The organism is Kitasatospora purpeofusca, from assembly GCF_042691725.1.
GTDB classification, from domain to species: Bacteria; Actinomycetota; Actinomycetes; order Streptomycetales; family Streptomycetaceae; genus Kitasatospora; species Kitasatospora purpeofusca_B.
Genome location: NZ_CP170483.1, coordinates 909928 through 1371300 on the forward strand (window position 1 = coordinate 909928; position 461373 = coordinate 1371300).

Annotated in this window: 264 protein-coding genes and 7 pseudogenes (2 of these 271 cut by a window edge); 110 read left to right on the forward strand and 161 right to left on the reverse strand. The window is 75.0% G+C overall.

The genetic code is table 11. The features are described 5' to 3' along the window. Both ACFCLZ_RS03980 and ACFCLZ_RS03985 read left to right on the forward strand, forming a co-directional pair. Nucleotides 1–49, forward strand: the end of a protein-coding gene (locus tag ACFCLZ_RS03980; RefSeq protein WP_380283237.1) for a hypothetical protein. The gene continues 296 nt to the left of window position 1, outside the view; 49 of the gene's 345 nt are visible here — the last part of the coding sequence; its start codon lies off the left edge, out of view; the stop codon is at nt 47–49. Nucleotides 50–158: 109 nt separating this feature from the next. Next, nucleotides 159–290: a hypothetical protein gene (locus ACFCLZ_RS03985; RefSeq protein WP_380283238.1), complete on the forward strand. Its 132-nt coding sequence runs from the start codon at nt 159–161 to the stop codon at nt 288–290. A gap of 204 nt (nt 291–494) precedes the next feature. Here the strand turns inward: ACFCLZ_RS03985 and ACFCLZ_RS03990 are convergent, their stop codons facing one another. After that, a complete protein-coding gene (locus tag ACFCLZ_RS03990; RefSeq protein WP_380283240.1) occupies nt 495–1010 on the reverse strand; it encodes a cupin domain-containing protein in 516 nt (171 codons plus the stop codon). A 217-nt stretch (nt 1011–1227) separates the two neighbouring features. Here ACFCLZ_RS03990 and ACFCLZ_RS03995 point away from each other — a divergent pair, with 217 nt between their 5' ends. Then, entirely contained in the window at nt 1228–1770 is a 543-nt protein-coding gene (locus ACFCLZ_RS03995; protein WP_380283242.1) for a TetR/AcrR family transcriptional regulator, read from the forward strand. A gap of 394 nt (nt 1771–2164) precedes the next feature. Here the strand turns inward: ACFCLZ_RS03995 and ACFCLZ_RS04000 are convergent, their stop codons facing one another. Then, the gene (locus tag ACFCLZ_RS04000; RefSeq protein WP_380283243.1) at nt 2165–2851 is read right to left on the reverse strand and encodes an alpha/beta fold hydrolase; all 687 of its coding nucleotides are present in this window, start codon (nt 2849–2851) and stop codon (nt 2165–2167) included. Nucleotides 2852–3259: 408 nt separating this feature from the next. Beyond that, nucleotides 3260–3811 (reverse strand): alpha/beta fold hydrolase, encoded by a 552-nt coding sequence (locus tag ACFCLZ_RS04005; RefSeq protein ID WP_380283244.1) that lies wholly within the window; start codon nt 3809–3811, stop codon nt 3260–3262. Between ACFCLZ_RS04005 and ACFCLZ_RS04010 the strand changes: the two genes are divergently transcribed. After that, nucleotides 3752–4051, forward strand: coding sequence for a helix-turn-helix transcriptional regulator (locus tag ACFCLZ_RS04010; RefSeq protein WP_380286065.1), 300 nt, complete (start codon nt 3752–3754; stop codon nt 4049–4051). The two genes, ACFCLZ_RS04005 and ACFCLZ_RS04010, sit on opposite strands and share 60 nt — an antisense overlap. 26 nt (nt 4052–4077) lie before the next feature. Here ACFCLZ_RS04010 and ACFCLZ_RS04015 read toward each other — a convergent pair. From ACFCLZ_RS04015 to ACFCLZ_RS04025, 3 genes and pseudogenes are all read right to left on the reverse strand, one after another. Next, nucleotides 4078–4332 (reverse strand): annotated as a pseudogene (locus tag ACFCLZ_RS04015) (hypothetical protein); the annotation flags it as partial. Between the two features lie 111 nt (nt 4333–4443). Further along, nucleotides 4444–5280: a class I SAM-dependent methyltransferase gene (locus ACFCLZ_RS04020; RefSeq protein ID WP_380283245.1), complete on the reverse strand. Its 837-nt coding sequence runs from the start codon at nt 5278–5280 to the stop codon at nt 4444–4446. 122 nt (nt 5281–5402) lie between these two features. After that, nucleotides 5403–6314 (reverse strand): spermidine synthase, encoded by a 912-nt coding sequence (locus tag ACFCLZ_RS04025; protein WP_380286066.1) that lies wholly within the window; start codon nt 6312–6314, stop codon nt 5403–5405. Nucleotides 6315–6504: 190 nt separating this feature from the next. Here ACFCLZ_RS04025 and ACFCLZ_RS04030 point away from each other — a divergent pair, with 190 nt between their 5' ends. Together ACFCLZ_RS04030 and ACFCLZ_RS04035 are read left to right on the forward strand one after the other, a co-directional pair. Beyond that, entirely contained in the window at nt 6505–7464 is a 960-nt protein-coding gene (locus ACFCLZ_RS04030; RefSeq protein WP_380283246.1) for an alpha/beta hydrolase, read from the forward strand. Nucleotides 7465–7682: 218 nt separating this feature from the next. Further along, nucleotides 7683–9116, forward strand: coding sequence for a selenium-binding protein SBP56-related protein (locus tag ACFCLZ_RS04035; protein ID WP_380283247.1), 1434 nt, complete (start codon nt 7683–7685; stop codon nt 9114–9116). A 127-nt stretch (nt 9117–9243) separates the two neighbouring features. Here ACFCLZ_RS04035 and ACFCLZ_RS04040 read toward each other — a convergent pair whose 3' ends face one another. After that, on the reverse strand, nt 9244–10581 hold the full coding sequence (locus ACFCLZ_RS04040) for a globin domain-containing protein (RefSeq protein WP_380283248.1): 1338 nt from the start codon (nt 10579–10581) through the stop codon (nt 9244–9246). Nucleotides 10582–10780: 199 nt separating this feature from the next. Beyond that, nucleotides 10781–11737, reverse strand: coding sequence for a helix-turn-helix domain-containing protein (locus tag ACFCLZ_RS04045; protein WP_380283249.1), 957 nt, complete (start codon nt 11735–11737; stop codon nt 10781–10783). Nucleotides 11738–11865: 128 nt separating this feature from the next. Here ACFCLZ_RS04045 and ACFCLZ_RS04050 point away from each other — a divergent pair, with 128 nt between their 5' ends. Then, nucleotides 11866–13002, forward strand: a complete 1137-nt coding sequence (locus tag ACFCLZ_RS04050; RefSeq protein ID WP_380283250.1) for an NAD(P)-dependent alcohol dehydrogenase — start codon at nt 11866–11868, stop codon at nt 13000–13002. Between the two features lie 258 nt (nt 13003–13260). On the opposite strand, the gene ACFCLZ_RS04055 is transcribed toward ACFCLZ_RS04050, so the two are convergent. From ACFCLZ_RS04055 to ACFCLZ_RS04065, 3 genes are all read right to left on the reverse strand, one after another. Next, complete coding sequence (locus tag ACFCLZ_RS04055) at nt 13261–13662, reverse strand: DUF6114 domain-containing protein (RefSeq protein WP_380286067.1); 402 nt, start codon at nt 13660–13662, stop codon at nt 13261–13263. Nucleotides 13663–13766: 104 nt separating this feature from the next. Continuing rightward, entirely contained in the window at nt 13767–14423 is a 657-nt protein-coding gene (locus ACFCLZ_RS04060) for a DUF6230 family protein (RefSeq protein ID WP_380283251.1), read from the reverse strand. 277 nt (nt 14424–14700) lie between these two features. Next, nucleotides 14701–15411, reverse strand: coding sequence for a TetR/AcrR family transcriptional regulator (locus tag ACFCLZ_RS04065; RefSeq protein WP_380283252.1), 711 nt, complete (start codon nt 15409–15411; stop codon nt 14701–14703). Nucleotides 15412–15919: 508 nt separating this feature from the next. Here ACFCLZ_RS04065 and ACFCLZ_RS04070 point away from each other — a divergent pair. The 4 genes from ACFCLZ_RS04070 (at nt 15920) to ACFCLZ_RS04085 (ending at nt 19674) form a co-directional block, all read left to right on the forward strand. Then, nucleotides 15920–16618 carry a Tat pathway signal sequence domain protein gene (locus tag ACFCLZ_RS04070; protein WP_380283253.1) on the forward strand — a complete coding sequence of 233 codons (699 nt, stop codon included), beginning with the start codon at nt 15920–15922 and terminating at the stop codon, nt 16616–16618. A 157-nt stretch (nt 16619–16775) separates the two neighbouring features. Beyond that, a complete protein-coding gene (locus ACFCLZ_RS04075) occupies nt 16776–17648 on the forward strand; it encodes an AAA family ATPase (RefSeq protein ID WP_380283254.1) in 873 nt (290 codons plus the stop codon). Next, the gene (locus ACFCLZ_RS04080; protein ID WP_380283255.1) at nt 17645–19171 is read left to right on the forward strand and encodes a VWA domain-containing protein; all 1527 of its coding nucleotides are present in this window, start codon (nt 17645–17647) and stop codon (nt 19169–19171) included. Before ACFCLZ_RS04075 ends, ACFCLZ_RS04080 begins: the two co-directional genes overlap by 4 nt. Nucleotides 19172–19212: 41 nt before the next feature. Beyond that, complete coding sequence (locus tag ACFCLZ_RS04085; RefSeq protein WP_380283256.1) at nt 19213–19674, forward strand: hypothetical protein; 462 nt, start codon at nt 19213–19215, stop codon at nt 19672–19674. Nucleotides 19675–19754: 80 nt separating this feature from the next. On the opposite strand, the gene ACFCLZ_RS04090 is transcribed toward ACFCLZ_RS04085, so the two are convergent. Together ACFCLZ_RS04090 and ACFCLZ_RS04095 are read right to left on the reverse strand one after the other, a co-directional pair. Next, nucleotides 19755–20750: an alpha/beta fold hydrolase gene (locus tag ACFCLZ_RS04090; RefSeq protein WP_380283257.1), complete on the reverse strand. Its 996-nt coding sequence runs from the start codon at nt 20748–20750 to the stop codon at nt 19755–19757. A gap of 153 nt (nt 20751–20903) precedes the next feature. Continuing rightward, complete coding sequence (locus tag ACFCLZ_RS04095; protein ID WP_380283258.1) at nt 20904–24380, reverse strand: S8 family serine peptidase; 3477 nt, start codon at nt 24378–24380, stop codon at nt 20904–20906. A 200-nt stretch (nt 24381–24580) separates the two neighbouring features. Between ACFCLZ_RS04095 and ACFCLZ_RS04100 the strand changes: the two genes are divergently transcribed. Together ACFCLZ_RS04100 and ACFCLZ_RS04105 are read left to right on the forward strand one after the other, a co-directional pair. Next, entirely contained in the window at nt 24581–25114 is a 534-nt protein-coding gene (locus ACFCLZ_RS04100; protein ID WP_380283259.1) for a SigE family RNA polymerase sigma factor, read from the forward strand. Between the two features lie 43 nt (nt 25115–25157). Continuing rightward, a complete protein-coding gene (locus ACFCLZ_RS04105) occupies nt 25158–25979 on the forward strand; it encodes a hypothetical protein (RefSeq protein WP_380283261.1) in 822 nt (273 codons plus the stop codon). 141 nt (nt 25980–26120) lie between these two features. On the opposite strand, the gene ACFCLZ_RS04110 is transcribed toward ACFCLZ_RS04105, so the two are convergent. Further along, nucleotides 26121–26993, reverse strand: coding sequence for a siderophore-interacting protein (locus ACFCLZ_RS04110; protein WP_380283263.1), 873 nt, complete (start codon nt 26991–26993; stop codon nt 26121–26123). A 92-nt stretch (nt 26994–27085) separates the two neighbouring features. Here ACFCLZ_RS04110 and ACFCLZ_RS04115 point away from each other — a divergent pair, with 92 nt between their 5' ends. Beyond that, nucleotides 27086–27910, forward strand: a complete 825-nt coding sequence (locus ACFCLZ_RS04115) for a TetR/AcrR family transcriptional regulator C-terminal domain-containing protein (protein ID WP_380283264.1) — start codon at nt 27086–27088, stop codon at nt 27908–27910. 11 nt (nt 27911–27921) lie between these two features. On the opposite strand, the gene ACFCLZ_RS04120 is transcribed toward ACFCLZ_RS04115, so the two are convergent. Together ACFCLZ_RS04120 and ACFCLZ_RS04125 are read right to left on the reverse strand one after the other, a co-directional pair. Continuing rightward, the gene (locus ACFCLZ_RS04120) at nt 27922–28137 is read right to left on the reverse strand and encodes a hypothetical protein (RefSeq protein WP_380283266.1); all 216 of its coding nucleotides are present in this window, start codon (nt 28135–28137) and stop codon (nt 27922–27924) included. A gap of 10 nt (nt 28138–28147) precedes the next feature. Then, nucleotides 28148–29506, reverse strand: a complete 1359-nt coding sequence (locus ACFCLZ_RS04125) for an MFS transporter (protein ID WP_380283268.1) — start codon at nt 29504–29506, stop codon at nt 28148–28150. A 236-nt stretch (nt 29507–29742) separates the two neighbouring features. Between ACFCLZ_RS04125 and ACFCLZ_RS04130 the strand changes: the two genes are divergently transcribed. From ACFCLZ_RS04130 to ACFCLZ_RS04165, 8 genes are all read left to right on the forward strand, one after another. After that, the gene (locus ACFCLZ_RS04130; RefSeq protein WP_380283269.1) at nt 29743–31365 is read left to right on the forward strand and encodes a D-alanyl-D-alanine carboxypeptidase family protein; all 1623 of its coding nucleotides are present in this window, start codon (nt 29743–29745) and stop codon (nt 31363–31365) included. A 31-nt stretch (nt 31366–31396) separates the two neighbouring features. Next, the gene (locus ACFCLZ_RS04135) at nt 31397–31825 is read left to right on the forward strand and encodes a PPOX class F420-dependent oxidoreductase (protein WP_380283271.1); all 429 of its coding nucleotides are present in this window, start codon (nt 31397–31399) and stop codon (nt 31823–31825) included. Nucleotides 31826–32025: 200 nt separating this feature from the next. Beyond that, the gene (locus ACFCLZ_RS04140; RefSeq protein ID WP_380283272.1) at nt 32026–34392 is read left to right on the forward strand and encodes a lamin tail domain-containing protein; all 2367 of its coding nucleotides are present in this window, start codon (nt 32026–32028) and stop codon (nt 34390–34392) included. Nucleotides 34393–34592: 200 nt separating this feature from the next. After that, nucleotides 34593–36680: a TerD family protein gene (locus tag ACFCLZ_RS04145; RefSeq protein WP_380286068.1), complete on the forward strand. Its 2088-nt coding sequence runs from the start codon at nt 34593–34595 to the stop codon at nt 36678–36680. Nucleotides 36681–36888: 208 nt separating this feature from the next. Beyond that, nucleotides 36889–37044 (forward strand): hypothetical protein, encoded by a 156-nt coding sequence (locus tag ACFCLZ_RS04150; RefSeq protein WP_380283273.1) that lies wholly within the window; start codon nt 36889–36891, stop codon nt 37042–37044. Nucleotides 37045–37124: 80 nt separating this feature from the next. After that, the gene (locus ACFCLZ_RS04155) at nt 37125–39443 is read left to right on the forward strand and encodes a heavy metal translocating P-type ATPase (RefSeq protein ID WP_380286069.1); all 2319 of its coding nucleotides are present in this window, start codon (nt 37125–37127) and stop codon (nt 39441–39443) included. Continuing rightward, nucleotides 39440–39955, forward strand: a complete 516-nt coding sequence (locus ACFCLZ_RS04160; RefSeq protein ID WP_380283274.1) for a copper chaperone PCu(A)C — start codon at nt 39440–39442, stop codon at nt 39953–39955. The genes ACFCLZ_RS04155 and ACFCLZ_RS04160 overlap by 4 nt, the downstream gene beginning before the upstream one ends. Before the next feature lie 203 nt (nt 39956–40158). After that, a complete protein-coding gene (locus ACFCLZ_RS04165; protein WP_380283275.1) occupies nt 40159–41427 on the forward strand; it encodes a hypothetical protein in 1269 nt (422 codons plus the stop codon). A 110-nt stretch (nt 41428–41537) separates the two neighbouring features. On the opposite strand, the gene ACFCLZ_RS04170 is transcribed toward ACFCLZ_RS04165, so the two are convergent. After that, nucleotides 41538–42572 (reverse strand): Acg family FMN-binding oxidoreductase, encoded by a 1035-nt coding sequence (locus ACFCLZ_RS04170; RefSeq protein ID WP_380283276.1) that lies wholly within the window; start codon nt 42570–42572, stop codon nt 41538–41540. A 188-nt stretch (nt 42573–42760) separates the two neighbouring features. Beyond that, entirely contained in the window at nt 42761–43645 is an 885-nt protein-coding gene (locus ACFCLZ_RS04175; RefSeq protein WP_380283277.1) for a universal stress protein, read from the reverse strand. A gap of 579 nt (nt 43646–44224) precedes the next feature. On the opposite strand from ACFCLZ_RS04175, the gene ACFCLZ_RS04180 reads away from it, so the two are divergent. Continuing rightward, on the forward strand, nt 44225–45922 hold the full coding sequence (locus ACFCLZ_RS04180; RefSeq protein WP_380286070.1) for a GAF domain-containing protein: 1698 nt from the start codon (nt 44225–44227) through the stop codon (nt 45920–45922). 139 nt (nt 45923–46061) lie between these two features. Here the strand turns inward: ACFCLZ_RS04180 and ACFCLZ_RS04185 are convergent, their stop codons facing one another. The 7 genes from ACFCLZ_RS04185 to ACFCLZ_RS04215 form a co-directional block, all read right to left on the reverse strand. Then, on the reverse strand, nt 46062–46490 hold the full coding sequence (locus ACFCLZ_RS04185) for a pyridoxamine 5'-phosphate oxidase family protein (protein WP_380283278.1): 429 nt from the start codon (nt 46488–46490) through the stop codon (nt 46062–46064). A gap of 227 nt (nt 46491–46717) precedes the next feature. Continuing rightward, nucleotides 46718–47452, reverse strand: coding sequence for a response regulator (locus ACFCLZ_RS04190; protein WP_380283279.1), 735 nt, complete (start codon nt 47450–47452; stop codon nt 46718–46720). A gap of 114 nt (nt 47453–47566) precedes the next feature. Beyond that, complete coding sequence (locus ACFCLZ_RS04195; RefSeq protein ID WP_380283280.1) at nt 47567–48019, reverse strand: nuclear transport factor 2 family protein; 453 nt, start codon at nt 48017–48019, stop codon at nt 47567–47569. Nucleotides 48020–48156: 137 nt separating this feature from the next. Then, nucleotides 48157–48690 (reverse strand): hypothetical protein, encoded by a 534-nt coding sequence (locus ACFCLZ_RS04200; protein ID WP_380283281.1) that lies wholly within the window; start codon nt 48688–48690, stop codon nt 48157–48159. A 193-nt stretch (nt 48691–48883) separates the two neighbouring features. Continuing rightward, nucleotides 48884–50554, reverse strand: a complete 1671-nt coding sequence (gene ctaD, locus ACFCLZ_RS04205) for a cytochrome c oxidase subunit I (RefSeq protein ID WP_380286071.1) — start codon at nt 50552–50554, stop codon at nt 48884–48886. 549 nt (nt 50555–51103) lie between these two features. Beyond that, nucleotides 51104–51559 (reverse strand): pyridoxamine 5'-phosphate oxidase family protein, encoded by a 456-nt coding sequence (locus ACFCLZ_RS04210; protein ID WP_380286072.1) that lies wholly within the window; start codon nt 51557–51559, stop codon nt 51104–51106. Nucleotides 51560–51642: 83 nt separating this feature from the next. Then, nucleotides 51643–52455 (reverse strand): sigma 54 modulation/S30EA ribosomal C-terminal domain-containing protein, encoded by an 813-nt coding sequence (locus tag ACFCLZ_RS04215; RefSeq protein ID WP_380283282.1) that lies wholly within the window; start codon nt 52453–52455, stop codon nt 51643–51645. Between the two features lie 198 nt (nt 52456–52653). Between ACFCLZ_RS04215 and ACFCLZ_RS04220 the strand changes: the two genes are divergently transcribed. The 4 genes from ACFCLZ_RS04220 to ACFCLZ_RS04235 all read left to right on the forward strand — a co-directional run bounded on the left by ACFCLZ_RS04220 (nt 52654) and on the right by ACFCLZ_RS04235 (nt 60393). After that, nucleotides 52654–53298: a class I SAM-dependent methyltransferase gene (locus tag ACFCLZ_RS04220; protein ID WP_380283283.1), complete on the forward strand. Its 645-nt coding sequence runs from the start codon at nt 52654–52656 to the stop codon at nt 53296–53298. 467 nt (nt 53299–53765) lie between these two features. Continuing rightward, the gene (locus ACFCLZ_RS04225; protein WP_380283284.1) at nt 53766–56756 is read left to right on the forward strand and encodes a type 2 lanthipeptide synthetase LanM family protein; all 2991 of its coding nucleotides are present in this window, start codon (nt 53766–53768) and stop codon (nt 56754–56756) included. Nucleotides 56757–56973: 217 nt separating this feature from the next. Continuing rightward, nucleotides 56974–57165 carry a hypothetical protein gene (locus ACFCLZ_RS04230; RefSeq protein ID WP_380283285.1) on the forward strand — a complete coding sequence of 64 codons (192 nt, stop codon included), beginning with the start codon at nt 56974–56976 and terminating at the stop codon, nt 57163–57165. Between the two features lie 228 nt (nt 57166–57393). Beyond that, nucleotides 57394–60393, forward strand: coding sequence for an AAA family ATPase (locus tag ACFCLZ_RS04235; protein ID WP_380283286.1), 3000 nt, complete (start codon nt 57394–57396; stop codon nt 60391–60393). An 11-nt stretch (nt 60394–60404) separates the two neighbouring features. Here ACFCLZ_RS04235 and ACFCLZ_RS04240 read toward each other — a convergent pair whose 3' ends face one another. Then, nucleotides 60405–61652: an MFS transporter gene (locus ACFCLZ_RS04240; protein ID WP_380283287.1), complete on the reverse strand. Its 1248-nt coding sequence runs from the start codon at nt 61650–61652 to the stop codon at nt 60405–60407. Between the two features lie 54 nt (nt 61653–61706). Between ACFCLZ_RS04240 and ACFCLZ_RS04245 the strand changes: the two genes are divergently transcribed. Further along, the gene (locus tag ACFCLZ_RS04245; RefSeq protein WP_380283288.1) at nt 61707–62456 is read left to right on the forward strand and encodes an AraC family transcriptional regulator; all 750 of its coding nucleotides are present in this window, start codon (nt 61707–61709) and stop codon (nt 62454–62456) included. Nucleotides 62457–62462: 6 nt separating this feature from the next. Here ACFCLZ_RS04245 and ACFCLZ_RS04250 read toward each other — a convergent pair whose 3' ends face one another. Continuing rightward, nucleotides 62463–63335, reverse strand: a complete 873-nt coding sequence (locus ACFCLZ_RS04250) for a virginiamycin B lyase (protein WP_380286073.1) — start codon at nt 63333–63335, stop codon at nt 62463–62465. A 147-nt stretch (nt 63336–63482) separates the two neighbouring features. Here ACFCLZ_RS04250 and ACFCLZ_RS04255 point away from each other — a divergent pair, with 147 nt between their 5' ends. Further along, nucleotides 63483–64055, forward strand: coding sequence for a hypothetical protein (locus tag ACFCLZ_RS04255; RefSeq protein ID WP_380286434.1), 573 nt, complete (start codon nt 63483–63485; stop codon nt 64053–64055). Here ACFCLZ_RS04255 and ACFCLZ_RS04260 read toward each other — a convergent pair. From ACFCLZ_RS04260 to ACFCLZ_RS04290, 7 genes are all read right to left on the reverse strand, one after another. Continuing rightward, the gene (locus ACFCLZ_RS04260; protein WP_380283289.1) at nt 64046–65179 is read right to left on the reverse strand and encodes an AI-2E family transporter; all 1134 of its coding nucleotides are present in this window, start codon (nt 65177–65179) and stop codon (nt 64046–64048) included. The two genes, ACFCLZ_RS04255 and ACFCLZ_RS04260, sit on opposite strands and share 10 nt — an antisense overlap. A 135-nt stretch (nt 65180–65314) precedes the next feature. Beyond that, nucleotides 65315–65746 carry a hypothetical protein gene (locus ACFCLZ_RS04265; protein WP_380283290.1) on the reverse strand — a complete coding sequence of 144 codons (432 nt, stop codon included), beginning with the start codon at nt 65744–65746 and terminating at the stop codon, nt 65315–65317. A gap of 177 nt (nt 65747–65923) precedes the next feature. Then, entirely contained in the window at nt 65924–67048 is a 1125-nt protein-coding gene (locus ACFCLZ_RS04270; RefSeq protein WP_380283291.1) for a winged helix DNA-binding domain-containing protein, read from the reverse strand. Continuing rightward, nucleotides 67045–67773 (reverse strand): glycerophosphodiester phosphodiesterase, encoded by a 729-nt coding sequence (locus ACFCLZ_RS04275; RefSeq protein WP_380283292.1) that lies wholly within the window; start codon nt 67771–67773, stop codon nt 67045–67047. Before ACFCLZ_RS04275 ends, ACFCLZ_RS04270 begins: the two co-directional genes overlap by 4 nt. A gap of 60 nt (nt 67774–67833) precedes the next feature. Further along, a complete protein-coding gene (locus tag ACFCLZ_RS04280; protein ID WP_380283293.1) occupies nt 67834–68289 on the reverse strand; it encodes a hypothetical protein in 456 nt (151 codons plus the stop codon). A 50-nt stretch (nt 68290–68339) separates the two neighbouring features. Continuing rightward, nucleotides 68340–68756, reverse strand: a complete 417-nt coding sequence (locus tag ACFCLZ_RS04285) for a molybdopterin-binding protein (protein WP_380283294.1) — start codon at nt 68754–68756, stop codon at nt 68340–68342. A gap of 124 nt (nt 68757–68880) precedes the next feature. Beyond that, nucleotides 68881–70089 carry an ROK family transcriptional regulator gene (locus ACFCLZ_RS04290; RefSeq protein ID WP_380283295.1) on the reverse strand — a complete coding sequence of 403 codons (1209 nt, stop codon included), beginning with the start codon at nt 70087–70089 and terminating at the stop codon, nt 68881–68883. A gap of 150 nt (nt 70090–70239) precedes the next feature. On the opposite strand from ACFCLZ_RS04290, the gene ACFCLZ_RS04295 reads away from it, so the two are divergent. The 9 genes from ACFCLZ_RS04295 (at nt 70240) to ACFCLZ_RS04335 (ending at nt 78109) form a co-directional block, all read left to right on the forward strand. Further along, the gene (locus ACFCLZ_RS04295; RefSeq protein WP_380283297.1) at nt 70240–71487 is read left to right on the forward strand and encodes an MFS transporter; all 1248 of its coding nucleotides are present in this window, start codon (nt 70240–70242) and stop codon (nt 71485–71487) included. Nucleotides 71488–71580: 93 nt separating this feature from the next. Next, complete coding sequence (locus ACFCLZ_RS04300; protein ID WP_380283298.1) at nt 71581–72378, forward strand: dienelactone hydrolase family protein; 798 nt, start codon at nt 71581–71583, stop codon at nt 72376–72378. Beyond that, entirely contained in the window at nt 72375–72917 is a 543-nt protein-coding gene (locus tag ACFCLZ_RS04305; protein ID WP_380283299.1) for an RICIN domain-containing protein, read from the forward strand. Before ACFCLZ_RS04300 ends, ACFCLZ_RS04305 begins: the two co-directional genes overlap by 4 nt. Nucleotides 72918–72954: 37 nt before the next feature. After that, nucleotides 72955–73479: an RICIN domain-containing protein gene (locus ACFCLZ_RS04310; RefSeq protein WP_380283300.1), complete on the forward strand. Its 525-nt coding sequence runs from the start codon at nt 72955–72957 to the stop codon at nt 73477–73479. Nucleotides 73480–73545: 66 nt separating this feature from the next. Further along, the gene (locus ACFCLZ_RS04315) at nt 73546–74073 is read left to right on the forward strand and encodes an RICIN domain-containing protein (RefSeq protein ID WP_380283301.1); all 528 of its coding nucleotides are present in this window, start codon (nt 73546–73548) and stop codon (nt 74071–74073) included. A gap of 188 nt (nt 74074–74261) precedes the next feature. Then, nucleotides 74262–75029, forward strand: a complete 768-nt coding sequence (locus ACFCLZ_RS04320; RefSeq protein ID WP_380283302.1) for a TVP38/TMEM64 family protein — start codon at nt 74262–74264, stop codon at nt 75027–75029. A gap of 353 nt (nt 75030–75382) precedes the next feature. After that, nucleotides 75383–75775, forward strand: a complete 393-nt coding sequence (locus ACFCLZ_RS04325; RefSeq protein WP_380283303.1) for a cell division protein SepF — start codon at nt 75383–75385, stop codon at nt 75773–75775. A 143-nt stretch (nt 75776–75918) separates the two neighbouring features. After that, nucleotides 75919–76473 (forward strand): TetR/AcrR family transcriptional regulator, encoded by a 555-nt coding sequence (locus tag ACFCLZ_RS04330; RefSeq protein WP_380283304.1) that lies wholly within the window; start codon nt 75919–75921, stop codon nt 76471–76473. A gap of 52 nt (nt 76474–76525) precedes the next feature. Further along, nucleotides 76526–78109, forward strand: coding sequence for an MFS transporter (locus ACFCLZ_RS04335; protein ID WP_380283306.1), 1584 nt, complete (start codon nt 76526–76528; stop codon nt 78107–78109). A gap of 68 nt (nt 78110–78177) precedes the next feature. On the opposite strand, the gene ACFCLZ_RS04340 is transcribed toward ACFCLZ_RS04335, so the two are convergent. The 9 genes from ACFCLZ_RS04340 to ACFCLZ_RS04380 form a co-directional block, all read right to left on the reverse strand. Next, entirely contained in the window at nt 78178–80643 is a 2466-nt protein-coding gene (locus ACFCLZ_RS04340) for a SpoIIE family protein phosphatase (RefSeq protein WP_380283307.1), read from the reverse strand. A gap of 145 nt (nt 80644–80788) precedes the next feature. Further along, nucleotides 80789–81409, reverse strand: a complete 621-nt coding sequence (locus ACFCLZ_RS04345; protein ID WP_380283308.1) for a TetR/AcrR family transcriptional regulator — start codon at nt 81407–81409, stop codon at nt 80789–80791. Nucleotides 81410–81521: 112 nt separating this feature from the next. Further along, the gene (locus ACFCLZ_RS04350) at nt 81522–83114 is read right to left on the reverse strand and encodes an AMP-binding protein (protein WP_380283309.1); all 1593 of its coding nucleotides are present in this window, start codon (nt 83112–83114) and stop codon (nt 81522–81524) included. A gap of 277 nt (nt 83115–83391) precedes the next feature. Continuing rightward, a complete protein-coding gene (locus ACFCLZ_RS04355; protein WP_380283310.1) occupies nt 83392–84564 on the reverse strand; it encodes an acyl-CoA dehydrogenase family protein in 1173 nt (390 codons plus the stop codon). Nucleotides 84565–84577: 13 nt separating this feature from the next. Next, nucleotides 84578–86581: a biotin carboxylase N-terminal domain-containing protein gene (locus ACFCLZ_RS04360; protein ID WP_380283311.1), complete on the reverse strand. Its 2004-nt coding sequence runs from the start codon at nt 86579–86581 to the stop codon at nt 84578–84580. A gap of 10 nt (nt 86582–86591) precedes the next feature. Next, nucleotides 86592–88190 carry an acyl-CoA carboxylase subunit beta gene (locus ACFCLZ_RS04365; protein WP_380283312.1) on the reverse strand — a complete coding sequence of 533 codons (1599 nt, stop codon included), beginning with the start codon at nt 88188–88190 and terminating at the stop codon, nt 86592–86594. After that, a complete protein-coding gene (locus ACFCLZ_RS04370; RefSeq protein WP_380286074.1) occupies nt 88187–89851 on the reverse strand; it encodes an acyclic terpene utilization AtuA family protein in 1665 nt (554 codons plus the stop codon). Before ACFCLZ_RS04370 ends, ACFCLZ_RS04365 begins: the two co-directional genes overlap by 4 nt. A 531-nt stretch (nt 89852–90382) precedes the next feature. Beyond that, complete coding sequence (locus ACFCLZ_RS04375; RefSeq protein ID WP_380283313.1) at nt 90383–92158, reverse strand: ABC transporter ATP-binding protein; 1776 nt, start codon at nt 92156–92158, stop codon at nt 90383–90385. After that, complete coding sequence (locus ACFCLZ_RS04380) at nt 92155–93909, reverse strand: ABC transporter ATP-binding protein (protein WP_380283314.1); 1755 nt, start codon at nt 93907–93909, stop codon at nt 92155–92157. The genes ACFCLZ_RS04375 and ACFCLZ_RS04380 overlap by 4 nt, the downstream gene beginning before the upstream one ends. Nucleotides 93910–94141: 232 nt before the next feature. Between ACFCLZ_RS04380 and ACFCLZ_RS04385 the strand changes: the two genes are divergently transcribed. The 3 genes from ACFCLZ_RS04385 to ACFCLZ_RS04395 all read left to right on the forward strand — a co-directional run bounded on the left by ACFCLZ_RS04385 (nt 94142) and on the right by ACFCLZ_RS04395 (nt 97499). Beyond that, nucleotides 94142–95461 carry an NAD(P)/FAD-dependent oxidoreductase gene (locus ACFCLZ_RS04385; protein ID WP_380283315.1) on the forward strand — a complete coding sequence of 440 codons (1320 nt, stop codon included), beginning with the start codon at nt 94142–94144 and terminating at the stop codon, nt 95459–95461. Between the two features lie 152 nt (nt 95462–95613). Next, the gene (locus tag ACFCLZ_RS04390; RefSeq protein ID WP_380283316.1) at nt 95614–96378 is read left to right on the forward strand and encodes an SOS response-associated peptidase; all 765 of its coding nucleotides are present in this window, start codon (nt 95614–95616) and stop codon (nt 96376–96378) included. A gap of 41 nt (nt 96379–96419) precedes the next feature. Then, nucleotides 96420–97499, forward strand: a complete 1080-nt coding sequence (locus ACFCLZ_RS04395) for a hypothetical protein (RefSeq protein WP_380283317.1) — start codon at nt 96420–96422, stop codon at nt 97497–97499. A 5-nt stretch (nt 97500–97504) separates the two neighbouring features. On the opposite strand, the gene ACFCLZ_RS04400 is transcribed toward ACFCLZ_RS04395, so the two are convergent. Further along, on the reverse strand, nt 97505–98023 hold the full coding sequence (locus ACFCLZ_RS04400) for a GNAT family N-acetyltransferase (RefSeq protein WP_380283318.1): 519 nt from the start codon (nt 98021–98023) through the stop codon (nt 97505–97507). Between the two features lie 199 nt (nt 98024–98222). Here ACFCLZ_RS04400 and ACFCLZ_RS04405 point away from each other — a divergent pair, with 199 nt between their 5' ends. Then, nucleotides 98223–99224: an aldo/keto reductase gene (locus tag ACFCLZ_RS04405; RefSeq protein ID WP_380283320.1), complete on the forward strand. Its 1002-nt coding sequence runs from the start codon at nt 98223–98225 to the stop codon at nt 99222–99224. A gap of 50 nt (nt 99225–99274) precedes the next feature. On the opposite strand, the gene ACFCLZ_RS04410 is transcribed toward ACFCLZ_RS04405, so the two are convergent. Then, nucleotides 99275–100078, reverse strand: coding sequence for a class I SAM-dependent methyltransferase (locus tag ACFCLZ_RS04410; protein ID WP_380283321.1), 804 nt, complete (start codon nt 100076–100078; stop codon nt 99275–99277). 265 nt (nt 100079–100343) lie between these two features. Here ACFCLZ_RS04410 and ddaH point away from each other — a divergent pair, with 265 nt between their 5' ends. From ddaH to ACFCLZ_RS04430, 4 genes are all read left to right on the forward strand, one after another. Beyond that, nucleotides 100344–101162: a dimethylargininase gene (gene ddaH, locus ACFCLZ_RS04415; RefSeq protein WP_380283323.1), complete on the forward strand. Its 819-nt coding sequence runs from the start codon at nt 100344–100346 to the stop codon at nt 101160–101162. A 207-nt stretch (nt 101163–101369) separates the two neighbouring features. Beyond that, a complete protein-coding gene (locus tag ACFCLZ_RS04420) occupies nt 101370–102818 on the forward strand; it encodes a hypothetical protein (RefSeq protein WP_380283324.1) in 1449 nt (482 codons plus the stop codon). After that, on the forward strand, nt 102815–104002 hold the full coding sequence (locus ACFCLZ_RS04425) for a hypothetical protein (RefSeq protein WP_380283326.1): 1188 nt from the start codon (nt 102815–102817) through the stop codon (nt 104000–104002). Before ACFCLZ_RS04420 ends, ACFCLZ_RS04425 begins: the two co-directional genes overlap by 4 nt. Nucleotides 104003–104243: 241 nt before the next feature. Next, complete coding sequence (locus ACFCLZ_RS04430) at nt 104244–104930, forward strand: Tat pathway signal sequence domain protein (RefSeq protein ID WP_380283327.1); 687 nt, start codon at nt 104244–104246, stop codon at nt 104928–104930. A 322-nt stretch (nt 104931–105252) separates the two neighbouring features. Here the strand turns inward: ACFCLZ_RS04430 and ACFCLZ_RS04435 are convergent, their stop codons facing one another. Beyond that, nucleotides 105253–105780: a hypothetical protein gene (locus ACFCLZ_RS04435; RefSeq protein ID WP_380283328.1), complete on the reverse strand. Its 528-nt coding sequence runs from the start codon at nt 105778–105780 to the stop codon at nt 105253–105255. Nucleotides 105781–105993: 213 nt separating this feature from the next. Between ACFCLZ_RS04435 and ACFCLZ_RS04440 the strand changes: the two genes are divergently transcribed. The 7 genes from ACFCLZ_RS04440 to ACFCLZ_RS04470 all read left to right on the forward strand — a co-directional run bounded on the left by ACFCLZ_RS04440 (nt 105994) and on the right by ACFCLZ_RS04470 (nt 113696). Continuing rightward, on the forward strand, nt 105994–107355 hold the full coding sequence (locus ACFCLZ_RS04440) for a BTAD domain-containing putative transcriptional regulator (RefSeq protein WP_380283330.1): 1362 nt from the start codon (nt 105994–105996) through the stop codon (nt 107353–107355). Between the two features lie 143 nt (nt 107356–107498). Beyond that, nucleotides 107499–108845: a M14 family metallopeptidase gene (locus ACFCLZ_RS04445; protein WP_380283331.1), complete on the forward strand. Its 1347-nt coding sequence runs from the start codon at nt 107499–107501 to the stop codon at nt 108843–108845. A 253-nt stretch (nt 108846–109098) separates the two neighbouring features. Continuing rightward, on the forward strand, nt 109099–109554 hold the full coding sequence (locus tag ACFCLZ_RS04450; protein WP_380283333.1) for a hypothetical protein: 456 nt from the start codon (nt 109099–109101) through the stop codon (nt 109552–109554). Nucleotides 109555–110036: 482 nt separating this feature from the next. Beyond that, nucleotides 110037–110462 (forward strand): hypothetical protein, encoded by a 426-nt coding sequence (locus tag ACFCLZ_RS04455; protein ID WP_380283334.1) that lies wholly within the window; start codon nt 110037–110039, stop codon nt 110460–110462. Further along, complete coding sequence (locus ACFCLZ_RS04460) at nt 110443–110997, forward strand: hypothetical protein (RefSeq protein ID WP_380283335.1); 555 nt, start codon at nt 110443–110445, stop codon at nt 110995–110997. The genes ACFCLZ_RS04455 and ACFCLZ_RS04460 overlap by 20 nt, the downstream gene beginning before the upstream one ends. Beyond that, complete coding sequence (locus tag ACFCLZ_RS04465) at nt 110997–113240, forward strand: putative T7SS-secreted protein (protein ID WP_380283336.1); 2244 nt, start codon at nt 110997–110999, stop codon at nt 113238–113240. Before ACFCLZ_RS04460 ends, ACFCLZ_RS04465 begins: the two co-directional genes overlap by 1 nt. Next, nucleotides 113241–113696 (forward strand): hypothetical protein, encoded by a 456-nt coding sequence (locus tag ACFCLZ_RS04470; RefSeq protein WP_380283337.1) that lies wholly within the window; start codon nt 113241–113243, stop codon nt 113694–113696. 55 nt (nt 113697–113751) lie between these two features. Here ACFCLZ_RS04470 and ACFCLZ_RS04475 read toward each other — a convergent pair whose 3' ends face one another. From ACFCLZ_RS04475 to ACFCLZ_RS04490, 4 genes are all read right to left on the reverse strand, one after another. Next, entirely contained in the window at nt 113752–115338 is a 1587-nt protein-coding gene (locus tag ACFCLZ_RS04475) for a hypothetical protein (protein WP_380283338.1), read from the reverse strand. 32 nt (nt 115339–115370) lie between these two features. Then, a complete protein-coding gene (locus ACFCLZ_RS04480) occupies nt 115371–116300 on the reverse strand; it encodes a Gfo/Idh/MocA family protein (RefSeq protein WP_380283340.1) in 930 nt (309 codons plus the stop codon). Between the two features lie 66 nt (nt 116301–116366). Next, on the reverse strand, nt 116367–116924 hold the full coding sequence (locus ACFCLZ_RS04485) for a hypothetical protein (protein WP_380283341.1): 558 nt from the start codon (nt 116922–116924) through the stop codon (nt 116367–116369). A 144-nt stretch (nt 116925–117068) separates the two neighbouring features. Then, on the reverse strand, nt 117069–118289 hold the full coding sequence (locus ACFCLZ_RS04490) for an MFS transporter (RefSeq protein WP_380283342.1): 1221 nt from the start codon (nt 118287–118289) through the stop codon (nt 117069–117071). 156 nt (nt 118290–118445) lie between these two features. Between ACFCLZ_RS04490 and ACFCLZ_RS04495 the strand changes: the two genes are divergently transcribed. The 3 genes from ACFCLZ_RS04495 to ACFCLZ_RS04505 all read left to right on the forward strand — a co-directional run bounded on the left by ACFCLZ_RS04495 (nt 118446) and on the right by ACFCLZ_RS04505 (nt 121037). Continuing rightward, entirely contained in the window at nt 118446–119099 is a 654-nt protein-coding gene (locus tag ACFCLZ_RS04495) for a TetR family transcriptional regulator (RefSeq protein ID WP_380283343.1), read from the forward strand. Nucleotides 119100–119130: 31 nt separating this feature from the next. Then, nucleotides 119131–119919: an SDR family NAD(P)-dependent oxidoreductase gene (locus ACFCLZ_RS04500; RefSeq protein ID WP_380283344.1), complete on the forward strand. Its 789-nt coding sequence runs from the start codon at nt 119131–119133 to the stop codon at nt 119917–119919. A gap of 77 nt (nt 119920–119996) precedes the next feature. Then, the gene (locus tag ACFCLZ_RS04505) at nt 119997–121037 is read left to right on the forward strand and encodes an NAD(P)-dependent alcohol dehydrogenase (protein ID WP_380283345.1); all 1041 of its coding nucleotides are present in this window, start codon (nt 119997–119999) and stop codon (nt 121035–121037) included. A gap of 96 nt (nt 121038–121133) precedes the next feature. Here ACFCLZ_RS04505 and ACFCLZ_RS04510 read toward each other — a convergent pair whose 3' ends face one another. The 12 genes from ACFCLZ_RS04510 to ACFCLZ_RS04565 form a co-directional block, all read right to left on the reverse strand. After that, the gene (locus ACFCLZ_RS04510) at nt 121134–122150 is read right to left on the reverse strand and encodes a hypothetical protein (RefSeq protein ID WP_380283346.1); all 1017 of its coding nucleotides are present in this window, start codon (nt 122148–122150) and stop codon (nt 121134–121136) included. After that, the gene (locus tag ACFCLZ_RS04515) at nt 122143–122811 is read right to left on the reverse strand and encodes a GAF domain-containing protein (RefSeq protein ID WP_380283347.1); all 669 of its coding nucleotides are present in this window, start codon (nt 122809–122811) and stop codon (nt 122143–122145) included. The genes ACFCLZ_RS04510 and ACFCLZ_RS04515 overlap by 8 nt, the downstream gene beginning before the upstream one ends. After that, nucleotides 122801–123685 carry a S8 family serine peptidase gene (locus tag ACFCLZ_RS04520; protein ID WP_380283348.1) on the reverse strand — a complete coding sequence of 295 codons (885 nt, stop codon included), beginning with the start codon at nt 123683–123685 and terminating at the stop codon, nt 122801–122803. The genes ACFCLZ_RS04515 and ACFCLZ_RS04520 overlap by 11 nt, the downstream gene beginning before the upstream one ends. After that, on the reverse strand, nt 123682–126927 hold the full coding sequence (locus ACFCLZ_RS04525; protein WP_380283349.1) for an AAA family ATPase: 3246 nt from the start codon (nt 126925–126927) through the stop codon (nt 123682–123684). The genes ACFCLZ_RS04520 and ACFCLZ_RS04525 overlap by 4 nt, the downstream gene beginning before the upstream one ends. Then, on the reverse strand, nt 126924–128351 hold the full coding sequence (locus ACFCLZ_RS04530) for an MFS transporter (RefSeq protein ID WP_380283350.1): 1428 nt from the start codon (nt 128349–128351) through the stop codon (nt 126924–126926). The genes ACFCLZ_RS04525 and ACFCLZ_RS04530 overlap by 4 nt, the downstream gene beginning before the upstream one ends. Then, nucleotides 128348–129403 carry a DUF6895 family protein gene (locus tag ACFCLZ_RS04535; RefSeq protein WP_380283352.1) on the reverse strand — a complete coding sequence of 352 codons (1056 nt, stop codon included), beginning with the start codon at nt 129401–129403 and terminating at the stop codon, nt 128348–128350. Before ACFCLZ_RS04535 ends, ACFCLZ_RS04530 begins: the two co-directional genes overlap by 4 nt. Then, complete coding sequence (locus ACFCLZ_RS04540) at nt 129400–130593, reverse strand: radical SAM protein (protein WP_380283353.1); 1194 nt, start codon at nt 130591–130593, stop codon at nt 129400–129402. The genes ACFCLZ_RS04535 and ACFCLZ_RS04540 overlap by 4 nt, the downstream gene beginning before the upstream one ends. Then, the gene (locus ACFCLZ_RS04545; protein WP_380283354.1) at nt 130590–131543 is read right to left on the reverse strand and encodes a DUF6895 family protein; all 954 of its coding nucleotides are present in this window, start codon (nt 131541–131543) and stop codon (nt 130590–130592) included. The genes ACFCLZ_RS04540 and ACFCLZ_RS04545 overlap by 4 nt, the downstream gene beginning before the upstream one ends. Beyond that, nucleotides 131449–132750, reverse strand: a complete 1302-nt coding sequence (locus ACFCLZ_RS04550; RefSeq protein WP_380283355.1) for a glycosyltransferase — start codon at nt 132748–132750, stop codon at nt 131449–131451. Before ACFCLZ_RS04550 ends, ACFCLZ_RS04545 begins: the two co-directional genes overlap by 95 nt. 171 nt (nt 132751–132921) lie before the next feature. After that, on the reverse strand, nt 132922–133050 hold the full coding sequence (locus ACFCLZ_RS04555) for a hypothetical protein (protein WP_380283356.1): 129 nt from the start codon (nt 133048–133050) through the stop codon (nt 132922–132924). A 121-nt stretch (nt 133051–133171) separates the two neighbouring features. Further along, nucleotides 133172–135001 carry a BTAD domain-containing putative transcriptional regulator gene (locus tag ACFCLZ_RS04560; RefSeq protein WP_380283357.1) on the reverse strand — a complete coding sequence of 610 codons (1830 nt, stop codon included), beginning with the start codon at nt 134999–135001 and terminating at the stop codon, nt 133172–133174. 1 nt (nt 135002) lies between these two features. Continuing rightward, nucleotides 135003–135533: a helix-turn-helix transcriptional regulator gene (locus ACFCLZ_RS04565; RefSeq protein ID WP_380283358.1), complete on the reverse strand. Its 531-nt coding sequence runs from the start codon at nt 135531–135533 to the stop codon at nt 135003–135005. Between the two features lie 192 nt (nt 135534–135725). On the opposite strand from ACFCLZ_RS04565, the gene ACFCLZ_RS04570 reads away from it, so the two are divergent. After that, complete coding sequence (locus ACFCLZ_RS04570) at nt 135726–136253, forward strand: hypothetical protein (RefSeq protein WP_380283359.1); 528 nt, start codon at nt 135726–135728, stop codon at nt 136251–136253. 30 nt (nt 136254–136283) lie between these two features. Here the strand turns inward: ACFCLZ_RS04570 and ACFCLZ_RS04575 are convergent, their stop codons facing one another. The 5 genes from ACFCLZ_RS04575 to ACFCLZ_RS04595 form a co-directional block, all read right to left on the reverse strand. After that, on the reverse strand, nt 136284–137201 hold the full coding sequence (locus tag ACFCLZ_RS04575; RefSeq protein ID WP_380283360.1) for a LysR family transcriptional regulator: 918 nt from the start codon (nt 137199–137201) through the stop codon (nt 136284–136286). Nucleotides 137202–137770: 569 nt separating this feature from the next. After that, a complete protein-coding gene (locus ACFCLZ_RS04580) occupies nt 137771–138964 on the reverse strand; it encodes a glycine C-acetyltransferase (RefSeq protein WP_380283361.1) in 1194 nt (397 codons plus the stop codon). A 55-nt stretch (nt 138965–139019) separates the two neighbouring features. Beyond that, nucleotides 139020–140048 (reverse strand): L-threonine 3-dehydrogenase, encoded by a 1029-nt coding sequence (gene tdh / locus ACFCLZ_RS04585; protein WP_380283362.1) that lies wholly within the window; start codon nt 140046–140048, stop codon nt 139020–139022. 298 nt (nt 140049–140346) lie between these two features. Beyond that, a complete protein-coding gene (locus ACFCLZ_RS04590; protein WP_380283363.1) occupies nt 140347–141003 on the reverse strand; it encodes a hypothetical protein in 657 nt (218 codons plus the stop codon). After that, nucleotides 141000–141902, reverse strand: a complete 903-nt coding sequence (locus tag ACFCLZ_RS04595) for an ATP-binding cassette domain-containing protein (protein WP_380286075.1) — start codon at nt 141900–141902, stop codon at nt 141000–141002. Before ACFCLZ_RS04595 ends, ACFCLZ_RS04590 begins: the two co-directional genes overlap by 4 nt. Nucleotides 141903–142166: 264 nt before the next feature. Here ACFCLZ_RS04595 and ACFCLZ_RS04600 point away from each other — a divergent pair, with 264 nt between their 5' ends. After that, the gene (locus ACFCLZ_RS04600) at nt 142167–143627 is read left to right on the forward strand and encodes a serine hydrolase domain-containing protein (protein ID WP_380283364.1); all 1461 of its coding nucleotides are present in this window, start codon (nt 142167–142169) and stop codon (nt 143625–143627) included. 6 nt (nt 143628–143633) lie between these two features. Here ACFCLZ_RS04600 and ACFCLZ_RS04605 read toward each other — a convergent pair whose 3' ends face one another. Next, nucleotides 143634–144695, reverse strand: a complete 1062-nt coding sequence (locus ACFCLZ_RS04605) for an ATP-dependent DNA ligase (protein ID WP_380283365.1) — start codon at nt 144693–144695, stop codon at nt 143634–143636. Between the two features lie 125 nt (nt 144696–144820). Here ACFCLZ_RS04605 and ligD point away from each other — a divergent pair, with 125 nt between their 5' ends. The 3 genes from ligD (at nt 144821) to ACFCLZ_RS04620 (ending at nt 147407) form a co-directional block, all read left to right on the forward strand. Continuing rightward, on the forward strand, nt 144821–145819 hold the full coding sequence (gene ligD, locus ACFCLZ_RS04610) for a non-homologous end-joining DNA ligase (protein WP_380286076.1): 999 nt from the start codon (nt 144821–144823) through the stop codon (nt 145817–145819). A gap of 89 nt (nt 145820–145908) precedes the next feature. Beyond that, entirely contained in the window at nt 145909–146544 is a 636-nt protein-coding gene (locus ACFCLZ_RS04615) for a GNAT family N-acetyltransferase (protein ID WP_380283366.1), read from the forward strand. Continuing rightward, the gene (locus ACFCLZ_RS04620) at nt 146541–147407 is read left to right on the forward strand and encodes an aminoglycoside phosphotransferase family protein (RefSeq protein WP_380283367.1); all 867 of its coding nucleotides are present in this window, start codon (nt 146541–146543) and stop codon (nt 147405–147407) included. The genes ACFCLZ_RS04615 and ACFCLZ_RS04620 overlap by 4 nt, the downstream gene beginning before the upstream one ends. Nucleotides 147408–147425: 18 nt before the next feature. On the opposite strand, the gene ACFCLZ_RS04625 is transcribed toward ACFCLZ_RS04620, so the two are convergent. Both ACFCLZ_RS04625 and ACFCLZ_RS04630 read right to left on the reverse strand, forming a co-directional pair. After that, complete coding sequence (locus tag ACFCLZ_RS04625; RefSeq protein WP_380283368.1) at nt 147426–147965, reverse strand: hypothetical protein; 540 nt, start codon at nt 147963–147965, stop codon at nt 147426–147428. Further along, nucleotides 147962–149176, reverse strand: coding sequence for an 8-amino-7-oxononanoate synthase (locus tag ACFCLZ_RS04630; RefSeq protein WP_380283369.1), 1215 nt, complete (start codon nt 149174–149176; stop codon nt 147962–147964). Before ACFCLZ_RS04630 ends, ACFCLZ_RS04625 begins: the two co-directional genes overlap by 4 nt. A gap of 61 nt (nt 149177–149237) precedes the next feature. Between ACFCLZ_RS04630 and ACFCLZ_RS04635 the strand changes: the two genes are divergently transcribed. Both ACFCLZ_RS04635 and ACFCLZ_RS04640 read left to right on the forward strand, forming a co-directional pair. Then, on the forward strand, nt 149238–149381 hold the full coding sequence (locus ACFCLZ_RS04635; RefSeq protein ID WP_380283370.1) for a hypothetical protein: 144 nt from the start codon (nt 149238–149240) through the stop codon (nt 149379–149381). Between the two features lie 66 nt (nt 149382–149447). Next, nucleotides 149448–151940 (forward strand): DEAD/DEAH box helicase, encoded by a 2493-nt coding sequence (locus ACFCLZ_RS04640; RefSeq protein ID WP_380286077.1) that lies wholly within the window; start codon nt 149448–149450, stop codon nt 151938–151940. An 82-nt stretch (nt 151941–152022) separates the two neighbouring features. On the opposite strand, the gene ACFCLZ_RS04645 is transcribed toward ACFCLZ_RS04640, so the two are convergent. Next, nucleotides 152023–152877 (reverse strand): hypothetical protein, encoded by an 855-nt coding sequence (locus tag ACFCLZ_RS04645; RefSeq protein ID WP_380283371.1) that lies wholly within the window; start codon nt 152875–152877, stop codon nt 152023–152025. Nucleotides 152878–153079: 202 nt separating this feature from the next. On the opposite strand from ACFCLZ_RS04645, the gene bioB reads away from it, so the two are divergent. From bioB to ACFCLZ_RS04670, 5 genes are all read left to right on the forward strand, one after another. Next, nucleotides 153080–154312: a biotin synthase BioB gene (gene bioB / locus ACFCLZ_RS04650; RefSeq protein WP_380283372.1), complete on the forward strand. Its 1233-nt coding sequence runs from the start codon at nt 153080–153082 to the stop codon at nt 154310–154312. 64 nt (nt 154313–154376) lie between these two features. Further along, complete coding sequence (locus tag ACFCLZ_RS04655) at nt 154377–155681, forward strand: adenosylmethionine--8-amino-7-oxononanoate transaminase (RefSeq protein WP_380283373.1); 1305 nt, start codon at nt 154377–154379, stop codon at nt 155679–155681. Next, nucleotides 155678–156481, forward strand: a complete 804-nt coding sequence (gene bioD, locus ACFCLZ_RS04660; RefSeq protein ID WP_380283374.1) for a dethiobiotin synthase — start codon at nt 155678–155680, stop codon at nt 156479–156481. The genes ACFCLZ_RS04655 and bioD overlap by 4 nt, the downstream gene beginning before the upstream one ends. A gap of 176 nt (nt 156482–156657) precedes the next feature. After that, nucleotides 156658–157104, forward strand: coding sequence for a hypothetical protein (locus ACFCLZ_RS04665; protein WP_380283375.1), 447 nt, complete (start codon nt 156658–156660; stop codon nt 157102–157104). Nucleotides 157105–157359: 255 nt separating this feature from the next. Further along, the gene (locus tag ACFCLZ_RS04670; RefSeq protein ID WP_380283376.1) at nt 157360–158058 is read left to right on the forward strand and encodes a BTAD domain-containing putative transcriptional regulator; all 699 of its coding nucleotides are present in this window, start codon (nt 157360–157362) and stop codon (nt 158056–158058) included. Between the two features lie 33 nt (nt 158059–158091). On the opposite strand, the gene ACFCLZ_RS04675 is transcribed toward ACFCLZ_RS04670, so the two are convergent. Genes ACFCLZ_RS04675 through ACFCLZ_RS04705 form a run of 7 tightly spaced genes read right to left on the reverse strand, consistent with a single transcriptional unit; the run spans nt 158092 to nt 166722 of the window. Then, nucleotides 158092–159027 (reverse strand): class I SAM-dependent methyltransferase, encoded by a 936-nt coding sequence (locus ACFCLZ_RS04675; protein WP_380283377.1) that lies wholly within the window; start codon nt 159025–159027, stop codon nt 158092–158094. 22 nt (nt 159028–159049) lie between these two features. After that, nucleotides 159050–161266, reverse strand: coding sequence for a glycosyltransferase (locus tag ACFCLZ_RS04680; RefSeq protein WP_380283378.1), 2217 nt, complete (start codon nt 161264–161266; stop codon nt 159050–159052). 41 nt (nt 161267–161307) lie between these two features. Further along, on the reverse strand, nt 161308–162246 hold the full coding sequence (locus ACFCLZ_RS04685; RefSeq protein ID WP_380283379.1) for a UbiA prenyltransferase family protein: 939 nt from the start codon (nt 162244–162246) through the stop codon (nt 161308–161310). A 13-nt stretch (nt 162247–162259) separates the two neighbouring features. Further along, a complete protein-coding gene (locus ACFCLZ_RS04690) occupies nt 162260–163306 on the reverse strand; it encodes an NAD-dependent epimerase/dehydratase family protein (RefSeq protein WP_380283380.1) in 1047 nt (348 codons plus the stop codon). Continuing rightward, on the reverse strand, nt 163303–164703 hold the full coding sequence (locus ACFCLZ_RS04695) for an aspartate aminotransferase family protein (RefSeq protein WP_380283381.1): 1401 nt from the start codon (nt 164701–164703) through the stop codon (nt 163303–163305). Before ACFCLZ_RS04695 ends, ACFCLZ_RS04690 begins: the two co-directional genes overlap by 4 nt. Next, nucleotides 164690–165706, reverse strand: coding sequence for a lysylphosphatidylglycerol synthase domain-containing protein (locus tag ACFCLZ_RS04700; protein WP_380283382.1), 1017 nt, complete (start codon nt 165704–165706; stop codon nt 164690–164692). The genes ACFCLZ_RS04695 and ACFCLZ_RS04700 overlap by 14 nt, the downstream gene beginning before the upstream one ends. Then, nucleotides 165706–166722 carry a glycosyltransferase family 2 protein gene (locus ACFCLZ_RS04705; RefSeq protein WP_380283383.1) on the reverse strand — a complete coding sequence of 339 codons (1017 nt, stop codon included), beginning with the start codon at nt 166720–166722 and terminating at the stop codon, nt 165706–165708. The genes ACFCLZ_RS04700 and ACFCLZ_RS04705 overlap by 1 nt, the downstream gene beginning before the upstream one ends. A 112-nt stretch (nt 166723–166834) precedes the next feature. On the opposite strand from ACFCLZ_RS04705, the gene ACFCLZ_RS04710 reads away from it, so the two are divergent. Further along, nucleotides 166835–167923: an endonuclease/exonuclease/phosphatase family protein gene (locus ACFCLZ_RS04710; RefSeq protein WP_380283384.1), complete on the forward strand. Its 1089-nt coding sequence runs from the start codon at nt 166835–166837 to the stop codon at nt 167921–167923. A gap of 33 nt (nt 167924–167956) precedes the next feature. Further along, a complete protein-coding gene (locus ACFCLZ_RS04715) occupies nt 167957–168607 on the forward strand; it encodes a hypothetical protein (protein ID WP_380283385.1) in 651 nt (216 codons plus the stop codon). 35 nt (nt 168608–168642) lie between these two features. Here the strand turns inward: ACFCLZ_RS04715 and ACFCLZ_RS04720 are convergent, their stop codons facing one another. The 4 genes from ACFCLZ_RS04720 to ACFCLZ_RS04735 all read right to left on the reverse strand — a co-directional run bounded on the left by ACFCLZ_RS04720 (nt 168643) and on the right by ACFCLZ_RS04735 (nt 171694). Beyond that, nucleotides 168643–169581 (reverse strand): aldo/keto reductase, encoded by a 939-nt coding sequence (locus ACFCLZ_RS04720; RefSeq protein ID WP_380283386.1) that lies wholly within the window; start codon nt 169579–169581, stop codon nt 168643–168645. 73 nt (nt 169582–169654) lie between these two features. Beyond that, nucleotides 169655–169852 (reverse strand): hypothetical protein, encoded by a 198-nt coding sequence (locus tag ACFCLZ_RS04725; RefSeq protein WP_380283387.1) that lies wholly within the window; start codon nt 169850–169852, stop codon nt 169655–169657. After that, nucleotides 169849–170832, reverse strand: coding sequence for a hypothetical protein (locus ACFCLZ_RS04730; protein ID WP_380283388.1), 984 nt, complete (start codon nt 170830–170832; stop codon nt 169849–169851). Before ACFCLZ_RS04730 ends, ACFCLZ_RS04725 begins: the two co-directional genes overlap by 4 nt. A gap of 157 nt (nt 170833–170989) precedes the next feature. Continuing rightward, on the reverse strand, nt 170990–171694 hold the full coding sequence (locus ACFCLZ_RS04735) for a TetR/AcrR family transcriptional regulator (protein WP_380283389.1): 705 nt from the start codon (nt 171692–171694) through the stop codon (nt 170990–170992). 118 nt (nt 171695–171812) lie between these two features. Between ACFCLZ_RS04735 and ACFCLZ_RS04740 the strand changes: the two genes are divergently transcribed. Beyond that, on the forward strand, nt 171813–172481 hold the full coding sequence (locus ACFCLZ_RS04740) for a DUF4386 domain-containing protein (protein ID WP_380283391.1): 669 nt from the start codon (nt 171813–171815) through the stop codon (nt 172479–172481). Nucleotides 172482–172531: 50 nt separating this feature from the next. Here the strand turns inward: ACFCLZ_RS04740 and ACFCLZ_RS04745 are convergent, their stop codons facing one another. Then, nucleotides 172532–173437, reverse strand: a complete 906-nt coding sequence (locus ACFCLZ_RS04745) for a helix-turn-helix domain-containing protein (protein ID WP_380283392.1) — start codon at nt 173435–173437, stop codon at nt 172532–172534. A 184-nt stretch (nt 173438–173621) separates the two neighbouring features. Continuing rightward, nucleotides 173622–173972 (reverse strand): deoxyxylulose-5-phosphate synthase, encoded by a 351-nt coding sequence (locus ACFCLZ_RS04750; protein WP_380283393.1) that lies wholly within the window; start codon nt 173970–173972, stop codon nt 173622–173624. A 109-nt stretch (nt 173973–174081) separates the two neighbouring features. On the opposite strand from ACFCLZ_RS04750, the gene ACFCLZ_RS04755 reads away from it, so the two are divergent. After that, complete coding sequence (locus ACFCLZ_RS04755; protein ID WP_380283395.1) at nt 174082–174882, forward strand: thioesterase family protein; 801 nt, start codon at nt 174082–174084, stop codon at nt 174880–174882. On the opposite strand, the gene ACFCLZ_RS04760 is transcribed toward ACFCLZ_RS04755, so the two are convergent. Beyond that, nucleotides 174857–175537: an NADPH-dependent F420 reductase gene (locus ACFCLZ_RS04760; RefSeq protein ID WP_380283396.1), complete on the reverse strand. Its 681-nt coding sequence runs from the start codon at nt 175535–175537 to the stop codon at nt 174857–174859. The two genes, ACFCLZ_RS04755 and ACFCLZ_RS04760, sit on opposite strands and share 26 nt — an antisense overlap. Nucleotides 175538–175622: 85 nt before the next feature. Here ACFCLZ_RS04760 and ACFCLZ_RS04765 point away from each other — a divergent pair, with 85 nt between their 5' ends. Both ACFCLZ_RS04765 and ACFCLZ_RS04770 read left to right on the forward strand, forming a co-directional pair. Next, nucleotides 175623–176015: a winged helix-turn-helix transcriptional regulator gene (locus ACFCLZ_RS04765; protein ID WP_380283397.1), complete on the forward strand. Its 393-nt coding sequence runs from the start codon at nt 175623–175625 to the stop codon at nt 176013–176015. Next, nucleotides 176012–177301 carry a hypothetical protein gene (locus ACFCLZ_RS04770; RefSeq protein ID WP_380283398.1) on the forward strand — a complete coding sequence of 430 codons (1290 nt, stop codon included), beginning with the start codon at nt 176012–176014 and terminating at the stop codon, nt 177299–177301. The genes ACFCLZ_RS04765 and ACFCLZ_RS04770 overlap by 4 nt, the downstream gene beginning before the upstream one ends. A 13-nt stretch (nt 177302–177314) precedes the next feature. On the opposite strand, the gene ACFCLZ_RS04775 is transcribed toward ACFCLZ_RS04770, so the two are convergent. The 5 genes from ACFCLZ_RS04775 to ACFCLZ_RS04795 form a co-directional block, all read right to left on the reverse strand. After that, a complete protein-coding gene (locus ACFCLZ_RS04775; protein ID WP_380283399.1) occupies nt 177315–177527 on the reverse strand; it encodes a hypothetical protein in 213 nt (70 codons plus the stop codon). Nucleotides 177528–177914: 387 nt separating this feature from the next. Next, nucleotides 177915–179246: a class I SAM-dependent methyltransferase gene (locus ACFCLZ_RS04780; protein ID WP_380283400.1), complete on the reverse strand. Its 1332-nt coding sequence runs from the start codon at nt 179244–179246 to the stop codon at nt 177915–177917. A gap of 81 nt (nt 179247–179327) precedes the next feature. Then, entirely contained in the window at nt 179328–179534 is a 207-nt protein-coding gene (locus ACFCLZ_RS04785; protein ID WP_380283401.1) for a hypothetical protein, read from the reverse strand. Then, complete coding sequence (locus tag ACFCLZ_RS04790) at nt 179531–179755, reverse strand: hypothetical protein (RefSeq protein ID WP_380283402.1); 225 nt, start codon at nt 179753–179755, stop codon at nt 179531–179533. The genes ACFCLZ_RS04785 and ACFCLZ_RS04790 overlap by 4 nt, the downstream gene beginning before the upstream one ends. A gap of 5 nt (nt 179756–179760) precedes the next feature. Beyond that, nucleotides 179761–180156, reverse strand: a complete 396-nt coding sequence (locus tag ACFCLZ_RS04795; protein WP_380283403.1) for a hypothetical protein — start codon at nt 180154–180156, stop codon at nt 179761–179763. A gap of 67 nt (nt 180157–180223) precedes the next feature. Here ACFCLZ_RS04795 and ACFCLZ_RS04800 point away from each other — a divergent pair, with 67 nt between their 5' ends. Both ACFCLZ_RS04800 and ACFCLZ_RS04805 read left to right on the forward strand, forming a co-directional pair. After that, a complete protein-coding gene (locus ACFCLZ_RS04800) occupies nt 180224–181054 on the forward strand; it encodes a helix-turn-helix domain-containing protein (RefSeq protein ID WP_380283404.1) in 831 nt (276 codons plus the stop codon). Continuing rightward, nucleotides 181051–181284 carry a DUF397 domain-containing protein gene (locus ACFCLZ_RS04805; protein WP_380283405.1) on the forward strand — a complete coding sequence of 78 codons (234 nt, stop codon included), beginning with the start codon at nt 181051–181053 and terminating at the stop codon, nt 181282–181284. The genes ACFCLZ_RS04800 and ACFCLZ_RS04805 overlap by 4 nt, the downstream gene beginning before the upstream one ends. 58 nt (nt 181285–181342) lie before the next feature. Here ACFCLZ_RS04805 and ACFCLZ_RS04810 read toward each other — a convergent pair whose 3' ends face one another. Then, on the reverse strand, nt 181343–182767 hold the full coding sequence (locus tag ACFCLZ_RS04810; protein WP_380283406.1) for a pyridoxal phosphate-dependent aminotransferase: 1425 nt from the start codon (nt 182765–182767) through the stop codon (nt 181343–181345). 112 nt (nt 182768–182879) lie between these two features. Next, complete coding sequence (locus tag ACFCLZ_RS04815) at nt 182880–183413, reverse strand: hypothetical protein (protein ID WP_380283407.1); 534 nt, start codon at nt 183411–183413, stop codon at nt 182880–182882. A gap of 224 nt (nt 183414–183637) precedes the next feature. Between ACFCLZ_RS04815 and ACFCLZ_RS04820 the strand changes: the two genes are divergently transcribed. Next, nucleotides 183638–185266: a hypothetical protein gene (locus ACFCLZ_RS04820; RefSeq protein ID WP_380283408.1), complete on the forward strand. Its 1629-nt coding sequence runs from the start codon at nt 183638–183640 to the stop codon at nt 185264–185266. A gap of 32 nt (nt 185267–185298) precedes the next feature. On the opposite strand, the pseudogene ACFCLZ_RS04825 reads toward ACFCLZ_RS04820, so the two are convergent. From ACFCLZ_RS04825 to ACFCLZ_RS04840, 4 genes and pseudogenes are all read right to left on the reverse strand, one after another. Continuing rightward, nucleotides 185299–185619, reverse strand: a pseudogene (locus ACFCLZ_RS04825) (SDR family NAD(P)-dependent oxidoreductase); the annotation flags it as partial. A 49-nt stretch (nt 185620–185668) separates the two neighbouring features. After that, complete coding sequence (locus ACFCLZ_RS04830; protein ID WP_380283409.1) at nt 185669–186253, reverse strand: class I SAM-dependent methyltransferase; 585 nt, start codon at nt 186251–186253, stop codon at nt 185669–185671. Nucleotides 186254–186536: 283 nt separating this feature from the next. Beyond that, nucleotides 186537–187889, reverse strand: a complete 1353-nt coding sequence (ccrA, locus tag ACFCLZ_RS04835; RefSeq protein ID WP_380283410.1) for a crotonyl-CoA carboxylase/reductase — start codon at nt 187887–187889, stop codon at nt 186537–186539. A gap of 268 nt (nt 187890–188157) precedes the next feature. After that, the gene (locus ACFCLZ_RS04840) at nt 188158–189051 is read right to left on the reverse strand and encodes a metallophosphoesterase family protein (RefSeq protein WP_380283412.1); all 894 of its coding nucleotides are present in this window, start codon (nt 189049–189051) and stop codon (nt 188158–188160) included. Between the two features lie 340 nt (nt 189052–189391). Here ACFCLZ_RS04840 and ACFCLZ_RS04845 point away from each other — a divergent pair, with 340 nt between their 5' ends. The 14 genes from ACFCLZ_RS04845 (at nt 189392) to ACFCLZ_RS04910 (ending at nt 246312) form a co-directional block, all read left to right on the forward strand. Continuing rightward, on the forward strand, nt 189392–192148 hold the full coding sequence (locus ACFCLZ_RS04845; RefSeq protein ID WP_380283413.1) for an AAA family ATPase: 2757 nt from the start codon (nt 189392–189394) through the stop codon (nt 192146–192148). 356 nt (nt 192149–192504) lie between these two features. After that, entirely contained in the window at nt 192505–205524 is a 13020-nt protein-coding gene (locus ACFCLZ_RS04850) for a type I polyketide synthase (protein ID WP_380283414.1), read from the forward strand. Further along, complete coding sequence (locus tag ACFCLZ_RS04855) at nt 205521–210524, forward strand: type I polyketide synthase (protein ID WP_380286078.1); 5004 nt, start codon at nt 205521–205523, stop codon at nt 210522–210524. The genes ACFCLZ_RS04850 and ACFCLZ_RS04855 overlap by 4 nt, the downstream gene beginning before the upstream one ends. A 56-nt stretch (nt 210525–210580) precedes the next feature. Next, nucleotides 210581–215530: a type I polyketide synthase gene (locus ACFCLZ_RS04860; protein WP_380283415.1), complete on the forward strand. Its 4950-nt coding sequence runs from the start codon at nt 210581–210583 to the stop codon at nt 215528–215530. Next, nucleotides 215527–225729, forward strand: a complete 10203-nt coding sequence (locus tag ACFCLZ_RS04865) for a type I polyketide synthase (protein WP_380283416.1) — start codon at nt 215527–215529, stop codon at nt 225727–225729. Before ACFCLZ_RS04860 ends, ACFCLZ_RS04865 begins: the two co-directional genes overlap by 4 nt. Nucleotides 225730–225757: 28 nt before the next feature. Then, on the forward strand, nt 225758–237307 hold the full coding sequence (locus ACFCLZ_RS04870; protein WP_380283417.1) for a type I polyketide synthase: 11550 nt from the start codon (nt 225758–225760) through the stop codon (nt 237305–237307). A 112-nt stretch (nt 237308–237419) separates the two neighbouring features. Then, the gene (locus ACFCLZ_RS04875; RefSeq protein ID WP_380283418.1) at nt 237420–238220 is read left to right on the forward strand and encodes a thioesterase II family protein; all 801 of its coding nucleotides are present in this window, start codon (nt 237420–237422) and stop codon (nt 238218–238220) included. 153 nt (nt 238221–238373) lie between these two features. Then, nucleotides 238374–239621, forward strand: a complete 1248-nt coding sequence (locus ACFCLZ_RS04880; RefSeq protein ID WP_380283419.1) for an activator-dependent family glycosyltransferase — start codon at nt 238374–238376, stop codon at nt 239619–239621. After that, nucleotides 239621–240223 carry a dTDP-4-dehydrorhamnose 3,5-epimerase family protein gene (locus ACFCLZ_RS04885; protein ID WP_380283420.1) on the forward strand — a complete coding sequence of 201 codons (603 nt, stop codon included), beginning with the start codon at nt 239621–239623 and terminating at the stop codon, nt 240221–240223. The genes ACFCLZ_RS04880 and ACFCLZ_RS04885 overlap by 1 nt, the downstream gene beginning before the upstream one ends. Nucleotides 240224–240433: 210 nt before the next feature. Next, nucleotides 240434–241345, forward strand: a complete 912-nt coding sequence (locus tag ACFCLZ_RS04890) for an ABC transporter ATP-binding protein (protein WP_380283421.1) — start codon at nt 240434–240436, stop codon at nt 241343–241345. A gap of 113 nt (nt 241346–241458) precedes the next feature. Further along, the gene (locus ACFCLZ_RS04895; protein ID WP_380283422.1) at nt 241459–242196 is read left to right on the forward strand and encodes an ABC transporter permease; all 738 of its coding nucleotides are present in this window, start codon (nt 241459–241461) and stop codon (nt 242194–242196) included. A 127-nt stretch (nt 242197–242323) separates the two neighbouring features. Beyond that, nucleotides 242324–243310, forward strand: coding sequence for an aldo/keto reductase (locus ACFCLZ_RS04900; RefSeq protein ID WP_380283423.1), 987 nt, complete (start codon nt 242324–242326; stop codon nt 243308–243310). Further along, complete coding sequence (locus ACFCLZ_RS04905; RefSeq protein WP_380286079.1) at nt 243304–244686, forward strand: NDP-hexose 2,3-dehydratase family protein; 1383 nt, start codon at nt 243304–243306, stop codon at nt 244684–244686. The genes ACFCLZ_RS04900 and ACFCLZ_RS04905 overlap by 7 nt, the downstream gene beginning before the upstream one ends. 441 nt (nt 244687–245127) lie before the next feature. Beyond that, nucleotides 245128–246312: an ROK family protein gene (locus ACFCLZ_RS04910; RefSeq protein ID WP_380283424.1), complete on the forward strand. Its 1185-nt coding sequence runs from the start codon at nt 245128–245130 to the stop codon at nt 246310–246312. Between the two features lie 60 nt (nt 246313–246372). On the opposite strand, the gene ACFCLZ_RS04915 is transcribed toward ACFCLZ_RS04910, so the two are convergent. The 4 genes from ACFCLZ_RS04915 to ACFCLZ_RS04930 form a co-directional block, all read right to left on the reverse strand. Continuing rightward, a complete protein-coding gene (locus ACFCLZ_RS04915; RefSeq protein WP_380283425.1) occupies nt 246373–246495 on the reverse strand; it encodes a hypothetical protein in 123 nt (40 codons plus the stop codon). Continuing rightward, nucleotides 246492–247067 (reverse strand): hypothetical protein, encoded by a 576-nt coding sequence (locus ACFCLZ_RS04920; RefSeq protein WP_380283426.1) that lies wholly within the window; start codon nt 247065–247067, stop codon nt 246492–246494. The genes ACFCLZ_RS04915 and ACFCLZ_RS04920 overlap by 4 nt, the downstream gene beginning before the upstream one ends. Beyond that, nucleotides 247057–254745: an RHS repeat-associated core domain-containing protein gene (locus ACFCLZ_RS04925; RefSeq protein WP_380283427.1), complete on the reverse strand. Its 7689-nt coding sequence runs from the start codon at nt 254743–254745 to the stop codon at nt 247057–247059. Before ACFCLZ_RS04925 ends, ACFCLZ_RS04920 begins: the two co-directional genes overlap by 11 nt. 306 nt (nt 254746–255051) lie before the next feature. Further along, on the reverse strand, nt 255052–255825 hold the full coding sequence (locus tag ACFCLZ_RS04930) for a GntR family transcriptional regulator (protein WP_380283428.1): 774 nt from the start codon (nt 255823–255825) through the stop codon (nt 255052–255054). 275 nt (nt 255826–256100) lie between these two features. Between ACFCLZ_RS04930 and ACFCLZ_RS04935 the strand changes: the two genes are divergently transcribed. Next, complete coding sequence (locus ACFCLZ_RS04935) at nt 256101–256907, forward strand: exodeoxyribonuclease III (protein WP_380283429.1); 807 nt, start codon at nt 256101–256103, stop codon at nt 256905–256907. Nucleotides 256908–257188: 281 nt separating this feature from the next. On the opposite strand, the gene ACFCLZ_RS04940 is transcribed toward ACFCLZ_RS04935, so the two are convergent. The 26 genes from ACFCLZ_RS04940 to ACFCLZ_RS05065 all read right to left on the reverse strand — a co-directional run bounded on the left by ACFCLZ_RS04940 (nt 257189) and on the right by ACFCLZ_RS05065 (nt 288421). After that, complete coding sequence (locus ACFCLZ_RS04940) at nt 257189–258772, reverse strand: beta-N-acetylhexosaminidase (RefSeq protein ID WP_380283430.1); 1584 nt, start codon at nt 258770–258772, stop codon at nt 257189–257191. Nucleotides 258773–258791: 19 nt separating this feature from the next. Continuing rightward, complete coding sequence (locus ACFCLZ_RS04945; protein WP_380283431.1) at nt 258792–260435, reverse strand: DUF4127 family protein; 1644 nt, start codon at nt 260433–260435, stop codon at nt 258792–258794. Further along, nucleotides 260435–261133 carry an N-acetylmannosamine-6-phosphate 2-epimerase gene (locus tag ACFCLZ_RS04950; protein ID WP_380283432.1) on the reverse strand — a complete coding sequence of 233 codons (699 nt, stop codon included), beginning with the start codon at nt 261131–261133 and terminating at the stop codon, nt 260435–260437. Before ACFCLZ_RS04950 ends, ACFCLZ_RS04945 begins: the two co-directional genes overlap by 1 nt. Continuing rightward, a complete protein-coding gene (locus tag ACFCLZ_RS04955) occupies nt 261130–262167 on the reverse strand; it encodes an ROK family protein (protein WP_380283433.1) in 1038 nt (345 codons plus the stop codon). Before ACFCLZ_RS04955 ends, ACFCLZ_RS04950 begins: the two co-directional genes overlap by 4 nt. Beyond that, nucleotides 262164–263003, reverse strand: coding sequence for a carbohydrate ABC transporter permease (locus ACFCLZ_RS04960; protein WP_380283434.1), 840 nt, complete (start codon nt 263001–263003; stop codon nt 262164–262166). Before ACFCLZ_RS04960 ends, ACFCLZ_RS04955 begins: the two co-directional genes overlap by 4 nt. Next, entirely contained in the window at nt 262993–263955 is a 963-nt protein-coding gene (locus tag ACFCLZ_RS04965; RefSeq protein WP_380283436.1) for a carbohydrate ABC transporter permease, read from the reverse strand. Before ACFCLZ_RS04965 ends, ACFCLZ_RS04960 begins: the two co-directional genes overlap by 11 nt. Before the next feature lie 2 nt (nt 263956–263957). After that, the gene (locus tag ACFCLZ_RS04970; protein WP_380283437.1) at nt 263958–265241 is read right to left on the reverse strand and encodes an ABC transporter substrate-binding protein; all 1284 of its coding nucleotides are present in this window, start codon (nt 265239–265241) and stop codon (nt 263958–263960) included. A gap of 27 nt (nt 265242–265268) precedes the next feature. Then, nucleotides 265269–266864 carry an FAD-dependent oxidoreductase gene (locus ACFCLZ_RS04975; protein ID WP_380286081.1) on the reverse strand — a complete coding sequence of 532 codons (1596 nt, stop codon included), beginning with the start codon at nt 266862–266864 and terminating at the stop codon, nt 265269–265271. A 5-nt stretch (nt 266865–266869) separates the two neighbouring features. Beyond that, nucleotides 266870–267892: a LacI family DNA-binding transcriptional regulator gene (locus tag ACFCLZ_RS04980; protein WP_380283438.1), complete on the reverse strand. Its 1023-nt coding sequence runs from the start codon at nt 267890–267892 to the stop codon at nt 266870–266872. 962 nt (nt 267893–268854) lie between these two features. Further along, a complete protein-coding gene (locus ACFCLZ_RS04985) occupies nt 268855–269334 on the reverse strand; it encodes a hypothetical protein (RefSeq protein ID WP_380283439.1) in 480 nt (159 codons plus the stop codon). A gap of 347 nt (nt 269335–269681) precedes the next feature. Beyond that, nucleotides 269682–270959 (reverse strand): MFS transporter, encoded by a 1278-nt coding sequence (locus ACFCLZ_RS04990; RefSeq protein ID WP_380283440.1) that lies wholly within the window; start codon nt 270957–270959, stop codon nt 269682–269684. A gap of 99 nt (nt 270960–271058) precedes the next feature. Beyond that, nucleotides 271059–272480 (reverse strand): polysaccharide deacetylase family protein, encoded by a 1422-nt coding sequence (locus ACFCLZ_RS04995; RefSeq protein WP_380283441.1) that lies wholly within the window; start codon nt 272478–272480, stop codon nt 271059–271061. Further along, nucleotides 272470–273246 (reverse strand): sugar phosphate isomerase/epimerase family protein, encoded by a 777-nt coding sequence (locus ACFCLZ_RS05000; RefSeq protein WP_380283442.1) that lies wholly within the window; start codon nt 273244–273246, stop codon nt 272470–272472. The genes ACFCLZ_RS04995 and ACFCLZ_RS05000 overlap by 11 nt, the downstream gene beginning before the upstream one ends. A 198-nt stretch (nt 273247–273444) precedes the next feature. Continuing rightward, a complete protein-coding gene (locus ACFCLZ_RS05005) occupies nt 273445–274515 on the reverse strand; it encodes a Gfo/Idh/MocA family protein (protein ID WP_380283444.1) in 1071 nt (356 codons plus the stop codon). Nucleotides 274516–274646: 131 nt separating this feature from the next. Next, nucleotides 274647–275666, reverse strand: coding sequence for a zinc-binding dehydrogenase (locus ACFCLZ_RS05010; RefSeq protein WP_380283446.1), 1020 nt, complete (start codon nt 275664–275666; stop codon nt 274647–274649). Nucleotides 275667–275673: 7 nt separating this feature from the next. After that, complete coding sequence (locus ACFCLZ_RS05015) at nt 275674–276792, reverse strand: zinc-binding dehydrogenase (RefSeq protein ID WP_380283448.1); 1119 nt, start codon at nt 276790–276792, stop codon at nt 275674–275676. Further along, nucleotides 276789–277628, reverse strand: coding sequence for a 5-deoxy-glucuronate isomerase (locus tag ACFCLZ_RS05020; protein ID WP_380283449.1), 840 nt, complete (start codon nt 277626–277628; stop codon nt 276789–276791). Before ACFCLZ_RS05020 ends, ACFCLZ_RS05015 begins: the two co-directional genes overlap by 4 nt. After that, nucleotides 277629–278831, reverse strand: coding sequence for a Gfo/Idh/MocA family protein (locus ACFCLZ_RS05025; protein WP_380283451.1), 1203 nt, complete (start codon nt 278829–278831; stop codon nt 277629–277631). It lies immediately after the preceding gene. Continuing rightward, a complete protein-coding gene (locus ACFCLZ_RS05030) occupies nt 278824–280035 on the reverse strand; it encodes an N-acetylglucosamine-6-phosphate deacetylase (RefSeq protein ID WP_380283452.1) in 1212 nt (403 codons plus the stop codon). The genes ACFCLZ_RS05025 and ACFCLZ_RS05030 overlap by 8 nt, the downstream gene beginning before the upstream one ends. Beyond that, the gene (locus tag ACFCLZ_RS05035; protein WP_380283453.1) at nt 280032–281177 is read right to left on the reverse strand and encodes a glycosyltransferase family 4 protein; all 1146 of its coding nucleotides are present in this window, start codon (nt 281175–281177) and stop codon (nt 280032–280034) included. The genes ACFCLZ_RS05030 and ACFCLZ_RS05035 overlap by 4 nt, the downstream gene beginning before the upstream one ends. Further along, a complete protein-coding gene (locus tag ACFCLZ_RS05040; protein WP_380283454.1) occupies nt 281174–282334 on the reverse strand; it encodes a glycosyltransferase family protein in 1161 nt (386 codons plus the stop codon). The genes ACFCLZ_RS05035 and ACFCLZ_RS05040 overlap by 4 nt, the downstream gene beginning before the upstream one ends. A gap of 205 nt (nt 282335–282539) precedes the next feature. Beyond that, nucleotides 282540–283802: a nucleotide sugar dehydrogenase gene (locus tag ACFCLZ_RS05045; protein ID WP_380283455.1), complete on the reverse strand. Its 1263-nt coding sequence runs from the start codon at nt 283800–283802 to the stop codon at nt 282540–282542. Continuing rightward, on the reverse strand, nt 283795–284589 hold the full coding sequence (locus tag ACFCLZ_RS05050) for a class I fructose-bisphosphate aldolase (RefSeq protein ID WP_380283456.1): 795 nt from the start codon (nt 284587–284589) through the stop codon (nt 283795–283797). Before ACFCLZ_RS05050 ends, ACFCLZ_RS05045 begins: the two co-directional genes overlap by 8 nt. Before the next feature lie 37 nt (nt 284590–284626). Next, nucleotides 284627–285679: a phosphotransferase enzyme family protein gene (locus tag ACFCLZ_RS05055; protein ID WP_380283457.1), complete on the reverse strand. Its 1053-nt coding sequence runs from the start codon at nt 285677–285679 to the stop codon at nt 284627–284629. A gap of 916 nt (nt 285680–286595) precedes the next feature. Continuing rightward, the gene (locus tag ACFCLZ_RS05060; RefSeq protein ID WP_380283458.1) at nt 286596–287285 is read right to left on the reverse strand and encodes a response regulator; all 690 of its coding nucleotides are present in this window, start codon (nt 287283–287285) and stop codon (nt 286596–286598) included. Next, nucleotides 287282–288421 (reverse strand): sensor histidine kinase, encoded by a 1140-nt coding sequence (locus tag ACFCLZ_RS05065; protein WP_380283459.1) that lies wholly within the window; start codon nt 288419–288421, stop codon nt 287282–287284. Before ACFCLZ_RS05065 ends, ACFCLZ_RS05060 begins: the two co-directional genes overlap by 4 nt. Before the next feature lie 167 nt (nt 288422–288588). On the opposite strand from ACFCLZ_RS05065, the gene ACFCLZ_RS05070 reads away from it, so the two are divergent. Continuing rightward, nucleotides 288589–289779 carry an alpha/beta hydrolase family protein gene (locus ACFCLZ_RS05070; RefSeq protein ID WP_380283460.1) on the forward strand — a complete coding sequence of 397 codons (1191 nt, stop codon included), beginning with the start codon at nt 288589–288591 and terminating at the stop codon, nt 289777–289779. 165 nt (nt 289780–289944) lie between these two features. On the opposite strand, the gene ACFCLZ_RS05075 is transcribed toward ACFCLZ_RS05070, so the two are convergent. Beyond that, entirely contained in the window at nt 289945–291240 is a 1296-nt protein-coding gene (locus tag ACFCLZ_RS05075) for a cytochrome P450 (protein ID WP_380283461.1), read from the reverse strand. Between the two features lie 133 nt (nt 291241–291373). Beyond that, the gene (locus ACFCLZ_RS05080) at nt 291374–292291 is read right to left on the reverse strand and encodes an MBL fold metallo-hydrolase (RefSeq protein ID WP_380283462.1); all 918 of its coding nucleotides are present in this window, start codon (nt 292289–292291) and stop codon (nt 291374–291376) included. A 261-nt stretch (nt 292292–292552) separates the two neighbouring features. Here ACFCLZ_RS05080 and ACFCLZ_RS05085 point away from each other — a divergent pair, with 261 nt between their 5' ends. Continuing rightward, on the forward strand, nt 292553–296347 hold the full coding sequence (locus ACFCLZ_RS05085; protein WP_380283463.1) for an endonuclease/exonuclease/phosphatase family protein: 3795 nt from the start codon (nt 292553–292555) through the stop codon (nt 296345–296347). A gap of 253 nt (nt 296348–296600) precedes the next feature. Further along, nucleotides 296601–297476, forward strand: coding sequence for a ribosome-inactivating family protein (locus ACFCLZ_RS05090; protein WP_380283464.1), 876 nt, complete (start codon nt 296601–296603; stop codon nt 297474–297476). A gap of 171 nt (nt 297477–297647) precedes the next feature. Here the strand turns inward: ACFCLZ_RS05090 and ACFCLZ_RS05095 are convergent. From ACFCLZ_RS05095 to ACFCLZ_RS05105, 3 genes and pseudogenes are all read right to left on the reverse strand, one after another. Continuing rightward, nucleotides 297648–298313 (reverse strand): annotated as a pseudogene (locus tag ACFCLZ_RS05095) (sigma-70 family RNA polymerase sigma factor); the annotation flags it as partial. Between the two features lie 208 nt (nt 298314–298521). Beyond that, nucleotides 298522–301293, reverse strand: a complete 2772-nt coding sequence (locus tag ACFCLZ_RS05100) for an AAA family ATPase (protein ID WP_380283465.1) — start codon at nt 301291–301293, stop codon at nt 298522–298524. Between the two features lie 231 nt (nt 301294–301524). Then, nucleotides 301525–304299, reverse strand: a complete 2775-nt coding sequence (locus tag ACFCLZ_RS05105; protein ID WP_380283466.1) for a LuxR C-terminal-related transcriptional regulator — start codon at nt 304297–304299, stop codon at nt 301525–301527. Nucleotides 304300–304549: 250 nt separating this feature from the next. Here ACFCLZ_RS05105 and ACFCLZ_RS05110 point away from each other — a divergent pair. Further along, nucleotides 304550–304915 (forward strand): annotated as a pseudogene (locus ACFCLZ_RS05110) (ABC transporter substrate-binding protein); the annotation flags it as partial. 591 nt (nt 304916–305506) lie between these two features. Here ACFCLZ_RS05110 and ACFCLZ_RS05115 read toward each other — a convergent pair. The 3 genes from ACFCLZ_RS05115 to ACFCLZ_RS05125 form a co-directional block, all read right to left on the reverse strand. After that, nucleotides 305507–306199, reverse strand: coding sequence for a hypothetical protein (locus ACFCLZ_RS05115; RefSeq protein WP_380283467.1), 693 nt, complete (start codon nt 306197–306199; stop codon nt 305507–305509). A 93-nt stretch (nt 306200–306292) separates the two neighbouring features. Further along, a complete protein-coding gene (locus ACFCLZ_RS05120; protein ID WP_380283468.1) occupies nt 306293–307804 on the reverse strand; it encodes a M1 family metallopeptidase in 1512 nt (503 codons plus the stop codon). A gap of 233 nt (nt 307805–308037) precedes the next feature. Continuing rightward, nucleotides 308038–308634: a GNAT family N-acetyltransferase gene (locus ACFCLZ_RS05125; RefSeq protein WP_380283469.1), complete on the reverse strand. Its 597-nt coding sequence runs from the start codon at nt 308632–308634 to the stop codon at nt 308038–308040. A 142-nt stretch (nt 308635–308776) separates the two neighbouring features. Between ACFCLZ_RS05125 and ACFCLZ_RS05130 the strand changes: the two genes are divergently transcribed. After that, nucleotides 308777–309256, forward strand: a complete 480-nt coding sequence (locus ACFCLZ_RS05130; RefSeq protein WP_380283470.1) for a DUF5682 family protein — start codon at nt 308777–308779, stop codon at nt 309254–309256. A gap of 96 nt (nt 309257–309352) precedes the next feature. Here the strand turns inward: ACFCLZ_RS05130 and ACFCLZ_RS05135 are convergent, their stop codons facing one another. Next, nucleotides 309353–309805, reverse strand: coding sequence for a hypothetical protein (locus ACFCLZ_RS05135; RefSeq protein ID WP_380283472.1), 453 nt, complete (start codon nt 309803–309805; stop codon nt 309353–309355). Between the two features lie 21 nt (nt 309806–309826). Here ACFCLZ_RS05135 and ACFCLZ_RS05140 point away from each other — a divergent pair, with 21 nt between their 5' ends. Together ACFCLZ_RS05140 and ACFCLZ_RS05145 are read left to right on the forward strand one after the other, a co-directional pair. Beyond that, nucleotides 309827–314962: a hypothetical protein gene (locus ACFCLZ_RS05140; protein WP_380283473.1), complete on the forward strand. Its 5136-nt coding sequence runs from the start codon at nt 309827–309829 to the stop codon at nt 314960–314962. After that, nucleotides 314959–316413 (forward strand): hypothetical protein, encoded by a 1455-nt coding sequence (locus tag ACFCLZ_RS05145; RefSeq protein WP_380283474.1) that lies wholly within the window; start codon nt 314959–314961, stop codon nt 316411–316413. The genes ACFCLZ_RS05140 and ACFCLZ_RS05145 overlap by 4 nt, the downstream gene beginning before the upstream one ends. A 169-nt stretch (nt 316414–316582) precedes the next feature. On the opposite strand, the gene ACFCLZ_RS05150 is transcribed toward ACFCLZ_RS05145, so the two are convergent. Further along, on the reverse strand, nt 316583–317512 hold the full coding sequence (locus tag ACFCLZ_RS05150) for a helix-turn-helix domain-containing protein (protein WP_380283475.1): 930 nt from the start codon (nt 317510–317512) through the stop codon (nt 316583–316585). A gap of 118 nt (nt 317513–317630) precedes the next feature. Here ACFCLZ_RS05150 and ACFCLZ_RS05155 point away from each other — a divergent pair, with 118 nt between their 5' ends. Next, nucleotides 317631–320063 carry an ATP-binding protein gene (locus tag ACFCLZ_RS05155; RefSeq protein ID WP_380283476.1) on the forward strand — a complete coding sequence of 811 codons (2433 nt, stop codon included), beginning with the start codon at nt 317631–317633 and terminating at the stop codon, nt 320061–320063. A gap of 52 nt (nt 320064–320115) precedes the next feature. On the opposite strand, the gene ACFCLZ_RS05160 is transcribed toward ACFCLZ_RS05155, so the two are convergent. The 7 genes and pseudogenes from ACFCLZ_RS05160 to ACFCLZ_RS05190 all read right to left on the reverse strand — a co-directional run bounded on the left by ACFCLZ_RS05160 (nt 320116) and on the right by ACFCLZ_RS05190 (nt 386628). Further along, nucleotides 320116–320904, reverse strand: a complete 789-nt coding sequence (locus ACFCLZ_RS05160; protein WP_380283477.1) for a thioesterase II family protein — start codon at nt 320902–320904, stop codon at nt 320116–320118. Between the two features lie 40 nt (nt 320905–320944). After that, complete coding sequence (locus ACFCLZ_RS05165; protein ID WP_380283478.1) at nt 320945–322120, reverse strand: cytochrome P450; 1176 nt, start codon at nt 322118–322120, stop codon at nt 320945–320947. Further along, nucleotides 322117–322662 (reverse strand): nuclear transport factor 2 family protein, encoded by a 546-nt coding sequence (locus tag ACFCLZ_RS05170; RefSeq protein ID WP_380283480.1) that lies wholly within the window; start codon nt 322660–322662, stop codon nt 322117–322119. Before ACFCLZ_RS05170 ends, ACFCLZ_RS05165 begins: the two co-directional genes overlap by 4 nt. An 80-nt stretch (nt 322663–322742) precedes the next feature. After that, nucleotides 322743–328193: pseudogene (locus tag ACFCLZ_RS05175) on the reverse strand (type I polyketide synthase); the annotation flags it as partial. Between the two features lie 206 nt (nt 328194–328399). Continuing rightward, a complete protein-coding gene (locus tag ACFCLZ_RS05180; protein WP_380283481.1) occupies nt 328400–338623 on the reverse strand; it encodes a type I polyketide synthase in 10224 nt (3407 codons plus the stop codon). Between the two features lie 61 nt (nt 338624–338684). Continuing rightward, entirely contained in the window at nt 338685–361022 is a 22338-nt protein-coding gene (locus ACFCLZ_RS05185) for an SDR family NAD(P)-dependent oxidoreductase (protein ID WP_380283483.1), read from the reverse strand. 91 nt (nt 361023–361113) lie between these two features. Next, on the reverse strand, nt 361114–386628 hold the full coding sequence (locus ACFCLZ_RS05190) for an SDR family NAD(P)-dependent oxidoreductase (protein WP_380283484.1): 25515 nt from the start codon (nt 386626–386628) through the stop codon (nt 361114–361116). A 681-nt stretch (nt 386629–387309) separates the two neighbouring features. On the opposite strand from ACFCLZ_RS05190, the gene ACFCLZ_RS05195 reads away from it, so the two are divergent. Then, complete coding sequence (locus tag ACFCLZ_RS05195; protein WP_380283485.1) at nt 387310–388170, forward strand: NAD(+)/NADH kinase; 861 nt, start codon at nt 387310–387312, stop codon at nt 388168–388170. A 63-nt stretch (nt 388171–388233) separates the two neighbouring features. Here the strand turns inward: ACFCLZ_RS05195 and ACFCLZ_RS05200 are convergent, their stop codons facing one another. Continuing rightward, nucleotides 388234–390543, reverse strand: coding sequence for a heavy metal translocating P-type ATPase (locus ACFCLZ_RS05200; protein WP_380283486.1), 2310 nt, complete (start codon nt 390541–390543; stop codon nt 388234–388236). 361 nt (nt 390544–390904) lie between these two features. Here ACFCLZ_RS05200 and gndA point away from each other — a divergent pair, with 361 nt between their 5' ends. After that, nucleotides 390905–392350, forward strand: a complete 1446-nt coding sequence (gene gndA, locus ACFCLZ_RS05205; protein WP_380283488.1) for an NADP-dependent phosphogluconate dehydrogenase — start codon at nt 390905–390907, stop codon at nt 392348–392350. A 55-nt stretch (nt 392351–392405) separates the two neighbouring features. On the opposite strand, the gene ACFCLZ_RS05210 is transcribed toward gndA, so the two are convergent. Then, nucleotides 392406–392618: a hypothetical protein gene (locus tag ACFCLZ_RS05210; RefSeq protein WP_380283489.1), complete on the reverse strand. Its 213-nt coding sequence runs from the start codon at nt 392616–392618 to the stop codon at nt 392406–392408. Between the two features lie 322 nt (nt 392619–392940). Here ACFCLZ_RS05210 and ACFCLZ_RS05215 point away from each other — a divergent pair, with 322 nt between their 5' ends. Further along, nucleotides 392941–393093, forward strand: a complete 153-nt coding sequence (locus ACFCLZ_RS05215) for a hypothetical protein (protein ID WP_380283490.1) — start codon at nt 392941–392943, stop codon at nt 393091–393093. Between the two features lie 118 nt (nt 393094–393211). Here ACFCLZ_RS05215 and ACFCLZ_RS05220 read toward each other — a convergent pair whose 3' ends face one another. After that, the gene (locus tag ACFCLZ_RS05220) at nt 393212–394909 is read right to left on the reverse strand and encodes a serine/threonine-protein kinase (RefSeq protein WP_380283491.1); all 1698 of its coding nucleotides are present in this window, start codon (nt 394907–394909) and stop codon (nt 393212–393214) included. Between the two features lie 1550 nt (nt 394910–396459). Here ACFCLZ_RS05220 and ACFCLZ_RS05225 point away from each other — a divergent pair. After that, nucleotides 396460–399447 (forward strand): AAA family ATPase, encoded by a 2988-nt coding sequence (locus tag ACFCLZ_RS05225; protein ID WP_380283492.1) that lies wholly within the window; start codon nt 396460–396462, stop codon nt 399445–399447. A 242-nt stretch (nt 399448–399689) separates the two neighbouring features. On the opposite strand, the gene ACFCLZ_RS05230 is transcribed toward ACFCLZ_RS05225, so the two are convergent. From ACFCLZ_RS05230 to ACFCLZ_RS05290, 13 genes are all read right to left on the reverse strand, one after another. Beyond that, a complete protein-coding gene (locus ACFCLZ_RS05230) occupies nt 399690–405347 on the reverse strand; it encodes an SDR family NAD(P)-dependent oxidoreductase (protein WP_380283493.1) in 5658 nt (1885 codons plus the stop codon). Nucleotides 405348–405381: 34 nt separating this feature from the next. Beyond that, nucleotides 405382–410994 (reverse strand): type I polyketide synthase, encoded by a 5613-nt coding sequence (locus ACFCLZ_RS05235; RefSeq protein ID WP_380283494.1) that lies wholly within the window; start codon nt 410992–410994, stop codon nt 405382–405384. Then, entirely contained in the window at nt 410991–427250 is a 16260-nt protein-coding gene (locus ACFCLZ_RS05240) for an SDR family NAD(P)-dependent oxidoreductase (protein WP_380283495.1), read from the reverse strand. The genes ACFCLZ_RS05235 and ACFCLZ_RS05240 overlap by 4 nt, the downstream gene beginning before the upstream one ends. A gap of 33 nt (nt 427251–427283) precedes the next feature. After that, nucleotides 427284–428483 carry a cytochrome P450 gene (locus tag ACFCLZ_RS05245; protein ID WP_380283496.1) on the reverse strand — a complete coding sequence of 400 codons (1200 nt, stop codon included), beginning with the start codon at nt 428481–428483 and terminating at the stop codon, nt 427284–427286. Further along, on the reverse strand, nt 428480–429811 hold the full coding sequence (locus ACFCLZ_RS05250) for a methylaspartate mutase (protein ID WP_380283497.1): 1332 nt from the start codon (nt 429809–429811) through the stop codon (nt 428480–428482). The genes ACFCLZ_RS05245 and ACFCLZ_RS05250 overlap by 4 nt, the downstream gene beginning before the upstream one ends. Then, nucleotides 429798–430202 (reverse strand): cobalamin B12-binding domain-containing protein, encoded by a 405-nt coding sequence (locus ACFCLZ_RS05255; protein ID WP_380286082.1) that lies wholly within the window; start codon nt 430200–430202, stop codon nt 429798–429800. Before ACFCLZ_RS05255 ends, ACFCLZ_RS05250 begins: the two co-directional genes overlap by 14 nt. A gap of 119 nt (nt 430203–430321) precedes the next feature. Then, on the reverse strand, nt 430322–431590 hold the full coding sequence (locus ACFCLZ_RS05260; RefSeq protein ID WP_380283498.1) for a type III PLP-dependent enzyme: 1269 nt from the start codon (nt 431588–431590) through the stop codon (nt 430322–430324). Beyond that, on the reverse strand, nt 431587–433062 hold the full coding sequence (locus tag ACFCLZ_RS05265) for an AMP-binding protein (protein WP_380283499.1): 1476 nt from the start codon (nt 433060–433062) through the stop codon (nt 431587–431589). The genes ACFCLZ_RS05260 and ACFCLZ_RS05265 overlap by 4 nt, the downstream gene beginning before the upstream one ends. Nucleotides 433063–433299: 237 nt before the next feature. Further along, nucleotides 433300–434262 (reverse strand): ACP S-malonyltransferase, encoded by a 963-nt coding sequence (locus ACFCLZ_RS05270; protein WP_380283500.1) that lies wholly within the window; start codon nt 434260–434262, stop codon nt 433300–433302. Between the two features lie 67 nt (nt 434263–434329). Beyond that, the gene (locus ACFCLZ_RS05275; RefSeq protein WP_380283501.1) at nt 434330–435220 is read right to left on the reverse strand and encodes a proline iminopeptidase-family hydrolase; all 891 of its coding nucleotides are present in this window, start codon (nt 435218–435220) and stop codon (nt 434330–434332) included. 208 nt (nt 435221–435428) lie between these two features. Further along, nucleotides 435429–436085: a response regulator gene (locus ACFCLZ_RS05280; protein WP_380283502.1), complete on the reverse strand. Its 657-nt coding sequence runs from the start codon at nt 436083–436085 to the stop codon at nt 435429–435431. Continuing rightward, the gene (locus tag ACFCLZ_RS05285) at nt 436058–437308 is read right to left on the reverse strand and encodes a sensor histidine kinase (protein ID WP_380283503.1); all 1251 of its coding nucleotides are present in this window, start codon (nt 437306–437308) and stop codon (nt 436058–436060) included. The genes ACFCLZ_RS05280 and ACFCLZ_RS05285 overlap by 28 nt, the downstream gene beginning before the upstream one ends. Before the next feature lie 407 nt (nt 437309–437715). Further along, complete coding sequence (locus ACFCLZ_RS05290) at nt 437716–437961, reverse strand: phosphopantetheine-binding protein (RefSeq protein ID WP_380283504.1); 246 nt, start codon at nt 437959–437961, stop codon at nt 437716–437718. Nucleotides 437962–438040: 79 nt separating this feature from the next. Here ACFCLZ_RS05290 and ACFCLZ_RS05295 point away from each other — a divergent pair, with 79 nt between their 5' ends. Beyond that, entirely contained in the window at nt 438041–439588 is a 1548-nt protein-coding gene (locus tag ACFCLZ_RS05295; protein ID WP_380283505.1) for an AMP-binding protein, read from the forward strand. An 85-nt stretch (nt 439589–439673) separates the two neighbouring features. Here ACFCLZ_RS05295 and ACFCLZ_RS05300 read toward each other — a convergent pair whose 3' ends face one another. Next, entirely contained in the window at nt 439674–441038 is a 1365-nt protein-coding gene (locus ACFCLZ_RS05300; protein ID WP_380283506.1) for an FtsX-like permease family protein, read from the reverse strand. 3 nt (nt 441039–441041) lie between these two features. Next, nucleotides 441042–441833, reverse strand: coding sequence for an ABC transporter ATP-binding protein (locus tag ACFCLZ_RS05305; RefSeq protein WP_380286083.1), 792 nt, complete (start codon nt 441831–441833; stop codon nt 441042–441044). A gap of 228 nt (nt 441834–442061) precedes the next feature. Between ACFCLZ_RS05305 and ACFCLZ_RS05310 the strand changes: the two genes are divergently transcribed. The 5 genes and pseudogenes from ACFCLZ_RS05310 to ACFCLZ_RS05330 all read left to right on the forward strand — a co-directional run. Next, the gene (locus tag ACFCLZ_RS05310) at nt 442062–442853 is read left to right on the forward strand and encodes a thioesterase II family protein (protein ID WP_380283507.1); all 792 of its coding nucleotides are present in this window, start codon (nt 442062–442064) and stop codon (nt 442851–442853) included. A 213-nt stretch (nt 442854–443066) separates the two neighbouring features. Continuing rightward, nucleotides 443067–451784 (forward strand): annotated as a pseudogene (locus ACFCLZ_RS05315) (SDR family NAD(P)-dependent oxidoreductase); the annotation flags it as partial. Nucleotides 451785–452003: 219 nt separating this feature from the next. Further along, nucleotides 452004–454367, forward strand: a pseudogene (locus tag ACFCLZ_RS05320) (type I polyketide synthase); the annotation flags it as partial. A gap of 52 nt (nt 454368–454419) precedes the next feature. Next, nucleotides 454420–459843: an SDR family NAD(P)-dependent oxidoreductase gene (locus ACFCLZ_RS05325; RefSeq protein ID WP_380283509.1), complete on the forward strand. Its 5424-nt coding sequence runs from the start codon at nt 454420–454422 to the stop codon at nt 459841–459843. 26 nt (nt 459844–459869) lie between these two features. Beyond that, nucleotides 459870–461373, forward strand: partial view of an SDR family NAD(P)-dependent oxidoreductase gene (locus ACFCLZ_RS05330; protein WP_380283510.1) — the 5' end (the start) only. It continues 3053 nt past the right edge of the window; only the first 1504 of its 4557 coding nucleotides appear in the window; it begins with the start codon at nt 459870–459872; its stop codon lies beyond the right edge, outside the window.

Sequence of the window (461373 nt, forward strand, 5' to 3'; positions counted from 1 at the left end):
CAGGGGCTTGCTTGCGATGGCCGAACTGATCCTCGCCGACGGGGCGTAAGCCGGTCGCCGTCCGGATCCTCACTCATCAGGTCAGAGTCGAAGAAGTTCCCGACGTCGTCCCACGGCAGATCCGGCAGGCCCGGCGGACCAGGGGGTTGCGGCGGATCGTGGCGCGCCATCAGGCAGAGCTGTTCTTCCCGCTGCTGTCCCCGCAGGCGCTCGGCCTGCTGGTCGCCACCGGACCACCGGACAGCGCCCGGCGAACGACCTCGCCTGCGGGGCCGGGCCGACCCAAGTAGTGGGAACCCAGTCATCACCAGTGGGAGTGCGGCACGATCGTCGAGACCTCCCTGGTGTTCCAGACCTCGCTGCGCCTCGACCCACCTGCCGGACCGGGGCCGGGGCGTCCCCGACCACTACGCCGTCGCCGCCCACGCCGTCGACGAACGGCTACGAGAGGCTACGAGAGGCCGCCACCAGGGCGAACCTTGCCTGATGCGGCCCTAGCTGGGGTCGGGGAGGATCTCCGTGGCGTAGCGCTCCATCAGCTCCGTGGGGGGCTCCCCGATGCTGAGCTCGCGGATGGGTGGCGCCACTCCCGGCTTGGCCGGCGTGGCGCCGGCGAGGAGCAGTTCCTCCATGCCGCCCGGGGTGAAGAAGAAGATCATCTTGGCCGCGTGGTAGCCGCGGTTGCGGAAGCGGTGGCGGGTGCCGCGCGGGACGAAGAAGAAGCCGCCGGCTTCGGCGGTCACGGTTTCATCGCCGTTGAGGAACTCCAGCTTCCCGGAGATCACGTAGAACGCCTCGTCGTGATCGTTGTGGACATGCGGCGCGGGTCCGCCTTCGGGCGGCACCGTCGCCTCCAGGAAGGTCAGCGCCCCGTTGGTCTCCCGACCGCCGACCTTGAGGGTGTAGGTGTCGGCGAACACCCAGGCGGTCTCCCCCTCCCCGGAGGGCACGTAGATCGCACCCCTCTTCGTGTACCGGGGGTCCGTCACATGGGGATCGATCAGGCTCATGGCCTCTCCTTCGCTGCCGACGGAGTATATTAACGATCGTTATTAAACTATTCCGCGCCCGCGGGGACGTGTCAACAGCGCCGCCGATAGGCTGAGCGAAGGCCCCGCTCTCCGCCGGGGCCGCCGGGACGCCGTTGGGCGGGAGAAGGGACAGGGACGGGTCATGCCGGGCGGTCGACCTCGCAGCTACGACCCCGATCGGGCACTGGAGGCGGCCATGCTGACCTTCTGGACCCAGGGCTACGAGGGTGCCGCCATGTCCCACCTCACGGCGGCCATGGAGATGAGCGCCCCCAGCATCTACACGGCGTTCGGGGACAAGGAGGCCCTCTTCCGCAAGGCCGTCGAGCGCTACATGGCCGGCCCCGGGGCCTACCTCCAGGCCGCCCTCGACCAGCCGACGGCCGAGGCCCTGGCACGAACCCTCCTGCACTCCGCGGTGGAGGCGGTCGCCGGTGACCGCACCCCGCACGGTTGCCTGGTCGTGCAGGGCGCCCTCGCCGTGAGCCCTCGTTCCGCCTCTGTGCGGGAATACCTGACCCAGCTCCGGGAGGACGGCGTGACGAGCCTGGCCGACCGGCTGAGGTCCTACTCCGGCGCCGACGGCCTGCCTCCCGGCTCCGACCCCTCGGCCCTCGCACGGCTCCTGGTCACGCTCGTCCAAGGACTCGCCGTCCAGGCCGCCTCGGGCGTGCCGCGCGAAGCGCTCCACACCGTCGCCGACCAGATGATCACGTGCTGGCCGCGCAGGGCGGATTGACCCGGGCCAGGACGTCCAAGGCCCCGCTCGCGGGCGCGTCGGCCGAAGGACTCATCAGCAGCTGCCCTTCCCCGGTCCTTCGTCACTCGCGTGCTCCGCGCTCCTGGAAATCTCAGCGGCGTGCCGCGCGGTGGCAGGAGAGCCGGGTGTCGGTGAGCCTACGGACGGCGTAGCCACCGCATTTGCTGCACCAGTGGTCGTCGAGGTCGTCTCGGCCGAGGAAGTCTGCGGGGGCAGGAAGTCGTCGTCGTCCGCGAGGCCGCGCTCGTCGGAGTGACGGCACAGGGGCGAGTGGCCCTTGTCCTGGATCCGCGGGTTGGCGTTCGTGGTGCAGATCTGGACGTCCGTGAGGATGCCGAGCGGGATGCCGCTTCACACCGCTTCGGCGAGGGCTCTACGCCTCGAGGGTCTTCGCGGCGTCGCGGATGACGTCGAGAACGAGGTCGGGGTGCGAGAGCATCGGCACGTGGCTGCTGTCGACGGCGTAGGTCTTGGCGCCCATGCGCTCGGCGGCGGCCCGCTCCAGGTCCGGGTTCACGGTGCGGTCGTTGTTCGCGACGATGTACCAACTCGGCTTCGTGCGCCAAGCGGTGCCGGGAACCTGCTGGTCGAACAGGTCGGGGACCGGCACGGCACCCGTCGCGAGGACGAGCTTCTGCTCGGCTTCCGGCAGATCGCCGCAGAAGTCGCCGACACCCGACTCGAGGAGCCAGATACGGCCGTCGGCGACGTCGATGTGCTCGAAGACGGGTGTGCGGGCGTACTTGTCCTGCTGGTCCTGCGAGGTCTCCTCCTCGCTGGGGGCGAGCGCGGCGATGTAGACCAGGGCGCCTACGCGGTCGTGGGTGCCGGCCTTGGTGATCAGGGTGCCGCCGTAGGAGTGGCCGACGAGCACGACCGGGCCGGGGACGTGATCGATGGAGCGGGTCACGCATGCGACGTCGCCCTCGAGGGAGTCGAGGCCGTGCTGCGAAGCGGAGACCTGGTGGCCCTCTGCCTGGAGCGCGGGGATGAGCTTGTTGAAGCACGACCCGTCGGCCCAGAGTCCGTGGGCGAAAACGATGCTGGCCCTGCTGGCCATGATCTTCCTCTTTCGTGGGCATCAAGCCATGACGGCGAGAACTTCACTGAGTACCGACCCTATTACTCTTCGCAGCGAGCCGCGACTGCCGACTCGGCGGTCCTGGGGGCGAGCGCGCTGTTCCCCGCCGCGGCCCGGGTGCGGGCATAGGGACTGCTCGACCTCGTCCACCTGGCGGAGCGGCTCTCGCGAACGCCCCCGGACGGCGGCGCCGATCGCAGCAGGTGACAAACGGCCTCGACCGCAGGCCGCCGGTGGCATCGCTCTCGGCAGGCCGAGGTCGGCCGGGGCCGGTGTCCGAGATCGGCCGACGCGCCGGCCCGTCACCTCGGGAGCGTGGCGGTGGCCGAACGGGACGCCGAAGGCCCGGGGCCGCCGATGAGCGAACGGCCCCGGCCCGCGGCCGTGTCAGCCGACCGCCCGGGCGGCGTCGTGTATCAGGTCGGCAACAACGCCGGGGTGGCTGAGCATCACGACGTGCGAGGAGGTCGGCACTTCGACGACCTCTCGGGCGTTGGGGCGGGCGTACATCCAGCGCTCACACGCGGGCGGGATCGCCTTGTCCCGGCCGGCGACCAGGCCCCAGACCGGGATCGTCCGCCAAGCCGCGGCCGTCGTAGGGTAGGTGAACGAGTCGGCGTCGAACGGCCGTTGCGTGGCCTGGAGGATCCGGAAGTCGGCCTTGGAGAGGTCCGCGGCAAAGGCTGCCTGGCCGTCCTTGCCCAGGTGGAACTCGGTCCCGGTCGTGCCGTCGGCCTTGGTGTACGGCACCGGTACGCTCACCGGGAGGACCTCGCTCCCGGGGAACTGCGCGCCTGCGGCGCCCCGGTACCCGGCGTCGGCGACCGCGGGCCGCTGACGCCGCAGCAGTGGGAGATCGCCAGCCTCGCCGCCCTGGGACTGTCCAACAAGCAGATCGGCGCCAAGCTCTACCTCTCCCCCCGCACCGTTTCCACCCACCTCTACCAGGTCTTTCCCAAACTCGGCATCACCAGCCGGGCTCCCTGCGCGACGCGCTGGAGGGAGTGGAACGTCCGCTGCGCTGACCGCCAACGGACGGATGCGCCCGATCAACCGCTCTTCGACGCAGGAGCGCCGGCACAGGCCGGGATGCTCGGCCGCCGTCGGTGCCGCTCCGCACCTTCAGCAGCCCCTCCGCCGCCGCGATCTCCTCCACGGCGGAGCCGACCTGGCTGGTGACACCGGTAGGCGTACCGGGAGATCTGGTCCCAGGCGTTCTCCGGGTACTGCTGCCGCTCGGGGAGCCCCTGGTACACCGGCCGGTTGCCACCCTGGATGTCCCGGGTGACGCCGTAGACGTCCCAGAGGCGCGCGGCCCCCGAGGTGAACTGGATCATGAACATCAGCGAGCTGGCGACGTTCTGCTGGGCGGCGCCGTACGGGTAGCCCGTGCTCGCGAGGTTGTCGATCGAGGCCGTGAGGTCGTTCCACCCGATCAGCGGCGGCGTTCGCAAGTGCATCCGGCCCAGGGCAGTGGCTGGGTGGACGTCAAAGTACAGGGCAGGGTGCCTCTCTCCTGCGCGAGGTGGCGAGAGGCCGCGACACTCCACCAGGTGGGCGCATCCGCTCGTCTATGCCGGTTCGGGGCCTTCGGCGAAGTTCAGGACCGTGACCGAAGGACGGTGGGCGGCCAGCCACGGGGCGGTCAGGGCCAGGGGCAGGAGGGCGCCGAGGAGACCGCGTCCGTCCGTCGGGCGGACGTCGCGGACGGCCGTCACCGCCGGGCTCGCGGTGCGGAGCTTGTCGCGCTCGCCGGCGTCCATCGCCCACCGCATGGCGGGCACCTGGTAGGCGGCGGTGCGCATCTTCCCGCTCGCGGTGAACCGTGCGAACCAGCGCGGTACGGCGTCCACGACCATGGAGCCGCCGGGGAACCGGTCCGCACAGCCTGCGATCAGGGCTTTCACCCGGGCCGGGGGGAGGTACATGCACAGGCCCTGCGCAGTGACCAGGACCGCACGGTCGCGGTCGACCTCGTCGGCCCACACCAGGTCGGTGGCGTCGGCGGCCAGATAGCGCTGGCGCGGGCCGGGCGGGAGGAGGCGCTCGCGTAGGGCGATCATTTCGGGGAGGTCCACGGTGAGCCAGCGGGCGCGACCGTTGTCGACGCGCCAGTACTGCGTCTCCAGGCCCTCCCCCAGACAGACCACCGTGCCGCGCGGCTCCCGGGCCAGGAAGTCCGCCACCTCGCGGTCGAAGCAGGCCACCCGCAGCGCCTGAAGCTGGGACTGGAAGCCGCTCGTGCCGAACCGCTCGGCGAACGGGTAGTCGATCCGCTCGACCAGATCCACCGCCTTCGGGTCGTGGAGCACGGCATCCGGCCGGCGGGCCTCGACGGCCCGCTGCCAGAGCGTCCACAGCGCCGTCTCGGGCACCGCCGCCAGCTCCGGCCGCTCCACGCTGCTCATCTCTCGCTCGCTTCCTCGGAGGTGGCGGGCGTGCCCGCGCGGACCCGCCGATTCTGACACCGGGGAGCGCGCGGACGGCGGTGCGCGCGGTGTCGGCGCGCCGACACGCTGGGCCGGTCCGCTCAGCCGACGCTGAACGCGCCCTCCGGGGGCGGCGGGGAGTCGGTGGCGGTGGCGTCGGTGACCGGCGCCGTGCGGGCGGTGAAACCGGCGAGGTCGGCGCCCTCGGTGAGCCGGGCCGGGAAGATGTCCCCGGCCAGCCGGCGGGCGAGGTCCGCGACCGGCAGCGGCCCGGCCGAGCCGACCAGCAGGACGTTGCCGTACCGCCGCCCGCGCAGCACGGGCGGCTCGGCGATCAGGCAGGCCTGCGGGAAGACGGCGCGCAGCGTCGCCGCCTGGGCGCGGGCGAAGGCGAGCGGCGGGCCGTCGGCGAGGTTCGCCGCGTAGCAGCCGCCGGGGCGCAGCGCGGCCGCCGCCAGCCGCAGGAACTCCACCGAGGTGAGGTGCCCGGGGGTGCGCGAGCCGTGGAAGACGTCCGCGACGATCAGGTCCAGCGAGCCGGGCGCGGCCTGCGCGGTCGCCGCGAGGGCGGCGCGGGCGTCCCCCACCTCGGCGGTGATGTCGACGCCGGGTCCGCGCCACGGGAGGTGCCGCTCGACCAGGGCGAGCAGCGGGCCGTCCACCTCCACCACGCGCTGGCGCGAGCCGGGCCGGGTGGCGGCCAGGTAGCGGGGCAGGGTCAGCGCGCCGCCGCCCAGGTGGAGGGCGTCCAGCGGGCGGCCGGGCTCGGCGAGCGCGTCGACGAGGTGGCCGAGGCGCTGGGTGTACTCGAACTCCAGATGGGTCGGGTCGCCGAGGTCGACGTAGGACTGCGGGGTGTCGTCGAGGGTCAGCAGCCAGCCGCCGTCGTGGTCGATGTCGGGGAGCAGCTTCGCCTGCCCGAGGTCGGTGCGCCGCGCCACCGGCACGGGTTCGTCGGCCGGGGCCCCCGACGCGGCGGGCGGATCCGGGGGCGAGGTGGGCGGGTCGGGCATCTCGGGCATGTCCGCAGCATAGGCGCCCGGCCCGAGTCGCCGTCACGCCCGAGGCTACCGGCCGGTATCGTCGGGGTTCCCGGACGTTCCGGGATTCCGGGACCCGGGATTCCCGAGACCCGGGGTTCCGGAGATCCCGGAGATCCCGACGCTTCCGAAGATTCCGAGCAGAGAGTGGGTGCCCGTGGCCATGGAGTTCCGCGAAGACATCCTCGGTGCCCCCTACGAGGCCGCCGAGCTACCGCTGCGGCCGGACGAGGAGGGCGAGGTCTCGGCGACCCTGGTCCGCCGGCTGGTCCCCGGCTCGGATCGGGCCGTCCTGTACATCCACGGCTACAACGACTACTGGTTCCAGACCCACCTCGCCGACCACTACGTCGCCGCCGGCTTCTCCTTCTACGCGCTCGACCTGCGCAAGTACGGCCGCTCGCTGCGCCCGCACCACTCGCCGAACTTCGTGCGCGACCTCGCGACGTACGACGAGGAGCTGGACGAGGCGGTGCGGATCATCCGGCGGCAGGACGGCCACGCCCACCTGCTGGTCAACGGCCACTCCACCGGCGGGCTGATCGCCGCCCTGTGGGCCGGGCGGCGCGCCGGACGGGGCCTGGTCGACGGCCTGTTCCTCAACAGCCCGTTCCTCTCCATGCCGGCCGCCCCGGCCGTACGCACCCTCGGCGCCCCGGCGCTGGACGCGATCGGCCGCTTCTCGCCCACCCGGGTGCTGCCCTCCGCGCTCAACCCGCACTACGTGCACAGCCTGCACCGCGACTTCCGCGGCGAGTGGGACTTCGACCTGACGCTCAAGCCGGCCGAGGGCGTGCCGCTGTTCGCCGGCTGGCTGGCCGCCGTCCAGCGCGGCCACCGGGAGCTGCGGCGCGGGCTCGGGATCGACGTGCCGGTGCTGCTGATGGCCTCCACCGCCTCCATCTCCACCACCCGCTGGCACGCCGCCCTGCACCACGCGGACGCCGTCCTGCGCGCCGACGACATCGCGGCCGCCGGCCCCCACCTGGGCCGTCAGGTGACGATCGTCCGGATCAAGGGCGGCATGCACGACCTCGTGCTGTCCGGCGAGACCGCCCGCACCCAGGTGTTCGCCGAGCTCGACCGCTGGCTCGGCGCGTACTTCCCGCTCGCCGTGCACTGAGCCGTGCACTGAGCCGTGCGCCGATCCTCGCACTGAGCCGTGCGCCGAGCCCTCCACTGGGCCGTGCACGGAGCTGTCCGCGCTCCCTCGGGGGCCGGGGCGCGCCGCCCCCGGCCCCCGCCCGCTCCCCGTGCGCCTGCTGTGCGCCCGCGAGTCTGTGGAAGGCTACCCGGGCCCCTGTCACTTCCCTTGCCGATCAGGCGAGTTGAGGAGCCAGCATGCCGCATGAACACGGCCCGCACGACGACCGGCACCCCGGCCACAGCGATCCCTCCCTCTACCGCACGCCCGCCGAGGCGATCGCCGCTCCGCCGGAGAAGCTCGCCTACGTGGCGGGTTTCGACCGGTCGGCGCAGCGGCCGGACGCGCTGATCACCGTCGACACCGACCCGGCGTCGGCGAGCTACGGGCGCGTGCTCAACCTCACCGACATGCCCGGGGTGGGCGACGAGCTGCACCACTTCGGCTGGAACGCGTGCTCCAGCGCGCTCGCGCACGCCGGCCACCACGGCGCCGAGCGGCGCTATCTGCTGCTGCCCGGCCTGCGCTCCTCACAGCTGCACGTCCTGGACACCCGGCCGGACCCGGTCCGCCCGAAACTGGTGAAGACGGTGACGGCGGAGGAACTGGCGGCGAGAGCCGGGTACTCGCGCCCGCACACCCTGCACTGCGGGCCGGACGGCGTCTTCCTGTCCTGCCTCGGTGCGGCCGCCGGCGGGGACGGCCCCGGCGGGGTCGCCCTGCTCGACCACACCACCTTCGACGTGCTGCGCCCCTGGGAGACCGAGCGCGGCCCGCAGAACTTCTCCTACGACGTGTGGTGGCACCTGGGCACCAACGTGGGCGTCACCAGCGAGTGGGGCACGCCGTGGATGGTCGAGGACGGCGTGGTGCCGGAGCTGCTGCTCGGCCGCAAGTACGGGCACGCCCTGCACTTCTGGGAGCTGGACTCGGGGCGGCACCTGCAGCGGATCGACCTGGGCGACCAGTACCAGATGGTGCTGGAGCTGCGCCCGGCCCACGACCCGCAGGCCGAGTGGGGGTTCGCCGGGGTGGTCACCAACGTGGAGGACCTCTCGGCCTCGGTCTGGCTCTGGTACCGCGACGGTGAGGCGTTCACCGCGCGCAAGGTGATCGAGATCCCCGCCGAGCCCGCGAAGGCCGAGGACCTGCCGCCCGTCCTCCAACCGTTCGGCGCCGTGCCGCCGCTGGTCACCGACATCAACCTGTCGGTCGACGACCGCTGGCTGTACGTCTCCGCCTGGGGCACCGGCGAGCTGCTGCAGTACGACGTGGCGGACCCGTTCCAGCCCCGCCTCACCGCCTCCGTGCGGCTCGGCGGGGTGACGGCCCGCACGCCCCACCCGGCCGAGCCGGAGCGCCCGCTGAGCGGTGCGCCGCAGATGGTCGAGATCAGCCGGGACGGGCGGCGGCTCTACCTCACCAACTCGCTGTACGGGTCGTGGGACGACCAGTTCTACCCGGACGGCATCGAGCCGTGGATCGTGAAGCTGGACGCCGACCCGGAGCGGGGCGGGCTCAGCGTGGACCCCCGGTTCTTCCCGCACGGCGAGGAGTTCCGCGGGCTGCGGGTGCACCAGACGCACCTGGCGGGCGGGGACGCCTCCTCGGACTCCTACTGCTACCGCTAGCGGACCGGTGCCGCCGGCGGTACCGGTGCGTCCGCGGTACCGGTGCGTCGGCGGTACCGGTGCGTCGGCGGAACGGGCGGGCCGGGCGGGCAGGCAGGCAGGCGACCCGGGCCGGGCGGGCCGGGCTTCAGAGGCGGGCGAGCACCGGGTCGTGGTGGATCCGGGTGGACGGCAGGCCGGAGGCGACCAACCGGGTGCGGACCTCGTCGACCAGGCCCGCCGGGCCGCTGACGCAGGCCAGGTGCTGGGACCAGTCGCCGGCCCGGCTGACCGCCTCGGCCAGCCGGCCGCCCGGGCCCGCGGGGCCGTCGGCGGCGTCGTCCGCGACCGGGATCAGCTCCAACCAGGGCTTGCGGCCGCCGAGTTCGGTGAGGGCCTGCCAGTCGTAGAGGTCGGCCCGGGCCCGCGCCCCGACGAACAGGTGGACCCGGCGCCCGCGCGGACGGTGCTCCACCAGCTCCTCGACGATCGCCTTCATCGGGGCGAGCCCGGTGCCTCCGGCCACCAGCAGGAGGTCCCGGGTGTCGTCCTCCGGCATCAGCGTGCCGCGCGGCGGGCCGAGCCGCAGCCGGTCGCCGACGGCGGTGTGCTCGACCAGCGCCTCGCTCACCCCGCCCGGCCCGGTGCGGCGGACGTGGAACTCCAGCTCGTTGTCGGAGCGCGGCGCGCAGCCCATCGAGTACTGCCGCCAGGTGTGCGGCAGCAGCGGGTGCTCGACGGTCCCGTACTGCCCGGCCCGGTACGGGTACGGCTCGCCGGTGCGCACCCGGACCACGGCGAGGTCGGCCCGGCGGCGCTCGTGGCCGACGACCGTGGCGTGCCAGTACGGGGGTTCGGTGAGCGCCGACTCCGCGCCCGCCACCATCGACCGGACGGCGAAGCGCAGCATCCGCACCCAGGCCGCCTCCAGCTCCGCGGTCCACTGCGCGCCCGACCGGTGCCGGATCGCCTCGCAGAGCGCCTCTTCGAAGGCCTCGTAGTGGACCGGGCGGACGCCCAGCTTGCGGTGGTCGCGGCCGAGCTGGGCGAGCGTGGAGGAGAGCCGGTCCGGCTGGTGCAGGTGCTCGATCAGGTACTCGAACATCCGCTCCAGGTGGACCTGCTGGAACTCCATGGACTCCGGGAACAGCGCACGCAGGAAGGGGCGGCGGCGGAACATGAACGTGTAGAGGTGGTCGATGAGGTCCGCGAACGGGGTGACCAGGCCGAGGCCTCCGAGGATCACCCGCTGGTCGGCCGCGCCGTCGTGGTCCCGGTCGTACGCGCCGTACGCCTCGTGCGCACCGTACCCGCCGGCCGCCGGGCGGGCGTCGGGACGGTCGCCGCCGGGCGCGCCGCCCGGACCGGCGGGCGCTGCGGCGAAGGACGGCGCCGGCGCCAGGATCTGCCGGCGCAGGCGCATGGCGTGGTGGCGCGCGATCAACCGGTCGTACTCGGCGGTGCTGCTGGTGGTGTCCAGGTCCATGAACCGCAGCCTAATCACCTGTCAGACACCGTTCCGACCTCGGATGTTCACCGTTCGGACGGCTTCCGGCCCGATTTCGGGCAGGGGGCGGCCCAACCGGGGCCAGGCCCAGTAAACGGCCACGCGCGGGGGTCCGGACAGGGCCGGTGGTCCCTGCTGCACCGGGACCACCGGACCGGGTCGCGTCCCGGGAAGAGGACTACCGACCTGTCGACGAACCGGGTCCGGATTCCGTCGCGGCTGCCGGATCCGGGGTCAGGGGCGGGGTCTGGGACGGGGTCAGGGTCTGGGGCAGGGTCCGGGGTGCCGCCGGATCCGCCGCCGTCCAGCTGGCCAGCAGGCGCAGCGACTCGGCCGAGGGGGAGCCCGGATCGGCGTGGTAGGCGACCAGCACCTGGTCCGCGTCGCCGGCCGGGCGGAACGTCTCGTAGCGGAGGGTCAGCCGACCGACCACCGGATGGTGCAGCTCCTTGACCCCGTGGCCCTTGTCCCGGACGTCGTGCGCGGCCCACAGCCGCCGGAAGTCCTCGCTCTTGACGCACAGCTCGCCGATCAGCGAGGCGAGCCGGGGATCGTCCGGGTCACGGCCGGCTTCGAGCCGGAGCATCCCCACCAGGTCGGTCGCCTTGGCCTCCCAGTCGAGGTAGAGCTCGCGGGCGGACCGGTCGAGGAAGACCAGCCAGGCCAGGTTCCGCTGCTCCGGCGGCAGCGTGGCGACATCGCCGATCAGGGCGTTGCCGAGGCGGTTCCAGGCGATCACGTCGAGCCGCCGCCCGAGGACGTACGCCGGGACGCCGTCCATCGCGTCCAGCAGCTGCTGCAGTTCGGGCCGCACCCGCTGCGGACGCGCCGCGCGGGCCCGCCCCGCGCCGCGGCGGGCCGGCTGGGTGATCCGCCGCAGGTGGTCGTGCTCGGCGGGGTCCAGGCGCAGGGCGCGGGCGATCGCGTCCAGGACGGCCGCCGAGACGTTCGCGCCGTGGCCCTGCTCCAGCCGCACGTAGTACGCCGTGCTCACGCCGGCCAGTTGGGCCAGCTCCTCGCGGCGCAGCCCGGGGACGCGCCGCCGGCCCCCGTAGTCGGGCAGTCCGACGTCGGCGGGCCGCAGCCGGGCCCGGCGGGACCGCAGGAAGTCGCTGAGCTCGGTGCGCGGGTCCATGCACAGCAGTATGGGCCCGGACCCGGGGACGCGGGGGCGCGCAGGGTGATACTGCCCGTGGTAGGAACGGGGAACGTACGACGGCCACGGGCCTGGCTGGACCTGCGCGGCGCGCCGAGCCTTGAGGCATGACGAACACGACGATCGCAACGAGCGCGACGGGCACCGACGCCCGCACCACGACTCCCCCGGCGGACGCCCCGCTGCCCGACACCGGGGCCGGCCGGACCGCGGTCTACGCCGCCCCGGCTCCCAGGACGCCGCTGGAGCGGAGCACCGTGCCGCGCCGGGCGCTCGGCGCCCACGACATCCTCATCGACATCCGCTACGCGGGCATCTGCCACTCGGACATCCACCAGGTCGACGAGGACTGGGGGCCGGGCATCTTCCCGATGGTCCCCGGCCACGAGATCGCCGGGGTGGTCGCGGCGGTCGGCGCCGGGGTCTCCCGCTGGTCGGTCGGCGACCGGGTCGGCGTCGGCTGCCTCGTCGACTCCTGCCGGGAGTGCGACAACTGCCGCGCCGGGCTGCAGCAGTACTGCACGGGCGAGGGCGGCGCCGTCCTGACGTACAACGCCCGCGGGCGCGACGGCGCGCCGACCTACGGCGGGTACGCCCGGCAGCTGGTGGTCGACGAGCAGTACGCGCTGCGCATCCCCGACGCGCTGGCGCTGGACGTCGCCGCGCCGCTGCTCTGCGCGGGCATCACCCTGTACTCCCCGCTCGCCCACTGGGGCGCCGGGCCGGGCCGGAAGGTCGCGGTGGTCGGCCTCGGCGGGCTGGGCCACCTCGGGGTGAAGATGGCCCGGGCCAAGGGGGCCGAGGTCACCGTGCTCAGCCAGTCGCTGCGCAAGCGCGAGGACGGGCTCCGGCTCGGCGCCCACGACTACCGGGCCACCTCCGACCCGGCGACGTTCACGGAGCTGGCGGGCCGCTTCGACCTCATCGTCAACACGGTCTCGGCCGACCTGGACCTGAGCGCCTACCTCGGACTGCTGCGGACCGACGGCACGCTGGTCCAGGTCGGCGCGCCGGAGAAGCCGGTCGCCGTCGGCGCGCACGCACTGCTCACCGGGCGCCGGTCGATCGCCGGATCGATGATCGGCGGACTGCCGGAGACCCAGGAGATGCTGGACTTCTGCGCCGAGCACGGGATCGGCGCGGAGATCGAGCTGATCCGGGCCGACCAGATCAACGAGGCGTACGAGCGCGTGCTGCGGAGCGAGGTGCGCTACCGGTTCGTCATCGACGCGGCGACCATCTGACGCGCCCGTCCGGCCGAGGAAACCGTCCGGCTGAGGCGGCGGCCGTCCCGCGCGGCGTGCAGCCGACGCGGCGCCGGCCCCGGGCGGTACGCGTGCGACGCCCCGTCCCCGGTGCTCTCCCATCGCCGGGGGCGGGGCGCCGGTCGCGGGCCCGCCGTCACCGGGGCCGCGGCGGCGGTGCCGGGCGGCGGACCGGTGGTCGGCCGGCCGCGGCCACGCCGGACGCGGGGTCTGCGTCGGGCGCCGGCCGCGACCGCCTCAGACGCCGGCCGGGCCGGCGGCCTTCCGGCGGCCCTGGCCCCGGCGCAGCAGGCGGCGGCGCGGGGGCTGGTCGGGCATCCAGCCGAAGGTGAGGCAGCTGCCGACCAGGCCGAACAGCATGCCGATCAGGAAGCCGCCCAGGTTCGAGGTGAGCCAACTGGCCAGCGACGCCAGCACGGCGATGATCGAATAGAACAGGCGCTGGGCCGGGTTGAACAGGACCAGCAGGCCGCAGACCACCATCACGACCGGGACGAGGTAGCCGGACAGCCCCTGGAGCCCGATGTGCAGGACGACCGGCAGCGGGGCGCGCAGGGTGAAGAGGATCTCCGCGCCGCCGAACAGGACCAGGGCGCCGCCCCAGAACGGCCGGCGACCGCGCCAGCCTCGCCAGGACAGGCGGGTCCGGGCCGCGGCTGTGGCCGTGGCTGTCGCTGTGGCGGCCTCGGGTGCGGCGTCGGCGGTCGGCTCGGGCACGGGCGCCGGGTCTTGCTCGGCCACTGTCAGCAGCCCTCGGTGCTGAAGCTCAGGTGCAGGTTGGGCAGTTTGAAGGCGGCGGCGGTGCTGGCGTAGTTGTGCTGCCGCAGGTTGCGGATCGTGACGGTGTCGGCCTGCTGGCCGAAGACACCGGGCAGGCCCTTGACGCCGGCCTTGGTGTAGGTGCTCGCGTCGCCGCCGATCTCGATGTTCGTGAACTCGGCGTCGCCGGTGAGCACGTCGGAGTCGGTGGTGAGGTTGGTGGCGGTCACCGGTGTCCCGGCGTCACCGGCCTTGATCAGCAGGTTGATGCCGCCGAGTTCGACGCTCTGGCAGAGCTTGGTGAGCGAGGCCTCCTTGATCGCGGAGACCGCGACCAGCACCTGTCCGCCGGTGTCCCCTGCGTTGGGGCTGTCGTCGATCATGTGGTCCAGACTGCCGAACTGCTCGAAGCCGACGCCGTCCAGGCTGTCCGCGGTGACGGTGAACGGCATCCCGGAGATCGAGAACTGCGCCGCGAGCACGCCCTGCGCGGTCAGCGTCATCAGCACGGCGCCGGCGGCGACGGCGGGCACGGCCATCAGCGCGGTGCGCTTCAGCCGGACCCGGCCCTTGCGCTGCGCGGGCGTCTCCGTACCGGCGGTGCTCTCGGTGGTGTGGGCGGCGTCCTCGGACGTGGCCATGTGTGCTCCCTCGGGTGGTGGGGACGGGCAGTCACTGGCACGTTGTCCTGGCGCGGACAGCGTTCTGCGGCACGGCCGGGAGGGACCGCCCCTCGGCAGCGGGGCGGGCCGGTCGGGCCGCAGTGGGTAACTGGGAAGCTACTGCCCGGTATTGAGCGGGTCAATACGGGTGCACGAAGGATCATCGTCCGCTTCTCGCGGCCGGTGGTCGGCGCGGCGCCCGATCCCGACAGCCGGTCCCGACGGCTGGTCCCGACGGCCGGCGTGACGCCCGGCCCTACGGCATCGGGTCCAGTTCCAGGCGGCGCGCAGCCTCGGCCGGGCCGAGGAAGGGCGCCAGGCAGAAGAGGCTCAAGGTCGGGAGAAGATCGGGGAGTTCGGCGGTGCGGTCGGCTCCGATACAGCGCTGCAGGGTGCAGTAGACGCCGCCGACCACGGCGTCGACCATCGCCTGTGCCGTGACCCCGGCCGGGAGTTCGGGCACCTCGGCGAAGAAGGCGCGGAACCTGGTCAGGAGGTGGTCGCGCTCGCGGCGCCCGGCCGGACCGACCGCGTCCAGCTCGATGACCGCCATGGTCGCGAAGGCCGGCACTCCGGCCAGCAGTCCGAGCATCGCCCGCAGCGACTCGCGGATCCCGGCGCACCAGTCCGGTGCCGCCGCGAACGCCGCCGCCATCCGCCGGATCACCACGCCGGTGCCGTACCGGTGGGCGGCCAGGAAGGCGTCCTCCTTGCCGGTGAACAGCTCGTAGAACACCGGCCTGGTCACCCCGGCGGCGCGGCAGATGTCGCTGACCGTGGCGCGCTGGTAGCCGTGCTGGGCCACGGTGAGCACCAGCCCGTCGAGCAGGCGCTCGCGCTGGGTCGCGGCCACCACCCCCGGCGGCAGCCGGCTCGGGCCGCGCTTGATCGACCGGGCGGGGTCGCGACCGGTGCGCGCACCGGGCAGCAGGGCGGTTTCGGCGCTTCGGCGGGTTTCCGGTTTCATCGCCAACTCCTGTGCTTCTTCTTGACATTGACGCGACGTCCGGTTTACAACACTGGCGGGTTTCCAATTCGCGGCGGACGCCGCCGGAAGCCCGCACGCGTTCCGACTGCTCAGTATGGCGAACGCATGCCCGGCGGTGGCAGCCGCCGACGTGCACCCTGCACCGCACGTACCCTCACGCCCCACCTTTGCCCCACCTTTGCTCCATCTGGTTTGCCGCACCACCGTTCCACCCCGCCGTACTCAGCCGTACTCGACCGCGGCCGGCCCCGTGTGGCCGTGAGCGGTCGATCCGGGCCGCGCCGTACCCGCCGCACAGCGTCGTGCCGCCGGTACCGCCGCCCGTACGGGCGGGCCCGTGGCGCCGGGCCCGCCGAGTCGCCGTCCGCGGCGCCCCACCCCGCACCACCCCCGTCGCGGTCACACCGCGGCCGACGCCGCCGCGCGCACCCACGCACCCGGCCGCACGGGGCTCCCCCACCCGAATCGCCCGGAGAGGCACACCCTCATGCGCATCCGCCGTACCCTCGCAACCGCGGCCCTCGCCGCCGCCGCGATGCTGGCCGCCGGCACCGTCGCCCCCGCCCAGGCCGCCGACGCCACCGCCCCGGCCGCCGCCCCCGTCGCCGTCCTCACCCACACCTCGCTCGCCGGCCCGAACGTCTCGGTCGGCGACGTGCTCACGGCCGACCTGGTGGGCGGCACCACCGCCAACTTCTCCTCCAGCGCCACCGGAACGACCGGCATCAAGTGCGCCACCTCCGCGTTCTCCGCGACCGTCATCACCAACCCGGCCGCCTCCGGGACCGCCACCGAGTCGCTCAACACCCAGACCTTCGGCTCCTGCACGGCGAACGTGATCGGCGTGACCGGCGTGCAGAGCATCACCGTCAACAACCTCGCCTACATCAACTCGGTCAGCGACGCCGCGGGCTTCCCGGTCTCGCTCGACCCGGGCACGGCCGGCCCGGTGCAGACCACCGTGGTGCTGAAGACCATCCTGGGCACCATCACCTGTGTCTACCGGGCCCCCGGCGGCCTCGCCGGCACGACCAACAACATCGGCCAGACCATCGGCTTCAGCGCCCAGGCGCTGCCGAAGTTCTCCGGCCCGAGCACCTGCTTCCCGGTCGGCTACTTCACCGCCACCTACGGCCCGGTCCGGGACATCTCGGTGACCGGGAACCCGGTCGTCTTCGTCAACTGACGCCCCCGCGGCGCCGGTGACACGCCCGGTCGGCGGCCCTCGGGCGCCGACCGGGCTCCCTCCGTGCCCGGCCGTCACCGCACGGGCCGGGACAGCGAAGTGACCCACCGGTAGGGTGCTGCCCACAGGCACCGGACGACGGGGATGTGGGGCACGCATGGGCGGCGAGGGCACGCAGTTCTTCGAGTCGGTGGCCGACACGGCCGCCCGGCTGGCCGAGGCGGGCTACCTCGCCTCCACCGAGGTGGCCACCGCCGTCTTCCTCGCCGACCGGCTCGGAAAACCGCTGCTCGTCGAGGGACCGGCCGGCGTCGGCAAGACCGAACTGGCCAAGGCCGTCGCCGCGATCGGCCGCGCCCGGCTGGTCCGGCTCCAGTGCTACGAGGGCATCGACGAGGCCCGCGCGCTCTACGAGTGGAACCACGCCAAGCAGCTGCTGCGGATCACCGCCGGGCGCGACGAGGGGTGGGACGAGGCCCGCTCCGACATCTTCGGCGAGGAGTTCCTGCTCACCAGGCCGCTGCTGACCGCCATCCGCGGCGACGAACCGACCGTGCTGCTCATCGACGAGATGGACAAGGCCGACGTCGAGGTCGAGGCGCTGCTGCTCGAAGTGCTCAGCGACTTCCAGGTCACCGTGCCCGAGTTGGGCACCATCACGGCGAGCCGCCGCCCGTTCGTCCTGCTCACCTCCAACGCCACCCGGGAGCTCTCCGAGGCGCTGCGCCGGCGCTGCCTCTTCCTCCACCTCGACTACCCGGAGGCCGAACTGGAGCGCCGGATCGTCCGGCTGCGCGTCCCCGGCCTGGACGCGGCGCTGGCCGAGTCGCTGGTCCGGGTGGTCGGCGCGCTGCGGGCGATGGAGCTGCGCAAGGCCCCCTCGGTGGCCGAGACCGTCGACTGGGCCCGCACCCTGCTCGCCCTCGGCGCCGACACCCTCGACGAGCCCGTGGTGCGCGCCACCCTCGGGGTGATCCTCAAGCACCAGGACGACGTGCTGAAGGCCGCGCAGAAGCTCACCCTCGCATGACCGTCCCGCCCCGGCCCGGGGACCGGCCCGGGGACGGCACCGCGACCGCCACCGGCGGCCCGCCCGCCGACCTCGCCGCCCGGCTGACCGGCTTCGTGCGCGCGCTGCGCACCCACGGCCTGCGGATCGGGCCCGCCGAGACGGTCGACGCCGCCGCCGTCCTGGAGGTGCTCGGCCTCGCCGACCGCGCACAGGTCAGGGCCGGGCTCGCCGCCGCCCTGCTGCGCTCCGACGGGCAGCGCGGGGTCTTCGACGCCGCCTTCGACCTGTTCTTCCCGCTCGGCGTCGGCGATCCGGAGGCCGTGCGCCGGGCCGCCGACCCGGCCGCATCGGACCCGGCCGCCCTCGACCCGGCCGCGCTGGACCAGACCGCACTGCGCGAGGACCTCCGGGCGCGGCTGGCGGCCGCGCTCGCAGCCGACGACCGGGCCGCACAGGTCGGACTCGCGGGCGAGGCGGTGGCCGCGTTCGGCCGGTACGGCACCGCCGGCGGCTCCGGCCGGCCCGGCGGCGACGGCTGGTCGGCCTACCAGACCCTCGGCCGACTCGCCCCGGAGACCCTGCTGGCCCGGGTGCTGGCGGCGCTGCGCGCGGGCGCCGACGGCCGGGGCGGCCCCGGTTCCGGCCCTGACCTCGGCCCCGACCTGGCCGACCACCTCCTTCCCGACGAGATCCGCCGCCGCATCCAGGGCTTCCGCGCCATGGTCGCCACCGAGGCCCGTCGGCGGGCGGCCGAGCTGCGCGGCACCGAGCACATCGCCGAACGGGCCGTGGCACCCGGCATCGACCGGATCGACTTCCTCACGGCCGGCCCCGACCAGCTCGCCGAACTCCGGCGCACCGTGCACCCGTTGGCCCGGAAGCTGGCCACCCGGCTGACCGCCCGCCGACGCCGGGCGGCGCGCGGGCACATCGACCTGCGCCGCACCCTGCGCCGCTCGCTGTCCACCGGCGGCGTCCCGCTGCGTCCGGCCCACCGACTGCGCCGCCCGGCCCGGCCGGAGCTGGTCCTGCTCTGCGACGTGTCCGGCTCGGTGGCCGGTTTCTCCGACTTCACCCTGCTGCTGGTCCAGGCGATGCGCGACCAGTTCAGCAAGATCCGGGTGTTCGCCTTCGTCAACCGCACCGCCGAGGTGACCGACCTGCTCACCCGCGGCGGAGGCGACCCGGCCGCCCTGGCCCGGCGGATCCTCACCGAGGCCAAGGTGACGGGCTACCACGGCAACAGCGACTACGGCTCGGCGCTCGGCGAGTTCGCCGATCGCCACCTGGACGCCGTGGGCCCGCGGACCAGTGTGCTGATCCTCGGCGACGCCCGGAACAACTACCGGGATCCCAACCTGCCCGCCCTCCAGCGCATCACCGCCCGCGCCCGCCGGGTCCACTGGCTCAACCCGGAACAGCCCGCCCTCTGGGGCACCGGCGACTCGGCCGCCCCCGCCTACGCCCAGGTGGTCGAGATGCACTGCTGCCGCAATGCCCGCCGGCTGGGCGAGTTCATCGCCCGGCTCCTCCCGGTCTGATTGCCTGCCTGCCAACCGAAGCCGTCGACACGGGAGCCGCCATGGCGCCGGAAGATGTTCCTGACTGGTTCTGGGACGTCCTGGAAGCGACACGACCACGTCTGTCCACTCTTGAGTTGTGGTTGGAGTCCCAGCCCCGGGAGGTCCTTGAAGCCTTCGCGCTCGCGTACGAGGCCGCAGCGGACGCGCTGGCCGACTTCTCGGAAGGCGTGCGCGTGGACGGGGAATTCTGGTCCGAGGACGACACCGAGGATCTGTGCGGATGGGTGGTCGGGCAGGGCCGCGGGCTCTGGGGCTCGGTGATCGCGGGGGAACGGTCGCTGGAGGAGGCCGCGCAGATGTATCTGGACCGCGCGGCGCTGCCCGCGGACCACGTCGTGCCGTGGGACGAGGAGGTCGCGAACCCGGAGCACCGGGGCTACCAGTCCCCCGCAAGCATCGCCCACGGGGTCTACCGCACGCGTTTCGCCGAAGACCTCCATGAACGGCTCGAAGGTGGGTGAGGAGGCTGCCCGGTCCGGGCGGGCGGATCGGGCAGGGGCCGGAAGAACCGACCCCGCCCGCCCCGCCCGCCCGGTGGGTCTCAGCCGTCCAGGTGCCGGAGGAAGTCCAACAGGGCGTCGGTGACCTCGGCCGGGCTCTCCTGCTGCGTCCAGTGCCCGATGCCCGGCAGGGTGACCCGCCGGTACAGCTCGGGCGCCAGGTGATCCAGCAGCAGCCGCATCGCGTCCTCCGGGATCACGGCCGTGGCCATGTCCTGGTCGCCGGCCACATAGAGGGCGGGGACCTCCACGGGCCGGCCGACGAGCCCGGCGAGCAGCTCGTTGTTCCGGTCGATGTTGCGGTACCAGTTGAGGCCACCGGTGAACGCCCGCTCGCCGTGCTCGGCGTAGTCGGCGACGAAGGCCTCGATGTCCGCCTCCGACAGCCAGTCGGGCAGCTTCTCCGGCTCGACGACGCCGTCCAGCAGGCTCTGGCCCTCGCCGATCACCCAGGCCTGCGGCCCCGCCCCGCGCGGACGGTCACCGGAGCCGCTGTAGAACATCCGGCGGAACGTCGCGTGCGGGTCCCGGGCGAGTTCGGCGTCGGCGACCCCGGGACGCTGGAAGTAGATCTGGTAGAAGCCGTCACCGAACCGCTCCCTGGCCTGCGCCAGCGGCGGCAGGCCGAGGGTCGGCAGCGGCGGGACGCTGAGCCCGGCCACCCCGCGCACCAGGTCGGGGCGCAGGGTCGCGGTGGTCCAGGCGACCGGGGCGCCCCAGTCGTGGCCGACCAGCACCGCGCGCTCCTCGCCGAGCGCCCGGATCAGGCCGGTGACGTCGCCGACCAGGTGGAGCAGGGTGTAGGCGTCGACCGACTCGGGCTGCTCGCTGCGGGCGTAGCCGCGCTGGTCGACGGCGACCACCCGGTAGCCGGCCTCGGCGAGCGGGGCGAACTGGTGCCGCCAGGAGTACCAGCTCTCCGGGAAGCCGTGCAGCAGCAGGACCAGCGGCCCCTCCCCCTGCTCGGCGACGTGCAGCCGAACCCCGTTCACCTCGACGTGGCGGTGCGCGATCTGTCCGTACGCCTGCTTGGTCATGCGGCCCTCCTCATCGACGACTCGTCAACCGGTCCAACGGATAGCGTCCGACCGTTCGCTCCTTCCCCTGCCCACCGGCGGGCCCGGGGAACCACCGCTACCGCCCCGCCACTTCGCTCCCCTCCCTCCGCACCGGTGCCGTCCTCTCGCCCGTCAGGGCTTCAGCCGGTAGGCGTGCAGGATCGTCTGCTCGACCGTCGACCCGTCCGCGTCCTGGGCGGTGACCCGCAGCGAGACGTCCGCGTCCCCCTGCACGGGCGGGTCGACGGTGATCCGCCGGGTGCCGTGACCGGCTCCGTCCACGGAGGCGTTCTGCCAGTTCGCACCGCCGTCGAAGGAGACCTCGGCGGTGAGCCGCGTGGTGACGGGCGCGGGAGCGCCGCTCTGGCGCTCGACCTTGGCGGTGACCGTGTGCCGGTCGCGCGCTGCCCGGCTCTCGGCGTCCACCGGGGCGCTCAGCCGGACGACACCGACCGGCAGGGGCTCGGCGCGCACCGAGCCACCGGGCCCTGCCGCGACGGGGCCCGAGCGGAAGGTCCACGCGGCCTCGACGGTGCTGGAGAGCGCCCACGGTTCGGCGCGGGTCGCCTTGGCCGTCAGGCGGTAGGAGCCCTCGGCCGGCGGGACGGCGAAGGTCGCCGCCGGGGCGTCGGCGGCACCGATCCGCCGACCGTCGCGGGCCAGTTCGAGCTGGACGGTGTCGTCCATGCGCAGCGGGAGCGGGGAGCCGTAGTGCCCGGGGGCGGAGTCCGAGAACAGCTGCGGGAAGACCGTCAGGAAGTGGTCGCCGGTGCGGACCATCGTGGCGGCGCCGTCCTTGCCGCCGGCGAGGCCGGGACCGGTGACCGCGCCGTTCCACCGCTCGACGCAGGACGTTCCGGCGGCGCAGGGCACCACCCCGCTCTGGGTGACGGCCGGCGGGAAGAGCTCTCCGCCGGGGCCGCTCTCCTGGCCGAAGTACGTCTCGCGCTGCTGGCCCCGGGTGGTGAAGTACTCGGTGCGGGCGGCGGGCAGCGGAAAGGTCGGCTCGCCGTAGGTCAGCCCGCCGATGCCGTCGGCCTCGGCGTAGCTGCTCATCACACCGCTGGTGCCGGCGGACTGGGCGGCGTAGAGGGTGGAGACGGTGGCGAGCTCGTCCCTGGCGACCCGGAACGCCGGGTCGGGCAGGGCGCCGGTGGTGTGCAGGAACAGGTCGTAGCGGTCGGGCAGGCGGCCGTCCTTGCGATCCGGTCCGCGCTGGAGGCTCTGCACGGCGAAGTCCAGCGTGCCGGCGGCCGGCCGGCCGCCCGGGATCACATAGAGGTTGCCGGGCATGCCGAGGGCGAGCGCCTCGCCGGCGCACGGGGCGCCCTGCGCGCTGCGGTAGCAGAAGCCGGCCGACAGCGAGAACGGCACGACGTCCCGGTCGGGCACGGCGACAGTGATCTGTCGGCCCTGACGGCCGTCGACGGAGAGCCGGCTGTCGCCGCGCAGGTCCAGTTCCGGCTGGAGCAGCAGGGTGGCGCTGGGACGGCCGCCGTTCCTGCCGGGGGTGACGAGCTTGCCGGCGAGGTTGTAACGGCCCTCCGGGACGCGGACGGTGGCGGTGCCGTCGGTGAACCGCAACGCGTACGCCGCGCGGGTGTCGAGGTCGACGAGGTGGAGCTGGGAGAAGCCGGTCTGCCAGTCGCCCGGGCCGAGCGGCGCCCCCTCCCGGTCCACTGCCTGCACGGTGATCTCGTGGTGCACGGCCTCCCGGCTCAGGGCGAAGGCCGTGGTGACGGACGGGACCGTCACGCCGCCGGCACCGCCTTCGCTCGCGGTGACCCGGCCGCTGAGGGTGGCGCCGGCGGCGACCGCGGCCGGGTCGGCGGTGACCGTGGCCCGGCCGCTGCTGCCGGCGGGCAGCGTCAGTCGGGTGGGGGCCACGGTGAGCGCGCCGGCTGGCCTTGAGGCGCCGTCGGCGGCGGTGACCGAGGTGGCCAGGTCGAGGGTGACCGGCTCCCGGCCGGTGTTCCGGTAGGTGACGGTGCGGGTCACCGCGGGGCCGGTCTGCTGGTCGGTGAAGCGGATCCCGGTGGACTCGGCGGTGGCGAGCACGGTCTGCGCGGTGGCGCGGGCGGCGTCCAGCCGGCCGGCCCCCTGCTGGTAGCTGCTCTGGTCGGCGGCGGGCCGGGCGGAGGAGGTGAGGGCCGCCTTGAGCTGCGGTCCCTTCCAGTCCGGGTGCTGCTGAAGCAGCAGGGCGGCGGCGCCGGCGACGTGCGGGGCGGCCATCGAGGTGCCGGAGATGGCGGTGTAGTGGTCGCCGACCGGGCTCTGGCCGGTGGTGCCGGCGGCCCGGGCGGCGACGATGTCGCTGCCCGGCGCGGTGAGGTCCGGCTTGACGGCGTGGTCGCCGGCGCGCGGTCCCTGGCTGGAGAGCCGGGAGAGCCGGTCGTCCCGGTCGACCGAGCCGACGGTGAGCGCGGCATCGGCCGAGCCCGGGGTGCCGACCGTCCCGGCCCGGCCGCTGTTGCCCGCGGCGGCGACGAACAGCGTGCCGTACCGGTCGGAGAGCGCGTTGACGGCCTGGGCCATCGGGTCGGTGCCGTCGGTGGGCGGGCCGGTGAGGCTGACGTTCACGATCGGCGCCCGGGCCGCGGCCCACTCCATGCCCTGGAGGACCCATGACTCCTGGCCGCTGCCCTGGTCGTCGAGGACCTTGCCGACCAGCAGCTCGGCGTCGGGGGCGACGCCCTTGAAGCGGCCCTCGGAGGCGGCGCCGTCCCCGCCGACGATCGAGGCGACGTGGGTGCCGTGCCCGTCGGCGTCCTTCACCCCGGCGGCAGCGCCGGTGAAGTCGGAGCTCTCGCCGATCGAGCCGGCCAGGTCGGGGTGACCGCCGTCGATCCCGGTGTCCAGCACCGCGACCTTGACCCCCCGGCCGGTGAGGCCCGAGCGCCAGGCCTCGGGCGCGCCGATCTGCGCGGTGGAGCGGTCCAGGGCGGCGCCGACCTTGCCGTCCAGCCAGATCTTCGCGACGCCCGGGGCCAGCCCGGCCGCTCCCTCGGCGAGGCCCGCGGTGGTAGTGGCGGCGGCCGGGCCGAGCCGCTGCCAGAGCTCCCCGGTGCGGCGCTTGTCGGCGCGCAGCGCCGCCCCGTGCACGCTCTCCAGCTCGCGGACGGCGGTGACGCCCGGCGGCGGCGCGGTGGCGGCCAGGCCGACGGCCGGGCCGGCCCCCGGCTCGCGGCCGACGATCAACGGCAGCTCCCGGCTGCCGCCGTCGTCGTAGCCCTGGGCGATCAGCCCGGCGACGTCGAAGAGCCGCGGGTCGAGCCGCCCCGCGCGCAGCGGCTGCTCGGCGTCCTGCGGAACCAGGTTGACGCTGCCGGGGGCGCCCGGCGCCCGGCTGAAGGTCAACTCGGCGCGTCCGGGGCCGGGCTGGACGCCGGTCACCGCGACCGTGCCGTCGGCTGCGACCCGGGCGGTGACCCGGTCGCCGGTGATCAGGGTGACCTGGACCGGCCTCCCCGCTCCGGCCGCCGCGCCCGGTCCGCCGGCGGCGGGCGACGTGGCCGGTCGCGCCCAGGCGGCCGGTGCGGCCACCGTTCCCACGAGTACCGCTCCCAGCAGAGCGGCCGTCAGCCGCCCCGTCCTCGATGTCCTGCGCATGCGCATCCGTCCCCTCCGGCGGGACCCGGTCCGGGCCCGGTCCCCGCGTGTTCGGTCTGTCGTGGGGATCGACGGAACGGAGCCCGGCGCAGGATGTCATGAGTCGTCAGGAAAAATCCCTCGGAAAAAATCGGCGAACCGTGACATCTCCGGGGCCTGCCCGTTCCGTCGATGTGTACAGAAACGAACGGAGGCCTCCCATGCGCACCTCTGACCTGGACGAGTTCCGCACCTTCGCCGAGGAGCGGCTGGAGGACATGCGGCGTACCGCCTACTGGATCTGCGGCGACTGGCACCACGCCGAGGACATCACCCAGATCGCGCTGACCAAGCTCTACGCGAACTGGGACCGCCGACACCGGATCGACAACCTGGAGGCGTACGCCCAGACCGTGGTGACCCGCGCCAGCATCGACCACTGCAGACGACGGTGGCGCAGAGAGCGGCCGACGGAGACGCTGCCCGACTCCGCCGGACCGGCGACGGACCCGTCGCTCAGCCTGCAGGTCAGGACGGCGCTCAGCGCCCTGCCGACGCGTCAGCGCGCGGTCGTCGTCCTGAGGTTCTGGGTCGACATGGACATCCCGACGACGGCGCGGGCGCTCAACTGCAGCGTCGGCACCGTCAAGAGCCACACCGCCAGGGCGCTCGCCAAGCTGCGCGAGCTGCTGGGCGAGACCGATCCGTTCGAGCAGCTCACCACCGCGCCCGCTCCCGCGACGCGCACCCGGTGAGCGCCCCCGTCAAGGAAATCCGAAACCCCGTGAAGGACGCCCCGTGAGAAACAACGACACTCCTGACGACCAGGACGACATCCGCCTCCTCCTCGCGGCCGGGCTCGGCGCCGAACCGCCGCTGCGGGCCGGGACGGTCGAGGCGGCGATGGCCGCCGGCCGCCGCCGCAGCGGGGTGCGGCGGCTGGCCCGGACCGGGGCCGGCGCGGGCGTCACCGCCGCCCTCGCCACCGTGGTGGTGTGCCTCGCCTCGGCGGCTCCCGCCTCCGGCCCCGTCGCCGCGCCGACGGCCGCCGTCGCCGATCCGCTGACCGGCCCGGTCGCCCTGGTCGGCGAGGTCGGCGAGGCCCCGCAGGCGCTGCGTCCCGATTCCTTCGGGCCCGGCACCGACCGGCCGACCGGCTGGACCAGCGAGCGGCTCGGGGCGACGCTCGCCGGACTGCTGCCGCCCGGTGCCTCCGACGTCCGGGCCGGGGACATCGCCGGACGCACCTTCCGGGTCGTCTGGCGCGGCGCGGGCGGCCCGGTGGAGTTCATCGGCGGCGGCGAGCGGACGGCGGACGCCCCGAAGGTCCCGCTGTGCGCCACGGTGGCCCTTCCGAAGATCACCCCGCTTCCCGGCCACCCCGCACCCGAGGAGGTGGCGCCGACCAGCCGGTGCGAGCTGGTCGACCTGCCCGACGGCGGCCGGGCCGAGGCGGTGACGCTCACCTTCCCGCAGGGCGGGCGCACCTCGCAGTACGTCCGCGTGCTGCGGGCCGACGGCCGGACGGTCACCCTCCAGCAGTTCCCGGAACGGCCGGAGGGCTCGTTGGACACGACCGCGCTGCTGGCGATCGCCAACGATCCCGCCTGGCGGTTCTGAACGCGGGTCGTCTCCCGCCGGTCGGCAGCCGTCCGACCGGCGGGGGACGGCGAGGACCGAAGGAGGCCGGTCGGGGGACGGGGCGTGGGCCCGCGTCCGGTCCCCCGATCCGGGGCTGCGGCCCGGCGTGCGGGGCCGGGGTCAGCGGGCCCCGGTCCGGGCCTGCGCCCGGGCCAGCATCTCCCGGGCGTCCGCCAGGTCCTCCGCCGTGGGCGCGTCGTCCTGGGTGAAGCTGCGCCGCCAGTAGCCGCTGAACTCGACCGACGCCTTCGGCACGCCGCGTTCCTCGACCAGGTGGCGGCGCAGCGTGCGCACCGCGGACGCCTCGCCGGCCAGCCAGGCGAACGGCGTGCCGGTCGGCAGCTCGGCGGCGGCGACGGCCTCGGCCAGCCGCCGGCCGGGCACGGCACCGTCACGGTGCAGCCACCGCACGGCCGTTCCGGCCGGGCCGGGCAGGGGCTGCTCCTCGGCGCGGTCCGCGACCTCGGCGAACACCAGCGTCCGGGTGCCCTCGGGCAGCGCCGCCAGCAGGGTGGCGATCGCGGGCAGCGCCGACTCGTCGCCCGCCATCAGGACCCAGTCCGCCGCCGCGGCAGCGGACGTGATCGAGAGAGGGGAGGCGTACAGCGCGGAGGGTCCGACCATGCCCAGGCGGTCCCCGGGCCGGGCCCGTTCGGCCCAGGCGCTCGCCGGGCCGGTGTCACCGTGCAGCACGAAATCGATCTCCAGCTGCCTGGTCCCGGTCCGGCGCCGGCGGACGGTGAAGCTGCGCATCCACGGACGCTCGGCCTCCGGGACGGCCAGGTACGCCTGGTACCAGCCCATGGCGTCCTCGCTCGGCCCGGGAAGGACGGGGGCGTCCTGGCCGGGGCGGGGGAAGCAGAGTTTGACCTGTTGGTCCGGCGAGGTGCCGACGCTCGCGTCGAGCTCCTCGGCCCGGAAGGTGATCCGGGCCGTCCGAGGCGTGATCCGCGTGACCTCGACGACCTGGACGTAGGTGACGGGAAGGCTCATGGCTCAACCTCCGGTTTCGATCCCCCGTTGATACCTTATGCCGTAAAGAGTTCCTCGGACCGAGGTTACCTTATGCGATAAGGAGTTCTGTCGTGACCGTCTTCGCCGGGCAGGGCGACGCCCGCCGCTCCATGGCGCTGCTCTGGCGCACCCCCGAGGCCCCGTCTCCCGGGCGCAGCGGGCCCAAGCCCGCGCTGAGCGTGGACGCGATCGTCCTCGCCGGAATCGCCGTCGCCGACGCCGACGGGATGGCCGCGCTCTCCATGCGCGCGGTCGGCGAGCGCCTCGGCCGCACCGCCATGGCCCTCTACACCTACGTCCCCGGCAAGGCCGAACTGCTCGACCTGATGCACGACCGGGTGCTCGCCGAGCTGCCCGCCTCCCTCGACCCGGCCCGGGACTGGCGGCCGGCCGTCACCGCCTGGGCCGAGGACGCCCTGTCCTGCTACCTCCGCCACCCCTGGGTCCTGCAGATCTCCCAGGCCCGCCCGGTCCTCGGACCCGCCGAGCTGGGCGCGATGGAGACCCTGCTCCGGATCCTCCAGGGGGCCCGTCTCGACCCCCGGCAGCTGCGGGGCACGGTCGCCGCGCTGTGGCAGTTCGTGCGGGGGTCCGCGCAGACCGCGGCGGAGGCCCGGGCCGCCGCGGCCGCCACCGGTGTGCCGGACGAGGAGTGGTGGCACGCCCGGGCCGGGCAGCTCGCCGACCTCGCCCCCGACTTCGCCGAACGCTTCCCCCTGCTCACCGCCCTCGAACAGTCCGGCGCCGCCGAGGCGGGCGCCGGGAACCCCGCTCCCGACCGCACCCGGGAGGCCTTCCGCACCGGGCTGGCCGTCCTGCTGGACGGCATCGCCGCGGCGGCCGCCCGACGCGACCCGGCCGCCACTCCTGGCGGCGGCCCCGGGGGTGGCGGCTGACGGACCGGAACTCAGTTCCCGTCGCCCAGGCGGTCCAGCAGGGCCGAGCCGAGCGCGAGCAGAACGCCCAGTCCGATCATCGCGAAGTAACCCGCCGTCTGGTGGTCGGCGGGAACGAGGTAGCGGACGAAGCCGAAGACGTGCAGGCCCCAGAGGTGGTCGGCGAGCAGGCCGCTGATCCCACCGATGATCAGGACGAAGCTCACAAAGCCGAGGAGGTTCTTCATGGCGACGACGTTAGGCAACCCGGTCCGGGGCGGGATCCGACTTTCGGCGCGACCGGGCGCCACCAAAGTCGCGCGTGCGGAGCACGGGCACGGCGGCGAGGGCCGGGGCGGCGGCCAGGGCGAAGCAGAGCGGCAGCGGCAGGTGGCCGACCAGCAGGCCCACGGTCGCGCCGCCCGCCGCCGACCCGGCGTTGCAGGCGGTGTTCACCCAGGCACCGGCGCGCGTGCGGGCGTCGGCGGCGACCGCCTCGTCCGCCACCAGGTAGGCGGTGGTGAGGGCGGGTGAGACGAAGAGGCCGGCGAGCGCGACGGCCGCGCCGAGCAGGAGGAGGTTCGGCGCGAATCCGGCGGCGGTCAGCGCCAGGCCGAGGCCGGCCGTGAACAGCGGCAGCCGGACGGCGTTGGGCAGCGGACGGTCCAGCGCGCCGAGGCCGAGGCCGCCGACCGCGCTGCCGACCGAGAGCGCGGCCAGGACCCAGCCGACCGCCTCCGGCCGGCCCTGCCGCTCGGCGAAGGCGACCACCATGAGGTCGAGCGCACCCAGCGCCAGCCCGGTCACGGCAGCCGCGAGCACGGCACTCCGCAGCGCCCGCCCACCGCCGAGCCGCCCGGCGCGCCGCCCTCGCCGGCCACCGGTCGCACTCCCGGCCGCGCCGACCGCCCGCTCGCCGCGGTCGTCCTCCCGCCCGGCGTCCCGGGCGTCGTCCCGGGCCTCGTCCTCGGCGTCGCGCCCGGCGTCCGCTGCCGCGAGCGGCGAGGCGACCAGCAGCAGGGCGCCGGTGAGCAGCAGGGCCGCGCCCGCGACGACGGCACCGGCCGGGCCGATGAGCGGCAGCAGCACACCGACCAGCAGCGGCCCGCTGACGAAGAGCAGTTCCTCGGCGACACCGTCGAGGCTGTAGGCGCGGCGGAGCAGGTCCGGGTCGGGGAGGAGCCGGCGCCAGAGCATCCGCATCACCGGGCCGAGCGGCGGTGTGCAGGCACCCGCCGCGACGACCAGCGCCGCGAGGGCCGCCGATGGCATGCCGGGCCGCGCGGTGGCGGCGGCCACGGCGAGCAGCAGCGCGGTGTACAGCGCGGCCATCGGCGGCAGCGCCCGCCGGGGGCCGTGCCGGTCGACCAGTGCGGCCCGGACCGGGGAGAGGAGGACGCTGGCGAGACCGAACAGGGCCATCGCCGCGCCCGCGGCGGAGTAGGAGCCGGTGGAGTCGCGGACGGCGAGCAGCAGCGCGAGCGGGACCACGCCGTAGGACAGGCGGCCGAGCAGGGCCGCGGCGAAGGTGCGGCCGGCGTGCGGGGCGCCGAGCACGGCGCGGTAGCCGGGGCGCCCGGCAGCGGCGTGCGGAGGCACGGAAGCGGAGGAGGGCATGGGAACGTTCCTCGGTGAGGACCGGGCGGCGGGCGGGCAACGCCCAGCGGCGCCGGAAGTGTGCGGGGACACCGGAGGACCGCGCCGACGACAGTGGTCGGGGCGGTCGCGACGGGGCCGGCTACACACAGGGAACGAACATGGTCCGAACCGTACCAGCCCGGCACGGGGCGGGGCGGGGCCCGGACGGAGCAGCGGGCCGGGCGGGGCGGCGGACGCCCGGGTACGTTCGCCGTGTGCAGCAGAGGTCACCCCACGTCAGCAGGCGCTCCCGGGCCGGACGACCGGCGGCGGCCGGCGCCGTCGCCGCGCTGGTCCTCGCGGCCGGTTCGCCCGCCGCGACGGCGAGCCCGCTGCCGGGCACCGTCACGGCGGCCTCCCCTGCCGCCCCGATCGCCCCGACTTCCCCCGCCGCCCCCACTGCCCCGGCCGCCACCGCCGCCCCGATCGCGCCGCCGGTCGCCCCAGGCACGGCGCAGGACGCGGCCACCTCGATCGGCGGCGAGCGGCTGGGCCGGCCGGCCGTCCAGGTGGCGCCCCGCGCGGGAGCACCGGAGCTGCCCGCCGTACTGACCGGTCGCTCCTGGCTGGTCGCCGACGCCGCGACCGGCGCGGTGCTGGCGGCCCGCGACGCGCACCTCCCGCTGCCGCCCGCCAGCACGCTCAAGATGCTGTTCGCGGACACCGTGATGCCCAAGTTCGACCGCTCCCTGGAGCACCGGGTGACCCTGGCCGAGCTGGCCGGGGTGGGTGCGGGCAGCAGCCTGGTCGGGATCAAGGAGAACCTGTCCTACCGGGTCGAGGACCTCTGGCGCGGGGTCTTCCTCGCCTCCGGAAACGACGCCGTGCACGTCCTGTCCCATATGAACGGCGGGCTGGCCCGTACGGTCGCGCAGATGCAGGAGCGGGCGCGCGCCCTCCAGGCCCGGGACACCCGGGTGGTCTCCCCGGACGGCTACGACCAGGACGGCCAGGTCTCCTCGGCATACGACCTCACCCTGTTCGCCCGGGCCGGGCTGCGCAACGCGGACTTCCGCAGCTACTGCGCGACCCGCACCGCGCGCTTCCCCGGCGGGCTCGACCTGACCACCGGGCAGCGGACCGCCTTCGACATCGCCAACACCGACCGCCTGCTGGGCAAGTACCCCGGTCTGATCGGGGTGAAGAACGGTTACACCACCAACGCGGGTGCCACCTTCACCGGCGCGGCCGAGCGCGGCGGCCGGACGCTGCTGGTGACGGTGATGCACCCGGAGCAGCAGTCCAAGGTGTACGACGAGGCGGCGGCGCTGCTGGACTGGGGCTTCGCGGCGGCCGACAAGGTGGAACCGGTCGGCACCCTGGTGGAGGAGGAGCAGGCGGCCGGCCCGTCCGACCCGTCGGCCCCGGCCGCCACCGCGACCGGGGACCCGGCCACCGGGGTGCTGCCGCAGGGCGCCCGGCAGGCCGACCACGCGCTGGGCCCGGCCGGGTGGACGGCGGCCGCCCTGTGCGCGGCGCTCGCGCTCTGGGCGGCGGCCCGGATCCGGGTCCGCCGCCGCCTGCACACGCGCACCGCCGCGGCCGCCGCGCCGCCGGTGCCGCTCAGCGCCCCCGCCGTCCCCCCGCGCCCGGACTACGCCCCGTACGTCGCCGCCGCTGCGCACGCCTCTGCCCCGGACGTCACCGCCGGCCCGCGCACCCCCGCCCCGTACGGCGCCCCGACCCTGTACGGCGCCCCCGTCCCGTACAGCACCCCCGCCCCGCGCGGTGCCACCGCGGTCGGCGGGTCCACCGCCGTGGGCGGTGCCGGCCGGCGCCGGCTCGCCCGCCGGGCCCGTGGCCTGGCCCGCTCCGTCCGCGTCCGACGGCCGTCATAGCGGTCCCGGCCGGCGCCCTAGAATGCCCGGCATGAGCGCCGCCACTCCCCACCCCGACCCGCACCGGCCGAAGCGGCTCGAACGCCTCGTCAGCCTCTCCTCCGGGAGCTACCTGCTGGTCACCACCTTCAAGAAGGACGGCACCGCCGTGCCGACCCCGGTGTGGGTGGTGCGCGACGGCGAGGCGCTCGGCATCTGGACCGTCGCGGACTCCTGGAAGGTCAAGCGGATCCGCAACCGCCCGGACGTCCTGGTCGGCCCCTGCGACGTGCGCGGCAATCCGACCGGCGAGTCCTTCCCGGCCACCGCCGAGATCCTCGGCCCCGAGCGCACGGCCGCCTACCGGACGCTGCTGCGGCAGAAGTACGGCCTGGTCGGCGTCGTCACGGTGCTCGGCAGCCGGCTGCGGCGCGGCGAACGCGGCACCGTCGGCATCCGGCTCACCCTCACCGAGGACTGACGGACCCCGCGCCGTCCGGCGCCGCCCCACCGGTCACCTCCGCCCCCTCAGCCACGGGCGACTCTTCCGGTACATGTCAGCCGAAACGTTCTTCCGTTGTACGCCTGGCCGTCCGCCAGAGCGCGCGGTATGGCAACGGTGGCGCTGCTACAACACACAGCGCCCCACCATCAACTGTTCGCGCGTCAGGAGGACGCCCCATGCGGCGAACCGATCGAGTCCGGCTCCGTACCCTGGCGGTGGCATCGGCCGCCGCCGTCGTAGGAGCGCTCATAGCCCTCCCGGCCGGCACCGCGCACGCGGTGTCGCCGGACATCGTGATCAGCCAGGTGTACGGCGGCGGCGGCAACTCCGGGGCCCCGTACGCCAATGACTTCATCGAGCTGTACAACCGCGGCGCCACGCCGGTCACCGTCACCGGCTGGACCGTCCAGTACGCCTCGGCGGCCGGCTCGTCGTGGGCGAGGACCACGCTGTCGGGCACCATCGCCCCCGGCAAGTACTACCTGGTCCAGGAGGCGGCCGGCACCGGCACGGGCGCCGCCCTGCCGACGCCCGACGCCACCGGCACGATCGCCCTGGGCGCCAACGCCGGCAAGGTCGCACTGGTCACCAACTCCACCGCGCTGACCTGCTCCACCGGCTGCGCCACCCAGTCCGGGGTGAAGGACTTCGTCGGCTACGGCACGACCGCGAGCTCGGCCGAGGGCTCGCCGACCGGCAACCTCGCCAACACCACCGCCGCGCTGCGGGCGGGCGGCGGCGCCACCGACACCGACAACAACGCGGCCGACTTCGCCGTCACCGCGCCCACCCCGCGCAACTCCTCCTCCGGCGGCGGGACCGGCGGCGGGACCCGCATCCACACCATCCAGGGCGCGGCCCGCACCTCCCCGCTGGCCGGCCAGGCGGTCAGCGCCGTCCCCGGCGTGGTCACGGCGGTCGGCCCGAGCGGCTACTGGTTCCAGGACCCGCAGCCCGACGCCGACCCGGCCACCAGCGAGGCGGTCTACGTCTACACCACGGGCGCGCCGGGCGTGGCCGTCGGCGACTCGGTCACCGTCGGCGGCACGGTGTCCGAGTACCGGCCGGGCGGCACCGGCGGCACCACCAACCTCACCGTCACCGAGCTCACCGCGCCCACCACCACCGTCCTCGCCCACAACGTCGCGCTGCCCGCCGCCACCGTGGTCGGCGCGGGCGGCCGGATCCCGCCGGCCGCGGTGATCTCCAGCGTCACCACGGGCGACGTCGAGACGGCCGGCGGCTTCCAGCCGGCCACCGACGGCCTGGACTTCTGGGAGTCGCTGGAGGGCATGCGGGTCCAGCTGAACAACGCGGCCGTGGTCGGCCCGAGCAGTTCCTTCGGCGAGATCCCGGTCGTCCCGCAGGGCTCGACCACCCGCACCACCCGCGGCGGCATCCTGCTGCAGGCCGCCGACGGCAACCCCGAGCGGGTCCTGCTGGACGACGTGCTCGCCCCGACGCCGACCGCCAACGTGGGGGACACCCTCTCCGGCGCCACCGTCGGCGTCCTCGACTACTCCTTCGGCAACTTCAAGCTGCTGGTCACCGCGACCCCGACCGTCGCCTCCGGCGCTCTCACCGCCGAGACCACCGCCGCCCCGACCGCCGGCCAGCTCGCCACCGCGACCTTCAACGTCGAGAACCTCGCCCCGAGCGACCCGCAGAGCAAGTTCGACGGCCTCGCCGCGGCCGTCGTCAACAACCTCCGCTCGCCCGACCTGGTCGCCCTGGAGGAGATCCAGGACAACTCCGGCGCGACCGACAACGGGGTGGTCGCGGCCGACCAGACCGTCGCCAAGCTGGTCGCCGCGATCACCGCGGCCGGCGGCCCGGCCTACTCCTACCGTCAGATCGACCCGGTGAACGACCAGGACGGCGGCCAGCCCGGCGGCAACATCCGCCAGGTCTTCCTCTACCGCACCGACCGCGGCCTGAGCTTCACCGACCGCCCCGGCGCCGGCTCCACCACCGCCGACTCGGTCGTCAACAACGCCGGCACGCCCGCCCTCGCCTACTCCCCCGGCCGGATCGACCCGACCAACTCGGCCTTCAACGCCAGCCGCAAGCCGCTCGCCGGCGAGTTCCGCTGGAACGGCCGCCCGGTCTTCGTGATCGCCAACCACTTCAACTCCAAGGGCGGCGACCAGCCCCTCTTCGGCCGCTACCAGCAGCCGGCCCGCCCCTCGGAGACCCAGCGGCACGCGCAGGCCACCGTGGTGAAGAACTTCACCGACCAGATCCTCGCCGTCGACCCGAACGCCGCCGTCATCGTCCTCGGCGACCTCAACGACTTCGAGTTCTCGCAGACCGCCGACCTGCTCACCGCCGGCGGCTCCCTGGTCGACCTCCCCCGCACCCTCCCCCTCGCCGAGCGCTACACCTACGTCTACGAGGGCAACTCCCAGGTGCTGGACCACATCCTCATCTCCCCCGCCCTCGCGGCCAAGGCGTACAGCTACGACATCGTCCACCTCAACGCCGAGTTCGCCACCCAGCTGAGCGACCACGACCCGCAGGTCGTCCGCATCCCGCTGCCCTAGGGCGGCCGCACACCAGGCCCCGACTGCCCCGGCGTCACCTCCCCGACGCCGGGGCAGCGCCGTACCCCGCGACCGGGACGGTCCAACTGCCTGCGTACAATCTCTTCGCAATCCCGTCATATCAACTGGTCACCACACATCGCAGCTGCGCCCACGCCGACGGCGCGGCCCGCTCCTCTGGGGGGACATTCGTGCAGGAAATGGTCAAGGGCGCCAACGTCGGACTCGCGACGCTGGGCGAGAGCACCGACGCCGTCACGGTGATCCTGGGGTGGAGCAGTCCCGGGGGCGACGGGGACGCGGACGTCTCGGTGCTGCTCCTGACCGGTGAGGGCAAGGTCCGCGACAACGCCGACTTCTTCTTCTACAACAACCCCACCGCCGAGGACGGCAGCGTCCACCTGCTCGGCCAGAGCCCGACCGAGGTCGGCACCGAGGACCGCATCCAGCTCGACCTCACCGCCGTCCCGGCCGACATCGAGCGCCTGGTGGTCGCCGCGAGCCGCCACCAGCGCGCGCCCTTCGGTCAGTTGGAGGACCTCCGGCTCGAACTGGCCGGCCCCGGCGGCGAGCGGCTGCTCGGCTTCTCCATCACCGACGCCGACTCCGAGAGCGCCTTCGTCTTCGGCGAGATCTACCGGCGCAACGAGGAGTGGAAGTTCCGCGCCATCGGCCAGGGCTACGACACCGGACTCGCCGGGCTGGCCACGGACTTCGGCATCGAGATCGAGGACGACGAGGACCAGGACGACGAGGGCCAGGGCGACGGGTACGACGGGAACGAGGACGACGGGAACACGTCGGTCGCAGGTGACACCACCCGCGAGGCCCCCGGCCGGACCGAGCCGAAGGCCGACCCGACGGCCGACCGGACCGGCGACCGGACGGCCGACGCGATGACCAAGCCGCCGGTGTCCGCCCCGGCCCCCGCGCCCGAAACCGCGGCCGCCGGTCCGGACCCGGCACCCGCCGCACCCAAGCGCCTGCGCACGGCCAAGAAGAAGGTCACCCTCCCCAAGGCCGCCAAGCCCTCGCTCGCCGAGAACGACGGCTGGCGCACCGCGCGGCTCTTCCCGGCCACCACGCTGAAGAGCGACCGCGAGCGCGAGGTCCGCGCCACCTCCGTCCTGCTCTCCGTGATGGCCCAGGTGCCGGAGTTCGGCCGGCGCCTCACCGCGGCGTTCGGCGCGCCCGCCGGCCGCACCGAGACCTTCACCGAGGTCTCGCTCCCGCACGGGGACTCGCCGAAGCGGCCCGACGGCGTCATCCGCGTCGAGCGCGCCGGCCGGCTCTGGACGGCGCTCGTCGAGAGCAAGACCAACGGCAACCCGCTGAAGGCCGAGCAGGTCCAGGACTACATGGACATCGCCGCCCGGCGCGGCTACGAGGCCGTCATCACCCTCTCCAACGACGTGGCCCTGGAGGGGAGTCCGCTCGTCCAGGTCAAGGTCGACGGCCGGCGCAAGCACAAGGTGCTGCTCGGTCACCTCTCCTGGGCCGAGGTCGCGTACCAGGCGAAGATGCTGATCCGGCACGAGGGCGTCGGCAATCCCGCGCACGCCTGGCTGCTCCAGGAGCTGCTGCACTACCTGCAGCACGAGAACTCGGGCTGCCACGGCTTCCAGAACATGGGCCCGGCCTGGGTCCCGGTCCGCAAGGCCATCGACGAGGAGACGCTCACCGCCGGGGACGAGCGCGCCACCCAGGTGGTGGAGAGCTGGGAGCGGCTGATCCGGCAGGTCAGCTTCCAGCTCGGCGGCGAACTCGGCGTCAAGGTGCTGCCGGTCCAGCGGGCCCGGCGCGGCGAGGACGCCGGGGTGCGGCGGGCCGCGCTGGCCGACCGGCTCTGCGAGGACGGCCGCCTGAACGCGGAGATCCGGATCGAGGACGCGGTCGGCACCATCGCCATCGCGGCCGACCTGCGGGTCGGCAAGCTGCGGACCTCCACCGAGATCCCGGCCCCCGAACAGGGCTACCCGCTGAGCTGGGTCAAGCGGCTGGTCCGGCAGCTCGGCGAGGCCCCGGCCGACCTGCACGTCGAGACGCTCACCGACGGCGCCTCGGCCGGCCCCCGGGGCACCCTGGAGAAGCTCCGGCCCGAGCCGGGCGACCTGCTACCGAAGGACGCCTCGCGGATCACCGGCTTCCGGCTCTCGCTGTCCAAGAGCATGGGGAGCACCCGGGGGAACGCCGAGAGCGGGTTCATCCGGAGCGTGGACGCCGCCGTCGAGCGGTTCCACTCGGGCGTCCTGGTCCACCTCGACCAGCGGACGGGCCGCCGGGCGTAGCACCGCCCCCGGAGGGCCGGTCACCCGAGAACCGAAGCAACGGGCCGGGGCGCGTGCGGGAGACCGTGCGTGCCCCGGCCCGCGGCGTGTCCGGGCAGCGCAACGGGGTGGGGGTATGTGATTCGGGTCATTCGGGGTGTTCGGGAACTCCGCGGCTCGCTGGGACGACTGGTGGGGGGTGAGTGGGATGTCGCCGGGTGGCCGGCCGTTGAGTGTGCTGGCGGGGTTCGCCCTGCTGCTGGTGGTGGTGTTCGTCGTGGCCTTCGCCGTGGGGCGCGGGGCCGGGCCGGTGACGCCCGGGCTGACGCCCGGCGGGGGCGGCGACAGGCCCGGGATGGGGCACGACATGGGGGCGGGCCGGTGACGTCCGTGACGGAGAACGCCGGGAGCGCGGGCCACGGGGACGCCGGGGCGCTGGTGAGCACCGACCTGGCGGTCGGCGGGATGACCTGCGCGGCCTGTGTGAGCCGGGTGGAGAAGCGGCTGGCCCGGATCGAGGGCGTGAGCGCCGGGGTGAACCTGGCCACCGGACGGGCGCGGGTGCTGCACCCGGCCGCGGTGGGCGTCGAGGAGCTGGTCGCGGCGGTCGAACGGGCCGGGTACACAGCCGAGTTGGCGCCCGACGGGGTACCGTCCGCCGGTCCGGGGGCGGAGGACCCCGGGGACCGCCGGCGGCTGCTGGTGACGGCGCTGCTGGCCGTGCCCGTGGTGGTGCTGTCGATGGTGCCCTCGCTGCAGTTCGCGGCCTGGCAGTGGGTCTGCTTCGGGCTGGCGCTGCCGGTGGTGAGCTGGGGCTCGGCCGGGTTCCACCGGCGGGCCTGGCAGGGCCTGCGGCACGCCGCGGCGACCATGGACACCCTGGTGAGCCTCGGCGTGGTCGCGTCGTTCGGCTGGTCCGCGTACGCGCTGCTGTTCGGCGGGGCGGGCGAGATCGGCATGCGGATGCCGTTCTCGCTGACGGCGGACGGCGGCGGCACCGCGCACGTCTACCTGGAGGCGGCCGTCGGGGTGCCGCTGTTCGTGCTGGCCGGCCGGCTGCTGGAGGGGCGGGTGCGGCAGCGCAGCGGCTCGGCGCTGCGGGCGCTCGCCGAACTCGGCGCGAAGGAGGTCTGCGTCCGCGATCCGCGCAGCGGCGAGGAGCACCTGCTGCCGATCGAACAGCTGCTGCCGGGGCAGGAGTTCGTGGTCCGGCCCGGCGAGCGGGTGGCCACCGACGGGGTGGTGGTCGAGGGCGGTTCGGCGCTGGACCTGAGCCTGCTGACCGGCGAGTCGGTCCCGGTGGAGGTCGGGCCGGGCGACCAGGTCGCGGGCGCCACGGTGAACGTCGGCGGGGCGCTGGTGGTGCGGGCGACGGCGGTCGGCGCGGACACCCAACTGGCCCGGATCACCGCGCTGGTGGCGGACGCCCAGGCGGGCAAGGCGCGGGCGCAGCGGCTCGCGGACACCGTCGCCGGGGTGTTCGTGCCCTGCGTGCTGACGGTGGCGGTCTGCGTGCTGGGCTTCTGGCTGGGCGCGGGCGCCGACCCGCAGGCGGCGGTGACGGCGGCGGTCGCCGTGCTGGTGGTGGCCTGCCCGTGCGCGCTGGGCCTGGCCACGCCGACCGCGCTGCTGGCGGCGACCGGGCGCGGCGCCGAACTGGGCGTGCTGGTGCGCGGCCCGGAGGTGCTGGAGAGCCTGCGCCGGGTCGACACCGTGGTGCTGGACAAGACCGGCACGCTGACCACCGGCCGGATGGAGCTCGCGGCGGTGGCCGTGGCCGTCGGCGCGGGGGTCGACGAGGACCGGGTGCTGCGGCTCGCGGGAGCCGTCGAGCACCGTTCGGAGCACCCGATCGGGCGGGCCGTCGTGGGGGCGGCCCGGGCCCGGTGCGGCTCCGAGCCCCTTCCGGCGGTGGACCGCTTCGCGGCCACCGCCGGAGTCGGGGTGTCCGGCGAGGTCGAGGGCCGCCGGGTGCGGGTGGTCCGCCCGGACGACGCCGACGGGCCGCTGCCGGAAGAGCTGGAGCGGGCGCTGGCGGACGCCTCGGCGGCGGGCCGCACACCGGTGGTGGTGGAGCTGGACGGGCGGCCGACGGCCGTCCTGGCGGTCGGCGACACACTGCGCTCGGGCAGTTGGCGCGCGCTGCACCGGCTGCGCGGCATGGGCCTGGAGCCGGTGCTGCTGACCGGGGACGGGCCGGGCGCGGCCCGCGCGGTCGCGGCGGAGCTGGGCATCGAGCAGGTGCACTCCTCGGCCTCGCCGGAGCGCAAGGCCGAGGTGGTCGCGGAGCTGAAGGCCGCCGGGCGGACCACGGCGGTGGTCGGCGACGGGGTCAACGACGCCGTCGCGCTGGCCTCCGCGGACCTCGGGGTGGCACTGGCCTCGGGCAGTGACGCGGCGATCGGCGCGGCCGGGCTGACGCTGGTGCGCGGGGACATCGAGGCGGTGGTGGACGCGGTCCGGCTGGCCCGGCGCACCCTGGCCACGATCCGGGCCAACCTGCTCTGGGCGTTCGGGTACAACGTGGTGCTGATCCCGCTGGCGGCGGTGGGGCTGCTGAACCCGATGCTGGCGGCGGTGGCGATGTCGCTGAGTTCGCTGCTGGTGGTGGGCAACAGCCTGCGGCTGCGGACCTGGCGCCCCGGGCGCGGCAGCGCGGACGGGCGCGGAAGCGGCGGTCCCGGAAACGGCGGGCCCGGAGGCGGCGGACCCGGCGCCCGCGGCACCACGGGCACGGCGCGGCGGCCGGCCCGGGCGCGGCGTTCGGCGGGTGCGGCGTGGTGAGCGGGCGGGGGGCCGGGAGGTCGAGGGCGGTCGAGCGGCTGAAGGTGGCCGGGCCGCCGGTGGCGGCGGCCGCGGTGGCGCTCGCGCTGCTCTCCGGGTGGACGGCGATCGGCGGGGCCGGGACGGCGCGCCCGGTCGTGGTGGAACCGGGCTGGATGCTGCTGCCCTCGGCGGGCGGGGTACCGGCCACCGCCGCCTTCTTCACCGTCCGCAACCCCGGCGACATACCGGACGAGCTCACGGCCGTGAGCTGGGAGTTCGGCGGCAAGGTGACGCTGAAGCGGCATCTGCACCAGGGCGCCTCGGGCCGGTGGGAGCCGGTCGCGGCGCTGCCGGTGCCGGAGCGCGGCGCGTTGGTGATGTCACCGGAGGACGCCGATCTGATGATCACCAATCCGCCCCCGCTGAAGGTCGGGCAGTGGGTGGAGTTCACCCTCGACTTCCGCAACAGCCCGCAGCTGCGGGTCAAGGCGGAGGTGCTGCCTCCCGGCGGGCGGCGGGGCGGCGGCTGAGGACTTCCCGGGGGTCTTGTCGGTGGGGTCGGGTAGTTTGTGTCCGTCCCCAGGAGGGCGCCGGGAAATAGGGTGCCCGAACCAAGTCGCCTGTGCTTGTCTGTGTCACGTCGTCACACCGTCACGTCGGACACGGACGCACGCCGTACCCGCCGGCCGCACCGGCACCCGCCGTCACACCCAGGAGCACCGTCATCAACACCGTGATACGCCGGTCCGCCCGCACCACCCTGGTCGCGGCCGCCTGCAGCGCCGTTCTCGCCACCGGACTCGCCGCCTGCGGCACCGTGCAGCAGCTCAGCGCCGCCGACAAGGTGTCGACGGCCTTCGACAAGCTCGGCCTGAGCAAGTCCCTCAGCGCCAAGCTGTCGGTCGACGCCACCCCCGACCAGATCGAGGCGTTCGGGGCGGCCACCGGCGAGAAGATCGACAAGGAGAGCGCGGCCGCGCTGGCCGCCGTGAGCCTGTCCGTCGCGTTCAGTGCGGACAAGCCGCTGAAGGACATCCAGCCGTCCAAGGGCACCGGCGGCACCGCGCCGGCCGACGCCTCGCTCTCCACCTCGGTCGCGCTCACCGGCAAGGGCGGCGCGTCGCTCTTCGAGCTGCGCCAGGTCGGCGACCGGGCCTACGCGCGGGCGGACCTCCCCGGCTTCGCACGCCTGGTCGGCGAGGACGCCTCCGAGGTCAAGGAGCTGACCAAGGGTCTGCCCGCCGCCCTGCAGGGCGCGCTGGAGGGCACCTGGGTCTCCTTCGACACGAAGGAGTTCAAGGAGGCCGGCGGGGCGGGCGGCACGGGCACGGCCGGGGCCTCCCCCGCCCCGACGCTCGACCCCAAGCTCTCGGACGGACTGGCCGCGTCGCTGAAGGACATCCTCGGTCACGACCTGTCCTTCGAGGACAAGGGGAAGCAGGACGGCAAGGAGCGGATCACCGTCACCGCCCCGGCCCGCAAGCTGGCGGACGATCTGCTGAAGGCCTTCGAGCCGCTCACCAAGGAGATCCCGAACCTCGGCAAGCTGCCGAAGACCGCTCCGAAGGACGTCCCGGACCGCAACCTGGCCCTGGACCTCTTCCTCGACGGCGGCGCGCTGTCCGCCGTGACCTTCGACCTCGCCCAGCTGGACGGGAAGGCCGGCCCCGGCACCCCCCTGCCGCTGCGGATCGCGTTCGGCAAGGACGCCCCGGCGGTCCAGGCCCCCGCCGGCGCCGCCACCATCACCTCGGACGACCTCGGCGGCCTCCTCGGCTCGTTCCTCGGCGGCTCGTTCCTCGGCGGCTCGCTCGGCGACGGCCCGCTGGGCTCCGCCGGAGCCGGCTCCGACGGCACGGGCGGGGCGGCCGCGCCGCTCACCGACGCCCAGGTGAAGGAGCTGACCGCCGGTGACGCCATGAACGAGGAGCAGGTGCGGCTCTACAACCAGCTGGGCATGAGCTACCAGGACATCAAGGACCTCGCCGCCATGGGCTCCTGACCGCACAGGGCGCACCGCACACCACGTCCGCCCCGCCGTGCCCGAGGAGGCACGGCGGGGCGGACGTTTCGCGCGCTGGACCCGCCGGCGGCGCCGCTACGCAGGTGCCCCTACGCAGGCCCCGGGCCGGAGGGCGCCGGCGGGTCGAGGAGGTCCGCCGCCGGCCGGCGCGGCGTGGCGGCACCGGGCGGGCCGTAGCCCACCCGCAGCACCAGCTGGACGTGGCCGGGGCCCTCGGCGGGGTCGCGCAGCCGCCAGCGCAGATCCGGCCACTCGACCGCCTGGTGCCACACCGTCAGCCGCAGCCCGTGCACGGTGGCCAGCAGCCAGGCCCGTTCCAGCGCCTGCCCGGTGCGCAGCCAGTGCGCGGGCCCGTCCCCGGTGGTCGCCAGCGTGCACAGCTGGGGCAGCGCCTCGAAGCGCCGGGACGGCTGCAGCGGCCCCTCGTGGTGCGGCGGGCGTCCGGCGAACTCGCGCATCGGGACCCGGGCGTCATGGTCCTGCGGGCCGAGCACGGCGTACGGCAGGCCGTCGACGGGGGCCTGCTCCGTGTCCGGCCGCAGCCAGGATCGGGTCTCGGCCTGCCGGGCGGGGTCGTGGGCGATCCGGTCCTCGGCCTCGGCGGTGACCTCCAGCACCCGGCGCACCCCGTCCTCCTCCAGCACCGCGAGCGCCACGCCCTCCTCCCGCGCGGCCGCGATCAGCTCCGCGGCGACCGCCTCGGGGACGTCCCGGTTGGTGAACGGCTGGCGGCTGGAGTGGCGCCCGGCGATCGCCGGGTAGAGGTCCCGTCCGAACGGCCCGGTCTCCGGGGCGGCGTCCCCGGCGGTGGGGCCGGAGAGGTCGAGGGCGGCCAGCAGCCGCGGGTCGGCCGGGTCCGGGAGCAGCCGCACGGCGGCCCGCCGGCCCAGCCGGGCGGCCGCGACCCGGAGGTTGAACAGGGCGGCGCCCGCCGCGATGTGCAGCGCGGCGCCGTTGGCGTCCGCGAGCGGGACGGAGCGGTCCGGATCGGCGAGCACCTCGAGCCCGCCCCCGTCCGGGGTGGGGCGGAACCGCCAGGGCTGGCTGTTGTGCAGCGAGGGCGCCGCGCCGCCCGCGGCGGCGAGCAGTCGCAGGTCGGCCGGAGTGAGGGCTGACTGGGTCATGGTGATCCTCTCCTTGCCTCGACGCTCCGGAGCCGGTCGCCACGGCCGGCGCGGACACGAGTCCCGGTACTCCCGAGGGTGCGCCGGGCGGGTCACCGGCGACAGGGTCCAACGGCCCGGATGCCGTCCGGTCCCGATGCCGTCCGGCCCGGGCCCGAGGGCCGGGCCGGACGGTGCACGGTCGGGGGTCAGTCGTGCGGGACGACCACCACCGGCGCCTGGGCGTGGTGCAGCACGGCGTGGGCGATCCGGCCCAGGCGGGGGCCGAGGTCGTACGGGCGGCGCCGGCGGCCGACCACGACCAGGGCGGCGCCCGCGGAGTCCTCGACCAGGGTGCGGGCGGCGCCGAGGCGGACCTGCTCGACGACCTCGATGCCGGGGTGGCGTTCGCGGTGCGCGGCCAGGGCGGCGGCCAGCGCCTTCTCCTCCGCCGCCTGGAGCCCGGCCAGCTCGGTGCCGGAGGGCACGAAGCCGACCACCGCGAAGGAGGGCGGCAGGTCCCAGCCGTGGACGGCGCGGATCCGGGCGCCGCGCAGGGCGGCCTCGTGGAAGGCGAAGTCGAGCACCGCGTCGTCGGGCGCGGTGGCGTCCACGCCGACCAGCAGCTCGGGTACCGCAACCTCCTCCGACGGCTCTCCGGCCGGCCCGGCGGCCTCCTCCGCCGGCCGGACCACCACCACGGGCACGGCCGCGCGCCCGGCGACCGCCATGCTCACCGAGCCGACGAGCAGTCCGGTGAAGCCGCCCAGGCCGCGCGAGCCGAGCACCAGCAGGGCGGCGTCCTCGGCGGCGGCCACCAGGCCGTCCACGGCGGCGTCCAGCACCACGTCGGTGTGGACGGTCAGTCCGGGGTGCCGGGCCTGGACGTCCTCGGCCGCCGCGGTCAGCATCCGCTGGGCGGCGACCGGCAGGTCCTCGGGGCCGGCGAACGAGGCGCGGCCGTCGGTGAGCCACGGCCAGGCGTGCAGCAGCCGCAGCGGGACCCCGCGCCGCAGTGCCTCCTCGGCGGCCCAGTGGGCGGCGGCGGTGCTCTCGGGCGATCCGTCGACTCCGGCCAGGACTGCGGGCGTCATGGGAGGTTCCTTCCGCTGCGGCCCCGCCGCGCGGGGCGGGCCTTCGGGTGGCTTCCGGTCGGGGCGGGCGGTGTGCGCTGACGCACCGTCGGCCCCTGTCACCACCCTGGTCCCGGGCCGGGCGGCCCACCAGAGGCCGCAGGGCCCCTTGGGCCAGGGCCGTAGGTCCCACGAACCGTCCGCAGGGACGGCGCTTGCGGTGTGCGACCGGCGCGCGTGTGGCCGATTGCACCCCACCCGGCGCGTGCATGACCGACCCCGGCGTTCCACGCACATGCCTGCGGCACTAACGTGAATCCGACAAACCGACCGGTCGCCCGACCGAGCGCGGACCCGGACCAGCAGCACGGAAACACGAGGAGGACGCCGGTGGGCGGCGCGGAGGACACGCGGGCGGGCACCGGCGGAGACCAGCGCGAACGGGCGGACGGCGCCCCGCCGCCCGGCTGCCCCGCCCACGCCGGAACCGCCCGGGCCGCCACGGCCCAGACCACGACGGCACCGACCGCGACGCCCCGGAGCGCCACGGCATCCGCCGCCGCGCCCGTACTCGCGCCCGCCGCCGTCGGCGGCCCGCGGATACCGCAGCTGCGCCTGGACGAGCTGCTGGAGGAACTCCAGTGGCGGATCGACGCGGCGCGCGGCACCCGGGACCGGGTGCACAGCCTGCTGGAGGCGGTGCTCGCGGTCGGCCGCGAGCTGGACCTCTCCCAGGCGCTGCACCGCATCGTCGAGGCCGCCGCCGACCTGGTCGACGCCCGCTACGCAGCGCTCGGCGTGATCGGCGCGGACGGCTACACGCTCTCGCAGTTCCTGACGGTCGGGCTCGGTCAGGAGGAGATCGACGCGATCGGCCCGCCGCCGACCGGCCGGGGCATCCTCGGCGAGCTGATCCGCGACCCGCAGCCGCTGCGCTGCCCGGTGCTCTCCGAGCACCCGGCCTCGGTGGGCTTCCCGCCGAACCACCCGCCGATGCACACCTTCCTCGGGGTGCCGGTGCGGGTGCGCGGCGAGGTGTTCGGCAACCTCTACCTCACCGACAAGCGCGGCGGCCTGGACTTCGACGCGGACGACGAGGCGGTCATCTCGACGCTGGCGGTGGCCGCCGGGGTCGCCATCGACAACGCCCGGCTGTACGAGGAGGCGCAGCGCCAGCATCGGTGGCTGCGGGCGAGCGCCGAGATCACCCGCAGCCTGCTGTCGGGGGCGCCCCGGCTGGAGGTCGTGGAGCTGATCGCGCGCCGGGCCCGGGAGATCGCGGGCGCCGAGCTGGCCGATGTGTCGGTGGCGCTGGCCGACCCGGGCGAGCGGGCCGCCGAGCTGACCGTGGAGGTGGCGCTGGGCGGCCGCCCGGAGGCCCGGCTCGGGGTGACGGTGCCGGTGGACGGCACGCTGTCCGGCGCCGCGTACGCCTCGGGCTCGCCGGCGACCAGTGACGAGTTGGAGGGCGACGAGCGGTTCCCGGCCGGGCCGCCCGGGCGGTTCACCGGGCTGGGCCCGGCCGTGGCGGTGCCGCTCGGCACCGGCGAGGGGTTCGGGCGCGGTGTGCTGTTGCTGGCCCGGGAGGGCGGGCGCCCGCCCTTCACGGCCGAGGAGACCGGCCCGCTGCTGGGCTTCGCCGACCAGGCCGCGCTCGCCCTGGAGCTGGCCGAGCGGCGGCGGGACGCCGAGCAGCTGACCCTCCTGGAGGACCGCGACCGGATCGCCCGGGACCTGCACGACCTGGCCATCCAGCGGCTGTTCGCGACCGGGATGACGCTGCAGAGCGCGGGCCGGCTGATCGAGAGCCAGAGCGCGGCCGACCGGGTGAGCCGGGCGGTCGCGGACCTGGACGAGACCATCAAGATCATCCGCTCTACCATCTTCGGCCTGCGCGCGCACAGCGAGCCGGACCGGGGGCTGCGCGCCCGCGCCACCCGCGTCGTCGGCGAGGCCCAGGCCACCCTCGGCTTCGCGCCGCGGCTCAGCATGGAGGGCCTGCTGGACACCGACGTGCCGCAGGAGCTGGCCGAGCACGTGATGGCCGTGCTGGGCGAGGCGCTCAGCAACGCCGCCCGGCACGCCCGGGCGAGCCGCGTCGAGGTGGCACTGCGCGCGGCCGGCGGGACGGTGACGCTGACCGTGACCGACGACGGCGTGGGCGTGCCCGCCGGCGGGCGCCGCAGCGGTCTGCGCAACCTCTCCGAGCGCGCCGAACGGGCGGGCGGCACCTTCGAGCTGCTCCCGGCGGACGGCGGCGGCACCCGCCTGGTCTGGCAGGCCCCGCTCGGCGTGTGACCCGCGAGGACCCTCCGCAGGGGCCCGCCACGGGGAGGCACCTCGGGGCGCCGCCCCGGGGCTCCTCGGAACGCCGCCCGGCGGATCACCGGCGGCGTCTCGAAGCCGGGCCCGAAGGCGCGGTCGGCGGCGCCCGGTCTCAGGACAGGTCGGGCGTCAGGTCTCGGCCGACGACCAGTTCGGGGGCGATGCGGATCTCCACCCGGGCACCTGGGGCCTCGGCCGCGGACGGCTCGCGGACCTCGGCGCGACCGAGGACGGTGACGCACCAGCCGGTGCCGTCGGTGCCGTCCACCTCGTCGGCCTCGAAGGCGATCACCGCGCCGTCGACGGCCCGGGCCAGTTCGGAATCGGCCGCCGTGGAGAGCAGGACGCCGCCGAGCGCGTCCAGCCGGAAGCGGACCGGGAGGACGGCGGGCAGGGCGCCCACCGTGTAGACCACACGGCCCACCCCGGTACGGCCCAACAGCTCCAGCGCCCTGGTCTCGTCGAGCTCCCGCGTGCGGCGGGGCTGCGGCCGGACCCGTGGCTCGACCTGCACGGACGCGGCTTCAGGATCGGCGTTCATAGCAGCGATCGTCGCCCGCGGGGCCCGATCCGGGCGAGGGCCGATGGTCCCGCCGAGAGTCCCGCCCGGCCTACGGCGAACGTCCCTGCGGCGCACGGGGCCCCACGGACGGCTGAACGCCCGACCGGCGGGTGCGCGCCCGGACGGCAAGCGGCCCCGGTCACGGCAAGCGGCCCCGGTCACCGCAGGCGGGCGGGCGACCGGGGCCGGGTCCAAGGGCGGCGGCGTCAGCCGCGCAGGCCGTGGCCGAGCACGCGCGGGTGGTGCGCCGACCGGTCGGCGGCGGCCGACTGGCGCAGCTCGGTGGCGATCAGCGCCGCCTGCACCCGCCGCTCGACGCCGAGCTTGGCGAGCAGCCGGGAGACGTGGTTCTTGACCGTCTTCTCGGCGAGGAAGAGCCGTTCGCCGATCTGCCGGTTGGTCAGCCCCTCGCCGATCAGCGCGAGCACCTCCTGCTCGCGCGCGGTCAGCTCCGGGCCGCCGGCGGACGGCTGCGCGGGCTCGGCCGCGCTGCGCAGGCGGTTGAGCAGGCGGGTCGCGGCGCCGGGGTCGAGCATCGAGCGGCCGGAGGCGACGGTCCGGACGGCGGCGACCAGGTCGGTGCCGCTGATCTGCTTGAGCACATAGCCGGCGGCGCCCGCCATCACGGCGTCGAGCAGCGCCTCCTCGTCGTCGAAGGAGGTGAGCATCAGACAGGCGAGGTCGGGCATCCGGGAGCGCAGTTCGCGGCAGACGGCCACGCCGTCACCGTCGCCGAGGCGCACGTCCAGGACGGCGACGTCCGGGCGCAGCGCGGGGATGCGGACCAGTGCCTGCTCGGCGGTGCCGGCCTCGCCGACCACCTCCAGGTCGGGCTCGCCGTCCAGCAGGTCGTGCACGCCGCGGCGCACCACCTCGTGGTCGTCCAGCAGGAACACCCTGACCGGTGCCGGCGTCTCGGTCCCGGTCGTCTCGCTCGCCATGTCGCGGCTCCACCTTCTCCTCGCCCGGCACACCACACACCGGGTCCATCGCATCATGCCGCACCACCCGGGCCGTGCCCAGGGCCGAACGGCCCCATTGCGGCCGCGGCCGCGTCACGCCGACGGCGGCTCCTCCGTGAGCGAGGCGAGCACCCGCTCGACCGCGCCGAAGGCGACCGCGCTGTCCAGCGGGTTGGAGTAGGTGCGCGACCAGGTGATCAGCCCGCCCCGCACCCGTGCGAACACCACCATGTCGCGCGTGAAGCGCTTGCCGGTGGCCAGGACCTCGCCGTGCAGGCGGTACTCGGCGACGGCCGGCTCGGGGTCGGTGGTGCCGTGCACGGAGACCCGGTCCACGGCGTCGAAGCGCTGCATCGCCGCGCCCCGGCGCAGGTGCTCGACGAAGGCCTCCCGGCCGGGGCGCTGCGGGGGCACGCCGGGCAGCAGGTAGGGCAGTTCGAAGACCGCGTCGGTGGTGACCAGGTCGGCCACCGCCGCGTCGGGGCCCTCGCCCATGAGCCGGACGAACTGCCGGAGCACCTCGCTCGGGGAGGGGGTGGCGGTCATCGGACGCTCCTCTCGACGGGCCGGGGGCACCCCGGTCGCCTGATGACCGACCGGACGATTGACATCCGGACCGGCCACGGCTCAGCAAGGGTACGACGGAGAGACATTGACGATCAGTCGGAGTCGATCGGAATCGGTCAGATGCGGTGCCTGCGGGCGTTGCCGAGACCGATGAGCAGGAAGGCGGTGGAGACCGCGACCGCGCTGCCCGCGGCGGCGGCCAGGCGCGGGGCGAGCGGCCCGCCGCCGGCGAGCAGGATGGAGGCGGCGCCGAGCGAGGCGATCGCCAGGCCGACGAGCAGCCAGCCGAGCAGGGCCCGCGGCGAGGGGCGGACCGGCAGGGGCGCGGGGCTCGGGTCGATCAGGGCCCAGCGCACGGCCTCCTCGCGCTGTTCGAGCCGGCTCTGGAGGTGGGCGCGGACCCGCAGCAGGACGCCGGCGACCAGGCCGGCGAGGGCGATCTGGGCGGCGGGCTGCCAGGCGGGGACGGCCAGCAGCAGGCCGCCGGCCAGGGCCAGGCAGGCCCACCAGGTCACGCAGGCGGCCGCGGCCGTGCGGGCCGAGCGGGGGCGGTCCTCGCCGGCCTGGAGGTCGGCGATGGCGGGCAGGTACCAGACGCAGCCGGACGCGGTGATCGCGGCGGTGCCGATGGCCAGGACGATGTGGGACACGGGCCGTGCACTCCTCAATCCTCGGGCGGTTCGGAGGGGCCGCTCCCGCCCGCCCGGGGGCGACGCGCGGGCGGGAGCGGCGTTCTGGGGGCTGGGCCGTCAACGGCCGTCAGCCATCAGCGGTCAGCAGTAGGCCGTCAGCAGTCAACGGCCAGCAGTAGGCCGTCAGCAGTCAGCAGTCAGCGGCCAGCCGTCAGCCGTCGCCGTCCGGACGGCTGGACGCGCCGCCGCCGTCGAGCGCGCGGGAGCGGTGCTGGGCGGGCGCGTCGTACGCGGCGGGGACGACCCCGACCAGGTGCTTGGCGCGCTCGCCGTGGTGGTCCAGGTAGTCGCGGGCGGCGATCTCCGGGTGGTGCAGGTCGAAGGCCGGGGACTCGGAGCGGATCCGCGGCAGCTTGGTGAAGTTGTGGCGCGGCGGCGGGCAGGAGGTGGCCCACTCCAGGGAGCGGCCCCAGCCCCACGGGTCGTCGGAGGTGACCTTCTCGCCGTACTTGGCGGTCTTCCAGACGTTGTAGAGGAACGGCAGGATCGACAGGCCCAGCAGGAAGGACCCGATGGTGGACACCGTGTTGAGCGTGGTGAAGCCGTCGGAGGCCAGGTAGTCGGCGTAGCGGCGGGGCATGCCCTCGGCGCCGAGCCAGTGCTGGACCAGGAAGGTGCTGTGGAAGCCGATGGTGAGCGTCCAGAAGGTGATCCGGCCGAGCCGCTCGTCGAGCATCTTGCCGGTGAACTTGGGCCACCAGAAGTGGAAGCCGGCGAACATCGCGTACACCACGGTGCCGAACAGGGTGTAGTGGAAGTGCGCGACGACGAAGTAGGAGTCCGAGACGTGGAAGTCCAGCGGCGGGGCCGCGAGCAGCACGCCGGTCAGGCCGCCGAACAGGAAGGTGACCAGGAAGCCGACGGTCCACAACATCGGCGTCTCGAAGCTCAGTGAGCCCTTCCACATGGTGCCGACCCAGTTGAAGAACTTCACGCCGGTGGGCACCGCGATGAGGAAGGTCATGAACGAGAAGAACGGCAGCAGGACCTGCCCGGTGACGTACATGTGGTGGGCCCACACCGTCACCGACAGACCGGCGATCGCGATGGTGGCCGCGATCAGGCCGGAGTAGCCGAACATCGGCTTGCGGCTGAACACCGGGATGACCTCGGAGACGATGCCGAAGAACGGCAGCGCCAGGATGTACACCTCGGGATGGCCGAAGAACCAGAACAGGTGCTGCCAGAGCATGGCCCCGCCGGAGGACGGGTCGAACACGTGCGAGCCGAACTTGCGGTCGCACTCCAGGGCCAGCAGCGCGGCGGCCAGCACCGGGAAGACCAGCAGCACCAGGAGCGAGGTGAGCAGCACGTTCCAGCAGAAGATGGACATCCGGAACATGGTCAGGCCCGGGGCCCGCATGCAGATGATCGTGGTGATGAAGTTGACGGCGCCCAGGATGGAGCCGAAGCCGGACAGCGCCACGCCCATGATCCACATGTCGGCGCCGACGCCGGGCGAGTGGATCGCGTCGGACAGCGGCGCGTAGAGGAACCAGCCGAAGTCGGCGGCGCCCTGCGGGGTGGCGAAGCCGGCGGCCGCGATCAGCGAGCCGAACATGAACAGCCAGAAGGCCAGCATGTTCAGGCGCGGGAAGGCGACGTCGGGGGCGCCGATCTGCAGCGGCATGATCCAGTTGGCGAAGCCGGTGAACAGCGGCATCGCGAAGAGCAGCAGCATCACCGAGCCGTGCATGGTGAACGCCTGGTTGAACTGCTCGTTGGAGAGGATCTGCGTCCCCGGCCGGGCGAGCTCGGCGCGCATGACCAGGGCGAGGATGCCACCGATCAGGAAGAAACCGAACGAGGACACCAGGTACATGGTGCCGATCGTCTTGTGGTCGGTGGTCGTCAGCAGCCGGACCACGGACGAGCCGGGTCGCTTGACCCGTGCCTGTCCCGGTCGGGCGGCGGACGGCGGCGGCGCGCTGTCGCCCCGTGCCTCGATGGCGCTCAAGGACGCACTCCTTCGAAAACTTCTGCGGATGGATGGCGATCCATGATCGGAACGCACCACCCGTGCGCCCTAGGGCCGTTGGACCCAGCGGGCCGGGGCCGGTGGGCCTCGGATCCGGGCCTCCGGTCGGGACCACTGTCCGCCCGGCCGGCCGCCCCGCCGCCCCGCGGGTCCCGGGGGCGGGGACGACGAAGAACCGGCGCGGCCGGGAGAGTCGACGCTCTCCCGGCCGCGCCGGCGGGGGCGCGGAACCGTTCTTCCGCGCCGGGGTCCCGGTGGACCGCACGCCCCGCCCGGGAGGGGGGCGTCCGGGGGGCCGGGACGCGGGTCGGGGCCCGCGTCGGGGCGGATCGCGGGCCCCTGGGCCGGTCCTCGAACTCCCACCCGGCGGGCGGGAGTTCGAGGACCGGCCGGTCAGGAGGCGGCGGCGGTGCCCGCGATGAGCCGGTGGCCGGCCACCAGGTCCGGTTGGATGGCCACCGTGTGGTCCATCGAGGCGCTCACCCAGGGGCTCAACAGGGCGCGGTAGCGCGCCAGTCGGACGGGGTCGGTGACCGGCCGGGCGAAGCCCGTGACCACCACGCTCCAGCCCAGCCGGGTCACCGGGTCGATCGCGTCCGCCTCGTAGGCGACCACCACACCGGTGTCCTCGCGCCCCGCCGTGGCCGCGGTCAGCGCGGCGCCGTCGTGGGTGCGGATCACGATGGTGTCGTCGACCAGCAGATGGTTGACCGGGCGGATCGCGGGCAGCGCCCGGACGGTGAACACGATCCGGCCGAACGGCGCGCCGCCCAGCAGCCGCAGCGCCTCGGCCCGTTCGAGCGGCACCAGTTCGCGCGGCGGCGCCTCGGCGGGCGGCCGGGGGCGCACCACCGACGCGGCGCGGCGGGCCGGCGGCTGCGGGCCGCCGGAGCGGCGCAGCTCGCGCAGCCGGCGGCGGACGGATTCGTCGCTCACGAGGCGGCCGCGATCAGGCCGAGGCCGCCGTCGAAGCGCCGGTAGAGCACCCGGCCGCGTCCCGAACCGGCCTGGGCGAAGAACAGGTAGGGCAGTTCGGCGGCGGTCAGCCGCTCGACGGCCTGGTCCTCGGTCAGCTCCGGTGCGCCGCACGGGCTGAGGGTCAGCGGGACGGCCGGGTGGGTGGGCGGTCCGGCGGCCACCGTGCGGGCCAGCCGGTAGCCGGTCGGGCCGACCCGGTAGACCACCGCGTCGGTCTCGGTGGCCGGGTCGGTGAACAGGTGGATGTCGAAGTCCATCGCGTCCATGGTGCGGGCCGCGGCGTCCGGCGAGCACCACACCAGCTGGGCCTGCTTGCGCCGGACGATGCGCTGCGGCCCGGCCGGGTACGGGAGTCCGGCGCGCGCGACGGCGGCCGGCGGGCCGGCCGGCGCCCCGGACGCGGCGGTCGTCGGCAGCCCGCGGGTGCGGGTCCGGCGCGGCCACGGCCGGGGCGCCCAGCCCGCGGTGGCGGCGGTCATCCGGGCCCGCAGGCCCTCGGCGAGCCGGTCCATCGCCTCGCCGAGGTCGGCGGCGGCCTCCTGGACGCGGATCCGCCGGCCGTCCACCTCGGCGTTGACCTGGGTCAGCACGCCCGCCCGCTCCGCCCCGCCCGGGGAGGCCTCCGCGCCGATCGTCGCGACCCGCACCCGCAGCGACTCCACCAGGGCGTCCGCCCCACCCACCACGGCGGCGATCCGGGCTTTCGCATCGGCCGCGAAGCCCCGCGAAATCCCCTCGCACACCCGCACCGTGACCAACTCGCCCACCTCAGGCCTCTTCCCGTTCCGCCACACTCTGGTCCTGCCGCGCCGATCCGCCCCCGGCGGCCCCGCACTGCGGCGCGGCGATCACCATCCCTCCCCCGCACCCCGCTCACAAGGGCCGAACGGCCCCATCGGCCCGCGCCCACCGGCCCCGGGCACCCCGGCCGCGCGGCAGCCGTTCACCCGTGGCATCATCGGCCCATGCCGGCCCCTGACGACCAGTCCGCGTACTGGAACTCCACCGGAACCACCAAGACCTTCGGCCATCCCCTGCACCACGGCTGGACGACGCGCCTCGACCGGGGCGCCGCCCTGCTCGACTACGGGTGCGGCTACGGCCGGCTGGCCGGCGAGCTCGCCGCGCTGGGCTTCACCGACGTCGAGGGCGTGGACGTGGCGCCCGAACCGGTCGCCCGCGCCCGCGCCGAGCAGCCCGCCGCCCGGTTCACCCTGCTGGCCGACCCGCCGCGGACCGGGCGGCCGGACGGCGGCTACGACGCGGCCTTCCTGTTCGCCGTGCTCACCTGCGTCCCGGACGACGCGGCGCAGCACGCGCTGGTCGCCGAACTGCACCGGGTCCTGCGCCCCGGCGGCCTGCTCCAGGTCAGCGACTACCTGCTCCAGCCGGACGACCGCAACCAGGAGCGCTACCGACGCTTCGAGGCGCGCTACGGCCGCTTCGGCGTGTTCGCGACGGACGACGGCGCGGTCTGCCGGCACCACACCCGGGCGTGGCTGGACGGGCTGTTCGCCGCGTTCGAGCCGGTCGACGAGCGCGAGCTCGCGGTGCTCACCATGAACGGCAGGCCGGCGGTGGCCACCCAGCTGCTGCTCGCCCGCAGGTAGGACCCGGGGCGGGTCCGCCCCCGCCGATGGGCGGGGGCGCGGCGGATCGTGCGGGCCGCCCGCCACAAAGATGGGGGCCCGTCCCCCATGCCCCGGCGGCCGCACCGGCGACAGGATCAGCAACGAGGGCGGCGCCTTCGACGGCAGCGCGGCCCTCTCCCGGCATCGGAGGTGCGGTGGTGGCAGAGGTGGACGCCGTGCGCAGCACGCGCCTCGACGGGGGCGCAGGACCGGTTCAGGGCCCGGTCGCAGCGGCGGTCCCCTCGGCCACACCGTTCCCGCACACTCCGATGCCCGGCGACTTCCCCGCACCACCGACCGCACCACCCGCGAGATCCGCGCGCTCCGGACCGTCCGGGCCGCCGGACCCGCAACCGCTCCGCCTTCCCCCCGCCCAGACTCCCCGCTCCCACCCCGGTCGGCTCCGGTCCCCCCGTGCCGGCGGCCCCCCGTGGTGGGAGCGGGGCTTGACACCGGGCCGGCCGGTCCCGGCCGCCCGCCCGGACTGGGCCGCCTTCACCGAGGCCGCGGTGGCCGCCGCGCCGGTGCGCCCGGTGGTGGCGCGCGCCGCCTACCCGGGGCTGAGCGGCTTCGCGCTCGTCCTGCAGCCCTTCGCCGACCGGGCGCAGGTGCGGCTGCTGACCTCGCTCTCCCCCGCCGTGCGCGCCGCCGACCAGCTGGGCCGGATCGATCTGGCCGCCCTGCGCGCCGAGTTCACCGCCCGGCTGACCGAGCGGCTGGCCCGGATCGCCGCGCGCACCCTCGTCCTGGAGCTGCACACCGCCCGCGGCGCCGGGCGGCTGGCCGGCGGCACCCCGCAGGAGCGGTTCCGCTCGTTCCTGGCGCTCACCGCCCGCCGCGAGGGCCTGGCCGCGCTGCTGCGCGCGTACCCCGTGCTGGCCCGGCTGCTCGCCCGCGCCTGCCTGGACGCCGCCGACGCCCACGCCGAGCTGCTCGACCGGTTCGCCGCCGACCGGCCGCTGCTGGTGGCCGGGCTGCTGCGCGGCCGCGACCCGGGCGCGCTGGTCGCCGTCGCCGCCGACGCGGGCGACCGCCACCGGCGCGGCCGGGCGGTCGCCGTGCTGCACTTCGCCAACGGCGCCGCCGTCGTCCACCGGCCCCGGCCGGTGGCCGCGCACCGGCACTTCAACACCCTGCTCGGCTGGTACGGCGGGCGGCCCGGGATGCCCCGGCTGCGCGCGCTGGGCCTGCTCGACCGGGGCTCCCACGGCTGGATCGAGTACGCCGGGGCCCGCCCCTGCCCGACCCGCTACGACGTCGAGCGCTTCTACCGGCGCCTGGGCGCGCTGCTCGCGCTGCTGCACGTCCTGGACGGCACCGACCTGCACTTCGAGAACCTGGTCGCCTGCGGGGACCAGCCGGTGCTGGTGGACGTCGAGACGCTGTTCCACCCGGCGGTCCCCGGTTCCGGCGCCGGGTTCGCCGGGGACCCGGCGGCCCGCGCGCTCGCCGAGTCCGTCCACCGGGTCGGCCTGCTGCCGCAGCTGCTGATCGGCGACGACGGCGCGGTGGACGTCTCCGGCATCGGCGGGGGCTGCGCCGGGCGGCTGTCCCCCGTGGACGGCGTGGACTGGGCGGCCGCCGGCACCGACGAGATGCGCCTGGTGCGCCGCCCCCGGCCGTTCGGCGAGGCGCACAACCGGCCCCGGCTCGGCGGCGCGCCCGTCGACCCCGCCGAGCACACCGAGGCGCTGGTGGCCGGCTTCCGCGCCGGGTACGCCGCGCTCGCCGAGGGCCGCGACGAACTCACCGGCCCGCGCGGGCTGCTGCGCTGCTTCGCGGACGCCGAGGTGCGGGTGGTGCCGCGGGCCACCCGGGTCTACGCCCGGCTGCTCGACGAGTCCACCCACCCGGACGTGCTGCGCGAGGCGGGCGCCCGGCAGGCCGTGCTCGACCTGCTGCGCACGGACGCGGTCGACGACCCGGGGCGCCCCGGGCTGGCCGACCACGAGGTCGCCGACCTGTGGACCGGCGACGTCCCGCTCTTCACCACCCGGCCCGGCTCGCGCGACCTGTGGACCTCCGACGGGCGCCGGCTGCCCGGCGAACTGGCCGAGGCGGGGCTGGCCCGGGCCGAGGTCAAGCTGGCCGCGCTCGGCGCCGTCGACCGCAAGGACCAGGAGTGGATCGTCCGCGCGGCGATGGCGGGCGCCGCCGGCATCCCCGCCCACCGGCCCGGCCGACCGGGGCCCGAGAACGTCTGGGCCACCGCCCCCGAGCCGGAACGGCTGCTGGCCGCCGCGCGGGGCCTGGGCGACCAGCTCGTCGCCGCCGCCTACCAGGGCCGCTCCCGCACCAACTGGCTCGGGCTGGAACTGCTCGCCGACCGCTACTGGCGGGTGCGGCCGCTCGGCGCGGACCTGGCCGGCGGCTACACGGGCACGGCGCTGTTCCTCGCCCAGCTCGCCGCGCTCACCGGGACCGACCGCTACGCCGAGGCCGCCCGCCGGGCGCTCGTGCCCGTCCCCGGGCTGCTGGACTCGCTCGCCGCCCACCCCGACCACCCGGCCGCCGTCGGCTCCGGCGGGTACGCCGGGCTCGGCGGCATCGCCTACGCGCTCACCGAACTCGCCCGGCTGCTCGGCGATCCGCCGGTCGCGTCGTGGATCGGCCCGGCGGTGGCGCTCACGGCGGCCGCCGCCGAGCGCGAGGAGGACCCCGGTGTGCACAGCGGCACCGCCGGCGGGCTGGCCGCGCTGCTCGCCGTGCACGCGGCGGGCGCCGCCGCGCACGGGCCGACCGGACGGGCCACGGCCACCGCCGCGCTGGCCGCCGCCCGGCGCTGCGCCGAGCGGCTCGTCGCCCGCCCCGCCACCGCCGCCACCGGGTTCGCGCACGGCTCGGCCGGCGTCGGCTGGGCCCTGCTGCGCTACGCCGGGGCCGTCGGCGAACCCCCCGAGGGTCCGCACCACCGGGCCGGCCTGGCCGCCCTGCACGCCGCCACCGCCGTCCGCTCCCGCGAGGGCTCCTGGTGCCGGGGCCGCCCCGGCATCGCGCTCGCCGTCGTGGACAGTCCGCTCGCGCTCGCCGACCGCCGGCTCGCCGACTGGGCCCAGCGCGCCGTACGGAACACCGCCCGCGCCGCGCCGCTCGGCGACCACAGCCTGTGCCACGGCGAGTTGGGTGTGCTGGAGCTGCTCGGCAGGCACGGGCCGGCCGCCGGCCGCACCCCGTGGGTCCGCCGGGCCGGGGCGCTGCTGGCCGCCGTCGACCAGGACGGCCCGCGCTCGGGCACCCCCGACCACGTCCCGCACCCCGGGCTGCTCACCGGGCTGGCCGGGATCGGCCACGGGCTGCTCCGTCTCGGCTTCCCCGACCAGGTGCCGCCCGCGCTGCTGCTGGCCCCGCGGCTCCCGGCGGCGTCCCGCTCGGCGCCCGCCTCCCCGGCCGCCCCGCGCGCGGGCGCCGGACCGCGCAGTCCGGCCGCGCTCGGCTGACCGCCCGGGCGGTCAGGCCGCGCTCCCGGCGCCCCGGCCGGCCCCCGCGCCCCCACCGCACGTCCGTCCGCGCCCCCACGCGCGGCCCGCACCACCCGCCCCCGCGGCCCCGGCCGTCCCGACCGAACCGGCGCGACCCGCGCGGCGTCCTCCCCACCGGACGACCGCACCTCCCGACCACCCGTCACGATCACGACCACGAACGGAGTTCCGCACCATGTCCCACCACGATGAGCACCTGACCCCGCCGCAGACCGCCGCCCGCCCCGGCGAGACGGCCGAGCACCCGGCCGGCGAGATCCGGCTGCGCCCCGGCAACGGCCTCGGCCTGCGCTCGCGCCTGCTCGCCGGAACCGGCGGCGCCATTCCGCCGATCGTCGAGTTCCCGACCATGACCACGCCCTTCTGAGAACGGCCCGTGCCACCGCACCACCCCCGGCCCTGAGCGGCCGGGACCCCGCCGCCGAGGAACGGGCAGCCCCTCGGCGGCGGACCGGACGGGCCCGCCGCCGCCCGCCGCGCGGCCCCCGCACTCCGCATGTGGTCGTGCGGTAACCACCCGGCGGTGACATCGTGTCCGCTCCGTGTTCGACCCACCACTCTTCAGAACCGATACCCCGTCAAGTAGCCTGCGGCCATGCGGACCACGTCGTCGATCACCGTCGGCCGCGCGCCCGAGCTGGCGATGCTCGGCGGCGCGCTGGCCACCGCCCGGCAGCAGGGCGGCGGGGCGGTCTTCCTGCTCGGCGAGGCCGGCATCGGAAAGTCCCGGCTGGCCGGCGAGTGCGCCTACCAGGCGTACGGGCTGGGCCTGCCGGTGCTGCGCGGGCGGGGCAGCTCGACCGGCACGGTGACGCCGTTCCGGCCGCTGATCGAGGCGCTCTCCTCCCGGTTCCGGGCCGCCGGCCCGCCCACCGACCCCGAACTCTCCCCCTACCGCCCGGCGCTGGCCAGGCTGGTCCCCGAGTGGCGGGACAACCCGGCGGCGGCCGGCCCGGGCGTCTACCCGGAGACGGTGGTCGAACTGGCCGAGGCGCTGCTGCGGCTGCTCGCGGTGCTCGGCCGCGATCAGGGCTGCGTCCTGCTCCTGGAGGACCTGCACGACACCGACGCGGAGACCGTCGCCGTCCTGGAGTACCTGGTCGACAACCTGGCCGGCCTGCCGGTGCTGCTGCTCGCCACCCTGCGCGCCGAACCGGGCCCCGCCCTGGACCTGGTGCGCGCCGCCGAGCGCCGCCGGGCCGCCACCGTCACCGAGCTGCGGCCGCTGCCGCCCGCCGAGGTGGCCGCGCTGGCCGCCGCGATCCTGGAGGGCGAGGCCGCCGACCTGCCGGCCGCGCTGGTCGAGCACCTCACCGAGCGCGGCGACGGCTGCCCGTACCTGGTCGAGGAACTGCTCGCCGACCTGCTGGACTCCGGCGCGCTGCGCCGGGCCGAGGACGGCCGCTGGGCGCTCGCCGACGGGTCGCGCCCCGGGGTGCCCAGCACCATCGTCCACAGCTGGGGCCGCCGCATCGACCAGCTCGACCCGCAGGTGAGGGATCTGCTGGTGACGGCGGCCACCCTGGGCAGCCGCTTCTCGGTGACCACCGTGCAACTGATCACCGGGTACGACGACCGCACCCTGTTCAGCCATCTGCGCTCGGCCTCCGAAGCCAATGTGATCGTGCCGGACGGCGCCGCCCCGGACCGCTACGCCTTCCGGCACGCGCTCACCGCCGACGCGGTGACGGCCGCCCTGGCCCCCGCCGAGCGGGCCGCGCTGGCCCGCCGGGCAGCCCGCGCCATCGTCCGCGCCGATCCCGAACTCGCCGACGAGCGACGCCAGTTGGTTGCCTCGCTGCTGCTGGCCAGCGGCGACCGGGCGGGTGCGGCGGTGCACTTCGCGGAGGCCGGCCGGCGGGTGCTGGAAGCGGGCGCGGCCGGATCCGCGGTGGTCCTGCTGGAGCGCGCGCACGAGCTCGCCGGGGACGCCGAGCGGGCCGGCATCACCGAGCGGCTGCTGCCCGCGCTGGCCGAGTCCGGGCAGCTGGACCGGGCCTTCGACCTGGTCCGCACCCTGGCGCCGGTCGCGCCCGCCCCGCCCACCGGCACCGCCCCGGCCGTCGAACGCCGGATCGAGCTACACACCCGGCTCGCCTGGGCGGCCGTGATGGCCGAACGCGGCGCCGACGCGGTCGCCCAGGTGGCCGCCGTGCGCGCGCTCACCGCGGGGCGGCTCCGTCCCGAGCAGGACGCCGCGCTGGCCGTCGTCGAGGGCCACCTCGCGCTGCTGCCCGACCATGCGCCGCCGGCCCCGGACGGCGCCCCGGACGGCACCCGCCCGGACGGCACCCCGGACACCGCCGCCCGGCTCGCCGAGGCCGAGCGCCGCGCCCGCCGCGCCGCCGAGGTGGCCGAGCGCTCCGGCCTGCCGGTGGTCGCCTGCCAGGCCTGGCAGTTGCTCGCGCTGCTCGCCCGCGAACACGGCTTCGACGCCGCCGACGCCTGCCTGGAGCGGATGCTGGCCGTCGCCGAGGCGCACGCCCTGCCGGTCTGGCGGGTCGAGGCCATGCTGCGGCTGGGCGCCAACGCCTTCATGCGCACCGGCGACGGCACCCGCCTGGAGCGCGCCCGGGAGGCCGCCGCCGGGCTCGGCGCGATCGTCCTGACCCAGACCCTCGACGGCCTGCTCGCGATGAACGCCGTCATGCGCGGCGAGTGGCACACCGCCCGCACCACCGTCGACCGCTGCCTGGACGCGACCGCCCGGCTGCACAACCTCGCCGCCCACCGCTACCTGCTGCTCTCCTCCGCCACCCTCGCCGCCCACCTCGGCCGGAGCCGCGAGATGGAGCGCGAACTGACCCGGTTCCGCCAGGCCGGCGGCGAGGAGTCCTTCCTGACGCCGCTGCGCTACGGGCTCTGCCGGGCGGTCGGCGCGCTGCTCGCCGAGGACCGGGCCGGCGCCCGGGCCGAACTGGACGCGGGGCTGGCCTGGGAGGAGGAGCACCCCAGCGTGTTCTACCTGGCCGGCCGGCACGGCCTGCACCCGCTGCTGGAGGTGGTCGAGGGCCGCTGGGGCCGCGCCGAACTGGACCGGGCCAGCGCCGCGCCGGCCGCCGAACTGGCCTGGAACCACCAGTTCCTGCGCTTCGCGGAGGCGGTGGTGCTGGGCCGCGAGGGCCGCCCGGAGCAGGCCGCCCGCGCCCTCGCCGAGGCCCGCCCGGCCGCCGAGGACTTCCCGCTCGCGCACCACCTGGCACTGCGGCTCGCCGCGCAGGCCGCGCTCACCGACGGCTGGGGCGAGCCGGTCACCTGGCTGCGCACCGCCGAGGAGTACTTCCACCAGCTGGAGGTCCAGCCGGTGGCGGCCGCCTGCCGCACCCTGCTGCGGCGGGCCGGCGCGAGCGTGGCCCAGCACCGCGGCGGCCGCGACGCCGTGCCGGCGGGCCTGCGCACCTGCGGGGTGACGGTCCGCGAGTACGAGGTGCTCGTCCTGCTCGCCGACCGCCCGGGCAACCAGGAGCTGGCCCGCAAGCTCTCCATCTCCCCGCGCACGGTGGAGAAGCACCTGGCCAACCTGCTCGCCAAGACCGGCCGCCGCGACCGCGCCGCGCTCTGCGCCCTGGCCGTCGAACTCTGCGCCGCGCCCTGAGCACACCGCCCTCAGGGCTGCCCGGCCCGCCCTGCCGGCGCCACCGGCACCGCGGCGACCGCCTCCGGCGCGACCGGCCCGGCGGGCGCGCCGCCCGGCTCGGGCAGGCGCCGGGCGAGGGCCCAGGCCAGCGCGCACAGCACGGCCAGCGGCGCGAGCGCGGTGCGCAGGCCGGTGTGGTCGGCGAGCAGCCCGATGGCCGGGCCGGCCAGGCCGCCGACGCTGACGGCGAGGCCGAGGGTGACCCCGCTCGCGGTGCCGATCCGGCTCGGCAGGTAGTCCTGGCCGAGCGTCACCTGGAGCGAGAACGGCACGTACAGGGCCAGCGAGATCAGCGCGGCGAAGCCGTACAGGGCGACCTGGCCGGGCACCAGCAGCAGTCCGGCCACGGCCGGGACGGCGGCCGCGTACGACAGCCGGACCGTCCGCACCCGGCCCCAGCGGGCGGCGCACCAGCCGCCGAGCACCGTGCCGACGGCGCCGCCCGCGAACAGCGTGAACAGCGCCGCCGTCCCCACCGCGGAGTCGGTGCGGCCGAGCCGCTGCTGGGCGTAGAGGGCCACGAAGGAGCTCAGCCCGACGAAGACCACCGAGCGGCAGCCGATCACCGCCGAGAGCCACAGGAAGGCGGCCCGGTCGTCGCGCCGCCCGGCGCCCGCGCCCTCGGCGGCGGGCCCGGCGGCGGCGCGGGCGGCCAGCGCGCGGACCACCGGCGCGGTGAACAGGGCCGCGGCCAGCGCGGGCAGGGCCAGCCAGGGCGTCGCGCCGAGCCCGCCGGCCGCCAGCACCGGCCCGACCAGCAGCGGGGCGAGCGCGAAGCCGATGTTGCCGCCGAGCGAGAACCAGCCCATCCGGGTGTGGCTGTCGCCGCTCGCGGCGCGCGCCAGCCGCGCGGACTCGGGGTGGTAGGCGGCGACCCCGACCCCGGAGAGCGCGACCGCCGCGCAGAGCAGCGCGTACGGGCCGAACAACCCGGCCAGCCCGACGCCGATCCCGGCGGCGGCGGTGGCGGCCGGGATCAGCCAGGGCATCGCCCAGCGGTCGGTGAGCGCGCCGAACAGCGGCTGCACGATCGAGGAGAGCAGGGTCGCGGCCAGCACGACCCCGGCGGCGGAGCCGTAGTCGAGGCCGCGCTCGGCGACGAGGAAGGGGACGAGGGCGGGCACGACGCCCTGGTAGAGGTCGACGGCGGCATGGCCGGCCGCCAGCACCGCGATCGGGGCGGCGCCGGAGGCGGGACGGGATCGGAGAGTGGTCACGGAGCGATCCTCGGCCCGCCGGGGGATGGCGGACTTCCGATAAAGTGCCGGACGATGCCGTATTCCCGCCAATCCCGCTCATCGTCCGATCTGACGGTCACCCGCCCGCTGCCCGCCGGTTCGACCGTCTCCGAGCACCGCCACGAGGCGCACCAGATCGTCTACGCGGGCCGGGGCGTACTGGCGGTGACCACCGCCGCCGGCACCTGGGTCGCCCCGGCGACCCGGGCGCTGTGGATCCCCGCCGGGACCGGCCACCGGCACCGCGCCTACGGGCCCACCGTGCTCCACACGGTCGGCCTGCCACTGGGTCACAATCCGCTGGGCCTGACCCGCCCGGCGGTGCTGACGGTGGGCCCGCTGCTGCGCGAGCTGCTGATCGCCTACAGCAGTCCGGGCGCCGAGGGCACGCCGGAGGGGCGGCGGATGCTGGCCGTCCTGCTGGACCAGCTGCGCCGCGCCCCCGAGCAGCCGCTGCACCTGCCGGTGCCGCGCGACCCCCGGCTCGCGGCGGTCGCCGCCCTGCTCGACGCCGACCCGGCCGACGGCCGCGCCCTCGGCGAACTCGGCCGGGCGGCCGGGGCCGGCGAGCGCACGCTCAGCCGGCTCTGCCGCGAGGAGCTGGGCATGACCTTTCCGCAGTGGCGCACCCAGCTGCGACTGCACCACGCCCTGCGCCTGCTGGCCGAGGACGTCCCGGTCACCGCGGTCGCGCACCGCTGCGGCTGGGCCTCGGCCAGCGCGTTCATCGACGTCTTCCGCCGCACCTTCGGCCACACCCCGGCCGCCCACCACCGGCGGTGACGGGCGCTACGGCTCCAGCCGCACGATCTCGCCGATCTCCAGCGCCGCGTGGACCGCGCCGTCCGGGCCGACGGCGATGCCGTGCGGCTCGGCGCCCTCGACCGGCAGCGGGTGGCCGGTGTAGCCGCCGTCGGGGGTGAGGCAGCCGATCCGGCCGGCCGCCCACTCGGTGAACCAGAGCCGGCCGTCCGGCCCGGCGGCGACGGCGTGCGGGCGGGCGGCCCGGTCGGGCAGCGGATGCTCCGTCACCGTGCCGTCCACGGCGATCCGCCCGATCCGGCCGGCGCCGATCTCGGTGAACCAGAGCGCGTCGCCGCCGCGGGCGATGCCGACCGGTGCGGCGCCCTCGGTGGGCAGCGGGTGCAGGGTGACCTCGCCGTCCACGGTGATCCGGCCGATCGCATGGGCCTGGTTGAGGGTGAACCAGAGGGCGCCGTCCGGCCCGGCCGTGATCATCGACGGGTAGCCGCCGGCGACCGGCAGCGGATACCCGGTCACCTCGCCGTCCACGGTGATCCGCCCGATCCGGTCGGCGTTCAGCTCGGTGAACCAGAGCGCGCCGTCCGGGCCGGCCGCGATCCCGTACGGCCCGCCCCCGGTGGGCAGGGCGAAGGAGCGGGCCTCGCCGTCGACGGTGATCCGGCCGATCCGGTGGTCGCGCATCCGGGTGAACCAGAGCGCGCCGTCGGGGCCCGCCGTGATCACCGAGGGCCCGCAGCCGGGCGCGTCCAGCCCGTAGCGGGTGACGGCGCCGTCGGCCGCCAGCCGGCCGACCTGCCCGGCGTGCACCAGGGTGAACCACAGGGCGCCGTCCGGCCCGACGGTGATCCCGTACGGCCCGGCCGCCGCGTCCGACACCACGATCCGTTCCACCGTCAGCTCCCGTCCCGCTCCGGACCGCCGCCCTCCGGCGACCCGTCCGACCCGTCCGACCCGTCCGCAGCACTCTCCCCCACCCGCCCCGCCCGGGCAACCGGATTTCGCGGCGGCGGCGGATTGTCGGTAGGGCCGTCTAACGTCCCCGGCATGGGTGTCTATCTGGTGAGCGTCGAGGCCGACGACTGGCTCGACGACGAGGTGTTCGGCGCGGTCGGCCGGGAGATCGACACGGCGTTGGCGGCGCGGGGGCTGCCGCCGTTCGTCTGTCCGCCGGCAACGGAGTTCCGGGCGGGCTCGGGGCAGCACTTCGAGGCGAAGATGTACCGCCCGGTCTCCGGGTTCGAGCGGTTCTGCCGGGAGTCGGCCGACGGCACGCTGGAGGCGCTGCTCGGCTGGGACGTGCTGCTGCCCGTCGAGCTGGAGGCGCCGCTGGTGCTACCGGTGGCGTGCGCGTACAACGACGTGACGGCGGTCGGCGACGCCCGCCGGGCGCTCGCGGCCGCCCGGCGGCTGGCGGAGCTGCTCGCGCTGCCGCCCGGGATACCCGAGCACTGCGACAACCTGGAGATCGGCCACTGGTTCGACGGGCAGGCGGCCGCCGCGGCCACCGCCTTCCCCGGCCGCTGGACGGAGGACCTGGACGTGGCCTTCCACGCCGCGCTCTTCCTGCGCGCCGCCGAGTACACGCTGCGGCGCGGCCGTCCGCTCGCCTACTCCTGAGCCGCGTCCGCGAGGGCGGCGGCCCCGTCGCGGTCGGCGCGGCGGCGCCGGCCGGGGTCGCCGCGCAGGACGGAGACGACCCCGAGCCCGGCGGCGCAGACCGGGACGGCCAGCAGGGCGCCGATGATGCCGGCGATCCCGGAGCCGGCCACCACGGCGACCATGATGGTGGCCGGGTGGAGTTCCACCGTCCGGCTCTGGATCAGCGGCTGCAGGATGTTGCCCTCGACGACCTGGACGGCGAGCACCACGCCGAGCGCCCAGAGCGCCGTGCCCAGGCCGCCGTCGGCGAGGGCGACCAGCACGGCGACCGTGCCGGAGAGGAAGGCGCCGACGAACGGGATGTAGGCGCCCATGAAGACCAGGGCCCCGAGGCCGGGCGCGCCGGGGACGCCGAGGACGAGCAGTCCGACGGTGATGAAGAAGGCGTCGATGAGGGCGATCAGGGTGGTGCCGCGCATGAAGCCGGCCATCGCGTCGAAGGCCCGCTCCCCGCAGGCCACCACCGTCTCGGCGGTGCGGTCGGGCAGGTAGGAGCGGATCACTTCGCCGGTGCGGTGGCCGTCGCGGAGGAAGAAGAAGACCAGGGCGAGGGCGAGCACCCCGCCGGTGGCGATCTGGGTGGCGAGGCCGAGCCCGGAGAGCACGCTGTCGGTGAGGGTCGTCACGAGCGTGTTGGTCTCGCCCTGGGCGTTGTCCAGCACGTGCCGGATCTTCTCGCCGAAGGGGCCGAGCCATTCGGCGAGCCGGTCACCGGCCTCCTGGAGGGCGGAGGCGATCTGCGGGGCGCTGTGCACCAGGGAGTTGACCAGCAGGGCGATCACCACGCCGACCGCGGCCACCAGCACGGCGCAGGTGAGCCCGGCGGCGACGGAGCGGCTGACACCGCGTCGGACCATCCACGGCATCACGGGCTGGAGCAGCGAGGTGCCGAGCAGGGCCAGGATCACCGGGACGGTGGCGGCCCGCAGTTCGACCAGGGCGAAGACGACCAGCGAGGCGACGGTGATGAGCAGCACGAGCGCGGCGGACCAGGCGGCGGCGGCCCGGATCGGGGCCGGCAGCATGAGGTAGGGGCGTCGGTGGTCGGCGGGTCGCCGTTCGGGCGGAGTCTGCCCCGGCATCCGTTCCTCCGTCCGGTCGATCGGTCCAGGTCTGCCCTATCTCAGCAGATGGTGTGATCATATGCCTGATTTGCCGCCTTTCGGGCGCGCCCGCCCCGGCGGTCTCGGGCACGACCGGGGCGGGCGAGCCGCCACTCACTCGTGGAACTGGAACAGCCAGGCCTGCTCCTGGCCCTGAACCTCCAGCGGTCGCAGCGCGGTGCGCGGCGGGAAGATGTCCAGCACGCTCAGGTCCAGCGCCAGCTCACGGCCGTCGACCGGGCCCCCCGGGAGGACCACGTGGAAGGAGAACGGCTCGGCGGCCTGGTACAGGGCCCATTCGAACGCCTCGGCGGTGCCCCGGACCTGCTGGTCCTCCTCCGGCGGACCGTCCAGGCCGACGTAGGCGCCGTGCCGGAGGTTCCTGATGACGACGTTTCCGTTGTCGCAGCCGGTCACCTCCCACTCCTGCGCGCCGGGCTCGCCGGTCGGGGCCAGGACCACCACGAACTCCTTGGCGGCCTGGAGGGTGAGCAGTTGCTCCTCGGGCTTGGCGATCGCGTAGACGCCATTGTTCACGGGGGCCACGGCCGACTCCACTTCGATGCGGAACGCTGGTGAACGGGGGCGGCCGCCGCAGCCGGCGCCGCCCTCCGAAGGGTGGGTCGATTCAAGCCAGCCGCGGCGGTACGGGCACGGAGCACCGCCGCGGGACCACCCCAATGAGTCACGGCGCCCCGCGCATCCGTCCGGCCGTCGAACGCGCTACCCGGCCTCCTCGAAGCGCACCGCGCCGTCGCCGCCCGCGAAGGCCAGCACCCGTTCGGCCTCGGCCCGGGCCGCGTCCCGGTCGTCCCGGGCGAGCGGCGTGAACGGGCGGACCGTCACCGACCGCTCCCCGGGGCCCTGCTCGGCCAGCTGCCAGCTCCCGGCGACCAGGCCGTCCACCAGCAGGCTGCCGAGCACGATGCCGTTCTGGGTCATCACCCGCGGCCGGTACGCCTCGGGCAGCACCCGGGTCCGGTCGGCGTGCGAGAGCAGCAGGTTGTCGAACGGTGCGACCAGCCGGACCGGGGCCGGGGTGTCCGGGTCGGGCCGGGGCGCGTCGGGCAGGTCGTACAGCAGCCGGCCCTGCTCGTCGCGGAAGGTGACCAGGCCCGGGGCGAGCCGCTTCAGCACCGGGGCGAGCCGGCTGAGGCCGCACCACTTCTGCAGGTCGGCGGCGGTGGCCGGGCCGAAGGCGGCGAGGTAGCGCAGCGCGAGGCCGTCGGGCGGGGGCGCCGGGTCGAGCGGCCGGCCGAGCCAGGCCTCGGCGGTGGTGTGCGCGGCGGGGCCGCCGCGCCCCCACAGGCCGCGCGGCGGGACCTGCACCAGCGGCAGCAGGCAGCGCGCGGCCTGGGCGAGGGCGGCCGGATCGCGGTCGGGGCGGGTGGCGGCCAGTTCGGCGCCCAGCCGCTGGAAGGTGCGCGGCTCCGCCTCGACCAGGGCGCGGGCCTCGGCGGCGAGCGCGTCGAGGTCGAGACCGGCCAGCCGCTTGCCGTAGGTGGTGCGCAGCTGCTGGTCCAGCAGCGGCTGCAGCAGGGGACGCAGGGTCAGGCCGTCCTCGGCCGTGACGAGGTGGATGGTGCCGCGCTGGAGGGCGATCCGCACCACCCGCCGGGTCTCGATCAGCGCGGTGAGCGCCTCGGGGGTGAAGCCGTCGAGGCGGGCGAGCAGTCCGAGGTAGGGCGGCTGCGGGGCGGCCTGGGCCTGGAGGCCGGCGAGGTGCCCGACCATCGCGGCCGGGGTGGCGGCGGTGCGCTCCAGCAGGTGCTGACGGGCCAGCAGCGCGCGGCCGAGCGCCCGCAGGCCCAGCACCCCGCCGTCCTCCCCCGGGGTGTCCTCGGTCACCGACCGCCGTCCAGGACGGCGCGCAGCAGGGCGATCCGGTTGCTGGTGATCGAGTCGACGCCGGCCTCGCTCAGCTTGCGCATGGTGCGGCGCAGGTCGGCGGTCCAGGTGGAGACGGCCAGCCCGGCCTGGTGGGCGGCGGCGGTGAACCCGGGGGTGGCCAGGCCGAACGGCGGGTTGAGGTACCGCGGGCGCAGGTCGTCGAGCAGGGCGCGCACGGGCAGCCGGGGCTGCTTCCAGGTGAGCGCGATCTCGGCGTCGGGGGCGAGGGCCCGCACGGCCAGCATCGCGGTGGCGGGGCCGCAGAAGCCGACCCGCCGCTCGGCACCGAGTCCGGTGACGACCTCCCAGGTGGCGGCGGCCGGGCCCGCGTCGTCGAGGTCGATGAGGAGCTTGGCGCCGGGCGCGGCGGCGGCGGTGGCCTTGAGCGCCTCGGCGAGGGTCGGGACGCGGTGGCGGCCGTCGTCGAAGGCGCCGAGCTGCTCGGCGGTGAGCCGGGCGAGCGGGCGCGGGTCGCCCCAGAGGCGTTCCAGGGTGGCGTCGTGCAGCAGCACCGGGACCCGGTCGCGGGTCAGCCGGACGTCCACCTCGACGGCGTCGGCGCCGGCGGCGAAGGCGGACTCCACGGAGGGCAGGGTGTTCTCGCGGTGGCGGTACGGGTCGCCGCGGTGGGCGACGGCGAGGACGGGGCGGCGGGCGGCGGAGGCGGTCATCGGTCCGTTCATCGGTCCGTTCTTCGGTCCGTTCATCGGGTCGGAGCGGCGGTCTTCGCGGGGCGGCCGGGGTCAGCGCAGCCGGCGGGCCAGCCACGGGGTCAGCGTGTACAGGGTGACGGCCTCACGGTAGCTCGGCTCGCCCGGCACGGTGACGATCATGGTGCAGGAGGGCGGGAAGACCCGCTGCTTCAGGTGGACCAGGCCGGTCCAGACGGAGTTCAGGAAGGCCGGGACGCTGTCGCGCGGCACGTCGAAGGCGATGTCGTCGACGGTGACCACGGCCTCGTCGTGGGCGAAGAGACGGACGGTCACCTCGGGCGGTCCGGCGATCTCGATCAGCGCCTCGTGCGGTATGGCGGCCAGTTCGTCGCTGCCGCCGCCGGCTTCGTCGGCGCCGACGAGGCCGGCGAAGGTCTGGTCACGGCCGATGTCGTGGCTGGTGCGCACGGAGCGGCCGTGCCGGGCGGCCATCGCCTCCACGGCGGAGACGGCGCTCTGGGTGGACGGCAGCGGTTCGTGGGGCATCGGCGGTCCTCTCGTCGGCGCCCGGCTCGTCGGCGCCCGGCTCGTGGCGTTCAGCGTCGTTCGATCATCACATTGGTGGACTTGATGACGGCCGTGGCGGGTGCCCCCGGAACCAGTTCCAGTTCCTCCGCCGACTCCCGGCTGATCAGCGAGACCACCCGGAACGGCCCGGCCTGGATCTCCACCTGGGCGGCGACGTCGCCGAGCACCACGTCGGTGACGATGCCCGGGAAGCGGTTGCGGGCCGAGGAGGGGCGGCCCTCGGCGGCGGCGGTCTCGGGGCGGGCCAGTTCGCGCGCGAAGGCGGCCAACACGGCGCCGGCGATGATCCGGTGGCCGTGCTCGTCGCGCTCGGCGGCGATCCGGCCGGCGTCCACCCAGCGCCGCATGGTGTCGGCGCTCACGCCGAGCAGCGCCGCGGCCTCGCCGATGCGGTACGGGTTGGCCGGTGCCCCGGGCTGGCCCATGGTTGCGACTCCTGACGGTGGTGCGGTCGGTCGGCCGGGGGACGGACGGCCGTGGTTCGCCCCCGCCCGGTCCCGGCCCCGCGGCCCATCCTGCCGTACCGCCCGGCCGCGGGCGCACACCCCCTTACGGTTCGCCGAAGAGGTCCCGGCGGACGGCGTCGCCCGCGGTGAGCACGGCGCCGCTGAGCACCGCCCCACCGCCCGCCTCGCCGGGCCGGACCTCGGTGCGCAGCGGGGAGAGGCCGGCGAGCCGCCGTTCGACCCGGGCGGCGAGCTCGGCGCCGCCGGCCCGGCCGATCTCGCCGCCGAGCACGACGCAGCCGGGGTCGAGGACCACGCAGACCGCCGAGACGCCGACGGCGATCCGCTCGGCGAGCGCGTCCAGGAACGGTCCGCCCGGCTGCCCGTCGCCGAGCGCCTCCAGGGCCGCGCGGACGGCGGCCTCGGCGGCGGGGGCGTCGTCGGCCGGACCGGCGGGCAGCCCGTGGTCGCGGGCCAGCGCGCAGACGGCGGCGCTGCCGGCCAGGCTGTGGAAGCCGCCCTCGCAGCTGGTCCCGGAGGGCATGGCGACGGTGCCGGGGACGGGCAGGAAGCAGATCTCCCCGGTGCCGCCGCGGGCGCCGCGGCGCAGCTTGCCGTCCAGGACGACGGCGGCGCCGACGCTGTGGCCGAGCCAGACGAGGACGAAGTCGTCCCGGCCGCGGGCCGCGCCGATCCGGTACTCGGCGCGCCCGGCGAGGTTGACCTCGTTCTCCAGGATGACGTCGGTGCCGGGCAGGTCGTCCAGGGCCGCGAGGAGTTCGGTGTGCCAGGTGGGCAGTTCGCCGGTGGACTGGAGCCGGCCGGTGGCCGGGTCGACCAGGCCGGGGGCGCCGACGGCGACGGTGTGCAGGTGCCCGGCGCCGGCCCGGCGGGCGGTGTCGAGCAGGGTACGGACGATCCGGCCGGCGGCGGCGCGGTGGGCGGCGGCGTCGGTACCGGGCTCGGCGACGGCGAGTTCGGCGGAGCCCAGGGTCTGCCCGGCGAGGTCGGCGACGACCAGGGTGACGCCGCCGGAGCGGACGTCGACGGCGCCGAGGTGGGCGCGGGAGGCGACCAGGGCGTAGAGCCGGGCGTTGGGGCCGCGCCGCTGTTCGCCGCGTTCGCCGACGACCGCGACCAGGCCGGTCCGCTGGAGCCGGTCGAGCAGGTCGGCGACCGTGGGCCGGGAGAGGCCGGTGAGGTCGCGAAGCTCGGTCGCGGTGAGTGGTCCCTGGTCGAGCAGCAGATTGAGCGCCAACCGGTCGTTGATCGCCCGGGCGGTGCTCGGCGTGGCCGTTCGCGCGGTGGTCATGGCCGGACATCCTTCCAGAGTGTTTCTATCAGGGTTCCTTCCTGATAGTTTATCGAACCGTCGCCGCTGCCACGTCGACGGGCACCACCGCACCCACCACACCACCCCAGGGCACCGCCGCGCCGCGCGCGGCGGGGAGGGAAGAGCCGGATGACCACCAGCCTGACCCCAGCAGGACCACCCTTCGGCGGCGCGGGCTCCGCACGCCGCGCGCGCGTCGCCGTCGCCCTCGTCTTCGCCGTGCACGGCGCCGTCGGCGGCACCTTCGTCAGCCGGATCCCGTGGATCCAGGACCACCTCGGCCTCTCCCCCGGCCAGCTCGGCCTGGCCCTGGTGATGCCGGCCATCGGCTCCTCCCTCGCGATGCCGCTGGCCGGCCGGGTCGTCCACCGCTACGGCGGGCGGGCGGCGGTCGCCGGGCTGATGGCGCTCTGCTGCCTGGGCCTGCCCCTGCCCGTGCTCGCCCCCTCGCTGCCGGTGCTCTGCCTGGTCCTGCTGGCCTACGGCGCGACGGCGGGCATGTCGGACGTGGTGATGAACGCGCAGGGCGTGGAGATCGAGCAGCGGCTCGGCCGCTCCATCATGTCGAGCCTGCACGGGATGTGGAGCGCGGGCGGGCTGGTGGCGGCCGGCGTCGCCATCCTGGCCGCCCATCAGGGCTTCGACCCCCGGGTGCAGATCGGCGTCACCGCCTTCGCGCTGCTGGCACTCGCCCAACTGGCCTGCGGCGCGCTGCCGGACCGGCGCGCGCCCGAGCAGAGCGAGGCGCCGCCGCGGTTCGCGCTGCCGCCGCGCAGTTCGCTGGTGATCGGACTGGTCGGCTTCTGCGCGGTGTTCGCCGAGGGCGCCTCGATGGACTGGAGCGGCGTCTACCTGCGCGACGTCACCGGCGCCTCGCCCACCGTGGCGGCCGCCGCCTACACCGCGTTCTCGCTCACCATGGCGGTCAGCCGGCTGGCCGGCGACGCGGCGATCCGCCGGCTGGGCGCTGTCCGGGCCGCCCGGCTGAGCGGCGCGATCGCCACCGCCGGCGGACTCCTGGTGGTCGCCGCCGACCGCCCCGCGCTCGCCATCCCCGGATTCGCGCTGATCGGCGTCGGTGTCGCCGTGGTGGTCCCCCTGGCCTTCGCCGCGGCCGGCCGGATCGGCAGCAACCCCAGCCAGGCCATAGCCGGCGTCGCCACCGTCACCTACACCTCGGGCCTGATCGCCCCCGCGATCGTCGGCGGCCTCGCCCAGGCCACCTCGCTCACCGCCTCCTTCGGCGTGGTCACCGCGCTGTCGGCGGCCCTGATGCTGAGCGCGGGCGCGCTGCGCCGCGCCGAGGAGCACACATCGGAAAGCGTGACCACTCCGGAATCGAAAAAGGCTTTCGAAAAAAATATGCCTGCGATATGATCGGAAATTCCTTGGGGAATTCTCGCTAGCATCTCGGACCGCCGGACCCGCACACCGCGGGCCCGGCGGTTCCGCGACCGCGAAGGATTTCCCATGTGCTACGAGGCCGACGCCGCCCCGCCCCTCTTCACCCCCGCCGCCCACGTCCTCGCCGAGGCCACCGCACTCACCCTGACCTCGGCGGACGGCACCGCGGTCGGCGCCTTCCTGGCCCGCCCCGAACACCCCGCCGGGCCGGGCGTGCTCGTCCTGCCGGACAACAAGGGCCTTTCCGGTTTCTACCGGCAGACCGCCGTCCGGCTCGCCGAACAGGGATTCCCGGCGCTCGCCGTCGACTATTACGGGCGCACCGCCGGCGCCGACCCGGAGCGCCGCGCACCGGAATTCGGCGAGCTGCCGAACCTGCTGCCGCACCTGCTCGCCCTCACCCCCGACGGCCTCGACGCCGACCTCGCCGCGGGCGCCGACCGGCTGCGCGCGCTCGGCGCCGCCGAGGTCGTCGCGCTCGGCTTCTGCTTCGGCGGCCGCCAGGCCTTCCGCGCCGCCGCGCCGCGCTTCGGCCTGGCCGGCGCGGTCGGCTTCTACGGCTACCCCGACACCCTCAACGGCGCCCCGGGACCGACCCAGCTCGCCGCCGGACTCACCGCGCCGATCCTCGCCTTCTGGGGCGGCGCCGACGAGCACATCCCGCCGAGCGCGGTCGCCGCCTTCGACGACGCACTCACCCGGGCCGGCTGTGAACACGAGTTCATGACTTTTCCTCAGGCTCCGCACAACTATTTCGAACTCGCGGCTGTCCAACACCTCGACGCCGCACGGGCGTCGTGGCACCGACTCCTCGACTTCCTGTCCGAGCGCACCACCCGCCGCACCTCAGGAGGACACCCGTGACCGACCCCGCCCCCACCCACAGACGCCGCACCCGCGCCGCCCTGCTCGCCCTCGCCGCCGCCCTCGCCACCGCGCTCCCGATCGCCGGAACGGGCACGGCCCACGCGGGACAGACCGGCGCCCCGATCTTCTTCGAGGTGCGCAACCTGGCCACCGGGAAGTGCCTCGAGGTCGCCGACTGGCGCACCGACGACGGCGCCCCCGTGCGCCAGTGGACCTGCACGGGCGGCAGCAACCAGATATGGACGCCGAACGGCCAGCAGCTCCGCAACGTGCACAGCGCCGAGTGCCTGGACATCCCCGGTGCCAGCCGTGTCTGGGGCACCCAGGTGATCCAGTGGCCCTGCAGCACCTCTCCTTGGGCGACGAACCAGCAATGGAGCTTCCCCTTCCCTGGCCGCTATTCCCTGCCCGGCTACTTCTCCAGCCTCGACCTGGTGCTCGACGTCCCCGGCGGCGACCCCTCCGACGGCGTCCCGGTCGTCACCTGGGGAGCCAACGAGGGCGCCAACCAGAAGTGGCAGTTCCTCCCACGCTGACCGGACCGAACCGGCGACCGCCCTCAGGAGGATCCCCGTGTCCCCTCGTACCGCCCCGTCCCGGCGCGCCGCTCTCGCCGCCGCCGTCCTCGCCACCGCCCTCCCCCTCGCCGGAACCGGCACGGCCCACGCGGAGCAGACCGGTCCGCCGCTCATCTTCGAGCTGCGGAACCTGGCCACCGGGAAGTGCCTGGAGGTCGCCGACTGGCGCACCGACGACGGCGCCCCCGTGCGCCAGTGGACCTGCACCGGTGGCACCAATCAACGGTGGGCACCGATCGGCGACAGGCTCAACAACGTGCACAGCCTCAAGTGCCTGGACATCCCCGGCGCCAGTCGCGTCTGGGGCACCCAGGTGATCCAGTGGGCATGCAACACCTATCCGGCGGCGGCGAACCAGAGCTGGAGGGTCCCGGGCTTGGGGCTCCCCTCGCCCGGCTACCTGTCCAGCCTCGGGCTGGTGCTCGACGTTCCCGGCGGCAACCCCGCCGACGGCACCCCGGTCGCCACCTGGGGAGCCAACGGGGGCGCCAACCAGCTGTGGTCCCTCTGGCCGCGCTGAACGGCCGGTACCGCCGACCACGGGCTCCAACCCTCCGTCACCCTCTGAAAAGAACGAGGAAGCTCCATGTCTTTTCGCACCGCCTCCGCCGCCGCCGTCCTCGCGCTGGCCGCCGGGCTCGCCTTCGCGGTCCCGGCGTCCGCCGCGCCGGCGCCGTTCACCGCGCCGTTCACCATCTCCAACCTCAACTCCGCCAAGTGCCTGGAGGTCGCCGACTGGGGCACCGCCAACGGCGCCGCCGTCCGCCAGTGGAGCTGTCACGGCGGCGACAACCAGAAGTGGTACTGGACCGCCAACCACGAGTTGGTCAACGTCCACAGCGGCAAGTGCCTGGACAACCCCGGGTACAGCACCGTCCCCGGCACCCGGCCGGTGATCTGGGACTGCAACGCCGGCACCAACCAGAAATGGACCGAGGTCCTGGCGCACTCCGGAAGCCGCTACTACCTCAACGAGGTCAGCAAGCTCGCCCTGGACGTCGCGGGCGGCTCCAAGGACGACGGCGCGCCCGTCATCCAGTGGCCCATGGGCCCCTCCGGGGCCGCCTACAACCAGATCTGGTTCCCGTCGGACTTCACCGACGGACCGCGCTGAGCGCCCGTCCGGAAAACGGGTTCCCGAACGGCAGCACGGCATGATCGGATGCCTTCGGCCGGGCCGGAGGGGTCATGTCCGTGCTGCTGCCTGGGGGCGCCGCACTCCACCGGGGGCGCGGGACTCCCGGGCGTCCCGGCACCGGCACCGGTGCCGGGCCAGCCGGGGGCGCCGGTTAGGCTCTGCGCGTGCCCGCAGCCGTGACACCCCCGCCGCCCACCGACGTGGCCGCCCCGGAGCCCGCACCGCAGGCCGCGCCGCCGCCGGACCGGAGCGGTGGCGCGCCGCGCCCCCAGGTGCCGCGCTCGGCGTGGCTGCGGCTCGCGCTGCTGCTGGTGATCCTGGCGGCGGCGGCCGGTTCGCTGCTGCTGTGGAGCCCGACCGCGCTGCTCGACAGCGGGCTGTCGGCCGGGACGCCCTGGTACACCCGGGCGCCGCTGTTCGTCGCGGTGTACGCGGTGGGCACCGCGGCCTTCTTCCCGAGGCCGGCCCTCAACGCGGCGGCCGGGCTGCTGCTGGGCGTGCGGGAGGGCACCGCGCTGGCCGTCCTCGGCACCGCGCTCGGCGCCGCGCTCGCGTTCGTGCTGTGCCGCCGGCTCGGCCGCGAGGCGCTGCGCCCGTACCTGCGGGGGCGACTGCTGCCGGCGCTCGACCGGCGCTTCAGCGAGCAGGGGTTCCGCAGCGTGTTCCTGCTGCGGCTGCTGCCCGGACTGCCGTTCCAGGCCGGCAACGTCGGCGCGGCCTTCTCCGGGGTGCGGTTCCTGCCCTTCGTCACCGCGACCGCGCTGGGCGCGGCCCCGCTGACCGCCGTCTACGTCACGGCGGCGGCCACCGCGCGCGAGCCGGGGTCGGCGGGCTTCCTGCTCTCGGCCGGGGTGCTCGTGCTGCTCGGCCTGGTGAGCCTGGTCTCGGTGGTGCGGGGAGTGCTGCGGCGTCGGCGCGCGGCCATGGGCTGAGCGCCGGGCGCCCGGGCCGACGCGCCGGGCGCGCGATACGCGGATCCCGCTCGGCCGAGCAGGTTCGTTGTCGGTGCCGCGTGAAATCGTTCCCGCATTGTTGACAGAAGGTCAATTGCGCGGTGACCCCGACCGATATCTTCGACGCGCGCAACCGTACGTCCTTCTCCCGCGTCGCTTCTGATGCCCGGGTCCGCCCGGGCCGTCGGCACGGCGCGACTCGTACGGGGGGCGCGAGCGGGCACGAGACCGGTGATCAGTGCGATACTCGGACAGTTCCGACGAGTGGATGACGTGTCAAAAGGGCACGCGCACCGGGGGACCTGTACGGAACAGAGGCAGGGAGGCGCGGCATGGGAGCACTTCGCGACGAGCACCACAACGGGTGGCTGATGCCCTCCGGGAGCTACCCGGCCGCGGTGTACGAGGACGAGTGGGTCGACCAGGAGACGGTACCGTCCTCCCCCGCCCCGACGAGGATCGTCTCCCTGCGGCCGACGGGGTTCGAGGCGGCCCGCACGGTCGGCGAGCACATCCGGGCGAGCACCCCGGTGGTCATGGACCTCACGGAGATGGAGGAGGCCGAGGCCAAGCGGATGGTGGACTTCGCCTCCGGCCTGATCTTCGGCACCCGCGGCGGCATCGAGCGGATCGCCCGCCGGGTGTTCCTGCTCACGCCGGCGGACGTCGAGGTGATGGTGATCGACCGCCCGCTCGACGAGACCGGCTTCTACAACCAGAGCTGACCGGCCACGACCGGGAGGAGAACCGGGGACGGCACCCGCCGTCCCCGGTTCTTTGTCGTCCCGACCCGGCACGGTCACGCCTCGAACGAGACGCCGGAATTAATTCTGAGACATGGGCGTCTCATTCGCCGTACACTCGTTCCATGGCCACCGACCGTGACTCCGTGCTCGAAGCCGCCGTCGGCGTGCTCTCCCGCCGCCCGACCGCCCACCTCGACGAGATCGCCCGCGCCGCGGGCATCAGCCGCGCCACCCTGCACCGGCTCTTCCCGGGCCGGGACGCGCTGATCCGCGAGGTCGGCATGCTCGCGCTGCAGCGCCTGGCCGCAGCGCTCGACACCGCCGCGGTCGAGGAGGGGGACGCGCACACCGCGCTGCGGCGGCTGATCGACGAGACCGTCCCGGACGCCATGCTCTGCGCCTACCTGACCGGCGAGAGCCAGCTCTACGACGACGAGGCGGTCAACGACCTCTGGGAGGCCCAGATCGCCCGCCTGCACGCACTCTTCCTGCGCGGGCAGCAGCAGGGGGTCTTCCGCATCGAGCTCTCCGCGGCCTGGCTCAGCGAGGCGTTCTTCGACCTGCTCGCCGGGATCGGCTGGGCCGTCCAGGACGGCCGGCTGGCCTCGCGCGACGCCACCTTCTCGCTCGCCGAACTGTTCCTCGGCGGCGCCCTGCGGACACCGCGCCCGCACTGATCCTCCTCCCCCACCCACCGCACCCCGGACCGGAAACCGGACACCGATACCCATGAGCAGCACCGTCCACCTCCAGCCCCGCCAGCGCTGGACCGGCCTCGCCGTCCTCGTCCTGGCCGTCACCCTGGTCGCCGTCGACGCGACCGTCCTCTCCCTGGCCATCCCCTCGATCAGCGAGACCCTGCGCCCCAGCGGCACCCAGCTGCTCTGGATCGGCGACGCCTACTCCTTCGTCCTGGCCGGCCTGCTGGTCTCGATGGGCTCGCTGAGCGACCGGATCGGCCGCAAGCGGCTGCTGCTGGCCGGGGCCACCGCGTTCGGCGCCGCCTCGCTGCTCGCCGCCTACGCGCCCAGCGCCGGCTGGCTGATCCTGGCCCGTGTGCTGCTCGGCGTGGCCGGGGCGACCATCATGCCGTCCACCCTCTCGCTGATCCGCACGCTCTTCCCGGACGACCGCGAGCGGGCCACCGCGATCGGCATCTGGGGCGCCGCCGCGTCCGCCGGCGCCGCGCTCGGTCCGGTGGTCGGCGGCGTGCTGCTGGAGCACTTCTGGTGGGGCTCGGTGTTCCTGCTGAACATCCCGGTGCTCCTGCTGCTGCTGGTCTTCGGCGCCTGGCTGCTGCCGGAGTCCAGGGACCCGGAGCCGGGCCGCTGGGACGTGCTGAGCGTGCTGCTGTCGCTCGCCGGTGTGATCGGCGTGGTCTACGCGATCAAGGAGGCCGCCGCGCACGGCGTCGCCCGCTGGGACGTGCCGGTGACAGGCCTGCTGGGCGCGCTCGCGCTGGTCGTCTTCGTCCGCCGCCAGCTGCGGTTGGCGACCCCGCTGCTGGACGTCCGGCTCTTCCGCGACCGGCGCTTCACCGCCGCCGTGCTGGCCTCGCTGATCGCGCTGATCGGGCTCTCCGGCATCGTCTTCGTGACCTCCCAGTACCTGCAGCTGGTCCGCGGCTACCCGCCGCTGAAGGCGGGGCTGGCCGAGCTGCCGGCCTTCGCCGGCGCGGTCGTCGGCGGTCTGCTGACCGCCCGGCTGGTGCGCCGCACCGGCGCCCGCACCGCGCTCACCCTCGGCCTGCTGGCGATGGGCGTCGGGATCGGCCTGCTCGGCTGGATCCAGCAGGACAGCACGTACCTGCTGCTGGCCGCCGCCTTCCTGCTGGTCGGCACGGCCGAGGGCGTGGTCTACACGCTCGGCGCGGACCTGGTGCTGGGCGCCGCGCCCGGTGACAAGGCCGGCGCCGCGTCGGCGGTCTCCGAGACGGCCTACGAGCTGGGCACCGCGCTCGGCATCGCCCTGGTCGGCTCGCTGGTCGGCTCGCTGTACGCGAACCGGCTGGCCGTCCCGGCCGGGACGGACCCGGCGGCGGCCGCGCAGGCCGGCGAGTCGCTGGGCGGAGCGGTGGAGGCGGCGCACGGACTGCCGGACACCTTGGCCGGACCTCTGCTGGCGAGCGCCAGGGAGGCGTTCGTGCACGGCGTGAACGTGGCCGGGGTGATGGCGGGCGCGCTGCTGCTGGGCGCGGCGGTCCTGGCCTGGCGGCTGCTCCGGGGCCTGACCCACGGTGCGGCGGCGGAGTCGGCACCGGACCAGGACCGGGAGCAGGCGCAGGGGCGGGCGCCCGAGAAGGCGAACGCCTGAGGCCGCGGTTCCCCGCGTCCCCGCACCGGGGAGGCGGGGAACCGCCGTGTGCGGCGGCTCCCGGCGGGTCAGCCGGTGCCGAAGGGCAGTTCCAGCTCCGCCCAGACCACCTTGCCGTCCCGGGTCAGCCGGCTGCCCCAGCGCTGGGCGAGTTCGCTGACCAGGAACATGCCCCGGCCGCCCTCGTCCTGCTCCGCGAAGGGGCGCAGCTGGGGCGTCTGGCCGCCGGCGTCGGAGACCTCGAGGGTGAGCACCCGGTCGCGGAAGAGCCGCAGCCGGCGCGGGGCGTCGGCGTGCAGCAGGGCGTTCGTGACCAGTTCGCTGACCAGCAGCTCGGCGTAGTCGCAGAGCGTGCTCAGGCCCCAGGCGTCGAGCGTGGCGCGGGTGAAGCGGCGGGCCTTTCCGGGCAGGCGGCCGCCGCCGGTGAGCGGAAGGGTGGCGACCCGGTCGGCGGGCAGCGGCAGCACCCGGGCCATGATCATCGCGATGTCGTCGTCGCTGCCGCCGCTGACCAGCGCGCCGAGCACGGCGTCGCAGTTCTCCTCCAGGGTCCGGCCGGGGCCGGACAGGGTGCGGGCGAGCAGGTCGATGCCGTCGTCGAGGTCCTGGCCGCGCCGTTCGACCAGCCCGTCGGTGTAGAGGGCGACCATGCCGCCCTCGGGGAGGGTGAACTCGACCGACTCGAAGGCCACCCCGCCGACGCCGAGCGGCACGCCCGGCGGCATCTCGACCCGGCGGGGCGTGCCGTCCGGGGCGACCCAGACGGGTGGCAGGTGCCCGGCCGAGGCGATCTGAAGGGTGCGTTCCAGCGGGTCGTAGACGGCGCAGATACAGGTGGCGAACTGGCCCTCGCCGATGCCCGAGGCGGTCTCGTCGAGCCGGGTGAGGACCTGCTCGGGCGGCATGTCCAGGGTGGCCAGGGTGCGGGCGACGGTGCGCAGCTGGCCCATCGTGGCGGCGGCCCGGATGCCGTGGCCCATGACGTCGCCGACCACCAGCGCGACCCGGCCGCAGGAGAGCGGGACGACGTCGAACCAGTCGCCGCCGACCTCGCTGGTGACGCTGGAGGGCAGGTAGCGGTAGGCGATCTCCAGGCCGAGGGTGCGGTGGATCTCCTGGGGCAGCAGGCTGCGCTGGAGGGTGAGCGCGGTCTCGCGCTCGCGCCGGTAGAGGCGGGCGTTGTCGATGGCGAGGGCGGTGCGGGCGACGAGTTCCTCGGCGAGCGCGACGTCGGAGGCGGTGAACGGCTCGGGGTTGCGCATCCGGATGAACTCGGCGCCGCCGAGGACCATGCCCCGGGCGGTGACCGGCAGCATCAGATAGGAGTGGATGCCGGCGGCGAGGCCGGGGGCGACCCGGTCGGGGCTGGCGACCAGTCCGCGCAGCACCTCCGCGTCGACGTGGGCGCGCAGCAGCGGGCGCCCGCTGCGCAGGCACTGGGTGTAGCTGCGCTCGGGGGCGTACTCGGAGACCTCGCCGACGACGTCGACGGCGTGCACGAGCCCGGTGTCGTAGGACTCGCCGACCGCGACGGCCCGCAGCTGGACGCCGCGGTCCTCCGGGATGGGGGTGGGTTCGGCGCCGCGCAGCACGGTTTCCAGCAGGTCGACGGTGGCGAAGTCGGCGAACCGCGGGACGACGGCCTCGATGAGCTCCTCGGCGGTGCGCTGGAGGTCGAGGGTGGTGCCGATCCGGGCGGTGGCCTCGGCGATGGTGGCCAGGCGCTCCTGGGCGCGGGCGGCGCGGGCCTCGGCCTGGAAGCGCTCGGTGACGTCGATGATCGAGGAGCAGACGCCGAAGACCCGGCCGGTGGAGTCCTCCAGCCGGAAGTAGGAGGCGGACCAGGCGCGGTCGCGGCGCGGGTCGCCGGGGACCCGGCCGTGCGAGCGGGCGTCGACCACCGGGCGGCCGGTGGCCAGCACCTGCTTCATGATCTGTTCTATCTCGGTGCTGTTGATGCCGGGCAGGATGCTGCTGATCCGCCGTCCGAGGTGGTCGGCCACCGGGAGGCCGTTCATCCGGGCCAGTGACTCGTTGAGCCGGACGTACCGCAGCTCGGTGTCGTAGACCGCCATCCCGATCGGGGACTGGCCGAAGATGCCGTCGAGGACGGCGAGGTCCGCCTCCACCCGGTGCAGGGCGGCGGTGTCGGAGGCGGTGGCGAGCAGCAGCAGGGTGCCGCCGGGTCCGGCGATCGGGTGGGTGCGGAGCTCGAGCTCGACGGTGCGGCCGTCGCGGTGGCGGACCGGGAAGACACCGGACCAGCCCTTGCCGCCGAGGATGCGCTCGAAGAGTTCGAGGACCTCGGGGCGGTCGCTGTCGTCGATGAGCAGCCGCGCGGCGTGGCTGCCGACGGCCTCCTCGGCGCTCCAGCCGAGCAGGGCCTCGGCGTCCTCACTCCAGTGCAGGATCAGCCCGTCGTCCTGGAGCAGGGCGGTGGCGAGCGGGACGAGGCGATGGCCGTCCAGGCGGGCGGGGCTGGCGCCGGCTCCGGGGCCGGTGGCATTGGTGGCGTCCCACTCGTCTCTCCGCATGATCAGGCTGCACCCCGGTTCGGCTCGTGCCCGGCCGGGCGGGCCTCGTGGGTCCGTGCGGCCGGGGTTCTTCTCCAGACTGCACGGACATCGGCCGCCCGGCGACCCCTTGGTGAGGGGCACCGGTCGTCCAGGTGTACGGGCGTCATGGGCGTACCGGCCGCAGCGTACTCTCCAGAAGGCTCGCCCACTGCCGGATCACCCCGGATCGTCGGGTGCTGTCGTCGGTGAGCAGGTTGGCGAGGCCGAGTCCGCGGGCCATGTCGAGGGTGGCCTGCACGGTTTCGCGCACGCCGGGCCGGGTCTCGTCGGCACCGAGGAACTCGACGGCGGCGCGGTGGGCCTCGCGGCCGACGTGGCCCTCCAGGCCGATGATCCGCTCGCGCAGCGGTTCCTCGGTGGCGGCGGCGACCCACAGGTGGAGGGCGGCGCGGAACAGCGGGCCGGTGTAGAGGCGGACGATCATGTCCACGACGGCCTCGGTGCGGGCCGGGCCGGCGTCCGGCAGCGCGTCCGCGTGGGCGCGGACGGCGGCGAGCCGCTCGGCGGTGACGTGTTCGACGGCCGCGGTGAAGAGGTCCTCGCGGGTCGGGAAGTGGTGCTGGGCGGCGCCCCGGGAGACGCTGGCCCGCTCGGCCACGACCGCGACCGTGGAACCGTTCCAGCCGAGCTCGGCGAGGCAGTCGACCGCCGCCGCGAGCAGCCGGGCCCGGGTCGCGCGGCTGCGGTCCTGCCGGGGGGTGCGGGCGGCCGGTTGCGTGGTCATCTGCGGCGGCGGTTCCTGTCCGTGCGGGGCTGGCGGCTGGTCGATCCTCGCAGACGGTCGTGGGAGGTGCGGCCGGTGGGACGGCCGCACCGGTGGACGCCGCCCGGCCGCTTCAGCGGGCGGCGGCGGCCTCGCGCTCGCGCAGCTCGCGGCGGAGGATCTTGCCGGCCGCGGACTTCGGGACGGCGTCCAGGAACTCCACCGCCCGCACCTTCTTGTAGGGCGCGACCTGGCCGGCCACGAAGGCGGCGACCTCCTGCTCGGTGAGCGCGCTGCCGGGGGCGCGGACCACGAAGGCCTTGGGGCACTCGGTGCCCTCGGCGTCGCGCACGCCGATCACGGCGGCGTCGGCGATCTGCGGGTGGCTGAGCAGCAGCGCCTCCAGTTCGGCGGGGGCGACCTGGTAGCCCTTGTACTTGATCAGCTCCTTGACCCGGTCGACGATGTGCAGGTAGCCGCGCTCGTCGACGAAGCCGATGTCGCCGGTGTGCAGCCAGCCGTCGTCGTCGACGATGGCGGCGGTGTCGGAGGGGCGGCCGAAGTAGCCCTTCATCACCTGCGGGCCGCGGATCAGCAGCTCGCCGCGCTCCCCGGTGCCGAGGTCGGCGCCGGTGCCGTCGAGGGCGGTGACCCGCAGCTCGGTGGAGGGCACCATCCGGCCGACCGAGCCCGGGGAGGGGTCCGGGTCGGTCGGGTCCATCACATGGCTGACCGGGGAGAGCTCGGTCATGCCGTAGCCCTGGAGGATGTGCGACAGGCCGAGGCGGCGGGCGCAGATCTCGGCGAGCTCGCCGTCCAGCGGGGCGGCGGCACACAGCAGGTACTCCACCGAGGAGAGGTCGTACTGCTCGACCACCGGGTGTTTGGCGAGGGCGAGGACGATCGGCGGGGCGGCGAGCACGGACTGCACCCGCTGGTCCTGGACGGTGCGGCAGAACTGCTCCAGGTCGAAGCGGGGCAGCACGACCACGGTGGCGCCGCAGCGCAGCGGCTGGTGGAGGAGGGCGGCGAGGCCGTAGATGTGGAAGAAGGGGAGGACGGCGAGGACGCGCTCGCCGGGCTTGGGGCGGAAGACGGCGTCGGTCTGCGCGAGGTTGGTGGCGATCGAGCGGTGGGTGAGCATCACGCCCTTGGGCAGTCCGGTGGTGCCGCTGGAGTAGGGCAGCACGGCGACGGCCTCGGCCGGGTCGAGCGCGAGCTCGGGCGCGGGACCGGTGGCGGCGAGCAGGTCGGCGAGCGAGAGGTGGCCCTCGGCGCCGTCCAGGACGAGGATCCCGGCGAGCGGGCGGCCGTCGGCGGCGAGTTTCTCGGCGGCGGCGCGGGCGGTGGGCAGGAACGGCGAGACGGTCATCAGCCAGCGGGCGGCGCTGTCCGTGAGCTGGCCGGCGAGTTCGCCGTGGGTGGTGAGCGAGGAGACGGGGGTGACGGTGGCGCCGGCCCGGGTGGCGCCGAAGAAGGCCATCGGGTAGCGGATGCTGTTGGGGCTGAACAGCGCCACCACGTCGCCCTGGCGGACTCCCGCCGCGGCGAGGCCGGCGGCCACCCGTCCCACGGCATGGGCGAGTTGTGCGTAGGTGACGGTCTCGCCGGTGATCCCGTCGATGAGGGCGGGCCGGTCGCCGTGGCGCTCGGCCTCGCCGAGGACGGCGTCGTGCAGGGCGAGGTCGACGATGCCGACGTCCGGGAACTCGCTGTGGAACACCAAGGCGTGCCTCCTGTGCGGTTGTTGGCGCGGGGCGGGACGGCCGGCTGGAGGTCGTGGCGACCGGCCGTGCGGCGTGCGGACAGGAGCATACGGACAGTGGGCGCCCGGTGCGCCCCAGTGACGGACGTTTGGCGGAGCGCGCGGGGCGCAGGGGTGGCGCAGTGCGGCGAATTCCGAGGTGGGGGCGGGTCGGTGGGGTCCTCGGCCCGGACGCCCGGTCAGATGTCAGAACGATGATGCGACGATCCGTTCGAGGCCGTGGCCACCCGCTGCCGGCTCAGTAGGACTTCGGCAGGCCGAGCGAGTGCTGGGCCACGTAGTTGAGGACCATCTCGCGGCTGACCGGCGCCACCCGGCCGACCCGGGTGGCGGCGAGCAGCGCGGCGAGCCCGTACTCCTGGGTGAGGCCGTTGCCGCCCAGGGTCTGCACGGCCTGGTCGACGGTCCGGGCGGCGGCCTCGCCGGCCGCGTACTTGGCCATGTTGGCGGCCTCGCCGGCGGCGGCGTCCTCGCCCGCGTCGTACAGCAGGGCGGCCTTCTGGGTCATCAGCCGGGCCAGTTCGACCTCCACCGCGCACCGGGCCAGCGGGTGCGCGAGGCCCTGGTGGGCGCCGATCGGGGTGGACCAGACGGTGCGGGTGCGCGCGTAGTCGACGGCCTTGCCGAGCGCCTGGCGGGCGAGGCCCAGGGAGAACGCGGCGGTCATGATCCGCTCGGGATTGAGGCCGGCGAAGAGTTGCAGCAACCCGGCACTCTCGTCGCCGACCAGCGCGTCGGCGGGCAGCCGGACGTCGTCCAGGAAGACCTGGAACTGCCGTTCGGGGGCGACGAGTTCCATCGGGATCGGGCGGTACTCGAAGCCGGGCGTGTCGCGCGGTACGACGAACAGCGCGGGCTTCAGCCTCCCGGTGCGGGCGTCCTCGGTGCGGGCGACGAACAGCACGGCGTCGCAGTGGTCGATGCCGGAGACGAACACCTTGCGGCCGGTCAGCAGCCAGTCCTCGCCGTCGCGGCGGGCGACGGTGGAGATCCGGTGGGAGTTGGAGCCGGCGTCCGGCTCGGTGATGCCGAAGGCCATCCGGCGGCTGCCGTCGGCGAATCCGGGCAGCCAGTGGCGCCTCTGCTCCTCGGTGCCGTAGCGGGCGATGACGGTGCCGCAGATCGCCGGGGAGACGATCAGCAGCAGCAGCGGGCAGCCGGCGGTGCCGAGTTCCTCCAGCACGATCGCGAGGTCGGTGATCCCGCCGCCGCCCCCGCCGTACTCGGCGGGGAGGTTGACGCCGAGGTAGCCGGCCTTGCCGGCCTCGGCCCAGAGTTCGTCGGCGGGCTCGTGGGCGCGGGCCCGGGCGAGGTAGTAGGCGGAGCCGTAGCGGGCGCCGAGGCCGGCGACGGCGGCGCGCAGGGCGCGGCGTTCGGGGGTTTCGAGGAGCTGGCTGCCGATGGCGGACATGCGCGGTCCTTCCTCAGACCTCTTCGGGGGACTGTGCCGGGGACTGTGCGGCGGACTGTTCCGAGGACTGTGCGGAGGACTTCACGACGGCGAGCAGGGTGCCGGTCTCGACCTGCCGGCCCGGGGTGGCGCGGAGTTCGACCAGGATCCCGTCGGCGGGAGCGGCGATCCGGTGCTCCATCTTCATCGCCTCCAGCACGAGCAGCGTCCGGCCGGCGGTGACGGTGTCGCCGACGGCCGCGGTGATGCGCACGACGGTGCCGGGCATCGGGGCGAGCAGTGCGCCGGGGTCGGTGCGCACCAGGGCGTCGGGAAAGCGCGGCAGGGCGGTGAGCGCGGTGGCGCCGGCCGGGGTGTCGACGTGCACCCGGTCCCCGTAGCGGGCGACCCGGTAGGCGCGCCGCAGCCCGCCCTCGCGCAGCACGACCAGGTCGGGGGCGGCCTCGACCAGCTCGACGTCCGGGTGGTCCTCGGCGCGAAGGCCCGCGCGGGTGAGCCGGTAGCGGACCTCGTGCTCGGTCCCGTCCTGCGTCCGGTAGCGCTTGAGCTGCGGCTGGGAGGGCAGGTTGCGCCAGCCGGAGGGCAGCGCGGTGCGGCGGGCGGCGGCGTCGGCCAGGGCGGCGGCCAGGGCGGCGGCCAGGGCGGCGCGGCCCGCTCCGCGCAGGTCCGGGGCGGTCGGGCCCGGGGCGGTCAGGGCGGCGGCGTGCTCGGCGAGGAAGCCGGTGTGCAGCTGCCCGGCCAGGAAGGCCGGGTGGCGCAGGGCGCGGACCAGCAGCTCCCGGTTGGTGGCGGGCCCGTGGATCCGGGCGCGGGCGAGCGCGTCCGCCAGCCGCCGGGCGGCGGCCGCCCGGGTCGGCGCCCAGGCGATCACCTTGGCGAGCATCGCGTCGTAGTGCGGGGTGATCTCGGCGCCGTCCCCGACGCCGGAGTCCAGGCGCACCCCCCGGCCGGTGAACTCCTCGTGCGGGACGGTGAGTTCCAGGCGGTGCAGGGTGCCGGTGGCGGGCCGCCAGCCGTGCGCCGGGTCCTCGGCGTAGAGCCGGGCCTCGATCGCGTGGCCGGTGACCGGCGGGGCGGCGGGCCCCGGCAGCGCCCGGCCCTCGGCGACGGCGAGCTGGAGGGCGACCAGGTCGAGGCCGGTGACCGCCTCGGTGACCGGGTGTTCGACCTGCAGCCGGGTGTTCATCTCCAGGAACCAGCAGCGGCCGTCCGGTCCGAGCAGGAACTCGGCCGTCCCGGCGCCGGTGTAGCCGACCGCCCCGGCGGCGCTCACCGCGGCCTCGTGCAGGGCGGCGCGCACGGCCGGGTCGAGCCCGGGCGCGGGGGCCTCCTCGACGACCTTCTGGTGGCGCCGCTGGAGCGAGCAGTCCCGGTCGCCGACCGCCCAGACCGTACCGTGCCCGTCCGCGAGCAGCTGGACCTCGACGTGCCGTCCGGCGGGCAGGTAGCGCTCGCAGAACACCTCGTCGGAGCCGAAGGCCTTGGCGGCCTCGGCGCGGGCGGCGGCGAGTTCGGCCGGCAGGTCGGCGAGGGCGCGCACCACGCGCATGCCGCGCCCGCCCCCGCCGGCCGCCGCCTTGACCAGCAGCGGCAGGTCCGCCTCGGTGGGGGCGTCCAGCGCGTCGAGGACGGGCACCCCGGCGGCGGCCATCAGGCGTTTGGCGGCGGTCTTGGAGCCCATCGCCTCGATCGCCGCCGGCTCCGGGCCGACCCAGAGCAGCCCGGCCGCCCGCACCGCGCGGGCGAAGGCGGCGTCCTCGGAGAGGAACCCGTAGCCCGGGTGGACGGCGTCTGCGCCGGCGGCGAGCGCCGCCTCGACGATCAGCTCGCCGCGCAGATAGGTGTCGGCGGGCGCGGCGCCGGGCAGCCGGACGGCGGCGTCGGCCTCGCGGACGTGCGGGGCGTCGGCGTCCGGGTCCGCGTACACGGCGGTGGTGGCGATGCCGAGGTCGCGGCAGGTGCGGAAGATCCGGCGGGCGATCTCGCCCCGGTTGGCGACCAGCAGGTTGGTGATCACGTGGTTCCCCCTACATCCGGAAGACGCCGTAGCCGGTGGCGCCCTCGACCGGCGCGTTGTGGACCGCGGAGAGGCAGAGCCCGAGCACGGTGCGGGTGTCGCGCGGGTCGATCACCCCGTCGTCGTAGAGCCGCCCGGAGAGGAAGGCCGGCAGCGACTCGGCCTCGATCTGCTGCTCCACCACGGCCCGCACCGCCGCGTCCGCCTCCTCGTCGTACGGGCGCCCCTTGGCGGCGGCGGACTGCCGGGCGACGATCGACAGCACCCCGGCGAGCTGCTGCGGGCCCATCACCGCGGACTTGGCGCTCGGCCAGGCGAACAGGAACCGCGGCTCGTAGGCCCGCCCGCACATGCCGTAGTGGCCCGCGCCGTAGGAGGCGCCCATCAGCACGGACAGGTGCGGGACGGTGGAGTTGGCGACGGCGTTGATCATCATCGCGCCGTGCTTGATGATGCCGCCCTGCTCGTAGTCCCGGCCGACCATGTAGCCGGTGGTGTTGTGCAGGAACAGCAGCGGGACCGAGCGCTGGTTGGCGAGCTGGATGAACTGCGCGGCCTTCTGCGACTCCTGGCTGAACAGCACGCCCTGCGCGTTGGCCAGGATGCCGACCGGGTAGCCGTGCAGCCGGGCCCAGCCGGTGGCGAGGCTGGTGCCGTAGCGCGGCTTGAACTCGTCGAAGTCGGAGCCGTCGACGATCCGGGCGATCACCTCGCGCGGGTCGAAGGGCACCTTGAGGTCGCCGGGGACGATGCCGAGCAGTTCCTCCTCGGCGTACTTCGGCGGCTCGGCGGCGAGATCCGGCCCCGGCCCGGGCTTGCGGTGGTCCAGGCGGGCGACGATCCGGCGGGCCAGGCGCAGCGCGTCCGGCTCGTCGAGCGCGAAGTGGTCGGCCAGGCCGGAGGTCCGGGCGTGCATCTCGGCGCCGCCCAGCGACTCGTCGTCGGCCTCCTCGCCGGTGGCCATCCTCACCAGCGGCGGCCCGCCGAGGAACACCTTGGCCCGCTCGGCGACCATCACGGTGTGGTCGGACATGCCGGGCACGTAGGCGCCGCCGGCCGTGGAGTTGCCGAACACGACGGCGACGGTGGGGATCCCGGCGGCGGACAGCCGGGTGAGGTCGCGGAACAGCGCGCCGCCGGGGATGAAGACCTCCTTCTGGCTGGGCAGGTCGGCGCCGCCGGACTCGACCAGGTTGACCAGCGGGAGGCGGTTGACGCGGGCGATCTCATGGGCGCGCAGGGCCTTGCGCAGGGTCCAGGGGTTGGAGGCCCCGCCGCGCACGGTCGGGTCGTTGGCGGTGATCACGCACTCGACGCCCTCGACGGTGCCGATGCCGGTGACCAGCGCGGCGCCGACCGGGTACTCGCTGCCCCAGGCGGCGAGCGGGGAGAGCTCCAGGAACGGCGAGTCCTCGTCGACCAGCAGCTCGATCCGCTCGCGGGCGAGCAGCTTGCCGCGCCCGCGGTGGCGTTCGACGTAGCCGGGGCCGCCGCCGGCCAGCGCCTTGGCGTGCTCGGCGTCCAGGTCGGCGAGCTTGGCCAGCATCGCCTCCCGGTGGGCGGTGTACTCGGCGCCGCCCGGGTCGAGGCGGGTGGGCAGGACGGTCACAGCAGGGCCTCCGGGATGTCGAGGTGGCGCGAGCGCAGCCACTCCCCCAGCGCCTTCGCCTGCGGGTCGAAGCGGTGCTGGGCGGCGACGCCCTCGCCGAGCAGGCCGGTGATGGTGAAGTTGACCGCGCGGAGGTTCGGCAGGAGGTGCCGGGTGATCGGCAGCTCCGCCACCTCCGGGAGGAGTTCGCGCAGCAGGTCGGTGGTGAGGGTGCGGGCGAGCCAGCGCCGGCCGGGCTCGTCGCGGGCCCAGACGCCGAGGTTGGCGTCGCCGCCCTTGTCGCCGCTGCGGGCGCCGGCCACCAGGCCGAGCGGGGCGCGGCGGGTGGGGCCGGGGACGGGGGCCTCGTCGGCGGCCACCGCTTGCTCCCGCACGTCCGGCTGCTCCCCCACCTCCGGTTCCGGCGCGGTGACGGGTGCGGGCGCGATGCGCACCCGCCGACCGTCCGGCAGCACGGCGGTGTGCTCGACGGCCGCCGCGTCGAGGTACGCGGCCTCGAACACCCCGTACGGCGCGCCCGGCCCGGGCGGCGCGGTGAGGTGGAAGCCCGGATACCCGGCCAGGCCCAACTCCACGGCCACCCGGCCGAGTTCCCGGCCCACCCGGTCGGGGTCGCCGTCCCTGGCGGTGAGCCGCAGCAGCGCGGAGGCGGCCTCCTCGGTGGCGGCGTCGGCGTGGTCGGTGCGGGCCAGGGTCCAGCGCAGCTCTGCGGGTCGGCGCCCGGGCGGTAGCGCGTCCTCGAACTGCCGCCGGACGAGCGCCGCCTTGGCCTCGATGTCGAGCCCGGTGAGCACGAACACCACCTCGTTGCGGTGGCCGCCGAGCCGGTTCAGCCCGGCCTTGAGGGTGGCCGGCGGCGCCTCGCCGCGCACCCCGTCGATCCGCACCCGGTCCGGCCCGGCCCCGGTGAGCCGGACGGTGTCCAGGCGGGCCGTCACGTCCGGCCCGAGGTAGCGCGGTCCGCCGGTCTCGTAGAGGAGTTGGGCGGTCACGGTGCCGACGGTCACGGCGCCGCCGGTCCCCGGGTGCTTGGTGATGACACTGGAGCCGTCCGGGTGCAGCTCGGCCAGCGGGAAGCCCGGCCGGGTGACGTCGTGCTCGCGGAAGAACGCGTAGTTCCCGCCGGTGGCCTGCGCCCCGCACTCCAGCACGTGGCCCGCCACCACGGCGCCCGCGAGCGCGTCCAAGTCCCCCGCGCCCCAGCCGAACCGGGCGATCGCCGGCCCCGCGACCAGTGCCGCGTCGGTGACCCGCCCGGTCACCACCACGTCCGCCCCGGCCCGCAGGCACTCCGCGACGCCGAACGCCCCCAGATAGGCGTTGGCCGCCAACAGCCCCTCGGGCAGCCCGAGTTCCTCCCGGCGCGGCAACAGGTCGTCCCCCTCGACGTGCCCGACCGCCGCGTCCAGCCCCTGGCATTTCGCCAACTCCCGCACGGCGTCCGCCAGCCGGGCCGGGTTGAGGCCGCCCGCGTTGACCACGATCCGCACCCCGCGCTCCAGCGCCAGGCCGAGGCACTCCTCCAACTGCCGCAGGAACGTCCTGGCGTACCCGAGCGAGGGGTCCTTCAGCCGGTCCCGCGCCAGGATGAGCATGGTCAGCTCGGCCAGGTAGTCCCCCGTGAGCACGTCCAGCGGCCCGCCGGTGAGCATCTCCCGCATCGCCGAGAACCGGTCCCCGTAGAACCCCGAGGCGTTCCCGACCCGCAGCACCGGCCCACCGCCCGCCGCCCGCGCCTGCGACCCCACGTGCACGCCTACCCCCAGAGGTGGCCCAACGTTCGCCGACGGTGAGCAGACTGGCACTCTGCGAGAGAAAAAGCAATCACGCTTGCTTGTTTTCCTCCCGCCCCGCCGCCGAGCGGCGCGCCGCCGCGGCCGTCGGCGCCGGTCGGCCGTCGCGGACGGCTTCAGCTGCCGCAGGCGCGCGGCCTGCCGGTTGAGCGCGGTGACGCTGAACTCCGGTAGGCCCGCCGCCCGCAGAGCGGCCGCGATCCGGCCGATGGTGTCCGGGAGGCCCGTGGAGCGGACCTCCCGTTCGTCCGGTGGACCGATCCGGTGCCTTCGCCGCCGCCCTGCAGAACCTGCCGGGCGGGAGCGCCATGACCGGCCGGCGTGGATCTCCGGGCCCGAACCGGTCACCGGCGCGGCCCGGGCGCTCAGGGTCCACGTCGGCGAGGCGTCGCCCCGCGGTCAGGCGCCGTGCCAGGACCTCCAGAGCGCCGCGTAGCCACCGTCGGCCGCCAACAGCTCGGTGTGACTGCCCAGTTCGGTCACCCGGCCGCCGTCCATGACCGCGACCCGGTCGGCGTCGTGGGCGGTGTGCAGGCGGTGGGCGATGGCGATCACGGTGCGGCCCTTGAGCACGGCCGCCAGGGAGCGCTCGGTGTGCCGGGCGGTGGCCGGGTCCAGCAGGGAGGTCGCCTCGTCCAGGATCAGGGTGTGCGGATCGGCCAGCACCACGCGGGCCAGGGCGAGTTGCTGCGCCTGCTGGGCGTCCGGGCGGTAGCCGCCCGCACCGAGCGCGGTGTCCAGCCCGTCCGGCAGCTCGTCCACCCAGTCGACGTCGACGGCAGCCAGCACCGCCTGCAGCTCCTGGTCGGTGGCTTCGGGCGCGGCGATCCGGAGGTTGTCCCGCACGGTGCCGAGGAAGACGTGGTGCTCCTGAGAGACCAGCACGACGTGGCGGCGCAGCTGCGCCGGGTCCAGCTCGGCGACCGGCACCCCGCCCACCGTCACCTGCCCGGTGCGCGGCGTGTCCGCGCCGGCCAGCAGGCGGCCCAGGGTGGACTTCCCGGCACCCGAGGGGCCGACCACCGCCAGCCGCTCGCCCGGGCGGACCGTCAGGTCGACCCCGTGCAGGACGTCCCGCTCCCCCTGGTAGGCGTAGCGGACGCCGACCACGTCGATCCGGTCGTCGGCGGGCCGCCCGCCGCCGGTCACGGCCGGCGCGTCGATCCCGCCGACGCCCTCGACCCGGGCGAAGGACGCGTGGCCGCGCTGGATCTGGTCGATCCAGAGCATGACCTTGTCCAGCGGCTCGGCGAGCTGCCAGAAGTAGAGGGCGCAGGAGACGACCGCGCCGATGCTCACCGCCCCGGTGCCGCGCAGGGCGCTGCCGATCAGCAGGACGACGGCGACCGGGGCGACGTACGAGAAGTCGACCACCGGGAAGAGCACGCTGCGCAGGCGGAGCGTGTGGATGCGGGTGACCCGGCAGCGCTCGATCGCCTCGGCGGCGGCGGCGATCCGGCGCTCCTCCAGGCCCAGCGCCTCGACCGTCCGGGCCCCGGCGGCGGTGGAGCCGAGCACTTCGGCGACCTCCGAGGCGGCGGCGCCCTCGGCGAGGTAGCCGGCGTGGGCTCGGCGCAGGTACCAGCGGGTGGCGAACCAGATCCCGGACAGGCAGAGCAGCCCGCAGACGCCCAGCAGCGGGCTGATCGCGAGCATGGCGGCCAGGATGAAGACCACCTGGACGAGCGCGACGGACACCTCGGGCCCGGCGGCGCGCAGGGTGGTGCCGACGGTGGCGACGTCGGCGGTGCCGCGCGTCATCAGGTCTCCGGCGCCCGCGCGCTCGCCCACCGGGGCGGGCAGGGCGAGCACCCGCTCGACGAAGCCCTCGCGGATCCGGGCCAGGGTCCGTTCGCCGAAGCGGTACGCGGTGTACCGGGCGAAGCGGCCCAGCAGCAGCTGGGCCAGCGCGAAGCCGAGGATGCCCAGGGCGAGCCGGTCGACGTGGCCGGCCCCGGCCCCGCCCCGGACGTCGTCGATGATCCGGCCGAGCAGCCAGGGGCCGCCCAGCCCGGCCGCCGCCGCCAGCCCGTTGAGGAGCAGCATCGCGAGGACCGCGCGGCCCTCCTGGCGCACCAGGCGCACGGCGGCCCGGCGGACCTCGGCGGCCCCGGCGACCGGGAGGGGCCCACCGACGGGGAGGGCCCCGCCGGCCGGCTGCGTCGGAGCGGTCATCGGACGGCCTCCTCGGGGAGCGTGGTTCCGGTGTCGGCGGGTTCGGCCGGTTCGTCCCCGCCGCGGGCCACCAGCGCGCGGTAGCCGGGCTCCGAGGCGAGCAGCGCCCGGTGCGGACCGGCGGCCGCCAGTCGGCCGTCGGCGAGGTAGCAGACGGTGTCGGCCTGTTCCAGCAGGACCGGGGAGGTCGAGGTGAGGGCGGTGGTGCGCCCGGTCCGCGCCCGGCGCAGCCCGGCCGCCATGGCCGCCTCGGTGTGGGCGTCCACGGCGGAGGTGGGCTCGACCAGCAGCAGCACCTCCGGGTCGGCCAGCAGGGCGCGGACCAGGCGCAGCCGCTGGCGCTGCCCGCCGGAGAGGTTGCCGCCCCCGGCCTCGACGGGCGTGTCCAGGCCGGCGGGCAGGGCTCGCACGATGTCCTGCGCGGCGGCGTCCTGGACGGCCCGGGCGATAGCCGCGTCGGTGTGCTCGGAGCGGCCCCCGACCACGGTGCGCAGCGGGCCGGCGAAGAGGTCGGCCTCGTTGTCGGCCACCACGATCCGGCGGCGGACCTCGGCCAGCGCGACGTCCGCGAGCCGAACGCCGCCCCAGGTGGCGGCGGACCCGTCGTACCGGCCGAGGCGGTCGACCACGGCGGCGGACTCGGCCGGGCGGGCGCTGACGATCGCGGTGAGCCGTCCCGGGGCCAGCTCCACGCCGGTGTCGGGGTCGTGCAGGGCCGCGGGGCCGCCGGGGGCCGGGCGGAGGGTCGCGGCGTCCTCGACGGCGGGCCGCAGGTCGAGCAGGCGGACCACCCGCCCGGCGGCCACCAGGCCCCGGGTGAGGTCGTACCCGCTCTCGATGAAGCTGGCGACCGGCACCACCAGGACGGCGACGTAGCCGTAGACGGCGACCAGGGTGCCGATCGTGATGGTGCCCTCGGCGGCCATCCGGGCGGCCAGCCAGGTCACCAGGGCGAGGAAGAGGGCGGGCAGGCCGACCGCGAGCGCCTGGATCCAGCTGGTCACGGCGCCGACCCGGTAACCCTCGGCGCGCAGGCCCCGCGAGCCGTCGCGGTAGCGCCCGGCCAGCAGGTCCTTGCCGCCGATGCCGTTGAGGACGCGCAGGCCGCCGACGATGTCCCCGATCCGGGCCGTCAGCACGCCCTGCTGCTCGCGGTACTGCGACTCCGCGCCCTGGAGCCGCTCCAGCAGCGGCCCGACCACGACGGCGAGCAGTGGCACGCCGAGCAGGACGACGGCCGCGAGCAGGACGGAGACCGGCAGCAGCAGCGCGGCCGCGACGAGGTACGCGACGACGGCGCCGACACCGGGGCCGGTGATCGTCAGCGTCTGGCTGATCTGCGCGACGTCGCCCGTCCCGATGTTGACCACCTCGCCGACCGAGACCCGGCGGGGCAGTTCCGCGCCCAACCGGGTGGCGTGCGCGACCACGACCTTGACCGTCCGGAAGGTGGCGTCCATCCGCACCCGCGTCATGGTGCGGTGGCGCATGATGCCCAGCCAGGCGTTGAGTGCCGCGACGGCGACCAACGCGGCCACCCAGCCGAGCAGGACGCCGGTGTCGCCCGGCTGGAGCCCGTCGTCGATTGCCCGCGCCATGAGGTAGGGCGGCAGCATCAGGCAGACCATCCAGCAGGTGCCCAGCACCGCACCGCCCGTGACCCGCCGGCGCTGACTGACCGTCAGCCACCATAAGTAGCGTGCCGCGCTCCGGTGATCCGGCGCGCCCGGATCCGCGTACGAGTCCATCATGTGGGACACCCTAGGTGCCACCCCGAAAGTCGATCAAGGTTCTGCCGTGATCACGCTACAGGCGCGGTGATATGACGGAACGTCAGATACGGGCGGCGGCGAACCGGCAGGTCCGGCGGCCGATCGGCCGGTCCGATCACGCTAAGATCGTTTCGCAACACGACGCGAAGGGGAGCTTGTGGCGCGGGTTGCGATGATAGGCGCGGGCATCAGCGGGCTGGGGACGGCACTCATGCTCGGCCGGCGGGGCCGCACGGTCACGGTGTTCGAACAGGACACCCGGGAGGCCGGGGACGACCTGCACGACGACTTCTTCCACTGGGAGCGGCCCCGGGTCCCGCAGGCCGTCCAGCCGCACTCGTTCCTCGCTCCCGTGCGCACCGTGCTGCGGGCCGAGGCCCCCGACGTGCACGCGGACCTGCTGGCGCGCGGAGCCCGGGAGTACCACGACTTCGACTGGTTCGGCGAGCATCCGCCGCACCGGGCCGGGGACGAGGAGTTGGTGACCCTGCGCACCCGCCGCATCGTGCTGGAGGCCGCCCTGGCGGCGGCCGTACGGCGGGAGGCCGGCGTCGAGGTGCGGCGGGGCCACCGGGTGCGCGGCCTCGTCGTCGAGGAGGGCCGCCCGCCGCGGGTCACCGGTGTGCGGGTGGACGCCGGCACGCACCCGGCGGACCTCGTCGTCGACGCGGCCGGCCGCCGTTCGCCCGTTCCCGGCTGGTTGGTCGCGGCCGGCTGCCGGCCGCCCGTGGTCGAGAGCCACCGGGCCGGGATCGCCTACCTGTGCCGCTGGTACCGGCTGCGGGCGGACGGTCCGCGCGACCCCGGCCGGGTGCGGCCCGGCTCGGCCGCGCCGTTCGCGCTCGCCGGCGTCTTCCCCTCCGACAACGACACCTTCGCGGTGAACCTGGTGCTCTCCACCGGCGACCCGACCCGCGGCGCGCTCACCGACCCCGCCGTGTTCGAGGCCGCCGCCCGCCGCTTCCCCGCCACCGCCGCCTGGCTCGACCTGGCCCCCGAACCGCAGTCCCCCGTGCTGGCGATGGCCGGCCTGGACAACCGCTGGACCTCCCTCACCGACGACGCCGGTCCCGTGGTCACCGGCCTGGTCAACGCGGGGGACAGCCTCATGCACACCAACCCCACCCTGGGCCACGGCGTGGCCCTCGGCCTGCGCGCCGCCCAGCACCTCGCCGCCCACGCCGACCGGATCGCCGCCGACCCCGCGGGCTACCACGCCTGGACCGCCGAGGCCCTCCGCCCCTGGTACGACGCACAGGTGACGGCCGACCGCGCCAACGAACAGCGCCTCACCGACGACGCGCCCCTCCCGGACCGCCGAGCCGCCGCGCTCGCCGCCTGCGCCTTCGACGACCCCGTCGTCATGCGGGCCCGCGCCAAGGTCCGCCACCTCCTGCAACCGGCCGACGCCGCCTACGGCACCGACGAGGTCGACCACCGCCTCACCGCCTGGCTGGCCGCCCGCCCCGACTTCGCCCCGACCCACGACGGCCCGACCCGCGACCAGTGGGACGCCCTCGTCCCGGCCTGAGCCCCGGCGGGAACCGTCCCCGTCCCCGCCCCGTCCCCGACACCGCTCCACGAGCGGGCCTTGTCCTCGTCGAACGCCTCGCGGGGACTGCGGCGGCCGCAGTCCGCCGAGACACGTGACGGGCGGTGGGGCCAGGGGGCAGGATGGGGCGCATGTGCGGTCGCTTCGTCTCCACCACCACCCCGTCCGATCTGGCGGACCTGCTGCGCGCCTCGGTGTGGCCGGCGGCGGAGGCCCTGGCGCCGTCCTGGAACGTGGCGCCGACCGACCGGGTGCCCGGTGTGCTGGAGCGGGTCGACCGGGAGACCGGGGAGCTCACCCGGCAGGTGCGGTCGCTGCGGTGGGGGCTGGTGCCGTCCTGGTCCAAGGACCCCGGCTCCGGGGCCCGGATGATCAACGCCCGGGTGGAGACGGCGCACGAGAAGCCCGCGTTCCGCAAGGCGTTCAAGGAACGGCGCTGCGTGGTGCCCGCCGACGGCTACTTCGAGTGGCGGCCGGTCCCGGCGGCCGAGGGGTGCAAGGCGTACAAGCAGCCGTACTACCTGCACCGGCCCGACGGCGGTCTGCTGCTGATGGCGGGGCTGTACGAGTTCTGGCGCGACCGCGCGGTGGAGCACGACGACGACCCGGCCGCCTGGCTGGTCACCTGCACCGTGCTGACCACCGAGGCGACCGACGCGGCCGGCCGGATCCACGACCGGATGCCGGTCACCCTGGCCGCCGACGCCCTGGGCGCCTGGCTGGACCCGTCCGTCACCGACCCCGGGGAGGTGCGCGACCTGCTGCACGCGCCGGCCGGCGAGCTGAGGGTGCGGCCGGTGGCCACGACGGTCAACAGCGTGCGCAACGACGGCCCGCGGCTGCTGGACCCGGTCGAGGACCCGCTGCCGGAGGTCACCGGGGGCCACTACACCTGAGCGGCGGCCGGATTGTCGGTGGCACGCGCTAGCGTCGGGGCATGTCGATCACCACGGTGTCGATCACCGCACACCTGCGCGACTCGGTGGCACTGCCGGGCGGCGCCGCACTGGTCAACGGCTTCGCCCTGGAGCGCCGCGCGGACGGGTCGCGCCGCGCGCTGCTGCGGCACGGGCGGGAGCTGGAGGTGTACGACCTCGACGAGTTGTTCGCCGGGGAGCGCGCGCCGGCCGCGGTCTTCCCGGTGCCCCGGCCCGAGTGGGAGTACGGCGGCCGGTCGGTGAGCCCCGACGGCTCGTTCGCGGTCTTCGCCGACCAGCGGGCCGTGCGGGCCGTCGCGCGGGACGGGTCGACGCTGTGGGAACACCCGCACGACTGCTGGGGATTCGGGGGCGCCCACCCGCACACCGGCGGCGAGCGGGAGCCGTGCCCCGGCCCGGAACACGGCTCGTGCCGGATCTCCGACGACGGCCGGCTGGTGTGGGCGCACGTCGCCTCCGCGTCGGCGGCGCAGCGCTGCCGCGAGCACTGGGTCGTCCTGGACGCCGGGGACGGCGGGGAGTTGGCCCGGCTGCCACTGCGGAGCGACTCCTCCGGCTCGCACCAGCTCTCCCACCCGGACGGCGCCCACGTCGGCCTCTGCATCGGCATGGGCCAGGACGGCGTGGAGCTCCACTGGGCCCGCTGGGACGGCGCGGAGCTCAGCAGTTGGGGCGTCAACGAGGACCTGGACCGCATCCTGGCGGACGTCCACCCGGGCCACCCGGGCTTCCTGACGGTCGAACACGGCGGCTGCGACCTGCGGCTGCACGCGCTGGACGGCACCGTGCTCGCCCACCGGGAACCCGAGCAGGGCGAGGACGGCGACCCGCTCTGCTGGGACCACGGCTGCGGCTTCGTCGACGCCGACACCGTCATCGCCTCCACGCTCGACTCCGACGACGATCCGGAGCACGCCCGGCACTGGCTGCTGGACGCCCGCACCCTGGAGATACGCGGGAGGATCGGCTATCCCGGCGGCCCCGTCGACAGCTGTGTGCACCCGCTCGGGGACGGCACCTGGCTGACGTACGACGACGCGAACGGGACGCTCGACCGCTGGAGCGCGGCCGGGGGGTGACCGCGTCAGACCGGCCGGTCCAGCGGGAGGGCCATCTCCAGCTCGCGCGCGGCCGGGTCGAGCGGGTACGGCTTGGTGGCGCCGGTGAAGTCGAAGCCGCGGCGGCGGTAGAAGGCACCGGCCCGGGCGTTGTCCTCGTGCACGGTGAGCAGTAGCCGCCGCGCCCCGGCCTCGTCGCGCGCCCAGGCGACGACGGCGTCCAGCAGCAGGTCTGTCACCCCGCGCTCGCGGCCGCGGTGCTCCGGGGCGACCCAGACGCCGACCAGCAGCGCCGTACCGGGCTCGGGGGTGAAGCCGATCATCGTACCGACCCACTCCCCCGGCGTCCCGGTGACGGCGACCAGGCCGATGCTGCCGGGCTCGTTCACCCGGCGGACCCTGGCCCGCCACTCCTCCTCGCCGTGGGCGAGCGCCGTCTCGTGCGTCTCCAGGAAGGCCATGGGCGTGTCGAGCAGCTGTGCGAGGCGCACCTCCCGCAGCCGCTCCCAGTCCGCCGGGCCGATCCGTTCGATCCGGTAGCTCATGGCCGCGCCTCCCCGTGGTGATCATCATTCCTGCGGTTCAGGAGCATAGGCCACCGGCGGCGGACGCCGACAGCGCGTCGGCAGGGCTCCGACAAAGCGCCGGCAGGGCGTCGGCGCAGGTCAGGGGCGGCCCGGTGGATAGGCTGCCGGAAAGGCGGGCGCACGTACCGCCCCGGTCCCGCCGTCGAAGGAGCCCGCCATGCCGACCGCCCCCGCCGCCGCAGCCCAGGACGCCGCCGGACCGTCGATCGCGCGGTTCGGGCTGGGCACCGCGGCCGTCGGGCGGCCCGGCTACATCACGCTCGGCCGCGGCCTCGACCTGCCCGCCGAGCGCACCGTCGACGCCCTGCGCGAGCGCACCCACGCCCTGCTCGACGCCGCCTTCGCGGCCGGGGTGCGCTACTTCGACACCGCCCGCTCCTACGGCCGCGCGGAGGAGTTCCTCGGCGGGTGGCTCGCCGCCCGCCCGCAGGCGGCGCGGGAGGTGACGGTCGGCAGCAAGTGGGGCTACACCTACACCGCCGACTGGCGGACCTCCGGTGTACCGGTGCACGAGGTCAAGGAGCACTCGACGGCGGTGTTCGACCGCCAGGTGGCGGAGACCCGGGCGCTGCTGGGCGGGCTGCCGGACGTCTACCTGGTGCACTCGGTCACGCCGGACAGCCCCGCGCTAACCGACCCCGTGCTGCACGCGCGGCTCGCCGCGCTGGCCGCCGGGGGCGTGCGGGTGGGCCTGTCCACCAGCGGCCCGGCGCAGGCCGCCGCGGTGCGGGCCGCCCTGGAGGTGACGGTCGACGGCCGCCCGCTGTTCGCGGCCGTGCAGTCCACCTGGAACCTGCTGGAGCCCTCCGCCGGCCCCGCGCTCACCGAGGCCCACGCGGCCGGGTGGCTGGTGGTGGTCAAGGAGGGCATGGCCAACGGCCGGCTCGCCGACCGCAACGCCACCGGCCCGGACACCGCCGCGCTGCGGGCCCTCGCGGCCCGCACCGGCGCGTCCTGCGACGCGCTCGCGCTCGCCGCCGTCGCCGCGCAGCCCTGGGCCGACGTGGTGCTCTCCGGCGCGGCCACCACCGGCCAGCTGGCCTCCAACCTGGAGGCCGTCGGGCTCGCCGTGGACGCCGCCGGCCTGGCCGGCCTCGCGGCGCTCGCCGAGCCGGCCGAGGAGTACTGGCGCACCCGCTCCGCGCTGCCCTGGGCCTGACGGCACCCGACACCCGGCACCCGACACCCGGCACCCGGTCGCCGCCCCCGTCAGCGCGCGGCGCGGCGGACCGTCAGCATGTCCTGGGTGTGGCCGATGGCGTAGCCGCCGTCCGGCCGGGTGAAGTGGCGCTCGACGTAGGCCGCCAGCTCGGCGCGCTCCGGCAGCGGGTCCATGGTGGCCAGGTCGGCCACGTTGACCATGAACTCGGCGACGTCCACGGCTTCGTCCAGCCGGTCGGTCCGGTAGTGCAGGTCGAGGGCCTCCAGCGCGTACGCGTACTCCGACGCGGCCCGGTCGGCGTCCTGGGCCGCCAGCTGCCCGGCCAGCGGCCCGAGGTCGTAGCGCACGCCCGTGAAGTGCGCGGCCATCCGCATGCAGGGGCTCTCCGGGTTCTGGAGCACCACCAGCAGCGCGCCGCCGGGCGCCACCCAGTCCCGCACCCGGCTCACGGTGGGCAGCCAGTCCTGCGGCGGCACGTAGTACAGCACGTGCGAGAGGTGGACCAGGTCCGCCGGCTCCGGCGGCTCGGCCGCCTCCACCGGCTCGGGCAGGACGAGCGCGTCGGGGCAGGCCAGCCGCAGCTTCTCGCGCATCGCCGCGCTCGGCTCGACGGCCACCGTGCGCTCGAAGTGCCGTGCCAGGTACGCGGTGGTGCGCCCCTCGCCCGCGCCCACGTCCAGCAGCACCCGGCGGCGGCCCAGCCCGGCGACGACCTCGCCCAGGCGGGCGTGGGTGAGCGGCTTCTCGTCGGTGCCCGCGAGGAACAGTTCGAACGCCCGGCGGTAGTCCGCGCCGGAAACGTCCAGCACCCGGACCGGACCGGCCCCCGCCGCCCTCGTACCCGTCCCCATCCGGTTCCCTCTCCCTCGGCTCGACGGCGTTCCCGTGCCGGGCCAGTGCACCCCGGCGCGGCGCGCCGCCGGTGCAGGCACGTTCCTGCCCGCGTGTCGCGCGGCGGACGGGGCGCCGCCGCACCCCGCTGGACCGCCGCCGTCCGACGGCCGTGCACGTCACGGCCACGTCCGCGATCGCCGCGCCCGGCACGCTCGGGGCAGCCGGCGCCACCGCGCCGCACCACCCCTCCGCACCACCCCGCCGGAAGGAAGACCGCCGCCCGTGTCCCGTACCGCCCGCCCCCGCCACTACCTGATGTGCCGTCCGACCCACTTCACGGTCGACTACTCGATCAACCCGTGGATGGAGCCGGCGAAGCCGACCGACGCCGCCCGGGCGGTCGCCCAGTGGGAGCGGCTCCACGCGCTCTTCCGGGAGCTCGGCCACACCGTCGAGCTGATCGAGCCGCTCCCCGGCCTGCCCGACATGGTGTTCGCGGCGAACGGCGCCACCGTCGTCGACGGCACCGCCCTGGTGGCCCGGTTCCGGCACCGCGAGCGCGCCGACGAGGCCCCCGCGTACCGGGAGTGGTTCCGCGCGCGCGGCTACCGGACGGTGGTGCGGGCCGAGTTCACCAACGAGGGCGAGGGCGACTACCTGCCGGTCGGCGGGCGGATCCTGGCCGGGACGGGCTTTCGCACCGACCGCCGGGCGCATGCGGAGGCGCAGCGCGTGCTCGGCCGCCCGGTGGTCACCCTGGAGCTGGTCGACCCGCGTTACTACCACCTGGACACCGCGCTCGCGGTGCTCGGCGACGACGAGATCATGTACTACCCGGCCGCGTTCTCGCCGGAGAGCCGCGGCACGCTCGCCGCGCTGTACCCGGACGCCGTGCTCGCCTCGGACGAGGACGCCGCCGTCTTCGGCCTCAACGCCGTCTCCGACGGCCTGCGGGTGGTCCTCCCGGAGGCGGCGGTCGGGCTGGCGGCGCAGCTGCGCGCGCGGGGTTTCGAGCCGGTCGGGATCGACGTCACCGAGCTGCTCAAGGCGGGGGGCAGCGTGAAGTGCTGCACCCTGGAGCTGCGCGGCGCCCCCGCCTGACCCGCCCTTTCCCGGGCTCCCTTTCCCGGGGCCGCCGACCGGAAAATCGGATGCGCTCCCCCGGCCGGACGGTGTTAGGGTCGTCCGGCCGGCCGCGGGACTCCGGTGCGACTTCCGGAATGTGCCTCTACCGCAATGATTCGCAGTTCGTGCCCCCATTCCCCGGCCGGCGCCACGACATCGCACGGGCGGAAAGGGGGCGGGTCGGTGGAGACGTACGGGGACCTGGTCGCCGCCGAGGACGTGCTGCTCTTCGTCAACGCCGCGATCACCGGCACCGGCCAGCGCGAGTTCCACGGCGGAGCCGCCGAGCAGCAGCTCTCGCTGGACTTCCTGCACACCTACATGTGCGTCAACTACCGGGGCCCGTACGCCGCCGCGCTCGCCCTCGACATCAACGACCACAACGCCGCCCTGATCGTCCGCCGACTGCTGGAGAGCTCCCGCGAGGCCACCGGGGAGCAGCGGCGCACCGAGGGCCGGCTGATCGCCCGCCGGCTGGCGCTGCTGCCGCCGCAGCGGGTCTACCGGCTGATCGGCGAGCTGCGCCGCGCCAAGGTCAACAACCGCCGCACCCGCGCCATCCTGCGCGACTGGCTGGCCGCGCGCCCCGACCAGACCCTCGACGCCGTCAAGTACCGGGCCGGGCTCAAGCGGGCACTGCGGCACGCCCATCTGCGGCCCGCCGAGGCGGAGACCGGCGACTTCCTGTACGCCCCGGGCCGGCGGGCCAAGTACCGGGCGCCGCTGCTGGACGCCTGGCGGCGCGCCCACCACCAGCAGGCCGCCGTCTTCGAACTCCCCTACACCGTCGCCGAGTCCTTCGCCCAGCGGCACGGCATCCCACGGGCCGCGTTCCTGGAGCGGATCGCGCCCCGGCTGACCGCCCTGGAGCGGCTGCGCCTCCAGGAGTCGGCCCGTGCCCACGGGGCCGGCGCCGTCGCCGCGGACCTCTCCCGGATGCCGCTCACCCGCCTCGCCTCGTACGCGCTGGGCCTGCCGCCCGCCGACCGGGCCGCCCGCCGCGCCGAGCTCACCGACGCCCTGCGCGCCTCGGCGCGCCGGGCCGCGCGCGCGGCCGGGGCGACCGAGGGCAGCTGGGGGCGGGTCACGGCCGTGCTGGACGACAGCTGGTCGGCGTACGGCTCGGGCGTCAAGCGCCGCCGGCCGCTGGCCGCCGCGCTCGCCTGCCACTTCCTGCTGGAGGCGCTGGCCGACGGGTACACCGCGCTGTGGACCTCCGGGCGCACCGACGCGCTGCTCGCCCGTCCGTCCGGCCCGACCCCGCTCGGCCGCCGGATCCTGGACGCGCTCGACACCGCGCCCCAGCGCCTGCTGATCGTCTCCGACGGCTGGGACAACGCCCCGCCGGGCCTGGCCGCCGAGGTGCTGCGGGTGTGGCGCACCCGGCTGGACCCGGAGCGCCGGACCAGCATCGTGCACCTCAACCCGGTCTACGACGCGGAGGGCTTCGACGTGCGCCGACTCGCCCCGACGGTGCCCACGGCCGGGCTGCGCGACGCCGAGGACCTGCCGGCGCTGGTCGAGTTCGCCCGCTTCGCCGAGGGCCGCACCGATCTCGCGGAGCTGACGGCGCACCTGGCCGTCCGCACCGCGCGCTTCCTGGCCGCCGCCCCGGAGGTGGCCGTCCGATGAGCGCCGCGCTCCCCGCCGCACGGTCCGCCTTCCGCCTCGACCTCACCGGCCTGGACACCCGGCCCGCCCAGGTGTGGGGCGGCGTGCGCCTGGTCCCGCTGGTGCGCCCGGAGCCGATCGCCGACCTGCGGCTGCACCAGGAGCTGTACGAGGACGAGTACGCCGCCGTCCCGGTCGGCCGCCGCGCCGCCTACCATTCCTACATCCCGCACGGCTTCGTCGCCGACTGGACGCGCGACGGCACCCCGGCGGCCGCCTACGGCACCCGGCTGGACGCGCCCGGCGCGCCCGGCGCGTCCGCCGCCCCGCCCGACCGCGTCCGGGTGCGGGTGCCGCGCCGCCTCGCCAAGCGCGAGGGCCGCACCCGGCTGCGCTTCCTGCCGCTGCACCTCGCTCTGGACGGCTACCTCGCGCTGCACTTCGGCGGCCCTACCGTCACCTGGGAGCAGTGGTCCGAGCGGGCCCTGCGGCGCGGCCTGTCCCCGCGCGCCGAGGAGGCCTACGCCGGCGGGCAGGTCCGCGGCCTCGCCGACGCGCTGCGGGTGTTCGAGCTCCACCCCGGCCAGTGCGGCCTGGTGGTGTACGTCGCCGACGCCCTCGCCGCCGCCTTCGTCGTCCCGCACCCCGACGACTACCGCGCCCTGCACCGCACCCTGCTGCTCGACCTCTACGGCGAACTGATCCACCACTACGCCCTGCTGTCCGCCGCCGTCCCGGACTTCCGCGCCGACCTGCGCACGGAGGGCCCGATCACCTCGACCGCCGACCTGCGCGCCGCCGTCGGCCGCCAGGAGCGCGCCTGGGCCGCCTTCCACGACGGCACCATGGCGGGCGGCCTGCTGGACACCGTCTACCGGGCCCGCACGGTCCGCCGCCTCGACCGCTTCACCCTCGCCCGCTTCCTGCCGGACTTCCGGCCCCGCGAGGAGAACCACATCGGCGAGGCGATCACCGACGAGCTCGGCCGCGTCGCCTACCTCAAGACCTTCCGCCTCTCCGAACCCCAGGTCCGCCGCGGCTACCTGCTGGACCGCCTCGCCGCGCACGACTGGCACCTTCCCGCCACCGCCGCCGCCCTGAACCTCACCGAGCCCCAGCTCGCCGTCCGGCTGGAGGGCGCGGGCTTCGGCGAGCTGCTGCGCAAGGACGTTCTGGACCACTACCGCCGGGCGGCGCGCGGGTAGCGCGCGGATTCGGGGGAGGTGACCCGGTCGGCGTGGGCGCTACTCGACGGTAGGGAGTTCCCGGCGGCCCGGCAAGACCTCGGGCGCGTGTTGCTGACGAATTGTCAACAACTGCCGCCCCGCGCCTTGACGGTGTGCGGACACCGCTCTACAACGTAGTCAACTCCCCGGCGCCGGGCCCCACTTCTCCGGCGCACCGGGACGTCCGCCCGCTCGCCCCCACCGAGAACGAGGCACCCCCATGCGCATGCACCCCTGCCTTGCCCTGGCCGCGGCCGCCGCCACCCTGGCCGTCGGCGCCCTCCCGGCCGCCGCGACTCCCGTCGCGACTTCCGCCGCGACCCCCGCCGCCGGGCCCGTGCTGACCGCCGGCGGAACGGCCGTCGGCGTCGGCGACATCCTGCTCGCACCGCTCGCCACGGGCACCCGCGCCGTCTTCTCCTCGGACACCACCGGCTCGACCGGGGTCTTCTGCGGCGTCTCCCCGCTGACCGCCAAGGTCCTCGGCAACCCCGCCGCGCCGGGCACCGCCACCGCGTCCCTGACCGGTCTGACCTTCGGCTCCTGCACGGCCAACGTCACCGGCGTCACCTCGGTCAAGAGCCTCACCGTCGGCAACCTCGCCTACAACGTCGCGGTCGCCGACTCCGCCGGCCTGCCCGTCACCCTCACCGCCGGGCCGGCCGGACCGATCCAGGCCTCGGCCGTGCTGAACAGCTGGTTCGGCACCCTCACCTGCACCTACCAGCTCAGCGGCGACTTCACCGGGACCGCCGACAACACCGCGCACGCCCTGGTCTTCCGCAACGCCCACTTCGTCAAGAGCGGCGGATCGGCGCTCTGTCCCGGCGACGGCTACTTCTCCGCGACCTACGGCCCGATGACCGACTCCACCCAGCCCGGAGGACCGGCGGTCTCCGTGAACTGACCGCCACGACCCGGCCCGCGAGCGGTGCGCCCCCGCCCACCGCTCGCGGGCCGCCGTCCGAACGCCCACCGCGCTGCTGGAGGTCACGGCGATCCGCCGGGCCGTGGGGGGCGCCGCGACCTGGTCACCGTGCTCTCCTGCGGCGCGGCCGCTGAGACCCCGCTGGTGGGCGGCGGCGGGACGGACGGACCTGCGGGAGGGCTTCGCCGCCGCGCTGCGGACACGGCCGCGTCCGGACGTCGTCGTGGTGCCGACCGACGGCCGGACGCCCTGGCCGACGGCCCGACGGCGGGCGAGCGGCGGCGGCGGACCGGGCCATGGGTCAGGCGATCTTGGCGCAGAGGGGTTCGGCCGAGCCGTGGTCGATGGTGAGGGTGCGGTAGCCGGTGGCGCCGATGTCGACGGTGTAGACGCCGTCGACGGTGTAGAGGTCGCGGGGCAGGTTGCCCGCGCCGGCGCCGATGCCGAGCAGGATCGGGCCGTGGGCGCGCCAGGTCTGGGAGCCGTCGGGACGGTAGTCGACGTGCGAGCGGCCGCCGGCGTCGGCGTCGTGGTGGGCGCCGGTGAGGGTGTTGGTGAGCCGCATGACCAGGGCGCCCCGGTAGGCGACGCGGCGGACGGTGCCGTCGGGGTCGGCGGCCAGCACGTGCCGTTCGACGCGGTCGACGACGGGTTCGAGGTGCACCGGGAAGTCGCAGCGGGCGCCGGCCGGCAGGTCGAAGGACGGCGAGGGCCAGGGCTCCCAGCCGCCACGGCCGGCGGCACCGGCCGCCGGGGCGGCGGCCAGGCTCGCGGCCAGGGCGGCGACGGCGGTGGCGGCGGTCGCGAGGCGGAGCGGGATGCGGCGCATGATCGGTCTCCTGACGGGGCGTCGGAACGGTCGGCGGCCAGCCTGACAGTGGCCGCTCACCGGATTCTCACCATCCTCCCGGCCGGATCCGGACGGGTGGGGCATTTCGGCCACCCAAGGTGACCGGCGACGGCGCCGTCACCTTCACCACCGATGCCGGCGCCACCCGCGCACCCACCACCGGCAACCGCGGGCGCCGTAGGGTGGCCCGCCATGGAGTTCCGACTGCTCGGCCCGTTCGAGGCCGACCACCGCGGCGAGCCCGTCCTGGCCGGCACCCGGCGCCAGGAACGCTGCCTGCTGGCCGTCCTGCTGCTGGAGGACGGCCGGGTGGTCACCACCGAGCGGCTGATCGACCTGCTCTGGCACGGCAGCCCGCCCGCCTCGGCGCGCGGCACCGTGCACACGTACATCGGGCGGCTGCGCGCCCGGCTGCGCCCGCACGGGGTGGTGCTGGCGACCCGGCACGACGGGTACGCCCTCACGCCCGGCCCGCACGGCCTCGACGTCCGCGAGTTCCTCGACCTCACCGCCCGCGCGTCCGCGACCGGCGACCCGGCCGAGCGGCTGCGCTGCCACGACCGGGCACTCGCGCTCTGGCGGGGGCCGCTGCTCGCCGACGTGGCCGACGACGCGCTGCGCGGGCGGCTCGGCGGACGGCTGCTCCAGCTGCGACTGTCGGCCCTGGAGCAGCGGGCCGAACTCCTGCTGGCGATGGGCCGCCACGACCGCCTGCTCGCCGATCTCCCGCTCCACGACGGAGAGTTGACGAGCCTTGCGCCGCGCGAACGGCTGGTGCGCGCCGTGATGACGGCGCTGTACCGGGCGGGCCGGCAGGGCGAGGCGCTCGCCCTCTACCGGCACACCCGCCGCACGCTGGTGGAGACCCTGGGCGTGGAGCCGGGCGCCGAACTGGCCGCGCTGCACGAGCGGATCCTGCGCGCCGACCCCCGACTGGACCGGCCGCCGGCGCCGCTGTACGCGGTGCGGGTGGGCGAGGAGTGGCTGCCGTGGAGCGCGGGCGGGCACCCGGCGCTGGAGTTCTGCAACACCTTCGCCGGCTGGGGCGCCCCGGCCCCGCCGCCCGGATCCGACTGGCTGCGCCGCTACTCGACGCTCGCGGTCTGGGCCGGGCACCAGGACCTCGCGGCGCCGCCGCTGGTCGAGGCGCTGCTCCGGCAGGCCGCGCAGCACCCGGACGAGGCGGCGGCCGTGCTGACCGAGGCCCGCGCGTTCCGCTCCGCGCTGTACGCGTGCCTGACCGATCCGCAGGACGGGACGGCCTTCGGGGAGGTCGCCGCGGTGGTCCGGCGCGCCACCCGGGCGGCGGTGTTCACCCGGGGCGAGGACGGTCTGGCGCAGTGGCGGCTGCCGCCGTCGGCCGGGCTGCCGCTGCCGCTGTACGCGGCCGCCCGGGCGGCCGCCGAGCTGCTCGCCGAACCGCGCCGGCTGACCGTCCAGCGCTGCCCGAGCGCGGACTGCGGCTGGCTGTTCTTGGACGCGGGCGGACGACGGCGCTGGTGCAGTCTGGCGACCTGCGGGGCGGCGGCGGACCGGGGCACGCCGGCGCCCTGAACCGGTGCGCGGCCGGGACCGCCCGGCCGCGATGCCGCCCAACTACTTGACGAATGCATGACATTGACGGACCATCATGCTCGCGGCGCCGCACCCGCCTCCTTCACCGTTCCGTCCCTACGGACCCCCACAGGAGGACAGTCATGCGACTGCCCCGCCGAGGGAAGCCCGCCGCGGCCACCGCCGTCCTGCTGGCCCTCGCCCTCGCCGTCCCGCTCACCACCCAGGCCACGGCTCAGCCGGGCCCCGCCTCCGCCACCGCTTTCGACGCCGCCCGGCAGTACCGCCTCGACGGCCCCCGGACCGTCGCCGAGCGTACCGAGGTCGCCGCCACCGGCGCCTCCGTGGACGCCGTCCGGCCCGACTCACTGACCGTCACCGCCACCCCCGCCGAGGCCGCCCGGCTGCGCGAGCTCGGCTGGTCGCCCGTCCCGCTGCCGGGCCCCCGGTACGGCGTCGAGCCCGGCCTGGAGGGCGTCGGCGCGGCGCTGTACGACTTCCCGTCCGCCGACTCCGGCTACCACAACTACGCGGAGGCCGCGGCCGACATCGACGCCGTGGTCGCCGCCCACCCCGACATCATGAGCAAGCGGGTCATCGGCACCTCCTACGAGGGCCGGCCGATCGTCGCCGTCAAGATCAGCGACAACGTCGGCACCGACGAGAACGAGCCCGAGGTGCTGTTCACCGCCCACCAGCACGCCCGCGAGCACCTCACCGTCGAGATGGCGCTCTACCTGCTGCACGAGTTCGGCGACAAGTACGCCTCCGACAGCCGGATCGCGAACGCGGTCGACAGCCGGGAGATCTGGGTGGTCCCGGACCTCAACCCGGACGGCGGCGAGTACGACATCGCCACCGGCCGCTACCGCAGCTGGCGCAAGGACCGCCAGCCGAACCCGGGCAGCAGCTACGTCGGCACCGACCTCAACCGCAACTGGGACTACAAGTTCGGCTGCTGCGGCGGCTCCTCCGGCTCCACCTCCAGCGAGACCTACCGGGGCAACGCGCCGGAGTCCGCCAAGGAGGCCAAGGTAGTCGCCGACTTCGTGCGCAGCCGGGTGGTGGGCGGCAGGCAGCAGATCACCGCGGCCATCGACTTCCACACCTACAGCGAGCTGGTGCTCTGGCCGTTCGGCTGGACCACCGCCAACACCACCACCGGCATGACCGCCGACGAGTACAACACCTTCGCCACCCTCGGCCGGTCCATGGCCGCCACCAACAACTACACGCCCGAGCAGTCGAGCGACCTCTACATCACGGACGGGTCCATCGACGACTGGCTGTGGGGCGCGCAGCGGGTCTTCGCCTACACCTTCGAGATGTACCCCGGGCCGAACGGCGCCAGCGGGTTCTACCCGCCCGACGAGGTGATCGGGCGCGAGACCAGCCGCAACCGGGAGGCCGTGCTGCGGCTGGTGGAGACGGCCGACTGCGTCTACCGCGCGATCGGCAAGCAGCAGCAGTACTGCGGCATCGCCAACTGACGCTTCCAGCAAACCCTTCGGCTCCACCGAGCGGCCCACCCGGATCTCAGGTATCCGGGCGGGCCGCTTCCTCCTTGCCACACGGGAAACATGACACTCCGTTCAGGCCAACGGAAGGGCGTCGTCCGGTCATTCGGTCCGCCGAACGGACCGGACCGCCGTTCGAGTGTCACCATTCCCCCAGAAGGATGTGACATGTCACAGCGCGTCCGGCGTCCCGCCGCACGCTCTGTCCAGAGGAGGGAACCTGCCCATGCACCGTCGTCGCACCGCCGCCACCCTGGCCGGCGCCGCGGTCCTCGCCGCGCTGACCGCCACCACCGCCCCGTCCGCCGTCGCCGCCACCACCGGGCCCGCGGGCCCGCCCGGACCGTTCACCACCTGCGGGAGCCCGGGTGCGCCCGGCCTGCTGCAGACCCGCGCCTGTATCGACGTCAACGGCCTCCAGGTCCACCTCTACGGGCACGCCTACCCGACCAACCCGGCCTGGGTCCCGCAGAACGTCGGCTTCAAGATCTCCGGCACCGCGCCCGGCCTGCCCCCGGGCCCGCCCGTGTACACGACCGCCGTGGTGCCCTCCGGCGGCGCCTACGTCGGCGGGATCACCACCACCGCGACCTGTGGCAGCACGGTGACCGCCAACTTCAGTGTGGACAACGGCGGTTGGCCGCCGTCGCCGGCCACGGTCTCGGTCGTCATCCCCTGCTGATCCGGCCTCCGGCCCAACCGCGCTGCCCGACCCGTCCACCGGGCCGGGCAGCGCCCCCAGGGTGTGCCGATGAGTCTTCAGGCGATCGTCGGCTACGGACCCGCCGGAGCGGCCACGGCCCGCCTGCCGGCCGAACAGGGCCACACGGTACGGGTGGTCACCCGCTCGGGCCGCCCGGCCGAGCCCGGCGTCGAGCACGCAGCTGTGGAGGCCGCCCGCGGCGCCGCCCTCCACAGCTGCGCGAGACCCGCTACCAGTTCGACCACCCCTTCACCCTCGACACCACCCCCTGGACCACCACCTTCACCACCCGCCCCACCCCCCTGGACACCCAACTCCGCACCACCATCGCCTGGTGGCGCGACCGCCTCACCCCTGCCTGACCCTCACCCACCGCCGCCCCCGGCGCCCAGCGGCCCCGCCGTCCGTGTACCTTCGGTGCGGCCGGTGCCATCAGAGCCGCGTTCCCGGAGGGGGAAACCATGACGAATGCCGGTCTCGTCCATCACATACGGATGCTGCGGGCAGGGGTCGGCGACCCGGCGGTGATGCTCGCCCAGTTCCGGCTGAGCGCACTACTGGTGCCGCGATGGGGTGAGGAGGCCGTGTGGAGCGCCGACGAAGGCGGCCTGCGATGGATCCTCGCGTTCACTTCGGAGGCCGAACTGGCCTCCTTCGCACGGACGAAGGGCCTTCCGGTGGAGGGGCTTCCCTACCTGACGGTCCTCGGTTCGCGGCTGTTGGACGTGGCGGTGCCGGAGCTGGGAAGGCCCGGTGGGGTCGCGTTGGACATCGCGGGTCCCGAGCCGATGCTCTTCCCGCCCATGCGGGGCATCGTGCCGGATGCGGCGGCCATCGACGGCCCGCCGACGACAACAGGGGGAGTCGATGGCTGGATTCGGGGTTGACCCGCAAGCGCTGAAACTCGCGGAGGAAGGCATCAACGCGGCGATCGCAGAACTACAGGGATTAGGAATCGCCGGCCTGGCGGAATCGGGCCGCGGGTTCTCCGAGTTGGACCTGACCGGGATGGAGGCAGGTCACCCCGACCTCCACTCCGTCTTCACGGGCTTCTGCGAACGCTGGTCCTGGGGAGTGCGGGCCCTGGTCCAGGAGGGCTCCGAACTCGCCCTGAAACTTGGACTTTCCGCCGGTTTCTACCACGAGCAGGAGCGCTATGCGAACGGACTGCTGAAGGACGTCGTCGCCGCGAACATCGGCAACCCGCACCAGACCGAGGAGCAGGTCGAGGGCAAGTCCTGGAACCAGATCTGGGGCGACAACCAGTACACCCAGCTCACCAATCCGGACTTCTCGCCGCAGTCCGCCGACAAGGCCCTCGACGGGATCGGGAAGACGTGGAAGGACGTCGCGCAGGAGAAGCTCGAAGGCCCCTTCGGGATCAACAAGAAGATCGCCGAGGCGTCGGCAGGTGATCACTGATGGGCCTGCACTTCAGCATCACCGACGCGGTCGACGCTGCCGAGAACTTCGTCGACACCAACCTCAAGGCCGGCGCGAAGGCGGTACAGAAGGGCTCCCACCTGGTCGGGGGCGCGCTGGACGGCGTCGGTCTGCACGGTGCCGCGCAGAGCGTGAACGGCTGGGGCGACGGGGTCGCGGACGAGGCCGGCCTGAAGGTCGGCGAACGGAACCTGGATCAGAGTGCCGATCCCAAGGAGCTCGTGCACGGTGATGCCGGGAGGATCAACCAGGCCGCCACGCACCTGAAGAAGTTCCACGACGCCTTCGAGAAGACCGGCACCGGCCTGGCCCGGCTCGACCACGAACACTGGACCGGACCGGCGGCGGAGGCGTTCCAGAAGGTCTTCGACCCGCAGCCCAAGCGCTGGCTGACCGCGGCCGACGCCTGCGGCAAGGCCGCCACCGCGTTGGAGGGCTACGCCCACACCGTCACCTGGGCCCAGGGCGAGGCCGCGGAGGCCGCACGGCTGTGGAAGGAGGCGAAGAAGAAGCACGACTCGGCGGTCAAGGCCGCCATGCAGGCCGCCCTCGCCTACGACCTCCAGGTCAAGTCCTACAACGCCACCCCGGCCGATCAGCGCCCCGCGAATCCGCCCGCCAAGCCCGGCGAGTTCAGGAGCCCGGCCGAAGAGGCGTTCCGGCACGCCGAGGAGAAGCTGAACGCGGCGCGCGCACAGAGGGACTCCGCGGCGCGCACCGCCGCCACGGCGATCTCCGCCGCCACCCAGTCGGCGCCGCCCATGCCGAGCAGGACGGAGATCCTCAAGGCCGATCTTAAGGACGGACTCACCGCCGCTCCGGTGTCGCTCCTCCACTTCGGCGGTGGCGTGGTCAAGTCCGGCACCGATCTCATCAAGCTCGGCCGGTCGCTGAACTTCCTCGACCCGTACAACCTCTCCCACCCCAGCCAGTACCTCCAGGGCCTGTCCACGACCACCGCCGGCCTGATCCAGGCCGGGGACCATCCGGTCGACCTGCTGAAGGGCCTGGTCGGCAGCGGCTGGGGCAGCGACCCTTCCGAGGCCGGCGGCCGCCTCACCGGCAACCTCCTCCTCGGCGGGGGAACCGGCGGCACCGGAGCCGCTGCCACCCTCGCCGAACGCGAGGCCGCCGCCGCGGCCAGGGCCGCAGCCGAGAAGGCGGCCCGCGAAGCGGCGGAGCGGGCCGCGAAGGAGGCCGCCGAGAAGGCGGCCAAGGAGGCAGCGGCGAAGGCGGCCAAAGCGGCGGCGGACAAGGCCTCCAAGGAGGCTGCCGAGAAGGCTCTTGAGGAAGCCGCGAAAAAGGCCGCCGCGGTCAAACCCGTCCTGCCGTCACCGACGAACCTGACCGGCCTCCCCGAGGGCTGGAGCCTCAAGGCCCCGCCCCACCCTCCGGCCGACGCGATACCCACCGGCCCCGTCAAAGTCCCGTCCCAACCGGTCCCGCACCCCGAGCCCCTCCCGCCGGACGCGGGGCCCGCCGGAACACCCCCCGCTTCCCACCTCCCGGAGGCCGTGCCGGCCAAGTCCGGCGAGCCTGCCCCGAACAGCGGCGTCCAGACCGATCCACTGCGGAGCGATGCGCCACCGCTCTCGACCGAAGACTTCAACAAGCTCGACCTCTCCGACAAAATAAAGGTCGCCGAGGCGGAAACATCGAAGAATGCCAAGACCTTCGAGAACGACGCTGCGGCAGTGAGGTACGGCGCCGACGAGTGGAACGACTATGCCGCGAGCCTTCCCGAGTCACAGCGAAGAGCCGTCTACGACTACACCTGCGAACGGCAGGCCACTGACGGGCCGACCTACCACGAACTCAACGGCTACCTCCGCTCCGGGAACGGCGAGACTCCCGAAGTCCTGCAGCACATCGCCGAGATCGACCAAGCACTGGCAGGGCACCCGACCCCGGAGACCGTCATGGTCAGTCGTGGGACAAACCTCTACCATATTCCCATGGAACCCTCCCAAATGGTCGGAAATATCTTCACGGAAGAAGCGTTCACTTCGAGCTCCCTGGGTACAGCAGCCTTTTCCGGGAAGGATGCAGTACTTCACCTTCGGGTTCCCGAAGGTACACCGGCGCTCTGGGTGGAGAAAGTCTCCTACTACGGCATGGGAGAACGGGAGGTTCTCCTGGGGCGAGGCCTGAGATGGCGCGCCGATCGCGTTTTTCCGGACGAAAACGGACAGTGGCAGATCTATGGGGATATCGTTCCCTGATTGAGAGAAATCATCGTGGACCGTGATCGGGAAAATCCTCGCCTTCGCGAGGATATGCAGTTCAAGGTGGTCGACGGGCCGGCCGACTATGCGTACCGAACCGACAAGCCTGTCGAATACGTGACGATCGCCAACGAGACCAGCGGAGCGCTCGGCTATCTCTGGGTGTCCGACGCGGACGACGCGGCCGGCTGGGTGGGGCGGCCTGCCGTCGCGATCGAGGCATCGAACAGTGCTGGATATTGGCTGATCAAGATGCGCGCGGCCAAGGCACGCGACTTGCCCCCTTCGCAAGCCCTGGCGGAACTGTCCGACGACCGCCCCGGTGGGCAGATCGGATTCGTCGTGCCGGGTTCGCGGTCGAGGGCCGAGTCGGTCGGTGACCTGCGGGAGAAGGCCCGAGAGGGGTGGCAACCCCCGGCTCGCACCACGCCTCCACCACGCGGCCGCGGCTGACCAACGGCTTCGGGTGGCGGCCCCCTCCGGCGCCGCCACCCGACGAGTGGGCGTGTCAGCCCTCGTTCTGGGCCATCCCCATGACGCATCCCAGGTCACGGAGTGGCAAGCAGAGTGAGACCGCGCTCACGGGGTTGAGCCGAAGGTCGAGGCCGTCGAACCCGGTGGCCAGATCCCGGCCGGACATGAGGACGGCCTCCGCCCAATGGCGCGGGACGTGATCCTGCGACGTACAGGCATCCAGACCTTCCCTCCCGTTCGCCCCGAGGGTCACCAGTGGTGCGCCCGTCTCGGCGTCAGGACAGACCAGCAGCTCGGAATCCAGCATGGCGGTCAGGAGTTCCGACGGATCCCCCGCACCGGAGGAAAGCCGGTCCAGTGCGGTCTCCACGGCTGTCGGAAGCTGCTGCGGCACCGTCTGCGACCCGCCGCTCCGGATCCCGAGGAGACGCGCACGGAACACACTCGCGCGAACCGCCGGATCCGGTTCGTCGATGAGAGCGGGGCCGGCCAGACGCCAGGCCGTCGCGACCGAGCCGCTCCACCCCGAGAATACGGCCGTCACCGCCACGGGGTCGGCGTGGGTGAGCAGCTCGAAGTCGTCGAGCACTTCCTCGGCCATGCCTGCGCGGACCGCCTGGTGCAGAACGAGGCCGAGGCCTGAGGGGTCCGCACGGGTGAAGTCCGGGGAGGCGTCGGGGAGTCGGGGAACCGTGCCGGCCAGGGTGCGGGCCAGTCGTAGCGGATCGGCGGGGACGACTTCGGCCGTGACCGTGTCCCTCAGCGGACCCGGCGGCAACCACCACGCTCTGCCGTCGGCCCGGTCCGGCGGCAGGATCCGGGCCGCCGCCGCGACCGCTTCCGCTCCCGCCGCCGCCGACCACTGCGCCAAGGTGAGCGGCTGGACGGCGGCGGCGAGGACGCCGAGCGCGGAGCGCGCGGGATCGCCCGCAGCGGCCCACCAGGCGGCGTGAACACCGGCGCTCCCCGCCCCGGGCACGCCCGCCAGGATCCTGGCGGCAAGCAGCGCCGAGCCGGGGCTGGGGTAGACGTCCGACGCTTCGAAGAACGACGGGCCGCGCTGCTTCCCGTACCAGAGGGCGAAGAGGTCGGGGTCGGTCCACTCGGGCTTCGTGAGGTCCAGCACCGCGGCCGCGGGGACGGGATCCCACAGGCCGTCCCCGCCCTCGGCCACCAGCCGCAGGCCCGGTACCTCCGGCAGACGTCCCAGCACCTGGGCGGCGATGGCCCCGGGTTCGGCCGAACGGTCGAGGTCCCGCAGGAAGAGCAGTCTGGGGCGAGAACTCTCCCGCAGCGCCCGGACGAGATCGGCCGGTCCGTCCGCCGTCACGCCCAGCCGCGCGGCCAGCCGCCAGACCACGGCCTCCGCCGTCATCCCCGCCAGGGAGAACGCCGCATCGGGCCGCCGGGAGGGTGGGCCACCGGGGATACCGCAGGCTTCCCCCAACCAGGTCAGGAGGTGGGACTTGCCGATGCCCGGTGGTCCCGAGACCACACAGAGCCCCGGAGCCCTCGGATCGGCGAGCAGGTCGAGCAGCGCGAGGCCGGCGGGTCTGCGCCCGGCTGCCAGCGCCGGCAGTCGATGTCCCGCATCGCTCATGATTCCCCCGTCCCGGTTCACGCGGCGGTGGGATTCTATGCGCTGATGCGGTGTCAGGGGTTCTCGATGCGCTCCACGATCAGTTCGCACAGTTCGTGGGTGCGCAGGGCGTCGTGGGCGTCGAGGGTCTTGCCGGTGCGGACGGCGTCGAGGAAGGTGAGGACGACCTGTTCGATGCCGCGCTGGCGGGCGACGGGGACCCAGTCGCCGCGGCGGCGGACGGTGGGCTGGCCGCGGTGGTCGATCACCTCGGCGAGGTTGTGGACCTCGCGCTTGGAGTCGGCGCCGGAGACCTCCAGGATCTCCTCCGTCGATCCGGAGAGGCGGTTCATGATGCCGAGGGCCGTGAAGCCGTCACCGGCGAGGGTGAGGACTACGTGCTCCACCAGGCCGTCGCGGACGCGGGCGCGGACGTCGACGTGGTCGAACTCGCCGGGGGCCAGGAAGCGCAGGGTGTCGACGACGTGGATGAAGTCGTCGTAGACCAGGGTGCGGGCGGCCTCGGGCAGGCCCTCGCGGTTCTTCTGGAGCACGATGAGGTCGCGCGGCCGTTCGAGGGCCTGGGCGTAGCCGGGGGCGTGGCGGCGGTTGAAGCCGACGGCCAGGGAGCGGCCGGTGCGGTCGGCGAGGTCGACCAGGCGGCGGGCGCCGTCGAGGGTGTGGTCGAGCGGCTTGTCCACGTAGACGTCGACGCCGGCCGTGAGCAGCTGCTCGACGATCGGGACGTGCTGGTCGGTCGCCGCGTGCACGAAGGCCGCCCGGATGCCGCTGTCGACGAGCCGGCCGAGGTCGGTGAACCGCTGCTCCGGCGCGATCCGGTACGCCTCGCCGAGCCGGTCCAGCTTGGCGCCGTCCCGGGTCATCAGCCGCAGGTCCAGGCCGGGCAGCGCAGCGAGGACCGGCAGGTAGGCCTTCTGCGCGATGTCACCGAGCCCGATCACCCCGACCGGGAGCGGGGCGTCGGGAACAGTGGTCGAACTCATCGGATCTCCACGGGTGCATAGGGTGGGGCGTTGGCACCCCCACCCTATGCACCGGCCCGGGAGGGGTTACGGGCAGAGCTGGTGGGTCGTCGGGGTGCACTCGGGGTCGGGGTCGATCGGGCCGGTGCCGCCGGGGTGGTAGTTGGACCACCAGAGGGGGGTGCTGCCGTAGTAGACGACCAGGTTGCCGCCGTTCTGGATGGCCAGGTAGGCGCCGGGGTGGCGGCCGGTGCGGCTCTCCCACAGGGGGCGCCAGGCGCCGTCATAGGCGGTGAGGTTGCCGTCGTCCTGGACGTAGAAGTAGGTGCCGAGCCCGTAGGTGCCCACGGCGGTCCAGATCGCGACGTTGTTCTTGTAGAGGACGACGTGCCCGTCGTACTGCTGGGACAGGACGGTGCTGCCGTCGGGCGAGGACCAGCTCTGGCCGCGGCTCAGGCCGGCGGTGGCCCGGATGACCGTCTGGTCGGCGTCGGAAGCGGGCGCCGCGGCGGCCGTGACGGCAGCGGCGGCGGGGGCCGGGGCGCCGTCGGCGGCCTGGGCGGGAGCGCCCAGCAGCCCGGTCGCCATCAGGACGGCGCCCAGCGCGACGCCGGCGCGGGGGACGAGGGAACGAGCGATGCTCATGACGGACACTCTCCTCGAGTCACTTCTCCAGGTGGCCTGTTGCCTCGGAAAGTCTCACCGCGCGCGGGCCGGCCGGGCAAAGCCCTTCGACCCAGCCCGAATCCGGACGCCGCACCGCCTGCACCGCCCGCCCCGCTCCCCCGCTCAGGCCGCCGAGAGCCTGGCCCGGCGCAGCAGGTAGAGGCCCGAGGCGGCGGCGAGCACGGCCATGCAGGCGGCGAAGACCTGGCCCGCCTTGGCCAGGCCGAGGGGCTCGGCGAGCAGGCCGACGCCGATGACGGGGATCGAGATGCCGAAGTAGGCGACGACGAAGAGCGCGGAGAGCGCCCCGCCGCGGTGTTCGGCGGGGGCGACGGCGGCGATCTCGCCGACCGCGCCGCGCAGGCCCATGCCCTGGCCGGCGCCGCCCACCAGGGCGGCGAGGACCAGCGGCGCCAGGACGGCCCAGGCGAGCGAGGAGGCCAGCAGGGCGAGCCCCGCGATGAGCACCAGGCAGCCCAGCGGAATGGCCCGGGCGGCGCCCAGCCGGGGCACCAGGAGCTGGCCGAGGGTGGAGCCGAAGAAGGCCGTGAAGACGATCAGGCCGGTGGCCGCGTGGTTGTGGACGCCCAGGCCCTGCGCGAGGAAGGCGGGGCTGACCGAGGTGAAGACGCCCAGCAGCGAGAAGCCCGCGAAGGCGGCGAGGCCCGCCGGGACGAAGACCCCGCGGACCTCCGGCGGCAGGGACGGCCGGCGCGGGCGGGCGGTGCGCAGCGGGCGGGCGCCCGCGACGGTCTCCGGCAGGAACCAGGTGACGGCGAACGAGGCGGCCAGCAGCACCAGGTGCACGGCGAACGGCAGGATCAGGGGGTACGGCGCGTACTCGGCGAGCACGCCCGACAGCAGCGGTCCGCAGCCGAGGCCGCCCATGTTGGCGGCGGTCGCGGCGAACGCGGCCCGGGCCCGGCGGCCGGGCGGGGCGAGTTCCAGCACGTAGGCGGTGGCGGTGCCGGTGAACAGGCCGGCAGACAGCCCGGAGAGCAGCCGGCCAAGGCAGAGCATCGGCAGGCCGCCCTCGGCGAGGAAGGCGACGGCGCTGCCCGCCGCGAAGGCCAGTCCGCAGAGCAGCACGGGCCGTCGTCCGACGGAGTCGGAGACGTTGCCGACGAGCAGCAGGACGCCGATGACGCCGAGGGCGTAGATGGCGAACACGACCGTGACCATCAGTTCGGAGAAGCCGATCTCCTCCTGGTACAGGCCGTAGAGCGGGGTGGGCAGGGTGGTGCCCGCCATGCAGACGGCGAAGGCGGCGGCGGCACCGAGGTAGCCCGGGCGGCGGGTTGCGGGCGCCCGCCCGGTCGGACGATCGGTCGGACGATCGGTCATCAGCCCACGGTAGGCGCCCCGGCGGGCCCAGGGCGGGTCGGCGGCGGCGGGCTGCGCCGAATGGCCGCCCCGGCGTCCGGCCGGCCGCGGCTCGCAGAAGTGTCCCGACGGGACTTCTGTCCCACTGGGACATTTTTGCGGTGTACGGTGGGGAACGTGAGCATCGAGAAGGACGAGGCGGCCCCCGGGGGGCGGCGTGGGCGCAAGGCCCGGCGCACCCGGGAGTCGCTGGCGGGCGCCGCGCTGCGGCTGGTCCTGGACCGGGGCCTGGCGGCGGTCGCGGTGGAGGACGTCACCGAGCTGGCCGACGTCTCCCGGCGCACCTTCAGCCGGTACTTCCCGTCCCGGGAGGACGCGGTGCTGGACTGCCTGCGGGCGGACTTCGACCGGATCAACGCGGCCCTGGCCGCCCGCCCCGCGCACGAGGCCCCGCTGACCGCCTACCGGGCGGCCCTGCGCGCCTGGCTGCGGGACGAGGACGAACCGGCCTGGCACCGCCGCCCGGACATGCGCGAGCTGTTCGCGCTGATCGCCCGCGAGCCCTCGCTGACCGCCGCCTACCGGCGGATCTGCGTCGACGCCGAGGAGGCGTCCATCCGGATCGCCGCCGAGCGGCTGGGCCTGGACGCCGAGCGCGACCTGCGGCCGGCCGTGGCGATCGGGCTCGGCGTCGCGGCGCTCCAGGCCACCGCCCGTGCCTGGGTCCGCCACCCGGCGCCGGACGACGGGACGTCCGGACTTCCCGCCCTGCTGGAACAGGCCTTCGCGACGCTCGCCGCCGAGCCGCCCCCGGACGCCCCGGCGGGCTGAACCACCGCACCCGCACCGAAGGAGCACCACCATGACCGCCACCACCACCGACACCGCCGGCACGGCCCACCCGCAGGAGTTCACCGGGCGCGTCGCGCTGGTCACCGGCGGCGCCTCCGGCATCGGACTCGCCGTGGCCCGGCGGCTGGCCGCCGGGGGCGCGGCCGTCGCCGTCGCGGACCACGACGCCGAGGGTGCCCGCCAGGCCGTCGCCGCGCTGGAGGCCGGGGGCGCGCGGGCGCTGGCCGTCGAGGTGGACGTGACCGACCCCGAGTCGGTGCGCGCCGCCGTCGAGGCCACCACCGCCGGCCTCGGCGCCCTGCACCTGGCCGTCAACAACGCCGGCATCGCGGGCGCGACCGCGCCGACCGGCGCCTACGACCCGCAGGACTGGCGCCGGGTGCTGGCCACCAACCTGGACGGCGTCTTCTACTCGCTGCGCTTCGAGATCCCGGCCATCCTCGCGGCCGGCGGCGGCGCGGTGGTCAACATGGCCTCCATCCTGGGCACCAACGGCTTCGCCGGCTCGCCCGCGTACGCCGCGGCGAAGCACGGCGTCGTCGGCCTGACCAAGACGGCCGCGCTGGAGTACGCCGCGCAGGGCGTGCGGATCAACGCGGTCGGCCCGGGCTTCATCGACACCCCGCTGCTCGACCACGCCGACGAGGCCGCCCGCGCCGCCCTGATCGCGCTGCACCCGGCCGGCCGGCTCGGCCGCGCCGAGGAGGTCGCCGAGCTGACCGCCTTCCTGCTGTCGGACCGGGCCTCCTTCATCCACGGCAGCTACCACCTGGTCGACGGCGCCTACGCGGCCCGCTGACCCGGCCGGTGTTCGACCCGGGGGGGCACGCGCGCACAGAAGGTGCGCGCGGACTACCAGGGAAGTGGAGTACCAGCATGAAGGCCGTCCAGTACCGCACGATCGGCGCCGCCCCCGAGGTGGTCACCGTCCCGACCCCCGAACCCGGCCCCGGGCAGGTCCTGCTGAAGGTCACCGCCGCCGGGGTCTGCCACTCCGACATCGCCGTGATGAGCATGCCCGCCGAGCGGCTGGGCTTCCCGCTGCCGCTCACCCTCGGGCACGAGGGCGTCGGCACCGTGGCCGCGCTCGGCGCCGGGGTCGACGGCCTGAGCGAGGGCGAGGCCGTCGCCGTCTACGGGCCCTGGGGCTGCGGACGCTGCCTCACCTGTGCACAGGGCAAGGAGAACTACTGTCTGCGCGCGGCCGAGCTCGGCATCCGCCCGCCCGGCCTGGGCGCCCCGGGCGCGATGGCCGAGTACCTGCTCGTCGACGACCCGCGCCACCTGGTGCCGCTCGGCGGCCTCGACCCGGTGCGGGCCGTGCCGCTGACCGATGCGGGGCTGACCCCCTACCACGCGATCAAGCGCTCCCTCGGCAAGCTGCTCCCCGGCAGCACCGCCGTGGTGATCGGCACCGGCGGGCTCGGCCACGTCGCCATCCAGCTGCTGCGCGCGATGACCGCCGCCCGGATCGTCGCGCTGGACGTGACCGAGGAGAAGCTCGCCCTGGCCCGCTCCGTCGGCGCGCACGAGGCCGTCCTCTCCGACGCCCGGGCCGCCGCGACGGTGCGCGAGCTCACCGGCGGGGTCGGCGCCCAGGTGGTGCTGGACTTCGTCGGCGCCCCGCCGACCACGGCCGCCGCCGGTGCGATGGCGGCGGTCGAGGCCGACGTGACCATCGTCGGCATCGGCGGCGGCACCCTGCCCGTCGGCTTCGGCAGCCTCCCGTACGAGGTCTCGGTGGCCTCGCCCTACTGGGGCACCCGCGACGAGCTGATCGAGGTGCTGGACCTCGCCCGCGCCGGGGCCCTCGACGTGCACGTGGAGACGTACGGCATCGACGACGCCCCGCTGGCGTACGAGCGCCTGCACGCGGGCCTCGTCAACGGCCGGGCGGTCATCCTGCCGCACGGCTGACCGGCGGCGCGCGGTCGTCCCGGCGGCCGAGCCGCTGGGCGGTCCCCGGGTGCGCGCCGGCTGTCTCGGTGGGGCGGCGGACCGACCGGACGGGCGCTACTCCCCCCGGTCGCGGAGTTCCCGGACCGCCGCGCGGTGGAGTTCGGCGAGCATCGCGGCGACGGCGGCCGTGACCGGGGTGCTGCGGGTGCGGCGCTCGGCCCAGCGCCAGTCGCCGTCCGGGTTGACCTCCAGGAAGACCGGGGTCCCGGCGCTGAGCAGGAAGTCGAACGCGCCGTAGCGCAGGTCCATCGCCCCGGCCAGGGCGCGGGTCGCGGCGGCGACCGCCGGCGGGGGCGAGGGCAGCGGGCGGACGTCCAGCCGCTCGGGGGCGGCCCAGGGGTCGGCGGGGTCCGCCTTGCCGACCTCGAAGGCGTGCAGCCGCCCGGCCACGAAGTACACCCGCAGCTCGGCCTCGTGCTCGACGTACTCCTGGACGAGCACCGGCGGGCCGGGGCGCGGGGCTCCGGCCAGGTCCGCGCGGTCGAGGACGGTCGGAAAGATCCCGTGCAGCCGGCCCGGCGCCGGCTCGACGAAGTGGTGGTGGGCCGCCTTGACGACCACCCGGGGCCCGTCGAACGCGTCGCGCACGAGGTGCGGGTCGGTGGTCAGCACGGTGCGCGGGGCCGCGACGCCGCACCGCCGGGCGAGCCGGAGCTGGCAGAGCACCCCGGGGCGGTCGGGGCGGATCGCCGTGCCGCAGAGCGCCGCCAGCTGACCGGCCGCCTCCTGCCAGGAGTCGCGCAGGAAGGCGGTCCGGGCGGAGTCGGGGGCAGCGGCCGCGACGGCGGAGGGGGCGAAGTGCCGGATCCAGGTGACGGTGGGGGTCAGCGGGCGCCCGTTGAGCCGCACCGAGCGGCCGTCGGCGCCGAGGGTGAGGGAGGTCGCGGCGAGTTCCTCGGCGTTCAGGCGCACGGTGCAAACGCCCGCCCCGGCCAGCAGCCGCACGACCGGGTCGAGGTCGGTGTCGCAGGCGCGGCTGAGCAGCAGGACGCAGGGCTCCGGGGCCGGGCGCGCGTCGAACACCAGGGCGGGGTCGTCGAGTTGGGCGAGGAAGGACGGGACGTCAGGCATCGGCGTCGGCGGTGGCCTCGGCCGTGGCCTCGGCGTCAGCGGTGGCGAGCAGGTCGTCGGCCATCGCCAGCAGCTTGGTGACGGTGGCCGCCACCTGCCCGGGGGCGGTGGGCAGCCGGTCGGCGACGCGCTGCAGCACCGCCAGGTCGAAGGCCGCCGGCTTCGCGGGGACCGGTTCCGCCGCCGAGCGCAGCACCAGGAGCAGTTCCAGCACCGTCGCCATCTCGGTGGCCAGCAGCCCGAGCGAGGCCAGGTCGCCGAGGTCGCAGCGCGGCCGGCTGTCGCGGTCCAGCACGGACAGCACGCCGATGCAGTCGCCGTCGCAGATCAGCGGCGCGGCCATGATCCCGCGCGGCACGTAGCCGGTGGACTCGGCGGCCGAGCGGGCGAACTGCGGGCTCTGCGCCACGTCGTCCACCACCACCGGCTGGCCGGTCAGCAGCGCCCAGCCGGCGATGCCGGTGCCGGCCGGGAAGCGGGTGCCCAGCAGGTGGTGCTCGCCCTCCCCCGCGACCGCCTCGAACACGAGGTCGCCGTCGGTCTCGTCGACCAGCAGCACGGAGGCCGCGGCGGCGCCGAACACGCTGCGCGCGACCTCCACGATCGACTGGAGCAGTCTGCGCCGGCGCAGCTCGGCACTCTCCAACGGGTCAGTCGACACGCGCACCTCCATCGGGTACGGCTACGTTCTCGGCGGCCAGGTAGAGGACGGACTTGAGCTGGAAGGGGGTGAGCGAGCGGTGCTTGCTGAGAATGAGCGCGCAGATGCCCGCGATGTGCGGGGTCGCGAAGCTGTTCCCGGTGCTGAGCAGCTGCCGGCCGCCGGGGCCGGCCACCGGCACCCGCACGCCGCGGGCGTAGAACTCGACCGGCGGTGACGGGTTGTAGTAGTAGGTCATCGGGTTGGGGCTGTCGTGGCTGGCCACCGAGATGACCGAGGCGAACGGCCACGGGTAGCTGCGCACCGGCATGTTGTGCGCGGAGGCGACGATGACGCAGCGGCGGAAGTAGGCGGAGTCGGCGAGGTCGCGCAGGGCGTCGCAGAACTCCGCCTTGGTGGTGGACAGGCTCAGGTTGATGACGTCGTAGCCCTCCTCGATCGCCCAGGTGAGCCCGGCGAGCAGGGCGGCGCCGCTGCCGTGCCGGCCGCCGGACAGCACGCGCACCGAGGTGAGCAGGGCGCCGGGGGCGAGGGAGCGGATGACGCTGGCGCAGGCGGTGCCGTGGCCGGCGGTGTCGCCGGGCTCGGTGGGGACGACGGCGAGGGTGCCGTCCTCGGCCCGGACCACGTCCATCGCCCGGTCGAGGCCGCCGACCAGCGGGTGGTCGGCGTCGATGCCGCTGTCGAGGACGCAGACGCGCACGCCGGAGCCGTCGGCGCCGCCCCAGGCCCAGTCCTGGGTGAGGTGGCCGCCGAGCGGGCTGATGTCGAAGGGCTCCTGCGGCACCGTCGAGACCGGCAGGCTCCAGGCGGGCACGCCCGGGAAGTGGTCGCGCGCGGGGCGGCGCCAGGGCGGGAGGTGGAGGTCGGTCATCGGCCGCCGCCCCCGTCCGTCCCCTCCGGTGGGCCGGTGGCGAGCCAGGCGCGCACCCGTCCGGCGGGCAGGGTGGCGCCCTTGGCCTCGAACATCCGCAACGCCTCGGTCCCTTCGGCCGTCGCCCGCGCGGCCCGGCCGGCCGCCCGGAGCACGATCGCCCGGTCGAGGAGCGTCTCCCCGAGCAGGCAGGGGTCGTCGGAGCCGGCGCTCAGCGTCCGCGCCGCCTCGGCGGCGGCCAGCGCCTCGGTGTGGCGGCCGCGGGCGGAGGCGATCCGGCCGCGCAGGGCGGCCGCGCCCAGCCGGGCGCGCGGGTTCCCGCCGCCGGCCGCGTCGTCGTCGAGCAGCTCCAGCGCCCCGGCGGCGGCGTCCGTGCGGCCCTGGGCGAACAGCTCGCGGGCGATCGCGACCTCGGTGGTCCGGGTGTCCGGGGCGTGCTCGGCGGCGCGCAGCACACCGAGGCTCTGGCGGTAGCGCGCCTCGGCGACGTCGTGGGCGCCGGCCAGCGACTCGACGAAGCCCGAGGCGTCCAGCACCACCGCGTCCGCGAGGTCGGCGTGCACGTCGTGCGAGTAGGTGAGCGCCTCGGCGAGGGTGCGCCGGGCCGCGGCCACCTCACCGGCCAGCGCCTCCAGGTGGGCGCGGGAGACGAGCACCGGGATCAGCAGCGAGCGGTTGGCGGCGAAGCGCCGGCCGAGCAGGGCGCACAGCTCCAGCGAGGCGGCCACCGGGGTGGGCGTCCACTGCGCCAACTCGCAGACCGCGCACAGCAGTCGGTCCTCCTCGTAGCCGTCGGCCAGGGCCCGGGCGCGGGCCAGTGCGAGGCGGAAGGAGGTCTCGGCGGAGGCGGTGCGCTCGGCGGCCAGGTCGAGGTGGGCGCGCAGCTGGTGCAGCCTGCACCAGCTGAGGTCGTCGTCCGGGTCGCCCTCCAGGCGTTCGGTGAGGCGGCGGGCGTCGGCGGCGACGTCGGCGGGTGCGGCGAGGCCGAGGCGCAGGGCGACGATGCCGTGCTGGATCGCCCGGGTGGCCGCGGCACGGGGGTCGTCGGGCAGCGCGGCCTCGGCGGCGGCGAGCGCGGTCCGGCAGCGGGCCTCGTCCTGCAGCCAGATCCCGGCGTCGCAGACGTGCAGCGCGAGCGCGGTGTGCCGCGGGTCCCCGGTGGGCAGCAACGCGCGTCCGCGTTCGAGGAGTTGGACGGCAGCGGGGAGGTCCTTGCGGGCCAGCGCGCGCATGCCCTCGGCGATCAGGGTGCCGGCCGCCGGTCCGGCCAGGTCGGGCAACCGGGGGTCGCCGGGCCGCAGTTGGCGGCGGAGCAGGCTGGTGGCCTCGACGTGGTAGGCGACGGCCATCGGGTCCGACGGGCGCTCGCGGGAGAGCCGGTCGGCGAGGAAGTCGTGCCAGCGCTCGCGGCGGGTCTTCGGGGTGAACTCGTAGGCGGTGTCGCGCAACAGGGCCTGGGCGAAGCGGTAGGTGCCGGGCGGGCCGGGTTCGAAGACCCGGCGGCGGGCGAGCAGGGCGGTCGCCTCCTCGGCGGCGGGCGGGGCGGTGCCGTCGGCCTCGGCCATCGCGCGCAGCTGGGCGCGGGTGAACTCGCGGCCGACGACGGCGGCGAGTTCCAGCAGGCCGCGTTCGGTGGCGGGGAGCCGGTCGAGGCGGGCACCGAGCAGGGCCTGCACGGTGGGCGGCACCTGGGTGCCGGGGGCGGCCTCGGCGAAGACGTCCATCAGCTGCTCGGCGAAGAACGGGTTGCCGTCGCACAGGGCGACGACCCGGCCGGTCAGCTCCCGGTGGTCGTGCGCCCGGTCGTCCTGCGGGTGGACGTCGCCGCGCAGGGCCAGGGTGGAGACCAGGGCGGCGGTCTGGTCCTCGGTCATCGGACCGAGGTCGACGGTGAGGGCGTACGGCGCGCCGGTGCCCCAGCCCGGGCGCAGCTCGAACAGCTCGGGGCGGGCGACGCAGAGCAGCAGGACGGGGACGTCGCGCAGCCAGCCGGCGATCTCCTCGACGAGTCCGAGCAGCGTCGACTCGGCCCAGTGCAGGTCCTCCCAGACCAGGACCACCGGGCGGGAGCGGCCGAGCACCGCCAGGAGGTGGCGCACCGCCCAGGCGATGTCCGCGACGCCGACCGGCTCCGGGGCGGTGCCCCCGCCCGGGCCGTCCGGGCCGTCCGGGGTGGGGGCGGACTCGGCGACGGCGGCGAGGGTGCGGGCGACCAGGCGCCCGGTGCGGGCGGCCTCGCCGCCGCTCGCCGCGCCAGCCTGCGCGCCGTCATCCCCGGTGAGCAGGCGGGCGAGGGCGGGCCGGCCGCCGGGCAGCGAGTCGAGCATCGCGGCGAGCGGCCGGTAGGTGATGCCCCGGCCGTAGGCGGAGCAGCGGCCGGACAGCACCAGGGCCCCGTCGTCCCCGTCCGGGAGTCCGGCGAGGAACTCGCGGACCAGCCGGGACTTGCCGATGCCGGGCGCGCCGACGACGGTGGCGAGGCAGACCTGCCGCCGCTCGCGGGCCCGCCGGTAGCCGCGCGCGAGCTCGGCCAGCTCACCGGTGCGGCCGACGAACGGGGTGAGCGGGCCGGGCCGGTCGGCCGCCGCCTCGGGGGCGGTGATCCGCCAGGCGGGGACGGGGCGGGACTTGCCCCTGAGCTCCAGCGGCTCGACCGGCTCGACGCCGACCCGCGCCCGCACCATGGCGGCGGTGTCCGCGCAGACCAGCACCTCCCCCGGCCGGGCGGCCGTCTGGAGCCGGGCGGCGGTGTTGACGGAGTCGCCGACGACCCGGAAGTCGTCGCCGGGCCGGGTGATCACCACGACGTTGCCGGTGCAGATGCCGGCCCGGGCCTCCAGCCGCACCTGGTACTCGGCGGCGAGTTCGGCGGCCAGGCCGGCCAGTGCGGCGAGCGCTCCGGTGGCGGCGCGGACGGCGCGCAGCGCGTCGTCCTCGTGCGCGACGGTGGCGCCGAACGCGGCGAGGATCGCGTCCCCGATGAACTTCTCGACCACGCCGCCGTGTTCGGCGACGCAGGCGCCGCAGCTCGCGAAGTAGCGGTCCATGACGCGGCGCAGCGGTTCGGGGTCGAGGCGTTCGGCGAGGGTGGTCGAACCGACGATGTCGAGGAAGAGCATGGACACCTTGCGGCGCGACTCGCGCGGCTCGGGCGGCTCGCCCGCGGCCGCGAGCGGCGCGCCGCAGCCGGCGCAGAACCGGTCCGCCTCGGCGGTGCGGCGGCCGCACGCGGCGCAGCTCACGGCCGGCCCTCCAGGGTGGGTTCGGCGGACCCGGCCGTCCCGGCTGTCCCGGCCGTCCCGGGCGGCGGCTCGGTGGTGTCCGCCGGCTTCGCCGCGGGCGCGGCGTCGGCGGCGGGCAGGGCGAGCCGGGCGTAGACGCCGGCGAGCACGACGAGCAGTCCGGACACCGTGAGGATCGTGTCGATCGGCCCGAACCGCAGCCCGGCCACCGATCCCGAGAAGCCGCGCAGCCCGCTGCCCGCGAGCCAGCCGGACAGCACCGCCGTCAGCATCGCCGCGAGCCGGGTGACCGGGTAGAACACCGAGACCACCCGGCCCCGGAACTCCTGCGGGGTCGCGGCCAGCAGCAGCGGCGCCATGGCGGTGTTCAGCATGGTGATCGGCACGATGAAGACGAACAGCAGGGTCACCGCGGCCGGGAACCCGGTCTGCCGCGAGTACAGCACCAGCAGGGCGCCGCTCGCCATCAGCCCGATCCAGGTGGTCCGGCGGGCGCCGATCCACTGCACCACGCGCCCGGCGGCGAGCGCGCCGGCGATCCCGCCGATGCCCATCGCCATGCCCAGGTAGCCGTACAGCTCGGCGGAGGCGTGCAGGTTCCGGGTGGCGAAGAAGATGTTGAGGGTGCTGAGCGCCCCCGTGCCCAGCTGGCCGATCACGGTGAGCAGCAGCAGGGCGACCAGGAAGCGGTTGCGGCCGAAGAAGCGCAGTCCGGCGGTGAACTCCTGGAACAGGCCCGGCCGTTCGGCGGCCGCAGCGGCCCTGCCGGGCGCCTTCGCGGCGGCGGCCGGGACCACCGGCGTCAGGTCCACCGACCTGATGGCGAGGTAGGAGACCAGGTAGGAGAGCGCGTTGAACGCCAGCGCCCACTGCAGGCCGACCGCGAACAGCAGCGGCGCGGCGAGCGGCGGGCCGATGATCCAGGCCGTCTGGCCGGTCGCCTGGGCGATGCCGGCCGCCCGGGCGCGGTCGGCCTCGTCGGTGACCAGGTCCGCGATGACGGCGAACCGGGCCGGGGTGAAGAACTGGCCGGCCGCGTTGAGCGCCAGCACCGTCCCGTAGATGAGGCCGAGCCAGACGCCCGCCGGCAGGTCCTCGACCGGGACGAAGGAGACGGCGGTCAGCACCGCCACCAGGATTCCGCGCAGCACCTCGGTGCCGAGCATGGTGGCGCGCTTGTCCCAGCGGTCGACGAAGACGCCCGCGAGGGGGCCGACGACCATCACGGCGACGCTGGTCGCGAGGACGACGCCGCTGACCGCCTGCGGCCCCCAGGACTCGCCCTCCGCCAGCACGGTGGCCACCCACAGGACGAGGGTGGTGCTGAACACCGCGTCGCCGACCGAGGAGACCGCCTGGCCGAACCAGAGGCGGGTGTAGGTGGGGCCGATGAGGGTCGGCCGGAGCCTGCCGAGGGCGCTCATGCGGCGCCCTCCGCGCCGAGCAGCAGCGTCATCAGGGCCGTCACCAGGGTGGTGTGGTAGGCCTTGGCGAAGTACCCGGCGGGCGGGTCGGCGGCGCCGGCGCGGGTGGCGGCGGAGCGTCCGGGGACGGAGCCGTCGGGGCGCTGGGCGCGGGCCAGGCACTCGACGGCGGCGGCGCCCTCGGGCGTGCCCGGGGCGTCCAGGCCGAGGCAGACCTGGGTCATCACGAGTTCGGCGGCGAGGTCCCACCAGTCGTGCCGCACGCAGTGGTCGAGCAGCCGGGCGACCAGGGCCGCCGCGTCGGCCACGGCGCCCTCGGGCAGGCCGGGGCCGGTGCGGGCGAAGTCGCTGAGGTAGAAGCTGGAGTGGGTGAGCGCGTACGCCTCGGGGACGGTGACGGGCGGCTCGTCGGGGCCGGCGGCGGGTCGGCCGGCGGCGGATCGTGCGACGTCGGGGCGGGCGGCGTCGGGGCGGCGGCGGTCGCGGCGCGCCGCGCGGGCGAGGGCGGTGGCGGGCAGTTCGACCAGGACGTTGCGCTCGGCGAGGTCCGCGTAGGGCTCGACGGAGTGCGCCACCCCGGCCTTGTCGGCGTAGTACCGCAGTTCCAGCCGCTGGTAGGGCGAGCGCCCGGCCGGGGAGAGGTCGGCCGGGGTGAGCCGGGCGAGGTCGGCCCGGAAGGGCGCGTCGTCCGTCCCGGTGGGCGCCAGGGCGGCGCAGGCGAGCCGGTACTGGGCGGCGGCGCGCGGGTCGGCGGCGAGCAGGCGCGGGAGGCCGGGGTGCCGCCAGATCGCCCGGACCCGGGCGGTGGCCTCGGCGCGGCGCGGGTCGGCGCCGGCGTCGAGGCGGGTCCAGCAGTGGGTGAGCAGGGCGAGTTCCAGCGCGGCCTTGGCCGGGCGGTGCGCGCCGCCGGACTCGCGCCCGGCCGGGCCCGGCGCCGGGCGGTCCGCCGTGAAGGGGTCGAAGTGGTCGAGGTGGCGGCCGAGCCAGCCGAGCGTGCCGTCGCAGAGGCGGCGCAGCTCACCGCCGATGCCGAGGCCGGATGCGGTGGTCACAGGCGCCCCGTCTCGTCCAGGTAGTCGAGCAGCGCGGCGTCCACCGTGTCGTGGAAGGCGGCGAGGGTGCGCCGGTCCTCCTCGCGCCGGTAGAGGTCCTCGCAGCCGACCCAGCGGTCCCGCGTGAGGGCGGCGGGCAGGTAGCCGCCGGTGACGGTGCCGACCTCCCAGTCCGGCTTGCCCGCGGTCTCCCAGCAGCTGGCCAGCGTGCCGTCGGCGCTCACCACCGCGCCGTAGCGGCCGTCGCCGTGGCCGCAGGTGGCGCACGGCCGGTGGGCCTGCGGGCGGGCGACGGTGAAGCCGAGTTCGAGCGCGCGGCGCTGCCAGCCGGTGAACCGCTCGGACAGCTCGCGGGTGTGCCGCAGGTCGTTGCCGTAGCCGACGCCCACATCGCCGACCTGGGCGACGTACAGGGTGCAGCGGGCCGGGTCGAGGGCGCCGGCGAGCCGGTCGATCAGCGCGTCCACGCCCCGGTAGGTCTCCTGGGAGACGTTCACCCGCAGCAGCCAGCGCAGCGGGGAGGCCTCGGAGGCGCGGGCGAGGTTGCCGACGATGGTGTCGAAGGTCCCGCCGCCCTCGGTGCGGCGGATCCGGATCCGGTCGTGGTCGGGGCGGTCGCCGTCGAAGGTGACCTGGACGGAGCTCAGTCCGCGTTCGGCGAGCAGGCCGGCGAGCGCGGGGGTGAGCAGGGTGGCGTTGGAGATCATCCAGGCGGAGGCAAGGCCGTGGTCGGCCGCTCGTTCGAGGAGTTCCAGGCAGCCGCGCGGGTTGAGCAGGGGCTCGCCGCCGAACAGCAGGATGCGCAGCCTCTCCAGCCCGGCGGCGGCCATCCGCCGGTCGGCGAAGTCGAGGATGTCGGTGACGGTCCGCGAGGTCAGCCGGGCGCGGGCGATCCGGGGCGGGCGGCTGCCGCCGTCCCGGTCCTGGCCGGTGTTCTGGAAGCAGTAGCCGCAGCCCAGGTTGCAGTGGGTGCTGGTGAGGACGGTCAGCGCGTAGCTGCGCGGGGCCGGGGCGGTCAGCAGGCCGTGCTCGCGCAGCCGGCGCTCGGTGCCGGGGCGCAGCGTGCCGTCCTCGGTCAACTGGCCGGGGCGCAGCCGGGCGAGGCCGCCGCCGGGGCCGAGGAACCACCAGTTCCGCTCGCCCCGCAGCAGGCGGGCGCCGCCCTCGGCGGCGGTCGGCGCCGGGCTCACCGGGCACCTGCCGGCGCCGCTGCGGCCGACCGGCGGTGCAGCAGGACCACCGTCGCCAGCGCCACCACCAGGGTGGACTGGTAGGAGGCGCGGAAGAACTCGACGGCGTTCGCGCCGGCGGCCGCCCGGTCGCCGGCGGAGCGGCCGGGGACGGCGCCGTCGGGCGACTGGACCTCGGCGAGCATCCGCAGGCCGGCCGCCCCGGACGGGGTGCTCAGCGGGTCGAGGCCCAGGCAGTGCTGGGCGAGCAGCAGCTTGCCGGTGAGGTCCCACGCGCCGCCGCGGACGCACTCCCCGGTGAGGCGCTGGACCCGGTCGCGGGCGTGCGCGAGGTCGGCGGCGCCCAGGCCGGGGTCGCGGAAGCCGAAGTCGGCGAGGTGGAAGACGGTGTGGGTCACGTTGCACACGTCCAGCTCGGCGAGCGGCCGCGCCTCGGTGTGCGCGGCCAGGCGGCTGATCCGGTACAGCTCCGGGTAGTCGGCCAACCGGTGCGGCACACCGGCCAGTTCGGCGTAGTAGCGGGTCTCCAGCTGCAGGTAGGGCGACTTGCGGCGCGGGGTCAGGAGGTCGCCCGCCACCGCCTCGGCGAGGGCCGCCCGGTGCGGGCCGTCGGTGGCCGGGCCGCCGGGGGCGAGCGCCCCGTACATCAGCTGGAACTGCCGGGCGTAGCGGGGCTCGGCGGTGAGCAGGCGCGGGTGGTCGGGGCTGCGCCAGACCTGTTCGACGGTCGCGGCGACCCCGGCCAGGTCCGGGTCCGCCGGGTCGGCCCTGGTCCAGGCGCGGTGCAGCAGGGCGAGTTGCAGCAGCGCCTTGACCCGGGGAGTCACGGGCAGCTCGGCACGGCCTGACGGTGCGTCAAGATAGCCGCAATGCAGGCCGATCCACCGCCGCGCTCCCGCCGAGAGGCTCGTGACGGCCGCGAGGTCCGGGCCGGCTGGTCGGGTACCCATGGTTCTCCCTTGAGGTTGCGGGCTGCTGGGCGGTGCGCTCGACGAGGTCGGCGGCGCGCCGGGCGCTGCCGGCCTCGGCCTCGGCGAGGCGGTGGCCGAGTCCGCGCGCGCGGGCGCGCAGCCGCTCGTCGCGCCAGGCCGCGTCGAGCAGCCCGGCGGGGTCCGGTCGCGGCGTGCGCGGGAGGCGGACGGCGGCGCCGGCACGCAGCAGGGCGGCGCCGAGCACCGGCTGCTCGGATCCGTTGGGCGTCACGCCGAGGGGGCGGCCGCGCAGCAGGGCGCCGAGGACGGGGGCGGAGGTGCCGGCGGTCAGCACCAGGCCGGCGCGTTCGACGAGCGGCCCCAGCCAGGGCTTGCGGACGAGCAGGATGTCGGCGTCCGGGCCCGGCCGCGGATCCCCGGTGCGGCCCTGCTCCACCACGGCCTGGTAACGGCCGCCGGTGAAGGTCGCGTTGAGGCGGGGCCACGGGGTGCCGCCGCCGAAGAAGCGGCCGAGGTGGACGTAGACGACGGGCTTGCCGGTGCGGGCCAACGCGGCGTCCACGGCGGCGAGTTCGGCGGGGTCGGCGGCGGGCTCCCAGGCGAGCGGGCCGACGTGCCGCGCCCCGGGTGGCAACTCGGCGCCCGGGTACTCGAGTTCGGGCAGGCCGCGGAGCAGCAGCGCGTCGCCGAGCAGCGGGGTGTCGTCCGGTGCCGTCCCGCGGCCCCCGGCGGCCGGCCAGCGGGACGGCCGCCCGGCGAGACCGGCCTCCTCGCGGGTGGCGGCGTAGAGCGCCAGGGTCTCGCGGGTCCGGTTCTCCCGGGTGCGGCCGTACTGCGGCTCGTCGGCGCCGCCGCAGCGGTAGGTCCACAGGTGGATCGAGAGTCCGAGCACCACCACCGGGACGTCCAGCACCTCGGCGGCGAGCAGCGCGCCGTTGCACAGCACCGAGGTGACCAGCAGGTCGGCGCCGGCCTGCCGGGCGGCGCGCACGGTGGCCCGGTACTGCCCGAGGCCGGTGACGCCCCAGCGGGCCGCCGAGAAGGCCCGCTCGCCGCCGAACTCCTCCGCCGCCGCGAACGGCAGGCCGGCCTCGGCCGCGTGCGGTGCGGCGGTGGCGCGGCCGAGCACGGAGACCCGGTGGCCGCGGCGCCGCAGCTCGCGCCCGGCGGCGAGCGCCGGGTAGAGGTAGCCGCCGTCACTGAGCGGGCAGAGCAGGATGTTCACGGGGCCTCCGGGCCGGGGCGGGGGTCGTGCCGGACGAGGCGGGGCGAGGCGGGGCGACTGCGGGACGGCGGGGCGCACGGGGGATGAGCGGACCACCCGGCCGCCGGCGGCTCGGGCCGGGGGCCGGGTGGCCCGCTCAGGCGTCAGGACGCCGCGTCCGTGGAGGCGGTGTCAGAGCGCCGAGCTGTTGTTGATGATGCAGATGTCCTCGACGAGGCCGTCCTCCTCCTCGATGCCGTGCGCGACGACGTCGACCTCGTCCTCGGCCTCGGTCGGCTCCGGGTTGATGGACTCGGGCATGCTGTCCTCCCTCTGCGAGTGCGGCGTCCGCTACGCCGGCCCCGGGCCACCGTAGGGAGCCCCGGTATGGCGGCGCTTGGCCGGCGGTTCGATTTCGGTATGACGGTTGGTCAGCAGCCGTTCAGCGGTGGCGAACCGGCACCCGCTCGGCGGCCCGGGCGGCCCGCTCCCGGGCGTACGCGTAGAGCAGCGCCGGCATCGCGAAGCGCACGTCGTCCGCGGGGCCGTCGGCGCCGGCGAGGGTGAGCAGGCTGGCCTCCAGGAGGTCCTCCAGGGTCCGCGCCGCCGTCCCCGGGTCGCAGTCCAGCACGGCCGCGGCCTCGTCGAGCGTGAACACCGGGCGGGCGAGCAGCCCGAGCCGCAGCACCGCCCGGTGCCCGGCCTCCGGCAGCTCCCCCACCGACCCGGCCAGCCGCACCCGCACCAGCGGGTCGCCGCCGCACAGCTCGTCCAGCAGGGCGCGCCCGCCGGTCAGCCGGGCACCGTACGCGCTCAGCGGCACGTGCCGCAGGAAGGCCAGCCGGTCGGCGACCAGCCGTACCCCGAGCGGCAGCAGCCCGGCGGCGCGCACGATCCGGGCGGCGGATTCGGGGTCCGCCGCGACCCGGTCCGCGCCGATCGTCCGCCCGAGGAACTCCACCGCCTCGTCCACCGCGAAGGGCGGCAGCCAGAACCGGTGGGCGCCCTCCAGCCCGATCAGCCGGGGCCGGGCGGTGACCACGACGGCGCTCTCCCCCGCCTCCGGCAGCAGCGGCCGGACCTCCGACTCGCGGCGGGCGTCGTCGACGACCACCAGGGCGCGGCGGCCGGTCAGCCACAGTTGCCAGGCCCAGCGCGGGTCGAAGCGGCCGGCGGCGCCGGGCGGCGCGCCACCGCGTCCGGCGGGGGCGGTGGCGGCCAGCAGCTGGCGCAGCACGTCCTCCAGCGGGCGCAGCCGGCCGTCGTCGCCGCGCAGCCGGACGAACAGCCGGCCGTCCGGGAACCGCTCGCCGAGCCGGTGCGCGGTGTGCACGGCGAGCGCGGTCTTCCCGGCGCCGAGCGGTCCGGTCAGCACGGCGAGCCGGCCGGCGCCGCCGGTGAGCACCTCCGCCAGGCGGCGGGCGGCGGCGGTGCGGCCGGTGAACGCCGGCGGGTCGGTGGGCAGCAGGTGCGGCGGCGGGCACGGGTCTACGGAGGCCGGGCGGGCGGCGGGGGCGGCAGGGGCGGCAGACCGCGGCGGGACCGGGCCCGCGCCCTGGTCGCAGAGCAGTGCGCGGTAGCAGCGGGCCAGCGCCGGGCTGGGCGGCAGGCCGAGCTCCTGGGCGAGCAGTTGGCGCAGCTCGTCGTAGACGGCGAGCGCCTCGGAGCGCCGCCCGGCCTGGCACAGCGCGGTCATCTGCAGCATCCGCAGCCGCTCGCGCAGCGGGTGGCGCTGGGCGGTCTCGGTGACCCGCTCGATCGCCACCGCCCCGCGCCCGGCGGCGAGTTCGGCGTCCAGCCAGTCCTCGAACACCCCGAGGAAGCGGCGGTCCAGGCGCTGCGCGGCCGCGTCGATCAGCGGGACGTCCCGGAACCCGTCCAGCGCCTGGCCGCGCCACAGCCCCAGCGCCTCCGCGAGCGCCCCGGCCCGGACGCGCTGCTCGAAGCGGAGCGCGTCGAGGCCGTCCTCGGCGGCGTGCAGGACGTAGCCGCCCGCCTGGTGGCTGATCCGCACCACCGGCGCCGCCCCGTTCCCCGGCTCCGCGGCGACCAGCCGGCGCAGTCCCGAGACGTACACCTGGAGGTTCTTGCGGGCGGTGCGCGGCGGGGCGTCGTCCCACAGCGCCTCGACGAGGGCCTCGGCCGACAGCCGGGTATTCGCGTGGGACAGCAGGGCCGCCAGGAGAATCTGTTGCTTCCGTGATCCCGCATCGAGCTCCCGGCCGTTCTCCAGCACGCGGAGCGGGCCGAGAATCCCGAATCCCACCGCCATCTCACGCCAACTTGATGACGAAGGAATGCCCTTCCACCTCGGCGTCCGCAACGGCGTCCAGCCGCTGTTTGACGGAATTGAGGACGGCCACCTCGTCCTCGGTGAGCCGGGACAGCACGTCCCGCTGCTCCAGGGTCAGCAGGTCGACCGGGTTGCCCGCCTGCCGGAGGGCGGCGAGGGCGTCGAAGGTCATGGTCCCCTCCTTCTCGGATGCCAGATCATCATCACCGCCGCCCGGGGACCCGTCCATGAGACCTTTGGGCCAGGAATCGCCGCCGGCCGCCGGCGCGGGGACGGCGGCGGTGAGAATCAGCGCGAGAAGTCCGGCCTGCAGTCTTGACCGGAGTCCCAGTTTCGCCAGAATGGCGGTGACGAACCGTTTGACCGTGCGTTCACTGACATGGAGTTCGTACGCTATCGAGCGGTTGTCGTATCCGAGGCCCAGCAGGTGCAGCACCGCGCGCTCGCGCGGGGTCAGCGCGCCGGCCAGCGGAAGCGCGGCCGCCGTCGGCAGCGGCGAGCGCCCCGGCACGCGGGGCGTTCCGCACGCCGGACACACCGGATCCCCACCACCCATCGACAGGATCCCCCCTCCGGCGGCACACCACTGCGGTGCCCTCATGCTGACGCCCGCACCGGACACCGGCAAGAGGGCGGACGTGCCCGGAGAATGCCACCTTCGCAGCGGCTCCGCGGTGTCGGTCCCGGTGGCTAGGGTGCCCGCATGGACTCACTGATCACCGCCATCACCGACAACCCCGAGGCCGCCGAGTTCCTCTCCTGGCCGGGCGACTTCGACCTCGACCGCGCGGAGCACGTGGAGGAGGTGCATCTCGCGTCCGGGGCGGCGCTGGAGGGCTTCGCCGGGGACGGCGCGGGGGGCAGCTACTTCTTCTGCGGCGACGGGGGCGAGGAGCGTCCGGTCCTGTACGCCGACTCCGAGGGCCAGGCGGGCCTGGTCGCGATCGGGCTGCCGGAGCTGCTGCGGCTGCTGCTGGTCGCGCCCTGGTGGCGCGACTGCCCGGGGTTCTCCGCGGCGGAGAGCGCCGAGGCGGCCGCCCCGTACCTCGCGGACCTGCCCGACCTGGCGGACCGACGGGACCGGGCGGCCGCGGCGCTCGGCCTGGTGCTCCCGTCCGAGGCCGAGGTGCTGGCCCGGCTGCGCGAGGTCGCCACGGGCGCCGCCGCTTCCGCATTCGTGCTGGTCTTCACCCCGGAGGACTCGCCCTACGAGTCGCTCTTCGCCGGGTGACGGCCGGCCGCCCCCGTCGGCGCTCTCCCGTCAGCGCCGGTCGGCTTCCGGGGCGGCATCCGCGAGCGCGTCCAGCACCGGGCGGATCAGCGGGTGGCCGTCGGCGCCGGCCCGGACGGCGGCGAAGACGCGGCGGGTGGCGAGGGCGCTGTCGACGGGGCGGACGGCGACCCGGGCCAGGTCGACGCCGAGCAGCGCCGAGCGCGGCACCAGCGCCACGCCCGCACCGGCGGAGGCCAGGGCGACGACGGCGCGGAAGTCGTCGGAGGAGTGCACCAGGCGCGGCTGGAACCCGGCGTGCTCGCAGGCCAGCAGCACCACGTCGTGGCACGGGTTGCCCGGGTAGGGGCCGATCCACGGCTCGCCGGCGAGGTCGGCCACCGCGATCGGGCCCTCGCCGGCGGCCAGCGGATGGGCGAGCGGCAGCACCGCCTCGAACGGTTCCGCGTAGAGCGGGACGCGGGTGAGGCGGGCGTCGTCGGCGCGCGGGGCGCCCCGGTACTCGACCGCCACCGCGAGGTCGGCGCGCCCGTCGAGCACCATCGGCAGGCTGGCGTCGCCCTCGGCGTCGAGCACCTTGAGCCGGACGCCGGGGGCGCGGGCGGCCAGGGTGCCGATGGCCGGGGCGAGGACGAGGGAGATGCCGGTGGCGAAGGAGGCGACGGTGACCTCGCCGCAGACGCCCGCGCTGTAGGCGGCGAGGTCGGCCTCGGCGCGTTCGAGCTGGGCGAGCACGGCGTCGGCGTGGCCGAGCAGGATCTCCCCGGCGGCGGTGAGCCGCACGCCCCGGCCCTCGCGGGCCAGCAGGTGGTGGCCGGTCTCCTGCTCCAGCGCGGCGAGCTGCTGCGAGACGGCGGAGGGGGTGAGGTAGAGCGCGGCCGCCGCGGCGGTCACCGTCCGGTGGTCCGCCACCGCTCGCAGGGTCCGCAGCCGTCTCGCGTCGATCACAGGCCAATTCTGCCAGCGTCCGCGGGGTCGCCGGGGTGGGGGGTGACGAACCGGTGAAGGGGAGGCGGCCGGAGTAGGAAGTCGGCCCGGCCGACTTCCCACTCCGCCGGGCTTGTCTGTTGCGCAGGCGGCGGGGCGGGGCCTCGCGGTGGGCGAGGGTGTCCAGGGCGGGGCGGTCGGCCGGGGCGCTCCAGCACTTTGCAAAGTGGAAACTTTGCAAAGTACGGAGACAGGGGAATCGCACAGAGGCCTGATGCCCCAAGGGATCTTGTGTACCGCTCAGCACTTGGCCCACACTTTGCAAAGTGTCGCTGTACTTTGCAAAGTGTGGGCTCGGGGCAGCACACAGGACAGGGCACGGGAAGGCGATGGCAGCCCCCGGAAACCGCGAACGGGAGTGGGAAGTCGGGCGGGCCGACTTCCCACTCCCGTCGCGGGAGGGTGGGGCAGGTGGTTCAGGGTGCCGTGCGGTGGCGGCGGGCCGGGCCGGCCGACGCCGCGCGGCGCGGGTGGTGAGCCCGTGGCGCGTCCGGTTCCGAGCGGACGCGCCACGGGCGATCGGGGGGCGGTTACTCGCCCAGCGCGGCGCGCGCGTCGATGAAGGCGGCCACGGCGCGCTCGACGTCCTCGGTGGTGTGCGCGGCCGAGAGCTGCACGCGGATCCGGGCCTGGCCGTGCGGCACGACCGGGTACGAGAAGCCGATCACGTAGACGCCGCGCTCCAGCAGCAGTTCGGCGAGACGGCCGGCCTTGGCGGCGTCGCCGATCATCACCGGGGCGATCGGGTGGTCTCCCGGCAGGATCTCGAAGCCGGCCTCGGTCATCTTCGAGCGGAACAGCGCCGTGTTGGCCGCCAGCCGCTCGCGCAGCTCGTTCGACTGCTCGACCAGGTCCAGCACCTTCAGCGAGGCGGCGGCGATCACCGGCGCCAGCGAGTTCGAGAACAGGTACGGACGCGACCGCTGGCGCAGCAGCGCGACGATCTCGCGGCGCGCGGCGACGTAGCCGCCGGAGGCGCCGCCGAGCGCCTTGCCCAGCGTGCCGGTGATGATGTCGACGCGGTCCAGCACGCCGTGCAGCTCGGGGGTGCCGCGCCCGTGCGCGCCGACGAAGCCGACGGCGTGCGAGTCGTCGACCATCACCATGGCGTTGTAGCGGTCGGCGAGGTCGCAGATCTCGCGCAGCGGGGCGACGTAGCCGTCCATGGAGAAGACGCCGTCGGTGACGATCAGGCGGCGGCGGGCGTCCTGGCTCTCCTTGAGCTGCTGCTCCAGGTCGGCCAGGTCGCGGTTGGCGTAGCGGTGGCGGCGGGCCTTGCACAGGCGGATGCCGTCGATGATGCTCGCGTGGTTGAGGGCGTCGGAGATGACGGCGTCGCGCTCGTCGAGCAGGGTCTCGAAGACGCCGCCGTTGGCGTCGAAGCAGGAGGAGTAGAGGATGGTGTCCTCCTGGCCGAGGAACGCGGAGAGGCGGTCCTCCAGCTCCTTGTGCACGTCCTGGGTGCCGCAGATGAAGCGGACGGACGCCATGCCGTAGCCCCAGCGGTCGAGGGCGTCCTTCGCCGCGGCGATCACCTCGGGGTGGTCGGCGAGGCCCAGGTAGTTGTTGGCGCAGAAGTTGAGCACCTCGCCGGGGGTGCCGCCGGTGGTGACGGTGACGGCGGCGCTCTGCGGGCTGCCGATGACCCGCTCCGGCTTGAAGAGGCCGGCCTCGCGGATCTCCTCGAGGGTGGCGGCGAGGTCGTCGCGCACGGTGTCGAACACAGCTGCTCCTAAGCGGGGTGGCAACGGGGGTGGCGAGGGTGGTGACGCGGGGGGATCAGGCGGTCCAGTCGAGGATGACCTTGCCGCAGCGGCCGCTCGCCGCCTCGTCGAAGGCGGCCTCGAAGTCGGTGGCGGGGTACCGGCCGGTGATCACGGGGCTGAGGTCGAGGCCGCCCTCCAGCAGGACGGACATCGCGTACCAGGTCTCGAACATCTCGCGGCCGTAGATGCCCTTGATGGTGAGCATGGAGGTGACGACGGAGGCCCAGTCGATCGGGAACTCCTCGGCGGGCAGGCCGAGCATGGCGATCTTGCCGCCGTGGGTCATGTTGGCGATCATCGACTGCAGCGCCTCGGGGCGGCCGGACATCTCCAGGCCGACGTCGAAGCCCTCGCGCAGGCCGAGCTTCTGCTGGCCCTCCTCGATGGTGTGCTCGGAGACGTCGAGGGCCAGCGAGACGCCGACCTTGCGGGCGAGGTCGAGGCGGTAGGGCGAGACGTCGGTGATCATCACATGGCGGGCGCCGGCGTGCTTGGCGACGGCGGCGGCCATGATGCCGATCGGCCCGGCGCCGGTGACCAGCACGTCCTCGCCGACCAGCGGGAAGGACAGCGCGGTGTGCACGGCGTTGCCGAAGGGGTCGAAGATCGCGGCGACGTCGAGGTCGACGGGGACCCGGTGGACCCAGACGTTGGAGGCGGGCAGGGCGACGTACTCGGCGAAGGCGCCGTCGCGGTTGACGCCGAGGCCGACGGTGTTGCGGCACAGGTGGCGGCGGCCGGCCAGGCAGTTGCGGCACTTGCCGCAGACCAGGTGGCCCTCGCCGCTGACCAGGTCGCCGACGGCGATGTCCGCGACGCTGGCGCCGATCTCGGCGACCTCGCCGACGAACTCGTGGCCGAGGACGAGCGGGGTCCTGATCGTCTGCTGGGCCCAGCCGTCCCACTTGCGGATGTGCAGGTCGGTGCCGCAGATGCCGGTGCGCAGCACCTTGATGAGGACCTCGCCGGGGCCGATCACCGGGGTGGGGACGTCCATCAGCCAGAGTCCGGGCTCGGCGTTCTGCTTGACGAGTGCCTTCACGGCGGTGGCTCCTGACGCACGGTGGGGGCGGCCTGGTGTGGGCAGGCCGACGGGGCCCGGTGGGTGGCGGCCCGGGAGGGCCGACGGGTCCTGGCGGGCCAGGGCCTGGCGGGGCCGGTTCCGGCGTCCGCATTCCGGGCAGGCAGAAATCTGCCTGGTGGGAGGGGGTGCGGTCCATCGAGGAATTCTTAAGGGCCGCGACAGCTCGGCTAAACGATCGTGCCCGAGCTGGGGTCGGGGGCCGTCGCGGCGTGCCGGTCGGCACTCCGACGGCGCAGCGCGCGGGGCGCGTTCGGGGTCAGTCGCGGCGGGCGGCGACGGTGTGCGCGAGGGCGGCCGCGGCGGTGAGGAGGGCGGCGGCGAGCGCCAGCAGCAGCGCGGTGGAGGCCAGCAGGTCCGCCGAGCGGTGGTGGGCGGAGAGCCGGGTGAGCAGGAGGTTGACCGGGGGCAGGCCCCTGCTCACGGTGAGGGCGAGGAGGAGGGCGAGGGCGAGCAGCAGGCCGTGACCGCGGTGGCGGACCAGCGGCCGGGAGGCGAGCAGGCCGACGGCGGTGCCGGTGAGGGCGCAGGTGAGCTGGGCCTCGGTGCCGAGCAGCAGGTCGGCGGCGGTGGGGGTGTGGGCGCCGACCAGCAGCGGCAGGGCGAGGCCGAGGGCGGTGAGGGGAAGGCAGCCGAGGAGGGCGGTGAGGACGGTGCCGGTGAGCAGGCGCAGCCGGCCGCCGGTGGCGGCGGTGAGCAGCGCGCGGTGGGAGCGGTCCTCCAGGCCGGTGAGCGCCATGGTGAGCCAGGTGGCGGCGAGCAGCATCGCGGCCGCGGCGGCGCCGTGGGCGGCGGTCAGCGGGCCGGTGTCGTCGCTGGTGAGGACGGCGACGAGGGCGGTGAACAGGAGCAGCGGGGCGAGGTGGCGCTGGGAGAGCAGGAGGGTGGTGAGCTGGTAGCGGACGAGGGCGGTCATCGGTCGGCGGTCCTCGGAGCGGCCACGGAGGCGGGTGCGGCGGCGGTTGCGGGCGCGGGCAGCGGCGCGGGGCGGGTGACGGCGCGGACGGACCACCGGTGGCGCAGCGCGGTCAGCAGAACGGCGTCGGCGTGCGCCTGGTCGACCCGCAGGTGGAGTTCGGGGCCGCGGCGGGTGAGGGCGAGGACGCCGGGCAGGGCCTGCCAGTCGGGGGCGTCCGGCCCGGGGCCGGTGAGGACGATCTCGGCGGGCGGTGCGCCGTCGCCCCGGTCGGCGTCGGCGCGCCGCGTCACCCGGCCGTCGGCGATCTCGCGGACGGCGGTGGCGTGGGCCTCGGCGACGGCTTCGCGGTGGTCGGTGAAGACCACGGCGCCGCCGCCGGCGGCGGTCTCGGCGATGAGTTCGGCGAGGACGGCGTGCGCGGAGGCGTCGAGGCCGGACCAGGGTTCGTCGAGCACCAGCAGGTCGGGCGGCACGAGCAGGGCCTGGGCGAGCGCGACCTTCTGGGCGTTGCCCTTGGAGAGGGTGCGCAGCGCGGCGTCGGGGCCGCCGACCAGGGCGAGCCGGTCGAGGAGCTGTCCGGCGCGGCGGCGGGCGGCGGCGGTGGGCAGGCCGCGGATGCGGCCGAGGTGGGTGAGGTAGGCGGTGGTGGTGAGGCGTTCGTGCGCGGTGAACCGGTCGGGGACGTAGCCGACGGCGGCCCGGCGGGTGGTGGCGGGGCCGGTGCGGCGGCCGGTGGTGGGGCGGGTGAGGCCGGCCAGGATCCGCAGCAGGGTGGACTTGCCCGAGCCGTTGGCGCCGAGGACGGCGAGGACGTCGCCGGGGGCGAGGCGCAGGTCGACGTCGCGCAGGATCCAGGGCCCGCGTCCGTAGCGTTTGCCGACGGCTTCGCAGTGCAGCACCTCGGTGTTCCCCTCCCGTCCGGTTCGGCGGTCGCACCCTATCCGGGCGCGGGTAGGGGGCGGGTAACGGTGGTGGGGGCGCGTGGTGGTGGGCGCGCGCGGGGTTGGGGCGGGCGGCTGACGGGTGGGTCCGTTCGGTCCAGCGGGCGGCCCGTGGGCGCGCGGGGCGCGGCGGCCGCGCATACGGTGGCGATCGCTTCCCCTTTGCGGGCCCGTGGAGCGCTGCTCCGGGCCCGTCCGGCCCAGAGAGGCGCCCCGAAGATGACGAACCGTGTGACGGCCCGAGCCACCACTGCCCGTCGGCGGCCCCCGGCCCGGCCGGCTCCGCCGGTGCTGGCGCTGGTCCTGGCCGGGCTGCTGGCCGCGGCCGGGTGTTCGGGCGGCTCGCCGTCCGAACGGCAGGCCGGGCCGGTGACGGCCGCACCGGCGGCGCTGAGCCCGACCGCCACGGCCAGTCCCACCACGAAGCCCAGTCCCACACCGACGAGCCCGACGCCGACGAGCCCTTCGCCGAGCCCGTCGTCGCCCGCGACCTCTCCCCCGGGCAGCGCCGCGAGCGGCGCCACGCTGCCGCTGACCTCGGACGTGACGGCGCGGCTGGACGCCGCGATCGGGCGGGTGCTGACGGAGGCGTCGGTGCCGGGGGTGATCGTCAACCTGTCGACGCCGCAGGGCGAGTACCTGAAGGCCTTCGGGGTGTCCGAGCGGGTGCCGGGCACGGCGATGGTGACCGGGCTCAACATGCGGATCGGCAGCGAGACGAAGACGTTCACGGTCACCGGTGTGCTGCGCCTGGTCGACCAGGGCAAGGTGGGGCTGGACGACCCGATCGGCAAGTACCTGGCGGGCGTGCCGAACGGCGGGCAGATCACCCTGCGGCAGCTGGCGAGCATGCGCAGCGGCCTGTTCTCGTACACCCGGGACGAGGACTTCGTGCGCGACCTCCAGGCGAACCCGCAGCGGTCGTTCACGCCCGACCAGCTGCTCGCGTACGCGTTCCGGCACCCGGTGGACTTCGCGCCGGGCGAGGAGTTCGAGTACTCCAACACCAACACCGTGCTGCTGGGGCAGGTGATCGAGAAGGTGGACGGGCGGCCGCTCGGGGAGTTCCTGAAGAAGGAGGTGTTCGAGCCGGCGGACCTGGGCCGCACGGTGTTCCCGACGGACAACGCGTTCCCGCAGCCGCACGCGCGCGGCTACACCAACCAGACGGCGGACGGGACGATCCAGGACGCCACGGACTGGAACCCGTCGTGGGGCTGGGCGGCGGGGGCGGCCATCTCGGACCAGGCGGACATGAAGAAGTGGGCGAAGGCGCTGGCCACCGGCTCGCTGCTGAAGCCGCAGACGCAGGCGCAGCGCCTGGAGCCGCAGCCGTCGACGGTGCCGGGCACCTGGTACGGGCTGGGGGTGTTCGACAACCACGGGTGGATCGGGCACAACGGTTCGCTGCCGGGCTACCAGGCGGTGGTGGTGTACCTGCCGTCGGCGCAGGCGTCGCTGGTGGTGCTGCTGAACACGGACGTCGAGTACCGGGGTTCGGCGCCGTCGACGCTGTTCGCGAAGGCGGTCACCGAGGTCGTCTCGCCGGCGAACGTCTACGACCTGCCGGCCGCCCCGACGGACGCGGACGAGCCGGCGGCGTCCCCGTCGGGCTCCCCGTCCGGGTCCCCGTCGGCGAAGGTGTCCTCGTCGGTGACGCCGCCCGGGCAGTCGGCCTGACGGCCCTCAGCTGCCGAGCACCTGGGCCAGGTCGTAGGAGACCGGCTCCTCCAGCTGTGCGTAGGTGCAGCTGTCGGGCGTGCGGTCGGGGCGCCAGCGGCGGAACTGGGCGGTGTGCCGGAAGCGGGTGCCCTCCATGTGGTCGTAGGCGACCTCGACGACGCGTTCGGGGCGCAGCGGGACCCAGGAGAGGTCCTTGCCCCCGGTCCAGCGGCTGGTCGCGCCGGGCAGCCGGGCGTCGGCGTGGGCGGCTTCGTCGGCCCAGGCGCCCCAGGGGTGGGCGGCGAGGTCGGTGGTGCGCAGCGGGGCGAGTTCCTCGGCGAGTTCGCGGCGGCGGGCCATGGAGAAGGCGGCGCAGACGCCGACGTGCTGGAGGCGGCCTTCGGCGTCGTGGAGGCCGAGCAGCAGGGAGCCGATGACGGGGCCGCTCTTGTGTTCGCGGTAGCCGGCGACGACGCAGTCGGCGGTGCGCTCGTGTTTGATCTTGTACATGGCGCGTTCGCCGGGCCGGTAGGGCTGGTCGAGGGGTTTGGCGACGATGCCGTCGAGGCCGGCGCCCTCGTACTGGGCGAACCAGCTGTGCGCGAGGTCGCGGTCGGTGGTGGTGGGGGCGGTGAAGACGGGGTCGGCGGCCGCGGCGAGGGCGGTCTCCAGGGCGCGGCGGCGGGCGTCGAGGGGCCGGTCGAGGAGGGCTTCGTCGCCGAGGGCGAGCAGGTCGAAGGCGACGAAGGAGGCGGGGGTGCGTTCGGCGAGGAGCCTGACGCGGCTGGCGGCGGGGTGGATGCGTTCGAGGAGTTCCTCGAAGCGCAGCCGGCCGTCGCGGGCGATCACGATCTCGCCGTCGAGGACGCAGCGCCCGGGGGTCTCGCGGCGCAGGGCCTCGACGAGCTCGGGGAAGTAGCGGGTGAGGGGCTTGCCGGTGCGGCTGCCGAGCTCGACCTCGTCGCCGTCGCGGAAGACGATGCTGCGGAAGCCGTCCCATTTGGCCTCGTACTGCATGCCGGGCGGGATCTTCGCGACGGACTTGGCGAGCATCGGGGCGACGGGCGGCATGACGGGCAGGTCCATGGTCCCGATCCTCGCGCCGAACGCTCCGGGGCGCGCGGTGGCCGGGGGCGCGGTGTCCGGGGTGCTTGGTGGCCGGGGCGCGCGACAGACGGAGCGCGCTTAGCGTGAGAGGCATGGGCTCTGCCGTGGAACTGGATGTCGCCGGGCGCACCGTCCGGCTGTCGAACCCGGACAAGGTGTACTTCCCGGAGCGCGGGTTCACGAAGCTGGACGTCGCGGAGTACTACCTGGCGGTGGCCGAGGGGGTGCTGCGCGGGCTGCGGGACCGGCCGACGACGCTGCAGCGGTTCCCGGACGGGGTGGAGGGCGAGTTCTTCTACCAGAAGCGGGCGCCGAAGGGCCTGCCGGAGTGGCTGCCGACGGCGCGGATCGCCTTTCCGAGCGGCCGGTCGGCGGACGAGATCTGCCCGACCGAGCCGGCGGCGGTGCTGTGGGCGGCGAACCTGGGGTGCCTGACCTTCCACCCGTGGCCGGTGCGGCGCTCGGACACCGACCATGTGGACGAGCTGCGGATCGACCTGGATCCGCAGCCGGGCACGGACTTCCGGGACGCGGCGCGGGCGGCGCAGGAGCTGCGGGCGGTGCTGGAGGAGCAGGGGCTGCGGGGGTGGCCCAAGACGTCGGGCGGGCGCGGGCTGCACGTGTACGTGCCGCTGGTGGCGCAGTGGTCGTTCACGGACGGGCGGCACGCGGTGATCGCGCTGGGCCGGGAGCTGGAGCGGCGGCTGCCGGGGCGGGTGACGACGGCGTGGTGGAAGGAGGAGCGCGGGGAGCGGATCTTCGTCGACTACAACCAGATGGCGCGGGACCGCACGATCGCCTCGGCGTACTCGCTGCGGGCGCGGCCGCGGGCGACGGCCTCGGCGCCGCTGCGCTGGGAGGAGCTGGACGACGCGCTGCCGGAGGACTTCGACCTGCGGACGCTGCCGGCCCGGTTCGCGCGGCTGGGGGACGTGCACGCGGCGATGGAGGACGAGCGGTTCCGGCTGGAGGGGCTGCTGGAGCTGTACGAGCGGCAGGTCGCGGAGGGCGCGCACGGCGAGCTGCCGTATCCGCCGGACCACCCGAAGGCGGCGGGCGAGCCGACCCGGGTGCAGCCGAGCCGGGCCCGGAGGAAGTCCTGACGGGGCACCACTAGGCTGGGCGTCCACGAAGGATCGCGAAGGATCACGAAGGACCACGGAGGGGCGGTCGCACGGTGGTGGCACGGGGGTTGCGGGAGATTCTGGCGGACGCGGCGGGCGGGGTGTTCCCGCCGGCGGACGGGTCGGTGACGGTGGTGGCGCAGCCGTCGCCGCGCGAGGCGGGGGTGGTGGCGTTCTCCGCGCACGCGGTGGTGTTCACGGACGAGGATCCGGCGTGGGTGCGCGCCGCGCTGGCGGCGGTGCCGAGCGATCCGCTGGCGGCGCCGCTGTGTCCGCCCTTCCTGAGCGCGTTCGCCGAGCGGACGGGGCGGGTGAACGGCAACATCGACCTGCTGACGGTGGCGGACCGGCTGCCGGGCGCGCCCGCGCTGGCGGTGGCGGAGGTCGGGGACCGGGAGCATCCGCGGGTGGTGCGGGCGCTGTGCTACCGCGAGGACGTCCGGGTGTTCGAGGCGGACGGCGGGCGCGGGGTGCTGGTGCTGGGGCGCGGGGTGGCCGGGCGCTGGGAGTGCGCGATCGAGGTGGACGAGGCGGCCCGCGGGCGCGGTCTGGGGCGGGCGCTGGCGCTGGCGGCCCGGCATCTGCTGCCGGAGGGCGAGCGGGTGTGGTCGCAGCAGGCGCCGGGGAACGCGACGAGCGTGCGGGCCTTCCAGGCGGCGGGCTACCGGCCGGTGGGGGCGGAGACCCTGCTGGTGGTGTCGTGAGCGCGCTCGCGGCCGTGCCCGAGGAGGTGCGGGAGAAGCTGGTGGTGCGGTTCGGGCCGGGGGCGCGGGCGTGGTGCGCGCAGTTGCCGGGGCTGGTGGACGCGCTGGCCGGCCGCTGGGGGCTGGCGGTGCGGGCGGCGGGCGGGGGCGGTACGGCGCGGGTGTTCCGCTGCGAGCGGCTCGCGGACGGCGCGGCGGTGTGGCTGAAGCTGACGCCGGACCCGGCGGTGGCCGGGCAGGAGGCGGCGGCGCTGCGCGCGTGGCGGGGCGTGCCGTCCGTGGTGCGGCTGCTGGAGGCCGACGCCGGGGCGGGTGCGCTGCTGCTCGCGGACGTCGCGCCGGGGACGGCGCTGCGCGAGCGCGGCTGGCGGACGGCGGAGGTGGCGGGGCTGCTCGGCGCGCTGCGGTCGGTACCCGTGGCCGGGGTGGCGCTGCCGCCGTTGGCGGAGCGGGTGGAGTTCCTGTTCGGGCTGACCGGCCGCCGGGCCCCGGGCGTGCCGACGGCCGACGCGCGGGCGCTGGCCCGGGAGCTGACCGGCGACGGCGCCCCGGTGGCGCTGGTGCACGGCGACCTGCACCCGGCGAACGTGCTGCTCGGGCCGGACGGCCCGGTGGCGATCGATCCGCGCGCGTGCCTGGGCGACCCGGACTTCGACCTGGTCGACTGGGCGCTCGACGGGGTCACCGACCGGGCGGCGCTGACGGCCCGGATCGGCGAGCTGGCGGCGCTGGTCCCCGGCGCGGACGCCGACCGGGTACTGGCCTGGTGCCGGGCGACGGCGGTGGTGATCGCCGCCCCGCGGCTGGTGGCCGGCCGCCGGGACGCCGGGACCCTCTTCCTCCGGGAGCTCGCGGGCCTGTAAACACGACCCGTCCGGCGGTCAGAGCGGGCCGGCGGCGGTCGGGGCCTCGGAGCTTGCGAAGGCGACACAGGCGCAGACGGCCATGAGCAGGACGACGAGGACCGTGCCGGCCGTCAGCTTGAAGGCGCCGCCGGGCGGCCTGCCGAGGGCCAGTACGGACAGCAGCAGGGCCACCGGAACCGCCGCGAGGCCCGTCAGCAGCATGCCGAGCCACCAGACCGTCGCCCGCGCCCCGGTCTCGTGGCAGCGCCCGTCGGTACAGCGCACCTCGATCTCGCCGTGCCGGCCGGTCGGGTCCGCGTCGATGGTGCAGCAACGGACGGGCTCACCGCCGTCCGGGGTGAAGCGGCCGCAGCGGCCGGCCGGCCGTTCGGCGGGTGGCGGGCAGTCCTCGCGCAGGAACCGGCCGTGCACGCCCGCACCGCCGGTCGACTCGACGAGGCGCGGGGCGGTGAGGGCGACGGCCACGGCGGCGAACGCGATCAGGACGAGCGCGCAGACGCCCGCGGCGAGCCGGGCGGCGCCCCGCGGTAACCGGGGCCGGGCGGGCGCGCTCATGCCCGGCCCGGCCCGGTCGCCGGGGCGGTGGCGGCGATGATCCGCACCGCGTCGGCGATCTGCGTGTCCGTCAGGTCACCCCGGGCGGTCAGGCGCAGCCGCGAGACGCCGTCGGGGACGGACGGCGGGCGGAAGCAGCCGACGGCGAGGCCGGCGCGGCGGCAGTCGGCGGCCCAGGCGACGGCGGCCTCGGGGCCGGGGGCGCGCACCGAGACGACAGCCGCGTCGGGGGTGGAGGCGTGCAGGCCGGCGGCGGCGAGGCGGGCGGCGAGGGCGCGGGCGACCTCGCGGGCGCGGTCGGCGCGGTGGGGTTCGGCCCGCAGCAGGCGCAGGGCGCCCAGCGCCGCGCCGGCGGCGGCGGGGGCGAGGCCGGTGTCGAAGATGAAGGTGCGGGCGGTCTCGGTGAGGTGGCGGATGACGCGGCGCGGGCCGAGGACGGCGCCGCCCTGGGAGCCGAGGGACTTGGAGAGGGTGACGGTGGTGACGACGTCGGGCGCGCCGGCGAGGCCGGCGGCGGCGGTGGCGCCGGTGCCGCCGGGGCCGAGGACGCCGAGGCCGTGCGCGTCGTCGACGAGCAGGGCGGCGCCGAACCGCCGTGCGGCGGCGGCGAGTTCGGCGAGCGGGGCGGCGTTGCCGTCGACCGAGAACACGGAGTCGGTGACCACCAGGGCGCGGCGCTGGGCACGCTCGGCGAGGATGTCGGCGACGGCGCGCGGGTCGCTGTGCGGGGCGCGGTGGACGTCGGCGCGGGCGAGGCGGCAGCCGTCGATCAGCGAGGCGTGGTTGTAGGCGTCGGAGACGATCAGGGTGTCGGGGTCGGTGAGCGCGGTGAGCGCGGCCAGGTTGGCGGTGTACCCGGAGGAGAACACCAGCGCCGCCTCGGCCCCGCAGAAGGCGGCGAGCTCCTCCTCCAGTTCGGTGTGCAGCGCGGTGGTGCCGGTGACCAGCCGCGAGCCGGTGGCGCCGGCGCCCCAGCGCAGCGCGGCGTCGGCGGCGGCCCGGGTGACGGCGGGGTGGCGGGTGAGCCCGAGGTAGTCGTTGCCCGCGAGGTCGAGGACGGGGTCGTCGGCGGGCCGGCTGCGCAGCGTGCGGGTCAGCCCGGCCCGGGCCCGCTGCCCGGCGGTCTCGTCGAGCCAGTCGAACACGGCGGCGGGATCGGCGGCGAGGGCTGCGCCGGCCTCGGGCGCCTCGGGCGCGGTGCGGTTGACCATGCCCGGCACTCTGGCACGCCCCTCCCGACCCGGGCAATGTGCGCCGGGGCACAGTCCGGGGGTGGGTGGCTTCCTCGGCTCGGACCTGCCCGAGCAGGAGCAACTCTTCGCCGACGTCGCCCGCCGCACCGTCGCTGAGATCGTCCGGCAGGAGGGCTGCCCCGGCGTGCGGATCGCCGAGCGGGCGCCCGTGGTGGCGGGGTGATGGGCGCGGGCTTTGCCGGGGGTGGCGGCGAGCAGGCAAGATAGCCGGGTGACCCTCCTTGATCTGATGCCGAAGCCCGCCACGCCCGACGCGCTGTACGAGACGTTCGCCGCCTGGGTGGAGGAGCGTGGGATCTCGCTGTACCCGGCGCAGGAGGAGGCGCTGATCGAGCTCGTGTCGGGGAACAACGTGATCCTGGCGACGCCCACCGGCTCGGGAAAGAGCCTGGTGGCGGCCGGTGCGCACTTCGCGGCGCTGGCGGAGGGGCAGCGGACGTTCTACACGGCGCCGATCAAGGCGCTGGTGTCGGAGAAGTTCTTCGACCTGGTGAAGATGTTCGGGACCGAGCAGGTCGGCATGATGACGGGTGACGCATCGGTGAACCCGACGGCGCCGATCATCTGCTGCACCGCCGAGGTGCTGGCGCAGATCGCGCTGCGTGACGGGACCCGGGCGGACATCGGCCAGGTCGTCATGGACGAGTTCCACTTCTACGCGGAGCCGGACCGCGGCTGGGCCTGGCAGATCCCGCTGCTGGAGCTGCCGCAGGCGCAGTTCCTGCTGATGTCGGCGACGCTGGGCGACGTGCGGCGCTTCGAGGAGGACCTGACCCGCCGCACCGGGCGTCCGACGACGGTGGTGCGCAACGCGACCCGTCCGGTGCCGCTGTTCTACGAGTACCGCCGCACCACCATGCACGACACGCTGGAGGAGCTGCTCAAGACCGACCAGGCGCCGGTCTACGTCGTGCACTTCACGCAGAAGGAGGCGGTGGAGCGGGCGCAGTCGCTGATGAGCATCAACATGTGCTCGAAGGCGGAGAAGGACGCCATCGCCGAGCTGATCGGCAACTTCCGCTTCACCACCAAGTTCGGCCGCAACCTGTCGCGCTTCGTGCGGCACGGGATCGGCGTGCACCACGCGGGCATGCTGCCGAAGTACCGGCGACTGGTCGAACGCCTCGCCCAGGCGGGCCTGTTGAAGGTGATCTGCGGGACGGACACGCTGGGCGTGGGCGTCAACGTGCCGATCCGCACCGTGCTGTTCACGGCGCTGTCGAAGTACGACGGGCAGCGGGTGCGGATCCTGCGGGCGCGCGAGTTCCACCAGATCGCCGGGCGGGCCGGGCGGGCCGGGTTCGACACGGTCGGCCAGGTGGTGGCACAGGCACCCGAGCACGTCATCGAGAACGACAAGGCCGTCGCCAAGGCGGGCGACGACCCGAAGAAGCGGCGGAAGATCGTCCGCAAGAAGGCGCCGGAGGGCTTCGTCGGCTGGTCCGAGGAGACCTTCGAGAAGCTGATCGCCGCCGACCCGGAGCCGCTGGTCTCCCGGTTCAAGGTGAGCCACGCGATGCTGCTGTCGGTGATCGGCCGGCCCGGCAACGCCTTCGAGGCGATGCGCAAGCTGCTCACCGACAACCACGAGGACCGCGCCGCGCAGCGCCGGCACATCCGCACCGCGATCGCCATCTACCGCTCGCTGCTGGAGGGCGGCGTGGTGGAGCGCCTCCCGGAGCCGGACGCCGAGGGCCGGATCGTGCGCCTGACCCTGGACCTCCAGGAGAACTTCGCGCTCAACCAGCCGCTGTCCACCTTCGCGCTGGCCTCCTTCGAGCTGCTCGACCCCACCTCGCCGTCGTACGCGATGGACGTGGTGTCGGTGGTCGAGGCGACCCTGGACGACCCGCGCCAGATCCTCGCCGCGCAGCAGAACAAGGCCCGCGGCGAGGCCGTCGGCGAGATGAAGCGCGACGGCATCGAGTACGAGGAGCGCATGGAGCGGCTCCAGGAGATCACCTACCCGAAGCCGCTGGAGGAACTGCTCACCCACGCCTACGAGGTGTACCGGCGGGCGCACCCGTGGATCGGCGACCACCAGCTCCAGCCGAAGGCGGTGGTGCGCGACCTCTACGAGCGGGCGATGACCTTCTCGGACTACGTCGGCCACTACGAGCTGGCCCGCACCGAGGGCATCGTGCTGCGCTACCTGGCGGGCGCGTACAAGGCGCTGGAGCAGACCGTCCCCGAGGACGTCAAGACCGACGACCTGAAGGACGTCATCGCCTGGCTCGGCGAGCTGGTCCGCCAGGTCGACTCCAGCCTGCTGGACGAGTGGGAGCAGCTGGCCAACCCGACCGAGCCGCAGGCCGCCGAGGTGGCGCTGGACGACAGGCCGGCGCCGGTGACGGCGAACGCGCGGGCCTTCCGGGTGCTGGTGCGCAACGAGATGTTCCGCCGGGTGGAGCTGTGCGCGCTGGAGCACTACGACGAACTCGGCGCGCTGGACGGCGAGTACGGCTGGGACGCGGACCGCTGGGCGGACGCCCTGGACGGGTACTGGGAGGAGTACGACGACCTCGGCACCGGCCCGGACGCGCGCGGCCCGAAGATGCTGATCATCGAGCAGGAGGACTCGGCCTGGCGGGTCCGGCAGATCTTCGACGACCCGGCGGGCGACCACGACTGGGGCATCAGCGCCGAGGTCGACCTCTACGGCTCGGACGAGGAGGGCCGCGCGGTGCTGCGGGTCACGGCCGTGGACCGGCTGGGCGGCTGACGGGCCGTCGGCCCTGGACGGATCGGCCCCCGCCCTGGCAGGGCGGGGGCCGATCCGTCCAAGGCCGCTGCATCCAGGGCCGCTACATCCAGACGAACGGCGCCCCGCCGGTGAAGGAGATCGCCCGGGTCGCCTCGTCGAGCATCTGGTCGAGGTTGGCGGCGCTCATCGAGGGCACCGGCAGCGGGCTCACCGCGGAGCCGGACGGGCTCGGCGTGCCGGAGGCGGCGCCGGTGCGCGCGGCCTCGCTGGGCCGCGAGCTGGTCACCGTCACGTAGTGGCCGACCAGTTCGACCCGCGGGTCGGTCGCCGGCCGGGCCGCACCGGCGGGCAGCGCGGGGGCGGTGGAGGCGTCCGGGAGGATGAAGGCGACCGAGCTCGGCTTGGCCCGCAGCGACTCGGCGGCCTTGGCGGCGGACGGGGCGTCGGCGAAGCGCAGCAGGGTGATGCTGCTGAGCACCGGCTTCTCCTGGGCGGTGAAGCTGACGGCCAGGTAGCCCTTGCAGCCGGCCTCGCGCAGCAGCTCCAGGGTGCGGTCCTGGAGCACCTCGGTGCAGTTCTCGCCGCGCCGCACCCCGGAGCGCTTGCCCTTGTAGCCGCCGGACTCCACGACCTTCTGGGCCGGGAAGTAGGTGTCGACGTCGAGGGCCTCGGGGTCGGCGACGGTGCGCGGCTGCGGGTCGCCGACGATCGGCGGGGTCTTGGACGCCTCCTTGCTGGAGGGGCCGAGCCCGGGTATGTAGTCGCCGGGCGTGGGCCGGGTGACGATCCAGCCCCCGGCCGCCACCACGCCGACGACGGCGACCCAGCCGACGGCCCGCCGGGCGCTCACACGTCTGGCCCGGTAACCCCCGGCCGGACGCTGGACGGTGTGTTCTGCCGGTGGCCCGGCCGGTTGCTGTGCCGATGACGGGGCGCGCTCCCCCTGCGTGGTCATGCGGCAGATTGTATGCAGGTCACGGGTGGTGGAGATCACTGGGTAGCGGGCCCGCAGCGGGCCGCGGTCCGGGCCCGGCGACCGACGTGACCTGCGCCACTACCGTGAGCTGCGACACTGTGACAACTCGCACAGCTTCCCCGGGATCTTCTGGTGGGTTTCCTCTGGCGTCCCTCGCGGGGCAGCAGGCAGGATCAGCCCCATGGATCTGCTCGATACCCTCACCGCCAAGGGCCTGCGTGGGGAGACCCCCACCCGCGAGGAGGCGCTCGCCGTCCTCGCCACCACCGACGACGAGCTGCTCGACGTGGTCGCGGCCGCCGGGCGGGTGCGCCGGCAGTGGTTCGGCCGCCGGGTGAAGCTCAACTACCTGGTGAACCTGAAGAGCGGACTGTGCCCGGAGGACTGCTCGTACTGTTCGCAGCGCCTGGGCTCCAAGGCCGAGATCCTGAAGTACACCTGGCTGAAGCCGGACCAGGCCGCCGAGGCGGCGAAGGCCGGTGTGTCGGGCGGCGCCAAGCGGGTCTGCCTGGTGGCGAGCGGCCGCGGGCCGACGGACCGTGACATCGACCGGGTGACCGACACCGTGGCGGCCATCAGGGAGGCCGACCCCGCGGTGGAGGTCTGCGCCTGCCTGGGCCTGCTCTCCGGCAACCAGGCGGAGCGGCTGAAGGCGGCCGGCGTCGACGCCTACAACCACAACCTGAACACCTCCGAGGGCACCTACGGCGACATCACCACCACCCACACCTACGCGGACCGGGTGGACACCGTGCAGAAGGCGCACGGCGCGGGCCTGTCGGCCTGCTCGGGCCTGATCGCGGGCATGGGCGAGAGCGACGAGGACCTGCTGGACGTGGTGTTCGCCCTGCGCGAGCTGGGTTCGGACTCGGTGCCGGTGAACTTCCTCATCCCGTTCGAGGGCACCCCGCTGGCCAAGGAGTGGAACCTCACCCCGCAGCGCTGCCTGCGGATCCTGGCGATGGTGCGGTTCGTCCACCCGGACACCGAGGTGCGGATCGCCGGCGGCCGCGAGGTGCACCTGCGCAGCCTGCAGCCGCTCGGCCTGCACCTCGCCAACTCCATCTTCCTGGGCGACTACCTGACCAGCGAGGGCCAGGCCGGGCAGGCCGACCTCGACATGATCCGGGACGCCGGGTTCGAGGTCGAGGGCATGGGCGAGGCCACCCTGCCGCGGCACCGCGCGGACGTCTCGGCGGAAGCGGCCGACGCGGCCGGCGCGGCGGCGGGCGCCGTCGGCGGCTGCGGCACAGCCCCGGCGGCCGGCGCGTGCGGGACGGCGGGCGGCGGCTGCGGTCCGTGCGGCGGCCACGCCCACGGTGACGCCGCCCCGGAGGCTGGCGAGGAGACGCGCACCGACCTGGTGCGGGTGCGCCGCCGCGGCGCCGGCACCGAACTGGCGCCCAACGCCTGAGCCCACGGCACCCCAGCCCCCGCCGCCCGAGCCTCCGACGAACACCCCGGAAAGTCCCCTCTCCATGACCCAGCTGTCCACCGACACCCTGCTCGCGCTCGACCGGGCGCACGTCTGGCACCCGTACGGGCCGATGCCCGGCACCGCCACCCCGTACGTGGTGGAGTCCGCCTCCGGCGTGCGGCTCCGGCTCGCCGCGCCGGCCCCGGGCGGGCACCGCGAGCTGGTCGACGGCATGTCGTCCTGGTGGGCGGCGATCCACGGGTACGGGCACCCGGTGCTCGACGAGGCGGTGCGCGGACAGCTGGGCCGGATGAGCCACGTGATGTTCGGCGGGCTCACCCACGAGCCCGCCGTGCGGCTCGCCGCCACCCTGGTGGAGATCACCCCGGAGCCGCTGCGGCACGTCTTCCTCGCCGACTCGGGCTCGGTGTCGGTCGAGGTCGCGATGAAGATGTGCCTGCAGTACTGGCAGTCGGTGGGCCGGCCGCGCAAGCGGCGGCTGCTGACCTGGCGCGGCGGCTACCACGGGGACACCTTCCACCCGATGTCGGTGTGCGACCCGCAGGGCGGCATGCACCACCTGTGGGGCGGGGTGCTGCCCGAGCAGCTGTTCGCCCCCGAGCCGCCGGCCGGTTTCGACGCCCCGCTCGACGAGGAGTACGCCCGCGCCTTCGAGGAGTTGATGGAGCGTCACGCCGACGAGCTGGCGGCGGTGATCGTCGAGCCGGTGGTGCAGGGCGCGGGCGGGATGCGCTTCCACTCCCCCGACTACCTGCGGATGCTGCGCGAACTGTGCGACCGGCACGGGGTGCTGCTCGTCTTCGACGAGATCGCCACCGGCTTCGGCCGCAGCGGCGCGCTGTTCGCCGCCGACCACGCGGGCGTCGCACCGGACGTGACGTGCCTGGGCAAGGCGCTGACCGGCGGCTACCTCACGATGGCGGCGACGCTGTGCACGGCGGAGGTCGCCGACGGCATCAGCCGCGGCGAGATGCCCGTCCTCGCCCACGGGCCGACCTTCATGGGCAACCCGCTGGCGGCGGCGGTCGCCAATGCCTCGATCGGCCTGCTGCTCGCGCAGGACTGGCGGACCGAGGTCAAGCGGATCGGGACCGGGCTGCGCGCGGGCCTGGCGGACGCGGCCGCACTGCCCGGCGTCAAGGACGTCCGGGTGCTCGGCGCGATCGGCGTCGTCCAACTGGACCACCCGGTGGACATCACGGCGGCGACCGAGGCCGCCGCGCGGGAGGGCGTCTGGCTGCGCCCGTTCCGGGACCTCGTCTACACGATGCCGCCGTACGTGACCGGTGACGAGGACGTGGCGCGGATCGCCGCGGCCGTGACGGCGGCGGCGGTGGCCGGATGAGCGGGACGGCGGACCTGCGGGCGGCGGCGGGAACGGACGGCCGGGTCGTCTTCGTGACGGGGACGGGTACCGAGGTCGGCAAGACGGTCACCACGGCGGCCGTCGCCGCGAGCGCGCTGCGCGCCGGGCTGCGGGTCGCGGTGCTCAAGCCCGGGCAGACCGGCGTCGCACCGAACGAGCCGGGGGACGTCCAGGAGGTGGGGCGGCTGGCCGGGCCCGCCGCCCCGGCCCCGGACCGGCTGACGCTGCGTGAACTCGCCCGCTATCCCGAGCCGTTGGCGCCCGATACGGCGGCCCGCCGGTCCGGGCTGCCGTGCCTGGCGGCGGAGGACGTGGCCAAGGAGGTGGCCGGCCTCGCCGAGCGGCACGATCTGGTGCTGGTCGAGGGTGCGGGCGGACTGCTGGTCCGCTACGACGAGCAGGGCCGCACGCTCGCCGACCAGGCCCGCGCGGTGTGCGAACTCGGCCTGCCCGCCGAGGTGTTGCTGGTGGCCTCGGCCGGTCTCGGCACGCTGAACACCACGGCGCTGACGGCGGAGGCGCTGACCGCGCGCGGGCTGCCGCTGCTCGGCGTGGTGGTGGGCGCCTGGCCGGACTCCCCCGGCCTCGCGGACCGCTGCAACCTGGCCGACCTGCCGCGCGCGGCGGGCGCCCCGCTGCTCGGCGCGCTGCCCGAACGCGCCGGCCGGGCCGCCGACTTCCCCGCGCTCGCCGCCGCCGCGCTCGCACCCGCGCTGCACGGCCACTGGGACGCCGCCGCCTTCGCCGCCGCATTCGCACCCGCCCCCGGGGCCGCCTGACCTCCCGGGCCGACGCCGGCCGGGCCCCTGGCGCCGGTCGGCCCGAGGTCTGCCGGGATCCACCGAAGCAGCCCGCCGGCCTCCCGCACGCCGGGACACGGCATTTGTCGCTCGAACGAGTGAGATCCCGGCCCGAGCGTGCCCGCCGCGCGGTAGGGCTGCATACGGTTCTCCGCATGACGGATGGCCTGATGGTGGACGAGGCCCTGCGGGCCCTCGCCGCGCTCGAAGCGGCATGGAAGGACGACGACGAGGCCCTGGCCGCCCTGGCCGCACGGGGACCGGCCGAGCAGCCGCTCGCCGCCCTGGTCGCCCGGTACGGCGAGCACGCCGTGGACACGCTGATGGCGCTGGCCTTCGGGCTGCGCTCCAGCATGACGGACGAGGAACTCGCCGAGCTCACCGACGCGGTGAGCTCCAACATCGGCGCCCGGATGAGCGCGCTGCTCACTCGCACGCTGTGCGCCTGGGGCGAGACGGCCGGGGACGACCTCGCGGTGGTGAAGGTGATCGCGCACGCGGTGATCGACGCCATGCGGGCCGTCACCGAGGAGCCGAGCAAGACCGACGTGCTGCCGCTGCTGGCCACCTTCCGCACCTACGCACTGAGCGCGAGCCCCTGACGCGAACCGGCCGACCGTCGGCCCAAGCGGATTGCGGCGGGCCGGATCCAGGCGAAGGATCCGGCCATCCGGCGCACTTGAGATGCCCTTGACACCCCCAAAGGTCTATACCATGCTGCCAGGCGGCGCCCGGCGGCGGACTCTGCTCCGCTTCCGTTGGCGCCGTTTCGGCGCAGGTGAGAGCGACGAACGGGGGCTGTGTTGTTGATGGTGCATGTCCTGGGACCACTCCAAGTCGACGTCGGAGGAAGCGTTGTGCCACTCGGCGGCCGTCGGCCGCAGCTCGTCCTGGCGACCCTCGCCCTGACCCCCAACTGGGTGGTCCCGCTGGACCGCTTGGTGGACAACCTGTGGGGGGCGGCGCCACCCGCCAGCGCCCGGACGCAGATCCGGATCTGCGTCTCGCAGCTGCGCCGCGCGCTGGCCGACGCGGGCGCGCCGCCCGTCATCGAGACCCATCCCAACGGCTACCGGCTGCGGGTCGGACCCGGCGAGCTGGACGCCGCGCTGTTCCACGAGGAGGTCGCCCGCGCCCGGCTGCGGGCCGCCTCCGGCGCCCTGCCGGAGGCCGTCGACGCCCTGCGGCAGGCCCTCGCCCGGTGGACCGGGCCGGCCATGGCGGGCCTGGACTGCCCCGCCCTGGAGTCCTGGGCCCGCCGCCTGGAGGAGAACCGGCTGCGCGCCGTCGAGGAACGGGTCCGGCTGGAGCTGGCGCTCGGCCTGCACGAGGACCTGGTCGGCGAACTCGTCGAGCTGGTCTCCGCGCACCCGTTCCGCGAGCACCTGCACGGGCTGCTGATGCACGCCCTGCACCGCTCCGGCCGGACGGTGGAGGCGCTCGGCGTCTACCGCACGCTGCGCACCCACCTGGTCGAGGAACTGGGCCTCGAACCGGGGCAGGAACTGCGGGCGCTGGAGCAGGGGATCCTCAACGGCGCCTGCCCGACCGCCTGACCGCGACCCGGGTCACCGGCCGTCAACCGTCGCTCAGCCCGCGTGCCGCCACCAGAACGACCCCGGCTCGTAGTGCTCGGTGACCCCGAGCCGGCGCCACAGCGGCTCGGCGATCCGCCGCAGCTGCGGGTCGGCGTGCACGAAGGCGTCCGGCAGCTCGACGTCGAACCGCCCGGGCGCGGCCGTCAGCAGTGCGGCCAGCAGGTACTGCTCGGAGTAGTGGCGCCAGCGCCAGGACAGCGGGTAGTCCGCCGGGAGCATGATGTCGTGCACGTGCACCAGCACCCCGGGCTTGAGCACCGGCAGCACCTCGAAGAAGAACACCGCGACGTCCGAGCCCATGTGGAGCCGGTGCGACCCGTCGAAGAAGACGATGTCGCCCGGCTCCAGCTCGCGGAAGACGTTCAGGTCGGCGTGCTGCAGCGGGGTGCGGACGACCTCGTCGCAGAGCCGGTCGACGGTGGCGCGCGGGGCCGGGTCGATCGAGGTGATCCGGGTGCTCAGCCCGAGGTCCTCGACGGCCCGGCGGGCGAACTTGGTGGAGTTGCCGGAGCCGATCTCCAGGTAGCGGGCCGGGCGTTCGGCCGCGAGGAAGCCGTAGAGCGAGAGCGCGTCCAGCGGCGGCAGCCAGCCGTTGTTCCAGTACGGGGTGGAACCGGCGGCGGTGCCCCGCAGCGGGATGCCGCGCAGCAGTTCCCCGAACTCCAGGAACTCGGTGAGGCGTTCGGCGTAGCGCTCGCGGTTGCGCTCCAGCAGGGCCCGCACGTCGGTGAGTTCGGCGCGCGGCTCGGGGGTGACCACATGGTCCCAGAACAGCGGCTTGCGCAGGCCGAAGGCCCACAGGGTGAGGCCGTGCAGCACGGGCCGCTCGCCCAGCCAGTCCATCGGGCGGCGCAGCACCGGCAGGCGCTCCAGCAGTTCGACGCCGGAGGCGGTGCGAACGGCGGTGCGCAGGTCCTTGAGCAGCATGCGGTGTCCTTTCGGGGGGTGTTCAGAGCGAGAGCCAGAGGTCCTGCAGCCGGTGTTCGGAGATGCCCTCGGCGGAGCGGAAGTCGTAGCGGTGGACCTTGACCGGGCCGCGGGTGAAGCTCCAGTCCAGCCGCCAGAGCGGGTAGGGGCGGTTGATGGCGCTGTCCCAGTCGAATCCCGCGGGTGCGGAGAACTTCCAACTCAGCGGCAGGAAGTCGTTGTTGGCGCGAATCGCATCGTCCGCCAGAGCCTTCACCCCCTCCAGGTCGCGCATCGCGGGGCTGGCGTTGAAGTCGCCGGCGATCAGCGTCCGGTTGGAGTTGCCCTTGAGGTCGGCCTCCAGGCCGCGGATCTCCTCCTGGCGCCAGGCGAACTTGCGCTTGAAGTAGGAGTCGAAGTCGAAGCCGGAGAAGGGGTCGAGATCGGGGGCGAGCGGCACGGTGACGTGCACGTTGTAGACGCTGAGCAGGGTGTCGCCGACCTGGAGGTCGGTGCGCATGACCTTGTCCCGGGCGAAGATCCGGCTGAAGGAGGGGTCGGGCCCGAGGACGGCGCCGGTGCCGACGGAGCGCTGGGAGGCGATCGGGTAGCGGGAGATCGTGAGCAGTTCGCCGGTGCGGGCGATGTGGTAGCCGGGGAACTCGGCGGCGAGCCGGGCGTCGTCGTCGAGCCGGCGGTAGCCGTCCTCGCCGAGGCCGGGCTGCCAGACGACGTGCTCCTGGAACAGGTAGACGTCGGCGTTCTGACGGTGGATCAGTTCATAGAGCCTGTCCACGCCGGTGGAGGCGGCCCAGTACTGGGTGTTGAAGGAGACGACGTGCAGGGCGCCGGGCGGCACGGGGCGCTCACCGTGCCACAGGGCGGGCCAGTTGATGCCGGAGCCGGTGGTGAGGCCGAGCAGCAGCGGCGGCAGGGCGAGTCCGAGGGCCCAGCTGCGGCGCGGTCCGCAGGCGGCGGTGGCGGCGAGCAGCAGGAACAGCGGGATGCCGACCAGGAACACCGGCGGGACGGCGTCCAGCAGGATCGCCCAGTGCCAGCGGCCGCTGACGGACCAGCGGAAGAAGGCGTACAGCAGCCACAGGCCGGTGAAGCCGACCAGGGCGCGGCCGTACCAGGTGCGCAGCCGGCGGGCGACGCGCCGGGCCCGGGTGGGCTCGGGGCCCGGCTCCGCAGCCGGCTCCGCGGCGACCGAGGCGGCCGGCTCCGTCGCCGCGAACGGGACGGTCAGGGCTTGCCCCGCGCCGTCCCGCCGGTACATCCGGCGAAAGCGCCGGCTGACCGCGAACTGGCCGACTCCGGCGGCGAGTCCGGCCGTCACGACGGCGTTCAGCAGCAGGTGGCAGACGGTGAACAGGGCGAGGAAGCGGTAGCCGCGCTCCCGGCGGACGAAGCGGTACTGGCCGAGGTCGGTGAGCACGAAGGCGGCCAGCAGCAGCACGGTCGCGATCGCGGCGAGCGGCTGCCAGGCGATCAGCGGCAGGCTGAGCAGGGTGAGCGCGGCGAGCACCGAGGCGACGGCCCGGCCGGGCGTCTCCATGCCCTGCATGGCGCGGCCGCGGTCGAGGTAGAACGGCACCCGCAGCCGGCTGCGGACGAAGGCCTTGCGCAGCAGCGGCCGCATCCGGTTCTCGTCGGAGAGCCGGCCGCGCACGCGCGAGGTGAGCAGCAGGGGGCGGCGGGCGGCGAGGCGTTCGGCGTGGTCGATCTCCTCGGTCTGGCGCAGCGCCGGGTTGAACCAGCCGGCTTCGAGGAAGGCGTCGCGGCGCACCGCGCCGAGGGCGTAGAAGCCGCCGCTGACCAGGCCTTCGGCGCTCTTGCGCCAGTAGTGGTACTGGAGGATGCGGTACTGGCCGACGGGGCCCTCGGGGAACAGGGGTTCCTTGTCGGGGACGCCGAACACGGCGCCGTACTCGGGGTGTTCGGCGAACAGGGCGACGGCTTCGGCGACGGCGTCGGGGTGCATGGCGACGTCGGCGTCGAGGAAGAAGACGATGTCGCCGCTGGCGTGCCGGACGCCGAGGTTGCGGCTGGCGCCGGGGCCGCCGTTGCGTTCGGCGCGCACCAGGGTGACGGGGTGGGCGGCGGCGCGGGCGGCGCAGTCGTCGGTGCTGGCGTCGTCGACCACGATCACCTCGATCGCGGGGTGGCTCTGGGCGAGGACGGATGCGAGGCAGAGGTCGACGGTGCGGCTGTCGTTGTACATCGGCACGACCACCGAGACGAGCGGTGTGGCGGGCATGGCTCCTCGTTCGGACCGCAGGGGGTCGAGGTCGGTGGGCTTCAGGTGAGTTGGAAGGTGAGCAGGAGGGCGACCCAGAGCGCGGCGGTGGCGAGCATGGCGCGGTCGCGCAGCAGGGTGCGCACGGGGTTGCCGCCCTCGGCGTGGACGACGACGATCTGCAGGTAGCGGAAGAGCGCGAACAGGGCCAGCGGGGCGGTGAGCAGGGCGCCGGTCTCGTAGCCGGACTCGGTGCGCAGGTAGAGCAGGTAGCCGACGACGGTGAGTCCGGAGCAGAGGACGAGCACGAGGTCGAGGAAGTGCGCGGAGTAGCCGACCAGGGCGGGCCGGTGGCCGCTGCCGGCGACGCCGAGTTCATGGCGGCGCTTGCCGACGATGAGGACCAGGCACAGGGTGAGGACGGTGAGCACCAGCCAGGCGGAGAGCGGGCGGCCGCTGGCGCCGTAGCCGCCGAGCAGGCGCAGCACGAAGCCGGTGGCGACGACGAAGACGTCGAGCAGTGGCAGGTGCTTGAGCTTCCAGCTGTAGGCGGCGTTGACGGCGAGGTAGAGCAGGACGGGTGCGGCGACGCCGGGCCCGGAGGCGGCGAGCAGCGGGACGAGCAGGGCGGCGAGCAGGGCGGCCAGGGCGACGGCGGAGCGCGCGGTGATGCGGCCGGCGGCGAGCGGGCGGTGGCGTTTGACGGGGTGGCGGCGGTCGCGTTCGACGTCGGCGAGGTCGTTGACGACGTAGACGAGGGAGGAGGCGAGGACGAAGGCGGCCACGGCGACCGCGATCCGGGCGGCCATGTCCCAGGCGAGGTCGGCGCCGAGCAGGGGCAGCGGGACGACGAGGACGTTCTTGGGCCACTGTCCGGGGCGGAGCAGGGCCAGGGGCGCGGGCAGGCGGGAGGGCCCGGCGGTGGCGCGGCGGGCGGGTTCGGGCTGTCCGCCCGGTGTGCTCTGCTCGTGCTGTGAGCTCTGTTCGCTCAGGGAGGTCATGGCGGAGCGCTCCTCAGAAGAAGATCTTCACGGCGGACAGCAGTCCCTGGCTCCACGGGTCGCGGCTGGTGCGCCCGGCGTTGGGGCCGGCGGCGCGGCCGGCCGGGGGTTCGTGGCGGGCGGTGCGCCACCACTGGTAGGTGCGCAGGATGGCGTCCTGGTTGGAGAGCCGGGGGGTGAAGCCGAGCCGGTCGCGGGCCTTGTCGATGGAGACGTAGGAGTCGGCGGTGAGCTTGTGGAGCAGGCGTCCGTAGACGGGTGACAGGCGGGCGCGCTGCAGGGTGTCGAGGACGGCGAGGGCGGGCCGGGCGGGCAGGCCGACGACCCGCCTGCCGTGGCCGGCGGCGTCCAGCACGGCCTGGAAGTCCTCGCGCAGGGTGCCGAACTCGGCGGCGGCGAGGTTGTAGGTGTCGTTGGCGAGCTCGTCGGGGGCGTGCAGCACGGTGACGACGGCGTCGACCAGGTCGTCGATGGCGAACATCTGGGTCTTCACGTCGCCGCGGCCGAGGACGGGGAAGTGGCGGCCCTCCTCGGCCCATTCGAAGAGCATGGCGAACAGGCCCATCCGGCCGGGGCCGACGAAGGTCTTGGGGCGCAGGATCGGCACGCACAGGCCGTCGGCGCGGTGGCGTTCGGCGATCTCCTCGGCGGCGGCCTTGGCGCGGCTGTAGGTGTCGACGGGTTCGCGGGGGTGGGTCTCGGGGGTGGGGACGAGCCGGGGCAGGCCGTAGACGGCGGTGGAGGAGATGTGCACGACGCGCGGGGTGCCGGCGGCGCGGGCGGCGGCGAAGACGGTGCGGGTGCCGTCGACGATGATCGAGCGGATCTGCTCGTCGGGGTAGCTGGGGAGGGCGGCGGCGGCGTGCACCAGGACGTCGGCGCCGGGCAGGGCGCGGTCCAGGGCGGCGCGGTCGCGGATGTCGCCGACGACCTCGACGCCCGGTCCGGGGCGCAGGTCGATGCCGCGCACGCGGTGGCCGTCGGCGGTGAGGCGTTCGGCGAGCCGGGAGCCGAGCATGCCGGCGGCGCCGGTGAGGGCGACGGTCAGTTCTCCGGTCACCACTGGGAGCCCACCTTCTGCTTGACGAAGCGGGTGACCAGGCGGCCGAGGCCCTGGTCGAGGACGGCGCCGAGGGCGTCGACGGTGCGCTCGACGTCGGCGGGGTCGGTGACCAGGGAGGGGCCGATGATGAGGGGGTTGCGGCCGTTGAGGGTGTAGTAGGCGAAGATGCCGTGGTCCTGGTAGAGGGCGTTGATGACCGCGCAGGTGACCAGCTTGGCCTTGAAGCGGGGGTCGCGGGCCAGGCCGCCGGGGGCGAGCTTGGCGACCAGGTCGAGGATGCGGGGCCCGCCGTCGATGAACATGCCCCACAGCGCGCCGGCGCCGTCGACCCGGGCGACGGTGTCGGGGTGTTCCTTGGCGAGCCGGCGCAGACCGGGTTCGAGGACGGCGCCGATGGCGCGGGCGCGGGCGGGGTAGTCGTCCTCGACGGCGATGTTGACGGCCTCCAGGGCGGTGGCGCACTCCTCGCCGAAGCCGTAGTAGGTGGTGGAGGTGGACTGCAGCAGGGCGTCGCCGAGGTTGTCGTAGGCCTTGCGGAAGACGGGCTCGCGGGCGACGAACGCGGAGATGGAGGACTTGCCGCCACCGAAGGACTTGGAGGTGGTGAGCACGTCGGGCAGCAGGCCCGGGTAGCGCATGAAGTGGAAGAGGGTGCCGGTCTTGCCCCAGCCGGTGTAGATCTCGTCGAAGATCAGCACGATCTTCTCGCGGTCGCACAGCTCGCGCAGTCCGCGCAGGAACCCCTCGGAGCAGGCCTCGATGGTGGAGGCGCTGAACGGCTCGATGAGGATCGCGTAGACGTCCCCGGGGTGGGCGGCGACGGCGCGGCGCACCGAGGCGAGGTCGTTGTAGGCGAAGGTGTCGATGCCGGGGATGGTCGGGAAGGCGAACTGGGCCTGCCCGGTGAGGCCGCCGGAGCCGAGGAGCTTGCCGTGGAAGGCGCGGTCGGCGCGCAGCACGGTGCCGCGTTTGCCGTTGTGGTACTTGTACGCGAGTTTGACGGCGCCTTCGACCGCCTCGGCGCCGGAGTTGGGGAGGAAGGACATCGACAGGTCGCCGGGCAGCACCTCGGCGAGGTTGTGGGAGAGCGCGGCGAGGTAGGGCGAGAAGTAGGTCTTGTGGACCTCCATCCGGTGCTCGCGGGCGAAGCGTTCGCGGGCGGCCAGGATGCGCGGGTGGTTGTGGCCGTGGTTGAGCACGCCGACGCCGCCGGTGACGTCGAGGATCCGCCGGCCGTCGGTGAGGGTGAGGTGGGCGCCCTCGGCGTGGGCGACGAGCTCGCGGCCGAAGCCGAAGGAGGTCATCAGCGAGACCTGGCTCTTGTTCACGTACCGGCGGTACAGGTCGTGCACCTCGCCGACCTCGAACCGTTCGGCGTCGTCAAGGGTGTACACGGGTGTCTCCCATGGGGTCGAGGGGCGGGGCGGATGGCGGGACGGATGGCGGGGCGAGTGGCGGGGCGGGCTTGCCCGGTACCAGGGGGGCGCCGCGCAGGCGGGCCCAGGCGAGGACGGCGGCCGAGCTGCCGAGTTCGGCGACGACGCACACCACCCGGCTGGCGACGGCCGCCGTCGCGGCGGTGCCGCCCGGCAGCACGGTGGCCAGCGCGGCGGCGATGGTGAGTTCGCGCACGCCCCAGCCGTCGGGGACGACCACGGCGAGGCTGCTGACCACGGTGGCCAGCGCGAACGCGCCGATGCCCGCTCCGGCGGAGGCGGCGGCGGGCGCGCCGAGGGCGATCGCGAGGAACCACAGGTGCAGTCCGGAGACCAGCCAGGAGGCGACGGCCAGCGCGATCGCCCGGCGCACGGCGGCGTCCGGCGGCGGTTCGACGCTGCGGCGGGCCAGCCTGGCGAGGGCCGCGACCGGGCGGGTGGCCAGGGCGGGGCGGGCGACGCAGGCGAGCAGGCCGGCGGCGGGCAGGCAGAGCCAGAACCACTGCCCGGGCAGCGCGGCGGGTGCGGCGAGCAGGCTGACGCCGGCGCCGGTGAGGAGGGTGAGGGCGAGGCTCAGCAGGTAGGCGGAGGTCATCGTGGCGGCGGGCACACCGGCCTCGCGGCCGTGGGTGACATGGGTGACCACGCCCCAGACCCGGCCGGGCAGGTACTTGGACAGCTGGCCGAGGAAGTAGATCCGGGCGGCGTTCAGGCCGCGGATCGGCCCCGGTGTGCCGGGGGCGCTGCCGGGCGGCGCGGGGACGAGCACCCGCCAGGCGTGCACGGCGAGGACCAGGCCGGTGACGTTGGCGGCGAGCGCGGCGAGCAGCAGCGGGACGGCGTCGGCGCGGCCGAGCGCGCGGGCGGCGACGGGGCCCTCGTGGCGCAGCAGCAGGCCGACGCCGACCAGGGCGGCGAGGACGACGGCGGGGGTGAGGAGCCTGCGCAGCCGCTCCGCCATCAGGTCCGCTCCCCCGCCGGGCGCCGCCGGGCGGCTTGGTTCCCGGGCAGCAGCATCCGCAGGGCGCCGACGCCCGCGCCGCTCAGCAGCGAGCCGATGACCAGGAAGTGCACCCCGGCGGCGTACGGCACGAAGGCGGCCCCGTGCCGCCGGGCGGCGAGGCGCAGCAGACCGGCGTTGGCGGCGCAGAAGGCGGCCAGCCCGGCGGCGGGCAGCGCCGGGCGGCGGCGGGCCAGTGGCAGGGCGGCCAGGGTGAACGCGGCGGCGGCCACCGAGGCGGGGCTGTTGGCGGTGAGGTTGCGCCGGCCGCCGCGCCGCGCCGAGGCCAGCGCCGGGACGAGCACCAGCGCGCGCCGGTACGTCTCGGCGAGCAGCGGCCCGAGCCGGTCGACCTCGTCGTGGTAGGCCATCACCCGCTCGGTGAGCACGATCCGGTAGTGCGGGGCGAGGCGGTCGCTGAGTTCGAGGTCCTCGGAGTCGCGCAGTCCCTCGTCGAAGCCGCCGATCCGCTCGAACACCTCGCGCCGCACGGCCGCCTGGGCGAAGAACGCCGTCTCCACGACCCCGGCGCCGCGCGCCCGCCACCAGTACGCGTGCAGGACGCGGTAGCGCTCCACCGGCCCGTCGTCGAACAGCGGCTCGGGGGCGATCACTCCGTGCACGCACCCGCATTCCGGGTCCTTTTCCAGGATTTCCAGCGCATTCGCCACCGAATCCGGTGTCAGCGCCTCGTCGGAATCCAGGAAGAAGACGACGTCACCGGTCGCCTCGGCAATTCCGGCGTTCCGCGCGGCGGAAACACCGCGATTGGGCCACTGCCGGATCAGCGTGCACGGCGGGCCCCCGGCGGGGCGCCGGTAGCCCTCGGCGATGCGGGCGGTGGCGTCGGCGGAGCCGTCGTCCACCACGATCACCTGGTGCGGCGGATGGGTCTGGGCGTACACCGAGTCCAGGCAGGCCGCGAGGGTGCGGGCCGCGTTGTGGGCCGGAATGACGACCGATACGGAAAACGTCATGGGGCCAGTTCAGGCGGGCCCCGTATCGGGCGGGTATCGTCCCCGTATTGGGGGTGTCCGGGTGGTGGATACCGGAATTCCGGTGTTCCGTTCGCCTGCTACGCTCCGCCGCATGGATCCGGATTCCGTTTCCCCTTCCCCGCGCCCCCGGTCCGCGGCCGGTCCGCGGCTCCTGGCCGGTGCCACCGGGCTGTGGGCGGCGTTCCTGCTGGCGGACTTCCTGGCGAGCGGCCGGTGGTGGTTCTGGCTGATACCCGGGCTGGTGCCGCCGCTGCTGTTCCTCGCCGTCCCGGTGGCGCTGCTGGCGCTGGTGTGGACGGTCCCGGGCCCGCGGGTGCGGCGGTGGCTGGTACCGGCGGTGCTGGCGCTGCTGGTCGCCGGGATGCCCCGGACCGGCCTCAACTGGTCGGCCCTGACACCGGGTTCGGGTCCCTCCGCGGCCGGCCCGGAGCTCTCGGTGTTCTCCTGGAACACCGAGTACTGGGACACCACCGACGACCCGGACGCCTTCTACCGCTTCCTGCGCTCCCGCGACGCCGACGTCTACCTGCTCCAGGAGTACCTGGCGTGGGTGCGCGGGACCCACACCGAGATCGACGAACTCGACCGCATCCACCGGGAGTTCCCCGGCTACCAGGTGGCGGTGACCGGCGAACTGGTCACCCTCTCCCGCTACCCGGTGCTCGCCGCACCGCCGGTCGGCCCGGCGCCGGCGCCGGACGCGCCATGGGCGGAGACCTTCACCCGGCACAAGGCGCTGCGCACCGACCTGGACGTGAACGGCCGCACGGTGTCCTTCTACAACGTGCACATCCCCGTCCAGGTCGACACCCGCGAGTCGGTGTTCGGCGGCGCCTTCTACCGGGTGGTCCGCGAGGCCGACGCCGCCCGCCGCGAGCAGTTCACGGCCCTGGAGCGGGACGCCGCCGCCAACCCGAACCCGCTGCTGATCGCCGGCGACTTCAACACCAGCCCCGCCATGGCCGACCTCGACCCGCTGCGCGCCCGCTTCGACGACGCCCGCTCGGCGAGCGGCGACCTCTACCCCGGCAGCTGGGGCGGCGTCCTCGGCACCGACTGGTGGCGCCTGGACTGGGCGTTCACCTCCCACGCGGTGGCGGTGCAGCGGTACGCCTTCGTCGGCGCGCAGGGAATGTCCGACCACCGGGCCCAGGACCTGCGGATCTCGCTGCGGCCCTGAGCGGCTGTCGGTGCCGTCTGCTTCGATATCGCTATGCAAGACATCGCCCACACTCCTGACCTGCGCGAACTCCTTTCCCGCCTCCCCGCCCTCCCCGCGCTGCGCGAGCGGTGCCGGGGCATCGCCATGCTCGAGGCGATCCTCGGCCCCGACTGGAACGACCGGTACTACTCCTTCGACTCCCGGTGGGGCGACGGCGAGGAGATGGCGTCGATGCGCGACGGGGAGGGCGACGACTGGTTCGTGGTCTTCTCGGCCGCCGGGGCGTACGCGCGCGGGTTCGACCACACCGCGCCGAACGCGGGGGCGCGGCTGCTCGCGGAGGTACCTTCGGCTTTCCGCTCGTACATCGCGGAGCCGGCGTTCGGGGAGGAGGACGGCGTGCCGCTCGCGACCGTCTGCTTCTGGCGCGAGGGCGGGGACGCGGCGTGGCGGGCGCCGTCGGCGGCGCCGACGGGCGGGGTGGGGCTCTTCGGGCTGCTCGCCGCCGAGGACCCGGCGGAGGCGTACCGGGTGTGGGCCGAGGAGTACTACGAGCTGGAGGACGGGCTCGACCTCGACGCGATCGCCCACGTCCTGGCGCTGCGCCCGCTCACCGGGGCCGTCGTGTCCGCGCTCAACCCGGAGGTCGACCTGGGCCAACTCGCCGGCGACATCGCCGAGATCGGCTATCCGGCGGGCTGAGGGGCCGGAGGTCGGTCCGGCCCCTCAGGACATGCCTACAGCGCGGCCTCGTCCAGCGTCCGCCGCTGCTCCGCCGTCAGCGTCACGTCGAGGGCGCCGAGCGCCTCGTCGAGCTGGGCCACCTTGCTCACGCCGACCAGCGGCAGGATCCGTGCCTCGTGGTCGAGCAGCCAGCTGAGCGCCACCTGGTTGACGGTCGCGCCGGTCTCCTCGGCGACCGCGCGCAGGGCGGCGAGGCGCTTCGGGGTGCCCGGGTGGTCGTAGGCGGCGCCGATCTCGACGTCGTCGCGGGTCAGGCCGCCGGAGAGGATCGGGCTGTAGACCCAGAGACGCAGGTCGCCCTCGGAGCGGACGTAGTCCAGGAGTTCCGAGGTCACGTGCACATGGGCGGAGGACAGCAGCGGCACGTCGAAGCGCGGCTGGAGGTACGAGTACCGGTACTGCAGGTGCGCGTAGCGCGGGCCGTCCCCGGCGAGCGCGCGGGCCCGCTCGACCCGCCACACGGCGTGGTTGCTGGCGCCGACCGCGCCCGCCTTCCCGGAGGTCACCAGGTCGGCCAGGGTCTCCACGGTCTCGGCGAGCGGCACCGAGCGGTCCTCGATGTGCGTCCAGTACACGTCGACGTGGTCGGTGCCGAGGCGCCGCAGGCTGCCCTCGACACCGGCCCGGACCGCCTTCTCGGACAGCCCCTCCGCCGCCTCAAGCCCGGCCCCGGGCACGGTCGGCCGGGCGCCGACCTTGGTGCTGATGACGACCCGGTCGCGCGCCTTGCGGCTGGCCAGCCAGCGTCCGATGACGGCCTCGCTCTCGTCACCGGTCGCGCCGTCGAGCCAGAACGCGTAGTTGTTCGCGGTGTCCAGGACCGTTCCGCCGTTCTCGACGAAGTGGTCCAGGAGCCGGAACGAGGTCTCCTCGTCGACGATCGTGCCGAAGCCCAACGTCCCCAGGACGACGGTGCGCTGAGGAACTGTCATGGGTGTGCATCCCTCCCGTTGTGGTCTGGACCATTCAAGACCCATTCGGGACCACCCGCAACAGCTTCCCGGATCACCCGGCCACGAACGCCAGCGCCCCGAGCGCCACCAGCATGCTCCCCCCGAACGCCGACCCGGCCCACAACGCCGCCTCACTCACCCGCGCCCCGAGCCGGGTGCGGAGGATGAACGTCACCAGCCCGACGACGGTCGAGACCAGCACCGCCACCAACAGCCACACCAGCCGCACCCCGACGGCGGGGCCGCTCACCGGTCGCTCCCGGCAATCGAACGGTCGAGCGCGGCACGAAGGACGTCAAGCAGAGGCCGACCGCGATCCGACGCATCCTGAAAGTCACTCGCCAACCGGTCCCGCAAGGCCGCTGCCACCGCCTCGGCGTAGACCCACTCTCCGCTGGTGAGCCGGCGCCGGGGATCGTAGCCCTCTCCCATCATGGCGACCTCCAACCCGTTGAGGGTCGCCATGGCCGCATTCCGCACATCCGGCCGCAACTCCCCGCCGCCGACCTCCCACCATTGACCCTCACAGCGCTCGTCCAGCATCGCCAGCAGCGTGAGCAGCTTCACCTCGTACCAATCCGGTCCGACCAACTCCTCCCCCCAGTCAGCCATGTCGAGGTAATCGCCGTCGTCTTCGTACGGCATTCCCGAACGCGGCTGCTGCTGGAACAACTGCTGATAGCGCGCGAGCATGTGCTCGTTCAGCACGTCAACGTGCACAGTCGCGAACAGGTTGGCAAGCCGACCAAGCTGGTCCATCGAGTCCACCATCGGTCGCAGACACCTGCCCGCCCAACGCGGGTCCCCCACCCTCACTGCAGACCGGAGTACCACCGGAAGGCGCAGTATGACGAAGGCGAGGGAATCCCGCATCTGGTCGGCAATCCACTCCGGCATCACATGAAGGTCCTCCTTCGCGTATCGCTTCAAGGCACGCCCGGGCCGCGCGGTCCGCAGACGCTCGCGATCAGCCTCCAGCAATCGCCGGATCATCTCAGGCTCCGCGCCGCCACGCGCCAGATGGGCCGCGATCGCGTCGACCAGCAGCCCGATCGTGTCCATCGCGTCAGCCGTGCGATACATGCACATTCGCGCCCACCCGTGTTTGGCGTACGCGGGGGCGGAGTACTGCAAAATCTCCCGCAGGTAACCGACGGTCTCCACGGCAAATTGGATTGCGGCAGACCGGAGCTGTGGCGGCATGGCATCGCCGTGGGTGTGTCGCGGCATCGTGCTTCCCTCTGACATGCGCCGCCCGTGCCCCGGCGCATGCTCGCGAGCACGGTGAACCGAGGGTGATCGCGATGACTCAACTTCCGACCGTTCAGGGCGTCATGGGCACGGGACACAACGCACAGCCGCGGCCGTCGCCACGGCCGTGGCAGCACTACCGGCGATCCCCCGCAGCCGATGTCCAGCCGGCCCGGTGGAGGCGTTCGATGCCGTCGAGCAGTACGTCGAGGGCGAACTCGAACTCGAACTGGTCGTCGCATCCCCCGCCGACAGCCGAGCCGTCCTTCGCGTGGGCGGCGGTGGCGGCGATCTCCGCGATGTGCGGGTAGCGGGCGGCCAGTTGGGCTGCCGCACCGGCGTCCGGGCCCGGGCCCGGGGAGGCGGTGAACAACTCCTGCGTGAAGCCCAGGAGTCGGCCGCCGAGGGCGTGCATCGCGTGGTGGGTGAGGTCGGCGGAGAGGCCGCCGGAGCGGAACAAGCCGATCACCGCGTCCAGGTGGTCGAGCATCGCGGGCGTCGGGGCGGGCAGGGCCTCGATCACGCGCGGCGCCCAGGGGTGGCGGCGCAGCGTGCGGCGGGCGGAGAGGACGCGGTCGCGTACGGCCCCCTTCCAGTGGGCGCCGGGGGCGGGCGGGGCGATCTCGCCGACGACGGTGTCGACCATCCCGGTGAGCAGTTCTTCCCTGTTGGCGACGTGCTTGTAGAGGGCCATCGGCACGACGCCCAACTCCTGGGCCAGTTTGCGCATGCTCAGCGCGTCGGCGCCGCCCCCGCCCTCGCCGTCGGCGAACGCCACGGCGGCGCGCAGCACGCGCTCGCGGTTCAGCGGGGTGCGGCGGGTCCCCTCGCCCTCGGTCATCGTCGGCCCTCCGTGGTCGTCGTCGGCGGTCGCCGTCGGCTTGACGAGTGTACGGCGTACGCCTACGGTGAGCCGAGGTGTACGCCGTACACCTCAGGGGTGGAGAGGGAAGATCCGGATGGACAAACGGACCGCAGTGGTCACGGGCGCACTGTTCCTGCTGACCGAAGTCGCCGCGGTGGCCGGGATGCTGCTCTACCGGCCGGCGCTCGACGGCGCCGGGTACGTCGCCGGCGCCGGCGCGGACGGACGGGTGGCGGCGGGGGCGCTGTGCGAGGTGGTGCTGGTGCTGGCGGTGGTCGGCACGGGGGTGGCGCTGTACCCGGTGCTGCGGCGGCAGCAGGAGGCGGTCGCGCTCGGCTACGTCTGCGGGCGGCTGCTGGAGGCGGCGGTGATCGCGGTCGGCATCGTCAGCCTGCTGGCCGTCGTCACGCTGCGCCGGGACGCGGGGGCCGAGGCCGCCACCGCCGCCCGCGCCCTGGTCGCCGTCCACGACTGGACGTTCCTGCTCGGCCCGAACCTCGTCCTCGGCGCGAACTCCCTCGCGCTCGCGTCCCTGATGCACCGGTCCCGGCTGGTGCCGCGCCCCGTCGCCGCCCTCGGGCTGCTCGGCGGGGCCCTGATCCTCGCCTCGGGCGTGGCAGTGCTGTTCGGCGTCTACCCGCAGGTGTCGACGGCCGGCTCGCTGGCCGCCCTGCCGGTCTTCGCCTGGGAGGTCACGCTCGCCGTCCGCCTCCTCGCCAGGGGCTTCACCCCGCCCCGCCCGGCCGTCGCCCTCGCGGGCTGAGCCGGGCCGCCGTCACGGGAGGCCGGACCGGCCGGCCTCCCGCGCGACGACTACCAGTCCTCCGCCTCGCCTTCGAAGAAGTCGCTGAAGCAGCCCGCCTCGCGCGCCCCGGCCGGGAGCTCACGGACCGTCACCTGACGGGCGAGGCCGCGCAGTTCACCGGGCGTGCGGCCGGACAGGGCCCGGAAGTCACGGTTCATGTGGGCCTGGTCGTGGTAGCCGCTCATCGCCGCCACCTCGGCGAGGGAGAGGCGGCCGGGCCGGGCCAGGTTGAGCGCGCGCTGGAAGCGGAGGACCCTGGAGAGCGTCTGCGGCGGCAGGCCGACGTGGTCACGGAACACGTGCTGGAGACGGCGCTCGCCGCGGCCCGTCGCATCGGAGAGTTCGCGGGCGGTCATGCCGCCGTAGGTGTCGCGCAGCCGGCGCCAGGCCTCGACGGCGAGGCCCGACAGCGGTCCCGCGGCCTCGAAGCGCGGTCGCAGGGCGGCGTCGACGGCGGTCCAGCGCTCGGTCCAGTCCCGGGCCTGCGCCAGTTGCTCGGTCAGCCGCGCCGTCCAGCCCTCGCCCAGGGCATCGTCCGGGTGGGTGGCCGAGTTGGCGAGCAGGTGCAGCGGCAGGCCGAACAGGCGGAACGCTCCGACGGCCGTGAACTCGACCTCCACGGCGTGCCCCGACCCCCGGTAGCCCGCCACCACCGGCGCCGTCTGCAGACCCGCGAGCATCGCGTGGCGCGTCCCCTGGCTGCCCAGCCCCTGCCGGATGGACAACGGTTCGCCCCAGCCCACCACCAGGGTGACGGCCAGGCTGGGCAGGGTGACCCGCGGAGGCTGGGCGCCGCCCGTCCGGAATCCGCGGCACCGGACGACGTCCCCGCGCATCCACTCCGGTGGCCGCCGCTCGATGTTCTCGCCCTGGTCCTGCCGCTCGTCCACCGTCATTTCGGTCTTCGAGGCCACGGTCCTCCCGCCATCCGCGATCGTCCCCGTCGGCTCCCATGATTCACCACCACGGCCGCCGAGGGGTTCGCTTTCGTACAAGCGTCCGCCGCCGTCTCGGCCCATTCTGGACGCGTGCCCCTCACTCGGTGTCGGCCCCGCGCGGGGGGCGGGGCCGCCACCGGGAGGGTACGACCACCGCCGGTCACCCGGCCGTCCGCTCCCAGGGGATCTCGCGGCGCAGCAGCGCCCGCTCCAGGGGCTCGCCGCAGCGGCGGGCGTAGCGAGTGCGCTCGCGCACCTCGTGGCGGGTGCGGGGGCGGTAGCCCGGGCCGCCGCAGCAGCTCTTGTGGAAGGCGATGCCCGCGTTCAGCAGCAGTGTGAGGGTGCGCCAGGCCGCGACGTCCCGGCGGGGCGGGGCCGCGAAGGCGGAGCCCGCGTGGATCAGCGTCCCGGCGCAGCGCGGGCAGCGCCGCTCCTCGGTCGGCCTGCCGTAGGGCTGCTTGTAGGAGGCCCGGCAGGGCGGGCAGACGTAGGAGGTCTTCGCGTGGGCCACGCCGATCAGCCTACCGACCCACTGTGCGACAGATCACGGCGACCGCCGCCGCCCTCGCCGCCTACGATTCGGGAACGATGCACCTGCCCCGGGCGAGGAGACGGCACCCGTGACCACCAGCACGATCGCGCGTGAGAGCTACTACCAGCGCACGGGCGAGCACACGTTCAAGCCCACCGTGCACACGGGTGGTGCGTGGAGCGCCGACGAGCAGCACTTCAGCCCGCTGGCCGGGCTGGTCGTGCACGCCGTCGACCAGTACCTCGCCGGGCGCCCCGGGGGCCTGGTGCTCGCGCGGATCAGCTACGACATCCTCGGCCGGATCGCGCTCGACGAGTGCGCGATCACCGTGGAGACGGTCCGCCCGGGCCGCACCATCGAACTCCTCGAAGCGACCGTGACGATCGGCGGGCGCGCCGTCGTCCGGGCCCGCGCCTGGCTGCTGGCCACCCTGGACACCTCGGCCGTCGCCGACAGCCCGCGCGAGCCGCTGCCCGCGCCCGAATCGCTCCCCGTCTGGACGATGGACGAGGCCTGGGACGGCGGTTACATCTCCTCCATCGAGGTGCGCCGGGTGCCGCCCGTTCGCCGGGGCCGCACGACGGCCTGGCTGACCTCGCACGTCGACCTCGTCGCGGGCGAGCCGAGCAGCCCGCTCGCCTCCTTCGTCGCGCTGGTGGACACCGCCAACGGCATCGCCCCGCAGCAGGACCCGGCCGAGTGGATGTTCCCCAACGTCGACCTGACGATCCACCTCCACCGCGCGCCGCGCGGCCCCTGGACCGGCTTGGACACCACCGCCACCTTCGGCCCGACCGGCCAGGGCCTCACCAGCACCGTCCTGCACGACGTGGACGGCCCGGTCGGCCAGGCCGAGCAGATCCTCACCGTCCGTCCGCAGCCCCGGTAGCGGTCGCGGCCGGGTCTCCGGCGGCGTACGCCAGCGGCGGGGCGATCGCCTGCGCGTCCGCGCCCTCGCCGACCCAGAGGCCGATGAAGAGCGCGGCGGTCGCCTCCAGCAGGCCCGCCCGCTCCAGCCCGCCACCGGCGACCGGCCGGCAGCCCGCGTCCCGCACCAGCTCGTGCACCCGGGCCAGGGCCGCCGGGTCGTCCCCGCAGACCGGGACAGCCAGCGGCCGGCCGTCGAACACCGGCGGCCGCATCCGCCACACGTCCTCGTGGCAGAGGTTGAACGCCTTGACCACCTCGGCCCCGGGGGCGGCCGCGGCGAGTCGCCGCGCGGCCGAGGGCCCGCCGTCCGTCAGCAGCCGGAAGCCGGGGCCGACGGGGTTGGAGCAGTCGACCAGCACCGTGCCGTCCAGCTCCGCGCGCAGCTCCCGCACCACCTCCGCCCCCGCCCCGAAGGGCAGCGCGGCCAGCACCACCTCGCCGGACGCGGCCGCCGCCCGCAGCCCGGCGGGCTCCGCGCCGCCCCCGATCCGCCGGGCGAGCCGCTCGGCCCGGGCGGCGTCCCGCCCGCCGACCGTCACCTCGTGCCCGGCCCGCACCCAGTGGGTGGCGAGCGCGTGCGCCATGTTGCCCGTGCCCAGCACACCGATCCTCATCGCGCCGTCCTCCGTGGGTCGTTGGCACCGCCGTCCGGCACCGTCCCCACCGACGCTAGAGAACCCGTCGGGCACCATCTGGTACGTGACCACCAACGCGTTCCTCGCCGACTGCCGCGCCCGCCTCGCCTTCGACCTGCTCGCCAACACCTGGAACGCCGTGGTCCTCTGGGCTCTGCGCGACGGCCCGCTGCGCCCGGTCGAACTGCGCGAACGGATCGGCGGCATCAGCTCCAAGGTCCTCACCGAGACGCTGCGCCGCCTCCAGTTCAACGGCCTGGTCGACCGCCAGGCCCTGCCCGGCGCCCCGCCCCGCGTCGAGTACCGGCTCACCGCGCTGGGCCGCACCTTCCTCGCCCCCATCGACGCCGTCGGCGCCTGGGCCTTCGAGCACGGCGACGAGGTCATGGCCGCCCAGGAGCTCGGCGAGGCCGGCTCGGGCGCCCGGCGTGACCGGCTGGGAGAATCCCCGGCATGACCTCCCCGCTCGACGCCCTCCACGTCCGCCACGTCCTCGGCGACCGGCCGTTCGCCGAAGTCGGTGGCCCCGTCCTCACCGAGTCCGACGAGGCACGCGGCCTGCTGGCCGTCGCCGGCGAGCCCGGGTTCGCCGGGGCGGCGACGGTCGGCGTCTACGGGGCCGGGGACCTCGGCTGCCGGGCGGTGCTCCGCGCCCGCTTCCCGGTCCACGCGCTGGCCTTCCACCCCACGGCGCCACTGCTCGCCGTCGGCACCGGGGCGTATGACGGCGGCTACTTCTTCGAGGGCGAGCTGCTCCTGCTCGACTGGGAGACCGGCGCCACCACCTCCCTCATCGAGCCCCCCTTCGGCCGCGAGGTCCTCGGGCTGACCTGGCTCGACGAGCAGGCACTGCGCGTGCTGATGGCGCCGCCCGACGACTGGAAGGACCGGAAGGCCTACGTCGAGGGCCACCTCGCCGTGGTCCGCCGAGCCGACTGGCGCGCCCTCGCCCCCGGTTCGGTGACCGGCGCCGACCTGGCGGGCCCCCGGGTGCCCGCCCCGCGCACCGACGGGCGGGACGAGGCCCGCCGCGTGCTCCTCGCGCTCAGCCCCGGCTGGGAGCCGCGGCGGCACGTCCTCGCCGTGGAGCAGCTGTCGGACGGCGCGGTGCTGGCCACCCTGGACCAGGACGAGGAGGACCCGGAGCGGCCCGACCGCACCGCCCTCGCCGACGGACTGCTGCTCCGGTACCGGACCACGGGCGACGCCGACCGGCACGACCGCCTGCGGATCCGGCACGGCAGCCGGGACTACGTCGACGAGGTGCTGCACCAGCGCCGGGGGCCGGAGCAGCGCCTGCTCTCGGTGCGCTCCCCCGAGGGGGACGGCGTCCAGCCCCTGTTCCCGTTCTCCTGGGAGCCCGGGGAGACGCACTTCCCCGGCCCGGGTGCCGAGACCGACGGCGGCGACCTGGTGCACGCCGGCACCGTGTACCACGGCCACGGGCTGCAGCCGGGCGGCTCCTTCGTCGTGCGCCGCGCGGCCGCCGACGGCGCGCCCCGTTGGGTCTTCCGGACCGACCACATCGCCACCGACCTCGACGTCGACCGGGACACCGCGTACGTCGCCTACCGCAACGGCGCCCTCCTCGCCCTGGCCCTCCACGACGGCACCGTCCGCCGACACCACCGGCTGACCGTCGCCGGCGTCCCCGCCGTCCCGACGGCCCTCACCGTCACCGGGCCCGGCCACCTGCTCGTCGGCACGTCCGACGGCCGGGTCCTGGAGTGCGAGTTCGCCTGAGCCCTGCGAACTCTCAGGAGTGGAACGTCGGCGTGGCCGACTTCCTGCGCCCCGGTACGACTGCGAGGGCGCCGCTGGTCTTCGGTGCGGACAGGCGGTCGGACTGCCCGGAATTGCTCGAAACCCAAAGCTGCTGGTCAGCTACCGTGGCGGCATGACCGAGAGCCTGCCCGATGACGTGGCCGACGTCCTTGACCTCGTCCTGAACCCGGGCGAGCCCGTTCACGTCGCACTCCGACGGCAGATTTCCCGGCTCAGGGTGCGATCCCGCTGCACCTGCGGGTGCGGCACCGCCTATTTCGAACTCGACACCCGCAGGGTGGAGCCCGCACCGACCGGCCCCGGCACCGTCGTCGCCGCCGACGCACAGCTCCTCACCGAAACCGGCGAGTGCCCTGGCGAGGTCATGGTGTTCGCGCAGAACGGCTACCTCTCGTGGCTGGAGGTCTGCTCATGGAGCGATGACGTCGAGGTGAGTCTCGCCGCGGCGCGGCGGTGGCTGAGGCCACCTTCGTCAACCCCGGCCGGCGGCTTTTCGGCCGACTTCCTGCGCCGAAGGGGGCTGCTGCCGGAAGGCGGCGGACCGACTTCCGCCCCGTCGGCGCGGGTGGTGTCAGAGCCGCCGGGTGCGGAGCACGCCGGTCAGCATGGGGAGGGTGAACCCGCCGTCGGCGGTCTCGGGCCGGTCGGCGAGGAAGGCGCGGATCTCGCTCCGCCTGGCCGCGCGTTCCTGCTCCGGCATGACGAGCATCCCGGCGCGCGTGGCGAGGGTCTCCACGAGGGAGTCGGCGGTACGGCGCTGCCCGTGCGGGAAGGTGGACTGCTCCGGCGAGCCGAAGCGGGCGGCGTCACCGTTCTTCGGAAGGTGCATGTCCGCCGTCTCGGCCCGCCAGGCAACCGGTGTGTCGCGCACGCCGATCGCCTCGGTCCCGCTGACCCTGGCGAGCCCGGCGACCCAGTCGACCCCGTCGTCCAGGAGGTTCCACAGGCCGGCCAGGACGCCGCCGGGCGCGAGGACGCGAGCGATCTCCGGTCCCGCGACGGCCAGGTCGAACCAGTGCATGGCGTTGCCCGCGACGACGGCGTCGACGGAGGCGTCCGGCAGCGGGATCCGCTCCGCGCTGCCCGGCAGGGCACGGACGGCGGGCAGCGCGCGCTGCAGCTCGGCCAGCATCGCCGGGTCCGGCTCGACGGCGACGACCTCGGCGCCGAGTGCCACCAGCGTGGCCGTCAGCTTGCCGGTCCCGGCGCCCAGGTCGAGCACCCGCGGGCCGGGTGCCGCTTCGAGCGCCCACCGCACCGCGGCCTGCGCGTAGTCCGGCCGGTGCTCGGCGTAGGCGACGGCGGCGGAGCCGAAGGACGAGGCGTGTCGTGACTGTTCGTCATGATCCATACGAGCACGCTGCTCGACCGGACCGGCCAGGGTCTCGACGGGCCAGAGCGGCGAGGCCGGTTCCTTGCGGGTGAGGGCCGCCAGTTCCTCCGGCGGTTCGGCGCCGTCCCGCACGGAGGTGAGGTAGGCCTTGGCCTCGGGAAGGCCCAGCCGTGGGGCGTTCCGGCGCAGGTGGAGCATCGCGGCCACGGCCCCGGCGGACCGCAGCAGCTCCCGGACTTCGGCGGCGAGCGGGTCGGGGCGTCGGACGCCCTTGGTCTGGAGCAGATAGTGGTCCTCCCACCCCTCGGTCGGCCACCAGGCGTCGGGGACGTAGTGCAGGCTCCCGTCCTGCCGGTCCACGAGCACGTGACTGTTCCCCCCGACCGGCCGGCCCTGCGCGTCCCCGGTACGGGCGGACGCGGCCGGCCCCCAGAACACGAGCCACCCGACCTCGTACTCCTCCACGGCGTAGACGGCCAGTTCGGGCACCGGCCCGTGCCAATGCCGCGCCAGCGCGTCGCCGGCCAGAAAGGACTCGACGAGCCCGATGGCGCGTTCCTTGTCGATCACGCTCTCATCGTCCGGCACGCGTCAACCGGATTCGGCGCAGGAAGTCGGACGGGCCGACTTCCTGCGCCAGGGGGTTCGGGGTCAGTGGGAGGCGCGGCGGGTGGCGGCGCGGCGGACGTAGGGCTCGGCGGCGGTGACGCCGGCGGTGACGGAGCTGAGGAAGACGAGGGAGAAGACGAGGAGGGTGGTCTCCCTCGGGCTGTGCGGGGGGAGGGGGACGGTGGCGAGGCTCGCCGTGGCGATGAGGAGGGTGGGGAGGAGGACGTCGAGGTGGTGTCGGGAGTTCACGCGGACATGCCTCGGCGGAGGACGAGGAGGAGGCGCTCGATGACGTCGGGGCGGGCGGCGCCGAGGTCGATGAGGATGACGCCGGTGGCCTTGGCGGAGCGCCAGTCGATGCCGAGGGAGGGGAGCTTGACGTCGGCGGCGTGGAGGACGCTTTGGAGGTCGTCGAGGATGTCGGCGGCCTCGCGACGGGCTTCGGCGGTGACCTTGTCGATCATGCTCATGGGACTCAACTTTCCGGTGAGACGGTGGACAGCCAGCGGGGCTCGGTGTCCCATTCGATGCCGCCGGAGAGGGGGCGGAGGTAGGCCTTGCCGTGCTGCCACCCCATGAAGACCCCCCATCGCCCGGTGCGGACGTCGAAGACCGCCTCGCCGTGGAGGGAAGGACGGTAAGCGGTGGGCGGCGGGGTGGTGGAGACGGTGGGGGGAGGCGACGAGGGCAGGAGCCGACTACTGGGGATGCGGGATTCCGGGATGTCCTCCACCCCGCACCTGGGGCAGTGGCAGGGCGGGAAGTTCCGCCGGAGGAGCAGGTCTTCGGGCGATTGATTGTTGGTCATATTTACTTCTCTGCTGAGGTGTTCGCCATTCTCGGCCATCACCGTTCGTGCTTCCAGCGTCACGGTTTGGAGCTACGCTTGGGAAGGAGCGGCATGTTCCCACCCCTCTTGAAGACATCCGGAGGCCAAAGTGTCCGCACACCCTCGTGACCTCACGCCCGGCCGGTCGGCCCGCGACTTCTTCGGCGCGGAGATCCGCCACTACCGCACCGAGGCCGGGCTCTCGCTGACGGAGCTGGCCGGTGTGGTGCAGTACAGCAAGTCCCACCTGGCCAACATCGAGACGGCGGTCCGGACTCCGCCGCCCGACCTGCCGGACCTACTCGACGACGCCCTGCCGACCGGCGACTTCTTCAAGAGGATGTATCCGCTGGTGCACAGCGAGCGCTTCCCGAATTGGTCACAGCGATTCATGGTGCTTGAAGCGGTGGCGACTTACATGCGCAAGTACTCCGCTGGAACCATCCCTGGACTCTGGCAGACCGCCGAGTACGCCCGAGCCGCCTTCCAGCTCGGCCGCCCCCGTGCCGACGAAGCCGAGATCGAGAGGGTTTGGTCGGCACGCAAGGCCCGTCAAGTAATTCTTGCAAGAGAGAACCCGCCGCACATGTGGGTAGTTCTCGACGAGGCTGTCATCAGGCGCTCAATCGGCGGCGCCGGAGTGATGCACCGGCAGATCGAGCATGTGCTCAACATGGTCGACGGACCCAACTCCGAGGTCCAGGTCATCCCGTTCTCAGTCGGGGGCCACGGGCTTATGGGCACGTCACTCACACTCCTCGACTTCCTGGACGCCCCCAGGGTGGCCTACTCGGAGGCTTACTGGACCGGCCAGTTGCTCGAATCCTCGAAGGAGGTGCAGGCTGCGGCCCTGATCTACGATCACCTCCAAGCGGCGGCCCTGCCGCCTACGGAGTCCAAGGCGTGGCTCCACCGAGTACTGGAGGACTACCGAGAATGACCCTGCGGCATACCGGCGTCGAGGCAGGCGCCGCGGACTGGTTCAAGAGCACCCATAGCGACAATCAGGGTGGCGGCGACTGCGTGCGCGTGGCGCTGAACTTCGCCACCTCCCATGGGTTCGTCCTCATCGGCGACACCAAGACCCCCAATAGCCACCTCGTCATCACACCCGAGGCATACGCCGCTTTCGTCTCAGCGACCGCACAGGGTGAATTCGATCTCACCTGAAGTATTCGGCCCCGGAGGAAGAACTCCTCCGGGGCCGACCAAGCCACTCTCCCTCCCCCTATCCCAGGATCACCAGCTTGCTCAACGCGTCCGCCACGCGGTCGATCGCGGTGCAGACGACCTCCGGCTGGTAGGCCGTGAAGCAGAGGCGGAAGTATCCGGGGGCGGGGCTGTGCATCGTCTCTCCCGGGAGGAGGGTGACTTCTGCCGCTGGGCCTGCCAGGTAGTTGAAGAGCCACAGCTCGTCGTCGTTCACGTCGGTGTCCAGGGTGAACGGCAGCGGCGTCACAGCGGCGGCGCCCTCGGGCGGGCGCTTGCCCAGGTACGCCGTCAGGTCGAGCCAGAAGAACTGGGCCGGGTTGTCGCCCTCCGTCTGGACGAACTCGATGTCCCGGGCGACCAGCCGGTCCCGGACCTTCTCGAAGCTCTCGCTCAACAACTCCCGGTACCGCCGCATCGCGAAGTCGGTGTACAACTCCGCGCCGCCCCCGTTCACCGTCGTGTCCAGGATCGCACGGAGCACGAAGTGCTTCAGCGAGTCGACCGGGGTGAACCACGACATCGGGTGCTTCTTCTCCTCGATGCCCTTCGTCCCCAGCATCGCCCGCTGCACCGGACCGGACTTCGACACCAGGAACCCCGTCCGGAACCCCGAGAGCCCGAAGTCCTTCGCGAACCCCCACACCACGTGGATCCGCTCCGGCGCCTGGTCGTACGCGTCGAGCGCCAACGCGCTCGTGAACGGGACCCGCGCACCGTCGACCTGCGAATGCGCGTAGATCTCATCGGAGATGATGTGCATGTCGGTCTCGCCCAGCGCCCACGCGTAGATCTCGTCCAGCAAGGGCTGACCGTAGTTGACGCCCAGCGGGTTGTGCGGATTGGTCAGTGCCAGCAGCCGGGGGAACTCACCGAACAGCCGGTTGTACTTGAAGTACGCCTGCTTGATCGCGTCCAGCGTGAGCTTGAACCGGTCCGGCCCCTCGGTGGGCAGCGGCACCGGGACGCACCTCAGCTTCGGCCGCTGCTCGAACGACCAGTTGAACCCCTGCCAGTACGGCGCCGGCAGCAGTACCGCGTCCCCCTCCTTCAACGGCGGCGGGCCGGCCTCCCCCGGCAGTAACGGCCCCTGGAGCGCGAACGCGAGACACTCCAGCGCCGAGCCGACGCCGCCCGTGCCGAACAGGTCGCCCGGCGCGACCGGGGCCTCGAAGGCCTTGGTCAGCAGCACCGCGACCTTCTCGCGCAGCTTCAGGTCGCCGTACGGGCTGACGTAGTGGATGTACTTCTCCGGCAGCAGACGGGTGTCGTCGAACACCATCTTCTGCATCGAGTCCTCGTAGACGAGGACGTTCTCCGCGACGGACAGGTCGATCAGGTTGTCCGAAGCGAGGTCACGACGGTAGATCGCGAGGGCCTGCTCGAAGTCGGGAATCCGGGCGAGCAGTTCGGCGGGCTCGATCGGGCCGGTCGAAACGGTCATGGCGGTGTGGCTCACTTCCAGGATTGCGAACGGTTCGCATGCGGGCTCCAGCGCACCACGCCCCCGCAGCCACCGCCAGCCATTCAGGCCCATCCGGCGGCGCACTCGCAGCTCACTCGGCCCGCCGCGCCCTCCCCCACACCCACGCGCCCCCGCTCACCACCAGCGCCGTGCCCAGCGCGTACGCCGGGAGCCACCGGGTCGTCGTCGCCGCCAGGCAATCCGCGACCGCCACCCGGCTCTGCTGCTCCTGCGCGAACGCCAGCGCCGCCGGGTCCTGTCCGGCCAGGTCCCCCAGCGCGGCCCGCGCGTGCAGGCTCTCGTACCGACCCGCCTGCACACACCCCTCCCTCGTCGCCTCCATCGGGAACAGCCAGTCCCACCGCTGCAACGCCGGCGCCAGCGCGAGCGCCACGCACAGGCCCACCACCGACGAGTACGCCGCCAGGTTCCACCCGTAACCGGCAGCCGTCCGCACCGGAACCCGCCCGAAGGCCAGCACGACCGTGAGCAGCGTCAGCCCCAGGTACGTCGAGAACCACTCCCACGAGCCCTCCGCCAGCGAGAACGCCAGGACCACACCGAGCGCGGTGCCGAGAACACCGGCATCGGCGCCCCCGACCGCAGCACCACCACGCACACCCACACGCCCTCCCGACCACCCGCCCGCTCCGGAGGCACCAGCCTCCCGCCCTCCCCCTCCCCCACCCGCCGACACCACACCTCAGGACCCACACCCCCACCCGAACGGGTCAGACCGCCGCCGTCGGCGCCGCGCGGTCAGCGAGCGACATTCCCCTGAGGAAGTGGCACGGGTGGTACACAGATGGAACCTGATCGATCATTTCACCGAATCCGAGGTGTACGCCCATGCCCGTCCAGTTCGACCCGCGCGACGAAGCCGCGGCAGCACTTCTGAACGACCTCCACCTCTGGCGCCTCCGTGCAATCGAGAGGGTCGAACTGTCGCGTGCTTTCTGGTCCGAGCGGGATCGCGAGATCCACGTCCAACCACTCTACGAAAAGCTGTCGGCCGAGTCCAAGAACGGCACCGACCTGCTTTCTTGCATCCTCGCCCTGAAGAACACGAGAAACGGTACTGTCGACCTGGTGCTTCCGATCACCGAGCTTCCGAAGCTTCCACTGCTCGACCTCACAATCAATGTAGATGGAACCCACGTACACCGGGCCAGCAGGGACGAGGGCGCAAGGATCCAGGCGATCTCGCTCATCCGACTCATCAAGGACGCCGGAATCGAGTTCCCGGACAACCTTCCCCTGGCAAGGTTCGTCGACCTCCTGACATTCGTCTTCTATGCCCCCACTCATATTTACGAGAAGACCTTCCAGGGATACAAAACATCTCATTATTTCACGTCGGGCACCTCACTTCTGAATACACAATTCACCTACCTGCGCAACGATTTCGGAAATACTCACGACGACAAGAAGTGCCTACTGCCCGACTGGGAAGAACAGTACACTTCCTGGCAGCAGTCCGCCCGCCGGATCCGGGCGATCGCCGGGGAATACGTCCGTTCGGATCCGTTCAGCAGCACGCAGCACCCCATCATCTCGCTGCCCTACCTCCTACAGGAACTGAAGCACCGTCGGGAGGCCTCCGGCTCTGGCTGGACGCCGAAGGCGCCGGAGGTCACAGCCCTGCTCACGTATCTCGCCGACCTTCTGGAGAGTCTTCACGAAGAACCAAGCGACAAGAATGACCAGATCCTCCGCAACTATTTCGCATACGGGTACCGCTGGGTAGCCTTCGCCCGGTGCCGAATTCCACTGGATAAATCCTTCATCATCTCGGTACGGGAGAGAAGGGCGATCTACTTCACCCCTGACTGGCAGAAGCGCAGGCTCTCCCCGAAGGAGCAGATCCAGAAGACTGCCTGGCAGATGGTGGCCTTCTCGGATGCAGAGACCAACCACGTGAACATTCATGTTTCGGATACAGCCGTCCGGCTCGGGAAACCGACAGTCCACAACGAACTCGGCCAGTCCCTCACGCCCCGGCGAGCCGATAGGCGGAAGTGGCTCGCCGAAGGAGGACCGGGGCGGATCGACGACGAGCGAAATACCTTCGAGTTCTATTTCAGACAGGACTCGCAAAGGGGCCGCCCTCCGCGCATCTACATCCGATGCCCGCTCCGGCTCACCAGGGTCCACTCCTGGACCCTCTATCTGACCATGGGGATCACTCTCTTCGGCATCATGCTGCTGGTCAACCGGGGCTGGTCCGAGATCCACTCGGTTCTCCAGCCGACATCGGGCCAGCAAGTGCCCGAGGTGGACAACAATCTCACCGCGAAGGACGCCACCCTGATCCTTGTCCCGGTCGCGTTCGCCGCGTCGTTCCTGCTGACCCGGGACACTTCGACGCTCAGCGCGTGGATCCGCCGCATTCGACAGTCGATCCTTTTGATCGAGCTGTTCGCGCTTCTGGCCATCGCCTTTGTGCTGATCCTTGTCCACCACATCAGAATCGGCTGAGCTCCTCGGCCGGGCCGACCGGATGTCAGGCGGTAGCCGACCGGCGCGCCGGCGGGCATCCGGGCGTTGATCGAGGAGATGTTCACGATCGCGCCCCGGCGTTCCAGGATGCTCGGCAGGGCCGCCTCGGTGGTCCACATCGCGCTGAACAGGTTGAGGTCGAAGATCTCCCGCCCCTGCTCGTCGTCGGTGCACGGCGGCCGCGCGGCCTCCTCCAGCTCGGGAGTGACGGTGCGGGCGGCGCCCACCACCCGGACGCCCTCCGCGGCCAGGGCCCGGGCGATCGCGAGGCCGATACCGCGACTCGCTCCGGTGACCAGCGCGGTCTTTCCACTGATGCCGAGGTCCGTGATCTCCCCGTTCTTGGATGACGGGTGGTTCCGGGCGGCCCCGCCAGGACGTTCAGGAGCCGGACGGGCCGGGCGCCAGTTCCCACACCGTCGTGGTCTTCAGCGCGGCGTCCTCCAGGTCCGCGATCACCGGGACCTCGTACGCCGCCAGGGGCCTGAAGCGCTCGCGCGGGAGGTAGGCGCGGCCCGGGTCGCCGACGATCACCACCGCGCCGCGCGCCCGGGCGCGTTGCAGGAACGGCAGGAAGCGGGCGGCCATGGTCCGCTCGTAGAAGACGTCCCCGGCGAGCACGACCTCCGCCGGGGCGCCGTCACCGTCCAGCAGGTCCTCCACGGCCGCGGTCACCTCGACGCCGTTGGCCGCCGCGTTGACCTCGATGGCGGCGACGGCGTACGCGTCGATCTCGGCGGCCCGTACGGAACGGGCGCCGCGCAGGGCCGCCGCGATGCCGACCAGCCCGGAGCCCGCCGCGAGGTCCAGCACCGTCCGCCCGGCGACCAGCTCCGGGTGGTCCAGCACGTACCGGGCGACCCCGACGCCGCCCGCCCAGGCGAAGGCCCAGAACGGTGGCGGCATCCCCTCCTCGCCGCGCGCGGACTCGGTGGTCTCCCACAGCTCGATGGCGTCCTCGGCCATGTGCAGGCGCACCTCGGGCACAAACGGCACCGGCCCGATCCGGGTCTGCGCCCGAACGAACTCCTGATCCGACAAGATGGCCGCCCCCGAACCCACCGGGCGTGTCTCGCTCAGCATGGGCAGCAGCATAGGGCCCCTGAGCGGCAGCTCGGTCCACGCGATCGTGCCCACACGGTCGCCGGTGGCCTCGTCCTTGACGCCCCTTCAGCCCGGCGGCCGGCACGGCACCGGCCGCCGGGTCTGGCCCGGGGTGGGCCCGGGGTGGACCCGGGGCGGGGGCCGGTCAGCCGGCGGGCGGCGCGGCGATCCGGAACCGGTTGATCGCGTCGAGGTGCCGGGCGCGCAGCTCGTGGTCGCGGACGCCCAGGCCCTCCTCGGGGGCGAGGCACAGGACGCCGACCTTGCCCTGGTGGAGGTTGCGGTGGACGTCGTAGGCGGCCTGCCCGGTCTCGTCCAGGGTGTAGGTCCTGGAGAGCGTCGGGTGGATCTTTCCCTTGGCCACCAGGCGGTTGGCCTCCCAGGCCTCGCGGTAGTTGGCGAAGTGCGAGCCGACGATCCGCTTGAGCGACATCCACAGGTACCGGTTGTCGTACTGGTGCACGAACCCGGAGGTGGAGGCGCAGGTGACGATGGTGCCGCCCTTGCGGGTGACGAAGACGCTCGCGCCGAAGGTCTCCCGGCCGGGGTGCTCGAAGACGATGTCGACGTCCTCGCCGCCGGTCAGCTCGCGGATCCGCCCGCCGAGCCGCTTCCACTCGCGCGGGTCCTGGGTCTGCTCGTCCTTCCAGAACCGGTAGCCCTCGGCGGAGCGGTCGATGATCGCCTCGGCGCCCATCGCCCGGCAGATGTCGGCCTTCTGCGGGCTGGAGACCACACAGACGGGATTGGCCCCGCCGGCCAGCGCGAGCTGGGTGGCGTAGGAGCCGAGGCCGCCGCTGGCGCCCCAGATCAGCACGTTGTCGCCCTGCTTCATGCCCGCGCCGTTGCGCGAGACCAGCTGGCGGTAGGCGGTGGAGTTGACCAGGCCGGAGGCGGCGGCCTCCTCCCAGCTCAGGTGCCCGGGCTTGGGCATCAGCTGGTTGGACTTCACCAGGGCCAGCTGGGCGAGGCCGCCGAAGTTGGTCTCGAAGCCCCAGATCCGCTGCGCGGGGTCGAGCATGGTGTCGCCGTGGCCGTCGGCGGACTCCAGCTCGACGGACAGGCAGTGCGCGACGACCTCGTCGCCGGGGTGCCAGGCGTTGACGCCGGGACCGGTGCGCAGGACGACGCCGGCGAGGTCGGAGCCGATGACGTGGTACGGCAGGTCGTGGCGCTTGCCCAGGGGGGAGTGTCTTCCGTAGCGCTCCAGGAAGCCGAAGGTGGGCAGCGGCTCGAAGATCGAGCTCCAGACGGAGTTGTAGTTCACGGAGCTGGCCATGACCGCGACCAGGGCCTCGCCGGGGCCGAGTTCGGGCACGGGCACCTGCTCGACGTGGAGGGACTTGCGCGGGTCCTTGTCCCGGCTCTCCAGACCGGCGAACATCTCGGCTTCCTGCTTGCGGACCGTCACGGCCCGGTACGACTCGGGAAGCGGCAGGGCGGCGAAGTCCTGCCGAGTGGCTTCGCCGGACACGACGGCGCTCAGGATGGATTCCACGTCAATCACCTCAGGGCGGCTGGCTACTGCGACAGATGGGAGGCGGCGGGGACGGCTCGGCCCGCGCTGGACGAGTCGCCGAACGAATCGCCGGGGGGGCGCACTGGCGGCCATCGTAGGAGGCCAGGACCCCCTACCAGGCCGTCCCACCTCCCCTAACTCGTACCGTCGGACGAGGGAGTCGGCGGGAGGCGCGCACGGCTTTGACGGGGCCGCGGATCGACGGACCGCGGACCGGCGGGGGCACTCCGGCCCGGACCTCCACCGGTCAGATCGCCGCCGAGGTCGCCGAAGTCACCGAGGTCGCCGACGTGGTCACCGGTGCGCTCGCCGGCCCCGGCAGGATCCGGCGGGGGACGGTGCGCGGGTGACCGGGGCGGCTCCACTCGCGCGGGTAGCCCACCGAGACCTCCTCGAACCGCACACCGTCGTACCAGGTGGTGCGGGGGATGTGGAGGTGCCCGTACACCACGGCGGCGGCCCGGAAGCGCACGTGCCAGTCCGCCGTGCGCTCGGTGCCGCACCACTGGGCGAACTCCTGGTGGGTCAGGACCTCGGTGGGCCGGCGGACCAGGGGGTGGTGGTTCATCAGCACCGTGGGCAGCTCCGGATCGCAGGCCGAGAGGCGGCGCTCGGACTCCACGAGCCTGGCCCGGCACCACGCCTCCCGGCTCGGGTAGGGATCCGGGTGCAGCAGGAACTCGTCACTGCAGACGATTCCGGCCGCCTCCGCCTGCGCCAGCGACTGCTCCTTGGTGGCGGCGGTGGGCGTGCGGAAGGAGTAGTCGTACAGCACGAACAGCGGCGCGACGGTGACCGGGCCGCCCGGGCCCTCCCAGACCGCGTACGGGTCCTCGGGCGTGAGGACGTCGAGACGTCGACACATCTCGACCAGCCGGCGGTAGCGCCGCTCGCCGCGCTCCTGGACCGGGTCGTTCCGCATGGTCCACAACTCGTGGTTCCCGGGCGCCCAGATCACCTTGGCGAACCGCGACCGCAAAACGCCCAGCGCCCACTCGACGTCGGCGAAGATCTCGCCCACGTCGCCGGCCACCAGCAACCAGTCCAGGTCGGATTCCGGACACAACTTTTCAACAATCGCCCGGTTTTCCGGATAGCCAACGTGCAGATCGCTGATACCCAGCAGTCGGCCGCCGTTCATCGGCCGGTGCGGCGAACGGTACGGGGGCGGCAGTTGTCCCGGCGGCTGCCTCGCAAAACTGGCTGAAAACATGTCACGACAGTGGTTTATCCCGGCCGAGGTGATCATGTACACCCCTAACCCCAGCCCCCGGCCCCCCTACCTCCCGCGAAGCCTCCGCGCCACCGCGCACGAGGCGACTCACCGTCAGGTCCTGACGCCCGGTTCCCGTGTACGAAGAAAGCCATCGAGGTCATCCTATTGATCGCCACCCCTATCGCTCGGGTAGCATCCCCCCAACTGTCCCCAGCCATACGGGAACCGGCTGGCGGCGATCTGACCATCGATCGGAGTGTCGAGGATGCTGACCGGCAGAGGCGAGCAACTCACCAAGCTGGCGGAGGAATTCTCCCGCTGCCTCTCCCGCAATGCAGGTGTCGTCGTTCTCCAAGGGCCAGCTGGATTTGGCAAGACAGCAATCTTAACGGAATTCGCACGACAGTTGGCGCACTGTCGGGCCGCGGTTCTCCGTATCATCGGGAATCCCGGCGAGCGCGAGGTTCCACTGGCGGCCCTGCGCCAGCTGCTCCACGACCCCGCACTGCCGGCCCCGGCGCACGCGCCGCTGCGGGCGGCCCTGGGCGTGCGGACGCCCGCCGGCGCCACCCCCGCCGCCCCCGACACCGTCGCGGCGGCCGAAACGCCGTCCGGCCAGCAGGGCTTCTGCCTGGCCCTGCACAACCTCGCGTCCCACGTGCCCGTGGTGGTCCTGGTGGACGACGTCCAGCACGTCGACGCGCCGACGCTGCGTCACCTGCTGGCCGCCACGCGCTCCGCGCGCGCCAATCCGGTCCTGCTCGTCCTGACCGAGGCCGTCCACGAGCGGTGCGCCGACCCGGCCCTGCGCACCCTGTTCCTCCAGCACCCCAACCTGCTCCGGCTCATCCTGCCCCCGCTCCGGCCGGACGACGTGGCCCAGGTGCTCGCCGAGACGTTCGGGGCGGCCGAGGCGGACCGGCGTGCCCCGTCCTGGCACGCCGTCAGCGGAGGCAACCCGCTGCTCCTGCGGGCCCTGCTGGAGGACCATCACACCGCCGCCGCCCAGGGGCGCTTCCCCACCCCGGGCCAGCCCCAGGTCGGCGAGGCCTTCATCGCCGCGGTGCGCAGCATCCTGAGGCGCTCCGACCGGATCGCCGAGGACCTGGCGAAGGGGCTGTCGGTGCTCGGCCGCGCGGCGTCGCCCGACCTGCTGAGCCTCATGCTGGACGTCAGCCGCGGCACCGTGACCCGCGGCCTCCAGGCGCTGAACGCGGTCGGGCTGATGGACGGCTGCGCGCTGCGCCACCCGCTGGTGCAGACGACGCTGCTCGACGAGATGGCGCCGCAGGCACGCGCCGCCCTGCACCAGCGTGCGGCCGACGTGCTGCACCGCGCCGGCGCCAGCAACCTGAAGGTCGCCGAACACCTGCTGGCCGCCGGGGCCTCCACCCCGTCCCAGCCGTGGGCCGTCGACGTGCTGCGCTACGCGGCCGAGCAGGTGCTCGCCGGCGACGTGCCCCTGGCGGTGCGGTACCTGGAACTCGCCTGCGCCGCCTGCGCCGGCCCGGCGCAGCGCACCGAGATCCGGCTCAGGCTCGCGGCCGTCCTGCTGCGCCTGGACCCCTCGGCGGTCGAGACGCACCTCGTGGAGCCGCTGACCCTGCTGGCCGGCGACCGGCTTCCCGAGTCCTGCGCGGGCCCGCTGGCCCGGCTGCTGCTCGCGCTGGGCCGGGTCGAGGAGGCGCGGCGGACGCTGGACCGCTTCGGCGGCGCGGACCAGGACGGTCCCGGCACGGTGCACGCGCCCGGGATGCTCGGCGCCGCGCTGATCGGCTCGACGCTGACGACGCCTGCGTACAGCTCCGCCGCGCCGGCCGTGACGCTGCCCGACCCCACCCCGGCGCACCCGGTCCGCAACGAGCCGGTCGCCCTCGTGGCCGAGGGCTCGCTGCAACTCCTGGCGCTCACCGAGGCGACGTTCGAGCCCGCCGTGACGGCCCTGTCCGCCCTGGCCCGGGGCAGCCGCGGCTCCGCCGAGATCGAGACCTGGTGGCAGCTGCTGACAGCCGAGGCCCAGGGCTGGCAGACGCCGGGCTGGCGGACGATACTCGCGATGATCCGCAGCGAGATCTCCCTGTGGCAGGGCGATCTGCACAAGGCGGTGGAGCACGCCTCCGACTCCCTGGAGGGGATCTCGGAGGAGGTCGGCAACGTCTTCGCCGCGGGGGCGATCGCCACCCAGATCCTCGCCTACACCGCCATGGGGCGGCTGAACGCGGCGGGCCGCCAGCTCAGCCGTCCGGTCCGCGACAGCGTGTTCCGGAGCACCTACGGGCTGAAGTACCTGCGGGCCCGGGGGCACTACTACCTGGCGACGGGCCGGGCGCACGCCGCGCTCGGCGAGTTCCTGATGGCGGAGCGGCTCGCCAAGCAGTGGAACATCGACCAGCCCGTGCTGCTGCCCTGGAACCTGGACGCCGCGGAGGCATGGCTGCGCATCGGCGAGCGGGAGCCGGCCGAGCGTCTGATCAGGAGTCAGCTCAAGGAGATCGGCAGCTCCCGCATCCGGGGCACCGCGCTGCGGCTGCACGCCGGTCTCAGCGAGCCCGCGCTGCGCCCCCGGACGCTGACCCTGGCGGTGGCGGAGCTGGAGAGGTCCGGCGACCGGCTCGAACTGGCCCGCGCCCTGGCCGACCTCGGCCGGGCGCACCGGGCCCAGGGCGAGTTCAGCAGGGCCGGTGCGATCACGGACCGGGCCTGGCAGTTGGCGAAGGAGTGCGGGGCCGACGCCCTGTGCGAGGCCATCCGGCCGGGCCGGCTGAAGGCGCACGAGCGCTCCCGGGTGGACGACAGCGAGGCCAGCCCGCTCGCCAAGCTCAGCGATTCGGAGCTGCGGGTCGCCGCCCTCGCGGCGCAGGGGTCGACGAACCGCGAGATCGCGGCCGAGCTGTACATCACCGTGAGCACCGTCGAGCAGCACCTCACCCGCGTCTACCGGAAGCTCAACATCCGCGGGCGGCGACAGCTCATGGTCGACTTCCCCGCGGACCGGGTCCCCATGGCCTCCGGGTTCGCTTGACGGAGTCGACCGGACACGGAGCGTGACGGTCGGTGCACGGCGCCGTCCGGCCGACCCCTGTCATGCTCCGTGCGACCCCTACAACGCTCCTCCGGGCACTCCCCCACCGTCCGCGTTGCTAATTTGCATGCGTCAGCTCCGGCCATTCGGGCCATGGCCATTCGGTGGTACACGGAGAATTACGGGCGGCGGGGAGCCCGGGCAACACTCCCGCAATGATGCGCATACGGTAGGGGTCGCATTCGGGAACCTAGGGGCTGCCCGGCCCCTCCCGCGCGCGATAGCCTCCCATCAGCTCCAACTGCCCGATCTCACTTGCGCATTTGATTTCCTGCGGAGAGGCGATCCGAGTCGCGATGTCTGGGAACACCGAGATGCACAACGATCCGATCGCCGTCGTCGGATTGGCCTGCCGCCTTCCGGGCGCGACCGATCCGGACGAATTCTGGACACTTCTGCGCAATGGCGTCGAAGCCATTACCGGAATACCCGGGGACCGTTCCTGGATCACCGGAGCCGACCCGGAAACCAGCCGCGGCGGATTCATCGGGCAGGTCGACCGGTTCGACCCGGAATTCTTCGGGATATCGCCACGCGAAGCCGCCGCCATGGACCCGCAGCAACGGCTCGTGCTCGAACTGGGCTGGGAGGTGCTGGAGGACGCGGGTACCGTCCCGGCCGCCCTGACGGGAAGCCGCACCGGCGTCTTCGTCGGCGCCATCGCGGACGACTACGCGGCCCTCCAGCACCAGTTGGGCCTGCCGGCCCTCACCCAGCACTCGCTGACCGGACTGCAGCGCAGCATCATCGCCAACCGTCTCTCCCACACCCTCGGGTTGCGCGGCCCCAGCCTGGTCGTGGACACGGGCCAGTCCTCGTCGCTGGTCGCCGTCCACCTGGCCTGCGACAGCCTGCGGCGCGGAGAGTCGCACCTCGCCCTGGCCGGCGGCGTCAACCTCAACCTCGCCCCCGAGAGCTTCGCCGGCGCCTCGACGTTCGGCGCCCTCTCCCCCGACGGCCGGTGCCACACCTTCGACGCCCGGGCCAACGGATACGTCCGGGGCGAGGGCGGCGCCCTCGTGGTCCTCAAGCCGCTCTCCCGGGCGGTCGCCGACGGCGACCGGGTCTACTGCCTGATCCACGGCTCGGCCACGAACAACGACGGCGGCGGCCTCAACCTGACCACGCCCGACCGGGCCGGGCAGGAAGAGGTCCTGCGCGAGGCCTACCGGCTCTCCGGGGTCGCCCCCGCCGAGGTGCGGTACGTGGAGCTGCACGGCACCGGCACCAGGGTCGGCGACCCGATCGAGGCGGCGGCCCTCGGAGCGGTGCTGGGCGCGGCCCGGCCCGCCGACGACCCGCTGCGGGTCGGCTCCGCCAAGACCAACGTCGGCCACCTGGAAGGCGCGGCCGGCATCACCGGCCTGCTGAAGGCCGTCCTCTCCCTCCACCACGCCGAACTGCCGCCCAGCCTCAACTTCGAGACGCCCAACCCCGCCATCGCGCTGGACGCCTTGAACCTCCGGGTGCAGACCGAGCGCGAGGCGTGGAACCGCCCCGACGGCGGACCGCTGATCGCCGGCGTCAGCTCGTTCGGCATGGGCGGCAGCAACTGCCATGTGGTGCTGTCCAGTTGGCCGGAGGCGGAGCAGCCCGCCGCGGCACCCGGCAGCGGCTCCGTGGTCCCGTGGGTCGTGTCGGGCAGGTCGGCGGCGGCGCTGCGGGCCCAGGCCTCGCGGCTGCGCGAGTACGTGGCGGCCTCGCCGGAGCTGTCGCCGATGGATGTCGGCCACTCGCTGGCGACCGGCCGCACCGCCTTCGGGCACCGGGCCACGGCGGTCGGGCGCGATCGCGACGAACTGCTCCGCGCTCTGGAGGACTTGGCCTCCGAAGACGCGACGGGCACGCGGGTCACCGATGGGCCGACCGCCTTCCTGTTCACGGGCCAGGGCGCGCAGCGGGTCGGCATGGGCCAGGAGTTGTACGCGGCGTTCCCGGTGTTCGCCGCCGCGTTCGACGAGGTCTGCGCCGTTCTCGACGACCATCTCGACCGTCCGCTGCGCGAGGTCGTCTCCTCCGACGCCGACGCGCTGGAGGGCACCGGATACGCGCAGGTCGCGCTGTTCGCGATCGAGGTCGCGCTCTACCGCCTGGTCGAATCCTGGGGCGTGCGCGCCGACTTCCTCGTCGGGCACTCGGTCGGCGAACTCGCCGCCGCCCATGTCGCGGGTGTGTGGTCGCTCGCCGACGCCTGCGCGCTGGTGGCCGCCCGCGGCCGCCTCATGCAGGCCCTGCCCAGCGACGGTGCCATGGTCTCCGTCATCGCCTCCGAGGACGACGTCCTCCCGTTCCTGGGAGGTCGCGAGGACCGTGTCTCCATCGCCGCCCTCAACGGCCCCACCTCCACCGTCATCTCCGGCCACGAGGAAGCGGTCCTGGCCATCGCCGAAGCGGGCGGCTGGAAGTCCACTCGCCTGCGGGTCAGCCACGCCTTCCACTCCCCCTTGATGGAGCCGATGCTGGAGGAGTTCCGCCAGATCGCCCAGGGCCTGGAGTACCACGAACCCACGATCACCCTCATCTCCAACGTCACCGGCGACATCGCCTCCGCGGAACTCGTCTGCTCGCCGGACTACTGGGTGCGCCACGTCCGCGAATCCGTCCGCTTCCACGACGGCATGACCACCCTGAACGCGCACGGCGTCACCCGCTACCTCGAACTCGGCCCCAACGCCGTCCTCACCACCATGGGCCAGTCCTGCGTCCAGGACGGCGAGTTCATCGCCGTCCTCCGCAAGGACCGCCCCGAGGAAGAGTCCGCGATCACCGCGCTGGGCCGCCTCCACGCCACCGGCCTCACCGTCGACTGGGACCCCGTCTTCCCCGGCGCCCACCGCGTCGACCTGCCCACCTACGCCTTCCAGCGCGACCGCTACTGGCTCGACACCCCGATCCCCGAGCTCGACGCCGCCGGCACCGAGGAGCCCTCCACCTGGCGCGACCGCCTGGCCGCCCTCCCCGACGAGGCCGAGCAGCAGGAGGCCGCCGAGGAACTCGTCCGCACGTACGCCGCGTTCGTCCTCGGCCACACCACGCCCGGCGCGATCGACACGGACCGGGCCTTCAAGGAGCTGGGCTTCGACTCGATCAGCTCGGTCGAACTGCGCAACCGGCTGAACGCCGCCACCGGACTGCGGCTGCCCGGCACGGCCCTCTTCGACCACCCCACGCCCGCCGCCCTGGCCCGCCGCATCCGTTCGTCCGCCGTGGAGCTCGACGCGCGAGGCCGCACCTTCGACCTCCCCGACTCCCCCCGCCCGCCCGCCGGCGCCGGAGGCGATCACGACCCGATCGCGATCGTCTCGATGAGCTGCCGGCTCCCGGGTGGCGTACGGACCCCCGAGGACCTGTGGGAGGTGGTCGCCGCCGGCCACGACGTCGTGGCGGGATTCCCCACCGAGCGCGGCTGGGACCTGGCGGACCTGTACGACCCCGACCCGTCCAAGCAGGGCAAGAGCTACGTCCGGGAAGGCGGCTTCCTCCACGACGCGGGCTGGTTCGACCCCGCCTTCTTCGGCATCAGCCCCCGCGAGGCCCAGGCCATGGACCCCCAGCAGCGGCTGCTGCTGGAGACCTCCTGGGAGGTCCTGGAGCGCGCGGGCATCCGGCCCGCGTCGCTGAAGGGCAGCCGCTGCGGGGTGTTCGTCGGCGCCATGCCCCAGGACTACGGGCCCCGGATGGAGGAGCCGTCGGAGGGGTACGAGGGCTACCTGCTGACCGGCAGCACGACCAGCGTCATCTCCGGCCGGATCTCCTACACCCTCGGTCTCGAAGGCCCCGCCGTCTCGGTGGACACCGCGTGCTCGGCCTCCCTGACGGCCATCCACCTGGCCGCCCAGTCGCTGCGCCGGGGCGAGTGCTCCCTGGCGCTGGCCGGCGGTGTCACCGTGATGTCCAGCCCCGGCATCTTCGTCGAGCTCAGCCGGCAGAAGGCGCTCTCCGCCGACGGCCGCTGCAAGGCCTTCTCCGCGCAGGCGGACGGCACCGGCTGGGGCGAGGGCGCCGGCATGATCCTGCTGGAGCGGCTGTCCGACGCCCGGCGCAACGGCCACCAGGTGCTCGCCGTGATCCGCGGCAGCGCCGTCAACCAGGACGGTGCGAGCAACGGTCTGACCGCCCCGCACGGACCCTCGCAGCAGCGGGTGATCCGGGCGGCGCTCACGGACGCGGGCCTGTCCACCCGGGACGTGGACGCCGTCGAGGCGCACGGAACGGGCACCGCCCTCGGCGACCCGATCGAGGCCGGGGCGCTGCTCGCGACCTACGGCCAGGACCGGTCGGACGGGCAGCCCCTGTGGCTCGGCTCGCTGAAGTCCAACTTCGCCCACCCCCAGGCGGCGGCCGGGGTGGCCGGGGTGATCAAGATGGTGATGGCCATCCGCCACGGCCTGCTGCCGCAGACCCTGCACGTCGACGAGCCCTCCCCGCACGTGGACTGGGAGTCGGGCGCGGTACGGCTGCTGACCGACGCGACGCCGTGGCCGGCGACCGGGCGCCCGAGGCGGGCCGGCGTCTCCTCCTTCGGGATCAGCGGCACCAACGCCCACGCCATCATCGAGCAGGCCCCGCAGGACACCGGCCCCGCCCCGGCGGACGCGGAGCCTGAGGGCACCCTCCCCGGCCCGCTCCCGTGGACGCTCTCCGGCCGGACGGACCAGGCGCTGCGCGCCCAGGCCGAGCGGCTGCGCGCACACCTCACGGCCCACCCCGCCGCCGGGCTCGCCGACCTCGGGTACTCCCTCGCCACCACGCGCACCGCGTTCTCGCACCGCGCCGCGATCGTCGCCGACGACCGCGCGGGCTTCCTCCAGGGGCTCGACGCGCTGGCGGACGGCGCGACCGTGCCCGACCTGGTGCAGGCCACCGGCGGCGAGCGGCGCAAGGTCGCCTTCGTCTTCCCCGGCCAGGGCTCGCAGTGGCTCGGCATGGCGCAGCAGCTGTGGCAGGACTCCCCGGTCTTCGCCGAGCAGCTGCGGGCGTGCGCCGAGGCGTTCGAGCCGTTCATCGACTGGTCGCTGCCGGCCGTGCTGCACGGCGAGCCGGACGCGCCCTCGCTGGACCGCATCGACGTGATCCAGCCGACGCTGTTCGCGGTGATGGTGTCGCTGGCGGCCGTGTGGCGGTCGTACGGGATCGAACCCGCGGCCGTGGTCGGGCACTCCCAGGGCGAGATCGCCGCGGCGTACGTCGCCGGCGCTCTGACGCTGGAGGACGCGGCCCGCATCGTGGCCCTGCGCAGCCGGCTGTGGTCGGAGCTCACCGGCAAGGGCGGCATGACGGCCGTGTCCCTGCCCGCCGACGAGGCCCGCGAGCGCATCGCCCGCTGGTCCGACCGGCTGTCGATCGCCGCCGTCAACGGCCCGAGGTTCGTGACCGTCTCGGGCGACCCCGGGGCGCTCGACGAGCTGCTGGCCGCGCTGGAGGCCGAGGGGGTCCAGGCCCGCCGGATCCGCGGCGTCGACACCGCCGGCCACTCCGCCCAGGTGGACGTCCTGCGCGACCGCATGCTGGAGGGGCTGCGGACGGTGGCGCCGACGGCCTCCGCCGTCCCGTTCTTCTCCACCGTGACCGGCGAGCGGCTGGACACCCGCGAGCTGGACACCGGGTACTGGTACCGGAACATCCGCGACACGGTCGACTTCGAGCAGGCCGCGCGGGCGCTGATGGCCGCGGGCTTCACCGGCTTCGTCGAATGCAGCCCGCACCCGGTGCTGTTGACGGCGCTCCAGGAGATCGCCGAGGAGGCCGGCACCGGGATCGCGACCGTGGGCACGCTGCGCCGCGAGGAGGGCGGGGCGCGGCGCTTCGTCGCCTCCCTCGCGCAGGCCCAGGTCCAGGGGATCGAACCCGACTGGGCGACGGTCTTCGCCGGGCACGGCGCGCGGCGGGTGGAGCTGCCGACCTACGCCTTCCAGCGCGAGCTGTACTGGCTCTCCCGGCCCGCTCCGAGCGGTGACGTGTCGTCGGTGGGCCTGGAGCCGGCCGACCACCCGCTGCTCGGCGCCGCGGTCGCCCTCGCCGGGGCGGACGACCACCTGTTCACCGGCCGCCTGTCCGTGCGGACGCATCCCTGGCTCGCCCACCACACGGCGCTGGGCACCCCGGTGCTGCCGGGCGGCGCCTTCGTCGAACTCGCCGTCCGCGCGGGGGACCACCTCGGGTACGAGCGGATCGAGGAACTGCTCGTCGAGGCCCCGCTGGCCCTTCCCGCCCAGGGTGCGGTGGTGATCCAGGTCCGCCTCGGCGCGGCCGAGGACGACCGGCGGACCTTCGAGGTGTTCGCGCGGCCGGAGCGGGCCGAGGCTGACCAGCCCTGGCAGCGGCACGCCACCGGCCTCCTCGCGGCCGCCGCCGGCACGGCCGAGCCGTTCGACCTGACGGCCTGGCCGCCGCCCGGCGCCGTCCCGGCGGAGGGCCCGGGGACGGACGGGATCACCGCCCTGTGGCGGCTCGGCGACGAGGTGTACGCCGAGCTCGCCCTGACCGAGGACACTGCGGGCGAAGCCGCCCTGTTCGGCCTGCACCCGGCGTTGCTGGAGGCCGCCGTGGGCGCGGCGGACGCGATCGGCCGCGAGGACGGTGCCGCGGGCGCGGACCACGACGCCCGGCTGGCGTTCGCCTGGAAGGACGTCACGCTCCACGCGACCGGTGCGTCCGCCCTGCGCGCCCGGCTCACCCCCACCGGCCCCGACGGGATGTCCGTCGCGCTCGCCGACCCGACCGGCCGGCCCGTGGCGGCCATCGGCGAGGTGGCGCTGCGCGCGACGCGCCCGGAGGAGGTCCGGAGCGGCCGTCCCGCGTTCCACCCGTCGCTGCTGCGCGTGACGTGGAGCCCGGTGCGCGGCGGCGGGTCCCCGGGCTCCCGCCGGTGGGCGGTCCTCGGTGACGACGGCCTCGCGCTGCGCCCCGCCCTCAACCTGCCGGCCTTCGACCCGGAGGCGGAGCCCACCGACGTGCCGGACGCGGTGCTGGTCGCCTGCACCCCGCCGCACGGCACCGCCGCGGACACCGCGGACGCCGTACGGGACGTCACGCACCGGGCCCTGGCGCTCGCCCAGCGCTGGCTCTCCGACGAGCGGCTCGCCTCCTCCCGGCTGGTGTTCGTGACCCGGGGCGCCGTCGCGGCCGCTCCCGACGAGGACGTGCCCGACCCGGCCCACGCCGCGCTGTGGGGGCTGATCCGCTCGGCGCAGACCGAGGAGCCGGACCGGTTCGTGCTGGTGGACCTCGACGCGGCCCCGGAGTCGCTGCGCGCGCTTCCGGCCGCGCTGGCCTCCGGCGAGCCCCAGCTCGCCGTCCGCGACGGCGCCGTGCTCGTTCCCCGGCTCGCCCGGGTCCCGGCCGACGCCCCGGCCGTCCGGCCGTCGTTCGACCCCGACGGCACCGTGCTGATCACCGGCGGCACCGGGACGCTGGGCGCCCTGGCGGCCCGCCACCTGGTGACCGAGTACGGCGTGCGGCACCTGCTGCTGACCAGCCGCCGCGGGCCCGACGCCGCGGGCGCGGCGGAGCTGCGCTCCGAACTGGGCGCCGCCGGCGCCTCGGTGACGGTGGCCGCGTGCGACGTCGCGGACCGCGCGGCGCTCGCGGAGCTGCTGGCCCGCGTGCCCGCCGGGCACCCGCTGAGCGCGGTGATCCACACGGCCGGTGTGCTGGACGACGGCGTCGTCGCTGCCCTGACCCCGGAGCGGGTCGACGCCGTCCTGCGGCCCAAGGTGGACGCGGCGGCGAACCTGCACGAGCTGACCGCCGGCCTGGACCTGACCGCCTTCGTGCTGTACTCCTCCGTCGTCGCCACCATCGGCGGCGCCGGACAGGCGAACTACGCCGCGGCCAACGCGTTCCTCGACGCCCTGGCCCGCCGCCGCCGCGCCGCCGGCCTGGCCGGCCAGTCGCTGGCCTGGGGCCTGTGGGTCGAGCGCAGCACCATGAGCGTCCACCTGGACGACACCGATGTGCAGCGGATGGCCCGGTCCGGCATCGCCGCCATGCCCTCGGCGGAGGGCATGGACCTGTTCGACACCGCCCTCGCGATCGGCGACGCCGCACTCGTCCCGGCCCGCACGGACCTGGCGGCGCTGCGGGCCCAGGCCGACACCCGGCCCGTGCCCCACCTGTTCCGGGGCCTGGTCCGGACGCCGAACCGGCGGGCGGCGCAGGGCCTCGCCGACTCCGGCGCCTCCTCGCTGGCCCAGCAGCTGGCGGGACTGCCCGGGCCGGAGCGCGACCGGTTCCTGCTGGACCTGGTGCGCTCCCACGCCGCGGCCGTCCTCGGACACGGATCCGCGGAGGCGATCTCCCCGGCCCGGGCGTTCCGCGAGGTCGGCTTCGACTCGCTGACCGCGGTGGAACTGCGCAACCGGCTGAACACCGCCACCGGGCTGCGGCTGCCGACCAGCCTGCTGTTCGACTACCCGACCCCCGAGACGCTCTCCGCGCACATCCGCACCGCGGCCCTCGGGGAGCCGGACGCCGCGGCCGCCCCGGCGACGCGCCCGGCCGCCGCCCCGGACGACGACCCGATCGCCATCGTCGCGATGAGCTGCCGCCTGCCCGGCGGCGTGCGCAGCCCGGAGGACCTGTGGCGGCTGGTGGTCGACGGCGGCGACGTGATCTCCACCTTCCCCACCGACCGGAACTGGAACGTCGAGGACCTCTACGACCCCAACCCGGACCAGCGCGGCAAGACCTACGCCAAGGAGGGCGGGTTCCTCTACGACGCCTACGACTTCGACCCGGAGTTCTTCGGGATCTCGCCGCGTGAGGCGCTGGCGATGGACCCCCAGCAGCGGCTGCTGCTGGAGACCTCCTGGGAGGTCGTGGAGCGCGCGGGCATCGACCCCGCCGCCCGGCGCGGAACGCCGACGGGCGTGTTCATCGGCACCAACGGGCAGGACTACGCCTCGCACCTGCGGCAGTTGCCCGAGGACCTGGAGGGCTACCTGCTGACCGGCAAGGCCGCCAGCGTGGTCTCCGGCCGCATCGCCTACGCCATGGGCCTGGAGGGTCCGGCGGTGACGGTGGACACGGCCTGCTCGTCGTCGCTGGTGGCGCTGCACCTGGCGGCGGAGTCGCTGCGGCGGGGCGAGTGCTCGATGGCGCTGGCCGGCGGTGTCACCGTGATGTCCACCCCCAGCCTCTTCATCGAGTTCAGCCGGCAGCGCGGACTGGCCCGCGACAGCCGTTCCAAGGCGTTCTCCGCGGCCGCCGACGGGACGAGCTGGTCCGAGGGCGCCGGGATGGTCCTGCTGGAGCGGCTGTCCGACGCGCGGCGCAACGGCCACCAGGTGCTCGCCGTGCTCCGCGGCAGCGCGATCAACCAGGACGGCGCCAGCAACGGGCTGAGTGCGCCCAACGGCCCCGCCCAGCAGCGGGTGATCCGGGCCGCTCTGGCGAACGCGGGGCTGACGCCCGAGCAGGTCGACGCGGTGGAGGCGCACGGTACGGGCACCACACTGGGCGACCCGATCGAGGCCGGCGCCCTGCTCGCGACCTACGGCCAGGGGCGGCCGACCGACCGGCCGCTGTGGCTGGGCGCCCTGAAGTCCAACATCGGTCACACCCAGGCCGCGTCCGGCGTCGCCGGAGTCATCAAGATGGTGATGGCACTGCGGCACGGCCTGCTGCCCGCGACCCTGCACGTCAACGAGCCGTCGCCGCACGTCGACTGGTCGGCCGGCGCCGTCGAGCTGCTGACCGAGGCCCGACCCTGGCCGCAGACCGGCGCCCCGCGCCGGGCCGGCGTATCGGCGTTCGGAATCAGCGGCACCAACGCGCACGCCATCGTGGAGCAGGCCCCCGAGACTGCCGACGAGCCCACCACCGCACCTGGCAGCGGTCCCGTGGTCCCGTGGGTGCTGTCCGGCAAGACGGCGGCGGCACTGCGGGCGCAGGCCGAGCAGTTGCGCGAGCACGTCGCCGCCTCACCCGAGCTGTCGCCGGTGGACGTGGGCTACTCGCTGGCGACCGGCCGGACCGCCTTCGAGCACCGCGCGGCAGTCGTCGGGCGCAGCATCGAGGAACTGCTGAGCGCTCTGGAGGACGCTGCCGGCACTCAGGTGGTCGACGGCCTGACGGCGTTCCTTTTCACCGGCCAGGGCGCCCAACGACTCGGCATGGGGCAGGAGTTGCACGCGGCGTTCCCGGTGTTCGCCGCCGCGTTCGACGAAGTGTGCACGGTGGCCGACGGGTACTTGGACCGTCCGCTGCGCGAGGTCGTCTCCTCCGACGCCGACGCGCTGGAGGGCACCGGATACGCGCAGGTCGCACTGTTCGCGATCGAGGTCGCGCTCTACCGCCTGGTCGAATCCTGGGGCATACGCGCCGACTTCCTCGTCGGCCACTCCGTCGGTGAACTCGCCGCCGCCCACGTCGCGGGCGTGTGGTCACTCGCCGACGCCTGTGCGCTGGTGGCCGCCCGCGGCCGCCTGATGCAGGCCCTGCCCAGCGGCGGCGCCATGGTCTCCGTCATCGCCTCCGAGGACGACGTCCTGCCGTTCCTGGCGGGTCACGAGGACCGTGTCTCCATCGCCGCCCTCAACGGCCCCACCTCCACCGTCATCTCCGGAGACGAGGAAGCGGTCCTGGCCATCGTCGAAGCGGGCGGCTGGAAGTCCACCCGCCTGCGCGTCAGCCACGCCTTCCACTCCCCCCTCATGGAACCCATGCTGGAGGAGTTCCGCCAGATCGCCCAAGGCCTCGACTACCACCAGCCCACGATCACCCTCATCTCCAACGTCACCGGCGACATCGCCTCCCCCGAACTCGTCTGCTCACCCGACTACTGGGTGCGCCACGTCCGCGAATCCGTCCGCTTCCACGACGGCATGACGACCCTGAACGCTCGCGGCGTCACCCGCTACGTCGAGCTCGGCCCGGCCGCCGTCCTCACCGCCATGGGCCAAAGCTGCGTCGCCGAGGGCGAGTTCATCCCCCTCCTCCGCAAGGACCGCCCCGAAGAGGAATCCGCGATCACGGCGCTCGCCCGCCTGCACACCACCGGCCTCACCGTCGACTGGACCACCGTCTTCCCCGGCGCCCACCGCGTCGACCTGCCCACCTACGCCTTCCAACGCGACCGCTACTGGTTCGCGACGCCCGCCGTCGCCGACGCGCCGACGGCCGGAGCGCACGACCTCGCGTCCGCGTCGCCGTCCGCCGCCGTGGACGGGCGGTTCTGGGAGGCGGTCGAGCACCAGGACCTGGACGCGCTGGCGGCGATGCTGGAGGTCGACCCCGCCACGCCGCTGAGCGACATGGTGCCCCTGCTGTCCTCCTGGCACCGCCGGCAGAACGACCGGGCCGCCCTGGAAGCGTGGCGGTACCGGATCGCCTGGCACCCGGTGGCCACCGAGCCGCGCGGCACGCTGTCCGGCACCTGGCTGGTGGCCGTTCCAGCGGCGCCGGGATCCGGCGCCGACGCGCACGCCGCCGTCCTGCGCGCCCTGGCGGAGCGCGGAGCGCGGACGATCACCGTCGAGCTGGCCGAGGGCGGTCGCGACGCGGTCGCCGCACGGCTGCGGGAGGCCGCGGCCGGCGAGGCACCGGCGGGCGTGCTGTCCCTGCTCGCCTTCGCCGACGGGCCGGACCCGCGGCACCCGGTCCTGCCGCACGGCCTGGCACTGAACCTGGCCCTGGTGCAGGCGCTCGGGGACGCGCGGATCCCCTGCCCCCTGTGGCTCGCGACCCGCGCCGCCGTCTCGGTGAGCCCGACCGACCCCGTCGACCGTCCCGAGCAGGCCACCGTGTGGGGCCTGGGGCGCGTGGTCGGCCTGGAGCACCCCGAGCGCTGGGGCGGTCTGGTCGATCTGCCCGCCGTCGTCGACGAGCGCGCCGCGGCCCGGCTGGCCGGGGTCCTCGCCGCGGCGGGCGACGAGGACCAGTTGGCGGTGCGCACCGCGGGCGTCTTCGTCCGACGGCTGGTGCACGCCCCGCTGGGCGCGCCGGCCGACGAGGTCAAGTGGCAGCCCGGCGGCACCGTCCTCATCACCGGCGGCACCGGCGGCCTGGGTGCCCAGGTGGCCCGCTGGCTGGCCCGCACCGGGGCCGAGCACCTGGTGCTCACCAGCCGGCGCGGTTCGGCGGCGCCGGGGGCGGAGGACCTCGCGGCCGAACTGCGGGGCCTGGGCGCCCGGGTGACGGTCGCCGCGTGCGACGTCGCGGACCGGGCGGCGCTGGCCGCGCTGCTGGACGGCCTGGAGGCCGAGGGCTCGCCGGTTCGCGCGGTGTTCCACGCCGCCGGGGTGGTCCACTTCCAGCAGCTCGCCGACAGCACGCCGGCCGACTTCGCGGCGATGGCCGAGGGCAAGGTGTCCGGGGCCGTCCACCTCGACGAGCTCCTGGACGGCCCCCGTCTGGAGGCGTTCGTGCTCTTCTCGTCCGTCGCCGCCGCCTGGGGCAGCGGCGGGCAGGGCGCCTACGCCGCGGCCAACTCCTTCCTGGACGCGCTCGCCGAGAAGCGCCGGGCCCGCGGCCTGGCGGCCACCTCGGTGGCCTGGGGCCCCTGGGCGGACAAGGGCATGATCGAGGGCGAGGGCGTGGAGGAGCACCTGAGCCGCCGCGGCCTGCCGCCGATGGCGCCGGACCTGACGGTGGCGGCCCTGCACGGGGCGCTGGCCCGCCAGGAGACGACGCTGGTCCTCGCCGACGTGCGCTGGGACCGGTTCGTGCCGGGCTTCACCGCCGCCCGCCGCCGCCCGCTCATCGACGAACTGCCGGAGGTCCGGCGGGCGTTGGAGGCCGCCGCGGAGCCGGAGGCCACCGCGCGGGAGAGCGCCGGCAGCGTGACGGACGGCCTGGCCGCCCTGCCGGACGCGGAGCGGGAGCGGATCCTGACGGACCTGGTGCGCACGCACACCGCGGCCGTCCTCGGCCACTCCTCCCCCGACGCGGTCGCCGACGACCGCGCCTTCAAGGAGCTGGGGTTCGACTCGCTCACGGCCGTCGAGCTGCGCAACCGGCTGAACGCCGCCACCGGGCTGTCGCTGCCCGCCACGCTGATCTTCGACTATCCCGCCCCGGCTCCGCTCGCCCGGTTCCTGCGGGCCGAGCTGTTCCCGCCGCAGCCGCTGACGGCCGACGCCGTCCTCGACGACCTGGACCGGTGGGAGGAGGCGCTGGTGGAGATCACCGCGGACAGCGACGTCCGCGAGCGGCTCACCAGCCGTCTGCAGGGCCTGATGGCCCGGCTCGAAAGCACCGGCGGCAACGGCGGCACCCCGCAGGGCGGCGCCTCGGCCTCGGTCGAGGAGCAGCTGCTGACCGCTTCCGCCGACGAGATCTTCCAGCTGATCGACAACGACTTCGGGGCGTCCTGATGGCCAACGAGCAAGAAGAGAAGCTTCTCGACTACCTCAAGCGGGTCAGCACCGACCTGCACCGCACCCGCCAGCGCCTCCAGGAGGTGCAGGACAAGGAGCGGGAGCCGATCGCGATCGTGGGCATGGGCTGCCGCTTCCCTGGCGGGGTGCGCTCGCCCGAGGACCTGTGGGAGCTGGTCGCCACCGGCCGGGACGCGGTCTCCGCGTTCCCCACCGACCGCGGCTGGGACCTCGACGGCCTCTACGACCCGGACCCGGCCACCTCCGGCACCTGCAACACCCGCCAGGGCGGCTTCCTCTACGACGCCGGCCGGTTCGACCCGGCCTTCTTCGGGATCTCGCCGCGCGAGGCGCTGGCGATGGACCCGCAGCACCGGCTGCTCCTGGAGGTCTCCTGGGAGGCCGTCGAACGCGCCGGGATCGACCCGCTGTCGCTGAAGGGGGAGAACGCGGGCGTCTTCGTCGGCGCGACCTCCTTCCAGTACGGGGGCGATCCCGCGGTCGCGGACCCGAGCGTCGAGGGCCACCTGCTGATCGGCAACGTGACCAGCGTGGCCTCCGGCCGGATCTCCTACACCCTCGGCCTGGAGGGCCCCGCGATCACCCTGGACACCGCGTGCTCGTCCTCGCTGGTGACCCTCCACCTGGCCGTTCAGTCGCTGCGCCGGGGCGAGTGCTCGCTGGCCCTGGCGGGCGGCGCCGCGATCGTGGCCAACCCCGGTGTCTTCGTCGAGTTCAGCCGTCAGCGCGGCCTGGCCCCCGACGGCCGCTGCAAGGCCTTCGCCGCCGCCGCCGACGGCACCGGCTGGGGCGAGGGCGCGGGCATGGTGCTGCTGGAGCGGCTGTCGGACGCGCGGCGCAACGGGCACCCGGTGCTCGCGGTCGTCCGGGGCAGCGCGATCAACCAGGACGGCGCGAGCAACGGACTCAGCGCGCCCAACGGCCCCGCCCAGCAGCGGGTGATCCAGCAGGCGCTGGCCGCCGCCGAACTGACCGCGGCCGACGTCGACATGGTGGAGGCGCACGGCACCGGCACCCGGCTCGGCGACCCCATCGAGGCGCAGGCGCTGCTGGCCACCTACGGCCGGGGCCGCCCGGCCGGTCAGCCGCTGTGGCTCGGCTCGCTGAAGTCCAACATCGGCCACACCCAGGCGGCCGCCGGGGTCGGGGGCATCATCAAGACCGTCCTGGCGCTCCGCCAGGGCGTCCTGCCCGCGAGCCTCCACATCGACGAGCCCTCGCACGACGTGGACTGGTCGGCCGGCGCCGTGTCGCTGCTCCGCGAGGCCACCCCGTGGCCGGAGCTGGGACGCCCCCGCCGGGGCGCGGTGTCGGCGTTCGGGGTCAGCGGCACCAACGCGCACGTCATCCTGGAGCAGGCGCCGGCCGAGGAGGACGCGGAACCCGTCACCCCCGGCGCGACGGCCCCGGGCCCGCTGGCGTGGCCGCTGTCCGGCCGTACCGACGCCGCGCTGCGGGCCCGCGCCGTGCAGCTGCGGCAGCACCTGGACCGCCACCCGCAGGACGACCCGGCCGAGCTCGGGGCCGCGCTCGCGCACACCCGCTCCGCGTTCGAACGCCGCGCGGTCCTCGTCGGCCGCACCCGCGAGGACTTCCGCGCCGCCCTGGACGCGCTCGCCGCCGGCGCCGCCGCCCCGGGGCTGGCCGAGGGCGTCGCGGTGAACACCACCCGGCCGGTCTTCCTGTTCCCCGGCCAGGGCTCGCAGTGGGCGGGCATGGCCGTGGAACTGCTCGACTCCTCACCGGTGTTCGCCCGGCGCCTGGCCGACTGCGAACGCGCCCTGGCGCCGTTCGTGGACTGGTCGCCGACCGAGGTGCTGCGGGGAGTGCCGGGCGCGCCCTCGATGGAACGCGTGGACGTGGTCCAGCCGCTGCTGTTCTCGGTGATGGTGGCCCTCGCCGCCGTGTGGCGCTCCTACGGCGTGGAGCCCGCCGCCGTGGCGGGCCACTCCCAGGGCGAGATCGCCGCGGCGTGCGTGGCGGGCGCGCTGTCGCTGGAGGACGCCGCCCGGGTGGTGGCGCTGCGCAGCCAGGCGCTGCGGGCGCTGTCCGGCGACGGCGGGATGATGTCCGTCTCGCTGCCGCAGGACGAGCTCCTCGCCCGGATGGCGCCGTGGGGCGAGCGCCTGTCGCTGGCCGCCGTCAACGGCCCCGGCTCGATGGTGGTCTCCGGCGAACCCGGGGCGCTGCGCGAGCTGCTGGCGTCCTGCGAGTCCGACGGCGTCCGCGCGAGGATCATCCCCGTCGACTACGCCTCGCACTCGCGGCAGGTGGAGCGGATCCACGGCCGGCTGCTGGAGCTGCTCGCGCCGATCGCTCCCCGCCCGTCCGAGACGGTCTTCTACTCGACGGTCACCGGTGAGCCCCTCGACACCTCCGCCCTGGACGCCGAGTACTGGGCCCGGAACCTGCGCGAGACGGTCCAGCTGGAGCGGGCCACCCGCCGGATCCTGGCCGCGGGCCACCGGATCCTGGTCGAGGTGAGCCCCCACCCCGTCCTGGCCTTCGCCGTGCAGGAGACCATCGAGGCGGTCGGCGCGGAGGCGGCCGTCGTCGGTTCGCTGCGCCGCGACGAGGGCGGCCCCGACCGGATGCTGCTGTCGCTGGGCCAGGCGTACGTGCGCGGTGCCGCGGTCGACTGGTCGGCCGTCCACACCGGTCCGCGCACCCGCGCCGTGGAGCTGCCCACCTATCCCTTCCAGTACCGGCGCTACTGGCTGGAGACCTCCGCCGCGGCGTCCGCGACCGCGCAGGACCCGGTGGAGGACGCCTTCTGGGCGGCGGTGGAGCGCGAGGACCTCCCGGCGCTGGCCGCGGCCCTGGACGGCGACACCACGTTCGGCACCGGCACCCTGCTCGGCACCGACACCGATACCGGTGCCGGTACGGCCGCCGCGCTGCGCCCGGCGCTGTCCCTGCTGTCCGCCTGGCGCCGCCGGCGCACGGACGGCGCGGCGCTGGACTCCTGGCGGTACCGGATCGGCTGGCGGCCGCTCCCCGAGCCGGCCGGCGCGCCGCTCGCCGGCACCTGGCTGGTCGCCGTCCCGGCGGGACACACCGCGGACCAGCCGGCCGCGGCCGTTCTCGCCGGCCTCGCCGGCCTCGGCGCGGACCTCGTGCCCGTCGAGGTCGCCACCGGCACGGACCGCGCCGCCCTGGCCGGGCTGATCGGCGCGGCGTTGGAGGGCACCGCGACGGCACCCGCCGGGGTGCTCTCGCTGCTCGCGCTCGACGAGGCGCCCCGCCCCGGCGCCCCGTCCGTCCCCGCCGGGCTCGCCCTCACCCTGACGCTGGTCCAGGCGCTGGGCGACCGCGGGATCGAGGCGCCGCTGTGGCCGGCGACCCGGGGAGCGGTGTCGACCGGCGCCGACGACCGGCTCGACAGCCCCGCCCAGGCGGCCGTCTGGGGGCTGGGCGCGGTGGCCGGCCTGGAGTCCCCGCAGCGCTGGGGCGGTCTGGTCGATCTGCCGGCGGTCCTCGACGACCGGGCGGTGGCCAGGCTGGCCGCCGTGCTGGCCGGTCAGGCCGGCGTGGCCGGCGTGGGCGGCTTGGGCGGCGACGAGTTCGAGGACCAGCTCGCGATACGGAGCGCGGGCGTGTTCGCCCGCCGACTGCTGCGCGCCGCCGCCGCGCCGGCCCCCTCGGCCGGCTGGCAGCCGAGCGGCACCGTCCTGATCACCGGCGGGACGGGCGGCGCGGGCGCCGCGGTGGCCCGCCGACTGGCCCGGGAGGGCGCCGAGCACCTGGTGCTGGTCGGCCGGCGCGGCAGCGCGGCACCCGGCGCCGGGGAGCTGGCGGCCGAACTCACCGCGTCCGGCGCCCGGGTCACGGTCGCGGCCTGCGACGTCGCGGACCGCGCCGCACTCGCCGGCCTGCTGGAGTCCCTGCCGAGGGAGCTGCCGCTGACCGCAGTGGTGCACGCCGCGGGCGTCCTAGACGACGGCGTCCTCGACACCCTGACGGCCGAGGAGGCCGACCGGACCCTGCGGCCGAAGGTGACCGGGGCGCTGAACCTGCACGAACTCACCAAGGACTGCGACCTGTCCGCGTTCGTGCTCTTCTCCTCCATCGCCGGCACCGTGGGCGCCGCCGGCCAGGGCAGCTACGCCGCCGCGAACGCCGTCCTGGACGCACTCGCGCGCCAGCGCCACGCGGACGGGCTGGCCGCCACCTCGGTGGCCTGGAGCGCGCTCGCCGACGGCGGGATGATCGACGAGGCGGTGGCGGAGCAGCTGCGGCGGCGCGGCGCGGCCCCGATGGCCGGCGACCGGGCCGGTGACGCGCTGCTCCGGGCGGTGGGCGGCGGCGAGCCGTGCCAGGTGGTCGCCGACCTCGACTGGGAACGCTTCGCGCCCGGACTCACCGCCGGCCGGCCGCTGCCCCTGCTGCGCGACCTTCCGCAGGCCCGGGCGGCCCTCGCGTCCGCCCCCGGCCCGGAGGGCGAGGACCACGACGACGCCGAGGCCCTGCTGCGGCGCCTCGCCGCGCTGGGCGGCGCGGACCGGCAGCGGGTGCTGCTCGACCTGGTCAGGTCGCTGGCCGCCGTCGTCCTCGGCCACCCCGACTCCACCGCCGTCGAGGCCGACCGGGCGTTCAAGGAGCTGGGATTCGACTCGCTCACCGCGGTGGAGCTGCGCAACCGCCTGGGCGTGGCCACCGGGCTCCGGCTGCCGGTCACGCTGGTCTTCGACCACCCCTCCGCCGCCGCGCTGGCCGCCCACCTCGACGCCGAACTGCTGCCCGACGGCGGCTCGCCCGCCGGGCCCGTCCTCGCCGAACTGGACCGGCTGGAGGCGTCACTGACGGCGATGGGCCCCGACGAGGCCGCCCGCGCCGCGGTGTCCGAGCGCCTGCAGTCCCTGCTGCGCAGCTGGTCCGGCTCCTCCGGGGAGCACGGCACCGTCGACGACCTCGATGCGGCCACCGACGAGGAGATGTTCGACCTGCTGGACCTGGAACTCGACGACATCGCATGAACCACCGCACACCCACCCACGGCCTTTCCGTTTCACGGTCTTCGAGGAGCTGACGAGTGATGGAGAACGAAGCGAAGCTTCGCGACTACCTCAAGCGGACAACCGCCAATCTGCGCGTGGCCCGCCAGCGTCTGGAGGAGCTCCAGGACAAGGAGCACGAGCCGATCGCCGTCGTGGCGATGGGCTGCCGCTTCCCGGGAGGCGTCCGGACCCCCGAGGACCTGTGGGACCTCGTCGCCGAGGGCCGGGACGCGATCACGCCGTTCCCCACCGACCGCGGCTGGGACCTCGACACGCTCTACGACCCGGACCCGGACCGCGCGGGGCGGACCTACGTCCGCGAGGGCGGGTTCCTCGACGACGTCGACCGGTTCGACGCCCCGTTCTTCGGCATCTCGCCGCGTGAGGCACTGTCGATGAACCCCCAGCAGCGGCTGCTGCTGGAGGTCGCCTGGGAGACGCTGGAGCGCGCCGGGGTCACGCCCGTCTCGCTGCGCGGCTCGCGGACGGGCGTGTTCATCGGGGCCACCGACTTCGACTACGGCAGCAACGTCACCGACCTCCCGGAGGGGCTGGAAGGCCAGATGTCGCTGGGCGCCTCCGGCGCGATCCTGTCCGGCCGCGTCTCGTACACCCTCGGCCTGGAGGGGCCCGCGCTCACGGTCGACACCGCCTGCTCGTCCTCGCTGGTGGCCCTGCACCTGGCCTGCCAGTCGCTGCGCAAGGGCGAGTCGTCGATGGTGCTGACCGGGGGGACGACGGTGATGGCCACCCCGACCGGGTTCATCGAGTACAGCCGTCAGCGCGCCCTGTCCCCGACCGCCCGCTGCCGGGCGTTCTCCGAGGCGGCGGACGGCACCGTGTGGGCGGAGGGCGTCGGTGTGCTGCTGCTGGAGCGGCTGTCGGACGCGCGGCGCAACGGGCACCCGGTGCTCGCGGTCGTCCGGGGCAGCGCGATCAACCAGGACGGCGCGAGCAACGGCCTGACCGCCCCGAACGGCCCGGCCCAGCAGCGGGTGATCCGGGCCGCGCTGGCCGACGCCCGGCTCAAGCCCGAGCAGGTCGACCTCGTGGAGGCGCACGGCACGGCGACGACGCTGGGCGACCCGATCGAGGCCGGCGCCCTGCTGGCCACCTACGGCCAGGGCCGGCCCGTGGAGCGGCCGCTCTGGCTGGGCTCGCTGAAGTCCAACCTCGGGCACTCGGCCGCGGCCTCCGGCGTGGCCGGGGTCATCAAGACGGTGATGGCGCTGCGGCAGGGTGTGCTGCCGCGCACGCTGCACGTGGACGAGCCATCGCGGAAGGTGGACTGGGAGTCGGGCGCGGTGCGGCTGCTGATGCGGGAGCAGCCGTGGCCGCAGGGCGAGGAGCCCCGGCGGGCCGGCGTGTCCTCCTTCGGTGCCAGCGGCACCAACGCCCACACGATCATCGAGGAGGCTCCGGCGGACGACCCCGAGGACGGGGCGGCCGAGGAGCAGGGCGGGCCCGCCGTTGCCGCCGCGCTCCCGGGCTCGGGTGTGGTGCCGTTGGTGGTGTCGGCGCGCAGTGCCGGGTCGCTGCGCGGCCAGGCCGAGCGGCTCGCCGCCCAGTTGACCGCCGGTGGACCGGAGTTGGGCGAGGTCGGCTACTCCCTCGTCTCCTCGCGCGCGGTGTTCGAACACCGCGCCGTGGTGCTCGCCACGGACACCGCCGACGCGACCGCCGGCCTGGCGGCACTGACCGAGGGCACCCCCGCCGACAACGTCACCGCAGGGGTCACGGGCCCGGTCGGCCGCCGGGTGTTCGTCTTCCCCGGCCAGGGCTCCCAGTGGGCCGGTATGGCCGTCGAACTCCTCGACTCCTCACCGGTGTTCGCCCAGCGCCTCGCCGAATGCGAGCAGGCCCTCACCCCCTACGTCGACTGGTCCCTCGAAGACGTACTCCGCGAGACCCCCGACGCGCCCTCGTTCGACCGCGTCGACGTCGTCCAACCCGCCCTCTTCGCCGTCATGGTCTCCCTCTCCGCCCTCTGGGCCTCGCTGGGCGTGGTGCCGGACGCCGTGGTCGGCCACTCCCAGGGCGAGATCGCCGCCGCCTGCGTGGCGGGAGCCCTCACCCTGGAGGACGCCGCACGCGTCGTCACCCTGCGCAGCCAGGCCATCCGCGCCCTGTCCGGCACCGGCGGCATGATGTCCGTCTCCCTCCCCCAGGACCAACTCCACCAACGCATGACCCCCTGGGGCGACCGCATCTCCCTCGCCGCCGTCAACGGCCCCACCTCCATGGTCGTCGCCGGCGAACCCGAAGCCCTGCGCGAACTCCAGGCCACCTGCGAAACCGACGGCATCCGCGCCAAGATCATCCCCGTCGACTACGCCTCCCACTCCGTCCAGGTCGAACGCATCCGCGAAGAACTGCTGGAGGCGCTGGCGCCGATCGAACCGCGCTCCGTGACCGTGCCCTTCTACTCCACCGTCACCGGCGCACCCATCGACACCGCGAGCCTGAACGCCGAGTACTGGTACACCAACCTCCGCCAAACCGTCCAACTCGACGCCACCACACGCGCCCTGGCCCAGGACGGCTTCAGCGTCTTCATCGAGGCCAGCCCCCACCCCGTCCTCACCATGGCCCTCCAGGAAACCCTCGACGACGCCGACACCGACAGCGTCGTCACCGGCACCCTGCGCCGCGGCGAAGGCAGCCCCGCCCGCCTCCTCACCTCCGCCGCCCACCTCTTCGTCCACGGCATCACCATCGACTGGCAGGCCGCCTTCGGATCGGGCGTCCGACGCACGGTGGAACTGCCCACCTACGCCTTCGAACACCGCAGCTACTGGCTCGAACCCGCGACCACCACCGCCACGACCGCCACCCCCGGCACCGACCCCGTCGAAAGCGCCTTCTGGGAAGCCGTCGAACGCGAGGACCTCGACACCCTCGCCACCACCCTCGAACTCGACGCACCCGACAACCTGCTCTCGCTGCTGCCCTCCCTCGCCTCCTGGCGACGCCGCAGCCGCGAACAGGCCGTCACCGACTCCTGGCGCTACCGCATCACCTGGAAGCCCCTGGCCGATCCCAGGACCACCGTGCCGCCGGGCACCTGGCCGGCCGTGGTTCCCGCCGGCGTCCCCGAGGCGCTGCAGGTGATCGAGGCGCTGCGTGACCAGGGCGTGGACGTGGTGCCCCTGGAGGTGAAGCCGGCGGACGCCGACCGCGACGCGCTCGCCTCGCAGCTGCGGGAGGCGCTGGACGGCACGGCCCCCACCGGGGTGCTCTCCCTGCTGGCCCTCACCGAGGGCCCGCACCCGGGCTGCCCGGAGCTGCCGGCCGGACTCGGCCTCACCCTGACGCTGATCCAGGCACTCGGCGACGCGGGCATCGACGCCCCCCTCTGGCTCGCCACCCGCAGCGCCGTCACCACCGCCCCCGCCGGCACCGCGGGCACCGACCGGCCGGTCGACCCCGTGCAGGCCGCCGTGTGGGGCCTGGGACGGGTCGCCGCCCTCGAACACCCGCAGCGCTGGGGCGGCATGATCGACCTCCCCGAGAGCCTGGACCGCCGCGCCGCCGCGCTGCTGTGCGCGGCCCTGGCCGGCCCCGAGGACGAGGACCAGCTCGCCGTGCGCGGCACCCGGCTCCTCGTCCGCAGGCTGGTCCGCTCCTCCCTGGCCGCGGCCGACCCCGTCCCGGCCTGGAAGCCCCGCGGCACCGTCCTGATCACCGGCGGCACCGGTGGCATCGGCAGCCGGACGGCCCGGTGGCTGGCCCGCAACGGCGCGGAACACCTGGTCCTCACCAGCCGCAGCGGAGCGGCGGCCCCCGGCGCGCGGCAGCTGGAGGCCGAGCTGACCGAACTCGGCGCCCGCGTCACCCTCGCCGCCTGCGACGTGACCGACCTCGACGCCCTGAACGCACTGGTCCGGGAGGTGGAGGCCGACGGGTCGCGGATCCGCACCGTGATGCACATCGCCGGCGCGGGCGTGCTCGTGCCGCTCGCGGACACCGACCTCCTGGAGTTCTCCGACACCGCCCACGCGAAGATCGTGGGAGCGGCCAACCTGGACGCGGTGTTCGACGGCTCCGACCTGGATGCCTTCGTGCTCTTCTCCTCCATCTCCGCGGTCTGGGGAAGCGGGGACCACGGCGCCTACGCGGCGGCCAACGCGTACCTCGACGGCCTCGCCGAGCGGCGCCGGGCCCGGGGCCTCGCCGCCACCTCGGTGGTCTGGGGCATCTGGAGCCCGGAGGACGGCGGCGGCATGGCCGCCAACCTCGCCGAGGAGCAGCTGCGCGGCCGCGGCATCCCGTTCATGTCGCCGCGGCTGGCCATCGACGCCTTCCAGCAGGTCCTGGACCGCGACGAGAGCGTGGTGGTCGTCGCGGACGTCGACTGGGAGCGGTTCGTTCCGGTGTTCACCTCCGCCCGGCCCAGCCCGCTGCTCGGCGAGGTGCCGGAGGTGGCCAGGATCCTCGCCACCGAGGCCGCCCCGGCCGAGGCCGGGGCCGACGACTCGTCGATCCGCCTGCGGCTGACCGGACTGTCCGCCGAGGAGCGCCGGCGCGCCCTCTCCGAGCTGGTGTGCACCCAGATCGCCTCGGTCCTCGGATACCCCGGCCCGGCGGCCGTCGACGAGTCGCGGGCCTTCCGGGAGCTCGGATTCGACTCGCTGAGCGCCGTCGACCTCCGCAACCGGCTGAGTGCGGCGACCGGGCTGCGCCTGCCCGTCACGGTGGTGTTCGACTACCCGCGGGCCCGCGCGCTGGCCGAGCACCTCGGCGCCGCGCTCTTCCCCGACCAGGGCCGCACGGCCCCGACCGACCCCGCCGAGGCGGAGGTCCGGGAGCTGCTGGACTCCATTCCGCTGCCGCGGCTCCAGGAGTCCGGACTGCTCGACGAACTCCGCAGGCTGGCCCAGTCGCCCGACACCGATTCCGCCGCGGTGCACGGCGACGGCGACTCCGAGGGCGCCATCGACGATCTGGACGTCGACGGGCTGATCCGCATGGCGTACGACAAGTGACCTCTGAGAAGAAGCAAAGAGCGGAGCAGATGATGACGAGCGCCGATGACAAGATCGTCGGAGCGCTGCGCGAGTCTCTGAAGGAGACCGAGCGGCTGCGGCGGGCCAACCAGCAGCTCACGGCGGCGTCACGGGAGCCGATCGGCATCGTCGCCATGAGCTGCCGCTACCCCGGGGTCGGTTCCCCGGAGGAGCTGTGGGACCTGGTCGCGGAGGAGAAGGACGCCATCTCCGGGTTCCCCGTCAACCGCGGCTGGGACCTGGACGGGCTCTACGACCCGGACCCGGACCAGCACGGCAAGGTCTACACGACCGAGGGCGGCTTCCTGCACGACGCCGACCGTTTCGACCCGGCGTTCTTCGGCATCTCGCCGCGTGAGGCCAGTGCCATGGACCCGCAGCAGCGGCTGCTGCTGGAGACCTCCTGGGAGGCCTTCGAGCGGGCCGGCATCGACCCCTCGTCCCTGGGCGGCAACAAGGTCGGCCTCTTCGTCGGAGCGGCGTACCAGGGCTGGGGCCTCGACTACCAGAACGTGCCCGACGGTGTGCAGGGCCACCTGGTCACCGGCATGTCGACCAGCGTCATCTCCGGCCGCGTCTCGTACACCCTCGGCCTGGAGGGCCCCGCCGTCACGGTCGACACCGCCTGCTCGTCGTCGCTCGTGGCCCTGCACCTCGCCGTCCAGTCGCTGCGGCAGGGCGACTGCGCCATGGCCATGGTCGGCGGCGCCGCGATCATGGCCGACCCGCTCGGCCTGGTCGGCTTCAGCCGCCAGCGCGGCCTGGCCCTGGACGGTCGCTGCAAGGCGTTCAGCGAGGACGCCGACGGCATGGGCCTCGGCGAGGGCGTCGGTGTGCTGCTGCTGGAGCGGCTGTCGGACGCGCGGCGCAACGGGCACCCGGTGCTCGCGGTCGTCCGGGGCAGCGCGATCAACCAGGACGGCGCGAGCAACGGGTTGAGCGCGCCCAACGGTCCGGCCCAGCAGCGGGTGATCCGGGCCGCGCTGGCCAATGCCCGGCTCAAGCCCGAGCAGGTCGACCTCGTGGAGGCGCACGGCACCGGGACGACGCTGGGCGACCCGATCGAGGCCGGCGCCCTGCTCGCGACGTACGGCCAGGGCCGGCCCGCGGAGCGGCCGCTCTGGCTCGGCTCGGTCAAGTCCAACCTCGGGCACGCCCAGGCCGCGTCCGGCGTGGCCGGGGTCATCAAGATGGTGATGGCGCTGCGGCAGGGTGTGCTGCCGCGCACGCTGCACGTGGACGAGCCGTCGCGGAAGGTGGACTGGGAGTCCGGCGCGGTGCGGCTGCTGACGCAGGCCCAGCCGTGGCCGCAGGGCGAGGAGCCCCGGCGGGCCGGCGTGTCCTCCTTCGGCGTGAGCGGCACCAACGCCCACATCGTCCTGGAGCAGGCGCCGCCGGAGGAGCCGGCCGCCGTCGAGGACCACCCGTCCGTCCTGGGGGCGGGTGTGGTGCCGTTGGTGGTGTCGGCGCGCAGTGCCGGGTCGCTGCGCGGCCAGGCCGAGCGCCTCGGCGCCCAGTTGGCCGCCGGCGGAACGGAGTTGGGCGAGGTCGGCTACTCGCTGGTCTCCTCGCGCGCGGTGTTCGAGCACCGCGCCGTGGTCCTCGCCACGGACAGCACCGACGCGACCGCCGGCCTGGCGGCACTGGCCGAGGGCACCCCCGCAGACAACGTCACCGCAGGGGTCGCGGGCCCGGTCGGCCGCCGGGTGTTCGTCTTCCCCGGCCAAGGCTCCCAATGGGCCGGCATGGCCGTCGAACTCCTCGACTCCTCACCCGTGTTCGCCCAACGCCTCACCGAATGCGAGCAGGCCCTCGCCCCCTACGTCGACTGGTCCCTCGAAGACGTACTCCGCGAGACCCCCGGCGCGCCCTCGTTCGACCGCGTCGACGTCGTCCAACCCGCCCTCTTCGCCGTCATGGTCTCCCTCTCCGCCCTCTGGGCCTCGCTTGGAGTTGTACCGGACGCCGTGGTCGGCCACTCCCAGGGCGAGATCGCCGCCGCCTGCGTCGCCGGAGCCCTCACCCTGGAGGACGCCGCACGCGTCGTCACCCTGCGCAGCCAGGCCATCCGCGCCCTGTCCGGCACCGGCGGCATGATGTCCGTCTCCCTCCCCCAGGACCAGCTCCACACCCGCATGACCCCCTGGGGCGACCGCATCTCCCTCGCCGCCGTCAACGGCCCCACCTCCATGGTCGTCGCCGGCGAACCCGAGGCCCTGCGCGAACTCCAGGCCGCCTGCGAAACCGACGGCATCCGCGCCAAGATCATCCCCGTCGACTACGCCTCCCACTCCGTCCAGGTCGAACGCATCCGCGAAGAACTGCTCGAAGCCCTCGCCCCCGTCGCACCGCGCTCGGTACGCGTGCCCTTCTACTCCACCGTCACCGGCGCACCCATCGACACCGCCACCCTCAACGCCGAGTACTGGTACACCAACCTCCGCCAAACCGTCCAACTCGACTCCACCACACGCGCCCTGGCCCAGGACGGCTTCAGCACCTTCATCGAGATCAGCCCCCACCCCGTCCTCACCATGGCCCTCCAGGAAACCCTGGACACCACCGACACCGACAGCGTCGTCACCGGCACCCTGCGCCGCGGCGAAGGCGGCCCCGCCCGCCTCCTCACCTCCGCCGCCCACCTCTTCGTCCACGGCGTCGCCGTCGACTGGCAGGCCGCCTTCGGATCGGGCGTCCGACGCACGGTGGAACTGCCCACCTACGCCTTCGACCGCCGTAGCTACTGGCTCGAGGACAGAGGCACCACTGCGGCGACCGCCGTCCTCGGGGCCGGCCCGGTCGAGAGCGCCTTCTGGGACGCCGTGGAGCGCGAGGACCTGGACTCCCTCGTCACCACCCTCGAACTCGACGCACCCGACGACCTGCTCTCGCTGCTGCCCTCCCTCGCCTCCTGGCGACGCCGCAGCCGCGAACAGGCCGTCACCGACTCCTGGCGCTACCGCATCACCTGGAAGCCCCTGGCGGACACCGAGTCCGGCACTCCCTCGGGAACGTGGCTGCTGGTGACACCCGCCGGCCGGTCCGGGACGGGCCCGGTGGCCGATGCCCTCACCCGGCAGGGCATGACCCTGCTGCCCCTGGAAGTCGGCGCGGACGACACCGACCGCGAGGCGCTCGCCACCCGCATCCGGGAGGCGCTGGACGGCACGGCCCCCACCGGGGTGCTCTCCCTGCTGGCCCTCACCGAGGGCCCGCACCCGGGTCACCCGGAGCTGCCGGCCGGATTCGCCCACACCCTGACGCTGATCCAGGCACTCGGCGACGCGGGCATCGACGCCCCCCTCTGGCTCGCCACCCGCAGTGCCGTCACCACCGGCAGGCCGGAGTCCGTCGCGGACCCGCTCCAGTCCATGATCTGGGGCCTCGGACGGATCGCCGCGCTGGAGTACCCCCAGCGCTGGGGCGGCATGATCGACCTCCCCCCGGCCCTCGACCCCGTCTCGGCGGCACGACTGGCCACGACGCTGGCCGGTCGGCACGACGCGGAGAACGAGATCGCCGTCCGCACCTCCGCGACCTTCGGCCGACGGCTCGTCCGGGCCGCGCCGGGCGGGGCGGAGCGCGGGGCGTGGCAGCCCCAGGGCACCGCGCTGATCACCGGCGGCACCGGCGGCCTCGGCGGTCACGTCGCCCGGTGGCTGGCCGGCAACGGCGCCGAGCACCTCGTCCTCGTCAGCCGCAGCGGAGCGGCGGCGCCCGGGGCGCGGCAGCTGGAGGCCGAGCTGACCGAACTGGGCGCCCGCGTCACCCTCGCCGCCTGCGACACCGCCGACCGCGACGCCCTGGCCGGGCTGCTCGACCGCCTCGACGCCGAGGGCTCCCCGGTGCGGTCGGTCTTCCACACGGCCGGTGTCCTGGACGACGGGGTCATCGACACCCTCACCGCGGACCGGGCCCGCACCGTGCTGCGGCCCAAGGTGGACGCCGCGCTGAACCTGCACGAGCTGACCACGGGCCGGGAGCTGACCGCCTTCGTGCTGTTCTCCTCGTTCGCGGGCACGCTGGGCGGCCCCGGCCAGGGCAGCTACGCGGCGGCCAACGCCTTCCTGGACGCCCTGGCGCAGCAGCGCCGCGCCGCCGGTCTGGCGGCCACCTCCGTCGCCTGGGGCCCCTGGGCCGGCGGCGGTCTGGTCGACGACGCCACCGAGGCGCGGCTGCGCAAGGGCGGCATGCCCGCGATGCAGCCGGCGTCGGCGATCGCCGCGCTCCAGCAGGCCCTCGACCTGGGCGACCCGTTCGTGGCCGTGGCCGACATCGACTGGGAGCGGCTGACGGCCTCCTCGCCCGCCGGCCCCGCCGCCCCCGCGCTCGCCGAGCTGCCCGAGGTGCGCGGCGTCCTCGGCGCCGCCACCGGATCGGGCGCAGCGGCCGGCGGGAGCGGGAACGGCGGCGACTCCCCGTTGGCGCAGCAGTTGGCGGGCCTGTCGGACGACGAGGCGACCCAGGCCCTGGTGGAGCTGGTCAGCGCCCAGGTGGCCACCGTGCTCGGTTACGCCGGCCCGGAGTCCGTCGAGGAGGGCCGGGCGTTCCGCGAGCTGGGCTTCGACTCGCTCACCGCCGTCGACCTGCGCAACCGGCTGTCGGCCGCGACCGGAATGCGGCTGCCGGTCACCCTGGTCTTCGACTACCCGTCGGTCACCGCGCTGGCCCGGCACCTGCACACCGAGCTGGTCGGCGCCCGGCCCGCCGCGCCCGCGCCGGTGGTCGGCACCGCGGCCGTCGACGACGACCCGATCGCGATCATCGCGATGAGCTGCCGGCTCCCCGGCGGCGTGACCACCCCCGAGGAACTGTGGGAACTGGTCGACCAGGGCCGCGACGCGGTCGCCGGCTTCCCCACCGACCGGGGCTGGGACATCGAGGGCCGCTACGACCCGGACCCCGACAAGCCCGGCACCTTCTACGCGCGCGGCGGCGGCTTCCTCTACGACGCCGACCACTTCGACCCGACGTTCTTCGGCATCTCCCCGCGCGAGGCGCTGGCGATCGACCCGCAGCAACGACTGCTGCTGGAGACCAGCTGGGAGGCCATCGAGCGGGCCGGCATCGCGCCGGAGTCGATGAAGGGCACCGCGGCGGGCGTGTTCATCGGCGCCAGCTACAACGACTACGGGTCCCGCTTCCAGCAGGCGCCCGAGGAGTTCGAGGGCTACCTCGCGACGGGCAGCGCCAGCAGCGTCGCCTCCGGGCGGGTCTCCTACACCTTCGGTCTCCAGGGTCCCTCGCTGACCGTGGACACGGCCTGCTCCTCCTCGCTGCTCGCACTGCACCTGGCCGCGCAGTCGCTGCGGCAGGGCGAGTGCTCGATGGCGCTGGCCGGCGGTGTGGTCGTGATGTCCACCATGGACAGCTTCATCGAGTTCAGCCGCCAGCGGGCCATGTCCCCCGACGGCCGCTGCCGGGCGTTCTCCGCCCAGGCGGACGGCGCCGGCTGGTCCGAGGGCGTCGGCATGATCCTGCTGGAGCGGCTGTCCGACGCACAGCGCAACGGGCACCCGGTGCTCGCGGTGCTCCGGGGCTCCGCCGTCAACCAGGACGGCGCCAGCAACGGCCTCACCGCCCCGAACGGACCCGCGCAGCAGCGCGTCATCCGGACGGCGCTCGCCTCCGCCGGACTCTCGCCGGCGGACGTGGACGCGGTGGAGGCGCACGGCACCGGCACCCCGCTGGGCGACCCGATCGAGGCCGGGGCCCTGCTCGCGACCTACGGCCAGGGGCGGCCCGCCGACCGGCCGCTGTGGCTGGGGGCGCTGAAGTCCAACATCGGCCACACGCAGGCCGCGTCCGGCGTGGCCGGGGTCATCAAGACGGTGATGGCGATCCGGCAGGGTGTGCTGCCGCGTACCCTGCACGCCGACGAGCGCTCCGAGAAGATCGACTGGTCGGCGGGTGCGGTCGAGCTGCTGACCGAGGCGCGGCCGTGGCCGCGGACCGGTGCCCCGCGCCGGGCCGGTGTGTCGGCCTTCGGTGTCAGCGGCACCAACGTCCACCTGATCCTGGAGCAGGCACCGGAGGTTGCCGACGAGGCGTCGGCGGCCCCGGGCAACGGCTCCGTGGTGCCGTGGGTGCTGTCCGGCAGGTCGGCGGCGGCGCTGCGGGCCCAGGCCTGGCGGCTGCGTGAGCAGGTGACGGCCTCGCCCGAGCTGTCGCCCGTGGACGTGGGCTTCTCGCTGGCGACCGGCCGGACGCCGTTCGAGTACCGGGCCGCCGTGGTCGGGCGCGAGGTCGAGGAGTTGCTGCGCGGTCTGGAGAGCCTGGCCGACGGGCACAGCGACGGTACGCGACCCGTGTCCGGCCGGACGGCGTTCCTGTTCACCGGTCAGGGCGCTCAACGAATCGGCATGGGCAAGGAGTTGCACGCGGCGTTCCCCGTGTTCGCGGCCGCCTTCGACGAGGTCTGCGCCGTGGTCGACGGCCATCTCGACCGGCCGCTGCGCGAGGTGATCTTCTCCTCCGACGCCGACCTGCTGGAGGGCACCGGATACGCGCAGGTCGCACTGTTCGCGATCGAGGTCGCGTTGTTCCGCCTGGTCGAATCCTGGGGCGTGCGCGCCGACTTCCTCGTCGGCCACTCCGTCGGTGAACTCGCCGCCGCCCATGTCGCCGGTGTGTGGTCACTCGCCGACGCGTGTGCGCTGGTGGCCGCCCGCGGCCGTCTGATGCAGGCCCTGCCCAGCGACGGTGCCATGGTCTCCGTCATCGCCTCCGAGGACGACGTCCTGCCGTTCCTGGCGGGTCACGAGGACCGGGTGGATATCGCCGCCCTCAACGGCCCCACCTCCACCGTCATCTCCGGAGACGAGGAAACGGTCCTGGCCATCGCCGAAGCGGGCGGCTGGAAGTCCACCCGCCTGCGCGTCAGCCACGCCTTCCACTCCCCCTTGATGGAGCCGATGCTGGAGGAGTTCCGCCAGATCGCCCAGGGCCTGGAGTACCACGAGCCCACGATCGCGCTGGTCTCCAACGTCACCGGTGACGTGGCCGATCCGGAACTCGTGTGCTCGCCGGAGTACTGGGTGCGGCATGTCCGCGAATCCGTCCGCTTCCACGACGGCATGACGACCCTGGGTGCGCGCGGCGTGACCCGGTTCGTCGAGCTCGGCCCGGCCGGTGTCCTCACCGCCATGGGCCAAAGCTGCGTCGCCGAAGGCGAGTTCATCCCCCTCCTCCGCAAGGACCGCCCCGAGGAAGAATCCGCCATCACCGCGCTGGGCCGCCTCCACACCACCGGCCTCACCGTCGACTGGAACACCGTCTTCCCCGACGCCCACCGCGTCGACCTGCCCACCTACGCCTTCCAACGCGACCGCTACTGGCTCGACGCCCCACAACACACCGGAGACGTCACCCAAGCCGGCCTCGACACCACCGGACACCCCCTCCTCGGCGCGGCCCTCCCCCTCGCCGACAGCGACCACCTCATCCTCAGCGGCCGCCTCTCCGTCCGGACCCAACCCTGGCTCGCCGACCACGCCGTCTCCGGCGTGATCCTCTTCCCCGGCACCGCCTTCCTCGAACTCGCCCTCCAGGCCGCCGACCGCGTCGGCTGCGACCAGGTCGACGAACTCACCCTCGAAGCACCACTCGTCCTCCCCGAGCGCGGCGCCGTCGTCCTCCAGATCACCACCGAAGCCCCCGACGACAACGGCACCCGCACCATCACCATCCACTCCCGCCCCGAGAACACCCACCCCGACCACCCCTGGACCCGCCACGCCACCGGCGTCCTCGGCCAGGGTGCGCAGGAGGGCTCGTACGACCTCCAGACCGCCTGGCCTCCCGAGGGAGCCACGCCGATCGAGGTCGACGACCTCTACCAGCGCTTCGCCGACGGCGGCTTCGCCTACGGCCCCGCCTTCCAAGGCCTCCGCAAGGCCTGGCTGGTCGGCGACACCGTCCACGCCGAGGTGCGGCTGCCCGACGACCAGCAGACCGCCGCCACCTCCTACGGCCTCCACCCGGCCCTGCTCGACGCCGCGCTGCACACCATCGGCCTGAGTCCGGCACTCCAACTCGACGGGGGGAAGCTGCCGTTCTCGTGGACGGGAGTCGCCCTGCACGGTTCGGGCGCCGGCGAGGTACGGGTGCGGCTGACGCCCGTCGGCTCCGACACGGTGTCGCTGACCCTGTCGGACTCGATCGGCCGGCCGGTGGCGACGGTCGACTCGCTCGCCCTGCGGGCGCGGCCCGAGCGACTGGGCGCTTCCGGCGCGGACGACTCCCTGTACGTCCTCGACTGGGCCGAGCTCGGGGCGAACGCCGACGCGGCGCCGTCCACCGCCACCACGGGCTGGGCCCTGCTCGGTGGCGACGGCTTCGGCGTGGCGGCGGCGCAGGGGCTGCCCGCCTACCCGGATCTGGACGCCCTGGCCGCCGCCACGGACCCGGCGGCACCGCCGGAGTGCGTCCTCGTCACCTGCCCGCCGCAGCCCGCCGGGGCCGGCGATCCGGCCGCCTCGGTGCGCACGGCCCTCGGCCGGGCGCTGGAGCTGGTCCAGGGGTGGCTCGCCGACGAGCGGTTCGCCGCCTCGCGGATGGTCTTCCTCACGCGCGGCGCCGTTGCCGCCGCTCCCGCCGAGCAGGTGACCGATCTTCCGCACGCCGCGGTGTGGGGACTGGTCCGCTCCGCGCAGTCGGAGAACCCGGACCGGTTCGTCCTGGTCGACCTCGACACCGAGGGCAGCCTGCCCGCCCGCCTGATCGAACTCGTCGACGACGAACCCCAGTTGGCACTGCGCGACGGTTCTGTTCGCGCCGCGCGGCTGGCCCGCGTCCCCGCCCGGTCCGCTCCCGCCGAGCAGCCGGCCCCCGACTGGGGCGCCGGTACGGTGCTGGTCACCGGCGCCACCGGCGCCATCGGCGGTGTGATGGCGCGCCACCTGGTCGCCGAGTGCGGCGTGCGCCACCTGCTGCTGACCAGCCGGCGCGGCGCCGACGCCGACGGCGCGAAGGAGCTGTGCACCGACCTGACGGCGCTCGGCGCCGACGTCACCCTCGCCGCCTGCGACGTCGCGGACCGCGAGGACCTGGCCCGGCTGCTGGCCGGCGTCGGCAGCGCGCACCCGCTCACCGCGGTCGTGCACACCGCCGGCGTGCTGGACGACGGAGTCGTGAGCGGGCTCACCCCCGAGCGGGTCGACCGGGTGCTGCGCCCCAAGGTGGACGCGGCGGTCAACCTGCACGAGCTGACCCGCGACCTCGGCCTCTCCGCCCTGGTGCTGTTCTCCTCCATCGCCGGCACCTTCGGCGGCATGGGCCAGGGCAACTACGCGGCGGCGAACGCGTTCCTCGACGCCTACGCCACCCACTGCCGCGCCCAGGGCTTCCCCGTCCAGTCGCTGGCGTGGGGCCTGTGGGAGCAGCGCAGCGAGATGACCGGAAAGCTGGCCGACGCGGACCTCTCGCGGCTGGCGCGCGGCGGCATCGTCGCGTTCTCCTCCGCCGAGGGCGCCGCGCTGTTCGACGCGGCGCGGGCGCTGGACGCGCCGGTGCTGCTGCCGATGCGGCTGGACGTCGCGGCCCAGGCCGGCGGCCCCGGCCCGGTGCCGCCGCTGCTCCGCGGTCTGGTCCGGACCCCCGTCCGTCCGGCGGCCCGCCGCAGCGCGTCCGGCGGCGGCACGGCCGCCGCCGACGCCGCCGACGGGCTGATGCGCCGGCTGGCGGGGATGTCCGAGGCGGAGCGCGGCCGGGTGCTGCTGGACCTGGTGCGGAGCCAGGCGGCGAGCGTCCTCGGATTCACCGACCCGAACGCGATCGACGTCGACCGCGGGCTGCTGGAGATCGGCTTCGACTCGCTGACCGCCGTCGAACTGCGCAACCAGCTGGGCCGGGTGACCGGACTGCGGCTGCCCGCCACCCTGCTCTTCGACTACCCGACGACGAGCGCGATCGCGGAACACCTGGCGGACTCGGTCACTCCGGCCGAGCGGGCGGCCGTCCCGCTGGTCTTCCCCGAACTCGACCGGCTGGAGCAGGACCTGCCGCGGGTGGCCGCGGACGAGGCCGCCCGGACCAGGCTCGCCACCCGCCTGCAGGACCTCCTGTCGAAGCTGGGCCACGCCCAGGACGCGGTGGGCGACCTCGCGGAGGCCGGACTCGATTCGGCCTCCGACGACGAGATCTTCGACTTCATCGAGAACGAACTCGGACTTTCCTGAAGAAAGCGGCGGTTGAACGGTGAGCACCGTGAGCGAAGAGAAGCTTCGCGACTTCCTCAAGCGCGTGACGACGGACCTGCACCGCACGCGCCAGCGTCTGCAGAAGATCGAGGAGCGGGACCAGGAGCCCATCGCGATCGTCGGCATGAGCTGCCGCTACGCCGGGGGTGTGCGCACCCCCGAGGACATGTGGCGGCTCGTGGTCGAGGGGCGGGACGCGGTCGGTCCGCTGCCCGGCGACCGGGCCTGGGACGTCGAGGCGATGTACGACCCCGACCCGGACGCCCAGGGCAAGAGCTACGTGGAGGAGGGGGCCTTCCTCGACGACGCGTACGACTTCGACCCCGCCTTCTTCGGCATCTCCCCGCGCGAGGCGCTGGCCATGGACCCCCAGCAGCGGCTGCTGCTGGAGACCGCGTGGGAGACCTTCGAGCGGGCCGGCATCGACCCGACCACGCTCAAGGGCAGCCGGACCGGTGTGTACGCGGGTGTGATGTACCAGGACTACGGCTCCCGGCTGACCACGGTGCCCGAGGACGTCGAGGGCTACCTCGGCGCCGGCGGTTCCGGCAGCGTCGCCTCGGGCCGCATCTCCTACACCTTCGGTCTGGAGGGGCCCGCCGTCTCCGTGGACACGGCCTGCTCGTCCTCGCTGGTGGCGCTGCACCTGGCCGCCCAGGCGCTGCGCCGCGGCGACTGCTCGTTGGCGCTGGTCGGCGGCTCGATGGTGATGTCCACCCCGGTCGCGTTCATCGAGTACGCCCGGCAGCGGGCGCTGTCCTCCGACGGCCGCTGCAAGGCGTTCGCCGCGCAGGCGGACGGCACCGGCTGGGGCGAGGGCGTCGGCGTGCTCCTCGTCGAGCGGCTGTCCGACGCCCGGCGCAACGGGCACCCGGTGCTCGCCGTGGTCCGCGGCTCGGCCGTCAACCAGGACGGCGCCAGCAGCGGGCTGACGGCGCCGAACGGGCCCGCGCAGCAGCGGGTGATCCGCGCCGCGCTGGCCGACGCCCGGCTGTCCTCCGCCGAGGTCGACGCGGTGGAGGCGCACGGCACCGGCACCAGGCTCGGCGACCCGATCGAGGCCGGCGCGCTGCTGGCCACGTACGGCACGGAACGCCCCGAGGGCCGGCCGCTGTGGCTGGGCTCGCTGAAGTCCAACATCGCGCACACCCAGGCCGCGGCCGGGGTCGGCGGCGTCATCAAGATGGTGCTGGCGCTCCAGCACGGGATCCTGCCGAAGACCCTGCACGCCGAGGACCGCAGCCCCATGGTCGACTGGGAGTCCGGCGGCGTCGAGCTGCTGACGGAGTCCCGGGAGTGGCCGCGGACCGGTGCCCCGCGCCGGGCCGCCGTGTCGGGGTTCGGCTTCAGCGGCACCAACGCCCACGTGATCCTGGAGCAGGCTCCCGAGCCGGAGGCCGACGACGACAGCGCCGCCGGCCCGGCCCCGGACGCGGCCCCCTCGGTGCTGCCCTTCCTGGTCTCCGGCAGGACGGCGGAGGCGCTGCGCGCCCAGGCCGGGCGGCTGCTCGACCACGTGACCGCCCGCCCCGACCTGGCCGCCGCCGACCTGGGGTACTCGCTGGCCCTGGAGCGCGCCTCCCTCGAACACCGCGCCGCGATCGTCGCGCCGGACCGGGACGGGCTGCTGGGCGCGCTGCGGGCCCTCGCCGCCGGCGAACCGGCGGCCCGGCTCGTCCAGGGCCTGGCGGAGGGCCGCCGCAAGACGGTGTTCGTCTTCCCGGGCCAGGGTTCGCAGTGGGCCGGCATGGCCCGGCCGCTGCTGGCCTCCTCGCCGGTCTTCGCCGAGCAGGTGCGTGCCTGTGACGAGGCGTTGGCCCCGTACCTGGACTGGTCCGTGGTCGACGTCCTCGGCGGCGCCGCGGGTGCGCCGCCGGCCGACCGCACCGACGTCGTCCAGCCGGTGCTGTTCTCGGTGATGGTCGCGCTGGCCGCGCTGTGGCGCTCGCACGGGGTCGAGCCCGCCGCGGTCGTCGGCCACTCCCAGGGCGAGGTGGCCGCCGCGTACGTGGCGGGCGCCCTGTCGCTGGACGACGCCGCCCGGGTGGTGGCGCAGCGCAGCAAGGCAGCGCTGGAGATCGAGGGCAAGGGCGGCATGCTCTCGGTGCTGGCCTCCGCCGAGCGGATCGCACCCCGGCTGGAGGGCCTGACCGACCGGCTGTCCCTCGCGGCGCACAACAGCGCGGCCTCCGTGGCGGTCGCCGGCGATCCCGACGCCCTCGACGAGCTGCTGGCCCGGCTCACCGCGGACGGCATCAAGGCCCGCCGGGTCCCCGGGCTGATGGTGGCCAGCCACTCGCCGCAGGTGGAGGCGGTGCGCGAGCGGCTGCTCGCCGATCTGGCGCCGGTCGAGCCGCGCGCCGCGCGGATCCCGTTCTACTCCACGGTGACCGGCGCCGTGCAGGACGGCGGCGGGCTCGACGCCGACTACTGGTACCGGAACATGCGCCGGCCGGTCGAGTTCGAGCGGGCGGTGCGCGCGCTGCTCGCCGACGGCCACACCGCGTTCATCGAGGCGAGCCCCCACCCCGTCCTCGCGATGGCGATGCAGGAGACCTTCGAGGACGCCGCCGCGGGCGCCGTCGCCGTGGGCACGCTGCGGCGTGAGGAGGGCGGCTACGACCGCTTCCTCGGCTCGCTCGGCGAACTGCACGTCGCCGGCGGTTCGGTGGACTGGGCGACGGTCTTCGCCGGCACCGGGGCGCGCGGCGTCCAGCTGCCCACCTACGCGTTCCAGCGGCAGCGCTACTGGCTGGAGTCCCCGGTGGCCGCCGGGGACGTGGCGTCGGCCGGACTCGGCGCCGCCGACCACCCGCTGCTCGGTGCCGCCGTGCACCTGGCGGACTCCGACCGGCTGCTGCTGACCGGCCGGCTCTCCCTGGAGACCTCCCCCTGGCTCGCCGACCACGCCCTCACCGGCAGCGTCCTGCTGCCCGGCACGGCGTTCCTGGAGCTCGCGGTGCAGGCCGCCGACCGGATCGGCTGCGCGCAGGTCGAGGAGCTGACGCTCCAGGCGCCGCTCCTGCTGCCCGCGAGCGGCGGCGTGGCGGTGCAGGTCACCGTCAGCGAGCCGGACTCCACCGGACGCCGGACGGTGGGCGTCTACTCCCGCGCGGAGCACGCGGCCGAGGACGCCTGGGTCGCCCACGCCTCCGGCACGGTCGTCCCCGCCGGCGCGGCGGCCTCCTTCGACCTCGCCGCGTGGCCGCCCGCCGGCGCCGAGCCGGTGGCCGTCCAGGACCTCTACGAGCGGTACGCCGAGAACGGCTTCGGCTACGGGCCCGCCTTCCGCGGCCTGCGCGCGGCCTGGCGGCTCGGTGACGACGTCTTCGCCGAGGTGCGGCTGCCGGAGGACCACCAGGAGGGCGCCCGCGCCTTCGGGCTCCACCCCGCGCTGCTCGACGCGGCGCTGCACGGCATCGCGCTCGGCCCGCTGTTCGCGGCCGAGGAGGCCGGAAGCGGCAACGGGCGACTGCCGTTCTCGTGGACGGGCGTCACCCTGCACGCCTCCGGCGCCGGCGAGGTGCGGGTGCGGCTGTCCCCGACGGGCCCCGAGGCGGTCGCCCTCCAGGTCGCCGACACCGCCGGCCGGCCGGTCGCGTCCGTCGACGCGCTGCTGCTGCGCGAGATCCGCCCCGAGCAGCTCTCCGGCGCCGGGGCCGCACTCACCGACGCCCTGTTCCGGGTCGACTGGACACCGCTGACGCTCGCCGATCCCGGGCCCGCCGCCCCCTGGGGCGTGTGGGGCGCCGACCGGCTGGGGCTCGGCGCCCTGCCGGGACTGGCCCCGCTGGACCCGGCCTCCCCGGACTCGGCCTCCCCGGGCCCGGCCGACGGCCCGGTGCCGGAGGTCGTCCTCGTCCCGTGCGCCCCCGAACCGGACACCGCCGCGGACGGTGCCGGGGCGGCCCGGGCCGCCGCCGAACGGGCGCTGGACCTGGTGCAGACCTGGCTGCGCGACGAACGCCTCGCGGACTCCCGGCTGGTGTTCGTCACCCGCGGCGCCGCCGCCCTGCCGGGCGAGGACGTCACCGACCCGGCGCACGCCACGCTGTGGGGCCTGGTGCGCTCCGCCCAGAGCGAGAACCCCGGCCGCTTCGTCCTGGTCGACCTCGACGGACACCAGGACTCCGTGCGGGCCCTGCGCGCCGCCCTGGCCACCGGCGAGCCCCAACTCGCCGTCCGCGAGGGCGTCGTCCGGGCGGCCAGGCTGGCCCGGGTCGCCGTCCCCGCGGCCGACGGATCCACCCTCGACTGGGACCGCGACGGCACCGTGCTGATCAGCGGCACGGGCACCCTCGGCGGACTGCTGGCCCGCCACCTGGTCACCCGGCACGGCGTCCGCCATCTGCTGCTGACCAGCCGCCGCGGGCCCGACGCCGCGGGCGCGGCGGAGCTGCGGTCCGAACTGGCCGCCGCCGGCGCCTCGGTGACGATGGCCGCCTGCGACGCCGCCGACCGCGACGCCCTGGCCGCGCTGCTGGCCGGCATCGACCCGGCCCACCCGCTCACCGCGGTCGTGCACACCGCCGGTGTGCTGGACGACGGCGTGGTCGGCGGGCTGACCGCCGACCAGCTGCGACGGGTGCTGCGCCCCAAGGTCGACGCGGCCGTCAACCTGCACGAGCTGACCGCGGGCCTGGACCTGTCCGGCTTCGTGCTCTACTCCTCCGCGGCGGGCGTCCTCGGCGGTCCCGGCCAGGCGAACTACGCCGCGGCCAACGCGTTCCTCGACGCCCTGGCCCTCCGGCGCCGCGCCGCCGGCCTGGCCGGCCAGTCGCTGGCCTGGGGCCTGTGGGCCGACCGCAGCGGCATGACCGGCCACCTCGACGCCGAGGACACCGCGCGCTCCGCCCGCGCGGGCGTGGCCCCGCTCTCCGCCGACCAGGGCATGGCGCTGTTCGACGCCGCCGCGGCCCTGGACGAGCCGCTGCTGGTGCCCATGCTGCTGGACACCGCCGCACTGCGGGCCGCCGCCGCCACCGGCTCCGTCCCAGCCCTGCTCCAGGGCCTGGTCCGGGCCCCGGCCCGCCGCGTGGTGGAGGCCGGGACACCGGCGGACGGCACGGACTCGCTCGCGCAGCGCCTCGCCGGGCAGAGCGAGACCGAGCAGCAGCGCTTCCTGCTGGACCTGGTGCGCTCGCTGGTCGCGGCCGTGCTGGGGCACGCCTCGGCCGACTCGATCACCGCGGACCGGGCCTTCCGGGAGCTCGGCTTCGACTCGCTCACCTCGGTGCAACTGCGCAACCGGCTCAACACGGCCACCGGGCTCCGGTTGCCGACCACGCTGGTCTTCGACTACCCGAACCCCACGGCGCTCGCCGAGTACCTGCGGACCGAGGCGCTGGGCGACCGGCTGCGCACGGCCGCCGCGAGCACCGCCGTCGGGACGACGGCCGGGTCGCCGGTCCGCGACGGTTCCGACGACGCGATCGCCATCGTCGGCATGAGCTGCCGCTTCCCCGGCGGGGTGCGCAGCCCGGAGGACCTGTGGCGGCTGGTGGCCCGGGGCACGGACGCGATGGCCGCGATGCCGGCGGACCGCGGCTGGGACGTCGAGGACCTGTACGACCCGACGGGCACCCTGCCCGGCAAGTCCTACGCGAACGAGGGCGCGTTCCTCTACGACGCCTACGACTTCGACCCCGCCTTCTTCGGCATCTCGCCGCGTGAGGCGCTGGCGATGGACCCGGTGCAGCGGCTGCTGCTGGAGACCTCCTGGGAGGCCTTCGAGCGGGCCGGCATCGCGCCGGCCTCGCTGAAGGGCAGCCGGACCGGCGTGTTCGCGGGCCTGATGTACCAGGACTACAGCCTGCGGCTGCCGCAGGTGCCCGAGGACCTGGAGGCGTACATCGGCAGCGGCAGCTCCGGCAGCGTCGCCTCCGGCCGCATCTCCTACCTCTTCGGTCTGGAGGGCCCGGCGGTGACGGTCGACACGGCCTGCTCGTCGTCACTGGTGGCCCTGCACCTGGCGGCGGAGTCGCTGCGGCGGGGCGAGTGCTCGATGGCGCTGGCCGGCGGTGCCACCGTGATGTCGACGCCCAACCTCTTCATCGACTTCAGCCGCCAGGGCGGCCAGGCCCCCGACGGCCGCTGCAAGGCCTTCTCCGCGGCCGCCGACGGCACGGGCTGGGGCGAGGGCGCCGGCATGCTGCTCCTGGAGCGGCTGTCGGACGCGCGGCGCAACGGCCACCACGTACTGGCGGTCGTCCGGGGCACCGCGATCAACCAGGACGGCGCGAGCAACGGCATGAGTGCGCCGAACGGCCCCGCGCAGCAGCGGGTGATCCGGGCCGCGCTGGCCTCGGCCGGCCTGGGCACGGCGGACGTGGACGCGGTGGAGGCGCACGGTACGGGCACCACGCTGGGCGACCCGATCGAGGCCGGGGCCCTGCTCGCGACCTACGGCCAGGGGCGGCCGACCGACCGGCCGCTGTGGCTGGGGGCGCTGAAGTCCAACATCGGCCACACGCAGGCCGCGTCCGGCGTGGCCGGGGTCATCAAGATGGTGATGGCACTGCGGCACGGTGTGCTGCCCGCGACCCTGCACGTCAACGAGCCGTCGCCGCACGTCGACTGGTCGGCCGGCGCCGTCGAACTGCTGACCCAGACCCGACCCTGGCCGCAGACCGGCGCCCCGCGCCGGGCCGGCGTATCGGCGTTCGGAATCAGCGGCACCAACGCCCACACCATTCTGGAGCAGGCACCGGATTCCGCCGACGAGCCGCCGACGGCCCCGGACACCAGTCCCGTGGTGCCATGGGTGCTGTCCGGCAAGACGGCGGCGGCACTGCGGGCGCAGGCCGAGCAGTTGCGCGAGCACGTCGCCGCCTCACCCGAGCTGTCGCCGGTGGACGTTGGCTACTCACTGGCGACCGGCCGCACCGCCTTCGAGCACCGCGCGGCCGTCGTCGGGCGCAACCGCGAGGAGCTGCTGAGCGCTCTGGAGGAAGCTGCGGGCACGCAGGTGGTCGATGGCCTGACGGCGTTCCTGTTCACCGGCCAGGGCGCCCAACGACTCGGCATGGGCCAGGAGTTGCACACGGCGTTTCCCGTGTTCGCCGCCGCGTTCGACGAGGTCTGCGCCGTGGTCGACGGCCATCTCGACCGTCCGCTGCGCGAGGTGGTCTTCTCCTCAGACGCCGACGCGCTGGAGGGCACCGGATACGCGCAGGTCGCACTGTTCGCGATCGAGGTCGCGCTCTACCGCCTGGTCGAGTCCTGGGGCGTGCGCGCCGACTTCCTCGTCGGCCACTCCGTCGGTGAACTCGCCGCCGCCCATGTCGCGGGCGTGTGGTCACTCGCCGACGCGTGTGCGCTGGTGGCCGCTCGCGGCCGCCTGATGCAGGCCCTGCCCACCGGCGGTGCCATGGTCTCCGTCATCGCCTCCGAGGACGACGTCCTGCCACACCTCGTCGGCGTTGAGGACCGCGTGTCCATCGCCGCCGTCAACGGCCCCGCCTCCACCGTCCTGTCGGGCGACGAGGAAGCGGTCCTGGCCATCGTCGAGGCGGGCGGCTGGAAGTCCACTCGCCTGCGGGTCAGCCACGCCTTCCACTCGCCCCTGATGGAGCCGATGCTGGAGGAGTTCCGGCAGATCGCCCAGGGCCTGGAGTACCACGAACCCACGATCGCGCTGGTCTCCAACGTCACCGGTGACGTGGCCGATCCGGAACTCGTGTGCTCGCCGGAGTACTGGGTGCGCCACGTCCGCGAATCCGTCCGCTTCCACGACGGCATGACGACCCTGAACGCTCGCGGCGTCACCCGGTTCGTCGAGCTCGGCCCGGCCGGCGTGCTCACCGCCATGGGCCAGTCCTGCGTCCAGGACGGCGAGTTCATCCCCCTCCTGCGCAAGGACCGCCCCGAAGAGGAATCCGCCATCACCGCGCTGGGCCGCCTGCACACCACCGGCCTCGCCATCGACTGGAACACCGTCTTCCCCGGCGCCCACCGCGTCGACCTGCCCACCTACGCCTTCCAACGCGACCGCTACTGGCTCGACGCCCCACAACACACCGGAGACGTCACCCAAGCCGGCCTCGACACCACCGGACACCCCCTCCTCGGCGCAGCCCTCCCCCTCGCCGACAGCGACCGCCTCATCCTCACCGGCCGCCTCTCCCTCCGGACCCAACCCTGGCTCGCCGACCACGCCGTCTCCGGCGTGATCCTCCTCCCCGGCACCGCCTTCCTCGAACTCGCCCTCCAAGCCGCCGACCGCGTCGGCTGCGACCAGGTCGACGAACTCACCCTCGAAGCACCACTCATCCTCCCCGAGCGCGGCGCCGTCGTCCTCCAGATCACCACCGAAGCCCCCGACGACAACGGCACCCGCACCATCACCATCCACTCCCGCCCCGAGAACACCCACCCCGACCACCCCTGGACCCGCCACGCCACCGGCGTCCTCGGCCAGGGCACCTTCGACGCGTCCGACGACCTCCAGACCACCTGGCCGCCCGAGGGGGCCACGCCGATCGAGGTCGACGACCTCTACCAACGCTTCGCCGACGGCGGCTTCGCCTACGGCCCCGCCTTCCAAGGCCTCCGCAAAGCCTGGACGACCGACGGCGCCGTCTACGCCGAGGTACGGCTGCCCGACGACCAGCAGACCGCCGCCACCTCCTACGGCCTCCACCCAGCCCTGCTCGACGCCGCGCTGCACAGCATCGCCCTCGGCTCGGTCCTCGACAGCGGCTCCGACAGCGACTCCGACAGCGGCTCCGACGGCGGCGAGGGGGAAGGCCGTCTGCCGTTCTCCTGGACGGGCGTGTCCCTGCGTGCCTCCGGAGCGTCGGAGCTGCGGGTGCGGATCGGTGCCGCGGGCACCGACGCGGTCTCGGTGGCGGTCGCGGACTCCGCCGGCAGCCCGGTCGCCGTCGTCGACGCCCTGGTGCTGCGCAGGATGTCGGGCGCGCAGCTCGGATCCGCCCGCGCGTCCGGCCACGAGTCGCTGTACCGGGTCGACTGGCCGTCCGTGCCGGCCCCGGCGCGGCAGCCGTCCGGCACCAGGCTGGCCCTGGTCGGATCGGACGACCTCAAGCAGATGGAGGTCCTGGACGAGCTCGGGTTCTTCCTGGAGTCCTACACGGACCTGGACGCCCTCGCCGGTGCCGTCGCCTCGGGCAGTTCGGCCCCCGCGATGGTGCTCGTCTCCTGCCCCTCCGCGCCGGACGGCGCCGAGGCGGTCCGGGCCGCCACCCACCGCGCCCTGGCGCTGGTCCGGTCGTGGCTCGCGGACGAGCGGTTCGGGTCGTCCCGGATGGTGTTCGTCACCCGGCGGGCCGTCGGCACCGCGCCCGGTGAGGGCGTCGCCGACCTGGCCGGCGCCGCGGTGTGGGGACTGGTCCGCGCGGCGCAGTCGGAGCATCCCGACCGTTTCGTCCTGGTCGACGTCGACGAGGACGCGTCCTCCGGCCGGGCCCTGGGCGCGGCGCTGCTGTCCGGTGAGCCGCAGGTGGCGGTGCGCGGCGGCGGGCTCTCGGTGCCGCGCCTGGCCCGGGTGACGTCCGTCCCCCAGGACGCCGCGCCGGAGTGGGACTCCGACGGCACCGTGCTGATCACCGGTACGGGCCTGCTGGGCGGGCTGCTCGCCCGGCACCTCGTCCGCGAGCGGGGCGTCCGCCGGCTGGTGCTGACCAGCCGGCGCGGCCCGGCCGCCGAGGGTGCCGAGGCGCTGCGGGCCGAGCTCGCCGGGCTCGGCGCCAAGGTCACCCTCGCCGCCTGCGACGCCGCCGACCGCGGGGCGCTGGCCGAGGTCCTGGCCGCGATCCCGGCGGAGCACCCGCTGACCGCCGTGGTGCACACGGCGGGGGTCGTCGACGACGGCCTGATCGAGGGGCTCACGCCGGAGCGGCTGGACGCGGTGCTGCGGCCGAAGGTGGACGCCGTGCTGAACCTGCACGAGCTCACGCGTCACCGGGACCTCGCCGCCTTCGTGGTGTACTCCTCGGCGGCCGGGGTGGTGGGCAGTGCGGGCCAGGCCAACTACGCGGCGGCGAACGCCTTCCTGGACGCGTTCGCGCACCGCCGGCGCGGCCAGGGCCTGCCCGCCACCTCGCTCGCCTGGGGTCCCTGGGACGAGCTCAGCACGATGACGGCCACGCTCGACGCCGGTGACCTCGCCCGTGCGGCCCGCGCCGGTGTGGGCGGCTTGTCGTCCGAGGAGGGCCTGCGGCTGTTCGACGCGGCGCTCGCCCTCGGGGAGCCGTTGCTGGTGCCGATCCGGATCGACACCGGTGCCCTGCGGACCGGTGCCGCGGGCGTCGCCCTTCCCGCCGTGCTCCGCGGCCTGGTCCGCGTCCCGGGCCGCCGGGCCGCGGCCGCGGCCGGTACCGCCGCCGGTGACGGCGGCACGGGCGGCCCCACCCTGGCCGGACGGCTGGCGGCGCTGCCGGAGGCCGAACAGCTCGGTGTGCTGGTCGAGCTGGTGCGGGTCCAGGTGGCCGCCGTACTGGGCCACTCGGGGCCGCAGGCGGTGGCCGAGGACCACCAGTTCGTGGACTCCGGCTTCGACTCGCTCACCGCCGTCGAGCTGCGCAACCGGCTGAACGCCGCCACCGGGCTGCGGCTGCCCGCCACCCTCGCCTTCGACCACCGCACCCCGGCCGACCTGGCGGAGCGGCTGCGCCGCGAGCTGGCCGACGCTCCTGCCAGGGCGGACCGCGCGCCGCAGTCCCCGGACTCCGCCGGGGCGGCCCCGGCGGGCGGTTCGGCGACGCTGAGCTCCCTCTACCTGGGGGCCTTCCAGCGCGGCAAGTGGGGCGAGGCGTTCGACCTGCTGCGGGCCGTCGCCGCGCTGCGTCCGCAGTTCGGCTCCGCCGCCGAGCTCGACAGGCCGCCGACGCCGATCAAGCTCGCCCGGGGCGAGGCGCCGACCCAGGTGTTCTGCCTTCCCTCCTGCCTCGCGCTGGCCGGGCTGCACCAGTACGCGCGGTTCGCGTCGTCCTTCCGGGGGCTGCGCGACGTCTCGGCGCTCCCGCTGCCCGGGTTCGTCCGGGACGAGAGCCTCCCGACCACGATGGAGGCCGTCGTCCAGGCCCAGGCGGCCGCCGTCGCCGAGGCCGCGGACGGTGCCCCGTTCGTCCTGCTCGGAACGTCGGCGGGCGGCTGGTTCGCCCAGGCCGCGGCGGGCCGGCTCGAAGAGCTGGGCGTCCGGCCGGCCGGTGTCGTCCTGGTGGACACGTACGTGCCCAGGAGCAACTTCGTCAACCAGTTCGGGCTGGCCCTGATGGACGGCATGACCGAACGCGAGGGCACCTTCGTGGCGATGGACGACGACCGGCTGACGGCGATGGGCTGGTACCTGGACATCTGCAAGGAGTGGGAGCCGCGACCCGTCGAGGCGCCCACCCTGCTCGTCCGGGCCGAGCAGCCGCTGGGCGGCGGCGCCGCGGCGTCCACCGGGGAGTGGCGCTCCTTCTGGGACCTGCCCCATGACGTCGTCGACGTCCGGGGCAACCACTTCAGCGTGATGGAGGACCACGTCGCCTCCACCGCGGCCGCCATCGAGACGTGGATCGCGGCCCTGCCGCGGCGGGACGACGCCGGCTGAGCGCAGCCGCCGCCGCACCGCCGCTCCCCCACCCCGCTCCCCCACCCGGGACACGGTTCGCATTCGACCATTACCGGCACGACCGGTGAGACCGAAAGGGACACCCATCACCATGGCACCGCCGACCAGCGACGACGACAGCCTGTGGCTGCGCCGCTTCCACCCCCAGCCCGAGGCCACGGTGCGGCTGATCTGCTTCCCGCACGCCGGAGGATCCGCGAGCTTCTTCTTCCCGATGTCGGAGGAGATGTCCTCGGGGATCGAGGTGATGGCCGTCCAGTACCCGGGGCGGCAGGACCGCCGCACCGAGCAGCCCGTCGAGAGCGTCCAGGAGCTGGCCCGGGAAATCCACACCGTGCTCACGCGGTGGACGGACCTGCCGATCGCGCTCTTCGGCCACAGCATGGGCGCCAGCGTGGCCTTCGAGGTGGCCCGGCTGCTGGAGCAGGAGTCCGGCATCGTCCCGGCCGCCCTGTTCGCCTCCGGCCGCAACGCGCCCTCGCAGCACCGCAGCAACGAGATCCACCTGCTGGACGACAACGGCATCGTGGCCGAGCTGCAGCTGCTCAGCGGCACCGACTCCCGGGTCCTGGGTGATCTCGAACTGCTGCGCTTCGCCCTGCCCGCGATCCGCGGCGACTACAAGGCGGCGGAGACCTACCGCTATGTTCCCGGGCCCCCGCTGCGGTGTCCCGTCGTGGGGCTCGGCGGTGACAGCGACGTCCGCGTCGACGTCGAGGAGGTGGCGGCGTGGGGCGACCACACCTCCGGCACTTTCGAACTCCAGGTCTTTCCCGGCGGGCACTTCTACCTCAGCGAACAGAAGGCCGCCGTCGTGAACACGGTGTCGGATTTCCTCACCGCCCGGAACCCGATCACGTTGGTGCCTTCGCCGGGCGTCGCCGGCGGCTGAGCGCGCTGGGCCCGGGGGCCGGGAGGCCCTCCGCCGGCTGAATTCCGGATGAACACAAATTCCGGCGCATAAGGGGTGGTAGGGGTTGTCGCCGACCTTCCCGGTCAGCTTTGCTGAATGCGCCTAACGGGACCCTAGGAAAGAGAAACACACATGCGCGTGTTGTTCGCCACCGTCTCCGAGAAATCGCACCTCTACACCATGGTCCCGTTGGCGTGGGCGTTCGCCGCAGCCGGGCACGAGGTCAGGATCGCCAGCAACCCCGTCCTCACCGAGGAGATCAGCCGTACCGGTCTCACCGCCGTGTCCGTCGGCACCGACCACAACATCCACCAGCTGTTCGCCATGCACCACGAGCAGCTGGAGAACGAGATCTCGGACTGGACGCAGCCGTTCGCGGACCAGCAGACCTGGGAGAAGGTGCTCACCAAGTACCGGATGAGCGTCCAGTTCGCCTACCGGATCTACAACGACGGCATGGTCGACGACCTGGTGACGCTCGCCCGGGACTGGCAGCCGGACCTGGTCATCTGGGACCCGCTGACCTACGCGGCGCCGGTGGCGGCCCGCGTCGTCGGCGCCGCCCACGCGCGCATGCTGTGGTGCGTCGACGTCTACTCCACGATGCGCTCGGCCTTCCTGGAGCTGATGGCGCAGCAGCCGGAGGACCAGCGCGAGGACCCGCTGGCCGCCTGGCTGACCGAGCTGCTGACCCGCTACGGCTCCGACTTCGCCGAGGAGGTCACCACCGGCCAGTGGACCATCGACCAGATCCCGGACAGCCTCCAGCTGCCGCTGGACGTCAAGCGCGTCCCGCTGCGCTGGGTGCCGTACAACGGGCCGTCGGTGGAGCCGGCGTGGGTCCGCGAGAAGCCCCTGCGTCCCCGGGTCTGCCTGACCTCCGGCGTCTCCTTCGGGGCGCTGGGCGGTTCCTTCGTTCCGGTCCAGGAGATCCTGGACGCGGTCGCGGACCTCGACATCGAGCTCGTCGCGGCGCTGCCCGCGGAGGTGTCCGCCGGACTGGAGCGGGTGCCGGCCAACACCCGCCTGGTCGACTTCGTGCCGCTGAACACCCTGCTCCCCAGCTGCTCCGCCATTCTCCACCACGGCGGATTCGGTTCCTGGACGACCGCGCTGGTCCACGGTGTTCCGCAGTTCATGGCCCCGATCCGGTTCGCGGACTGGTGGAACAAGGCGGCCGCCCTGGAGGGCGCGGGCGCGGGAATCTACGTGCACGCCGGTAAGCTCACGGCCCAGGGCGTGCGCGAGGGGATAGAGCGGCTGCTCAACGAGCCCTCCTTCCGCGAATCCGCCGCCCGACTGCAGGCGGAGATCAAGTCCACGCCGAGCCCGGCCGACCTCGTGCCGGTGCTCGAGAAGCTGACCACGGAGCACCACTAGTGAAATACCGCGAACTGTCCATCGGCGGGGCTTTCGCCTTCACGCCGACCGTCTTCCCCGACGACCGGGGGACGTTCTGCGCGAACTACACCGCCTCCACCTTCACGGAGGCGATCGGGCACCCGCTGCGGCTGGGGCAGTACCACAACAGCGTGTCCCGGCGCGGCACGCTCCGCGGGGTCCACTTCGCGGACGTGCCGCCCGGGCAGGCCAAGTTCGTCACCTGCACCCGCGGCTCGCTGCTCGACGTGGTGGTGGACCTCCGGGTGGGCTCGCCCACCTTCGGGCAGTGGGACTCCCTGGTGCTGGACGCCGTCGCGTGCCAGGGGATCTACCTCTCCGAGGGGCTCGGGCACGCGTTCATGGCCCTGGAGGACGACACCGTGGCCGCGTACCTCAACTCGACCGAGTACAACCCGGGCGCGGAGCACGAGATCGACCCCTTCGATCCCGACCTCGCCCTGCCCTGGCCCGAGGACATCACGCCCCTGGTGTCGGACCGGGACCGCAACGCGCCCACCCTGCAGCAGGCCCTGCAGGCCGGTGCCCTGCCGGACTACGAGGCCTGCTCGGCACGCTACGCTGCACTTCGCACGAACTGACGTCTCGCGGTACCGGGCACCCCGTGTACTGACGGCACGCTCTGTCGACAGCTCCACCGCCGGTTGTGCCCACAGCCGGCGGTGGAGCCGTGCCGTTCACCGGACGGAAGGCCGCCGATGCCCGCATCGGGGGCCCGAAGCGGATGCGGGTCCACCCGTGTCCGACGGCGCGGAATGCTGGGAATCCCGGTGGAGGAAGAAAGAGAAGGCATGCCGGTGATCGAGGTCCAGAACCTCCGCAAGACCTACGGCGACCACGTCGCCGTGGACGATGTCTCCTTCTCCGTGGAGGAGGGCGAGATATTCGGCGTCCTCGGCCCGAACGGCGCCGGCAAGACGACGATCGTGGAGTGCGTCGAGGGCCTGCGCCGGTACGACGGCGGCACGGTCTCCGTGATGGGGCTCGACCCGCACCGCGACAAGGAGCAGCTGCGCCAGCGCATCGGCATCCAGCTCCAGGAGAGCGAGCTGCCGCCCCGGCTCAAGGTCTGGGAGGCGCTGCAGATGTACAGCACCTTCTACAGCGACCCGGCCGACTGGCGGAGCCTGATCACCGACTGGGGCCTGGAGAAGAAGCGCGACAGCCGCTTCGGGCAGCTGTCCGGAGGCCAGAAGCAGCGGCTGTCCATCGCCCTCGCGCTGGTCGGCAACCCCCGGATCGCGGTGTTCGACGAGCTGACGACCGCGCTCGACCCCCGGGCCCGCCGGGAGACCTGGGAGCTGATCGAGAAGGTCCGCGCCCAGGGCGTCACCGTCCTGCTGGTGACCCACTTCATGGAGGAGGCCGAGCGGCTCTGCGACCGCATCGCGGTGATCAAGGAAGGGCGGCTGGCGGCCCTCGACACCCCGGCCGGCCTGATCTCCGCCGCCGACGCCGAGCAGCGCCTGCGCTTCGTGCCCTCCGCCCCGCTGGACGACTCCCTGCTGACCGCGCTGCCCGAGGTCACGTCGGTGACCCGGGCCGGTTCCCGGGTGACGGTGACCGGCACGAACAACCTGGTGTACGCGGTGGTCGCGGTCCTCGCCCGGCACGCGATCGTCCCCGACGAGCTGCGCCTGGAGCAGCCGACGCTCGAGGACGCCTTCGTGAAGCTCACCGGTACCGCCCCGGTCGGAAACTGACCCGTGTCCCGACCGACCGACTCCGGGCCGCACCGGCCCCAGGACTCCCTGCCGCCGGCCCGTCCGGCGACCACCCCGACCGAAGGCGGCCCCCGTCCGCCAGGAGGACACCCATGACCGGGCGCTCCCAGCTCACCCTCGTCGAGACGAAGCTCTTCCTCCGTGACCCGACCGCGGTGTTCTTCGTGATCGCGCTGCCGGTCATGCTGTTGGGGATCTTCCACATCATCACCACCAACTCGGACGACACCCCCGACCGGAAGCTCGCGATGGCGGCGTTCGTCCCGGCCATGGCGATGTCCATGTGCCTCACCATGCTGTCGCTGAACCTGCTGCCCACCACCCTGGCGACCTACCGGGAGAAGGGGATACTGCGCCGCATGGCGGCCAGCCCCGTCCACCCCGTCAACCTGCTGCTCGCCCAGCTCGTGATCAACCTGGCGACCGCCGTCGTCGCGGCGGTGCTGGTCCTGGGCGTCGGCCGGTTCGCGTTCGACACGGCGCTGCCGGAGCAGGTGCCCGCCTTCCTGCTGACCTTCGCGCTCGGCGCCTGGGCGCTGTTCTCGGTCGGCCTGGTCGTCGCCGCGATGGCGCCGGGAAGCCGCGCGGCGACCTCGATCGGCCTGTCGCTGCTGTTCCCCAGCCTGTTCTTCGGAGGGGTGTTCCTCCCCAAGGAGCAACTGCCCGACACGGTGGCCACCATCGGGGACTACACGCCCCTGGGCGCCACCCTCCAGGCCCTGCGGGACTCCTGGGAAGGACACTGGCCGCAGACCCTGCACCTGGTCGTCCTCGCGACCGTCGGCGTGCTGTGCAGCGTGCTGGCGTCCAGGTTGTTCCGCTGGCAGTGAGACCCTGGCCCGACATCCGCCCACGCGAGCCCCGGGGTGGCCACCCCGGGTCTCCCTGACGCGGTCGACCGTCGGCCGATGGCCGGCGGCAGCCGCAGAGTACAAGTACCGGAAAAGGAATCTGTAGATGGAGTACACCTACCTCGGCCGCACTGCCCTCCAGGTGAGCCGGCTCTGCCTCGGCACGCTGAACCTGGGGGTCCGGGCGACCAAGGAAGAGAGTTTCGAGATCTTGGACCGCGGTCTGGACCGCGGGATCAACTTCCTCGACACCGCCAACCAGTACGGCTGGCAGGTCCACAAGGGCTTCACCGAGGAACTGCTCGGCGAGTACTTCGCCCAGGGCGGCGGACGCCGCGAGCAGGTCGTGCTCGGCACCAAGGTGTTCACCCCGATGACCGACCGTCCCAACGACGGCGGCCTGTCCGCCCGGCACATCATCGCCTCGTGCGAGGACTCGCTGCGCCGGATGCAGACCGACTGGATCGACATCTTCCAGATGCACCACATCGACCGCCACGCCCCCTGGGACGAGGTCTGGCAGGCGATGGAGATGCTGACCCAGCAGGGCAAGGTCCGGTACGTGGGCTCGTCCAACTTCGCCGGCTGGCACATCGCCGAGGCGCAGGAGGCCGCGAAGCGCCGCAACTTCCTCGGCATCGTGTCCGAGCAGTCCGTCTACAACCTGGTCACCCGGTACATCGAGATGGAGCTCATCCCGGCCGCCCAGAAGTACGGGGTGGCCGTCCTCGCCTGGTCGCCGCTGCACGGCGGGCTGCTGAGCGGCGCGCTGCGCAAGCTGCAGGAGGGCACCGCCGTCAAGACCGCGCAGGGCCGCGCGGTGGAGGCGATGGAGAAGCACCGCGACGCCATCGCCGCGTACGAGAAGCTCTGCGACGACATCGGCGCCGACCCGGCCGAGGTGGGCCTGGCCTGGGTCATGTCCCGGCCCGGGATCACCGCGCCGGTCATCGGCCCGCGCAGCATCGCCCAGCTCGAGAGCGGTCTGAACGCCCTGGAGCTGAAGCTGTCGGACGAGGTGCTGGCCGAGCTCGACCGGCTGTTCCCGCCGATCGGCAACGGCGGCCCCGGCCCGGAAGCGTGGGCCTGGTGAACACTCTCACGACCCGCGTCGCGCGCTCCGCGCACGCGCTGGACACCCCCACCGCCACCCTGGCCGGCTTCCAGGAGTGGCTCGACGCGCGCAGCCGCGCCGACGAGTCGAGGATCGAGCGGATACCCTTCGCGGACATGCGCGGATGGGGCTTCGCGCCCGAGACGGGCAACCTCGTCCACGACAGCGGCCGCTTCTTCAGCGTCGAGGGTCTGGACGTCAGCATGCCGGGCCTCCCGGTCGAGACGTGGACCCAGCCGATCCTGCTCCAGCCGGAGATCGGCATCCTCGGCATCATCGCCAAGGAGTTCGACGGTGTGCTGCACTTCCTGATGCAGGCCAAGATGGAGCCCGGCAACTGCAACGGGCTGCAGCTCTCGCCGACCGTGCAGGCCACCCGCAGCAACTACACCCGGGTCCACAAGGGCGCGGCCGTCGCCTACGTGGAGTACTTCCAGCAGCCCGGGCGGTACCGGACCCTCGCCGATGTGCGCCAGTCCGAGCAGGGCTGCTGGTTCTACGGCAAGCGGAACCGCAACATCATCATCGAGGTGGACGAGGACGTCGAGGTCCTCGACGGGTTCCACTGGCTGACCCTGCGACAGCTGCACGAGCTGCTCGTCGTCGACGACCTGGTCAACATGGACTCGCGCAGCGTCCTCGCCTGCCTGCCCTTCCCGTTCCAGGGCAGCGAGCTGGGCGACGCCGGTTCGGACGCCGTGTCCGTCGGCACGGACCTGCTCAGCTGGATCACCGAGGCGCGCACCCGGTACGAGCCGCGCGCCGAGCTCGTCCCGCTGAACAAGGTCCAGCACTGGAACCGCTCGGCGGACCGCATATCCCACGAGAACGGCACGTTCTTCAGCGTCATCGCGGTGGACGTCCAGGCCGGCGGCCGTGAGGTCCGCAGCTGGACCCAGCCCATGATCGAGCCGCACGGCATCGGGCTGTCGGCGTTCCTGACCCGGCGCGTCGACGGCGTCCTCCAGGCGCTGGTGCACGCACGCGTGGAACCGGGGTTCACGGACGTCCTGGAGCTCGCGCCCACCGTCCAGTGCACGCCCGAGAACTACGCCCTGCTGCCGGCCGCCGCCCGGCCGGCGCTGCTCGACGACGTGCTCGAGGCGCCGCGCGAGCGGGTGCTGTTCGACTCGGTGCTCTCGGAGGAGGGCGGGCGCTTCTACCACGCCCGCAACCGCTACGTCGTCATCGACGCCGGCCCCGGCCTGCGCGACGAGGTGCCCGGGCCCGACTACCGGTGGATACCGGTCGTGGAGCTGCTCGGGCTGATACGGCACAGCCACTACCTCAACATCGAGGCCCGCACGCTGCTCGCCTGCCTGCAGAGTGTGGACGCCCCGGCGCTGGCGCAGTAGCGACCGATCCGGGCCCGCGCGCCGCACCGACCGCCACCCGGCGGCGGCGCGGCGCGCGGGCCCGGCCGCGTGCGGGGGCCCGGGGCGGACGGGCGCACGCGGTGCGCGCCGACCTCGGAGCGACGGGCGGCCTGCGCCGACGGCGGGCGATACGGGCAGGGTCACGCACTGCCACCCGATCCGTACCATTTCGATACCGAAGCCTGGATGAGCTGGGAAGATGCTCGCCGGGCGGGGCGGGCCCCGGTAGCATCCGGCTCAGGCCACCCCGGACCGGCGCAGGCGGCGCAGCACCGCCGTGCCGTTCCGCCGGGCGGCAGACTCCCGCGGGTCCGCCCGGGGGCGGCCTCCGGCACGACCGGCCGGTGGCGTCGCCCGACGGTGCCCGTGTACACGGCACGCGCGAAAGGGCAGTCGCGCGGAACGGCGAAGGGCAGCGTCTTGGCGGACAGACTCACCGGTGGCGACTCCTCACTCCTGCGGCGGATCAACGCGGCGGTGACCCTCCGGGCGCTGCGCGAGGGCCATGCGGTGACCCTGACCCAACTGGTCGGCGACACCGGGCTCTCCCGGCCGACGGTCGAGGGCGTCATCGAGGGGCTGGTGGAGACCGGCCTGGTCGCCGAGGTCGAACAGCCGCAGACGGGTGGTCAGCCCGGCACCGGGCGGCGCGGGCGGCCGGCCCGGTGGTTCCGGTTCCGGGCCGAGGCGGGGCACATCCTCGGCATCGAGATCGGCGTGCACGACATCCGGATCATCCTCGCCGACCTCGCCGGCGAGGTGGTCGGCAGTCACTTCCGGCCGGTCGAGGAGACCCTGGACGCGGAGGAGCGGCTCACCGCGGTGCGGTCGGTGGTCGCGGAGGTGCTGCGCAAGGCGGGCGTGTCCCGGGACAACCTGTGGGCGGTGGGCGTCGGCACGCCGGGCATCGTCGACCGGGACGGCACCGTGCAGTTGGGCACCGCGATGCCCGGGTGGACCGGGCTGGACCTCGGGGCACGGCTGCGGCGCTCGTTCCGCTGCCAGGTGATGATCGAGAACGACGCCAACCTGGCCGCGATCGCCGAGCACTGGCAGGGCGCGGCGGTCGGCGCCGACGACGTCGTGTTCGTCATGGCGGGCCTGAGCCCGGGCGCCGGCTCGCTCATCAACGGCCGCCTGCACCGGGGCTTCGGCGGCGCGGCCGGCGAGATCGGCACGCTGCACCTGCTGGGGCAGGAGGTGACGCCGGAACGGCTGCTCTCCACCACCGGCAAGCCGCTCAACCCGCTGGACGAGGCGGCGGTGGCGCGGGTGCTGAAGCTGGCGCGCGAGGGCGACGAGGTGGCGCAGGTCGCGACGGACCGCTTCCTGACCCGCCTGGTGCAGAGCGTCGCCGCCCTCGTGCTGGCCATCGACCCGCAGCTCGTCGTCATCGGCGGCTGGGCCGCCGGCCTCGACGGCGTCCTCGACCCCCTGCGCGAACGCCTCGCCCAGTTCACCCTCCGCGCCCCCGAGGTGGCCCTGGCCGCCCTCGGCTCGGAGGTCGTCGCGATGGGCGCCCTCCGGGTGGCCCTCGAACAGGTCGAGGAGCAGCTCTTCGCCGTCAACCCCCCGACGGCCGAACCGGGTTCGCCCCGGTCCTGACCACGGCCCGGCCCCGACCACGCCGCTCGCGGCAGTGGTCGGGGCCGGGCCGGTATCAGGTCACCGGTCGAGCCTGCGCCTGGCCTCGTCAAGGGCCCAGTGGACGAACGCCACCGGCAGGTTGTCCACCTCCGCAGGCACGCTCACCACGGCATCCGCCCAGGTGCCGTCCTCCGGCCTCATCGGGCGCTCACCAGGGTGAGGCCGGGCGCGAAGGCGCTGCGGGCCGCCTGCGCGGGCAGGCCGCTCAGGGCGTCGGCGGTCCGCTCGGCGAGGAGCAGGGCCTCGGGCAGCACGGGGACGGCCGTCGACGCACCGCCGACCACGGCCTCCCAGTCGAACTCGGCGCTCCGCCCCGTCCGGTCGACGACGAGTGCCGCCGTCTCCTGCGGGCGGGCCCGCGCCTCACCGAGCAGGACCTCCGCCACCGTGTCCGCCTCCCGGACCGTCAGGGCGTCGAGGAAGTAGGTGTGCTTCTCCCACCCGTAGCCCGAGTACGCGATCCCGCACACCACGTCGCTGTCCGCGGTGAACCACCACTTCAGCGTGAGGTCACCGAGGGAGAGCCCGACGAGCTCGGCGACCCGGCCGGCCGGAAGGCGGACGTGCTCGCCCTCGGCGTCCAGCAGGACGGCGGTGTCGAAGCCGGGCTGGACCAGGTGGATCCCCGCCCGCCCGAAGGCCTCGGCCAGGAGCTCGAAGTCGCGGCCGGAGGTGCGGGTGCGGTACCAGTCGATGAACGCGTCACTCGTCATCGCAGTCGTCCTCCATGCTGAACAGGAACACGTTGTCCTTGCCGAGGACCTTCTCGGCCGCCTTGATGACGTTGTCCGGCGTGTTGGCCTCGTCGAAGTAGTACATCGCCCGCACGCCCTGCTGGTCGGCCACCCACTTGCCGATCTTGAGCTTGTCGACGAACTTCGGGAAGTTCTTGGCCTTCGCGGCGCCGCCGACGAAGACATACTCGCCGTTGGGACCGAGCACGTCGAGTCCGGTCTTGCCGATGTTCGGCCGCACCAGCGGGATGTCCTGGCCCTTGGCGTCCTTCATGACCCGCCCGCCGATCAGCCGGGCGACGCGCTCCTCACGGTTGTCGCCCAGGGCCGCCCCCCGGTTCGGCGGGCTGGCGTCGCAGTTGGGGGCGTCCACCGTCGGGGGCTTCTTGCCGCCCTGGCCGGCGTCGGCCGGGACGGGGTCGAGGGCGCCGTTGGGGAGGCGGCCGGCGGCGGCGGTGTCGGTGGGGCAGGTGTCGGCGGGGCCGCCGGTGCCGCAGCCGCCGTCGGGGTCGGCGGGGTTGTCGACATGGGGGTCGGGGCTGTTGGTGTCGGCGGGGATCGGGAGCTGGATGGGGTTGGCGAAGTCGATCAGGGCCTTGCGCAGGGTCTCCCAGAGGTGGCGGACGCTGACCTGCGGTCCGCTCTCGACCCATGAGCCGTCGGAGTAGTGGGTGGTGATGAAGGTGGTGTCGGTGATCCAGGTGTCGGTGCGGGTGAAGAGGTAGGTGTCGTCCCACCAGTGACTGGTCTCGGTGCGGACGTCCTCGGTGGTGCGCCAGCTGGTGCCGGTCCGGTACACGACCGGCTTGGGCGGGGTGGCCTGCGGGCGCGGCACCCGGGTCACGGTGGCGGTGATCTTGGTGCCGCTGGGCCGCGGCGGGCTCTTGGCGGCCGGGTCGGTGGTCCCGCTGGCGCGCGGGCGCTGGACGCGCGGGTCGTCGCGCGGGTCGAAGCGCGGGGTGACGGTGGTGCCGGTGGAGGCGGGGCTCAGGCTGCCGTCCGCGTTGACGATCGAGTAGACGACGACGCCGGCGATGACCGCGGCGATGATGGTGCCGACCACGATCGCGGTCACGCAGCCGACGGCGCACACCACCGCCGCGCCGGCGGCCTCGGCGACGGTGCCGCCGACGGCGACGATCTCGGCGCCGGTCGCGGCGAGGCTCTCCAGGGCGACGGCCCCGGCGGAGTCGGCGGCGGCCACCAGGGCCCCGCCGACCGTGCGCGTCCCGGCGGCGAGGAGTTCGTAGCCCTCGCCCCACATGGCGGCGAAGGCCTCCTCGGTGAGGTCGAGGGCGTGGCCGATGCCGCCGAGGAGGCTGCCGACGGCGTTGTGGCCGCTCGGGTCCCAGTTGCCGATCGGATTGGCGTTGCCGTAGCCGTAGCGGTTGGTGGCGGCGGCGGAGCCGAGGCCGGGTACGCGGTCGTCGGCGGAGGTGAAGCGGCCGGTGCCGGGGTCGTACCAGCGGGCCTGGGCGTGCACCCGGCCGGTGGCGGGGTCGGTCCAGCCGCCCTGGAAGCCGAGGCCGGGGGCGGCGCCGGTGGTGGCGGTGGGCTTGCCGAAGGGGCTGTAGGAGCGCCCGGCGGCGAGCGCGCCGCTGGCGGTGTCGGTGGCGCCGAGGACGTCGTGGTGCGCGTTGGTGAGCAGGGTGCGGGCGGTGCCGCCGCCGCTCGGCGCCGCGGCGAGCGGGGTGCCGTCCAGCGCCCGGGCGTAGGACCAACTGCCGTCGGAGTCCGGCTCCTTGGCGAGTCCCGGGTAGGTGAAGGAGGCCGCCGCAGCGGCTCCCGCCGTCGCGGCGGTGAGGCGGTCGAGGGCGTCGTAGGCGTAGGAGCGGCCGTCGACACCGGTGAGCCGGCCGAGCGCGTCGTAGCGGTTGGTGGAGGAGGCGGTGACGGCGCCGGCGGCGTTCTTGGTGGTCGTGGTGGCGAGCGTGCCGCGCGGGGTGAAGGTGTAGCTGGTGGTGGCGCCGTCGGCGGCGGTGCTGGAGGTGAGGCGGTTGCGCGGGTCGTAGGCGGCGGTGCTGGTGCCGGTGGTGGTGTGCTGGGCGGGGGTGCCGGTCCAGTCGGTGACGGAGGTGCGGTTGCCGGCGGCGTCCCAGCCGTAGTCGGTGCCGGTGCCCCTGGTGGTGTCGGTGACCCGGGTGAGCCGGCCCGCCGGGTCGTAGTCGTACGTCTCGCCGTGCGGGTCGGCGGTGCCGGTGGAGCCGCTGGTGAGCAGCCGGCCGGCCGGGTCCCAGCTGTAGGTGAGCTGGGTGGAGAGGTGGCCGGTGGGGTCGGTGACGGTGTCGGTGGTGACGCGGCCGAGGCCGTCGTAGGCCAGGGTGCGGGTGGGTCCGGGGGTCTGGCCGGCCTTGCGCTGTTCGGTGGTGACCTGGCCGGCCGGGTCGTGGGTGAGGGTGCGGGTGAGGCCGGAGAGGCTGTCGGTGACGGTGGCGAGGTCGGTGTTGCCGTTCCAGGTGTAGCTGACCCTGGCGCCGCCGGGGTCGGTCTCGGTGAGCGGGCGGGCTGCGGCGTCGTAGGTGAAGGCGCTGGTGCCGAGCGGGCCCTGGCTGCCGGTGAGCAGACCGCGGTCGTCCCAGCCGAAGGTCTGGGCGCCGCCGGGGGCGGAGGCGGAGGTGATCCGGCCGGCGAGGTCGTAGCCGAAGGTGCGGGAGGCGTCGCCGTCGCCGCCGGTGCCGGCCTCGGTGGTCAGCCGGCCGAGGCCGTCGTAGCCGAACGTGCGCTTCACGCCGCCGGGTTCGGTGATGCCGGTGACCTGTCCGGCCGCGTCGTAGGCGGTGGTGGTGGTCCGGTCGGCGGCGGACTGGTCGGCGGGGACGGCCGGCAGCGACTGCGCCTCCGCCAGGCCGAGCGTGTTGTACCGCTGGTGGGTGGCGTTGCCGTTGGCGTCGGTGATCCGGGTGAGCCGGCCGAGCAGGTCGTGGCCGAGGCCGGTGACCGGGGCGGAGGCGGCGTCGCCGGGGCGTACGGGCGGGTCGGTGAGTGTGGTCGCCTGGTTGCGGGCGTCGTAGGCGGTGCGCCGGACCTGGCCGTCGGGGTCGGTGACGCTCACCGTGTTGCCGGCCGCGTCGTAGCCGTAGCCGGTGCGGGCGAGCACGGTGCCGGCCGGGTCGGCGACGGCCTCGGCGGTGGCCCGGCCGGCCAGGTCGTAGCTGGTGCTGGAGATGCGGCCGAGCGGGTCGGTGACGGTCGCGGTGCGGCCGGCGAGGTCGTAGGTGTACCGGGTGGTGCCGCGGCCGGCCGGGGTGCTGGAGGCCGGCTCGCCCAGCTTGTCGTAGGTGTACGTGGTGGTGGTCGTGCCGAGGGTCTCGGTGAGGACGTCGCCGAAGTCGTCGTGGGTGTAGGAGGTGGTGTAGGTGTCGGGGGTGGCGGTGCCGTTGCGGACCACCGAGGTGGCGGAGATCCGCCGGTCCATGCCGTCGTAGACGGCGAGGGTCTGGGCGCCGGTCGGGTCGATGACGGACAGCACGTTGCCGTTGTCGTCGCGGCGCACCACGGTGACGCCGGGCGCGGCCCCGGGGGCGGCGGGCGGCAGGGTGGTGCGCACCACCCGGTCGCGCAGGTCGTAGGTGTAGGTGGTGGTGCGGCCGAGGGCGTCGGTGTGCGCGGTGGTGTTGCCGTCCGCGTCGTACGTCCACTTCTCGACGGGGTTCAGGGCCGCGGTGGCACCCGGCGGGGTGTAGGCGGGCAGCCGGGCCTCGGTGCGGCGGCCCTGCTGGTCGTACAGGTAGCGGGTGACCCGGCCGGTGGAGTCCTTGAGGTCGGTGAGTTCGCCGAAGGTGTTGTAGCCGCGGGTGGTGACGGCCTGCTGGGCGGTCGGGGTGGCGCCGGGGGTGCCGTCCTCGACCCGGGCGGCGGGGAGGGTCACGGTGCTGGGCCGGCCGAGCAGGTCGTAGCCGGTGGTGGTGGTGTACCCCGGGTCGGGCTGGCCGGGGGCGCCGGGTTGCGGCATGCCGCGCGGGTCGGTGGAGGCGAGGACGCGGCCGCGGGCGTCGCGCAGGTAGCCGGTGACCAGGGCGGTGCCGGCGTCGGGGTGCGCCACGGTGCGGGCGAGCTGGCCGGTGGCCTGGTCCCAGACGTTCTCGCGGGTCTCGGTGCGGGTGCCGTCGGTGACGGTGGTGGCGGTGACCAGGCCGGCCTTGTCGTAGGCGGTGGTGGTGGTGCGGTTGAGGCCGCCGGGGTCGGCCGTGGTGGTGGTGTGGCGGTTGGCGGCGTCGTAGCCGTAGGTGGTGGTGCGGGCGGCGGGGCCGTCGCCGCGGACGTCCTTCACGACGTTGCCGGCGTTGTCGTAGGTGAAGGTGTGCAGGGTGATCTCGCGGCTGCTGGTCCCGTCCTGGCTGGTCAGCGAGTACTTCTCGGTGAGCACCAGGTCGTCGGCCGTGTAGGTGTAGGTGACCAGGTGGCCCATCGCGTCGGTGGCGGCGGAGAGACGGCCGGCCCGGTCGTAGCCGAAGGTCTTCAGCCGGATGCCGCGCTTCGGGGGGTTCGACGCGCCCGGGTCGTCGACGAAGTCCTTGAGGTCGACGGCGGTGAGCCGGCCGTTGACGTCGTAGCCGTAGACGTAGTGCGCGCCGTTGGGGCTCCAGCTGTCGGTGACGTTGCCGACCTGGTCGTACGTCACGCGCTTGGTGGTGACGCCGTCCTGGACGACGCTGGTGAGCCGGTCCTGGGCGTCGTAGCCGTAGGTCGTGGTGCGCGCGGCGTCCCCGCCCTGGGCGGCCGGGGTGAGGTCGGCGACGGTGCGGGTCGCGAGGTTGCCGTCCGGGTCGTAGGTGTAGCTGGTGCGCGCGCGGTGGGTCACGCCGGTGACGGGGTTGGTGACGGCGGGCCCGGTCTCGGTCGCGAGCCGGCCGGCCTGGTCGTAGGTGTAGTCGGTGGCGACGCCCGCGGGGTTGGCGGGGTCGGAGACGGTGCGCGAGGTGACCCGGCCGAGGTCGTCGTGGAGGATGTCGACGACCTCCCCGGTGGGGCTGGTGGTCCGGGTCTGGTCGTTCTCGGCGTCGTAGCCGTAGCGGGTGGTGCGCCCGCCCGCGTCGGTGACCGCGACGGGGACGAAGCAGGCGCCGATCTTGTCGGGTCCCTGGTGCCTGGGGTGGATGTCGTTGACGATCGGCTGGGCGAGCACGCTCCCGCAGCCCCAGGTCGTGGTGGTGACGCCGCCCGTCGGATCGGTCTCGGTGAGTTGGTCGCCGAGCTCGTCGTAGGTCTGCTCGGTGGTGTGGCCGTTGGCGTCGGTCGAGCGGATCGGCGCGCCGTTGCGCCGGTCGGAGGGCCAGGCCGGGTTGGTGTAGTACTCGGTCCGTTCGGTGTACGGCTGCGTCGGGGTGCGGTAGCGGGTGACGGTGCTGCGCGCCCCGGTGATGTTGTCCCAGCCGTACCGGGTGACGTTGTCGTTCTCGTCGACGAACGCGGTGGGCCGGCCGAAGGCGTCGTACAGGAACATCCGGGTGCGGCCGGGCGGCGGCGTCGGGGTGCCGTACCACCGGTACTCCAGCTGGCCGGCCTGGTTGTACCGGTAGTAGGTGTGCACGCCGCGCGGGTCGGTGCGGTGCACCAGGAGCGTCGGGGACGGGCCGGTGGTGTCGGTGCTGCGGTCGTACGTCCAGCCGTTGTCGACGCCGGTGGCGGAGTTGTCGGCCTTGCCGACGTGCTGGACGAGGGCGCCGTCGTAGCCGATGGTCGTGGCGTTCGCGGCCCGCGCCCGCTGGACCTTGACCAGGCGGTTGGGGCCGCCGCCGGGGCGGGAGGCCTCGTAGGTGTAGGTGGTGCAGCCGCCGTCCGGGCCGCAGGCCTTGGTGAGGTAGTCGCCGGTGTAGGTGTAGTTCCAGGTGAGCGCCCCGGAGCCGGAGAAGCTCGCGCTGGTGGAGACGGCGATGACGTGGCCGGCGTACCAGCGCAGGTGGAGCTTGCGGTCGGCACTGACGAGGTTCATCCGCGAGGCGGAGACCTTCCCGCTGCCGTCGTAGTCGCGTTCCAGCTGGAGGTTGGCGAAGCCCTGCTGGCGGCCGATCATCCAGACGGGGCCGCCCAGGTAGTAGTCGAGGCCGCCGAACCGCAGGTGGCCCTGCTCGATCCACTGGCCGACGTTGGTGCCGCCGTACTCGGAGACGAGCGCGCCGTCGGGGTTGCGGCCGAAGTTGACCTTGCGGCCGTCCTCCAGGGCCAGGGTGAGCAGACCGTTGCCGTTGTCGGTCATCCCCATGTCCCACAGCGAGGACCAGCCGATGCCGAAGGACCCGTTCGCGGTGCCGGCGCTGTTGTACGTCCGCTGCACCTGGAGGCCGATACCGGACTGCGGGAAGTCCGCGTCGGTCTCCTGGCGGGTGTAGTTGCCGAGGTAGAGGTTGACGCCGGCCTCGTCCAGCGCGCCCGGGTCCAGGCCGAGGCGGGCGGCGTCGTTCGGCGGCGGGACGACGACGGTGAACGGGCTCATCCCGCTGTACGGCGAGGTGTAGCCGCTGTCCTGGACGCGCAGCCGCCACCAGTAGGCGGTGTTCCAGCGCAGCGCGCCGGCGGGCGGCGTCCAGTTGGTCATCACGCCGAAGCTCTTCGGGTGCGCGGGCACGCCCTGCCAGCCCGAGCCCCAGCAGGTGCCCTTGGCCGGGTCGCTGTCGGTGCAGAGCTGGTACTCGACCTGGACGGGCGTGCTGGCGTCGTCGCCGACGAAGGCGGAGAGCGGCTGGGTGAGGGAGGCGACGGTGGATCCGACGGCGGGCCAGCCGTCGCTCGCGGTGGGCGCGTAGTGCGGCACGGTCAGCGCGGCGGCCTGGGCCGCGGGCACGCCGTAGTGGGAGAAGAAGTACGCGCCGTTGCCGGTGTCCGCCATCTCGTACACCAGCAGGTAGCTGCCCTGACCGAGGTACGGGACGACGGCGTCGAAGGTGAGGGAGTGCCCGGGGGCGACGTCGGCGGGCAGCGTGGTGTAGGCGGCGATGTAGTTGATGAGGGACTGGTCGGCGCCGTAGAGGTGCAGGCCGAGGGACTGGCCGGTGGTGGTCCAGGTGAAGTTCGAGGTGTTGGTGACGGTCAGCCGCAGGTAGCCGACCGCGTCGTAGCGCGGGGCCAGGACCAGCTGGCCCACCTGGTAGGTCGCGCCGTAGGTCTGCGCGGCGACGGCCTTCGGGGCTGCTTCGGCCTGCGGGGCTGCTTCGGCCTTCGGGTTCGCCAGTTGCTCCAGGGTCAGCGGGGCCGGCCCGGCGGCGTGGCGGCGCTTGCCGGTGTCGTCCACCTCGGGCTGCGGAATGCGGTACTCCGGCGCCTTCCCCGTCGCGGCGGAGAGCTCGTCGGCCCGCTTGCGGTGCTCGGTGGCGTCCGGGGCGGCGGGCGGGCCCGGCGCGGGCCGCGGCGGCTGCTTCGCGGCCTCGACCTCGGCGGCGATCCCGGCCCGCTCCTGGGCGAGCGGGCTGTCGTCGGGGGCCGCTTCCTGCGTCGGTGGCGGCTCGGCGGTCCGCGCGTCGGCGCTGACCTTGCCGGGCGGCAGCGGTTTGGAGACCACCGTGTGGTCCCGGCCCGCGGCCCACGCGGCGGTCGGCGGGATGCCGAGGCCGAGCGCGAACATCGACAGGACGAGCAGTTGCGCGAGGCGGCGCCCGGCCGGGCCACCGCCGATCCTTCCGTACCAGTGTGCGTTCACGTGCGCGTTCACGTGCGAGTTCACGGCCCCACCCCAGGATCGCCGGACACTTGGCTTGCACGAACAGGCCTTGCACGAACATGCCTTGCGTGCACCGGTCCTGCACCACGGAGCCTCGGGCGGACCGGTCGCACAGAAATCGTCCGTAACCTATCGACCCTTGCGGCGCACCGCCCAGGGCCGAACCCGAACGGTTCCCCCTCGTTCAGGAACCCGTGATCTGCGGGAGGCCCCGGGGTGGACGGGATGGACGGGGCCGCACCGAAACGGCCCAGGCCCGGGCGCCTGGTGGGGCGCTCGGGCCTGGGCCTGAGGGTTTTCGGGAGTGGTTCAGGAGGCGGCGGCACCCACGGGGGTGGCACCGACGGGGGTGACCTCGACGAGGCCGGTCTCACCGAAGGTCAGCTTGCAGGTGTCCGCGCGGTAGGTGGAGACGGCGAGCGCGACGAGCCGGCCGGCCGCGGCGTACTGCGTGGTCATCACCAGCACCGGCGAGCCGGGCGGGCGCTCCAGCAGGGCGGCCTGCTCGGCCTCGGCGACGCCCAGCTCGACCGAGCGGGACTCGCCGTCGACCTCCAGGCGCTCCAGCTGGCGCAGCACCGAGCGGGCGCGGTCGCTCTCGGCACGGAAGCCGGGCAGGTGCGGCAGCGCGGCGGCGGGCACGTGCAGCGACTCGGTGGCCACCGCCCGGCCCTGCACGAGGCGCACCCGGCGGACGGTGTGCACGGGGGCGCCCTCGGCGACCCCGAGCGCCTCGGCCAGCCGCCGGGCGGCCGGGGCGGTGGTGCAGTCCACGGTGCGCCAGGCCTGGCTGCGGGCGGCGCCGGGCCAGCCCTCCTCCTGCCGGTTCACCGGGACGCCGACCCGGGGGGCGGCGATGAGGGTGCCGATGCCGCGCCGGCGGACCAGGCGGCCCTCCAGCTCCAGCTGGTCGAGCGCCTGCCGCAGGGTGGCCCGGGCGACCCCGAAGCGGGCGGCGAGTTCGCGCTCGTTCGGCAGGATCTGGCCGATGGAGAACTCCGTGTCGATGGCGCGGAGCAGCACCGTGCGCAGGTGCCAGTACTTCGGTTCCGGTACCGCCGTGAGCTGTCCTGTCGTTCCCACCGTGTCCTCCACCCTGGTGTCGTCCGCCCTGCCGAAAGAGGGCGGATCCCGGCCCGCTGCCCGCTGTTGCGGCAGGTGGGAGAGCGGGCTTTTTCCGTCCTTCTTTATTAAAGGTCCTTGCAGTAAGTGACCCTAGGGGCTGGATCGGGAGATGGTCAAGACCAATGGCGCGGCGCAACGGGACTGCCCCAGGTTTTCATGGTGCGTTCACGTCAGCTCCGCAAGCGGACGCGTCGCGGCGCGGCCCCACCTGCGGCAGTGGGTAGGCTGCCCGAGTGATCGTGGTGACGAGTGTGAACGTGAACGGAATCCGGGCGGCGGCCAAGAAGGGATTCATCGAGTGGCTGGCCGCCACCGAGGCGGACGTGGTCTGCCTCCAGGAGGTGCGCTCCGAGCCCGAGCAGCTCCCCGTCGAACTGCGCGACCTGGAGGGCTGGCACGCGGTGTGGGCCCCGGCCGCCGCCAAGGGCCGGGCCGGCGTCGCGATCCTCTCCCGGACCGAGCCGAGCCGCACGACCATCGGCTTCGAGTCGGCGGAATTCGACAATTCGGGCAGGTATGCAGAAATCGACCTGCCGGGCCTGACCGTGGCCAGCCTCTACCTTCCCTCCGGCGAGGTCGGCACCGAACGCCAGGACGAGAAGGAACGCTTCATGGCGGAGTTCCTCGTCCACCTCCACAAGCTCCGCACCCGCGCCGCCGCCGACGGCCGCGAGGTCGTGGTCTGCGGCGACTGGAACATCGCCCACCGCCCCGAGGACCTCAAGAACTGGAAGGCCAACCAGAAGTCCGCCGGCTTCCTCCCCGAGGAACGCGCCTGGCTCTCCCGCGTCTACGACGAGGCCGGCTACATCGACGTCGTCCGCCGCCTCCACCCCGACCGCACCGGCCCCTACTCCTGGTGGTCCTACCGCGGCCGCGCCTTCGACAACGACTCCGGCTGGCGCATCGACCTCCAGGTCGCCACCCCCACCCTCGCCGCGCGCGCCACCGACGCCCGCGTCGAGCGCGCCGAGACGCACGCCGAGCGCTGGTCCGACCACGCCCCGGTCACCGTCAAGTTCGACGTCAGCCTTGACTGACGGCCAGACTTACGCAGTTGAGGGCCCCACCAGGCCGTTGACCCCAGGCTGACCACGCCAACCGGTTCACCGGTCTCCCGGAGAGCCGGGCGGCCCACGCAGCAGCGATCCGCGGGCAGTCACCCTTCTTGCCCGTACGGCCGCCCGCCCGCGCGCAGGGCGCGGTCCCGTCGCTCCGGAGGACGTCCGGAGCGACGGGACCTTGCGGCGTCCAGGCCTGGAGGGCTCAGGTCGGTGGCCGCGGCGATGCCCGGCAGGCATGTCCAGCAGCGATCACCGGGTCACCCCCACGGCACCTCCACCGATCGGTGGTACCGCCACCCGAGCCCGGACCATCGCGGCGCGTGCGTGGCAAGCCGTACCCGGTATTCCTCCCATCCCCGCCCGTCGACCGGCGACCACCCGATCTCCGCGACGCCGGGGAGCCGCGGCAGCGTCATGTACTGCACCTCCTCGAACGTCGCCACCCGCTCCGTCCACAGCGCGGCCTCGGCGCCGTGCACCTGGCTCTCGGTGACGCCGGGGATGTAGGTGACCGGGTCCCAGGTGTAGCCGTCCTGGACGTCGGTGTAGCCGGCCCAGTCGTGCCCGATCGGCGTGTTGGCGTCGTACTTCATGTCGAAGTACGCCTTCTTGCTGGGCGAGAGGACGAGCTTGGCGCCCTGGGCCAGCGCACCCTGGGCCTTTGCGGCGTTGGCCCAGAACTGGACGACGGTGCCGGGGGCGATGTCGGCGAGGCCGACCTCCTCCCAGCCGACCATCCGCTTGCCGAGGCGGTGCACGGTCTGCTGGGCGCGGCTGATGAAGAAGCGGTAGTCCTCGGGTTTGGTCGCCAGCGCCTCGTCGCCGCCGATGTGCAGGTAGGGACCGGGGGTGAGGTCGGCGAGTTCGCCGAGGACATCATCGATGAACCGGTAGGTGATGTCCTTGTCGGTGCACAGCGAGTTGGGGATGCCTTTCTCGCCCGTGTAGAGCGGCGGTGCCACACCGTCGCAGGTGAGTTCGGCGTAACTGGCCTGGGCCGCGTTGACATGGGCGGGCATGTCGATCTCGGGGATCACCATGATGTGGCGTTCCGCGGCGTGGCGGACGATGTCGGCGTACTCGCGCTGGGTGAAGTAGCCGCCGGGGCCGCCTCCGACCTCGGTGGAGCCGCCGTAGGTGGCCAGGCGGGGCCAGCTCTTGATCTCCAGGCGCCAGCCCTGGCTGTCGCTGAGGTGCAGGTGGAGGCGGTTGATCTTGTAGAGAGCGAGGATGTCGATGTAGCTCTTCACCTCGTCGGCGGTGAAGAAGTGCCGGGCCACGTCGAGCATGGACCCGCGCCAGGGGAACCGCGGGGCGTCGTCGATGTGCAGGGGGGAGATGGTCCACGGACCGGCGTGCGGGGTGCCGGACTCCGCCGCGGCGGGAAGCAACTGGCGCAGCGTCTGCGTCGCGTGGAAGAGACCGGCCGGCTCGGCGGCGCGTAGGTGGACGCCGCCGTGGGTGACGTCGAGGCGGTAGCCCTCGGCGGAAGGGGTCTCGTTGTCGACGGCCAGGGTGATGGCCTGCGGGGTGGCGCCGGAGGTCACCACCGGGACGGCATGGCCCGTGGCCCGGCGCAGCCAGGTGGCGAGGTACTCGGCCGTTCGGCGGGCCTCAGGGGCGGGGTGGCGCACCACGACGGCGGTGTCGGCGGTGATCTCGAACGGACGGCCGCCGGTCATCTTCAGCGAGCGGGGCTTGGGGATGAGCGCGGGCGCGGGCGGCGTGACGGGCGCGGTGCGGCCGGGAGCCGCGACGGCGGGGGAGGTGAGGTGGGCGGCACCGGCGAGACCGACGGCGCCGGCGATGAGGATACTGCGGCGGCGGGGGCTGTGCTGCATCGTTCGTACTCCTCTCCGCTCAGGCCAGGGTGAGGTGGGGTTCGAGCGTCACCTCGAAGAGGCGGTCCCAAGGCAGTTCGACATGGATGTCACTGACGGCGGCGAGCTCGGCGGTGCGGGTGGTCGCACCGCGGTAGCCGAGGACGAGGTGGCGGCCGGCGAAGTGGTCGGTGAAGTACTGGCGGGTCACCGGGGCGAGGCGGTCTTGGACCCAGCCGTCGAAGACGGCCTTCTGCTCGGCCGTCAGGTTCAACGGGTTCCACCCCTTGGACCTGGCCTCCGCGTAGGCGGCCTTCTGGATGACGTTCTTCCAGTGGTCGTCCTTGACGAACCGGTAGAGCAGGTACTCCGCGTGCGCCCGGCCCGGCCCGGTCAGCGCCGGTACCCCCAGTCCGCTGGTCGAGCGCTTCAGGAAGGCCCAGCGAGCGGTGCCATGGGCCAGGGCCAGACCGAGGGCGTTGCCGCCGGTGTTCCAGCCGGAGTACGACAGCAGCGCGGCCAGGTCGACGCGCTGTTCCAGCTCGGCCACCAGGTCGTGGTCGGCGCGGTTGACGAAGATCGGGTCCACCACGACGACCGACTCCCCGGCCGCCGTCAGCCCGGCGACCCGGCGGGCGAACGCGGCGAGGTCGGCCGCCCGCTGGTCCTTGTCCGCCGAAGGGGTGTTGACCATGAGCACCAGGTCGGCGCGGCCGTCGACGACGGTGCCACCGACGGACTTCACGTGCCGGCGGATGTTCTCCGCGAACGGGATGCCCTCGAGTTCCGCCGTCCACTGCTCGCCGGAGATCCCGGCGTACTCCACCCGGTAGGTGGGCGAGGTGCCCGCGGCGATCAGCCGGGCGACCAGCAGCGCATCGACCTCGTCCGCGCCGGGGAAGACCTCGACCCGCAGGCCGACCCCCAACCGCTCGACCAGCTTCTCGAGCTCGACGCGTTCGGCCCGGGCCAGGCCCACCGGGGCGGTGTCGTCCTCGGAGAGCACCAGATGACTGATGGTGCCGTCCGCGACCCACTCGACCATCTGCCGGTTGACCTCGTGGTTGCGGGCCCGCGCCTTCAGGTAGTCGTCGACCACCGCGTCCGGGATGGTGGCCCGCACTGCCGTGAGCCGGGGCCGCAGCTCTTCCCGGCCGAGGTTCTCCACCTGGTCGTACAGCTTGGCCCACTCGACCAGCGCGGCCACGTACTGTTCGAGGTCGGGGTTGCCGGGGGTCAACGCGAGGCGCTGGATGGTGTCGTGGACCACGATCTGCGCGCTCGGCCGGGCCGCCCGCAGTGCCCGGATCGCCGCGATGTTGGCCCGCGCCGACTCAAGAGTGGGCGTGCCCGTGCGGGAGGCGATCAGGCCGCCGTAGGCGAGCATGCTCACCGAGATCACGTACTCGTCCGCGCCGACCGAGCCCAGCCAGCGGGCGACGGCCGCGCCGTCCCCGGGCTGGAAGAAGCGGCCGAGGGTCCTGCGCGGCGGCAGTGCGAGGTCGACGCCGGCGACGGCGGCGGTCATGGTCGGGCAGTAGACGTTGACGGGCCGGTCGTCGAGCGGGACGAGGGCGATCCGGCGGCTCGGACGTGGGGCCGCGCCGGCCGCCTGCGCGGTGAGGCCCAGCAGCGGGGCGGCCAGGACGGCGGCTCCGGCGGTAAGGACCGTGCGTCTTCTCATCAGGGGTGCACTCCGTTCGCGTCGGTGTGAGCGGGAACTGACCGGGCCAGCTCCCTGGTCAGGTACAGGGGTGAGGTGATGGCGTTGCCCACCACCACGGCGTGTGCCCCGGCGGCGTAGGCGCGTCGCAGGTCGTCCGCTGTGCGGTAGCGGCCTTCGGCGATCACCGGAACGGACAGCCGCGTGACCAGACGTTCCAGCAGGCCGAGGTCGGGCCCCGGGGTCTTCGGGGTGTGCGAGGTGTAGCCGGAGAGCGTGGTGGCGACGGCGTCGGCGCCCGCGTCGGCCGCGGCCTGTCCCTCCGCCTCGGTGGAAACGTCCGCCAGGACGAGGACGCCGGCGGCGTGCGCGGCGGCGACGACGGCCGCGAACGGCTCGGGCCGCGAACGGTCGGTGGCGTCGATGGCGACCAGGTGCGCCCCGGCCTGCGCGACGGCTCGGGCGTGCCTGCCGGTCGGCGTGATCACGACCGGCCCGGGGCCGTCCTTCCACAGGCCGATGACCGGCACGTCCACCGCCGCCCGCACGGCGGCGATGTCCTCGGGGGCGTTGGCGCGGATGCCGGCCGCGCCGCCGAGGACCGCGGCGGCGGCGACCCTTGCCTGCACGGATGCGTCGCGCATCGGGTCGGCGGGTTCGTCCGGCAGCGGCTGGCAGGAGACCACCAGGCCGCCGCGGAGGGTGTCGAGAACGTTCACTGGGGCTCCGTTTCGGTGGTGCGCGGGAAGGTGACCGACCGTGGCCGGCCGCCGGGTTCGGCCGGACCGGGATCGACAGACCCGGGATCGACCTGCCCAGGACCGGCAGGGCCCGGACCGGACGGCCCCGGACCGGACGGCAGGCACATGGCTCGCCGGATCATCGCCGCCCGGGCCGCGCCGACGGCGACCGCCGCGTCACCGAGCGCGGCCGGGACCAGCGACACGTCGGCGTGGACCGGCAGCCGCTCGGCGGCATACGCGCTCCGGGCGTACGGCAGCAGCGCTCTGCCGGCGCCTCCGGCCACCACCACCGTCTGCGGATCGAGCAGCGCCACCAAACCCGCGAGGGCCCGGCCGAGGGCGTGGCCGGCGGTGGCGAGGACCTCCACGGCGGCCGGGTCGCCGGCGGCGCAGCGGGCGGCGACCTCGCGGCCGGTGACGTCCGCCCCGGTGCGCAGCCGATAGGCGCGGGCGAGACCGGTGCCGGAGGCCACGCCCTCCAGGTGCCCGGTGCGCCCGCAGCCGCAGGTCAGCTCGTCGGCGTCCGGCGCCGGAAGGTGAGCCGTCTCTCCGGCGCCGCCGCGCGCCCCGTGGTCGACGGCGCCGCCGCGGACCAGGCCGCCGCCGAGGCCGGTGCCGACCGCGACCAGCAGCACATGTGCCTGACCGCGGGCGGCCCCGGCCCAGCTCTCGCCGAGGGCGGCGGCGTTGACGTCGTTGTCCACCACGACGGGCCGGCCGATGCGCTGGGCCAGCGCATCGGCCACCGGCGTCCCGGTCCAGCCGGGCAGGGAGTCGGTGGCGTACCGGACGACGCCGGTGGCCGGGTCGATGAGACCCGCGGCGCCGACGCCGACCGGACCGGCGCCGCCGAGGCGCCGGGCCAGGTCGGCGGCGGTCCGCAGCACCGCGTCCGGGCCCTGCGCGGCCGGGGTGTCGGCTCGCGCCTGGTCGAGCACGGCGCCGTCTGGTCCGACGAGGGCGGCCAGCGTCTTGGTGCCGCCGATGTCGATGCCGAGTGTGGCGTTCACTTCAGCCCCGTATGGGCGAGGCCCTCGATGAACTGCTTCTGGGCGATGACGAACACGATCAGCACCGGGACCGCGGTCAGCGACGCCGCGGCGAGCTGGACGTTCCACATGGCCCCGCCGTAGGAGTCCACGTACTGGGTGAGCGCCTGCGGCAGGGTGAACTTCTCCGGCGAGGAGAGGTACACCACCGGTTCCAGGTAGAGGTTCCAGCTCTGCAGGAAGGTGAAGATCCCGACGGCGCCGAGCGCCGGCCTGGCCAGCGGCAGGGCGATCCGCCAGAACGTGCCGAAGTAGCCGATGCCGTCGATCCGGGCGGCCTCCTCCAGTTCATTGGGCAGGCTGATGAAGAACTGCCGCATGATGAACGTGGCCATGACGCTCGGCGCGCCGAAGATCGGCACCAGGATCAGCGGCCAGTGGGTGTTGATCAGGCCGAGGTCGTTGAACATCTGGAAGAGCGGGACGATGGTGACCTCGCTCGGGATGAGCAGGCCCACCAGCACCACCAGGAACAGCGCGTTCTGGCCACGGAACCTGATGCGGGCGAAGGCGTACCCGGCGAGCGAGGACACGATCATCGTCCCCACCGTCACCAGCACGGCGATGTAGATGCTGTTGACGTACTGCTGGACGAACGGGCGCCCGTCGAAGACGTCCCGGTAGGCCGAGACCGTCGGGTTGGTCGGGAAGAGCTTCGGCGGGTAGGAGAAGATGTCGCTGATGGGCTTGAACGACGACGTCACCATCCACCAGGTCGGGAAGACGAAGGGGATCGCGAGCACGCAGAGCAGGCCGTACAGGGCGACTCGGGTGCGCAGCGGGATTTTACGATTCATAGAAGACCCACCTCTTGCGCATCTGCCACTGCAGCACGGTGAGCGCCAGCACGATCAGCAGCAGCAGGATGGACAGGGTCGCGCCGTAGCCGAAGTGATGGAACTGGAAGGCCTGCTGGTAGAGGTAGTAGACGAGCACGGTGGTGGACAGCTTCGGGCCGCCCTGGGTGAGCACCGCGATCTGCGCGAACACCTGGAGCGAACCCACGATGGTGATCACCGACGTCAGCAGGATCGTCGGGCTGATCAGCGGCAGGGTGATGGACCGGAACCGGATCCACGCGCCGGCCCCGTCGACCCGGGCCGCCTCGTACAGCTCCTTGGGCACGCCCTGGAGGGCGGCCAGGAACAGCACCATGTTCAGACCGACGTTCTTGAACACCTGCACGACGATGACCGAGAGCATGGCGGTGCCCTCGCCGCGCAGCCAGTTGGGTCCGTCGATGCCGACGGTGTGCAACAGGCCGTTGATGCCGCCGTTGTTCTGGAGCAGGAAGCCCCACACGATGGTCCAGGCGACCAGCGACACCACGACGGGAGAGAAGAACAGCGTGCGGAACACCGTCATTCCGCGCAGCTTCTGGTTGAGCAGGACGGCGAGCAGGAGGGCCAGGGAGAGGTTGAGCACCACCAGGCCGACCGAGAACAGGGCCGTGGACTTCAGTACCTCGGGCAGGTTGGCGTCGTCCAGCAGCTGGGTGTAGTTGTCGCCGCCCGTGTAGTTGAAGTCGCCGGCCAGCACGTTCCACTCATGCAGGCTGTACCGGAAGACCAGGGCGATGGGCAGCAGCACGAAGACGGCGCTGCCGAGGAGTTGGGGCGAGATGAACGCGAGGCCGGCGAGCTGGTCACGTCGGCGCCGGGTCCAGAACGGACGTCGCGGCGGCTGCCCCGCGGTGGCGGACCCGCTCTTGGGCGGGTCTGCCACCGCTGTTCGCGGGGAGACGGACATGGTCACTTCCCCAGCAGCGGGGAGATGTTCTTGCACAGGTCGCCGAGAACGCCCTTGACGTCGGCGTTCGGCGTCCACAGCGGGTCCAGTCCGGCGCGGACCCGCTGGGCGAGTTCGGCCTGGCCGGTGTGGCCCGGCTTGACCACACCCTTCTTGACGCCGTTGACGACCACGCTTTCGAGCTGGTCGTTCTTCAGTAGCGGGTTGGTCTTGGCCAGGTTCTCCGCGGTGAGCTGGGATTCCCGGGGCGGCGGGAAGTAGGCGGCGAGCTTGGCGGAGTTCTGCGGGTTGGTGAAGTAGGCGAGGAAGTCCTTGGCCTCCTTGGTGTGGCCGCCCCGCTTGACCACGCCGATGCCGGCCTGGCCGATCACCGAGTAGTCGCCGCCCGGTCCGGCCGGCAGCGGCACCAGGTCCCACTCGAACTTGGCGCCGTCCAGCAGCGAAGCCCGGCTGATCTGGGTGATGGTCATCGCCGCGTCGCCGGTGAAGAAGTCGGCGGACTCGCCGGGGCCCGGCATCGCCTTGTCCTCGAAGATCCCCTTGTGCAGGGCGGTCATCGCGTCGACCATCGGCTGGCTGTCGAAGGTGCAGGTCTTGCCGTCGGCACTCCAGGGCTCGGCCTTCCAGCCGCCCCAGAAGGTGGCCGCGTTGCCCCATTCCTTGTACTCGAAGTCACGGATCACCACGCCGGCCTTGCCGGTGGAGCGGTGCACCTCGGCGCCCTCGGCGAGCACGGTCGACCAGTCCCACTTGCCCGCCTTGATGAGCTCGTCCGGGGTCTGCTGGCCGGCCTTCTTCAGCAGGTCGTGGTTGACGAAGACACCGAACGGCGAGGTGGAGAACGGGTACGCGTACAGCTTGTCGTCGCGCTTCCAGAGCTTGGTGGTGCTCGGGATCAGGTCGTCGTACTGGTAGCCGCTGGTCTGCTTCAGGGTGTCGTCGAGCGGCACCAGGGCCCCGGAGCCGACGAAGTCGGCCGCGTCCGTCTCGAAGACCCACGCGAGGTCGGGGGCGTTGCCGCCGGTCATCTGGGTGGTGAGCGCCGTGCTGTAGCTCTCGAACGGCAGCGGGTCGAACTTGATGTCCTTGACCTCGGGGTGGGCCGCCATGTACTCGGCGGCGATCTCGTTGAAGAGCGTCAGGTGCGGCTTGTTGGAGGTCCAGACCGTCATCCGCAGGCTCACCGGACCCTTCTCGCCCTCCGAGCCCTCTCCACCGCACGCGGCCAGGACCAGCGTGGCGGACATCGCGGCGGCGACCGTGGCCAGCCCTCTTCGAATCGACATGGTGTTCTCCTCGGTGGTGCTTGGGGCCTAGTAGCCCGTGATCTCGGGCCAGCGCAGTTCGACGCCGGCCGCGGTGAGCTGGTCCTGGAAGGCCGAGAGCAGCTCGGGGGTCTCCCGGACCGCACGGGGGCGGGTGCCGTGAGCGAGGCAGAAGGCGGCGAGCGCGCCGGCGGCCTCCCCGATGTTCCACTCGACCGGGTGGACCCGGTAGGCGCCGTTGGTGATGTGGGTGGTGCCGATGTTCTTGCCGGCGGGCAGGAGGTTCTCGATCCTCTGCGGGATAAGCGCGCCCAGCGGGATCTCGAACGGGCTGCAGCCGACGTCGATGTAGTTGTCGCCGCCCGTCGAGGGGTGCAGGTCGATCCGGTACATGCCCAGGCCGACGGAGTCCGGGTAGCGCACGGCGCCCCGCTCCCCGCGGACGGCGAGCGAGAGGTCCTGCTCGACGACGGTGTAGTCGGCCTTGATCCGGCGCGCCTCGCGGATGTACGGGGCCTGGGCCAGGCCGTCGGTGCCGCCGGTGATGTCGCCGCGCAGCCGCAGCCCCGGGAATCCGGTGCCGCCGTCCGGGCGGGGCGCCTCGGTCTGCATCCAGTACAGGAAGGCGAAGCTCAGCTCCCTGGCCCGGCGCAGGTGGTCGGCGGCGTCGGGGACGTCGAGGACCGGGCCTTCGAGGTAGTCGATCATCGGCCAGTTGACCAGGGTGATGTCGCTGGGGTACGCGCCGTCGGTGAAGGTGCCCCGGGCGGCGATCCGGCGGAACGTCCACAGGTTGGCGTTGCCGGGATTGACGCGCTGGTCGGCGTTGACCGCCAGCGGGTCGTCGTCGGGGTTGGGGCTGAAGTCGTGCCCGACGCGCTCCAGCGTCCTGGGGTGCGGGTACTGCCAGGACAGCAGCGGTCCGCCCCACACCTCGGGCTGGTAGGACCGCCAGAAGTCGTAGTCCGCGGGCTTGTCGATGGTGTGGTCGCCGTCGACGTGGTCCATGGCGAAGCACACCGATACGGCCTGCATGTTCAGCGGCTGGGCGACCTGCGGGGCGCTCGGCTCGCCGGTGTCGGCGGCGGACTCGAAGCCGGTGACGTACTCGGTGCCGGTGAGCGGCAGCAGGTCACCGGTCTCGGTGGCGTCCAGCACGTAGGAGGCGGTGGCGTGGACCTTCTCGCCGGTGTCGCGGTGGGTCAGGGTCACCGCGGTCACCCGGTCGCCGTCGGTGTCGGCGGCGGTCGGCCGGTACGGCTGGAGGACGGTGAGCCGCCCGCTGGCACGGTAGGGCGCGAGCATCGCCGAGATGACCGCCACCGCGACCCGCGGTTCGTGGCAGAGCTTGCTCACCCAGCCGCCGCCGGGGTTCAGTTCGAGGCGGGCCCTGGCCCGTTCGGTGAGCGGGTAGTGGCGGCGGTAGTAGTCGCGAATGCCGTCGCGCAGGGCCCGGTAGCTGGCCGTGACGCCGAACTGCTCCACCCAGGAGTGCTCGTCCGGCGGGACCGCCTGGCTGGTGAGCTGCCCTCCGATCCAGTCGAACTCCTCGGTCAGCACCACGGTCCGGCCGGCGCGGGCGGCGGCGAGCGCCGCGGCGACGCCGCCCAGCCCTCCGCCGACCACCAGCACGTCACTGCGTATCTCAGTCAAGAACGGTCCTTTCTCGGTTCGCCGAGGGTCTGCCCCTCGACGAAGTGGCACGGCAGAAGCCGCTGAAGCGTGGTGGTCGGCCCGTCTTCCAGTAGGGCGGCGAGGAGTTCCACCGACTGCCAGCCCATCTCCCGGCGCGGAATGCGAAAGCCGGTGCTCGCGATGTCGGTGTCCGCCGACTCGGCCGGTACGCCGGTCACCACGACCGACAGGTCACCGGGCACGTCGACGCCGCGTTCCCGGGCCGCCCGGATCAGCGCGACCCCGTCGGCGTAGCCCTCGACCACGGCGACGGTCACCCCGGCGGCAAGCAGCGCGTCCAGGGTCTCCCCCGGGGATCGGCCCGCCGTCCGCTCGTGCCGGCCGCCGCCCAGGGTGCCGGCGCGGAACCCGTTCATCCGGTCGTCGGCGGACTCCGCTCCCTCCCCCGCCCCGACGTAGGCGAACTCCCGGTGCCCAAGCTCCCGGGCCCGCTCGACCAGCTTCTGGGTGGCGGCGGCGTAGTCCGCCCCCACGCAGGGCACCGGGCCACCCGCGTCGTCGCGTCGGCCGACGGCCACGAACGGGTAGCTCTCGCGATTCAGCCGGGCCAGTTCGTCGTCCGGGATGTCCCGGCCGAGCAGGATGCAGCCGTCGGCGATCCGCAGCCGGTTGTTCTCGTGGAACACCTTGCGCCGACCGTCGATGACCGGAGCGCTGGTGAACAGCAGCAGGTCGCACCTGAGCTGCTCGGCACACTCCTCGATGCCACGCAGGAACGGGTAGTAGAAGTCGGCGCTGGTGCTCGGGAACACCGATTCGTAGGTGAATACGCCGATGATCTGGTTGTGCTGACGCACCATTCGGCGGGCCACGGGGTCGGCCGCGTACCCGGTCTCCTTGATCACGTCGAGGACGCGCTGCCTGGTCTCGGGAGCGATGCGGGTCGTCGCGTCGGTCCTCTTGTTCAGCACGAGCGAGACCACCGCCTGGCTTACGCCGGCGAGGCGAGCGATGTCACGCTGCGTGATCCTTGACACGGGGAACTCCTCCGGAGGCTGCTGAAGCCATCGCTGATAATACGTATTATCAGCTCGGTGATCAGTGACGCTACTCGGGCCGTTACGCGGTGTCAACGGTCCTGATGGGTTTTTGCAGGGATCTTGAAAATTCAGGGCAGGTGGCCGATATATCGGAACAACAACCGATTTGCCTATCCCTGCGTTCCCGAGGCGGCAAGCGTCCGTTCATTCGCTGTCCGGCGGGGCGACACCCGGGCTCCGGCAACCTCTCCTGAGCCCATGCACCGACTACCGACTGTCAGCCACCGAGGCCGCCGGTTCACCGGCCCTCATCGACGCAGTGCCGAGCGACTCCGAGATCGAGGCGGGTCGGCTGTCCTGAGCACACGGATGACGAACCGTCCTGCCTTCGCCCCAGTCCTGGAGCGCGGGCGCGTCCCGGCTTCTCGCGGACACCGCCGTCAAGGCCCATGTCGAACGCGCAGCCTCCCATGCAGAGCGCTGGAGCGACCACGCACCCGTCACCGCCGAGTTCGACTTCGACCTCAACTAACCTTCAAGGTCTTATAGTTGATGAACCAGCAGATCTCTGGGCCCTGGGCTCATCCCATGACGCCAGCTCGGCGGGGCGATAGAGAATCGACCTGTTTTCTGGAAATCCCGGCGTCACCGCCAAGCCGACGGGTCCCTCGCCGAGCGGACGAGCGACCAGCTCGGGACGGCCCCGCGCGTGCGGGGCCGAGGAGACGGTCCGCTCCGCCGAGCGGGGCGGCTGACGGCGCGGCGGGCGGAGGTGTCGGACGGCGTCGTACGGGTCCGGGCGTCCCGGGCCGGCGGCCGCGGATCCCGGCCGGACAGCGCGAATCGCCCCGCCCCGGCAGGGGCGGGGCGATCGTGGCGCCGTGGTCGGTGACGAGGGGGCCCGGCCCCGCGAGGCCCCAGGAGCCGGACCGGTGACGGGTGTTCAGCCGCGGCCGGTGTCAGTAGACGAGGATGTCCCAGTGGCTGCCCTCGTTGCAGTACAGGTTGCCCGAGGCGGCCTTCCACTGCGGGTAGCCGTCTCCCCGGAGGCCGATGTAGGTGAAGCTGTTCTGGATGTAGCCGTCGATGCAGGAGTTGCGGGAGATGTCGACCTTGTAGCCGTTGTAGTGGCTGTAGGTGCCGGAGGCGTGGCCCACCTCGGTCCCGCCCGTGATGTTGATGGCGCAGCCACTGGCCCGCTTGAGGGTGATGATGGCGCTCACGGTGTCCGAGTTGATCTGCTCGAACGAGGTGCAGGTGGAGTTGGACCTGGTGGTGCAGCCCCCACTGGAGCTCCACGTGATGCCGGCGCCGCTGAACTGGCCGGCGGCCGCCGACTGCGACAGCTTGGTTCCGCCGGCGCCCGCCGTGGGCGCCGAGAGGGCGAGGCCGGCCACGGCCAGGGTGGCGACGGCGACGGCTGCGGTGCGTGGCTTCATCTTCGTCTCCGGTGAGAAGGGTGTGCCTCCGACTCGACCTCCCGCCCCCTGCCGCGCCTCGGCAGGAGGCGGGAGGTGCGGCGCCGGGCCCGTGGAACCGGCCCGGACGAAGGGGTCGTACGCAGTGCTGTGACGCGGCGGTGCTCCGGCGCGAGGGCCGACCGATCCGTCCGGCACCACCGCCCGCGGTGCCCGGGGGGCGAAGGACGGGTTCCGGGCGCCGACACCGCACCAGGATGGCCCACCCGTGTCTATACGAGTAGACCCGAGGCTGTGAATTTCGCGTGACGGAGATCGGCCCTCGGCGCGGCGAACGCACGGCCCGCCGGCCACAGCTGGTGCGGGTGTCAGGGCGGGTCCGCGGCGGGGGCGGGGGCTCGGGGGGCGCGGAGCTGTACGGTGACGGCGGTCGCAAGGAAGACCGCGGCCACCAGGAGCAGGAAGGCGCGGGCGCCGACGGTGTCGAGGAGCAGGCCGCCGACGGACAGGCCGACCGGCAGGCCCGCCTGGGCGAGCAGCCGGTAGAGGCTGTTGATCCTGGCGTGCATCTCCTGCGGGATGATCGCCATCCGGTAGGCGTAGAGGGTGGAGAAGTACGGCGGGGCGACCCACAGGGCCAGGGCCAGGCCCAGGACGGCGACCCACGGGGCCGGTGCGGCGGCGATGATCAGTTCACCGGCCGCCCAGCCCGCGCCGGCGAGGAGCATCACTCCGTAGGGCCCCAGACGGCGGTCGAGGATGCCGCTGCAGAAGCTGCCCAGGATGCCGCTGGCCGCGCCGAGCGCCAGCAGGAGGCCGGTGTGCGTGGAGTCGAGGTGGAACTCGGACTTCATGAGCGCCATGAAGCTCAGCCAGACCGTGCCGAGCGCGACGATGTTGACGAAGTTCGCCAGCGCGAGCCGGCGCAGCCGGCCGTCCCGCAGGAGGTGGCCGACGCCCGCGCGGATCGAGGCGCCCAGCGGGGTCCGGACGGCGGCGGGCGGGGGGCTCAGCGAGGTGCGGACGCAGAGGACGCCGAGGCCGGCGACGAGGTAGGTGAGGGCGTCGACGCCGAAGGCGTAGCCGGCGCCCTGCAGGGCGTGCGTCCCCAGGCCGACGAGGGCGCCGCCGAGCGCGGGGCCCAGGACCTCGGTGAGCGCGGTGGTGCCCTCCACCCAGCCGGTGGCCCTGGCGAGTTCGTGGGCGGGCAGGATCCGGGGGAAGACGGTGCTGTTGGCCACGTCGAAGAAGACGTAGACGACGCCGGAGCAGAACACCGTGGCGGCGATGGCGGGGATGCTGGTGCCGCCGGCGAGCAGGTAGCCCGCGAGCAGTCCGAACATCCCGGCGCGCAGGAAGTTGCCCGCCACCAGGACGACCCGCCGGTTCCACCGCTCCACCAGGGCGCCGGCCGGGATGGCCAGGAGTACGTAGGGCACCTGTTCGAGGGCGGTGATCAGACCGGCCGTACCGGCCGAGCCGGTGGCGTCGAGGACCAGGAGGGGGAGCACGAACTGGGAGATCTGCGTGCCGACGCGCGAGGTGACCTGGGCCCACCAGAGGACGACGAAGTCGCGTACCCGCCAGAGGTCGAGGGGTGGTGGTGGCGCGTCGGCCGGCCGGCCGCGGGTCTTCCCGAGGGACATCTGGTGGTCGCTTTCTGTGACGGTACCGGGCCGGGCGCGGCCGCCCGGCCGGGCGGGCGGGCCCGGCCGGGCGGCGATGGAGCGGCGGTGGAGCGGCGGTCAGGCGGCCGTGGCGCGCAGGGTCCAGCTCTGGGCGCGGGTGAGCCGGGCGATTTCGGTCACGTCGAGGTCCGGCCGGTGCATCCAGCGCCCGACCCGGCGGGTGAAGTGCTCGGCCATCTCCTCGCCGACCTCGGGCAGCGGGGCCACGGCCGGCAGGACGACCCGCGCGGGCAACTCCCGGAGCGCCTCGGCACCCCCGGTCCCGGCGAGGTCGAGCAGACCGCGGTGGAGGGTCGCGGGCGCGAGGGCGACGCCCCCGGGGCCCCGGAGCGAGGCCGGCAGCGCACCGGTGGCGGCCACCTCCCGGCAGAGCTCGGCGGCGAGGCCGAGCACGGTGTCCCGGTCGGCCTCGCACCGGCCCCCGGCGGGTATCCCGTCGGCCGGGCGCGCGACCGGCCCGTGGACCTCCCCGGGCGGGCCGCCCGAGCCGGGGTCCCGGCCGAGGACCGCTCCGCACATCGCGTGCAGCAGCTGGGCGGGCGAGGCGGTGCGCGAGGTGGTGCGGATGCCCGGTTCGGCCGCGGCCGCCCGCAGCTCCGCCGCGAACCAGTCGCCGCGCGGCGCGGGGGTGCGCAGCCGCTCTTCCACGAGGTCCCCGAACCCGACGATCTCGGCGCCGGGGCGGGCCCGGACCGCGTCGACCAGCCGCCCGAGGTTGTCCAGCATGGTCCGGGTCTCCTCGGCCGCTCGGGCGGCCGGCTCGGCGAGCGGCGCGCCGGGTGCGGGGTTGCGTCCGGCCGCGTAGTTCAAGCCGTCCCAGAACTCCCGGTTGACGAACATCGTCGGATGGCCGATGTACAGGTGGAGCACGCCGTCCGCGGACCCCGCCGCCCGGTCGACGAGTTCCGGGACCCGCGCGAGCAGCTCGGCGAACCGGGCCGGGTCGGGCAGGACGTCCTCGACCGGCCCGACGGCCTCGGAGCGGGCGAAGCAGAGCGCGCCCGCGTACCAGTGCGGATTGTGGCCGCCGCCGGTGCGGCTGAACGAGTGCAGGTGGGCGGGGATGTCCAGGGCGGCGAGCGCGGCCGGGAGCTGGGGGCCCCAGGACGTGCCGGGGCCCGCGAAGCCGCACAGCCGCCGGCCCGTCAGCTCGCGGACGAGCTCGGCGCCGGAGCGCTCCCTGGCGACGACCTCCGCCACGCCGTCCGCCCAGTCCCGGCGCTCCAGGTACTCGGCCACCGTCGGGTGGGTCGAGTGGTGGTTCGTGTGGTAGCCGACGTCGTGGGCGCGCAGCGCCTCGAAGACGTCCGGCCGGCCCCGGCGCACCAGGGCGCGGGCCTTGTCGCCGGTGACGAAGAAGGCCGCCCGGGCGCCGCGTTCGCGCAGCAGGCCGGCCACCCGGACCACGGCGTCGTCGCTGCGCGCGGTGACCGGGTCCTCCACGTCGAAGGTCAGGAACACCCGGACGCTACGCGACACGGTGGCCCTCCCGACCCTCGGCGGGCTGCCACAAGCCGTGCATGCGCAGGACGGAGACGGCGTCGCGCACGCTCGAACGGCCCTGGGGGGACTCGATCTCCAGCGCGCAGCGCCCGGTGTAGCCGCCGTCCGCCAGGACCGCGGCCAGCTCGCGCAGGGGCATCGCGGCGAGCGGGGTGTCCGGGCCGCCCTTGAGGTGCACCTGGCCCACCAGTGGCAGCAGGTCCCGCAGGTCGGTCAGCGGGTCGGCGCCCGCGTAGAGGCAGTTGCCGATGTCGAAGAACAGCCGCGCGCGGGGGTCGTCCACCGTCGCCACCAGCTCGGCGACGTCGCGCGGGAGCGCCCCGCCGACGAACTCGGCCGCGATCAGCGTGCCGTGCTCCGCGGTGGCGGCCAGCACGTCGGCGAAGGCCTTGGCGTAGACCTCGGCGCGCGCCGGCTCCTCCGGCTTGACCCGGACCGGGACGAGCACCAGGTCGCAGCCGAGACCGGCCGCGAGCACGGCGGTGGCGGCGATCCGGCGCACCGCCTCCGGGCGGACCTGCTCGGGCAGGTCGGGCAGCCGGACGAACTCCGCGACGACGGCGGAGGCGATGGGCAGGCCGTGCCGGGCGGAGAGCTCGCGGAAGAGCTCCACCTGCTCGGCGGCCTCGGCGCTGTGCAGCGGGACTTCCGCGAAGTCGATTCCCAGCCGCCGGAATTCGGCGAACTTCTGGTCCTGGGTGTAGGCGTCGGTGATGGTGTCGGTACCGGCTCCGAGCAGCACGTCGGTCTCCTCCTGTGCGTGCGGGTGCGCCGGCGCACCGGGTGCGTCGGACGCGACGGGGGCGGGATGGGGAGTGGAGCGGGATCGGGAGTGGAGCGGGGCGGAACGGGGGTGGGACGGAGAGGGTGGAGCGGGGCGGGATCAGGGGCCGGGCGCCGCGCGGTCGGCGCCCGGCCGGGTGGTCGTCGGACGGAACGGTCAGGACAGGCTGGGGACTGCGGCGCCGAGCAGCGCGTCGACCCGCACCGGCAGGCCGCTCTGCGCGGACTGCTGGTGGGCGAGGGTCGTGGCCAGGGTCCGGACCGCCTCCTCGTAGGGGGCCAGCACCAGTTCCGGGCGGCCGTCCCGGACGGCCCGGACGAACGCCCGGTCCTGGGCCGCCATCGAGTCGTCCGTGAACTGCCGCTCCTCGCGGCCCTCGGCGGTGACGACCTCCACGGTCCGCGACTCGCCCTCGTGGCCGAGCACGGACACCGTCAGGCCGTCGGCGATGATGTGGATGCCACGGGCGAACGCGGGGTTGCCGTGGCCCGACACCATGTTCGTCACGAGACTGCCCACCGCGCCGTTGGCGTAGGTCAGGCTGGCCGCCGCGGTGTCGAAGATCTCCGACTCGGCGCGGGTCGCGATCCGCCGGCCGCCGGAGACGTAGACGGTGGAGATGTCGGAGACCAGCAGCCGCAGCAGGTCCACCTGGTGCGTGGCCATCTCCACCACCTGGCCGCCGGAGCGGTCCTGGTGGCGGTACCAGTCCCGGCCCGGCAGCTTGGTGAAGCGGTGGGCGAGCGTCATCGCGACGGTCCGGCCGTCCAGCCGGGACCGCACGTACGGGACGATGTCCGCGTAACGGCTCTGGTAGCCGGCCGCCCCGATCAGGCCGCGGTCGCGCAGCGCCCGGGAGATCGCGGTGGCCGTCCGGAGGTCCAGGGCCACCGGCTTCTCGACGAGGAACGGCACCCCCGCCTCGATCGCGGCGAACTCCACCTCCCCGTGGACGAAGGGCGGCAGGCACAGGAACACCGCGTCCAGCCGCTCCTGCTGGAAGAACCGGACGGGGTCGGTGTGCACCGGGAGCCCGGCGAACGCCGTCAGCACCCGCTCGGGGACCGCGCCGCGCAGCGCCTCCAGGACGCTGCGGCGGGTCGCCTCGGCGGCCTGCGGGGCGGTGTCGCAGAGCGCCACCACCTCGGCCTCCGGGTCGGCCAGCACCCGCTTGAGGTGCTGCTTGGCGATGTAGCCGACGCCGACGAATCCAATGCGAACTGCCACGGGGGGAACCTTTCGTTCGTGAGTCGGGTGGGTCGGACCGCGTTCGTGGTCGGGGGGTTCGGGGCCGGGGCGGATCCAGGTCCGGGCCGGGTTCCGGGCAGTGTCCGGAGCGGCGTTCGTTCAGGGCCGGGTCACAGCCCGGTGTCGCGCCAGTCCAGGAGCACGCCGATGGCGCCGCTGTCCGGTCCGGCGAGGAGCTTGTACGCGGACTGCGCGTCGGCCGCCGGGAAGGTGTGGGTGACCAGGTCGTCGACCTTCAGCCGCCCCTGGCCGACCAGCCGGAAGAACAGGTCGACGTTCTCCGCGAAGGTGCCGCGGACGTGTCGGGCCCGCGGGGCCCGCGGGATGTCGCTGTCGTGCACCCCGATCAGCGACTGCGCCCGGCGGAGCACGGAGCCCCCCAGCGTCTGGCGGCCCGGCCACGCGGTGTCGCCGACCAGCACGAGGGTGCCGCCCTCCCTGGTCAGGGTGGACAGGCCGGCCAGCGCCTCGGGCGCGCCGGTCACGTCGTACGCGACGCCGACGCCCTCGCCGCCGGTGAGTTCCGCGATCGGCTCGACCGCGGCCGCCACCCCGCCGCCGACCACCGCGGTCGCGCCGTGCCGCCGCGCCGCGGCGAGCCGGGAGCCGCCCCGGGCCACGGCGTACAGCTCGGCCGCGCCCGCGACGGCCGCGTACTGCAGCACGAGCTGGCCCAGCGGCCCGAGGCCGGCCACCGCGACCGGTTCGCCGAACAGCGGGCCGGTCCTGCGCACGGCGTGCTGGGCGATGGCCGACAGCGCGAACCAGGCCGCCGTCCCGTCGGGAATCCCGTCCGGCACCGGATAGACCGACTGCTCCGAGACGACCGTGAGGCTCTGGTGCGAGCGGCGCAGCACGACGCGGTCGCCCGGCCGGCGGTCGGCGACGGTCGGGCCGACCTCCAGCACCTCGCCGACCGCGCTGTAGCCGGGGGCGAAGGGGTAGCGCACCCAGGCGGACCAGTGCGAGGGCTTCTCGAACTCCCCCAGGAAGCAGTTCCGTTCGGTGCCGGGGCTGACCAGCGTCGTCCGGGTGCGGACCAGCAACTGGTCGTCCGAGAGCTCCGGCAGCACCTCGCGGCGCAGGTCCACGCGTCCGGGCTCGGTGATCAGTACGCGGGTGCTGTGCATTCTGCGATCAGTCCTTCCAGGGTTCGACGACGGGTACCAGGCATTCGGTGAGACGGGCCGTGCGCACCGCGTCGCCGATCCGGTCGAGCGGGATGCGGTGGGTGAGCAGCGGGTCGAGGTCGAGGACGCCGCGGGCCAGCAGGTCGGCGGCAGCCCGGAACACGCCGGGGCCGTAGTGGTAGCTGCCGATGTAGCGGATCCGGCGGTAGTGCAGGGCGTTGAGGTCGACCGGCAGGGTGGTGCCGGGCGGGCAGCCGCCGAAGCCGACCACGGTGCCGCCGGGCCGGACCAGGGCGAGGGCCTGCCGGTAGGTCTCGGCGCGGCCGACCGCCTCCACCACCACGTGCGGGCCCCGGCCGTCCGTCAGCGCCCGGACCCGCTGCGCCGTGCGGTCGTCGGCTTCGACCGCCCGCCCGGCGTCGGCGGCCCGGTCGACGTCGACGACGGTTGCGCCGGCCCGGCGCACCGCGGCGCGCCGGGCCGGGTGGTTGACGGTGCACAGGACGCGCTCGGCGCCGCGCAGCAGGGCGAGCCTCACCTGGATCAGCGCGACCGGGCCGCAGCCGATGACGAGGACGCTCTGCCCGGGGCCGATGCCGGCGGTGTCGGTCGCGTCCAGGACGCAGGCGACGATCTCGGTGAGCATCGCGGCCCCGGCGGACACCCCCGTCGGCACCGCCACGACGTGGTCGGTGAGCGGCGGCCGCAGGCGGACGTACTCCGCGTGCGCCCCCGGCTCGACCCGGGCCCGGGCGGTGCACAGCGCCGCCGGTCCGTGGCGGCAGGTGTCGCAGCGTCCGCAGGGCGGGTGCGGGTCGACGGTGACGCTCTGGCCGAGTGTCAGGTGCCGCACGGCGGGGCCGAGCGCGGCGATCCGGCCGGCTACCAGGGTGCCGAGGACGGCGGGCGGCGTCATCCGGGGATGGCCGACGGTGACGGCGCGCACCAGGGCGGCGCCGAACATCGCGGCGCGGACCCGGATCACCACGTCCTCGGGCCGCTCGACGCGGGGCACCGGGAGGTGTTCCAGGGTGAGCGGCCGGCCGGGGCCGTGCCAGACGGCCGCCCGCATCAGCGCGGGCAGCGCGGCGGGGGCCGGCGCGCCGGTGACCGCCGGGCCCGTCATGCCGGGCCGCCGTCCGCCGCGGGCGCGTCGTCCGGCGCCCGGCCGTCCTCCCCCGCCGAGAGCAGCCAGGCGTGGCGCGGATCGGTCCGGAAGCACAGGTGCCGTTCGGTCCCGGCGAGCGCCCACAGGTAGTAGAAGCGGTGCCCGGCGGCGGCCACGAAGCTGTGGAAGCCCTCCCGCACGGCGACGACGTCGCCGTCCTGCACCACGGTGGCCCGGCGGTCCGCCGCCACCGAGGGGTAGTGGACGAGCAGTCCGAAGCCCGAGGGCGGGGACACCCGCACGTGGAAGGCCTCCTGCTGGTGGCTCTCGAACGGCGGGTCGTGTCGGTCGTGCTTGTGCGGCGGATAGCTGGACCACACGCCCTCCGCGCTGAACGTCTCCCCCACCAGCAGGCCGTCCGCCGGCCGGTCCGGTCCGACGATGTCGTGCACCTCGCGCGCCCACACCCCGGTGCCGCGCCGCTCGGCGCGCACCCCGTCCGGTGTGACGAGGTAGGGCTCGCGGGGGGTGCCGGCGGGCGCCGTGGCGACGGCGTAGCGGACACCGGCGGGGCCGGCGGTGATCCGCCAGCGCCGGCCGGCCGGCGCGTAGAACGCGGTGGCCCGGCCGTCGAAGACGTCCGCGCGGGCGCCCAGCCCCGGCCAGTGCGGGCCGGGCCCGTCGAAGTCGACGTCGCAGCGGCCCCCGAGGAGCACCACGACGGCCTCCGCGCCGTCCTGGTGCTGCTGCGCGAAGTTGCCCGGGGCGAGTTCCCCGATCCGCAGCCCGACCGGGAGCCCGGCCGGTGGCTCCCGGTGCCCGGACGCGGGCCCGGCGAGGGGTGTGCCGTCCATTCAGACGCTCCTTCCTGCGGTGGCCTCCGGGAGCACGAGCCCGGGGAGGAGGCCGTCGATCGCGACCGGGCCGCCGTGGGCGGCCGATCGCGTCACCGCCTCCCCCACCGCCACGGCGTACGCGCCGTCGACGGCCGTCGCGGCCGGGCCCCGCGCCCCGTACGGCCCCGGTGCCGGGGGCGCGCCGCCGTCCGGCAACTCGCCGTCCGGCAGGGCGCCGTCCAGCAGGGCGGCGAGCATCCGGGCGTCCGCGCCGGAGTGCGTGCCACTCTCCCGGGGGACGGTGATGCGCCGCGGCGGCCCGTCCACCGGGCTCAGGCGCACCGTGTACCGGTCCGCGGGCCGCGCACCGCCCGCCGCCACCACCTCGTAGCGGGCCGCGAGTTCGCCGTCGGTGCCCTGCACCGTGAGGGTGTAGCCCTCCCAGGGCGAGCGGGCCGACAGCGAGTAGTGGGCGATCGCCCCTCCCCGGTAGCGGATCACCGCGGAGACGGTGTCCGCGATGTCGGCGTCCGCCGGCACCCGCCGCTCGTCGTCCCCGCGGTCCGGCCCGGGGTGGTAGTGCAGGCGGCCCGTCCAGCCCGTGACCTCCTGCGGCCGGTCGGCCAGCCACCAGTTGAGCAGGTCGAAGTGGTGGCAGCTCTTGGTGATCTGCAGGCCACCGGACGCCGCGGCCCGCCGGTGCCACCGCAGGAAGTAGCTGCGCCCGTGGTCGGGCCGCAGCCGGTAGGAGAGGTGGGCCCGGGTGGGCGTGCCGATCCGGCCCTCCGCCAGCAGGTCCCGGATGGTGCGGTGGAGGTTGAGGTAGCGCATGTTGTGCGCGACCCGCACGGTGGCGCGGGAGCGCCGCTCGGCCGCGACGACGCTCGCGGCCTGGCGCGCCGTCAGGGCCATCGGCTTCTCGGTCAGGACGTGCACCCCCGCGTCGAGGGCCGCGGCGATCTGCCCGGCGTGCGCGCAGTCCGGCGACGTGACGATCAGGACCTCGGGGCGCAGGTCGTCGAGCATCGGGCGGACGTCACCGGTCGGGTAGACCGGGACGGACCAGCGCTCGGCCACCTCCGCGAGCCGACGCGGATCGCTGTCGGCCACGCCGACCAGCGACCGGCCCGGCGAGGGGTGCGCGAACAGCGGCAGGTACGTCTTCCAGGCCCGGGTGCCCGCCCCGACCAGGGCGTAGCGGGTGCTGGGCGGTTCAGCCATGGCTGGGGACCTCCTCGGGTCGGTGGGGTTCGGGCGCCCGGTCGCGCAGCCAGCGACCGGCGCGGGCGACCCGGCGCACCCGCAGGTCCCGGTCCAGCACGACCACGTCCGCGGCCAGCCCCGGCACCAGCGCGCCGGTCCGGTCGGCCAGGCCGAGCACCCGGGCCGGTGTGGTGGCGGCCATCCGGACGGCCTCGACGAGCGGGACGTGGGCCTGCTGGACGGTGAAGCGCAGGACGTCGGCGAGGTGGCTGGTGCTGCCGCAGAACGACGCGCCGTCGTGGCCGAGCGCGACGCCGTCGGCGACGACGCCCCGGACCGCGCCCATGGCGAAGCCGCTGCCCGGGGCGAGCCCGGTGCCGGCCGAGGCGTCGGAGACGAGGCAGAGCCGGTCCGGGCCCAGGCAGCGGTGGGCGATCCGGACGAGTTCGGCGGGCAGGTGCCGGCCGTCGGCGATGAGCTCGGCGGTCAGCCCCTCCGACGCCAGGACGGTCTCCAGCAGGCCGGTGACCCGCCACGGGCCGTCCTTGGCGAGCGTCGACTGCCCGCTCCACAGGTGCGCGACGTGCCGCAGTCCGGCCGTGCGCGCCGCCGTCAGCTCCCGGCCGGTGGCGCCGCTGTGCCCGGCCGAGACGACCACGCCGCGGTCGGTGAGCGCCCCGATCAGCGCCGCCGATCCCGGCAGCTCGGGGGCCAGGGTGACCATCCGGACGAAGTCCGCCTCGGCGAGCAGCCACGGCCACGGCAGCTGCGCGGGTGTGCGCAGCGCGTCGGGCGGGTGCGCTCCCCCGAACCGCGGATTGAGGTAGGGGCCTTCGAGGTGGGTGCCGAGCAGGCCGGAGCCGGCGGGCAGTCGGCGGCCGGCGCGCAGGGCGGCCCGAAGCGCCGGCGGCCGGTCGGTCGCCAGGGTGGCCAGCAGGCCGGTGGTGCCCGCGGCGGCGTGCGCGTCCACGACGGTGCGCCAGGCGTCCGGGTCGGGCTCGTTGAACGTCCGGCCGAGGGCGCCGTGCACGTGGACGTCGATCAGTCCGGGCAGCACGTAGTCCCCGTCGAGGTCGACGCTCCGGTAGCCGGCCGGCGGCCGGCGGGCGGGGCCGGCGTACTCGACGGTTCCGTCCCGCAGCAGCAGGCACTCCCCCGCGCCCAGCCGGCGGGGGTGCACCACGGTGGCGTTGACGAGGGCCAGGCGCTGTTCGTGGCTCATCGCGCGGCCACCCGCCGGTAGACCCGCAGGTGGCGCTCCACGAACCGGTCCGGGTCGAAGCGGCCGGAGCGTTCGAGGCTGGCCTTCGCCAGGTCGCGGCGGCGCGCCGGGTCCTCGGCGAGCAGGCGCAGGGCCGCGGCCAGGTCGGCGGGCGAGTCCGGCGGAAAGTAGAGGGCCGCGTCGCCCGCGGTCTCGCGGTGCGGCGGGATGTCGGAGAGGAGCATCGGCAGGCCGGCCGCCAGGCCCTCCAGGATCGAGATGGGCATGCCCTCGAAGCGGCTGGCGGAGACGAACGCCCCGGACGACCCGAGGAGCGGCAGCACCAGGTCGCGGCGCCACACCTGGCCGTACCAGTCGACGGCGTCGGCGATGCCCGACTCCCGGGCCTGCTGGAACAGCTCGGCCATCTGCGGGCCGTCGCCGATGACCCGCAGGCGTACGTCGGTGCCCGCGCGGCGGGCCTGCGCCACTCCGGCGAGCACCGCGGCCTGGTTCTTGTGCGGGTGGAGTCCGGCGAGGCTGACCACGGTGAGGTCGGCTCCCGCGGCCGGCGGCTCGGCCCCGGGCCGGTCCAGCCGGATGGCGTTGGGCACCACCTCGACCCGCTCCGCCGGCAGGCCGACCTGCGTGGCGCAGAACTCCCGGACGGCCTCCGAGACCGCGAGCACCTGGTCGGCACGGGTGTTGACGTAGCGGTCGACGCGGTTGCGCAGCCAGGTCCGCTTGTGGGTGTAGACGCTGTGGTACGTCACCACGGTCGGGCGGCCGCGCAGCGCGAGCCGTACCAGGGGGTGGATCCGGCCGTCCCCGAAGTGGACGTGGACCACGTGGTCCCGGGTCAGCCGTGCCACCCCGGCGAGGCGGCGGCGCGCCGGCCCGGCGAGCGAGACGACCTCGACCCTGGGGTCGAGCTCGGTCATCAGCGCGTTGCGCCGGGCGACCGCGAGCGCGACCACGCGGACGGGGACGCCGCGGGCCACCAGGTCGTTGGCGAGGGCGGTCACCACGCGTTCCAGCCCGCCCACGGTGAAGTAGCGGACCAGGAGGCAGACCCGCAGGCCGTCGGGGACGCCGTCGTCGGCGGGCTCGGGCTCGGGGGCGGTGGCGGGCTCGGTCACGGGGGCGGGCTCGGGGGCGCTCATGAGGCACCGCCGAACAGCAGCTCCGGGTAGCGGCGGGCGCCGCCGAGCAGGTGCCCGGCCTTGGGGGCGAGCGGTTCCCGCAGCGCCTCGGCCAGGACGGGCCCGGCGTCTCCGGCGAGGACCTCGGCGAGCCCGCAGGCGCGGACCAGGCCGCGGCCGGCGAGCAGTCCGGCGTGGATCCGCTGTTCCGGTTCCCTGAGCTGCCGGGGGATCACCACGGCGTTGCAGCCGACCGCGAGCACCTCGCTGAGCATGTTCGCCCCGGCGGCACCGACGAACAGGTCGGCGGCGGCCATCCAGGTGGTCATCGCCGGTTCGTAGCCGACGATCTCCAGCCACGGGAGGTCGGCCGCGCGGGCCCGCAGCGCGGCGGCGTCGGCCGCCTCCAGGTACGGTCCGGTCACCAGCCGGACCCGGTCGAACTCCGGCCGCAGCGCGGTGAAGGCGTCGATCAACGCCGTCCACAGTCCGATCGCGCCCTGGCCCCCGCCCATACTGGCGACGACCAGGCGCTCGGCGTCGTCGACACCGAGTTCCGCCCGCGCGGTGTCGCGTCCCGCCTGAGACTCGTCGACCAGGTAGCCGGTGTAGTGGATCCGCTCGCGCAGCCGACGCGGCACCCGGTAGTGGTCCTCCAGGCGGAACACCTCGGGGTGGGTGTGCACGTGGATCGCGTCGAAGTGCCGGTCGATCCACTGGGCGCTGTCCGGGCCGAAGTACTCGCGGTCGGTCTTCTCGGCGTCGAAGAGCACGCCCCGCAGGGTCAGCACCCGGCGCCCGCCGTCGCCGCGGGTCGCGGTCAGCGCCGGGACGAGTTCGTCCTCGGCGCCCTTGGGCAGGTGGTTCACCAACAGGACGTCGGGGGCGTAGTGGCGCAGGTAGACCTCGGCGAGTTCGGCGCGCAGCCGGAAGAGCGGCCCGGCGGCCAGCCCGGAGCGGCCGGAGGTCTGCCACCCGGCCGGGTCGTCGTAGTTGGTGAACGCGGGCAGTTTGACCACGTCCATGGCGGCCGGCAGCAGGTCGAGCCCGCGGTAGGCGCCGGTGAGTCCGGTGACGGACAGCGGGCGGCCGCCGCCGAGCAGGCCGTGGGCGACCTTGGCGCTCTCCGCGGTGTGGCCGAGGCTCCGGCCGTTGTGCCAGTACATCGCGATCCGCATGGTCTGCCTCCTCGAATGCGTGGGAGTGCGAGCGGTCCCGGCGGCCCCGGCGGTGCGCGGCGCCGGCCCGGGGCCGGCGGCCGGAAGGGGCCGGGGCCGTCGGGGCCGTCGGGGCCGGGGCGAGTCGCCGGGAGCGGGAAGGGTGCGGGACGGGAGCGGGAAGGGGGCGCTCGGGCCCCCGAGGGGCACCCGAGCGCGGCGCGGGCTACAGGACGGCGACGTTGCGCTCGTCGAGCCGGCCCCTGGTGTCGAAGAGCGCGGGGGTCCGGGAGGCGTCCAGGTGCTCGAGGTAGTGCGCGTGCCACTGCAGGACGATCGTGAGGTCGGCCGCGCCCATCGCACGGTCGAGGTCCTCGGCGCGGGCCACCTCCGCGCCGTCGATGGTCCAGGAGCCGATGTACGGGTCGTGGTAGGCGACCTCGGCGCCCCGCTCGCGCAGATGGCGGACGACGTCGTCGGCGGGCGACTCGCGCTGGTCGGCGACGTCGGCCTTGTAGGTGACGCCCAGGAGCAGGATCCGGGCGCCGGGGAGCCCGCCGCCGCCCTTGGCGAGCAGCTGTCCGGCGCGCCCGACCACGTACTGCGGCATGCCGTCGTTGATCTCCTGGGCCACGTCGATCAGTTGCGAGCGGCCGCCGAGCGCGCGGACCTGGAAGGAGAGGTAGCGGGGGTCGATCGGGATGCAGTGGCCGCCCACCCCGGGGCCCGGCTGGAAGGCCGCGAACCCGAACGGTTTGGTCCCGGCGCACTCGATGGCGTTCCACAGGTCGACGCCCAGCTCATGGGCGATCATGGCCATCTCGTTGACCAGGGCGATGTTGACCTGCCGGTAGGTGTTCTCCAGGATCTTGGCCATCTCGGCCTCCCTGGTGCTCTTCGCCGCGACCACCTTCATCACGAACCGGCTGTAGAACCCGATCGCCCGCTCCGTGCAGCCCGGCGTGCAGCCCCCGACCACCTTCGGGGTGTTGTGCACGCCGTGCTCGGTGTTGCCCGGGTCGATGCGCTCGGGCGAGAACGCCAGCGCGAAGTCGTCGCCGACCCGCAGCCCGGACTCCTCGAGGATCGGGCGGACGATGTCGTCGGTGGTGCCCGGGAAGGTGGTGGACTCCAGGACCACCAGCATGCCCCGGCGCAGCTGCCGGGCGACCATCCGGCCGGCCCGGACCACGCTGGACAGGTCCGGCAGGCCGTCCCGGTCGAGCGGCGTCGGCACGCAGACCACGACGACCCTCGGTGCGCCGAAGCCGCGTTCGTCGCAGGTGGCGGTGAAGCCCGTGGCGCGCATCGCCCGCACGTCCTCGTCGCTCACCCCGTCGACGTGCGAGGTGCCGGCGTTCAGCCGCGCGACCACCCGCGGGTCGGCGTCGAAGCCCCGTACCCGCAGCCCGGCCTGGGCCGCCTCCCGGGCCAGCGGGAGCCCGACGTAGCCGAGGCCGACGACGAGCAGGTCCACCGGGTCATGCATGGCGCGGCCCTCCGTGCACCGTGGCGGCCAGCTCGCGGACGGCGTCGGCGGGCTTGCCGCCGGCCCAGGCCCGGCGTCCGACGGCCGCGCCGCCGATGCCCAGCCGGATCGCCCGGTCGAGGACGTCGGACAGCTCGGTCCCCGCGTCCGGCGCGCCGCCGGCCAGCACGATCGGAACGGAGGTGCTCTCGACGCACTGGCGGACGATGTCCGGGTCGTCGGGCAGCGCCGTCTTGACGAAGTCCCCGCCGATCTCCTCGGCGATCCGGCAGGCGTGGGCGTAGGCGCCGGGGCCGAGTCGCCGGACCGCCTCCGGCCGGGTGTACACGGTGACGAGCACGGGCAGCCCGAGGTCGTGGGCCCGCTCGGCCAGCACCGCGATGACCCGGGCGTTCTCCAGGTCCCCGGACGAGCCGAACTTGAACTCCCCGCAGACGGCGTCGGCCGCGTGGGCGGCGGCGTACTCGACGGTGTTGAGCTGGACGTGGTCCACGCCGTCGGCCAGCCGGCCGGTCAGCGCCATGATGACGCCGAGCCGTTCGGCGCCGGGCACCGCGAGGCAGTGGGTCAGGCCGGGGCGGAGCATCACGGCGTCCGCGCCGCCCTGGACGGCGGCCTCGACGATGGCGGCCGGGTCCTCCAGGCCACCGGCCGGGCCCAGGGTGATGGCGTGGTCGAGCGGGATCACCAGGGTCCTCCCGGTGACCGGGGAGAACAGGCGGCGGCATCTGATCCGGAATCCGTCGAAGGGAAGGTCACGTCGGGCGGTCAGCGGGGTCGGGGACAAGGTCTCACAACTCCTTCCGTGATCTGCCGGTCGAGCGTCAGGGCAGCAGTTCCAGGTGCCCCGCGTATTCGCCGGTCTCCAGGTATGTCCGCATGAGGCCGAGAATTCCCCGGGCGCGCTGCGGCCCCCAGCCGAGCACCGCGGCGTTCTCCGACCCGAGGACGAAGTTCAGGATGATCAGATCGCGCATCACCAGGAATTCGTCGAACTGCGCCGCTCCGGCGGGGAGGGCGCGGACGGACCGGTAGCCCGCCAGGTAGCGTTCGGCGAAGTCCTCGTACGCGGGCAGGTCGTCCGCGCAGGTGCGCAGGACGGACGACAGCACCGTGGCCACGTCGAGCATGGGGAAGCCCCAGCCGCAGTCGTCGAAGTCGATGACGGCCGTGGAGCCGTCGTCGGTCTCCAGGAGGTTGCCCCGGTGGAGGTCCGCGTGGATCACGCCCCAGTCGGCGGATCCGGGCTCCGGCAGCCGGGCGCCCACGGCTGCGGACACCTCCTGGAGGACCCGGTGCTCGTTCTCCGTCAGGCGGCCCCGCGCCGTCGCGCCGTCGAGCGCGGCTCCCTCGGTGAAGACCTCGCGGTGTCCCCAGGCCGGTCGGACGAAGCCCTCCGGCGGCCGGAACCCGGCGGCGTGCTCGTGCAGCCGGGCGGTGACCGCGCCGATGTCCCCGGCCGCGCCGGGGCGCGAGTACGGCGGCGACGCCCGCCCGGGGATCCACTCGAAGACCACCGCCGTCACCGGCTCGGGACAGCCCGCCAGTTCCAGGCCGACGACCTTGTCGCCGGCCGGGGTCGCGACGGGCACCGGCACCGTGACCGCCTTCTCCGCGAGGAGCGCCTCCATCCAGTCGAGTTCGGAGCGCTGCTCCGCCGCGCTCCGCCCGTCGCGCACCGAGATGCGGAGCGTGTACAGGGTGCTGTGCGGGTGGCCGTGCCGACGTCCGGCGAGCCGGTACACCGCGTTGTCCTCGTACTGCACGAGGCGCAGATCGTCGCAGCGGATGCCGTGGACCTCCGCCACGCGGGCGGCCAGCGCCCGAAGTCGGGCCCGTTGGGCGGAGCGTGACAGTTCGTAGAAGGATCGTGCCATGGGGATTCCTCGATTCGGCGGCCGGAAGCGGTTCCGATCCTCGTCGAGGGGGGTCCTCGTCGAGGGCACGGGGCGATCCGGCGCGACCGAACAGTGGTCGGGGCCGGGAAGACGGACGACCGAGGGCGCCCGGTCTTCGCGGGGCGGGAACCTCGGGGGCGAGGTGGGGGGACGGGCTCGGAGCGGGCCGGCACGGTCCGGGCGGCACGGTGCGTGGCGCCCGGGTCACCGGGTGTGCCGGACCGAGTGCCCCATCTCACCACAGCTGCACATGGGTTGCAGCTGCGAATGGGGGGCGAGAGTGAATTCCGGCCGACCCTCCGGCGGCGAGGCGGCCGAGTCCGCCGCGTGCGAAGCGTCGCGACCGGGCGGTATCCACCGGCGCCCACCAGGGACGGAGGGAGCCACCGGGGCCGGCGCCCCGTCGCGGCAGCCCGTCGGTACCGGCCGAAAGCGGCCACGGCCGGAGCTCGGGGCCCGGGCGCCGCAGGCCGCGACGGGTGCGAGCGGCGCCGGCGCGAGCGGCCCTCGCCCCCGCGACACGCCCGGACGCGCACCGCCGGACGGCCCGCGACCGAGGGGCGGACACCCGCGGACGCGGAGCAAACGGTTCGACATGCACACGATGACCGTGCGTCACCGAACGGCCGAACGGCGGACGGGGGCACCCCGCCATGCGGACGGCCGTTCGGACCGAATGCCGCCGCGAGGGGGTTCGGGTATGGCCGGTTTCCTCGCTCCCGGCCGGGCGCCATCGACTCTCCTCAACTTCCTTGTACCGCACGGTATATGAGCCGAGCAGGGAATCTCGGACCCTTCGACGCGCCCCGAGGGCCCGAACCGCCGGTGCGCGCCGCGTCCGGTGGCACGGACTTGGGGAGTCCCCTTCAGGTCCACCGTCCCAGCCGGTGAGGCGTCAGCCTGTGGACGGGAGGTTCCCACTCGCGGTGACCATGCCTGTCTCATAGGCGATGACGACCATCTGGGCCCGGTCATGGGCGTGGAGCTTGGCCAGCAGCCGCCGGACGTGTGTCTTGACGGTCGCGATGCTCAGCCCCAGATGCTCGGCGATCACGAGGTTGGACAGTCCCCGGGCCACCAATCGGAGCACTTCCCGTTCCCGTGGGGTCACGCCCGCCAGCTCCGGGGCGAGTCGCGGGCGCGGCTCGTGGCGTCCGGCGAACTCGCGGATCAGACGGCGGGTGACCGCGGGCGCGAGCAGGGCGTCGCCGGAGGCGACCACCCGCAAGGCTGTCAGCAGGTCGGCGGGGAGGATGTCCTTCAGGAGGAATCCGCTGGCTCCGCCGCGCAGTGCCGCGTACACGTACTCGTCCAGGTCGAACGTGGTGAGGACCAGCACACGGGTGCCGACGGCGTCCGGGTCCGCGCAGATGCGCCGGGTGGCCTCCAGACCGTCCGTGCCCGGCATCCGGATGTCCATCAGCACGACGTCGGGCCGCAGCCGCAGGGCGAGTTCGACGGCCTGCTCGCCGCTGACGGCCTCGCCCGCGACGGTGAGGTCCGGCACGCTCTCGATGAGCAGGCGGAAGCCCGCCCGCAACAGCGCCTGGTCGTCGGCGATGAGAACCCGGACCGGCCGGTTCACCGTGCAGTCTCCGATCCGCAGGGCAGCCGCGCATGCACCCGGAATCCGCCCGTCGCCAGGGGGCCGGCGGAGAGGGTCCCGCCGCACATGGCCGCCCGCTCCCGCATCCCGACGAGTCCGTGCCCGCCGCCAGGACGCCGGGACGGGCCCCGGGACGGGAGCCGGGACGGCGCGTCGTTGACGACCTCGATCTCGACCGCCTCGGGACCCACCCGGGACAGGTTCACCCGGCAGTCCGCCGACCCCGCGTGCCGGACGACATTGGTGAGGGCTTCCTGGACGATCCGGTAGACCGCCAGTTCCACACCCGGGGGGAGCGGTGGATCCGGGTCGACGGACAGCTCCACGCGCGGGCCTGCGCCGTCCGCGAGCGCGGGCAGGTCCGCCAGACCGGGGGCGGCCCCCAACTCGGCTCCGTCACCGGGTGATCGCAGAACGCCGAGCATGCGGCGCATCTCGGTGAGCGCCGTCCGGCCCGCTGTCCCGACCAGTACGAGGGTCCGCTCGACCTCCTGCGGGTTGGTGGAGGCCACCGCACAGGCCACCTCGGCCCGTACCGTGATGACAGTCAGATGATGGGCCACCACGTCGTGGAGCTCGCGGGCGATCCGCAGGCGCTCGTCCGTCACGGCCTGCCGGGCGGCGAGTTCCGCGTACGACCGCTGCTCTCTCAGCGCGGTGCCCACCAGCCAGGGCAGGGTCATCATCAAAGACGCGAAGACGACGCCCCACGCGACCCCGGAGGCCGGGACCGGTCGCGGTACGAGGGCCATGGCCGCCGCGACGGCGCCCAGCGAGCAGCCGAGCGCCGTCGCGGACCGGCGCCGCGGTTCCCGCGCCGCCACCGTGTACAGGGCGACCCCGACGGGGAGCCAGGACTCCTCCCATCCGGTGAACGCCATGGCGAGGACCGCTCCGGCCAGGACGGTGTACAGCACCGGGACTGACCATCTACGCCGTACCGCGACCGGCAGCCAGACCACCGCCGCCACGGCTCCCGCGCCCCAGCCACCGCTGAGCGTCTCGCTCGCGCCGAACGCCAGGGCGAGGAGCACGGCCGCGACCGTGTCCACGCCGTCCCACTGCCCGTCCCGCAGACGTCCGGCCACCAGCGGCCGTGACTCCCCGTCGCCCATGCCGGCCACGCTATCCAAGCGGGGGCCCGGGGCCTGTCAGCCCGGAGGACGTCATCCTGCGGGCTGAGTCATCCGCGCGGCTGATGCCCGTCCTACCCTCCTGGGCTGACACCGGGTTCCTCCCCGGGCGTGAAGCCGCCGGGCCCGTCGGCCGGAACAGTGGAGCCATGAATCGGAGAACACTGCTGTCCTCGTCCGCCGCACTGGCCGCCGCCATGATCACGGGTCCGCTCACGCCGGTGGCCGTCGCGCGACCGAGGCAGGAGGAACCCGTGCGGTTCCAACTGCCCGCCCCGAACGGGCCGTACCCGCTGGGTACGATCGCGCTGCACCTGGCCGACACCACACGGCCGGACCCCTGGGTGCCCTCCCGCCCCTGCCGTGAGCTGATGATCAGCATCTGGTACCCCGCCCGCGGCTGCGCGGCCCGCCCCACTGTTCCCTGGATGCCTCCGGCGGCGGCCGACCGGTACCTGAGCCTCACCGGCCTGCCCCCCGGCCGGGTACGACTGGGAGGCACCCACGGCCACGAGGGCGCTCCCGTCGGCGGCCCACCGGGCCCCCTGCCCGTCGTGCTCTACTCTCCCGGCTCCGACGCGTCACGGTCGTTCGGCACCGGCATCGTGGAAGACCTCGCCAGTCACGGCTTTCTGGTGGTCACCGTCGACCACACCTACGACGCGGCGGCTGTCGCCTTCCCCGGTGGACGCGTCGAGACGAATCCGCTCGGCGGGATCAGCGACTACGCCAAGGCCCTCGCGGTCCGTACCGCCGACATCCGCTTCGTCCTGGACCGGCTCGCCGTCCTCCGCTCGGGTGGCCACCCCGGCGTCTGCCGCACCCCGCTGCCCACAGGCCTGCACGGGGCGCTCGACCTGCGGCGCGTCGGGATGCTCGGCCACTCCCTGGGCGGCGCCACCACCGCCGCGACGATGCTCACCGACGGGCGGATCACGGCGGGCATGAGCCTGGACGGGGGCGCGGCGGGCCCGGTGGTGGACGCCGGGCTCGACCGTCCGTTCCTGGTCGTGGACACCCTGGGCAAGGGCAGCATGGAGAGCAGCCCCGCCCTGCGCGCGTTCTGGTCACATCTGCGCGGCTGGCGCCTGCATCTGACCGTACGGGGAGCCGCGCACCAGTCGTTCGGCGACGATGTGCTGATCCTGCCGCTGATCGCGCCTCTCCTGGGCATGTCACCGCCCGCTCTGGAGGAAGAGGTCGGGACGATTCCCGGGCACCGGGCACAGGCGTTCCAACGCGCCTACCCGCGAGCCTTCTTCGACCTCCACCTCCGCGACCGGGGGCGGCTGCTCGACGGTCCCTCCCCCGACTTCCCCGAGGTCGACTACGCCCGGTGAACGCCTTGGCGCCGGTCCCGCCCGTCCGGGCTCCGAGGTACGACGCCGGGCGTTCACCCGGGCGGGGTCCGGCGCGGGAGGGTCGTCGGTGTCCTCGGCTTCACAGGGAGGACCACGACCCGGGGCGGGGTAGCGGCGGGGCGGGGTGCCGCCGGGGCCGGCCCGTCAGAGAGCGGCCGGTGCCTGCTCGCCGAGCAGCACCGGGAGCGTGCGGTGGCCGTTGGAGATCAGCGAGTCGACCGGCTCCAGCCGCGCGTCCGGGGCGAACGCGAGGCCAGGGAAGCGGGCGAACAGCCGGCTCAGCGCGATGCGCCCCTCCAGACGGGCCAGCGGCGCGCCGAGGCAGAAGTGCGGGCCGTGGCCGAAGGCGAGGTGGTCCTTGACCGGCCGGGTGACGTCGAAGGCGGCGCCGCTGTCCCCGTAACGCGCCGGGTGGCGTCCCGCGGCCGCGTAGCCGCCCAGGATCGGCTCGCCCCGGCGCACCGTCACCCCGCCGGGCAGCTCGATGTCCTCCACCGCGAAGCGCAGCGGCAGGTGGGCGAGCGGGGCGTCGCGGCGCAACGCCTCCTCCACCACGTCGTCCCAGCCGGCCTCGCCCGCGCGCACCAGGGCGAGCTGGTCGGGGTGGGTGAGCAGACCGGTGACGGCGTTGTCGATCAGATTCACGGTGGTCTCGTAGCCGGCCGTGACGATCAGCAGAAGGGTGTCGCGCAGCTCCTCCTCGCTCAGTGCGGCGCAGCCGCCGTCGGACTCGGTGTCGCGGGCGGCGATCAGCAGGGAGGTCATGTCGTCGCCCGGCACGCGGCGCTTGGCGGCGATCAGGTCCTCCAGCAGGGCCTGGAACTCCGCGCCGTTGGCGGCCGACTCCTCGGGGGTGAGGGTGGTGGAGAACACCTTGTCGACCACGCCCCGGAAGCCCTCGGTCACTTCGTGCGGCAGGCCCAGCAGCTGGGAGATGACCCGGATCGGCAGCGGATGGGCGAAACGGTCGCGCAGGTCCACCACCTCGCCGGGGGCGCTCGCGGCCAGGTCGTCCAGCAGGGCGTCGGTCAGCTCTTCGACGCGCGCCGTCATCGCGGTGACCTGGCGGGGCGTGAAGGCGTTGCCCACCAGTCGGCGCAGCCGCCGGTGGTCGGCGCCGTGCGCGTTGAACATGTTGCGCACGCTCACCCACAGGGCCAGCGGCCAGGTCCGCACCGCCTCGTCGAACGCGGGCCAGTGCTTCAGGCCGTCCTTGGAGACCCGGGGATCCCTGAGCAGTTCCTCCAGCAGCACGGGGTCGGACACCGACCAGGCCCGGACGCCCAGGATGTCGACCGGTGCGGCCGGACCGCGTGCGAACAGCTCGGCGGTCTCGGCCTCTCGGGCGCGGCCGGTCGGGTCGAGCACGATCGGGTCGGGCGCGGTCAGGTCGGGCGCGGCCGGGTCGGGCGCGATCGGGGCCGGTACGAGACGCTCCACGGGGGTCCTCCAGTCGATGCGGTACGGGTGCGCGGTCGTCCGCCGCGCGTCGGAGGGGAATGCACGCCGGTGCGCAGGAAGTCGGCGGAGTCGACTTCCTGCGCACCGGCGGGGGTGTCCGGGGCGGGGGCGGTCAGTAGTCCCAGACCACCGGCACGAAGCGGAAGGTGCCGCTGCCGGCATCCGCCACGTGGCAGACGGACGGGAAGGGCAGGTGGCTGGCCATCAGCTGCTCGCCGGTCGCCGCCATTTCCGTCAGGAGACGGACCCGGATGCGGGCCGACTCCTCGGGGTCGTGGTCGAAGCCGTTGTGCCAGTCGGGCTTGTCGAAGCCGCACTGGAACACGGCGTCGCCCGCGAACGTCAGCCGGTCGCCGCCGGACTCCAGGCGGACGATGCTGTGGCCGGGGGTGTGACCGCCGGTGCGGCGGATCAGGACGCCCGGCGCCACCTCGTACTCCTTCTCGAACGGCCGCAGCTGGCCGCGGTACACGTCGAGGAACCGCGAGGCGGTCGTGCGCAGCACGTCCGGCACCGGTGCGGGCATGTCGGTGCGGGAGAAGTCGGGCGCCGCCCAGAACTCGGCCTCGGCCGCGGCCAGGTGGACCCGCAGATCCGTCCGCAGCCGGCCCCGCAGGCCCTCGACGAGCAGCCCGCCGATGTGGTCCATGTGCAGGTGGGTGAGCACCACGTCGGTCACCGACGCGGGCGCGATCCCGGCGGCGTCCAGCCGCGCGGCCAGCTGCCCGGCCCGCGGGAAGCCGGGGAACTCCGTCCCCAGGCCGGAGTCGACGAGGACGGTCCGGCCGCCGCTGCGCACGACGGCCACGTTCAGCGGCCAGTTGATCGACTCCAGCGGCAGGTACACGTCGCCGAGCCAGGCCTTCAGGTCGGCCGGGGTGGCGTTGGTGGCCAGCGTCGTGGGGGAGATCGGCAGCACCCCGTCGCTGATCACCAGCACGTCGATGTCGCCGACCTTCAACGCGTAGCGCGACGGGACCGGTTCGTCGAGTCCCGGCGCGTCGGGGTGGGCGGGGCTGACCTGGGTCATGGGTGTTCTCCTCGGGAAGGGTGTCGGCCGGAGGTGTCGGCAGCGCCACCGTGGGCTGCGCCGTCCGGTCATCCGTAAAGACCGGTCAGCGGTCCGGTCTGTGACAGCCGCCCCTGTTCCGGAGACCCACGCGGGCTCCGCACCCCCTCCGGCGCCCCGCGGCCGGAGGTGGCGAGGTGTCACAAAGGCGGTGCGAGAGCGGTCTTCCTGGGGGACCAGGCGCCCTGGTCCCTGGCACGACGACACAGGAAACGAGACCACGTGAAACTCCGCCGACCAGCAGTGGCCCTCCTGGCCGCGCTGCTGATCCCCCTCGCGGCACCGGAACTGGCCGCCGCGGCCCCGGTGCCCGCCCCGCCGGCGCTCTTTGACCCAACGGCGGCATCCGGGGCCGCCGCCGCGGAGGAGCCAGACCTCGGCTACGCCAACCGCACCGTCCCGCCGATCGGCATGCCGGACTGGTCGCGGGTCGGCTACCGGGGCGGGCAGGACCTCCCGCGCGGCGAGTCCGCGCTCACCGATGACGCCGCCTGCCGCGTCTCCCCGCAGAAGCTCGCCGCCACCTACGGGGTTCGCCCGGACGACGGGGCCGACGACACCGCCGGCCTGCAGCGGGCGATCGACGACATCAAGGCCCAGTGCTCGCCCAAGGCCGACTTCAACCGCCTCTCGCTCATCGAACTGCCCGCCGGCCGGATCGACCTGTCCCGGCAGATCTACGCGGACGCCGGCTTCCTGACGCTCCGGGGGAAGGGCTCGGGCCCGGGCGGCACCCGGCTGGTCTTCCGGCCCGACCTCAGCACCCGGTACGACACGGTGGTCAACGGCCGCTGGGACCAGGACTCCATGCTGGCCGGAACCGGCAGCGACATCGGCACGGGCGGCTGGATCTGGCCGGGGCGCGGCATGTTCCGGGTCCAGACCCGGGAGGTCGCGACCCGGTACCAGGACGACTGGGCGGCGGCCACGACCGTCCCCATGCGCAAGGACATCTTCGAGGGCAGCGTCAACCAGCACTGGGTCTCCGGCCTGAAGCTGGCCGCCCAGGACGGCGATCCGGGCTACGCCGGCCGGAAGGGGTCGTCCGTCGTCCGGCTGGACCCCAAGGTCGACATGAACAAGTTCCGCACCGGCGGCTACGTCTGGGTCGGCGCGGCCAACAGCCGGAACTTCTACGCGCAGCAGGGCATCACCGATCCGGGCATGATCGAGGCGCTCCACATGCGCCAGCAGATGTTCAAGGTCGTCCGCGTCGACGCCACCGCGAAGACGGTCGCCCTGGACCGTTCGCTGGAGTGGGACCTGCCGGTCAACTCCGAGTCGGACGGCTCGCCGCCGATCAACGGCAGCGGCACCCCGTACGCCAGCAAGATCACCCCGCTGAAGGCCGTCGAGGGCGTCGGCTTCGAGGACTTCGCCTTCACCCAGGACATGGACGGCCTGCCCAGGATCGGCGGCCAGGAGACCTACCGGCTGACGCCCGAGCAGGCCGTGCACAACTACGGCAACCTGGCGCCCGAGTACGCGATGCACGGCATCGTCTTCAAGTGGGCCGCCAACAGCTGGGCGCGCGGGCTGAAGGCCGAGATGACCGGCTCGCACCCGATCGTCACCGAGAACGCCCGCAACCTGCAGATCGAGCGCAACAGCTTCGACGGCGCCTGGAACAAGGGCAAGGGCGGCAACGGCTATCTGCGCGGCAGCCGGGTCTGGGACTCCCTGTGGGCCCACAACGTCAGCCGCAACCTGCGCCACTTCACCTTCCAGTGGTCGGCCGGCGGCAACGTCGCCTTCCGCAACGACCTCGACTCGGACCTCAACCTGCACGGCGGCTGGGAGCACAACAACCTGTTCGAGCAGAACACCCTGCGGATCCCGTACGAGCACCGCTCGGGCAGCTGCGCGGCCAACTGCGGCGGCGAGGGCGGCGAGATGGACGAGGGGACGTGGTACCCGATCTGGTGGGCGGCCGGCCCCAAGGCCGGCAAGTGGTCCGGCTCCTCCGGACCGCAGAACGTCTTCTACAACAACACGATGCTCAAACAGACGGCCCCCGGCGGCCCGTTCGAGCCCTACGGGCCCTACGGCACCCGGACCGGCACCGCCTTCCAGTTCGGCTCGGACAGCGAGGACCCGGACCGCTTCCAGCCGCTGGGCCAGGGCGGCCAGGCCATCCCCGACTGGACCGGCCGGGAGACCCTGGACTTCACGGGGGCGGGCGTGGTTCCGCTCGACGTCGGCAAGCGGCACTCCCTCTTCCTGCGGTACACCGGCGGCGAGCTCGACCCCCGCGCCGACGGCGACCGCAAGGTGATCACCTGGAACATGCGCGGCCGGTACATCACGGGCTCGAACAACCGCTCCGACAAGTGGCGGACGAGCCTGGAGGACATGGCCGCCACCCACGAGCCGGACATCGTCCTCCTCCAGGAGGCCGGCGCCCCGCCCTTCCCGCTGGGGATCAACGCCGAGCGCGTCGAGATCCCGCAGACCGCCTACCAGCGCAGGAACTCCGCGGGCGAGGTCATCGAGACGCCCCCCGTCCGCGAGTACCGGCGCACCCTGAACGGCGTGAACGGCTACCTGTACTGGCTGCAGACGGACACCGAGACCACGGGTGTCGGCCAGATGAACCTGGCCATCTGGACCCGGGAGCGGGCCCTCGACCCCGCCGACCCCACCGGCGCCGGGCGGATCTTCGTCGTCCCCTCCGGGAGCGGTCCGTCCCGGCCGGCGCTCGGCGTGCGGATCGGCGGAGCGCTCTACTTCACGGTGCACATGGACACCGGCGGCGGCGCGAACGCCGCCGGCCTGCTCAACGCCATCAGGACCCGCGTGGCCCTGCCGCAGGCGCTGCCCGCGGCCGTCTTCGGCGACTTCAACACCGACCTGGGTGCGTTCCGCCGGCAGATGATCCGGCTGTTCGACATCCGGGGGGTGCTCGACCACACCTTCCCGGTCCGCGGCAACCAGCCCCCGGCGAACTACGACTACGGGGCGATCGCGGCCCGCTACGACAACGGGCCGCAGCTGCACTTCACGGGCGCCGAGCGGGTCGACTCCGTGACGACCTCGGACCACTACCCCGTCGCCTTCACGCTCTCCCCCGTCCCCGGCGATCCGCCGCCGGCCCCGACACCGGCGCCCAAGAAGAAGAAGCCCAAGGGGGACCGCACCGCCCGCTCCGCCAAGAGCACCTACGCGCCCTACCCGTCCAGCAAGCCCGGCGGCGGCACGGGCGGCGGCGGCAGGACGCTCGGCACCCGCCCGATCGACCGGGGCAACCGCGACATGGAGACCCTGGTCCTGGAGCAGGCCGCCGACCACCCGGACCAGTTCCGCATCCTGCACCGGATGACCCGTACCTACCTGAGCCAGGAGTTCGGCCTCCTGAACACACCGGCGGTGCTGCTGCCGGAGGGCGGCGAGGGGCTCACCCAGATCTGGAGCGTCATCGGCATGGAGGACGGCACCTGGGTCGTGCTGAACGCGGAGACCGCCCAGGTCCTCGCCGTCGCCGACGGGCCCGAGGGAGAGCAGGTGGTGCTCCGCGACTTCGACTCGGAGGACTCCTCCCAGCGGTGGTTCTTCCAGAACCCCGAACAGGAGGCGCTGGACGCGGACGAGCTGCTGCGGGAGGACGACGACCCGCAGGACCTCGCCATCGAGGTGCCGGTCGGCGCCGGCCTCCCGCTGGACCTGGCGGCCGGAGGCAACAGCACCCGCAGGCAGTTCACCACCGTCCCCGCGGGCCCGACCGGCGACGACTACTGCTACTACCTCATCCACGAAGGCCGGTACGTCAACACCTCCTCCTCCCCGTTCCCCGAGAGCGAGGCACCCCTGACGCTCGGCCCGTTCCGCCCCGACCACCCCAGCTACCTGTGGTGCACCGACACACCGGACCGGCACGCCACCGCGGGGATGCGGCTGACCCAGCGCACGGCCACCGGACAGCGCCTCTACCTCACCTCCCGGGCGAACCCCCGGGGGCTCTCCGTGACCGAGCACCTCGCCGCCGCGGACCTGTGGACCTGGAAGGCGGTCACCCGGTGAGGGGACGGCCCGGCCCGCGCCTCCGCCTCCGCGGCAGCGGCAGCGGAGGCCTTGCCCGGCACGGTGGCCGGGGCGCCGACGCGGACTCCGGGGGCGACGCCTTCCCGCCGGCGGACTCCGCGGCGGCCCGCCCGACCGGTCGCTGACGGCCTGTCACAGAAAGGGGGCGTTCCCGGTCTTCCTCCTCGGGAGCGGGAACGCCCCCGTCCGACGCCGGGCCCTCGGGCCGGCACCACCCATCGGGAGTACCCACATGACGACAGCAGTTCTCCAGCGCCGCGCGGTCCGCGCCCTGCTGGCCTTCGCCGTGGCCGCCGCGGTCGCCGTCCCGGGCCTCGGGGCCGCGTCCCCGGCCCGGGCGGACACGCCCGACGGCACCACCAAGGTCGTGGAGGTGAAGCTCGACTACAACTACACCGGGGGCAACGTCGCCGGGTACCACACGGCGCTCATCCGCCTCCGCCAGGCGGCAGGGCGGCCGTTCCACGACGACGACGTCTACATCACCCAGGTGACGCCGCCCGGCCTGATCGCCCTGCGGATCCAGGACCGCGACGGCAACGAGCTGTCCAGCCTCTACCTCAACCCGGCCAACCTCTACGTCGGCGGCTTCCGCACCAAGAGCGGCAAGCTGTACGCCTTCAACGACGCCTCGGAGAACGTGCGCACCGAGATGGGCCGCGGCGGCCAGGTGAACACGCTGCCCTTCGGCGGCAGCTACGGCTCGCTGATCTCCACCGCCGGGGAGGAGCCGTCGATCGAGTGGCTGAACGGGTTCATCGGCTCGGCCGAGACGGTCGGCAAGGCCGAGCAGTCGATGGGCGACGCGGCGGGCCGGGCCGCCGTCGCCCGGGCGCTGATCAAACTGATCGGCGCCTTCTCGGAGGCCGCCCGGTTCACCGACTTCCGCGACACCTGGGACCCGGTCGTCGCCGGGCGCAGCGGCGGCGGCTTCTTCGAGGTGTCGAACCCCCGGCTGCGGGCACTGCGCGGCGCCTGGGGGCCGATCTCCAAGTTCGCGGTGGACATCAGCGACGTGTCGTCCACGCCGCCGCTGACGGTCAACGGTGTGGGGACGTTCGCCACCTGGCAGGACGTGCGTGACCACCTGCGGGTGATCCGGCGATAGCGGGTCTCCGGGGCCGCCCGGCGGCAGCCGGGGCACAACGGGCACAGCGGGCACAGCGGGGGCGGCGAACGGACCGCCCCCGCTCCGCCCGCTGTGCCGCGGGTGCGGGTGCGGGTGGCGCGGTTCCGGCGGTGCCCGGAACCGCTGCGGATGCCCCGCTCACCGCGCCGCCAGCAGCGACTCCAGGCCGGCGGTGTCCCCGGCCCGGGCGGCCGCGACGAAGGCCGCCAGCAGCCGCCGGTGCTCCGTCGGGTCGACGGCCCCCCGCTGCTCGGCCGCCAGGCGGCGGCGGGCCCGGCTGGTGATCTGGCGGACGTTGACGGCGCTGAGGCGCAGCATCGCGGCGATGTCGGCGTAGGCGTAGTCGAAGGCCTCGCGCAGGATGTACACCGCCCGCTCCGTGGGCGTCAGCCGTTCCAGGACCACGAGCAGCGCGGCCGCCAGCTCCTCCGCCCGCTGCACGCCGGCCTCGGGGTCGCCGCCGGTGTCGACGGGCTCGGGCAGCCAGGGGCCGAGCGGGGTCTGCCGGCGGGAGCGGGCGGACTGGGCCACGTTGAGGGCCAGCCGGGTGGTGGCGCGGTACAGGAAGGCCGTGGGGCTGACCACCGCCGAGCGGTCGGTCAGCTGCCAGCGCAGCCACACGTCCTGGACCACGTCCTCCGCCTCGACCGCGCTGCCCAGGATCCGGTACGCGGTGCCGAAGAGACGGGGCCGCAGCTCCTCGAAGGCGGCCGCGGCCTCGTCCAGGGTGGCCTCCCCGGCGGGCGGCCAGGTGGCCTCCCCGGCGGGCGGCCGGGTGTCCGGCCGCGTCTCGGGCAGGTCTGTCAACACGCTCATCACGGCTCCGTTCCGCCTGCGGCATCCGTCGATGCCCCGGGGAACACGCTCCCGTCGCGGCCCCCGCCGTGACGCCCCGGAACGTGCCTGGTCCGCCGCCCCGGTACCCCTGGCGGCCGCCCCCGGGGGTACCGGGACGGGGTGCCCCGCCGGCGGGAACAGCGACTCGGATCGGGGCTCGGATCGGGGCTCGGACTCAGACGCGGGCTCAGGCCGTGGCCGTGGCCGTGGCCGCCGAGCCGGCGAGCAGGGCGCCGCCGAGCTGCTTGCGGGAGGTGACGCCGAGCTTCGTGTACACCTTGCGCAGGTGCCACTCCACCGTGTGCGGGCTGAGGAACAGCTGGGCCCCGATCTCGGGGTTGGTCATCCCGCCCCCGGCCAGGCGCGCGATCTGGGTCTCCTGGGCGGTGAGCGCGGTCCGGGAGTCGGCCGGGCGCCGGGGCGCCGTCGCGCCGGTGGCGCGCAGCTCCCGCCACGCGCGCTCCGCGAAGCCCTCGACCCCGATCCGGCTCAGCGACCGGTAGGCGGTGCCCAGCTGCTCGCGGGCGTCGACTCGGCGGTTCTCCCGGCGCAGCCACTCGCCGTAGAGCAGGTGGGCGCGGGCGCGGGTGATCCGGACCCCGGTACGGCCCAGGCGTTCGACGGCCTCCCGGTGGAGGGCCTCGGCGGCCGCTCCCGCGCTCACCTGGGCGCGGACCATGGCGGAGGTGCCGAGGGCCCAGTCGGTGCCGCTGGCCCGGGCCAGGTCGGCGACCCGGTGGGCCGCCTCCGCGGCGCGGGCCGGCCGGCCGCTGCGGGCGGCGGCCTCGACGAGCTCGACCGTCGACCTGATCGCGAGGCCGAGCTCCTGGAGGCTCTCCGCGCCCTGTTCGGCGGCGGCGAAGGCCTCCTCGTAGCGGCCGAGCCCGTTGTACAGCACCGCCTTCGCCCACGCGCCGGCGCCGGGGACGTCGCCCGGCCCGCCGCGGTGGGGGCCGGCGTCGCGGGCCATGGCGTCGGCCGCTCTGAGCACCTCGGCCTCGCGGCCCCTCCACGGTTCGGTCACCAGGGAGGCGTAGTGGGCGAGGTAGCGGCTGCCGGTGGCCTCGCCGATCGTCCGCGCCTCGGCGATGAGCGCGTCCGCGTGGTCGAGTTCGCCGGCCAGGACGCGGTTGGAGACGAGTTGCAGCAGGGCCGAGGGCAGCACCGACAGCGCGCCCGTCCCGCGGGCCAGCTCGACCAGGCGCGAGGAGAGCACGGTGTTGCTGTCGAAGTCCCACACGTTGAAGGCCATCCGGGCGGCGAGCGGGAACCAGCCGAGGCCCTCCTCCGCGGAGACCTCCTCGGCGCACAGGGCGCCCAGGGCGCGCAGCACCGTGGGCGCGCCCGCCCGGTAGCCGTCGACGGTCATCGCGGCCAGGCCGCGCAGCAGCAGGTCGTTGCGCTCCGGGGGCGGCCCCGGCGGTGCGGCGAGCGCGGCCCGGGCGATGTCAGCCAGCGCGGCGCCGCTCGGCGGCCGGTCGATGATGAGGGCGGCGTGCAGCGCGTCGCGGTAGGTCTGCTGGGCGAGTCCGGTGTCCAGCGCCTCCAGGCGGCCGGCGGCCCGCACCAGCACCGGCAGGGCGCTACCGGCGTTCTGGGAGGCGAACACGATCCGCCCGCGCAGCAGGTCCGCCTGGGCGAGCCGGCGCTCGTCCAGCGGGCCGAGGGCGGCGGCGTCCAGCAGTTCGCGCGCGGTGTCGTAGCCGCCGGCCTGGTACTTGGCCTGGGCGGCCGCCAGGGCCCTGGCGGCGCGGGCGGCCGGGTCGGGGGTGAGCTCGGCCGCCCGTTCCAGGAACGCGGCGGCGGCCGCGACCCCGCCGCGGGCCTGCGCCCGGCCGGCGGAGCGCTCCAGCTCGGCGGCGACCCCCTCGTCGGGCCCCGCGGCGGCGTTGGCGAAGTGCCAGGCGCGGCGGTCGGGGTCGGTGTCCGGGTCGGTCGCCTCCGCCAGGGCCCGGTGGACCTGCTGCCGGGCCTCGGGCTCGGCGGCCCGGTAGGCCGCCGTGCGCACCACGGGGTGCCGGAACCGCACCCGGGTGCCGATCGTCACCAGGCCCGCGGCTTCGGCCGACGGGGCGGCGGAGTCGTCGATGCCCAGCAGGGCGGCGGCCTCGGCCAGCAGGGCGACGTCCCCGACCGGTTCGGCCGCGGCGAGGAGCAGCAGGTGCCGGGCGCCGGGCGGCAGGGTCTGGATCCGGTGCAGGAAGCTCTGCTCGACCTGCCCGGCCGGAGGCCGCGCGTCGGGGCGTCCGAAACCTCCGGCCAGTTCCTCGGGGCCGAGGCCGCGGGGCAGTTCGAGCAGGGCCAGGGGGTTGCCCTGGGTCTCGGCGACGATGCGGTCGCGGACGCGCTCGTCGAGCCGGCCCGGGACCGCGGAGTCCAGCAGGGCGCGGGCGTCGCTGTCGCCGAGCCGTCCGACCGTGAGCTGCGGCAGCCCCGTGAACCGGGGCTCCAGGGACGGCTCGCGCACGGCGAGGACCAGGCCGATCCGCTCGGCGAGCAGGCGCCGGGCGACGAAGGCCAGCGTCTGCACGGAGACCTCGTCCAGCCACTGGGCGTCGTCGACGAGGCAGAGCAGCGGGTCCTGTCCGGAGGCGTCGGCGAGCAGGCTGAGCACGGCGAGGCCGACCAGGAAGCGGCCCGGCGGGGTGCCCGCGGCCAGGCCGAACGCGGTGCCCAGCGCGTCGCGCTGCGGGGCCGGCAGGCGGCCGAGCCGGTCGAGGAACGGGGCGCACAGCTGGTGGAGCCCGGCGTACGGGAGCTCCATCTCGGACTGGACGCCGGTGACCCGGGCGGTCCGGAACCCCCGGGCCCGGGCGGCGGCGTGCTCCAGCAGTCTGGTCTTCCCCACGCCCGGCTCACCGCGGAGCGCCAGGACCCGGCTCCCGCCGCCGCGCACGGCGTCGAGCAGTTCCTCCAGTGCCCCGCACTCGCGGCTGCGCCCCAGCATCTCCTGAGTCATGGACGGCCGGCCTCCCCTTCGGTGCCCGCCGGGCCGGGTACCCGGGCCCGGCGCGCGGTCGTTCCCGGCGCGGGCCTCGGCGCCGTCCCGAGGACGGCCGCGCTCGCGCGCGGCGCCGGTCGGCGCCGCCGGGCCCACCCTGCCGCCCCGCCCCGCCGGCCGGCGCCCGGGGAACCCCGGGTCGACCCCCGGGTGCCCCCGGGCTCCCGGAGGTCCGGGGAGGGGGGACCTTCAGGCGTCGGCCAGGGCGGCGCGCAGCCGGTTGCGGGACTTGACGTCGAGTTTGGTGAACACCTTGCCCAGGTGCCATTCCACCGTGCGGGGGCTGATGAAGAGCTCGGCGCCGATCTCGGAGTTGGTCAGGCCGTCGGCGGCCAGGCGGGCGATCTGGCGCTCCTGGGGCGTGAGGACGATCCGCCCCGCCCCGCCCGCGTCGGCGGGGCGGGGGCGGACCGTCTCGCCGGTGGCCAACAGTTCGCGCCGGGCGCGCTCGGCGAAGGCCTTCGCGCCGAACCCCCGCAGCAGCTCGTGGGCGGTGCGCAGGTGCCCGCGCGCGTCGCCGCGCCGGTTCTCGCGGCGCAGCCACTCGCCGTACACCAGGTGGGTGCGGGCCAGGTGGACGGCGACGCGGCTGCGTTCGAGGCGGGCCAGGGCCTCCCGGTAGAGCCGCTCGGCACCCGGGCCGTCGTCCAGCAGGGCGCGCGAGCGGGCCAGCATGCCGAGGGCCCAGTCGGTACCGGCCGCCTCGGCACGTTCCTCCAGCCGGTGCAGGGCCGCCGCGGCCCGCTCGGGGGCGTCGGCGCGGGCTGCCGCCTCGACGAGTTCGGCGAGGGCGAAGCCGTGGACGGCCAGGTCCTCGTGCGCGACGGCCCGTTCCGCGTGGGCCAGGGCGTCCTGGTAGCGGCCGAGGCCGTTGTGGAGGACGGCGACGAGGTAGTGCTCCAGGCCGATCGCGCGCCCCTCGCCCCAGGAGGTCGCGTCCCGGGCGGCGCTGTGGATCACCTCGGCGGTCCGGGCGTCCTCGCCGCGCCAGGCCGTCAGCAGGAGCGCGGGGTAGGCCATCGGCGAGTGGCCGGTCACCTCCGCGATGGTGTCGGCCTCGTCGATGAGCACCGCCGCGAGGTCGAAGTCGCCGGCGTGCACGGACAGCGCGGCCCGGTAGCCGAGCGCCAGGGGGAGGACGCTGAGGGCGCCGGCCTCGCGGGCCGAGCGGACCGCGTGCTCGGTCATCCGGTGCCACGCCTCGTCGTCCCACAGCTCCCCGGCGACCAGCCAGGTCAGCCAGAGCCAGCGCATGGCGTCGCCGCCCTCACCTCCGGCGGCCTGCCGGAAGGCCCCCAGGGCGGACCGCAGCAGCGGCCCGCCCTCGGCGCGGCCGTCGAGGAACCAGGCCGCCAGGCCGTCGAGGAGCAGGTCCGTGGGCCGGGCGGGCAGCGCCCCGGGCGGTGCCGTGCGGGCGGCCTCGGCGACCTCCCGGACCCCGGCCCGCCGGCCCAGGCGGCCGGCGAAGACCGCCGATCCGAGGGCGTCCAGGTACGCCTCGCGCGCGGACGCGTCCCCGGCCCGCGCCAGCCGGGCGGCCGCGTCGAGCAGCAGCGGCAGCGCCTCTCCGCCGCGCCGGCGGGCGAAGGCGACCTGCGCGCGGAGCCGGGCCAGCCGGGCGTGCTGCGCCTCGTCCAGCGGGCCGAGCTGGGCCGCGGCGAGGAGTTCGAGCGCCGCGTCGGGGGATCCGGCGTCGAACGCGGCCTGGGCGGCCGCACCCGCGCGCGTGCCCCGTAGGGACGGATCGGGCGTCAGTTCGGCCGCGCGCCGCAGGAAGGCCGCCGCCGCCGCGATCCCGCCCCGGGCCTGGGCCCGGCCGGCCGACCGCTCCAGCTCGCCGGCCAGGGCCTCGTCCGGGTCCACCGCCGCGTGGGCGCGGTGCCAGGCCCGGCGGTCCGGGTCGAAGGCCGGGTCGGTGGCCTCGGCCAGCGCGCGGTGCACGTCGCGGCGCACGGTCGGGTCGGCGGCGCGGTACGCCGCCGAGCGGACCAACGGGTGGCGGAACCGCACCCGGGTGCCGAACTCGATCAGCCCGGCGGCCTCCGCCGCTCCCGCGGCGTCCGCGCCGAGGTCGAGCCGCTCGGCGACCCGCCGCAGCAGCGGCGCGTCCCCCACCGGCTCCGCGGCCGCCGCCAGCAACAGCCGCTGGGCAGCGGCGGGCAGTGCGCCGATGCGCTGCAGGTAGGCCAGCTCGATCCGGCCGGCCAGCGGGCGGACGTCCGGGCGCCCGAACCCTCCGGCCAGCTCCGCCGCCGACAGGCCCCGGGTCAGCTCCAGCAGGGCCAGCGGGTTGCCGCGGGTCTCGGCGACGACGCGGTCCCGGACCCGCTCGTCCAGCCGCCCGGGCACCACCGATTCCAGCAGCGCCCGCGCGTCGTCGTCGCGCAGGCCGCCGACCGCGATCTCGCGCAGCCCCCCGAGGGGGTCGCCGTCCGCGACGGGCGCCGGGGTACGCGCCGCGAACACCAGCGCCACCCGTTCCGCCAGCAGCCGCCGGGCGACGAAGGCCAGCGTCTGGGCGGAGACCCGGTCGAGCCACTGGGCGTCGTCCACCACGCAGACCAGCGGCTGCTCCTCGGCCGCCTCGGCCAGCAGGCTGAGCACCGCGAGGCCGACCAGGAAGCGGTCCGGCGCGCTCCCCGCGCTCAGGCCGAACGCGACGGACAGGGCGTCGCGCTGGGGACCGGGGATGCGGTCGAGCCGCCCCATCAGGGGCACACAGAGCTGGTGCAGTCCGGCGAACGCCAGTTCCATCTCGGACTCGACGCCGACCGCCCGCAGGACGCGGCACCCGCCCGCCCGCTCCACCAGGTACTCCGCGAGGGCGGACTTGCCGACCCCCGGTTCACCGCGCAGCACAAGAACCTGGCCCCGGCCCTCCCGGGCCCCGGCGACCACCTGGTCCAGCACTCCGCACTCGCTGCGCCGGCCGAGCAGCCCGCGCCACGGAGCGCTGCCCGCCATCCGCCACCACCATGCAGTTCAAGGTCCGGACCCTGATCGTTCCGGACCGTCCCCATCATGCATCAGCCCGCGCGGCGCGGACAAACCCCTGCCGGGCACCGCCGCAGGCCTTCTGAGGGATCGTCATCACGACGGAGGGGCGGTCCGCCACGCGCGGCCCCGGCTCCTTCGCCTCGGTTCGCCCACCCGTCTCCCCCCGTTTCCCCCTCCCCTCGGGATCTCCCCCCACCCGGACGCGGAATTCCGCCCCTTGCACCCGGTTTTGACATTTCTCTTATCGTCCTACCGTCTTGCCGCGCCCCAGCAGGGCGGCACCCTCACCGTCCTCAACCAGAACCCGCAGGAGCAGTTCGACCCCGCACGGCTCTACACCTCCGGCGGCGGAAACGTTCCCTCCCTGGTCGTCCGCACCCTCACCACCCGCAACCGGGTGGACGGCGCGGCCGGCACCGAGGTGGTCCCGGACCTCGCCACCGACACCGGCACCCCCTCGGAGGGCGCGACGGTGTGGACGTACCGCCTCAAGGACGGCCTGAAGTTCGAGGACGGCTCGCCGATCACCACCGCCGATATCAAGTACGGCATCGAAGGTCATTCGCCCCCGAGAGCTGGAGGCCCTGGACTCCACCAGGTACTCCAGGACGATCCACACCGTCGCCACTCGGCCGCCGCCGGCGCCGCCGCCTGACAGCGAGGACGCGGACGGCACCGCGCGCAGGACCGGCCCGCCGGCTGCCGCCCGGCCACCGAGCCGTTCCCGACGGTCCTGTCCTCCCGAGGGCGGCCACGGACCTGGGCCGGGCGCCCGGGCGACCGGGCGACCGGAACGAGGATCAACCGCAGGTCACGACGCGCGGTTGCCCGGCCGACGGCGCTGCCCGGTGCGGCGCCGCTCGACCCCGTGCTGACCGCCCACCGGCGGCCGCGGCTTCGGAGCGCGGTCGAACCGGGCCTTCGTCCGCTTCAACTCGCCCAACCGCCGAGGCGATCGCCGGGACCGGCGCGGACGCCGCACCGCCCTCGCCGGCGCCTCCCCGGGCGGGAGCTGCGCGGGCCCCCGGGATCGGCCCTTGACGATCTGCAACAACCACTCCGACACCGTGGTCACGAGGAGCACGATCACCTTGACGGTGACCTCCTCCGACCACGGCAGCTCCATGAACTGCACGATTTCCTCCAGTGGACGAACGAGCTGGAGGGGTGTGGATCACGCGGCCAGGCTGTCGTCCAGCCCACTGGCGCCCACCCCGAAGCGGCCGGCCGCGCCGGTGCGCCCGGGTGCCCTGGGGATCAGTGGTCTCCGAAGGCGGGTGATTCCGCAGGCGATGGCCAGCGGTTCCGGCAGGCCCTCGGTATCCGGCCGCAGCGTCGGCGCGGCCTCCCGGAGGGGGGTCCGGCGAGCTTCCAGCGCGACCGCGAGCCCGTAGCCGGAGTGCAGCACGGCCAAGGCGCTGGAGTATGCCTTGGCCTCCACCACCCAGGGCCCCGCGTCGCCCGAACCGGCGGTGGCGGAATGGGGGCCGCGAAGGGAGTAGTCGTGAAGCGCGTCGACGAAGGACCACGAGACACGGTGCCACCGCCCCGGCTCCAGCAGGGTGTTGATGCTGGCCATCCGGTGCACCTCGTCGACCATCACGAGGTCGACCGCCTGGTGCACTGCGTCGCCGAGCATCAGCAGGCTCGCCGGCCCGCCACTGCCCGGCGCGTTCGAGACGGGACGTGCGGAGGCGGGAGCCTCGCGGAGCCCGGCCAGGATGTCCTCGGCGAGCTCGTAACAGAGCGTCTCGCCACGGGCCTGCGGGGCGATCACGGCGCGTTCGCCGATCGGGACCAGCGTCACCCTGCCGGGCGCGTATGCGTACGAGCGGGCGGTGATGCGCTCCAGCTCGATCGGCGTCATGGCTGACACGATAGCTGAAACCGGCGGCGGCGCAGGTCGGGCCGGCGGTCCGCGCCGTACGCGCGGACCGCCGGTTCGGCTATGCGGAGTCCGTCACTTCCAGGCCGAGTGCACGGAGTTGGCCTCCTGGATCTTCCTCCAGGACTTCGGCTGCGCCGGCGGCCGCCCTTCGCCCCGGTCCGCAGCCGCGGTGGCGTTCGGCACCGGCCCGGCGGCGGGCTTGCCGGGGGTGAACAGCCAGGTGTTCAGCAGGTCGCCGAGCTGCCGGCCGGAGACCTTCTCCGCGTACGCGCGGAACTCCGGGATGGTGGCGTTGCCGTAGCGGTGCTCGGTGGGCCAGCCCTTCAGGATCCGGAAGAACGTCTCGTCCCCGACGGTGTTGCGCAGCGCCTGAATGGCGAGCGCGCCGCGCTGGTAGACCGCGTCGGAGAGCTGATTCTCCTCCCCCGGGTCGCCCGGCTTGACGCTCCAGAACGGGTCGTCGGCCGGGTAGTAGGCGTAGATGTAGTCGGCCAACTCCTGCGCGGTGCCCTCGTTCTCGTGCTCGGACCAGAGGAACTGCGCGTACTGGGCGAAGCCCTCGTTCAGCCAGATGTCGCTCCAGCGGGAGAGCGAGACGCTGTCGCCGTACCACTGGTGGGCCAACTCGTGCACGACGACCGACGTGTTGGATCCCCGCGCGAACAACCCGGGCCCGTAGAAGACCCGGGTCTGGGTCTCCAGGCCGCCGCTGCTCCGGACGTTGGGCACGACGCCGCCGACCGAGCTGAACGGGTACTCGCCGAAGTAGCCGCTCAGCCAGTCCACCAGCTCGCCGGTGCGCTCGACGCTCGCCCGGGCCGCGCCCGCGTTCTCCCCGAGGTCCTTGCTGTAGGCGTTGTAGACCGGCAGCCCACTGGCCGTGGTGTCCCGGGTGACGTCGAACTTCCCTATCGCCAGGGTCGCCAGGTAGGTGGCCTGCGGCTTGTCCTCGCGCCAGTTGTAGCGGGTCCAACCCGCCCGCGAGGTGGTGCCGGTCAGCACCCCGTTGCTGATCACCTGGGTGCCGTCCGGCACCAGCACCGAGACGTCGAAGGTCGCCTTGTCGCTCGGGTGGTCGTTGCTCGGGAACCACCAGCCCGCCGACACGGGCTCGCCGGCCACCACCGCGCCGTCCGGGGTACGGCGCCAGGCGGTGTAGCCGCCGTACCTCTCCACGGTCGACGGCACATCCTTGTAGCGCACCACCACGGTGGCCCGGGATCCCTTGGCCAGCGGCCGGGCCGGGGTGATCTCCAGCTCCTGATCCCCGCTGGTCGCGAAGGTGGCGAGCCGCCCGTTGACCCGGACCTCGGAGACCTTCAGCGCGAAGTCGAGGTTGAACCGGGAGAGGTCCTGGGTGGCCGTGGCCAGGATGGTCGCGGTGCCCTCCAGCTCGTCGGTGGCGGGCTGGTACTTCAGCCGGACGTCGTAGTGCGAGACGCGGTACCCGCCGTTGCCGAGGGTGGGGTAGTACGGATCCCCCAGGCCGTCCGCACCCGGCTGGAAGCCGGAAGCCGAGGCGGGGACGGCCAGGAACAGGCTCAGGGCGGCACTGGCGGCAGAAACGATCAACCTCTTGCGCACGTGGTCCTCCAGGGATCACCGGAACGGTGGGGTCGGATCGATCCTTGTCCCGGCAACCCCTCATCTACTCCCAGATTGTGAGGACTTCATGAAGAGAAGAACGGCGGCGCGACGGTGCCGCGGAGCCGTCATACCGAGGTGCCGACTGTCCGTCAGCTGCGGCCACGGCCACGGCGCACGGGCCGGAGCAGAACAGGCATCGCTCCTCGCCGTACGGTGTGGAAGGCTCGGCTTCAGCTGACCCACACGCCATCCGGGGACAGGGATAGGGCGAGTTGCCGGCCGCGGTCGGTGACGGGTGTCGACCAGGACACGTCCGCCACCTCGCATCCGGAGTCGTCGGCGAGGGCATTGACCAAGGTCCTGCCGATGCCGTGCCCGCGGTACGTCTCGGCCACCCAGATCATGTCGATGCGTGGTCGGACCGAGTCGACCAGTTCGCCGTACCTCGACCTCTCGCCCAGGTCCCACCAGCGGTGGCGGTCGCTGTCGTGGGCTGCGAGGTAGCCGACGACATGGCCATCCGCCTCGAGCAGATACGCGCGGAAGTGCTCCAAGGTCTCCTCTGGCTCGCCGCCACCGTGCGACCACGAGTTGAAGTCGTAGCCTCCCTCCCGTCGCGGCAGCCGGCCCACGCGTTCCGTCAGGCGCCGCCAGGCGATCGGCGACTGCGAGGTCACCACCACCAGGCGGTTGCTCCAGGCGGTGTTCTTCGGGACCGGGATGCCGAACGCCCACTCCGAGTGGTGCTCGCGGTGAACGCTGTCGTCTCCGGCACCGGAGCGGGAAGATCCGCAGGGACACGTGCCGACCTTCAGTGCCGGGGTCATCTGGAACCTCACCGGCCGCGATCGGCGGCTGAGGTCCCGGTCTCGGCCACCCACCCAGGGCCGGCGGGGCGTATCGCCCGGGTCGACGTGGTCGCTCCATCGGTCGACCCACCCGGGATACTGCTCCGGGTCGCAGTCCGTGGTGTCGCGGCCGCGTGGGCGCCGCCACCCTGCCTCCACGGCCGACCTGGTCGCCGCCGCCGCGCTCACCGGTGGCCTGGCCGCGCTGCGCGGCCACCCGGTGCCGGCCCGTACCGACGTGCTCGACGGCCTGGTCGGCGCGCTGGTCAAGGACGACCTGACCCAGCCTCTGCCCTGGTCCCGGCACGGCCCGCTGGCGCCGGGCAGCCACCCGGTGGTGGTCGAGACGGTCGCCGCATGCAGCGGCGACCGCACCGGGCGGCTGCACCCCGACACCCCGGCCCCACCGCTGGTCCACGATGTCGCCGCCCGGCTCGCCGCGATCGGCGCCACCGGCACCCGTCCGGTGACCTGCGAGCTCACCTCGCCGTCACCATCGAGACACACCGGGAGACCGCCGGCCACCCCTGAGCACCTTCGCCGAGAACACCTCCGCGGTCCGCGCCGGCCGGTCAGCCGCCTGTGGTGGCGGCGCGGTTGACCTGTACGCGGTCTTATGGGCGGATCTCGCGGTATGACTGTCGGCCTGGGGCGCGGTCTGGCAAACTCGCCGCTTGTGCAGCAAGTTGCGGGTGATCTACGTGGTTGGCTTCGCTCCCTGACCGACGAGCGACTGGGCGAGTTCCTCCGGGTCCCGACCGTACTTCCCTACCTGGCCGGCATCCGGGTCGATGGCAGACCGCGCGAGTTCACCTGGAAGCGCCGCGAGCTCCTGACCGCGCGGGCGTTCCTCGGGCGTGAGCCGCTGGAGGTGCTGAATACGATCGGGCAGCAGGCGGCCGACTTCGCGGACCACCTGCTGATACGGGTTCACGGCTTCTCCGCAGAGGAGATACGCGACCCCGATCCGGAGCAGTTCGGTCGGATGCTCACCCGGCTTCCCCCGGTGCTGGCCCACGCCCGCCTCCACCATCTCGTCCAGCACCGCGCGACGCTGGACGAGGACTGGGCGGTCAGTGTCGAGGAACTGCTCCAGTGCGCCGAAGCTCCCGGCACAGTGGTGCACCGCGAAGGCGATCCGGTGGGTCACTCGGTGGGTCAGGAGCCCACCGTGCCGTTGGACCCCGAATCCGAACAGGAGACGAACGTTCAGGTGAAGAGCCGGCCCGCCGCCCAGGACCTGTCCGCCGCCGCGGAGGAGCTGCGGCACGCGGCCGCCGCGCTGGTACGCGACCTGCGCACCATCGCGGACCTGGCCGAGACCGGCGGCGCGGTCGAACCGGCCGACCTGGACGACAAGGTGGCCGTGTACGCGGCCCACCGGTCCCGGCTCGCCGAGCAGATCGCCGGCACCGGGCAACGGTGGGATGCGGCCGCGACGTTCGAGGACCTCGACGCGGTGATCGCGGACCTCGCCGCGGCCCAGGAGCAGGCCGAAGCCCGCCGTGTACGGGCCGAGGGGCTGCGGGTCCGCTACGACCGGTACACCGATCTGCTGCAGGACGAGGACGACGAGGTCGCCCGTGCCGCCCTGGAGGCGGCACGGGGCCGGACCGCCGCGCAGCTCGAAGAGCTCGGTGAGGTGCCGCCCACGCCAGCGACCGTACTCCCGGACCTGCCGCACCAGTCGAGGCCTGAGCAAGCGCCCGCCCCCGAGGACGACGCGGCGCCGGAGCCGGAGCCGGAGCCGCCAACGGTCCCGGCTCCGGTGCCGGACCCGGTGGAGGAAGCCGCCCCCGCGGAGGAGGACCGTCCCGCCGAGGACATCGTGCCCCCGGCCGACGCGGAGCCGATACCGGGGCCGCACCCGCAGCCGCAGGAGGAGGCGCAGAAGGAGCCGGCACAGCCGTCCGCCACGGCGCAGCCGCTCGCTTCCGAGCCGGTGGCCGACACCGAGCCGGAACCGGAGCAGCGCCTGCCCTTCCTCCCTTGGGAGCCGTCGGCCGGGGGTACCGGGCCGGTGGCCGAGCTGGTGCGTCAGGGCCGTCTCGCCGAGGCGTTCTGGTACACCCGGGGATCGGACGAAGGCGCGCTGCGCGCCGACACCCTGGCGCTCGCCGAGGCCGCGTTCGCGTGCCAGGACAACGACACGGCCACGGCGGTGCTGTCGGCCTTCGGCCACAGCGCCGCCGAGTACCGGGACGACCGGAGTGCGCAGATCGCCGCCACGGTGGCCTCGCTGCGCGCGGGCCTGGTGGCGGGCTGGCCCAACGACCTCCTCAACCAGGCCGAGCCGATCACCGGTCTTCCCGCGCCCTGGACGCAGCTGCTGGAGGCCGCCGCGTCGACGGTGCGCCACTGCCAGCGGGTGAACCCGGCGGGCGGGTGGCTGGCGGACCCGGCGCCGGGTCTGACCCGGGAGGTGATCGGTGAGCAGGCGCGTGAGCTGCTGGTGACGCTGCCTCAGCGGAAGACCAGCTACGCGCGGGCGACGCAGGTGCTGACCCGCTTGGCGTCGGACGGGCAGCCGTTGGGCACCACGCTGCGGACGATCGTGGAGTGGGCGCAGGGCCGGGCGGGTCTGGAGGCCCTGGACGCGGTGGCCGAGCAGTTCGCGCGGCGGGACTGCGGCGAGCGGCTGATCGTGGACGCCGACGTCATGGTGCGCACCAGCAAGCAGGGCCGGGAGCCGATCGAGGCGAAGGCCAAGCAGGCGCTGCTGCGGGCGATCGCGAGCGTCAGCGACCTGTTGGATCGGGCGCGAAGCATCGCGGCGTCCCAGGCCGGCGCCGGACTCTCGGGGTCGTTGAAGGGCGTGCTGACTCATGTGGCGGACGAGCCGTCGCCGCCCGGAGTGGAGGGCGCGCTGCTGCACCTGCTGCGCCAATGGCTGTGCGGCAAGGCGCTCGTGGCGACACCGCTGAGTGTCGGTGACGACGAGGGCTTCCCGGAGGACCTGCGCAACCACCGGCCCGACGTGCGGCCGCTGCTGGTCCTGGCCGACCTGCCGCGCCTGGGTGACGGCAGTCCCGACCCCGACGCGGACGGCTTCGGCAAGGAGGCGCTGTCGCCGCTGCTGTCTCCGGTCGACGGCGACGCGGCGCTGCGGGCGCACTGCGAGCGTGGCGACCTGCACCTTGCCGAGGCGTTGGCCGCGGCGCTCGGCGAGGGCGCGGTTCCGGCCGTCGGCACCGCGCCCGTGCGGGCCGCCGACCACGCCCGGATGATCGAGGCGGCGCGCGCGAGCTGGAGCACCCGGCTGCGGGCCGAGCACGCCAACGCCTCCGGACTGCTGGCCGAGCTGCGGATCCAGCAGACGCCGGACCCCGCCGCCGAGCGGGAGTTCAGCGCCGAGCTGGCCGGTCTGGACCAGCCTCGGCCCGACGGTGCCTACCGCGCGGCGTTGGAACAGGTCCAGGCGCTGGCCGGGCGGCTGCGGGAGGCGGTCTCCGCGTACGCGGGACAGCTGCGTTCCGACATCGCCGAGTCGGAGCTCTCCGACTCCGACCGCGCCCGGTTCGAGCAGGCGCTGGACAAGCGCGACCTGGTCACCGCCGCGGAGTACCTGGCCTTGGCCAGACGCGGCGAGCCGCTGCCGGACTGGAGCGCCCTGGACTGGGGCGCCGACCTCACCGAGTTCTCCGCCGGCCTGGGTCTGCGCGTCACGCAGCGGCAGGGCCAGGGCTACAGTGCCGAGCCCTGGGCCCGGCACTACGCCGCGAACGGCGAGTTGACCGAGGCCGTGGGCCCGGCGCTGGAGGCGTGGGAGGCGCTGTGCAACGCCTCCACCCGGGCGCGCGAGTGGCAGCGGCACCTCCCGCGGGTGCTGCGCCTGTTGGGCCTGGAGGCCGACCCGGGGTCCCTGACCCACGTCGACGACGGCCGGCGCCGGATCGGGCTGCTGCGTACGACCGTGCGCGCCAAGGTCAGCGAGTCCAGGCCCGGCTACGTCGCGTCGCTCGGTTCCCGGGCCCAGGGCCAGTACACCGTCGTCATCGTCCCCGAGGAACTGGTCGGCCGCAGTGTCCTGGACCTGCTGGACGAGCGCGACAGCGGCGCCACGCTGATCCTCTACCTGCACCCGCTGGGACTCGCCGACCGCCGCAAGCTCGCCGAGCGCGCCCGGGCCGGCGCCCGCCAGGCGCTGGTGGTCGATCCGGCCGTGCTGGGGTGGATCGCCGCCCGGTCGCCCCGCAGCTTCCGCGCACTCCAGCGCGTGACCCTGCCCTGGACCGGCTTCAACCCCTATACGCCGTTCGTCGCCGGCCTGGTGCCTCCCGAGGTGTTCTACGGCCGCACCCAGGAGATCAACCAGGTCGTCGACCCCCTGGGGGGCCTGTTCCTGTACGGCGGCCGCCAGTTGGGCAAGTCCGCGTTGCTGCGGCGGGTCGAGTCCACCTTCGCCACCGAACACCGCAAGGTCGTCTATCTCGACCTGAAGGCCCACGGGATCGGCGAGGCCGAGCCGGCCGAGCGAATCTGGCCCAATCTCGCCGCCCAACTGCACCGCGTCGGCGTGCTGGACCAGGTCGGCGCCAAGTGCGTCCCGGACACGGTGCTGGGCCAGATCGAGAACTGGCTCACCGCCGACCCCCAGCGGCGCCTGCTCGTGCTGGCCGACGAGGCCGACGCCTTCCTGACCGCCGACTCCCGTTCCGCCAACGGCCACGGCGGCGAGTCGACGTTCCCCAACGTCCTGCGGCTCAAGCGGCTGATGGACAGCACCGGGCGCCGGTTCAAGGTCGTCTTCGCGGGCCTCCACCAGGTCCAGCGCTTCGGCACCCTGTCCAACGTGCCCCTCACCCACGGCGGACCCGACGTCCTGGTGGGCCCGCTCCACCCGAGCGAGGCACAGCCCCTGGTCGTCGAGCCGATGGCCGCGCTCGGCTACACCTTCGAGCGGCCCGAGCTGGCCTGGCAGGTACTGGCCGCGACCAACTTCCAGGCGTCGCTGGTGCAGATCTTCTGCGACCAGCTCGTCTCGGCGCTGCGCGCCAAGCCCGTCGCCGACCGGTGGCCCATCACCGTCACCGAGGCCGACGTACGTGCCGTCACCGCCTCGCCGCAGGTCCGCGAGCGCATCGCCGAGCGGATGCGCATCACGATCAACCTGGAGGACCGCTACCGGGTCCTCACCCTGGTGATCGCCCTGCGCAGCCTCAAGGACGCGCACCGGCGCGGCTACCAGCCCGACGAGCTGCTCCAGGAGGCCCGCGAACGCTGGCGGGACGGCTTCGACAACCTCAACTCCAGCCAGGTCCGGATCTACCTGGACGAGATGGTGGGCCTGGGCCTGCTGGTCCGCCAGCCCGGCGACGACCCGACCTACGCGGTCCGCAGCCCCAACGTCATCGGTGTCCTCGGCACGCCCGACGCACTCGAACACGAGCTGCGCGACACCGAGTTCAGGCTCCCGATCGAATACAACCCGCGCTACTCCCGGCGCCTGCTCGGCCACTCCCCCAGCGGCGTCCAGACCTTCAGTCCGCTCACCGAGGACCAGTTGCACACGGTCACCGGCCAAGGGGTGAGCGCCGTGTGCGTGACGGAGGTGCTGCGCCCGGCCCTGGTGGTCAAGGCCATCGAGGCCTACGCCGCCGCCCGGGGCATCGCCGTGGCCCACACCGACGGCCCCGGTCTCAGGTCCCGCCTCACCGCGCTCGCCAAGGGGAAGGTCGCGCAGCTGGTCGTCGTCGACCTCCGCCGCCGCAGCCAGGCCGAGCTGACCGGCGCCCTCGACCGCCTGCGCGAGCACACCGCCGCGACGAGCCCCGCCGCCCGCTCCGCGGTGATCATCGTCGACCCGATGGGCGTCTACGAACGCACCGACCTCATCGGTGAGGCGATCCGGCCCCAACGATGGACGGCCGACAGCCTGCGCGCCTGGCCCGAGTCCCCTTTCGAGACGCCCGAGCGGCGGCGCCGGCTGGTGGAGGCCACCGGCGGCTGGCCGGAGCTCGTGGAGCAGACCGTTCACCAGGTCTCGCGCACCGGCACCTCCGTCGATGCCGCCCTGGAGGGCATCCGCAACGCGACGACACGCGCCGACTTCGGCGCGGTGCACCTGCAGAACGTCGGGCTCGACAAGAACCTCGCCGAGCTGCTCACCCGCTGGACCGAACTGCTGGAGAGCCCCGAGGAGGACACCCCCGCCCGGATCGCGTCGATCATCGACGTCCCCGAGGACCAGGTCCTCGAACTCGTCCGGCGGCTCACCGATCTCGGGGTCCTGGACGAAGGCGAGAAGGGGATAGCGCTCGACCCGGTGACCTTCCGCGCCCTGGCCGCCGCGGCGGAGCAGGAGTGACGGCCGCCTCCGGGACCCGGACCGCCCCGGACTCCGACCCCCACAAGCTCGCCACGCTACCCGGCGTCCGGCTCTGGACACGAAGCGTCGCCAAGGACCTGGCGGCCGGGCACAGCTGCCTGCTGCTCGTGCCCGCTGCGATGCTCGACCCGGCGTCGCTCCTGCCCGGAATCCTCACCACGCAACCCCACTGGCTGCGGGTGCCGCCACCGGGCGCGTCGTCGGCACTGGACGAACCCGAGCCGGACGAGCCCGAGCCGGAGCCGCTGTGGTCCGGCCAGCCGCCCGTGCTCGACATCGACGACAGCTTCCTCACCGGCATGATGGCCTCCATCTTCGGAGCCGACCCAGCCGCAGTCCCCACACCCGCACCGCCCGTCCCCCGCCCCCGCGTCGCGCCCGACCGCGTTCCGGACGTGGAGGCTCGCCTCGAAAGCCTCCTGCCCGGCGAATCGGCCGGCTCCGTCTACGACCGGCTGACCATCGATCACGCCAACGGGTGCGTCTACGTCCTGGACGCGGCGGACGAGAAGGACCCCGAGGCGCTCGCCCAGCTCCTGCTGCGCCTGCCCGCCGCCGCCAAGGCCGCCGGCCTGGCGCCCGACCAACGACCACGGCTGCTGGTCATCGCCACCCCGGAGGACCTGCCCCCCGCCTACCCGGACCGGCTCACCGGCGAGGACATCGCCGTCCACTGGTGGTGGGGAGCCATCGGCCGCCTCGACACCGCCTCGGTCACCGCCGTCAACCGCCCGCTGCGCGCCCGCGCCGCGCTCACCGGCCGCCACCGCATCGAGGAGGTGCTCGTCCAGGCCACCATAGTCGAGGTCTGCGGCCCCCACCTCGATCTCGCCGCCGCCCTCGCGCGTTCCTGGGACGGCCGGCCCGAGAGCCTGCCCGCCGCCCTGAGCAGCGCCTACACAACCACCCGTGTACCGATGCCCGTCCCGGGCGACCCCACCACCCCCGTCCAGCACGGCGGCGGCCTGGCCCAGCGGCCCCCTGCGGCCCTGCATCCGCAGTGGAACATCGGCTCCATCGACTCCTGGGACGGCCACCTGCGCCCTCACCCCGCCGCCTCCAGCGGCCCCACCCTGGACAAACTCGTCTGGCTGGCCCAGAACCGCACCCTGCTCCCGCTCATCGACGACGCCCGCGAGGCACTGGCGACCCAGGTGCTGCCCACCGCCACCCTCCCCGCCGACCAGCTGGTCGCCGCCTACGGCACCGACCGTGCCACCTCCGCCGCCACCAGCACGACCGAGCGGCTACGCTCCCTGGAACTCGGCCAGCTCGCGGCGGCCAAGCGTGACGGCCGGCTCCGATTCAGCGCGGCGCAGGCCACGACCCTGTTCACGCTGCGCAATGCCCGCAACTGCCTCAGCCACCGCGAACACCTCAGCGGCGCCACCCTGCACCGCCTGCTCGACCAGCTCAGCCTGAACCACTAGCCGGGTACCGGCCGTGGGCCCCGCCCTCCCGTTCGCCGACGACATGGAGAATCAGGCCGGGGGTGAACAGCACCGGGGTCGCCGTCACCGTGGCGTACGACCTGGAGCGCCGACGGCGGCCGGACGGTCGGGGTGCCCGTCGGTCGGCGGTCCGGCCGTCACCACCGTTTCAGCACTGCCTCGCGTCCTTGGGGCCGGTGGGCGGCTCGCCGGAGGTGGCAGGGGTGCTCCGGAACTCGTCGACCGCGGTGTAGTCGTGCTTGGAGCTCGGCCAGAGGAAGGTGATCTGGTCCAGGGAGTCCAGGGGCCTGGCGTCGAAGAGGGCGAAGACGGTCAGCCGGGTGCCGCCGGTGGTCTCGTCGCGGATGGCGCGGTACCGGTTGCCGGCCGTGTCCCGCACGGTGATGGGGCCGGTGCCGGCTCCGGCGAGCACCAGGGTGACGATCAGTGTGTCGCCCTTGGCGACCGGGCTCCTGATCGGCAGCGACTCGCCGGTGGTGGTGGCCGCGTCGGGTGGGGAGGCGGTGACCTCGTCGCCGATCCGGCGGAGGAAGCCGCACGGGTCCGGCAGTCGGCCGCCGGCTGCGGCACCGCTCTCGCCGGTGACCGGGGCGGCGGTCAGCAGCAGGGCCGGCAGGGCGGCGAGCAGGGCGCCGACCGACCGGACGGGCCGTACGAGGCGCCGACGGGCGGATCGGCGGCGTCCCGTCCGTTCCGGTTCCCGTCGCGGCTCGACGGCGGCGTGCGGGGGCGGCGCCGGGGGCTCGGGCGACTGCTGCCGCAGCTGGATGCGCTGCCAGGCGGACCGCCAGCGCGCGAGCTCCTCGGCGGGCACGCCGCAGGCGGTGGTGAGCGCCAGCACCCGGTCCAGGGGCGGGAGGCGGCTGCGCCGGGGGCTCATGTCCCCCGAGAGGGTGCTGCGCGGAAGGCCGGTGCGGCGTTCGAGTTCGCGCAGCGACGGATTGCCGGACCACGCCTTGACCGCCCGGAGCCGGCACACGAACTCCTGTGGTGTGGTCGCCTCGCCCGGATCGGGCCTGGCCACCGAAGCCTGCTCCGGTAACCGGTCCGGATCCCTGCCCAGGTCTCGCTCGGTCATCTGACCCCCCTTGAGTGATCGGTTCGATCGGCCGATCGCGGCGCGTGCGCCGGGGACCATCCTGACCAACACCAACTGATCACTCCATGGCGTTCGCTTGGCGTTCTATGATGATCTGTTGTCAGGGGCCCGTCAGGGCCGCAGGCCGGGAGTCGCGACGGGGGACACGTTGCTGGGGGACTTCGGAACGCTGCTGCGCCAGCACCGGTACGCGACCGGGTGGACGCAGGAGGAGCTCGCGGAACGGTCGGGCATCTCGGCGCATGCGATCAGCGTGCTGGAGTCGGGGCGGCGGCGGCCCCGACTGTCGTCGGTGGCGCGGCTGGCCGCGGCCCTGGGGCTGGACCCGGCCGGCCGCGACCGGCTGCTCTCCGCGGCGCGCGGGGAGGCGGCGGCGCGGTCCGGCGGGGAGCCGGTCGAGCGCGTGGTGCCCCGGCTGCTGCCGTACGCCGTCCCGGACTTCACCGGACGGCGCGGTGAGGTGGACCGGCTGCTGGCCCTGGCCGTCGGACCGGGCGGCGGCGCCCGGGCCCGTCCACTGGTGATCTCGGCCATCGACGGCATGGCCGGTGTCGGCAAGACCGCCTTGGCCGTCCACGTCGGGCACACCCTCGCCGGCCGGTACCCCGACGGGCAGCTCTTCGTGGACCTGCGCGGCTTCACTCCGGGCCAGCGGCCGCTCGAACCGGGCGCGGCGCTGGCGCATCTGCTCCGGGCGGTCGGCGTCAGCGAGAGCGCGCTGCCGGTGCGCACCGAGGAGCGCGCCCAGGTGTGGCGCAGCCGGGCGGCGGGCAAGCGGTACCTGATGGTGCTGGACAACGCCGTCGACGCCGAGCAGGTCCGCCCGTTGATCCCCGGCGGCCCGCGCTGCCTCGTCCTGGTGACGTCCCGGCGGCGGATGCCCGCACTGGACGGGGCGGTCGGCGTGCCACTGGACGTGCTGAGCCATGACGAGGCCGTGGAGCTGTTCGCCCGGGTCGCCGGCCCGGACCGGGTCGCGGGCCATGCCACCACCGTGGACGAGATCGTCGCTCGGTGCGGCGGACTGCCGCTGGCGCTGCGGATCGCCGCCGCCAGGCTGGCCCATCATCCCGCCTGGACGCCGGTCGAGTTGCTCCAGCGGATCCGGCGTCCGCAGAAGTTGTCGACCGAACTCTCCCACCACGGCCAGAGCGTCGCGGCGGCCTTCGTGGAGTCCTATCGCTCCCTCGCCCCGGCGCAGCGGCGCGCGTTCCGGCTGGCCGTGCTGCATCCCGGCGAGGACCTCACGCCGCACGCCCTCGCCGCCCTGGTCGATGCACCGCCGGACGAGACCGAGGAACTGCTGGAAGCGCTGCACAACCACCACCTGCTGATCGAGCACACGGCCTTCCGGTACACGTTCCACGACCTGCTGCGCACCTTCGCCGCCGAACTGCTCGCCCGGGAGGTCTCCGAACCCCTCCGGCGCGCCGCGCTCATCCGGTTGCTCGACCACTACCGTCACACCGCCGCCTCGGCGATGGACGTGCTGGCCCCGCTGGAACGGCATCACCGGCCCCGGCCGCCCGCGCCCGGCGGTACCCCCCTGGTGTTCGCCGACCGGGCGGACGCGGAGGACTGGCTGACCCGGGAGCAGGCCAACCTGCTGGCGCTCACCCACCACGCCGCCGACGCCGGCCTGCCGGAGTACGCGGCGGACCTGCCGGCGATCCTCTGGCGCCACCTCAAGCGCCACCTGCCCGCCCGGGAGGCCCTCGGGCTGGGTGTCCGCGCCCTGGAGGCCACTCGGCAGCTCGGCAGTGCGGCCGGTGAGGCGGCCGCGCTGCGGCACCTCGGGCTGGTCCAGTACCAGCTCGGCGACTTCCCGCAGGCGCTCGACCTCCTCCACCGGGCCCTGGAGATCCAGCGGACCACCGGCAACCGCAACGGCGAGGCCCACGTCCTGGCCAACCTGGGCCTCACCCTGACCCGGATGGGGCGCCTGGAGGAGGCGCTCGACCACCAGCGGCGGGCGCTGCGGCTCAGCCGGGAGCTCCCCGAGCCGGCGGTCGAGGCGATCGCCCTGACCAACCTGGGACCCACGCTGACCCGACTCGGACGGCTGCCGGAGGCCCTGGACCACCACCGTGAGGCGCTGGAGTTCCACCGGCGCAGCGGAAACCGCCTCGGCCAGGCCGTCGCGCTCAACCAGTACGGCGAGTACCAGCAGAAGCTGCAACGCCATCCGGAGGCGCTCGACCTGTACCAGGAGGCCCTGGATCTGCACCGGGACCTCGGTGACACCTTCGGTCAGGCCGAGTCGCACACCCTGCTCGGCGACGCCCTGCTGGCCATGGACGCTCCGGCGAGCGCCCTGCGGCACTACCGGGCCGCTTTCGAGCACCTGCCGCACACCGGTGAGCGGTACAACCTGGGCCGCATCCATCTCGGGCTGGCGCGCACGCACCAGCGCCTGGGGGAACCCGAGGCCGCTCGGAAGCACGCCGAACGGGCCGTCGAGATCCACACCGCGTTGAACATCCCGGAGGCGGACGAGGCCCGGGCCCTGCTCGACTCACTGCGGGAGTGACCCGGACGGCCCCGGGCACGCTGCGGACGGCTCCGGACGCCCCGACCGCGGATCAGCCCCGCGGCGAGGACGCGGCGGCGCGGAAGTCCGCGAGGGACTCGGTGAGCGCCCTGGTCACCGGGCCCTGTTGGGAGTTGAGGAAGAAGTGCCCGCCGGGGAAGGCCTGGAGGCGGAACCCTCCGGAGGTGACCTCCGACCAGCGCTCCGCCTCCTGCCTGGTCACCTGCGGATCGGCCTCCCCGGTCAGCACACTGACCGGGGAGCGCAGCGGCGGCCCGTCGCGGTGGACGTACGTCTCGACCGCCGTGTAGTCGGCGCGCAGGCACGGCAGGATCATCTGCCGGATGTCCTCGTCGTCCAGGAGCGCGGTGTCGGTGCCGTTCAACTCCTGGATCTCGGCGAGGATGCCGGCGTCGTCGCGCAGGTGCACGGTCTCGTGCCGCGTGGTGGTCGGCGAGCGGCGGCCCGAGACGATCAGGCCGAGCAGGTCGACGGCGCGCTCGGCCTCCAGCCGGCGGGCCGTCTCGTAGCCGAGGACGGCGCCCATGCTGTGCCCGAAGAACACCAGGGGCCGTTCGGTGCGGGGGCGCAGCACCGCGCAGATGGCGTCGACGAACGCCTCGACGGTGTCCAGGCAGGGTTCGTGGCGGCGGTCCTGCCGGCCCGGGTACTGCAGGCAGAGCACCTCCGTCTGCGGCCCGAGCGCGCCGGACAGCGGCTGGAAGTAGCTGGCGGAGCCGCCGGCGTGCGGGAAGGCGACCAGGGTGACGGCCGCCTCGGGGGCCGGGCGGTACTGCCGGAGCCAGCGCCCGCTCAGCTCCTGGAGGTCGGGGTCGGACATGAGGGGGATCCGTTTCTCGTGGTGGAACCGGTACGGCCGGTCAGCCGGCGAAGCGCAGCGGCAGCTCGGTGAGCCCGCGCAGGAAGTCCGAGGGGTGCCAGGTCAACCGCCCGGGCGGGACGGCGAGTTCCAGGACGGGGAAGCGGGCCAGGATCTCGGTCAGCGCGACCCTGATCTCCTGCCTGGCCAGCTGGTGGCCGAGGCAGAAGTGCGGGCCGTGGCCGAAGGCGAGGTGCGCGGCGGTCGGGCGCAGCAGGTCGAAGGCGTGCGGGTCGGCGCGGACGACCGGGTCCCGGTTGACGGCCGACGGCAGGAAGCGGACCAGCTCGCCCTTGCGGACGACCACGCCCTCGATCTCGATGTCGTCGAGCGCCACCCGGTTGGTGGTCGACAGCAGGGAGCCGCGGTAGCGCAGCGCCTCCTCGGTGGCGCTCGCCACGAGTTCCCGGTCGGCCCGCAGCGCGGCCAACTGGTCGGGGTGCTTGAGGAGTTCGAGCAGCGCGCTGGAGATGACGTAGGCGGTGGTGACGTGTCCGGCGAACAGCAGGACGGAGCAGAACCCGACGAGTTCCTCCCGGGTGAGGGCGTTCCCGTCGTCCAGCCGGGCGCCGACGAGCTCGCTCAGCAGGTCCTCGGTCGGCTGTCGGCGCTTGGCCTCGACCAGGTTGGTGCAGTAGGCGGCGAAGGCGTCCGTCGCGGCCTGGCGGACCGGCGCCGAGGGCGAGTCCATGTTCTTGACCCGGGTGTGGAACACCTCGCGGTCCGCCCGCGGCACGCCGAGCAGCTCGCAGATCACCTCCAGCGGGAAGGGGTTGGCGAAGGCGGACACGAAGTCGGCCTCCCCCTCGGCGGGCAGGCCGTCCAGCAGGCCGCGGGCGATCTCGGTGAGGCGGGGTTCCAGCGAGCGCACCGCGCGGGAGGCGAAGGCGGCGCTGACCAGCCGGCGGTAGCGCGCGTGGTCCGGATTGTCCTGCTCGAAGAGGACGATCGGGCTGTCCGGGACCTGCGCGGCCTGCGGCGCGTGCCGGTGGAGGTCGTTGGAGAGCCGGGGGTCGCCGAGCAGCCGCCGGGCGGGCTCGGCGCCGAGGACGGTCCACGCCTCGGTGCCGTCGGCCTGCCGGGTGCGGATCACCGGGTGACGGCGGGCCAGCTGCCCGAGCTCGCGTTCCGCGTCGGGCAGGGAGGAGATCTGGACGAGGTCCAGGACGGGGATCACGCCTGTCCCTCCGATCCGTCCGGGGTGGTGGCGGTGATCCGGGGGAGGTCCCGCAGCCACAGGTGGCGGCTCGCGATGCGCCAGCGCTGCCCGTCCTTCTCCAGCAGGTCGACGTACGAGCCGCTGCGGCCGATCTCGTGGGTGCCGTCGTCGAGGGCGAAGCAGATGGAGAGCAGCGAGCGCGCCTCGGCGGTGGTCCCGTCCAGGCGGGTGACCACCGTGTTGCTGGTGAGGTGGCGCTGGTGGGCGCCGCGCGTCTGCGTGTGGTGGCGGTACAGCGCGGCCATGGCGAGGACGATCCGCTCCCGGGTGGCCACCGACGGCGGGAAGCCCTCGGGGGCCGGGGTGAAGGTGAAGCGCGCGTCCTCGGTGAACAGGTCGCCGAGCGCGTCGAAGTCGCCGGAGTCGTAGTAGAGGCTGTAGGCGGCGACGAGGTCCTGGATGGCGGCCCGGTCCGCGAGGAAGGCCGCGTCGAGGTGTTCGGTGGAGCCGGGCACCGGAAGGAGCGGGGCGGGCGTCGTCGTGGCGGTGGTCGGGGTCATGGGTGATGGTCCCTTCGTCTGTCGTGCGGTCGTCTGTCGTGCGGTCGTCGGTCGGCCCGGGGTCGGAGGTTCCGGCCGGGTCACGGGGTCGGCGCGGGCAGCCCGGCGATCCAGGCGCGCACCGCGGCGCCGGTCTGGTCCGCGTGTTCGCCGATCATGGTGCAGTGGTCGCCCTCGACCTCCACGGCGGTGTGCTCGTGGGGCCAGGAGGAGCGCCAGTCCTCGCCGGTCATCGGCTCCTCGGGTGAGCCCGGCACGCAGCGCGACGGCCGGACGAACAGCGTCGGCACCGTGGTCGGCTCGGGCTCCCAGCCGCGGAACATCCGCCGGTAGCTGCCGATCGCGGTGAGTCCGACGTAGCCGAGCGCGGTGAACGCCTGCCGGCGCACGATCACCTCGTAGTTCATCGCCTTGCGCATGCGGCGCGACATGGTGGCCGGCAGGTAGGTGTCCAGCAGCACCTGGCCGGTCGGCGCGGTGCCGGCCGCCTGGAGCCGGCTGGTGACGCCGTGGGCGAGCCAGCCGCTGGAGGAGTAGCCGAGCAGGACGAACGGCTCGCCCTCGGCGCAGCGCAGGGTGGCGTCGGTGAGCAGGTCCAGCAGGACGTCGCGGGAGGCCGCGAGCGGCTCGCCGGGGCGGAAGCCGGGGACGGTCAGGACGGCGGTGCCGCTGAATCCGTCGAAGGCGGTGGCCAGCCGGCCGAACTGGATGGTGCCGTCGACCGGGGCGAACGGCGGGAAGCAGATCAGCCGCGGGTGCTCGCCGCCCTGCGACATCCGGACGGATCCGGCCAGGGGGGCCAGTCGCGGCAGGTCCGCGCTGACCTCGCGCAGGCCGGACGCGCCGACCAGCAGCGCCTCCGCGTCGTCCATCTGCCCGCGCAGGGCCAGCGCGCGGTAGACGGAGCCGAGCAGTTCGTTGGACTCCTCCGCGCCCGGCTCCGGCCGCGGCGCGTGGGGCGCGGCGGTCCCCTCCTCCAGGGCGCGGGCCAGGTGCGCGGCGAGCGCCGTCGGGCCGGTGTGGTCGTAGACCAGGGTGGCGGGGAGGTCGAGGCCGGTGGCCTCGCCGAGCCGCCGGGCGAGCCCGACGGTGGCCAGCGAGTCGAAGCCCATCGCGCGGAAGGGCTGGTGCGGGTCGACGGCGCCGGCGTCGGTGTGGCCGAGCTGGGCGGCCACCTCGGTGCGGATCAGGTCGAGCAGCGCGGCGGCCAGCTGGGCGGGGGAACGCTCGGCGGAGCGGTCCCGGAACGGGTACGCCGCGGTGCCGGGCGCCGGGTTCGCCGGCTGCTCCGGCTCGGCCGCCACGAGGTCGGCGATCAGCGGCCGGGGGCGGGCGGCGGCGTAGCTGTGCGCGAGCCGGGTCCAGTCCACGTCGGCGACCGTCACGCAGGTCAGGTCCTCGTCCAGGGCCTGGCCGAGGGCGGTCAGGGCGGTGGCGGGGTCCATCGGCCGCACCCCGAGCCGCCCGAGGTGGCGTCCGGCCTCGCCGTCGGCCATGCCACCGGCGGCCCAGGGGCCCCAGGCGACGGCGGTGGCGGTGAGTCCGCGCTGCCGGCGGCGGTGGGCGAGCGCGTCCAGGTGGGCGTTGGCGGCCGCGTAGGCGCCCTGCGCGGCGCCGCCCCAGACCCCGGCGCCGGAGGAGTAGAGCACGAAGGCGTCGAGCTCGGCCGTGGCGAACAGCTCGTCCAGTGCCAGCGCCCCGGCGACCTTGGCGGTGACGGTGGCGGCGATCCCGGCCGGGTCGGTGTCGAGCAGCCGGGCCGGGCCGGCGACCCCGGCGGCGTGCAGCACGGTGCGGATGCGCGGCAGCTCCTCGCCCAGGGCCTCGCCGAGCCGGTCGGCGGCGTCCGGGGCGGTGAGGTCGCAGGCGATCGGCACCAGGTCGACGCCGGTGGCCGCGAGGTCGTCCCGCAGCCCGTCGAGTCCGGGGGTGTCGGGGCCCCGGCGGCTCAGCACCAGCACCCGCTCGGCCCCGCGGTCGGCCAGCCAGCGGGCCGCGTGCCCGCCCAGGGCTCCGGTGCCGCCGGTGATCAGCGCGGTGCCGCCGGTCCGCCAGCGGCGGGCCGGGCGGGCGGGGCCGTCCGCCTCGGCGGGGCGGGCCAGGCGGCGGCCGAAGGTGCCGAGCGGCCGGATCGCGAACTGGTCCTCTCCCCCGGCATCGGCCAGGACGGCGAGCAGGGTGGTCAGGGAGCGCTCGTCGGGGCCGGCCGGAAGGTCGGCCAACCCGCCCCAGTTGAGCGGGTGTTCGAGGCCGACGACGCCGCCCAGGCCCCAGATCCCGGCGCCCGTCGCGGAGGCCACGTCCTCGCCCAGCACCGAGACGGCACCGGCCGTCAGACACCAGAGCGGGGCGGCGATGTCCGCGTCCGCCAGCGCCTGGACCAGGGTGACGGTGGCCGTCACGGCGCGGACCAGGCCCGGTCCGCCGTCGCCCTCCTCCTCCGGCGCCGACCCGAGCAGCGAGACGACCCCGGCGAGGCCCGGCGCGTCGGCCGACTCGCGGAGCCAGGCGGCGAGTTCGGCCCGGTCGGCGGTCTTGGCGTCGAGCTCGCGGCGCAGGACGCGGGCACCGCCGGCGGTGAGCGCCTCCGCCACCGCGGCGGCGAGCTCGCCGCCGGCGGCGGAGTGGACGAGGAGCCAGCTCCCGGTGGGCGCGGCGTCGGGCGCGGCGGGCGTCCACGGCTCCCAGCGCACCTCGTGGCGCCAGGACCGGGCGGTCCGCGCGACGCGGTCCTCGGTGCGCCAGGCGGAGAGCGCGGGCAGCAGGTCGCGCAGCGGCGCGTCCGCGGGGACGTCCAGCAGCGCGGTGAGCCGGTCGAGGTCGGCGTGCTCGACGGCCTCCCAGAATCCGCTGTCCGCGAGTTCGGCGGCGGGCTGCGGCACCGGTTCCGCCGCGGGCGACTCGTGGGCGAGCCAGTAGGGGCGGCCCTGGAAGGGGTAGGTCGGCAGGTCCACCCGGCGGGCGCCGGCCACGGTGGCGGTCCAGTCGACCGGGGTGCCGCGGACGAAGGCGGTGGCGAGTCCTGCCGCCAGGGTCTCCCGCGGGTGGCGGCCCCGGCGCCGGACGGGGACGGCGACCGCGTCGGTCCCGGCCGTGCACTCGACGACCATCGGTGTCAGCGCCGCCTCCGGACCCAGTTCCACGAACACCGAGGCGCCCTCGGCCCGGGCAGCCCCCACCGCGTCCGCGAAACGCACCGGCTCGCAGACCTGACGCACCCAGTACTCCGGATCACCCACCTCCGCCACCGTCGCCATCCGGCCCGTCACATCCGAGGCCAACGGGATCGACGGCTCCGCGAGCGTGATACCCGCGACCACCTCCCGAAGCCCCGCCAGCACCGGCTCCATCAACACCGAATGGAACGCGTGCGACACCGCGAGCCGCGAGGACCGCCACCCCCGCTCCCCGCACAACGCCCGGACCGCCTCCACGGCTTCCGCCTCGCCCGACACCACCACCGACGCCGGACCGTTCACCGCCGCCACCCCCACCACACCGACACCACTCTCGGCCAGCAGCGCCACCACCTGCGCCTCACTCGCCCCCACCGCCAACATCGCCCCACCCGACGGCAGTTCACCCATCAACCGGGCCCGCGCCGCCACCAACGCGACCGCGCCCTCCAGCGAGAACACCCCGGCCACATACGCCGCCACGATCCCGCCCAGCGAATGCCCCAACACCACCTCCGGCACCCCGACCCAGGAGCGCCACAACCGGTACAACGCCACCTCGAACGCGAACAGGACCGGCTGCACCACGCCCGTGTCGTCCGCGTCGCCGGCCTCCCCCAGCAGCACCTCCCGCACCGGGAACGGCACCACCCCCTCGAACGCCCCGCACACCTCGTCCACCGCCGCCGCGAACACCGGGAACGCCTCGTACAGTTCGCGCCCCACGCCCGCGCACCGCACCCCCTGCCCCGTGAACACCAACGCCGTCCGCCCCGCACCACGCGCCACAGCACCGGTCACCACATTGGCAGGCTCGGACTCGCCCGCCGCCAACGCGGCCAGGCCCGCCGACAGTTCAGCGACGTCCCGGCCGAGCAGCACGGCACGGTGCTCCAGAAGGGCCCGACCGGTGACGGAGGACCAGGCAACATCGGCAGGTCGGGCCTCCGGGTGCTCGCGGACCCAGTCGCGCAGCCGGGCGGCCTGGGCCCGCAGCGCCTCGGGGGTCCGGGCCGACAGCACCCAGGGGACGAGTCCGCCCACCCCCGCCGCCGAGGGCGGCTCCGGCAGCGGCTCCGCCGGTTGCGGGGCCTGTTCGATGATCACGTGCGCGTTGGTGCCGCTGATCCCGAACGAGGACACCCCCGCCCGACGCGGCCGGCCCGTCTCCGGCCACGGCACCTCGTCCGTCAGCAGCTCGACCGCGCCCACCGACCAATCCACATGCGGCGACGGCGCGTCCACATGCAGCGACTTCGGCAGCACCCCGTGCCGCAGCGCCATCACCATCTTGATCACACCCGCCACACCCGCCGCCGCCTGGGTGTGCCCGATGTTCGACTTCACCGAACCCAGCCACAACGGCTCACCGGCCCGCTCACGCCCGTACGTCGCCAGCAGCGCCCGCGCCTCGATCGGGTCACCCAGCGTCGTCCCCGTCCCGTGCGCCTCCACCACGTCCACCTCGTCCGTGGAGAGCCCCGCGTTCACCAGGGCCTGGCGGATCACCCGCTCCTGCGACGGACCGTTCGGCGCCGTCAACCCGTTGGACGCCCCGTCCTGGTTCACCGCACTGCCCCGCACTACCGCGAGAACGGGGTGCCCGTTGCGCACCGCGTCCGACAGCCGCTCCAGCAGGAGCAGGCCCACGCCCTCGCCCCAGCCCGTGCCGTCGGCCGCCGCCGCGAACGGCTTGCACCGGCCGTCCGACGCCAACCCGTTCTGCCGGGAGAACTCCACGAAGGCGGTCGGCCGGGCCATCACGGTCACGCCGCCGGCCAACGCCAGATCGCACTCACCGGCGCGCAGCGCCTGCGCCGCCGTGTGCAGGGCGACCAGCGACGAGGAGCAGGCCGTGTCCAGGGTCACCGCCGGGCCCTCCAGGCCGAGCACGTACGAGACCCGGCCCGAGACCACGGACATCGAGCCGCCGGTCACCCGGTGGCCCGCCACCGCCGGGGCGGTGTCCCGCCGGCCGCCGCCGTAGCCGAGCGCGGAGGCACCGACGAAGACGCCCGTCCGGCTGCGCCGCAGCGAGAGCGGGTCGATGCCGGCCCGTTCCACGGTCTCCCACGCAGTCTCCAGCAGCAGGCGCTGCTGCGGGTCCATCGCCAGCGCCTCGAAGGGCGAGATGCCGAAGAACTCGGCGTCGAACTCGGCGGCGTCGTAGACGAATCCGCCCTGCCGGGTGGCGGAGCCGGCGGCGTCGTCCGCCTCGGGCCCGGTCTCCCAGCCCCGGTCGGTCGGGAAGGCGCCGATCGCGTCGGTGCCCGCCGCCACCAGGTGCCACAGGTCCTCGGCGGAGCGGACGCCGCCGGGCAGCCGGCAGCCGGTCGCGACGATCGCGAGCGGCTCCCGGGCGGCCTGTTCGGCCTCCCGCAACCGCTGTTTGGTCTCGCGCAGGTCCGTGGCGGTCATCCGCAGGAAGTGGCGGAGCTTCTCCTCGTTCGACCCACTCGACGGGTTCGACCCGCTGGACGGGTCCGGCGCGCTGGACGCGGTGGCCTCGGTGGACATGTGCGTACCCCTGTCGGTTCGAGAAATCCGGTGTGGACGGCTGCTCAGGAGATCCCGAACTCCTCCCCGAGGATGTCGAACATCTCGGCGTCGGTGGCGGTGCGCAGGTCCCGGCCGGCGTCGGCCGGCGGGCGCTCCCCGCCGCGCAGCCGGTCCGCCAGCTCGGTCAGCCGGTCGGCGACGCGGTCACGGTCCGCGGCGCCGGACAGCGCCGCCAGGCCGGCCTCCAGCCGGTCCAGCTCGTCGAGCGCCGACACGTTCCGCGCGGTGTCGTCGAACAGTTCGGCGCCGAGGTGGCCGGCCAGCGCCTGCGCCGTCGGATGGTCGAAGACCAGCGTGGTCGGCAGGTCGAGCCCGGTGGCGGCGACGAGCCGGTTGCGCAGGCCGACGGCGGCCAGCGAATCGAACCCGAGGTCGCGGAACGGCCGTTCGGGCTCGATCTCGGCCGGGTCGGTGTGGCCCAGCTGGGCGGCGACCTCCGCACACACCAGGGCGACGAACTCGCCGTGCCGGTCGTCGGCGGACAACCGGGCGAGGCGCTCGCGCAGCAGCTCGGGCGCCCGGGCGCCGGCGCCCGGCTCCGGCTCGGCCGACGCCGGGGTCTCGGCCGCGGCCAGCTCCGCGATCAGCGGGCGCGGGCGGGCGGCGGTGTAGCCGACCGCGAAGCGCGGCCAGTCGAGGGCGGCGACGGTCACCCGCTCCAGGTCCTCCTCCACGGCCTGGCGCAGCGCTTCGAGGGCGAGCGCGGGGTCCATCGCCGCCACTCCGACCCGGTCGAGCGCCGCCGAGACGGCCTCGGCGTCCGACATCCCGCCGCCCGCCCAGCGGCCCCAGGCGACGGCGGTGGCGGCCCGGCCCTCGCCCCGGCGCCGGGCGGCGAGCGCGTCGAGATAGGCGTTGGCCGCCGCGTAGGCGCCCTGGCCGGCTCCGCCCCACACGCCGGCGCCCGAGGTGAAGAGCACGAAGGTCGCGGGTTCGTCGGCGCGCAGCAGTTCGTCCAGCGCGAGGGCGCCGCCGACCTTGGCGGCGACCGCCTCGGCGACGGACTCGCGGGTCATCCGGTCGAGCGGCCCGCCGACCTCGGCGCCCGCCGCGTGGACCACGGTGTCCAGCCGCAGTCCTCGGCCGCGCAGGGCGGCGAGCAGGTCGGCGACGGCCTCGCGGTCACTGACGTCGCAGGCGGCGATCTCCACCTCGGCGCCGGCCGCCGTCAGCTCCTCGCGCAGTTCCGCGGCCCCCGGTGCGGTCTCGCCGCGCCGGCCGACCAGGACGAGGTGCTCGGCGCCGGTCCGGACCAGCCAGCGGGCGACGTGCCCGCCGAGCGCCCCGGTGCCGCCGGTGACCAGCGCGGTGCGGCCGGCCTGCCAGGGGGTGTCCCGGCGGGGGGCGCCCTCGGCGTGCGGGAACCGGGCGAGGCGCCGGACGAAGGTGCCGAGCGGGCGGATCGCGATCTCGTCCTCCGCCGTTCCGGCGCCGAGCACGGCCGCCAGGGTCGCGGCGGAGCGCTCGTCGACGACCTCGGGCAGGTCGACCAGGCCGCCCCAGCGGTCCGGGTGTTCGAGGCCGGCGACGCGGCCGAGCCCCCAGAGGGCGGCGGCCGTCGCACTGGCCGGGGGTTCGCCGAGGGGGGACGCCGCGCCCCGGGTGGCGCACCAGAGCGGTGCGTCGAGTCCGGCGTCACCGAGGGCCTGGACGAGCGTGGCCAGGCCGTACAGGGCAGGGGTCGGGTCGGCCTGGGCCGGGCCGGGGTCGGGCAGCAGCAGGACGCCGGCGGGCGCGGTCTCCCGCAGCCAGGCGGCGAGGTCGGCCCGTTCGGCCGGCACCCGGCCGGGCTCGGGGGCGAGCGCCTCGGCGCCGGCCGCGGTGAGCGCGTCCGCCGCGGTGGCGCGCAGGTCCGGGTCCGCCGGGGCGAGGACGAGCCAGCGCCCGGTGAGCCGGCCGGGCGCGGCGGGGGCGTCCGTCCAGGGCTCCCACCGTTCGGTGTAGCGCCAGGAGCGGACCACGGTGTCGGCCCGCCGGCGGGTGCGCCAGACGGCGAGCGCGGGCAGGACCTCGTGCAGCGGCGCGTCCTCGCGGACGTCGAGCAGCGCGGCGAGGCCCGGTGCGTCGGAGGTGGTGACGGTGTCCCACAGGGCGCCGTCGACCGGGTCGGTGCCCGGGGCGGCGGACCGCTTGGCGCGGCCCGGCAGCGCGGTCCCGCCGTCGGGGTCGAGCCAGTAGCGGCGGCCCTGGAAGGCGTAGGTCGGCAGGTCGACCCGGCGCACGCCGGGCCGGTGCAGCAGGCCGGCCCAGTCCACCGGCACGCCGCGGGCGAAGGCGGCGGCCAGTGCGGCGACCAGCTGGTGCGGACCGCCCGCGTCGCGCCGCAGGGTGTGCAGCACGGTGCCGGGGGCGGCGGCCTCGGCGACGAGGTCCTCCAGGGGCACGACCAGCCCGGGGTGCGGGCTGCACTCCACGAACAGCGTGTGCCCCTCCGCGAGGGCCGCGCGCACCGCCGCGTCCAGCCGGACGGTGCCGCGCAGGTTGTCGAACCAGTACGAGCCCGCCAGCCGGTCCGGCGAGTCGACAGCTTCGCCGGTCACCGTCGAGTACATCGGCACCCGGCCGGCCAACGGCCGCACACCCGCCGACAGTTCGACGACCTCGTCGCGCACCGCGTCCATGTACGCCGAATGCGAGGCGTAGTCGACCGGAATCCACCGCGCCCGCACCTCCTCACGCTCGCACCGCTCCACCACGGCGGTCAGTGCCTCGATCTCCCCGGACAGCACGACACTCGACGGCCCGTTGACCGCCGCCAACGACAACCGCCCGTCCTCGGCGACGAGTTCGGCGGCCCGCTCCGCGTCGACCCCGACCGACAGCATCCCGCCGCCGGTCACTCCGCGCAGCGCCCGGCTGCGCGACACCACGAGCCGGACCGCGTCCTCCAGGGACAGCAGCCCGGCCACGTGGGCGGCGGCGATCTCGCCCTGCGAGTGCCCGATCACCGCGGCCGGCCGTACCCCGCACGACTCCCACCAGCGGGCCAGGCCCACCATCACGGCGAACAGCACGGGCTGCACCACATCCACCCGCTCCAGCAGCGCCCCCGAACCGTCCCGCAACACCTCCAGCAACGACCAGTCGGTCAGCGGGTCCATCACCCCCGCACACTCCTCGACGGCCGCCGCGAACACCGGTGAGGCGTCCAGGAGTTCGACGGCCATCCCCGCCCACTGCGACCCCTGACCCGGGAACACGAACACCGGTCCGGTGGCGGCGGCGCCGGGGCCGCCCGCGTCGCCCGGGACCGCGTTCGGGGCGGTGGAGGCCCTACCGTCCGCCACCGCCCGCAGGCCGGCGGCGATCTCGGCGCCGTCCCGGCCCCAGACCACCGCGCGGCGCTCCAGGGTGGCCCGTCCGGCGGCCAATGACCAGGCCGCGTCCGCGAGTCGGGCGTCCGGGTGGGAGGTCAGCCACTGCCCGAGCCGCTCGGCCTGGTCCCGCAGCGCGCCTTCGGTCCGGGCCGAGAGCACCCAGGGCACCACCCCGGCCACGCCCGCGGGCTCCTCGGCGGACGGCCCGGCGGGGGCCTCGGCGGCCGGCGCCTGCTCCAGGATGACGTGCGCGTTGGTGCCGCTGATCCCGAACGAGGACACCGCCGCGCGGCGCGGGCGGTCCAGCTCGGGCCAGGGGCGGCCCTCCGCGAGCACTTCGACCCGCCCGGCCGTCCAGTCGACGTGCGGGGTCGGCGCGTCGACGTGCAGGGTCTTCGGCAGCAGGCCGTGGCGCAGCGCCATCACCATCTTGATCACGCCGGCCACGCCCGCGGCCGCCTGGGTGTGGCCGAAGTTCGACTTCACCGAACCGAGCCAGAGCGGCCGGTCCTCGGGGCGGTCCTGGCCGTAGGTGGCGAGCAGGGCCTGGGCCTCGATCGGGTCGCCGAGCACCGTGCCGGTGCCGTGCGCCTCCACCGCGTCGACGTCGGCCGTGGACAGCCGCGCGTTGGCCAGCGCCTGGCGGATCACCCGTTGCTGGGACGGCCCGTTGGGGGCGGTGAGGCCGTTGGAGGCGCCGTCCTGGTTGACCGCCGAGCCGCGGACGATCGCCAGCACGGGGTGCCCGTTGCGGCGGGCGTCGGAGAGCCGCTCCAGCAGCAGCATGCCGATGCCCTCGCCCCAGGCGGTGCCGTCCGCGCCGGCCGCGAAGGACTTGCAGCGGCCGTTCGGGGCCAGCCCGCGCTGGCGGGCGAACTCCACGAACACGCTCGGGGTCGACATGATCGTCACCCCGCCGGCCAGCGCGAGGTCGCACTCCCCGGTGCGCAGCGCGTGGCTCGCCCAGTGCAGCGACACCAGCGAGGAGGAGCAGGCCGAGTCGACGGTGACGGCCGCGCCCTCCAGGCCGAGGGTGTAGGCGACGCGCCCGGAGGCGACGCCGAAGGAGTTGCCGTTGCCGATGTACGCCTCCAGCTCGTCGTCGACGTCCTGGACCCGGCCGGCGGCGTAGTCCGAGTACATCAGTCCGGCGAAGACGGAGGTGTTGCTGCCGCGCAGGGAGAGCGGGTCGATGCCGGCCCGTTCGAAGGCCTCCCAGGAGGTCTCCAGCAGCAGGCGCTGCTGCGGGTCCATCGCCAGCGCCTCGCGCGGCGAGATCCCGAACAGCTCCGAGTCGAAGCGGTCGATGCCGCGCATGAACGCGCCCTCGCGGGTGTAGAAGCGCCCGGAGCGGTCCGGGTCGGGGTCGTACAGCCCGGCGAGGTCCCAGCCGCGGTCGGTGGGGAGCGGTGAGACGGTGTCCACGCCGTCGGCCACGCAGCGCCAGAGGTCCTCGGGGCTCGCGATGCCGCCGGGGAAGCGGCAGCTCATGGCGACGATCGCGATCGGCTCGTCCACCGCCCGGGCCGGGACGGCGGCCGGGGCCCGGCCGTACTCGGGCAGGCTGAGCAGTTCGGTGCGCAGGAAGCGGGCGAGGGCGGTGGCGCTGGGGTAGTCGAACAGGACGGTCGCCGGGAGCCGCAGGCCGGTCGCGGTGTTGAGGCGGTTGCGCATCTCCAGCGCGGTCAGCGAGTCGAAGCCCAGTTCGGTGAAGGCCCGGTCGGCGCCGACCGTCTCGGGGCCGGAGTGCCCGAGGACGACGGCGGCCTGCCGGCGGGTCAGGTCGGTGAGCAGCTGGACCTGCTCGGCCTCGGGGCGGCCGGCCAGGCGCTGGGCGAGCCTGCGGGCCTCCTCGCCGCCCGCCCGGCGCCGGGCGGGGACGAGTCCGCCGAGGATGACCGGCAGTTCGTCGAAGCGGCGCAGCGCGGCCAGGTCGAGCCGGACGGGGGCGAGCAGCGCCTCGTCCTGGGCGAGGGCGGCGTCGAACAGGGCGAGGCCCTGCTCGGCGGAGAGCGCGAGCACGCCGCTGCGGTCGATGCGGTGGCGGTCGGTGGCGGTGAAGTCCTCCCGCATCAGGCCGCTCTCCTCCTCCCACAGGCCCCAGGCCAGCGAGACGCCGGGCAGGCCGACCGCCCGCCGGTGCTGGGCGAGGGCGTCCAGGAAGGCGTTGCCGGCCGCGTAGTTGGCCTGGCCCCGGCTGCCGATGACGCCGGCGACGGAGGAGTAGAGCACGAAGGCGGTCAGGTCGAGGTCGCGGGTGAGCTCGTGCAGGTGGACGGCGGCGTCCACCTTGGGGCGCAGCACGGGGCCGATGCGCTCGGGCGTCAGGGCGGCGATCACGCCGTCGTCCACGGCGCCGGCGGTGTGCACCACGGCACGCAGCGGGTGCTCGGCGGGGACGGCGGCGAGCAGGGCCTCCAGGGCCGCCCGGTCCGCGACGTCGCAGGCCGCGACCTCGACGGCGGCGCCCAGGGCGGCGAGGTCGGCGGCGAGGTCGGCGGCGCCGGGGGCGCTCGGGCCGCGCCGGCTGGTCAGCAGGATCCGGCGGACGCCGTGGACCGCGACCAGGTGCCGGGCGACGAGGGCGCCGAGCGCGCCGGTGCCGCCGGTGACCAGGACGGTCCCGTCGGGGTCGAAGGCGGGCCGGGTGGCCTCGGCGGGGGCGCTGCGGGCGATCCTCGGGGCATACAACACGCCTGCGCGCAGCGCGAGTTGGGGTTCGCCGGTCTCGGCGGCGGTCGCGGTGGCGGCGGCGAGGGCGGACACCGAGGCCGGGTCGTCGTCGAGGTCGACCAGGACGATCCGGTCCGGGTTCTCCGACATGGCGGAGCGCACCAGGCCGCCGACCGCGGCGGCGGCGAGGTCGCGCACGGGGTCGTCGGCGCCCACCGAGACCGCCCCGCGGGTCACCACGGCCAGGCGCGTGCCGGTGAGGCGGGGGTCGGCGAGCCAGGTCTGGACGGTGCCCAGGGCGCGGGTGACGGCGGCGTGCACGGCCTGCGCCGGCGGCAGGCCGGGGGCCCCGGCGGCCGGCCAGGGCAGCACGACCACGGCCGGGGCGGGCAGGCCGTCGTCCAGGGCGCGCGCGAGGGCCGCGAGGTCGGTGTGCCGGGAGGCGTCCGGACCGGGGGCCAGGTCGCCGTCCCCGACCACCGCCCAGGTGCCGGGGGTGGGGGCCGCGGGCTGCGCCGGGTGGGGCAGCGCGGTCCAGCGCACGGCGTACAGCGGGTCCTGACGGGCCGTGGCGGCGGCGCGCAGCTTCTCCGCGGAGACCGGCCGCACGGCGAGCGAGCCGACCTCGGCGATCGGCCGGCCGTGGGCGTCGGCGAGGGTCAGGGTGACGGCCTCCGGGCCGGTGCGCCGCAGCCGCGCCCGCGCCGCCGCGGCGCCGGGGGCGAACAGGCGCACGTCGCGCCAGGAGAACGGGAGCGAGACCGGTCCGGCGCCGGGGTCGGCGCGGTCGGCGAAGGCCGCGATGCCGAGCAGGTGCTGGGTGGCGTCCATCAGGGCCGGGTGGATACCGAAGCGGTCGGCGTCGTGGGCGACGGCCTCGGGCAGCGCGATCTCGCCGTACACGTCCTCGCCGTGCCGGGTGGCGGCGCGCACGCCGAGGAAGGCCGGGCCGTAGGCGACGCCCGCGTCGGCGAGCCAGTCGTAGAAGCCGTCGAGCGGGACGGCGGCCTCCTCGGCCGGCGGCCGGGTCGGCGACTCGGCGGGGGCCGTCCCGTCGGCGCGGGCCAGGGTGCCGACCGCGTGGCGGGTCCACGGCTCGGCGGCGTCGCCCGTGTCGGGCCGCGAGTGGATCGCGACGGCCCGCCGGCCGCCCCCGTCCGGGGCCTCCAGCCACAGCTGGAGCTGGAGGGCGCCGCGCTCGGGCAGGACCAGCGGGGCCTCCAGGGAGAGTTCCTCGACGAGTTCGCAGCCGGCCCGCCGGCCGGCGTGCAGGGCGAGCTCCAGGAAGGCGGTACCCGGCAGCAGCACGGTGCCGAGCACCACGTGGTCGCCGAGCCAGGGGTGGCTGTCGAGCGAGAGCAGTCCGGTGAACAGCGAGCCGTGTCCGTCCGCGAGTTCGACCATGGCGCCGAGCAGCGGGTGGTCCGCCGGGCCCTGCCCGAGGCCGGTCGCGTCGGTGACCCCGATGCCCGCGTCCAGCCAGAACCGGCGGCGCTCGAAGGCCTGGGTGGGCAGCTCGACCCGGCGGCGGCCGAGCGCGGCCGGGTCGGTGACGGTGCCCGCGGTGAGGGCTGCCCAGTCCACCGCCGTGCCGCGCACGAAGGCCCGGCCGAGCGCGGTCAGGATGCCCCGGGCGGTGGGGCCCTCGCGGTCGGCGGTGGGGATGACGGCGATGGTCCGGTCGGCCTCCTCGGCGGCGAGGCACTCGGTGACCATCGGCGTCAGGACGGCCCCGGGGCCGAGTTCGACGAACTCGGTCGCCCCGGCAGCCCGCAGCGCGCCGACCGCGTCGGCGAAGCGGACGGTGCCCCGCAGGTTGGCGATCCAGTGGGCCGGATCGCGCAGGCGTTCGGGGGTCGCGATCGCGCCGGTGACGGTGGAGGCGAGCGGGATCCCGGCGCGGCGCGGGCGCAGCCCGTCGACGACGGAGGCGAACTTCTCCAGCACCGGGTCCATCAGTGCGGAGTGGAAGGCGTGCGAGACCGGCAGCCGGGTGTGCCGCCAGCGGCGTTCGGCGCAGGCGGCGCGGACCTGCTCGATCGCCTCGGCGGTGCCGGAGACCACCACGCTCGCGGGCCCGTTGACGGCGGCGAGCCCGACCCCGGCGAACGGGGCCAGGAGGGCGGCGGCCTCGGCCTCGCCCGCCCCGACCGCGAGCATCGCGCCGCCGGCCGGCAGCGCGGCCATCAGCCGGGCGCGGGCGGCGACCAGGGTGACGGCGTCCTCCAGGGTGAGCGCCCCGGCCACGTGCGCGGCGACGATCTCGCCCAGCGAGTGGCCGGCCACGTGGTCGGGCGCCGGCGCCCACGCGGTCCACAGCCGGTAGAGGGCCACCTCGTAGGCGAACAGGGCCGGCTGGGCGATGCCGGTGTCCTCGGTCGACGCCCCGTCGGGCTCGCCGAGCAGCACCTCGCGGACGGAGAACGGTGTCACGCCCTCGAAGGCGGCGCAGACCTCGTCCAGCGCGGCGGCGAACACCGGGAAGGCCGCGTACGCCTCGCGCGCGATGCCTCGGGTCCGGGTGCCCTGGCCGGTGAACAGGACGGCGGTGCGCCCGGTCCGGCGCGGCGCGGCGCCCTGCGGCGCGTCCGCGCCACCGTCCGCGACCCGGCCCAGCTCTCCGGCCAGTGCGGCGGGTTCGTTCCCCACCAGGACCGCCCGGTGTTCCAGCACGGCCCGTCCGGAGGCCAGCGACCAGGCCACGTCGGCCGGCCGGGCGTCGGGGTGCGCGAGCGCCCAGTCGCGCAGCCGGGCGGCCTGGGCGCGCAGCCCGGCCTCGGTGCGGGCGCTGACCACCCAGGGCACGGGGGCCGGCGACGGCGCGGCGGCGGGCGGGGCCGGGTCGGCCGGCCCGGTGTCGGGCGCCCGGTCCTCGGCCGGCTCCTCCTCGATGATCACGTGTGCGTTGGTGCCGCTGACGCCGAAGGAGGAGACGCCGGCCCGGCGCACCCGCTCCCCCGCCGACCAGGCGGCCGGCTCGGTCAGCAGCGCGACCGAGCCGGACGCCCAGTCGACCATGGGCGTGGGCTCCTCGGCGTGCAGGGTGCGCGGCAGCAGGCCGTGCCGCAGCGCCAGCACCGTCTTGATGACGCCGGCCACTCCGGCGGCGGCCTGGGTGTGGCCGAGGTTGGACTTCACCGAGCCGAGGCGCAGCGGCCGCCCGTCCGGCCGGTCCCGGCCGTAGGTGGCCAGCAGCGCCTGGGCCTCGATGGGGTCGCCGAGCACCGTGCCGGTGCCGTGCGCCTCCACCGCGTCCACGTCGGCCGGGGTGAGCCGGGCACTGGCGAGGGCCTGGCGGATCACCCGCTCCTGCGCCAGGTCGTTGGGCGCGGTCAGACCGTTGGAGGCGCCGTCCTGGTTGACCGCCGACCCGCGCACCACGGCGAGCACGGAGTGCCCGTGGCGCCGCGCGTCGGAGAGCCGCTCGACCAGCAGCATGCCGACGCCCTCACTCCAGCCGGTGCCGTCGGCCGCCGCCGAGAAGGACTTGCACCGCCCGTCCGCCGCCAGGCCGCGCTGGCGGGAGAACTCGTCGAAGGCGCCCGGGGTCGCCAGGACGGTGGCGCCGCCGGCCAGCGCGAGGTCGCACTCGCCGGCCCGCAGCGCCTGGCACGCCAGGTGCAGGGCGACCAGCGAGGAGGAGCACGCGGTGTCGACGGTGACCGCCGCGCCCTCCAGGCCCAGGGTGTAGGCGATCCGGCCGGAGGCGACGCTGGTCAGGCTGCCGGTCAGCAGGTGGCCCTCGACCTCCTTGGGGACGCTGGGCAGCCGGGACAGGTAGTCGCTCGCGATCACCCCGACGAACACGCCGGTGCGGCTGCCGCGCAGCGAGGTCGGGTCGATCCCGGCCCGCTCGACCGCCTCCCAGGAGGCCTCCAGCAGCAGCCGCTGCTGCGGGTCCATCGCCAGCGCCTCGCGCGGCGAGATCCCGAAGAAGCCGGGGTCGAAGTCGGCCGCGTCGTCCAGGAACCCGCCCCGGTAGGAGGTGCCGGCCGCGCTCTCGGCGTGCTCCCAGCCACGCCCGGACGGGAGGCCGGTGATGGCGTCGCCGCCGGTGCGCACCAGCTCCCACAGCTCCTCGGGCGAGCCGACCCCGCCGGGGTAGCGGCACTGCATGCCGACGATGGCGACGGGCTCGTGCCACCGGTCCTCGGCGTCGCGCAGCAGCGTCCGGGTCTCGCGCAGCTCATTGGCCGCACGCCGCAGGTAGTCGCGCAGTTGCTCTTCGTTCGCCATCGTTGGTCTGCTCCGTGAGTGTCCGCGAGGGACGGGGATGCCCCAGCCCCGTGATGGGTGGTCAGCGATCGGTACCGCGGTCGATGAAGTCGAACATCTCCTCGTCGGTGGCCGAACCGAATGCCTCGTGCACAGCTGGGATCCGGTCTTCCTCCAGGTTCTCCGCCCCGTCGCCGGCGAGCTCGCGCAGGCGCTGCGCCGCCTTGGCCCGGTCCTGTTCGTCCAGCAGGGCGAGCATCGCCTCGAACCGGTCGATCTCGCCGAGCACGGACTCCCAGGAGACGGTGTGCTCGCGGCGCAGCAGGGTCCGCAGGTGGCGCCCGAGGGCGGCCGGGTTCGGGTGGCTGAAGACCAGCGTGGCCGGCAGGGCCAGCCCGGTCGCGGCGCGCAGCCGGTTGCGCACCGCGAGCGCGGTGAGCGAGTCGAAGCCGAGGTCCTTGAAGGCCGTCCCGGGGTCGATCTCCTCGGGGTCGGCGTGGCCGAGGACGGCGGCGGCGCCGGTCCGTACCAGGTCGACGAAGGCCTGCTCCTGCTCGTCCTCGGGCAGGTCCAGCAGGCGGGCGGCGACGGCGGGGCCGGACTCGGCCGGGCCGGCCGACGGGCCTCGCCGGCGGTCGGTCACCAGACCGGCGAGCAGTGGTGCCACGCCCCGGTCGCCGCGGCGCACGGCGGCGGTGTCGACGGCGAGCGGGGTGAGCGCGGCCTCCGGGCGGCCGAGCGCCTCGTCGAGCAGCGCCAGGGCTTCGCGTTCGCCGAGGGCCACCAGGCCGTCCGGGCGGGCGTCGCCCTCGTCGAAGGCTTCGGCGGAGGCGTCCGCCCACGGGCCCCAGGCGAGCGCGAGGCCGGGCAGCCCCCGGGCGCGCCGGTGCTGGGCCAGGGCGTCGAGGAAGGCGGCGCCCGCGGCCCGCCCGACCCGGTCCGGGTCGCCGGCCTGGCCGGCCCAGGAGCCGTGCAGGACGAAGGCGGCGAGATCGAGGTCCCGGGTCAGTTCGTGCAGGTGCCAGGCCCCGTCGACCATCGGGCGCAGCTCGGCCTCGGCGTCGTGCGTGCTGTCGGCGCCACCGGCGTGCGGGGCTTCGGCCGCGTGCACCACGGCGCGCAGCGGGTGCTCCGCCGGCACGGCGGCCAGCAGCGCGGCCAGGGCGTCCCGGTCCGCGGCGTCGCAGTCGGCGAGCTCGACGGCGGCGCCGAGCCCGGTCAGCTCCTCGGCCAGTGCGGCCGCTTGCGGCGCCGTGGGGCCGGGGTCGGCGAGCAGCAGGCGGCGCACGCCGTGGACGGCCACCAGGTGGCGGGCGGTGGCGGCGCCGAGGCGGCCGGCGGCGCCGGTCACCAGTACGGTGCCGTCCGCCGGCAGTCCCGGCGCGTCCGCGCCGACGGCGGGCGCCCGGCCGAGCACCGGTACCAGGACCTGTCCGGCCCGGACGGCGAACTCGCTCAGGCCCGCGTCCACGGCTGCCGCCAGGGCCTGCGGGGAGGCCTCGTGCCCGTCCAGGTCGGCGAGGACGATCCGCTCCCGGCCGGTCGAGCGCAGCAGCCCCCACAGGACGGCGGCGGCCGGGTCGGCGACGCGGTCGCCGGGTTCGGCGAGCACCGCGCCCCGGGTGACCAGGACCAGGCGGGTGCCCTCGAAGCGCCGGTCCGCCGCGTGCTCGCGCAGCAGCGCGAGCGCGGTGCGCACCCGGTCGCGGACGGCCCGCGGCAGCGGCTCCCCGTCCGCCGGGGCGTCCGGCAGCAGGGCGATCCGCGCCGGCACCGGCAGTCCGGCCGCCACCGCGGCGCCGAGGGCCGTCCAGTCGGTGTGGGCGCCGGCCGCGAGCTCGCGGGCGAGCGGGCCGGTGGCGCCCAGCACGGCCCAGGCCCCGCCGGGCGCCCCGGCGAGCGGCTGCTCCGGCGCCGCCCACTCCAGCCGGGTGAGCGCCGGGCGCTCCCGGCCCGCCGCGCGCAGTTCGGCGGCCGACCAGGAGCGCAGCCGGACGGACTCGATCGCCGCGACGGACCGCCCCTGCTCGTCGGCGAGGTGCACGGCCAGGGTGTCCGGGCCGGTGGCGCGCAGCGTGAGCCGGACGGCCGGCCGCGCCCCGGGCACGGCGGTGACGCCCTGCCAGGCGGACGGCAGGCGCACCTGGCCGTCGGCCGCGGGCTCGCCGGGGGCGAGGCCGAGCAGGGCCGCCTCCAGCAGCGCGGGGTGCAGGTCGTGGCGGGCGGTCTCCGCCTCGCCGCCGGTGTGGGCGGTCTCGGCGAACAGTTCCTCGCCGCGCTGCCAGGCGGCCCGCATCCCGGCGAAGGCCGCGCCGAGCCGCAGGCCGGTGCGGGCGAGCCGCTCGTAGGCGTCCGCGACGGGCAGCGGGGTCGCGCCGAGCGGCGGCCACTGCTCGGGGCCGGCGGCCGGCTGGTGGCCGCCGGGGGCCAGCGTGCCGGTGGCGTGCCGGGTCCAGGGGGCCTCGGCGGGCGCGTCCTCGGACCGCGAGTGCACGCCGACGGTACGGGCGCCGGTGCCGTCCGGCACCTCCAGGGCGACCTGGACCCGTACCCCGGCGGTCGCCGGCAGCACCAGCGGGGTGTGGACGGTGAGTTCCTCCAGCACCGGGCAGCCGCTCTCGCCGCCGGCCCGCAGCGCGAGGTCGACGAGGAGGCTGCCGGGCACGGCGGCGGAGCCGAGCGCGAGGTGGTCGGCCAGCCAGGGGTGCGCGGCGGTGGAGAGCCGCCCGGTGAAGACCGTCCCGGAGCCGTCGGCGAGGTCGACGCCGGCGCCGAGCACGGGGTGCTCGACCGCGGACTGCCCCCAGCCGGCGCCTCCGGAGCCGGTGGCGGTGGTGGGCTCGATCCAGTGGCGGCGGCGCCGGAAGGCGTAGCTGGGCAGGTCGACCCGCACCGCGCCGTCGTGGGCGAGCAGCCCCGGCCAGTCGACGTCCAGGCCGCGGGCGTGGGCGTCGGACAGGGCGGTGACCAGCCGGTCCGCGCCGCCGTCGCCCCGGCGCAGGGTGCCCAGCACCGCCGCGCCGACGCCGAGCCCGTCGAGGGTGTCGCCGACCGGCACCAGCAGGCCGGGGTGCGGGCTGCATTCGAGGAAGGCGTCGTGGCCGTCCGCCGCGGCGGCGCCGACCGCGCTCTCGAACAGGACGGTGCGGCGCATGTTCTCGAACCAGTAGGCGGCGTCCAGCGGGGTCGTGTCGTCCAGCAGCGCGCCGGTGACGGTGGAGTACATCGGGATGCGGCCCGGCAGCGGGCGCAGGTCCGCGAGCAGGCGGGTGATCTCCTCGCGGGCGGGCTCCATCTGCGCGGAGTGCGAGGCGTAGGCGGCCGGGACCCAGCGGGCGCGGGTGCCGGCCGCCTCGCAGCGGGCCGCGATCGCCGCCAGGGCGTCCGTGTCGCCGGAGAGCACCACACCGGTCGGGCTGTTGACGGCGCCGAGCGAGACCCGGTCGGCGGCGCCGGCCGCGTCGATCTCGGCGCGGGCCCGGTCCGGGGTCAGGGCCACCGCGAGCAGGCCGCCGTGGCAGGCGTCGACCGTCTGCACGGCCCGCACCCGCATCACCGCGACCCGGGCGGCGTCCGCCAGGGAGAGCCGGCCGGCCACGTACGCGGCGGCGGCCTCGCCCTGGGAATGGCCGATCACGGCGGCCGGGCGCACCCCACAGGACTCCCACCAGCGGGCGAGACCGACCATCACGGCGAACAGGACGGGGTGCAGCACCTCGACCCGGGCGAGCGTCCGCTCGGTGCGGGCGTCGGTGCCGCGCAGCACGTCGAGCAGCGACCAGCCGGTGACCAGCGGGTCGACGGCCTGCGCGCACTCGGCCACGGCCTGCGCGAACACCGGGCTGATGTCCAGGAGTTCGGCCGCCATGCCGAGCCACTGGGAGCCCTGGCCGGGGAAGACGAAGACCGGTCCGGGGCCGGAGACCAGGACGCCCGGAGCCGCCGCCTCCCCGTCGGCCAACTCTCCGAGGGAGGCGAGCAGTTCGGCGGCGTCGCGGCCGCGGGCCACCGCCCGGTGGTCGAAGGCGGCCCGGCCGGTGGCCAACGACCAGGCCACGTCGGCGGGTTCGGCCTCCGGGTGCCGCAGGAACCAGTCCCGCAGCCGGGCGGCCTGGGCGCGCAGCGCCTCGCCGGTGCGGGCGGACAGCGGCCACGGCACCACGCCGGCCACGCCCGGCGCCTGCGGGGCGGGGCTCCCAGCGGCCCGGTCGGGCGCCGGCTCCTCCTCGGGAGCCTGTTCGAGGACGATGTGCGCGTTGGTGCCGCTGACGCCGAAGGAGGAGACGGCGGCGCGGCGCGGGCGGCCGGTCTCCGGCCAGGCCCGGTGCTCGGTGGCCAGCGCGACGTGGCCGGAGGCCCAGTCGACGTGCGGGGTCGGCTCGTCGGCGTGCAGGGTGCGCGGCAGTTCGCCGTGGCGCAGGGCGAGCACCATCTTGAGCACGCCCGCGATGCCGGCGGCGGACTGGGTGTGGCCGATGTTGGACTTGATCGAGCCGAGCCAGAGCGGCCGGTCGGCGGTGTGCTCGCGGCCGTACACGGCGAGCAGGGCCTGCGCCTCGATCGGGTCGCCGAGCCGGGTGCCGGTGCCGTGCGCCTCGACCGCGTCGACGTCGGCCGGGGTGAGCCCGGCGTTGCCGAGGGCCTGGCGGATGACCCGCTGCTGGGACGGCCCGTTGGGGGCGGTGAGCCCGTTGGAGGCGCCGTCCTGGTTGGTCGCGGAGCCGCGCACGACGGCGAGGACGCGGTGCCCGCGGCGCCGGGCGTCGGAGAGCCGCTCGACGAGCACCAGGCCGACGCCCTCGCCCCAGCCGGTGCCGTCGGCCGCCGCCGCGAACGGCTTGCAGCGGCCGTCCGGCGCCAGTCCGCGCTGGCGGCTGAACTCGACGAAGGCGTGCGGCGAGGTGAGCACCGCGACGCCGCCGGCGAGGGCGAGGTCGCACTCTCCGGAGCGCAGCGCGCCGGCCGCGAGGTGCAGGGCGACCAGGGAGGAGGAGCAGGCGGTGTCGACGGTGACGGCCGGGCCCTCCAGGCCGAGCACGTAGGAGACCCGGCCGCTGATGACGCTGGTGGCGGTGCCGGTGAGCAGGTAGCCCTCCTGGCCCTCGGCCACCGCGCCCGAGGCGGTGTGGTAGTCCTGCGCCATCGCGCCGACGAACACCCCGGTGGCGGAGCCGCGCAGCGAGGTGGGATCGATGCCGGCGTGCTCGAAGGTCTCCCACGCCGTCTCCAGCAGGACGCGCTGCTGGGGGTCCATCGCGGCGGCCTCGCGCGGCGAGATGCCGAAGAACTCGGCGTCGAAGCCGACGGCGTCGTCGATGAAGCCGCCCTCGCGCACGTAGGACTTGCCGGGGCGGTCGGGGTCGGGGTCGAAGAGGGTGTCGAGGTTCCAGCCGCGGTCGCGCGGGAACGGCGTGATGGCGTCGGCGCCCTCGGCGAGCATCCGCCACAGGTCGTGCTCGTCGGCGACGCCGCCGGGGTAGCGGCAGCCCAGGCCGACGATCACCACCGGGTCGTCGGCGGCGCCGTCGGCGCGGGGCACGGGCAGGGCGGGCGCCGACTGCTCGGGTGAGCCGAGGAGTTCGGCGCCGAGGTGCTCGGCGAGGACCTCGGGGGTCGGGTGGTCGAAGACCAGGGTGACGGGCAGCCGCAGCCCGGTCGCGGCGGTGAGCCGGTTGCGCAGTTCGACGGCGGTGAGGGAGTCGAAGCCGAGCGCCTTGAACGGGCGTCCGCGCTCGATGGTCTCGGCGCCGGCGTGGCCGAGGACGGCCGCGGTCTCCTGGCGGACCAGGGTGGTGAGGGTCTGCTGGCGCCGGTCCTCGGGCAGCCGGGCCAGGCGCTGCGCGAAGGCGGCGGTGTCGGGGTCGGGGCCGGCGGCGGCCCGCCGGGGCCGGGAGCGGACCAGGTCGCGCAGCAGGGCGGGGACGCCGTCGGCCCCGCGCAGCGCGGCGAGGTCCAGACGGGCGAGCACCGCGGCCGGGTGGTCGGCGGCGCGCGCGGCGTCGTACAGCGCGAGCGCGTCGTCGGTCTCCAGGGCGGCGACGCCGGTGCGGGCGATGCGGTCGAGGTCGGCCCGGTCGAGGTGGCCGGTCATCCCGCTGGCCTGCGCCCACAGGCCCCAGGCCAGCGAGGTGGCGGCCAGGCCCCGGGAGCGGCGGTGCTGGGCGAGCGCGTCCAGGTAGGCGTTGGCGGCCGCGTAGTTGGCCTGTCCGGCGCCGCCGAAGGTGCCCGCCATCGAGGAGAAGAGCACGAACTCGGCCAGGTCCCGGCCGAGCGTCAGCTCGTGCAGGTTCCAGGCGGCGTCGGTCTTGGGGCGCAGCACCCGGCCGAGCTGTTCGGGGGTGAGCGCGTGCAGGGCGGCGTCGTCGATGGCGCCGGCCGCGTGCACCACGGCGGTCAGCGGGTGCCCGGGGTCGACGGTGGCGAGCAGGGCGGCCAGCGCGTCCCGGTCGGCGGCGTCGCAGGCCGCGATCCGCACCTCGGCGCCGAGGGCGGTGAGGTCGGCGGCGAGCTCGGCGGCGCCGTCGGCGGCCGGGCCGCGGCGGCTGGTCAGCAGCAGGTGCCGGGCGCCGTGCTCGGTGACGAGGTGGCGGGCGAGCAGGGCGCCGAGGGTGCCGGTGCCGCCGGTGATCAGGACGGTGCCGTGCGGGTCGGCGGCGGCGCCGGTGACGGTGGGCGGCAGGGTCAGCACGATCTTGCCGGTGTGCCGGGCCTGGCTCAGGTGGCGGAAGGCGGCGACGGCGTCGCGGACGTCCCAGGTGGTGACGGGCAGCGGGGCGAGCGTGCCGTCGGCGAACAGGGCGGCGAGTTCGGTCAGGATCTGCTGGATGCGGTCGGCGCCCGCGTCCATGAGGTCGAACGCCCGGTAGTCGGTGCCGGGGTGGGCGGCGGTCACCGCGTCGCGGTCGCGGATGTCGGTCTTGCCCATCTCCAGGAACCGGCCGCCGGGGCCGAGCAGGCGCAGCGAGGCGTCGACGTACTCCTGGGCGAGCGAGTTGAGCACGAGGTCGAAGCCCCGCCCGGCGCGGGCGGTGCGGAACCGCTCCTCGAAGTCGAGGTCCCGGGAGGAGGCGAGGTGCTCGTCGTCCAGCCCGAGGGCGCGCAGGACCGGCCACTTGGCGGGCGAGGCGGTGCCGTGGACGTCCAGGCCCCAGTGGCGGGCGAGTTGCAGGGCGGCCATGCCGACGCCGCCGCTCGCGGCGTGCAGCAGCAGCGACTCGCCCGGCCGGACCCGGCCGAGGTCGACCAGGCCGTAGTAGGCCGTGAGGTACACCACCGGCACGCTCGCCGCCTGCGGGTACGTCCAGCCGGCCGGGACGGGGGCGAGCAGGCGGCGGTCGGTCACCGCGAGCGGGCCGGTGCCGCCGGAGAACAGGCCCATGACGCGGTCGCCGGGGGCGAGGTCGTGGACCTCGGCGCCGACCTCGACCACCACGCCGGCGCCCTCGCCGCCGGGCGGCCGGGTGTCGGCCACCATGCCGAGGGCGACCACGACGTCGCGGAAGTTGAGGCCCGCGGCGCGCAGCGCGACCCGGACCTCGCCGGGGGCGAGCGGGCGGACACCGTCCTCGTGGGGCACCAGGGCCAGGCCGTCGACGGTCCCGGTGCCGGTCAGGTCGAGGCGCCAGGCGTCGGTTCCGGCGGGCACCGGGAGGCGCTCCGCCGGGCCGGTCCGGGTGAGCCGGGGCGCCGCCGCGGTGCCGGAGCGCAGGGCGAGCTGGGGCTCGCCGGTGGCCAGGGCCGCGCCGAGGGCGGTGTGGGAGTCGGGGTGCCGGTCGAGGTCGACCAGCACGATCCGGCCGGGGTGCTCGGTCTGCGCGGAGCGCACCAGGCCCCAGACCGCGGCCGCGCCGAGGTCCTCGACCGCTTCCCCGTACGGGCCGGGCACGGCGCCGCGGGTGAGCACCACCAGCATGGTGGCGGCGAACCGCTCGGTGGCGAGCCAGGACCGCAGGAACGCCAGCACCCGCCGGGTGGCGGTGTGGACGGCCTGCGGGCCGCCGTCGGTGGCGCAGGTGAGCGCGACGGCGTCGGGCAGCGGGGCGCCGGGGTCGAGCGCGGCCGGGTCGGCGAGCGTGGTGACGGTGGCGCCGGCCGCGCGCAGGTCCGCCGCGGCGCCGAGTTCGTCGGGCCCGGCCAGCACCCAGCTGCCGAGCGGGGCGGGCTGCGGCAGCGCCAGCGGCGGCCAGGCGACGGGGTGGAGGTCCTCGTCGGCGCCGGTGCGGGCGGGGGCGAGGCCGGCCGCGGTGAGCGGCCGGGAGAGCAGCGTGTCGACGGTGGCGACGGGGGCGCCGGCCGGGTCGGTCAGGGCGAGGGTGACGGCGTCCGGGCCGGTGCGGCCGAGCCGGACGCGCAGCGTGCGGGCGCCGACCGCGTACAGGCGTACGCCCGTCCAGGCGAACGGGAGGCCGACGCCCCGGCCCTCGCCGTCCGCGGCGTCGAGCGCCCCGGCGCTGTGCAGGGCGGCGTCGAGCAGCGCGGGGTGGAGCGCGAACCGCCCGGCGTCGTGGTCGTCCCCGGGCAGGGCGACCTCGGCGAGCAGGTCGCCGCCGTGCCGCCAGGCGGCGCGCACCGCGCGGAACAGCGGGCCGTACTGGTAGCCGGCGGCGGCCAGCCGCTCGTAGAGGCCGTCGGTGTCCAGCGGTTCGGCGCCGGCCGGCGGCCACGCCCCGTCGGCGGCGGCGGGCTCCTCGCCGGGCCGGGCGGGCGCGAGGACGCCGGCGGCGTGCCGGGTCCACGGGCCGGGCGCGGCGGTGTCGGGGCGCGCGTGCACGGTGAGCGCGCGGCGCCCGTCCTCGTCCGGGGCTTCGAGGTGGACCTGGAGCTGGACGGCCGCGCGCTCGCGCAGGGTCAGCGGCGCCTGAAGGGTGAGCTCCTCGATCACCGTGCAGTCCGCCGACTGCCCTGCCTGGAGGGCGAGTTCGACGATCGCCGTGCCGGGGATCAGCACCGTGCCGAGGACGGCGTGGTCGGCGAGCCAGGGATGGGTGGGCAGCGAGATCCGGCCGGTGAACAGGTGCCGGTCGTCCCCGGCCTGGGCGAGGGCGGCGCCGAGCAGCGGGTGGTCGGCGGAGCGCAGGCCGAGCCCTTCGGCGTCGGCGGCGGCCGGGGCGGGCTCCAGCCAGTAGCGCTCGCGCTGGAAGGCGTAGGTGGGCAGGTCGGTGCGCGACGGTGTGCGGTGCGCGTGCAGCGCCGCCCAGTCGACGGGCACACCGCGCACGGACAGGGCGGCCGCCGCGGTCAGCAGGCGGTGCAGGGTGTCCGCGTCGCGCTGGAGCGAGCCGACGACCAGGGCGTCCGTCCCGGCCTCCTCGGCGGTCTGCTCGACCGCCGGGGCCATCACCGGGTGCGGGCTGGTCTCGACCAGCGTCGTGTACCCGTCGCGCAGCAGCGCGCGGGTGGCCCGCTCGAAGGCGACGGTCTCGCGCAGGTTGCGGTACCAGTACTCGGCGTCCAGCGCCGTGCCGTCGATCGGCTCGCCGGTGACGGTCGAGTAGAACGCCACCGCCGGGGTCGGCCTCGGGGCGATGTCGCCGATGCCGGAGAGGAGTTCGTCGCGGACGGCCTCGACGGCGGCGGAGTGCGCGGCGTAGTCGACCGGCAGCCGGCGGGTGCGCAGGCCCTGAGCCCCGCACCGCCCGGCCAGCTCGTCGAGGGCGGCGGCGTCGCCGGAGACGACCACCGCGCCGGGTCCGTTGACGGCCGCGATGCCGAGCCGCCCGGCCAGGTCGGCGATCAGCTCCTCGGCCTGTCCGGCCGCCGCGGCCAGCGACATCATGCCGCCGCCGCCCGCGATGGCGCGCAGGGCCCGGCTGCGCAGGGCGACGATCCGGGCGGCCTCCTCCAGGGTGAGCGCGCCGGCCACCTGGGCGGCGGCGATCTCGCCCTGGGAGTGGCCGACGACGGCGGCCGGTTCGACGCCGAGCGAGCGCCACACCGCGGCGACGGACACCATGACGGCGAACAGCGCGGGCTGGACGACGTCGACGCGTTCCAGCGAGGCGGCCCCGGGGCGCCGCAGCAGCACGTCGAGCAGCGACCAGTCGGTGTGCGGGGCGAGGGCGGCGTCGCAGGCGCGGATGTGCTCGGCGAACACCGGGGACCGGTCCAGCAGTCGGGCGCCCATGCCGGCCCACTGCGAGCCCTGCCCGCCGAACACGAAGACCGTCCGGCCGGGCTGCCCGGCGGCGCCGGTGACGAGCCCGGGGTGTGCCTCGCCGGCGCTCAACGCGTCGAGTCCGGCGAGGAGTTCGGCCGGTTCGGCGGCGACGATCACGGCGCGGTGGTCGAGCGCGGCGCGGGTGGTGGCCAGCGCGTGGGCGGTGTCGGCGGGCCGGGCGGCGGGGTGCGCCGCCAGGTGGGCGCGGAGCCGGCCGGCCTGCTCGCGCAGGGCGGCCGGGGTCGCGCCGGACAGCGGCCAGACCAGCGCGGACGGCTCCGGCTCCGGCTCGGGGAGCGGGGCCGCGGCCTCCTCGGCCGGATCGCCCTGTTCCAGGATCACGTGCGCGTTGGTGCCGCTGACCCCGAAGGAGGACACCCCGGCCCGGCGGGGCCGGCCGGCCTGCGGCCAGGGCGCCGGCTCGGTGAGCAGCGAGACGGCGCCGGACGCCCAGTCCACGTGCGGGGTGGGCGCGTCCACGTGCACGGTGGCGGGCAGTTCGCCGTGCCGCATCGCCATGATCATCTTGATCACGCCGGCCACCCCCGCGGCGGCCTGGGTGTGGCCGAGGTTCGACTTCACCGAGCCGAGGCGCAGCGGCCGCTCGGCCGGCCGGTCCTGGCCGTAGGTGGCGAGCAGCGCGTGCGCCTCGATCGGGTCGCCGAGGGCGGTGCCGGTGCCGTGCGCCTCGACCGCGTCGACCTCGGCCGGGGCGAGCCCGGCCTGGGCGAGGGCGTCGCGGATCACCCGCTCCTGGGCGAGGCCGTTGGGGGCGGAGAGGCCGTTGCTCGCGCCGTCCTGGTTGACGGCGCTGCCCCGGACCACCGCGAGGACGGGGTGGCCGTTGCGCCGCGCGTCGGAGAGCCGCTCGACCAGCAGCAGGCCCACGCCCTCCGACCAGGCCGTGCCGTCGGCGCCGGCCGCGAAGGACTTGCAGCGCCCGTCCGGGGCCAGGCCCCGCTGGCGGGAGAACTCGACGAAGGTCGCCGGGCTCGACATCACCGTCACCCCGCCGGCCAGGGCGAGGTCGCACTCCCCCCGGCGCAGCGCCTGGCAGGCCAGGTGCAGCGCGACCAGCGAGGAGGAGCAGGCGGTGTCGACCGTCACCGCCGGGCCCTCCAGGCCCAGGGTGTAGGCGACGCGCCCGGAGGCGATGCTGCCGGCGCTGCCGTTGCCGAGGTAGCCGTCGACGCCCTCGGGGACGGCGGCCAGCCGGGACGCGTAGTCGGCGTACATCAGGCCGGCGAAGACCCCGGTGCGGCTGCCGCGCAGCGAGCGCGGGTCGATGGCCGCCCGCTCGATCGCCTCCCAGGAGGCCTCCAGCAGCAGGCGCTGCTGCGGGTCCATGGCCAGCGCCTCGCGCGGGCTGATCCCGAAGAACCCGGGGTCGAAGCGGTCGGCGTCGTACAGGAACCCGCCCTCGCGGACGTACGAGGTGCCGGGGTGGTCCGGGTCGGGGTGGAACAGGTTCTCGACGTCCCAGCCGCGGTTGTCGGGGAAGGCCGCGATGGCGTCGGAGCCCTCGTGCACCAGCCGCCAGAGGTCCTCCGGGCTCGCCACCCCGCCGGGGTAGCGGCAGCCGGCGGCGACGATCGCGATCGGCTCGTCGACCACCCGGGCCGGGGCGGCGGCGCGCGGGCGGCGCGGCGCGTCGAGCAGTTCGGCGCGCAGGTGCCGACCGAGGGCGCCGGCGGACGGGTGGTCGAACAGCACGGTGGCGGGCAGCCGCAGGCCGACCGCGCCGTTCAGCCGGTTGCGCAGTTCGAGCGCGGCGAGCGAGTCGAGGCCCAGCTCGCTGAACGCGCGGTCCGGGTCGATCGCCCCGCCGTCCGGGTGTCCGAGGACGGCGGCGGCGTGGGTGCGCACCAGGTCGACCAGCTGCCGTTCCTGCTCGGCCGCCGGGGCGGCGGCCAGCCGGCGGACCAGGGCGCGGCCGGTGCCGGGGCCAGGGCGGGCGGCCCCGGGCCGGCGGGCGGCCAGACCGGCCAGGACGGGCGGCAGGTCGTCCCCGTCGAGGCGGGCCGGGTCGAGCCGGACCGGCGCCAGGACGGCCTCCGGCCGGGCCAGCGCCGCGTCGAACAGGGCGAGGCCGAGCCCGGCGTCCAGCGGCTCGACCCCGGAGCGGGCCATCCGCTGCCGGTCGGTCGCGCCGAGACCGGCGGTGAGCGCGCTGTCCTGCTCCCACAGGCCCCACTGCAGCGAGACGGCGGGCAGGCCGAGGGAGCGGCGGCGCTGCGCGAGCGCGTCGAGCACCAGGTTGGCGGCGGAGTAGGCGGCCTGCCCCGGGTTGCCGGTGAGGCCGGCGGCCGAGGAGAACAGCACGAACGCCCGCAGGTCCAGACCGGCCGTCAGCTCGTGCAGGTGCAACGCCGCGTCGGCCTTGGGCCGCAGGACGCGCGTCACCCGCTCGGGGGTCAGCGCCGGGAGCAGGCCGTCGTCGACCACGGCCGCCAGGTGGACCACCGCGGTGAGCGGGTGCTCGGCCGGGACGGCCGCGAGGACCCGCGCCAGCTCGGCGCGGTCGGCGACGTCGCAGGCGGCGAAGCCGGCCTGGGCACCGGCCGCGGCGAGTTCGTCCCCCAGCTCCCGCGCCCCGGGGGCGTCGGCGCCGCGCCGGGACACCAGCAGCAGATGCCGCACGCCGTGCGCCGCGACGAGGTGTCGGGCCACCAGGGCGCCCAGGGCTCCGGTGCCGCCGGTGACCAGCACAGTGCCGCCGTCCGCGAGCTCCGGCGGGGTGGGGGCGGCCGGGAGGGCCGGCGCCCGGCGCAGCCGGGGCACCAGCAGGGCCGCGCCGCGCAGCGCCGCCTCGGGCAGGGCGCCGGCCGCGGCAATCGCGTCGAGCCGGGCGTCGGCGGGGTCGGTGCCGTCCGGCCGCCCGGCACCCGCCGCCAGGTCGAGACCCGCCTCCAGGTCGAGGAGGGCGAAGCGGTCGGGGTGCTCCGAGCGCGCGGCCCGGATCAGGCCCCACACCGCGGCGGCGGCCGGGTCGGGCAGCTCGGTGCTGTTCACGGCGAGCGCGCCGCGGGTCGTGACCACCAGGCGCGCGGCGGCGAACCGCTCCTGCGCGAGCCAGGTCTGCGCGACGGCGAGCGCCTCGTGCACGGCGGCCCGGACGGCCTCCGGCCCGGTGGTGGGATCGGCGGCGGGTTCGGTGGCCGGGTCCTGGCCGGACCGGGGGGCGAGCAGGACCGCGTCGGGCAGCGGCGCGCCCGCGTCGACCGCCGCGGCGAGCGCGGCGAGGTCCGGGTACCGGGGGGCGGCGAACCGTGCCGCGAACGCGGCCGGCTCCGGGTCGCTCCCGCCGCCCACGACCGCCCAGCGCGTGGGCGGTTCGACGGCCGGGGCCTGGGCCCAGTCCAGGTCGAAGAGGTGTTCGGTGGCGGGCGCCGCGGCCGTCGGCAACTGGTCCCGGGAGAGCGCGCGCACCGTCAGGCCCTCGACCGAGAGGACGGCCCGGCCGTCCACGGCCACCGCCGCGACGGCGATCGTGTCGGCGTCCAGCGGCAGCAGGCGCACCCGCAGCGCCCGGACGCCGCCCGCGTGCAGCCGCACACCGCGCCAGGAGAACGGCAGCCTCACCCGGGTGCCGAGGTCCTCGGCCCCCTCGGTCGCCGCCGGGGTCAGCCCGAGCGGGTGCAGGGCGGCGTCGATCAGGGCCGGGTGCAGCCCGAACCGGCCGCCGGCCGCCTCCTCGGGGAGGACGATCTCCGCGAACAGCTCGGAACCGCGCTGCCAGGCCGCCCGCAGCCCGTGGAAGGACGGGCCGTAGCGCACCCCGGCGTCGGCCGCGTCGGCGTACAGCTCGTCCACCTCGACCGGTACCGCGCCGGCCGGCGGCCAGACGGCGAGCGCCTGCTGCTCCGGGGTGCCCTCGGCGTCCTCGGCGTCCTGGTCCGGGGCCAGCGCGCCGGTGGCGTGCAGCGTCCAGGCACCGTCCGGCCCGCCGGCTCCTTCGGTCCGCTCGGGGCGGGCGTGCACGGTGACCGGCCGCAGGCCGGACGCGTCGGGCGCGCCGACGGTGACCTGGACCTGCACTCCCCCGGTCCTCGGCACGGCCAACGGCGCCACCAGTGTCAGTTCGTCCACACGTGCGCAGCCGAGCCGGGCGCCGGAGTGCAGCGCGAGTTCGAGGAAGGCCGCCCCGGGCACCAACACGGTGTCGAGCACCGTATGGTCGGCGAGCCACGGATGGGTGTCGAGCGAGAGGCGCCCGGTGAACAGCACGCCGTCGCCGTCCGCGAGGCCCACCACCGCGCCCAGCAGCGGGTGGTCCACCGCCCCCTGCCCCAGGCCGGCGGCGTCGCCCGCGCCGGTGCCGGCGTCGAGCCAGAAACGCTGCCGCTCGAACGCGTACGTCGGCAACTCGCCGACGCGGCGGCGGGCGGTGGCCGCGTCGACACCCGTCACCGCCGTCCAGTCGACCGCTCCGCCGCGGACGAACAGCCGGGCCAGCGCCGTCCGGAGGGCGACGGCCCGGTCGCGGCCCCGCTGTTGGACGGGGACGGCGGCGGTGTCGGTCCCGGCCGTGCACTCCACGACCATCGGCGTCAGCGCCGCCTCCGGACCCAGTTCCACGAACACCGAGGCGCCCTCGGCCCTCGCCGAGGCGACCGCGTCCGCGAAACGCACCGGCTCGCAGACCTGACGCACCCAGTACTCCGGGTCACGGACCTCCGCAGCCGTCGCCATCCGGCCCGTCACGTCCGAGGCCAACGGGATCGACGGCTCCGCGAGCGTGATGCCCGCGACGACCTCGCGCAGCTGCGCGACCACCGGCTCCATCAACACCGAATGGAACGCGTGCGACACCGCGAGCCGCGAGGACCGCCACCCCCGCTCCCCGCACAACGCCCGGACCGCCTCCACGGCTTCGGCCTCACCCGACACCACCACCGACGCCGGACCGTTCACCGCCGCCACCCCCACCACACCAACACCACTCTCGGCCAGCAGCGCCACCACCTGCGCCTCACTCGCCCCCACCGCCAACATCGCCCCACCCGACGGCAGCTCCCCCATCAACCGGGCCCGCGCCGCCACCAACGCCACCGCACCCTCCAACGAGAACACCCCGGCCACATACGCCGCCACGATCCCGCCCAACGAATGCCCCAACACCACCTCCGGCACCCCGACCCAGGAACGCCACAACCGGTACAACGCCACCTCGAACGCGAACAGGACCGGCTGCACCACCCCCGTGCCGTCCGCGCCCCCGGCCTCCCCCAGCAACACCTCCCGCACCGAGAACGGCACCACCCCCTCGAACGCCCCACACACCTCGTCCACCGCCGCCGCGAACACCGGGAACACGTCGTACAACTCACGCCCCACACCCCGGCAGCCCACCCCCTGACCCGTGAACACCAACGCCGTCCGCCCCGCACCACGCACCACGGCACCGGTCACCACATTGGCAGGCTCGGACTCGCCCGCCGCCAACGCCGCCAGGCCCGCCGACAGTTCGGTGGCGTCCCGGCCGAGGACCACCGCGCGGTGCGCCATGGCCGTCCGCCCCGAGGCCAGTACGGCCGCGACGTCGGCGAGTTGGGCCTCCGGGTGCTCGCGGGCCCAGTCGCGCAGCCGGGCGGCCTGGGAACGCAACCCGCTCTCGGTGCGCGCGGAGACCACCCATGCGGCGGGCGAGTCCTGCTCCGGAAGGGTGTCCTGGCCCACCGACTCCGGGGCCTGTTCGATGATCACGTGCGCGTTGGTGCCGCTGATCCCGAACGAGGACACCCCGGCCCGACGCGGCCGCCCCGTCTCCGGCCACTCCACCGCCTCCGCCAGCAGCTCGACCGCGCCCACCGACCAGTCCACATGCGGCGACGGCGCGTCCACATGCAGCGACTTCGGCAGCACCCCGTGCCGCAGCGCCATCACCATCTTGATCACACCCGCCACACCCGCCGCCGCCTGGGTGTGCCCGATGTTCGACTTCACCGAACCGAGCCGCAGCGGACGGTCCTCGGGGCGGTCCTGGCCGTAGGTGGCCAGTAGCGCCTGTGCCTCGATCGGGTCACCCAGCGTCGTGCCCGTACCGTGCGCCTCCACCGCGTCGACGTCCGCCGGAGCCAGTCCCCCGCTCGCCAACGCCGCCCGGATCACCCGCTCCTGCGAGGGACCGTTCGGCGCCGTCAGACCGTTGGACGCCCCGTCCTGGTTCACCGCACTGCCCCGCACCACCGCGAGAACGGGGTGCCCGTTGCGCACCGCGTCCGACAGCCGCTCGACCAGCAACAGGCCCACGCCCTCGCCCCAGCCGGTCCCGTCCGCCGCCGCCGCGAACGGCTTGCACCGGCCGTCCGCCGCCAGCCCGCGCTGGCGGGCGAAGTCGACGAAGACGGCGGGTGTCGACATCACGGTGACGCCGCCGGCGAGCGCCAGGTCGCACTCACCGGCGCGCAGCGCCTGGCAGGCCAGGTGCAGCGTGACCAGCGAGGACGAGCAGGCCGTGTCGACGGTCACCGCCGGCCCTTCGAGGCCCAGCGCGTAGGCCACCCGGCCCGAGGCGACGCTCCCGACGTTGCCGTTGCCGAGGTAGCCCTCCAACTCGTCCGGCACCCGGTTCAGCCGGGTCGCGTAGTCGTAGTAGATCGCACCCGCGAACACGCCGGTGCGGCTGCCGCGCAGCGACTCCGGGTCGATGCCCGCGTGCTCGACGGTCTCCCAGGAGGCTTCCAGCAGCAGCCGCTGCTGCGGGTCCATCGCCAGCGCCTCGCGCGGCGAGATCCCGAAGAACTCGGCGTCGAACTCGGCGGCGGCGTCGACGAATCCGCCGGTCCGCACGTAGGTGCTGCCCGGGCGCGAGGGGTCGAGGTCGAAGATCCGGTCGATGTCCCAGCCCCGGTCGGCGGGGAAGTCGGTGAGTGCGTCGACACCGCCGGCGACCAGGTCCCACAGCTCCTGCGGGGAGGTCACACCGCCCGGCAGCCGGCAGCCCATGCCGACGATGGCGATCGGCTCGTCCGAAGCCACCGGCACGGGCCGGGCGGACACGCCCGCCGGGGTCGCGCCGTCGGCCAGCAGGTCGGCCAGGCGGCCGGCCAGCAGCCTCGGGGTCGGGTAGTCGAAGACGAGCGTCGCGGGCAGGCGCAGGCCGACGGCGCCGCTCAGCCGGTTGCGCAGTTCGAGCCCGGTGAGCGAGTCGAAACCCAGCTCGCGGAACGCGCGGCTATCCTCGATGCCGTCCTCGTCACCGTGTCCGAGCACGGCGGCGGCGTGGGTGCACACGGTCCGCAGCAGCAGGTGCCGACGCTCGGCCGCCGGCAGGCCGGCCAGGCGGGCCGTCAGGGCGCCCGACCGCGTCCTTCCGCCGGCCGCGGCGCCACGGCGGCGGGGCACCCGGGCGAGCTCGCGCAGCAGCGCGGGCAGCGCGTCGGCGTCGGCGCGGCGCAGCACGGCGAGGTCCATCCGGACCGGCATGAGGACGGGCTCGGCACGGTTGGTCGCCGCTTCGAGGAGCGCGCAGCCCTGCTCGGCGGAGAGCGGCAGGACGCCGAGGCTCGTCATCCGCCGCCGGTCGGCCGTGCCGAGTCCTGCGGTCATCTCGCTGCCGTCGGCCCACCAGCCCCAGGCGAGCGAGGTCGCGGGCAGGCCGTGGGCTCGGCGGTGGCGGGCGAGGGCGTCGAGGTAGGCGTTGGCGGCGGCGTAGTTGCTCTGCCCGGGGTTGCCGATCAGGCCGGCGGCCGAGGAGAACAGGACGAAGGCGTTCAGGTCCAGATCACGGGTGGCCCGGTGCAGGTTCCAGGCGGCGTCGGCCTTGGGGCGCAGCACGGCGGCCAGCCGTTCGGGCGTCATGGCCTGGACCACCCCGTCGTCGAGCACGCCGGCCGCGTGGACAACGGCGGTCAGCGGGTGCTCGGCGGGGATCGCGGCGAGCACCCGGGCGAGGGCCTCGCGGTCGGCCGCGTCGCAGGCCTCGATGCGCACGTCGGCGCCCAGCTCGGCGAGTTCGGCGGCCAGCTCGGCCGCACCGGGCGCGTCCGCACCGCGCCGACTGAGCAGCAGCAGCCGGCGCACGCCGCGCTCGGCGACCAGGTGGCGGGCCAGCAGGGCCCCGAGGGTACCGGTGCCGCCGGTGATCAGGACGGTGCCCTCGGGCGCGGGTGTGAAGCCGGTGTCCTCGGGGCGGGCGGCGGCCCGGACCAGGCCGGGGAGGAACGCGGCGCCACGGCGCAGCGCGAGCTGGCTCTCGCCCGAGGCGGCCTGCGCGAGCACGGCCTCCTCGGAGGTGTCGGCGTCGGCGTCGACCAGCACGAAGCGCCCGGGGTGCTCGGCCTGCGCGGAGCGGACCAGCCCCCAGACGGCGGCCGAGGCGAGGTCGGCGATCTGTTCGCCCCCGTCGACCGCGACCGCGCCGGTGGTCAGCAGGACGAGACGGGTGTCGGCGGTCCGGGGGTCGGCCAGCCAGCGGCCCAGGAGGTCGAGGACGCGCGCGGTGAGCTCGTGCGCCCACGCGGGTTCCGGGCCGTCGGCGGAGGGCACGCGCACGAGGACGGCCTCCGGGAGCCGGGCCTCGGGGTCGTCGAGGAGCGCGGGGGCGTCGTCCAGGGCGACGGCCGTGCCGGACCCCGTTCCGGACGCGAACTCCGTCTCCTTCCAGTGGAGTTCGAACAGGGAGTCGCGGAGCGGCGCGTCGGCGGTCCGCAGCAGCTCGGCGGAGACGGGCCGGACGGCCACCGAGCCGATGGAGACGACCGCCCGGCCGTCCTCGTCGTGGGCGCTCAGCGAGATCCCGCCGGCCGCGCCCGCCGTCAGCCGCACGCGCAGAGCGCGGCCGTGGCGGGTGTCCAGCCGGACCGCCGTCCAGGAGAACGGCAGGCCGGCCTGGAGGGGCGCGTCCGGGTCGTCCCGGACCAGCATCGGGTGCATGGCGGCGTCGAGCAGGGCCGGGTGCAGCGCGAAGCGCTCGGCGTCGGCGCTGCCCTCCTCGGGGAGTTCGACCTCGGCGAACAGTTCGGTGCCGCGCCGCCAGACCTGCCGAAGGCCCTGGAACAGCGGGCCGTAGTCGAAGCCCGCCGCCGCCGCGCGCTCGTAGAGGTCGTCCGCATCGACCGGCCGGGCGCCTGGCGGGGGCCACTGCTCGGGAGCCGCCTCGCCGACCGGGACCTCGACCTGAGCTTCGGCCGGGGCTTCGGGGGCGGCGGCGAGCAGGCCGGCCGCGTGTCGGGTCCAGGGCTGGTCGGCAGGCGCGTTCTCCGGCCGGGAGTGGATGCCGATCGCACGGGCGCCGGCCTCGTCCGGGTCCTCGATGGTGACCTGGATCCGCACGCCCTCGGTATCGGACAGCACGAGCGGGGTGTGCAGGGTGAGTTCGTCGATCACCGGGCAGCCGGCCTCGGCCCCTGCACGGAGGGCGAGTTCGAGGAAGGCCGTGCCCGGGACGATGACCGTGCCGAGCACGGCGTGGTCGGCGAGCCACGGGTGGGTGGCGGTGGAGAACCTGCCGGTCAGGACCGTCCCGGAGCCGTCGGCCAACTCGACGGCGGCGCCCAGCACCGGGTGCTCCACGGCCGACTGGCCCCAGCCGGCGCCTACGCCGTCCGTGGGGTCGGGCTCGGCCCAGTAGCGGCGGTGTTGGAAGGCGTAGGTCGGCAGATCGACGTGCCGCCCGGCGGGGAGCAGGGTGGTCCAGTCGACGGGCAGGCCCGCGACGAAGGCCGCCGACAACGCCGTCACCAGACGCGCGGGACCACCCTCGCCACGGCGCAGGGTCTCCAGCACCGCAGCGTCCGGGACATCCTCCAGCTGGTCCGCAACCGGGACGACCAGCCCGGGGTGCGGACTGCACTCGACGAACAGCGTGTGCCCGGCGGCGACCGCAGACCGCACCGCCGCATCCAACCGGACGGTGCCGCGCAGGTTGTCGAACCAGTACGAACCCGCCAGCTGGTCCGGCGAGTCGACAGCTTCGCCGGTCACCGTCGAGAACATCGGCACCCGGCCGGCCAACGGCCGCACACCCGAGGACAGTTCGACGACCTCGTCGCGCACCGCGTCCATGTACGCCGAATGCGAGGCGTAGTCGACCGGAATCCAGCGTGCCCGCACGCCGTCGCGTTCACACCGCTCCACCACGGCGGTCAGCGCCTCGATCTCCCCGGACAGCACCACACTCGACGGCCCGTTCACCGCCGCCAACGACAACCGCCCGTCCTCGGCGACGAGTTCGGCGGCACGCTCCGCGTTGACGCCGACCGACAGCATCCCGCCGCCCGTCACCCCGCGCAGCGCCCGGCTGCGCAACACCACCACGCGAACCGCGTCCTCCAGGGACAGCAGCCCCGCCACGTGCGCGGCGGCGATCTCGCCCTGCGAATGCCCGATCACCGCCGCCGGCCGCACCCCGCACGACTCCCACCACCGCGCCAGACCCACCATCACCGCGAACAGCACGGGCTGCACCACATCCACGCGATCCAGCAACGCGCCCGAACCGTCGCGCAGCACCTCCAGCAGCGACCAGTCCGTCAGCGGGTCCATCACCCCCGCACACTCCCCGACTGCCGCCGCGAACACCGGTGACGCGTCCAGAAGTTCGACAGCCATCCCCGCCCACTGCGACCCCTGACCCGGGAACACGAACACCGCACCCGACGCACCCGCCACCGCAGCCGACTCACCCCCGGCCACCTCACCCAACCGGTCGACCAGTTCAGCCACCGACCCGCCGGCCACCACCGCCCGGTGCTCGAACACCGCCCGACCCGTCACCAGCGACCGGCCGACATCCACCGGGTCGACGCCGGGATGCGCCACCGCCCACTCCCGCAGCCGCTCCACCTGCTCCCGCAGCGCCGCAGCCGACCGCGCCGACAGCACCCACGGCACCACCCCGCCGACCGCCTCGGCCGCCGCCGGGGCCTCCGCCTCCGCCGCCTCCTCCAACACCACATGCGCATTGGTGCCGCTCGCGCCGAACGACGAGACGGCGGCCCGGCGCGGGCGCTCCGAGCGTGGCCAGGCCACCGGCTCGGTCAGGAGCCGGACGTTGCCGGTCTCCCAGTCGATGTGCGGCGAGGGGGCGTCGATGTGCAGGGTGCGCGGCAGTTCCTGGTGCCGCAGCGCCATCACCGTCTTGATCACACCCGCCACACCCGCCGCCGCCTGGGTGTGCCCGATGTTCGACTTCACCGAACCCAGCCAGAGCGGCCGGTCCTCCGGACGGCCCCGCCCGTACGTCGCCAGCAGCGCCTGCGCCTCGATCGGGTCACCCAGCGGAGTGCCGGTGCCGTGCGCCTCCACCGTGTCCACGTCGCGCGCGGCCAGGCCGGCGGCCTCCAGGGCCTGACGGATCACCCGCTCCTGCGACGGGCCGTTCGGCGCCGTCAATCCGTTGCTCGCCCCGTCCTGGTTCACCGCACTGCCCCGCACCACCGCGAGCACGGGGTGTCCGTTGCGGCGCGCGTCCGAGAGGCGCTCGACCACCAGCAGGCCCGCCCCGTCCGCCGGGCTGAAGCCGTCGGCCGCCGCCGAGAACGGCTTGCAGCGGCCGTCCGGGGCGAGGCCGCGCTGTCGGCTGAAGTTGACGAACGTCTCCGGGGTGCACATCACGGTGGCGCCGCCGGCGAGCGCGAGGTCGCACTCCCCCGAGCGCAGTGCGCCGACCGCCAGGTGCAGCGCGACCAGCGCCGAGGAGCACGCCGTGTCCACCGTCACCGCCGGCCCCTCCAGACCGAGGACGTAGGACACCCGGCCGGCGAGCAGGCTGGCGGCGTTGGCCATGCCCAGCGTTCCGTCCCGGCCCTTGGCCGTCCGGGCGAGGACGGTGGTGTAGTCGAGCCAGTTGATCCCGGTGTACACCCCGGTGCGACTGCCGCGCAGGGTGCCCGGATCGATGCCGGTGCGCTCGACGGCCTCCCAGGAGATCTCCAGCAGCAGGCGCTGCTGCGGGTCCATCGCCAGCGCCTCGCGCGGCGAGATCCCGAAGAAGCCGGCGTCGAAGTCGGCGGCGTCGTAGAGGAATCCGCCCTCGCGGACGTACGCCGTACCGGGGGCGTCGGGGTCGGGGTCGTACAGGGCCTCCAGGTCCCAGCCCCGGTCGGTCGGGAAGGCGCCGATCGCGTCGCCGCCGCCCGCCACGAACTCCCACAGCTGCTCCGGCGTCGACAGCCCGCCCGGGAAGCGACAGGCCATGCCCACGATCGCGATCGGCTCGCGGCCCTGCTCCTCCAGCTCCCGTACCCGCCGGTGCGCGTCCCGCGCGTCGGCGACGGCCCGCTTGAGGTAGGCCCGCAGCTTCTCTTCCGACTCGGCCACTTCTACTCCGACTCCTCGATCGAACGGTCGTTGTCGCTGGTCTGGTGCTGGTTCTGGTGCTGGTACGGCGGTGGACCCGGGATCCGCGGCATCACTCGAACCCCTGGTCGACGAGGGAGAACAGCTCGTCATCGGTGGCGGACCCGAGGTCGTCCCCGTCGCTCCCGTCGGCCCCGTCGTCCGGCACCCCGCACAACTCCAGTAGCTCGCGCAGGCGTTCGGCGATCCGGTCGCGGGCGCCGTCCTCGGCCAGGACCGCCGGCAGCGCCTCGTGCAGCCGGTCCAGGTCGGCGAGCACCGGGGTGGCCTCCGAGGCGTCCTCGGCGAGGCGCGCCAGCACGTGGCGGGCCAGGCTCAGCGGGTTCGGGAAGTCGAACACCAGGGTCGAGCGCAGGTGCACCCCGGTGGCGCGCATCAGGCGCTTGCGCAGTTCGACCGCCATCAGCGAGTCGAAGCCGACCTCCTTGAACGCCCGCTCGGGCCCGACCTCGTCGGCGCCCGGGTGTCCGAGGACGGCGGCCGCCAGGGTCCTTACGAACGTGACCAGTTCGCGCTCGCGCTCCTCCTCGGGCAGCGCCGCCAGCCGCCGTTGCAGCGCGTCGGCCCCCGGGCTCTCGGGCGTCCCGGCACCGCCCGCCGTACGGCGGACCTCCACGGCGCGGAGCAGTTGCCGCAGCGGAGCGCGCACGGCCTCCGGGCGGGTGCGCAGTGCCGCGCGGTCGGGCCGGGCGAGTACCAGTCCGGGCCCGGCCGCACGCAGCGCCTCGTCGAACAGCACGAGCGCCTCGGCCTCCGTCAACTCCAGTAGTCCTTCCTGGAGTTCGGCCTCGGATCCACCGAGTCCGGTGGGCCCCCAGGCGAGCGCGGCGGCGGGCAGGCCGTCCGCGTGCCGGGCGGCCGCCAGCGCCTCGGCGAAGGCGGCGGCCGCGGCGACGGCGGGCGGTTCGGGGGCACCGATCAGGCCGCTCGCCGGGGAGAGCGTCACGAGCGACGCGCCCGGATGCGCGGCGAGGAGTCCGGAGAGGGCCAGGGCCGCTTCGACGTCCGGCTCCGCAGCGTCGCGGGCCGCATCGGCCACCGCGAGCAGCACGCCGGCCACCGGGTACCCGGCGGTGGCCGCGTCCAGCGCGGCGCGCAGCCCGTCGTGGTCGCCGGGTGCCCAGGTGAGGACCTCGGCCTCGGCTCCCGCCTCGGCCAGCCGGTCCGCCAGTCGGTGCACGGTGCCGCTGCCCGTGTCGCTGCCGGTGCCACCCCCCGGCAGCAGGACCAGGCGACGGACGCCGTGGGCCGCGACCAGGTGCCCGGCCAGCGCGACGGCCGGCGGGCCATCCGCGCCGCTGATCAGCACGGTGCCGCCTCCCGCGCCCCACGGCTCCGCTGCCGCACGGTCGGCCGCCGCCCTGGCCAGCGACGGGGCGAGCAGCCGTCCGCCGCGCACGGCGAGCCTCGGTTCACCGGCGGACACCACCCGGGGCAGTGCGGCGGCGGAGGCCGGGTCGCCGTCCAGGTCGGCCAGCAGGATCCGGTCCGGGTGCGCGGCCTGGAGCGCGCACCCGGCGCCCCAGGTGGCCGCCCCGGCCGGGTCGGGCACCCGGTCCCCGTTCCCGGTGAGGACGGCCTGCCGGGTCACCAGCAGGAGCCTGCTCTCCGCCAGCCCCGGTTCGGCCGCCCAGGCCGCGACCTGAGCCGCCGGGCCGGTGGCGGACCGGGCCGCCGCGCGGGACATCCGGCGGAATGCTTCCGCGCCGGTCCGGTCGGCGCCAAGGTCGGCGGTGTCCGGGTCCGTGACGGCGAGCACGACCGTGTCCGGTGCGGGCGAGCCGGCCGCGACGGCGGCGGCGAGGGCCGCCACATCCGCGTACCGGGCCGCCGCCTCGAAGCCCGCGAGGGCGTCCGCCGCGCCGAGCACGGCGAGACGTCCCGGCACACCACCGCGCGACGCGTCCTCCTCCCGCTCCGACCAGGTCAGCCGCAGGAGCGCGTCCCGGTGCGCACCGCCGGCCGCGCGCAACTGCTCGGCGGAGACCGGGCGCACGGTCAGCGACTCGACCACCGCGACCGGACGGCCCGCCGCGTCCGCGACGCGCATCGACACCGCGCCCTCCCCGGCCGGGGTCAGCCGGACCCGCAGGCCGACCGGACCCGTGCCGGAGAAGCGGACACCGTGCCAGGAGAAGGCGACCCGGACGTCCTCGTCCTCGTCGGCACCCACGCGGAGCGTCTGGACCCCCGCGTCGAGCAGGGCCGGGTGCACGGCGAAGCCCGCCGCCTCGCGCTCGTGCTCGGCCGGGAGCGCGACCTCGGCGAACAGGTCGTCGCCGTGCCGCCAGGCGGCCCGCAGGCCCCGGAAGGCGGGGCCGTAGTCGACCCCGGAGGCCGCCAGACGCTCGTAGAAGTCGTCCACGTCCAACGGCACGGCGCCGACCGGAGGCCGGCTCGCCCACGCGGGATCGGCGTCGTCCAGGTCCGCGCCCTCGACCAGCGTGCCGTCCGCGTGCCGGGTCCAGGGCTGGTCGGCGGGCGCGTGCTCGGGCCGGGAGTGGATGCCGATCGCACGGGCACCGGCCTCGTCCGGCGCACCCACGACGACCTGGATCCGCAGAGCCTCGGAGTCCGGCAGGACGAGCGGCGTGTGCAGGGTCAGCTCCTCGACGGTGGGAGTGCCCACCTCGCCGCCCGCCCAGGCCGCCAGCTCGACGAAGAGCGTCCCCGGCACGATCGTCGTACCCAGGACGACGTGGTCGGCGAGCCAAGGGTGAGCCGCGGCGGAGAGCCGACCGGTGAACAACACGGTGCCGTCGTGCGCCGAGCTGACCGCCGCGCCCAGCAACGGGTGCTCGGCCGAGGCCAGCCCGAGCCCGCCCGGGTCTCCCGTCCGGACACCCTGGTCGAGCCAGTAGCGGCGGTGTTGGAAGGCGTAGGTCGGCAGATCGACGTGCCGCCCGGCGGGGAGCAGGGTGGTCCAGTCGACGGGCAGACCCGCGACGAAGGCCGCCGACAGGGCCGTCACCAGACGCGCGGGACCACCCTCGCCACGGCGCAGGGTCTCCAACACCGCAGCGTCCGGGACCTCTTCCAGCTGGTCCGCGACCGGGACGACCAGCCCGGGATGCGGACTGCACTCCACGAACAGCGTGTGCCCGGCGGCGACCGCGGACCGCACCGCCGCGTCCAGCCGGACCGTGCCGCGCAGATTGTCGAACCAGTACGAACCCGCCAGCTGATCCGGTGAGTCGACCGCTTCGCCGGTCACCGTCGAGAACATCGGCACCCGGCCGGCCAACGGCCTTACACCCGCCGACAGTTCGACGACCTCGTCACGCACCGCATCCATGTACGCCGAATGCGAGGCGTAGTCGACCGGAATCCACCGCGCCCGCACCTCCTCACGCTCGCACCGCTCCACCACGGCGGTCAGCGCCTCGATCTCCCCGGACAGCACCACACTCGACGGCCCGTTCACCGCCGCCAACGACAACCGCCCGTCCTCGGCCACGAGTTCGGCGGCCCGATCCGCGTCGACCCCGACGGAGAGCATCCCGCCGCCCGTCACCCCGCGCAGCGCCCGGCTGCGCGACACCACCAGCCGGACCGCATCCTCCAGGGACAGCAGCCCCGCCACGTGCGCAGCCGCGATCTCGCCCTGCGAATGCCCGATCACCGCCGCCGGCCGCACCCCGCACGACTCCCACCAGCGGGCCAGGCCCACCATCACCGCGAACAACACGGGCTGAACCACGTCGACGCGATCCAGCAACGCCCCCGAACCGTCCCGCAACACCTCCAGCAACGACCAGTCCGTCAGCGGGTCCATCACCCCCGCACACTCCCCGATCGCAGCCGCGAACACCGGTGACGCGTCGAGAAGTTCGACGGCCATCCCCGCCCACTGCGACCCCTGCCCCGGGAACACGAACACCGCACCCGGCTCGTCGGTCCGCCCCGCCACCGGCAGTGACTCCGCGCCCCACTCCCCGAGCCGATCCACAAGTTGGGACAGCTCCCGCCCGGACACCACCGCCCGGTGCTCGAACACCGCCCGACCCGTCACCAGCGACCGGCCGACATCCATCGGATCGGCCCCGGGATGCGCCACCGCCCACTCCCGCAGCCGCTCCACCTGCTCCCTCAGCGCCGCAGCCGACCGCGCCGACATCACCCAGGGCACCACACCGCCGACCGCCTCGGCCGCCGCCGGAACCTCCGCCTCCGACGCCGCCTCCAACACCACATGCGCATTGGTGCCGCTGATGCCGAACGAGGACACCCCGGCCCGGCGCGGCCGACCGGTCTCCGGCCAGGCCACCGCCTCCGTCAGCAGCTCGACCGCGCCCGCCGACCAGTCCACGTGCGACGAGGGCGCGTCCACATGCAGCGTCCTCGGCAGCAGGCCGTGGCCCAGCGCCATCACCATCTTGATCACACCCGCCACACCCGCCGCCGCCTGGGCATGGCCGATGTTGGACTTCACCGACCCCAGCCGCAGCGGCCGGTCCTCCGGACGACCCTGCCCGTAGGTGGCCAACAGCGCCTGCGCCTCGATCGGGTCACCCAGCGTCGTCCCCGTCCCGTGCGCCTCCACCACGTCGACGTCCGCCGTGGTCAGGCCCGCGTTGGCGAGCGCCTGTCGGATCACCCGCTGCTGGGACGGCCCGTTGGGGGCGGACAGGCCGTTGGACGCGCCGTCCTGGTTCACCGCCGAACCCCGCACCACCGCCAGCACCCGGTGCCCGTTGCGGCGCGCGTCCGAGAGGCGCTCCAGCAGGACCAGGCCGACGCCCTCGCCGGCGCCCATGCCGTCGGCCGCCGCCGAGAACGCCTTGCAGCGGCCGTCCGCCGACAGCCCGCGCTGCCGCGAGAACTCGACGAAGAACTCGGGCGTCGACATGACCGTCACCCCGCCCGCGAGCGCGAGGTCGCACTCCCCCGAGCGCAGCGCGTTCGCCGCCAGGTGCAGCGCCACCAGCGACGACGAGCACGCCGTGTCGATACTCACCGCCGGGCCCTCCAACCCCAACGAGTACGCAACCCGGCCGGAGGCGATGCTGCTCGCGCTGCCGTAGCCGACGTAGCCCTCGACCTCTTCCGGGACGCGCTCGAGGCGCGAGCCGTAGTCGTTGTCGATGACGCCGGCGAAGATCCCGGTCCGACTGCCGCGCAGCGAGCCGGGGTCGATGCCGGCCCGCTCGACCGCCTCCCAGGAGGCCTCCAGCAGCAGCCGCTGCTGCGGGTCCATCGCCAGCGCCTCACGCGGCGAGATCCCGAAGAACTCGGCGTCGAAATCCGCCACGCCGGACAGGAATCCGCCGCGACGGACGTAGCTCTTCCCGGACGCCTCCGGGTCGGGGTCGAAGAGCCCGGCCACGTCCCACCCGCGGTCGCCCGGGAAGTCGCCGATCGCGTCGCGGCCGGCGGCGACCAGCTCCCAGAGGTCCTGGGGCGAGCCCACCCCGCCGGGGAAGCGGCAGCCCATGCCGACGATCACGACCGGATCGCCGTCGGCACCGGCCCGGACGGCCGACGCGGGCACGGGCGGCGCCGCCGACTCGTCCGGTCCGGCACCGCCGATCAGCCGTTCCAGCAGGTGACCGGCGAGCCGGGCCGGGGTCGGGTGGTCGAACACCAGGGTGGACGGCAGCCGCAGACCGGTCGCGCCGTTGAGCCGGTTGCGCAACTCGACGCCGGTCAGCGAGTCGAAGCCCAACTCCTTGAAGGCCCGGGTCGCGTGCACCGCGTCGGCCGACCGGTGGCCCAGCGCGCCCGCGGCCTCGGTCCGGACGATCTCCAGCAGCGCCCGCTCGCGCTCGGCCGCCGCCAGGGCGGCGATCCGGGCGGCCAGTGGGGCCGCGCCGGGCTGCCGGTCGCGCCGGCGGGTCGCCACGCCCAGCAGGTCGCCGAACAGCGCGGGTGCGGACGCCGCACGGGCGCGGATCGCCCGGAGGTCCAGGTGCGCGGGCACGAGGGTCGCGCCGGGTTCGGCGAGCGCGAGGTCGAACAGGCTCAGCGCCTCCTCGGCCGGCATCGCGACCGCGCCGGTCCGCGCCCACCGGGCGAGGTCGGCCTCGCTCAGCCGCCCGCCCATGCCCTGCGCGCCGGCCCACAGGCCCCAGGCGAGTGAGATCGCCGGCAGGCCGAGCGCCCGGCGGTGCTGCGCCAGGCCGTCCAGGAAGGCGTTGGCGGCGGCGTAGTTGCCCTGGCCCGGGCCGCCGAAGGTGGTCGCTCCGGAGGAGAAGAGCACGAAGGCGGCGAGCTTGGCGTCCCGGGTGAGTTCGTGCAGGTGGTGCGCCCCGTCGGCCTTCGGGCGCAGCGACCGGTCCAGGTGCCCGGCCGTCAAGGTCTCGACCAGTCCGTCGTCGACGATGCCCGCGGTGTGGACCACGCCGGTCAGCGGGTGCTCGTCGGGCACCCGTGCCAGCGCCTCGGCCAGGGCGTCGCGGTCGGCGAGGTCGCAGGCCAGCAGGGTGGCCTCGGCGCCCAGCTCGGCGAGGTCGGCGAGGAGTGCGGCGGCGTCCGGCGCGGCGGTGCCACGGCGGGACAGCAGCAGCAGCCTGCGCACGCCGTGGCCGGTCACCAGGTGCCGTGCGACGAGCGCGCCGAGGCCGCCGGTGGCGCCGGTGACCAGGACGGTGCCCTCCGGGTCGAGCCCGCGGTCCGCGGTCGGCGGCGGGGTCGCACGGACCAGCCGGGGCACGAGCAACGTCCCCTCGCGGACGGCCAGTTGCGGTTCCGAAGCGACGAGCGCCAGCGGCCACCGGGTGAGCGAGGCGTCGTCGCCGTCGAGGTCGAGCAGGGCGAAGCGGCCGGGGTGCTCCGACTGCGCCGAGCGCACCAGGCCCCAGACGGCAGCGGCCGCGACATCGGCGACCGGCTCGTCCGCACGGGCGGCGAGCGCACCGGTCGTCGCGACGACCAGGCGGGCGCCGTCGAAGCGGTCCTGCGCCAGCCAGGCCTGGAGCAGGCCGAGCACCGAACCCAGCAGCCTGCGGGTCCGGGCGGGGACGTCCTCCCCGGCCTCGGGCGCCACCGGGACGTGCAGCACGACCGTGGCGGGCACGGACCCGTCGGCCCCGGCGGCTGCGGCCAGGTCCTCGAACCGGGCGGCCGGGCGGTGCTCCTCGGCCAGGCGCGCGCCCAGGCCGGGCGCGTCCGCGCCGACCGGGCCGAGCAGGGCCCATGGCGGCACCGCCCCGGAGTCGGGCCCGACCGCCCGCCACTCCACCCGGAACAACGCGTCGCGGTGCGACGGACCGGCCGGGCGCAGCTGCTCCGCCGTGACCGGGCGGACGGTGAGCGCCGCCACCGACGCGACGCCCGTCCCCGCGTCGTCCGCCAGGTGCAGCGACACCGCGTCGGCCCCGGTGGGCGACAGCCGGACCCGCAGGCGGGAGGCGCCCGCGGCCGGCCCCGGCCCGTCGGCCGACCGAACGCCGCGCCAGGCGAAGGCCACCCGCGCCCCGGCCGTCGGACCGGCGGGCCCGTCCGGCTCGCGGGCCGCCGCCAGCACGTGGAGGGCGGCGTCCAGCAGGGCGGGGTGCAGCTCGAAACGGTCGGTCCCCGCGCCGGCCTCCGCCGGGAGTTCGACCTCGGCGAACAACTCGTCGCCGCGCCGCCAGGCGGCCCGCAGGCCCTGGAACACCGGGCCGTAGTCGAAGCCGGCGGCGCCCAGCCGCTCGTACGCGCCGTCGGTCGCGACGGGTGCGGCACCCGGCGGCGGCCAGGCGGTGAGATCCGGCGCGCCGACGTCGGCCCCCTCGGCCGGGACGACCAGCGTGCCGGTGGCGTGCCGGGTCCAGGGCTGGTCGGCGGGCGCGTGCTCGGGCCGGGAGTGGATGCCGATCGCACGGGCACCGGCCTCGTCCGGCGCGCCGACGGAGACCTGGAGCTGGACGCCGCCCGTCTCGGGCAGCACCAGCGGTGCGGGCAGGGTGAGTTCCTCGATCTCACCGTGGCCGACCCGGTCTCCGGCCCGCAGGGCGAGCTCCACGAAAAGCGTGCCGGGGACGATGACCGTGCCGAGCACGGCGTGGTCGGCGAGCCACGGATGGGTGACGGTGGAGAGCCGACCGGTCAGGACCGTCCCGGAGCCGTCGGCCAGCTCGACGGCGGCGCCCAGCACCGGGTGGTCGACGGCGAGTTGGCCACGGCCGGCACCGGAGGATCCCGCGTCGGCAGCCGTCACCCAGTAGCGCTCGCGCTGGAACGGGTAGGTCGGCAGATCGACCTGGGGACCGGCGGGGAGCAGGGTGGTCCAGTCGACGGGCAGGCCCGCGACGAAGGCCGCCGACAGGGCCGTCACCAGACGCGCAGGGCCACCCTCACCGCGGCGCAGCGTCTCCAGGGCGACAGCGTCCGGGACCTCTTCCAGCTGGTCCGCGACCGGGACAACCAGCCCGGGGTGCGGACTGCACTCGACGAACAGCGTGTGCCCCTCCGCGAGGGCCGCGCGCACCGCCCTGTCCAGCCGGACCGTGCCGCGCAGGTTGTCGAACCAGTACGAACCCGCCAGCTGATCCGGTGAGTCGACCGCTTCGCCGGTCACCGTCGAGTACATCGCCACCCGACCGGCCAACGGCCGCACACCCGACGACAGTTCGACGACCTCGTCACGCACCGCGTCCATGTACGCCGAATGCGAGGCGTAGTCGACCGGAATCCACCGCGCCCGCACGCCGTCGCGTTCACACCGCTCCACCACGGCCGTCAGCGCCTCGATCTCCCCCGACAGCACCACACTCGACGGCCCGTTCACCGCCGCCAACGACAACCGCCCGTCCTCGGCGACGAGTTCGGCGGCCCGATCCGCGTCGACCCCGACCGACAGCATCCCGCCACCCGTCACCCCCCGCAGCGCCCGGCTGCGCAGCACCACCAGCCGGACCGCATCCTCCAAGGACAGCAGCCCCGCCACATGCGCAGCCGCGATCTCGCCCTGCGAATGCCCGATCACCGCCGCCGGCCGCACCCCGCACGACTCCCACCACCGCGCCAGACCCACCATCACGGCGAACAACACCGGCTGCACCACGTCGACGCGATCCAGCAACGCCCCCGAACCGTCCCGCAACACCTCCAGCAACGACCAGTCCGTCAGCGGGTCCATCACCCCCGCACACTCCCCGACGGCCGCCGCGAACACCGGCGAGGCATCCAGGAGTTCGACAGCCATCCCCGCCCACTGCGACCCCTGACCCGGGAACACGAACACCGCACCCGACGCACCCGCCACCGCAGCCGACTCACCCCCGGCCACCTCACCCAACCGGTCCACGAGCTCCGCCACCGACCCGCCGGCCACCACCGCCCGGTGCTCCAGCGCCGCCCGACCCGAGGCGAGCGTTCGCGCCACCGCCACCGGATCGACCTCCGGACGGTCGGCCACCCAACCGCGCAACCGCTCCACCTGCGCACGCAGCGCGGCCTCGGACCCCGCCGACAGTGCCCAGGGCACCACCCGGCCGACCGGCTCCGCCGGTGCCGGAACCTCAACCTCCGGCGCCTCTTCCAGGATCACGTGCGCATTGGTGCCGCTGATCCCGAACGAGGACACCCCGGCCCGACGCCGCCGACCGGTCTCCGGCCAGGCCACCGCCTCCGTCAGCAGCTCGACCCCACCCGCCGACCAGTCCACGTGCGACGAGGGCGCGTCCACATGCAGCGTCCTCGGCAGCAGACCGTGGCCCAGCGCCATCACCATCTTGATCACACCCGCCACACCCGCCGCCGCCTGGGTGTGCCCGATGTTCGACTTCACCGAACCCAGCCACAAGGGTTCGCCGGCCCGCTCACGCCCGTACGTCGCCAGCAGCGCCTGCGCCTCGATCGGGTCACCCAGCGGCGTCCCCGTCCCGTGCGCCTCCACCGCGTCGACATCCGCCGGAGCCAGTCCCCCGCTCGCCAACGCCGCCCGGATCACCCGCTCCTGCGACGGCCCGTTCGGCGCCGTCAGACCGTTGGACGCCCCGTCCTGGTTCACCGCACTGCCCCGCACCACCGCCAGCACCCGGTGCCCGTTGCGCACCGCGTCCGACAACCGCTCGACCAGCAGCAGGCCCACGCCCTCCGCCGCGCCCATGCCGTCGGCCGTCGCGGCGAAGGCCTTGCTCCGCCCGTCCGGTGCCAGGCCGCGCTGGCGGGAGAACTCCACGAAGAAGTCCGGGGTGGACATCGCCGTCACCCCGCCCGCGAGCGCGAGGTCGCACTCCCCGGACCGCAGCGCGTTCGCCGCCAGGTGCAGCGCGACCAGCGACGACGAGCACGCGGTGTCCACCGTCAGCGCCGGGCCTTCCAGCCCGAACGTGTACGCGACCCGGCCCGAGGCGACGCTGGTGGCGTTGCCGGTGAGCACGTGCCCTTCGACGCTGGACGGCATCCCGCCCGTCGCGTAGTCGTGCCCGGCCATCCCGGCGAAGACGCCGGTCCGGCTGCCGCGCAGCGAACGCGGGTCGATCCCGGCCCGTTCGAGGGTCTCCCACGCCGTCTCCAGCAGCAGGCGCTGCTGCGGGTCCATCGCCAGCGCCTCACGCGGCGAGATCCCGAAGAACTCGGCGTCGAAGTCCGCCACCCCGGACAGGAATCCGCCGCGACGGACGTAGCTCTTCCCGGACGCCTGCGGATCGGGGTCGAAGAGCCCGGCCACGTCCCACCCGCGGTCGCCCGGGAAGTCGCCGATCGCGTCGCCCCCGGCGGCGACCAGCTCCCAGAGGTCTTCGGGCGACGCGACACCGCCGGGGAAGCGGCAGCCCATCGCGACGATCGCCACCGGTTCGTCGGCGCGGACCGCCGTGCTCACGGCGGAGGGCGCCTCGGCGGACGCGGTCCCGCCCTGAGCGGCGGCGGCGAGGAAGCCCGCGAGCCGGAGCGGCGTCGGGTGGTCGAACACCAGGGTGGACGGCAGCCGCAGACCGGTCGCGCCGTTGAGCCGGTTGCGCAGCTCGACGCCGGTCAGCGAGTCGAAGCCGAGTTCCTTGAAGGCCGTCCCGGGGCGCACGCTCTCCGCCGAGTCGTGGCCGAGCACCACGGCCGCCTCCGTCCGGACCAGGCGCAGCGCGAGGTCGACGCGCTCCTCGGCCGAGGCGCCGGCCAGCCGCCGGGCCCACGGCAGGGCGCCGTCGGCGGCCGCCGCGCGGCGCGGTGACGGCGGACCGGCGAGCGCCCGCAGCAGCGGCGGCACGGGGCCGGTGGCGGCGCGCAGCGCGGCGAGGTCCAGCCGGGCCGGGACGAGTGCCGCCTCGGGGCGCTGCCACGCGGCGTCGAACAGGGCGAGCCCCTGCGGCGTCGAGAAGGGCAGCAGCCCGCCGCGGGCGAGCCGCTTCAGGTCCGCGGCGGCGAGGTGTTCGGTCAGTCCGGTGCGCTCGGCCCACAGGCCCCAGGCCAGGGACGTGGCCGGCAGGCCCCGGGCGCGGCGGTGGTGCGCGAGGGCGTCGAGGTAGGCGTTGGCCGCGGCGTAGCCGGCCTGGCCGGGGGTGCCGAGGACGCCGGCGGCCGAGGAGTACAGCACGAAGGCCGACAGCTCGGTGTCCCGGGTGAGGTCGTGCAGGTTGGCGGCGGACTCGGCCTTGGCGCGCAGGACGCGGTCGACCTGTTCCGGCGTCAGCGCGTCGACCAGCCCGTCGTCGAGCACGCCGGCCGCGTGGACGACGGCGGTGAGCGGGTGCTCGGCGGGGATCGCGGCGAGCACCCGGGCGAGGGCCTCCCGGTCGGCCGCGTCGCAGGCCTCGATGCGCACGTCGGCGCCCAGCTCGGCGAGTTCGGCGGCCAGCTCGGCCGCGCCGGGGGCGTCCGCGCCGCGCCGGCCGAGCAGCAGGAGGTGCCGGACGCCGTGCCGGGTGACCAGGTGGTGGGCGAGGTGGCGGCCGAGGGTGCCGGTACCGCCGGTGATCAGCACGGTCCCGTCGTCGGCGAGCGGCCGGGGCAGGGTCAGCACGACCTTGCCGATGTGCCGGGCGCGGCTGACGAAGCGCACCGCCTCGCGGGCGTGGCGCAGGTCGAAGGTGCGGACGGGCAGCGGGTGCAGGGCGCCCGCCTCGAAGAGCGCCGCGAGTTCGGCGAACAGTTCGGCGATCCGGTCCGGCCCGGCGTCGATCAGGTCGAACGCCCGGTAGCGGACGTCCGGGCGGTCGGCCGCGAGGGCCTCCGGGCCTCGCACGTCCGTCTTGCCCATCTCGACGAACCGGCCGCCGTCCGCGAGCAGGCGCAGCGAGGCGTCCACGAACTCCCCGGCGAGCGAGTTCAGGACGACGTCGACGCCCCGGCCGCCGGCGGCCTCGGCGAAGCGCCGCTCGAAGCCGGTGTCGCGGGAGGAGGCGATCCGGTCCTCGGGCACGCCGAGTCCCCGCACGACCGGCCACTTCGCGGGGCTCGCGGTGGCGAGGACCGTGGCGCCCCAGTGCCGGGCGAGCTGGACGGCGGCCATGCCGACGCCGCCGGCCGCCGCGTGGACGAGGACGGTCTCGCCGGGCCGCAGCCCGCCGAGGTCGCGCAGCCCGTACAGCGCTGTCAGGAAGACCACCGGCACGGAGGCCGCCCGGGCGTACGACCAGCCGGCGGGCATGCGGGCCAGCAGACGGTGGTCGGTGACGGCCAGCGGGCCGAAGGCGCCGTCGAACAGGCCCATCACCCGGTCGCCCGGCGCGAGCGCGGTGACGCCCGGTCCGACCTCGGTCACGACGCCCGCCGCCTCGGCGCCGACGACCGCCCGGCCGGGGTACATGCCGAGCGTGATCAGCGCGTCGCGGAAGTTCACCCCGGCCGCCCGCACCGCGACCCTGACCTGCCCGGCGGCGAGCGGTTCGGCCACGGCCGGGTGATCGACGACGGCGAGGGCGTCGATGGTGTGCCGGGGGCCGGACTCGACGCGCCAGGGCGCGGGCCCGTCCGGCAGCACGAGCGCCGGGCCGGCGCCGGCGCGGACCAGCCGCGGGGTCAGCACGGTACCGTCCCGGACGATCGCCTGGGCCTCACCGGACGCCAGGACGGCGCGCAGCAGGTCCACGGGGAGCGGAGGGTCGGCCCGGTGCGGGTCGTGGCCGAGGCCGTGGTCGTGGTCGTGGTCGAGGCCGAGGTCGACGAGGACGAAGCGGTCCGGATGCTCGGTCTGGGCGCTGCGGACGAGGCCCCAGATCGCCGCGTGCGCCGGCCCGGGGACGTCCTCGGACGGGTCGGACGCGATCGCGCCCCGGGTGACGACCACCAGGCGGGCGGCGGCGAGGCGTTCCTCGGCGAGCCAGCCGCGGAGGGCACCGAGGACGGCATGGACGGCGGCCGAGACGGCGGCGGGCCCGGTGCCGTCCGCGGGCGGGCAGGACAGGACGGCGACGTCGGTCCCGGCCTCGGCGGCCGCGGCCGGGTCGGGGTGGGCGGGAAGGCCGTGGTCCGGGTGGACCGGCTGCTCCGGCGACGGCGCGCCGAGCAGCGCCCAGCGCTGCCGCGAATCGGGCTCGGCCTCCGGCAGGGCCGTCTCCGTCCAGTCCACCCGGTGCAGCCAGGCCGGGTCGGCGGCGGCCGGACCGGCGAGCCGCCCGGGGGCCAGCGGCCGCAGCACGAGCGACTCGGCGCGCGCCACCGGCGAGCCGCTGCGGTCGGTGGCCAGCAGCGACACCGACTCGCCGCCGGTGCGCCGCAGCCGCACCCGCAGGGCGGTGACGGGCTCGACGGTCGGCTCCCTGGTCACTCCCGCCCAGGCGAAGGGCAGCAGTGTGCTGCCCGAGGCCTCCACCGCGTCCAGCGCGGTGAGGTGCAGGGCGGCGTCCAGGAGCGCGGGGTGCAGGTGGTAGCCGTGCGCGTCCCGGGCGGGTCCGTCCGGACCGTCCTGTCCGCTCGGTCCATCCGGTCCGTCCGGTCCGTTCGGGAGGTCGACCTCGGCGAACAGGTCGTCGCCGTGCCGCCAGGCGGCCCGCAGGCCCTGGAAGGCGGGGCCGTAGTCGTAGCCGAACTCGGCCAGGCGCTCGTAGAGCGTGGTGGTGTCGACGGCCTCGGCCTGCGGGGGCGGCCACGGGAGGAGTGCCTCTGCCACGGCCTGCGGCGGGGTGGCGGAAAGGCTGCCGGTGGCGTGCCGGGTCCACGGCTCGTCCTCGGGGGCGCCCTCGGGTCGGGAGTGGACGGCAAGGGCCCGGACGCCGGTCCCGTCGGGCGCGGCGAGTGCCACGTGCAGCCGCACTCCGGCCTGTTCGGGCAGCACGAGCGGCTCGTGCAGGGTGAGTTCGTCGACCATCGGGCAGCCGGCCTCGGCGCCGGCCCAGGCCGCGAGGTCTAGGAAGGCGGTCCCCGGCACGAGGACGGTGCCGTGCACGGCGTGGTCGGCGAGCCAGGGGTGGGCGGGTACGGACAGCCGTCCGGTGAACGACATCCCGCCGTCCTCCGGCGAGCGCACGGCGGCGCCCAGCAGCGGGTGGCCGGCCGCCACGAGGCCGAGGTCCTGCGCGGCGCCCGCGACGGGCGGCGCGTCGAGCCAGTAGCGGCGGTGCTGGAAGGCGTAGGTCGGCAGATCGGCGCGGGGACCGGCGGGCAGGAGGGTGGTCCAGTCGACGGGCAGGCCCGCGACGAAGGCCGCCGACAACGCCGTCACCAGACGCGCAGGACCACCCTCGCCACGGCGCAGGGTCTCCAGCACCGCAGCGTCCGGGACCTCCTCCAGCTGGTCCGCGACCGGAACGACCAGCCCGGGATGCGGACTGCACTCCACGAACAGCGTGTGCCCCTCCGCGAGGGCCGCGCGCACCGCCCTGTCCAGCCGGACCGTGCCGCGCAGATTGTCGAACCAGTACGAACCCGCCAGCTGATCCGGCTCATCGACCACCGCACCGGTCACCGTCGAGAACATCGCCACCCGACCCGCCAACGGCCGCACACCCGACGACAGTTCGACGACCTCGTCACGCACCGCGTCCATGTACGCCGAATGCGAGGCGTAGTCGACCGGAATCCACCGCGCCCGCACCTCCTCGCGCTCGCACCGCTCCACCACGGCGGTCAGTGCCTCGATCTCCCCGGACAGCACGACACTCGACGGCCCGTTGACCGCCGCCAGCGACAACCGCCCGTCCTCGGCGACGAGTTCGGCCGCGCGCTCCGCGTCGACCCCGACCGAGAGCATCCCGCCGCCGGTCACTCCGCGCAGCGCCCGGCTGCGCAGCACCACGAGCCGGACCGCGTCCTCCAGGGACAGCAGCCCCGCCACGTGCGCCGCCGCGATCTCGCCCTGCGAGTGCCCGATCACCGCCGCCGGCCGCACCCCGCACGACTCCCACCACCGCGCCAGACCCACCATCACGGCGAACAGCACGGGCTGCACCACGTCGACGCGCTCCAGCAACGCCCCCGAACCGTCCCGCAACACCTCCAGCAGCGACCAGTCCGTCAGCGGATCCATCACCCCCGCACACTCCCCGATCGCAGCCGCGAACACCGGTGACGCGTCCAGGAGTTCGACAGCCATCCCCGCCCACTGCGACCCCTGCCCCGGAAACACGAACACCGCACCCGACGCACCCGCCACCGCAGCCGACTCACCCCCGGCCACCTCACCCAACCGGTCCACGAGCTCCGCCACCGACCCGCCGGCCACCACCGCCCGGTGCTCCAGCGCCGCCCGACCCGAGGCGAGCGTCCGCGCCACCGCCAGCGGATCGGCCTCCGGACGGTCGGCCAACCACCCCCGCAGCCGCTCCACCTGCGCACGCAGGGCCGCAGCCGATCGCGCCGACAGCGCCAACGGCACCACCCCACCCGCACCCGCGGTCGTCACCGGCTCCGCCGGAACGCCCCCGAGGTCAACGGAAGCGGGCTGCTCGATGATCACGTGCGCGTTGGTGCCGCTGATCCCGAACGAGGACACCCCGGCCCGACGCGGCCGGCCCGTCTCCGGCCAGGCCACCGCCTCCGCCAGCAGCTCGACCCCACCCGCCGACCACTCCACGTGCGGCGACGGCGCGTCCACGTGCAGCGACTTCGGCGCCACCCCGTGCCGCAGCGCCATCACCATCTTGATCACACCCGCCACACCCGCCGCCGCCTGGGTGTGCCCGATGTTCGACTTCACCGAACCCAGCCACAAGGGTTCGCCGGCCCGCTCACGCCCGTACGTCGCCAGCAGCGCCTGCGCCTCGATCGGGTCACCCAGCGTCGTCCCCGTCCCGTGCGCCTCCACCACGTCGACGTCCGCCGTGGTCAGGCCCGCGTTGGCGAGCGCCTGCCGGATCACCCGCTCCTGCGACGGGCCGTTCGGCGCCGTCAACCCGTTGGACGCCCCGTCCTGGTTCACCGCACTGCCCCGCACCACCGCCAGCACCCGGTGCCCGTTGCGGCGTGCGTCCGACAGCCGCTCGACGACGAGCAGGCCGACGCCCTCTCCCCAGCCGGTGCCGTCCGCGCCCGCCGCGAAGGGCTTGCAGCGGCCGTCGACCGACAGCCCGCGCTGACGGGCGAACTCCACGAACACGTGCGGCGTCGACATGACCGTCACCCCGCCCGCGAGCGCGAGGTCGCACTCCCCCGAGCGCAGCGCGTTCGCCGCCAGGTGCAGCGCCACCAGCGACGACGAGCACGCCGTGTCGATGCTCACCGCCGGGCCCTCCAACCCCAACGAGTACGCGACCCGGCCCGAGACGACGCTCCCGACGCTGCCCGCGAGCAGCAGACCCTCGTAGCCGTCCGGGGCCCGGTGCAGCCGGGAGGCGTAGTCGTGGTGCATGACGCCGGTGAAGACGCCGGTCCGGGAGCCGCGCAGCCCGGCGGGGTCGATGCCCGCATGCTCCAGCGCCTCCCAGGAGGTCTCCAGCAGCAGGCGCTGCTGCGGGTCCGTCGCGCGTGCCTCGCGCGGCGAGATCCCGAAGAACTCGGCGTCGAAGTCACCGGAGTCGTACAGGAAGGCGCCGTGCCGGGTGTACACCGTTCCGGTGCGGGACGGGTCCGGGTCGTACAGGGCGTCGACGTCCCAGCCGCGGTCGGTCGGGAAGCCGCCGACCGCGTCGGTCTCCTGTGCGACGAGGCGCCACAGCTCCTCGGGCCCGGTGACGCCGCCGGGGTAGCGGCAGCCCATGCCGACGATCACGATCGGGTCGTCGTCCACCGGGGCGGCCGCGGGCGTCGGGGCGGCCGCCGCCGGGGCGCCCACCGCCTCCCTGGTCAGCCGTGCCGCGAGGGCGGTGGCGCTGGGGTGGTCGAACACCACGGTGGCGGGCAGCCGCAGGCCGGTGAGCGTGTTGAGCCGGTTGCGCAGTTCCAGCGCGGTGAGCGAGTCGAAGCCCAGTTCACGGAAGGCGCGTTGGACGTCGACGGTGTCCGCCTCGCCGTGGCCGAGCACGGTGGCGGTCTGGCTGCGGACTAGGTCGAGTGCCGCGCGGGCGCGGCGGTCCTCGGGCAGGTCGGCCATCCGGCGCGCCCAGGAGGACGCGTCCCCGGCGCCGTCCGTCCCCCCGGCACCCGTCGCCGCCCCGGCCGCGCGCTGCAGCGGGGCGCGGACGAGTCCGCGGAGCACGGACGGCACGGTGCCGGCCGCCGCGAGGTCGCGCAGCGCCGCACGGTCGAGGCGGGCGGTGACGGCGTACGGCAGGTCGCACCGCAGCGCCGCGTCGAACAGCGCGAGCCCGTCCTCGGTGGACAGCAGGCCGATGCCGCCGCGCGCGAGTCGGGCGAGGTCGGCGGCGGCGAGGTAGCGGGTCATCCCGCTGCCTTCGGCCCACAGGCCCCAGGCGAGCGCGTTGCCGGGCAGTCCGGCCGCGCGGCGGTGCTCGGCCAGGGCGTCGAGGAAGGCGTTCGCGGCCGTGTAGGCGCCCTGGCCGGCGTTGCCGGTGACCGAGGTGACGGAGGAGAACAGTACGAACGCGTCCAGCTCCTGCCCCCGGGTCAGCTCGTGCAGGTGCCAGGCGGCGTCCGCCTTGGGGCGCAGGACGGCGGCCAGGCGTTCGGGGGCGAGGCTCTCCACCGTGGCGTCGTCGAGGACACCGGCGGCGTGGACGACGACGCCCAGGGGGTGCGCGGCCGGGAGGCCGGCGATCAGCGCCGCGAGCCCCTCGCGGCGGGCGACGTCGCACGCGGCGATCGTCACCCGCGCGCCGAGCGCGGCCAGTTCGGCCCGCAGCCGCTCGCCGCCGTCCGCCTGCTGCCCGGTCCGGCTGACCAGCAGCAGGTGGCGCAGGCCGTGCTCGGTGACCAGCCGGCGGGCGATCAGCGCACCGAGGGTGCCGGTGCCGCCGGTGATCAGCGCCGTGCGCTCCGGGTCGAGCGGGCGCCCGCCGCGCGGGGCCGGGGCCGGAACGAGCCGGGGGCGGTGCGGGATCCCGTCGCGCAGGGCCAGTTGGGGCTCGTCGGCGGTGACGGCGGCCCGCAGGGCGCGGCCGGAGCGCGCGGGGTCGTCGAGGTCGATCAGGGTGATGCGGCCCGGGTGCTCGGACTGCGCGGTGCGCAGCAGGCCCCACACCGGGGACTGGCCGAGGCCCGGCACGGCGTCCCCGGGCCGGACGGCGACCGCGCCCCGGGTGACGACGACCAGCCTGGCGGCGTCCGGGCGGTCGCCGGCCAGCCAGGCCCGGACGGTGTCGAGGGCCCAGCGGGCGGCGGCGTGCGCGGCCTCGGCCGTGCTGTCGCCGGGCACGGCGGCGACGGCGGGCACGGCGGCGACCACCACGGCGGGTGCCGGGTGCCCGGCGGCGGTGTGGGCGTCGAGCCCGGCGAGGTCCGGGAACGCGGCGCGCGGGTCGAGGCCGAGGTCGTCGGCGCCGAGGACCACGCAGTCCGGGTCCGCCGCGGGGGCGGCGGCGGGCAGTTCCGTCCAGCGCAGTTCGAACAGCGCGTCACGCGGGGTGGGCCCGGCCGGTGCGAGCCGGTCGGCGGGCAGTTCGCGCAGGCTGAGGCCGCCGACCGTGAGGACCGGCGCCCCGGTGGGGTCCTCGACGGCGAGTGCGGTGGTGCCGTCCGACGCGGGCGACAGCCGGACGCGCAGCGCGTTGGCGCCGGTGGCGTGCAGCCGCACGTCGGTGAAGCTGAACGGGATGCGCGGGGCCGCGGCCCCGGTGGACGCGGTCCCGTCGGCAGCCGTCCCGGCGGTGGCGTCGGCCAGCAGCAGCGGGTGGAGCGCGGCGTCGAGCAGGGCGGGGTGGACGCCGTGCGCGGCATCGGCCCGGTCGGGTTCGGCGGGCAGGCGGACTTCGGCGTACAGGCGGTCTCCCGCGCGCCAGGCGGCGGCGAGGCCCTGGAACCACGGGCCGTAGCCGTATCCGAGGCGGTCGAGGCGGTGGTAGGCGTCGGCGAGGTCCATCGGCTCGCTGCCGGGCGGCGGCCAACTCCCCTGCATGGTAGGGGCGATGGGCCCCTCGGTGGCCGTCAGCGCGCCGGAGGCGTGCCGCGTCCAGGGCCGCTCGGCGGGCTCGTCGTCCGGTTCTCCCTCGGGGGCGGACGGCCGGGAGTCCACGGTGACGGCGCGCCGGCCCGCCGGGTCGGCGGGGGCGACGGCCACCCGCAGCTGCGTCCGCCCGGTGTCGGGCAGCACCAGCGGGGCCTCCAGGGTGAGCTCCTCGACGCCCGGGCAGCCGGCGAGCGCGCCCGCCCGGAGCACGAGGTCGAGGAAGGCCATGCCGGGCAGCACGACCGTGCCGGTGACCGCGTGGTCCGGCAGCCAGGGCCGGGTGTCCGCGGAGAGCCGGCCGGTGACCAGGGTGGTGCCGTCCGGGGTCGTGGTGACGGCGCCGAGCAGCGGGTGGTCGACGGCGTCGAGGCCGAGGTCGGCGGGGCTGGTCCGCCCGGGCCCGGCGGTCAGCCAGTAGCGGCGGCGCTGGAAGGCGTAGGTCGGCAGGTCGACGTGCCCGCCGCGGTGGTCCCCGGGGAGCAACGCGTCGGGGGCGGGCTCCGCCCCGTGCACGATCGCCTCGGCGACGGAGGCGAGGAACTGCCCGAGGCCGCCGTGGTCGCGCCGCAGGGTGCCGATGGCCGTGCCGCCGGGGCCGCCGTTGCCGCAGTCGTCCAGCGTCTCCTGGGTGCCGATCTTGAGGACGGGGTGCGGACTCGCCTCGACGAAGAGCCGGTGGCCGTCCGCGCTCAGGGCGCGCACGGCGGGCTCGAAGCGGACCTCCTGGCGAAGGTTGCGGTACCAGTAGTCGGCGTCGAGCGTGGTGGTGTCGGTGAGCAGCCCGCCGGTGACGGTCGAGTAGAAGGCGATCCGCGCGGCGCGGGGCGCGAGGTCGGCGAGCGCGGCGAGCAGCGGTTCGCGCAGCGACTCGACGTGCGCCGAGTGCGAGGCGTAGTCCACCGGGATCCGGCGGGCGCGCAGACCGGCCTGCTCGCAGTGGGCGAGGAGGGCGTCGAGGGCGGCGGCGTCCCCGGAGACGACGGTGGTGGCGGGGCCGTTGCGGGCGGCGATGCCGAGCCTGCCGCCCCAGGGCGCGAGGAGTTCGCCGGTCTCCTCGGCGGGCAGCGGCACGGAGACCATGCCGCCGGTGCCGGCCAGGCCGAGCAGGGCGCGGCTGCGCAGGGCGACCACCTTGGCGGCGTCGTCCAGGGTGAGCGCGCCCGCGACGTACGCGGCGGCGATCTCGCCCTGCGAGTGGCCGACGACGGCGCTCGGTTCGACGCCGGCGGATCGCCACAGCGCGGCGAGCGCGACCATGACGGCGAACAGCACGGGCTGGACGACGTCGACCCGGGACAGGTCGGGCGCGCCCGGCCGGCCGCGCAGGACGTCGTGCGGCGACCAGTCGGTCCAGCGGGCCAGCGCCGCCGCACAGGCGTCCAGCTCGGCCGCGAACTCCGGTGAGGCGTCGAGGAGTTCGACGGCCATGCCGGCCCACTGCGAGCCCTGGCCGGGGAACACCAGGGCGGTCGCGCCGCGGGCGGTGGACTGGGCCCGGACGAGGTTGTCGGCCGGCTCGCCGTGGGCGAGCGCGGTCAGCCCGCTCAGCGCGTCGGCGTGCGTGCGGGCGAGGACGACGGCGGTGTGGTCGAACCTGGTCCGGCCGCGCAGCAGGGCGTGGCCGAGCGCGTACCGGTCGGCGGGCCCGTCCGCCCCACCGGCCGTGGCAGTCGCGGTCGCCGTCGTTTCGGCTTCGGCTTCGGCTTCGGCTTCGGCTTCGGCGGCAGCGGCCAGGTGCCGGGCCAGCCGGGCGGCCTGGGCGCGCAGCGCGGCCTCGGTGCGGCCGGAGACGGTGAGCGGCACGGGCAGGTCCGGATATCCGCCGTCCTCGGCCTGCGGCGCCCGGCCGGTGTCCGCCGGCGCCTGCTCGACGATGACGTGCGCGTTGGTGCCGCTGATGCCGAAGGAGGAGACGCCTGCGCGCCGGGGCCGTCCGGAGCCGGCAGGCGAGGGCCACGGGACCGCGGCCGTCGGCACGGTGACCGCGCCGTCCGCCCAGCGCACCTTCGGCGAGGGCTCGCGCAGGTGCAGGACACCGGGCACCAGCCCGTGCCGCAGCGCGAGGACGGTCTTGATCAGCCCGGCGACCCCGGCCGCGGCCTGGGTGTGGCCGATGTTGGACTTCACCGAGCCGAGCAGCAGGGGGTGTTCGGGGGCGCGGTCGGGGCCGTAGACGGCGAGCAGGGCGTGCGCCTCGACCGGGTCGCCGAGGGCGGTGCCGGTGCCGTGGGCCTCGACCACGTCGACGTCTCCGGGCGCCAGCCCGGCGGAGCCCAGCGCCTGCCGGATCACCCGCTGCTGGGCCGCCCCGTTGGGGGCGCTGAGGCCGTTGCTGGCACCGTCCTGGTTGACGGCCGAGCCGACGACCAGGGCGAGCACCGGGTGGCCGTGGCGCCGGGCGTCCGAGAGCCGCTCCAGCAGGACGACGCCGACGCCCTCGGCCCACGCCGTGCCGTCGGCGTCGGCGGAGAACGGCTTGCAGCGGCCGTCCGGGGCGAGGCCACGCTGCCGGGCGAACTCGACGAACATCCCGGGCTCGGCCATCACGGTGGCACCGCCCGCGAGGGCCAGCGCGCACTCGCCGTTGCGCAGCGCCTGAGCGGCCAGGTGCACGGCGACGAGCGAGGAGGAGCAGGCGGTGTCCACGGTGACGGCGGGGCCTTCGAGGCCGAGCTCGTAGGCGATCCGGCCGGAGGCGACGCTCGGGGTGGTGCCGGTGAGCAGGTAGCCGTCCAGGCCGTCGACGGGCTGGTGCATGCGCGGGCCGTAGTCCTGCGCGGTGGCGCCGACGAACACCCCGACGCGGTCGCCGCGCAGCCCGGCGGGGTCGAGCCCGGCGCGCTCCAGGGTCTCCCAGGACGTCTCCAGCAGCAGGCGCTGCTGCGGGTCCATCGCGAGGGCCTCGCGCGGCGAGATCCCGAAGAACTCGGCGTCGAACTCGCCCGCGCCGTCGAGGAATCCGCCCTCGCGCACATACGTGCCCCCGAGCCGGTCCGGGGAGGGGTGGTGCAGGTGGTCGAGGTCCCAGCCGCGGTCCCGGGGGAACGGTCCGATGGCGTCCACGCCCTCGGCGGCCAGCCGCCACAGCTGCTCGGGGGTGTCGGCGCCGCCGGGGAAGCGGCACCCCATGGCGACGACGGCGATCGGGTCGTCGTCCCCGCCGGCCGCCGGGGACGGCTCGGCCCGCCGCTCCCGCACGGGCAGTGCCAGGGCCCGGGAGCGCAGGTGGCGGGCGAGGTCGGCGGGCGTCGGGTGGTCGTAGCCGGCGCTCGCGGGCAGGTCGAGGCCGGTCGCGGCGGACAGCCGCTGGAGGAGCTCGACGGTGGCGAGCGAGTCGAGTCCCGACTCGCGGTAGGCGAGGTCCGCACGGACAGCGTCCCTGGTGGCGTGGCCGAGCACGGCGGCCGCGTGCGAGCGGACCAGGTCGAGCACCACGCGCGTCTGGTCGGCCTCCGGCAGCCCGGCGATCCGGCGGGCGAGCGGCGATGCCTGCGATGCGGGAGCGGGCGCGGACTCCTCGGGCCCGAACTCCTCGGGCGCGGCGGCCTCGGGCGCGACGTCCTCGGGGGCGGCGGCGCGCAGCCAGTACCGGGAGCGCCGGAACGCGTAGGTGGGCAGCTCGACCCGGCGCCGCGCCCGGGCCTCGAACAGCGCGGTCCAGTCGAGCGCGGCGCCCAGGGTGTGCAGCCGGGCGGCGGTCTCGGCCAGGGCGTCCGCCTCCGGCCGGCCGGCCCGCAGGGTGGCGACGGCGGCGAAGGCCTCACCGCCCTCGGGCACCGAGCACTCCCGGGCCAGCGCGGACAGGCTGCCATCTGGCCCGAGTTCCACCAGGACGGTCGCACCGGCCTCGCGCAGCCGGTCGACGCCGTCCCCGAAGCGCACCGTCCCGCGCACCTGCCGCACCCAGTAGTCGGGCGAGCACAGCTCCTCGTCGGACGCCGTGCGGCCGGTCAGGTTCGACACCACGGGCGTCGTCGGCGGACGGAAGGTCAGCCCCCGCGCGACCTCCGCGAAGGCGTCGAGCATCGGCTCCATCCGCGGCGAGTGGAAGGCGTGGCCGACCCGCAGTCGCCGGACCTTGTGGCCCCGCGCCCGCCACTGCTCCCCGAGGGCGAGCACGGCCTCCTCGTCGCCGGAGACGACGGTGGCCGCCGGCCCGTTCACGGCAGCGACCGCGACCCGGTCCCGGAGGCCGGCGAGCGCCTCCACGACCTCCGCCTCGCCCAGGCGGACCGCCACCATCGCGCCGCCCGTGGGCAGTTGCTGCATCAACCGGCCCCGGGCGGCCACCAGGGCGCAGGCGTCGGGCAGGTCGAGGACGCCGGCCACGTGCGCGGCCGTGAGTTCACCGATCGAGTGGCCGAGCAGCAGGTCGGGGACGATGCCCCAGTGCGCCAGCAGCCGGTGCAGCGCCACCTCGACGGCGAAGAGGGCGGGCTGGGTGAACTCGGTGCGGTGGACGAGCTCCGCCTCCCGGCTGCCCTCGGGCGCGAACAGCACCTCGCGCAGCGGGCGCGGCAGGTGCGGGTCGAGGTGGCGGCAGACCTCCTCGAAGGCGGCGGCGAACTCGGGGAACCGGTCGCACAGTTCACGGCCCGTGCCGGGGCGCTGGCTGCCCTGGCCGGCGAACAGGAAGGCGGTGCGGCCGGGCCTGACCTCACCGCTCACCACGCCGGGGGCGGCGTCCGAGGTGCGCAGCGCGTCGAGGCCGGCCAGGAGCCCCGCGCGGTCGGGGGCGAGGACGACGGCGCGGGCGGACAGGTGGCTCCGGGTGGTGGCGGCCGACCAGCCGAGCTGCGCCGGCTCGACCTCGGGGTGCCGCAGCAGGTGTGCGTGCAGGCGGTCGGCCTGGGCCCGCACCGCCTCGGGCGTGGTGCCGGAGAGCGGGGCGAGGACCGGGGACCCGGGGTGCGCGACCGCCTCGGCGGGGCCGGCGGCGGGCGCCGCCCAGGCCGGCTCGCTCCCACCGGTCGGCGGTTCCGCCAGCACCACATGGCAGTTGGTGCCGCCCATGCCGAACGAGCTCACGCCGGCGACCAGCCGCCGCCCGGGCTGTGGCCAGGCGCCCGTCGTGTCCTGGACGCGCAGGCCGAGCTCCTCCAGCGGGATGCGGGGGTTCGGGGTCTCGTAGTTGAGGCTGCGCGGCAGCTCCCGGTGGCGGATGGCGAGGACCGTCTTGACCAGCCCGAGGATGCCCGCCGCACCCTCCAGGTGGCCGAGGTTGGTCTTCACCGAGCCGACCCGCAGCGGCGCGCCGCCCGGGCGGCCGGTGCCGAGCGCGGCGCCGAGGGCCGCCGCCTCCACCGGGTCGCCGACGGGGGTTCCGGTGCCGTGCAGTTCGACGTACTGCACGTCGGCCGTGCGGAACCCGGCCCGGCGGTGGGCCGCGCGGATCACCTGCTCCTGCGCCGCAGCCTCGGGCGAGGTGAGCGCCGCGCCGCCGCCGTCGTGGTTCATCGCGCTGCCCGCCACCACGCAGTACACGGTGTCGCCGTCGGCGAGCGCGCGCTCCAGCGGCTTGAGCACGACGACCGCGCCGCCTTCGCCGCGAACGTAGCCGTTGGCGCGGGCGTCGAAGGTGAAGCACCGCCCGTCCGGGGAGAGACCGCCCAGTTTGCCCGCCTCGCCCGGGGCGTCGGGGACGAGGTCGAGGTTGACGCCGCCGGCCAGGGCGAGTGCGGACTCGCCGCGCCGCAGGCTCTCACAGGCCACGTGCACCGCGACCAGCGAGGACGCCTGGGCCGCGTCGACCGTCATGCTGGGGCCGCGCAGGCCGAGCGTGTAGGAGACCCGGTTGGCGATCATGCTGCGGTGCAGGCCGGTCACCTGGCGCGCGCCGGCCGCGATGCCCGCGCGGCGCAGCAGCTCGGCGTAGTCGTCCCAGATCGCCCCGGCGAACACGCCGACGGGGCCGCCGCTCAGCCCGTACGGCGGGATGCCCGCGTGTTCCAGGGCCTCCCAGCACAGTTCGAGCATGAGCCGCTGCTGCGGGTCCATGAGCGCCGCCTCGCCCGGAGCGATGCCGAAGAACTCCGGGTCGAAGCCGCCGACCTCGTCCAGGTAGCCACCGCGCCGGGGCCGGTCCGGCCCGCCGGCGGCGACCGCGGCGCCGGGGCGTTCCGGCGGCGTCACGGCGCGGCGACCGTCAGGGAATTCGCGGACGGAATCGACGCCGGTGCGCAGGAGTTCCCAGAGCCCGTCCGGGGTGTCGGCTCCCGCCACCCGGCAGGCGAAACCGACGATCGCGACAGCATCCGAATCGGCCATACCGTTCCATCACGTCCAGAGTCGATTAGCACGGGCGAGCGCAGGCAGCAGAACTGTGAATCGGGCGATCGATGATCCGCAAGCACCGGGTTTCGGCCATCCCAAAGCCGTAGAAGGGCACCGAAGTCACCCAAAGCCACTCGACACGCTCCTGTAACAAGGCCTGGAGCTGCGGAAATGTGATCACCCGACAAGCCCACTGATCCGGATCCCGCCACCGCGGACGTCGAATCTGTACGTCCGATTTCGATTCGAAGAAACCGCCGGGCAGCGGATTGCCGTTCGACCTCAATTCACCGGAGTCACTCCTGTCACTCGACAGCGCGACCTCGCGTCGACCGGAATATCGAATTCCTCACCGCTCGAACGTTTGACGGATTATCGAAGGCGACATCTTTCCGACCCTCCGGTGAATTCCCGCCCACCGAGGACCTGCCGTCAGCCCGAGGGGCCGCGGGCCCCGGAGTCCGCGCGCGAGGACGGTGCCGGCCCTGCCGGTCATGAGCTCCCCTTTCGTAGGCGTCAGGCCATGACGACGAGAATCACCAGGAGTACTCATCGTCTTACTCTTCGCAGCGAGCCGCGACCGCTGCTCGGCCCGGCGGTGACGTTGAAGGCGGCGACCGGCTGTGCGTGACTGGAAGGAGCAGCAGCGGCCCGGCCGACATCGAGGTGCCCAGGATGGGATTCATCGGCACGGTGGGCCTGGTACTCCACCCCGAGCGCACCTGTGCGCCCACGGTCGAGGCCGTGGTCCATTGGAGCCGCGCCCGGGGGACGAAGGTCCTGGGGCTGGCGGCGGAGGTGTCACGGATCGGCTGCGAGGCCGTTCCGGTCGAGGCCGGGGAGATGGCCACCAGCGCCGACCTGATGATCAGCCTCGGCGGGGACGGCACCATGCTGCGCGCCATGCGGCTCGCGGCCGGGGGCCACGCGCCGGTCCTGGGGGTCAACGTCGGCCGACTTGGCTTCCTCGCCGAGGTCGACATTCCGGAACTGCCCGCCGCACTGGACGCCATCGACGCCCACCGCTTCACCGTGGAGGTCCGCTCCGGCGTCCACGCCCGCTTCGGGGCCGCCCAGGAGGTGGCGCTCAACGACGTCGTGCTGCTGCGCAGCCCGGGGCACAAGTCCGCGGCGGTCGCCGTACGGGTCCAGGGCGAGCCCTTCGTCGCCTACACCGCCGACGCGGTCGTCGTCGCCACGCCGACCGGCTCCACCGCGTACAGCTTCTCCGCCGGCGGCCCGATCGTCTCCCCCAACGCGGAGGGCCTGCTGGTCACGCCCGTGGCCCCGCACGCCGCGTTCAACCGCTCCGTGTTCCTCTCCAGCGGCGAGCGGCTCGACCTGGAGGTCCTGCCGCACAGCGGCGACCTCGCCATCGAGGCCGACGGCCTCCTCGTCGGCCAGGTCGCACCGGGCGACCGGGTCGAGGTGACCATGCTGCCCGCCGCCGCACGCGTCGTCCGGCTCGGGCACACCACGTTCTACCAGCGCGCCCAGCGCAAGCTCCGGCTCACCGGTTCGGCGGAACACGGCTGACCCCGCCGTCCACGGCCCGGCGCCCCGCGCCCGTGAAGGCCGACGCCGCAGCGGCCCGGGCGGTCAGGCGGGCGGGGCGGTGTCGGCCAGTGACAGGTAGCTCTCCTCCTCCTGCAGCGTGTGCAGCCGCAGCACGGCGTACAGGCCGTACATCACCAGGCGCAGTTCGGCGAGGTCCGCGGCGCCGGGAGTGCCGCGGTCGACCAGGTGGCCGAGGCGGTCGGTCTGGGCGCGGATCTCGACGTGGGCGCGGCTCATCGGGCCGGTCGGGTCGATGCCGCCGAGGGCGGAGGCGATCGCGGGGTAGAGGAGTTCCTCCTCGGCCCGCTCGTGGGGAAGGATCTCCTCGACGAGCTCGGCGTGGACCTTCCGCGCACGGTCGAGCTCGGCGGGCCCGGGATCCGTGCCGAGGCCGTCGGCGGCGGCCTTCAGCCGGTCGAGGACGCCGCGCACCATGATGTGCTCGGCGGCGAACCGGCGCGCCAACTCCTGGGTGTGCTGGTCGAGTTCGACGGCCGAGGTGTCCAGGCGCAGGACCCGCAGGGCGTTCAGGATAGCCAGCAGGTCGATACCCTCCTGGAGCAGCGCGCCCCAGGCGGCGGGCAGGTGGCCGAGTGCGGCGAAGGCCATCGCGACCCCGGACAGCGCCATGCCGCCGACGGCGCTCTGCCCGGCGATCCGCTTGGCGCGGCGGGCCACCGACATCGCCTCCGCGAGGCGGTCGAGGCGGTCGACGGTGAGGACCACGTCGGCCGCCTCGGAGGAGGCGGTGGCGCCGCGGGTGCCGATCGCGATGCCGACGTCGGCGAGGGCCAGGGCCGGGGCGTCGTTCACGCCGTCGCCGACCATGCCGGTGGGGGCGAAGGCCCGTTCGGAGCGGACCAGGTCGGCCTTGTCACTGGGGCTGCACTCGGCGAACACCTCGTCCAGCCCGGCCGCCGCGGCCACCGCCTCCGCCACCGGCCGACGGTCGCCGGTCGCCATCACCACCCGGTCCACCCCGCCGCGCCGCAGCTCGCGGACGGTGCGGGCGGTGTCGGAGCGGACCGGGTCGTCGAACAGCAGCACTCCGGCGGCCCGGCCGTCCACGCCGACGAACACCGTCAGCGCCCCGTCCGCGTCGGAACGGCGACGCGCCGCGGCCGCCCACGGCGCGTCGCCCCGTTGCCCCGCGAACGCCGCCTTGCCGAGGTGCACCTCGCGGCCGTCGACCCGTCCGCGCATGCCCTGCCCGGTGACCTCCTCGGCATCGGTCGGTGCGCTCAGCGGCAGCCTGCGCTCGTGCGCGGCGCGCACCACCGCGGCCGCCAGCACGTGCGCGGAGACCTGGTCGAGCGAGGCCGCCAGCCGCAGCACCTCGTCGTCCGGCACGGCGCCGGCCGTGACCACCGCGCTGAGCGCCGGCCGCCCCGCGGTGAGGGTGCCGGTCTTGTCGACGATCAGCGTCCGCACGGCGGCCAGCGACTCCAGCGCACCGCTGCCCTTCACCACCACGCCGCGCCGGGCCGTCAGCGACAGCGCGGAGACCATCGCGATCGGCACCGCCAGGATCAGCGGGCAGGGCGTCGCCACCACCAGCACCGCCACCGCACGCGACAGCTCGCCCGACAGCAGCCAGGCGAGCCCGCACACCGCGAGGGTCAGCGGGAGGAACCAGCCCGCCACCCGGTTGGCGACCCGCACCGCCGGGGCCTTGTCGGACGCCGCCTCCTCCACCAGCCGCAGCACTCCCGCGTAGGCGCCGTCCGCGGCCGTCGAGGTGGCCCGCAGGTCGAACGCGGAACCGGCGTTGACCACGCCGGAGCGCACCGCGTCGCCCTCCCAGTACTCCACCGGCAGCGGTTCGCCGGTCAGCGCGGACTCGTCCAGCACCGCCCCGCCCGCGCCCACCGCGCCGTCCACCGGCAGCACCTCCCCGGTGCCGACCACCAGCACGTCGCCGGGCCGCACCCGCTCGGCGGGCACCGTCTCGACCTGCCCGCCCGTACGCCGCCGGGCGGTCTTAGGGGCCCTGGCCAGCAGCGCCTCCAGGTCGCGCCGGGCCCGACCCTCCGCCAGCCCCTCCAGCGCGCTGCCGGTGGTCAGCATCACCGCGATCAGCGCGCCCGCCAACTGCTCGCCGACCACCAGCGCGCCGACCAGCGCGAGCAGCGCGATCACGTCGGCGTCCAGTTCGCGCCGCCGCAGCGCCCGCACCACCCAGAGCGTCGAGCAGCAGATCCCGAGGACCGTCACCGCGCCCCAGATCCATCGCGCCAGGCCGGGCGAACCCGCCCACCGGGCGATGCCGCCGGCGAGGAGTCCGGCGAGCGCGGCCCCGAACACCAGCAGGTCGGACCGGTTCCGCAGTGCCGTGTGCAAGGTCGTCGCCATCGCTGCCGCCCGTCGGGTGCCGCACCACCGGATGATCATCCGCTGGCCGGAGCCTAGGGTCCGCGCCGGTGGTCCGCCCCGGTGGTCCGCACCCGGTACGGCCCACCGGCGGATCCGGGTGCCCCGTCCGGAGTACCCCGCCGGGGCCGGGGCCGCCTCGCCCGCCCTCACCGGCCCTCGCCGGCCCTCGCCGGCCGCACGACGGCGGGCCCTCCGCCCGGCAGCGCCCGAGCGGGCTACCTCCCCGCGCGGCCCCGGCCCCGGGCGGCGATCCTGGTTCCGGCCGCCCGAGGCGCCGAGGCACTCGCGAGCAGCCGGGCCGGCGAACCTGCCGGAACTCCCGCGAAAGGAAGCAGCCGTCATGGAGGCATCCGCACAGATCGGCGTGACGGGGCTCGCGGTCATGGGCCGCAACCTGGCGCGGAACTTCGCCCGCAACGGCTACACGGTCGCGGTGCACAACCGGTCCGCGGGCCGGACCGAGGCGCTGATCGAGGAGTTCGGCCACGAGGGGGCCTTCGTCCCGGCGGAGTCGCCGCAGGAGTTCGTCGCCGCGCTGGAGCGCCCGCGCCGGCTGCTGATCATGGTGAAGGCCGGCTCGGCCACCGACCAGGTGATCGACGAGTTCGCCCCGCTGCTGGAGCCGGGCGACATGATCATCGACGGCGGCAACGCGCACTTCGCCGACACCCGCCGCCGTGAGCGGGCCCTGCGCGAGCGCGGCCTCCACTTCGTCGGGACCGGCGTCTCCGGCGGGGAGGAGGGCGCGCTGCACGGCCCGTCGATCATGCCCGGCGGCTCCGCCGAGTCCTACGCCGTGCTCGGCCCCATGCTGGAGAGGATCAGCGCCCACGTGGACGGCGAGCCGTGCTGCACCCACATCGGCACCGACGGCTCCGGCCATTTCGTGAAGATGGTGCACAACGGCATCGAGTACGCCGACATGCAGCTCATCGCCGAGGCCTACCACCTGCTGCGGGAGGTCGGCGGGCACTCCCCCGCCGAGATCGCCGAGACCTTCCGCCGGTGGAACCGGGGGCGCCTGGACTCCTACCTCATCGAGATCACCGCCGAGGTCCTCGCCCACACCGACGCCGACACCGGCCGGCCCTTCGTCGACATCGTCCAGGACGCCGCCGGGCAGAAGGGCACCGGCCGGTGGACCGTGCAGACCGCCCTCGACCTCGGCTCCCCGGTCACCGCCATCGCCCAGGCCACCTTCGCCCGGGTCGCCTCCTCGCGGTCCGAGCTGCGCGCGGCCTACCGCCCGCTGCCCGGAGGCACCCGGCAGGAGCTCTCCCCGGACGAGGCGGAGTCCTTCACCCGGGACGTCGAGCAGGCCCTCTACGCGTCGAAGATCATCGCCTACGACCAGGGCTGGACCATGATCCGCGACGCCTCGGCCGAGTACGGCTGGTCGATCGACCTCGGCGCGGTGGCGCGGATCTGGCGCGGCGGCTGCATCATCCGCGCCGCGTTCCTCGACCGGATCCGGGCCGCCCACGCCGCCGACCCCGGCCTGGTCAGCCTGCTCGCGGAGGAGCGGTTCGCCCGGGAGATCACCGACGCCCAGGCGTCCTGGCGCGCGGTCGTGGCCGGCGCGGCCCGGCACGGCATCCCCGCACCGGCGTTCTCCGCGGCGCTCGCCTCCTACGACACCCTGCGCGGCGCGCACCTGCCCGCCGCCCTGATCCAGGGGCAGCGGGACTACTTCGGCGCCCACACCTACCACCGCACCGACCGCGAGGGCAGCTACCACACCCGCTGGGCCGAGCCCGCCCGCCCCGAGGTCCGCACGGACACCTGAGCGGCTCCGCGCGCCGGCCGCCGGCGGGCGGGAGCATGGCGCGCCGGCCGTCGCCTCACCGGGGACGACGCCGGGCCGCGCGCCCATCCGGTGGCCGCCCGGATCGGCGGCCTGCCAGGTGTTGTTCCGGGCCCGTGACGGAGGCCGGGGCGCAGACGGCGTCCGGGGCGGCGGCGAGCACCGGCACCAGGGCGGCGGCGGCCGCCAGGACGACGCGGGCGACGCGGGCGCCGGTCCGGGTGGGCCCGGCGGGCGAGGTGGTGGTCATGGGGGTGCGCTCCTCGGGGTCGGTGGCGGGCGAAGCAGCCCGACCGCCCTTCCAACAGCCGCGCCCACGCGCCGCCGGCCGGCTCGGCGACCCCGCCCGCTGCTCGGCAACCTGGCCGACCGGCGTTGGACGGCGGTCGGCCATCCCCGGCACACCCCGTGCTCACCAACCGACAGGCCTTTGAACAACAGGACAACAACCCCGTGCGGCTATGAACTGGCGACCCTTGCTCGGATATTGATGTAGAATCATAGGCAGAGGGAGGCCTTGGGGCCGATGTTGAAGGCATCGGCAGGCCGCCCACGACAGGGGGAACGACGCCATGAACTACCACCTCGACACCGCGCGCGCCATCATCGACGAGCGGATGCGGGAGGCCGAGCAGCACCGCCTCGTCCACGCGCTGTACCTGAAGAGCCGCGCCGAGGCCAAGACCCGCCGGGCACGCCTGCTCCTCGCCCGCCTCGGTGGATGAGCACCACCCCAGCCGGCCGTCACCCGCAGCGTGACGGCCGGCTGTCGCGTTGCTGACCCGCCATCGGTGAGCACCGGGCGATCCTGCATGGTCGGCCGTTTCGGCGGCCCGCGCGGCCTCAGCCCTTCTTCCGCAGCACCAGGTACTGGTCCGGCTTGAGCAGGTCCGTGCTGTAGTGGAGCGTGCCGTCCGGCTGCATCGCGATCTGGCGGTAGCTCGACCGGTCGGCTATGCACTCCGCACCGGCCGAGGAGGCGGTCTCCCGGGACGCGAAGGTGGCCCGGCTCTCGTCGGCCTCGGTGAGCGTCCAGGCGCCCTCGCACCAGATGCCGGTCTTCGCCGTCTCGGCGCGGATGGTGCTCTTCTCCTCGCTCTGGGCGGACTGGGCGATGGTGAGGGTGACGGTGGTGACGTCCCCGTTGGCGGCCTTGCGCTCGCCGCCCCACGTGCCGAGGAACTTCGCGGGGATGACGCCCGGCCCCGGGGCCGTGGGGGACGCGTCGGGCTCGGGGCTCTCCTCGGCCGGGGCGGTCTTCCCGGGGTCCGACGCGGCGGACTGCCGGTCCTTGTCCCGCAGCCGCTCGTTCAGCACGTAGCCGCCGCCCAGCAGCAGGACGGCGACCAGCACGGCCGCCAGCGCGCCGTACCCCCGCCGGCCGCGCGGCCGCTCCGGGGGCGGCCCGAAGCCCGGCACCGTGACCGGTGCCGACGGCGCCGGGAACGGGGCGGGGAGCGCGGCCGGCGGGCCGAAGCCCGGCGGGGGCGGCGGCCCGAACCCGGGCACCCCGCCGCCCGTCGCCTCGGCCGCTCGCGCCGCCCTCGCCGCCTCGGCGACCGTCCAGCCCCCGGTGGGCACCCGGGTCCCGGCCCCCGGCTCCGGAGCGGGCGCAGCGGCGGCCCCGGCCTCCCGCTCCTCCTCCAGGTCCAGCAGTTGCACGGCGCTGCGCCCGACCGCCGCCGCCAGCGCCGCCGGCAGCCAGTCCCCGCGCCCCAGCCGGGCGGCGGCCGCGCCGTCGCCGTCCAGCCGCTCCCGCAGCCGCCCTGGCGTCGGGCGGGCGGACGGGTCCTTGGCCAGGCAGTCCCGGACGAGGGAGAGCAGCGGGCCGGTCAGCCCGGAGAGGTCGGGCTCCTCGTGCAGCACCCGGTAGAGCAGGACGGGCGCGCTCACCCCGGAGCCGAACGGCATCGCGCCGGTGGCCGCGTACGCGAGGACCGCGCCGAGCGAGAAGACGTCGCCGGCCGGTCCGGCGGGCAGCCCGTTCGCCTGCTCCGGCGACATGAAGCCCGGCGAGCCGAACACCTGGCCGGACCGGGTGAGCCCGGTGGTGGCGTCCAGGGCGCGGGTGATGCCGAAGTCGATCAGCCGCGGCCCGTCCAGGGTCAGCAGCACGTTCGACGGCTTGACGTCCCGGTGCACCAGCCCGAGGCCGTGCACCTGGGCGAGCGCCTCGGCGAGGCCGACGCCGAGGGTCCGGACGGCCGGCTCGGGCAGGGGCCCGAACTCCCGCACGGCGTCCGTGAGCGCGGGCCCGGCGACGTAGCCGGTGGCCACCCAGGGGCGCCCGCCCTCGGTGTCCGCGTCCAGGACCGGTGCCGTCCAGGTACCGCCGACCCGCCGGGCGGCCGCCACCTCGTGCCGGAACCGGGCCCGGAACTCGGGGTCCCCGGCCAGGTCGGGCCGGACCACCTTGACGGCCACGGTCCGCCCGCCCGCCGTCCGGCCGAGGTAGACCCGGCCCATCCCGCCCGCTCCGAGCTGCCGCAGCAACCGGTACTCGCCCACCTGCCGCGGATCGTCCGCTGCCAGCGGCTGCATGCCCACGCTCCCCTCGACGCCCGGCGCGGCCCTCCCCGCCTCATGTGTCCGCGGCAGACGCTATCGGTCCGGGGCCCCGCGTGGGACAAGATCACGGTCACGGAATGACCGTCAGATGATCGCGGGAGCGCGGCCGGACCTCGGGCGGGCCGGCCGACGGTGGAGTCGGGAACGTCGCCGGTTCATGTGCGCTCTCCACCGCCCGCCGACACCGCAGGGCCCGCCGCGGCTGCGCGTACCGACCGCCACCGACCGCCACCGGCCGCCACCGAAGGCCCCGGAGCTCCGGCGGAAATGAAGAACTCCTCACTCCTGTCGAGGAATTGGGTTCCGTGCACGAGCCGCTGCGACGGCCTTCCCCCGGGCGGCGTGCGAACTCCGGCGGCCCCGGGGTGCACCGGCAGACTTGGTGCCCTCTTGGGCGCGGGACCCGTCCCCTTGGGGCAGAGTATGGGCGGCGCCGGCGGGGCGCGCCGGACACCGCCGCGGCGGTGGAGAGCGACGCCGGGTAGCCGGGTACCGCGGCGCGGGTGTTCAATGGAAGTTGACTTGCTGTCAGCAAGGTGGCCGGGGCGACACATCCCGCCCCCGGTTCACCCGGGGCCACGGGCCGCCCGGAGCATCCCCCCAGGTCATGAGCCGTCCGGATCGCGGATGGTGGTGTTTTGTCTACCATCGCCGGGGTGTTTTCCCCCCTGCCCCGCGTCGGCGCATGCAGGATCCTCTTGCTCCGGAGCCCTGACGCTTCCGGAGGGAACGATGATCCGGGCGACTTCGCCGTCGATCGATGGGCCGGGGTTCGTGACGCCCTGCCACCCCCGGGGTGGCCGGGACGAGGCGTTGGAGGGCGCGGTGGGCGCGGCAGGCGCGGTCCTTGATGACGACGGGACATGGGCGTCGGCAGACACACGATCGCCCGGGCTCTGTCCGCTACCTGACACGCGGACAATCGCACTGGTATCCAAAAATGACAGTTTTGAACTGTAGGATACCACCCATCCTGAATGACCTACTGCAGCGGGGGGCTGGCAGTGTGTGAACGTTTCGGGTAGGCCAGTGGTATGAGCTACGCGGCAACGGGTTGGTGCACGTCCGAGAGCCAGGCGCAGCGGCGACGGCCGCAGCCGAACCGTGGTGAGCGGCGCGGGGGCCGCCCGGGGCGTCCGGGGCGATCCGGCGGTGAGCGGCGAGCGGGTACGGCGGAGCCCGAGTCCCGAATCCGAAGGGACCGGCGCCGCCGAGGCGGCTCGACCCGCCGCGGGCGGACGGTCCACGTCGCACCGGGGGCGCGTCGATGCACGGCCGAGACGCCGACACGACACCGGATACACCCCACGTTGGTGAACAAACGTCAGACACAGTACGGCAGTTCAGTGCAGTCTCAGGTTCAGGTGTGCCCAGAGGGCGGAACGCGACGGGAAAGGGGGTACCAGCGATGACAGCGGGGGACGAGGTCGCAGGTAGGAGACGGAAGGCCCGACTCGGGAGTCGGCCGGAGGAACGCACGGGGGCCCATTGGCAGACATTCTCTGAACCCAGCGAGTAGGATCATGTTTTCGATCAACACGGATGAGTATGTCGAACCCCTACGGAAGCACACACGGCACCTCGCGCTCGGTTCCGCCGGTCGGCGGGCCGCGTGGTCGTTGGAGCCGGAGGAGGCCCTGGGCTTCCTCAAGGGATTGATGCCAAGGATCACCACGGGACCGGGACAGGTGATCCTGGTCAGTGGCGGGATCGCCAGCGGCAAGACCCAGTTGATGCACGACTTCGGCCATGTCGCGACCCAGGCCGGCGCGTTGACGCTGTACGCCACGGGGGCGGCCGACGAGCAGCACGACTTCGGCGTGATCGACCAGTTATTGGCCTCCCTGAGGCTGTCCGCCGAGGTGGCGCGACGGGTGACCGCGATCCGCGGCCCGGCCGACAAGCGGCAACTCGAGGGCTGGCAGAGCGCGATGCGCAGCGCGATCGACGACACGGCGGTGGTCCAGGGGCTCCGCCAGATCCTCCTGGAGCTGGCCGAGGAACACCCCATGGTCGTCCTCATCGACGACCTGCACCTCGTCGACCGGCTCTCGTTCCAGATCCTCCTGCAACTGCAGCGGCGGATTAAGTCGACCAGGCTGCTGATGGTCCTGAGCCAGCCCGACCGGCCGGTCGGCGGCCCCCGGACGCAGTGGGCCAGGGCCGGCCTGCTCCCCCAACACCACATCCGGCTCACGCCCTTGAGCGAGTCCTCGGTCCGCGACTGGGTGCACATGACCCTCGGCGGCGCCGCGACCGCGGCCGTGCCCACTCCGTTGAACGCCGCTGCCGAGTCCTGGGCCGACGCGCTCTCCCTGGTGGGTGCCGACCCCGACGAGGATCCGGGCCTCGACGCGACCGAGGCCCTGGTCGACGCGGCCGACGCCACACCCTGCCACCCCTGTGCCGACCTTCCCGTCCTGATCCGGGAACTCAGCGGCGGCAACCCGCTCCTCGTCGAGGCACTGATCGACGACTGCACCGACCTCGACGGAGACCCCTGCCGCCTTCCGGGCGCCGGATACGCGTACGCCGTGTCCGCGGTGCTCAGCCGGCGCGACCCGCTCCTGCCGAAGGTGGCCGGCGCGCTGGCCGTGCTCAACGGCTACGGCTCCCCGGACACGGTGGCCGAACTCGCCGGGATCGAGATCGACTCCACGGTCGAGATCCTCGACAGCCTGACCGGGGCCGGTCTGCTCGCCGACGGGGCGTTCCGCCACCCGACCGCCGCCTCGGCCGCGCTCGGCTGCCTGTCCCCGGAGGTCCTCTCCGTCCTGCACCTCAGGGCCGCCGAGCTGAAGTACCGCCAGGCGGCGCCGGTCGGCGAGATCGCCCGGCACCTGGTGGCCTCGGCCGCCACGCCCGGCGACTGGGCGTTCCCGGTGCTGTGCGCGGCGGCCGACCACGCGATGCTCGGCGACGACCTGGACTTCTCCCAGCGCTGCCTCAAGGTCGCGCTGGACCTGGCGCCCGGTCACGGGCAGCGCCGCGAGGTGCTGAGCCGGCTCGCCAACGGCACGTTCCGGGTCAACCCGCTGATCACCCAGTCCTACCTCGCGGCGCTGCGCCAGGCCGCCCGGGAGGAGTCCGCCGAGAACGCGGGCCGCGGCCCCTCGGCCGGCGGCCGCGGCTCCACCGCCGGCGGGGCGTCGGCCGTCCCCTCCGGCACCGGCCAGACCGAGTTGGCGATGCTGGCCCGGATGGCGCTGTGGAACGGTGACGAGGCCGGGTTCAAGCAGGCCCTGGAATGCCTGCGGAGCGGCCCGGACGCGCTCGATCCGCAGTCCGAGGCGGTGCTGATGCTCGCCCACCAGTGGTACTTCGGCCCGTCCCGGTCGCAGCTGGCCGAGGACACCGAGCTGGCCGACCTCGACCCGTGGATCGGCACCGCCCGCACCCTGGCCGGCATCTGGGCGCACGGCGGACTGGCCAACACCAGCGCCAACCAGATCCTGCGGAACTGCCGGCTGTCCGACCTCACCTTCGAGGCCCTGCTCACCGCGATCACCGCGCTGGACTACGGCGGCAAGGCCGAGCTGGCCGAGCAGTGGTGCGCCGTGCTGAGCAGCAAGGCGGTCGCGCACGGCGCGGTGACCTGGCAGGCGATGATCGACGGCGTCTGGTCCGGGATCAGCCTGCGGCGCGGGGACATCCCCACCGCGATCGCGCTGGCCGAGTCCTCGCTGCGGATGCAGAGCTGGGGGGTGCCGGTCAGCTACCCGCTGACCACCCTGCTGAGCGCGCACACCGCGACCGGGGACTTCGACAAGGTGGAGAAGACGCTGCGCCATCCGGTGCCGGACGCCGCCTTCAACACCGTCTACGGCCTGCGCTACCTGCGCGCCCGGGGCCGGTACCACCTGGCCGCCGAACGGCCGCTGGCGGCGATCACCGACATCCACGACTGCCGCAGGATGATGCTCCGCCGGGACCTGGACCTGCCGATGCTGGTGCCCTGGCGCAGCGATCTGGCCGAGGCGCACCTGAAGATGGGCGACACCTCACTCGCCCTGAGACTGGCCCGGCAGCAACTCGAACTCTCCTCCGACTCCGATGCCGGCTCCCGCGGGGCCGCCCTGCTCGTCCTCGCCCGGGCCAGTACCGGCGAGGAGCACCACGAGCCCGCGAGCCAGGCGCTGGAGTGCCTCACCGCCGGCGGGGACCGGCTCGAACTGGCGCGGGCGCTGAGGCTGCTGGGTCTGCCCGGGCCGCAGTTCCTGCAGCCGGCGGGGGTGCCCGTCGTCGATCTCGACGACACCCGCCGACGGCTCCGGGCCTCGGCCCTGCTCTCCGACATCACGGTGGAGCCGGAGAGCGAGCCGGCCGACTCGGCCGCGCTGAGCGAGGCCGAGCTGAGGGTGGCCCGGCTGGCCGTCCTCGGCCGGACCAACCGGCAGATCAGCAACGCCCTGTTCATCACGGTGAGCACGGTCGAGCAGCACCTCACCAGGATCTACAAGAAGCTGGGCATCCGGGGCCGGAGCGATCTGCCGGCCTCACTCACGGCCTGACGCGCTCCCCCGCGGGGAGGGAGCGGGCGGCCGGGGAACCGGACGGCCTTCGGGAGATCCCGCCGAACGCGCTTCGTCGAAGCGGGTTCGGCGGGATCTTCCCGTCTGTCGGGCCGGGTCGTCGCCGGCCCGGGTGGTCGCCGCCTACGGCCGGGACCGGGTGCGCCCGGGCGGACCGGTCGGGCCCGACGGCCCGGACGGGCCGGTGGGTCCAGTGGGTCCGGTCGGCCCGGACGGTCCGGTCACGACGTTTCGAGCTCGTCGTCGAGGATCCCGAACAGCTCCTCGGCGGTGATCGCGTCGAGGTCCTTCTCCGGCGCGGGGCCGTCGGCCGTCCTCGGCGCCCCGGGCGCGGCGGCGGCACCGGACGCACTGGCGGCCAGGGCGCGCAGTCCGGCGGTGGCCTCGGAGCGCTCCGGGTCCGTCAGGGCCCCCGACTCCAGCAGGGCCCGGATCGCGGCCAGGTGGTCGGCCAGCGCGGATCCTGCGCTGGGCAGCTCCTCGCCGAGCCGGGCCGCCAGCACGGACACCGCCGGGTAGTCGAAGACGACCGTGGCCGGCAGCCGGCAGCCGGTGACCGCGTCCAGCCGGTTGCGCAGCTCGATCGCGGTCAGCGAGTCGAGGCCGAGCTCGAGGAAGCCCTTGTCCGGGTCGACGGCCTCGGGGCGGTCGTGGCCGAGCACCGCCGCGGTGGCGGCGCGCACCAGCTCGACCAGCGCGTCCACCCGGTCGCGCCCGCCCAGCTCGGCGATCCGGGCCCAGGCCCCGCCCGCGGCCGGTCCGCCCGCGCCGTCGGCGCCCGTCCCCGGCCCCGCCGCCGCCCGGGGGCGCGCGGGTCCGCGGAGCAGGCCGCGCAGCAGCGGCGGAACCTCGCCGGCCTCCGCGGCCTGGGCGGCGAGTGCGGAGAGGTCGAGGTTGACCGGCAGCAGGACCGGCTCGTCGCCGCGGACCGCCGCGTCGAACAGGGCGAGCCCCTCGGCCACCGGGAGTTCCCGGACGCCGCCCCGGGCCAGCCGGACCCGGTCGGAGTCCCGCAGCCCGGCGCCCATCCCGCCGCCCGCCGTCTCGTCCGCCCACAGGCCCCAGGCCAGGCTGTGCGCGACCCGGCCGTCGGCGGCGCGCCGGGCGGCCAGGGCGTCGAGGAACGCGTTGGCCGCCGCGTAACTGCCCTGGCCCGCGGCACCGAGGGTGCCGCTGACCGAGGAGAACAGCACGAACATGGCCAGGTCGAGGTCCTCGGTCAGGGCGTGCAGGTTCCAGGCCGCGTCGATCTTCGGGCGCAGCACCCCCGCCATCCGCTGCGGGGTCAGCGAGCCGATCACGCCGTCGTCGACCACGCCCGCCGCGTGCACCAGCCCGGTCAGCGGCCGGTCGGCGGGGATCGAGCCGAGCAGCCGCTCCAGCGCGTCCCGGTCGGCGGCGTCGCAGGCGGCCACGGTCACCTCGGCGCCCAGCCCGGTCAGTTCGGCGGCCAGCTCGGCCGCGCCGGGGGCCTGCGGACCCCTGCGGCCGGCCAGCAGTAGGTTCCGGACGCCGTGGCCGGTCACCAGGTGCCGGGCGAGTGCGGCGCCGAGCGCGCCGGTGCCGCCGGTGACCAGCACGGTGCCCGCGGGGTCGAGCGCGGGGCGGGCCGCCGGCTTTGGCCGGGTGCGGGCCAACCGCGGTACCGCGAGCCCGCCGGCCCGCACGGCGACGCACGGTTCGCCGCTCAGCGCGAGGTCGAGCGCGGCGGCCGGCAGCGCGGCGTCCGGGGCCGGCCCCGACGCGGTGCCCGCCGTGCCGGCGGCCTCCAGGTCCAGCAGGGCGAAGCGGCCGGGGTACTCCTGCTGGACGGTGCGGATCAAGCCCCAGAGCGGGGCGTGCACCAGGTCCGTGACGGTGTCCCCGGGGCCGGCGGCGACCGCCCCGCGGGTCACCACGACCATCCGGTGCTCGGCGAACCGCCGGTCGGCGGCCCAGCCCTGCACCAGGGCGAGCATCCGGTCCGCGGCGGCGCGGGCGGCGGACGCGTCCTGCTCCTGCGGCGGCGCCCAGCACGGGACGAGGACGAGCGGTGCCGCCGCGCCGGTGCCCGGCCGCGGGCCGGCCGCGGCCAGCGCGTCCCAGTCCGGGTACGCCAGGACCGGGTGCCCGGCGGCCGCCAGTGCCGCGCCGAGCCCGAGGCCGTCGGCGCCCAGGACGGTGCGGGCGGCGGGCTCGGCGGCCGGGGACGGCTGCCCGGGGTCGGCCGCGGGAGCCCAGTCGAGGCGGAACAGCCGGTCCGCTCCGGTGCCCGCCGCCGGGCCGCCGGGGGCCGGGATCGAGCGGAAGGCGAGTTCCGCGACGCTCAGGACCGGCCGGCCGTCCGGGTCGGCCGCGCTGATCGCCGCCGCGTCGGGGCCGTGGAACGCGACCCGCACCCGCAGCGCCGCGGCGCCCGCCGCGTGCAGCCGCACGCCCGACCAGGAGAACGGCACCATGCCCCGGTCGGTCTGCGGCCCGGCGAAGCCGACCGCGTGCATGACCGAGTCCAGCAGCGCCGGGTGCAGGCCGAAGGCACCGGCCTCCTCCTGCTCCGACGCGGGCAGCGCGACCTCGGCGTAGATCTCCTCCCCCGAGGTCCACACCGCGGTGAGCCCGCGGAAGGCGGGACCGTAGGCGTACCCCTGCTCGGCGAGGGCCGGGTAGACGCCGGAGAGGTCCAGGGCGGTGGCCGCGGCCGGCGGCCAGGCCTCCGGCAGGGGCTCGGCGGTGTCCGCGGCCGGGTCCGGGTCCGCGGCGAGGGTGCCGACCGCGTGCCGGGCCCAGCCCGGTTCGCCCGCTCCGGCGGCCGTCGCGGCCGGGCGGGAGTGGATGGTGACGGTGCGCCGGCCCGCCTCGTCCGCTCCGCCCACCGCGACCCGCAGGTCCGTGCCCGCCGCGGCGTCCAGCACCAGCGGGGCCTCCAGGGTGAGCTCCTCCAGCAGCGGGCAGCCGACCTCGTCGCCGGCCCGGACGGCGAGTTCCACGAACCCGGTGCCGGGCAGCAGGACCGCGCCGTGGACGGCGTGGTCGGCCAGCCAGGGCCGGGAGGTCGGGGAGATCCGGCCGGTCAGCACGACCCCGCCGGATTCGGGCAGGTCCACGACCGCGCCCAGCAGCGGGTGGGCCGCCGCGCCCTGGCCGGCGCCGGCCGAGCCCGCGGCCGGCGCGCCGCCCGTCGAGCGGCCGAGCCAGTACTCGCGCTGCTCGAACCCGTACCTGGGCAGGTCCACCCGGCGGGCGCCGCTGCCCGCGTAGTAGGTGTGCCAGTCGACCGGCGCCCCGTGGGCGTGCAGGGCGCCGAGGGCGGCCGCGAGCGTCGTCTCCTCGGCCCGGCCCTTGCGGAGCAGCGGGACGGCCAGGACGTCCTCGGCGGAGTCGAGGCACTGGCCGACGAGGGCGGTCAGCGTGGCGTCCGGGCCGAGTTCGACGAAGCGGGTCACCCCCTGGTCGCGCAGGGTCCCGATGCCGTCGGCGAACCGCACCGTCTCCCGCACGTGCCGCACCCAGTACTCGGGGTCCTGGAGCTCGCCGGCCGCGACCAGGGCGCCGGTCAGGTTCGACACCACCGGGATCCGGGCGAGCCGGTACTCCAGGCCCTTGGCCGTCCTGCGGAACTCGTCGAGCATCGGCTCCATCAGGGCCGAGTGGAAGGCGTGCGAGACGGTCAGGCGGCGGGTCCGCTCGAAGCCGGCCACCGACTTTGCCACCGCCGCCGCGTCGCCGGAGACCACCACCGACCGCGGCCCGTTGACCGCCGCGACGTCCGCTCCGGGCACCAGGGCCGCGCGCACCTCGGGCTCGCCGGCCACGACCGCGACCATCTCCCCGCCCTCGGGCAGCGCCTGCATCAGCCGGCCGCGGGCCGCGACCAGGGCGCAGGCGTCGGGCAGCGACCAGACCCCGGCCGCGTACGCCGCCGAGAGCTCGCCGATCGAGTGCCCGGCCACGAAGTCCGGGCGCAGCCCCCAGGACTCCGCCAGGCGGTACAGCGCCACCTCGACGGCGAACAGCGCGGCCTGGGCGTAGCCGGTCCGGTTCAGGGCCCCGTCGTCCGCGCCGATCACGGCGCGCAGCGGCCGGTCCAGGTGCCGGTCCAGTTCGGTGCACACCTCGTCGAACGCGGCCGCGAACGCGGGGAAGGCCGCGGCGGCGCCGGCTCCCATCCCGGCCCGCTGGGCGCCCTGGCCGGTGAACAGGAACGCGGTGGCCGCGCCGGGCCGCACCACGCCGCCCAGCACCGACGGCGACGGGCGGCCCGCGGCGAGCGCGGCCAGGCCGTCGAGCAGCTCAGCGGTGTCGGCGCCGAGCACCACCGCGCGGTGGTCCAGGGCGGCGCGGGAGGTGGCGAGCGAGAACCCGACGTCGACCGGGCCGGCCGCCCGGTCCGGGCCGCGCCCGAGGAGGGCGTCGCGCAGCCGGGCCGCCTGCACCGGCAGGGCGTCGGCGCTGTGCGCCGACACCGGCCAGAGCAGCGGCCCCGCCGGGGCGGCGACCTCCCGCGCGGGCTCCTCGGCGCGGAACTCCTCCAGGATCACGTGCGCGTTCGTCCCGCTGATCCCGAACGAGGAGACGCCGGCCCGGCGCACCCGCTCCCCGGCGGGCCAGGGCACCGGCTCCTTCAGCAGCTCGACCCGGCCGGCCGTCCAGTCCACCTGCGGGGACGGCTCGTCGCTGTACAGGCTCCGGGGCAGCACACCGTGCCGCATCGCCATCATCATCTTCACGACCCCGGCGACCCCGGCGGCGGCCTGGGCGTGGCCCATGTTCGACTTGACCGACCCCAGCCACAGGGGCCGGCCGTCGGCGCGCTCCTGCCCGTAGGTCGCCAGCAGGGCCTGGGCCTCGATCGGGTCGCCGAGCCGGGTGCCGGTGCCGTGGCCGTCCACCGCGTCCACGTCCGCCGCCGCCAGGCCCGCGTCCGCGAGGGCGGCCCGGATCACCCGCTGCTGCGAGGGGCCGTTCGGCGCGGTGAACCCGCTCGACGCCCCGTCGGAGTTGACCGCCGTGCCGCGCACCACGCCCAGGATCCGGCGCCCGTTGCGGATCGCGTCCGACAGCCGCTCGACCGCCAGGACGCCGGCGCCCTCGGCCCAGCCGACCCCGTCCGCCGACGCCGAGTACGACTTGCAGCGCCCGTCCGAGGCCAGGCCGCGCTGCCGGGAGAACTCGATGAACGCCTCGGGCGTGGCCATCACCGTCACGCCGCCGACCAGCGCGAGCGAGCACTCCCCGCGGCGCAGCGCCTGCGCGGCCAGGTGGAGGCCGACGAGCGAGGACGAGCAGGCCGTGTCCACCGTCATCGACGGGCCTTCCAGCCCCAGGGTGTAGGAGACCCGGCCGGAGACCACGCTGAGTTCGGTACTGGTCAGCAGGTGGCCGGCGGCGTCCGCCGCGTCGGCGCCGCGCACCCCGTAGTCGGAGAAGCTGCACCCGGCGAACACCCCGGTGGCGCTGCCGCGCAGGCCGATCGGGTCGATGCCCGCGTCCTCCAGGGCCTCCCAGGAGCACTGGAGGAACAGCCGCTGCTGCGGGTCCATCGCCAGCGCCTCCCGGGGGGAGATGCCGAAGAACCCGGCGTCGAACCGCGCGGCGTCCGCCACGAACCCGCCGGACTTCGCATAGGTCGTGCCGGCGTGCTCCGGGTCGGGGTGGTAGATGCCGTCGATGTCCCAGCCCCGGTCGGCGGGGAAGTCGCCGACGGCGTCGATCCCGCCGGAGACCAGCTCCCAGAGCGCGTCGGCGCCGTCGACGGCGCCCGGGTAGCGGCAGCCGACGCCGACCACCGCGAGCGGCTCGGCCGCCGCGGCGGCCAGCTGCTGGTTCTGCCGGCGCAGCCGCTTGGCCTCCTTGAGGGACGCCCGCAGCGCCTCTTCCAGACGTTCGGTGGAGCCGGTCACGTGCGGGCCTCGCAATCTTCCGGGGGAGGAACGGTCAACGGGATGCGCCGTCGCTGAGCGCGAGGTCGATCAGGCTCTGGGTGTCCAGGTCGTCGAGGTCGTCGTCGTCCTCGTCGTCGTCGGACGCGACGGTGGCGGCGGCAGCCGCGGCAGCAGCGGGCACCGGCGGGCCGGCGGCGGCGCCGTCGAGCTCGGCCAGGCCGAGCAGGACCTCGTACACGCCGGCCGCGCGCAGCCGCTCCACCGGGATCGAGCCGAACGCCCGGCGCAGCGCGGCGACCTCCTCCGGGTCGCCGGACGGCCCGGCCGCGGCCGCCTCGGGCACGAACCGCTCGCGCAGGTGCGTGGCGAGCTCGGCCGGGTTCGGGTAGTCGAAGACCACCGTGGCCGGCAGCCGCAGGCCGCTGGCCGTGGCCAGCCGGTTGCGCAGTTCGACCGTGGTCAGCGAATCGAAGCCCATGTTCTGGAAGGGCTGGTTCGGGCCGATCGCCCCGGCGCCCGCATGCCCGAGCACGGTGGCGGCCAGGCCGCGCACCAGGTCCTCGAAGACGCGCTGCGCGCCGCCGGTGTCCAGGCCGGCGAGCCGGGCGGAGAGCACGGCCGGCCCGTCGTGGGCCGCGGCCGCCGCCGCGCGGGGCGCTCCTCCCCCGCCCGGTCCGCCCGCTCCACCCGGTCCGGCCAGCTCGTTCAGGATGGCGGGCAGTTCGGCGCCCTGGGCGCGCAGGGCGCCCCGGTCCAGGCGGATCGGCACCAGGATCGGCGCGGCCAGGTCGAGCGCCGTGTCGAACAGGGCCAGGCCCTCCTCGGTCGACAGGCCGAGCACGCCGGCCCGGGCCATCCGGATCAGGTCGGTCTGCGGCAGCTCTCCGGACATGCCGCGCTCGGCCCACATGCCCCAGGCCAGCGACTGCCCGGCCAGGCCCCGGGCGCGCCGGTGCGCGGCCAGGGCGTCCAGGAAGGAGTTGGCCGAGGCGTAGTTGGCCTGCCCCGGCGCGCCCCAGGTCCCGGCGGCCGAGGAGAACACCACGAAGGCCGCGAGGTCCAGGTGCGCCGTCAGCTCGTGCAGGTGCCAGGCGACGTCGGCCTTGGGGCGCAGCACGGTGTCCATCCGCTCGGGGTTCAGCGACCCGAGCACGCCGTCGTCCAGGACGCCCGCGCAGTGCACGACGCCGCTCAGCGGCCGGTCGGCGGGGACGGAGGCGAGCAGCGCCGCCAGCGCGGCCGGGTCGGCGGCGTCACAGGCCTCCAGCCTGACGTCGGCGCCGAGTCCGGACAGTTCGGCGGTCAGCTCGGCGGCTCCGGGCCCCTCCGGGCCGCGCCGGCTGACCAGCAGCAGGCTGTCGACGCCGTGCGCGGTGACCAGGTGCCGGGCGATCAGGCCGCCGAGCACGCCCGTGCCGCCGGTCAGCAGCACGGTGCCGGCGGACAGCTCCCGCCCGGCGGCGGGGTCCGGCCACGCGGTGTCCCCGGACGGGCCGAGGCTGTCCGCGGCCCTGGCCAGGCGCGGCACCAGGAGCCGCTCGCCGCGCAGGGCGACCTGGTGCTCGTCCAGGGCGAGCGCGGCGGCCAGCGCGTCGGAGCCGGAGCCGGAACCGGGGTCCTGGTCGAGGTCGAGGTCGATCAGCATCGCCCGGCCCGGGTTCTCCACCTCGGCCGTGCGCACCAGGCCCCAGACCGCCGCGGCGGCCAGGTCGGTGACCGCCGGGTCCTCCGGCCCGGTCGCCATCGCGCACCGGGTGACCACGACCAGACGGGAACCGTCCAGCAGTTCCTCCTCCAGCCAGCCCTGGACCAGGGCGAGCATCCGGTGCACCGCCGTGTGCACCCCCGCGATGCCGGGTTCGTCGTCCGCGCCCGGCAGGCAGGGCACCACGACCAGCTCCGGCGGCTGCGCACCGGCCGCCAGCGCGGCGCGCAGCGCGGCCAGGTCGGGGTGGACCGCGCCGGCACCCGACTGTTCGAGCGCCGCCGCGATGCCCGCGGTGTCCGCGCCGACGACCGCCCAGGTACGGGCGCTCCCGCGCGGGCGCTCGGCCGGCTCGGCCGGGATCCAGTTCAGCACGAGCAGGGAGTCGTCGGCGGAGTCCGCGACCGGCTGCGGGGCGGGACGCACCGCCAGCGACTCGGCCGAGAAGACCGGCGCCCCGGTGCCGTCGGCACAGTGCACGCCGACGGCGCCGCCCTCGGCCGGACGCACCCGCACCCGCAGCGCGCCGGCACCCCGGGCGTGCAGGGCCATCTCCCCCCAGGAGAACGGGACCATCGGAGGCCCGTCGACCGCCTCGGTGTCGCGCAGCGCACCGGCGTGCAGCGCCGAGTCCAGCAGCGCCGGGTGCACGGCGAACCCGTCGGTCGGCGCGCCCTCGGGCAGCGCCACCTCCGCGAACACCTCCTCGCCCCGGCGCCAGGCGGCCCGCAGCCCCTGGAACACCGGGCCGTAGCGCAGCCCCGACGCGGACAGCGTCGGATAGACCTCGGAGACGTCGAGCTGCTCCGCCCCCTGCGGCGGCCAGACCGCCAGATCGGTGAAGCCGTCGATCGCGGCCTCGGCCAGCCGGCCGCTCGCGTGCCGCAGCCACTCGGCGGTCGACGGCGCGTCGGCCGCCCGCGAGTACACCGCGACCGGCCGCCTGCCGTCCGCCTCGGCCGCGCCCACCCGCACCTGGACGGCACGCGCCGCGGCGGCCCGGCCCGGCTCGTCCGGGCCGAACACCAGCGGGGCTTCGAGGATCAACTCCTCCACCTGGCCGCAGCCCGCGCGCTCGCCCGCCGTCAGCGCCAGATCGGCGAACGCGGTGCCCGGCAGCAGGATCTGGCCGGACACGACGTGGTCGGCGAGCCACGGGAACGCGTCGAGGGACAGCCGCCCGGTCAGCACCCAGCCCTGCCCGTCGGCCAGCGCGGTGCCGGCGCCGAGGAAGGGGTGCTCGACCGCTTCGAGCCCGGTGTCGGCGACGTCGCGTCCGGAGTCGGAGCGCAGCCAGTAGCGGTGGCGCTGGAAGGGGTAGGTGGGCAGGTCGGTGGTGGCGGTGCCCGGGTAGAAGGCGGCCCAGTCGACGGTGGTGCCGTGGGCGTGGAGTGCGGCGAGGGCGGTGACGGCCGACTGCTCCTCGGGGCGGTCCTTGCGCAGGGTGGGGAGGAGGACGTGGCCGTCGTCCAGGACGTGTCCGGCCATGGCGGTCAGGACGGCGTCGGGGCCCAGTTCGAGGAAGCGGGAGGCGCCGGTGGTGGCGAGGGTGGTGAGGGCGTCGGCGAAGCGGACACTCTCGCGGACCTGGCGCACCCAGTACTCCGGGTCGCTCAACTCCCCTTCAGCGGCGAGCTTTCCGGTGAGGGTGGAGACCACCGGGACGGTCGGCTCGTTGTACGTGAGCTTCGCGGCGACGGCCCGGAACTCCTCCAGCATGGGCTCCATCAGGGCGGAGTGGAAGGCGTGCGAGACCGTCAGTGCTTTGGACCGCTCGAACCGGGCCGCGACGGTGGCGACCGCCTCGGCGTCGCCCGAAATGACCACCGCGCGGGGGCCGTTGACGGCGGCGATGTCGACGCCCGGCACCAGTGCGGCGCGGACCTCGGCCTCGGTGGCGACGATCGCGACCATCGCCCCGCCGGTCGGCAGGGCCTGCATCAGCCGGGCCCGCGCCGAGACCAGCGCGCACGCGTCCTCCAGCGACCACACCCCGGCCGCGTGGGCGGCGGCGAGTTCACCGATCGAGTGCCCGGCCACGAAGTCCGGCGTGACGCCCCAGGACTCGAACAGCCGCAGCAGCGCCACCTCGACCGCGAACAGCGCGCACTGCGCGTAGCCCGTCCGGTCGAGCAGCCCCTCCTCCGACGGCGACCACATCACATCCTTCAGCGGACGCTCAAGCCCCTTGTCCAGGACGGCGCACACCTCGTCCAGGGCGGCGGCGAACACCGGGAACGCGCGGTACAACTCCGCACCCATCCCGACCCGTTGCGAGCCCTGGCCGGTGAACAGGAACGCCAACCGGCCCGCCGTGTTCGTCCCGTGGACGAAACCCGCTGCCTCGGCCCCCCGCGCCAGCGCGCTCAGGCCCGCCAGCAGCTCCTCGCGGTCCGAGCCGACGACCACCGCGCGGTGCTCGAAGTGCGTCCGCCCGGTCGCCAACGCCAGCCCGATCAGGGGCAGTTCACCCGCCGGAAGGTCCAGCAGCCGCCCCGCCTGCGCCCGCAGCGCCTCCGGCGTGCGCGCCGACACCGGCCACGCCACCACACCGGCAGGGCCGGGCGTGACGTCCTCCGCGACGGCGTACTCGCCGGGCTCCTCCACGATCACATGCGCGTTCGTCCCGCTGAGCCCGAACGCCGACACCCCGGCCCGCCGGGGTCGCTCCCCCGCCGGCCACGGCACCTCGTCGGTCAGCAGCCGGACGTCCCCGGCACTCCAGTCCACGTGCGGGGAGGGCGCATCGACGTGCAGGGTGCGCGGCAGCACACCGTGCTCCATGGCCAGCACCATCTTCATCACACCGGCCACGCCCGCCGCCGCCTGGGTGTGCCCGAAGTTGGACTTCACCGAGCCCAGCCACAGCGGCCGACCCTCCGCCCGCTCGCGCCCGTAGGTCGCCAAGAGCGCCTGCGCCTCGATCGGGTCGCCCAGCGTCGTCCCGGTGCCGTGCGCCTCGACCGCGTCCACCTCGGCCGCCGTCAGCCCCGCATCGGCCAACGCCGCCCGGATCACCCGCTGCTGCGACGGACCGTTCGGGACGCTGAAGCCACTCGACGCGCCGTCCTGGTTCACCGCGCTGCCACGGATCACGGCCAGGACCCGGTGCCCGTTGCGGCGGGCGTCGGACAGCCGCTCCAACAGCAGCACTCCCACGCCCTCCGAGCAGCCGACCCCGTCGGCCGTCGCGGCGAACGCCTTGCAGCGGCCGTCGGGGGCGAGACCGCGCTGCTCGCTGAAGTAGACGAACATGTCGGGTTCGGTCATCACCGTGACGCCGCCGGCCAGGGCGAGCGTGCACTCGCCCCGGCGCAGCGCCTGGGCGGCCAGGTGCAGGCCGACCAGCGAGGACGAGCACGCGGTGTCCACCGACACCGCCGGGCCCTCCAGGCCCAGGGTGTAGGAGACCCGCCCGGAGATCAGGCTGCCGTCGCTGCTGCCCGGGCCGTAGTCGTGGTACATCACCCCGGCGTAGACCCCGGTCGCGCTGCCGCGCAGCGCGCCCGGCCGGATCCCGGCCCGCTCCAGGGCCTCCCACGACGCCTCCAGCAGCAGCCGCTGCTGCGGGTCCATGCCCAGGGCCTCGCGCGGCGAGATGCCGAAGAACTCCGCGTCGAACTCGCCCGCGCCGTCGACGAAGCCGCCGTCCAGCGAGTAGGTGGTGCCGGGCGTGTAGGCCGCGTCGCGGGCGGCGGACCCGGGCTCGTAGAGCCGCCCCAGGTCCCAGCCGCGGTCACCGGGGAAGGTGCCGACCGCGTCCACGCCGTCGGCGACCACCCGCCACAGCTCCTCCGGCGAGGTGACCCCGCCGGGGAAGCGGCAGCCCATGCCGATGATCGCCACGGGCTCGCCCTGGGCCGCCGTCAGCCGGTCGTTCTCCCGGCGCAGCACCGCGTTGTCCAGGACCGCCTGGCGCAGGGCCGCGACGATCCGCTCGGTGGATTCCGACTCGCTCACGACTGGTCATCCTGTTCGCCGTAGACCGACTTCATCAGTTCCTCGACACTCATGGCGGCGATCTCCTGCTGGAGCGACGCGCTCTCGGCGGCGGCGGCGCCGTCCGTCGCCGGCCCGGCCTGGCCCTCGGGGCCGTCCGGCACCAGCTCGTCCAGCAGGTAGTCCGCCAGCGGCTGCGCCGTCGGGTAGTCGAAGATCAGCGTCGCGGGCAGGCGCAGCCCGGTCTCGGCGCCGATCCGGTTGCGCAGTTCGACCGCCGCCAGGGAGTCCAGGCCCAGGTCGGTGAAGCCCTTGTCCGGGTCGATCTGGGTGGCGTCGGGGTAGCCGAGCACGCCCGCGGTGTGCCGCAGGACCACGTCGAGCACGACCGCCGTCCGCTTCTCCGGGGCCATCGCCGCCAGCCGCAGGTCCAGGGCCACCTCCGGGGTTCCGGAGCCGGCCGCGGCGGCGGCCAGGGTGCGCCGGGCCGGGCCGCGAAGCAGGCCGCGCAGCAGGGCCGGCGGTTCGGGCCGGGTCCGGCCGGCCGGGACCGGCGGGCGCGGGGCCAGCTTGATCGGGGCCAGGGCCGGGTCGGCGGTGCCGAGCGCGGCGTCGAACAGCGCCAGGCCCTCCTGCGCGGACAGTTCGGCGACGCCGGAGCGGGCGAGCCGCTCCAGGTCCACCTGGTCCTCGCTGCCCTGCCACGGGCCCCAGGCCAGGGCCTTGGCCGGCAGGCCCTGGGCGGCCCGGTACTCGGCGAGGGCGTCGAGGAAGACGTTGGCCGCCGCGTAGTTCGCCTGCCCGGCGGTCAGCACCAGGCCGCCGGCCGAGGAGTAGAGCACGAAGGCCTTGAGGTCCAGCCCCTTGGTCAGTTCGTGCAGGTGCCAGGCGGCGTCCACCTTGGGCCGCAGCACCGCGTCGACCTGGCCGGCGGTCAGGGAGCCGAACACGGCGCTGTCCATCAGTCCGGCCGCGTGCACGACGGCGGTGAGCGGATGCCCGGCGGGGACCGAGCCGAGGAGTCCGGCGAGCGCTTCGGGGTCGGTCACGTCGCAGGCCGCGAAGGTGACCTCCGCCCCGAGCCGGCCGAGTTCGGCGGCCAGTTCGGCGGCGCCCGGGGCGTTCGACCCCTGACGGCTGGTCAGCAGCAGGTGCCGCACGCCGTACTCGGCCGCCAGGTGCCGGGCCAGGTGGCCGCCCAGCAGGCCGGCGCCACCGGTGATCAGCACCGTGCCCTCCGGGTCCCAGGCGGCCGGCTCGGCCGGGAGCGGTTCGGCCCGCTCCAGGCGGGGCAGCCAGACCGCGCCCTCGCGCACCGCGGCCTCCGGCTCGCCCGAGGCGACGACCGCGGGCAGCGCCGCCAGCGAGGCGGGCGAGCCGTCGGTGTCGACCAGGACCAGCCGGTCCGGGTTCTCCGCCTGCGCCGACCGGATCAGACCCCACAGCGGGGCCTGGACCAGGTCCGGGCCCTGCGTGTCGGAGGGGGTCGTGACGGCGCCGGTGGTCAGCACGACGAGGCGGGCCTGCGCGTATCCCGGCTCGGCGAGCCAGTCGGCGACGTCGGCCAGCGTGCGGTGGACCAGCGTCCTGACCTCCTCCGGCACGGCGCCCGGGCCGGACGCGCAGGTCAGCACGACCACCTCGGGGTGCCGCGCCTCGGTGACGGGGACCACCGGGAACGGCAGGGCCGGGCCGTCCCCGGCGCCGAGCAGCGCCCAGCCCTCGGGGGCGGCGGCCGGGCCGGCGGCGGGGGCTGGCTGCCAGCCGATCCGCAGCAGCGCGTCCCGGGCCGGGTCCGCCCCGCCGAGGCGGTCGGCGGTGACCGGGCGGACCACCAGCGAGTCGATCCGGGCCACCGGCGCTCCGGCCGGGTCGGCCAGGTCCAGGGTGGTGCCCTTGGCACCGGGCAGCACCCGGACCCGCAGCGCGCTCGCGCCCGCCGCGTACAGCCGCACCCCGGTCCAGGCGAACGGGATGGTCGCCTCGCCGACGGCCTTCGGGCCGCCGTCCACCAGGAAGTCCATGGCGCCCAGGGCGGAGTCCAGCAGCGCCGGGTGGATTCCGAAGCCCGTGGTGTCGGTGCCCTCCGGCAGGGCGATCTCGGCGAAGACCTCCGCGACGGCGCCGTCCTCGGCGCGGCGGACCCAGATCGCCCGCATCCCCTGGAAGACGGGGCCGTAGCCGAAGCCGAGCCCGGCCAGGTCGGCGTAGACGCCGCCGATGTCCAGCGGCTCGGCGTCGGCCGGCGGCCACGCGGCGGCCTCGAAGGACTGCCCGGCCCGGTCGCCGCGGGCGAGCGTGCCGGCCGCGTGCTGGGTCCAGGGCGCGCCGACGGCGGCCGAGTCGCGCGAGTACACCGCCAGCGTGCGCCGGCCGGCCCGCTCTCCGCCGAGCACCACGCGGACGCTGGTGGAGACGCCTTCCTGGAGGATCAGCGGGGCCTGCTGGGTCAGCTCCTCCAGCAGGTCGAACCCGACCTCGTCGCCGGCCCGGACCGCCAGTTCCACGAACGCCGCGCCGGGAAGCAGCGCGGTGTCCATCACCCGGTGGTCGCGCAGCCACGGCTGGCGGGCGAGCGAGAGCGTCCCGGTGAGCACCACGCCGCCGGTGTCCGGCAGCTCGACCACGGCGCCGAGCAGCGGGTGCCCGGCACCGTCCACACCGGCCGAGGCCACGTCGCCGGCCGGAGCGGTGGCGTTGAGCCAGTACTCCTTGCGCTGGAAGGCGTAGGTCGGCAGGGACACCTTGCGGGCGCCGCGCCCGGCGAACACCCCGTGCCAGTCCACCGCGACGCCGCGCACGTGCAGGCCGGCCAGGGCGTGCAGCACGGTCCTGGTCTCCTCGCCGGTGCGGCGCAGGGTCGGGAGCAGCACCTGGCCGTCGTCGACGCTGTGTCCGGCCATGCCGGTGAGGACGGCGTCGGGGCCGAGTTCCACGAACCGGGAGACGCCGCTGGTGGCGAGGGTGGTGACCGCGTCGGCGAAGCGGACGCTCCCGCGGACCTGGCGCACCCAGTAGTCGGGGCTGCCGAGTTCCTCGGCGGTGGCGAGCCGTCCGGTGAGGGTGGAGACCACCGCGACGGTCGGCTCCCGGTAGGTCAGCTTCGCGGCGACGGCCCGGAACTCCTCCAGCATCGGCTCCATCAGGGCCGAGTGGAAGGCGTGCGAGACGGTCAGGGCCTTGGTCCGCCCGAATCCGGCGGCGACCTGGGCGACCGCCTCCTCGTCACCCGAAATGACCACCGCGCGGGGGCCGTTGACGGCGGCGATGTCCACGCCCGGCACCAGCGCGGCCAGGACCTCGGCCTCGGGGGCGGCGATCGCGACCATCGCCCCGCCGGTCGGCAGGGCCTGCATCAGCCGGGCCCGGGCCGCGACCAGGGCGCACGCGTCCTCCAGCGACCAGACGCCGGCGGTGTAGGCGGCGGCGAACTCGCCGATCGAGTGCCCGGCCACGTAGTCCGGCCGCACACCCCAGGACTCGAACAGCCGCAGCAGTGCCACCTCGACGGCGAACAGCGCGCACTGCGCGTAGCCCGTCCGGTCGAGCAGGCCGTCCTCCGGCGGGGACCACATCACGTCCTTCAGCGGGTGCTCCAGCCCCTGGTCCAGGACGGCGCACACCTCGTCCAGCGCGGCGGCGAAGACCGGGAACACCCGGTACAGCTCCGCGCCCATGCCCACGCGCTGCGAACCCTGACCGGTGAACAGGAACGCCAGCCGGCCCGACGAGCGGGCGGTCGCCCGGACCAGGCCGGCGGACGCGCCGCCCGAGGCCAGGTCGGTCAGGGCGCGCACCGCGGCCTCGCGGTCCGCGGCCAGGACCACCGCGCGGTGGTCGAGCGCGGCGCGGGTGGTGGCCGCGGAGAAGGCCGTGTCCAGCAGCTCGGTCGACGCGTCCAGCCGCTCGGCGAGCCGCGCGGCCTGCTCGCTCAGCGCGTCCGCCGTGCTGCCGGAGACGGTCAGCGGGATCAGCGGCAGCGCCGGCGCGGGTTCCGCGGCGCGCTCCGGCCGGGTCGGGCGGGCCGGCGGGGCCTCCTCGACGATCACGTGCGCGTTGGTGCCGCTGATGCCGAAGGAGGAGATGCCGGCGCGGCGCGGACGGCCCTGCGGGGTCCACGGCCGTGCCTCGGTGAGCAGCTGCACGGCGCCGCTGGACCAGTCCACGTGCGGGGACGGCGCGTCGACGTGCATGGTCCTGGGCAGCAGGTCGTGGCGCAGCGCCTGCACCACCTTGATCACCGCCGCCGCGCCGCCGGCGGCCTGCGCGTGGCCGATGTTGGACTTCACCGAGCCGAGCCACAGCGGCCGGTCGGCCGGTCGGCCCTGGCCGTAGGTGGCCAGCAGCGCCTGCGCCTCGATCGGGTCGCCCAGCCGGGTGCCCGAGCCGTGCGCCTCGACCGCGTCCACCTCGGCCGGGGTGAGCGCCGCCGCGGCCAGCGCGGCGTGGATCACCCGCTCCTGGGACGGGCCGTTCGGGGCGGTCAGACCGTTGGAGGCGCCGTCCTGGTTCACCGCGGAGGCCCGCACCACGGCCAGCACCTCGTGCCCGTTGCGCCGGGCGTCGGACAGCCGCTCCAGCAGCAGCAGGCCCGCGCCCTCGGCCCAGCCGACGCCGTCGGCCGCCGCGGCGAAGGACTTGCAGCGGCCGTTGGGCGACAGCACGCCCTGCCGGCTGGAGTCCACGAACAGGTCGGTGGCGGAGAGCACCGTGACACCGCCGGCGAGGGCCAGCGAGCATTCGCCGTTGCGCAGCGCCTGGGTCGCCAGGTGCAGGCTGACCAGCGAGGAGGAGCAGGCCGTGTCCACGGTCAGGGACGGGCCCTCCAGGCCGAGCAGGTAGGAGATCCGGCCGGAGACCACCGCGCCGGAGCTGCCGTTGGCCAGGTAGCCCTCGACGTCGGCCGGCGCGTCCTTGAGGCGGCTGCCGTAGTCGTCGTACATGGCGCCGGCGAAGACGCCGGTCAGGCTGCCCTTGAGCGACTTCGGGTCGATCCCGGCGTGCTCGATGGTCTCCCAGGCGGTCTCCAGCAGCAGCCGCTGCTGCGGGTCCATGGCCATCGCCTCGCGCGGACCGATGCCGAAGAACGCCGGGTCGAACCAGGCCGCCTCGTGCAGGAACCCGCCCTCGTGGGCGTAGGTCTTGCCGCGCTTGCCGGGCACCGGGTCGTAGACCCCGGCGATGTCCCAGCCGCGGTTGGTCGGGAACTCGGTCACCGCGTCCACGTTGTCGACCAGCAGGCGCCACAGGTCCTCGGGCGAGGCGACCCCGCCGGCGTAGCGGCAGCCCATGCCGATGATCGCGATCGGCTCGTCCGAACGGCCGCGGGCGGTGGTGGCGGGCCTGGTCCCGGCCGCCGGCTCGGCGGTCTCCAGCAGCCGGCCCATGATGAACTCGGACACGGCCCGGGCGGTCGGGTAGTCGAAGACCATGGTGGCGGGCAGCGCGAGCCCGGTGGCCGAGCTGAGCGCGTTGCGCAGTTCCACCGCGGCCAGGGAGTCGAAGCCCAGTTCCTTGAACGCCCGGTCCCCCTCGATCGCCGAGGCGTCGGCGTGGCCGAGCACCGCGGCGATCTGGGTGGACACCAGCTCCAGCAGCACCCGGTCGCGTTCGGCGCCGGCCAGGCCGGCCAGGCGCTGGGCCAGGGCGAGCCCGCCGCGGGCCTGGCCCGCGGCGCGGGCCGTGCGACGCACCGGGGCCGGGGCGAAGGCGCGCAGCAGGGCGGGCAGGTCCTCGGCGCGGGCGCGCAGGGCGGCCGGGTCCAGGCGCAGCGCGGCCAGCACCGCCGGGTCGGCGCCGAGCGCCCGGTCGAACAGGGCCAGGCCCTGTTCCACGCTGAGCGCGGGCATCCCCAGCCCGGCCATCCGGCGCAGGTCGGCCTCGCCGAGTTCGCCGCCGAGCCCGGTGTTGTGGTTCCACAGGCCCCAGGCCAGCGCGGTGGCCGGCAGGCCCTGGGCGCGGCGGTGTTCGGCGAGCGCGTCGAGGAAGGTGTTGGCCGCCGCGTAGTTCGCCTGCCCGGAGGCGAGTACCAGGCCGCCGGCGGAGGAGAACAGCACGAACGCGGACAGGTCGAGGTCCCGGGTCAGCTCGTGCAGGTGCCAGGCGGCGTCGACCTTGGGGCGCAGCACGGAGTGCAGCTGCTCGGCGGTGAGCGATCCGAGCAGCGCGCCGTCGGCGGTGCCGGCGGCGTGCACGACGGCGCTGAGCGGGCGGTCGGCGGGGACGGCGGCGAGCAGCGCGGCCACGGCGTCGCGGTCGGCGGTGTCGCAGGCGGCCAGCGTCACCCGGGCGCCGAGCCCGGTCAGCCGGTCCGCCAGTTCGGTGGCGCCCGGCGCGGCCGGGCCGCGGCGGCTGGTGAGGAGCAGGTGGCGCACGCCGTGCTCGGCGACCAGGTGCTCGGCGAGCAGGCCGCCGAGGCCGCCGGTGCCGCCGGTGACCAGGACCGTTCCGGTGCCCAGCGGGCCCGGCCGGTCGCCGGACGCGGCGGGCACGGCGGGCACGGCCGCCTCGGCCAGTCGCGGGACGAGGACGGTGCCGGCGCGCAGGGCCGCTTCCGGCTCCCCGGCGGCGGCCACGGCGGGCAGCAGGTCGGGCCGGTCCGTGTCGGACTCGACCAGGACGAACCGTCCGGGGCTCTCCGCCTCGGCGGCCCGGACCAGGCCGGGCACCGGCGCGTGGCCGAGCTCGCCGGCCCGGGTGAGCACCAGCAGGCGGGACTGCCGCAGGCGCGGCTCGGCGAGCCAGGCCTGGAGGTCGGCGAGCATCCGGCCCGCGGTGCGGTGCGCCTGCTGCGGCAGGTCGCCGTCGGCGTCGGCGTCGGCCGCCGGGCAGGCGAGCACCGCGACGGCCGGGGCCGGGGCGCCCGTGTCCAGGGCGGCGACGAGGTCGGCGACGCCCCGGTGCTCGGGTGCGCCGGCGCCGATCAGCGTCCAGTCGGCGGGCAGCGGCGCGCCGGTGGCGGCGAGCTCGGTCCACTCGATCCGCAGCAGCGAGCCCTGCTCGGCCTGCGGGCCGGCGCCGAGCTGCTGCCCGGTGACCGGCCGCGAGACCAGGGAGGCGACGGAGGCGACCGGGTTGCCCTCGGTGTCGGCGACCTCGATGGCGGACAGCTCGTCGCCGTCCAGCCGGGTGATCTGCACCCGCAGTTCCCGGGCGCCGGCCGCGTACAGGGTCACGCCGTTCCAGACGAACGGCAGCAGGGTCGCGCCCTGGCCGTCGTCGAGCAGGTCGGCGTGCATGGCCGCGTCGAGCAGCGCGGGGTGCAGGCCGAACGCGGCGGCCGTGGCCCCGGTCTCGTCGGGCAGCGCGACCTCGGCGAACACCTCGTCACCGCGGCGCCAGGCGGCGCGCAGCCCCTGGAAGGCCGGGCCGTAGCCGTAGCCGCGGGCGTTGAGCCGCTCGTAGGCGTCGGTGACGTCGAGCTCCTCGGCCCCGGGCGGCGGCCACTCGGCCAGCCCTGCGGGCTCGGGGGCCCCGGCCAGGGCCAGGACGCCCGAGGCGTGCCTGGTCCAGGGCTGCTCGGGCCGGTCGTCCGGCCGGGAGTGGACCTCGAACCGGCGCCGGCCGTCCTGCTCGCCCTCCACCAGGACCTGCAGCGCGACGCCGCGGTGGGCCTGGTCGCCGCCGGGCAGGATCAGCGGGGCCTCCAGGGTCAGCTCGTCCAGGGCCCGGCAGCCGACCTGGTCGCCGGCGCGGATCGCGAGCTCGACGAAGCCGGTGCCGGGCACCAGGATCGCGCCGTTCACCTCGTGGTCGGCCAGCCAGGGCTGGCGCCGGGCGCTCAGCCGGCCGGTGAGCACGACCGAGTCGGAGCCCGGCAGCGGCACCACGGCGCCGAGCATCGGGTGGTCGGCGGCCAGCTGGCCGACCGTGGTGACGTCTCCGGCCGGGACCGGGTCGGTCCAGTGGCGCTGGTGCTGGAAGGCGTACGTCGGCAGGTCGATCCCGCCGGGCGCGGCGCCGAGCAGCGCGGGCCAGGCCACGGCGGCGCCGCGGGCGTGCAGCAGGCCCAGGGCGGCCAGCAGCACCGCCGCCTCGGGCCGGTCGCGGCGGCAGGTCGGGGCGAAGACCGGGGCGGGGGCGCCCTCGGCCGCCTCCACGCACCGGGCGCCCAGGGCGCTGAGCACGGCGTCCGGGCCGAGTTCGACGAAGGTGCGCGTGCCCTCGGCGGCCATCGTCCGCACCGCGTCGGCGAAGCGGACGCTCCGGCGGGCGTGGCGCACCCAGTAGTCGGCGGACCGGAGCTCGTCGGCGCCGGCGAGTTCGCCGGTGACGGTGGAGACGATCGGGATCCTCGGCGGGTGGAGGGTCAGGCCCTCGGCGACCCGGCGGAACTCCGCGAGCATCGGCTCCATCAGGGCGGAGTGGAAGGCGTGGCTGACCGTGAGCCGGTGGGTCTCGCCGCCGCGCTCGCGCACCAGGCGGACCAGTTCGAGGACGGCGTCCTCGGTGCCGGAGACCACCACGGCGGCCGGGCCGTTGACCGCCGCCACGTCCACGGTGCCCGCGGACCCGTCGAGGCCCGCGATCAGGGTGGCGGCCTCCTCCTCGGTGACGCCCAGGGCGGCCATCGCGCCGCCGGCGGGCAGCTCCTGCATCAGGGCGCCGCGGGCGACCACCAGGCGGCAGGCGTCCTCCAGCGAGAACACCCCCGCGGCCTGGGCGGCGGCCAGTTCGCCGACCGAGTGCCCGGCCATCAGGTCCGGGGTGACGCCCCAGGATTCAAGCAGGCGGAAGAGGGCGAGCTCGACCGCGAACAGGGCGGCCTGGGTGTACACGGTCCGGTCGATCAGACCCTCGTCGGCCTGGTCGCCGAGCCCGAGGACGACCTCGCGCAGCGGCCGCCAGGACGCCGGCGCGTGGGGTTCACCGGCCGCCCGGGCCGCCTCGGCGGCCTCGTCGAGGGCGGTGGTGACCTCGTCGAAGGCCCGGGCGTACGCCGGGAAGGCCGCGTACAGCTCGCCGCCCATCGTGACCCGCTGGGCCCCCTGGCCGGAGAACAGGTAGCCGAGCCTGCCCTCGTTCACCGTGTCGCTCACCACTGCGGTGCCGGTCCCGCCCGCCGCGAGCAGGTCCAGGCCGTCGAGCAGGGCGGCGCGGTCGGCGGCGAGCACCGCGGAGCGGTGGTCGAACGCGGTCCGGGAGGAGGCGAGCGCGCCGGCCAGGCCGGCCGGCGACAGGTCCGGCCGGTCGGCGACGAAGGCGCGCAGCCGCCGGGCCTGGTCGCGCAGCGCCGGGGCGGTCCGGGCGGAGAGCAGGAACGGGAGCACGCCGGGGTCGGCGGCCGGCTCCGAAGCGGCCTCGGGCTCGGCCTGCCGCGCCTGGTACTCCCCCACGATCACATGGGCGTTGGTGCCGCTGATGCCGAAGGAGGAGACGCCCGCCCGGCGGGAGCGGCCGGACGCCGCCCAGTCCTGCGGGTCGGTCAGCAGCCGCACGTTCCCCGCGCTCCAGTCCACGTGCGGGGACGGGGTGTCCACGTGCAGGGTCCGCGGCAGCAGGCCGTTGCGCAGCGCCATCACCATCTTGATGACGCCGGCGACGCCCGCCGCGGCCTGGGTGTGGCCGACGTTGGACTTGACCGAGCCGAGCCACAGCGGCTGCTCGCGGTCCTGGCCGTACACCTCCAGCAGGGCCTGGGCCTCGATCGGGTCGCCGAGGGTGGTGCCGGTGCCGTGCGCCTCGACGGCGTCCACGTCCTGCGGCCGCAGCCCGCCGGCGGCCAGCGCCTGGCGGATCACCCGCTGCTGCGCCAGCCCGTTGGGGGCGGTGAGGCCGTTGCTGGCGCCGTCGTGGTTGACCGCGCTGCCGTCGACCACGGCCAGCACCCGGTGCCCGTTGCGCTCGGCGTCGGAGAGCCGCTCCAGCAGCAGCATGCCCGCGCCCTCGCCCCAGCCGGTGCCGTCGGCGGCGGCCGCGAAGGACTTGCAGCGCCCGTCGGCGGCCAGGCCGCGCTGGCGGCTGAAGTCGATGAAGGTGTCCGGGGTGGACATCACCGTCACGCCGCCGGCCAGGGCCAGGGCGCACTCGCCGCGGCGCAGCGCCTGGATCGCCCAGTGCATCGCGACCAGGGACGAGGAGCAGGCGGTGTCCACGGTGACCGTGGGGCCCTCCAGGCCCAGCGCGTAGGAGACCCGGCCCGAGACCACGCTGGCGAGGCTGCCGTTGCCCAGGTACCCGGCGGTCTCCTCGGAGACCGCGCCCCGGCCGGTGCCCCAGTCGTGGTACATCACGCCGGCGAAGACGCCGGTGTCGCTGCCGCGCAGCGCCGCCGGGTCGATGCCGGCCCGCTCGAAGGCCTCCCAGGAGATCTCCAGGAGCAGCCGCTGCTGCGGGTCCATGGCCTGCGCCTCGCGCGGGCTGATCTCGAAGAACTCGGCGTCGAACTCGGCCGCGTCGTGCAGGAAGGCGCCCTCGCGGGCGTAGCTCTTGCCGGGGCGGCCGGGCTCCGGGTCGTAGATGGCCGCCTCGTCCCAGCCGCGGTCGGTCGGGAAGCCGCTGACCGCGTCCACGCCCTCGTGGACGAGCCGCCAGAGGTCCTCGGGCGTGCCGACGCCGCCGGGGAAGCGGCAGCTCATCGCCACGATCGCGATCGGCTCGTCGGGCTGGACGGCGGTGGTCGGCCGGACGGCGGGGGCGGCGGTGGTGCCGGAGAGCTTCGCGAGGATGTGGTCGGCCAGCGCCCGCGGGTTCGGGTAGTCGAAGACCAGGGTGGCCGGCAGGCGCAGGCCGGTCGCCGCGTCCAGGCTGTTGCGCAGTTCCACCGCGGACAGCGAGTCGAAGCCGAGGTCGCTGAAGGCGCGGCGCGCCCCGACCGCCTCGGCGCCGGTGTGTCCCAGGACGGCGGCGGCCCGGGCGCGCACCAGGTCGAGCACGGCGCGGTCGCGCTCGGGCTCGGGCAGCGCGGCCAGGCCGGTGACGGCCTCGGCGGCGGGCGCGGCGGACCGGGCGGCCGGGGCGCGGCGGGCGGCGGGGCCGGCCACGTCGCGCAGCAGGGCCGGCAGCGCGTCGGCCCGGGCCGCGAGCGCCGCCCGGTCCACCCGGACCGGCACCAGGGCCGGCCGGCCGGCGGTCAGCGCCCGGTCGAGGGCGTCCAGGCTCTCGGCGGCGGTCAGCGGTGCCAGGCCCAGCCGGGCGATCCGCCGGCGGTCGGCGTCGGTCAGCGCCGCGCCCATGCCGCCGAGGTCCGCCCACAGGCCCCAGGACAGGGCGAGCGCGGGCAGGCCGAGGGAGCGGCGGTGGTCGGCCAGCGCGTCGAGGAAGGCGTTGCCGGCGGCGTAGTTGCCCTGGCCCGCGCCGTCGACCAGGGCCGCGGAGGAGGAGAAGAGCACGAAGGCGGACAGGTCCAGGCCGCGGGTCAGCTCGTGCAGCAGCCAGGCCGCGTCGAGCTTGGGCCGCAGGACGGTGTCGACCTGCTCCGCGGTGAGCGTCCCGACCAGGCCGTCGGCCACCACGCCCGCGGCGTGCACCAGGCCGGTCAGCGGGTGCGCGTCGTCGATGCCGCGCAGCAGCGCGGCCAGCGCCTCGGGGTCGGCCACGTCGCAGGCCGCCGCCTCGACCCGCGCGCCCAGCGCGGCCAGGTCGGCGAGCAGCTGCTCGGCCTCGGGCGTCGCGGCGCCGCGGCGGCCGACCAGCAGCAGTCGGCGGACGCCGTGCTCGGCCACCAGGTGCCGGGCGACCGCCGCGCCGACGCCGCCGAGGCCGCCGGTGATCAGGAAGGTGCCGTCCGGGTTCGCGGCCCCGGCCGTCCAGGGGGCGGCCGCGGCGGCCGGCTCGGCGGCGTCCCGCAGGCGGGTGAGCCGGGGGACGAGCAGGGTGCCCTCGGCGAGCCGCAGCTCGGGCTCCCCGGTGGCCGTCGCGGCGGCCAGTTCGGCGGCGCCGACGGGGCGCTCGGAGTCGTCCAGGTCGAGCAGGACGAACCGGCCGGGGTGCTCGGCCTGGGCCGAGCGGACCAGGCCCCGGACGGGGGCGGCGGCCAGGCCCGCGGCGCTCGCCGCGGCGGCGGCGCCACGGGTGACGACGACCAGCGTCGACGCGGCGAGGCGCTCGTCGGCCAGCCAGGCGCGCAGGGTGGCGAGCACCCGGTGCACGCCGAGGTGCGCGGCGCCGATCAGGCCGTCGGTGGAGTCGGCGGGCAGCACGGGCAGGAGCACGGCCGCGGGCACGGCGCCGGCGGCGAGCGCGTCCAGGTCCGCGAAGCGCGGGACGCCCAGGTCCCACGGGTCCTCGGCGCCCAGCACGGCCAGGGCGGCGCGGCCGGACGACGGCGCGGGCGCGACGGCGGCGGCCGGCTTCCAGACCACCTCGTACAGCGGCTCGACGCGGGCGGCCCGCAGCGCCTCGGCGGCGACCGGCAGGGAGCGGAACGAGGCCACCTCGGCCACCGGTGCGCCGGTGCGGTCGGCCAGCGTGAGCGAGACCCCCTGCCCGGGCAGCGAGCCGATCCGCACCCGGACGGCGGTCGCGCCGGGGGCGAGGAGCCGGACGCCGCTCCAGGCGAAGGGCAGCCGGATCTCCTCGGGCTCGCGGGCCTCGCCCGGGGCGAAGTCGGTGGCGTGCAGCACCGCGTCCAGCAGTGCCGGGTGCAGGGCGAACGCCCCGGCCTCGCCGTCGAGTTCGACCTCGGCGAAGACCGCGCCGTCGGGGCCGTCCGCGCGCCAGACCCGGCGCAGGCCGCGGAACAGCGGGCCGTAGCCGTAGCCCTGGCCGGCGAGCTCCGGGTACAGGTCGTCCACCGGCACCGGGCGCGCCCCGGCCGGCGGCCACTGCGCGAGTGCGGCGAGGCGGTCGGCGGCGGGCGGTGCGGCGGTGCCGGCGGCCTCGGCGGCCTCGGCGGTGGCCAGGGTGCCGACGGCGTGGCGGGTCCAGTCGGCCTCGTCGGCCCACTCGCCGCGCGAGTGGACCTCGACCGTCCGGCGCCCCGCCTCCTCGGCGCCGACGACCACCTGGATCACGACCGCGCCGTCCTCCGGCACCGCCAGCGGCGCCTGGAGGGTGAGTTCCTCGACCAGGTCGCAGCCGACCCGGCCGGCGGCGTGCAGGGCCATCTCGACGAAGGCGGTGCCGGGCAGCAGCACCACGCCGGAGATCACGTGGTCGGCCAGCCAGGGGTGGGTGCCGAGGGCGACGCGCCCGGTCAGCACCAGGCCGGCCGACCCGGCCAGGCCGACCTCGGCCGGCAGCAGCGGGTGGGTGGAGGCGGTCAGGCCGAGGCCGGAGGCGTCCGCGACGCCCTTCGGCGCGGCCAGCCAGTAGTGCCGGCGCTGGAAGGCGTAGGTCGGCAGCGTGACCCGGCGCAGCGGGGCGCCCCCGTGGAGGGCCTGCCAGTCCACCGCGACGCCCCGGGTGTGCAGGGCGGCGAGCGCGGACAGGACGGCGTCGGCCTCGGGGCCGGTGCGGCGCAGCGCCGGGGTGAAGGAGAGTTCGCTCTCGCCGGCGGCGGCCGCGCACTCCTCGGCCAGCGCGCTCAGCACCCGGTCCGGGCCGATCTCCAGGCAGGCGCCCACGCCCAGCGCGAGCAGGGTGGCGACGCCGTCGGCGAACCGGACCGGCCGGCGCACCTGGTCGACCCAGTACCGGGGGTCGCAGAGCTGCTCGGCGGTGGCCGGACGGCCGGTCAGGTCGGAGATCACCGGGATCTTCGGCGGCGCGTACGCGACCACCTGGAGGATCTGCTCGAACTCGTCGAGCATCGGCTCCATCAGCGCCGAGTGGAAGGCGTGCGAGACCCGCAGCGCGGTGGTGCGCCGGCCCTCGGCGGCGAAGGCCGCGGTCACCTGCTCGACCTCGGCCGCGGGGCCGGAGACGACGACCGCGCCCGGGGCGTTGACGGCCGCGATGCCGGTCGCGCCGGACAGGCCGGGAAGCGCGGCGAGGCGCTCCAGGACCTCGGCCTCGGTGGCGGCGACCGCGGCCATCGCCCCGCCCTCGGGCAGGGCCTGCATCAGGGCGCCGCGGGAGGCGACCACCAGGCAGGCGTCGTCCAGCGACCAGACCCCGGCCACGTGCGCCGCGGCGAGCTCGCCGATCGAGTGGCCCAGCAGGACCGCGGGGGTCACCCCCCAGGACTCGTACAGCCGGTAGAGCGCGACCTCCAGCGCGAACAGCGCGCACTGGGCGTACTGGGTCCGGTCGAGCGCCTCGGCGTCCTCGCCGAACCACACCTCGCGCAGCGGCTGCTCCAGTTGCAGGTCGAGCCGGTCGATCACCTCGTCCAGCGCCTCGGCGAAGACCGGGAAGGTCCGGTAGAGCTCGCGGCCCATCCCCAGGCGCTGCGAGCCCTGGCCGGTGAACAGCACCGCCAGGCCGCCGGGCCGGGTCGAACCGGTCGCCACCGCGATGTCGCCGGGGTCGGTGCCCTCGGCCAGGGCGGTGAGCCCGCGCAGGGCCTGCTCCCGGTCCCCGGCGAGCACGACCGCGCGGTGCTCCAGCGCGGCGCGGGTGGTGGCCAGGGAGAAGGCGGCGTCCGCCAGTGCGGTGGCCGCCAGTGCGGTGTCCGCCGATGCGGCGTCGGCGTCCTCGGCGGCGAGGAAGGCGGCCAGCCGCCCGGCCTGGGCGCGCAGGGCCTGCGGGCTCCTGGCCGAGACCGGGAGCAGCACCGGCGTGGACGCGGCCCCGGTCTCCGGGCTGTCCGCCTCCTCGGCGGCGGCGGGCGCCGGGGGCTGCTCGACGATCAGGTGCGCGTTGGTGCCGCTGACGCCGAAGGAGGAGATGCCGGCGCGCCGGGGCCGGCCGGCCTCGGGCCAGGGCTGCTCCTCGGTCAGCAGCCGGACGTTGCCGAGGCTCCAGTCGACGTGCGGGGTCGGCTCGTCCACGTGCAGGGTGCGCGGCAGCACGCCGTGCTCCATCGCCATCAGCATCTTGATCAGACCGGCGGCGCCGGCCGCGGCCTGGGTGTGCCCGATGTTCGACTTGACCGAGCCGAGCCACAGCGGCTGCTCGCGGTCCTTGCCGTAGGCGGCCAGCAGCGCGCCCGCCTCGATCGGGTCGCCGAGCCGGGTCCCGGTGCCGTGCGCCTCGACGGCGTCCACGTCGACCGGGGCGAGGCTCGCGTCGGCGAGCGCCGCCCGGATCACCCGCTGCTGGGCGAGGCCGCTGGGCGCGGTCAGGCCGTTGGAGGCGCCGTCGGAGTTGATCGCGGTGCCGCGCACCACACCGAGCACCCGGTGGCCGTTGCGCAGCGCGTCGGAGAGCCGTTCGAGCACGAACACACCGACGCCCTCGCCGAAGCCGGTGCCGTCGGCGGCCGCGGCGAAGGGCTTGCAGCGGCCATCCTCGGCCAGTCCGCGCTGGCGGGCGAAGGAGGTGAACACACCCGGGCCGCCCATGATCGCGACGCCGCCGGCCAGGGCGAGCGGGCAGTCGCCGCGGCGCAGCGCCTGGACCGCCAGGTGCAGGGCGACCAGCGAGCCGGAGCAGGCGGTGTCCACCGTCAGGGTGGGGCCCTGCAGACCGAAGGCGTAGGCGACCCGGCCGGAGACCACGCTCGGCGCGTTGCCGGTCAGCAGGTAGCCGTCCATCCCGTCCGGGGCCTCGTGCAGCCGCGGCCCGTACTCCTGGGCCTCGGCGCCGATGAACACGCCGGTGCGGGTGGCGCGCAGCGAGGCCGGGTCGATCGACGCCCGCTCCAGCGCCTCCCACGCGGTTTCGAGGACCAGCCGCTGCTGCGGGTCCATCGCGGAGGCCTCGCGCGGGGAGATGCCGAAGAACTCGGCGTCGAACTCGGCGGCGTCCGGCAGGAACCCGCCGACCCGCACGTAGCTGGTGCCGGGCGTGCCGGGATCCGGGTCGTAGAGCGCGTCGAGGTCCCAGCCGCGGTCGGTCGGGAAGCCGGAGACGGTGTGCCGGCCGGAGGCCACCAGCTGCCACAGCTGCTCGGGCGAGGTGACGCCGCCGGGGTAGCGGCAGCCCACCCCGACGATCGCCACCGCCTCCTCGTCCGCCGGCCGGCCGCCGGCCCCGGCGGCCGGCCGCTCGGGCTCCGGCTCCGGCTCGGGCTCCGCGTCCCCGGTCAGCCCGGCCCGGATCAGCCGGGCCAGGGCCGAGGCCGTCGGATGGTCGAAGACCACCGTGACCGGCAGCTCCAGACCGGTGTCCGCGACGAGCCGCGACTGCAGCTCGACCGCGGCCAGCGAGTCGAAACCGAGCTCGCTGAGGGGAGTCTCGGGATCCACCGTCCCGGGCGCGTCGGGCACGAAGGCGCCCAGTACCGCCGCTACCCGCTCCCGCACGAAGCCGAGCAGGAAGGCGTAGGACGTGTCGTCGAACAAGATGGGCATTGCCGAAACTCCCCTATCAGGAACAGGAACCGATCACCAACCGACCGGCATGGAAACCGGTCCCCGCACGATCACGCCGAACTGCCACCGGACGCCCTCCCGGCCCTCGGCCAGGTGGAGGTCCGGGAAACGCGTCAACAAACCGGTCATCGACTCCTGCAGCTCCATCCGCGCCAGCGCGGCCCCGATGCAGTGGTGCGGGCCGTGCCCGAACGCCATGTGCGGGTTCGCCTGACGGGTGATGTCGAGCTGCTCGGGGTTCTCGAACACCTCCGGGTCCCGGTTGGCCGCGGCCAGCGCCGGCATCACCGGGTCGCCCGCCCGCACCACCACGTCGCCGAAGCGCACGTCCTCCGTGGCGTACCGGGCGAACATCGCCGCGGTGTTGATCGGCACGTAGCGCAGCAGTTCCTCGACCGCGTTGGGCATCAGCTCCGGACGGGAGCGCAGCAGCGCGAGCTGGTCGGGGAAGTCGGCGAGCAGGGTGAACAGGAAGCTGGGCAGCCCGGAGGAGACCGTCTCGACGCCGCCGGTCAGCAGGCCGGGGCCGGCGATCGCGATCAGCTCGTCCTCGGTCAGCTTGTCGCCGTCGTCGCGGGCGTAGACCAGGGCGCCGAGCAGGTCGTCGGTCGGTTCCGCGCGGCGCTGGGCGATCAGGGCGGACATGTACTCGCCGAGTTCGCCGCCGATCTCCTCCAGCACGCTCCCGTTCATGGTGGAGTCGTTGGTCAGGCCCTCGGTCCACTTGCGGAAGATGTGGTGGTCGGAGAACGGCACCCCGAGCAGGTCGCAGATCACGGACACCGGCAGCGGCCGCGCCATGTCCTCGACCAGGTCGGCCGGCCGGCCCTTCTCGACCATCGCGTCGATCAGGCGCGTGACGCGGGACCTGATGTCGGCGCGCATCTGCTCGATCCGGCGCGCGGTGAAGGCCTTGTTGACGAGCTTGCGCAGCCGGGTGTGGTCCGGCGGGTCCATGCCCATGATCCCGTCGCCGGTCAGCTCCCGGCGCAGCCGGGGCTGGTCCAGGCCCTGCGCCATCTCGCGGCTGAACCGGGGGTCGGCCATCACCATCTTGACGTCGGCGTAGGTGGTGGCCAGCCAGGCCGGCTCGCCGTAGGGCAGGCGCACCCGGCTCATCGGCTCCTCGGAGCGGAGCTTGGCGTACAGCGGGGAGACATCGACTTCCGTCATGTCGAACGGGTAGTCGCGGGTCTGCCGATCGGTCGTCATGCCGGTTTCCCTTCCAGAGTCTCGCGCTCCGCCGTACCGACCGACCGGTCGGCCTCGCGGTCGAGCGCGACCGCGTCGAACCTGTCCTGCACGTAGCACAGGGCCTGCTTCAGATCGCCCGAGGTGATCCGGCGACCGGGGCGCACCGTGGCGATCCGGTGCAGCGGGAGCCCGCCGAGCTCCGACCAGCACAGCCGGCCGGCCTCGTCCAGGTAGCTGCGGCTGCGCCCGGCGTTGTCCGGGTGCAGGCAGTACGGGATGTCGAGCAGGCCCCGCTTGAAGGCGCCGACCAGGGCGCCGCCGATGCCGCCGGCGCCGTTGAGCACCGCCGCCACCAGGGCCGAGGCCTCCTGGTACACCTGGTTGTCGGTCAGCGGGGGCGTCGCCGCCGCCGGCGCGTCCGGCCGGGCCGGGAGCCGGTGGTCCCGGGCGACGGCGGACGCGAAGGCGAGGGCGTCCACGTTGTCCTGCACCGTGGGGATCCGGCTGGACTCGACCACGGTCTTGACGATCAGCCGCTCGGAGCCGGTGGCCACCGCCAGCCGGACCGCCTCCGCCAGCAGGGCGTTCGCCCCCCGGGGCGTGCGCGGGTACACGCCCATGTAGGCGTAGACCACCACGTGCCAGTCGGCGCCCGGCAGCAGCTGCGCGGCCAGGGCGCGCAGCGCGTGGATCGCCTCGACGTCCTGTTCGGCGTTGGTCTGCTGGGCGTAGCTGAGCGAGAGGGAGCGGATCCCCTTGCTGTGGAAGAACAGCGCCTCCAGCACGCTGATGGCGACCAGCTGGCTGGGCGGGCACAGCTGGCCCAGCATGCAGCCGCCGAAGGTCTCCAGGTGCGGCCGCACCCCGGTGCCGGCCGCGAAGTCCGCCGCCAGCTCGCAGGACGCCTCCCAGTTGCGCACCGACTCGTCCAGCGGGGTGCGCCCGTAGGGCAGGCAGTAGGAGACCGGGCCGCCCTCGGTGGCGTGCAGCCCGGCGTCCAGCAGCGCCTTGAAGATGTGCAGCGGGCGGGCCGAGCCGTGCCGCACCTGCACCGGGAAGCCCCGGTCGGCCAGGCCCTCGACCACCCCCCGGGTGACCTCGGCCGGATAGCTGACGATCGGGTAGCCGTTGAGCGCGACGCCGTCGTGCAGTGCCCGCCGCACCGAGTCCAGGTCGCCGGTCCGGGTATAGCTGTCCAGGGTGATCGTGCCGACGGTGTCCGCGTCGGCGCGCTCGGTCGCCTCCAGCCCGGCGCGCATCAGCGCCGGGTCGGCCATGCCCATCCGCGGCTGGACCACCAGGGCGCCGTCGGCGTGGACCCGCCGCACGTGGTCACCGAAGTTCATGGACCTGCCGCTCGGAGAGCCGGCCGAGCAGGCCGGTGAACGCCGTGATGCCTTCGGGCCGGTCGTCGAACACGGCGTCGAACCCGGCGCCGAGCAGCTCGTCGATGTGCTCGGCGCTCTCGCCGCCGGTGATGCCGAGCTTGCCGCCGATCAGCACCGGCAGGCCGGCCAGCCCGGCGTCCTCGCGCAGCCGCCGGATCACCCGCAGGCCCTCGTGGTAGCCGTGCCCGTTGACGCTGGAGAGCACCAGCAGCATCGGCCGGCGCTCCCGGCACTCCTCCAGCAGCATCTCGTCGGGCACCGTCGCGCCGAGGTTGACCACCTCGAAGCCGAGTTCCTCGATGAGCAGTTGGAGGAAGACCAGGTTCCAGGTGTGCGCGTCCGAGGCCATGCTGCTGACGATCACCGTCCCGCGCGGGTGCGCCGGCTCGGCGGGCCGCTGCGCGGGCAGCGGGCCTCCCCCGACGGCCGGCACGCCCCGGTTCGACGTCCCGCCCGCGACCGCGCCGGTCATCGGACCTCCACCGCCGGCGCCTCGGCCCGGGTGAACTCCAGCCGGGTCGCCGAGACGACCTCGTCGCCGCGCAGCACCACCTCGACCGGGGCCGGGCGGCTGAGGAAGCCGAGCAGGCTCGCGCTGACCCCGTAGGCGCCGACGTTCGGGACGACGATCACGTCGCCCGGTTCGAGCAGCGGCAGCCGCACGTTCCGCCCCAGCGAGTCGCCCGGGGTGCACAGCGGCCCGACCAGGCTCGCCACGTCCTGCGGCTCCTCGCCGTCGAGCTGCACCGCGGCCGGCAGCAGCCGGCCCAGGCCGGACAGCCCGCCGAGCGTGTTGATCCCGGCGTCGAGGATCACGAACCGGTTGCCGCGGCTGTCCTTGACGTTGACCACGCCGCTGAGCATGAAGCCGCCGCCGCCCACCAGGTAGCGGCCGGACTCGACGGCCAGGTGCGGCGTGCCGGTGCGCCACCGGGGCAGGTGCAGGTCCAGGATCCGTTCGAGTTCGGCGGCCAGCTTCGGGTACTCGGCGCGTTCGCCCGGCACCGCGTACGGGGAGGAGAACCCGCCGCCGATGTCCAGGAACTCCAGCGGCAGGCCGACCTCCTCGGCCAGCCGGACGGCGTCCCGCACGGTCCGTTCGAACTCGCCGACCAGCCCGGCCTCGTCGACCGCGTTGCTCATCGTGAAGAAGTGCGCGCCGACCACCTCGGTGCCGGGCACCGAGGTCAGCAGCGGCATCAGCTCCGGCAGGGTCTCGCTGTCGATCCCGAACTGCGAGGGCTTGCCCATCATCCGGATCCCGGTGGTGGCGGCCTTCGTCCCGGCGCTGTTGATCCGCAGCAGGCACCGGGCGACCGCGCCCAGGCGCAGCGCCGCCGCGCCGACGTGCTGGAGGTCGGTGTACGACTCGACCGAGAACATCCGCACCCCGCGGCCGAGCGCGTACTCCAGCTCGGCCGGGGTCTTGCCCGGTCCGGTGTAGAGGCACTCGCCGGCCTCGTAGCCGGCGGCCAGCGCGGCGTCCAGTTCCCCGGTCGAGCTGATCTCGGCGCGGCACGGGCGGTCGGAGCCCTCGCGCAGGGCGCGGGCCACCTCGGGGTGCGGGTTGGCCTTCAGCGCGTAGTACAGCTCGATGCCCTCGGGCACGGAGTCGGCCAGGGCGCGGTGCCCCTCGGCGATCCGGTCCAGGTCGTAGACGTAGAGCGGGGTGCCGTAGCGGGCGGCCAGCTCCCGGTAGCGGTCGGTCGGGCGGTGGTGGTCGGTCGGGCGGTTCATCGGGCGACCCCCTCGGCGGGCGCGGCGAGTTCGGCGTCGAGCATCCGGGCCAGCTCGGCGGTGGCGTTCTTGCCGTGCGCGGTCAGCGGGATCCGCTCCAGCACCCGGCACAGCGACGGGACCTTCTGCGGCTCCAGCCGCTGGAACAGTTCGCGCAGCACGGTGTGCGGCGGCAGGTCGGCCTCGACGAAGAGGCACAGGTCCCGGTCGCCCGAGGGCGGCACCACGGCGGCGGCGTGCACCCCGGGGACGTCCAGCGCGGCGGCCTCGATCTCCAGCGTGCTCATCCGGATGCCCTTGCGCTTGAACATGTCGTCCCGGCGGCCCTCGAAGTACAGGAAGCCGTCCTCGTCGAGGCTGCCGTAGTCACCGGTGTGCAGCCGCGGTTCCCCGGTGACCGGGTCGGGCCGGAAGGCGCGGGCCGTCAGCTCGGGCGCCCGCCAGTAGCCCGGCATCACGTGCGGACCGGCCGCGACGATCTCGCCGACCTGTCCGGGCCCGAGCTCCCCGCCGTCCTCGTCGAGGATCAGCACCCTGGTGCCGGGCAGCGGGAGGCCGACGGAGTCGGGCCGGTGGTCGTCGAGCTCCGGCGGCATGACGGCGATCCGCTTGCACTCGGTCTGGCCGAACTGGCGCACCACCCGGGCCCCGTCGAAGGCCTTGCGGAGCTTCTCGATCGTGGGCTGCGGCAGGGCCGCGCCGGTGTTGGTGAACATCCGCACCCGGTTCGGCTCCTCCGGCGAGGTGTCCCGCTCGGCCAGGGTGGCGATCATCGCGGCCAGCGAGGGGACGATCGGCACCACGGTGGCCCCGGTCCGGCGGATCAGGCTCAGCAGCCGCAGGTCCGACTCCGCGCCGGCCAGCACGATCTCGGAACGGCCGTGGCAGGACAGCAGCACCTTGTACAGGCCGTAGTCCCAGGAGACCGGGAAGCGGCAGAACACCACGTCGTCGTCGCGGTACCCGAGCACCGCGCCGATGGACATGGTGGCGAAGGCGATCTGCGCGTGCGGCTCGACGACGCCCTTCGGCGCGGCGGTGCTGCCCGAGGTGTAGACCAGGACCGCGACGTCCTGCGGCTCCACCGTGGTCGGCTCGGCCAGCGAGCCCTCGTCCGCGGCGCGCTCGATCCCGGCCCAGGTGTCGGCGGTGTCGGCGGCGGAGAGGACCAGCACCGGCTCCGCGTTCGCGATCACGCTCTCCAGGTGGTACTGCTTCATGCCGGGGTTGAGCGGGACGAAGACCGCGCCGCGCCGGGAGACGCCGAACATCAGGGCGACCAGCTCCCGCGTGGTCTCCCACTGCACCACGACCCGGTCGCCGCGTTGCACGCCCCGGGTCTGCAGCCAGTACTCGGCCGCCCGGCTGTGGCGGGCCAGCTCCCGGTAGGTCCACCGGCCGGCCGCGTCCTGGACGGCGTACGCGTCCGGGCTCCGGGCTTCGGCCTCGTCCAGGAAGGAATGGACAAGCATGGTGCGCGTCAGATGACCGATGGTGTCCACAGGCTTGCTCCAAGCCACGAGAAGGTGACGCGACGAAGCAATGTCGCGAAGGATTCGCAGGGGTCGCGCTGGTCCGCACCGAGAAACTAACGGCCGACCGGCCGGGAATCACACCCCTTAAGGTCCCCTAGCCGGGCTCCGCCACCCGCCCCGACGTGCGGCTGAACGACCTTCCGGGGATGGCGAGTTGAAGGCCGTCCCGGGCCGTCAGGCGACCGCGCCGCGGCGCCGCGGCTGCATCGCCAGCCGCGGCGTGGCGGCCAGCACCTCGAAGTTGGCGGTCGTGCACGCGACCCGGCCGAACAGGCTGTCCGGGCCGGCCACGCACACCGTGCCCACGTCCCGGCGCACCAGGGTGTCGACGACGTCCGTCCACCGCATGGGCCGCACGAAGCTGTCCAGGAGCATCGAGCGGACCTGCTCGCCGGTGGTCAGGACGGCGCCGTCCTGGTCGGCCACCACCGGCAGCGTCGGGTCGGCGAACGGCAGCGTGCCGATCACCTCGTCCTCCGCCTGGCGCCGCAGTGCCCCGAACACGGAGGCGTGCATGGGGGGCCGCATCGTGTAGAGCGAGAAGCCGCCCAGCGACCGGAGCCGCTCCAGCAGCCAGTCGAGGTTGCGCTCCCGCAGCGACACCATGAAGAAGTCCCGGTCGATGTGGCAGGAGATCTCGTGCCACTCGCCGCGGGCGGTGAGCTCGTCGAGGACCTCGTCCAGCTTCTCCCGCGGGGTGCGGGTGAACGAGTGCGTCACGACGTCCTGGAACTCGGTCGCGAAGAACGTGTCCTGCAGCCGGGCCAGCCGGGCCGTCATCCAGACCGCGTCCTCGACCTCCAGGGCGCCGCAGTAGGCCGCCAGCGCCTTCTCGCCGAAGCTCGGCCCGGCGCAGACGTCCGGCCGCACGCCCAGCTCCTGCTCCGCCCACCGCGCCAGGGCCAGGCAGTTCACCAGGAAGCCGACCTGGGCGGCGGTGCTGTAGTCGGAGTCGTCCTGCCGCATCCGCTCCAGCAGCGGGTAGCCGAGCCGCTTGCCGGCCACGGCGGCCAGCCCGCGGGCGAACGGGTTGACGGCCATGAACCGGCCGACGTCCGCGAACTTGCTCGGGGCCATGCCGGGGAAGACCATCGCCTGCCCCGTCCGCGCCCCCGTCCCCATGTCACCGGTGGTCATCGCTTCCCCCTGTTCGTCCGAGTGGTGCGGGTCCTGCGGGTCGTTCCGGTCCTGCGGGTCGTGCGGGTCATGCGAGGCCCTTGAGGAATTCGAGCAGGACCGCGAGGAAACGCTCGGGCTCCTCCAGGTTCGGCACGTGGCTCGACTCCTCGAAGACCTCCCAGCGCACGTCGGGGATCAGGTCGAAGTACGGCTGCGCGGTCACCGGGGTGGCCTCGTCGTACCGGCCGGTGACCAGGAGGGTGGGGACGTCGATCTCGGGCAGGCAGTCCACCACGGACCAGTCCTTGAGCGTGCCGACGACGTGGAACTCGCTCGGCCCGTTCATCACCGAGTAGACCGTCGGGTCCTCCGACATCTCCAGGTACGAGGCCCGGTAGTCGCGCGGCCACGGGACGACCCGGCACACGTGGCGGTCGTAGAAGACCCGCACCGCCTTGTAGTACTCGTGGGAGGCGGTGGTACCGGCCTCCTCGTGGCGCCGGAGCGTCTCGTCCACCCCCGGCGGCAGGGCCGCCCGCAGGACGGCCATCTCCTGGCGCCACAGCGGGTAGGAGGCGGGCGAGTCGGCGACCACCAGGCCGCGCAGCCCCGGCGGCCGGCCCGCGGCGTGCCGGGCCCCCAGCAGACCGCCCCAGGAGTGCCCGAACAGCACGTAGTCGTCCGTCACGCCCAGGGAGCCCAGCAGGTTGTCCAGTTCCGCCGCGAACAGCTCGGGGGTCCAGAAGTCCGCGCCCTTGTCGGGCAGCCGGGTGGACCCGCCGTTGCCGAGCTGGTCGTAGTGCAGCACCGGCCAGCCGGAGCGGGCCAGTTCGCCCAGGTTCGACAGGTAGTCGTGCGTACTGCCGGGCCCGCCGTGCACCACCACCACGACCGGGCGCCCGGCGCCGGGCGTCCCGGTCATCCGGTACCAGGTCCGGTACTCCCCGAAGGGGACCACCCCCTTGGCGACGTCCATCCCGATCACCTCACTGCCAGTCAGCGGCCGGTCCCGCCCTCCATGTCTAGCCGCGTCCACCGCCTCGGAACCAGCCCCTTAGGGGGTGCCGGCGCCACCGCCGCCGACCACCCGGCCCCCGCCGAACACCCCTACGGGGGACCCGGCCCCGGGCAGGCGAAGGCCCCTGCGGCACCGCGCCGGAGGGGCCTCACGGGGTCTCGTCGGATCAGGTCGGCTGGTTCTCGCTGAGGTAGGCCAGGACGGCCAGCACCCGGCGGTTGTCGTCGTCGTGGGGGATCAGGTCGAGCTTGCTGAAGATGTTGTTGATGTGCTTGCAGACCGCCTTCTCCGTGATGGTGAGGCGGCCGCCGATGCCCGCGTTGGTCCGCCCCTCGGCCATCAGGCCCAGCACCTCCTGCTCACGCGGGGTCAGGTTCTGCAGGGTCTTGTTCTGCGAGTGGCGCGACAGCAACTGGTTGACCACGACCGGGTCCAGGACGGTGCCGCCCGCGGCGACCGTCCTGACGGCGTCGACGAACCGCGTCACGTCCGACACCCGGTCCTTGAGGAGGTAGCCGAGGCCCCCGCCGCTGGCCGCGAGGAGTTCCTTGGCGTAGAGCTGCTCGACGTGCTGCGACAGCACCAGGACCGGCAGGTCCGGCGTGTGCCGGCGGGCTTCGAGCGCGACGCGCAGGCCCTCGTCGGTCTGGGTCGGGGGCAGCCGTACGTCCACCACCGCGACGTCCGGCCGGTGCACGGCCAGCGCCTGCGCCAGCGACGGACCGTTGTCCACCGCCTCCACCACCTCCAGGCCGTAGGCGGTCAAGAGCCTGATCAACCCGTCCCTCAGCAGGGTCAGGTCTTCGGCGATGACAACGCGCATGGCAGCTCCATGGTGATGATGGTGGGTCCCCCGACGGGACTGGTCACGACGAGCACTCCGTCGAAGGCTGCCAGCCGGCGCTCCACCCCCGCCAGTCCGCCGCCCGCCGTCGGGCAGACTCCGCCGATCCCGTCGTCGCCGACGATCGCCACCAGTCTGCCGTGGTCGTGGCTCAACTGCGCCCAGGCGCGGCTCGCGCCGCTGTGCTTGGCGGCGTTGGTGAGCGCTTCGGCCACGGCGAAGTACACGGCCGACTCCACCGGCGCCTCGGGCCGGCCCGGCAGTTCGATCCGCACGTCCACGGGGAACGGCATGGACATCGCCAGGGCCCGGACCGCCCCGTCCAGACCGCGTTCGGCCAGCACCGGCGGGTGGATGCCGCGGACCAGGTCACGCAGGTCGGAGAGGGCCTGCCCGCTGTGCTCCCGGGCCTCGACCATCAGCGCCGAGGCCGCCTCCGGATCGTGCTTGATCAGCTGCTCGGCCAGGCCGATGTTCATGCCGAGGGCGACCAGCCGGGCCTGCGCGCCGTCGTGCAGGTCGCGCTCGATCCGGCGCAGCTCGGCCGCCGAGGCGTCCACGACCTGGGTGCGCGAGTCGGTCAGGGAGTCGACCCGGGCGGACAGCTGCCCGCGGCCGGGCGCCAACAGCGCGGAGCAGAACAGCGCGTGGCCCTTGACGATCAGCGGCGCCGCGGCGATCACGGCGGTGAGGCAGAGCGCGCCCAGCGGGATGTTCAGGGTCCAGTACAGGTGGTGGGCGGTGGTCAGCGCCACCAGGAACGGGGCCACCAGGATCCCGCCGAGCCCGTTGACGAGCAACGCGGCGGGCAGCACCCCGAGGAGCGCGCCCACCGGCACGTTCAGCAGCAGCCAGAGCAGGTCGCGCCAGGTCGCCGGGTCCCTGACCAGCTGCCGGCACAGCTCGACCCGGCCGGCCGGGCCCGGCTCGATGCGCGGCAGCGGCCGGTACGGCGAGGCGATCGGCACCCCGGACCACTCCCGCGCCCAGCGGCGCTGGGTGTCGGCGAACGCGCGCGTCCCCCTGAGCAGGACCGGCGCGGTCAGGACCCCGAGGCCCAGGGGCAGGAAGACGATCGACAGGAGGGACCCGACCAGCAGCGGCACACCGGCGAACTGGGACACCGCGGCCTGCACCAGGCCCCGGCCGCAGGCCGTCAGCACCCGGGCGACCCGGCCGGCCACCCGCGACACCCCGCTCATGACTGCCCCGCCGGGGCCGGGGCGGCGGCCGGCCCGCCGCCCGTGCGTGCTCGGGTCACTGTCGTCTCCTCGTACTCGTGCCTGTCCTCCGGACCAAGTCTTGGGCCTCGGTGACGTCTTGTCAGGGGGGTAAACACCCCGATCAAGATCCGGACCGGCCCTCGCGCGGGCCGCCGACCGGCACCCCTACCCCCTCGCACGGCCCGTGGGGTGCCCCTAAGGGGCTGGTCCGTTCACGGGTGCAGTCGCTAAACATGGGGGACGGAGGAGAGGAGCCCGAGGATGGCGGGGCAGGCGGCGCCGGTTCACGACGAGGCGGCCACGCCCGAAGGACGTGGCCGCGCGGTGGATCCGCCGTGGTCGGGCGGCCCGGACCGGGCCGCCGGTGTGGTGGCACCGGAGTGCCGCTACGCCTCCGTCCGGATCCGGGAAAGCGTCTTCCAGAGCGTCTCGGGCGTCTCGAACGTCGCCAGTGACAGGGCCTCGTCGTAGAACCTGACGTCGTAGGCGTCCTCCAGTACGGAAAGCAGGTCGACTGTCGCCAGGGAGTCGAGACCGAAATCCCGCAACGGGGCGTCGGCGACGAGTTCCTCATCGGCGGGCAGATACGGCAGAAAACGGCGCACGGATTCTTCGAATCGCTCATCCCACATGCCGGCGACCTTACCGACGGCGTCAGTTCGGGTCGACGAGTTCGAACCCCTATTTCATTCCCGGCCATCGGAGGCGGACATGGAATTCCCGACAGAGAACACGCTCCCGGCCCGGTTCCTGCGTGGTCTGGCCGCCTCCCCCGAGGGGACGGCGGTGCGCCACGGCGACGACGCCCGGACCTACCGGCAGTTGCACGAACAGGCCCTGCTCTGGGCCGGCACCCTGGTCGCCGAACGGGCCCGGACCGTCGGCGTCCTGGCCCGCAAGGGGCCCGGGGCGTACACCGCGATCCTCGCCGCGCTGTACGCCGGCGCCACGGTGGTGCCCCTGCGCCCGGACTTCCCGGCCGCCCGGCTGGCCCAGATGGCGGACGCCGCCGGGGTGGACGTGGTGATCGCCGACCGGGAGTCGGTGCCCACCCTGGCCGAGGTCCGCCGGGACCGGGCGGTGCTCCTGGTCGGCCCGGACGGCACCGCGCGGGCCGACGACCTGCCGTACGCCACCCTGAAGGTGGACCCGGCCGCGGCGCTCGCCGAGCCCCGGGCGGTGGCCGCGGACGACCTCGCCTACGTCCTGTTCACCTCCGGCTCGACCGGCCGGCCCAAGGGCGTGCGCCTGACGCACGGTGCCTTCGCCCACTACTTCTCCCTGCTGGACGCGCGCTACGACTTCGGCCCCGCGGACGTGTTCTCGCAGGTCTTCGACCTGAACTTCGACTGCTCGGTGTTCGATCTGTTCTGCGCCTGGGGCGCGGGCGCCGAGTTCCTCACCCTGCCGCCGCACGCGTTCCGGGCGCTGCCGGAGTTCCTGGCCGACCACGGCGTGACGGTCTGGTTCTCCACCCCGAGCGCCATCGACCTGGTGCGCCGCACCGGCGGCCTGGCCCCGGGCGCGATGCCGGGCCTGCGCTGGAGCTTCTTCGCGGGCGAGGCGCTGACCTGCCGGGACGTCGAGGACTGGCGGCGGGCCGCGCCGGCGGCGACCGTCGAGAACCTGTACGGCCCGACCGAGCTCACCGTGACCATCGCGGCCTACCGCTGGTCCGACGACACGACGGCGGCCGTCGCGGTCAACGGCGTGGTGCCGATCGGCGCCGTCCACGCCGGTCACGAGGTCCTGCTGCTCGACGCGGACGGGGAGCCGGCCACCGACGAGGGCGAGCTCTGCATCGCCGGCCCCCAGCTCACCCCCGGGTACCTGGATCCGGCCGACGCCACCGGCCGGTTCCTGGAGCGCGCCGGCCGGCGCTACTACCGCACCGGTGACCGGGCCCGCCGCATCGGCCCCTGCGGGGCGGACCTGGCGTACCTGGGCCGCCTGGACTCGCAGATCCAGGTGCAGGGCTGGCGGATCGAGCCCGCCGAGGCCGAGCACGCGCTGCGCGCCTGCGGGGTCCGGGACGCGGTGGTGGTCGGCGCCCCGACGCCCGCCGGCACCGTGCTGGTGGCCTTCTGCACCGGGGAGCCGGTCCCCACCGTCGAGCTGGTCCGGGGGCTGCGGGAGCTGCTGCCGGCCGGTGCGATCCCGCGCCGGTTCCTGTACGTCGAGGAGTTCCCGCTGTCGCCCAACCGGAAGGTGGACCGGGGCGCGCTCACCGCGACGGCCGCCGCGCTCACGGACCTCTGAGCCGCAAGCGCCGAGTCGGGCGCGGGGAAGTCCCCGGGAGGTCCGGTACCTCCCGGGGACTTCCCCCGCGCCCGCGACCCTGGCCTCAGGCCGCCGCCGCGAGGGCGTCGAGCGGGTGCTCCCGCACCGTGCGGCGGGCGGCGCCCAGGTTGGCCGCGAAGGTCAGCGCGATGACGATGGCCACCACCGTGAGGTAGATGCCCGGGCCGACGTCCGGCACCGCCTGGTCCGCCGTGGCGATGCTGAACGGGATGATCGAGGCCAGCGCCGCGATGGTGCCCGCGATCAGCCCGGTGACCACGATGATCGCGCTCTCGAACCCCACCGTGCGCACGACCTGCCCGGGGGTGGAGCCGATCAGCCGCTGCTGGCCGAACTCGCGCCGCCGGTAGACCGTCGCGGTGACCGCGAGGTTGATCAGCACGATCGCCGCGAAGACCGCGATCGTGGAGACGATCACGAAGTTGAGGGTCTCCACGTTCTTGTCGTCCTGGGAGCGCACCAGCCGGCCCGAGGAGACCGCGTCGTTCTGGAGCACCTGCATGTACAGCGAGCCGGCCGCCATCCCGACGAACAGGATGATCGGCATCAGCACGCCCGCCATCCGGCCCGAGCGCTGCCGGATGTTGGCCTGGGCCAGGTAGCCCGGGGTGCCGCCGAACCCGCGCGCCAGGCTCCCGACCAGCGTGCTGGCCACCCGCAGCAGGACCGGGGAGAGCAGGGACAGACCGATCGAGACGTGGATGCACGCCTCGCCGGCGATGGACATGGTGATGTAGCCGCGGTCCTTGAGCACGGTCGACACCAGCACGCCGGCGTCGATGCCGAGCAGCAGGAAGAGGATGCCGAAGGCGATCCGCTTCTTGGTCATCTTCGTGGTGCCCGCCACGCTGGAGACCAGCGCCTCGCGGGTGCTGATCGTGGCGGCCCGGCGGCCGGTGACGTACGCGGCGATCGCGGCGGCCAGGAAGGTGACGCCGAGCCCGGTGCCCAGCGCCATCACACCGAAGTGGTAGTCGATGCCGCGGGTGACCTGCTTGGTGGAGACCAGCGTGTTCACCACGGCCTTCCCGGCGAAGTAGCCGACCGGGATCGCGACCACGGCGGCCAGCAGGGTGACCACCGCGGTCTCGGCCATGATCATCCGGGTGATCTGGCCCGGGACCGCGCCCGCCGACTTGAGCAGGGCGATCTCGCTGCTCCGCTGGCGCACCGTCAGGTTGAGGGTGGCCGCGATCCCGAAGGCCACGATCAGCACCCCCCAGCCGTCCACCACGTAGCACATCGTGGTCAGGGTCTTCTTGTCCTGCGCCGAGACACCGTCGGCGACACCGGTGTCGAACAGCGAGGAGAAGGCCATCAGGATGGCCGCGCCGAGGAACACGTTCAGGAAGGTCGCGGCGAAGCTGCCCTTGCGCAGTCGCAGCGAGCTCAGGGCGATGCGGAACATGGATCAGGACTCCGATCGGGCGTGACGGCGGGCGACTTCCTCACCCAGGCGTGCCATCTCTTCGGCGACGGCGGCCGGGTTGGGCCGGGCCATCTCGTCGACGATCCGGCCGTCGACCAGGAACAGCACCAGATCGGCGTGCGAAGCGGCGATCGGGTCGTGGGTCACCATGATCACCGTCTGGCCGAACTCGCGCACGGCCTGGTCGAACAGGTCGAGCACCTCGCCGGCCCGGTGGGTGTCGAGCGCACCGGTCGGCTCGTCGGCGAAGATGATCTGCGGGTTGGTGACCAGCGCCCGGGCGATCGCCACCCGCTGCTGCTCACCACCGGACAGCTGGGCCGGGTGGTGGTCGAGCCGGCGGGTCAGGTCCACCCGCTCCACCACGGCGGCCATCCGCTGCCGGTCCACCCGCTTGCCCTCCAGCCGGAGCGGCAGCGTGATGTTCTGGCGGACCGTCAGCGAAGGCAGCAGGTTGAACTGCTGGAAGACGAAGCCGATCCGGCCGCGCCGGAACCTCGTCAGATCGGTCTCGTTGCCGAAGGCCATCGGCTGGCCGGCGATGCTCACCTCGCCACTGGTCGGCCGGTCGAGGCCCGAGGCGCAGTGCAACAGGGTGCTCTTGCCGGACCCCGAGGGCCCCATGATCGCGGTGAAGGTACCGGCGGCGATGGACAGGTTCACATTGTTGAGCGCGCTGACCGGGACGCCGGTCCTGTCGTAGACCTTGCTGACCGAAGTCAGTCGAAGTACGTCCCCCACGACCGGACGGCCCAGGGCGCCTACTCGGTTCATCATTCCTCATCTCGTCGGGCGCAATTCCTGCTGCTTATGAGCATCGCGCGCGGACCGACGGGAGTCAGGGGTGGAAACTCCCCGCCGATGGTAGGGCTAACACCCCACTCCTCTCGGGGGACCGCACCAGCTGCGCCGTTGCCGCCCGACAAGGGCCCGGCACCCCTGGCCCGGCCCGGGCCGATAGGGGTTGAACGGCCCAGGTGAGGCTGCCAGATTCGAGGCACTATGACGACCGACGCACCGACCCAGAACAGGGCCCGCGACCTGGGCGCCTGGATCCGCCGCTTCCACCCCGCCGAGGACGCCGCCGTCCGGCTCGTGTGCCTGCCGCACGCCGGCGGGGCCGCGACCTACTACTTCCCCGTCGCCAGGGCACTGGCTCCCGGGATCGACGTCCTGGCCGTGCAGTACCCCGGCCGGCAGGACCGGCGCACCGAGCCGGTGATCGAGGACGTGCGCGTCCTCGCCGACCTGATCACCGCCGAGCTGCGCCCCTGGTGCGACCGGCCGCTGGCCCTGTTCGGCCACAGCATGGGCGCCCTGGTCGGCTACGAGGTGGCCCGGCGGCTGCGGGCCGAGGGCATCGAGCCGCTCGGCCTGTTCGCCTCCGGCCGGCGCGCGCCGTCCACCGTACGGGACGAGTCCGTGCACCGGCGCGACGACCAGGGCATCATCAGCGCCCTCAGGGAGCTGAGCGGCACCGGCGACGAGGTGCTCGACGACGAGGACCTGCTCGGCATGGTCCTGACGGCGGTGCGCGGGGACTACAAGGCGGTGGAGACCTACCGGGCCGACTCCGGCCCGGTGCTCGACTGCCCGATCCAGGTGCTCACCGGCGACAGCGACGAGATGACCAGCCCCGAGGAGAACCTCGCCTGGGAGCGGCACACCACGGCCGAGTGCCGGATCGAGGAGTTCCCCGGCGGCCACTTCTACCTCTCCGAGCAGGCGCCGGCCGTGCTCGCGTCGGTCCGCGACCGGATGAGCGCCTGGGCGGGCGCCCCGCTGCACCCCTGACACCGCGCGGGGTTCGCCCAGGGGTCGACGCCCACGCTCCGTAGGGGCGCCGAATCGTCGCAGGCGGGACCGTACGCGGATGCCCGGCGACGCCTTCGCCGGGCACCGCCCGGCCCGTTTCTCAGGGGCCCGGCCCGGGGTCGGCTAGGGGTAGGGAGACGCCTTTCGGCGCTCCTAGTGTGAGGCAAGTGCACCAGGTTCGCCGATACTTGATTGAAGGGTGAGGGCGACATGGAAAAGCCCGAAGACAAGCTGCTCCACGCCCTCAGGGTCTCGCTCAAGGAGACCGAGCGCCTGCGCGATCAGAACCGCAAGCTGGCCGACGGCCCGCGGGAGCCGATCGCGATCGTGGGAATGGCCTGCCGCTTCCCCGGCGAGGTGGCCACGCCCGAACAGCTGTGGCAGCTGGTGGCCGACGGGGTCGACGCGGTCGGTCCGTTCCCCACCGACCGCGGCTGGGACCTGGACCGGTTCTTCGACCCGACGGGCGAGCGGCCCGGCACGAGCTACGTCAACGAAGGCGGCTTCCTGCACGACTCCCCCGACTTCGACGCCGGGTTCTTCGGCATCTCACCGCGCGATGCGCTGCTGATCGACCCTCAGCAGCGGCTGCTGCTGGAAACCTCCTGGGAGGCGTTCGAACGGGCCGGCATCCCGCCGCAGTCGGTCAAGGGCAGCCAGGTCGGCGTGTTCAACGGCGTGATGTACCACGACTACCCGGGCAGCTACGGCTCCTCCGGGGTCGTCTCCGGCCGGGTGTCCTACCACTTCGGCCTGGAGGGCCCGGCGGTGACCGTCGACACGGCCTGCTCGTCCTCCCTGGTCACCCTGCACATGGCCGCGCAGTCGCTGCGGCAGGGCGAGTGCTCGCTCGCCCTGGCCGGCGGGGTCAGCATCATGTCGACGCCCCGGATGTTCGCGGAGTTCAGCACCGGGCGCGGCATGGCCTCCGACGGCCGCTGCCACTCCTTCGCGCAGTCGGCGGACGGTATGGGGTGGTCCGAGGGCGCGGGCATGCTGCTGCTGGAGCGGCTGTCCGACGCCCGGCGCAACGGGCACCCGGTCTGGGCGGTGGTGCGCGGCACCGCGGTCAACCAGGACGGCGCCTCCAACGGCATGACCGCCCCGAACGGCCCCGCCCAGCAGCGGGTGATCCGGGCGGCCCTGGCCAACGCCAGGCTCTCGGCCGACCAGGTGGACGCGCTGGAGGCGCACGGCACCGCCACCACCCTCGGCGACCCGATCGAGGCGCAGGCGCTGCTGGCGACCTACGGACAGGACCGCCCGGAGGACCGCCCGCTGTGGCTCGGCTCGGTCAAGTCCAACCTCAGTCACACCCAGGCCGCGGCGGGCGTGGCCGGCGTCATCAAGATGGTGATGGCGCTGCGCCACGGGGTGCTGCCGCAGACCCTGCACGTGGACGAGCCGACCCGGCACGTGGACTGGACCGCGGGGAACGTCCGGCTGCTGACGGAGCGCCGGCCGTGGCCGGAGACCGGTCAGCCCCGGCGGGCCGCGGTCTCCGCGTTCGGGCTCAGCGGGACGAACGCGCACGTGATCCTGGAGCAGTACGAGGAGGCCGCCGCAGGCGATGCGAGGCCGGACCGGCCCGCCGGTGTGCTGGCGTGGCCGGTGTCCGGGCGCAGCCCGGAGGCGCTGCGGGCGCAGGCGGGGCGGCTGCTGGAGCACGTCGAAGGCCTGTCGGACGGCGAACTTCCCCTGATCGGGCGGGCGTTGGCGACGACGCGGACGCACTTCGAGCACCGCGCGGTGGTCGTCGGCGCGGACCGGGCGGAGCTGCTGGCGGGCCTGACGGCGGCGGCACAGGGCGTCGAGGCGTCCGGTGTGGTCCAGGGGGCGGGGGCGGGGGCGGCGGGCCGGTTGGCGTTCCTGTTCACCGGCCAGGGCTCGCAACGCGTGGGCATGGGAGCGGAGTTGTACCGCGCCTTCCCGGTGTTCGCCGCTGCCCTGGACGAGGTGTGCGCCGTCCTGGACAAGGGGCTTGAGCGTCCGCTGAAGGACGTGATGTGGTCGCCGTCGGAGGAGGGGCTGCTCGATCGGACGGGCTACGCGCAGTGCGCGCTGTTCGCGGTCGAGGTGGCGCTGCTGCGACTGTTCGAGTCCTGGGGCGTCACGCCGGACTTCGTGGCCGGGCACTCGATCGGCGAACTCGCCGCCGCCCACGCGGCCGGGGTGTGGTCGCTGGAGGACGCGTGCGCGCTGGTCTCGGCCCGGGCCCGGCTGATGCAGGCCCTGCCGACCGGCGGGGCGATGGTCGCGATCATCGCCACCGAGGACGAGGTCCGCGCCGCACTGGTGCCGGGCGTCGACATAGCAGCCGTCAACGGCCCCCGCGCGGTGGTGATTTCGGGCGACGCCGAGGCGGTCGCCACCGTCGCGGCCCGGTTCGAGCGGTCCAAAGCACTGACGGTCTCGCACGCCTTCCACTCCGCCCTGATGGAACCCATGCTGGACGAGTTCCGCACCGTCGCCGCGAAGCTCACGTACAACGAGCCGACCATCACCGTCGTCTCCACCCTCACCGGACAAGCCGCCGGTGACCGGGAGCTGTGCGACCCGGAGTACTGGGTGCGCCAGGTCCGCGAGAGCGTCCGCTTCGCCGACGCCCTCACCACTCTCGCCACCACCGGCGCCTCCCGCCTCGTGGAACTCGGCCCCGACGCCGTCCTGACCGCCATGGCCGGACAGTGCCTGGAGGACCCCGACGCCGTCCGGGCCGTCGCGTCGCTGCGCAAGGGCCGGCCGGAGGAGCAGTCGGTCGTCACGGCCCTGGCCGCGCTCCACGCCGACGGCACGGCCGTGGACTGGCCCGTCTACTACCCGGGCACCGCCGCCGCCGACCTGCCCACCTACCCCTTCCAGCGCCGGCGTTTCTGGCTGGAGGCCAACTCCTCGGACGGCGACCCCTCCTCCCTCGGCCTCGAAGCCGTCGACCACCCCCTGCTCGGCGCCGCCACCGTCCTCGCCGACTCCGAGGGAATCGTCCTCTCCGGCCGCCTGTCCACCGCCACCCACCCGTGGCTCGGCGACCACCGGGTCGGCGGCCGGACGCTGCTGCCCGGCACGGCCTTCGTCGAGCTGGCGCTCCGGGCCGGCGACCGGGCCGGCTGCACCGCGGTGCGCGAACTGACGCTCCAGACCCCGCTGGTGCTGCCCGAGCAGGGCGGCGTCCGGCTCCAGGTGAGCCTCGGCAACCCGGACGACGACGGCGCCCGGCCGTTCGCGGTCTACTCCCGGCCCGACGGGCCGGACACCGAAGAGCCCTGGGTGCAGCACGCCGAAGGACTGCTGGCCACGACGGACGAGGGGTCGGGGTTCGACCTCACCGCCTGGCCGCCGCACGGGGCGCAGGCCGTCGACCTCGACGGGATGTACGAGGAGCTGGCCGCCGCGGGCGGTCTGGCCTACGGCCCGGTGTTCCAGGGGCTGCGGGCCGCCTGGCGCCGCGGCGACGAGGTGTTCGCCGAGGCGGCACTGCCCGAGCAGGTCCGGCACCACGCGCCCGACTTCGGCCTGCACCCGGCGGTGTTCGACTCGGTGCTGCACGCGATCGGCCTGCTCGGAGCGGACGGCCCGGACGCGGCCGAGGGCACCGCGGCCCTGCCGTACACGTGGTCCGACGTGGAACTGTTCGCCGCGGGCGCGCCCACGGTCCGGGTGCGGATCACCCGCGCCGCCGGGGCGGCCGCCGACGGCGCCCGGACCGTCGCCCTGCAGATAGCGGACGCGGCCGGACTCCCCGTCGCGTCGGTCGGATCGCTGACGCTGCGGACCTTCTCCCCGGCGGACGCCGACGGCGCCCCCCGGCGGGGCGGCGACCTGCTCCACCGCGTCGAGTGGACCCGGCGCGACACCCCGGCGCCGTCCGGTGCCGTCGCGGAGCAGGTGGCGCTGCTCGACGAGGTCGGGCCCGCCGACCCGGTGCCCCCGGTCCTCGTGCTGCCGGTCGACGGCGGCCCGGACGCGGACGCCGCCCGGTCGGCGGCGCACCGGGTGCTGGCCTGCGTGCAGTCCTGGCTGGCGCAGGACCGCTTCGACGCCTCCCGGCTGGTGCTGGTCACCCGCGGCGCGGTGGCGCTGCCCGGCGAGGACCCGGCCGACCTGGCCGCCGCCGCGGTCCACGGCCTGATCCGCTCCGCCCAGGCGGAGTACCCGGGCCGGCTGTTCCTGGTGGACGCCGGGGCCGGGCAGGACGTGTCCGGGCTGCTGCCGGGGATCGTGGCGGCCGGCCTGGCCGAGACCGCCGTCCGCGGCACGGACCTGTGGGTCCCGCGCCTGGTGCGGGCGCTGCCCGCCACCGAGGGCGAGCGGCAGACCTGGGCCGTCGCGGCGGCGCACCACGGCAGCGTGCTGATCTCCGGCGGCACCGGCGCCCTCGGCGGCCTGCTGGCCCGGCACCTGGTCCAGCGGCACGGCATCCGCCGGCTGCTGCTGGTCAGCCGCAGCGGCGCCGACGCGCAGGGCGCGGCGCAACTCGTCGCCGACCTGGCCGAACTGGGCGCGGAGGCGGAGGTCGCCGCCTGCGACCTCGGCGACCGCGAGGCCGTGCGCGCCCTGCTCGCCGACCGGGACATCGCGGCCGTGGTGCACACGGCCGGCGTCCTGCGCGACGGGACCTTCGCCTCGCAGACCCCGGAGCGCTTCGACGCCGTACTGGCCGCCAAGGCCGACGCGGCCTGGCACCTGCACGAGCTGACGGAGTCCCACGAACCGGCCGCGTTCGTGCTCTTCTCCTCGGCGGCCGGTGTGCTCGGCGCCCCCGGCCAGGCCAACTACGCCGCCGCCAACAGCTTCCTCGACGCCCTGGCCGCGCACCGCCGCGCCCACGGGCTGCCCGCCCAGTCGCTCGCCTGGGGCCAGTGGGCCCTGGCCGACAGCATGGGCGGCACCGGCAAGGGCGCCGCCGGCGCGCTGTCCGCCGAGGAGGGGCTGGAGCTGTTCGACACGGCCGCCGGCCTGGACGAGGCCGTGCTGGTCCCGATCCGCCTGGACCTCGCCGCGCTGCGCGCCGACCCCGACGCCTTCCCCGACCTGCTGCGCGGCCTGGTGCCCGCCGTCCGGCGGCAGGCCGCGGACCGGCAGGCCGGCGCCGAGCCGCTGCGCGCCCGGCTGGCCGGCCTGCCCCGCACGGAGCAGCTCGCCGCCCTGACCGAGCTGGTACAGGTGCACGTCGCGGCGGTGCTCGGCTACGCCGGGGCCGAACTGGTCGACGCCGACCGGGTGTTCAAGGACCTCGGATTCGACTCGCTGACCTCGGTCGAGGTGCGCAACCGGCTGACCGCGGCCTCCGGCGTCCGGCTGCGGGTGACCGTCGTCTTCGACCACCCGACCGCCCGTGAGCTGGCCGGTCATCTGCACAGCGAGATCTTCGGCGCCCTCGCCGACGGACCGCAGGAGCCGCCGGCGGCGGGCGCGGAGAGCGACCCGATCGCGATCGTCGGCATGGCCTGCCGCTACCCCGGCGGGGTGGAGTCGCCCGACGACCTGTGGCGGCTGGTGACCGCCGGCACCGACGCGGTCTCCCCCTTCCCGGCCGACCGCGCCTGGGACATGGACTACTGGAACGAACTGGTGGCCGCGACCGGCAAGCAGCCGGAGGGCGGATTCCTGCGCGACGCCACCGACTTCGACGCGCCCTTCTTCGGGATCAGCCCGAACGAGGCACTGATGATGGACCCGCAGCAGCGCAAGTTCCTCGAGGTGTGCTGGGAGGCGCTGGAGAGCGCGGGCCTGGACCCGGTCGCCCTCAAGGGCAGCCCGACCGGCGTCTTCGCCGGGGCGATGCAGAGCGACTACGACGCCGGCCCCGCCGGGCTGCTCCCGGACAACCTCTTCCACCGGGGCACCGGAACGCTTGGCAGCGTGGTCTCCGGCCGGGTCTCGTACCTGCTGGGCCTGGAGGGGCCCGCGGTCTCGATCGACACCGCCTGCTCCTCCTCCCTGGTGGCCCTGCACATGGCCGCCCAGGCGCTGCGCAACGGCGACTGCTCGCTCGCGCTGGCCGGCGGCGTCACCCTGCTGGCCTCCCCCGAGGCCTTCGCCCTGTCCGACATCCAGGGCGGCTCCTCGCCCGACGGCCGGTGCAAGGCGTACTCGGACGAGGCCGACGGCGTCGGCTGGGCCGAGGGCGTGGGCGTCCTGGTCCTCGAACGCCTCTCCGAGGCCCGGCGGCGCGGCCACGAGGTGCTCGCCGTGGTCCGCTCCACCGCCGTCAACCAGGACGGCACCTCCAACGGCCTGACCGCGCCGAACGGCGTGGCCCAGGAGCGGATGATCCGCCGGGCGCTGGCCGTGGCCGGTCTGCGGCCCGCCGACGTGGACGCGGTCGAGGGCCACGGCACCGGCACCACCCTCGGCGACCCCATCGAGCTCGGCGCCCTGCTGGCCACCTACGGCCAGGACCGGCCGGCCGACCGGCCGCTGTGGCTCGGCTCGGTGAAGTCCAACATCGGGCACAGCCAGGCCGCCGCCGGCGTGGCCGGGGTGATCAAGATGGTGCTGGCGCTGCGCCACGGGCTGCTCCCCCGGTCGCGGTACGCCCAGGCGCCCACCAGCAGCGTGGACTGGTCCGCGGGGCAGGTCAGGCTGCTGGCGGAGAACGTTCCGTGGGAGCAGAACGGCCACCCGCGCCGGGCCGGCGTCTCGGCCTTCGGGTACAGCGGCACCAACGCGCACGTCATCATCGAGCAGGCCCCGGCGGACGAGCCGGGCGGGCAGGCGCAGGCGGTTCCGGCCGGCCCGGCGCCGGTGCTGCTGCTCTCGGCGCGCACCGACGAGGCGCTGCCGGCGCAGGCCGGGCGGCTGCACGCCCATCTGCTCGCCCACCCCGGGCTGGACCTGGCCGACGTCGGCCACCGGCTGGCCACCTCCCGGTCCGCCATGCCGTACCGGGCGGCCGTGGTCGGCGCCGACCCAAAGGAGGCGCTGGCCGGCCTGGCCGCGCTGGCCGAGGGCCGCGAGGCGCCCGCGGTGGTCCGGGGCGCCGTGCGCACGGGCCGCCGCACGGCGTTCCTCTTCCCCGGCCAGGGCATCCAGCGGGTCGGCATGGGCCGTGAGCTGTACGCCGCGCTGCCCGCGTTCGCACGGGCCTTCGACGAGGTCGCCGAGGCCTTCGGCCCGTACCTGGAGCGCGACCTGCGCGAGGTGGTCTTCGCCGAGCCCGGCTCGGCCGACGCCGCCCTGATCGACCGGACCGGCTACACCCTGGCCTCGGTCTTCGCGCTGGAGACGGCGCTGTTCCGGCTGCTCGAATCCTGGGGCCAGAAGCCCGACTTCGTCCTCGGGCACTCGGTGGGCGAACTGGCGGCGGCGCACGCCGCCGGGGTGCTGGGGCTGGCGGACGCGGTCCGGCTGACCGCGCACCGCGGCCGCCTGATGGAGGGCCTGACCGGTGGCGCCGCGGTCGCGATCGAGGCCGCGCCGGACGAGGTCGAGGCCCTGCTCGGCGACCGGGTCGGCATCGCGGTCGTCAACGGGCCGCGCTCGGTCGTGGTCTCCGGGGACGAGGAGCCGGTGCTGGCCCTGGCCGCGCACTGGAGCGGACTCGGCCGCCGCACCCGCCGCCTGACGATCAACCAGGCGGTGCACTCGCCGCAGATGGACCCGATCCTCGACGAGCTGCGGGAGGTCGCGGCCGGCCTGTCCTACGGGGCCGCGCGCATCCCCGTGGCGTCCACCGTCACCGGGCGGATCGCCGACGCGGGCGAGCTCGGCACCCCGGAGTACTGGGTGGCGAACTGCCGGCGGACGGTCCGCTTCCTCGACGCCGTCCGCGGCCTGGAGGAGGCCGGGGTCACCCGGTTCGTCGAGCTCGGCTCCGACGGCACGCTCAGCGCCCTGGCCCAGGCCTGCCTGAGCGACCCCGACGGCGGCGCGGTCATGATCCCGCTGCTCGCCAAGGACCGGCCCGAGGCGCTCTCCGTGCACCGGGCCGCGGCCCGGCTGTACACCGAGGGGCTCGGCCTGGACGGCGCCCTGCTGTTCGCCGGCCGCACCGCGCAGCGGGTGCCGCTGCCCACCTACGCGTTCCAGCGCCGGCGGTACTGGCCCGACGTGGACCCGAAGGCCCTGCGGGGCGGCGGCGACCTGGCCGCCACCGGCCTGGAGCCGGTCGCCCACCCGGTGGTCGGCGCCGCCGTCGGCTTCGCGGACTCCGACGGGGTCGCCCTGATGGGCCGGCTCTCGCTCGGCACCCACCCGTGGCTGGCCGACCACCGCGTCGGCGGGGCCGTGATGCTCCCCGGTGCGGCCTTCGTGGAGCTCGCGGTCCGGGCCGGGGACGAGGTCGGCTGCCGCCGACTGGAGGACCTGACCCTGGAGCAGCCGCTGATCCTGGCCGAACGGGGCAGGGCCCAGGTCCAGCTCCAGATCATGGTCGGCGCCCCGGACGGCGCGGGCCGGCGCCCGGTGGCCGTGCACTCCCGGGCCACCGCCCAGGACCCGTGGACCCGGCACGCCGCCGGCACCCTCGCCCCCGACGCCGAGGCCCGGCCGGCCCCGCTGACGCAGTGGCCGCCGGCCGGCGCCGAGGCCCTGGACCTCGACGAGCTCTACCCCGGCATGGCCGAGGCCGGTCTCGGCTACGGCCCGCTGTTCCGGGGGCTGCGCGCGGCCTGGTCGCTGGGCCCGGACGTGTACGCCGAGGTGGGGCTGGACGACTCCCCCGGCTCGCAGGTGCTCGGCTTCGGCCTGCACCCGGCCGTCCTGGACGCCGCCCTGCACGCGATCGCGCTGTCCGAGGGCGAGGTGACCCGCGGACTGCCGTTCGCCTGGTCCGGCGTCGAGCTGTACGCCACCGGCGCGACCAAGGTGCGGGTGCGGGTGCGCCCGCTCGGCGGCGGCGCGGTGTCGATCACGCTGGCCGACCAGACGGGCGCACCGGTGGCCGCGGTCGAGTCACTGCTGCTGCGCGGCGGGACCGACCTGGGCAGGCCGGCCGCGGCCGGGCGGCACGAGTCGCTGTTCGGCGTCGACTGGCTGCCCGCCGCCCTCCCGGCCGCCGGCGGGCCGCAGCCGGTGCGGACCGTCGACCAGCCGGTCCCCGGGGCGGACGCGGACGCGGCCCACCGGGCGACCCGCGCCGTCCTCGACCTCCTGCACCGGGAACTCGCCGACCGGGACGACACCGCCCCGGACGGTCCGCCCGAGCAGGGCCCGCTGGTCGTGCTGACCCGCGGCGCCGTGGCCCTGCCCGGCGAGGACGTCACCGACCTGGCCGGCGCCGCCGTCTGGGGCCTGGTCCGCTCCGCCCAGTCCGAGCACCCCGGCCGCTTCGTCCTGGCCGACCTGGACGACGACCCCGCCTCGCACGCGCTGCTGGCGGCCCTGGCCGCCTCCGGCGAACCGCAGGCCGTCATCCGCGCGGGAGCGGCGTCCGTCCCCCGGCTGGTCCGGCCGCGCGCCCTGGCGGCGGACGGCGGGGCCGGCCCGGTCGGCAGCGCCTTCGGCGGCGACGGCACCACCCTGCTCACCGGCGCGACCGGCACCATCGGCGCCCTGGTGGCCCGTCACCTCGTCACCGCCCACGGCGTGCGCCGCCTGCTGCTGGTCAGCCGCAGCGGCACCCTGCCGCAGGCGGCGGCCGAACTGGCCGAGCTCGGCGCGCACGTCGAGGCCGCCGCCTGCGACCTCGCCGACGCCGACGCCGTGACCGCCCTGCTCGCGGGCATCCCGGCCGAGCACCCGCTGACCGCGGTCGTGCACCTCGCCGGGGCGCTCGACGACGGCGCCGTCACGGCCCTGACCGGAGACCGGCTCGCCACCGTGCTGCGCCCGAAGGTGGACGCCGCGCTGAACCTGCACCGGGCGACCGAGGGCGCCGAGCTGACCGCGTTCGTGCTCTTCTCCTCGGCCTCCGGGCTGTTCGGCAACCCGGGCCAGGGCAACTACGCCGCCGCCAACTCCTTCCTCGACGCCCTGGCCGCGCACCGCCGCGCCCACGGGCTGCCCGCCCAGTCGCTGGCCTGGGGCCTGTGGGCGGCGACGCTCTCGGGCGCCCAGCAGGCCCGGATGGCACGGGCCGGCATGGGCGCGCTCTCCGCCGAGGAGGGCATGGACCTGCTCGACGTCGCCGCCGTGCGGCCCGAGCCCTTCCTGGTGCCGGCCAAGCTGCTGCTCTCCGCCGGAACGTCGCCGAGCACGCAGACGCCGTACCTGCTGCGCGCGCTGGCGGCACCGTCCCGGCGCTCGGCGGCCGCCTCCGCGGCCCCGGCGGACCCGGCCGACCTGCGCCGCCGCCTCGCGGCCCTGCCCGCGGCGCGGCGGGCCGAGGCGGTGCGCGAACTCGTCCTCGAGAACGTCGCGCAGCTGCTCGGGTACTCCGGCGCCGGATCCGTCGACCCGAACCGGCCGTTCCTCGAACTGGGCTTCGACTCGCTGACCGCCGTGGACCTGCGCAACCGGCTCGCCACGAGCACCGGACTGCGCCTGCCCGCGACCGTGGTCTTCGACCTCCAGGACTCCGAGGCGCTGGCCGCGCACCTGCTGTCCGAACTCGCCGACGCCGCCGCGGCGCCCGGCGGCACCGGAGCGCACGGGGCCGCGGGGACGGGCACGGAGGCCGCCGGCGGCTCCGCCGACCCCGCCTCCGACGGGCTGCGCCGGCTGTTCGTCGAGGCCGTCCAGGCCGGCAAGACCCGCGAGGGCCTGGCCGTGCTCGGATCGGCGGCCAACCTGCGCGCGTCCTTCGGCTCGCTGGCCGACCTCGGCGCGGCACCCGCCGCCGTCAAACTGAGCGAGGGCGCGGGCCTGCCCCGACTGCTCTGCCTCTCCACGCCGGTGGCGATGGGCGGCGCCTACCAGTACGCCAGGATCGCGGCGCGACTGCGCGAGGCGGCCCAGGTGTCCGTCCTGCCGATGCCGGGCTTCCTGCCGGACGAGGCGCTCCCGGCGACGGCGGACGCCGTGGTCGAGGTCCTCGCCGCGAGCATCCTGGAGGCCGCCGACGACGCCCCCTACGCGCTGCTCGGCTACTCCTCCGCCGGTGTCTTCGCCTACGCGGTCGCGGCCCGGCTCGAAGCGCTCGGCCGGGGCCCGGCGACCGTGCTCCTGCTCGACACCTACCCGGTGGGCGGCGCGGCCTCCGGTGACGCCACCGGGTCCGCCGACGCCGCGAAGTCCAGGGCGGAGACCGTGGTCGACATGGCCGCCGGCATGCTCCGGCAGGAGTCGGACCAGGAGGCACTGGACCGCACCAAGCTGACCGCGATGGCGCGCTACATGGAACTGCTGCCCACCGTCCCGGTCGCGGGGCTGGCCGCCTCGACCGTGCTGCTGCGCCCCGAGCGCCGCTTCGCGATCGGCTCCGACGACCCGGCCGCCACCACGGAGCCCGGCGCGGAGGCCGACGCCTGGCGCACCGACTGGAGCCTGGCCGACCAGGTGCGCACGGTGCCCGGCGACCACTTCAGCATCGTCGCGGACGACGCGCCGTCCACCGCCGAGGCGGTGTGCGAATGGCTCGCCGCAGAACTGGGGCAGGGGCGGTCCGAATAGGGGTGGGTCGGGCCAGCTACGCGTCGTTAGCGTTCGAAACGGAGACGGACAAGTGACGGACAACACCGAGGGATTGGTGGCCGGTACGCCCATGGCCGGCGAGGAAAAGCTGCTCAGTTACCTCAAGCGGGCCACCACCGACCTGCGGGAGGCGCGCCGGCAGCTGCGCGACAACGAACAGCGCGCCACCGAACCGATCGCCGTCGTCGGCATGGCGTGCCGGTACCCGGGCGGCGTCACCTCGCCGGAGGAGCTGTGGCGGCTGGTCGCCGACGGCGTGGACGCGGTCGGCACCTTCCCCGGTGACCGCGGCTGGGACCCGCAGCGGTGCTACGACCCGACGGGGGAACGGCCCGGGACCAGCTACGTCAACGAGGGCGGATTCCTCGACGGCGCGGGCGAGTTCGACGCGGAGTTCTTCGGCATCTCGCCGCGCGAGGCGCTCACCATGGACCCGCAGCAGCGGCTGCTGCTTGAGGTGTCGTGGGAGGCCCTGGAGCGGGCCGGGATCCGGCCGGGCGCGCTGCGCGGCAGCGCGACCGGGGTCTACGCCGGGGTGATGTACCACGACTACCCGGGCAGCACCTGCATCGGCAGCCTGATCTCCGGGCGGGTCTCCTACACCCTGGGCCTGGAGGGCCCGGCGGTGTCGGTGGACACCGCCTGCTCGTCCTCGCTGGTCGGCCTGCACTTCGCCGCCCAGGCGCTGCGCCGGGGCGAGTGCACGCTCGCCCTGGCCGGCGGCGTCGCCGTCATGGGCACGCCGGGCACCTTCGTCGACTTCAGCGAACAGCGCGGCCTGGCCCCGGACGGGCGCTGCAAGGCGTTCGCCGACGCGGCGGACGGCACGGCGTGGGCCGAGGGTGCCGGGATGCTCGTGCTGGAGCGGCTGTCCGACGCCCGCCGCAACGGGCACCGGGTACTCGCCGTGATCCGTGGCAGCGCGGTGAACCAGGACGGCGCGTCGAGTGGGTTCAGCGCTCCGAACGGTCCGTCGCAGCAGCGGGTGATCCGGGCGGCGTTGGCCGATGCCGGGCTGACGGCGGCCGAGGTGGACGCGGTCGAGGCGCACGGCACCGGGACGACGCTGGGCGACCCGATCGAGGCGCAGGCGCTGCTGGCGACCTACGGGCGCGAGCGGGCGGACGGTCGTCCGCTGTGGCTGGGCTCGGTGAAGTCCAACTTCGGGCACGCGCAGGCGGCGGCGGGTGTGGCCGGTGTCATCAAGATGGTGCTGGCCATGCGGCACGGGGTCCTTCCCCGGACGCTGCACGTCGACGCCCCGTCCTCGCACGTCGATTGGAGTGCCGGGGACGTCCGGCTGCTGACCGACGAGGTGCCGTGGCCGGCCGGGGAGCGACCCCGGCGGGCCGGGGTGTCGGCGTTCGGATTCAGCGGGACGAACGCGCATGTGATCGTGGAGGAGCCCGGCGAGTACGCCGTCGTGGAGGACGTCACGCCCGGCCCTGCCGGTGTGGTGGCGTGGCCGGTGTCGGCGCGCACGCCGGAGGCGCTGCGGGCGCAGGCGGGGCGGCTGCTGGACCTTCCGGCGGGTGAACTGCCCCTGATCGGGCTGGCGTTGGCGACCGGGCGGACGCACTTCGAGCACCGCGCGGTGGTCGTCGGCTCGGACCGGGCGGAGCTGCTGGCGGGCCTGAGCGCACTGGCGGAAGGAACTACGGCGCCGGGCCTGGTCACCGGCACGAACACGGCGGGCCGGTTGGCGTTCCTGTTCACCGGCCAGGGCTCGCAACGCGTGGGCATGGGTGCGGAGTTGTACCGCGCGTTCCCGGTGTTCGCGTCCGCGCTGGACGAGGTGTGCGCCGTCCTGGACGAGGGGCTTGAGCGTCCGCTGAAGGATGTGATGTGGTCGCCGTCGGAGGAGGGGCTGCTCGACCGGACGGGCTACGCGCAGTGCGCGCTGTTCGCCGTCGAGGTGGCGCTGCTGCGGCTGTTCGAGTCCTGGGGCGTCACGCCGGACTTCGTGGCCGGGCACTCGATCGGTGAACTCGCCGCCGCCCACGCGGCCGGGGTGTGGTCGCTGGAGGACGCGTGCGCGCTGGTCTCGGCGCGGGCCCGGCTGATGCAGGCCCTGCCGACCGGCGGGGCGATGGTCGCGATCATCGCCACCGAGGCCGAGGTCCGCGCCGCACTGGTGCCGGGCGTCGACATAGCAGCCGTCAACGGCCCCCGCGCGGTGGTGATTTCGGGCGACGCCGAGGCGGTCGCCCAGGTCGCGGAAGGTTTCGAGCGGTCCAAGGCACTGACGGTCTCGCACGCCTTCCACTCCGCCCTGATGGAGCCCATGCTCGACGAGTTCCGCGCCGTCGCCGCGAAGCTCACGTACAACGAGCCCGCCATCACCGTCGTCTCTACCCTCACCGGAAAAGCCGCCGGTGAAGGGGAGTTGAGCGACCCCGAGTACTGGGTGCGCCAGGTCCGCGAGAGCGTCCGCTTCGCCGACGCCCTCACCACCCTCGCCACCACCGGCGCCTCCCGATTCCTTGAACTGGGCCCCGACGCCGTCCTGACCGCCATGGCGGGACACGTCCTCGACGACGGCCACGTCCTGCTCCCCACCCTGCGCAAGGACCGCCCCGAGGCACCCGCAGCCGTCACCGCCCTCGCCGCACTCCACGCCCACGGCACCACCGTCGACTGGACCGCCCTCTACCCCGGCACCGCCACCACCGACCTGCCCACCTACCCCTTCCAACGCCACCGCTACTGGCTGGAGGCCAACTCCTCGGACGGCGACCCCTCCTCCCTCGGCCTCGAAGCCGTCGACCACCCCCTGCTCGGCGCCGCCACCGTCCTCGCCGACTCCGAGGGAATCGTCCTCTCCGGCCGCCTGTCCACGGGCGCACAGCCCTGGCTGGCCGACCACGTGGTGCTGGACACGGTGCTCTTCCCCGGGACCGGGTTCGTCGAGCTGGCCCTGCGGGCCGGTCTGGAGACCGGCTGCCCGAGCATCCGGGAACTGACCCTCCAGGCACCGCTGGCGGTGCCCGCGCAAGGTGCCAGCGTCCAGGTGAGTGTCCAGGAGCCGGACGCGGACGGCCTGCGCCGGTTCACCGTCCACTCCCGCAGCCGCCGCGACGACCAGGCCGGCGACGGCGCCTGGATCCGCCACGCGACCGGGGTCCTGGCCCCGGAGGCGCCGGCCGAGCCCGGGCCCGACCTGGTGCAGTGGCCACCGGCCGGTGCCGTGCCGATCGAGTCGGCCGACGGGTACGAGCGGCTGGCCGACGAGGGCTACCACTACGGTCCGGCGTTCCGCGGCCTGCGCGCCGCCTGGCGCCGCGGCGAGGAGCTGTACGCCGAGGTGGCCCTCCCCGAGACCGGGACCGCCCGCGCCGACGCCGCCCGCTACGGCCTGCACCCGGCGCTGCTCGACGCGGCCCTGCACGTCCAGTTGCTCGCCGACCTGCCCGCCGATCCGGCCGACGGGGGCGGTGCGGCGCCGGTGGTGCCCTTCGCGTGGACCGGCGTCACGCTCGGCTCGCCCGGCGCGGCCTCGCTGCGGGTGCGGATCAGCCCGGCCGGTCCGGACACCGTGACCGTGACCGTCGCGGACGGCTCCGGTCTGCCGGTGGCCTCGGTACAGGGCCTGGTCGCCCGTCCGCTCGCTGTCGGGCCGTCCGCGCACGGGATCGGGGACCTGCTCCACCGGCTCCAGTGGGAGGCCGCGCCGACCCGGTCCGCCGAACCGGCCCCGGAGACCCCGGAGACCAAGGTCCTGCACGTGCCCGCCTCGACCGGGACCGACCTGCCCGGGCTGGTGCGTTCGGTCCTGGACGACGTGCTCACCTCGGTGCAGGCGCACCTCGCCGACGAATCCGCGCCCACCGCCAGGCTGGCCGTGGTCACCTCCGGCGCGCTCCCGGTCGGCCCGGAGGAGCACGGCGACCTGGGCACGGCCCCCGTCTGGGGCCTGGTCCGGGCCGCCGAGGCCGAGAACCCGGGGCGCTTCGTCCTCATCGACACGGACGCCGACACGGAAGCCGACGCCGACGCGGTCCCGGACGCCGACCTGCTGGCCCGGGCCCTGCGCAGCGGCGAGCCCGAACTCGCGATCCGCGCCGGCGCCCTGGTCGTCCCCAGGCTTCGCCGCGCCCCCGAACGGGAGACCGGCCCCGGCGGCTGGCACCGGGACGGCACCGTCCTGATCACCGGCGGCACCGGCGGCCTGGGCGCGCTGCTCGCCCGTCACCTGGTGGCCGAGCACGGTGTCCGCCGGCTGCTGCTGACCAGCCGCCGCGGCCCGGAGGCCGACGGCGCCCGGCGGCTGCGCGCGGAGCTGACCGACCTCGGCGCGGACGTGGAGGTCGTCGCCTGCGACATCGCGGACCGGACCGCCGTCGCCGCGCTCCTCGCGGGCATCCCGGCCGCACACCCGCTGACCGCCGTCGTCCACGCCGCCGGTGTGGTCGACAACGGCCTGCTGGAGACCCTGACCCCCGAGCGCTTCGACACGGTGCTGCGGCCCAAGGCCGACGGCGCCTGGCACCTGCACGAGCTGACCGCGCACCTGGACCTCGCGGCCTTCGTGCTGTTCTCCTCGGCGGCGGGCCTGGTCCTCGGCGCGGGCCAGGCCAACTACGCCGCCGCCAACGCCTTCCTGGACGCCCTGGCCGCGCACCGCCGCGCCCACGGGCTGCCCGCGCTGTCCCTGGCGTACGGTGCCTGGGCGGCGGACGGCGGCATGGCCGGCGAGCTGGACGAGGCCGACCTGCGCCGCCTGCGCAGGCTGGGCCTGCCGCCGATCACCGCCGCCGAGGGCCTGGCGCTCTTCGACGCCGCGCTCGGCGCGACCGACCCGGTGCTCGCCCCGCTCCGCCTGGACGCCGCGGCGCTGCGCTCCCGCACCGACCAACCGTCCGCCGTGCTGCGCGCGTTGGCCGGCCCGGGCGGCCGCGGGCGCGCGTCCGAGCCGGGACCGGGCGGCCTCCTGCCGCGTGTCCTGGCCGGGCTGCCCGAGGCGGAACGCGAGGACTACCTGCTGGGTGTGGTCACCGGCCGGGTCGCCGCGGTGCTCGGGCACGCGTCCGATGCCGCGATCCGGCCCGACCGGGCCCTGTCCGAACTCGGCTTCGACTCGCTCAGCGCGGTCGAACTGCGCAACCAGCTCGGCACGCTCGCCGGCTGCGGCCTGCCGGCCACGCTGGTCTTCGACCATCCGACGCCCGCCGCTCTGGCCCGCTACCTGCGGGACCTGATCGACCCGGCGCCGGCCGACCCGACCGCGCACATGCACGCCGAACTCGACCGGCTGGAGGAGCTGCTGGCCGCGGCCGACCCGGCCGGACCGGACCGGACGGCGGTCGCCGCCCGGCTGGAAACCCTGCTGCGCCGCTGGCAGGGGCACGGCACAAGCACCGGCGGCCCCGAAGGCGGGACGCCGGCACGGAACCTGGCACAGGCCAGTGACGACGAGCTCTTCGACGTGCTCGACCAGGAGTTGGGGATCCGGTGAACGGGCCGGGTGCGAAGGGGCGGGGGATGGAAGACCGGACCACGGGGATTCAGGACACGGGCACGGCGGACAAGCTGCGCGACTACCTCAGGCGCGCGACCGCCGACCTGCAGCAGACCAAACAGCGGCTGCGCGAGGTCGAGGAGGCCGCGGCCGAACCGATCGCGATCGTCGGCATGGGCTGCCGCTACCCGGGCGGTGTCGACGGCCCGGAGGACCTCTGGGACCTGGTCGCCCAGGGCCGGGACGCGATCGGCGGGTTCCCCACCGACCGGGGCTGGGACGCCGAGTCGATCTACGACCCCGAGCCCGGGAAGCCGGGCAGGACCTATGTGCGGGAGGGCGGGTTCCTGCCCGGGGCCGGCGGCTTCGACGCCGAGTTCTTCGGCATCAGCCCCAACGAGGCCCGGCGCGCCGACCCGCAGCAGCGGATCCTGCTGGAGGTCTGCTGGGAGGCGATCGAACGGGCCGGCCTGGACCCGACGACGCTGCACGGCAGCAACACCGGCGTCTACGCGGGACTGATGTACCACGACTACATCCAGGGCAGCCCCGGCGGCAGCCTGGTCTCCGGCCAGGTGGCGTACAGCCTCGGCCTCCAGGGCCCGGCCATCTCGCTGGACACCGCGTGCTCCTCCTCGCTGGTCGCGACCCACCTGGCCTGCCAGGCGCTGCGCCGCGACGAGGTGGACCTGGCCCTGGCCGGCGGGATCACCGTGATGGGCACCCCGGAGATGTTCGTCGACTTCAGCCGCCAGCGCGGCCTGGCGCCCGACGGGCGCTGCAAGGCCTTCTCCGCCGACGCCGACGGCACCTCCTGGTCCGAGGGCGCCGGTGTGCTGGTGCTCGAACGGCTGTCGGACGCGCGCCGCCACGGCCACCGGGTGCACGCGGTGATCCGCGGCTCGGCGATGAACCAGGACGGGGCCAGCAACGGCATCACCGCGCCCAACGGCCCCGCGCAGGTCCGGGTGCTGCGCGCGGCGCTGGCCGCGGCGGGCCTGACCCCCGCGGAGGTGGACGCGGTCGACGCCCACGGCACCGGCACCACGCTGGGCGACCCGATCGAGGCGCAGTCCCTGATCGAGGTCTACGGGCGGCGCACCGAGCCGCTGCTCCTCGGCTCGGTCAAGTCCAACCTCGGCCACCCGCAGGCCGCGGCCGGCGTCGCCGGGATCATCAAGATGGTGCTGGCGATGGAGCACGGCGTGCTCCCCCGGACCCTGCACCTGTCCGAGCCGACCCCGCACGTGGACTGGTCCGCCGGCGCGGTGCGGCTGCTCGCCGAGAACGAGGACTGGCCCGAGCTCGGCCGGCCGCGCCGGGCCGCGGTCTCCTCCTTCGGGATCAGCGGGACCAACGCCCACGTCGTCCTGGAGCAGGCCGTCGCGCCCGAGCCCGGGCCCGATGCGGAACCCGGCGCCGACCCCCGGGTCGTCCCGTTCGCGCTGGGCGCCAAGACGCCCACGGCGCTGGCGGCGGTCGCCGGCCGGCTGGCCGGTCACCTGCGGGCCCGTCCCGAGCTGGCGC

Coding starts and splice junctions, on each gene's coding strand:
- ACFCLZ_RS04025 (WP_380286066.1), bottom strand. CDS start 6,314: ATGCCCGACCCGCCCACCTCGCCCCCGGATCCGCCCGCCGCGTCGGGG.
- ACFCLZ_RS05100 (WP_380283465.1), bottom strand. CDS start 301,293: ATGACTCAGGAGATGCTGGGGCGCAGCCGCGAGTGCGGGGCACTGGAG.
- ACFCLZ_RS04185 (WP_380283278.1), bottom strand. CDS start 46,490: ATGAACGCCGATCCTGAAGCCGCGTCCGTGCAGGTCGAGCCACGGGTC.
- ACFCLZ_RS04710 (WP_380283384.1), top strand. CDS start 166,835: ATGGATCCGGATTCCGTTTCCCCTTCCCCGCGCCCCCGGTCCGCGGCC.
- ACFCLZ_RS04900 (WP_380283423.1), top strand. CDS start 242,324: ATGGAGTACACCTACCTCGGCCGCACTGCCCTCCAGGTGAGCCGGCTC.
- ACFCLZ_RS05090 (WP_380283464.1), top strand. CDS start 296,601: ATGACGACAGCAGTTCTCCAGCGCCGCGCGGTCCGCGCCCTGCTGGCC.
- ACFCLZ_RS04220 (WP_380283283.1), top strand. CDS start 52,654: ATGCCGGCCCCTGACGACCAGTCCGCGTACTGGAACTCCACCGGAACC.
- ACFCLZ_RS04340 (WP_380283307.1), bottom strand. CDS start 80,643: ATGCGGAGAGACGAGTGGGACGCCACCAATGCCACCGGCCCCGGAGCC.
- ACFCLZ_RS04370 (WP_380286074.1), bottom strand. CDS start 89,851: ATGCGGGAGATGCTCACCGGCGGGCCGCTGGACGTGCTCACGGGGGAC.
- ACFCLZ_RS04830 (WP_380283409.1), bottom strand. CDS start 186,253: ATGGCCGAGGACGCCATCGAGCTGTGGGAGACCACCGAGTCCGCGCGC.
- ACFCLZ_RS04560 (WP_380283357.1), bottom strand. CDS start 135,001: ATGGCGGTGGGATTCGGGATTCTCGGCCCGCTCCGCGTGCTGGAGAAC.
- ACFCLZ_RS04880 (WP_380283419.1), top strand. CDS start 238,374: ATGCGCGTGTTGTTCGCCACCGTCTCCGAGAAATCGCACCTCTACACC.
- ACFCLZ_RS05305 (WP_380286083.1), bottom strand. CDS start 441,833: ATGAACCGAGTAGGCGCCCTGGGCCGTCCGGTCGTGGGGGACGTACTT.
- ACFCLZ_RS04065 (WP_380283252.1), bottom strand. CDS start 15,411: ATGAAACCGGAAACCCGCCGAAGCGCCGAAACCGCCCTGCTGCCCGGT.
- ACFCLZ_RS04715 (WP_380283385.1), top strand. CDS start 167,957: ATGCAAGACATCGCCCACACTCCTGACCTGCGCGAACTCCTTTCCCGC.
- ACFCLZ_RS04255 (WP_380286434.1), top strand. CDS start 63,483: ATGGGTGTCTATCTGGTGAGCGTCGAGGCCGACGACTGGCTCGACGAC.
- bioB (WP_380283372.1), top strand. CDS start 153,080: ATGGATCTGCTCGATACCCTCACCGCCAAGGGCCTGCGTGGGGAGACC.
- ACFCLZ_RS04405 (WP_380283320.1), top strand. CDS start 98,223: ATGCCGACCGCCCCCGCCGCCGCAGCCCAGGACGCCGCCGGACCGTCG.
- ACFCLZ_RS04275 (WP_380283292.1), bottom strand. CDS start 67,773: ATGAACGGACCGATGACCGCCTCCGCCGCCCGCCGCCCCGTCCTCGCC.
- ACFCLZ_RS04335 (WP_380283306.1), top strand. CDS start 76,526: ATGAGCAGCACCGTCCACCTCCAGCCCCGCCAGCGCTGGACCGGCCTC.
- ACFCLZ_RS05275 (WP_380283501.1), bottom strand. CDS start 435,220: ATGGACGTCGCCAAGGGGGTGGTCCCCTTCGGGGAGTACCGGACCTGG.
- ACFCLZ_RS05285 (WP_380283503.1), bottom strand. CDS start 437,308: ATGAGCGGGGTGTCGCGGGTGGCCGGCCGGGTCGCCCGGGTGCTGACG.
- ACFCLZ_RS05255 (WP_380286082.1), bottom strand. CDS start 430,202: ATGGCCTCGGACGCGCACACCTGGAACCTGGTCTTCCTCCAACTGCTC.
- ACFCLZ_RS04665 (WP_380283375.1), top strand. CDS start 156,658: ATGACGGATGGCCTGATGGTGGACGAGGCCCTGCGGGCCCTCGCCGCG.
- ACFCLZ_RS04285 (WP_380283294.1), bottom strand. CDS start 68,756: ATGGGCCAGCCCGGGGCACCGGCCAACCCGTACCGCATCGGCGAGGCC.
- ACFCLZ_RS04490 (WP_380283342.1), bottom strand. CDS start 118,289: ATGACCGATCGTCCGACCGATCGTCCGACCGGGCGGGCGCCCGCAACC.
- ACFCLZ_RS04070 (WP_380283253.1), top strand. CDS start 15,920: ATGCGCATCCGCCGTACCCTCGCAACCGCGGCCCTCGCCGCCGCCGCG.
- ACFCLZ_RS04230 (WP_380283285.1), top strand. CDS start 56,974: ATGTCCCACCACGATGAGCACCTGACCCCGCCGCAGACCGCCGCCCGC.
- ACFCLZ_RS04985 (WP_380283439.1), bottom strand. CDS start 269,334: ATGAAGCCACGCACCGCAGCCGTCGCCGTCGCCACCCTGGCCGTGGCC.
- ACFCLZ_RS04840 (WP_380283412.1), bottom strand. CDS start 189,051: ATGAACGGCGGCCGACTGCTGGGTATCAGCGATCTGCACGTTGGCTAT.
- ACFCLZ_RS05245 (WP_380283496.1), bottom strand. CDS start 428,483: ATGACGACCGATCGGCAGACCCGCGACTACCCGTTCGACATGACGGAA.
- ACFCLZ_RS05225 (WP_380283492.1), top strand. CDS start 396,460: ATGTTTTCGATCAACACGGATGAGTATGTCGAACCCCTACGGAAGCAC.
- ACFCLZ_RS05170 (WP_380283480.1), bottom strand. CDS start 322,662: ATGACCCCGACCACCGCCACGACGACGCCCGCCCCGCTCCTTCCGGTG.
- ACFCLZ_RS04920 (WP_380283426.1), bottom strand. CDS start 247,067: ATGACGAGTGACGCGTTCATCGACTGGTACCGCACCCGCACCTCCGGC.
- ACFCLZ_RS05035 (WP_380283453.1), bottom strand. CDS start 281,177: ATGAGCGCCCCCGAGCCCGCCCCCGTGACCGAGCCCGCCACCGCCCCC.
- ACFCLZ_RS04155 (WP_380286069.1), top strand. CDS start 37,125: ATGACCTGCGCGGCCTGTGTGAGCCGGGTGGAGAAGCGGCTGGCCCGG.
- ACFCLZ_RS05250 (WP_380283497.1), bottom strand. CDS start 429,811: ATGAACTTCGGTGACCACGTGCGGCGGGTCCACGCCGACGGCGCCCTG.
- ACFCLZ_RS04290 (WP_380283295.1), bottom strand. CDS start 70,089: ATGACCACCGCGCGAACGGCCACGCCGAGCACCGCCCGGGCGATCAAC.
- ACFCLZ_RS05105 (WP_380283466.1), bottom strand. CDS start 304,299: ATGGCGGGCAGCGCTCCGTGGCGCGGGCTGCTCGGCCGGCGCAGCGAG.
- ACFCLZ_RS05150 (WP_380283475.1), bottom strand. CDS start 317,512: ATGACCGAGCGAGACCTGGGCAGGGATCCGGACCGGTTACCGGAGCAG.
- ACFCLZ_RS04820 (WP_380283408.1), top strand. CDS start 183,638: ATGCCCGTCCAGTTCGACCCGCGCGACGAAGCCGCGGCAGCACTTCTG.
- ACFCLZ_RS05115 (WP_380283467.1), bottom strand. CDS start 306,199: ATGACGCCGATCGAGCTGGAGCGCATCACCGCCCGCTCGTACGCATAC.
- ACFCLZ_RS05310 (WP_380283507.1), top strand. CDS start 442,062: ATGACGACCGACGCACCGACCCAGAACAGGGCCCGCGACCTGGGCGCC.
- ACFCLZ_RS05220 (WP_380283491.1), bottom strand. CDS start 394,909: ATGCAGCCGCTGGCAGCGGACGATCCGCGGCAGGTGGGCGAGTACCGG.
- ACFCLZ_RS04125 (WP_380283268.1), bottom strand. CDS start 29,506: ATGCCCTCCTCCGCTTCCGTGCCTCCGCACGCCGCTGCCGGGCGCCCC.
- ACFCLZ_RS04440 (WP_380283330.1), top strand. CDS start 105,994: ATGGAGTTCCGACTGCTCGGCCCGTTCGAGGCCGACCACCGCGGCGAG.
- ACFCLZ_RS04095 (WP_380283258.1), bottom strand. CDS start 24,380: ATGCGCAGGACATCGAGGACGGGGCGGCTGACGGCCGCTCTGCTGGGA.
- ACFCLZ_RS04325 (WP_380283303.1), top strand. CDS start 75,383: ATGGGAGCACTTCGCGACGAGCACCACAACGGGTGGCTGATGCCCTCC.
- ACFCLZ_RS04380 (WP_380283314.1), bottom strand. CDS start 93,909: ATGATGGACTCGTACGCGGATCCGGGCGCGCCGGATCACCGGAGCGCG.
- ACFCLZ_RS05125 (WP_380283469.1), bottom strand. CDS start 308,634: ATGACCCCGGCACTGAAGGTCGGCACGTGTCCCTGCGGATCTTCCCGC.
- ACFCLZ_RS05025 (WP_380283451.1), bottom strand. CDS start 278,831: ATGGCTGAACCGCCCAGCACCCGCTACGCCCTGGTCGGGGCGGGCACC.
- ACFCLZ_RS04080 (WP_380283255.1), top strand. CDS start 17,645: ATGACCGTCCCGCCCCGGCCCGGGGACCGGCCCGGGGACGGCACCGCG.
- ACFCLZ_RS04790 (WP_380283402.1), bottom strand. CDS start 179,755: ATGAGCATGATCGACAAGGTCACCGCCGAAGCCCGTCGCGAGGCCGCC.
- ACFCLZ_RS03990 (WP_380283240.1), bottom strand. CDS start 1,010: ATGAGCCTGATCGATCCCCATGTGACGGACCCCCGGTACACGAAGAGG.
- ACFCLZ_RS04730 (WP_380283388.1), bottom strand. CDS start 170,832: ATGCCGCGACACACCCACGGCGATGCCATGCCGCCACAGCTCCGGTCT.
- ACFCLZ_RS05260 (WP_380283498.1), bottom strand. CDS start 431,590: ATGAACCGCCCGACCGACCACCACCGCCCGACCGACCGCTACCGGGAG.
- ACFCLZ_RS04845 (WP_380283413.1), top strand. CDS start 189,392: ATGCTGACCGGCAGAGGCGAGCAACTCACCAAGCTGGCGGAGGAATTC.
- ACFCLZ_RS05215 (WP_380283490.1), top strand. CDS start 392,941: ATGAACTACCACCTCGACACCGCGCGCGCCATCATCGACGAGCGGATG.
- ACFCLZ_RS05015 (WP_380283448.1), bottom strand. CDS start 276,792: ATGACGGGCCCGGCGGTCACCGGCGCGCCGGCCCCCGCCGCGCTGCCC.
- ACFCLZ_RS05265 (WP_380283499.1), bottom strand. CDS start 433,062: ATGCTTGTCCATTCCTTCCTGGACGAGGCCGAAGCCCGGAGCCCGGAC.
- ACFCLZ_RS04195 (WP_380283280.1), bottom strand. CDS start 48,019: ATGACCGCCACCCCCTCCCCGAGCGAGGTGCTCCGGCAGTTCGTCCGG.
- ACFCLZ_RS05300 (WP_380283506.1), bottom strand. CDS start 441,038: ATGTTCCGCATCGCCCTGAGCTCGCTGCGACTGCGCAAGGGCAGCTTC.
- ACFCLZ_RS04075 (WP_380283254.1), top strand. CDS start 16,776: ATGGGCGGCGAGGGCACGCAGTTCTTCGAGTCGGTGGCCGACACGGCC.
- ACFCLZ_RS05210 (WP_380283489.1), bottom strand. CDS start 392,618: ATGACCACCACCTCGCCCGCCGGGCCCACCCGGACCGGCGCCCGCGTC.
- ACFCLZ_RS04720 (WP_380283386.1), bottom strand. CDS start 169,581: ATGACAGTTCCTCAGCGCACCGTCGTCCTGGGGACGTTGGGCTTCGGC.
- ACFCLZ_RS04810 (WP_380283406.1), bottom strand. CDS start 182,767: ATGACCGTTTCGACCGGCCCGATCGAGCCCGCCGAACTGCTCGCCCGG.
- ACFCLZ_RS05295 (WP_380283505.1), top strand. CDS start 438,041: ATGGAATTCCCGACAGAGAACACGCTCCCGGCCCGGTTCCTGCGTGGT.
- ACFCLZ_RS04400 (WP_380283318.1), bottom strand. CDS start 98,023: ATGAGCTACCGGATCGAACGGATCGGCCCGGCGGACTGGGAGCGGCTG.
- ACFCLZ_RS05045 (WP_380283455.1), bottom strand. CDS start 283,802: ATGCATGACCCGGTGGACCTGCTCGTCGTCGGCCTCGGCTACGTCGGG.
- ACFCLZ_RS04045 (WP_380283249.1), bottom strand. CDS start 11,737: ATGGACCCGCGCACCGAGCTCAGCGACTTCCTGCGGTCCCGCCGGGCC.
- ACFCLZ_RS04300 (WP_380283298.1), top strand. CDS start 71,581: ATGTGCTACGAGGCCGACGCCGCCCCGCCCCTCTTCACCCCCGCCGCC.
- ACFCLZ_RS04625 (WP_380283368.1), bottom strand. CDS start 147,965: ATGAGCGCGCCCGCCCGGCCCCGGTTACCGCGGGGCGCCGCCCGGCTC.
- ACFCLZ_RS04990 (WP_380283440.1), bottom strand. CDS start 270,959: ATGTCCCTCGGGAAGACCCGCGGCCGGCCGGCCGACGCGCCACCACCA.
- ACFCLZ_RS05270 (WP_380283500.1), bottom strand. CDS start 434,262: ATGACCACCGGTGACATGGGGACGGGGGCGCGGACGGGGCAGGCGATG.
- ACFCLZ_RS04685 (WP_380283379.1), bottom strand. CDS start 162,246: ATGACCTCCCTGAGCGAACAGAGCTCACAGCACGAGCAGAGCACACCG.
- ACFCLZ_RS04735 (WP_380283389.1), bottom strand. CDS start 171,694: ATGACCGAGGGCGAGGGGACCCGCCGCACCCCGCTGAACCGCGAGCGC.
- ACFCLZ_RS05180 (WP_380283481.1), bottom strand. CDS start 338,623: ATGGCGAACGAAGAGCAACTGCGCGACTACCTGCGGCGTGCGGCCAAT.
- ACFCLZ_RS04740 (WP_380283391.1), top strand. CDS start 171,813: ATGGACAAACGGACCGCAGTGGTCACGGGCGCACTGTTCCTGCTGACC.
- ACFCLZ_RS04600 (WP_380283364.1), top strand. CDS start 142,167: ATGACGAACCGTGTGACGGCCCGAGCCACCACTGCCCGTCGGCGGCCC.
- ACFCLZ_RS04040 (WP_380283248.1), bottom strand. CDS start 10,581: ATGGACCTGGACACCACCAGCAGCACCGCCGAGTACGACCGGTTGATC.
- ACFCLZ_RS04645 (WP_380283371.1), bottom strand. CDS start 152,877: ATGACCACGCAGGGGGAGCGCGCCCCGTCATCGGCACAGCAACCGGCC.
- ACFCLZ_RS04460 (WP_380283335.1), top strand. CDS start 110,443: ATGGCTGGATTCGGGGTTGACCCGCAAGCGCTGAAACTCGCGGAGGAA.
- ACFCLZ_RS04705 (WP_380283383.1), bottom strand. CDS start 166,722: ATGACGTTTTCCGTATCGGTCGTCATTCCGGCCCACAACGCGGCCCGC.
- ACFCLZ_RS04355 (WP_380283310.1), bottom strand. CDS start 84,564: ATGTCCGCCATCGGCAGCCAGCTCCTCGAAACCCCCGAACGCCGCGCC.
- ACFCLZ_RS04485 (WP_380283341.1), bottom strand. CDS start 116,924: ATGAGCATCGCTCGTTCCCTCGTCCCCCGCGCCGGCGTCGCGCTGGGC.
- ACFCLZ_RS04190 (WP_380283279.1), bottom strand. CDS start 47,452: ATGGCGAGCGAGACGACCGGGACCGAGACGCCGGCACCGGTCAGGGTG.
- ACFCLZ_RS04060 (WP_380283251.1), bottom strand. CDS start 14,423: ATGGCCACGTCCGAGGACGCCGCCCACACCACCGAGAGCACCGCCGGT.
- ACFCLZ_RS04680 (WP_380283378.1), bottom strand. CDS start 161,266: ATGCCCGCCACACCGCTCGTCTCGGTGGTCGTGCCGATGTACAACGAC.
- ACFCLZ_RS04145 (WP_380286068.1), top strand. CDS start 34,593: ATGGTCAAGGGCGCCAACGTCGGACTCGCGACGCTGGGCGAGAGCACC.
- ACFCLZ_RS04655 (WP_380283373.1), top strand. CDS start 154,377: ATGACCCAGCTGTCCACCGACACCCTGCTCGCGCTCGACCGGGCGCAC.
- ACFCLZ_RS05160 (WP_380283477.1), bottom strand. CDS start 320,904: ATGTCCGACCCCGACCTCCAGGAGCTGAGCGGGCGCTGGCTCCGGCAG.
- ACFCLZ_RS04050 (WP_380283250.1), top strand. CDS start 11,866: ATGACGAACACGACGATCGCAACGAGCGCGACGGGCACCGACGCCCGC.
- ACFCLZ_RS04295 (WP_380283297.1), top strand. CDS start 70,240: ATGACCACCAGCCTGACCCCAGCAGGACCACCCTTCGGCGGCGCGGGC.
- ACFCLZ_RS05195 (WP_380283485.1), top strand. CDS start 387,310: ATGGGATTCATCGGCACGGTGGGCCTGGTACTCCACCCCGAGCGCACC.
- ACFCLZ_RS04450 (WP_380283333.1), top strand. CDS start 109,099: ATGCACCGTCGTCGCACCGCCGCCACCCTGGCCGGCGCCGCGGTCCTC.
- ACFCLZ_RS04120 (WP_380283266.1), bottom strand. CDS start 28,137: ATGAAGAACCTCCTCGGCTTTGTGAGCTTCGTCCTGATCATCGGTGGG.
- ACFCLZ_RS04235 (WP_380283286.1), top strand. CDS start 57,394: ATGCGGACCACGTCGTCGATCACCGTCGGCCGCGCGCCCGAGCTGGCG.
- ACFCLZ_RS04330 (WP_380283304.1), top strand. CDS start 75,919: ATGGCCACCGACCGTGACTCCGTGCTCGAAGCCGCCGTCGGCGTGCTC.
- ACFCLZ_RS04385 (WP_380283315.1), top strand. CDS start 94,142: ATGCTCGGCCGGCGGGGCCGCACGGTCACGGTGTTCGAACAGGACACC.
- ACFCLZ_RS04110 (WP_380283263.1), bottom strand. CDS start 26,993: ATGAGCCTTCCCGTCACCTACGTCCAGGTCGTCGAGGTCACGCGGATC.
- ACFCLZ_RS04465 (WP_380283336.1), top strand. CDS start 110,997: ATGGGCCTGCACTTCAGCATCACCGACGCGGTCGACGCTGCCGAGAAC.
- ACFCLZ_RS04570 (WP_380283359.1), top strand. CDS start 135,726: ATGGACTCACTGATCACCGCCATCACCGACAACCCCGAGGCCGCCGAG.
- ACFCLZ_RS04085 (WP_380283256.1), top strand. CDS start 19,213: ATGGCGCCGGAAGATGTTCCTGACTGGTTCTGGGACGTCCTGGAAGCG.
- ACFCLZ_RS04140 (WP_380283272.1), top strand. CDS start 32,026: ATGCGGCGAACCGATCGAGTCCGGCTCCGTACCCTGGCGGTGGCATCG.
- ACFCLZ_RS04805 (WP_380283405.1), top strand. CDS start 181,051: ATGACCCTGCGGCATACCGGCGTCGAGGCAGGCGCCGCGGACTGGTTC.
- ACFCLZ_RS04170 (WP_380283276.1), bottom strand. CDS start 42,572: ATGACCCAGTCAGCCCTCACTCCGGCCGACCTGCGACTGCTCGCCGCC.
- ACFCLZ_RS05055 (WP_380283457.1), bottom strand. CDS start 285,679: ATGGCACGATCCTTCTACGAACTGTCACGCTCCGCCCAACGGGCCCGA.
- ACFCLZ_RS05070 (WP_380283460.1), top strand. CDS start 288,589: ATGAATCGGAGAACACTGCTGTCCTCGTCCGCCGCACTGGCCGCCGCC.
- ACFCLZ_RS05200 (WP_380283486.1), bottom strand. CDS start 390,543: ATGGCGACGACCTTGCACACGGCACTGCGGAACCGGTCCGACCTGCTG.
- ACFCLZ_RS04760 (WP_380283396.1), bottom strand. CDS start 175,537: ATGAGGATCGGTGTGCTGGGCACGGGCAACATGGCGCACGCGCTCGCC.
- ACFCLZ_RS04260 (WP_380283289.1), bottom strand. CDS start 65,179: ATGCCGGGGCAGACTCCGCCCGAACGGCGACCCGCCGACCACCGACGC.
- ACFCLZ_RS04410 (WP_380283321.1), bottom strand. CDS start 100,078: ATGGGGACGGGTACGAGGGCGGCGGGGGCCGGTCCGGTCCGGGTGCTG.
- gndA (WP_380283488.1), top strand. CDS start 390,905: ATGGAGGCATCCGCACAGATCGGCGTGACGGGGCTCGCGGTCATGGGC.
- ACFCLZ_RS04890 (WP_380283421.1), top strand. CDS start 240,434: ATGCCGGTGATCGAGGTCCAGAACCTCCGCAAGACCTACGGCGACCAC.
- ACFCLZ_RS04100 (WP_380283259.1), top strand. CDS start 24,581: ATGCGCACCTCTGACCTGGACGAGTTCCGCACCTTCGCCGAGGAGCGG.
- ACFCLZ_RS04605 (WP_380283365.1), bottom strand. CDS start 144,695: ATGGACCTGCCCGTCATGCCGCCCGTCGCCCCGATGCTCGCCAAGTCC.
- ACFCLZ_RS04175 (WP_380283277.1), bottom strand. CDS start 43,645: ATGACGCCCGCAGTCCTGGCCGGAGTCGACGGATCGCCCGAGAGCACC.
- ACFCLZ_RS05010 (WP_380283446.1), bottom strand. CDS start 275,666: ATGCACAGCACCCGCGTACTGATCACCGAGCCCGGACGCGTGGACCTG.
- ACFCLZ_RS04520 (WP_380283348.1), bottom strand. CDS start 123,685: ATGACCGACCTCCACCTCCCGCCCTGGCGCCGCCCCGCGCGCGACCAC.
- ACFCLZ_RS04915 (WP_380283425.1), bottom strand. CDS start 246,495: ATGAGGCCGGAGGACGGCACCTGGGCGGATGCCGTGGTGAGCGTGCCT.
- ctaD (WP_380286071.1), bottom strand. CDS start 50,554: ATGTACCTGGTGTCCTCGTTCGGTTTCTTCCTGATCGGTGGCATCCTC.
- ACFCLZ_RS04970 (WP_380283437.1), bottom strand. CDS start 265,241: ATGTCGATTCGAAGAGGGCTGGCCACGGTCGCCGCCGCGATGTCCGCC.
- ACFCLZ_RS04345 (WP_380283308.1), bottom strand. CDS start 81,409: ATGACCACGCAACCGGCCGCCCGCACCCCCCGGCAGGACCGCAGCCGC.
- ACFCLZ_RS04375 (WP_380283313.1), bottom strand. CDS start 92,158: ATGACCGCTCCGACGCAGCCGGCCGGCGGGGCCCTCCCCGTCGGTGGG.
- ACFCLZ_RS04280 (WP_380283293.1), bottom strand. CDS start 68,289: ATGCCCCACGAACCGCTGCCGTCCACCCAGAGCGCCGTCTCCGCCGTG.
- ACFCLZ_RS04395 (WP_380283317.1), top strand. CDS start 96,420: ATGTCGATCACCACGGTGTCGATCACCGCACACCTGCGCGACTCGGTG.
- ACFCLZ_RS04425 (WP_380283326.1), top strand. CDS start 102,815: ATGAGCGCCGCGCTCCCCGCCGCACGGTCCGCCTTCCGCCTCGACCTC.
- ACFCLZ_RS04505 (WP_380283345.1), top strand. CDS start 119,997: ATGAAGGCCGTCCAGTACCGCACGATCGGCGCCGCCCCCGAGGTGGTC.
- ACFCLZ_RS05065 (WP_380283459.1), bottom strand. CDS start 288,421: ATGGGCGACGGGGAGTCACGGCCGCTGGTGGCCGGACGTCTGCGGGAC.
- ACFCLZ_RS04455 (WP_380283334.1), top strand. CDS start 110,037: ATGACGAATGCCGGTCTCGTCCATCACATACGGATGCTGCGGGCAGGG.
- ACFCLZ_RS04135 (WP_380283271.1), top strand. CDS start 31,397: ATGAGCGCCGCCACTCCCCACCCCGACCCGCACCGGCCGAAGCGGCTC.
- ACFCLZ_RS04640 (WP_380286077.1), top strand. CDS start 149,448: ATGCCGAAGCCCGCCACGCCCGACGCGCTGTACGAGACGTTCGCCGCC.
- ACFCLZ_RS04035 (WP_380283247.1), top strand. CDS start 7,683: ATGCCGCATGAACACGGCCCGCACGACGACCGGCACCCCGGCCACAGC.
- bioD (WP_380283374.1), top strand. CDS start 155,678: ATGAGCGGGACGGCGGACCTGCGGGCGGCGGCGGGAACGGACGGCCGG.
- ACFCLZ_RS04940 (WP_380283430.1), bottom strand. CDS start 258,772: ATGCAGCACAGCCCCCGCCGCCGCAGTATCCTCATCGCCGGCGCCGTC.
- ACFCLZ_RS04965 (WP_380283436.1), bottom strand. CDS start 263,955: ATGTCCGTCTCCCCGCGAACAGCGGTGGCAGACCCGCCCAAGAGCGGG.
- ACFCLZ_RS04390 (WP_380283316.1), top strand. CDS start 95,614: ATGTGCGGTCGCTTCGTCTCCACCACCACCCCGTCCGATCTGGCGGAC.
- ACFCLZ_RS04030 (WP_380283246.1), top strand. CDS start 6,505: ATGGAGTTCCGCGAAGACATCCTCGGTGCCCCCTACGAGGCCGCCGAG.
- ACFCLZ_RS05290 (WP_380283504.1), bottom strand. CDS start 437,961: ATGTGGGATGAGCGATTCGAAGAATCCGTGCGCCGTTTTCTGCCGTAT.
- ACFCLZ_RS04945 (WP_380283431.1), bottom strand. CDS start 260,435: ATGAGAAGACGCACGGTCCTTACCGCCGGAGCCGCCGTCCTGGCCGCC.
- ACFCLZ_RS04020 (WP_380283245.1), bottom strand. CDS start 5,280: ATGAGCAGCGTGGAGCGGCCGGAGCTGGCGGCGGTGCCCGAGACGGCG.
- ACFCLZ_RS05030 (WP_380283452.1), bottom strand. CDS start 280,035: ATGAGCCACGAACAGCGCCTGGCCCTCGTCAACGCCACCGTGGTGCAC.
- ACFCLZ_RS04000 (WP_380283243.1), bottom strand. CDS start 2,851: ATGGCCAGCAGGGCCAGCATCGTTTTCGCCCACGGACTCTGGGCCGAC.
- ACFCLZ_RS05080 (WP_380283462.1), bottom strand. CDS start 292,291: ATGACCCAGGTCAGCCCCGCCCACCCCGACGCGCCGGGACTCGACGAA.
- ACFCLZ_RS05280 (WP_380283502.1), bottom strand. CDS start 436,085: ATGCGCGTTGTCATCGCCGAAGACCTGACCCTGCTGAGGGACGGGTTG.
- ACFCLZ_RS04850 (WP_380283414.1), top strand. CDS start 192,505: ATGTCTGGGAACACCGAGATGCACAACGATCCGATCGCCGTCGTCGGA.
- ACFCLZ_RS04590 (WP_380283363.1), bottom strand. CDS start 141,003: ATGACCGCCCTCGTCCGCTACCAGCTCACCACCCTCCTGCTCTCCCAG.
- ACFCLZ_RS04630 (WP_380283369.1), bottom strand. CDS start 149,176: ATGGTCAACCGCACCGCGCCCGAGGCGCCCGAGGCCGGCGCAGCCCTC.
- ACFCLZ_RS05190 (WP_380283484.1), bottom strand. CDS start 386,628: ATGGCCGATTCGGATGCTGTCGCGATCGTCGGTTTCGCCTGCCGGGTG.
- ACFCLZ_RS04510 (WP_380283346.1), bottom strand. CDS start 122,150: ATGCCTGACGTCCCGTCCTTCCTCGCCCAACTCGACGACCCCGCCCTG.
- ACFCLZ_RS04435 (WP_380283328.1), bottom strand. CDS start 105,780: ATGCGCCGCATCCCGCTCCGCCTCGCGACCGCCGCCACCGCCGTCGCC.
- ACFCLZ_RS04500 (WP_380283344.1), top strand. CDS start 119,131: ATGACCGCCACCACCACCGACACCGCCGGCACGGCCCACCCGCAGGAG.
- ACFCLZ_RS04675 (WP_380283377.1), bottom strand. CDS start 159,027: ATGCTGCTCAAGGACCTGCGCACCGCCGTTCGCACCGCCTCCGGCGTC.
- ACFCLZ_RS04445 (WP_380283331.1), top strand. CDS start 107,499: ATGCGACTGCCCCGCCGAGGGAAGCCCGCCGCGGCCACCGCCGTCCTG.
- ACFCLZ_RS04315 (WP_380283301.1), top strand. CDS start 73,546: ATGTCTTTTCGCACCGCCTCCGCCGCCGCCGTCCTCGCGCTGGCCGCC.
- ACFCLZ_RS04530 (WP_380283350.1), bottom strand. CDS start 128,351: ATGAGCGCCCTCGGCAGGCTCCGGCCGACCCTCATCGGCCCCACCTAC.
- ACFCLZ_RS04700 (WP_380283382.1), bottom strand. CDS start 165,706: ATGGCGGAGCGGCTGCGCAGGCTCCTCACCCCCGCCGTCGTCCTCGCC.
- ACFCLZ_RS04960 (WP_380283434.1), bottom strand. CDS start 263,003: ATGAATCGTAAAATCCCGCTGCGCACCCGAGTCGCCCTGTACGGCCTG.
- ACFCLZ_RS04895 (WP_380283422.1), top strand. CDS start 241,459: ATGACCGGGCGCTCCCAGCTCACCCTCGTCGAGACGAAGCTCTTCCTC.
- ACFCLZ_RS04875 (WP_380283418.1), top strand. CDS start 237,420: ATGGCACCGCCGACCAGCGACGACGACAGCCTGTGGCTGCGCCGCTTC.
- ACFCLZ_RS05020 (WP_380283449.1), bottom strand. CDS start 277,628: ATGGACGGCACACCCCTCGCCGGGCCCGCGTCCGGGCACCGGGAGCCA.
- ACFCLZ_RS04545 (WP_380283354.1), bottom strand. CDS start 131,543: ATGGGTACCCGACCAGCCGGCCCGGACCTCGCGGCCGTCACGAGCCTC.
- ACFCLZ_RS03995 (WP_380283242.1), top strand. CDS start 1,228: ATGCTGACCTTCTGGACCCAGGGCTACGAGGGTGCCGCCATGTCCCAC.
- ACFCLZ_RS04480 (WP_380283340.1), bottom strand. CDS start 116,300: ATGAGTTCGACCACTGTTCCCGACGCCCCGCTCCCGGTCGGGGTGATC.
- ACFCLZ_RS05240 (WP_380283495.1), bottom strand. CDS start 427,250: ATGCCCATCTTGTTCGACGACACGTCCTACGCCTTCCTGCTCGGCTTC.
- ACFCLZ_RS04555 (WP_380283356.1), bottom strand. CDS start 133,050: ATGCCCGAGTCCATCAACCCGGAGCCGACCGAGGCCGAGGACGAGGTC.
- ACFCLZ_RS04770 (WP_380283398.1), top strand. CDS start 176,012: ATGACCTCCCCGCTCGACGCCCTCCACGTCCGCCACGTCCTCGGCGAC.
- ACFCLZ_RS04090 (WP_380283257.1), bottom strand. CDS start 20,750: ATGACCAAGCAGGCGTACGGACAGATCGCGCACCGCCACGTCGAGGTG.
- ACFCLZ_RS04430 (WP_380283327.1), top strand. CDS start 104,244: ATGCGCATGCACCCCTGCCTTGCCCTGGCCGCGGCCGCCGCCACCCTG.
- ACFCLZ_RS05040 (WP_380283454.1), bottom strand. CDS start 282,334: ATGCGGATCGCGATGTACTGGCACAACGGCCGGAGCCTCGGCCACACC.
- ACFCLZ_RS04245 (WP_380283288.1), top strand. CDS start 61,707: ATGCCGTATTCCCGCCAATCCCGCTCATCGTCCGATCTGACGGTCACC.